Origin of the sequence: Ferrimonas balearica, assembly GCF_019802055.1 — a bacterium.
GTDB classification, from domain to species: Bacteria; Pseudomonadota; Gammaproteobacteria; order Enterobacterales; family Shewanellaceae; genus Ferrimonas; species Ferrimonas balearica_A.
Genome location: NZ_JAHVHW010000007.1, coordinates 457,503 through 917,731 on the forward strand (window position 1 = coordinate 457,503; position 460,229 = coordinate 917,731).

Genomic DNA, 460,229 nt, shown 5'->3' on the forward strand with positions numbered 1-460,229 from the left:
ATCAGCTCGTGGGGCTCGATAAATCGTTGGCCAATCTGGCCGGAAAAGGGAGCCCGCAGCTCGGTGTAGCGTACGCCATCCCGCGCTTTCTCCAGATTGACCTTGAGCACCGCGACGGCTGCGTCGGCGCGGGCGGCACCGGAGCGGGCGCGGTCCAGATTGACGTCCGCCATGGCGTTGTCCCGAATCGCCTGTTCCACCCGTGACCGTTCACTGATAGCCAGCGCCTGAACCGCTTTGGCTTCGGCCAAACGGGCTTCGAGTTCCGCCACGGTAAGGGCATAATCGTGGTCCTCAAGACGCGCCAGGAGTTGTCCCGCTTCCACCCAGTCCCCCACTTTGACTGACAAGGCTCCCACTCTTCCCGGCACCTTAAAGCTGAGCTGCGCCTGTTGTTGCGCTTCGACAACACCACTGAAGCGCACCTGAGCGGATGCCGCCGGGTCGGTCAAGCTGATGACATTGATTGGGCGAAGTTGCGCATGACTTGGTGGAGGGGTGTCATTGTGACTGCAGCCGGTCAGGGTCAGACCGATAAGTAACGATAGGGCAGGGGTTTTTCTCACGGGGAGCACTCCAGAACAGAATAATGGAGCGCATTTTATTGATTTGAATATCGAGAATAATCCGGCCTTCGCGAGTTTCACTGTCTTGAAAAGTGAGACAATTGGCGTTGGCCTCGCGGCAGAGGAGGCGATGCAGGGTTATGCGGTGATTTTGGGTACCTCCGTTAACAACCACTCCATCAGCAGACGCGCGCCATGGCTTAGGCCCATCCGGTCCCGGTAGACCAACCACACCTCCTCCTGGGGGCTTTTGATGTCGGTCAGCAGGGGAACCAGTTCGCCGCTCTGGACGTGCTGAAATGCCTGAAGCTCCGGCAAGTGGCAGATCCCGGTACCATCCAGCGTCGCCCGCCGTAGGTAGGTCATGCTGTTGCTGATCAGCGTGGCCTCTACCGGAACCGATGCGTCCTCAAAGTGCCAGTGACGCTCGGTGCGGCCATCGGGCCAGCGAAATCCCAGCAAGCGGTGGTGGGCGAGGTCGGTCAGTTTCTCAGGGCAGCCATTCTGGCTGAGATACTCCGGGCTTGCATACAGGGCACGACCAAAACGGCCCATAGAGCGCGCAACAAAGCTGGAGTCTTCCAGTTGACCGGCGTGAAGGCTCAGATCGAGCCCCTGGGTGATGATGTCCTGATAGCCCAGCGTACTGATGTACACCTCCAGAGAGATTCTGGGATAGCGGGTCATAAACTGTTGCAGCAACGGGTGGAGAATCAGTTCCGCTTCCGGCAGCAGTCCCAGTTTCACTTTGCCTACGGGGTGCAGGCTCTGGCTGCGAGCGGAGTCCAGGGCGGCGTCCAGTTGCGGCATCAGGATCTCGAAACGCTGATACAACTCCTGACCGATGGGGGTGAGGCTGAGCTTTCGGGTGGTGCGGGTGAAGAGGGTGCTGCCGAGGCGCTTCTCAAGCTCATTGATGCGGCGACTGACGTTGGCGCGGGGCAGGTCCATCGCTTCCGCTGCCGCAGAGAAACTGCCCAGTTCCACCACAGTCATAAAGAGTTTCAGGTCGTCAGTGCGCATGGTGGCTCCTTACCAATCTGGCGCCATTATGGCGAAAAAGGGCGGGCAAGGTAACGGCATCCCGGTTAAGGCCAATGATTTTGGGATCCATCAGACACGAAAAAGCCCGCCAATTGGCGGGCTTTCGGGTCAGGCTCGGTATCAGTTACCGGTTTTCAGCTTTTCCCAGTACTCGATGTAGATGGCCAGGGCCTCGTCACCGACATCCTGCTGGAACTCGCCCTGCTCAACCACCTCGGCGGGCGGGAAGATGGCGGCGTTCTCGGAGTACTCCGGATCCAGCATGCCGATGGCGGTCTTGTTCGGGGTGGTGTAGCCCAGGTATTCCACAACCTGAACCGCCACTTCCGGACGCATCATAAAGTCGATGAACTTATGAGCGTTCTCGACGTTGGCGGCACCGGCCGGGATGGCGAAGCTGTCTACCCACAGGGCGGCACCCTCTTTCGGATAGACGTACTGAATCGCGTCGTCTTCCTGCTGAGCCATAAAGGCTTCACCGTTCCACAACATACCCAGGTTCACGTCGCCAGCCAGGAAGGGCTCACGGGGGGCGTCAGAGTTGAACACCAGCACATTCGGCATCAGGCTGCGCAGCAGCTCATAAGCCTGCTTGATCTCTTCCGGGTTGGTGCTGTTACCGCTGTGGCCGTTGATGCGCAGCGCCATATGGAACACTTCACGCACATCGTTGGTCAGCAGCAGGCTGCGTTTCCACTTGGGATCCCACAGGTCTTTCCAGCTGGTGATGGTGGCCGGATCGATTGCGTCAGAGTTCACACCAATGGCGGTGCTGCCCCACACGTAAGGGATGGAGTACTGGTTCTTCGGGTCGTACGCCTTGTCCAGAACCGCCGGGTCCAGGTGCTTCAGATTGGTCAGCTTGCTGTGGTCGATCTCATGCAGCAGACCCTCTTTGGCCATTTTGGAGATGAAGTAAGCGGAAGGCACGATCACGTCGTAACCGGTGCCCTTCTGCAGCTTCAGTTTGGAGTACATCACTTCGTTGCTGTCGAAGGTGGCGTATTCCACCTTGATGCCAGTCTCCTCAGTGAACTGTTCCAGAACGCCTTCCGGTACGTACTCGGTCCAGTTATAAACCACGACCTTCTCTTGTGCCTGGGCCATACCGGTCAGGGCAAGCAGGCCGGCAGCGCACAACAGCTTAGCGGCTTTCATTATATTTTCTCCTCGTCAACAGCGAGATAAGCAACGTCATGATGAGCGAAATGCCCAACAGTAGGGTGGCGATGGCGTTCACCTCCGGAGAGACCCCGACCTTCACCATGGAAAAGACCCGAATCGGCAGCACTTCATAGCTGGGTCCAGTCACGAAGGAGCTGATGATCACGTCATCCAAGGATAGCGTGAAGCTCAACAGCCAACTGCCAGCGATGGCCGAGCTGGCCATCGGCATGATGATCCGGGTAAACACCAGGCTTTCGCTGGCGCCCAGGTCCCGGGCCGCGTCCACCAGGTTTTTGTCAAACCCTTTGAGTGCCGCATACACGGTGATCACCACGAAGGGGAGACAGAAAGTGATGTGGGAAAGCAGCAGACTCCAGAAGCCCAGCTGGATCCCCATGGCCATAAAGATCACCAGGAAGGTGATGGCCAGCACGATGTCCGGGGACATCATTACAACAAACAGCATGCCACTGGCCGCCGGTTTGAGGCGGAAGTGGTAACGATGGATGGCGTGGGCCATCAGAGTGCCGATCACCGTGGCCGCCGTGGCGGCCAGAATCGCCACCGTCAGCGAGTGGGTAAACGCCTGCATCAGAGCATCGTTATTAAACAGCTTCTCGTACCATTTCAGGCTGAAGCCGTTCCACTTGTGGCCGTACTTGGATTTGTTGAAGGAGTTCACCACCAGTACCGCCATCGGCAGGTACAGGTAGAAGAACACCAGGCCAATCAGCAGCCATTTAGAGATTCGAGTCATCGAGACCTCCCTGGCGTTGAATCAGACGGTTGGCGTAGTAGTACGCTCCAAGCATGACGCCCATCATCAGGATCAGTGCGATGCTGATGGTGGCTCCGAATGGCCAGTCGCGCAGCACCAGGAACTGGTTCTTGATGACGTTACCCAGCAGCAGGTTGGTGGCGCCACCAAGCAGGTCCGCCACGTAGAACATCCCCATTGCTGGCAGGAACACCAGCAGAGAGCCAGCGACAATGCCCGGAGCGGTCATCGGAAGAATGATGTGCCAGAAGCGGCGTACCGGGCCTGCGCCCAGATCGCGGCCCGCTTCAAGCAGGCTCTGGTCGAGATTCTCGAAGCTGGAGATCAGCGGCAGAATCATAAAGGGCAGCAGAATGTAAACCAGGCCAAGGATCACCGCCAACTGGGTGTAGAGCAGCGGCAACGGGCTGTCGATCAGGCCGATAAACTCCAGGAAGCTGTTCACCAACCCCTTGTTGCCCAGAATGATCTTGAAGGCGTAGGTCCGGATCAGGCTGTTGGTCCAGAACGGCACGATCATCAGGAACAGCACCAGCATCCGCTGGGGACGGGGCAGTTTGGCCACGATGTAGCCAAAGGGGTAGCCGATCAGAAGGCACAGAACGGTGGCGTAGAACGACAGCACCAGACTGTCCCACAGCACGCCCAGGTAGAGCGGGTTCCACAGCTTGCGCAGGTTGTCCAGGGTAACCGGGAACACCGCCAGGTGTTCAGGGTTCGGTGTCAGAAAGCTGGTTGCCAGCACCAGCAGGTGCGGTGCCAGCACGAACACCCCGAGCCAGCTCAGGGTCAGGATGATCACCAGTGGACGGAAACGAACAAATTGGCTCATCAGAGCTGGGACTCCGATTTGATGACGTGCTCCCATCCGTGCACCCAGTCTACCCAGACCTTCTGGCCCAGACGGTAGTCAAAGTCCGGATCGTCCTCGTCAAAGAATTCACTGGCGTGCAGACGCATGCCGTTATTGAGCTCGATGATGGAGTCGAGGGTCTTACCCTTGTAGTTACGCTCGCGCACGTGGCCGATAAAGCCCGGCTTGTCGGGGGCGTCCTCGATGTATTCGATGCGCAGATCTTCCGGACGCAGCAGGATCTTGATGTGATCCCCCACAGAGAACACCTTGTCGGTACGGATCTCACGATGGTGGTCCGCCATCTTGGCGATGTAACGCAGGTCATCCAGCTGTTCGGTGATCACTCCATCGATGGCATTGATCTCGCCGATAAAGGAAGCCACAAACACGTTTTGCGGGCATTCGTAGATCTCACGCGGTGTGCCAACCTGCTGTGCCACGCCGCCATCCATCACCAGGATGCGGTCGGACATGGAGAGCGCTTCCTCCTGGTCGTGGGTCACATAGATGAAGGTGATCCCCAGCTGACGCTGCAGCATCTTCAGTTCCACCTGCATCTGCTGGCGCAGTTTGGCGTCCAGGGCAGAGAGGGATTCGTCCAGCAGCAGTACCTTGGGGCGGTTGACCACGGCGCGGGCAATTGCCACACGCTGGCGCTGACCACCGGAAAGCTGGTGCGGCTTGCGGTCGGCATAGTCGGCCAGACGCACCATCGCCAGTGCGTCCCGCACCCGGGTGTCGATCTCCGCTTTGTCGATCTTGGACATGTTGAGGCCAAAAGCGACGTTGTCGAATACCGACATATGGGGGAACAGGGCGTAGCTCTGGAAGACCGTGTTGACCGGGCGACGCTCAGGCGCGACCTGCGCGATGTCGGTGCCATCCAGTTCGATGCGACCTTCGTCCGGCAGTTCGAAACCGGCGATCAGACGCAATACCGTGGTTTTTCCGCAACCAGACGGACCGAGGATGGTGAAGAACTCGCCGTTGGCGATCTCCAACTGGAAATCGTTCAGCACGGTCTGGTTACCAAACCGCTTAACGATACCGGACAGGGAAAGAATGGGTTTGTTGGACACGGGCGTATCTTACAAGAAAAGGACCAACCCTAGATTTTAATGCGTTAGGGCCAATTCGCAATGACGGATCCGGACCGATTTGACCACAAGTGGACAATTCTCCACCAAAGATTTCCGTAAGTTAGCGGCAATGTTACGGCGTCGGGCGTGTTGCGCGATTATCCGGTTACCAAGGGGGAAAGGGGGTAAGCGATCACTTTGTGGCTGAGTGCGGCGCCGGTGGAGTGGGCGCGATCCCCTGGCTGTTCATCCAGGCTCGGATACGGCGGGCAAAGCTGAGGGCGTGGGGGCCGTCGCCATGCAGACAGAGAGTGTCGATCGTTAGCGTTATCGGCTGGCCCTCAACACTCTGAATCGATTGGCCGGTCACCAACGCTTTCGCCTGTTGCAGGGCTTCTTCGTCACTCTCCAGTACGGCGTGGGGATGGGAGCGGGGCACCAGTAAGCCATCCGCCTGGTAGCGGCGGTCTGCAAAGCCCTCCCGGGCAACGGCGAGCCCGGCCCTTTGACCGGCATCGATCAGGGCGCCACCGGCCGCCCCCACCAACACCAGCACGGGATTGAAGGTCTTGACCGTTGCTGCGATGAGCGTCGCGAGTGTTGGATCGGATGAGGCCTGATTGTAGAGGGCACCGTGCGGTTTGACATGGTGCAGGGTGCCGCCCAAGTCGCGTGTAATGGCATCCAGTCGTATCAGTTGGGAGCGCAGCAGCGCTTCTAATTCGTCGTCCGACAGTTGCATGGGACGGCGACCGAAGTGGTCCGGATCGGCGTAACCGGGATGGGCTCCGATCGCGACCTGATGTGACAGCGCCAGTGCCACGGTACGACGCATGGTGTCCTCATCGCCCGCATGGGCGCCACAAGCGATGTTGGCGGAGCTGATCAGTGGCATTAACTCGGCGTCCTGATTAGCCGGTCCGGTCAACTCACCCAGGTCGCAGTTCAGATCCATGCGCATGGTACAGGCTCCTGCCACTGATGAGCGAAGGCGATGGCCAACCGGTTCAGGGCGATCTGACGGTGGTGTTTCTCCTGACGTGCCGACTCAAGCGAGACCTCGACAAAGCTCAGGGGGTCACCGGGTCGGGCCTGGGCCAGCTTGGGCAGATCCACCGAAGCGACCACCGCCATCCTGGGGTAGCCTCCCGTCGGCTGGCTGTCTGCCATCAAGACGATGGGTTGGCCATCCGGCGGTACTTGAACGGTGCCGGGCACGACGCCATCGGTGATTGGCTCTCTGGTGCTTACCGGTTCCAGTGCCGGCCCCACCAGTCGGCATCCCATGCGATCAGAGTCGGCACTCAGTCGATAAACCCGTTCGCACAGGGCGGAGAGCCCACCACGAAACCCGTCCGCTTCCGGGCCGGCTATGACCTTGATCGGGGCTGGCGCCGTGCGGGAGCGGTTGTTGCGGGGCACCCGGGCGGCGATTCCTTTGGGGACGGCTCCTCGAAAGCGCGGGTAGGGCAGGGCATCCCCGCGTCTGATCCGTCGTCCCTGCAGGCCGCCCAGCCCGGCGCAGATAAGGGTGGAGACACTGCCCAACTGTGGCGCGACTTGCCACCCCCCTTTAATGGCCAGATACCCTCTACAACCGGATTGCAGCGGGCCTATCGCCAGCTTCGCGCGGGCGGGGATCGCTACGGGCTGGTGCATCGGCACTGGGGTGCCATCCAGGCGCGCATTGACCACTCCGCCGGTCAGTGCCACCACCGTGGGAAAGTCAAACTGAAGCGTCGGCCCCACCAGGGTGTACTCCAGCACCGCGCTGTTGGTGTGTTGAGCCAACAGCAGGTTGGCAATGGCTGCTGCCAGTGGGTCCACCGCTCCAGCCGCTGGTAAGCCGAGGTGTCGGTAGCCACTTCGGCCAAGGTCCTGCACCGTGGTCAGTACGCCGCTGCTCAATACGGTAGCGGTCATGGCGCCTCCCGGGCGAGTTGCTCAAACTGTGCCAGCGTGATGGGAACAAAACGCAGCGAGTCACCAGGCTGAAGGCGGGTAGGCGGACGTTGATCAAAATCCACCAACGGCAGCGGGCAGCGCCCAATCAACTGCCAGCCACCGGGGCTGGCATTGGGGTAGATCCCGGTCTGTTCACCCGCAATCCCGACCGAGCCAGCTTCCACCTGAATACGGGGAGTACGGTGTCGAGGGGTGGCGAGGCTGGGGTCGAGTCCGGTGAGGAATGGGAAACCCGGGGCGAATCCCAGAAAGCGCACCTGGTAGAGTGGCGCCGTATGGCGTCGTATCACTTCTTCGGTGGTGAGGCCGGTGTGGCGGGCCACCGCTTCCAGGTCCGGGGCCAGGCTGGGGTGGTAGCAGACCGGCAGTTCTACCGGGGCAGAGCGGTTTGGCTCGGCTCGCTTTTCTTTTTTATCCAGGGCGGTGAGGGCCTGTTCCAGAGCGGAGGTTACCGTGGCTTCCGGCTCGGTGACTTCGCTGGCCAGGTGAAGGGTCAGGCTGTGGTAGGCGGGGACGGCGTCGAGGTACTCGGGTCGGGCCCGCAAACACTCCCCGAGGAAAACCCAATCCACATCGTCGGTCGGTAAGGCGGTGATCAGCAGGGCGCTGTCACCCAGTGAGTGCAGTTGAAAACGGGGGGAGTCCTTAGCCACCATCCTCTCCTGAAGAAAGAACACCTTAGCTCACTCTACCCTATGTCGGGGCAACAGGCGATGTGAGGGGACACTCACAACCACCAGCGATTTCAGTTCGGCGGTGGCGGGTTGGCGACTTTGTGGTAGAATCGCGCGCCAAATGGCGTCCGGCACGCCAGCATCCTGGGCCAATCGGGGTGTTAAGGGCCGGTCTTTACTGGCCCACCGCAGGAAGCGTGCCCTTGATAGGGTGGTGGCGCTACAATAGCAGGGAAGTTGTAACCCAAGCTGAAGTGATCCCAGCGATGAAATTCCCCGGTCAACGCAAATCCAAGCACTATTTCCCCGTCGAGTCTCGGGATCCGCTCACTAATGAGCTGAACCCGGTCATTCAACCACGTCACACCCACGTCACGGGCATCGACCAGACCCTGGTGGACATTGAAGCCCACGTGGACGAGGAATTCATCGCTCGTCACGGCCTGAAAAAAGGCAACTCCATGCTGATCGATGACGCCGCCGCGCACGCCCTCTACGAGGAACTGCAGGAGCAAGCGCTGATCACCGAAGAGTTTGCCGGCGGCACCATCGGCAATACCCTGCACAACTACTCCACTCTGGCGGACTCCCGCTCCGTGATGTTTGGTGTGATGAGCCGCAACATTCAGATCGGTTCCTACGCCTACCGTTACCTGTGCAACACCTCCTCCCGGGTGGACCTGAACCAACTGCAACCGGTGGACGGTGCAATCGGTCGCTGCTTTACCCTGGTCACCGAATGCGGAGAGCGTACCTTCGCCATCTCCAAAGGGTGCATGGACAAACTGACGCCGGAGTATATCGACGAGAACCTGGTGAAAACCGGTTCCGCTCTGGTGCTGACCGCCTACCTGATGCGCGCTGGCGATGACCCGATCACCGAAGCGGCCATGACCGCCATCCGCTACGCCCACGAAGCGGACGTGCCGGTGGTTCTGACTCTGGGTACCCGTTTCCTGATTGAGCAGGATCCGCAGTTCTGGCGTGATTTCATTGCCGAGCACGTGACTGTGCTGGCGATGAACGAAGAGGAAGCGGAAGCCCTGACCGGTCATGCTGATCCGCTGCTGGCCTGTGACCAGGCCCTGGAGTGGTGTGAGCTGATTCTCTGCACCGCGGGCCCCAGCGGCCTCTACATGGCGGGTTGGACTGAAGAGGACAGCAAACGGGAAACCAGCCATATGCTGCTGCCCGGTGCGATCCCGGAGTTTAACCAGTACGAGTTCTCCCGTCCGATGACCCGTGCCCAGTGCGAGAAGCCGATGAAGGTGTACTCCCACATTGCGCCGTTTATGGGTGGTCCGGAGAAGATCAGCAACACCAACGGTGCCGGTGATGGCGCACTGTCGGCTCTGCTGCACGATATGGCGGCGAACGAGTACCACAAGCTGAATCTGCCGCAGTCCAGCAAGCACCGCATCGCGGGCTTGTGCTACTCCTCTTTTGCCCAGATCTGTAAGTACGCCAACCGCGTAAGCTACGAGGTGCTGGCGCAGTACAGCCCGCGTCTCTCCCGTGGTCTGCCTGAGCGGGAAGACAGCCTGGAAGAGGCCTACTGGGAGCGTTAATTCGCCTGACCAGTACCGGAGACGGGAAGGGGAGACCCTTCCCGTTTCTTTTTCGGGTGGATCCCGGTGGCAATGGTGTCGTCCCGGTGTTAGACTCGCCCGCCTGTTTTTTGCCCCCACCTGTGGCGGGCCCTGTCAGCGCGACAATAATGAAGCCTGAAGGGCGTGGTACGCGGAACCTGAGATGAAATTTCCCGGTCAACGCAATCAAAAGCACTATTTCCCGGTGGAAGCCCGGGACCCCGAAACGCTGGAACCCCAAATCCAGCCCAAGCGCACGCACATCTGTGGCATCGCCCAGACCCTGGTGGACATAGAAGCCCGGGTTGATGAGGAACTGATCACCCGGCACAGTCTGGTGAAAGGGAACTCGGTGCTGATCAACGACGATGCAGCCAATGCCCTCTATCGGGAGCTCAAAGAGCGTGACCTGATTGTTGAGGAGCACGCGGGCGGCACCATCGGCAACACCCTGCACAACTTTGCCACTCTCTCCAATGAGCGTGCCGTGCTGTTTGCAGTCATGGAGCGTCAGATTGAGATCGGCTCCTACGCCTACAAATACCTCGCCAACACCTCCTCCAAGGTGGACGTCAGCTACCTGCAACCGGTGGATGGCCCCATTGGTCGCTGCTTTACCCTGATCACCCCCTGCGGGGAGCGCAGCTTTGCCATCTCCAAAGGCGCGATGGACAAGCTGGAGCCCAGTGCCATCCGTCCGGACCTGATCCGTGAAGCGGGTGCCCTGGTGTTCGCTTCCTACCTGATGCGTTCCGGCGAAGGGGACAACATCGATCAGGCGGCGCTGGTGGCGATGGCGGAGGCCAAGGCCAACAAGGTGCCGGTGGTGCTGACTCTGGGTACCCGCTTCCTGATTGAGCAGGACCCGCAGTTCTGGCGCGAGTTTATTGCTGAGCACGTAACCGTGCTGGCAATGAATGAGGAGGAGGCGGAAGCCCTGACCGGCGAGCGCGACCCCATCAAAGCCTGCGAAGCCGCATTGGAGTGGTGCGATTTGGTGCTCTGCACCGTAGGGCCCGAAGGACTCTACACCGCTGGCTACAGTGACCGAGTTCAGCTGCGGGAAACCGAGTATGAACTGCGGAACGGCAGTATCCCCGGTTTTAACCAGTATGAGTTCTCCCGCCCCATGCGCCGGGAAGATTGTGTTGAGCCGGTCAAAATCTACTCCCACATCGCGCCCTATCTGGGTGGGCCACTGGCTATCCTCAACACCAATGGCGCGGGTGACGGCGCACTGGCGGCGCTGCTGCACGATATGGCGGCCAACCGTTACCACAGGCTTAATGTGCCGGCCTCCAGCAAGCACGCCTATGAGGCATTGTGCTACTCCTCCTTCTCCCAAATCTGCAAGTACGCCAACCGGGTGAGCTACGAAGTGCTGATTCAGCACAGCCCCCGCCTGTCCCGTGCCTTGCCGGAGCGGGAAGACAGCCTGGAAGAGGCCTACTGGGAGCGTTAAGCTTCGATAAACAGAAAAAGCCCCGCCAGATGGCGGGGCTTTTTTGATTTGGACAATGGCTGGTTGGTTAAGCCAGATCCGCAGCCAACTCTTCGGCGCTGACCACGATGGCTTCACCGGCCAGGCTGGGGGCGACGCCCACTTCGAAACCGTCTTTGGTCATGCCCGGAGCCCACTTCTCTACAAAGTCGGCCAGGTTGATGGTCATAGCGTGGCAGTTGGCGTAATCGTCTTTGATCCAGTTCTCCACCAGAATGGGGTGGTGCCACAGCAGCAGACACTGCTCTTTGCCGGTATTGATCAGGACACAGCCTTGATCGTCGGCCAGAGTGTACAGCGCTTGGTTGGCCTTGGCGGCCTCAACCAGATGGTCGTAACGACCCTGGCTGTCGAGGCTGTAAAACGCGTTGATCTGCTCTTGGGTTAATGCGTCAGACATGGGATGGCTCCTAAAAAATCTGGCGGCAGTATACCAGCCTTTGCCTCCGGGCCCACGCAATCCCTGCGAGTATTGCGCCCTCGGGCTGCTACTCAGTTGGATTCGGCTTTCTGGCGACGGGGCTTTAATCGAGAAAACGCGTCCTTAAACGGGGTGATATAGAGACCGATCAAAGTATCGTGGCCACGAACCTCTCCACCCGCCCCCAAAGAAAATTCACCCGCATCAGAGGCTTTGACCAGTGTGCCCCACATCCGATCCCAGATCGCCAGGGCGGAACCCATATTGGTGTCCCAGTGGCGGCGTTCGGCACTGTGGTGCACCTGATGCTGAGCCGGGCTGATAAACCAGTTTTCCAGCTTATCCCCCCAACTGACCCAGATGTGGCTGTGCCGCAGGTTGGATCCCATGACGTTAAAGAGAAACACAAAGACGTTGGCGCCGAGGATCTCCTGCATGGTCAGCACCGGACCAAACAGGTAATAGCCCAGCCCCACCACAAACCCCTGTGTCAGCGCCATGCGGCAGGCATAGAGGTAGCTCTCTACCGGATGGCTGCGGTAGATGGTCATTGGCGTCAGCACTTCGGCGCTGTGGTGGACCTTGTGGAAATCCCAGAGCAACGGTACCCGGTGCAGCAGCCAGTGCAGAAAGAAGCGGGTGAAGTCATCCACCAGAAACAGCATCAGGGTGAACAGTGCGGCGACCGTCGTTGCGGAAAGGTCCAGGTGAGTGAGCGGTCCAAAAGCCCACTCCAACAGCTCGGTGGTACCCAGTGCGACCGGCACCATGGTGAGGATGGCTGGCGCCAGAAGGCCGACCCGAATCAGCCGGTTGATCACCCAAAGTCCCAGGTCATGACGCACCGAGGGGTGACGGTAGATCGCCTTGGGAAACAGAAATGCCCCCAATCCTGCCAAAGTTCTGCGGGCGCCACTGGTCCAGAATACGGGCAGCGCCAGACCCAGTGCACCCAGCAGATAGACCCAGTAGATCCGCTTATTGGCGTCAGTGAGGTAGCCAGCCAGATCCATCAGGTTTTGCGTCAGCAGGTTGTCGGTGAGGGTTTCCCAGAACGTCATGGGTGTCTCCGGATGTCGAGATAACGGGGCGCCCGATTGGACGCCCCTGGCAGGGCTCAGAAGCCCAGACGGTAGCCGACCACAAACTGCTGCGGCTTATTGGGGCGTGCGCCGTAGGGACGACGGCTGACGATCTCCTCCTCATCGAGCAGGTTATCGACCTTGCCATACACCTCACCCCAATCACCCAGGTCATAGCTGGCGGCCAGATCGAGGGTGGTAAAGGCTTCGGTTTTCACGCCACTGAGGGTGACCCCTTCCCCGGAGGCTTCCAGCATCTCACTCTGGTAGCGCACCAGCAGATTGGCTTCCCACTGATTGCCAGCGATGCCCAGACCAAGAGTGGCCTGATGCTCCGGCAGGTAGGGCAGTTTGTCCCCTTTGCTGATGTCGCCCCACATGGTGAAGTCCGACTCAAAGTCGCTCTGGAACTCGGAGTCGGTGTAGGTGTACACCAGGGTCAGGGGCCAGTCGAAGCCGCCACCCCGAAGGGTGTGGGAGGCGCTGAACTCCAGCCCGTAGACGTTGACTTCACCGCCGTTGTACTCCTGATCGATGGTTTCGGAACAGGAGGCGGAAGCGGAGAAGGTGCAGCTCTCTTTCAGGTTGTCGAAGTCATTGAAGAAGGCCACGGTTTCCAGCTGGGTGTTGCCGTTACTGAAGCGGGTTCCCAGCTCGTAGTTGACGCTGGTTTCGCTCTCAATGGCGGGGTTCTGCTGAGGGCTGGTGGGCACAAAGCCCTCATGAACACCGGCGAACACGCCCCAGTCGTCACTCAGGCGGTAGAACACGCTGGCGCCGGGCAACCAGATATTGGTTTCCTTACGCAGATAGTCTCCTTCCGAGCCGGGCTTGTCGTTCTGGTAGAACTGGTCCAGAAATTCGCCGCGCACCCCCAGGGTGACTTCAAGCTTGTCCCAAACGAGGGTGTCCTGAAGATAGAGGGACCAGGCTTCGGTCTTCTCGGTATTCAGGGTTGCGGTTACCGTGGGATCACCGGTTTCCACCAACTGACCAGATTGCATCAGTACGTGGTCTTCGGTGTGATTACGGTGGATCTCGTCCTCGTGGTAACGCACCCCGGCATGGAGGTTGTGGTTCAGGGAGAACAGCTCGAAGGCGTAGCGCAGATCAGTCTGGATCCCCTGGGCGTAGTACTCCCGGTCATTGGTGCCCAATACCAGGGTTTCGAACGCCTGCTCACTGTCCTTGGCGCCGGTCAGAACGTCGTAGTAGATGGCGTTGATGCCGTCGTCCGGGTTCTGAAGGATGGTGGAGAGATCCCGATCCGTTGCCGGGTTATTCTGACTGGCAAAACCATTGAGCTTGCGCCAGGCCCGCTCAAAGTCATTGCGGTACACCCGGGTGGTCAGATCGAAGTTATCCCCGGCGATAAAGTGGTTGAACTGGAACTGGGTGTGGTCCCAGGTCATCTTGTCGTCGGCGCTGGCGGCGTAACGGCGGTTGGGGTTTTCGGCGAAGTCGGCGTCGGTCAGGCCCAGGTAGGTCTCATTGGAGTCCTCGTTGGCGTACACCATCTTCAGCTCAAACACCTGGGAGAAACGCTCGGTATCCAGGTTGTAGCGCAGCTTGGCCATCACTTCGTTCTTATCAAAGCCGGTGTCGCCGCCCCCATCCAACTCCTTGAAGCCATCGCTCTGTACATGCACGGCGTCCAGCAGGAAGCCGATGTCGCCAATGGTGTCACCGTAGTAACCGTGGGCCTTGAGGTAGCCATCGCTGCCCCCGGCCAGATCAATCTGACCCTCGCGGAACTCCGGCACCGCCCGGGTGGTCATGTTCAGCGCACCGGCCACCGTATAGGGGCCGTACTGAATGGCGGCCGGACCCTTAAACACCTCCACAGAGGTGATTTTGGCCATCAGTGGGAAGTAGTAGGCCGCAGAGGCGGAGTAGGGCGCGGGGGCGATCAACACCCCATCCTCCATCAGAGTGATCTTCTTACTCCGCTCCGGCGTGACGCCACGAAACCCGATATTGGGGCGCAGGCCAAAGCCATCCTCGGAGCGGATGTTGACGCCGGGCACCTGCGCCAGGATCCGCTCGATGTCGTCGTACTTGAACTTCTCCAGCTGCATCTCGTCCAGCAGGGTGGCGGAACCGGCCTCGGTACGGAGCCGGTCCTGGTGACCGATGATCTGAAGGGTTTCGTCATAGCGAACCGGGCTCGGATTCTCCTCCGGCTCGGCGGCAAGGGCGGGCGCACTCAGAGCCAGGGCGATGCTGGCGGCCAGCAGACTGGGCTGGCGGTGTTTAAAGGTCAGCATCAGTCGTTATCTCCGGCAGAGGTTGAGGGCAGCTCCAGCGCCAGGGCACTGATGAAATCCACCTTCATCTTGTCGGTGATCGCTTTGACTTCGGCGTGGGTCTGTTGCACCTGGTCCGGCTGTTCCGTCAGGGTTTGGGCCAGACTCTGCTCGTAACCGGCGGTGGTGGCGATGGCCGTATCGATGTCGGCGGCCATCTGCCCCGCCAACTCGCTGCTGCCCACTTCAATCAGGTAGTCGTCGAAACCGGTGCCCGCTTCCTCGCCTAACTGGCCAGCGAACATCGCCTTCAGGGCGCGCAGGTTGGCTTCGATATTGGCGATGGAGTGCGCGCTCAGCGGTGACTCCAGTACCGCTTCGCACTCCGGAGTGTTACAGGCGCCTGCAAACTGTTGATACGGGGTATCCAGCTTGCCGTCTTTGGTGACGGAATCCACGTAGAAGAGTGCGTCGGAAAGGTCGTTTACCGCATCATGAATGTCGGCGAAGTCACTGCCGGGCTGGCCGGCATTTTTCAGGATCGGGGCATACTCCGCCCACTGGCTGACCAGAGCGTCAGCGTTGCGGGACAGATCGGCGCTTACCTCTGCGGCAAAGTGGCAACGGGCCAGGGCTCGCTCCGCTTCGGGTCGATCGTTCCAGCCTGCCGGTGCGGTGGTGCCAGAGCAGCTGTGATCAAGGTTTTCGTTAAACAGCAGGTACTCCAGCGCGTCCAGCCCTTTGCGGGTTTCGGTGCGAAGGGTGATGTCGTAGGGCGTGCCATTGACGTTGCCCGCTTCAAAGTAGGCCACGTCCTGATCTACGGCACAGCGGCTGACTACCGGCCAGGAGTAGATCTTATTGCGCAGGTTGCTGTTATTCAGCTTCAGCGGCCCAATCTGCATCACCTCGGCGTACTGCCAGCGGGTCATGGTGTTTTGCCAGCCGGTGCGCGCGGTTTCCAGTGCCGAGTTGGGCTCCTGCTGTGCCGTCAGGGCGTCACAGTAGGCTGCGATCTGGTTGTTCAGTTGCCCGGCCTGAGCCGCAAATTCGGCGTAGGTGGGGGCGATGACATTGTCCGCCAGGTTGGCCACCAGGGCCGCCTGGTCGAAGGTGTCCGGCAGGGTCGGCTCACCGCCACCGCTGCCGCCGCCGTAATCAGGGCCTGGGGTGGCGCTGGTGCTCTCACCACAACCCGCCAGAGCCAGACTGACGGCCAGCGCGGTCGCAAGACGCAGTGGGGTCGCGCCGATGGGGTTTGAGTTGTTGTGCATGCTCACATTCCTTTTCTTGCAACAAAAGCCTGGGTCCGGAAGACCCAAGCTTTTTCACTCATCGGAGGGCCGTTACCCTTACCAGTTGGCCGCGTTGTCCGCGTTGATGCTGTAGGCTTCAGCCAGGATGCCGCGGGCTTCCAGCAGGCTGGCCTGGTAGCCTTCAACGTCACCGGTCAGCACCGGCAGGTCGCCCATCAGGGTGTGCAGTTGCTCAAACTGCGCGTCGGACAGCGCCTTGTTGGGGTTGAACTGCAGGCCCAGGGCAAAGCCCTTCATTTCGGACCAGTGCTTAGCCAGGTCGCTGTAGCTGAACTCGGCGCTGTTATCGGCCAGCTTGGCCAGATCAGCGTGGGTGTCGTTGATGTAGTGCACCACGGTGGCCACGATGGCCATCTCCCAGCTGTCTACGGCGATCTTCACCTGAGCTTTGAGGGCATCCAGTTGCTCCGTAGTCAGGGCACCTTCGGCATCGGCGATGATCTGGCGGCCGTTCAGGAAGGCAGTAATGGAGTCGGTGGTCATGCTGGTGGCAACGGTCGCGGCATAATCACGCTTGGCGGCATTGATGGACTGGCCGAAGTTGTACTCGCTCAGCAGGTCGATTTTGCCGTTGCCATCGGTATCGTGCTTGCCCTGCCAATCGTCTCGGCCACCCTTACCTGCCAACTCCTCGACGCTGTATTCCAGGTAATCCCGGGCGGCACCGAAGTAACCAAAGCCCTCGTCGTAGGTGTGTTCCAGGCTGGTGTAGCCCTTGTCATCCTTGTTGGCGACGTTGTCGGAGTTCAGTCCCTTACCATCCAGGTCGGCGTCGAGGTAGTCATCGGCACCCTGAGAGTAGGCAACGGCCATCAGCAGGAACTTCTGGATCAGTTGCTTCAGGTCACGACCGTCGGTGGTCAGGTAGATGCTGGTGATGTCGTTGCCATTGAGGTCCTGACGGATGCCGCCGTCCAGGTAGGCCTGAGCGTGGTCACCCAGCATGTCGAAGTAGGTGTACACCAGCGCCTCGGGGGTGGTGGAACCCTTGGTACCCCAGCCGGCAAACTCCCCGTTGTTCCAGTCTTTATGCTGACCCGTCGGGTCGTTACCGGCGATCTTGCCGGACAGATCCTTGTGGGAGGAGGAGATGTCGGCAAGGGAGGCCTGCTCGGCACCGTCAATAAAGTCCACCATGATGTTTTCGGCGGTGAGGTCATACTCCTCAGCGGTCATCACATAGAAGCTTTTCAGCTTAGCGATCACATCCGCTTTGCTGGTGAGGGTGCCATTTTCCAGATCGGCTTCGAGGTGGTTGCCGATGTAGTCGTTCAGTTCCGCAATCAGCACGTGGCGGGCGGTCTGACCGCTGTAGCTGACGCTGGAGCCATCACCAAAACGGCTGGTGAAGGTGTAGGTGTCCAGCAGGTCGTTGACGTCAATGGTGAGGGTTTTGCTGAAGCGGTTGTCGGCGCTGTCGGTAACGGAAACCACCACGTCGACGGTATTGGCCGCTTCAAAGTTCAGTGCCACACCTTCCGCCAGGGCCAGAGTGTCCCCGTTGATAACGAAGCGCTCATCGTCGGTGCTGAAGGTGAAGCTATCGCCAGCGTCGGCATCGGTGGCACTCAGTTGGCCGATGGTGGCGCCCTGACTGTTCTCATCAATGAGGGTGTTGGAAAGGGTGATGTCTGTTGGGGCGCTGTTGCTCGGAGCGGGGGAGGAGCCCGAACCGCCTCCACAAGCGGTCAGCATGGTGGAGAGGATGGCGGTGGCGATCAGCGTCTTTTTCAGTTCCATGGTCAATTTCCCAAAGTGTCCCAAACGATTCGGTAACAAGCTGGGCACAAATGTTAGATGAAACCAAACAAGAATCAATATCATTTGCAATCGCACGGCTAAATAATGTTCATTCCTCGGCTGTGGTCAAATATCGACACGGCTGTTAACTGGCGGTTAACGTCGGAGAAATGTGGGTGAAATGCCATTCATCGTGCGCAGTTTTTCCCCTGAAGTTTTTGCCGGTTTTATATGCCTCAAACGTGACCTACATCAATTAAATCGGTGAGATGGGAGCCACTTCTTTCCCGCTTTAAGGGGCTACGCTTTGGTATCGACGTCATAAGAGTGGAGTTTTGTATGCGGTTTACCTGGAGTCAGAGGGTGATGTTCGGCGCCGTGTTGAGTCTGTTCGTGCTGAGCAGCGGTATGGCGGCTGAGCCGTCAAATGGTCTCAGCTATCCGGAGGGGTGGCAGGATTGGTCAACGCTGGCGGTGTCCCACCGAACCGATAACGGAACCGTGAGAGTGATCCTGGGTAATGAGATCGCGATTGCGGCTGCACGTCGTGGCGAGACGCAGCCCTGGCCAGACGGGGCGATGCTGGGCAAGGTGGTCTGGAAAGCCGAGGCGCTGGCGGACTGGCCCGCGGCCATCGGCCCGGGGCAGTTTGTTCACGCTGAGTTTATGGCTCGGGTCGAGGGTGCGGGCGAAACCGGGTGGCGTTGGGGCCGCTGGGTTGGTGCAGAGCTGCAACCCTATGGCAAGGGCGAGGGGGAATGCATCGCCTGCCACACACCGGTTAAACAGCGTGACTGGGTATTTACGGAACCGGCCCTTCTGCCGCGCTGATTTGAGATCCAGTCCCCCACCGGGCCAGAACGGCTCGATGGGGGACTGGCCCGTTACTCCGGTTTGGCCAGCGGCTTATACCAGACGTTCATCGATTCAATCTGGCCGCTGATCTGAGTGTTGTTTACCAGTCTCCCTGCCATCTGGTACTGACGGCGGGCAAAGGTTCGGTTCATGCCAACCGAAACCGCACGAGCGATGGTAAATGCCATTCGGTATCCCTCGTTGGCCATCGACAGCTCCATCTGGGCCAGCAGTCGCTGTGCCCAGCCCTCACCGCGGGCTTCCGGCGCAGTGGCGAAGTCCGTCATCTCCACGGTGCCACTGGCCTGGTCCTGTTCAGCGGAAGCGAGTGCCACCAGGTGGCCCGCTTTCTCTACGCCAAAGTAGGCCACATTGTCTTCCATGGTCTCGCGGATAAATCCGGCGTCGGTGATGGGAAACGGATAACTGGGAAACACCTGGCCGTAGAGGTTGGCCATCGCGTCAGCGTCATCCAGGGTCATCTGCCGTATGGCGGGGTCTGTCAGAATGCGGTCATCGGGCTTCAATGACAGGATCGCCTGCTGAAGTGCACGGTGCAGGGATTCCGGCTGGCGCAACTGAGCCCGCTGGGGGTCGGGATAGTGTCCCAGAAACAGGGCATCGGCCTCGGTGTAGAAATCGGGGATGCGAGCCTCAACCTGATAGCCCTGGCGGAGGAAAGGCTCCGCCTGAGTGTGGGGCACCTTGGCGAAGATCTTCCCATACCCCTGTTGATCCGCCAGATGATGAATCTCAGACAGCACCTCATTGGGGTCGGCCTTCCCCAGCCCCATCAGGTAGACCCGGTCGTTGTTGGGACCATGCTGGATTGTCGCGCCAGCGCGCTGCTCAACGGTATCAAACTGAAAACAGCCTTCGGCAGAGTCGGTCAGACTGGAGAGCAAGGAGTTCATTTGGAGACCTCAATCGATTCAGATGAACGGGTGACAAAAACGGTGTGAGCCAGAGCCAGGACCAGCAGTGAAGCGCTCAGGCCGTAGACACTGGGGTCAAGCTGCCATTTCACCATAGTGGCGGGAAGCGGCAGCCAGTCTGCCATCAAAAGCAGCAGCGTCAGGCAGCCGGAGATCATGGCGGCGAGGGCAGCGCGCGACCCAACCTGAGGAAAGAACAGGCAGGCCAGGGTTGGGGCCACCAGTCCGGACACCATCAGGCCGTAGGCGGTCAGAATGGCATCCAGCACGGAGGTGGCTTTGGCCGCCAACAGGATAGCGAGCAGTCCCAGCCCCAGTGTCACCAGCATCGACAGTCGTACGGCGCGGGGGGAGTTGTCCCGAACCCGACAAATATCGTTTAACAGGTTACCGGAGCTGGCCATCAGGCAGCTGTCGGCGGTCGACATGATGGCAGAAAAGTAGGCCGCGATGACGATGCCGGTCAGCCCCAGTGGCAGCAGGTCCCGGATCATCATCGGGACCGCACTTTCGGCATCGGCTTCCGGCAGTAGAACCCGTGCGCACATCCCCAGCAGTACACCGGAAAAGGCCATCATCGGGTACTCCAGAAAGCCGGCCAGATACCAGGCTCGCTGAGCGGTTTTGGTATCCCGGCAGGCGTAGATGCGCTGATAGAGCGTCATGGCCACCAGCCAGATGGGAGTGATGGTAACCAGCCAGTTGATGGCGGTGCCCGGGCTCAGTTCACGGAGGGAGAAGTGTTGCGCTGGCAAGGCCGACATCAGGCCGGAAAAGCCGCCAACTTCATTGAGGGCAAACGGCAGCGCCAGACCTCCCAGCCCCAACAGCAGGATCAGCCACTGGATGCTGTCGGTGTAGATCACCGCTTTGAGGCCACCGAAGGCGGTGTAGAGGATTGTTGCGCCACCGATCAGCCAGAGCGCCAGGGTCAGAGGATCGCCACCGCTGAAATCCATGGGCACCAGAGTATTGGCGGCCAGCTTGGCGCCCGCCAGAAGTTGCGCGGCGGTAAAGCCCAGATAGCCGATAGCAGAGATCAGGGCGGCCAGCATCGCAACCTTGCCACCGAAGTGATGACGCAGCAGGTCCGGGTAGGTGAAAAAGCGGTGCTGGGTTTCCCGTGCTTTGACCCTTGGAATAAGCCACACGGCGGAGAGCCAGGCGCCCAGCAGGCCGGTAAACAGCAGCCAACTGGCGGACAGGCCCATGGTGAACCCCAGCCCGGCCAAGCCGATGGAGAAACCGCCACCCACATCGGTGGCGGCGATGGAGAAACCCACATGGCGGGCTCCCAGGTTGCGCCCGGCGAGAAAGAAGTCCTCGCCGCCCTGATGGCGTCGGTAAAAGTGATACCCGACCCCAACCAAGGCCAGCAGATAGCCTGCAAACAGGGCGTAATCAAGCGAATGCATAGCAGCCCTTAGAGCAGATAGGAGACGTCTGCAGTGCGACCTTCAAAGTTGGTGGCGATCAGCTTGGTTTCGCCCTCCTGCTCCACCTTTTGAACGTACTCCGGCTGCACCGGCATCTTACCCAGCCCGCCAATGCCATCGACAATAAAGGTGGGGATGGCCGGGCCGGATACCCAGCCACGAATACCGTGGTAGATCGCCAGCATACGGTCGTAGCTGACCATAAACTTGCTGTTACCCGGTGCCGGATCCATGGAGTAGACGTAGTAAGGACGGATGCCGTTAGAGACCAGGTCCATGACCAAGTCCCGCATCACTTCCACGCTGTCGTTTACCCCTTTAATCATCACACTCTGGTTCCCCAGCATGATGCCAGCACGACGCAACATGCCGGTGTGTTTGATAAACAGCGGGGTGATCTCTTTTGGGTGGTTCACCTGGGTGTTGATCAGAGTGACGCGGTTCTCCACCAGCACATCCACCAGCTCCGGGGTGACCCGGGTCGGCAACTGAGCCAGAAGGCGGCTGCCGATACGCAGGATCTTCAGATCCGGACGAGCCTCACGGATCATCGACAGGATCTCACCCAGCTTACTGTCGGTCAGCAGCAGTGGGTCGCCGCCGGACAACAGCACGTCCTGCACCTCAGGGTGGTCACGCAAATACTCCACTGAGCGACGGATGCGAGCCATATCGATCACGTTCAGCGGGTCGGACACCATGCGCTTGCGGGTGCAGTGACGGCAGTAGGCGCCACAGATGTTGTGTACCAGAAACAGCACACGATTGGGGTAGCGGTGCACCAGGGAGGTGCCCTCCGGCATCATGTCGTCTTCTGCCAGTTGATCACCCATTTCATGGGGGGCGATGTTCATCTCATCCTGTTCGGGCACGTACTGAATGCGGATGGGGCAGGCGGGATCATTTTTGTCCATCAATTGGGCCACGTAGGGAGTCACGCGGGCCGCAATCACCTTGTAAACCTCATCCTCAACAGGTCGAACCCCCTGCAGGACTTTGGCCAAATCCTTATCGGACTGGAAAGACTTGGCCAAAGTCTCGCGCCAGGAGTGATCGGCAACGTCAAAGGCCATCAACTCGTCATGGTTGTTGAAATGATAGGTGGGGTGGGTGTCTACCAGTTTTAGCGGGATTGGGTCGATATGAGTTTTAGCAGGTTGGCGTTGCACATTGCTTGTAGCCATCAGAGAAAATACTCCTTCTCTCAAAGATAAGATATGTATTCATATGATTAGAGTGCGAACGATCCTAACGTAATATTTAACCTGTGATCAAATTGGTGGTAACGTATGTGGCGTGCCACGTATGGATTTGTTTACATGTTCTGGCCAGATTTACAGCGAAAAATGGGTTTGTAAGCGAGTTGCGCCCCTCTTATCAGGGGTTGATTGGTTTGAGTCGAAATGGAATGTGATCGAACGAATTGTTCGAATGCTTCGCCCGTTGAAGTTTGAAGTGCCCAGATCGAAGTCTCGGGCAGAAAAGGAGGACCTATGCGAAAGACGAAACACTCCGCTTGGCGGGAGATAGTGGTGCTGGGCGTACTCTTTATTGGACTGGCCAGCCTGGGGGCACTGGTTTAATAAAGGGAATTTGCTACAGTAGCGCCGGAGCCTGCAGGAGCGAATATGGACAAACACGAGCAATTGCTGATTTCACTGCGCAAAGTCATTCGAGCCATCGATCTTCACAGTCGAAAGCTCAGCAAAGAGTCGGGCCTGACCGGACCACAGCTCGTGGTGATGCAGAAGATCGATAAACTGGGCGGCCCCATTGCCCGTCAGGTGGCGGCAGAGGTCAATCTGAGCCCGGCCACTGTGACCTCGATCATCGACCGGCTTGAGTCCCGGGGATTGGTCAATCGTATTCGTGATGATGAGGATAAGCGCCGGGTACGTCTCTCATTAAGTGAGGAAGGCCAGCAGTTGCTGGCATCGGCCCCGCAGCCATTGCAGGAACACTTTATTGAGCGCTACCAGGCGTTGGAAGAGTGGGAGCAGAGTCTGCTGCTCTCCTCAGTGGAGCGGATCGCCGCGATGATGGATGCGGAGGAGTTGGATGCCGCCCCCATGTTGACCGTGGGCCAGATCCAGGACTCTCACTGAACATCGGGTCTCTGCCCCCTGGTGCCGCTCTCCCCAAAGCGGTTCCATCCCCCTACACAAAAATGCGCCCATTGGGCGCATTTTCTCTGCGTAGCGTGTGCACCAGTGCCCGCTTCAGCGCGGCTCCTGCCCAACTTTACGGTTCATCTCGGAGATGGCGGTAAGCGACTCGATCGGCATGGGGCCAACAAGCTTTGGCGGAGTATACAGATTCACTTTGTCCGCCACAGTATGAACAAACGCCGTGGCATCGCCGATGTCGTAGCCGTATTCGGCGATAACGAATTTATTGCGGTAGCGCTTGGCGTTCTCGTACTCAATGGGGGAGACCGCCACGGCCAGAACCGACAGGCTCTTTTCGCCGATGGCCGCCACGAAGGAGGGGGAGTCCATAAACGCGTTGTTAAGGATGGCGTTGCCGTTGCCCAGATAGGGGCCGCCATACTCGATCAACTCCATCGGCAGATAGAGGGATTGCATCAACTTGGTGACCATCGGCTCGATGCGAGAGGGCAGGTGGCCCTGCACGGTGGCGTGATAGGAGACCAAATTATCCGGCCACAGGGTTTGTTTCGCCTGCGGAGAGAAGCCGGTCGGGATGAACTCATCAAGTTGAAGCTGGCCGGATGGCAGGCGGGTCATCGCCATAAAGGTCACGAAGCCGTGGCCCTGGACCTCATCGCCGGGCTGCGGTTCATAAGCGGAAAACAGCACCAGATGGCGACGCTCGCCAGCCTGCAGTTCCCCACCCTGATCAGAGACATTGATGCAGCGAACCGAGCCGGTGCGCTCCAGCGAGTTCAATCCCAGTTCATTCAGTAATGTGGGGCAGGGCGCATCTGAGTGATACGCGTGGGCGAAGTGGTGGTAGTCGTAGAACTCTTTACCGCCGTAAATCAGAAACGCGACCCCCAGTAACATAAAAAACCACTGGGTCAGTTTTCCGATCGCTTTAAATGGCCAGGCGATGAGGGTTCTGAAGTTCTGTTTCAGCCACGAAACGGCAGTGCTGAGTGCATTCATATCCCAAACCTCAAACAGTCACGAGTTGAGGGGGGTCACTTTCCCTGTCGGACCCAAGCCCCGAATTATGGTGTCCGCGAGACGGGTACGGCTTGCCTCTGCAGGATCTCAAAAGCTAGTTGAGATGCCCCAAATTTCAATGGCAAAGTGCGGATTTATCGGGAGGTTCACTCAAAACGGCGCGTCGGGCGTTGGGGTCAACATCGGGCTCAGATCACCACGCGGATCGCCAGGAAAGTCAGCACCAGCGCGGTAGCGCGGTCGAGCCAATGGGTGTTGTTCTGCAACCAGCCCATTAACGGTGTCCGGGCAACACCGAGTGCCACCAGGGCGTACCACAGTGCATCAATGCCCCCGGCGGTTGCCATCATGATCAGCTTGTCCCGCCAGGGAGCGCCCTCCTGAACAAACTGACTGAACAGCGCCAGAAAGAAGATGGCGATCTTGGGATTCAGAAACGCCACGAGAAACCCACCGATAAAGCCCTGGTAGCGTCGGTAGGGATCGCGGTTGGGCGCCTCTGGTGAGGGGGTTGCTTTGGGTTTGATTGCCTGCCACGCCAGGTAAATCAGGAAGGCCGCACCGGCATAACGGATCGCCTCAAACAGAGCCGGAGTCTGGGTGATAACCAGCCCCAACCCCATCGCCACCAACAGCGCGTACAGGGCGATACCCAGCCCGTGTCCCACCGCCGTTGCCACGCCACGACTCATACCACCCTGAACGGTATTGCGGATCACCAGCGCCAAAGAAGGGCCAGGGCTCATGGCACCCAAGGTGCAAACGGTGGCGAGGGAGAGCCAGAGGGTGAGAGTCATTGGGGATCCTGTTGGTGAGCGTAGGCGGCAAGCATACCTCAGCCCCAGTCTGGAAAAAACGTCTTCCCGAACAATACGCTGCGGGTGAGAGGGCCGGATTAAACTGTGGTGGGTCTGGATTCGGTATCCAGCGAGGGGTGGGTGGGTTTCTGTACGGAACTGGCGATGAACTCGCTGATTTCATCGGTCAGCCAGTTCGGCAGTTCCTCATCTTCATTTCGGGTAATCAGGTAATAGTTGGGCGGGGGAGCACGCTTATGCAGTTTTTCAAACTCGCCATCGTTCAGTTGCTGCGCTTTAATCCCGGGGAAGTGAGAAAGATAATCCGCGGAAACCCGTAATCCAACAAAGGTGACCGCATCACTGTTTTCAATATATTCGGTGACTTCAGAAAGTGAACCGACATTACCAATCACATCCAATCGGCGCCCTTGGTCTATAGCATATAGTTCTAATGGATCGATTCGGTCATTAAAAAATGGGCATTCGGTTATTAAAAAAGGATATTGAATAATATTATCCAACATCTGGTTCGGTGGACATCGCCAGATAGGGTGCTTTTCATTGGCGATAACAAAAAGGAGCTCTCCAGAGGCAATCAGCCTGGAGGTCAGCCGGTTTTTGTCGCTGGCCTTGAAATTCAGCATCAGGTCAGCCTGGCCCCGGATCAGGTCCTCGCAGCCGCAGTTGGTCATGGTCTTGATGGCGAGCGACACCTTGCCTGGCTCCAGCTCCGCGCGAGCCTTGAGCGCAGTACCGAGGCGGCAGGTCAGGGTGGCGGGTGCCAGCAGCGTGTAGTGTTTTTGCGGCTTCAGGGCACTGGGCCTGGTGGTGTTTTCCACCGTATCCAGTATCGACAGCATTTGCTGGAAATAGGGGTAGAGCCGGTCCGCCATGGGCGTGGGTTCAAATCCATACTGGCGACGGATGAACAGGAGATCGTTGAGAGCGTGCCTCAGGGTACCCAGAGAGCGGCTGATTTTGGAGGGCGGAACTTGAAGCAAGGTGGCGACGGATTGTGCATTCCGGGACTCGTAGACTTTGACGAATATGATGATGCTGAAAAGGTTGATGTCGCGTAATTTGTTCACGGTCCCTCCGAACAATTACTTGAGCTCGAACATCATCTCAACGTACTGATAGCAAAGTTAACTTTTCATATCCTAGATCAAACAAACTCTCCTGTTTATAGCAAAGCCAAATGGAGTGTGATCTGGATCACCATGTTGGCGCAATTACCGATCCAAGTCCCGCAAGGGGGGCCACTTTACCACGCCTCAGCATTCCGGTAGTGGCAATTTCAAATTCTAATAAATGAAAATCAGGCTTGAGTCGTCACAATTTCATTATTTGACTTTTAGATTTGAAATTTTCACGTTTTATCGATGGCGGATATCTAATTTTCATTCGGTGGTTGAAATTGATCAAAATCAATTAACTCTTTTCATGTGGTGGCCAATACTTGAGTCAAAAGGAGATTTTGTCGCAGGCCGATATATCCAGGAGGACGTTATGTCATTCACCACATTCCTTACTGTAGTCACTCCGTATCTGTTTATTTTCTTTGTCCTGTTCATTGCCGTTCCCTTTGTGATCGCCGGATTGGTAATGGGACTCTATGAAATGCTGACAGTCGAGAAAGAGAGCACTGCCGAGCAGAAAAAGGGCGGGCATCATCACGATGCGTTAACCCACTAAGTGTTCCGGCTCCGGCCGGTTCCTGCCAATAGATTAGGAGTTCACATGTTGAACAGAACCGTCTTTTGGGCAGTGTGTTTGGCCAGTTTCTGCTTTGCATCCTTTGCCGACGAAAGCACCTGTCTGCGCTGTCATAAGCGCAATGGCAACATGGAGGGCGCTCATGGTCACCTGGTCAGCGACGTGGGTTGTGTCCGCTGCCACGGCGATATGGACGCCCATCCCCGAGATAAAGAGAGTGGGATCCGTTTTGGTCTGACTGCCAGAACCCCGGCGGCGGAGCAGAACGCCATCTGCCTTGAGTGTCATGGCGTCGCGCGGCTTCGCAAAGCCGATTGGACCCATGATGTTCACGCCAGTCGCCTCGCCTGTGCCGCCTGTCATGCACTGCATCCCGAGGCCGATCCTATGTTTGAGCTGAAGCCGGTGTCCCGGACTCAGCTGTGCGTCGACTGCCACCAGCACATCGAGAATGCGGAGGTCAGACTATGAACCTGTCGAGAAGGCAATTCCTCATCGACGGCGCCCTGCTGATCCCGATCTCCACCCTGACGGGATGCGGTGCCTCCGCACAACCCCTGAAACGCAACTATGCCCTGGTTTACGACGAATCCCGGTGCATCGGCTGTGAAGCCTGTGTGCAGGCGTGCCGGACCGTGAATCAGGTGCCCGAAAGCGTAACCCGTCTGAGGATTGAACGTCGCGGTCCGTTTGGCGAGGGGCCGGACACCCACTATCGTTTTGCCCGAAAAAGCTGTGAGCATTGCGAAACCGCCGCTTGCATCTCGGTGTGTCCCACCGGCGCCTGCTTCCGCGACGAGAATGGCATTGTCGATGTTGAGTCGGACAAGTGCGTGGGATGCCAGTACTGCATCGCCGCCTGTCCCTATAAGGTGCGTTTTGTGAATCCAGACACCCGCTCGGTGGACAAGTGCGACTTTTGCCGCAAAACCAACCTGGCCCAGGGGCGGCCACCCGCCTGCGTGGAAGCCTGCCCAACCCGGGCTCTCACGTTTGGGGATCTGAACGACCCCAACAGCGAGATTGTTCAGCTGTTGCGCCGTAAGCAAACCTATCGGGACAAGGTTGAACTGGGGACTCGTCCCAAGATCTACCGGGTGCCCCACGGGAAAGGGGAGGTGATCTGATGGACGGTTCCATTCAAGCGGTATTGCACTCTGACACCATCGTCTGGTCATGGCCGATCGCCATCTACCTGTTTCTGGCGGGGGTCTCCGCCGGTTCGGTGCTGATCGCCATCGCGGTAAAGCGCTACCGGGAGTTCAATAAGCGGACGGTATCAAGCAGCGGCATCGTGCGCGCCATGGCGCTGATTGCCCCCCTGTCCGTGATCCTGGGACTGGGGATCCTGATCATCGACCTTACCAAGCCCTGGCAGTTCTGGAAGATGATGGTCTATTGGAATCCCAGCTCCGTGATGTTCTGGGGGGTGATGATCCTCTCCCTCTACATCCTGGTGCTTATGGCCTATTTGATGGCGTTATTCCACGCTCCACTGATGCTGGTGGCTCGCCACTGGCCCTGGATGCAACGCGTACTTTTGGGCATCAAGCGGGCGGAAGGGGGCATGCAGAACCTGCTGCTGTTTCTGGCGGTGTGCGTCGGGGCCTACACCGGGTTTCTGCTCTCGGCTCTGAAGGGGTTCCCGTTGTTGAACAACCCGGTTCTGCCGATTCTGTTTCTGGTCTCGGGGGTGTCGTCCGGCGCGGCGTCCACCATTCTGTTCAGTCTTATCTGCTTTAAGGAGCCGGCCCACAGTCAGGACATCGAGTTTGTCCATCTCATTGAGAAACCGGTACTGATGACCGAAGTGTTCCTGCTGGTGGCCTTCTTTCTGGGATTGGTGTTTGCCGGAGGAGCCAGTGCGGAGTCCGCCAAAGTGGCTCTGATGGGCGAGTTCTGGTCGAGCGTTTTCTGGGTTCTGGTGGTGTTCTGTGGGATGGTTCTGCCCTGGTTACTGCAGTGGACGCTGCCCTCCAACTGGACTAACAAACCTGGGTTTGTGGCCAGCCTGTGCCTGCTTAGCCTGACCGGGATCTTTGCGCTGCGACACTTCATTCTCTACGCCGGGCAGATGACGGTCGCTTAGCCATGGCGTGTGCCGAACGAGGATTCCACCTGCATAGCCGATGGTTTTGATACGGCCCCTGAAAGGGGGCTGTTCTTTTTCAGGGGCTCCAGTTTGGCGAAAGTCCCTCGCTCCCTATCCTTTCCACCGATGGCGGTCATGACGGACAAAAAGCCCGGGTTCAGGCCCGGGCTTTTTCTTGGTTCCATCAATTTTGGGGGCTTATTTCGCCTTGGGGCGGAACGGCTTGATCACCGCTTCGTCGCACTCCAGGAAGGGGCCTTCCATCAGATCGATGCAGTAGGGGATGGCGGGGAACACCGCATCCAGGCACTCGCGAATCGATTTGGGCTTGCCCGGCAGGTTGACGATCAGCGTGTCGTCACGCAGGCCTGCGGTTTGGCGGGAGAGGATGGCGGTAGGCACAAACTTCAGGGACTCGGCGCGCATCAGTTCGCCAAAGCCCGGCATCATGCGATCACACACCGCTTCGGTGGCCTCCGGAGTGACGTCTCGCTTGGCCGGGCCGGTGCCTCCAGTGGTGACGACCAGACAGCACTGCTGCTCATCGGCCATCTTGATCAGGGTGGCTTCGATAACTTCCTGCTCATCCGGGATCACCTCATAAACCGGCTCCCACTCGGAAGTCAGGTACTCATTCAGGGTGTCGATGATCGCTTTGCCGGAGAGGTCTTCATAGATGCCGGCACTGGCGCGGTCACTGACGGTCACGATGCCGATTTTGGCGATGGTCATGAACTCTGTCCTTTCGGGTTCGGTAAAAGTTTATCGACGGCAAGGATAAAGGAGGATGCGCCAAAAAAACATGCGTTGAAACGATCCGATGCGCTTTTCAGCAAGGTTCTGATCCCTTCTGGTAGCGCCTTTCCAGCGCGAGTCTGATGCGCTGCAGGAAGGAGCCGGCCTGAGAGACAGAGCGAGAATTCGCAGCCAACCGATCACCCGGTGAACCGACAGGTCGCTTCAGGCCCGTTTGAGTTGTTTCATAAACTCGGTGAAATGGGGCTTAAAGGCTTTGAACAGCTCGACATTCCGGTTCTTCATCATCACCTCGCCAAACAGCTTCAAACCCACGGCGAACGCCACAGTATCTTGCTGATCCAGACCGAGTTTTCCCTCAAGTCTTTCAATGATGTGGAACAGGTCATCGTGATTGCGGACCTGAAACTCCAGTGGAGCCTGTTGGACGGCTTGGCCTTTGGCGTCTTCCTGATGCTCAACGGTGAATTGGTACAAATGACCTTTCATTGGTCTCTCCTTCAGCGTTTGCGGTGAGAGGGAAGTGGGCAATATCCCATTCGGGCTTTGAGGTTGATATCGACCCCAAAATAGTTGATGATGTCAACTATATGTCTAGTGGTTGATAATGTCAACCATGTGTCAGGAGTGAGTCGAGTATGTCCGATAGCCCTCTGTTGGAAAGCGTGTTTCAGCTGTTCCATATCGTGAAGAAGGCGATGCAGCAGGAGATCGAGGAGTTGGGGCTTGAACTGAGTCCCATGCACGTGCGGGTACTGAAGGTGATCGCCAGCCGAACTCAATGCACTGCAAATAATGTGGTGCAGGGGTTGAGTCGCGATAAGGCGCAGGTTACCCGATTGCTCAACACCCTGATGGTTCAGGGGCTGCTGGTGAAAAAGCCCAATCCGGAAGATAAACGCAGCCAGCTGTTGGCGCTGACGGAAGTGGGGTGGGAAGTGATGGAGCAGGTCGAAGCCATTGATGCACAGATTACCCGGAAGATGGCTCAGGGACTGAGTTCCAACGAACTGGCAGAATTTCAGAGACTTGCTCATGTGATAACGCACAGCCTGAACTGATCCCGAGGTTAGAATCCTGGACCCAATCCTGTTTAGGAGAGGCCTCAGCAGCAACTCCCCGCCTCACTCATTTTAGCGAGGTGAAGAACGGCATTCAGTAGCATGGCACAGACCATGGATACGACTGAGAACAGGGATATGGAGACCCGATTTGTACCGCTTTTGGCATTGATCATTGGTGTGTCCGGTTGTGCAACGGAGCTTAAGGTCAACTCGCCTCAACAAGGGGATGGTGTGGCTTATGCGTTGCCCAAAACCGAGTTTACGATTGAGCACACCGCGCAACTGAAATCCTGCTCAAGTTCGCGCATTGAGGTGGACCATAAACTGGCGCTCAACGAGGCCTACCGGATGGATCCCACTACCTGGTATACCATCGACTTCTACGACCTGAAGCAGTTTGCCGTCGACAGTAAGTTCAATCTGGAGCTTTACCCCAATGGCACGCTCAAAAGCATCAACGCCCAGGGTGAGGACCAGTCTGCCGATATGGCAATCAACCTGGCCACGGCGATCGCCAATGTAGCGGCGACCGGTGTCGCAGGCTTTCCAGTTCCCACCAAGTCAGCGGAGTTATCGTTTACCGAGCAGCCGTTTGGCGCATCAATCCTGCTGGCAGGTGGCGGGGTCGAAATCTGCAATGCGTCAACCCGCGCTTTGCTGAAAGAGCGTACGGATGCTCGGGGCAAGGTGAAGCAGGCGGAAAGCCAGATTAAGGCTAAGACTGATGAGATTAAGGTTTGTGGCGACCTGGCGCCGGACAAGGCCAAGTCCTGCATTTTGGCGGCTCAGGCTGCTGTCGGAGCGTTGGAGAAGGTCAAATCCACGGCACTGAAACGAATCAATGAGCTTGACCTGGCGTTGACTATAGGCGTTCGACACAGCGTTTCACCAGCCGCCTTGGGAGGTGAGGAAAGCGTTGTCAGTCTTTACCCCCAGGCTCGCGCCCTCTGGCTGGAAGCGGATACCGCATCCGCCGATGTTCGCGAAAAGATGACCTTCTACTACGCGTTTCGGGGGCTGTCTGGCGACGCTGAGGCGCCACCTAAGTGCGATTACAGCAATGGCAGTGTGTGTCAGGGCATTGTCTACCGCTTGCCCGCGCCCGCCGTGTTTCAGCTCTGGTCTGATCCCAAACAGTCCGATGGGGCCAACCTGCTGATTGATAAAGAGGTGATGGTGCCTCAGCGGGGACAGTTCGAATATGTCAGCCTGGACCGTAACGCCTTTGAGGGCTCGGTACTCAAACTGACCTTCTCCCCGTCGGGATTGTTGACCTCCTTCACTTACGACTCCACCGAGTCCGATGCGACGGACCCTTCCAAAGCGCTGGTTGAGATCACACAGCTTGGCCTGGAGTATGAGCAGGCGAGGAGGCAGGCCAACGATCAGGCTGTACTGGATAACCTCGACCATGAGATCCAGCGGTTGCAGAAGGAGAAGGAGCTGAAAGCGCTGCGCGAGGAGCTAGGCATCAACTGAGTCAAAGTCGAATTCGCTGACAAAAAAGCCCGGGCGATGCCCGGGCTTTTGCATTCACGGTGTCAGCACACTGGCTTAGGCTTTGGCGGGAACCGCTTCGGCCACGTTGCCCTGCTTCTTCACCCACAGCAGCAGACCTGCCAGAGTGGCAATCGGAATCACTACGTCGAACGCAGTGCCGGCAGAGCCGAACAGCAGGTTCAGAGCGGTCACCATGGTGGCACCAATGGCCCAGGCGATCATGGCGGTCACACACCAGATCTCCATCTGAGCTTTGGTGTCATCCACGCCCAGAGTACGGGTCACTACGTGGAAGTAAGAGTCGTTGAAGTGGCTGAAACCGATGGAGCCAACGGCACAGGCCAGAGCCACGAATACCGGCTCCAGGCCAAGACCGGCCACCATGGGGGCGGTGATGGTGGCGGCGGTGATCATGGCCACCGTCGCAGAACCCTGGGCCAGACGCAGCAGAGAAGCGATGGCCAGCGGTACCAGGATCGGCGGCAGCCCGGTCGCGGCGATGCTTTCAGCAATCACGTCACCGGCACCGGAGGCACGCAGTACGGCACCCATGGCGCCACCGGCACCGGTTACCAGCAGGATGATGCCGGTGGAGGAAACGCCGGACTCCATGGACTGGATAACGGCTTCGCGGGGCATCTTGGAGGTCAGACCGTAGAGGGCGATCAGCAGGCCGATACCCACGGCGATCACCGGATGACCTACCAGGTCGATGGTGTGGTGCAGCAGAGTCGGATCCTGGCCTTCAGCCGGACCACCCACCAGGGTGCGGATCAGGATCAGGGCGATGGGCAGCAGGATAGGGGCAAAGGAGAGGAAGTTGCTGGGCAACTGAGCTTCTTCGTCAGCGCTCATCTCCTTAACGCCTTTGAACAGGGTCGGCTCGGTGATCCACTCACCGTTCTCACCAGGTACGCGGTAGTACTTCTCACCCACGCGGCGGGTGTAGAAGATGGTGCCCAGCATCATCGGGACAGAAACGATCAGACCCCACACCATGTAGGAACCCAGATCCACACCCAGCAGAGCGGCAACCCCTACCGGACCCGGCGTCGGCGGAACCATGGCGTGGGTGATCAGCAGACCGATCGCCAGAGTGGCGCCCAGGCCAACCATGGATTTGCCGATGTTCTGGGAGATGGCGCGAACCAGGGACTGCAACAGCACGTAAGCGGAGTCACAGAACACCGGAATGGAAACCAGTACGCCGGTGAAGCCCAGAGCGATGTCTTCGCGGCCTTTACCGAACAGCTTGATGAAGGTGCGGGCCATACGCTTGGCGGCGCCGGACACTTCAAAACAGGCGCCCATCATCACACCGAAACCGATGATCAGGCCGATGGAGGACAGCGTGCCACCAAAGCCGGAGGTGAGGGCTGCGGTCAGATCGTTCGGCTTCATGCCAGCGAACAGACCGATGATCAGCGCGGTGATGATCATTGCCGGGAAGATGTGAATACGGGTTTTCAACACCATGGCGAGCAGTGCCAAAAGGCCCGCGACTACGCCGATGATTGTGGTTTCCATGAAGGTACCTTTTTCTCTTCTCTAATTAAGGTTGCGCCGGGCTGCAGTGCGCCCGGCGTCGGTTTTTACTTAGGTTATTTCGCCAGGTAGGGCTTTACCCAACCCAGGCCAAATGTGGTGCTGTGGCGCGGTTTGTACTCGCAGCCGATGTAACCGTCGTAGTGTTGATCCAGCACGTCGAACAGGTGCGGATAGTTCAGCTCCCCTTCACTGGGCTCGTGGCGTTCCGGCACAGAGGCTATCTGGACATGGCCGATGTGCTGCCCCATCTGGGCAATCAGGCGGGACAGGTCGCCATCCATGATCTGTGCGTGGTAGAGGTCCAGCTGCACTTTGACGTTGGGACGATCAATCGCTTCCACCAACTCCACTGCTTCCATCTGGTGGGCCAGGAAGTAGCCGGGCACATCGCGGTCATTCAGCGGCTCAATCTGGATGGTGATGCCGTGCTCAGCGTAAAGATCGGCGGCCCAGCGCAGGTTGTCGATAAAGGTGGTGCGATGGGCGTCATAGTCAAACTGGCTGTCGATAAGGCCCGCCATGGCGTGCACCTTTTTACAGTTCAGTGCCAGGGCGTAGGCCAGCGCCTTTTCGGCGTTGGCGCGAAACTCGGTTTCGCGACCCGGGATGGCGGCCATACCGCGCTCACCCGCATCCCAGTTGCCCGGGGGCATGTTGAACAAGGCTTGGGTTAAGCCGTGAACCCGCAGTTGGTCTGCCAGTTCGGTGGCGTCATAGTCGTAGGGAAACAGGAACTCCACCGCCTCAAAACCGGCGTCGGCAGCGTGAGCGAAGCGCTCCAGAAAGGGCACTTCGGTAAACAGCATGGTCAGGTTGGCAGCGAACTTAGCCATAACGGCGCTCCAGCTCAGTAATTTGATCGTCGGTGAGGTAGCGGATCGGTTGGTTATCCAGCATCAGCATCAGTTTGGCGGTCTCCTCCAACTCCTCCATGTTGTCCACGGCGTTCACCAGGCTGGTGCCGGTTACTACCGGACCATGGTTGGCCAGCAGCATCGCCTTGTGACTGGGGGAGAGGGCGGCCAGATCCCGGGCAATCTCGGCAGAGCCGGGAGCGTAGTAGGGCACCAGCGGCAGTTTGCCCACCCGCATCACGTAGTAGGGAGTGAAGGGGCGAATGACATTGTCCGGATTGAGATCGGCACGGCAGGAGAGGGCGGTCAGGTGGGTGCAGTGCAGATGCACCACCGCCTCAAACTCCGGGTTGGCCTGGTACATCGCCAGGTGGAACTGCACCTCTTTGGAGGGGCGGTCGCCGGACAGGTGTTCGCCATCCAGAGTGACTTTTGAGAGTTTTTCCGCCTCCAGACGCCCCAGTGAGGCGCCGGTGGGGGTGGCCAGGATAGTACCATCGGCCAGTTTGACCGACAGGTTGCCCGCGCCGCCGGTGGCGTAGCCTCGCTCGAACAGCGAGCGACCAAAGCTGACCATCTGCTCCCGCAGGGTCTGCTCCTGCTGGTGAAGTTCAAACAGGTTCATCGGGCCTCCGGGATCATCGCCTGAGCGTCGAAGAAGAAGCGCTCCTGACCAAAGTTGCCGGACTTGAGGGTCAGGCTGATGGGCTGGGAGACCGCACGCACCCAGGGTACCCCCGGGGCAATTGGCGGGCCGATATGGAAGGCGTCCACATTGAGGGACTGGGTGACGATGCCGGAGGTTTCACCGCCGGCCACGATAAAGTTGTTGACCCCTTCCGCCTGCAGGCGGGCAGCCAGGGCACCAAAGGTTTGCTCCACCGCGTGTGAGGCACGCTCGGCACCGTACTGAGCCTGGATCGCCTTCAGCTTCTCCGGTTCAGCGGTGGCATACACCATCGGTGCCAGGGCGTTGTCGAGACGGGGCAGCAGCCAGGACAGCAGGGTGTCCAGGTATCCCTCGTCACTCAGGCAGGCTTCCACATCCAGCGCAAAAGACTCGGCCTCGGCGCGGTAGGCGGCAACCTGGGCATTGGTCATCACCGAGCAGGAGCCGGACAGCACCACGGTGCGTCCGCTCTGGGGCTGACCCGCTGCCTGAGTGTCGCTGATGTTGGTGCCGGGCTTGGCCAGGTGGCGGGCGATGCCCAGAGCCAGACCGGAGCCGCCGGTGACCAGAGCCATCCCCTCAACCGAGCGGCCAAGGGTCTCCAGGTGGCGCTCATTCAGGGTGTCTACGGCGGCGTAGCGATGCCCCTGGGTTTTCAGTTCGGCGTAGCGGGCTTGCACCGCGTCGACACCCGCATCAATCACACTGGCAGGCACCAGTCCGGTGGTGCCCTGAGACTGGGCATCCATCAGGCGGATCAGGGAGCTGTCGGTCATCGGCGTAACCGGGTGGTCTTTCATGCCAGAATCGGACAGCAACTGCTCACCCACAAACAGGTGACCCATGTAAACGCTGCGGCCATTGACCGGCAGTGAGGGGCAGAGGATGGTCAGTTCGGTGTCCAGCGCCGCCATCAGCGCGTCGGTCACCGGGCCGATATTGCCCTTGGCAGTGCTGTCGAAGGTGGAGCAGTACTTGAAGTAGATCTGCTCAGCGCCGTTGGCTTTGAGCCAGTCCAGCGCCGCCAGAGAGTCAGCCACCGCTTCCTCTACCGGACAGGAGCGGGATTTCAGGCTGATCACCACCGCATCGGTATCCAGCTCAACATCGCCCTGGGGGATGCCGCAGAACTGCACGGCGCGCAGACCGTTCGCCACCAGAAAGCTGGCGATGTCGGTGGCGCCGGTGAAGTCGTCAGCGATAACGCCCAGACGGATCATGCTTTGACCTCCGGGGTGACGTTCAGCGGCAGCTCAATGCCCTGGAAGCTGTGGATCACCGCAGAGTCATCCCACTGGCCATAACCGGCGTTGGACGCGTTCACAAACTGGTTGTAGGCGGTGCTGGCCAGAGGCAGCGGGAATTTCAGCGCCTTGGCGGTGTCGGCCACCAACCCCAGGTCCTTCACAAAGATGTCCACCATGGAGGTGGGGGTGTAGTCGCCATCCACCACGTGCTTCATGCGGTTTTCAAACATCCAGCTGTTGCCTGCCGCGTTGGTGACCACCTCGTACATGGTGTCCAGCGGAATGCCTGCGCGAGCGGCCAGGGCCATCGCTTCGGCACCGGCCGCAATGTGCACGCCTGCCAGCAGTTGGTGGATGATTTTAACGGTGGCGCCCAGACCGATCTCGGTGCCAATGGTGTACACCTTGCCCGCAGTGGCATCCAGCACCGGCTGCAACTTGGCGAAAGCGGCGTCAGAGCCGGAGGCCATGATGGTCATCTCACCGGCAGCGGCTTTGGCGGCGCCCCCGGACACTGGGGCATCCAGCATCAGCAGGCCACGTTGCTCCAGACCGGCTGCAATCGCCTTGGCGTCGTCGGCGGAGATGGTGGCGGACACCATTACGGCGGTGCCCGGCTTCAGCGCATCCGCCAGACCCAAATCAAACAGGATGGTGTTCACCTGCCTGGCGTTGACCACCAGCATCAGAACGGCGTCCAGTTGCTCCGCAAACGCTTTGGCATCGGTGCCAACTGCGACAGCGCCGTGGGCTTTGAGGGAGGCCAGTGCCTGTTCGTTCAGATCCACACCATAGGTGGACAGGCCAGCGTTGATGCAGGATTGGGCGGCGCCCATACCCATGGAGCCCAGGCCGATTACCGCAACGGAGTAGGAGGTCATGCTAAACCCTGTGAAATGTTGTGAATGCCGGAGTTGAATCAAAATCGAACTGCACCGGCGGGGAATTCTGGGCGCGATTATCACAGAAATTCACAGGGTGGTGCTTTTGCACTCGCTGGTGAGTGAGGAAATGTGATCTTGCCCGAAACCCTGTGGTCGTTGGTCTGACCGGCTGTGCAGGAACACGCCGGTGAGGTAGACTTTCACAACTTTTCACAGGTTGAGTGAGCCTAATGATCCCCGCCGAGCGTCAACGCACCATTCTGTCCCTGCTGGATGAGCAGGAGATCCTTTCCATTGCCGAGCTGACCCAACAGCTTGGGGTGTCACACATGACCGTGCGTCGTGATATCGCCAAACTGGAAGAAAAGGGGGAGGTGTTCTCGGTCGCGGGGGGCGTCCAGCGGATGCAGGCGGTACGCGAGGAGTTGGGCCATCAGGTTAAGGCGACTCAGAATCTCGGCATCAAGCGGGCACTGGGGGAAGCGTGCCGGGATCGGGTCCCTCCCCGCGCCACCGTCTATCTGGATGCGGGAACCACCCTGCTGGAAGTGGCCAAGGTGCTGGCTGAGCGGGATGACCTGCTGATCGTCACCAACGACTTCTTTATCGCCGCGTATCTGGCGGATCACGGCAAGGGCCAGTTGTACCACACCGGCGGTCTGGTGGACCGGGATAACCACTCCTGTGTGGGGGATCTGGCGGCCCGTTTCCTGCGCAGCCTCAATATCGACCTGGCCTTTATCTCCGCCTCCTGTTGGAACCCTCGTGGCATCTCCTCACCGAGTCAGGACAAAGTGATGGTCAAGCGCGCCATTGCCGGTGTGGCGCGTCAGTCGATTCTGGTTTGCGACAGCAGTAAGTTTGGTCGCACCGGCACCTTTATGGCGATGGAGACCGGGGAGTTTGATGCCATCATCAGCGATCCGGAACTGCCCACGGCCTACCAGGAGCGACTGGAGGCCGAAGACGTTGAGTGGGTGGCGGTTCGCCCAGTCGGCTGACCGCATAGCGCCTGCAAATGTGCGGTTGTCGACGGACGGAAGCGGCGTCGAAGCGTATTATGGCCAGATTCGATTCCATTCCGGTGACGCTATGACTCCCGCCATTGATGCCGCTAAAAAGGCGAAAATCCCTCATCAAATCCATCAGTACCACCACGATCCTGCTGCCGAGTCCTACGGTCTGGAGGCGGCGCAGGCGCTTGGGCAGGCACCGGAGCGGGTGTTCAAAACCCTGCTGGCCGCCGATGAGGCGGGAAAACTCTATGTGGCGGTAGTGCCGGTGGTGGGGATGCTGGATCTGAAAGCGCTCGCCAAGGCGGTGAAAGCCAAAAAGCTGGTGATGGCAAACCCCGCACAAGCGGAGAAAGCCACCGGCTATGTGGTCGGCGGGATCAGCCCTCTGGGGCAAAAGAAGCGGCTGCCACTGGTATTGGATGACAGTGCGCAGCAGTTTGACACCATCTGTGTGTCCGGTGGCCGACGTGGCCTGGAGATTGAGCTGGCGCCGTCAGATCTGCTGAAACTGACCGGTGGTTCTCTGGCTCCGGTGGGACGCGCCTGATCCTTCCACACCGTTAACAACGCGGCTGGGGTAGCCAAACAGGTAGCCCTGCATCATCGCCACCCCCTTCTGGCGCAGGTAATCCGCCTGCGCCTGGGTTTCCACCCCCTCCAACACCAAGGGGATTCGTGCCTCTACCCCCATCTGAATGATCGCTTCGAGCATGGTGGCTTTCAGACCGCCGGTGCCGATGGACTGGGTGTAGATCTTGTCGACCTTAATCAGGTCAGGCCGGAATTGCCCCAGAAATCCGAGATCGTTGTGACCGGTACCGAAATCATCCAGCGCCAGTCGAAAGCCCTGATCCCGCAGTCGCAGCAGTGCCGAAACGGTTTGTTCACCCGCCAGAGGCTCGCGCTCGGTAATCTCAATCACGATCTGTGAGGGAGTCAGCCCCCGCTCTTTAAGCACCGGCACCAACCATTGCTCGATATCCTGCTGCACCAATTGGTCCAGAGTCAGGTTGAGGCTGAGGTACTGGCCAGGCTCCAACGCTGGCAGAGTTTGCCGCAACAGGTGCGTCGTAAGACCATTGAGACGCTGATGGCGCTCAAGCAGGGTGACAAAAAGATTAGGAGGCACCGAGCCTTCGGAAGGGTGGTCCCAGCGCGCAAGTTGTTCGTAGCCGGTCACCCGACCGCTGGCCGCGTCGACAATGGGCTGATAAACCGGATAGATCTCCCCGCGCTGGTAGCACAGCTCAATGTCGTTGAGGTAGAGCCCGTGCAGACTGCGCTTGCGTCGCCACCACATCGGCAGCGCAAAGCTCATAAACAGCCAGGGCAGGCCCAGCATCTTCAGCCAGCTCAGCATCGACTTCCCAATCTGTTTTCCGGGCAGAACCAGCTCAGCGCTGAGTGGCCCTTTATCATGAACGTATCGGTACTCCATGGGAGCATCGGATGGGATTCGACCAAAGCTGAGAATCGACTGCTTCTGGTAGTGCAGCTCGCCGTGGGCGGCGAATCGTTGCGGATCGGAAGGCAGCATGATGTCCATCAGGGTTTGACGGTTGGTGTTGCCCATCACGTAGTGTCCGGGGCGCAGTTCCACCAGATAGAGGAAGAGTTCGCCGGCCAGAGTGGTTTTGCTGGTCAGATAGAACCCGGGACGAATAGGGTGTTCCAGAGTGCGCTGATAGTCGTACGAGGTGATGTCGTTGTTGGTGGCGGCCCGACAGAAGCCGGTCTCATCACTGATGTAGACGTAGTCGTTGGTCAGACTGGAGTGCTGGGCCCGCACCAGCAGTTTGTCCAGCAGTTCGGCATCGCAACTGCTGAAGGATTCCGGCCAGCGATCCCGGGTGTTCACCATGCGCGTCAGCACGTAGTCGGCCCGATCCAGGGCAAAGTCCAGGTACTGACTGGTGCGATAGTTGATGTCCAGTGGGGCCAGCAATGCAAGACCGGCCAGGCCGAGCAGCATCAACAACAGCGCATCCCAGCTGCAGCGCAGGACTTCACTGCCAAAGGAACGAACTTTTAAAAAGCGCACGGAAACCAACCTGAACAAGGGCGACGGCGCAGTCTAAGAAGCGGGGAGAATCCGGGCAAGGGAAGAAGTCACACAGGCGGAAGTAAAAGCTTAAGGGGTGATCCGGTAGTCGTTTTTGCCTTTTTCAGACTTCACCTTTGTCCTGAACTGCGTTAGGGAAACTTTTACCAATCAATAACCTAAAGGAAGGCGGCCCGATGGCCGCCTTAACCCTGATCAGTAACTGTCCTGATGTACCGACTGAACCGAGCGCCCGGAGGGGTCGGTAATGGCACTGAGACTGCTGTCCCACGCCAGAGCTTCAGGGGTGGAGCAGGCGACAGACTTGCCGCCGGGCACACACTCCGCAGCACTCTCCAGCGGGAACTGCTCCGCAAACAGCTGACGATAAAGGTACGCTTCCTTGGTATCCGGGGTGTTGTGCGGGAAGCGGAAGTGGGCGTTTTCCAACTCCTGATCACTGACCTGTTGGCTGGCGAAGCTCTTCAACTGATCGATCCAGGAGTAACCCACTCCATCACCAAACTGCTCTTTCTGTCGCCACGCCACGGATTCCGGCAGGTAGTGAGCAAAGGCTTCCCGCAGGATCTGCTTCTCAATCCGCCCTTCGGTGATCAATTTGGCGTCAGGATTCAGCCTCATTGCAACGTCGATAAACTCTTTGTCGAGGAAGGGCACCCGGGCTTCGACTCCCCAGGCTGCCATCGCCTTATTGGCCCGGAGGCAGTCAAACAAGTGGAGTTTATCCAGTTTACGCACCGTCTCTTCATGGAACGCCTGAGCGTTCGGCGCCTTGTGGAAGTAGAGGTATCCGCCAAACAACTCGTCTGAGCCTTCGCCGGAGAGCACCATCTTGATCCCCATCGCCTTGATCATCCGGGCCATCAGGTACATCGGTGTGGCAGCGCGTATCGTGGTGACGTCATAGGTTTCCAGGTGATAGATCACGTCACGCAGGGCGTCGATCCCCTCCTGCACCGTAAAGTGGAGTTCGTGGTGAACGGTGCCCAGATGGTCTGCCACCTCGGCGGCGGCCTGGAGATCGGGGGCGCCCTCCAGTCCAATGGCAAAACTGTGCAACTGAGGCCACCAGGCGGGGCTGGTTTCATCCTCTTCAATCCGGCGGGCAGAGTACTTCTTGGCCAGGGCGGAAGTGATGGAGGAGTCGAGCCCGCCGGAGAGCAACACGCCGTAGGGGACGTCGCACATCAACTGGCGCTTCACTGCCGCCTCAAGGGCCTGGCGCAGTTCATCCCGGCTGGCGGGGTTTTCCGCCACGGCCGGATAATCCCGCCATTCGCGCTGGTAGTAGGGTGTCGCTTTGCCCCGCTCACTGTCGTAGTACTGGCCCGGCAGAAACTCCTCGACGCGGTTACACACCGGTACCAGGGCTTTCATCTCGGAGGCGTAGTAGCGATTGCCATGCTCATCGAAGCCCAGATAGAGCGGCACAATGCCGATATGGTCGCGGCCGACCAGGTACCGACCCCGGGCCTTATCCCAGAGGACAAAGGCGAAGATGCCGTTGAGTTTGTCGAGAAAGTCCACGCCGTACTTGTGGTAGAGGGCCAGGATCACTTCACAGTCGGAGCCGGTTTGAAACGCGTAGCCAACGCTGAGCTCTTCGCGCAGTTCCCGGTGGTTGTAGATTTCGCCATTGACTGCCAGCACCAGGTTGCCATCAGGGCTATAGAGCGGCTGGGCGCCATTATCGATATCCACAATAGCCAGGCGCTCATGGGCGAGAATGGCGTTGTCATCGGCGTAGATACCGGACCAGTCCGGGCCGCGGTGGCGCAAGGTTTTCGCCAGGCGCAGGGCATCCTGACGAAGGGCTTGTGGATCGGTTTTCAGATCCAGAATGGCAAAGATCCCACACATACGGGCTACTCCTTGACCTCGGAAAAATCGGGGGTGAAATAGGGTCGAAAGATCACCATGCCATGCCCCCAAAACCTTGCCAAGGTTGATAATGGTGAGCCATCAGTGGTGTTTATGGCGCCGGGTGAATCAGGTTATCTGCATGAGATAAAACCAAAAAAAACCGGCCGATTGGGCCGGTTTGGTGTATTGGCTGCGGATTACAGCGCGGGACGAAGCGAGTGGAACTCGCTGCCCGCCAGGAAACCGGGCCAGCGATCATCGTCGGCCAGGGTGTGGCCCGCTTTAAAGTAGACCTCGATGTCCTGCATGGCACCGCGCAGATCCCACTCCGGGCGGTAGGTGTCGCAATGGTTGTGGTAACAGCCCTTCATCATCTCCATGACGGCAGCGCGGCCAGCCGCGACTTCCTCATTGAGCGCCGTGCGACCGCCCCCCGCAAACAGTGCCGGTACCCCTTTCTGAGCAAAGCTGAAGTGATCAGAGCGGAAGTAGCCGCCAGCGCCCGGGTTGGATTCGCGGGACAGTTCGCGTCCCTGCGCCTTCAGAGCGGGCAGCAAGTACTGCTCCAGGCTGGACTGACCGAGACCCACCACGGTGAAATCCCGGGTTGGCCCGTAGATGTTGGTGCTGTCGGAGTTGAATACGCCAACGGTGCGGTCGAGGGGGAATACCGGGTTGGCGGCGTAGTAGCGACTGCCCAGCAGACCCTGTTCCTCGCCGGTCACAGCGAGGAAACTGACGCTGCGCTTGGTGGGGGGCGCGGCCACAAAAGCGCGGGCGATCTCCAGCATGCTGGCAAGCCCGGAAGCGTTATCCATGGCGCCGTTGTAGACCTGATCGCCCTGGCTGCCGATGTGGTCCCAGTGTGCGGTGTAGATTACCTGCTCTTCGGCGCGGCTGGTGCCGGGCAGGGTGGCCAATACGTTGTAGCTGGTGGCCCGCTCAATGGTCTGGGTCAGTGTGGCCTCAGCCTGTACCCCCAGTGTGCGATGCATCGGTCCCTTTACCGCCTCCGCCATCAGGCTGTCGAGGTTCAGACCGCTCTGGGCCAGAAGCCGTTTGGCGGCGTCTTTCTTAATCCAGCCCTCCACCAGAGGGTGGGGGTCACTCACATCCGCCAGTCCCAGTTGGGTACCGGTCCAGCTGTTTTGCACCACCAGCCAGGGATAGGAAGCGGGTTTGGTATCGTGAATGATCAGCGCGGCGGCTGCCCCCTGACGACCCGCCTCGGCAAACTTGTAATCCCAGCGGCCGTAGTAGGTCATGGTGTCGCCTTTGAACAGCGTCGGTTCCCCGGTGGCAAAGCCGGGGTCGTTCACCAGCATCACCACGGTCTTGCCGGTGACATCCAACCCCGCGTAGTCGTTCCAACCATACTCCGGTGCGTGGATACCGTAGCCCACAAACACCACGTCACTCTGGCTGATGGTGAGCTGGGGCTGGTCCGAAAAACTGTTCAGCACCATGTCATAGAGGTAGCGGTAGGTTTCGCCGTCCACCGTCAGGCTCGCCTTCTCGGTGGTGTGGCGCACCATGGGCACCGCCTGCAGATAGCTGTCGCCATTGCCCGGCTCAAGGCCCATCGCCTTAAACTGCCCCTCCAGGTAGGCCAGCGTCAGGGTTTCCCCCTCCGTGGTGGGCAGGCGGCCCTGGTAACGATCGGAAGCCAGCTCCTGAATGTCGGCTCGCACGCGAGCTTCGTCGTAGGCAAACGGTTCAGGTGAGGGGGATTGGCTGCAGGCTGAGACAGCCAGCAGCAAAGTGAGAGAGGCGGTGAGTCTTAACATCCTTGGGCTCGTTATTGTTATGTTGGTGTTTGGTAAGCGTTTAAGCATGCCTGAGCCAAAACGGGGGGTAAAGGAGGGAAGGGCAGGCAATGTTCGGCCTAAATTGTGTGCAACTGTTACTGCCCTGCTGCGGTCTAACTCTATTCGAGCAACCCGAAACCGATGAATAGCGCTGCTGAAGGAGGAGAGTGTGAGCCCGCAAGATCTTCTGGACTCGCCCCTGGTGATCGATGCCAAAGCGATGGATTGGCAACCCAGTCCGGCCTACGGTGTGGTGCGTAAGCGCCTGCGCCACAGTGGCCCGGAAGAATCCGGTATGGTCACTTCTCTGGTTCGCTATCGGCCCGGCTCCCATTTTGATCGGCACTACCACCCGGGTGGGGAGGAGATCCTGGTGCTGGAAGGGGTGTTTTCTGATGAGCATGGCGACTACCCGGCGGGCAGTTACCTCTTGAACCCGGATGGCAGCGGCCATCGTCCCTTCTCTGAGCCCGGCTGCCTGCTGCTGGTCAAGTTGCGTCAGTATGAGGGCACGGGCCGGGCCCAACTGGCGGTGGATACGGGCAAGATGGCGTGGCAGGCCCTGGATCGCCCCGGAGTGTTCCGCAAAGAGCTGTATCGTCAGGCGGGCTATCCCGAGCGGATAAGCCTGATCCAGATTCGACCCGGCACCAGCCTGGCGCCACTTTGTCACCCGAACGGCGCGGAGATCTATGTGTTGGAAGGGGCGGTAGAGGACGAAAAAGGGCGTTATGATGAAGGGTGTTTCCTGCAACTGCCACCCGGTTATCTGCATCACCCCCACAGTGAAAGCGGGTGCGTGCTCTATCTGAAACAGGGATAAAAAAGTCCGGAGTGTTAGCTCCGGACTTTTTTTGTCTGAGTGGGGCGCTTAAATCACGTTGATCTCAGCCGCACAGGGGAAGATGTGGTTGGGCCGGAACGGCTGTTTGTCCAGGTCTTCCATCTTGGAGACACCGGAGAGCACCATGATGGTTTCCAGGCCTGCCTGGAATCCGGCCAGGATGTCGGTTCTCAGGTTGTCCCCCACAATCACCGTATTGGTGGCATGGGCACCGAGATGGTTGAGCGCGGAGCGGATGATCCAGGCGCTGGGTTTGCCCACGTAAAAGGGCTTCTTGCCGGTGATCCGCTCAATCGGTGCACAGAGTGCGCCACAGGCGGGGCTGTGGGCGGGCCCATGGGTATCCGGGTTGGTGGCGATAAAGCGGGCCCCCTCGGCCACAAAGCGCGCTGCACGGTGGATCATGTCCCAGTTGTAGCTGCGGGTTTCCCCTACGATCACGAAGTCCGGGTTGATGTCGGTGATGGTAAAGCCCTGCTTGTAGAGTTCGTGGGTCAGTGCGCCCTCCCCAATCACGTAGGCTTTCTTACCATCCTGATGACGCAGGAAATCCGCGGTTGCCATGGCCGAGGTGTACACCTGCTCCTCGGTCACCTCAATGCCCGCCGCGTCCAGACGGTTCACCAGATCCTTCGCGGTTTGCGCGGGGTAATTGGTCAGCAGTACCAAAGGGTTGCCCTGTTCCCGCAGCCGGTGGATAAACTTGTCTGAGCCAGGGATCAGTTTGTTGTCGTGCAGCAGCACGCCATCGATATCGCAGATCACACTCTTCATGGGCATTCCTTTCAAGCACTTCAAAACATTGGGGAACTGACCTCCACCATAGCGCAACGGTGCTGCCAGGCAACCGCTTCATTATGGCTCTGTTGGTAGCAAGAGTATGACGAGGTGGTCATTTAAGACCACTGCGCGCCTGGCAGGACATTGCCGCAAGGCCAGTGTTGGTCGTAGATTGCCCCTGCCTGCCGGAAAAAAGGGAGCCGCCTGGCTCCCTTGAGGTTGTCCTCAGCGGGTTTAGGGCTGAGATTTGATGGTTCTTATGCGGAGCCAGAAAAGGCTAAACAAAAGGACAACAAGAAGGTGGACCTCAATGCTGCCGGAGGAGCGGGGGCCCATAGCCAGTTCGGTTGGGGCCAGGGCAACGAACTGCCCGTCGGAACCCGCGTCGGTTTGCGAGCTGTTCCAAACCACAAAGACCCGGTCCAGTGATGGCGTGAGCCGGAGTTGGGACTCGTAGTCGCTGCTGATCTCCTCGGTCAGAATGATAAAGGGCTCAAAAGATGCCCCTGCATCCAGGGAGCGAGTAACAAACAGGTCCAACTCTTTGCCTGAGCCAAGGTGCTCATAGGTGTTTTCCACCAGTCCTCCCGCCAGCACAAAGCCTGACGGGTTACTGCACTGAGTCGGATCCAGTGTGCTGGGGTCCTCCGGGTCGCCGGTGGGGCAGGCCACCGGGCTACTGCCGGGGGCTTTTACGATCCTCGGCTCCTTCACATCGATCTGCGCGACGGCGTTGTAGTCCGGGTGCCGGTTGACGTAATCCAGAATCAACGCGGAAGTCATATCCCTGGCCGGTTCCCAGGTATGGCCCCCATCCAGTGAGCGACGGATCCAGAAGTTGTAATGTTCCAGGTCGGTAGCCCTAGCCAGAACCAGATCTGGCGTATAGCTATAACCGAGAATCAGGGTATCGCCTCGGATATAGCCGCGGTGGGCTCGCGCATCCTCTATCGGGTTGAGGTCCGTATGGGCCGTGAGGTCGCCCCCCAGCGGGGTATCATGGCTCAGATTCAGCGCAGGAGTGTTGGCAAAAGCGCCCATCAGCGGCAGTGCAGTTTCATCGTCATCCCCCCGGATAAGGCAGCCCTCAACGACGCCGGGGCCGGGTACATTCAATGGCGGATGGAAACTGGCCAGATCCCCAAAATCGGTAGCCAGACGACCAACAATGTCGGAGGGGCCGCCTTCGTCGTACTCACCCTGTTTCCAGAAAATAAACAGCTTGGTGCCGGAGTCGCCAGCTGTGGATTGGGTAAGGAACCGAACCCGCCTACCATTCTGCAGCGGGTCACTGAGGATGCATCCAACGCGCTCCGGCAACAGAGCATTGGGTGGCAGGCCGGGTGCATCGCAGGATTGCGCGGTTCCGTTAAGTTCACTCAGACAGGCGTCGGCAACGCTGCTAGGCGGCTGATGAAAGGCAAAGCTGTGATAACGGACATACTTGCCCTCATCGACCCCTTCGCTGCCCTTGGTTTCCTCATAGGCCACAACCACGGTGCCGCCGACCAGCGCCATATTGGCCCTGGATGCGCCTTCGGTACCGGACTCTACGGGATTGCCGTCATTGCGCTTGTCCTCCATCTTGGTCCAGTTATTGGTGATTCGGACCGGAGGTGTAAAGGGCTTACCCTGACCAAAGTCACTGTCGGACAGCTTGCCGCCCTCGGGATAGCTGGTGCGGATATGGCTGTACCAGATATCAGTGCCATGGGACACAATGGCGCCGGAAGCACCATGTCCCGGCCCTTCGGCTTGGCCCAGCAGCAGTCCGGCGGGATCCTCTTGCCAGGACAGCACCCAGGCTTTGCCGTTACCGCGATTGACGTCCTGCTTGGCGTCCCGGCTGCCGTCGGTCAGTCGCTGTGCCGGCATCCAGCTGGTACCGCCGTTGATGGAGCGGACGGTATAGAGGCAGCTGTAGGGGATTTCCCGCATCTCTCGCTCAACATAGCTGACCGCTCCCTGGTTGCCCCCGTCACAGTACTTGTCCACCCAACTCACCACAATCATGGTTCCGGAGTTGAAGATGTTGGGTTTATCAGAGTCGCCGTAGAAGGGCTGCACGCTGCTGTCCTCCCCTTGCCAAAGCGTTGAAAGAGAGCTGTGGGCCGCAGTGCGGGATAGGTTTACCGTCTCTGACCAGGTCAGGCCGTTGTCATCGGAGTAACGGGCGTAGATGTCACGGGCGGGACGTTCTCTATCCGCCTTAACGTCATAGACCCGATGGCCTTCGGGATACTCTTCGCTCGCCCAGGCGTCGGAGAAGACGGTCACCAGACGCCCATCCGTTGGGCCACCGTTGGTGAGCCTGACAAGCTTGGTTTTCGAGGTGTCATTAAGGTTGGCAGGTTGTTCTCCGGCTCCGTCTGACAAAACGATGGGGGCCCCTACCGGAGCAAGCACCGTTTGTGCAGAAGCGAAGCCAGCAGCGACAACCATCGTACAAAGCAGCGAACCATAGGTAATGGCCTTATTCATGATGCTCTCCTTGTCGCTTTACTTCCACGCTTGAGTTAAGCAGAGAGCTTCACCATTCACTCGAATGAAATTGATTCGAATCAATGTTTTACGAGCTAGTGTTCGGCTGGGGCGAATGCTCGGGTCGGCGCCATACTGTCCTATGCTCCGGCGTCGGGGTGAAAAGGCGTGCGGCAAAAGCAAATAAGGCGCCCTGAGGCGCCTTATCACGATGACCGATTACTGGGTGACGCTCACATCAAAGTGACGGACGTCGTCGTAGTCCCAGTGTTCTGACAGGATGCCGTCGCTGTTACGCACGGTCACCACAAAGTTAAAGGTGTCGATGGCATCGTCCTGCACCAGGGTGTACGTCGTCTGGCAGGCGCCCCAGTCGCTGATCAGGCCACTGTCGGCACCCGGACCAAAGTTGCCATGGCGCTCGAACTTGCAGCTCACTTCATCGCCGTTGGGGTTGTTGATCACCGGCTCCAGCACCAGCGTCTGGCCCACCCGGCCCATCAGGTCTTTGCTGTCGGCGCCGTTGATCAGCAGGGATTGCAGCGTGGCCGGCTGCTTGTCGGTATCCAGTTTCAGCCAGATCTCGGCGGTTTCCTCGTTGGTGCCACTGCCGCTCCAGGTGGCGTACTGCACCTTGTAGATGTAACGGGGGGTCGCCAGCGTGCCGTCAAACAGGATCTCATCGCTCTCTGACGTCACGTTGTCGTGGTTAATGCCCATGTAGGAGAAGTAGCTCTGGCGGTCAGCGGTGCCCTCCACCTCGACCCGCAGCCACAGTTGGGCGTCCACCGCTACCGGCGTCTCCGGCTGAACCAGGAAGTAGGGGGGCTGGTCGACGTTTTCGAACACTTCGTCACCCACCATCACACGGGCGATGGTCAGCGGCTGGGTTTCCACATAGTCGGCCATCGGCATGGTGAAGTAGGCGCGGCCATCCACCATCCCGTCAAAGCCCATAAAACCATCGTCGTTGAAGTAGAAGAACTGGATCCCTTTGGCTTCGCTTTGGGCATCGGCTTCCGTGATTTGGTAGGTCATCTCAAAGCGACCATTGTTGCCCGGCACCAGCTGCGGCGATTCGAAGTCGGGCAGGTTATACGTCTGCACCGGCCGGTTATTGGGGTCTTCCACCACAATGGCAAGGGTGACGTTGTCACCGATGGAATAGCGGTGCTCAGGCCAGGCATTCGCCTCCTGAGTCAGGGTCTCCTGAACTGCGCCATCCACCTCAATCCGGGTGATGATGGGGTCCTGGTGCATACGGAAGGCACCGATGGAATCGTTAAATTCGTCCAAGGTGATCTGGGTGCGGGTCCAGATCCGGGAATTATCGATGGCCACGGCGTCCGCTTCCAGGCGGTAGTCGCCGGTGGGGATGCGTTCGAACTCAAAACGGCCATTGTCGTCGGTGACGGCTTCAAACTCACCGTACTTGCCGGTCAGCTTAACCGGGACACCGGAGAGCAGCACGCCACCGGTATCGGTAAAGGAGAAGTCCGGCTGGCCATCGCCATCGATGTCGATCAGCCGGTCGGCCACCATATCGCCGTCCACGTCGATATTGAGGTCGGCTTTATAGTCGAAGTTGAGGTCGATATTGACGTCGGCTTTGGTATCGCAGTTGGTGTCGACATTGAGGTGGATACCCTCGTTGTCGGTCAGCAGGTTGATGTTGGCCCAGCCGTCATTATCCAAATCGATGTTGTAGTACAGGTTGCCGTCGTCGTCAGTCAGGTTCAGATCCGGCTTGAGGTCGCCGTCGGTGTCCAGGTTCCAGCGGGCTCTGGGCACTTCGTCGTTGTAGCGGTCGCCACAAACATGCCAGGTGGCAAGATCAGCCTCGCCCTGCTCGCCTTGTGCCAGCAGGTCAGCAAAATTATAGGGACGGCTGATGCGGGCCATCGCCGCCTGATCAAACAGGTACTTATCGGCCTGCAGGGTACCCTGCAGGGGCAGGCCGGAATCCTGGCCTTCATCGGAGCTGCCGCCGCCACAACCGACCAGCAGCAGGGACAACGCAATCATGGAGAAAGAGTGACGAATCATCGGGGAGTCATTCAATTACGGCCAGCAGGGAGCGACATGTGCGGAACCGTCCCGGTTAGGCAACGTGCTGTCGGACTGCAATGGCATGGGGGAGATCAACCGTCCGTGGTGAGATAGAGTGCTGATGAGGCAGCAAAAAAGTGGCGGAAGATTAGGGCAACTTAGGGTTAAGGTCACCGTCGAATGCGGGGGACAGACGCGCTTTGTGATCCCGATCACCGGTGACGGTAGTGTATGTCCGGGGAGAATCCGCAGGCATAAAAAAGGGAGCCCGTAGGCTCCCTTTATTGATGCACGCAGTTGCCTTACTCGTCAGAGGCGTAACCGGCGGTGGGAAGCGCTTCGCCGTCGAACAGGGCTTTGTCGCCTTCCATCGTCAGACGGCCCTGAGCAAACCACTTCACCACCAGCGGGTAGATGCGGTGCTCCTGGGTGTGAACCCGCTCGGCCAGCTCCTCGGCGTCGTCGTCTTCAAACACCGGCACCTTGGCTTGCAGAATCACCGGGCCACCGTCCAGCTCCGGAGTGACGAAGTGGACAGAGCAACCATGCTCCTCATCCCCGGCCTCCAGTGCGCGCTGATGGGTGTTCAGCCCGGTGTACTTGGGCAGCAGGGAGGGGTGGATGTTCAGCATCCGGCCCGCAAAGCGGTTTACGAAACCGTCGGACAGGATCCGCATAAAGCCAGCCAGTACCACCAGGTCCACGTTCAGCTGGCTCAGTTCGGCTTCCAGGCGGCTGTCATACGCTTCGCGTGACTCGCCAGCCTGAGGGGCGACCACCAGGCCAGGGACGCCGGCTTGTTCGGCTCGGGTGAGGCCATAAACGTCGGCCTTGTTGCTCACCACGGCCACCACCTCACCGTTGATGTCGCCCGCTTGGCAGGCATCAAGGATGGCTTGGAGGTTACTGCCGTTGCCGGAGATCAGCACGGCGATGCGGATTGCGTTCATCGGGTTTCCTTAGTTGATTTCCACCTGGCCTTCGTCGTCCTGGCGGTCAGCAATCTGACCGATGATCCAGGCCTGCTCACCTTCGGCGTTGAGCAGGGAGACGGCAGCCTCGGCCTGTGCGGCGGGCAGGGCGATAACCAGGCCCACACCGCAGTTGAAAGTGCGATACATCTCGTGCTCGGCGATGTTGCCGGTTTCCTGCAGCCAGTGGAACACCGCCGGCCACTCCCAGCTGTTGCCGTCGATAACGGCCTTGGCGTTGTCAGGCAGCACACGGGGGATGTTTTCCCAGAACCCGCCACCGGTGATGTGGGAGATGGCGTGGACATCGTGCGCCTTCAGCAGCTTGAGCACGGACTTTACGTAAATCTTGGTGGGCGCCATCAGGGCGTCGATCAGCGGCTGACCGGCCACCTCAACCTCGGCAGGGTTGTCGATGCGCTCCAGAACTTTGCGGATCAGGCTGTAACCGTTGGAGTGCGGACCGGAGGAGGCGAGGGCGATCAGGGTATCGCCAGCGGCCACCTTGGTGCCGTCCAGCACTTCATCTTCTTCTACCACGCCCACACAGAAGCCCGCCATATCGTAGTCAGCGCCTTCGTACATGCCGGGCATTTCGGCGGTTTCACCGCCAATCAGGGCACAGCCTGCCAGTTCACAGCCATCGGCGATGCCGGTCACCACGGAGGTGGCCACGTTCACATCGAGCTTGCCGGTGGCGTAGTAATCCAGGAAGAACAGCGGTTCTGCACCCTGAACGATCAGGTCGTTGACACACATCGCCACCAGGTCGATGCCCACGGTGTCGTGGCGCTGATGGTCGATGGCCAGGCGCAGCTTGGTGCCTACACCGTCTGTGCCAGAAACCAGCAGGGGCTTCTTGTAGCCTTGAGGCAGACGGCACAAGGCACCGAAACCGCCCAGACCGCCCATGACTTCAGGGCGTCGGGTGCGTTTCACCGCGGATTTGATGTTCTCTACCAGGGCATTGCCTGCGTCAATATCAACGCCGGCGTCTTTGTAGCTCAAAGAGTCTTGGGGTGTAGTCACAGAGGTGGCCTCAACTAAGAGTGTTCTATTTATAAGACGTAGGGTGTTTTTTATGGCGCGCATTCTACCAGTTGCGCGGGGGATCCCCAAGCTTCAGGCCCATTGGTTCAGTGATTCGCCATCCAAAGTCCTGGATCACATTCCTGAACAGTGAAGCGCAGCAACATCTTCCTCAAAGACAGCAGTTCACGCTAAAATTCCGCTAATTTGTCTGGCGAAACCTGGAGATGACGATGAAGGTCACCGAAGTCAAGCACCCCCTTATTCAACACAAACTGGGCCTGATGCGTGAGGCAGAGATCAGCACCAAGCGCTTCCGCGAGCTGGCCAGTGAAGTGGCGGCTCTGCTGACCTATGAAGCCACTGCCGACTTCGAAATGGAAAACGTCACCATCGAAGGTTGGAACGGTCCTATCCAGGTCAACAAGATCAAGGGCAAAAAAGTGACCGTGGTGCCGATCCTGCGCGCCGGTCTGGGCATGATGGATGGCGTTCTGGAGCACATCCCCTCTGCCAAGGTCTCCGTAGTGGGCATCTACCGTGATGAAGAGACCCTGGAGCCGGTGCCGTACTTCGAGAAGCTGGTATCCAACATCGATGAGCGTATCGCCATGGTGGTTGACCCGATGCTGGCGACCGGTGGCTCCATGATCGCCACCCTGGACCTGCTGAAGAAACGCGGCTGCAAGCACATCAAAGTGCTGGTGCTGGTTGCTGCGCCGGAAGGGATCAAAGCGCTGGAAGCCGCTCACCCGGACATTGAACTGTACACCGCGTCCGTGGATGAGTGCCTGAACGAGAAGGGCTACATCCTTCCGGGCCTCGGCGATGCCGGCGATAAGATTTTCGGAACGAAATAATACCAGACGAGCGGCGCCGGGAACGGCGCCCTTTTTTTGCGATAAAAACATGGAGTCACTCATGCAAGCTCACTCTTCCGCCTCCACGGCAGCAGCTCAGGCGGCCCCGGTTCAGGCCACCTGGCGTCAGGTGCTGGCGGGCAGCCAGATGCTGTTCGTTGCCTTCGGAGCCTTGGTACTGGTGCCGCTGCTGACCGGTCTGAACGTCAGCGTGGCACTGTTCACCGCCGGTATCGGTACCCTGATTTTCCAGGTGGTCACCAAGCGTCAGGTGCCGGTTTTCCTGGCTTCCTCTTTCGCCTTTATTGCGCCCATCTCATACGGCGTGGCGCAGTGGGGCATTGCCGACACCATGGGCGGCCTGATGGTGGCTGGCGTGGTCTACATCGTGCTGTCCCAGGTGGCGCGTGTGGGTGGTGTGGAAGCGATCAACCGGGTACTGCCTCCGGTTGTGGTTGGGCCGGTGATCATGGTGATCGGTCTCTCTCTGGCTCCGGTGGCGGTTTCCATGGCGCTGGGTTACCAGGGTGACAACCAGGTTGTGCCGACCAGCACTGCGCTGGCCATTGCACTGCCGACCCTGCTGACGGCGCTGCTGGTTGCCATCTGTGGCCGCGGCATGCTGCGCCTGCTGCCGATCCTGTGTGCCATTGTGGTGGGTTACACCCTCTCTCTGGTGTTCGGCATTGTGGATTTCACTCCGGTACGGGATGCGGCCTGGCTGGCGCTGCCGGACTTCACCGCGCCGAGCTTCAACTGGCAGGCGATCCTGTTCCTGCTGCCTGTGGCCATCGCTCCGGCGGTGGAGCACATCGGCGATATGGTCTCCATCTCCAGCGTGACCGGCAAAAACTACATCAAGAAACCGGGTCTGCACCGCACTCTGCTGGGTGACGGCCTGGCCACCACGGCTGCTGCTGCTCTGGGCGGTCCGCCGAACACCACTTACTCTGAAGTGACCGGTGCGGTGATGCTGACCAAGAACTACGACCCGAAAGTGATGACCTGGGCGGCAGTTTCTGCCATCACCCTGGCGCTGATCGGCAAATTCGGCGCGTTCCTGATGACCGTTCCCACCGTGGTAATGGGCGGCATTATGATCCTGCTGTTCGGTTCCATCGCAGCAGTTGGTATGAACACCCTGGTGAAACACCAGGTGGACATGAGCGACTCCCGCAACCTGGTGATCGTTGCGGTCACTCTGGTGTTTGGTATCGGTGGTATGGCCTTCCCGTTCGGCGATTTCGTGCTGGAAGGGATCGCTCTGTGTGCCATCACTGCCATCCTGCTGAACCTGATCCTGCCGAAGTCCAGGTAAGCGAACGGTGATGCAGCCAAAGGGGAAGCCTCAGGGCTTCCCCTTTTTGTTGCTGCCATAAGCTGTTAACGCGCTTGTGATGACGCAAGAGTGGCTCCGGCTATGGTAGACTTTCGCTCAGACTCAGCTACGAGAACATTGACCGTGCGATTGATACTTTCCCTGCTGCTGTGCCTGCCCATGACCCTGATGGCGGCACAGGTCGAGGACCTTTACCGTGGTGAGGTGCCGGTGGCATCCCGCAGCAATGCTGATCAGCAAGCGGCCATTCGCGATGCGCTCGCCCAGGTGCTGGTTCGGGTAACCGGTGATGCGACCGTCGCAACCCGTCCCGAGGCTCAGTCTCTGCTGCGTCAGGCAAAGAATGTGTTACTGAGCTACGGCTATCAGAGCGGCACTCCGCTGCGCCTTGAGGTCAGCTTTGATGGCCAGCGCATCAATCAGCAGTTGCAGGCAGCCCAGTTGCCCATCTGGGGCGCACAACGCCCTCAGACGCTGATCTGGCTGGCGATGGATGACCCCCAGGATGGCCGACTGCTGCTCAGCGATACCACGACCCAAACCAAAGCCCTTGAGCAGGACGCGGCGCGGCGAGGCCTGCCGCTCATGCTGCCGTTGCTGGACCTTGAAGACACCATGGCGGTCAGCATCAACGATGTCTGGGGCAACTTTGTCGGCCCTATCGCCACCGCCAGCACGCGCTACAGTCCTGACTTCTTCCTCAGTGGCCGTGTCACTCAGCAGGGGGATAACTGGGGCTACCATATGAGCCTGTATGCCCCCAAACGGGAGTCGGAATATGGACTGCACCGGGCGTTGGTGCGTCGGGAAGGTCAGGCTGGCACCCAGCAGGAGGCGATCTCCGCCATGATGGCGGATCTTGCCGCCTACTACGCCAGTCGCTACGCGGCGGTAGCGGGGGAAGGTGGCGGTGAAACCCAGCTGATCTTCGAGATTGATGGTGATATCAAGCAACTGGTTGCGCTGGAGCGCTATCTGCGCAGCCTGGCGCCGGTACAGGACCTGACGATTCACAGTGTCATGGGGCGCACCATCACCTTTGAGGTTGAGCTGATCGGCGGCATGAATGAGCTGGATCAGCTGCTCTCTCTGGAGTCCCGTGTCCAGTTGGTGGGCGCGGACGATGGTTTTGAACAAGATCTCAGCGATCAACCCCGCTATCGCTGGGAGGATCGCTGATCCCTGACCGGGCCGTGGTAAACTGGCCCGGTTCGTTTAACTGGAGTTTCCCTGTCTAGTGACATCCCGTGCCCCGACTCAGCTGTCATTGCCTGTTCATCTGCCGGATGATGAGACCTTTCGCAGTTACTACCCTGCGGGCAATCAGCAACTGATCGATTCACTGCGCCAGGCGGCCGCCGGCGAAGGGGAAACCGTGACCTACCTGTGGGGCAGTGCCAAGTCTGGCCGTACCCACTTGCTCCATGCTACCTGTGTGTACGCCAGCGAGTTGGGTCGACCCACCTTTTACCTCCCCCTTGGGATCCACGCGTCCATGTCCCCCGCCATTCTGGATGGGTTGGAGGATCTGGCGCTGGTTTGTCTCGATGATATCGATGAGGTGTGTCGCCATCCCATCTGGGAGGAGGCGCTGTTCAACCTCTATAACCGGGTTCGGGAGAAGGGCACCTGCCGCCTGGTAGTGTCGGCGCGGGCACCGGCCAATCAGGCGGGATTCCTGCTGCCGGACCTGGTCTCCCGGCTTAACTGGGGGATCCACTACCAGCTTCACCCCCTCTCAGATGACGCCAAGCTCGCGGCGCTGCAGCGTCGGGCTAAGATGCGCGGCCTGGAACTGGAGGAGGAGGTTGGACGCTTCCTGCTGACCCGACTTGCCCGGGATCTTCGTACCCTGTTTGAAGTGCTGGATCGTCTCGATAAAGCCTCCATGGTGGCGCAGCGCCGCCTGACCATCCCCTTCGTCAAAGAGATCCTGCATCTCTGAGCGGCCTGGCTACTCCACTGTTACCTGAAGCAGATAGTGCTTGTTGGAGGGGGTGGGGGTTTCCCAGGCCCGTCCGTAGGTCAGTTTCAGGGTAACCACCCCTTTTCGACCCGCAACAAAGTGCAACTCCTGGCGCCCAGGCGCCCCCGCCAGTTCGGCGCCCTCTCCCGGCACAAAGCGGGGTTCCCCCTCCATGGCGAGAACCGGCTCGGTTGGCTCAGCCTGATACCAGCCAAATCCAGTGCTTGGGTTTGATTCCAGACTGACTACCAGCGTCTGGCCCGTCGTCATCACCAGGCTTCGCCCCTCCTGGTCCTCATTAACCTGTAAGGTGTTAGTCTGGCCGCAGGCGCACAGCACCATGCCCAGCACCAGTAACGTGGCTCGTCTCAGCATGATTTACTCCATTCATTGGGTTGGCCTCATTATAGAGCCTTGCGCGCAGACCATCACTGCGACTAATACTAAGGCAACACCCTGTAATTTCAGGACGATGATGAACCCTTACCGAAGCGGCATCAGACATTCCATTGCCCTCTGTTCTCTCCTTGTTCTGGCACTGGCTTTGGGGGGCTGCGTCCAGTTGCCGGAGCGGGAGCCTGCACCATCAAGCTGGACCATCCGGCATGGGGATACCGCACTGTCCAAGGTCGTCGCCAGGGACGTGGCAATTCACCCCACCGAGAGTGGTGCACTGCTGCTGAATGATCCGATGGACGCGTTTGTGGCCCGTTTCGGCATGGTGGAAGCGGCGCAACAAAGTTTGGACCTCCAGTACTACATCTGGCACGACGATCTGACCGGGCGAGCGCTTCAGGCCCGACTTCTGTCGGCGGCAGACAGAGGAGTGCGGGTGCGTATTCTGCTGGATGATCTGGATACGGCGGGCAAATCGGACGTGCTGTTCGGGCTGGACGCTCACCCCAATATCGAGATTCGGCTCTTTAACCCCTTTGCTAAACGTGACCAGCGGGTATCGGGCTTTTTGACCGACTTCAGCCGGGTCAATCGTCGGATGCACAACAAGACATTCACCGTGGATAACGCACTGACGATCCTCGGCGGGCGAAACATTGGAGACGAATACTTCAACGCCACCGAGGAGGTGGTATTTGGCGACCTGGACGTGATGTGTCAGGGACCGGTGGTTGAGGAGGTTTCCATCCAGTTTGACCTCTACTGGAACAGTCCCTGGGCCTACCCTCTGGCCCGCTTTGGCGAGGGGCGCTCCCCTGATGCGGATCTAGAGGCGTACCGTGCTTTGGCAGAGCGTCAATTTGAGGAAGCCCGGGCCAGCCAGTATGCCAAGGCCCTTGCGGCGGCAACCGACCGGTTGCGCACCCTGGAGGGGGACGACTTCTCATGGGGACCCGCCAAGTTGATCTATGACGACCCTGCCAAAGTGGCGGGGCTGAGCCTATCCAGCGACACGCACCTTGCGCCAGAGTTGCTAAAGGCGATGGCGCAGGTGGAGCGGGATTTAATGATCGTTTCCCCCTATTTTGTTCCTGGAGAGCGGTTGACCCGTTATCTGGTTTCCATGGTGGAGCGGGGCATTCGGGTGCGTATCATCACCAACTCGCTGGCGGCCAACGACGTGCCGGTGGTGCATGCCGGTTATATGCGATACCGGGAAGCATTGGTGGCTGGCGGCGTGGAACTCTATGAGTACAAAGCCCCGTTGGAGGAGCCGAAGAAGGAGGACAGTGCGCCATTCTGGAAAGGGGCATCCCAAGGCAGCCTGCACGCCAAGAGCCTGGTGTTAGAGGAGCAGGTGCTGTTTGTAGGCTCCTTCAATGTGGATGCTCGCTCGGTTTCGCTCAATACGGAAATCGGTGTGCTCATATACAGCCCCGCCTATGCCGAGCACTTCTCCGATGAGGTGGATCGAGTGATTCTGAACCTGGCCTATCAGGTGATACTGGAGGAGGGGGAATTGGTGTGGGTGACACGGCATAACGGCGATCTGGTCCGTTTTGATACCGAGCCGGATACCAGTTGGTGGACCCGCTTCAGTACCGGATTTCTTCGCTATGTGGTGCCGGAGAAACTGCTCTGATACTTAGCGCCATCGGGGTCCCTTCACCCAGGCAACCAGGCTGTACCGCACCCCCCGTTCAATTGGGGTAACCCTGTGCATGACGAAACTCGGAAAGGCAACGACCGTGCCTTGCTCTCTGGGCGCCGCTTTATTCTTGTTGGTGTAGAAAAATTGCAGTTCGCCGCCGTCATAATCCCGCGGTGAGGAAAGTTGCACAGAGAGGCTGATTTTTCGCCCGGCGGTCTTTTGGCCGTTGTCCATATGCCAGGTGTAGAACCCCTCGTCGTCCTGATGGTAGCGGGCCACCTGTAGACGCCCTTCGAATCGCTCGATATCAAAACCAAAGTGCTTGGTGTTCAACTGCTGAGCCAGCCTCCAAAGTCGCCGGTAGGCCCAGTCAAACTTTTCCCTGTCCAGCCAGTGCACTTTGGAGCGCCGAATGCTGGTGTCATCGATTTTGCCCGCGATGGTGCCATCCATCAGGTCTTCGTTGGCCGCCGCAATGATGTTGGCCATCTCGGTTAAACTGAAGCAGGGGGGATGAACCACGTGGCGGTCAAACCCTTCAATGGGATCGGTCATAGTGGCTCCAGGCTGGGGCAGGTAACTGAACTGTAGTTCAAAACCCGGACTGAATATGGCGAGAAGGCTCTGGGGCGCAGCGACAGGAAAAGGTGGGCTTTTCTGGTTACCGAAGGTGGCTTGAAAGCCCCAAAAAAACGGGGCCCGAAGGCCCCGTCAGGGATTATTGAAGGGTTGGCAGGCTATGGGGGTGCCGTGGTCCGTCGTGCCAGCGGCCCTGTGTTGCTGAGGGGGTTGCCAGACCATCAAGCGGTGCCAGGGCTGGCGCGATAACAGGGGTTCCCAACTCGATGTTATCGAACCAGTTCTCACCCGGGCGCATCGGAATGGGCGTATCCAGAGAATCCACCAGGCCAGACACCTCCGGCAGCAGCGCGTTAAGCACCAATGTCAGACGGTTCGCCAGCTTCGGCTCGCCAATGCGGCCGCGCTGGCCCCAATCCACGATAAGATCCAGCGCGGGCACTTCGGAGCGGGGCGTGGTTACGGCCACATCCCGTAGGATGCCAAAGCGGTGCTGCATCATCGCTTCTTCAAACAGCATCGCCAGGTCTTCCCGCTCGGTGGAGTAGGCGTAGAAGTCACTGGCGCGGTCAGGCTCAAAGAACCCGGTAACGTCCGTAGGGGTGTAGTTGCGCTCCGTGAGGGTCGGCTCTTCACCCTGGAAGGCGACACCGGCCAGTCCGAACATCTCCTCGCTGCCCAGGGGGTAGCTGCTGGTCAGGCTGTCCGACACAATGCCGTCAGCACTGCGCTCGAGGTAGGCTTCCCATAAAGTGGGAGCACTGAGACCGGGTTGGGTGGAGCGGGGGAAGAAGTCATTGGCATGAGCCAACTCGTGGTAGAGCAGACTGGAGAGGTCCGGCTCAAACGCCTGCATCGGGCGATCCACACGGGCCCACTGCGGATAGTAGAGGCTGGCGTACTCATTGTTCCTGGTGTAGCGCCACGGGATCAGGAACTGCAGTGCGGAACCAAAGCCGCTGCGGTAATCCGGGGCCTCGTTGATGGTGTCCCGCTGCCAGGGCGTCATCCACAGATCTTCAGGGTCCAGGTAGATGGCGCCGGTCACCACCCAGTAGAAGGAGGGGCGGACATCGTAGCTGATCACAACGGCGGTTACGGCGCTGAGCAGGTGACGGAAGTCGGTATTGCCATTCTGCTCCTGCTGGCGCAGGAAGGCTTCAAACTGCTCCCCCATCCAGGGGTGGGATACCAGCACGCGGTCCAGCACCTGATCCAGTGAGGGGGTACCACCCGCTTCTGTACCGATAAGCGGCAGAGCCGAAAGGGCACAGGGGTCGACCAACTGGGTATCGTAGACACAGCGCTCCAGGGCATCTGCCCATTGACTGTCTGAGCGATAGGTTTGCACCCGGGCGAAACCGGGCTTATTCAACCCTTCGCCAACCAGCGCCATCAGCGACCCTTCCGGTACCGTCGGTTCGGCTGTCACCAGAACCCAGACGGTGTCTTCGGCCGGAGCGCCCTCAAGGGTACCGGTCGCTTTAAAGGTCAGCAGAGTGTCGGAAGTAACACTGGGGGCAGTGAACAGCAGTAACTCAGGCTCTTCGTTAACCCAGTTGGAGACCGCTGGGCCGCTGACCTGTTGCCACTGAATATTCTCCGGCTCGTACCAGACGGTCTGGCCGGTACCGGGATCGGTTATGGGGAGGGACTGCACCCGAAGACTGACCCGGTTGCCTTCGGTGACCATATGGTCGCGAGAGACATTAAACCCGTCATCGGTGCCGGTGGGAGTAAACTGGACCAGTTGAGCCAGGCTCGCTCCGGAGGCATCCGTCAGCGTGACTTCAAAGCCATAGTTGCCACTTTCCGGTATCTCAAAGGCGGCGATGGGGGAGCGTGGATTGGCGATGTCGACAGTCGGCCCGGTAACCTGACGCCAATGGTAGCGGTAGTGGATGCTGTTGCCGGTTTCCGGTTCGGCGTAAAGAGAAATCGATTGGCCCACGCCGATCTGGTTCGGTGAGTCAGAGAGGGTAATTGCCACACCGTCCGGGAGCGGGGTCGGTCCCCCCGAGTCATCACCGCCTCCACCACACGCGGTAAGGGAGAGGGTCAAGACGGGTACCAACATCCATCTGGTCATACTGCGACTCCTGTCGTTCCTGACCCTCGCGACGATTCGCTCAGGTCTTGTTTTGTTGTTTCTTCAATCCCAACCCCAGCTCGCGTCCGCGGTGGCGGGCGTAATAGGTGCTGGCCAACAGCCACATCATCAGCGCCACAATCACGCATGAAGCAATGCCTCGCTCATCGGCGCTTACCCACCAGCTGGTGGCGCCCCAGAGCAGATACAGACTGGCGATAAAGCCAGACCAGGCATGTGTATATGGCCGCCCCTTGAGCAAACCTGCGGCAGGCAGCAGAAGCGGGATCAACAGGCTTACTCTGAAACCTAGGCTGTAGGGGCTGTCTGCGTCAATCACCAACACCCAGAAAGGGATAAGCACCAGACTGCTCACGTAGCTTATTCGGGCCAACAGCAGCCAGCGTGCGGTACCGGACGCCATGTCACTCATGGCAGGATCTCCAGAACCGCTTCCGGCGGGCGACCCAGTGCCGCTTTGTCACCCGCAATCACTACCGGACGCTCAATCAGCTTTGGCGTGGCCACCATGGCCGCCACCAGTGCCGCGTCGTCAGCGTCGGCCAGGTTCTGCGCCTTGTATTCTTCCTCTTTGGTTCGCATCAGCTGTCGTGGAGTGAGGCCCAGCTTGGCCAGTACGTTGGTAATGGCTTCGGCACTCGGGGGCGTCTCGAGGTATTTCACCACATCAGGGGCAATGCCCCGCTCCTCCAGCAGAGCGAGGGTTTGGCGGCTTTTGGAACAGCGGGGGTTGTGCCAGATGATCACAGGGGAGGTGCTCATTGGGAAGGTCCTATTGTCGTTGTCGTTTTACAGGTTACGCATCTGCTGCTCCGCCTCGCGCAACTGCTTGATGCGAGCGTCGATGCGGGCTAACTGCAGCGGGTTTTCCCGGCTTTGCCGGTAGGCGTGTTGAAGCTGGTCGATGGCACGGGGGTAGTCTGCCCGAAGCGCCAGAATCTCTGCCTGAACCATATGCCGCTCTGCGCTCATGCCTAATGCTTTGTAGGTTTGAGCGAGGAGGTCATAAACCACCATGTTGTCCTTGGAGAGGATCAAGTGGCGCTCCAGGATACCCCGGGCCTTTTCCGGTTGCTTGGCGGTCAGGTAGGCGTTGGCCAGGTTGAGATCGATCACGGCGTTGTTGGGGCGGGTTTTACGCGCATGTTCCAACAGGGTAATCGCGTCGCCGGTGCGCCCGGTGGCCAGCAGAATGTCGGTTTGGGTGTCCAGGTAGAACAGGTTCTTATCGTCCTGCTTCAGCAGTTCACTGACCAGCGCCTCGGCCTCTTTGTACTCCTCCATACGGAAGTGAGTCAGCGCCAGGCCGTACTGAGCGGCTTCCTTAAAGACATAGGTCTCCCGGGAGAGTTGGCGCTGGTACTGGTGCAGCAGGTGATCGGCGCTGTAGGCGGAGAAACGCACTTCGGCTCGCGCTTTAGCCAGCTGGAACATCAGGTTGTCCGGGACATTTCGATGCGGATACTGCGAGGCGCGTGCTCGAGTGTCGGCAATGCGGGATTCCGGCAGAGGGTGCGTCATCAGCATCGCTGGCGGCTTGCTGGCAAAGCGATACTGGGCGGCCAGCTTGCCAAAGAAACTGGGGGAGGCGTAGGGGTCAAAACCCGCCGCCACCATGGTTTGCATGCCGATGCGGTCCGCTTCCAGTTCGTTGGAGCGGGTGTAGTTGATCTGGCCCTGGGCGTTGATCGCCAGCGTGGTCTGCAAAGCGGCAATACCCGCCTCCGGCACCGCCATGGCCAGCAGGATGGAGCCCAATACGCCAGCCAGAGTCGCGGGGCCGGTGCGCTGTTGCGCCTCAATGGAGCGAGCCAGGTGGCGTTGAGTCACGTGGGCAACTTCGTGAGAGAGTACTGAGGCCAGTTCACTCTCGCTGTCGGCGTAGTGGAACAGAGCAGTATGCACACCAACGTGACCACCGAAAAACGCGAAGGCGTTGATGTCCTTGTTGTTGATCAGGAAGAAGGTGAACGGGGTTTTGACGTTATTGGCGTGCGCGACGATGCGATGTCCGACATCATTAAGATATTCGGTCATTACCGGGTCATACACGATGGGGAGTTGGCTGCGCATCACGCGCATGTAGGCATCGCCAATCTCGTTTTCTTTGTCGATAGTCAGGGCGCCGGAAGCCACGGTGCCCAGTTCCGGCAACTCATTGGCGGCTCGGGCTACCGAGAGGCTCAGCCCCATGGCCGCAAGAAACAGCAGGGGAGCGGCTAAACGGGGGATCACTCTTTTCACGTTCGTCAGTCAGGTCCTGTCAGTTTGCCTAGTGTACCGTCAAAAAATTCAGAACGGCTAGGCGTTTGTGGTTTTGGGCCCGGCACGCAATAATAGGCGCCATTCGTGTCTGTCCTCATGCAAACCCAGTTGACCCAGTCGTTGCAAGCCTCTTTACAGATCTTGGATCTTCGTCAGGAACGCTGTCCGATGGCGATGGTGCAAACCAAGCTGGCGGTTCGTGCTCGGCTTCCGGGACAAGTACTCCGTGTCCTCCTCTCAGACCAGGGAAGTCGCCGGGATGTTCCCCGATGGCTCGATAAGGTCGCGATTCCTTATCGGATTCTGGAAGATGGAGAGTGGCTTACATTGCAATTGGCAGACAATGACTACGAAGAGAAGGAGCGGCATGTTCAACCTGATCCGTAACTGGTATCGCGAAAAATTCTCCGACCCTCAGGCGGTGACTCTGACAGTCATTCTGCTGGTGGGCTTCGCGGTAATTTACTTCTACGGCAAGCTCATCATGCCGCTTCTGGTTGCCGTTGTGTTTGCCTATATGCTGGAGTCACCGGTCTCCTGGATGACCCGAAAGGGGCTGCCCCGCAGCGTATCGGCTTCGCTGGTGTTGGTGCTGTTTGCCGGGGCCATGCTGGTGGCCACGCTCGGATTGCTGCCAGCCCTGTGGCGACAGGGGGTGGCATTGGCCACCGAACTGCCCGCCATGGTCAGCCAGTGGCAGCAACTGATCATGACCCTGCCGGAAAAGTACCCCACGCTCATTGATGAGGTGCAGCTGGCCAGCATGATGGCCAACTTTAACCACTCACTGTTGAGTACCGGCCAAAATCTGGTGTCCCAGTCCCTCTCATCACTGGTCGATTTGGTGGCGCTGATGGTATACGCCATTCTGGTACCGCTGCTGATGTTCTTCTTCCTGAAGGATAAAGAGGAGCTTCTGGCCAGTTTTGGGCGCTTCATTCCGGATAACCGGGACCTGGCCAAGCAGGTCTGGGGTGAGATGAACATCCAGATTGGCAACTACATCCGGGGCAAGGTGATCGAGATTCTGATCATCGGCACCACCAGCTATCTCACCTTCTTCTTTATGGATCTCCGCTATGCGGCTCTGCTGGGGGCGCTGGTTGGCCTGTCGGTATTGATCCCCTATATCGGCGCGACCGTGGTGACGGTCCCTGTCGCACTGGTGGGCTTCTTCCAGTGGGGGATCTCGCCGGAGTTTGGTTATCTGATGCTGGCCTACGGCATCATTCAGGCCATTGATGGCAATGTGCTGGTGCCGTTGCTGTTCTCTGAGGCGGTGAATCTGCACCCGGTGGCGATCATCGTGGCCGTGTTGATCTTTGGCGGGCTCTGGGGTTTCTGGGGCGTGTTCTTTGCCATTCCTCTGGCGACTCTGGTCAAAGCGGTTGTGAACGCCTGGCCAACTCATACACCGGAGCCGGAAAACGCTTGATTCATGGCATCCCCCGAACGGGGGATGCGTCCAAGGTTTCATTAGCGGTATCAATAAGGTAACTCAAGGAGGTTACCATGAGACGCTTAAGGAACTGCATCATCACTCCCGTTGCTCTCTCCGCCATTGCACTGCTGGCCAGTTGTGGTGGAGACAGCGATACCAACACATCCCCACCCGATCCCAAGCCAATGCGCTTAACCGGCATCTTCAGTGACAGCCCCGTCAGTGGCCTGGGCTACGAAAGCGACAGCCAGAATGCGATGACCGGTGAACATGGGGAGTTCTACTACTTCCAAGGTGAATCGCTGGTGTTCTTTATCGGTGGCACCGCTTTCCCTGCCGTGCTCGGACAGGCTGAAGTGACACCGCAAACCCTCTATGACAATCAACCCGCCAACACGAAAGAGGTGGCGAACACTCTGCGTCTGCTGCAAACCCTGGACAGCGATGATGACCCGGAGAACGGCATTCAGTTGGAAAGTCGCGTTCATGATGATCTGGCCAGCGTCACTTTGGATGTAGCGTCCGATGCATTTGATGAAGAGGCGAAGCAAGCGCTTAGCGATGCAGGCATAGACAAGCCCCTGGTCAGTGAAGCGAAAGCATTGGCTCACTATGGCCAAAATCGTCCTTATCAGCAGTCCGACCTGACCGGCCACTGGTTTGATGTCTTTTACAACCTGCCGGTATCCGACAATGTGGCAGATGGGTTTGCCTATGCGGTCGACACGCTGGACATAGACAGCAAAGGGAGCACCGTTGCCACTGCACTGGTAAAAAGCGGTGGGCGAGAGTTGGACACCGAAACCCTGCAACTGACCCTGGATGAAGAGGGCAAACTCGGCTTGGCGGAAGCGCCAGAGTGGGAAGCCTATCTGAACAGCGGCAAGGATCAATTTGTGGCCTTTGCCCGGGATGGTGAAAGCATCGAAATCGGTGTGTCGCTCAAACAGGCAGAACAGTACCAGCAAGCTGACTTGGCGGGCATGTGGTACAGCTTCGGGCTGGAGATGCCGATAACCGATCCCTTCGACCCTGACCTGCCGATCACCTACCTCGATCGCTGGCAGATTAATGAATCCGGCGACATGACGCTGACTGAAATCTACACCTTCGGCTATACCATTGCGGATGAGCAGGAAACGCTGAAGGTATCCCTGACCGAAGAGGGACAGTTGGTGTTTGAGGGGGATGATGAGGGCATCGGCTTCCTGGGACGCAGCAAGGATGTGGTGGTGCGTCATGAAAACTGGGAAGGCGGTTCAGCACTGATTGTGGCGCTGAAACAGCCTGAAACCGTATCACTCGTAGATCTGGAGGGTACCTGGCGGATGTACAGCCTCGGCCTTCCGCCGGAAGGCAGCATGGATCCCGACGGGTTTACTTACGATGTGGATGAGATGGTGATTGATGCCAACGGTAAGGTGCAGGCAATCCATCTCCGTCATCTGGAGTGGGAACGCGAGGTAGGCATCATTGATGAGTCCTGGCGTCCGGATGGCAACTATCCCAGTAAGGACTCCTGGATTGATGGCGAATGGGATGCCCAGCTTGTGATGCTTGAAGGGGGTCTGTTTGCTGTCGACGGTGAGTTGGCAGAGTTCTTCGCCATTAATGAGGGTGGAGACGTCATGGTGAATCTGTATGGAGAAGAGGGCAATCAGGGGATGGCAATTGCCGTAAAACTGGCTGACCCGGAATAAACAGAGACACTGAAGAGTGATCACAGCCTGGGTACTGCCCAGGCTGTTTTATTGTTGCTGTTTGGCTCAGGCGGTTTCGAAACCAGTACGTTGAGAGTGAAATAAGCAGATTAACTGGTTCTGATGGCGGCAGTCGGTTTTATGAAGCAAGGCTTTTATCTGGCTCTTTACGGTTTCCTTACTGACACCGCGGCGATGGGCGATTTCACTGCCGTCCAGGCCCTGGAGCAACAACCTTAACACTTGGGTTTCCGCCAGGGTCAACGCAAGATCTCGACGGGCCTCACTGGGACCAAGCCAAAGGTGCGCCCAGGGGAGTAACGTCGCCCCGATAGCGCCAAGAGTGCATTCAGAACTAGGGGGAAAATGGCGTTGATTACGATGGCAAGAGAGGCCAATCGATCGACCTGGGCTGAGGGGGAGTACCAATCCCAGAGAGTGCTGATAGGGGAAATAGGGCGTAAAGCGTTCCAGAAAGTTCACCCGAGCCTCATCGTCGTTATCCAGTAAAGGCTGCAGAGGCACACTTTGCCCAACCAAACCCTGCTCCAGATAGCATTTCAGGTATTGGTCTTCGTTGCTGTGCTGCTGCATAAATCGATGAGCCTGAGGAGAGATCCCAGCGGAGTACACCTGTTGCTGATGGGTGGAATGGTCACTCAAAAACAGCAATACGCCGTCAGCCTCCAGTAAAGGCAATAGCCGATTCAGTGCGTGGTGCACCTCAACCGGGTGGCGAACCTGAACAAGTTGTTCGCTCCATTGGGCTAATCCATGCCAGCGCATAATCCCTCCATGAGACCAGTATGACGGCGGTCTCCGGGAGTGATCTTGATTCAGATCAGGGTGTTATTGAATTGTAACGGCGCGTTGGTGCGTCACCTTACGAGCCAGGGCTTTAGCATGTTCAACTCAGTCATCCTCCTGACAACAGGGCGCCGATGGGCGCCCGGTTGAAGCGTTGAGGATCAGCGTTGGGCTAATAGGTAATCCAGTGCGCCGGTAATGGCGGCAATCTGAGCCAGGTTGCAGATCTCCGGACTGGCTTTCGGACTGTCGGGATACACCTCGGTGGTTGTCACAAAGGGGGCATCCGTCATACCGCCGCACAGAAAGAGGGATTTTTTAGGGTAGTGAATCACCCCCTCCTGCTCGACTGGGGCGCCAATGATAAGGCCTTTATCGTCCGGCGGCGCAATGTGGGTGACCTGTCTAACGGCATCAATAATCGCCCGCTGGAACGCCGGGGTTGAGCGGTGTGTGTCATCTACGGTGTAAAAGCCGTCCGGGATCCCCTCTTTGGATTCATCAAAGGGTTTACCGTCCCGGGCCGCAAGAGCGGGGCGAAACTCGGTCTTATCGCTGTCCGTTGTCTCATGCAGATCCAAGTGAGCGAGGAACTCCGTGCCTTGAGCGCCCACATAGGCCATCGCCGCACCCGCTTCTTCAGAGGGGCTATCGGCCCTGAATGAGCGGTTTGGGTCTACGCAGAGCGGGTTCCAACGGTTGATGGTTTCATAGCCCCAGGGGCTGATGCAGGGCAGCACAAGCAGATCAAACTGCTCAACATACTCCCCGGCAACGGAATCAAGAAAGGCCAGTGCACCCTGAACACCGCTGGTTTCATAGCCATGCACCCCTCCTGTGATTAGTACCTTGGGTCGCTCCTCCTGCCAATTGCGGCTTTTAATCGCGAACAGTGGATAGCGTTCTACATCGTAGGAGAGCGAACCGTACTGCTCGACGTCATAACGGCTTTTTAGTGCCTCTATCTTATTGAGGACCTCTTCTCGATAGCTGCGTTTCCTGGATGTGTTGGCAAACCACGTCGCTTTTTCGGACTCGCTCCAGGGCTGTCCTTCTGTACCAATGGGATAAAAAGAGGGCATAGCAGGTCGGCATTAAGGCAAATGGGATGAAGAGAGTAGGGGGGCTGAGTGGCAAAAATCAACTCTTGTCTGCTCGGGTTTTATGGAGCGTTGGATGCTACAAATGCCACAACGTGCTCTCGGTTTGTGGAGTGCTGAGCCCCTTTTGTTCCGATTTCCGATACCGTCACGTCCAGCGCCGCTTTGACTGCGATGAATGGGCAGGCCATTTGAGTCGGCCTTTGAGAGAGGAGGTACTGGTTGGACAGAGGCTCTGGCCGACAGGTGAAGAACTGTTACTTCGGAGGAACAATTGGGTTCAATACCTATTTGTGGCCTTTTTGTCGGAACCTGCTTAATCGAACTTTGGTATTTAAGACGTATCTAGTCATGAGGTAGGGATGATAGGACAGAATAAGTAGTTCGTGGATATGAATAAACACTAAAGGCGGGTGTAAAATAATCACAAATAGCTCTGAATTGGCGTGGCAATAGAGTTGTCGCTCTAACATTTATGCACTTTCCATGAACCTAGGACGACAAAAATAGAACTTGGACTCTAAAATGCGATATCTGGTTGATATCAATACTTAAAGCGACAGAACAGAATGGTTAAATAAATTTATATTGCCCACGCCGTATGCCTCCTCATGCTCACCATCCAGCCCGGGAGGAAACTTAACCCATTGTTTTGAAACAGTATTTGAAGGAATAATGAAATTTAATGTAGTGCTTTGACTCTAAATTTCCACTTGGCAGACCCGTATGAACGAGTTTATCCGTCCATTAGGTTTTGACAATATAATTCTGTGCAAATGCTAAATTTCGATAAATATTTCGTTTCCTAATAAGAGCGGATACAACTTACATACATTAATCCTTAATTATCTTTAATAATCATATTTAATTTAATGCTCCGTCATTCGAATGATAAATTGCACTCGTAAATTAATGATTAGTGGTTGTAAGTGAGTCACATATGTACCTGGTGGGTTGATATTAATTACGGTTTTTAATCATTAACCATCCATTACGTCGCTTCTATTAAAGTTAATTTACCTTTTGTTTCGATAACAAATGGATTTCATTCGGTTCATAGAGGAAATTTTATAATGAAAACTTTGAAGTTTACTAAAGTAGCGGCGCTTTCTGCAGCAGCGTTTATGTTTGCCAGTTTTGGTGCTCAGGCAGCGACCAAAGTGATTCAGGTGAGCGCGTCTGTGGATACCGACCTGAGTGTTGTTGATGTGTCTGGTACTTGGGATGCTCCGATTGTGATGGTGCCGAACGCCACAAATAATGGCTTGGAAACCGTTAACATGGTTCTGAACTTTGACTCCAACGCTTATCAGGATGTTAACGTAACACTGCAGAGCCTTCCCGCTCTGGTGGACAGCTTGAACAACAACAGCATCCCTCTGGTATTCGAACTTAATGGCACTCCGTTGGTTCAGAATACCGCCCTGCTGGTTTCGAAAACCGAGCTGTATGAGTCTGCAGGTGGCAGCACCATCGACTCCTTGAAAAACGTCCCTCTGACCATTTCTAGCGCCGATAATACTGCGCTGGTAAGCGGTAACTACCAAGGTGTTTTCACTCTGAATTTTGATCTTAATCCTTAATCAAAGACCGAGTGTTTCTTTATCACGTTAGTTCAAATGGCGTGTGATCTAACAGCGGGTTAAAGGGACCTAATATTACAACCTTTGAATATTAGGTCCCTTTCTTTTGCATGAAAAAAGGATTTTTCAAGTGTTTGCTGATACCGGAATGACAAGTTTAGACGAGTGTCTTCTTAACTCTTGGACCTACTACTCAATGAATCAGTGTGTTTCCATGGTTCAGGGTGAGGTGCTGAGTACAAGCAGATACTTGGAAGATAATTTTCCCGGACTGCTTCTTAATGATGAAAAACAGACGATAAGCTCTGAAAAGCTCGAAGAATACCGAAGCGTGTATGGCATCGTTGCGCCTCGGAATCAGGACTCAGCTCGCACGACGAAGCCGCAGCAACCAATGATCAATCTTCCTGATACTACTGCAAGTGGGGGCAGCGTTGACGACTCCGCCCGTTACAGAATTGTGGCGCCCGACTGGTATATAGAAGACGACGAGTATCAGAAATATCACCTGTATATTAATGGGCGAAATGGCGTTATCTCTGATGTAAAACTAGCGGACGGAGTTGCTACGTTCCAAGGAGATATTCCGTTAGGCGATTATGTTAACACCCTTTCCAGCGAAGAGATCAACGAGATCACGAACCGCCTTAGCTATGGCGTAAGCATTGGAAAAACCATTTCGCTGGAGTCCGGAGCCACCTTTGGCTTGTCCGTCGATGACCCGAGTTTGTCTCTTTCAGTAATCCAGAAGGATCAGGAGGAGGTTTACTCCTATGGCCTGAAAAGAGGGATTATTCACTGGCAAAACCTTTCAGTTTATTACGATGACACAGCGGAAGATGTCAGTGTCAACCTGAGAGGCAAGGACAGTTATAAAGGCCAGCTTGGCATGTTTAGCATGGATTACTATGGCCAGAGTAATCAGTATGACACCTTCATGGAGCTCCAGAATGCGTCACTGATGTTTAAGCCATTCGATAACGGCATGCAGATTGGCGTCGGGTGGTTGGAAGATAGCGCTTATAACGAACCTTATGGGACGCTTGGCCGTTCCAATTTGTTGAAGCCTCACCCCTTTGCCGGCTTGGAACTGTTCAACTTCAGTTCGTTTGATCATGAGTTCAAGGTAAACCAAAGCGGAGAGGGCTTTAACGTCTTTTCCAGAGACTATGCCTATGGGTCTGTCTATGCCAACGGGCGTTTTGTTAGCAGTGTCAGTCTGACTCCTGGATTCAATCATATCGATGACCGATTGCTTGATGATGGTCAGAACATTGTCGAAGTAAAGAAGCGATACAACGACGGAACGGAAGACTCTGAGCACATTAACTACTTCAAGGCGTCCCTGGCGCGTAGTGAAGAGAGTTCTTTTTACGTCAAAGTTGCTTTGGGGGCTAAGGAAATTGATGGTGAGTATCAAGGGGCCGTCTCGCTGAAAACCGCTTTGAACTCCGATTATGGTGACATTGACTTTCAAACAACCTATTTCCAGAGCTTCGGTGATCTCGCCGCCGAAGTTGAGTATGAGAAACTGTTGGGCCCTCTCTTTATCCAACTGTATGGTGCGGCAACGACGAATGGTGAAGCTGGCTATGGCACACGATTGTCCAGCAATATTACCTCTCGTATCAATACCAGTGTTGAGTATCGTTCCGTAACGTCGGACAGTTGTGCCGAACAAAGCCGATATCTGTCCTACAATTGCTTTGATTATCTTAACCTTTACCTGTCTATTAGGCTGCCCTTTGACGTCTACACGACCTATAACTACCAATACTATGACTACCGGAGTTCGGGATTTTCTTCCCAGGAGAGTCGAATCGCATTGAACCGATTCTTTACCTTTTCAAATGGCTTTTCCATTGGACTTATTGGTAGTGCAGATCAGCGTGATAGAGATGGAATTTGGTCTTTAAGCAATGCCAAAAATTATTATTTTGGACTCAATCTTTCTTATAACAGAGGCAGTCAATCTACCACTTATGGTGCTGGCTATTCAAAACAAAACTATGGCCAAAGTTCAAATGGAACGCAGCAACACTCACTGAGCTACGCGAGTCGACTTGACGATCTTACGTTAAATGGCAGGGTTGGATTAAACCGAAGTAATTATTCTACAGATCACTTCGCATCAATGTCGGCGAATTATCAATCCGATTTCGGGATGTTCTTTGCTAATGGTTCCTTTAATCAAGTCAGCAACCAATTTAGCCTGAGTCATGATTATATCGCTGCAGTCAATGATAAGTCCTTCAGCCTGAGGACTCATCAAACAGGCTATACAGACACCGGAGTGATCTTTGATACTAAAAACATACCTGGGGATGAGTCGTTTAGAGTTCAGGTTCAGGGAAAGAATGGACTATTTAGCTACTCGCTTGATGGCAGCGAACAGAAGTTTTTTGCCCTGCAGCCTGGTCGATATCGAATGATGATCAGATCCGGCTCAATAAACCAAAGTCGACTCAGCGATATTTTACTTAATGAAACCATCGTGGATATATACAAAGGGGATGTTCGCACCATCGACTTTACCTACAACGATAAGATCGTTATCGCCTTCAGAAGCCTGAACAATAGCAGTGAGGTTCTTTCGATAGAGGGCTGTGATAAAACTACTGTAATCGATGGCGAATATGAGTTTACTTGCCTGTCTAGAACCGTATTAAATGATGGCTATTTTAACGCCACCCTGGACGATGTGACGGTTAGCTGTAAATACGGGAAAGTCAGCGTCTTTAGCGACATTTATTATTCTTTGGGAGATGTACGTTGTGAATAAGATTTATTCAATTATCCTGTTGTTCGCCAGTCTTCCCGCTTGGGCAATCTCTGTAACGCCTATGGAACTTTATGGTACAGAGGATGAATTGGTTTCCAAGGTAATTCGAGTGGTAAACCACTCAAAATATGATGAGTTTGTTCGCGTCAATATCTACAAGATTCTAGAACCCGCGACGCCAAATCAAAGAGAAGTGGATATTGATAATGCCACTTCGCTGGTAATGTCGGTCTACCCTCGTCGATTTAAGGTCGCGAGTGGGACTTCTAAGGAAGTCAGACTGCTGCTTCCAAGTAGCGATGTTCAGTCGGAGCAACTCTACCGGATACGATTTGTACCCGTTGCGTCATTTGAAGAGGGAGTGACGATAAAAGTGTCCTATGGGACTCTTGTTAGAGTTCTTCCTAAAACAGAAAGGCCCGCGGTAAAACACTCACTAGATGATGAAGGAAACAGTCGATTTACCAATGTGGGAAATATAAGGTTAACGGTAAAATCATCGTGCGAGTCTGACAAACTCAGTGAATTTAGACTGTATCCAGGACTGGGCTTCGATATTGGGGATGATTGCGATAAATCCGATTATAAATTCTTACATAAAAAGAATGAGATCAGTTACTGAGTGTTGTCACTTGCGCAGCTAGTATCCCATATTTTGTAGTCTGCTATTGATGAAATTGAGATGTTTTCATGAAATTTGAGGCACTGAGTCGAGCAAACGAAATTTTGGCTTCTCGAAAAATAATCACGTTTCCTCTCACTTAACTAAGGATCCCTGTGCCCATGAATGTCAGTTATGCCTCGTTTTTGAAAATCGCTATTGGCACGGTTTTTTTATTTTTTGTTTCAAGCATCAACATTGTTGATGCATCGGTATATCGTGGTTCAACTCATACTGAAACATTTAATTTTTCTGTCGATCCGTCAGTTCCCAACCAATGGCATCGTGCGGACATCGTATTGCCTCAAACTACCTGCTTGCCGGAGGATACAAGCGATGATGGTGAAGATCTGCCAAACCAGATATGGGATTGCAGAGCTGGTCACCATCATCGAAATGATCTTACTCTAACTTCTAATGGGTCATTTATATTGGCGTCCTCAACAAATGCTACACCAAAGTGGTATCAACTCGGAGTGCAACCAATAAAAGTTGTCCTACAAAGTGATACCACCGATGATATCTATGTTATTGGTGGGGGATGTTATTTCCTTGCAGCCGACAGAAGTTCGCACCACTGCAATACTGGTTATGCCTCATCCTCTGATGCAGCAAAGAGCACAAGAGGAACATATGTGGTAAGGGTTAATAGTAACGACTTTTCAGAAGTGCCAGATGGACAATATTCCGCATTCTTTGGCGGCTCTATTATCGATTGGCATCAGCATTACCTGATATTGAACCTATCAGTTGGAATCAGTATTTCCGTTTCGCGTTCAGGTGGAGAATCGGTCACGCCTTCGGATGTTACGCTTCATGATTTACAAGGGCAAAATCTGCCGATTAACTTTATAAAAATTGATGAGCAGAACCAATATGGGATGGGCTCACTCGATTTTTGTCTTGAAGCGGATGACTATTCGAGGCTCTCCGTTTCTGTGATAGGTCAAGACATCGCTTACCCGGACTATCCAGAGGCTAACAATACATCGGCTGTCCGTAGCCATGGTATTTTTGTTTTGTCTAATCGCTCCGGCTCGGTACCGGATGTTGGTACCGCTGGCATTCCTTATCGGATTATTTCAAGGACATTGGGGGCGACAAATAACGTGACCAGCAACGTGCACTGCCCGGCTTCTTCCTTTGGATTCTGCTCGGCTGTCCAGAAAGCGCTGGACTTTTCGTACTACCCTAATAGCCCATCGCCAAGCGGTGGAAGCTGTAAGCGATTCGATATCACCGTCGTCACCAGTCCATTTAATGTTTATCAGACTCTTCCTGGTGATTACTCTTCGTCATTTTATCTGAATGTGGAGGAATCCCCTTAATGGCAGTTCGGTTTCGTGTTGAAGTGTAAATTAGGCCTTTAATTTCACTGTCTTAGCGTAAAAAGCGACTCCTAAAGGAGTCGCTTTTGGATTTGCTAGCCATCGTCGTAAGGCCTCGTCAATCATGCCCGTTGCTGCTTTTTAAGAGGGAGTGACGGTAAAAGTGTCGTATGGGCTTCTTGTAAGAGTACTGCCTTAAACGGAAATTGCCAAAATAGAACACTCGTTAGACAATGATCGAAACAGTCATTTTACTAGCTTAAAAACTATACAGTTGACGGTAAAGTCATCGTGTGTTTCTAACAAACTCTGGGAGTTTCAACTGTATCCCGGATCCGAAGATGGTTGCGACAAATGGGATTAGACATTCTTAGATAGAGTGGATAAAAATTGGTTTCTTAATAACTCTTGTCTCATAAAAATATTTTGCTGTATATCACAGCGGGCAAATCCTCTGATTAGGTAGGTAATCATGAAAGCTCTTTTGCTTGTCAATATATTAATGTTCCTAACCTTAATATCCTTAAAATTGGGCGCTACCACTTATCGCGGTTCAACGTATACTGAAGTTCATAACATTATAGTTGATCCATCAGTTCCAGATGGCACAGCGCCTACATGGTCTTGGATCAATCTTCCTGCGGTAATCTGTTTGCCAGAAGATACCCTTAATGACTGTAGTAATTCCACACTTAGAAACGATCTTCTTCTCTGGGCCAATGGGACATATATGTTGCCTGCTTCAAGCTCGTGGGCACCAGTGTGGGATAGCAGAGGAGTCGGGCTATCTAAGCTTGCTCTACATAGTGTGGATAGTGATGATATTCGGATGGTATAAGTTGGATGTAGTGTTAGACGGGGAAGTACGTTTTCAACGTGCAACAGTGGTTACGGGGGAGGAGGAGACCATTCATCGAGCAGAAAAGAGCTTGGGATCCGGTTTAGTGAACAAGACTTAACGAATCTTCCTAATGGTCAATATGTTGCTAATTTTAATTCACCCATAATCGACTGGCATAAAAACGCGCTGATTTTAAACATTTCCATTAGGTTCAATATTACCGTACTGCGTTCTAATGGTAGTGATGCAGAAAATTCATCGGTAACCCTTCATGCTTTACAAGGCTCTAGCCTACCCATTAGCTTTATTAAAACTGGCCCGCAGACTCAATATGGGATAGGAGAACTGGATTTTTGTCTAGAGGCCGAAGATTACTCAAATATGGCTATCTATGTTGTCGGTCAGGACTTTGCTTATCCAGATGGTAGTAATGGCGACCGTCTACCAGGAGTCTTTGTATTGGCCAATCGATCTGATTCGGTGACGGATTCATCTAGCGCTATTATAAGGTACAAGATCTACTCTAGAACGCTCGGAATGAGGAATGAAGTGACAAACCAGATACTTTGCCAGTCGCACTCACATGGATTTTGCTCCAATATTCAAAAGACGGGGTATGATTTTTCTTATCACCCTAATTCCCCATCCCCCACAGGTGGCAGTTGCAAGCGTTTTGATATCACCGTGGTGACCAAGCCGTTTGATATCTATCAGACAATGGCTGGAGATTACTCGTCGTCCTTTTATCTGGTTGTGGATGAGGCCCCCTAACCGAGGGAGGCGGCCAGTGGTGTTTATCGTCGCGAGACGGTGCTACGAGTTCGGTCTAAAGTACGCTGCCATCGGGGTAAGCGGTCATTTTGCACGAAGCATCAGCAGCAAGCGTGTTGACCGGTCCGCGATTCAATAAGTCAGCGTCCTATACAAGAAAAAGCCACCCTGGCGGGTGGCTTTTTGTGGTCTTTTACCCTTCGTCGTAAGGCGTCGCCAATGTTGCTTGCAGCGTATAACCGGCTGAAAACTCCTCAACGGAGAAGCTGGTAGTATGCAGAGTGCCCGTTACCCAGATGGCATCCCAGATGATGTCAAGGGGAATACCCTGCTCATACTTAACGTAAACCAACTGGTTGGTCGGTGGTGGCGGGACATGAACGCAGGCACCGAAATAGGGGACCAGGAGAAACTCGGTGACTTTGGTTTCGTCTCCCTCCAGGGGCACAATAAAGCCGGGAAGCCGAACTTCTTGGCCATTCAACTCAGGTACGACGGGGCCGGTGGACTGAATCCAGGGGTCGGCGCCCCCCATCAGCTCCTCTTCAGGGCCAAAGGGAACACCGCCGTGGGGATTGGCGGGCATCAGAGGCTGATTGCGCTCGCTTTCCGGGCGTAGGTCGTCCCATTCCAGAACCCGGACCTCAGCCAATACCTGGGTGGAAAACAGTAGGCTCATGGCCAGGATAACGACGTTTTTCATTCCTTCCTCACAATCGTTGGGTCAGGCCATCGGCCAGGGTGTGTTGGTAGGCGCGCCAGGCTGGAATCAATCCCGCTGCCGAACCGGCCAGTTGGACAGCCAGCATCATCCATAGAATGGTGCCAGAAGGCAGGCTCAAATTCAGCACCAAACCGTATTGAGCCAGAGCCACAGGCGCCAGCACCATAATGACGGCCTGGGCTAACAGGTAGCCTAGCAGGGTGCCAACCAGTGCCAGCAGGGCGGCTTCTGCCCACAGCAGCAGGAAAATGTGCCGAGGCCCGGCGCCCATTGCTCTCAGAATCGCCATCTCCCGTCGGCGTTCGCTGAGGCTGGCCAGCAGGGTGGTCAGCATGCCGGTCAGTCCTACTGCCACCACGAACGCGGCGACAATGGCGAGGGCCTTTTCTGCCTGACTCAGTAGCGTCCACAACTCCGCTAATGCCATGCCCGGAAGTACCGCCGAGAGCGGCTCGCCGCGGTAGGTGTTGATGGCCCTTTGTACCCCCAGCAGTTGGAACTTGTTTTCCAGTCCCACCAGAAATGCGGTGATGGTTTTGGGGGTCAGGTCCATCTGTTTGACCTGGCCTACTTCAACGCCGTGGGTACGTACGCCGCCCTGCCAGCCCACATGAATCGCCTCGATCGCCTCCAGAGACACATGCAGCGTACGGTCCACCGGTGTACCGGTTGGACTGAGGATGCCCACCACAACAAAGGGCATATCATCATGCAAAGAGAAACTGGTGGAGCCACCTGCACCATGCGCCAGCGCCAGTTCGTCCCCCAACTGGTAGCCCAGCTTATGAGCGACCTCTGAACCTAGAACCACTTCGAACAAGCCATCAAAGCGCTCGCCCCTTGCCAGAGTGAGCGATTGCTTACTGCCGAACTGGTAATGGTCAAAGTAGGCCTGGCTGGTACCTAGTACCCGGTAGCCCCGATGGGAATCCCCCAGAGAGAGGGGAATTGTCCAGGCGACGCCGCGGGTTTGTGCCAAGTGCTGATAGGTGTCCCAGCCGATGTTGTTGGTAGCATTACCAAGACGGAATACGGAGTAGAGTAGCAGGTTGATGTTGCCGCTACGCGCACCCACCACCAGATCGGTGCCGGAAATGGTATTGGCAAAGCTTTGTTTAGCCTGGCTGCGAACCAGCTCAACACCGATAAACAGAGCGACAGCCACGGCGATAACGGTGAGGGTCAGCAAAACGCTGGTCAGTCGGTTACGCAGGCTTTGCAGCATCAGTTTCAGCATGGCACCACCTCCGTGCCGCCCTGATGGACCTGAAGTTGATACTGGGTGTCCACGCATTCCGCCAACGCCGGGTCGTGGCTGACCAGCAACAGGCTGGATCCTGCCGCCCGACACTGCTCAGTGAGCAGTGCCATAAAGCGGTCACGGCTCTCCGGGTCAAGCGCGGAGGTGGGCTCATCCGCCAGGATAAGAGCCGGTGCGCCCAGCAAGGCTCGAGCCACGGCAACCCGCTGTTGTTGCCCGACAGAGAGTTCGGTAACCGGACGGGCCAGCACCGACTCTGGCAGCTCCATGGCGTCCATCAGTCGGCGCACCTCCTGCTCCGCATCGGCCACCCGTTTGCGCCGCTTAGGCGCGAATTGGAGCGGCAACACGATGTTGTCATGGACGCTCAGGTAGGGCAGCAGGTTGAACTGCTGGAACACGATACCCATCGCTTCCGCGCGCAAACGGTCCCGTTTTCCGGCGCTAAGGCTGGTCAGCTCCGTACCCGTCAGTTCCAGCGTCCCGCTGTCGGGCTGCAACACGCCGGCCACCAGATTCAACAAGGTGGATTTACCACTGCCGGACACCCCTTTAAGCATGGCGCGTTCGCCAGCGCCCAGGGTCAACTCAGGCAGATGGAGCAACCGGCCCGTTCCGGGCCAGCGGTAATGAAGGTCATGGATCGCAAGCTGGTTCATGGTGTTACCAACGGGCATCGGGTGAGGAGGGTGTCAGTTCAGCCCCGCCACTGCCGGATTCGCTAAGACGTTGCAGGGTGAGGCGGTGAAGCTCAGGGAAGTGCTTGAACAGCGCCACAGTGATGGCGTTGACCGGGCCTTCACACTGCCAGAACCATTGGGCCTCCAGCTCCATATGGCCGGAAGCCGTGGGGTCATTAAGATTGGCCGGAGGCGTAATGGTTACTTCGGTCGGTTGGCAGTCGGCGTTTTCGGGCAGCGTGAAGAAGCGGTGCCCGGCGTTCAAATGGGTCAGGGTGTCTTTTATCAGCGCCTCTTCCTGCGTATTTTCCGGTGCCCGTTCAAAACCCCACAAGCTGTCGGTGGGCAGCGTCAGATTGACCATCACCTGATTGCCATCCTGGATCAGGGTCAGATTGCCCTCACCATGAACATGGGCGCCATGGCCCTCACCCGCATGGTCGTGATTGTGGTTGTGGTCATGCTCCGAATGAGCGTGGTGGTCGTGATCAGACTGTACCGCTGCCGTTTCGGCGGGGTGGTTGTGGTCATGACCATGATCGTCATGCTCATCGTGAGGATGACAGGCGGAAAGCGCCAGAGCGGCGGTGACGGCAACGGCGGTCAGGTTCAAAGCGTTCACAAGGTTCTCCCAAAAATAAAGTCTGAATAAGCAAAAGTGCGCAGAGATTATCGGGAGCAGGGAGGGTCTCGGTTGCCGGTAGAAACCAGCGGGGGAAGCGGAGCGGCAGGAAGTGGGCAGGCCAGAGCGTTAACGGAAACCGCACTGGCCTGAACCGTGAGGACGTCACCGGGAAGCGCGTGCAGCCAGTGGTCGATCAACTGGGCCTGCGCGCACAGGTCGCTGCCATCCTGATGATGCAGCGCCTCCGCCAACGCATGGCTGGCAACCAGGGACAGGCACAGGGCCCACCCCAGAAGCAGCGTGGCGAACAGGCGCCGCATGCGGTGGTTAGCCAAGCAGGCCCAACACCACCTCATGGTGGTCCTTGGTCTTGAACTTGTTGATGAACTGTTCGATGGTGCCATCGGGGCCGATCAGGAAGCTCAGTCGATGGATGCCATCGAACTCACGGCCCATAAACTTCTTCGGACCCCACACGCCAAAGGCGTCAGCGACCGCGTGGTCTTCGTCGGAAAGCAGGGTGAAGTTCAACTGGTCACGCTCGGCGAACTTGGTCAGTCGCTTCACCGGGTCCGGGCTGATCCCCAGTACCACAACCTCTTTGTCGTCCAGTTGTGCTTTGATGTCACGCAGATTCTGCGCCTGAACGGTACAGCCCGGGGTCATCGCTTTGGGGTAGAAGTACACCAGAACCCGTTTGCCAGCGAAGTCGCTCAGGGATACGGCGTTGTCATTCTGGTCTTGCAGGGTGAACAGAGGGGCTTTATCGCCCGTTTGCAAGGTCTGCATCTTCTCTCCTTGTCTGATTCAGTCTGAGTGTGCGCCTTCCATACGGCGGAGGCGGCAGTTCAGGTTCAATTCATCTGCCAGGTCACTCAAATTGGTTTCGAGTGCGTCCAGGTCAACACGGGAGGTGGCGTTGATGCGCACCTCGACCTGCTGCAGGCCGGAACCATCTTCGCCTTTACGGGCGGTGGAGGTAAAACCGGCCAGATCCAGCTCTCGGTCAGCGAGGAACTGGGTGATCTGCTTCATGGTGCCGCGGCGATCCTGCCCCTCAAATTCCACGACCAAGCGGGCGGTAAAGTCCACCGGAGTGTGTTCAGAGGTGCGCTTGCAGATGGTCAGCAGCTCCCATTGGGCGGCGTGCACCGGCAGTTCATTTTCAAGCCTGGCAATGGCAGCGTAGCTGCCGCCCACCAGCATAATGAGGGAAAACTCGTTACCGAAGATGGCGACGCGGCTGTCGATGATGTCGCAATCGCAGCTGGCGGTCAGCTTGGCCAGCTTGTTGACGATGCCGGGACGGTCGGTGCCCATGGCGGTAACAGCCAGATACTGGGTCATGTTCGGTCCTATCTTGGTCGGGGCGACCGTAAAGACGGCAAAATTAAGGCCCCGGGGTCCTTATGATCGCGGCCATGCTAGCACAAAGGGTTTCGCAGGTCGCTCCCTTGTCTTCAACCAGGTGCAACAGTACCATAGCTTGCTCTGTAACGTGGGGAAGCAACGGGATGTTTCGCGGAAGTATTGTCGCCCTGGTGACGCCTATGAACCAGGATGGCTCGGTGGATTTTTCCGCCTTGAGCACACTAGTGGAGTTTCACATCAACAACGGCACCGACGCGATCGTTGCAGTTGGCACTACCGGCGAATCCGCCACCTTAAGCGTGCCTGAGCACGTGGCGGTCGTGAAAGCGGTGGTTGAGCAGGTGGCGGGCCGCATTCCGGTGATCGCCGGTGCCGGTGCCAACAGCACTGCCGAAGCGGTTGCCCTGACCAAAGCCTGCGACGACGTCGGGGCGGATGGCATGCTGAGTGTTACCCCCTACTACAACAAGCCGACCCAGGCGGGTCTGGTGGCCCACTTTTCTGCCATTGCCCAGGCGACGGATAAACCGATCATCCTCTACAACGTGCCGGGGCGCACCTGTTGTGACCTGAAACCTGAGGCGGTTGCGGAACTTAGCCGCATTAAAAACATCGTAGGCATTAAGGAGGCCACCGGTGATCTGTCCCGTGTGACTCCCCTGCGTCAGCTGTGCGGCGATGAATTCCTGCTGCTGACCGGCGATGATCCGACCGCCATGGCCTTTATGCTGGCGGGGGGCGACGGCGTAATCTCCGTCACCAACAACGTCCGGCCGGCAGAGTTCAAAGCGTTGTGTGATGCTGCCCTGAGCGGCGACATCACCACCGCCCGTAAGCTGGATGCACAGCTTTACCCGCTGTACAGCGCCCTCTTTATTGAGGCCAACCCCATCCCGGTCAAGTGGGCAATGGAAGCCATCGGAGTGACAGAGCGCACCGTGATGCGTCTGCCCCTGACCGAGCTCACTGAGCAAGGAAAAGAAAAAGTGCGCGAGGCCCTGGCTGCCTCCGAGCCTGTTTGAGGGAAAGGAATGAAACACAATCGCTTAGCCATCGCCGCACTGGCGCCGGTTCTGATCCTGGTGGGGTGTGCCACCCCCCTGGAGCGACGTCAGGCCAGCGGTGGCTTCGACTATCTGGAGCAGCCTGCGCCAACGCCGCTGGTGGTACCGGCAGGACTGGATGCACCTCGCGTCAGCCGGGAATTTGATGTTCCGCCACTGGGCAGCAGTGTGGATCGCGATGTTGTTGGTCCCCGCCTGGATGTTCGTCCGCCGCTGCAAGTGTTGCCTCTGGCACCGGGAACCCGTCTGCAGGACTCTGTCGACAGTGTGACCGTGCTGGTGGAAAGCAACCAGGATGACCTGGATCTGGCCCATGAGATCCATGAAACCCTGCTGAAGTTCCTGTCCGATCAGTCCATCGGCGTTGCCACCGACAGCAACGGCGTGATCGTCACCGACTGGATCGAGAACGAAGAGGTGATCGGCAAGTCCTGGTTCCGCGACAAGGTGTACCAGATCCGTCAGCGTTACGAGTTCGATACCGTAGTGAAGGATCATGGCCGAAGCGGCTCCATCACCATCGAATTGGTGGATCATGAAGAGGGCCTGGATGGTATCGATGACAGCATCGTACTGACCGACGCCGATCGTCGCCGTTACGCCATCGACATGCTCAACAACGCTATCGCTTACATGAACTTCGAGCGTAAGCAGCGTCAGGCCACACAGGAACTGCTGAACGGTCGAGGCATTAAGACCGTGCTCGGTTTCGACAGCGATGAGAACACCGCGTTTATCGCGGAGGCCAGCTTCGACCAGGTGTGGCGTCGCATGGATCATGTGCTGCCGCTCCTGGGCTTCGAAGTGCGCGATCTGGACCAGCAACTGGCCACTTACTTCGTTGACTTTGAGTCCGACTCCGGATTCTGGGCCTCCCTGTGGGGCGATAACGATGCCCTGCCGCTGGAAGAGGGCCCGTACCAGATCCGTCTGGAGCCGATGGGTGAGCGTACCGCCATCACAGTGCTGGACAATGAGGCGAAGCCTCTGCCGACAGAAACCGTGACCCAGATGTACAACCGCTTTGCAGATCTGCTCAAAAAAGAGATGCGCGAACTGCAATAACGGTGTTATCCAATCGCAGAAAAGCAGCCTTCGGGCTGCTTTTTTTGTGCCGGACGGGTTCTGCCATTGGAGATGTTTCTCACATGTGACACATCGGTTTGCCAAGTGATCTTTGTTGTATTCAGAGATGCCAAACTGGCAATTCTTTACGTTCCTTGACGAGGGCTTGGGGTACGATGCCGCCACTTGATTGGAGATCCGCCCCGATGCTGAAAAAGTTCCTCATCCCCGTCGTCCTGATTGCCGCCGCTGGCGCGGTTTACCTGAATCTATCGTCCGGTTCGGACAGTGCCGGTAACAAGCCGGGCTCCCGCCCGGTGGAGGTGGAAACCGGTACTGTCACCGCAGTGGAGTTGCCTCAGCACCTCGCGCTGGTGGCCAACCTCGAAGCCTGGCAAGCGGTCACCATCGCGCCGGAGGTTTCCGGTCGCCTGGTGCGTCTGCTGGTGGAGAGTGGTGATACGGTGAAACAGGGACAGGTACTGGCCCGCCTGGATAATCTGCAACAGATCGCGCAGCGGGACGAGGCGCGGGCCTATCTGGCGGAAGCCAAGCGCCTGCTGGCGGAACGAAGCCGTCTGGCGGACAAGGGCGCCATCTCAGCATCAGAACTGGCCGCGCAAGAAGCGGAAGTCGCGATGGCGCAAGCCCGTCTGTCCAGTGCTGAGGCGGAACTGGCCAAACGTACACTGCTGGCTCCCTTTGACGGCGTCGTTGGCTTGGTCAGCCACGCCCCCGGTGCCCAGGTGGTGAGTGGTGAAGCCCTGATGACCCTGGACCAACTGGATCGTCTGCGCCTGGATCTGGCGGTGCCGCAGCGTTACCTGGCCGCACTGGCGCCCGGTCAGCAGGTCAAGGCTCGCATCGACGCCTATCCCGATTTTGCCTTCAACGGCACCCTGGTGGCCCTGGACAGCCGGGTGAACCGCAACGACATGACCGTAGCTGCCCGCTTTGCGTTTGATAACCATGACGGCCACCTCAAGCCCGGCATGCTCAGCCGCATCGATTTTGCGCTGCCCACCCAACTGCGTCCGGTGGTGCCGGTGCAGGCGATGGAGTACTCCGGTTCCGATCGATTCGTGTATGTGGTGGATGGGAACAATATCGCCCACCGCACCCTGATTGAGCCGGGTGTGCGCCAGGGCAACACCGTGGCGGTGGAGTCCGGGCTGGAAGTGGGCACTCGCATCGTGGTGAAAGGGCTGGTCAGTATCAAGGATGGCAGCACGGTTCACGAAGTGGGCACCGCTCGCGCCAAGGGGCAGGGTAACGCTGGCGAGGTATCCCGCTGATGCTGCTGTCCGACTTGTCGATCAAGCGGCCAGTGATGGCCATTGTGCTGTCACTGCTGCTGACCCTGTTTGGCCTGGTGGCCTTCTCAAAACTGTCGGTGCGTGAACTGCCGGATGTGGACGTCCCTGTGGTGTCCGTGTCGGTCAGCTACGAAGGCGCGTCGGCGGCGGTGATGGAAGATCAGATCACCAAGCCGATTGAAGACCAGCTCTCCGGGATCTCCGGCATCGATACCATTGAATCGGTCAGCCGCAATGGCTCCACCCAGATCACCGTCAACTTCGATTTGGATTGGGACATTATGGAGGGACTCTCCGATGTCCGTGATGCGGTGTCACGTGCCCAGCGCAGCCTGCCAGAGGACGCCGATGATCCGATGGTGCTGAAGTCCAACGTCAGCGGTGACGCGGTGGTTCGACTCTCCCTGCGCAGCGCCGAGATGGATCGCATTGAACTGACCGACTACGCCGAGCGGGTGCTGGTAGACCGTCTCTCTCTGGTCAACGGCGTCAGCCAGGTGAGCCTGTATGGTGATCTGGAACGGGTGGTTTATCTGCAACTGGATCCCAGTGCCATGGCCGGTCGCGGCATCTCCGTCGCCATGGTGGAAAGCGCCCTCAATAACCAGAACCTGGAACTGCCCGCCGGACAGCTGCGTAACCGGGATCAGGTGATGTCCGTGCGCCTGGAACGGGTGCTGAAAACCGTTGAGGATTTCAGCCGCGTGGTGGTGCGTTATGACGAGCAGGGCAGCCCCATCTACCTCTCCGACATCGCCCACATCTACGATGGCGCCAAAACCGAAAACAGCCTGTTTAAGAGCAACGGTCTGAATGCCCTTGGCTTTGCCATCAGCGCCCAGTCGGATGCCAACCCCATCAATGTGGCCAAGGGGGTGCGAGCCCTCATCGATCAGATCCAGCCGCAACTGCCTGACGGCATGGAGCTTGAGGTGGCATATGACGCCACCATCTTTATCGAGCGCTCCATCAACGAGGTGTACCAGACCCTGTTTGTCACGGCGGCCCTGGTGGTGGCGGTGCTCTATCTGTTCCTCGGACAGGCCCGGGCGACCCTGATCCCGGCGGTGACCGTGCCGGTCTCTCTGATTGCCGCCTTTATGGTGGCCCAGTTTGCGGGCTTCTCCCTCAATATCCTGACCCTGATGGCGCTGATCCTGGCCATCGGCCTGGTGGTGGATGACGCCATCGTGGTGGTGGAGAACATCTTTAAGCACCTGGAGCGGGGCAGTTCACCCCTGGTGGCGGCCTATCAGGGCACCCGGGAGGTTGGGTTTGCTGTGATCGCGACCACCGCCGTACTGGTGATGATCTTCCTGCCCATCGCCTTTGCCGGTGGCATGGTGGGCAAATTCTTTACCGAGTTTGCGGTCACCCTGGCGGTGGCGGTGATCTTCTCCTCCCTGATCGCCCTGACGCTGACGCCGGTAATGGGCGCCAGCCTGCTCAAAGCCAACGTAAAGCCCAACCGTTTCAATAGTGCGGTAAACCGTCAGTTTGCCCGGTTGGAAAGCGCCTACAAGCGCAGCCTTGAACGCGCTTTGCGGTTCAAATGGGCGGGGCCGACCATCATCGTGATGGCTCTGGTGGCGGTGGCGTTGCTGTTCCCCCGCATCAACACCGAGTTCACTCCAAGTGAAGACCGTGGCGTGCTCTTTGTGTTCGTTAAAGGTGCGGAAGGCACCGCGTTTGACCGCATGGTTAAGAACATGGAAGCGGTGGAAGCGCGACTGTTGCCGCTGATGTCGGAAGAGGGGCCGCTGCAGGCGATGAACCTCTCCACTCCCGCTTTTGGCAACCGCGGCGACCAGACCGGCTTCTTTGTACTGCTGTTGAAAGACTGGGCGGTGCGCGACCAGCACAGCAACGAAATTCTGGCCCAACTGCGCCGGGATCTGAGCGGCATTCCCGATGTGCGGGTGTTCCCCATGGCCCCCGGATTTGGTGGCGGCAGCTCTGAGCCGGTGCAGTTTGTGCTGGGCGGCGCAGACTACGACGAACTGGATCGCTGGGCTCACGCCATCATCGATGCCACCGCAGCTCGAAGTGAAGTGCGTGATCTGGACTCCGATTTCTCCCAGACCACGCCGGAACTGCTGGCTAAGGTGGACCTGGAAGCCGCTGCCCGGGTTGGCATCAGCCCTCGGGACATCGCCCGCACTCTGGAAGCGGTGCTGGGTGGCATCAGCCGCACCACCTTTGTGGACCGGGGGGAGGAGTACGATGTTTACCTCCGTGGTGACATTGAGCGCTTTGATGATGCCTCCAAACTCTCCGGCATCTATATGACCACACCGGCGGGAGAGCGGGTCACCATGGCGAGCCTGGTGGAGTTTGAGGAGATCGGTTCAGCCAGTCGCCTGAAGCGCTACCAGCGCACCAAATCCGTCACCATTCAGGGTTATGTGGGCCAGGGGCACACTCTGGGCGAAGCGTTGGCGCTGCTGGAGCAAACCGCGCGGGAGATGCTGCCGCCGGACATCACCATCGATTACAAGGGTGAGTCCAAAGACTACAAGGAGAACCAGGCGGACACCTTCCTGGTCTTTGCACTGGCATTGATGGTGGCCTATCTGGTACTGGCGGCCCAGTTCGAGAGCTTTATCAACCCGGCGGTGATCATGCTGACGGTGCCGATGGGCATTGTCGGGGCGCTGCTGGGCTTGCTGCTGACCGGGGAGAGTCTCAACCTCTACAGTCAGGTGGGGATGATCATGTTGATCGGCATGGTGACCAAAAACGGCATTCTGATTGTCGAGTTTGCCAACCAACTCCGGGACAAGGGCGTCGCCTTTGAACAGGCGGTGGTGGAGGGCGCCAGTGCCCGTCTGCGTCCGATTCTGATGACCGCCTTTACCACCCTGTTTGGGGCGGTGCCGCTGCTGCTGGCTACCGGCGCTGGTGCGGAGAGCCGATACGCCATAGGTGTGGTGATCTTCTTTGGTATGGCGTTGGCTACGGTGATCACCCTCTACCTGGTGCCGCTGATGTATCGCCTGATGGCCCGCTCAACCCACTCGCCGGAGCATCGTACCCACGAACTGGAAGAGGCACTGGCGGCGGAAGCAGCCCGGCGCTGACCGTATCGGCCCCGCTGATTCAGGTGGGGCCGTTTTTCCATTCGGCCGGATGTGATCCCGGCCGAAATTTATCCATTTTTTCTTTCGCCCCAGCACGCTGTAGGGCGTAGAATCGCCGCCCTTTTCCCCTGACGAGTTTCATGATGTTCCCGCGCCTGATGGCCTGGGGGCCGGTGTTATTGCTGGCCTTCAGCGCGTTTGTGTTTAACACCTCTGAGTTTGTGCCCGTGGGCCTGCTGGCTGCGCTGGGTGAGAGCTTTAATATGTCCGCCGTAGCGATCGGGCCGATGCTGACCGTGTACGCGGCGGTGGTGGCCCTGGCGTCATTGCCGGCGGTGCTGCTGTTTGCCCGCTTTGAACGGCGAGGGCTGCTACTGGGCCTGATGGCGCTGTTTGTGGTCAGTCATGCCATCACTGCCTGGGCTCCCACCTACTCGCTGCTGCTGGCCGGTCGCATCGGCATTGCGCTTTCTCATGCCCTGTTCTGGGCGATCACTCCCGCCATGGTGGTGCGTCTGGCGCCGCAAGGGCAGGGGGCCAAGGCGCTGGGCCTGCTGGCGACAGGCACCGTATTGGCGCTGGTGCTGGGGATCCCGCTCGGGCGGATCGTCGGGCATCTGCTGGGGTGGCGCATCACTTTCGCGCTGATTGGTCTGGTCACCCTGCTGTTGATGCTGGGCCTATGGCGTGGCTTACCGCGTCTTCCTGCCGAGAAAGGGGGCAACTGGCGCAGCCTGCCGGGCTTGTTCCGTAACCGAGCGCTGATGTGGCTTTATGGCCTAACCACCCTTCTGGTGACCGCCCACTACGCGGTGTACACCTACCTGGAGCCGCTGTTGCAGCAGCACTTTGGTTACGCCCCGGGCGTTACCACTTTGATGCTGTTGCTGTTCGGTGGCTCCGGACTGGCGGGCAGTGTGCTGTTTGGGCGCTACCAGGCGAATCATGCCCGTCGTCTGCTGGCACTGGCGGTTGCGGTGGTGGGGCTCTGCGTTGCGCTGTTGCCGCTGATGGGGGCACACCTCGGGTTGCTGGCGGCGCTCTGCGTGGTCTGGGGCGCGGCAATGATGCTGATGGGGCTGTCGCTGCAGGCTAAGGGGCTGAAGCTGGCGCCGGACGCCACCGATGTGGCGATGGCGATCTACTCTGGTCTGTTCAATGTCGGGATCGGAGGCGGTGCGCTGCTGGGCAGTGTGCTGGCGGCGCGCTACGGCGTGGCGCTGAACGGGCCGGTGGCGGCCGGTCTTATCCTGGTGGCGATGATTCCGCTGCTCGGATTGTTCCGGGCCCGGCGCCAGTATCCGTTGGATGGCGCCGCCGTTTCCTGATCCTTTTTCGCGCCCCGCTTTGGGGCGCATTTACTGGGATGGCGCCGGAGTGGTTGCCGGGGGCTTCACCCAACCCAATACGTCCTTAATCACGGACCAGCGGGGTTGGCTGGGCTGGGCGTTTTGCCCCAGGATCCAGTAGTTGTAGAGGGTGTCGACGTAACCGGAGCTCTGTTGCAGCTCCAGCCATGAGTTGAGAAACAGGTGCAGCTCAATGTTGTTCCTGGCCACCACGTAGGCGACCGGAAAGGATTTGATCTCATCCCGGTTGTAGAGGGTGGTGTACTCCGGGTAGAGCATGGTCCAGGCTTTGCCCGCTTCCAGACTGATCAACAACCCATCCCAGGTTTGGCCACCATCCTCAAAGAACTGGCGGTCTGACTCGATCCGCTCAAAGCGGATGTTCGGGAAGCCCTTCTCGATATGGGGGATGATGCTGTAATCCCCGACTGAGGCGATGGTCAGCGGCCCTGCCTGTCGCACCAGTTCATTGGTTGCCAACTCGTCGGCCCGATGGTCTTTGACCACCAGGGAGTAGTGCAGTGTCAGCACCGGGTTGGTGAACCCAACGTACTGGATCCGGCGTGTGGTCATCTGCAGGCCGGAGATGACGATGTCGAACCGACCCCGGTTCAGATCCTCCAGCACCGAAGCGGAGCCGTAGGGGATAAACGCCAGTTCCAGCTCCAGTTCACGGGCCAGCTTATTCATCATCTCCACATCTAGCCCTACCAGCCGGTTATCCGCGTTATAGAAAGAGAAGGGCACCTGTAGGGGGTTGTAACCCACTCGCAGCAAGCCGCTCTCCCGGATCTCATCCAGACTGCGTGGGGCCGAAGTGGGGGGCAGTTCTCTGGGCTGAAAATTCACCACCGAATCCGGCAGGGACTCGGCGGACGTCATATTGGCCACCACTTCATCCATCACGTAGGTGGTGTCCACCACTTTGTTCAGCAGTGCAGCGGTGCCCAGAAGAATGGCGCCTAACACCAGCGGAGTCGCTGCGGCGTAGAGCATTAAGCGGCGCAGGTTGAGCCTGGCGTGCCCTGCCAGCATGGCGGTTCCGCCTACAGCCAGGATAAACAGGTTCATGGCGGCCAGCAGCGAGGTAAAGCGGCTGGTGAACAGGCTGGACACCATATAGAGCTGGAACAGATCAGAGGGCAGTTGCAGGCCATCCAGCAGCATGGGCACCGTCAGGTAAACGCTGCCAAACAGGCTGATCAGCCCGTTAATTGCCATCGGCAGGTAGGTGACAAAATCCAGATCTGCACCGGCAAACCAGGCGGCAAACAGCACAAAAACGATGGTCAGCAGTTTGCCCAGGTTGGGGAAGCTGAATACCACGGGGATGATCACGTTGGCGTAATCGTCGGTCTCTTCGCTGCCGATCCGGTACTTATGGAACAGCGCCTTGGTGTGCTCGATCAGCAGGGGCAGCACAATAAAAATATTGCCGGCGGCAAAGGCGGTGATCAGCGCGTCCCGGGCGATGCCGGTCAGGTCGCGGTAGGAGAAGGGGGTGATCACCGCGACCAGAGCGGGCAACAGCCAGTAGGTGAGGATAAGCGTCATTACGACATGGGCGGCAAAGTAGACCTGCAGCCGCTGAAATTCCGCAATGTCCATGGTGCCGGCCGTGGCTGCGGTCATGGCAAAGATCCCCAGCGGCATCAGTTTGACGATGTAACCGGTGACCCGGTTGAACGCATCTCCCAGCAGTTGCAGCGGTTTTAGCAGGGCCGATTTGTCCTCAATGCCGATCAGGGCGATCCCGGTTGCAACACAGAACAGCACAATGGCGGGGATATAGCTGTTGGACATGGAGAAAAAGGGGTTGGCCGGGATGTAGAGGTCGAGCAAGCTGACCGGAGCCGGGTCCTGCAGCACCGAGAGACTGAAGAAGTCGCCCGCTTCCCAGTCTGGGAAGGTGTACTTGATCAGGTACATCAGCACCAGGCCAAAGCTCCAGATCACCAGCATCAGCTTGCCCACATTCAGCGCCAGGCTCTTGGCCTGTTGATAGGAGAGATGCCCCAGGCTGGAGATGAGAGAGACCATGATGTACGGAATGATGGTCATCTGCAGCAGTTTGACGAAGGCGTCACCGATGATCGACATCCACGCCAGCATCTCACCGAAAAAGAGCCCCGCCGCGATCCCGGCGGCAAAGGAGAGCAGAACCAGGGTGGACATGCTCATTTTTTTCGGGGGGGAGGCCTGAGCCTCAGTGGCGGCAGATTGGTTCATGATGACGCTGACCCCGGGTTGGATCCCAGTAGGTCAATGGCGCGGCGGTAACAGGCCAGATATTGCTGAACCTTCTCCTCCGTGCAGAACAGGTGCTGTGCCCTTTGACGTCCCGCCTGGCCCAGGCGTTGCCTCAGTGCCGGATCGGCGAGCAGACGCACCAGCGCCTTGGCCTGCGCTTCCACATCGTCCGGGCGTGCCATATAGCCGGTGACTCCCTCCTCAACCACCTCCGGAATGCCGTCCACATTGCTGCTGACCGTGGGGACGCCACAGGCCATCGCCTCCAGCAACACCATACAGAAGGCTTCCCGGTAACTGGGCTGAAGGACGCAGTCCGCCAACGGCAGATAACGCTCAATGTGCTGAACCGGGCCAACAAAGACCACCCGATCAGCAATGCCAAGCTGATGGCAACGCCCCTGGGTGGCTTCCAGCTCCGGACCATCCCCCAACAGCACCAGTTTGGCGTCCACCATACTGGAGGCCAGGGCAAAGCTCTTCAGTACTGCCTCGGTGTTTTTAACCGGGCGGAAGGTGGAGGCGTGCATAACGATGGGCTGATCCTGGCGAGCCAGGGTGCGGCGCAACGATCGGTCCTGATTGGCGGGGTGGAACAGGTCACCGTCAATAAAGTTGTGAATCACCTCGATTGGGGTATCCAGGGCAAAGTGGCGTCGAATGTGCTGGCGCTGAAACTCTGAAACCGTGGTGACCACGGTGCTGCGGTCAATGCTGAAACGGTTGAGCGGGTAGAGGGGACGGTCCTGGCCGACCACGGTCACATCGGTACCATGGATGGTGGTGACGATGGGAAACGGGCGCCGGGTGATCTCGGTGGCCAGGTAGGCACAGAGAGAGTGGGGTATCGAGTAGTGGGCATGCACCACATCCAGATGGTACTGGTCCACGACCTCAACGATCTTGGCGGTCAGCGCAAAGGTGTAGAGCGGATCCTTGAACAGAGGGTAGTGAATCGCCTCCACCGAGTGAAAGTGGATTCGGGACTGATACTGACGCAGCTTGAATGGCGGCGCACTGGAGATGACGTGCACCTCATGCCCTGTCTCGGCCAGGCCGTGAGCCAATTCGGTGGCGACCAGACCGGAACCGCCGACACTGGGGTGGCAAAGGATCCCAATTCTCATCCCTGTTTTTGGCCCTGCTTCTTTGCGAGTGAAATGTCTGCATCAAGCGTAGATAACATTCGGACACAATGAGAAATTTTGAATCAATACAATTGGCTAACGGACTTTTTAGATTGGCGCCGCATTTCAGTGATGGCCCGACTGAACCGGGTTTTGGCGGGCGACGTATACTTGCCTTAATCGGGTTTGGATAATGCGTTGTTTTCTTTTTGTAAGGGCTTGTAAAACGTATTGTTCTGACATGTTGTCTCGGTAAACTTGGAGCCTTCACTGTGATGCAGAACAAGGGAATTATGAGAACAACAATTACCGCAGGAGTGGTGCTGGTCGCGGTGTTGGTCGCCGGGGTTTGGTACAAGGAGCAGGGCAAGAGCGCCAAGTTGGCCCAGTCCCGCCCTAATACTCCGCCAACGGTTATCGCAGCCGAAGTATCCAATGAGCCGGTGCGCTGGGAAGTGGAAGCTCTGGGCACAGTGCGGGCCCGGGAGTCTGTCACCCTGACCGCCAAAGTGACGGAAAGCGTCCAGCAGGTGCACTTTGAGGATGGGCAGTTGGTGGAGCAAAACCAGCTTCTGGTCACCCTGCGCGACGCCGAACAGCAAGCCAAGCTGCGCGCCGCCCAGGCCAATCTCACGGAGCATCAGCGAGAGTTCAACCGGATCGAAGGTCTGGTGCGCTCCAAAACCATCGCCAGCAATGAGCTGGACAAGATCGTCACCGATATCGACATCGCCCGGGCGCAGTTGGCGCAGTACCAGGCTGAACTGGATGCCCGTTATGTGCGCGCCCCCTTTGCTGGCGTACTGGGTTTCCGTCAGATCAGTCCCGGTGCACTGGTGACACCGGGTACGGCCATCGCGACGCTGGATGACCTGGCGGTGGTGAAGCTGGACTTCACGGTCCCGGAGCGGTTCCTGTCACAACTGACGCCCGGCAAGTCGGTTGAGGGTCTGGCGGCGGCGTTTCCGGGTGAACGCTTTACCGGCACCGTCGTAAGCGTCGACAGCCGCATCAACCCCCAGAGCCGTGCCGTAGTGGTACGCGCTGAAGTGGATAACCGGGACCTGAAGCTGCGCCCCGGCATGCTGATGACACTGAAGCTGATTGCGGAAGAGCGCAACGGCCTGGTGGTGCCTGAAGAGGCGATCATTCCGCTGCAGCGTGAGCAGTTTATCTACGTGGTGAACGCCGACAATGTGGTGGAGCAGCGCAAAGTGGTGCTGGGCCTGCGCAGCCGTGGCAGCGTTGAGATCCTTGATGGTGTGATGGATGGCGAGCGGGTGATCATCCGTGGCATCCAGAAGGTGCGCCCTGGCCAGACGGTGGAAGTTCGGCCTGACGAACGCTTTACCCATCTGGAGGCCAGCTGATGCTTCTGACGGACCTCTCGGTCAAGCGTCCCGTACTGGCTTCGGTGATCAGCCTGCTGCTGATCGCCTTTGGCCTCGTGGCGTTCGACAAGCTCCCCCTGCGGGAGTACCCCAATATCGATCCGCCGGTGGTGGACATCAGTACCAGCTACCGCGGTGCCTCGGCGGCGGTGGTGGAAACCAAGATCACCCGTGTTATCGAAGACCGGGTGGCCGGTGTTGAAGGGATCCGCAACATCTCCTCCACCAGTCGCGATGGCCGCTCTTCGGTCACCCTGGAGTTCAATGTTGGCCGGGATATCGACGCGGCCGCCAATGACGTGCGGGATCGCATCTCCCGGGTGCTGGACAACTTGCCGGAAGAGGCAGATCCGCCGGAAGTGCAGAAAGCCTCAGGCAGCTCAGAAGTGATCATGTGGCTCAACCTGGTGTCCGATCGCATGGACACACTGCAGTTGACCGATTATGCCCGCCGCTACCTGGTGGACCGATTCAGCGTGATTGATGGCGTTGCCAATGTCCGGGTGGGCGGGGGCAAAGTGTACGCCGTCCGGGTCTGGGTCGACCGTCAGAAGCTGGCTTCCCGCGGCCTGACCGTAACCGACATTGAGGATGCGCTGCGGGCGGATAATGTGGAGTTGCCCGCCGGTTCCATCGAATCCGAAAACCGCCTGTTCTCCGTTCGGGTACAGCGCAACTTTATCCACCCGGATGACTTCGCCCGTCTGGTGATCGGCACCGGCCCTGATGGCTACCTTATCCGTCTGGCGGACGTTGCCAAAGTGGAGCTGGATACCGAGGAGGAGCGCATCGCCTTCCGCGGTAACAAGCAGGATATGATCGGCCTTGGGGTCACTCGACAATCCACCGCCAACACTCTGGATGTGGCCAGGGAGGTGCATAAGCTGGTGGACGAGCTGAATCAGAGTCTGCCGGTGGGAATGGCGATCAAGCGTTCCTACGACTCCTCTGTCTTTATTCAGGCCTCCATCGATGAGGTGTATCGCACTCTGTTTATCGCCATGGCTCTGGTGGTGGTGGTGATCTACCTGTTCCTGGGCAGCGTGCGGGCGATGCTGATCCCCGCGGTGACCGTTCCGGTCTCTCTGATCGGCACCTTTATGGTGCTTTACGCCCTGGGTTTCTCCATCAACCTGCTGACGCTGCTGGCGCTGATTCTGGCCATCGGTATGGTGGTGGACGACGCCATTGTGATGCTGGAGAACATCCACAGTCGCATTGAGCAGGGTGAACCGCCATTGAAAGCGGCGTTTCTGGGGGCCCGTCAGGTGGGGTTTGCCATCGTTGCGACGACGGCGGTGCTGGTGGCGGTGTTCCTGCCCATCGGCTTCCTTGAGGGGGATCTGGGCAAACTGTTCCGGGAGTTCTCCATCGCCATGAGCGCGGCGGTGATCCTCTCCTCCGTCGTGGCGTTGAGCCTGAGTCCCATGATGGGCTCCAAGCTGCTGAAACCGGTGGAGAATGAGCCCTGGCTGGTGCGCAAGATCGACGCAGGCGTTGAGCGGCTGAAGAGCGCCTACCGGGCCGCGCTGGCGGCGTGGATCCAGCGTCCCTGGCTGGTGGTGACCATAATTATCGGCGCCCTGGTGGGCAGTGGCTGGCTCTTTACCAAGCTGCCCTCCGAGTTTGCGCCGAAAGAGGACCGTGGCTCCATGTTCCTGATGGTCAATGGGCCGCAGGGGGCAACGTACGAGTTTATGAAGCCCTATATGGACGAGGTTGAACATCGCCTGATGCCGCTGGTGGAATCGGGTGACATCAAGCGACTGCTTATCCGGGCGCCCCGGGGGTTCGGTCGTACCGAGGACTTCTCCGGCGGGATGGCGATCATCGTGCTGGAAGATTGGGCGGAGCGCCGCAGCGCCTTTGAGATCATTGGTGACGTTCGTGGCCGCCTGTCGGACCTGGCGGGCGTACGCGCTTTCCCGGTGATGCGTCAGGCCTTTGGTCGCGGCGTCGGCAAGCCGGTGCAGTTTGTGATCGGCGGCGGCAGCTATGAGGAACTGGCCCAGTGGCGAGACCGCATTCTTGAGGAAGCGGCCAATAACCCGGGTCTGGTGGGGTTGGACCACGACTACAAAGAGACCAAACCGCAACTGCGGGTGGTGATTGACCGGGAGCGTGCTGGTGATCTGGGGATCTCCATCCGGGCGATTGGCCGCACCCTTGAATCGATGCTCGGTTCCCGTCTGGTCACCACCTTTGAGCAGCGTGGCGAAGAGTACGACGTCATTGTGGAAGGGCAGCGCGACCGTCAGAACACCGCAGCGGATCTGGCGAGCCTCTATGTTCGTTCCAGCCGCACCGGCGAACTGATCCCGCTCTCCAGTCTGGTGAGTGTGGAGGAGTACGCTGACGCACCGCGCCTCAACCGCTATAACCGGGTGCGGGCGATCACGCTGGAAGCCAACCTGGCGGACGGGTACACCCTGGGCGAAGCCCTGAGCTACCTGAATGGACTGGTTGCGGAACACCTGCCTGCGGACGTGGTGGTGAGCTACAAGGGCGCGTCACAGGATCATCAGGAGTCCGGTGGTTCGGTGGCCTTTGTCTTTGCCCTGGCGCTGGTAGTGGTGTTCCTGGTGCTGGCGGCGCAGTTTGAAAGCTATATCCACCCGCTGGTGATCATGCTTACCGTACCGCTGGCCACCTTTGGCGCCTTGCTGGGGCTCTATTTCACCGACCAGAGCCTCAACATCTACTCCCAGATCGGCATCATCATGCTGATCGGCCTGGCGGCGAAGAACGGCATTCTGATTGTGGAGTTTGCCAACCAGCTGCGGGATAGAGGCGAGGCGTTTGAGCAGGCGATCATTGATGCGGCGGTAGCGCGTCTGCGCCCGATCCTGATGACCGGTATCACCACTGCAGCGGGCGCCGTGCCCCTGGTGATGGCTTCCGGCGCAGGGGCGGAGACCCGCTTTGTGATTGGTGTGGTGGTGCTCAGTGGCATTCTGCTGGCCACCTTCTTCACCCTGCTGGTGATTCCCGTGGTGTACAGCTTGCTGGCCCGTCATACCAGCAGCCCCGAGTTTGTCAGCCGTCAGTTGGAGCAGCAACTGGCCGATGACAACACGGTGCTGATGAAGCGTCGCTCCCACAAACGCTCTGTTGGAACCTGATCGAAGTTAAGGCGATTGAAACGAAAACGCCCCGCTTAGCCGGGGCGTTTCTTTTGCGCGTCGTCCTATTTATTGGGATGGATAAGACTCTGCTTGTCGTAACGGATATTGAGCAGTTTACACAGGCGATGGGTGCGGCCTTGCTCCACCATACAGTGGGTATCATGCAGCGGGTCCAGCTCTGGTGCGCAGTTGGGATCAAAGTTGGACTGAGTGGATGTCTTCGTCACTTTGGTCATCATTTTTACGCGGTGCATTGTGGTCATGGTGGGCCTCCCAAAACGGTTACTCAATCGATATTTGCTTCTCATTTTGTTGATCTGCCATATCAATGTAACAAAGGGATGCTAGGCCGACCAAAGCCCAGAGTCACAATTCATCAAAATGTCATATTCGCGTGCTAGCGGCTGTGTCAGGGGCGCCCTCCCCACGAAGAAAAGCGGGCCCATAGGCCCGCTCTGTCTCTTTCCGTTTTGTTCGCTTTGTCAGAAGCGGTAGTCGATGGCCAGGCCCACTCGCTGGCTGTCTTCGACGGTCAGGCCCAGTTTGTCATAGTCCATGTCCAGGTACTGATAGCGCAGTTCGGCGCTCCAGTTTTGGGTCAGGCGGTATTGCAGGCCAGCCTGTCCACCCCAGGTGAAATCGTTGCTGTTCTTGCCCTGAAGCTTGTTCCCCACGCCACCCATGGAGATGCCCGCAAAGGCGTTCAGACGACCATCCTGACTCAGCGGCATCAGGTAATCGTAGGAGGCCAGAAACAGGTGCTGTTCGTGCTTATAGCGGGTGTCGTCCCGGTTAAAGCTGTCCTCTTTGTAGCTGTAGGTGCCCATCAGTCGGTGATGGTCGCCAATCACCGCACCCACACGGCCCTCGTAGTAGAGGTCGTCGCTGTCTTTGCGAATGTCGCCTTTAATGGTGTCCTGCTGATAACCCATGCCGAAGCCGGCAAAGTAGTCCACGTCGTTGGCCAGGGCAGGCACGCTGATAAGACCGGTCATCAGTACGGCGGCAGTGATCTTTTTCATGGTTGTTCCCTCGTTGTTTTAAGTTGACGAGGTCATCCTAAGACGCTGGTTCTGAACGCTTTCTGTACTGGGCTGGAGGAGGGCAACGAGGGAGTTGAGGGGTTCAGATTGGGTTGAGTTTGGGTCGAGGTTGGGTTCAGATTTTTGTTTTTCCGACGGATGAAGTCGTCAAAACCTGTGTATTTTCCTACGGAAAATCATAGGCCGGGACGATTCGTTTTCGATTCTACCCCGGCATTTTGATAAGAGGGTTAAGCGACTATTTCCAATCGTCCTTGTCCCAGTCGTCTTTCTTCCAATCCTGCTTGCCCCAGTCGTCCTTGTCGTAATCGGACCGGGTTTTCTCTTCGTCCTTTTTGGCGTCATCGGTCGACTTCAGTTTTCCCTTCTTGCCGAGAAAGGGGGGCAGTTTCATATTGGCGGTGTGCTTCAGCACCATCAGGTTGCTCAGGATCACGCCGATCACCAGGGCGATCAGCAACCACAGTTCCCATTTTTCCATGTGTACGCTCAGTCAGATTCCATCTATTCAGGATTGGTCATCGCCATACAGTCTGCCAGCGACAGCAGGCGGACACCAAAATTGGCCATGTCATAGAAGTTGGCCTCAGCCACTGGCTGGGTTTGAGCGGAACACCCCTCCACCAGCAGGGAGAGGGTCAAATCCCGGTTTACCGCATCGTGGACCGTGCCGCGCAGGCAGTTGGGCAGTTGCGTGCCGCAGATCACCAACTCCGGCCAGTTAAGACTGTTCAACACCTCATCCAGCGCCGTTTGGTAGAAGGCGCTGAAGCGGGTCTTGACCACCACCAGCTCGTTCTCCAGCGGAGCAAGTTCCGGAACAATCTCAGCCCCCCAGGTTCCCGATACGCACACCGGTCGACCCTTGCGGAACGGCTCGGTGTTGAGCCCCGCCGGGTCGTGTTCACGGACGATGTGAATCACCGGCCATCCCTGGTCGCGGGCGTGCTTCAGTGCGGCGGCAATGGCGGGCACGCTGGGCAGGGCCTGAGCAACGCAGGCGGCACCATCCGGAGAGACAAAATCCTGTTGCATATCAATGATCATTAAAGCGGGCATGGGCGCATCCTTGTGGGGCCTTTGTGTTCACCTTGCCCCATGGCTCAGTGTGGTACAAGAGGGAGGGAAATTTTCTGCACCCGCGATATTTTTTGCCATTTGACCGGACGGTGAACAATCCCGCTTTCCCGTTGCGCTCAATCGTAGCCACACCCCTAAGCCTCTGGGTATTATGACCCTTTGTTCCGCTGACCAGGTTTGTTGATGACCGCCTCCACAACGCCAAACGCCCACCTTGAGCCCTTACGCTCCGGGCTGATGATGATCCACGGCAATCGCATGGAAACCCTTCGGGAGCTGGTGGTCCAGTGGCTGAAAGCCCACCCCCTTGCCCCCCTGGAAAATGAAGTGTTTCTGGTGCAATCCAACGGGATGGCCCAATGGCTGAAACTGGCCCTGGCGGCGGACGATGGCATCGGCATTGCGGCAGCGCTGCAGATGCAGCTGCCCTCCCGTTTTATCTGGCAGTTGTACCGTCAGGTGCTGGGGCCGGATTCGGTGCCCAAGGACTCCCCATTTGATAAACCGTTGCTGCGCTGGCGACTGCTGCGACTGCTGCCCACTCTGCTGCCCCGTCCCGAGTTTGCACCGTTGCAGCGCTTCCTGGCGGACGATCCGGATCTGCGCAAACGGGACCAGTTGGCGGAGCAACTGGCGGATCTGTTTGACCAGTACCAGGTGTACCGGTCTGACTGGCTGGCTGCCTGGAGCCAGAACCGGGATGTTTTGATCAGCGCGGATGGCCGGGAAAGCCCACTGCCCGAGGCGCAGCTTTGGCAAGGGGCGTTGTGGCGGGCGATTCTCGCCGATATGGATGAGGCTGAGCGTCATACCAGCCGGGCCACCCTGCACCAGCAGGTGGTGGACCGCCTGCAGGCGGGTAATGCACCGGCGGGCCTGCCGCGACGCATCGTGGTGTTCGGCATCTCCACCCTGCCGTCCCAGATGATTGAGGTGCTGGCAGCCCTGGCGCGCCACTGTCAGATCCTGCTCTGCGTTCAGAACCCCTGTCAGCACTTTTGGGGCGACATCATTGAACAGAAAGATCTGCTCCGGTTTGAACTGAACCGGATCCGCCATGGCCGTAAGCCGGGACTGGCAGCAGAGCTCGACCCGGCGGCGCAACACGCCCAGGTCAACCCGCTGTTGGCGGCCTGGGGCAAACAGGGGCGGGATTACATCGGTATGCTCTATGGCTACGACCAGCCGGAGGCGTATCAGGGCCAGTTTGAGAGCATCGACCTGTTCGAGGACCCGCTGGAGGGCAGTGATGGACGCCTGCTACACCAACTTCAGGCGGGGGTGTTCCAGCTGGAGCCCACTCCAAATCCGCCCGTGGTGGTGTCGCACGAGGATGAGTCGGTGCGCTTTACCCTGGCGCACAGTCGCCAGCGTGAGGTGGAGATCCTGCAGGACCACCTGCTGAAGCGCTTTGCCGAAGACCCGGAGCTGACCCCCACCGACATCATTGTGATGATGCCGGACGTCAGCCAGTACGCGCCTCATATCGAAGCGGTATTCGGTCAGTTGGACCGGGATGACACCCGTTATCTGCCCTATACCATCGCCGATCGTCCTCAACGCGGTCACCACGTGCTGGTGCTGGCGTTGGAGCGTTTGCTGGGGCTGAATCAGGCCCGCTTTACTGTCTCCGAACTGCTGGATCTGCTGGCGGTGCCCGCCCTGCGGGCCCGTTTTGGCATCGATGAGGGGCAGTTGCCCCTGTTGCAGCGCTGGGTAGAGGATGCGGGGGTTCGTTGGGGGCTGGACAGTGCGCAACGCGCGAGCTTCGACCTGCCGGACAACCTGGAGCAAAACACCTGGGCTTTTGGCCTGAAACGGATGCTGCTGGGCTATGCGGTCGGGCAGGGTGATGCCTGGGCAGGGATTGAGCCTTTCGAGGAGATCGGGGGCCTGGATGCGGCACTGGTGGGCGGACTGGCTCGTCTGCTGACCCGGCTGGAAACCCTCTGGAGCCTGCTGGCTGAGAGCCATACGCCCGGACAATGGGTGCTGGCGCTTCGCCAGCATATGCTGGCACTGTTCCTGCCCCAGGATGAAGAGGAAACCGTAATTCTGGCCCGCCTGGATGAGGCGCTGGCCCACTGGCTGGATGCGTGTGAAGTGGGCAGCATCACCGAGCCGTTGCCGATCACAGTGGCCCGTGAAATCTGCCTGGCACCCTTTGGTGAGGAGGGGGTTTCCCAACGCTTCCTGGCCGGGAAGATCAACTTCTGTACCCTGATGCCGATGCGGGCGATCCCCTTTAAGCAGGTGTGCCTGCTGGGCCTGAACGACGAGGATTATCCCCGCAGCCGTCCCGCTATGGACTTTGACATGCTGGCTGCCGGTGGCCTGACGGACGGGCAGGGCAACCCGATCCCCAATCAGTATCGCCCCGGCGACCGTTCCCGTCGGGAGGATGACCGCTACCTGTTCCTTGAGGCGCTGATGGCCGCCCGGGACCAGATCTATTTCAGCTACGTGGGGCGGAACGCCCGTGACAATGGCGAACGCACGCCCTCGGTGTTGTTGGGGCAGTTGCAGGACCACCTCAAAGCAGGCTATCAGCTGGAACAGGGCGGTGACCTGCTGACCCACCTGACCACACTGCACCCACTGCAGCCATTCAGCCGCGCCTACTTTGGCGAAAGCGAGGACCCCAGACTGCACACTTATGCCCGGGAGTGGTTTGAGGCGCACCAGGGCGCGGAGGAGGCGGGTGCTTCCGCCCTGGCCCCCTGGCTGCCGCAGGCCCCCATTGTGCTGGCGGACCTCGTCGCACTGCTTCGTGATCCGGTCAAACTGCTGATGACCCGTCGCCTGGGGATCTGGTTCGGCGAGGACACCGAAGCGGCGGAAGACCTGGAGCCCTTTGCCCTGGATGGACTGGTCAGCTTCCAGATCCGCGATGAATTGATGACGGTACTGAACCAGCACCGGGACGCGCCACCTCAACAGCGGGCTGAAGCCCTGTCGGCGCGGGTTGTGCGATTGGGTGGACGGGGGCAGCTGCCCCTTGGCGCGTTTGCCGAGCTGGCCACCGAGCATCTGGCGGAACCCACCCTGGCAGCGTTTGAGCGGGCGAGAGCGCTCTCTGAAGGCTGGCAGGAAACCGACGATCTTGAGTGCCACCACAAGCATGGTCCGCTGGTGCTGGAGGACTGGCTGAGCGGACTGTACCAGCAGGGCGGAAGCCACTTCCGCTTGCGCACCCTGCCTCAGGTTATTGGCGCCAAGGGGCAACTGAAGAACCCGATGCATGCGCTGGATCTCTACCTGGGTCATCTGGCGGGCTGTGCTGGGGGGCTGACCCTGAACAGCTACCTGGTGGGGGCCGATACCGCCTTTTTCCTGGCGCCGATCCCGAGTGGGGACGCCAGCCAGCAACTGAGCCAACTGATGGAACACTATCTGAACGCCATGACGGACCCCCTGCCGGTGGCGCCACGGGCCGCGCTGGCGTACCTGGCTGAACGGGAGAAGCAGGAGGAGGACGAGCGTCCTGCACTGGATAAGGCGGCCACCGCCTACGAGGGGGGCTTTGCCCACGTTGGTGACCGGGACCGCAGCCCCTATCTGCGCCGCCAGTTCCCGGCATTTGCCGATCTGCCGGAGGAGGCGTTTGCCACACTGGCGCACACCCTCTACCAGCCTCTGCGTGAGATGGAGGAGGTGAACCATGGCGCATAAGCTTGAGGCCCTGACCTTTCCGCTGCACGGCACCCGCCTGATTGAAGCCAGTGCCGGAACCGGTAAAACCTACACCATCGCCGCGCTCTATCTGCGCCTGGTGCTGGGTCATGGCGGTGCGTCGGCGCATACCCGCGCACTGACCCCGGAAGAGATCCTGGTGGTGACCTTTACCAAGGCGGCGACCGAAGAGCTGAAAGACCGCATCCGAGCCCGTCTGGTGGAGGGGGCAGCCTGCTTCCGTCAATTGGCGGAGCCGGACGATTACCTCCGTTCGCTGATGGCGGACTTCCCCGAGGAGGACCATCCCCGCTGTGCCCTGATGCTGGATCAGGCCGCGCAGTTGATGGATCTGGCGGCAGTCCACACCATCCATGGCTGGTGCCAGCGGATGCTGCGGGAGCATGCCTTCGACTCCGGCAGTCTGTTCAGTCAGGAGATGGAAGCGGACACCGCGCCACTGCGGGAAGAGGCGGTTCGGGATTACTGGCGCCGTTTCCTCTACCCCCAATCCCGCCCGGTGCTGGCCGCCATCACCAACCTGTACGCCAGCCCTGAAGCACTGGAACACGCGGTGATTCCGCTGATGGGGCCTCTGGGCGAAGGGGAGGCTCCGGCGGATCCCTTTGCCCTGCTCAATGAGCGCGCCCAGGCCGTGGCGGAAACCAAGTCCCGTTGCCGTGTGGAGTGGCCTACCTTTGTTGAGCAGTTTAACGAGGCGCTGGCCAATAAATGGGTTAAGGGCAATATGATCAAGGCGGGCCAGTTGGAGAACCTGACCGCCTGGCTGGAGGGTAACGACGAGCTGCCGCTGGACAACGCCGGTAAGGTGATGGCCCGTTACACCACCGGCACCTTTGCCGATGCCTTGTCTGCCGGGGGGAAAAAACAGCCGCAAACCGTGGCGGACTCCCCGGTGCTGGCGGCGTTGGAAAACCTGGCTCGTCAGCTGGCCAGTAACCCGATCAAGGCGGCGCTGCTGCGCCACTGTGCCCACTGGGTGGCAGAGCGGGTGGCGGAGGAGAAGCGACGTCGCGCTCAGTTGGATTTTGATGACCTGATCAAGGACCTCGGTGCCGCGCTGGAGCGAGAGCACCAGGCGGGGGGCGACAAGCTGGCCAGCGCCATCCGACATCAGTTCCCGGTGGCGCTGATCGACGAATTTCAGGATACCGATCAGGTGCAGTACCGCCTGTTCCAGCGGCTCTACCTGGATCAGCCGGACACCGCACTGTTGATGATTGGTGACCCCAAACAGGCGATCTACGGTTTCCGGGGCGCTGACATTCACACCTACCTGAAAGCCCGTCTGGACACCGAGGGACGCCACTACACCCTGGATACCAACTATCGCTCCACCCAGGCGATGGTGGATGCGGCCAATGCAGTCTTCGAGTTGGGCGAGCGTCACCCGGACGGCCCCTTCCTGCATGGTGACGCCATTCCATTCCTACCGGTGGCCGCCAATGGCCGCAAAGAGGTGCTGATGGATGGCGACCGTGAGCTGGCCGCCATGACCCTCTGGTGGGACGACGGTGCCGAAGATGGCGTGTTCAGCAAGGGCGACTACGTGGCCCGTCAGGCGGAAGCCTGTGCGGAGGAGATAACCCGTCTGCTGAACGGCGCCACTGAAGGCCGGGTCGGCTTTGAGCGCGATGACATGCGCCAACCCCTTGCCGCCGCGGATATCGCCATTCTGGTGCGGGATTTCCGCGAGGCGGGGGCGGTGCGCGACGCGCTCTCTGCACGGGGCGTGCGCTCCGTCTACCTGTCCGACAAGGACTCGGTGTTTGCATCGGAAGAGGCGGAAGCTCTGCAACGCATTCTGCAGGCGGTGGCCAACCCGACCGAGCGCGCCATCAAGGCGGCGCTGGCGACGGCGGTGCTGGGGTTCAGCTGGAGTGCGCTGGACGCCTTCAACCATGACGAACTGGCCTGGGAGCGGGAGCTGGCCCAGTTCCGGGAACTGAAGCTGTGCTGGCAGCGTCAGGGTGTGTTGCCGATGATCCGCCGTCTGCTGGCGCATTACGGTGTGGCCCGGCGGGCGCTGGCGGATCCCCGATACGGTGAGCGCCGTCTTACCAACCTGCTGCACCTGGCGGAGCTGCTGCAAAGTGCCTCGGCGCAACTGGACGGCGAGTTGGCGCTGATCCGCTTCCTGGCGGAACAGCGGGAGGAGGGCTCTCTGGGGGATGAACAGGTGCTGCGACTGGAGTCGGACGCCGCGCTGGTCAAGGTGATCACCATTCATAAATCCAAGGGTCTGGAATACCCGCTGGTGTTCCTGCCCTTTATTGCCGGTTACCGCGAAGCTTCGGATCGCGCCGGGGTGCTGTTCTACCGCGACGCCGACGGCAAAAAGACACTCACCTTTGAGGCGGACGATGCCGCCCGCGAGGCGGCCGACCGTGAGCGCCTGGAGGAGGATCTGCGCCTGCTCTACGTGGCGCTCACCCGTCCCCGTCATGGTTGTTACCTGGGCTTGGCACCGGTCAAGATGAGCAGGCGGGGCAAGCGGGGCGTCTCCGATATCCATCGTGGTGCACTGGGTTGCCTGTTGGGGGCCGGGGCTGAGCTGGACGGTGCCAGCGTCCATGCGGCGCTGCAAGCCCTGGCGCAACAAGCGGGTATTGCGCTGATGGCGCCGCCGGAAAGCACCGGTGCACTGCTGGTGAGCCGGGAGGATGAAGCGGCACTGACCGCACCTGCGCTGTATCGCCGCACGCCTCAACGGCCCTGGTGGATCGCCTCCTACTCGGCACTGCTGACCGGCATGAGTGCCGACCACAGCCTGTCCGGCCTGCCGGAGCGCCTGATGGAGGTGAAGGATGAACTGGCGCAGGAGGAGGTGCAGACCCCGGCTGAAGGCACCATCCACGCGTTTCCCAAAGGGGCGATGCCCGGTACCTTCCTGCATGACCTGTTTGAGTGGGCGGCGGGCGAGGGCCGTGCGGCTCATGGGGCAGGGTTTGCCGGGATCCCTGATGCGCTGCTGAGCCAGGAGATCGAAACCCGTTGCGACCGTCACGGCTACGAGGCCCATGTGCCGGTGCTCAACAGCTGGTTCCGTGACGCCCTGTCACTGCCTCTGGAGCTGCCCACCGGCACCGTCAGTCTGGCGGGGCTGGATCAGGTGCAGGCGGAGATGGAGTTCTGGATCTCCGCCAACCAACTGGAGGCGATGGAGTTGGACAGACTGGTGCGGGAGGCGGTCTGGCCCGGTGAGTCGCGGCCACAACTGCGCCCCAACCAGGTCAACGGCATGCTGAAAGGCTTTATCGATCTGACCTTCCTGCACGGTGGCCGCTACTACGTGGCGGACTACAAATCCAACTACCTCGGGGCTGACGAGCGGGCCTACACCGCTGAGGCGATGCGTCAGGCGATGCTGGAGCATCGTTATGACCTGCAGGCCGTGCTCTACACCCTGGCACTGCATCGTCTGCTTCAGGCGAGGCTGCCGGATTACGATTTTGACCGCCATATTGGTGGCGGTCTCTACCTGTTTTTGCGCGGCCTGAGTGCCCACCACCCGGGTCATGGCGTGGTGACGGTACCGGTGGGCCGCCAACTGATTGAACAACTGGATGCCCGCTTTCGCGGCGCCGCCCTGGAGAGCCTGAGCCATGACTGAACTGGCCGCCCCATCCCGGTTGTGGGATGCGTTGGAACACTACGTGGAGCAGGGCTGGCTGCGCGCGCTGGATCTGGAACTGGCGCGCTGGCTGGCGCAACAGAAGCCTGAAACGGAAGAAGCGGTACTGCTGGCGGCGGTGCTGACCAGCCATCAACTGGGGCGGGGTCACATCTGCCTCGACCTGGAGGCGCTGCTGGCGGACCCAGAGTCCCTGTTGGCGCTGCCGCCCGGAGGCCGCCGCGCCGAGACACTGCCCCGTGACTGGCTGGCGGGACTGACGCTGTCGGGCTGGCGCGAGCGACTGGCACAGGCGGAGGTGGTGGACACGGAGGAAGCGGGCTGTGCGCCTCTGGTGCTCGATGGTCACCGCCTCTATCTGCGTCGGTTCTACCGTTTTGAGAGCGAAGTGGCCCGGGCCCTGCAATCCCGTCAGGCGCTGCGCTTTCCGCTGCCGGACGATGTCAGTCAGCGGCTATCGGCCCTGTTCGACCCACTGAAAGATGACGCGGAACGAGCGGGGCGGGAGCCCCACTGGCAGAGCATCGCGGCAGCCCTGGCGGCCCGCAGTGCATTGGCGGTGATCTCCGGAGGACCCGGAACCGGCAAGACCACCACGGTGGTGCGGTTGCTGGCTCTGCTGCAGGGGCTGAAACAGGATGAGCAACGCCAGGCCGCAGAGGAGCCCACCGGTTTGCGGATCCGCCTTGCGGCCCCCACCGGCAAAGCCGCGGCCCGTCTGTCTGAATCGCTGGCAGCGACGCTGGGAGAGATCAAAGCGGGCAATGTGGCCGGAGTCGAGGCCGGGGTGGCCAGTGTGATCCCCACCGAGGTCTCTACCCTGCATCGATTGCTGGGGGCGCGGCCTGACTCCCGCTTCTTCCGCCATAACGCCGATAATCCGCTGCACCTGGACCTGCTGGTGGTGGATGAAGCTTCCATGGTGGACCTGGAGATGATGGCGGCACTGCTGTCGGCACTGCCACCGCGAGCCCGTCTGATCCTGCTGGGCGACAAGGACCAGCTGGCCTCGGTGGAGGCGGGGGCGGTACTCGGCGATCTCTGCCGCTTTGCGGGCGACGCCCGTTATCAGGCGGACACCCGGGGCTTTGTTTACCGGGCCACCGGCTACGATCTGGAATCCTTCCAGGGCCCCGGCGGCGACATTGAGCAGCAGATTGTGATGCTGCGTAAGAGCCACCGTTTTGGCGCTGACTCCGGCATCGGCAACCTGGCTCGCGCCGTTAATGGCGGGGCCGTCAGTGCGGTGAAAGCAACCTGGGACCGCTTCGGTGACATTACGGCACTGAGTCCGGCCAGTGTTCAGGAACCGGCGCTGAAGCAACTGGTTCTGGATGGGATCGCCGCCGGACTGGAGGGGCAACCCAAGGGGTATCGCCACTATCTGTCGGTGATGGCCGCCGGCCTGAACGAACAGGGGTGTGGCCCGGAAGAGGAGGCCTGGGCCCGTTCTGTGCTGAACGCCTTTGGCGAGTTCCAATTGCTCTGCGCCGTGCGCGAAGGGGAGTGGGGCGTCAGCGGCCTCAATGACCGGGTTACCAGCCTGCTGGGGCAGGCGGGTCTGATCGACGCCAGCCAGCCCTGGTACGCCGGACGTCCGGTGATGATGATGCGTAACGACTACGGCCTGGGACTGATGAACGGGGACATCGGCATCTGCCTGCCTTTTGCCGGGGAGAGTGGTGAGCCGGTTCTTCGGGTGGTGTTCCCGATGCCGGATGGCACCCTGAAACGGGTGCTGCCCTCCCGCTTAACCGAGGTGGAGACCGTATTCGCCATGACGGTGCACAAATCCCAGGGCAGTGAGTTTGCCCACACTGCCATGGTGCTGCCCGCCGACCCCAACCCGGTGCTGACCCGCGAACTGGTCTACACCGGCATCACCCGGGCCCGGCGCTGGTTTACCCTGGTCGCCCCCCGTCCTGCCTTGCTGGATAACGCCATCCGCCAGCGTACTCAGCGCGCCAGTGGATTAGGCGAACGTCTGAAATAAAAGAAAAGGGGCCTCAGGGCCCCTTTCTTTTTATCTGGGTCAATCCTCTTCGCCGAGGAAGACGCCATCGTGATCGTAGATTCGGTGAGAAAAAATCCGGTGGTAACGGACCGGATGGGGTTGGGCGATAATGGTACCCCCACAGCCCGGGTGGCGGAAGCTGGTGGTGTGTATGCCGTGGTAGCGAAACCGGCGGAGCTCCAGGTCGTACTCCTTTTGGGCGATGGGCACCACCTCGATGCTGCTGCACCTTAAGCACTTCTCGGTGCCGCGCCGTCGCTCATAGAATTCCAGCATAACGCGGAGATAAGACAGCCGTTCGCACAGGTCCGTCAGTCGCTGTGGCCGGAACAGCCGTCGCAGCCAGGAGGCGTTGTGGGCGCTGATATCCTCCCGAAGCTGCTTTAATGCTTCCAGCTTGCCGTTCACATGAAAACGCTCAATGGCCACCAGAGTCTGGCACTGCATACACCAGCCCAGTTCCCGATCGATGCTGATCTCACGGCCATCAAATCGGTAGCTGTGGGGGCCGGAGAGCACTTCATCCAGAGCGATAAAGTCACAGCGGTTGCAGACAAACTCAATACAGGGCACCGACATGGTCCAACCATCCTTGCAGGCAAACAGAGAGGAGGCCACTATCGGGGCTTTCTACCGGGAAAATGTTGATCCGGAACAGGATTTTTCTGGAGTCCGGTTCGAACCGGAGGAGACAGGGGCACCCATGAGCGCCCCGGGGTGTTGATGCGAAGCGCTGACGCTTACGCGAAACGCTGACGCAGCTGGTCGTGGTGCTGAATCTCGAAGTGGGGGGTAATCTCCGCGCTGCCCTCCTGCTGGCTCGGGTTGTACCAACAGGTGTTCAGGCCTGCATTGAAGCCTCCGAGGATGTCGGTATGGAGGTTGTCCCCCACCATCAGCACCTGCTGCTTATCAGGTTGGCCCATCATTTCCAGAGCGTGCTGGAATATGCCGGCATGAGGCTTGGTGATCCCCACCTCTTCGGAGATCACCACCAGCTCAAACGCTTCAGCCAGACCGGTACGCTCCAGCCGGATGCTTTGCAGCTCGGTAAAGCCGTTGGTGATGATCCCCAACCGGGCTTTGCCTGCCAGGGTATCGATCAACTCGCGGACGCCGGGTAGCGGGGCACAGATATCGGCCATCGCTTGAAGGAAGTCGGAGTTGAGCTGGTGGCCGGTGGTGCCCAATTGGGCGGCCCAGCCGTCAAAGCGAGTGCTTTGCAGGGTTTTGGCGTCGATCTCTCCGGCGTTGTAAGCCTGCCACAGAGGCTGGTTTACCGCCTGGTATTCGCGATAGTTCTGGTCGCTGAAAGTCACGCCATGGTGTGAGAACATCCGTTTCAGCCCAGCCAGGGCGTCAAAGTGAAACAGGGTTTCGTCGGCGTCAAACAGGATCCACTGGTAGGGCATTGTGGTGATTCTTATGGTTTTGGATTGGGGGAGTGTAAAGCCTTTGTCTGACCTTCCAAACCCCCAAATTGTCCGGGGCCCTTTTGCGCCGAACCGGTTGCGCCCCTCGTTACACTCGGTCGCTCCACACCGCCCACTCGTTGCCTGCCGGGTCGAGAAAGTGGAAGCGGCGACCACCGGGAAAGGCAAAAATCGGCTTGTGAAGTTTCCCCCCGGCGGCCTCTACGGCCTGCTGAGTGGCTTCCAACTCCTGACTGTAGAGCACCGGCAGTGCGGCGCCTTGTTCGCTGCGCGAAGCGAGGGGAGCGCGGAAGAACCCGCCCGCCAATCCGGCATTCTCAAAAGCCACGTAATCCGGACCGTAATCGGTGAACTGCCAGCCAAACACGCTACTGAAAAACGCTTTGACCGGATCCAGATCCGACGCGGGTAACTCCAGATAGTTGATGTGGTGATGACTCATATTGGCTCCCTGTCCGTTCTGACGATGTGCGTTGTCCTTCAGCGCTTACCTTAGCGCCTGGGCGGGGTTTCACCAATCACAATGCACTGGGGCCGTTCGCTTGAGTCGGATGGGGATTGGAGGAGGGGGCGAGTTGGGAGGGAAAGTCAGGGAGCCAAAAAAAATAAAGCCGCCAGAGCAGAGCCCTGACGGCGGAGTTCGGTTTTCGCCGTTGTTCATTTTTGTCCCGGTTCCTTCCCCTAAAGAACCGGTTAGGTGGCGAATGCAGAGCAGTGTACGGAAAGTGGTCTGTCCTGTCCCCCCCCAATCTGAACCCAAGTTGAATTGTGCGATCCTTCTCACGTTGGAAAGATCCTGGTGTGAGCAATGTCTCGGAAAAGTGCGCCATTGGTGCTCTTTGGGTGGTGAGCGATGTTCATTGCGTGACGACTTGGCAGCCGACGGGAAGGCAGAGTAAGCTCAGAGGCTTCCATAACAAGAGTGGCCATGACGGACCACCACAACAACAGAACGGAGTTTGGCGTTGAGCAGTACCAATCCCCTGTTGGGCACTTTTGATGCCCCCTTTGGCTTGCCGCCTTTTGCGGCAATCACTGATGACCATTTTGCCCCCGCCCTGGAAGCGGGTATGGCGGCGCAGCTGAAAGAGGTGGCCGCCATCATCAATAATCCGGAGGCCCCCTCCCTCTCCAACACCATCGAAGCACTGGAGCGTTCCGGCACCCTGCTGGCGCGCACCCGGATGCTGTTTGAAAACCTGAGCGGCACCGACACCAACCCGGTTCGCCAGTCGATTGAACAAACCTTTGGCCCCAAGCTGGCGGCCCATAGCGACGCCATTGCGCTGAACGTCGAGCTGTTCCGCCGCATTGAAGCGGTCTGGCAACAGCGCGATCAGTTGGATGGCGAAGCCCGGGTACTGACTGAGAAAACCCACCAGCACTTTGTTCGTGGCGGCGCCCAACTGGAGGGAGAGGCCCGGGCACGACTGGCGGAGATCAACCAGGAACTGGCCAGTCTGCAGATCCAGTTCGCCCAGAATCTGCTGGCCCAGAACAACGGTTTTATCCATGTCGTTGAGCAGGAAAGTGAGCTGGCGGGCCTGCCCGCGGGGATGATCCAGGCCGCCGCAGAGAAAGCCGAAGCGCTGGGTCAGTCCGGCAAGTGGGCTTTTGGCTGTGACCGTACCGTGCTCTATCCCTTCCTCACCTACTGCCACCATCGTGGCCACCGTCAGGCACTTTATCAGGGCTACCTGAACCGGGCCGACAACGGCTGTGAGCAGGACAATAAAGCCAATCTGCGCCGTCAGGTTGCACTGCGTCAGGAGCGCGCGGCACTGCTGGGCTTCGAAACCCATGCGCACTATGAGCTGGAAGATCGCATGGTGGAGGGGCCGGAAGCCGCCCAGGCCCTGATGGATGACGTCTGGCAAGCCACCGCCGTACGAGCCCGGAAGGAAGCGGAAGCGCTGCAGGCCCGTATTCACGCTGAGGGCAATGACTTTACCCTGGCGGGCTGGGACTGGTGGTACTACGCCGAGCAGGTTCGTCAGGCGGAATACGCCCTGGACGATGAGCAACTCAAGCCCTACTTCTCACTGGACAATGTGATTGAGGGGGCGTTCCATACTGCCCGCAAACTGTTTGGGATCGACTTTAAACCCCTGCAGGGTGTCAGCCTCTATCACGAGGAAGCACGGGTGTGGGAAGTGGTGGATGCACAGGGCGAACACCTGGGCGTGTTTATCGGCGACTACTTTACCCGGGACAGCAAACGTGGCGGCGCCTGGATGACGGTGTTCCGGGAGCAATCCCGCCTGGATGGCGTGGTACGTCCCATTGTTCAGAACGTCTGCAACTTCCCCAAACCCCAGCCGGGTGAACCCGCATTGCTGGACTTTGAACACGTTCGCACCCTGTTCCACGAGTTTGGCCACGCCCTGCACGGGCTGCTGACGGACTGCCACTATGCCTCGCTGTCCGGCACCAACGTGGCCCGGGACTTTGTTGAGTTTCCCTCTCAGGTGCTGGAGCACTGGGCGCTGCAGCCGGAAGTGCTGGCACACTACGCCCGCCATGTGGACACCGGTGAGGTGATCCCGGAGTCGCTGGTCAGCCGTGTTCAGGCGGTGGGCCGATTTAATCAGGGCTTCCAGACCGGAGAGTTCCTGGCTGCGGCGCTGCTGGATATGGCCTGGCACACGCTGGAAGGTGATGTGCCGGAGGTGGCGGAACTGGAAGCGGCTGTGGCGCAGCGGATCGGCCTGCCGGAAGCGATCGCCTATCGCTACCGCTCCACCGCCTTTGCCCACATCTTTGCCGGTGGCTACTCTGCGGGCTACTACAGCTACCTCTACTCGGCGGTACTGGATGGTGACGGCTTTGCCGCCTTTACCGAAACGGGTGACATCTTTGACCCGGCACTGGCGGGACGGTTGCACACGTTGCTGCGTTCCGGTGGCACCGATAAGCCGGACGCGCTCTACCGGGCCTTCCGGGGGCGGGCACCCCAAATCGATGCCCTGCTTGAAAACCGGGGCTTGAACTGACCCGGAAAACGCCAGCCATCAGGCTGGCGTTTTTTATCGAATGCCTGCCCAGACCTCAGGGTGAGGTACTGCCGGTGATTGATCCACCTCACAAGCGGTTGTAGTTTGGAGCAGTACACTTACTCCAACGAGCCAGAACAGCTAGGGAGCTTCTATGAAACGCGTACTGACCACACTGGGCCTGACACTGCTGTTGAGCAGCACCGCGGTATGGGCCAATCCGCCGGAGCACGCCAAAGCCAAACAGGAAGCCAATGCCGCACGGCAGGCTGAGCGGGCGGCTGAGCGGGAAGCCCGCAAGTCCGAAGAGGAGTGGCAACGCGAAGAGCGTAAGGCGAAAGAGGAAGCGGAGCGGGAGTACCGCAAAGCGGAAAAAGAGCGCCAGCGTGAAGCGGAAGCCTGGGAGCGTGAAGCGGAGAAAGAGGCGAAGGCCGCCCGCCAGGGCGCAGAGCAGCGTGAACGGGAAGCCCGTCGCGAAGCGGAAGCCTGGGATCGGGATGCGGAGAAGCAGGCTCAGGAAGCCCGCAAAGATGCCGCAGAACGGGAGCGGGAGGCGCGCGAGCGGGCTCAGGAGCAGGCCAAAGAAGCCAAGAAGGAAGCCAAAGAGGTTGAGCCGCCCCGGTAAAGCCGAGACGGCGAGGCCCGGGTTCAGGTTCTGGCGTCAGGCGCGGACCAGCGCCAGCGCCAGACCATAACCGGTCAGGCCAAACAGGGGCAGGGTGGACAGCACAAACACCACAAAGCGCCATTCGATGCGGTTGATCAGCACCTGAACCAGGCTGTGGACGATACGTAACAGCACGTAGCTCCAGGCCAGAATCAGCGGCAGCGGGCCGTTGGCCCCCAATTGAGTCAGTGCCAGCATCAGGGCGTAGAACAGCACAGGCTGCTCCAGCAGGTGGTTGTAGTTGTCCGCTTTCCAGCGCACATTCGGGGGCAGTTGGGCCATCTGCGTGCCAGCGGGGGCGTTGGGGTCCAGCTCCATCTTCATGGCGAGGATGGCGGGGATCCGGGTGGCGTACATCCAGAGCCACATCACCAGAGTCCAGGCCACCAGCGTCAGCAGGGGCAGAATGAGCGAGGCGTTGTAGTCCATATCCGTTCGTCCTTGAGCGCAAAACCCCAACATAGCCCGTTGAGGGCAGAAGAAAAAGCCGGCAATCGCCGGCTTTCTCTTTATTTCTGAATGACCTTGCGGCCCTGCACCCAGACAGTGCGGATGTTCTGGCGACGGGTCAGGCTGATCAGCTTCTCCAATCTGTCGCGGGGCGTGTCCATCCCTTCGGGCAGGTAGAGGTCGCTGTCCGGGGCATTGGCGTCCACCACCAGGGCGTCGAAGGCGTAGCCCGGAGCAAACAGGCCCACTTTGGCATCAATGGCGAGACCGCCACCGACGGTGGCCATCCAGTAAGCCTCCAGAAAGCTGACCCGGCTGCCCGCCTCACCTCGTTGCTGGGCAGGCAGGTGAGTATTGGTGCCGTCCTCCCGGGCACGGGAGTGGTTTACGGCGTCCAGACAGGTATGGAACACCGAGGGGATGGGGGCGCCCGCCAGATCGGTGCCCAGTCCCACCTGGAGGTCCCCATCCAGCACTTCGCGGGTCTTCATCGCCGCATTGGCAAAGTAGGTGTTGGAGAGCGGGCAGTGGGCGATGGCGGCGCCCGCGTCCCGAATCGCCGCCATATCGCTGTCGCTCAGGAAGATGGAGTGGGCCAGGATGGTGCGGTCGGTCAACAGCCCCATGCTCTGGTAGATCTCAACATCGCTCTGGCCATAGTGTGCCTGACTGTAATCCCGCGCCCAGTCGCTCTCGCTGCAGTGGGTCTGGACGTGACAGTGGTAGCGCTGGGCCAACTCGCCCAGCCCCTGAAGCATCGCTCGGGTGCAACTGGGCACAAAGCGGGGGGTGATCACCGGATTCACCAGTTGCTGTTCGTTCCCCGGCAGCGCTCGCACCTGCTGGATAAAGGCCTCGGTGTCGGCCAGACCCTGCTCAGTACTTTCGATGTAGTAGGGCGGGCACTGGTCCGGATCGTCCATGTTCACCTTGCCGATGTAGCCACGCTGCCCCAGTTCCAGGCAGATCTCGGCCAGCGCCACAGAGGCGGGATTGTGGACAGTGGCAAAGTAGACGGCACTGGTGGTGCCATTGGCCAGCAGAGCGTTGACCAGATGAGGGTAAACCTCTCGGGCAAAGGTCACGTCAGCAAACTTCGCTTCCAGCGGGAAGGTGTAGTCCTGCAGCCAGTCATAGAGGGGCAGGTCGAGCCCTTTTCCCGCCTGGGGCCACTGGGGAGCGTGGACATGCAGGTCCACCATGCCGGGCATCAGGTATTGGCCCTCGGCGAGTTCGGTGAGCTCGTTCGCTTCAGAGAGCGCGGCGCAGCGGGCTGCAAAGCCGGGGGCCTCAGGCGTGAGCACTTCCGTTATCTGGCCTTGGTGATCCACCAGCACCAGCGCATCGGCATGGTATTCAAATTCGCCCTTGACCGGGCAGTGGTACAGGGCGCCGCGTACGGCAAACCCGATGGAATCGATCTGTTGCATCTTGTTGTTGGTGTCCTGCAGCAATCGGGCGCGAGAGAGGCGCCGTAGGGTCGGGCGGGAGGATACCAGCGGCCCTGCCATTTGGTGATACCAGAGAGGGGAAATGTGATTCAGATAGACCCGCTCCGGAATGGCGCCGTGATGCAGCACACTTTGTCTGGCTTGTCACGGTTGGGCTGGTCAATCCAACGGCATTCAAAACGGAGTAATTTTTCGATTTGGAGCAAAATTTTCTCTGTTCTTGGAACGGTTTTACAGGGCGATAATGCCGCCATAACAGCGTTTGACCGAATGGACAGGCTGTCGCGTCGGGGAGGGTCCCGGCGCTGTGATATCCGGAAAGAGAAGATGAACAGGGATAACTTTGCTTTGATCGATAAGCCCACCTTTTTTGGTGCGCTGTTTTTGTTGCTTCTGGTGGTGATCCCACTGGCGATCTGGCCCGAACAGGGGGCCATGATTGTGGCGAGAGCCAAGGAGCTGATGACCACCAACCTGGGTGCCATCTACCTGATGATGGGTCTGGGGTCACTGTTCTTCATGATCTACATCATCTTCAGTGAGATGGGTCAGATTAAGCTGGGCGACGCCGACGAGGAGCCGGAGTTTGGCACCGCCTCCTGGGCTGCGATGCTGTTCTGTGGCGGTATTGGCGCGTCCATCCTCTATTGGGGCTGCATCGAGTGGGCCTATTACTACCAGAGCCCGCCTTTCCAACTGGAGCCGGGCAGTGAGGAAGCGATCCGTTGGGCCGCCACCTATGGCATCTTCCACTGGGGCTTTATCGCCTGGGCCATCTACCTGGTACCGGCGCTGCCCATCGCCTACTTCTTCTACGTTCGTAAACAGCCGGTTCTGAAGGTATCTGCCGCGCTGATGCCGGTGATCGGCGAGAAGCGCAGCCAGGGCTGGCTGGGTAAAGTGGTGGATGTGCTGTTTATCTTCGGCTTGCTCGGGGGCGGTGCTACCACATTGGGCCTGGCCTCTCCGCTGATCAGCGAAGGTCTGAACCAGTTGGTGGGTCTGCCGCAGAACATCATGACTCAGATTGGCGTGCTGCTGGTCTGTACCATGATCTTCGGTTACAGCGCTTATGCGGGGCTGGAGAAGGGGATCAAGATGCTCTCCAACTTCAACTTCTGGGGCGCCATCGGCCTGCTGGCTTTCGTCTTTATCGCCGGCCCTACCGTCTTTATGCTGGAGACCGGTCTGGATGCCTTTGGCCGGATGCTCTCCAACTTCTTTGTGATGGCCACCTGGGCCGAGCCTTTCGGCGGCACCGGGCCGTTCCGTGATACCCACTTCCCGCAGGACTGGACCGTGTTCTACTGGGCCTGGTGGTTGGTGTTTGCCCCCAGCATGGGCCTGTTTGTAGCGCGCATCTCCCGTGGTCGCACCATCAAGCAGATGGTCGCGGGGGCTCTGTTCTTTGGCTCCATGGGCTGCTTCCTGTTCTTTATGATTCTGGGTAACTACGGCCTGAGCCTGCAGTTGACCGGTGAACTGGATGTGGTGGCATTGCTGAATGCGGAAGGGGCGACCCGCGCCATCTTCGCCATTCTCAATACCCTGCCGATGCCGACCCTGGTGGTGGCGGTATTTACGCTGCTGGCGCTGGTGTTTACCGCGACCACCTTCGACTCCATCTCCTACATCCTGGCGTCGGTGGTGCAGAACAACGTGACCGATGAGCCGATGCGCTGGAACCGTCTGTTCTGGGCCTTTGCGCTCTCCTTTATGCCCACCGTACTGATGGTGCTGGGGGGACTGGCCACGCTGCAGACCGCCGCGATTGTGGCGGGCGCGCCGCTGCTGGTCATCGCCTTTATGCTGGGCCTGTCCGGCCTGCGTGCCGCACAACTCGACCTGAAGCATCAGGAGGATTACGAGGATCCGGTGATCACCATTGGTGACCTGCCGGAAGTGGACCCCTGGTCCGAAGAGGGCAAGGCGCTGGGCATCTTTGAAGGCCTGAAGCAAACCGCCATCGAAGCGGCTCAGGAGGAGCGGGATGCCCGGGAGGCGATTCTGACGCTGAAGGCAGAGATGCGGATGGCCAATGAGCGAGACCCGCGCTGCAAACGCACGCTGAAAGCGGAGCTGGCTCGTTTGCAATCTCGTCTGGCGACGGCGACCGCACAGAAGCTGGAGGCCACCGAAGCCGCCCAGAGCGCGCGTGCCGAATTCAACGCCATCGTGCTGGCCAAGCGCGAAGCGGAAGAGGCGGCCCTGAACGAGGCCCAACCGGCCCCGGCACAGTAAGCCATACCACAAAATGAGGCGACCTTCGGGTCGCCTTTTTTATGGCCACATTCCCCCTGTTGTGGGTCGACGTGGGTCCCGCTCGCTACTCCGTAAGCCACAGGCAAGTTCCGGCTCTCGTAGCGTGGGCTTATAGCCCACGGGGATTTCCCACAAAGGGTTCAAACCGATGACAGCCCCTGACAGCTTCTCACTGGTTCTGTCTGCACAATCTCGATTTTCACCTAAATTTCAGCCTTTTACCCTGTGGCGTTCTGTCCCAATGGGATGCGACAGCCTGTCTTTTGTGGGTCAAAGTGTCCTTTTGGCTTGTTAGTTTTGCTCCTTGTGGTCATTTTGGCCGATTTGACAGTGACCACGAACCGGATTTTCATTGTTGCCTCTTGTTCCCTTCCAGCCCTGTAACCAGAATGCCTGCGGTTGTATTTACAGTGTGTTGTCCATTTGGTTTACCGACGGCACACATTTTGCCTTATAGAGGCCGCTCGACATCGAATCGAGCGAACTGTCTGGGTTATTTGAGATAACAGGGAGCAAAGATGATCAAGTTCAAACACCTGGCTGCTACGTTGCTGCTGGCTTGTGCGCTGCCGACGGCCGCTCTGGCTCACGAAGGCAACCATGTGGTGAAGTTGGCGACCACCACCAGCACCGATAACTCCGGCCTGCTGGCCTACCTGCTGCCGACCTTCGAAAAGGAGACCGGCTATGAGGTGCAGGTGATCGCCACCGGAACCGGCAAGGCGCTCCGTCATGGCCGCAATGGTGATGTGGATGTGGTGATGACCCACGCGCCGGGTGCGGAAGCCCAGTTTGTGGAAGACGGTTTTGGTCGTGAACCGCGTCAGCTGATGGCCAACGACTTTGTGGTTCTGGGCCCGAAAGATGACCCGGCAGGCATCCGCAACGCGGCAAACGTCGTGGACGCGTTCGCCAAGATCGCCGCCACCAAAACTCCCTTTGTCTCCCGTGGTGACGAGTCCGGCACCCATATGAAGGAGCTGGCCATCTGGAAACAGGCGGGTGTGGCCACCGACTTTACCGGCTATGCGGCCATTGGCCAGGGCATGGGCCCGGCGATGCTGACCGCCAGTGAGATGGGCGCCTATGTGCTGGCGGATCGCGGCACCTACCTGGCCTTTATGGACAAGCTGGATCTGGACGTGGTGTACGAAGGGGACAAAGCTCTGCTTAACCCCTACCAGGTGATTCTGATCAGCGAGCAGAAGTACCCGGACCTGAACCACGAAGGCGCGCAGGCGTTCAGCGACTGGTTGGTAAGCGATGAGGGTCAGACCCTGATCAACAGCTTCCGCATCAACGGTATGCCGCTGTTTAAAGCCACTTACCAGAAGTAAGCCGATCCCCCGATTTACCCCTGTGAAATGGTCAGCCGGTGGCTGGCCATTTTTTTGTCCCCTTGCCGCCAACCGGCGGGGAACAGTCAAAAAGGATGATTTGATGAACGTCGTAACGCGCCTGATCCTGCCCATGATTCTTACCGGCACCGCTCTGTCTGCCCCGGCTCTGGCTGAGGCGCCTATTAATCTCTATGCCGCAGGCAGCCTGAAGTCGGCTCTTGGTGAGGTGGCCGCGCAGTATCAAAGCCAATCCGGAGCCGCCGTGGCCACCCGGTTCGGCCCCAGTGGTCTGCTGCGCAAGGAGATTGAAACCGCTGGCCATGCGGACCTGTTTGCCTCCGCCAACCTGGCGCACCCCGATAAGCTGGCTGCCGCTGGCTGGGGGGACTCTGTGGTGCTGTTTGCGCGCAATCAGTTGTGCGCCATCGCTCAGCCAGCACTTAAGGTGGATTCCGACTCCCTGTTGGCGGTGATGCTGGACCCGGAGGTGCGGGTGGGTACTTCCACGCCGAAAGCGGACCCCAGCGGCGATTACGCCTTTGAGTTGTTCCGTAAGGCGGACACGCTTCAGAGTGGGGCATACCAGACCCTTTCAAGCAAAGCGCTGCAACTGACCGGCGGCCCGGACAGCGAACCGGCGCCCAAGGGCAAGAACCAGTATGGCTGGGTGATGAGCGAGCAGCGGGCTGATCTCTTTATCACCTACTGCACCAATGCGGTATTGGCTCAGAAGCAGGAACCTCAGCTTCAGATCATTAAGGTGCCTGCCCCTCTGGCCGTGGGTGCCAGCTATGGTTTGATTGTGAAGGAGGGGGCGCAGAGCGATGCCTGGGGCCTGGCGATGTTTATGCTCTCTGAACCGGGACAATCCATTCTGAACCGTTACGGCTTTGAGTCCCCCACACTGCGCTGATAAGCACCCACTCAACCTGGCGTGAGCCAACAATGAAAAACGGAGCCGATTGGCTCCGTTTTTTGTCCGTTACAGGATGGGCGCTTCACCCAGGGCATCCGGAGTGCCGATCTCCGGCTCGTGGGTTTCGTGGAAATCCTCGAGTTGGTCGGCCACATCATCCACCGCACGCTTGTAATAAGCGAGGTGGAACAGGGCTTCACCCTCATGCACCAGCGGCAGGTTGGTGCGACCAATCACAATGCTGTCGCGCGGGGCGATCACTGGCTCTTCCGAATCCCCCAAGGGGTCGGCAATCATCCCCAGTACCGCGCCTTTCTCCGCCTTGGCGCCCATCGGCAGCATGGCGCGGAAGATGCCGGAAACCGGTGCGCGAACCCAGGAGCTGGTGTGAGAGACCATCGCTACCTTGGGCTCACTCTCCTTGCGACGGGAAGGGGGCAGCATCCCCAGATGACGCATCACGTTCAGCACCCCTTTAACGCCAGCACGGATGCAGATCTCATCGAAGCGCAGCGCCTCTCCGGCTTCGTACAGCAGGATAGGCGTGCCATTCTCGCCAGCCACCGCGCGCAAAGAGCCGTCGCGGATCTCGGAGTGCATTACCACCGGCACGCCAAAGGCGTGGGCCATCGCCTCGGTTTCCGGCTGACTGAGATCAGCCCGGATCTGGGGCAGGTTGTCGCGGTGACGAGCACCGGTGTGCAGGTCGATACCGTGGGTGCACTTGTTCACCACCTCATTGAGGAAGGTGTGAGCAATCCGGCCTGCGAGTGTGCCACGCTCGCTGCCGGGGAAGCTGCGGTTCAGGTCGCGACCGTCCGGCAGGTAGCGGGACTGGGCCAGGAAGCCGTGCACATTCACAATCGGCGCCAGCACCAGCGTGCCTTTCAGTCGCTTGAGGGACTTGAGCTTCTGGAGGCGACGGATCACCTCCACACCGTTCAGCTCGTCGCCGTGAATGGCGGCACTGACAAACAGGCAGGGGCCCGGGCTGTGTCCATTAAGCACGCGCACAGACAGTTGCAAATGATGTTGCGTCACCAATCCCGCCAGGGGGATATCGACGGTACGCTGTTGACCCGGCAGGATGGTGACCCCGCCAAATTCAATGGGCCGGTTTTTCATCGTGTGGTACTACCTTAATGCCATTACCCTTTATTGCTGCGCTTGGAGGCGCTTTCGGGTTTGGCGTTTGCCTCGATGTATTCGATGATCTTCCCGGCAACATCCTTGCCGGTTGAGGTCTCGATCCCTTCGAGGCCCGGAGAGGAGTTGACCTCCATCACCAATGGGCCCCGTTCAGAGCGGAGTATATCCACGCCGGAAACCCGAAGTCCCATGGTTTGTGCTGCGGCAATGGCGGTTTTTCGCTCAGTCGGTGTCAGTCGGGTCAGCGAGGCACTGCCACCGCGATGCAGGTTGGAGCGAAAATCCCCTTTCTGAGCGGTACGCTCCATGGCGGCAACCACCTTATTGCCAATCACAAAGCAGCGCACATCACTGCCTCCGGCCTCCTTGATGAACTCCTGCACCAGGAAATCCGCTCCCAGTTCACGGAAGGCGTCGATCACACTCTCAGCGGCCTTAAAGGTTTCCGCCAGCACCACGCCGCGGCCCTGGGTGCCCTGCAACAGCTTCACCACCAGAGGCGCGCCGCCAACCATCTGAATCAGGTCTTTGGTGTTGTCCACATGGTGGGCAAAGCCGGTATTGGGCATGCCGATCCCCTTGCGGGAGAGCAACTGGAGAGAGCGCAGTTTGTCGCGTGAGCGTCCCAGCGGAATCGATTCGGTCAGGCAGTAGACGCCCATCATCTCGAATTGACGGATCACCGCCGTGCCATAGTTAGTGATGGAACTGCCAATGCGGGGAATCACCGCGTCGAATCCCTCCAGCTTTTCACCCTTGTACCAGATGGCGGGTTTGGTGGTGGCGATGTCCATATAGCAATTGAGGGTGTCGATGACATGCATCTCATGACCGCGCTTTTCACCCGCTTCCACCAGGCGGCGGGTTGAGTAGAGTCTTTCACCTCGGGAGAGAATGGCAATTTTCATTACACAAACCTTAATAAGCAAAAAAATGGCGACTTGGCAGCGTTAGCCAGAGCGCGCACTATTCTTCAAAAGAGTTTCGATCTTGTTGATCGCACTGCGTGGTATCAGCCACAAGCTGAGGCTCGAGCAGGTAATCCTGATCGACATCCACGACAAATCGCCCTTCCATGGCATTACGGCCCAGCAGCATGCGGAATCGCATGGTGTCCCGGTTGGTCAGGGTGATCTGGGCAGTGAATTCTTGGGGGCCGGCAAGGATTCGGGTCTCAATGACATACCGTAACTGGGTGTAGCCCCCCGAGTTGGTTACTTCGCGTTGGTCCACTACCGGGGCTTCACACTCGATCTCGGTATCGTTGTCATCCTGGTTGGGGTGAAGGGCGAAGCGCACCCAGGGTTGGCCGTCACGTTCAAAAGGTTCGACTCGAAAGGCATGCAGAGCACAGGTTTTGGCGCCAGTATCCACCTTGGCTTTGATATTGGGAAGTCCCAGATCGGGAAGATGCACCCACTCTCGCCACCCTATGGTGGTTTTTTCAGCCGTCATGAAAACCCCCTCTTTTACAATTCGCTGATTAACTGCACTATTGCAGTTCGAGCGAAGAATGCAATTGTAGTTGACCGTCTTTAAGGAGACCTCCGTGGGAGCTCAAAGCGTTTACCGCGAACAGGATGATGATGCGCACCGCGCCCTGGCCAGTTATTGGGTAGAAGCCCTTAACCAACTGGAGGGTGAGGAACAGATTCAGGGTTTCCTGGAAGCGGCGGAGCAACTGGAAGGCTCTGAGCTGGGTTTGCTGCTGGAGACGCTCCCGGTTGGTGAACGTCGCGCCCTGTGGCCCCATGTGCCGGAGGAAGATCGGGTCGATGCGCTGGTGGCGATGCGCGTTGAGGCTCGAGGCACTCTGTTGTCGGCACTTGAGCCGGAGCAGATGGACCAGCTGCTGGGCGATCTGGACGCGGAAAGTCTGATCGAACTGACGGACAACTTCTCCGACGAGATGGTAGACCGGGCCCTGGCCCGGATGGACAGCCAGCAACGCACCTGGTACCGCGAGTCCCAGGAGTATGACGAGGAGCAGATTGGTCGCTACGTGGATCACGATGTGGTGGTATTGCCCCCCAATGCCCGGGTGGCCGCCGCACTGCGGATGTTGCGTCGATACCAATTGGCCTTTACCGACCGCGCCTATGTAGTGAACCGTAAGGGGATCCTGCAGGGCGAGGTGACACTGTTTGCCCTGTTGCAGGCGGACCCGGACACGCCGGTTCGACACTGCCTTGATGAAGATATCACTCCGATCCCCGCCGATACCCCGGTGCTGGAGGCGGCGGATCGTATGGAGCACGCCGACCTGCCGATGCTGCCGGTCACCGACGAAGGGGGTCGCCTGCTCGGGCGGATGACAGTACGACTGGGCATGGAGATCGTTCGGGAGCATTACGAAGGGCAATTGATGGCCTCCGCCGGTTTGGACGAAGAGGCTGACCTTTTCCTGCCGGTATGGCGCAGCGCCAAACGTCGTGCCCTCTGGCTGGGCATCAACCTGCTGACCGCTTTGCTGGCAGCGTGGACCATCGGCCTGTTCGAGGGCACCCTGAGTCAGGTGGTGGCATTGGCGGTGCTGATGCCCATTGTGGCCTCTATGGGGGGGATTGCCGGCAGTCAGACGCTGACGCTGATCATCCGTGGTCTGGCGCTGGGGCAGGTGACACCGGGCAACGCCCTGGCCCTGTGTCAAAAAGAGATTGGGGTAGCGGTGCTGAATGGCATCGTCTGGGCGGCGGTGATTGGCGCTGTCACCGTGGCTTGGTTTGGCAGCATCCCCCTGGGCGGAGTGATTGCCGCCGCCATCGTCGTCAATATTCTGGTGGCGGCCCTGTCCGGCGTGGCAATTCCAATGATTCTGGACAAGCTGGAGATCGACCCCGCGCTCTCTGGCTCAGTGATCCTGACCACGGTGACCGATGTGGTGGGTTTCTTCACCTTCCTGGGACTGGGCACCCTGTTCCTGTTGGGTTGATCCCGACGCCAACGCCAAACCTTCTTGAGTTATCAAGGATTTTAATGGGGGCGTCGCCAGCGGACTCCGGTAAGCTGGGACTCCCTGTTTCTCCATCCAGCCAAACCCATGTGGATTGCCTTTACCCTGCTGGCGGCCTTTATGCAGGCCTGGCGCAACGCCTTTCAAAGCCAGCTCTCCGCTACCGTTAACGTGGCCGGGGTCACCCTGGCCCGGTTTCTCTGGGCGGGTCCCCTGGCGGCGCTTTACCTGTTTGCCCTGTATCAGTGGCAGCCTCAGTCAATGCCGGAACTCAACCGGGCTTTTGTCGGCTACGTGGTGGGTGCGGCACTGATGCAGATCCTCGCCACCGGTCTGATGGTGAAGCTGTTCCAACTGAAGAATTTCGCCGTAGGCGCCGGGCTGGCCAAGAGTGAAGCCTTGGTGGCGGCCATACTGGGCACGCTGATGTTTGGCACCCACCTGAGTCCGCTGGGCTGGCTCGGTGTGGCGATAGGCGCGGTCGCCGTGATGCTGCTGTCCAGTCACGGCCATTGGCGGCAGATCTCCCCCTCCACCGTGCTGCTGGGACTGGCCTGCGGCAGTGCGTTTGCCCTCACGTCACTCTGGGTTCGGGAAGCGAGCCTGAATCTGAGCCTGCCGTTTCCCCATCGCGCCGCCTGGGTGCTGTTTCTGGTGATCAGCCTGCAAACCCTGGTGCTGCTGACCTACCTGGGTTGGCGCGACCGAGCCACCCTGATGGCACTGTGGCGCCGCCCCAAATTAGTGGGATTGATCAGCGTAACCAGCTGTCTTGGCTCCATTGGCTGGTTCAGCGCCATGTCCCTGCAGGCCGTGCCCTACGTCAAAACCCTGGGGCAGGTGGAGGTGTTCTTCACCCTGATGGTGTCCGCATTCTGGCTGAAGCAGCGGGTCAGGGTGAGAGAGTTTCTCGGACTGTTTCTGATTGCCGTGGCGGCGATCATCGTGATCTGGTTTTAGCCTCGTTATGCATTGCAAAACTGGCTGGGGCTCGTCTATACCCAGCCTTCACACTTCAATGAGCACAGGATAGGGAAAGATGAACCTGATCGATGTCGTGCACTACCGCTACTCCACCAAAGAGTTTGATGCGGACAAGCGCATCCCCGCTGAACAGTTTGAGCAGATCAAAGCGCTGCTGCGGTTCAGTCCCTCCAGCGTCAACTCTCAGCCCTGGCACTTTGTGATCGCCAGTACCCCGGAGGGGCGCAAGCGCTTGAGCATAGGAACGCAGGGGCTTTACCGTTTTAACGAAGCCAAGGTGCTGGACAGCTCCCATGTGATCCTGTTCTGTGCCAAAACCGCCATCGATGAGGCCTACCTGCTTCACCTGTTGGCTCAAGAGGAGCGGGATGGGCGCTTTGCCGAACCCCAGTTCAAGGACGCGGTGCATCAGGGGCGCAGCCTCTTCGTTAATATGCACCGCTACGACCTTAAGGATGCCCAGCACTGGATGGAGAAGCAGGTCTACCTGAATATGGGCACCATCCTGCTGGGAGCCGGGGCACTGGGCATCGATGCGGTTCCCCTTGAGGGGATTGATCCCAAGGCGCTTAACCAGGAACTGGGGCTGATTGAACAGGGCTACACCGCCGTGGCCATGGTGGCATTGGGCTACCGCAAAGAGAGCGACTTTAACGCCGCCCTGCCCAAATCCCGGTTAACGCCTGAGGAGCTCTTCACAGAGCTGGAGTAGGGGGCTTGGCAGGGCGGTCTCAGTCGGTATGCTGAAAGCACCCACTGAGTTGTCTGAGGTTGCCTATGTCCCTGACCCTCCGATCTGCCCGCCGCGAAGATGCCGATGCCGTATTGGAACTGCGTCGTAGCGCCATCCTGTCAGGCTGTGCCGGGCACTACGACAGTGATGATCTGGCTATCTGGACCGAGGGGGGCGCCAGCGAGGCGTTTCTGGCCGACCTTGAGCGGGAGTTCTTTCTGGTGGAAGCCGAAGGGCTGCTGGTGGGCAGCGGCATGATCAATCTGGACAATGGCCGGGTGGATGCCATCTTTACTCACCCCGACTGGACCGGGATGGGGGTGGCTTCAACCCTGATGGCCCTGCTGGAATCCCTGGCCCGGGCCCAGCGCCTGACCCGGTTAAGCCTGGATGCCACCCTGAACGCGGCCCCCTTTTACCGTCACTGCGGGTTTGAGGGGGAGACCGTCGCTGAGTATCAATCACCCAAAGGGATCACGCTGGCCTGCATCCCGATGGAGAAGGTGCTGGACTGAGCCGGCTTCACAGCAAACCGGCTCATCGACGCATCAAAAAATATACCGCGCAAAGCGCGCGCTGGCTCACCAATGACACCGGGCCGATTTGGCACAATCGCGGTTCCGACCGCTCTTGGTGTCTTTCAACGTGCTGAACCTCTCCAATCCCGCCCGGGGCAACCTGCTGGCGGCGCTCTCTTTTGTGCTGTGGGGCATCCTTCCCCTCTATTATCAGCTGCTGCCCGGCGCTGAGATTTTTGAGCTGCTGGCGTTTCGGGTGATCTGGTCGGTCCCCGTGATGGTGTTGGCCATGGTACTGCTGGGCCGGGCGTTACCGGACTGGAAAACCCTGTGGGCCGACAAACGCTCCGTTCTGCTGAGCTTTGTCGCCGGACTGGTGATGTGCATCTCCTGGGCCAGCTTTACCTGGGCGTTGACCCATGGCCAGGTGCTGGCGGCCAGCCTGGGCTTCTTTATCAACCCACTGTTTGCCATTGCGCTGGGTGTTCTGTTTCTGCATGAGAAACTCAGTCGGGCTCAGGGCGCGGCGGTGGTGCTGGCGGCGCTTGGCATCATTTGGCAGGTATGGCACTACGGCGAACTGCCCTGGGTTTCCCTGGCGATGGGCAGCTTCTTTGCCCTCTATGGCCTGATTAAGAAGTTTATCCGCTTCGACTCCTTTACCACGGTGACGCTGGAAGCGGCACTGCTGGCGCCGTTTGCGCTGATCTACCTGGGCTACCTTGTCTTTACCGGCCAGAGCGCGGCTGGTGCCGGTGGCCTGGAAACGGTGCTGCTCTATATCGGCTCTGCGCCGGTAACGCTGGCGCCGCTTATCCTGTTCAGCCTGGCGCTGCGCTACACCAGTCTCACCATGGTGGGCCTGATGCAGTACATCGAACCCACGCTGCAGTTCCTGCTGGCGGTGCTGCTGTTTGGTGAAGTGTTTGATGAAGTGAAAGCGGTCAGCTTCGGCTTTATCTGGGCGGGCCTGCTGCTCTGCAGTCTGGAAGCGCTGCCTGCGCTGCGACGCCATCTGCGTCGGGCCTAAGCGCCTTCCAATCTCGCATACCGCGCCGCAGAGACCGTCGTCCCTGCGGCGTTTTTTTGGAGGGGCCGCTAGCGATTTCGCTATGAACCCATTGGGCATTAATGTTGAAAAGGCGTTCGAATGGCGTTGCTCAAAGTTAGGGGGGTATTCCACTTTTTCTGGTAACGGTCGCTCAGGTCACACTTTGGTAACAGGGTTCAAAAATGGCCACTTTTGAGAAAAGAATGGCCTGCTTCGCGCTGAGTGAGTTCATTAGTCTTCCTTTTGTCATTGCCGGGTAGTGCTGGCCCAAGCGACCCGACGATGCACGGTGTCACGAATAAAAAAGGAAATGATGATGAAGCCCAGAATGTTTGGCGCACCCCATAAAGCCCTGAGTGCAGCGATATTGCTCAGTTTGCTGGCCGCCTGCGGCAGCGATAATAACGACGCACCTGTTCCCACAAACACCCCCCCTGTTGCCAATCCGGTTGAAGCCGGTGCCACCATGGGCAGCAATACGCTGATCGATGCCCTGGCAAACGATACCGATGCGGATGGCGATGCCCTTACCTTGGAGTCCGTTACCCTTTCTGAAGGGCCGGGCACCGCCTCGATTCATAACAATCAGATCCTTTTCAAGCCCGAGGAAGTGGGCGTCACGATTCTTGAATATCGGATCTCAGACGGTAATGGCGGAGAAGCCTCCTCCACGGTGACCATCAGTGTCTCTGCTCAGGTTCTCAGCTATGTGGGTTCCGAGGCCTGCCTCTCCTGTCATACCGACAAGGAAAGCTACCTGGAGACCGGCCACAACTTCAAATTGACCAAGGTTGAGGGGGAGGAGCCGCAATACCCCTTCACTTCCATCGGTGGTTCAGTGGACTTCCTTGAGGTGGACAACACCCTGGGTAATCCCAATGGCTGGCAGGACATCAGCTACGTCATTGGCGGCTACAAGAGCAGCGCCATGTTTATTGACCAGAACGGTTACATCATGGCGGGCAGCAAGGCCGGAACCGGGCTGGCTCCCAAAGGGGAGAACGTCAATGCCAATATGATCTGGCCCTATCATGCCGGCGATACCCCGGACAGCCACGGCTTCGACTATTGCGGCCGCTGCCACACAACCGGTTGGCGGGATACCACCACGGCGATGCACGATGAGCGCAACCCTGACCGCCAGGACGACATGCCGGGTATGGGCGGCACTTTCGCCATGACCGGCATCCAATGTGAAGCGTGCCACGGTGCTGGTTCGGCACACATCCAGCGTCCGACCACAGACAACATCGTGAAGAATGCCGAGGCTCGCACCACGGAAGACTACCTGGCAGACGATATGGGCTTCGGCAAAGCGATTGCCTGTAGCGAATGCCACACCGTTGATGATGCGCTCAAGCGTTATCCCGAATACGTTTCTCCAAAAAACGACATCTTCGGTGGCGACTCTCAAGGCGGACGTATGGCGCTGAAAGAGGGTCGTCGCGATGGCCGTGGCGGTCGACATGCGGCGGATACCCTGATCGGTACTGACCCCGATACGGGAGAGGCATTGGGGGTGAAGAAGAACTTTGCCTGCTCGACCTGTCACAACCCCCATAAGTCAGAGCACTACCAGGACCAGCCCGGCCACGAAGGCGCGATGGTGCGCCAGTGCACCGACTGCCACAGCATGGAGTTTGCCGATGCCAGCGGCGGTGGTATGGCAGCCATGGCCCATGATCAGGCTCAGTGCATCGACTGCCATATGCCGGGTTCCTCACATATGTTTGGAATCGACATTTCCACGGCATCGGATGATGCAAGCCACTACTCGGCGGACGGTCTGTACAACAAGCCCTGGTTACGCGCTTACGACAGCTGCCAGGGGTGTCACCAGGAGGATTACGATGCTCGTGCCGCCCGAATGGTAACAATCCACCAATAATCTGAGAAAGCAGCCAGCGGCATTGTGTCGCTGGCTGCTCTCGCGCTGTTGACACTGGCAATGGGAAACGACTTAATGTGCCGGGCACTTCAGCAGGAGGTTATGTGGAGAGCTGCGATCCGATCCCTGAAATCCAATACCGTGCTCCCACGGTGAAAGAATCAAGTATCGAAGTACTGGATCTGGCGTTGTTCCGGTCGCGACTTGAGAAGTACCGGTTCGACCCCTACCAACCCCATAAAGTGACCTACTTCTGCTTTCTCTATATCACCGAGGGAGAAGGGGAGCACTGGATCGATTCACAACGCTATCCCTATTCCTCCGGCAGCATCATCTTTATCCATCCCAACCAGGTACATGCTTTCGACCCGGGGGACCGGCCAAAGGGCAAGATGATCAACATCACGCCGGAATTTTTCTCATCCAGCACCGTCAATACCCGCACCTCCTACTTTGCGCTGCTGCACCAGAGTCTCTCTGTCTCCCCGGTTTTGCCTCTTCCTGATGAACTGAATGAGAGCTGTCGGGTGTTGTTGAGTGAGGTGAAAAAAGCACAAAGAGAAGAGGGCAATGATGATGTATTGGCACAACTCTTGTTCTTTGCTTTGGTGCTTAAGTTAGCTCGTCGATGTGGCAGCCACAATCATGGTTTGAGTAAGCGTCAGATGGCGCGCTTCGAGCAGTTTCTGACTCTGGTGGAAACGCACTACTGCACCACTAGAGAGGTGAGCCAGTACGCTCAATGGATGCACACCAACTACAAATCCCTCAATCAACTGTGCAAACGCTGCAGTGGCAAGACGGCCAAACAGTTGATCGATTTCAGGATAGTTGAGGAGACAAAACGCAAGCTGCTGATCGAGGGCCTCTCGGTTCAACAGGCCGCGTTTGAACTGGGCTTTGATGACACCAACTACTTCAATAAGTACTTCAAGCGACTGACCGACCTCACCCCGTCTGCTTTTAAGCGCCAGTGTGAGGGGTAGTCAGGCGCGTGGCCCCGGTGATTGCTGGGAGTTTCAGAGCTGGGGCTTTAATGGCCAGAGCATGGTGCCAACGCGGGAGGCCAACAATGGCCCCTGCCGGGGCATTGCTGGCGGTATCGACCCGATGCCCACCTTTGTTCGCGACGTGATTATGCCTTCCGCCGACTAATAGGGGCGAGGGTGGACCAGAGTGGCTGAATCTCCTTGACGGGAAGCAGCCACCGCCAGGCCCACTCTGCCATTCACCATAACTCCCCTCCAGCCTTGCATACCGCCCCATATGGGCGTACTCTGCGGCGTTTTTTCACGCTCCATTTTTCCCGGACGGTACAACGCTGTGATCTCCACCGCCAACATCACCATGCAATTTCAAAAAAGAGACAACGGAATGTCTTGGTTGACGGTGTTGCGGCGAAGGAGGGGAGGGCGTGTCATTGATGCCAGATTTCTAAGCGGGAATCCGAGTGGGTGCTTTTAGGTCGGTTCTACTGGTGCTGGACATGAGATATGTTAAAAAAGAGGCGTTTAAATATCTCGGGTGTAAATTCACATCAGATTTTAAGCTAAAGACATCATCTACTGTGAGATCTTAACACAACCTAGCTCATCATTTATTCTATGAAAAATTTTATCATTGGAATAAAACTCATCAAAATTGAACGACGTATTAAACCTATTCCCCAATATACTTTCATGATATTCATTGATTGAATAGCTGTCTATATCCCTAGTTGTCAAATTCATAACCAAAATCTCTAGAGAGTTATCATAGTGAGTAAACACAACCCTATCTTCGCCACATTCATAAGTATTAGATTTAACTCTAAGAAAAATCGCTACTTCGCTCTCAACGTGAAGGTCAATTACATGTGCCTTAACGACTAAGTCTCCCGTTATCTCATCTACAATATACTGATGATCTGTGTTAGCCCCTTTCATAACTACACCAGTATTCCTCAGTTTAAAATTGCTCAAATTACCAACGTAAATTGATATTGTCATGATGACCACTAGCAGCGCAATGAACTTAGTCAAGGCTAATCTCCATAAATGGGGTTAGTTATGTTAGTGTTCCCTCGAAAATTAATCCCACCTTACCCTGGACACCCACCTTACCCCACCCGGTGGGCGGATTTCATCCTTAGCCACCCATCCGCATGCTTTGCCCTGTGCCGTGCGTTGCGACAGCCTGACAATGCTGCTAACTGGACACCCACCTTACCCCACCCGGTCAGCGGATTTCATCTTTAGCCACACATCCGCACGCCTTGGTTTGCGCCGTGCGTTGCGACAGCCTAACGGACACCTCTGTTAAACCGCCCCCATCCTTGCATACCGCCCCATATGGGCGTACTCTGCGGCGTTTTTTCACACTCCATTTTTCCCGGACGGTACAACGCTGTGATCTCCACCGCAACATCACCATGCAGTTTCAAAAAAGAGACATGGAGATGTACTGGGGGAGGTGCTTTTGAAAGTGAAAAGTCATTCGTGCCTCTCAGTGTAGGGGCACTCATTGCGCAAAAACTTCGACGCACATAGCGGCTGACGATTCGGTATTATCTGGTGTCCTGCAAGCTGAGTTGATTACGGGAGAGGTGGGGTATAGGACACTCCTAGGTTGAAGTTGAATTCTGTCCATCAACCTATTTGCGTCCTAACCTTCGATGGCATAACTTCGAGTTGAGTTAGCTTGAAATATGATGCCCCATTAGTGTCTTAGTTTTCCTCACCAGACCCTATTGCTGGGAGGGAGCAGATAGAACTCATATGTTTCATTTTTTTTACTATTTCTTCTGCGTCATTCACATTGCACATTACAAAGCTATTTACATCGAATATGAATTTGAAGTTAAAATTCTCAATTAGATATTTATAGGGGTTGACAATTCTTATGTCGGAGGTTTTACCTCTGCTAATAACCTTTAGGCTATGCGGGTCGTACTTTATCCTTTGTACTTCCTTCCCAACTTTATCAAAAAATATAACCATCCCGCCTTTAATTTCATACTTTCCGACGCTGTTTATGTACTTAGCCAATTTTATGGATGGAAGTACAAACATAAAATAAAATATGAGCAAGGGGAGCGCCCCGAAAAAAATGAATGTTTTTGCGTCCCCTAGAATAATTGACGTAAAAAACATGAATGATATCCCAATGCTCCAGAAAAACATTGCAAAACCATCTTCTTTAAGAATGTAAATCTTGGAAGTTAGCTTTTCGCACCTAACTACAAGTGAATCCAAACACTTAGAATTTTCCACCGCTCCACTCCCAAGTATAACCGAACCCTACTAACTGGACACCCACCTTACCCCACCCGGTCAGCGGATTTCATCTTTAGCCACACATCGGCACGCCTTGCCTGTGCTGTACGTTGCGACAGCCCGACGGACACCCCTGTTAAACTGCCCCCATCCTTGCATAGCGCCCCATATGGGCGTACTCTGCGGCGTTTTTTCACGCTCCATTTTTCCCGGACGGTACAACGCTGTGATCTCCACCGCCAACATCACCATGCAGTTTCAAAAAAGAGACATGGAGATGCATTGGTTTGAGTTGTTGCAGCGAAGGGGGGAGGGGATCTAGCCCTTATGGAAATGGATCGAATATTACCTTGATAAAGGGTGACTCTTTGTGGATCAGTATTTGTCCCATAGGAAGCAGTACCAAGCCGATTCCGTTGATGCCAGCACCACTACCTAGCGGCACTGGCGAGTGCCGACCAGCCTGCTGGAACAGGCTGGTCGGTTCTACTGGTGCTGGACAATATCATCAATCTGAACTGCATCCTAGCGTGGTGACTAAATCAGAGTTGATGTGATAACTAATCATCCTCTTAGGTTCATAAAGCAGTTCCATTTCACCAAAAATATCCGTTACATGACCAAATCGAGCAACTAGAACAGCATAAGCGTTCATACAAGGCTTATACTGCTCTACTTCGTTCCGATGTAAAAGCACGAGTTTTTTATGAGCACGAAAATCGACTAGGGCTGCATCCTTTGTTGGATACACATAAGTCTTTCCATCTTGGAACAGGAAGTAGCCCTCAATAGCTATCACTTTATCCATGTACCTCTCTGGAAAGTTATGAAGCTCAATAACTGAAACCTCATCAAAAACCTCTTCTGACAAGCAAGAGAATGTGAACAGAATTGAGCAGAAAAAAGTAATCAGCTTTACCATGAACCCATCCTTGTAACTGTGTAATCACCACCAGAAGGCGTTATTTTATATATTGAACTGGTGCTAACTGGACACCCACCTTACCCCACCCGGTCGGTGGATTTCATCCTTAGCCACACATCCGTATGCCCCGGCCTGTCCCGCACGCTGGACACCTCTGTCAAACCGCCTCCATCCTTGCATACCGCCCCATATGGGCGTACTCTGCGGCGTTTTTTCACACTCCATTTTTACCGGACGGTACAACGCTGTGATCTCCACCGCCAACATCACCATGCAGTTCGGCGCTAAGCCGCTGTTTGAAAACATCTCTGTCAAGTTTGGCGGGGGCAACCGCTATGGCCTTATCGGTGCCAACGGTTGTGGTAAGTCCACCTTTATGAAGATCCTCTCCGGTGAGCTGGAGCCGTCTGCGGGTAACGTGTCGAAAGATCCGAACGAGCGCATGGCCAAGCTGGGCCAGGACCAGTGGGCGTTCGAGGAATACACCGTTATCGACACCGTGATCATGGGCCACAAAGAGTTGTGGGAAGTGAAAGCGGAGCGTGACCGCATCTACAGCCTGCCGGAGATGTCCGAAGAGGAAGGGATGCAGGTGGCGGACCTGGAGGTGCAGTTTGCCGAGATGGATGGCTACAGTGCCGAAGCCCGCGCGGGCGAGCTGCTGCTGGGCCTGGGCATTCCGGAAGATCTGCACTTCGGTCTGATGAGCGCGGTAGCGCCGGGTTTGAAGGTACGGGTTCTGCTGGCCCAGGTACTGTTTGCTGATCCGGACATCATGCTGCTCGACGAACCCACCAACAACCTCGATATCCACACCATTCACTGGCTGGAAGAGGTGCTGCAGGCGCGTCAGTGCACCATGATCATCATCTCGCACGACCGTCACTTCCTGAACTCCGTGTGCACCCACATGGCGGACATCGATTACGGTGACCTGCGTTTGTACCACGGCAACTATGACGAATATATGTTTGCCGCTGAGCAGGCTCGCGAGCGTCTGCTGTCTGATAACGCCAAGAAGAAAGCGCAGATTGCTGAACTGCAGAACTTCGTCAGCCGCTTCTCTGCTAACGCGTCCAAGGCCCGTCAGGCCACCAGCCGTCAGAAGCAGATCGATAAGATCCAGCTGGAAGAGGTGAAGGCCTCCAGCCGTCAGTCTCCCTTTATCCGCTTTGAGCAGGAGAAGAAGCTGTTCCGTCAGGCACTGGAAGTCACCGGTCTGTCCCAGGGCTACGACAGCGGTCTGCTGTTTGAAGGCTTGGATCTGAAAGTGGATGTGGGCGAGCGCATCGCCATCATCGGCGAGAACGGCGTGGGTAAATCCACCCTGCTGAACACTCTGGTGGGATCAATGGCGCCGAAGGCGGGTGAGATCAAATGGTCCGAGAACGCCAATATCGGTTACTACGCTCAGGACCATGCCCACGAGTTTGAGCAGGAGATCAACCTGTTTGACTGGATGGCACAGTGGAGCAGCGACGGCGCAGACGAAACCGTAGTACGCAGCTTCCTGGGTCGTATGCTGTTCTCCCAGAACGAGATCAAGAAATCCGCTAAGGTGATCTCCGGTGGTGAGCAGGGTCGCATGCTGTTTGGCAAGCTGATGATGCAGAAGCCCAACATCCTGGTGATGGACGAGCCGACCAACCACATGGATATGGAGTCCATTGAGGCGCTCAACCTGGCGCTGGAGAACTACGCTGGCACCCTGCTGTTCGTGTCTCACGACCGTCAGTTTGTGTCCTCCGTGGCGACCCGCATCATTGAGCTGAAGCCGGACGGCATCACCGACTTCCAGGGTACCTACGAAGAGTATCTGGCCAGTCAGGGCATCGAAGGTTAATCGTGTAGCGTGGGCTTATCGCCCACGTTATGAAGACACCTCCCCGACTCTGCGGGGCGCCATAAAAAAAGCCGGCATCATGCCGGCTTTTTTGATCCCCTAAGGACGATTACTTCTTCGCGGCTTTGTTTTTGCCTGCGATAAAGTCGGTCAGGGCAAACAGCACGCCGGAGGTGACGAAGGTCAGGTGAATGCCCACTTTCCAGGCCATGGTGTCCGGGTTGGTGTTCTCCGCGTCGAGGAAGGTTTTCAGCAGCTCAACGGTGGAGATGGCGACGATGGCGCCAATCAGCTTCAGTTTCAGGTCGGAGAAGCCAACGCTGCCCATCCAGGCGGGGCGATCCTCGTGGTCTTCGGGGCCAAACTTGGAGACAAAGTTCTCGTAGCCACTGAAGGCGATGATCAGCAGCAGGCTGGCCAGCAGCGCCGTGTCCACCAGGGTCAGGATGCTCAGGATCGGATGGCCCTCAGCACCGAGAAATACCATGGCAAACAGGCTCAGCAGCTCCTTGCCAAATTTCAGAAACAGGACGCCAATGGCCAGTACCAGGCCAAAGAAGAAGGGAGCCAGCAGCCAGCGGGCGCTGAACAGAAGACTTTCGAACAGATTTTCCAGACGTTTCATTTTGAATCAGTAAGATAGCGACATCGATAACGGATGACCCGAATGCTCCTGCCCTTTATTCCACTGGAGCAGTACACCAACGGAAACAGGATCGGCGCATTCTACGCGATATGGCTCAAAGAGGTGAATGGTAGTTGACCGAAGTGTTTGTCGTGGGTCGATTTATTCTGTCCGAATGTCCTCGCGCACCAGCTTCTGCAGCATCCCCATCAACTGTTGCCGCTCCTCGCCACTCAACTGGGTAAAGAACTCCTCAGAACTCTGTTTCAGCAGTGGGGCGCTTTCCCGGTTCACCCTTTGCCCCTCTTCAGTCAGCGAGAGCATGCGAGCTTTGCGGTTGGTGTCGCTGCGACTGGCCTCAATCAGGCCCCGCTTAATGCAGTTGTCCACCAGCCGTTTGGTCACCGAGCGGTCTCGCTTCAACACGTCCGCCAACTGCTGCTGAGGAATGCAGCCGAGGTGATCCAGTACCTTAATCGCGCCAACCATCTCCAGGGTGATATCGAACGCCTGCGCCAGCCGCTGGTTGCTGATGGCGCGATACTGCTTCTGCGCCAGCGACATCACGAAGGACAAGCTGTTATCCAGCTCGGGTATGGTGGTGAGGGACGGATTCATCCTTTCGAGTTCCAAATATCAGGCCCGCAAGGGCGGCCAATACAAAAAGGGTAACCGACAACTGCCAGCCGCGTTGCAGCGCGTTGGACAGGCCAAAGTCGTTTACCCCTATATAGAGTTGAATCGGTAAGGCTATCCCAAGCAGGGCATCGCCGTGAAGGGCTTTGTCTTCGCCACTGCTGCGGCTGATTTGAAGGGCAAACAGAAACACCAGCGCGGTCTGGAACAGCGCGAACAGCGGGATCCAACTTTGCTGACCAGCCAGCAGAAGCATAAACACCATCGCCAGGGCGCAGCCCCCCACCTGGGCCAGGAGTCTGTCCCGGAGCACCCCCATAAAGGCACCGCGCTCGGTTTGGGTGGCGGCAAGAATCACCGGCACCATACAGAAGGTGGCCGATACCATATCCACGATCATCAAAAACGCCAGCCCACCCCCCAACAGGGAGATAAAGCGCAGTCGTGCGGCATAGTCCGGAGGCCGTTTCTGCGGCGGTGCAGAGGCCGGGGCTGAGGTGGGCGGAAACCACCAGGCAAAGGTTTTCATCACCACCATGGTGATGAACAGGGAGATGACGATATCGTGCAGGCGGTCCGGCATCGTGGCGGGCATGCCCTGGGCAAAGACCACCATCATGATCCAGTTAAACACCGGCAGCACCAGTGCGTTACGGGCCATGGGGGTGGTAGCACGGACGTGCAGCTGATCAAACAGCACCAGGCTGATTGCCCACACCACGTAAGGGTGGTTGGCAAACAGCTCTACGGTCAATACCGCTGCCGCAGCGGAAAGCAGGACCGGGCGGAACATCCGTGCCAGTCCCCGCCAGGAGTAGTCCCTGGCCTTGGTGACCGACAGGATGGGAAACAGCGCCAGGTAGACCGGCGAGCCCAGGTTCAGCAGGTGACCGAGCAGCATGCACAGCGAAACGGTGCCGGTGATGCGGCCCACTTCGTTCCAATCGGTTTGGGTTCCCATCGCCGCCTCAGTACAGGTAGCGCAGTTGGGCAATGGTACCCATCCACAGGTGGCCGATGGTGCCCCACAGGCTGTCGGGGCGCTGCACCATGATGGAGGCGCGGGCACCGGAGATCAGAGCCGGCTCCAGTCCGGGGACCTCAATGCGGGTGCGGATCTTCTGCTGTTCTCTGATCCAGCGATTGTCATTGCTGACGCTCGCCAGTTCGCCGTTGGCGCTGGAGGCGTCATAGACCGCTTGCTCGCGGTTGGCGATCTGGCCCTCGAACAGCTGGCCCGGCAGGGCATCAAATGCCACCCAAACCGGCGTGCCGTTACCCAGGTGCGCAATCCCTTTTTCATTGAAGTCTGCGCTGATCCAGCTTTGCGCATCGCTGACCAGAAACAGCGCCGGGCTGCCACTGTTGAGGTAGCTGCCGGACTGCAGCTGCAGATTGGTGACGGTGCCATCCACCGGCGCGACAAGGCGGGTACGGGCCAGATCCAGCCGGGCCTGCGCCAGTTTGGCCTGTGCCAGTTCTACCGCCGCGTCACCACTTTTGTCGGACAGTTGCACCTGCAAACGGGCGATCTCCGCATTGGCAGCGGTCACGGCGGCGTCGGCTACGGTAGCGGCGTTCAGGCTGTCATCCAGCGCTTCCTGAGTGATCAAGCCTTGCGCCGCCAACTTGGTGTTGCGATCCAGTTTCAGTTTGGCGTTGCCGGCGGCTTGCTGTTTCTGAATCAGCGTGGCTTTGGCGACGTTCAGTTCCTGCTCCCGGGCCTGATGGTTCTGGTTGGCCTGGGCCAGATCCGCTTCGGCCTGTTCCACCGCCAGTTGGTAGCGGCTGCTGTCCAGTGTCAGCAGGGGGTCGCCCGCTTTGACATGTTGGCCATTTCGAACGGAGACGGTCAGGACATTACCGGAAACCTCCGGTGCGATGCGGGCCACGGTGCGGTGCAGTTGAGCCTGGGTGGTAAAGGGCGCTTGTGTGTCACTGCTCACCAGAAAGGCGGCGAAAGCCAGTGCAATGCCCAGCACCAGATAGAGGCTCCATTGATAGGATGAACGATTCACTTTGTTTCACCTGCAACATAAACGATGGGGGGCAGTATAGCGCCTGATGTGTCATATGCAACAAAAATGTGCATTAAAGGATCACTGCCCATGGTCAGATCGGGCCGGTGGTGTATTGAATGCTGTGGTGGAAGCAGCGGGAACTTGGTTATTCAGGTGCGGAAAACGTAAGCAATGTGATGGCGGGGTTAGTGCGGGCTGGTCAGTTTGTGCTCAGTTTGTGGCAATGCGCGGATCGGCCTCGACAGCGTCATTTTTGCCTCGTACTGTCGCGCCCGATAACCACAAACCCTCAAAAACAGGTTGACTCCCATGATGCGTACTTCTCTCGCACCGACCGCTGTTGCGCTCTCGCTGGCCGCCATTCTGGCGGGCTGCGGCAGCTCCAGCAAAAGCCCCGCTCCTGCCGAAGCGACCCTGGAACTGCGTCTGATGCAGACCTCCGACATCCACTCCTACGTGGTGGGTTTCGATTACTACAAGAACGAAGAGGACACCAGCTACGGTCTGGCCCGCACGGCGATGCTGATCAACGAAGCGCGCGGCGAAGCGCTTAACAGCATGCTGTTTGACAACGGTGATCTGATCCAGGGCAACCCGCTGGCGGATTACGTGCATAAGGAGCATCAGGAGAACGGTTACCTGGGCCAGCAGGCTCACCCGGTCTACAAGGCGATGAACCATCTGCAATACGATGCCGCCAACCTGGGTAACCACGAGTTTAACTACGGCCTGGAGTACCTGGCGGATACCGTGGGTACCGCGGAGTTCCCCTATGTGAACGCCAACGTATTCTGTCCGGCCAACAGCACCGAACCGGTGTGTCAGGATAAGCAGCCTCTGAACCGGGATGGTGGCATCAACTGGGAGGACAACTTCTTCACTCCCTACGTGATGCTGGAGCGCACCTTCACCGATCTGGACGGTGAACAGCACGAACTGACCGTTGGTGTGCTGGGCCTGACCCCGCCGCAGATCATGCAGTGGGACAAGCGCTTCCTGGAGGGCCGCGTTGAGGTGGCCGACATGGTGGACGCGGCGGAGCACTACGTGCCGAAGATGCGCGCCGAGGGTGCCGACGTGGTCGTGGTGATCGCCCACTCCGGCATCAACGCCGATGACCGTCAGGCGATGATGGAAAACGCGGCCTACTACCTGGCCGGTGTCGAGGGCGTAGACGCGCTGCTGCTGGGCCACTCTCACAGTGTTTTCCCCGGTGACGCCCGCTTTGATGGCATCGACGGCATCGACAATGACAAGGGCCTGGTAAAAGGCACCGCCACCGTGATGCCGGGCTTCTGGGGTAACCACCTGGGCATCGTCGACCTGACGCTGGAGCGCCGCAACGGTGAGTGGCAGGTGGCTGACAACCAGGGTATCGTTCGTCAGATCGACAGCGACAGCCCGGAAGATCAGGAGATTGTTGACCTGGTGAGCGCAGACCACAACGCCACCAACGAATACCTGGACGAGACCATCGGCCAACTGGCGGAAGAGGTGCACTCCTTCTTTGCCTTGATTCAGGATGACTCCTCCATCGAGCTGGTGACCGAAGCGCAGCTGTGGCACGGCCTGAAACTGCAGGAGGATGGCACTCTGGAAGCCGGTCTGCCGATGCTCTCTGTAGCGGCGCCGTTCAAGGGCGGCCGTGGTGGTCCGAACGACTTCACCTACATCCCGGCGGGCGACATCTCTCTGCGTAACGTCTCTGACCTCTACATCTTCCCCAACACCCTGCAGGTGGTTGAGCTGACCGGCGCGGATGTGAAAGAGTGGCTGGAGATGTCTGCGGGCCAGTTCAACACCATCAGCCTGACCGAAAACGCGGATCAGGCGCTCGTATCCACCACTTTCCCCACCTACAACTTCGACGTGATCGACGGTGTTGAGTACCAGATCGATGTGACTCAGCCGCCCCGTTACGATAAGGACGGCAACCTGATCAATCCGGAAGCTGAGCGCATTGTTGACCTGCGTCTGGCCGGTGAGCCTGTTCAGGACTGGGATCCGAACCAGCGCTTCCTGGTGGTGACCAACAACTACCGCGCCTCCGGTGGCGGTAACTTCCCGGGCATCTGTGTGGAAGGTCAGTGCGGTGACGCCATCGTCTGGGAAGACCCGGAAGAGACCCGCAACATCATCTCCGCCTACCTGGCTGAGATCTCTGCCGAGGCCGGTGACGGCGGCATCGTTCCGCCGCGCAACGACAACTGGTCACTGAAGCCGTTTGCGGCCGCTGGTGACGTGGTGTTCACCTCCGCCAATACCGAAGCCGCTCAGTCCGCTGCCGAGGCGTCTGAGGTGATTGAGTACCTGGGTGATGGTGAAGGTGGCTACGGTAACTACCGCCTGAACTTCGGCCAGTAACCTGCAAAAGATTAAAGCCCCCGTTATGGGGGCTTTTTTTTGCCTGTTGGCTAAGTGAATAGAAGGTCCAGGTCACCTGGCGTGGCTGACAAATACTCCAAATGTAAACGCTTACATTTTTGCTGGATTGGCGTTGGCAGCTCGGTTAGGTTAGGGGCAAATGACAAAAAAATAGCCAGTTTTCATCAGGCTGGCTCATCGATCCAGTAAGGAACACTCAGCATGGAACAGCTGCGCTTTAAGGGTCTGCCTCTGGCATGCGTCACTCTGGCGCTGGTGGCTGGATGTGGCAGTCAGGCCCTGATCAACAATGAGGACAGCAACGGATCAGGCCGCTCACCGGAACCGATCGAAGCCCGGGTAGAGTCGCTGCTGGCGCAGATGACTCTGGAAGAGAAGATCGCCCTGACCCACGCCAACTCCAAGTTCACGGTAGCGGGGATCCCCCGTTTAGGGATCCCGGAGATGTGGATGTCCGACGGTCCCCACGGGGTGCGCTACGAGATAGACCGTCACAGCTGGGCGTCTGCCAATCGCGATGATGACTTTGCCACCTACCTGCCGCCCCTGACGGCGGTTGCCGCCACCTGGAATCCCGAAATGGCGGCGCTGCACGGGGATGTACTGGGCAGCGAGGCGCGGCACCGCGGTAAGGATGTGATTCTGGGGCCCGGCGTAAACCTGGCGCGTCTGCCGCTATATGGACGCAATTTCGAGTATCTGGGTGAGGACCCCTACCTGGCGGCGCGTTTGGTGGTGCCTGCGGTCCGGGCGATTCAGGCGCACGATGTGGCGGCGTCGGTCAAGCACTACGCGCTGAACAATCAGGAACTGAACCGCATCGGCGTGGACGCCCGTCCCGATGAGCGAACCTTGCGTGAGGTCTACCTGCCAGCCTTTGAAGCGGCGGTGAAGGAGGGCAACACCCAGACCATCATGGGGGCGTATAACCAGGTATATGGCACCAACGCCAACCAGAGCCAGAAGCTGGTGAAGGAGATCCTCAAGGGGGAGTGGGGCTATCAGGGGGTGCTGCTGACCGACTGGAACGTCGACATTAACACTTTTGATGCCGCCATGAACGGACTGGATATCGAGATGGGCACCGACGTGGCGGAATACGACGACTACTTCCTGGCTCAGCCGCTACTGGCCATGATCCAATCGGGAGAGGTGCCTGAGTCGGTGCTGGACGATAAGGTCCGCCGGGTACTGAGGGTGCAACACCGCATCGGCATGATGGATCCCAATCGCCGCACTGGCGAGCGTAATACCGAAGCTCACCAGCAGGCAGCCCGGCGCATCATCAGTGAAGGGATCGTCCTGCTCAAGAACGAACAGGTGTTGCCGCTGGATCCCGGAGCGCTGAAGTCGGTGCTGGTGATGGGGCCCAATGCCGATAAGCGTCATGCGCTGGGGGGCGGTTCTTCCGAAGTGAAAGCGCTGTATGAGGTGACGCCTCTTGAGGGGCTGAGAGCGCAGTTGGGTGACGAGGTGGCCTTAACGGTCTTGCGCGGTGTCAGCGGCAGCGGATTGAGTCCGATTCCCGGAGATTTTGTCGCCTCCCGGCACTGGACCGGCACCCCGGCCTGGCAATTGGCCAAGTTCCGCCCCGGTGACCAAGAGCCCTATTTCGATGACTGGCAGGTGGATTCCGCCTACCAGGTGGCGGTTCCGGGTCAGACTGAGCGCATTCGGTTGCGGGGGATTTTGCGTCCCCGCACCAGCGGAACCCACCGCTTGCTGGTGGAGAGCGACGGCAGGCTGAGTCTGACTCTGGATGGTCAACCTCTGTTGGCCACCGAGGGGCAGGATGCGGAACACAGTATGGTGTTGGTGGCTGGCCAGGACTATCCGCTGGAGCTGACGTATGAGGGCAGTGATCGATTCATCCTGGGCTGGCAGGCACCTGGCGACCTGTTTGTCGGCGCCGAGCAGTATATGGCAGCGGCTGCCAGGGCCGACGCGGTGATCTACTTTGGTGGTCTCAGCCACGCTGATGACCGCGAATCCATCGACCGGGCTGATCTGGTGATGCCCGGCGGCCAGGACGAAATCATCGCCAACCTGCTCAAAGCCAACCCCAATACCGTGGTGATGCTGGTGGGGGGCTCGCCGGTGGAGATGCCCTGGGAGTCGGATGCCAGGGCGATACTTTGGGGTTGGTACGGTGGTATGGAGGCGGGCAACGCCTATGCGGATGTGTTGCTGGGCGGGGTAAACCCCAGCGGAAAACTGCCGATTACTCTGCCGAAGCGCCTTTCAGACACCGCTCCCATCGCCCTGGATGACTACAATGCCACCGACTCCCTCTACAAAGAGGGAGTGTTTATCGGCTATCGCTGGTTCGAGCAGCAGCAGATTGACCCGCTGTTCCCCTTTGGCCATGGCCTCTCCTACACCCGGTTTCATTATGATGGGCTGCGTCTGTCCAGCGATACGGTTCAGGGGCAGGAAACGCTAACGGTGACAGTCTCGCTCACCAACACCGGTGCTCGCGCTGGCAGCGAGGTGGTGCAGCTTTATCTGGAGGATCTGGACGCCAGCGTGCCGCGTCCGGCCAAAGAGTTGAAGGGCTTTGGCAAGCTTGCCCTTAAGCCGGGAGAGCGTGGTGAACTGAGCATGACCCTGGGGTTTCGGGATCTGGCATTCTGGGACATCAACCGTAATGACTGGACGGTGGAACCCGGTCGATTCCGGCTTCATATCGGGGCATCGGTGGCCGATATCCGGTTGAGCAAGGAGTTTGATTACCGTTAGGCGGATGGGTGAGTGGACGCCGGGAGTCCCCCGCTAGGGGCCCCGGCGTGTCATTGCATCAAGGGGCGTTTAGCGCCGGGCCGCAGGGCCAAGCAGCCACCAGAGTGCGGCAAAGTAACTCAGAAAGATCAACGGCAACCCGGCGGCACTGGGCCAGATAAAGGTGTCCACCGCGATCAGCGAGTCAGAGAACAGGAACAGAAAGGCCCCGGCTATCGGACGCCAATGCTGTGCCGACCAGCAGCACCCCATCACCATAGCGGTGAGCAGACCGGAGTAGAGCCCCACCGCCCAGCGCAGATCCCCCTGCGGGGTGTCAGCCAGAAAGGGCAGCACCAGATAGAGGAACACGGCGGTGCCCAGTGGCAAACCCCAGATCAGGTTGCTGTAGGGCCCTTTGGGAAGCCGCCAGAAGGTGACGCTGAGGCAGAGTTGGGTCACCGCGAAGGCCATCAGCCCCGGCAGCAGGTGCGTGTCGTGGCCCCGGTCCAGAATCATGTCACCCAAAGCGGCAAACAGCAGGGCGGCCACCAGCAGTGTCCGCTCCTGGCCCTGAAGGGTGCGAAGGCCATAGAGCGCCAGTGACAGCGCAGGAATCGCTTTGAGCAGGTCACTGCCGATGTAGGGGCGCAGGGACTCGGTCAGGGTATAGGCCAGGGCGCAGCCCCAGAAGATCCAGGGCAGGCCGGGCAGGGCAGACGTCCGTGTCAGCGTGTTCATTCTCTTCAGCGTCCTCGCAGTTCTCGTCGCAGCACCTTACCGACGGTGGATTTGGGCAACTCCTCCAGACGGACAAATTTGCGGGGCTGCTTGTAGCCGGTCAGGTTCTCCCGACAGTGGGCTTTCAGGGTCGGGATATCCAACTCGGCGTCACTGACCAGGTAAGCCACTACCCGCTCGCCACTGCGCTCATCCGGCTCACCCACCACGGCGGCTTCGATGATGCCGGGTAATTGGCACAGCACATCCTCAACCTCGTTGGGATAGACGTTAAAACCGGAGACCAGAATCATGTCTTTTTTGCGGTCCACGATGCGGACAAAACCGTCGGGCTGGATCCGGGCGATGTCACCGGTTTTCAGCCAGCCGTCGCCATCCAGCACCAGGTCGGTCTCCTCCGGCATCTGCCAGTAACCCAGCATCACCTGGGGGCCACGCACGCACAGTTCCCCCTCTTCGGCGGGCTGGCCCTGCTCATTCACCACCTTCACTTCGGTGTCGATCAACGCGGGCCCAATGGTGCCGAGTTGCTCGTTGCCGATGGGGTTGAGGCACACAACCGGCGACGTCTCTGACAGGCCATAACCCTCGGAGATGGTGCAGCCGGTGGTCTGCTGCCAGATCTCCGCTGCGGCGGAGGTGAGGGCGGTGCCGCCGGAGATGGTCAGCTTCAGGCCGGAGAAGTCCAGTTCGCGGAAGCTCTCAAGACGGCACAGGCCGACAAACAGGGTGTTGAGGCCCGCCATACCCGTGATGCGGAAGGGGCGGATCTGCTCCACAAATGCCGGCAGATCCCGGGGATTGGGGATCAGTACATTGAGGCTGCCACGAGCGAAGAAGGTGATGAGATTCACCGTAAAGGCGTAGATATGGTAAAGCGGCAGGGGCACCACAAAGCACTCCTCGCCCTCCCGACAGGCATCTCCCAGTCGCGCCAGCACCTGACGGGCGTTGCCCAGCAGATTAGCGTGGGTCAGCATGGCGCCTTTTGCCACGCCGGTGGTGCCGCCGGTGTACTGCAATGCGGCCAGATCACTGCCGCTGCGGGTGACCGGCTTCAGCGGCAGGTCGGCGCCGTCGGTCAGCACCGTCATAAAGCTGATGGCGTTGGTGAAGTCGCCAGCGGCGGGGGTGCTTTGATGGAAATCCAGGGCGGTGGTGGTGATCACCGTTTCAATCTGAGTCTCGTGCACAATGCTGGCGGCGCGAGGGGCCAGATCCCCCAGCAGCACCAGCGCTTTGGCACCGCTGTCCGACCACTGATGCGCCATCTCTCTCGGAGTGTAGAGCGGATTGGTGTTCACCAGCACCAGCCCGGCACGGAGGGCACCAAACGCCGCGACAGGCAGTTGCAACAGGTTGGGCAGGCACAGCGCGATGCGGTCACCCGGTTGCAGAGAGGTGTGGTGCTGCAGGTAGGCGGCAAAGGCGCGGCTGTGTGCTTCCAGCTCAGAAAAACTGAGGGTGTAGCCCAGGGCGCTGAAGGCGGGCTTATCGGCGTAGCGCGCGCAGGTGTCGGTGATCATGGACGCCAGGTCCTGAGCGTCGGTCAACTTGACGGGGTGGTCGAAGGCCATGGAAATCCTGTTATCAAAGGGCCAAAACCAAACCTTAACCGGGGTTTAGGGGGCAGGCAAAGTGGCAACAGGGAAATTGTTGCGATAGGAAGCATGATCCCGTTAACGAAGTCGAAAAATGTTCGTCTTTTTGCGCTGAGTCCCTATTGACTCACACCATATGGGGTACAATCCGCGCGCAATAAAAACCCTCTGACCCTCGGAATATCGATAACAATGCAATCCGATCTGATCATTTCTCAACAGGCCAAGCTGCTGCCAATCACCGACGTCGCGGAACGTGCCGGGATCCAGGTGGATGAGCTGGTTCCCCATGGCAACGGTAAGGCCAAGGTGACCTTCTCCCTGCTGAACCGTCTCGATAACGCCCCTCGCGGTAAGCTGGTGGTGGTGACCGCCATCACCCCGACGCCGCTGGGTGAAGGCAAGACTGTGACCACCATCGGTCTGGCTCAGGGCCTGAACGTCATCGGCCAGAAGGTGATGGCCTGCATTCGCCAGCCCTCCATGGGTCCGGTGTTTGGGGTGAAAGGTGGTGCCGCTGGTGGTGGTTACAGCCAGGTGGCGCCGATGGAGGAGCTGAACCTGCACCTCACCGGCGACATCCATGCGGTGTCTGCCGCGCACAACCTTGCTGCTGCCGCCATTGATGCCCGCGTCTACCACGAGCAGCGCCACGGCGAGAAGTTCGAGGCAAAAACCGGCCTGCCGAATCTGAACATCGATCCTGAGCGGGTGGTATGGGACCGGGTGGTGGACATGAACGACCGCACCCTGCGCCGCATCACCATCGGCCTGAATGCGCCGGGTTCCACCGCTAATGGTCTGGAGCGCGAAAGCGGCTTCGACATCACTGCGGCATCAGAACTGATGGCGATTCTGGCTCTGGCCAGCGATTTGAACGATCTGCGCCGCCGTCTTGGCCAGGTGGTGCTGGCTTACAGCCATGATGGCAAGCCGGTGACTGCCGAAGATATCCAGGTGGCCGGCGCCATGGCGGCGATCCTGCGCGACGCGGCCCAACCGACCCTGATGCAAACCCTCGAAGGGGTGCCCACCCTGGTGCATGCCGGCCCATTCGCCAACATTGCCCACGGCAACTCCTCCATCATCGCCGACCGTATGGCGCTGCGCCTGGCGGACGTGGTGGTTACGGAAGGCGGCTTTGGCTCCGATATGGGCTTTGAGAAAGCGTGCAACATCAAAGCGCGCGCCGCAGGCAAGGGGCCGGACGCGTCCGTTCTGGTGGCGACCCTGCGTGGTTTGAAGGCCAACTCCGGCAAGTACGACCTGCGTCCGGGTCAGGCCCTGCCGCAAGCCATTTTTGAGCCGGATGCCGAGGCGCTGGAAGCGGGATTTGCCAACCTCAAGTGGCACATTGAAAACGTACAGCGCTACGGCGTACCCGCCGTGGTCGCGCTGAACCGCTTCCCGCAGGACACCGACGACGAGCTGACCTGGCTGAAAGGCCGGGTGGAAGCGCTCGGCGCACGAGTGGCCATCTCCGAAGCGTTCGGCAAAGGGGGCGAGGGTGCCACTGAGCTGGCGGAGCAGGTGATGGCCGCGCTGGCGGAGCCGGGCAACTTCCAGTTCCTGTATGAAGCGGAGCAACCGATTGAAGCCAAACTGCTGACCCTGGCAGAGGCGGGTTACGGTGGTCAGGGCATCGAGCTGTCTAATAAGGCTCGTGCTGACATCGTCGCGCTTGAGGCGTTGGGCTTCGGTCATCTGCCGATCTGCATGGCGAAAACCCCACTCTCCATCAGCCACGATCCGGCGCTGAAAGGCGCACCCAGCGATTTTGTGGTGCCGGTGCGCGGCCTGCGCCTGTGCGCGGGGGCGGGCTTTATCTACGTGCTGACTGGCAACGTGATGACCATGCCTGGCTTGCCGGAACGTCCCGGCTACCTCAATATCGACATCGATGAGGATGGCAACATCACCGGATTGGATGAGTAACAATCCGTCCCCGGAAAAAGCGGCCCCTGTGGCCGCTTTTTTGTTGGGGGCTTCCGGGTAAGCGGTCAGCCGCTGCTGCAGTGGGTGGGGTGTTCACTGGTGTCCACCAGGGCGCCCTCTCTGTCCAGCAGGGCCACTTCCAGTATCCAGTCATCGGGCATAAACCGCATCAGAGCGAGCGGCGATCCATCCAGGCGCAACAGCTGCCACTGCAGATAACGGCTGTACCGTATGCTGGGCATGGCGATGTTGTCCTGCTGAACCAGCGCGTAACGACTGATATGCCGGTCGCCTCGGTGGTCCACGGACAGGTTGAAGTGATGGGGGCCGGCCTGGCAAACGTAGTGATCCCCGGGCGCGAAGGGGAGGCTGTCCATAGCGGGTAGCAGCGCCAACAGCATCCAAAGCATGGCGGTGAGTCGCGGAGTGAGCCTCAGGTCAGTGTAGCCCCTCCCGAATGGAGGGCGAACATTGAAGGGGTTTTCTAAGCACCGATTTGCTGATCTGGCGCATGCGCGATTGTGGTAACGCGCTCTAGACTCAAAGGGATGAGCTAGGAGGTAAGGCGATGATCACACTGACCTGTCACGGGGCTGCCAAGGAGGTAACCGGCAGTCGCCATCTGCTGGAGATCAACGGCAAACGTCTGCTGCTGGATTGCGGCATGCATCAGGGCGGGGACCTGACCAAGCGGCTCCGCCGCGACGCCTTGCCTTTTAAGGCACGGGACATTGATGCGGTCGTGCTCTCTCATGCCCACCTGGACCACTCAGGCGCTTTACCCCGGCTACTGCGTCGGGGCTATCGCGGCGTGATCTATTGCACCGGCGCCACGCTCAACCTGCTGGCGGTGCTGCTTAAGGACGCCTGCAACCTCTACCTCAAGGATCTGGAGCGGGATAACCGTGTCCGGCAACGGCGCGGGCAGAAGGTCCAGAAACCGGTGTATGACATGGAGGATGTGCTGGCGGTGCTGGAGGCATGCCATGTGGTGCCCTACGGCGTGCCTAAGGAAATTTTACCAGGCGTGATTGTGACTCTGCTCGATGCTGGCCACATACTCGGGGCCGCGATGGTGCACCTGCAGCTGGATGACGGCGGCCCCAAGGGGCCTCTCAGGCTGCTGTTCTCGGGTGATTTGGGCAACAGCGACTCTCCCCTGATGCGTGATCCGGCACCGGTGCCAGAGGTGGACTGGGTGATGATGGAGAGCACCTATGGCGACCGCAACCACCGTAGCTATCCCGATACCCTGAATGAACTGGAAGGGGTGCTGGAAGCGGCCAGGGGAGGCGTGGTTCTGGTGCCCGCCTTTGCCGTGGGACGAACTCAGGAGGTGCTGTTCCAGCTGGGGTGTTTCTACCATCAGGGCAAACTGGAGGGCTGGCACGTGGTGCTGGACAGCCCCATGGCCATTGAAGTCACCCAGATCTACGACCAGTGGCTGGAGCTGATGGATAAGGAAGACCTCAACCGCCTTACCGAGCAGGGCAGCGCTACACTGGAAGCGTTCCTGCCCTGCCTGCATCTGACCCAGAACACTGACGATTCCATTGCGCTGAACCGGGTTAACCAGGGGCTGATCATCATCGCGGGCAGCGGCATGTGTAATGGCGGTCGGATGGTGCACCACCTGAAACACCGGGTATGGCACGACAAGACCCACATCATGTTTACCGGCTTCCAGGCTCGGGGCACCGTGGGACGGCAGTTGGTGGAGGGGGAACCTCGCATCAAACTGTTCGGCCAGACCTTTGCCGTTCGTGCTCAGATCCACACTCTCGGCGGCTTCTCCGCTCACGCGGACCAGCGCCAGTTGCTGGCCTGGCTTGCCGCCATCCCCGGACATCCCAAGGTGTTGCTGGTGCACGGAGAGGAGGAGGCGCAGCGGGTTCTGTGGGAAGCGATTGAAGCCAGCAGTGGCCATTCGGTCGCGATTCCCGGCGTGGGAGAGACCATCACCCTAAGGGATTGAGCCATACGGCATTGCGACGACAAACCCGGTGGCGAGCCTGGCAAAGTTTGGTATCCTCGGGCCACAGTCCCGACCTGCGAGTGTGCCGATGAAATATCAGATAATTCCGGTCACCCCCTTCCAGCAGAACTGCTCGTTGGTGTGGTGTGAAAAGACCCTGAAAGGGGCGGTGATTGATCCCGGTGGGGACGTTGAACGGATCCAGGCGGTCATCAAGGAACGGGGCATCACCGTGGAGAAGGTACTGCTGACCCACGGCCACATTGACCACGCCGGTGCCGCCGATGTGCTGGCTCAGGCGCTGGAAGTGGGGATCGAAGGCCCCCACAAAGCGGATCAGTTCTGGCTGGACGGCCTTGCCCACCAGTCCCAGATGTTTGGTTTCCCGGTGATCGCCACCTTTGCGCCTGGCCGCTACCTGGAGGAGGGCGACGCGATCAGCTTCGGTGAGGAGCAGTTGGAAGTGCTGCATACGCCGGGGCATACACCGGGCCACGTGGTGTTCTTCCACCGTGGTGAGAAACTGGCGTTTGTTGGAGATGTGCTGTTCCACGGCTCCATCGGTCGTACCGACTTCCCTCAGTCCGACCACGCTACCCTGCTGCACTCCATCACCCAGAAGCTCTGGCCGCTGGGGAATGAAGTGTACTTTGTCCCGGGCCATGGGCCGGGCGCGACGTTCGCTGATGAGCGTCGCAGTAACCCCTTTGTTGCCGATCAAGTTCTGCAAGGATAATCACAAGAATGAAGTTGTATCTTGTTGCTGCCGCATTGAGTGTGGCGTCCGCGTTTCCCGCCGCCGCACTGGAGATGGGGCAGCCGCTGCCCTACCTGACCCTGGAAGATCAGCATGGCGGCAGCCATTCGCTGGTTGGCGACGTTCAAACCCTGCTGTTTACCCGCGATAAGGGCGGCAGTGACGTGGCAACTGTGGCGCTGGATGGCGTGGCACAGGCGCAACTGGAAGACAAAGGGATGGTGTACGTGGCTGACATCAGCATCATGCCCTCCATCATCACCTCCATGTTTGCCCTGCCCAAGATGCGCAAGCAACCCTGGCTGACCCTGATGGACAACAAAGGTGACGCGACCGCCAACTTCCCGCACCAGACCAACGAAGTCACGGTCGTGCGCTTTGAAGGTGGCAACGTCAGTGAGATTCAGTTTTACAGCGATGGTGCTGAGCTGAAATCCGCACTGGCGCTGTAATCCGGCCCGGAAACAGAAAGCCCGCTCAATGAGCGGGCTTTTTTGTGCCTGATAGAGGGTTGGGCCGTAGCGTGGGCTTTTTAGCCCACGGCTAATAACCCGCATAACGCCCATGACCCCCGTGTGCAATGAAGTGCCCGCTACTCGGTGAGGTAATCGGGCATCGTCGTCACGGAAGCCTGGGTTAGCGCCGCAGCATATAGAGCGCCGCCACATTACGGGCTGCCTGGCGCAGGAAGGGGCGGGCATTGACCAGCGCCTCCTCCAGTGTCAGCGGGCGGGGCAGCACGGAGAACACCGCATCAATGCCGTGGGCGTGCACCACATCCACGTCGTCGCTGAGGCTGCCGGCCAGGCCGATGACGGGAATATCGAGCGCCTTGGCCCGCTTGGCAACGCCCATGGGGGTTTTGCCATGAATGGTCTGACTGTCGATGCGCCCCTCACCGGTGATCACCAGATCCGCCCCAACCAGTTGCTCATCCAATCCAACGGTGTCCAGCACAATCTCGATGCCGGGACGCAGTGTGGCGCCGAGAAAGGCGAGCGCGGCTGCCCCCATGCCACCGGCCGCACCTGCACCCGGCACTGCGGCGACATCCTGCCCCAGCTGGTGCAGAAGGCATTCAGCGTAGTGGGCCAGTGCAGCGTCCAGCTCCGCTACCACATCGTCACTGGCCCCCTTTTGCGGGCCAAATACAGCGGATGCGCCTTTGGCGCCGCAGAGGGGATTATCCACATCGCAGGCCACTTCGACGGTCAGTTGGCCGAGGCGGTGGTCAAGATCCCGGATGTCGATACTGGCCAGTTGTGCCAGCGCCGCGCCGCCGGGGGGAAGTGGTGTGCCTGTGGCGTCGAGCAGGCGGGCGCCCAGAGCCTGAACCATACCAGCGCCGCCATCGTTGGTGGCGCTGCCCCCCAGGCCCAGAATCAGGTGAGTCACGCCCATATCCAGGGCGGCCAGAATCAGTTCGCCGGTGCCGAAGGTGGTGGTGACGCGTGGGTCGCGTTGGTCGGGTGTGACAAGGTGAAGGCCGGACGCTTCCGCCATCTCCACAACGGCGGTGGCACCATCCCCCAACAGGGCAAAGCGGGCGCTGACCGGCTGGCCCAACGGGCCGGTAACTGTGCGGCTTTCGTAGCGTCCCCCGGTGGCGTCCACCATCGCTTGGACTGTGCCTTCGCCGCCATCGGCCACCGGCACCTTGACCACCTCAGCATCGGGCAGCGCCAGCTTGATGCCCGCTTCGATCTCAGTGGCGACGTCCAGGGCCGACAGGCTCTCTTTATAGGAATCCGGTGCAACGACGATTTTCACGTTCTTCTCCCTCGTTGGATGCGGCGGCATTATGGCTTATGGCACCGCCTGGCTCACGGTTTTAGCGCACAAAACTGAACTCACTTCGGGATAGGTCTGAATGCGGGGCGCTGAAAGGAAGGTTACCCCTGGCGACGCCACAAAAAAAGCCGCCCGATGGGCGGCTTTTTGATGGCTTGTGGTGTTACAGGGCGTACTTGAAGGACACCATTACCATATGGGCGTTGTAGTTGTGACCCCAGTAACCCAGGGTGGTCAGGCCCGGAACCGCGCTGACGCCAACTTCGGCGTAATCGCTGTCCTGGTAACGCTCATACATGTAGTCCAGACGGGCACTCATCTTCTCGGAGAACGCGTAGTCACCGTAGAAGTTGATGCTGTGGCTGGTGGCGTAGTAGTCATCGTAGGGCACGCTGATGCCCTGGCTGACTACGGTGTCGCTGACGGAGTCGGCATACAGGTAGTCACCACCGATAACCAGCTTGTCGGTCAGCAGACCGGCATAGCTGAAGCCCACACCGGCAACCACGAACTCATCTTCCACATCCGCAAACCAGTTCGGAGCGCCGCTGGTGGCGGTGCTGCCAGCCTGGCTGGATTCGATCCACTGCTGACCACCAAAGGCGTGCAGGTTCAGCTTCTCAGAGGCCATCCAGTTCAGGCTCAGGTCGTAACCGTAATCCTTCGCTTCGGTCAGGCCGATTTCAGAGTCGCTGTAGTCGTCATTGGCGTAACGACCGGTCAGATCGATGGACACGTTGTCCAGCGGAGTGTGAGTGATGCGCAGTTCCGCTTCGGTACGCTCACGGTCGGCCAGGTAGTAGCGACGCAGCAGGGCATTGTCCTCTTCAGAGGTGCCACGGTTGGCGTCGTACTTGGAGCCGTCACGGTTGCTGTAACCGGCTTTCAGACCGAAGTCCCAGTTCTGCAGAGAGGTCACACGCAGACGGGCCCAAACGGCGTCTTCGTTGGTCTTCTCGCGGTCCTGCTCGGTACGCTCAACGTCCTTACGCTCGTAGCCACCGTCCAGACGGTAACCGGAAGCGAAGCGGTAGCTCGCGCCCACTTTGTAGCTGGTGCGAGTGGTGTCGTACAGCTTCACCTCTTCAACGTCACCGGACAGGCCATCAACGGTCACGCTGTTGCCCTGCAGCACAGTGGAGCGATTATCGCGGTCACTGTGGTCTACGCTGGCGGTCAGGCGCAGCTTGTTGGTGACGCTGGAGCTGACGCGGAAGTTGGCGTCCAGGGTGCGTACTTCACCGTCGAAGCCGGCGATGCCGCCGATCTTCAGGGTGTCGTCATCCTGGGTCATCTTGCCGCTGACAACGCGACCGGCGAAGTGCGTGCGGTTCAGGGTGTAAGCCCCGTTCAGCACGATCTGGTACGCCTCATTGCTGGGGTCGTTCGCCAACGCGTACGCGTTGTTGTCCAGAGTCAGGCTGGTGGCCAGGTTGTTGTCGTACTGGGAGTAGATGTAAGACAGGCCGGTGAACCAGTTCTGGCCGGTCAGCTTGGCACCCGCTTCCCAGCGGTCGGTGGTGCTGTCCACCGGAGCAACGATGTTGGTGGCTGACAGGCCAGCAACGGAGCGGCTCTTGGTGCCGGTTTTGTCTTCGCGCTGGAAGGTGGCGTAGGTTTCCCAAAGCTCACCGCCCAGATCGAAGCCGAAACCGTAGCGCTCGCGCTCCAGTTTCAGGTCCTGCTGAACCAGGCTGCCGGTATCCACCAGAGTGCTGCCATTGGCGACATAGCGGCTGAACGCGTTGTCTTCCTGCCAGGTGGTCAGGGTGCGGTAGTTGAACTCCGCATTGGCGACGCCTGCCTTGCCAACAGAAACATTGGCGGAACCGTTGCCGGTGCCCAGACGGTCGGTCAGGATGCTGGCGTTGTAGCCGCTTTCGGCGTTGTAACGCACGTCAGCGTTCAGCTCACCCACACCGCCATCGTCGTTACCGCCAAAGGCGTTAGCGGCGTGGCTGTCGTTGGTGATAACGGCACCGCCACCGACGGCAACGCTGCCCTGGTAGCCGTTAACCGGCTCGCAGCGCTTACATTCCCACTTGGAGGTGTCGACTTTCTCCAGGTTGGCGTTGGCCAGGCCGTAGTTGGCCATGGCGGCGCCGGAGAAGCTGGCCAGAGCCAGGGTGATCAGGTTGAGACGAAAGTTCATGTTCTGTCCCCCTTAGCGCTGAAGTGCCGAGCCGTTGGGATGGTTGGAACCATGCACCTGGCTGTGGCAGTTGAGGCAGCTCTTGCCTGCGGTCATACGGTCAGCACCGGAGTTGAAGGCCGGGTTGCCGCTGTGAGCGCTGGCATGGCAGCTCTGACACAGCTGCGGAGCGCGCTGGGTCAGCATGGCGTCATTGACGCTGCCGTGCGGGTTGTGACAAGCGGCACAGTCTTCGGCCACCGGCGCGTGCTCATACAGGAAAGGGCCGCGCTTTTCCGCGTGACACTCGTAGCAGGTGTCATTCACGGTGGTGCTGGTCAGGGCCGCTTCACTCATGGAGCCGTGCGGGTTGTGGCAGTCAGAACAGGTCATGTCCGCCCACTTCATCGGGTGGGAGGAGCGCTTGTTCATGTCCGCTTTCTGGCGGGTGTGACAGGCAGTACAGGTGTCCACTTCAGTCTGGCGGTCCAGGATCGGATCCTGAGCAACGTGCACCTGGTGACAGGAGGTACAAGCAACCTCTTCCAGGTTATGCACGGAGCTGTGCCAGGCCATACGCTCTTCGCCCTGGTGGCAGGAGAGGCACACGCTGTTCTGCTTTTCAGCGGAGAGCGGCGCGTTATCACCGAAGGTGATCATCGGCTCTTTACCACCACGGTTGTGGTTACCCATGGGGCCGTGACAGGCTTCGCACTGAAGGCCAGCCATCGGGCTCTTGGACTGATCGGCACGACCGTGTACGCCGTCAAACAGGGCCATCACCTTTTCAGAGCGACGGTGACACATCAGACAGTTGTCAGCGCCCTGCTTGGAGTAGTTGCCCTCGGCGAACTTTTGGTCCAGTACCGCTTCAAACTCTTGCGGATCCATATCGTCCCAGCTGCCAGCGGCGGCCGGGGCGCTGAGGCCCAGTACCAGCACAGCGCTGCCAAGCAGGGATGCGATCAGAGATTTTGCTTGCATAAGAGAGGCGTTCCTTATCTGTACGCAGAATCGGGAGGGCCAGAAGACCCTCCCGGCTTGGCTTAGAAGCTGATTACCTTGTGGTTGGTCAGTTCCGGCTTGTGACAGTAGAAGCAGCTCTCTACCTGAGCAGAGTCGCTGATGGTGCTACGGTCATCGCCAAATTCTGCGTTACCGTGCTGCTCCATGTGCTGACGTACAGTCATGCTCTGGTTGCTGGCCATGCCAGCGTCGCCATCGTGACAGGACAGACAGGTGGCAGCGCGCGGAGTGGCGTAGCCAACGAAGCTCCAGGCCACTTTGCCCGCTTCATCGAACTTCGGCTCGCCGTTTTCGTAGGCCTGAATGGAAACATTCAGAGCGCCTTTCTTATCGAATGCACCCAGCTCGAAGTTGGTGTGGCACTGAGTACAGTCAGCCACAATCCACTGCTCGCCGTGCACCTTGTGCAGTTTCAGCTCGATCGCACCGAGGTTGGTCGGGGCGTAGGTGCCTTCCGGAGTGTGGCAGGAGGCACAGTCACCCACTTTGACGTTGTCGTTCAGGACAAAGCCAGCGTGGTGGCTGCCGTTGTGCAGCTGGAAGGTTTCACCATGACAACCCAGGCAGCTGGCGTTATCCAGGCTGTTGTGACGCTCAGCCAGAGAAGCACCAGTGGCGCTTACGAAGCTGGTGTAAGCGTCCAGAGCGATCTTGTCAGCGGTGTCGGAACACTCAGCCAGTACACCGTTCTCAGCACAAACACGCACGCCAACCAGAGTCAGGGCAGTGTCGGCATCGCCGGTGCCAAAGGGCAGGGCACCAGTGGTGTAAACCACGCTGCCACCCTGGATGGCGGCGGTGATCTCTTCACCGTGCAGTGCTTTAGAGTCTTTGCCGTAGTAGCCCAGAACCGGGTAGTTCGGGCCTACGTTGGACACGTACTCCACCATATCCAGGCTCTTGGCGATGGAAGCCGCGTCGATCGGCTGGCCATTCTGGGTGATGGTGACGGAGATGGTGACCTGGCTTTCAGCTACGGTGGAGGTCGCTTCAACGCCAAACTGGCCAACCACAGCGGCCTGGTCCTTGTGGGACTGGGTGTGGATGGTTTCAATCTGGGTCGGGTTGTGACACGCGGCACAGGTGGAGTTGTCCTGCTCGGCCATGTGGCGGGTGTAAACAACGTCTTTGCCGTTGTAACCGTCATTGTGACAAGCGGAACAGGTTTCCTTGGTGGGAACGCGAGTCCAGTTGCCCCACTCGGCCAGCTCTTCGGAAGCAACGTGGCAGGACTGGCAGTTGTTCTGCAGCAGGTGCTCAGCGGCTTCACCGGTGTACTCACGACCGTACTTGTCGGTAAAGGTGGCGGTGGTGTTGTGGATGGTGTGGACCAGGTGCTGGAAGCTGGCGCGCTTGCCAGTCATGCGGTCTTCGTTGTGGCAGTTGATGCAGGTTTCTGCTTCAAAGTAGCTGCTGTGACGGGTGGTCAGCGGCTCGCCTTCAACGTGACAGCTGGTGCACACTTCGTGGCTGATCACATCTTTGGTGTAGAGCGGATCGTTACCGTTGCCGTCAAAATCTTCGGAGATTTCGTTACGCGGTACCGGAGTGCCATCGGGAAGGGTGTTGTTGCCAGCCAGTACGTTGTAGCGCTGGGTCAGGTCACGGTTTTGCTCGATGCCTTCAAAGGTGAAGGTGTAGTAGCCGTTACCGTGGTCTTCATAGACCTTTGAGCTGCCTGCGGAAGCCCAGCGTGCGGAGTCACCGGCGTGGAAAGCGCCTTGCGGGTAGAGCTGGTAGTTTTTCACTTCCATGCCCTGAAGGCCCACAACGGACTTGTCCTCTTCGTTGGTAGCCAGAACGGTCACCATCGGTTGGCCATCCACGTACTCAACCTTGGTCACATCCAGGTTCAGTTGAGCGATGGATTCAGCGGGGTTACCGCCGGGGCGACCAGGGTCGCCGGGGTTGCCATCTTTACCGTCGTCGCTACAACCCGCAAGGGTAGTGGCCAGGATGGCGGCGCAGGCGGTGAGGCGCCATTGCATCTTGTTATTAGTCATCATCTATTCCCTGCAAAAGAATATGGGGTACTCGTTTCTGAGTCACCGGACTGGGGTTGGCCTTTTGGCCTGTTGTCTACCCACAAAGTCACTGTGTGTTATATCAACTTGACCCGCTATAAACCGTGATACAGATCAGCGATCTAGCGGCTTGTTTTTATGGTGTTTTATAACTTTGCACAGGACCCACCCCCGGGCGATAACGTGATCCGAAACGAGGTGTCCCTTCGGGTGCCAAACAAAAAAGCGGCCCCGGAGGGCCGCTGATCATAACACTGTTAACTCATTAAAACTTGTGGTTTTTCTGAATGTTATCGGCGCTGTGGCAGGTGGCGCAAGACTCGGACATCGAGGCTTCCTCACGACTGCCTTTGTGGATGCCGCCCATATTGAGGATGTGGGCATCGGCAGAAGCGATCTTGGCCGCGTCAAAGTAGGCGTCTGACAGGTGGCAAGAGGCGCAAACTGCGGTCTGCGGGCTGCTGTAGGTGCCACTGCCGCTGAACTGCGGACCGGTGCTGACGTTATTCAGGGTGTAGCTGTTGTCGTGGCACACGGAGCACTGGTTCATGCTGAAGAACGCCTGTACGTCTTCACGGCCATGGGCACGAACACGGTCCATGGAACTGGAGGCGTGCACGCGAGCCATCATGCTCGGCTTGTAGCCATCAGCACCGTGACACTGGGCACAGGTGTCGTTGTCGGCGTTGCGGTAGTGGTAACCAGAGCTGCGAACCACCATGTCGTCATTGTGACAGGCGGTGCAGTTCTCGTAGGCGGCTGCCGCATGACGACGGACATCGCTGGCTTCACCGGAAACGGTCAGGTAGCGGGTCTGGGACGCGTAGGGGCTGACCACGGCATCGCACTGACCATCAACGTAATCGGTCAGAGCGTTGCTCTTGTTACTGACGCAGGCGTTGAAGTACGCGGTAACGGCCAGAACATAGTCCTGAGCGGCCATCGGGTTCTCAATGTCATTCAGCAGAGCAGCCAGTGTTTCATGCGCCGGTACGGTAACGGTGCCGACGCCGTTGGCGTTTACGATCGCAGTGGCGTTGGAGCGGTTGGCCAGGAACTGGCTGGAGCCGTCTGCCGCTACGGCGTTTACGCGCACGGTGACGTTGCTCAGGGTAGAGCCGGATACCGCTTCTTCACCTTTGCTCACGTTGAACTGAATGTCGAAGTTGGTGCCATCCCAGCTCAGGCCGGTGTAGTCAACGTCGATGTTGCTGCCAACGGTGGCGGCAGAGTGACGGCTCTCCATACCGTGGTCGGAGAAGTGACGGAAGGCACCGCCACGGGTGTTGCCATCGTAAGAGCTGTGGCAGCTGATGCAGCCCTCTTCACGATCACCGTAGTGGTAGTCACCGTGACAGTTCTGACAGCTCTGCTTGTCCTGGTCAGCAAACCAGTGCAGGGCGTGATAGGTCACGTCCTCAGGCAGGGTCTCTTCGGTGGTGGTGTAGTCCACGTGACAGGCATGACAGTTGGCCGTGCTCTGCGGGTAAACCCCTTCCTCATTGTTGAATTTGAGGAAGAAGGCCGGGTTGGCGCTCTCTTTGGCGATCACGGAGTCAAACTTGGCAACGCCACGACGGTCAGCGTGGGTGGCACCAGTGTGGATGGCGTGAACCAGGCCTTTGATGGAGTGGGAGTACTCGATGGTGTTCTCACCATCGGAGACGGTGCGAATGCCGTAATCCACGTGGCAGAAAGCACACACTTCGGTGCTTGTGCCGTAGTGGGCGTTGCTCATCCGGTAGGTGGGGTGCTCATCCCGGGCGCTTTCGTACTGGTTAGCCTTCACATCCTCGGCGGTGTGACAGGCGAAACAGGTCTGGTCAGCAACCACGGTTTTGGGGCGTTCCGCTTCGACGTTGCCCGCTTCCCAGTAGTAGGTGGCGTAGTGGGTGGCATCGTAGTCGGTCTTGTCACCGGCCAGCTTGCGCTGCACCCGCATCATTACACCCTGCACCTGACCTTCGTCGTAGGCGAAGAAAAACTCGGCGCCGCCTTCCTCTTTGGTGGTCGGCAGAGCGTGATCGACGACAAAACGGTACTTACCGGTCTCGATCTCCTCTACAGAACAGTCGTTGTAGGGGGTGTAGGAGCTGTTGCACATGGAGGCGCTGCCCCGGGTGCCGTTGCGGTGGTGGTAGCTGGCCCAGATCTCACGGTTGTGAAGGGGTTCCGCCATCGGCTGAACGTCATCGCGAGCCGCTTCGCTCTCCAGTGCCATACGGCCCATTTTGAGCGTCAGGTTGTCGATGGTGGCGCCATGAATGGCAACGCCATTGGTGTTGACCAGGTCAAACTCCACCACCAGTTGGTTGGTGTCGGCGCTGTACTCTGCAAACAGGTTGCTGGTGTTCAGGCTGTCTGCCTGACTGATATGGACCCCGATCGGGCCCGGCTTGCCATCTTCGCCATCGGAGCCGTTCTTACCGTCGCTGCCACAGCCGGCCAGCAACGTGGACACGGCCAGCGCGGAGGCCAGCATCTTCCAGTTGTTGTTATGTTCGTTCATCTCTTTTCCCTGCAAATTGAAAAGAATTCTTGGTAATTGCCCGTCGTACTTAGGGAAAACGGGTCGATGCCAGAGTCTAGGGAAGGGCCACCAGGGGGAACGTGATCACGATAACGGTCACTAAAAGCCTGATATGTATCGAAGATGTTTCCTTTCATGCAGCTTGTTACTTTTGTCGGAAGGGATGAGCGAGGTGGTGGTGCGGAAAAAGCGAATTAACTCACCCGAGGTGGTGGCGGGTGTTATCAGGGGTGATGGCAGGTGGTGAGAATGTAATCAAAAAAGGGGGCGGGTAATTTGTGACCGTTGGGTATGGGTAAATGGTGGTCCGGGTGATCGGGATCGCAAAAGTGACAATCCGAGCCTTTTCGCGGGCAAAAGAAAAGCGGCCCGAGCGGGCCGCTTTTTTCTGAAAGTCTCAGGACTTAGTAGCCAGAGCTCCAGTTGGAGTGTGCGTCCAGAATCTGCTCACCAGTGTGACAGGTGGCACAGGTTTCTTTGCCCTGCATGTCGACGTAAGCGTCGTACTCAGAGGCCGGAACACCGATGGTGTTGATGTTACCGTCGTGGTCGATAACGCCGCCCATGGACTTGATGTGTGCCACAGCAGTGTCGTTCAGACCGTACGGCGGAACGTGACAGCTGACACAAGCGGCAGTCTGCGGGGATACCAGCAGTTGCTCGTTGGTGTCGCTCAGACGTTGGCCATCAGTGGTACCGAAGGCCACCGGAGCCGCATCAGCAGCGATACCGGACAGGGTGAAGCCGTTGGCGCCGTGACAGGTCTGGCAGTCGGTCTTCTTGAAGAAGCCGCCCAGGTAGTGCTTGCTGTGTACGATGTACGCCAGGTTGGAGGAGCCTTGGCCCTTCTTATCCCGGGTACCGTTGTGGCAGCTGGCACAACCGTCCAGATCGTTGGTGTAACGGTGGGTGATGGAGGTGGTGTGACACGCCTGGCAATCGCCCATCTCTGCGTGTTGTACGCGCGGAGATTCGGCAACTACAGTGCCATCTTGCTCGAAGAAGTAGGTGTCACTCACCAGGTACGGTGCCAGTTGCTTACCGGACTCCAGATCCGCTTCCACACAGTCAAGGCGTGCACCTTTGCCATCGAAGCAAACGTGCAGCTGGCTGGACAGAGCGATGGTGGCGCCGGCGTCAACCAGTTCCTTCACCTTGTAAGTGCCGTCGGTGATGACAGACTGAATGCGACCGTCGGCCAGCTGAGTAAAGGTGTCGAAGCCCACTTTCTGGTAGTTCACCAGGAAGTCATCAGCGTGCAGACCGTTAACAACGATGGCGCTGTTAAAGCCGCCGTACTTGTACGGACGAGGATCGATCTGAGTCAGCGGTACCAGCTCTTCGCCGTCCAGTACGGAGAAGGTGGCAGTGATGGTGTACGCAGTGGCATCAACCACAATCTCGTCAAACTGAACTTTCAGCTCCGGAGCGCGGCCATTGGCGTTCTGAGTATAGTGACCGGCTTCGGCGCCGCGAGCGCCATCAGCGTTGTGGCACTGCACACAGTTCTGCTTGTCTTCTGCGATCTGGTTGTTGTCAGAATCCCAGTGCCAGCTCGGTACGGCGTACGGGCTGTTGTGACAGTTCAGACAGGTAGCGCTATCCAGGTCCGCTTTCCAGGCGCCAGCCAGTTCCAGCGCTTCATCAGGCTGGTGACAGGTTTGACAGTTGGAGGCTTTCTGCGGGTAGATGCCATCTTCAGCGTAGAAAGAGTGGCTGTGGATGTCGTGGGCCATGCCCTTGATGGAGCCGTCGTAAACGAAGGTGTTTACTACGGTACCGTTCTCATCCTTCTCCTCTTTCACATAGCTGTTGTAGTCAGTGTGACAGAAGGTACAGGACTCGAGGGTCACGTGCTTGCTGCCGTGCATGGACAGCGCACCATCGTGGCCCGGACGGTGACAGCTTTGACAAGTGGTCTCTGCGATCAGCTCTTTCGGACGCTCAACCACAGTATCGCTGCTCGGCTGCCAGTAGTAGAAGCTGTTTTCTACCAGGGTGGCGCCATCTTTACCGGCGGCTTTCAGGCCCAGGTACAGACCGTTGGTCGCAGTGGCATCAAAATCGTACTCGTAGGCCAGAGTGTCGATGGCCTTGTTCAGTACCAGGGTGTAGGTGCCGTCTTCATTGTCAGTCAGACAGTCTTCGCAGCTGCTGCCCTTGAAGTAGGAGGAACCGGTCAGGTGACCTTCACCTTTGTCCTTGTTGAAGTAGCTCAGCCAGATGTCGCGCGGCTCGCCGGTAACATCAGTAGTACCTACCTCGTCTTCGGTACCCATACGGCCAAAGGAAACCGCGCCGATGTCGGCGTTGGTCAGGCCATATACGGCTACGCCGTTGGAGTTGGTCAGAGTGAACTCAAGAGTGAGGATGCCGGCTTCGTCAACGGAGGCGCTGTCGACCTTGGCGGTCAGTCCGGAGACTTCGCCAATGCTAACGCCAACCGGACCGGGCTTGCCGTCTTCGCCGTTGGAACCATCTTTACCGTCACTGCCACAGCCGGACAGCGCCAGGGAAACCATGGCCGCGCTGGCCAGCAGTTTCCAGTTTTGTTTTGTTGTTGTCATCTCTATTCCCTGCAAATGAGAAACGATGTCTTTAAGTTGTTCTCACGACAGCGTTTATACCGCCGCAAAGGAAGTCTACGGGGGTGAGGTCAAAATAAATGTGACCGTGTTAACAAAGGTGGTCAGATGAAAATCCAAAAAATCCCCAAGGTAAACAAAGGTGTGACGCTAATTGCGTAAACGTCCGGGGTGTGGGAGAGAATGTTTTTCAAAGGGGGTGAAAAGTGAACAAAAGCCGTTGGGGTGAGAGGAGTTGTGCAAGAGATGAAAAAGGGGCTCATAAGAGCCCCTTTTTACGTTAGGCCGAGGTTACTTCAGGCCGTGCACCACATCGTAACCGGCACTGCGTCCCGCTGCGTGGCATGTCGCGCAGGTTTCCGCCGCTTCGGCGGGAACGTATTGCCCCGGCGTACCAGCGTACACCCCGCCATTCTGGCGGAAGTGGGCCACTGCGGCCGGGTTGGCGGCCTCTGTAGTAGCGTGACAGCTGGCGCAGGCGGCCACTGCCGGTGAGTACTCCACTTTCCCTTCACCAGCGGGATTCGCTGCCGCAAAGGCGGGCAACGTCGCCATCGTGGACAGGTTAATCTGTCCTTCAGCGTGACAGGTGGCACAGTTGGCCGGAGTGTCGGGGTAGGTGGCGTCCAGATCCGTCGTACGGCGCACCGAGCGGGTGCCAGCGTGGATCTGGTGGATCATCACCTTGAACTCAAAGCCCTGCTCAAACGGCTTGTTGGCGTGAGCAGAGCCGTTCGGGTTGTGACACGCCACGCAACTGCCGTCGGTCAGGAACACCGCCGTATTGGGCGAGCCGGAGTGGCAGGAGCCGCAGGCACTGTCCGGCGGATAGGTTTCGTCGCCTCGGGTGGTGAGGTGACTGGTGGAGAAGTCTGCCTGCTCGGCGTGGCAGTTCACGCAACCCATCTCCATGGCAGCCACACGGCGCATGGCCACGTCACTGGCATCGGCGGAGAAGCTGGCCTTATTGCCTGCCACAATGGCGTCAATGATCCGGGCGTCCGGCGAATCGCAGGCCACCGGCACCAGGTTACTGGTATCCAGATTGGTGACACTGGCGTTGGCGCAAACGAACAGCTTGCCATCGATAAAGCCCTGAGCGGTGGCAGTGAATAGGTCATGCACCAGCGGGTCGATGCCGGTCACCGTATAGGTGATGCCGGTATCGCCTGCGACGGAGGTGATCACGCCACCTTCTGTATTGGCGGTTTTCAGGTCAAAGGCGATGCGTGACTTGTGTCGACCAAACGCACTGGCAGTGTCAGCACGGGCGCCACCCAGATCGTATTCGCTGCCATCGAAGGCGGCAGCGGTGACCCAGAACGCTTTCACATTGGGGTCAGCTTCCGGCGCCATCTCACCGGCCCAGCTCAGAGTAAAGGTGAGCGTGCCTGTGGTGGCGTCAAAGGTGCCGTTGCCCAGAGTGTAAGCGTACGCTTCGCGGGCATTGCCGGTGGCATCGGCTTTGGCCAGGTGGTAGATGGCCGAACCCATGGGGTTGGTCTCATCGGCGTGACAACCGGCGCAGTTGCCCTCCGCAAACGGAGTAAAGCCATCGCTGTGGAACAGCCCCCGGGCGGTGCCATCCCAATCGTCTGCCGCAAACTTTTCATGGCAACTGAGGCAGGCTTCCTGACGGTGGAAGTACCAGTTGCCCGCCTGGGCGGGAGCATCTTCACCATCCAGGTGGCACACCTTGCAGTCGTTGCCGTTGGCCGGGAAAGTCAGCTCACGGAAATCCTGGGGATTGCCGCGGAAACCGATCATAAAGTACTCGGCCTTATGGATCTGGTGGAGCATGGAGCCCAGATCGATGGTGGCGCCGGTTTCCGGATCGCCGGAGTAGGGGGTATGGCAAACGGTGCAGTTCTCAATCTCAAAGCGGGCACCACCGTGCAGGATCAGCGGGTGGGCGGCACTGTTGTCGTAATCGTTGCTGTGGCAACGCAGACAGGCCTGCTCCAGTACTACCAGAGTTCGGGTTTCCTCTGCGGTCGCTTCGGCGCCACTGGCGGGGATGAAGTCGTAGTGGGTGTTCACCAGCGCCTCTTTGACGTCGCCCCGGAAACGACGAAGCTCCATGGTGACCCGGTGGGTCAGGGCGGCGTCATAGCTGGTGTCCAGGCCGGCGAGCTCGGGGTACTCCGACAACGCCATGGAGAAGGTGTATCGATAACTGCCGTTGCCGGTGGCCTCGACACACTCAATACCACAGCCGGTTTCGATGCCCGCCTGAATTTGAGGGCCTTTGAGGGCGTCCCAATCCGCTGGGAAGTCCTCACCCACATTCACCTCACCGGGCTCAACCAGACTGTTGATGTAGCTGGTCCACTGGGTGGACTTAATGCCTTTCCCGCTGCCGTCCACGGCGCTGCCGTCGCTGGGCAGTGGGCGGGTCCGTTTCTGCAGTGTGGTGAGTTTGGCGATGCCCATGCCGATGCGATCCATATCGGCGTAACTCTCCAGCCCGGAAACGGCGACACCATTGGCGTCGGTGAGGTCAAAGTCGACCATCACCTTGCCCGCGTCGTCGATGGTGACGCCGGTGATATCGGCGTTCAGGCTTTTGGCAGCAGCGACATTGACGCTGACTTCACCCGGAGGACCCTCTGGCCCGTCGGCGCCGTCATCGCCATCACTGGGGCAACCGGAAAGGGCCAGTGCCATGGCACTGGCAGCGAACAAGGCGCGCCAGGGCGCCAAATGAATAGGTGAGTTCATAAGACGATCCTGTTGTCGGGTATTCCAGGTGGTCATGGGCGACTCCTTATTGGGCCGGAGCCAATCCGTGGGCCGGGGCGATGTCATAGGTTCGACCCGGGCCGTGGCACAAGGCACAGCCTTTATCGCCACTGGCCATCTCAAGCGTGCCGCCAAACACCGCACCTTGCTGAGCCATATGGCCCTGCGCCGTGGCGCTGCTGTGGCAGACGGCACAGGTGGCCGCTTCAAGACTGGTATAGGTGCCATCATCCACCGCCATCGGCGGGACGGAACTCAGCAACGGCAGGGCGAAACTGTCGCCCTCATCACCAGAGAGGTGGCACTGTCGGCAATCCGACACCGGAGCCGGGTAGCTGAGGTCTTCGTAGCCCTCCCGCTGTGCGGTGTGGATGGCGTGGATCATATGGCTGTAGTTGGCGCTGCTGGCCGTCACATTCGGCGCGGTCGCGCTGGCCACCATATTGGCGTTGTGGCACAGCTGGCACTGTTGTGAAAGGTCGTTACGGGCGCCGTGGAAATTCAGCTGTTGATCCCCATGGCAGCTGCCGCAGGTGTCGTTGCTGACCACCGCCCGGCGGGCCATGCCATTACCCACGGTGAAGAACTGGGTCTGGCTCAGGATGGGGGTGGTGACGGCCGCCGCATTGTCACAGGGGGTCAGCGTATCCCCACTGCGACAGATGCGGCCCTGAATCGCAACAGCGCCGCCGCCATCGGCTTCGCTTCCTGGCGGAACCGTCAGTCCGGTCAGGGTGTAGCGATACTGGCCCGGCGCCGGGGTTTCCTCGGGCGTCAGGGACTCCAGCCGAATATTGGGGGCGGAGCGGGTGCTGTAATCGAAAGCGGTGCCCCAGTTCGCGTAGAGCCGCAAATCGTTGAGGTAGGGCAACTGATCAGGGCTCGCCAGGGCTTCTCCTGTGGTGGGATTGCTCAGGCTGACAATGATGCTGAGCGTACCGGCGGCCAGGTCCGGCGTGATGCTGTCGATCTCGGCGCTGAACTGACCCAAAGCGGCGTCCTTATCTGCCATCAGGTGGACACTGCGGGTCCAGTCCGGGTTGTGACACGCGGCGCAGTTGCTGTTATCCGGCTGGGCCGGGTGGCCAATGCCCGCCACAAAGTCGATGGCGGTGTGGCAACTGCCGCAGGCAAGCTGGCTCGGGAACAGGGCCCAGTTGTCCGACTGGGGCAGCGCTTCGCCACCGGTATGGCAGGTTTCGCAATTCACAAAGTTGGCCAGCCCGCTTTCGGCATGCGCCGAGTGCGCCAGACCGGACAGCACATTCTCAGGGTTGGAGAGGCGGTTGACGGAGTGGCAGGTGGTACAGGTTTCCAGCTCGTTATAGCGGCCGCCGTGTCGTACGCGACCCAGATCGGTGTGGCAGCTGTCGCAGCTCTCGGTGCCCACGATCAAACGGGTGTAGTGCGGTTCACCGTCCGGGGGCGTGAAGTCGACAAAGGCATTGACGACCGGCAACGGTGACCCATCGGGAAGGGCGTCGCCGCCCACTTTGATCACCAGTCGCTGGGTGGCATCGGGGGAGTAGGTGACCCCTTCGGCGGCGTTGACGTTAAAGCCGGTCTGGTAGTCGTAAAAACCGTTGGCAAAGTCGGTCCACTGGCCGGGGCATTCCCCCTTTGCGTTGCAGGTTTCCGACCCCAGGAAGCGCCACTCGGTGGAGTTGCCCGCGCCGCTGAAGCCGGTTGGCAGCAACTGGGCGGCCAGTACGGTGGCACTGGGCAGGCCAGCAACCCCTTCGCCATTCTGGTTGGTCACCAGCATGCGGAAGGTGATCTGACCCTCGCCGGTGATGCTCCAACGCTCAAGACTGACCTCAATATCGGTGACCTCCTGAGCGGGGGGCGGCGTTTCCGGCCCGGGGGCGCCTGGGCCACCGTCATTGCCATCTTTACAGGCGCTCAGAAGACCCAGCGCCAGCAACGCGGCCAGCAGCGGGCGAAGGGAGACGAAATCGCTTCCAGTGTTCATGTCACGGGCTCCTTGTGCGTTTGACGCTGTGCCGGCGTTAAAACTCATGGCGATAACTCAGGTTAATAAGGTAATCGCTGTAGTCATGGGACAGGTCACCAAAGGTCAGCACATTACCGATGCTGTTGGGTTGCAGCCCCTGATTGAGGAAACTGCTGTCCTCGTACTCCTGGTAGAGCAGGTCCAATTGAACGCTTGAGTGGTCGCTCAGGTGGTAACGGCCATAGATATCCAGCGTAGTGCGGGTGGCGTCGTAAGCCCCCAGGTCGTTGCCCAGGCCCTGCTCGGTGCGGGTGAGGGTATCGCTGTCTGCCCAGACCAGATCGACCCCCAGGTCCAGCCGGTCACTGAAGGCGCCGCGATATTCTGCTCCCAGTCCGGCCGACTGGGCATCGTCATCCTGTCTACCCTGCCAGAGTGTTCCGGTGTTGCTGCCAATCTGGCGGGTATCCAGGTTGTAGGCGTTATAGAAGAGGTAAAAGGAGAGCGCTTCCTGGTGATAGTTGAGGTTGATGTCGTAGCCGGTTCGGTCCACCGTATCCAGCCCCACCAGCGGGTCGTCATAATCCTCTTCGCTGCCCTCCAGGGTGATCTGGATGCCGAGGGGATCCAGGATCTGGTAGCTGGCCACCAGCTTGCCGTAGTAGCGGTCCCGGTCTGCCAGGTAGTAGGGTCGAAGGGCAGGGTCATTCACCCCTTCTGCATCCGGACTGCCGAGGAAGTTATTCAGTTCCCGGTCTTCGCCGCCCAGTTCGAGGCGCAGGGCGAGTCGTTCCCAGTGGTTCAGTCTTAAGATGGCCCAGTACTGGTTGGTGGTGGCCTGATCGGCGGGTTGATCGGTCCACTCCTGCTGTCGCCATCGATAACCCAGCTCACCACTGAAGCCGCGATAGAAACGGTAGTTTATGGCCAGACTGGCTTTCTGGTCGGTGATGTCCAGATCCGGTGGGGTGCGACTGCCAGCGGGGATGCTGTCCGTAATAATGTAGGGATAGGGCTGCAGCGGGTTGCGGTAGTCCCGGTCCTGGTAGTCGTACTCCGCCAGCAGGGTCATTTTGCGCATGGGGCGCAGCCGGTAGCGCAGATTCAGGTCCAGCTTATCCAATTGCAGATCCGCATCTGATGCAGGCAGATCGGGGGAGGGGCCGTTGATGGTGGCGGGCAGGAACGTCTCATCCTGATCGTGCCGGCCCCATACCACCTGGCCAGACAGCGACTGTATCCCGGCGGCCCAGGTGCCCTGTACGTGGAACTGGTGGGCGGTGTTGTCCGGCGCAACGGCTTGTTGGCCCTCACGGGCACTGCCAAAGGTCGGCGTATAGGGGTTATCCCAGCGCTGGGCGCTCAGGTCGTTCTCGTACTGGCTGCCCAAGTAGCCAAATGCCACCTGCCAGTTGCCACCGACCACGTTCAGGCCTGCCGCCAGTGACGTGGTGTTGTCGTCCACCTGCTGAGGCAGGTTAACAGCATTGGTGATCAGCGTGGCGCCGCTCTGGCGATATCCTTTGCGCTGCTGGTGGGTCACATCAAGGTAGGTGCGGATGGCATTAAAGTACTTCTCCAGCCCGAGTTGGAACTGGTCCCGCTCAAGCTTGAGGTCGACCGGGTTCAAAGGCCCGTCCAATCCCGGCATCTGCTGGGTGGTGGCGCCCTGCTGCCAATCGGCAGGAAGTTGATGGTGACCATTACTGGTGCGGTATGGTGTGGGCACGGTGGCGTCATACCAGGCCAGTTGTCGCCAGCTCAGCTCTGCCGCAAAGTCCCTGGCCCGGTCGGCCCCGATGGCCAGCGTGCTGACGTCGTAACCCAGTTGGTCTGCTTCAATCGCGGTTCGCACATCGTTGCTGTACCAGTGGGTGACATTGCCATCCAGCCTGGGGACCAGGCCGTCCTTGTCGGTGCCACTTTCATTGGCAAAGTGGATGTCGTCAATCTGGTTGTCGCTGGCGCCGATTGCGAAGTGGCCGCGGGTTCCGGTCACCGGCGTGCATCGTTCACACTGCCATTCGTCCGTATTGGTGTTGGCGGTATTGGCCTTGTTCAGACTGAAGTCTGCTGCACCAACGCAGGGTGATAAGGTGAGTCCAATCAGGGTAGCCAGTAGCGTTTTCTGCATGGTGGACGCTCCCTATCGTTGCAGCAGTTTGCCAGACGGGTGATTGGAGCCATGCACCTGATTGTGGCAGTTCAGGCAGCTTTGACCCGCGGTAAAGGCGCTGTTGCCGCCCTGGAACTGCGGGGAACCTGAGTGCGGACTGGCATGGCAGCTTTGGCAGAGTTGCGGAGGCCTTTGGGTCAACATCGCCTCGTTCACACTGCCATGGGGGTTGTGGCAACTGGCGCAGTTATCGGCAACGGGAGCGTGCTCCCACAGCACCGGACCCCGCTTTTCGGCGTGGCAGGCGTAACAGTTGTCGTTCACCGAGACCTGGGCCAGCATCGCCTCGTTCAGCGAGCCGTGAGGGTTATGACAATCGGTGCAAGTGATCTGGCCGGAGCGCATGGGGTGGGAGGAGCGCTGCTGCATCTGGGCAAACTGTTGACGGTGACAACTGGTGCAGTTCTCCATCGCCAGCGCTTTGTCCTGGCTGGGATCCTGAGCAGCGTGTACGTTGTGGCAGCTGGAGCAGGCCACCTCTTCCAGATCGTGAATGCTGCCGTGCCAGGCCAGGCGGTCATCACCACTGTGGCAACTGAGGCAAACGGAATTCTGGGCTGAGGCGCTGACCCTTGAGTCCGGGCCAAAGGTGATCATCGGCTCTTTGCCGCCCCGGTTGTGGTTGCCCTGAGGACCATGGCACGCCTCACACTGCAACTGGCCAGGCGCCATCGGGCTGGCAGGGTTGTGAGTGCGGCCGTGTACCCCTTCAAACAGGGCCATCACCGTTTCACTGCGCCGATGACACATCAGGCAGTTGTCGGCCCCTTTGGCGGAGTATTTGCCTTCGGCAAACTTCTCAACGAGGATCGCTTCCAGTTCTGATTCACTCAGCTCTTCCCAGGCGGCCTGAGCCGTTATCGCGGGTATAGCCAAGCACGCCAGCAGCACCGCCCTAATAAGGCAATGCAACAACCGACTCACACTCATCATCATTCCCCTGCTTCCTTTGCAGACCTTGCTTGTTGTGGTTGTGTGATTACGAGGTAATCAGAAGGTTAAGTTAGCACAAATCCCCAGTCGAACCAGATTCTCGGTGTGATTGTTTTGTGGTGATTGGAGGGGTTGGTGGTCTTGGGTTGCGTGGGAGGAGTGGCGCAGAACACAGCAGGGAAGAGGGGATTTTGCTCAGTTGGAGCGAAAGTTGTGGCGGTGATCGAGTGGGAGTGTATCTGCTGCAATTTCGTTCTGTCCGATTGCCAGAAGTGTGATTGTAATCATCTATTTACTCATGCTCCCTCAGTACAATCCCCCACGAAAATTCAGGGATTCTCCATTTTAAAAGACGCAATTTGGGGATCCTGTTCGCTGTTTTAGGGGATGAGAGATGCAAGATCGTAACGAACAAGGTGGTTGGGCCAAGCTGTGGCGTCAGCCCAAAGCGAAGTGGTTGCTGGGCATTCCGGTTGGCGCTTTCCTGTTCCTGGCTATTGGTGCTGTGGGTACCGTCGGTTTCAACACCGTTATCCACGCCACCAGCACTGACGCGTTCTGTGTGAACTGTCACGTGCCTTCTTACGCCCAGGAAGAGTTCCACCAAAGTGTTCACGGCTCCAGCCGCAGCGGTATGGTGGTTAACTGTGCCGACTGTCACGTAGCCAAAGAGTTCGTGCCGAAGATGTGGCGTAAGGTTACTGCCATGAAAGAGGTTTACTGGCAGATCAAGGGCGACTATAACACCCCCGAAGCCTACGCCGAGCACAAGAAAGACATGCAGGCCCGTATCGTGGAAGGTTTCCGCGCTACCGATTCTCGCGAGTGCCGCAACTGTCACGATGTTGAGCGCATGAACTTCGACAAGCAGAAGAAGATGGCCGCCAACATGCACCAGCGTATGGACAAGATGGGCAAGACCTGTATCGACTGTCACGCTGGCAAGATCGCTCACGAGCGCGCCAAGTAAGCGAATTACGCAAAAGAAAGCCCCCGCATCGCGGGGGTTTTTTTTGTGCCTGAAACAGTGAAATGAAGAAGTTTCGGGTGAAAGGGGGATTTCCTTGGTGACTCACAAAGATCGCCATTCCCGACCGACTCATCGCCGGAACTTGGATCTACCGCAAACTTTTTGTCAGAAGGAGGGGTATACTCAACCTAAATGAGACTGATTAGCATTTGGTGATTTATGACCTTAGCGGAAATGGTAAATGGCCAGCGAGGCCGCGTCGCACAGTTTCAGGCCAATGGCCTGGAGCCCGACACTCAACTGAAACTGGCTGCCATGGGGCTGGCACCTGGCTGCCCGGTGCAACTGGTTCGTCGTGCGCCGCTGGGACGCTCTATCCAGCTGAAGCTGGCGGGTGCCTCTGTGTGTCTTAATCATCAACTGGCCCAGCAGGTAGAGGTCGAGGTAAACCATGGCTAAGACCATCCTCTCTGTTGGTCTGCCCAACTCCGGCAAATCCACGTTGTTCAACGCTCTGACCGGCGGTCAGGCCAAAGTCGGAAACTGGGCGGGTGTTACCGTTGCTGAGAGTCAGGGAACTCTGCAGGTTGGCGACCAGTCCATCCAGCTGGTGGACTTGCCTGGTCTGTATGATCTTACCCCCGCGCAGAGCGGCCCGGAAGATGAAGCGGTTTCTCAACAGGCGCTGTTGAAAGGCCAGTTCGACGGCGTAGTGAACGTGATCGACGCTACCCAGCTTTCCCGCCACCTCTATCTGACGGCTCAGTTGCGTGAACTGGGCATTCCGATGGTGGTTGTGCTCAATAAGTGGGACGCCGCCTGTGCTGCCGGGCTGAACGTGGATCTGGCGATGCTTGAAGAGCGTCTGGGTTGCCCGGTGGTGGCGCTGTCTGCCCGTCAGAGTGCCGATAAAGAGAAGGCGCTTCAGGCGATCAGCACGCTGCTGGCACAGCCCCAGTTGGAACCGCTCATGGTGCCCTATGGTGAAGTGGTTGAGTCTCATCTGTCTGAGGCGCGCCACGAAAGCCTGATGCAGCTGATGAAGCGCAGCCACGATTGGCTGAACATCATCGCGTCTGCCCGTCACCAGTGGGTGGCCAAACTGCTTGAAGCCGCAGAACACAGGCACAGCGAAGAGCCCAGCCTGAGCGAGCGTCTGGATAAGTGGGTACTGCACCCGGTCGCCGGTATCCCGGTGTTCCTGTTTATGATGTACCTGACCTTCATGTTCGCCATCCATGTGGGCAGCGCCTTTATCGACTTCTTCGACATCATGGCGGGCGCCATCTTTGTAGATGGTACGGCCCTGGCGCTGGAGTCCATCAATGCCCCCGGATGGCTGATTGGTCTGCTGGCTAACGGTGTGGGCGCGGGTATTCAGACCGTGGCGACCTTCATCCCGGTAGTGGCTTTCCTCTTTGTTGCCCTGGGCATTCTGGAAACCTCCGGCTACATGGCGCGAGCTGCCTTTGTGGTCGAGGGCGCAATGCAGAAACTGGGCTTGCCCGGAAAAGCCTTCGTGCCCCTGATTGTCGGTTTCGGCTGTAACGTGCCGTCCATCACCGCCACTCGTACCCTGGAACTGCGTCGTCAACGCATTATGGCGGGCATGATGGCGCCCTTTATGTCCTGTGGTGCCCGTCTGCCGGTGTACGCCCTGTTTGCCACCGCGTTCTTCCCGGACAATGGTCAGAACCTGGTGTTCCTGCTCTACGTTGTGGGCATCGTTATGGCCGTGCTGACCGGTCTGATGCTGCGTCACACTCTGCTGCCTGGTGCCAGTGGCACTACGGTAATGGAGTTGCCGGATTACGAACTGCCGACCCTGCGTCAGATTCTGTCCCGTACCTGGCAGCGTACCCGTCAGTTTGTGCTGGGCGCCGGTAAAGTGATCGTGGTGGTAGTAACCCTGTTGAGCTTCTTCAACACCATGGGCACCGACGGCACCATCGGTCATGAAGACACCGACAGCTCTCTGCTGGCTGTAGCTTCTCAGATCGTGACCCCGGCATTTGGACCGATGGGCATCGAGCAGGATAACTGGCCTGCCACCGTGGGCATCATCACCGGCATCTTTGCTAAAGAAGCGGTGGTGGGCACCCTGAGCAGCCTGTACAGCCAGGGTGGGGAAGATGAAGGCGGTGAGTGGGATCTGCTGGGCAGCTTCAACGAAGCACTGGCGACCATCCCGGAAGCGTTGCTGGGCATCGAAGTGACTGACCCGCTGGGCCTCAAGATTGGCGATGTGCACGATGTCGACACCATGGCGGAAGACTTTGGCTTCGAGACCGGCAGTCTGGCGAATCTTGAGCAGGGCTTCGGCTCCCGTGCGGCCGCCTTTGCCTACCTGCTGTTTATTCTGCTCTATACCCCGTGTGTGGCGGTAATGGGTGCCATGGCACAGGAGTATGGCGGACGTTGGGCTCTGTTTGCTGGTGCATGGACCTTTGGCGTGGCGTACGCCACCGCCACCCTGTTCTACCAATTCGCCACCTTCGGTATGGGCGCCATCGGTTACCTGCTGGTGTTCGCCATTCTGTTGGGCGCTGTGTTCCTGGCTCTGCGTAAGGCAGGACAGCATCAACAAACGGGAGCCGGCGACATCCCGATTGTTATTCAGGAGTGACTGGAAAGCGCATCCGTAAGGGTTTAACTTAAGAAAAAGCAGCTTATTCAAGCTGCTTTTTTTTTATGGCTGATTTTTGTGACTTAGTTTGGCCGACGCGAGCTGGAGGGATGGATGATGAGGGATGATCAGGGTTTCTGGGCCCGGCTTTGGCGCTCGCCAAAAGCGCGATGGCGGTTAGGGATCCCCCTTGGGGGATTGCTGTTTTTTGTGCTCGGTGCGGTGGGGACCGTTGGCTTTAACGTGGTGATCCATGAAACCAGCAGCGATACCTTTTGCGTGAGCTGTCATGGCCCCTCCAAGTTTGCGGCGGAAGAGTGGCCGCAGCACACCCACTACAACACCGCTTCCGGCGTGCTGGTGACCTGCGCCGACTGCCACGTGGCGAATGAGTTTGTGCCCAAGATGTGGCGTAAGATCCGGGCGATGAAGGAGGTGTATTACCAGACGCTGGGCACCTACGACACCCGGGAGAAATTCGAAGCGCATCGCCAGGAGATGGCGGAAAGCGTTTGGGCAGAGATGCGGGAAACCGATTCCCGTGAGTGCCGCAGTTGCCACAAAGTGGAGTTGATGGATTTTGCCCGCCAGAAAAAGGCCGCGGCATCAATGCACCAGCGCATGGAGAAGATGGGCAAAACCTGCATCGACTGTCACAAGTTCCTGGCCCACGATCGGCCGGCCAAACCGCAGCAGGGAGAGTAAGAGATGGATCGACATAATCGCGGTATTTGGCAGGTGCCCAAGAGCAAATGGCGATTAGGCATCCCATTGGGCGGTCTGCTTGCCCTGGCGTTGGGTGTGATTGGCTGGGTAGGGTTTGAAGCTTCACTGCACTGGAGCAGCACGGATGAGTTCTGCACCTCCTGCCACAATTCACCGTCTGCCTGGGTTGCGGAGGAGTGGCATCAGACGGCGCACTACAAAACGCCGTCCGGGGTGGCGGTGCACTGCCATGATTGCCACATTCCCAAAGAGTTCGTGGATAAGATCTGGGTAAAGGGCACCAGTGCCGTTCACCACATCTATACCCAGCTCACCGGCACCTACACCGATAAGGCCAGCTTTGAAGCACGGCGTGAGATGCTGGCGCAGCGGGTGTGGGACAAGATGCGCGCTAACGATTCCCGGGAGTGCCGTAACTGCCACAAGGTGGAGCGTATGGATCCGGCCGCGCAAAGCCCCACTGCAGCGCAGTTCCATGAGGTGCTGGCGGACGCCGATGGTGAGGTAACCTGCATCGATTGCCACGCCGGGATCGCTCATAAATTGCCCGGCCCGACCAGGCCGTAAATCCATTTGAGGGGGCGGAACGCCGCCCCCTGTCTCAGCCGCCTCATCTTGCAGTTGCTACGCTTTGGAAGTTGTTGCACCATACCGCTTTTGATCGACCCCCAAGCCCAAGAGGATGCGCATGAGCCAGCCGGACACCGAGGTTCGTCCCAGCAACTTTATCCGCAACATCATTGACGAGGATCTGGCCTCCGGGAAGCACAACAGTGTGCATACCCGTTTTCCGCCGGAGCCTAATGGTTACCTGCATATTGGTCATGCCAAGTCCATCTGTCTGAACTTTGGCATCGCCAAAGACTACCAGGGCAAGTGCAACCTGCGTTTTGACGACACCAACCCGGTGAAAGAGGACATTGAGTACGTTGAGTCCATCAAGCGCGACGTTCAATGGCTGGGTTTCCAGTGGGATGGCGAAGTGTGCTATTCCTCCGACTACTTTGACACGCTGCACGGCTATGCCGTTGAGCTGATCAACAAGGGTCTTGCTTACGTGGATGAGCTGAGTCCCGATGAGATCCGCGAATTCCGGGGCACCCTGAAAGAGCCGGGTAAGAACAGCCCCTACCGGGATCGCTCCGTTGAGGAGAACCTGGCACTGTTCGAAAAGATGAAAAACGGTGAGATGGCCGAAGGCACCGCGTGTCTGCGTGCCAAGATCGACATGGCCTCCTCCTTTATGGTGATGCGTGATCCGGTGCTGTACCGCATCAAGTTTGCCCATCACCACCAGACCGGCGACAAGTGGTGCATCTACCCGATGTACGACTTCACTCACTGCATCTCCGATGCGCTGGAGGGGATCACCCACTCCCTGTGCACCCTGGAGTTCCAGGACAACCGTCGTCTCTACGACTGGGTACTGGATAACATCAGCATTGAGTGCCACCCGCGTCAGTACGAGTTCAGCCGTCTGAACCTGGAATACACCGTGATGTCCAAGCGCAAGCTGAACCAGCTGGTGGTGGACAAGCACGTATCCGGTTGGGACGACCCCCGTATGCCGACCATCTCCGGTTTGCGTCGCCGTGGTTACACCCCGGCCTCCATCCGTGAGTTCTGTAAGCGCATCGGTGTGACCAAGATGGAGAACACCGTTGAGATGGGGATGCTGGAAGCCTGTATCCGTGATGACCTGAACCAGAACGCGCCTCGTGCGATGGCGGTCCTGGATCCGGTCAAGATGGTGCTGGAAAACTTCCCGGAAGATCGCGTTGATATGCTGAACATCGCTAACCATCCCTCTGATGAGTCGATGGGCAGCCGTGATGTGCCGTTCACCCGCGAGATTCTGATTGAAGCGGAAGACTTCCGTGAAGAGGCGAACAAGAAGTTCAAGCGTCTGGTACTGGGCAAGAAGGTGCGCCTGCGCGGTGCCTATGTCGTCACCGCTGAGCGCGTTGAGCAAGACGCCGATGGCAATGTGACCACCATCTTCTGCTCCGTAGATCTGGATACCCTGGGTGTGGACCCGGCCGATGGCGTTAAGCCGAAGGGCGTTATCCACTGGGTTTCCGCTTCTCACGGTGTGCCCGCTCAGGTGCGTCTGTATGACCGTCTGTTCAGCGTGCCGAACCCGGGCTCTGGCGAGCTGGAAGAGACGCTGAACCCGGACTCCCTGACCATCATCGACAACGCGATGGTGGAGCCGGCTCTGGCCTCTGCAGAGGTCGAGAAGGCGTTCCAGTTTGAGCGCATGGGTTACTTCTGCGCTGACAAGGAATCCAGCGCCGAGCGTCTGGTGTTCAACCGCACTGTGGGTCTGCGTGACTCCTGGGCGAAGATCGCTGACTGATGCGCTGTCCGGGAGCGAACGCTCCCGGTTTCGCCAGCCCTGATGAGGGCATAAAAAAACGCCGGCAACTGCCGGCGTTTTTTATTGGGGATTCCCCATTAATCGTTGTGGTTGCACTCTTCGTTGGTGCAGTGACCGTACAGGTAGAGACTGTGGTTGGTCAGTTTGATGTTGTGCTTCAACGCAATCTCATGCTGGCGACGCTCAATCACGTCATCAGAGAACTCAATCACCTTGCCACAGTCCAGGCAGACCAGGTGGTCGTGATGGTGCTGGCTGGCCAACTCAAATACGGCCTTGCCACTTTCAAAGTGGTGACGGGATACGATTCCGGCATCGTCAAACTGGTTCAGAACGCGATACACGGTGGCCAGGCCAATCTCTTCGCCATGGTCCAGCAGCAGCTTGTAGAGCTCTTCTGCGCTGATGTGCTGGTTATCGGGGTTTTGCAGCAGCTCCAGGATCTTCACCCGCGGCAGGGTCACTTTGAGTCCGGCTTTTTTCAGGGCCTGATTTTCGTCGGTCATGTTTGTCTCGTCTATCTACTAGGCCGTCTACCGCGGCGGTATCCAGTCATTATATGGAGGCGGGCGGCAACATTAAACCACTCTGTTCAGAAGGTTTTACCGCTACGGGCTTGAAATGGCAAAAAAATAGCCGCAGCATGAATGAAAATGGACGACGAAAGAAGCGCATGTACCAGCGTATTGTAGTGTTGACTGGAGCGGGTATCTCCGCGGAATCCGGGATGAAAACCTTCCGGGCCGAAGATGGCCTCTGGGAGTCCCATCGGCTTGAAGATGTGGCGACGCCCGAGGGGTATCGGAAAGATCCCGATTTGGTCAATCGGTTTTACAATGAGCGCTGGGAGCAGCTGAACAATGGCATCGAGCCAAACCCGGCGCATCGTGCCCTGGCAGAGCTGGAGAAAGTGGTCGGCAAAGGGCTTCTGGTGGTCACTCAGAATATCGACGATCTGCATGAGCGAGCTGGCAGCCGCCGTTTGATCCATATGCATGGCGAGCTGAATAAGGGACGCTGTCCCCGCAGTCAGCAGGTGTTTCCGCTGCTGGAGCCTTTCGGAGCCGAGAACCTTTGCACCTGCTGTGTGCCGGGCCAGATACTCCGTCCCCATGTGGTCTGGTTTGGCGAGATGCCATTGGGGCTGGACCGCATCTATCGCGCACTGGAACAGTGCGAGCTGTTTATCAGCATTGGCACTTCAGGCACCGTTTATCCCGCGGCAGGTTTTGTTGAGATGGCCAGTCATGCGGGTGCGGATACCCTGGAGATCAATCTGGAGCCCTCCGAGGTTCACAATCAATTTTCCCACCAACAGACCGGTAAAGCCGGCGAGCTGGTGCCCAAGCTGGTGGAGTGGATCAAAGCGGGCAACCGACTCAGCTGAACCCGCTTTCTATCGGCTTAACTCAGTGCCCGGTGGATGGCGCCGGTCAGTTGGGTCAGCTGTTCAGAGGTGATGATGTAGGGCGGCATGATGTAGACCAGCTTGCCAAACGGGCGTATCCAGACTCCGTCGGCAACAAACCGACGCTGGATCGCCGCCACATCCACCGGTGTCACCGTTTCCACCACGCCAATCGCGCCCATGACCCGGACATCCGCGACGCTCTCCAGGGTACGGCAGGGCTCCAACTCCCGCTTCAACTGCGCTTCAATCGCCTCAACCTGTGACTGCCACTGCCCGGTAGCGAGCAACGACATGCTGGCTTCGGCGACGGCACAGGCCAGAGGGTTGCCCATAAACGTAGGGCCATGCATAAACACGCCCGCCTCCGACGCGCAGACCCCTTCGGCAATGGCGTCACTGGCCAGGGTGGCCGCCAGGGTCATGGTGCCGCCGGTCAGCGCTTTGCCGAGACAGAGGATATCCGGCACAACATGGGTGTGTTCGTAGGCAAACAGCTTGCCGGTGCGCCCGAATCCCGTCGCAATTTCATCAAAGATCAGCACGATGCCGTGTTCGTCGCAGGCCGCGCGTACCGCTTCCAGATAGGCAGCGCCGTAAAAGCGCATCCCTCCGGCCCCCTGCACCATGGGTTCCAGGATCAGCGCCGCAGTCGTGTCCCCATAAGCGGCCATCGCCGCCTCAATGGCGAGATGGTCCTCCTCCACCAGCGGCTCACCCAGTGGGGTGACCGGGCGGGGCAGGAAGTGGGCTTTGGGCAGAATGTCGCGAAACAGGCTGTGCATGCCGTTCACCGGGTCACAGACGCTCATGGCGGCAAAGGTGTCGCCGTGGTAGCCACCACGCACCGTCATCAGTCCGGTTTTTTCCCCCCGCCCGATCCCTTGCTGATACTGCAGCGCCATCTTCAGCGCCACCTCAACGGATACCGAGCCTGAATCCGCCAGGAACACCTTGTTCAGGCTTGGGTGGGTCATCGCCAGCAGGCGTTTGCCCAGGTTGGTGGCGGGGGCGTGGGTCAAACCGCCAAACATGACGTGGCTCATGCGGTCCAGCTGTGCTTTGGCGGCCTCCACCAGTGCGGGGTGGCTGTAGCCATGGATGGTGGACCACCAACTGCTCATGCCATCAATTAGGCGTTCGCCGCTCTCCAGTTCGATGTGCACACCTTCCGCTCGGCTTACGGGGTAGCAGGGCAGGGGATGGGTGGTGGAGGTGTAGGGGTGCCACAGGTGGTCGCGGTCAAACTGCAGATCGGCCTTCATGGTTAAAAATTGTCCATCAGTTAAGTTGCTGGGGTGGTCGGCGTTGACAGTCTACCTGCTCACCGTATCCTAGCCAACGACAACCGATGACTCAGATGGAACTCCATTATGGCCGCTACCCGCCACGACTGGCAGCTGGAAGAAGTCCAGGCACTGCTGAATAAACCGTTGAATGACCTGCTGTTTGAAGCCCAGTCTGTGCACCGTCAGCACTTTGATCCCAACGAGGTGCAGATATCCCGTCTGCTCTCCATCAAAACCGGCGCCTGTCCGGAGGATTGCAAGTACTGCCCTCAGAGCGCTCGTTATCACACTGGTCTTGAGACGGAGCAGTTGGTTGAGGTGGAAAAGGTACTGACGGAAGCCAAAGCGGCGAAAGAGGCGGGGGCCAGCCGGTTCTGCATGGGGGCCGCCTGGCGCAACCCCCGGGAGCGGGATATGCCCTATCTGCTGAAGATGGTGCGGGAAGTGAAGTCGATGGGGATGGAGACCTGCATGACCCTCGGCATGCTCTCGGTAGAGCAGGCTGAGGCGCTGGCTGAGGCGGGCCTGGATTACTACAACCACAACCTGGATACCTCACCGGAGTTTTACGGAGAGATCATCTCCACCCGCAGCTATGAAGACCGGCTCAATACTCTGGACAATGTGCGCAAGGCGGGCATGAAGGTGTGCTCTGGCGGCATTCTGGGCATGGGAGAGCAGGCGAAAGATCGGGCGGGCCTGCTGATGCAGTTGGCCAACCTGGAGAAGCATCCCGAGAGCGTGCCGATCAATATGCTGGTCAAAGTGGCGGGAACGCCGATGGCGGAACAGGATGATCTGGACCCCATCGAGTTTGTTCGGGCCATCGCGACCGCCCGAATCATGATGCCCCAGTCTCACGTTCGACTCTCCGCAGGCCGGGAGAACATGACGGAGGAGCTGCAGGCGATGTGCTTCTTTGCCGGTGCCAACTCCATCTTCTACGGCTGCAAACTGCTGACCACCGCCAACCCGGAAGAGAACAGCGATATGGCGCTGTTCGCCAAGCTGGGTCTGCGTCCAGAGGCGGGCGCACCCGTACACCTTGAAAAGATGGCACCCGTGGTGCCGGATGAGAAGGACGAGCTGTTCTACAATGCCGCCGGTTAATCCGTTTAAGGCCCGGGCAGAGCAGCAACGTGCCCGTCGCCAAAGTGATGGTTTATGGCGCCAGCGTCACCTTATTGAAACGCTGGATGGGCGCTTGTTGCGCTTTGACGGGCGCGAGTACCTCCAGTTTGCCAGCAACGATTACCTCGGGCTGGCAAAGGGTGGTGTAAGCGAACCGGCACAAGGGGCGGGCGCGTCCCCCTTGGTGACGGGCTATCATCCGGTTCACCGGGCACTTGAAACACGGCTGTGTGAGCTGACTGGCTACGAGTCCGCTCTGCTGTTCAGTTCTGGCTTTGCCGCCAACTCAGCCCCATTTTCCCTGATGGCAGAGGGAGACCGGGTGCTGGCGGACAAACTCAGCCACGCGTCGCTCATCGACGGTGCCCTGGCCAGTCCCGCCACATTGCGCCGTTTTCCCCATAACGATATGGGCACGCTGGCCCGCTGGCTGGAGGGCGCTGCGTCCCCGACGCTGGTGATCTCAGAATCGGTGTTCTCCATGGATGGCGACCGCGCACCGATGGCGGATTTGGTGCGTCTGTGCCAGCAGCATGGTGCTCTGAGCTGGCTGGATGACGCCCACGGCTTTGGTGTGATTGGCGAGTGCGGTCTTGGTGCGGTTGAGTTTGCTAAACCAGACCTGCTGACCCTCACCTTTGGCAAAGCGATGGGCGCGCAAGGGGCGGCACTGCTTGGGCCCTCCTGGCTGATTGAGGCCCTGCTGCAGCAAGCGCGTCACTACATCTACTCGACCGCACTGAGCGTGGACCAGGCGCAGCGGGTGCTGACCCAGCTGAATCGCTCAGCGGAGCCTGAACATCGAGCGCGCCTGTGGGCCAACGTACGCCACTTCCGGCAGCAGGCGCTGGCAGCAGGGCTGCAACTGACCGATGCCGACAGCCCCATTGTGCCGGTGATCACCGGCGATAATGCGCGAACCCTCGCGGCCGCAGAGGGGCTTAAGCAGAAGGGTATCTGGGTGCCCGCCATCCGTCCGCCCACCGTCCCCCGTGGCGAAGGACGGCTTCGGGTGGTGCTCAATGCCGCTCATACGGTAAGCGACATTGACCGTCTGGTTCAGGCCCTGGTTGAGGTGCTGGAGGCGGGGGTATGACTCAGGCGATTGCCAGTTGTTTTGGCCGAGCGGCGACGATTTACGACCAGCACGCTCATCTTCAACGGCGGGCAGCAGAGCGACTGCTGAGCGAGACCGACGACGGCGGTCTCTGGCTTGATCTGGGCACCGGTACCGGTCATGTTGCCCGCAATCTGGCGGCCGAACGGGTGATCGCCCTGGATCTGGCGCTGCCGATGCTGCAACAGGCACAGGCGCTTGGCACCCCCAACGGGCTTTGTGGTGACATCATGTCCCTGCCGATTCAGGCGGCCAGTGTTGACGGCATTGCTGCCAACCTCTCCCTGCAGTGGTGCGATCCCTTGTCAGACACGCTGGCGGAGCTGGCCCGGGTTGCCCGACCAGGGGCCAAATTACTGGCCACTCTTCCGCTGGCCCACACCTTTCCGGAGCTGCGGCCCTTAACCGAACGGGGTCAACTGGCCTGTAACCGGTTTGCTGACCTTCAAGAACTGAAGCAACGGTTGCAGGAGAGTCCCTGGTCCGCGTTTCAGCTTCACCCCTTTACCGAAGTGGTCCATTTCGACTCCGTCCGGGCGCTGCTGGGCCACTTTAAGGCCACCGGCGCTCACCACAGTCAGGCGCGGCAAAGCGGCCTGCGAGGGCGGGCATGGTGGCACGCTTTGAATGAGCAACTGAGTCAGCATCGCACCTCCGAGGGGTTCCCCCTGACCTGGGAGTTGGTGCTGGTGGAGGCAACACGATGATCTACTTTGTCACCGGCACCGATACCGAAGTGGGTAAGACCCGCGTCAGCGCCGGGCTGCTGGCTGCCGCAAAGGCCGAAGGATTCACGACGCTTGGCCTGAAGCCGATTGCCGCTGGCTGTGAGGCGACACCGGAGGGGCTAAAAAATGAGGATGCGCTGGCACTGATGGCGGCCAGTACCCTGAGGTTACCCTATCGCGATGTGAACCCCATCGCTCTGGCACCGCCGATAGCGCCCCACATTGCTGCGGCGGAGGTGGGTCAACCCATCCAAGTCGAACGATTGGCTGCTGCTATGCCACGCCAGGGGATGAGTGATGTTGATCTCTGCCTGGTTGAAGGGGCCGGGGGGTGGCGTCTGCCGATTGGACAGGGTCAGACGCTGCCGCAATGGGTGGCGCAAGAGGGCTGGCCGGTGGTGATGGTGGTCGGGATGAAGCTGGGCTGTCTGAACCATGCGCTGTTGACCGCAGAGGCAATTCGAGCGGATGGTCTGACACTGGCGGGTTGGATCGCCAATCGGGTGGATCCCGCCATGAGCCGTTACCAGGATAACCTGGAGACGCTCAAAGCGATGTTGGATGCGCCGCTGCTGGCGGAGGTCCCGTTTCTGGAAAATGAAGCCGCCTCCACGCATCTGGCAGAAGCGGCTCACCGTCTTACAGCAGGCGGCTGAGGTCGGAGCCCGGTTCTATCGGTTGCTTTTGGGAGCTGCCCTGGAACAGGAACGCGTCTTTCTCTCCTAACAGCACCAGGGCATCACCCTGACGTTTCAGAGCGGTGCCCTCCTGAATGCCCACTACCGGCATCAGGGGATCCACGCAGGTAAACTCCTGCAAGCGCTGTTCACGGGTTTCGCCGTGATGCCCCGGAGGGTGGAAGTCGATGTAGTGAGGGTTCAGCTGGAACGGCACCAGACGCAGCGCCTCAAAAGTCGGGGGCTGGATGATCGGCATATCGTTGGTGGTACGGATGCTGTCACCCGCCACATTGGAACCCGCACTCCAACCGATGTACTTCATGCCGTTGCCAACCTGCTCCCGAAGCGCCTCCACCAGATTGTGGTGATACAACTCGTGCAGCAGGTGGAAGGTGTTTCCGCCTCCAATCATGACCCCATCATATTCACCCAGCGATTGGGCGGGATCGCTCAGCTGATGGGCACTGTCGAGCGTAAAGTCCAGTGAATCCAGTGCGGCGGATACCTTCTGGTGGTAGTCGTCGTAACTGATGCTGACCCCGGCGTAGGGGATAAAGAGCCAACGACTGCCGGGCTGAACCATGTCAGCCATCCACTTCAGTGCATGACTCAGATAGGGCGTATCGTCGGCTTTTGAGCTGCTGAGCAGCAACAGGGACAGGCTCATGGGTGATCTCCGCAAATTATGAGTTTTTGCTTTTAAAAATCAGAGGTTAACGACAGTTTAGCAAGGCGTTACGCAGACTGAAATGACGAGAAGGGACAGCAAGGCCAGGGCCACATGCCAAAGTGGCCATTCAGGAAGAACCATTGGAGATAAAGATAGATCAGATTCCTCTGATAGATCCATATCTTGTGGTTGTTATCGACAAAAAGTGCCATATACTGACAATCAATGCTGTACGGTGTCCCAAACCGAGTTTATAAAGCCGCCTCCCCAGGGCGGCTTTTTCTTACCGCTCTATACGTTTCTTTACGTTTTCCAATCTTGAAAACCTTTCACCGGACCCCGATCATTCTGTCATGGGCGCCCGGCACCGGGCACTCGACCATTATTAGGAGAAACAATGAAGCGCATCTTCCTCTTTTTGCTGACCAACCTTGCTGTTGTGCTGGTGCTGGGCATTGTCCTGAGCATCATCACCTCTGTTTTGGGGATCCAGCTCCACAGCTACACCGGTATCCTGGTGCTGGCGGCGGTGTTTGGTTTTGGCGGCTCTCTGCTCTCTCTGCAGATGTCCAAGTGGATGGCGAAAAAGTCGATGGGTCTGCACGTGATCGAGCAGCCGCGCGATGAAACCGAAGCCTGGCTGCTGGACACCGTTGCCCGTCAGGCTCAGCAAGCCGGTATCAAAATGCCGGAAGTGGCGATCTACTCCGGCCCGGAGATGAACGCCTTTGCCACCGGCCCCAGCCGCAACAACTCTCTGGTCGCGGTTTCCACCGGCCTGATGTACGGCATGAACCGTGACGAAGTGGAAGCGGTTCTGGCCCACGAAGTGAGCCACGTTGCCAACGGTGACATGGTGACCATGGCCCTGATCCAGGGTGTGGTGAACACCTTTGTTATCTTCGCAGCCCGACTGATTGCCGGTACCGTCAGCAACGTACTGAGCAGCGATGAGGACAGTGGTGAAGAAGCCAGCTACATGACCTACATGGTGGTCTCTTTCATCCTGGAGATGATCTTCGGCGTGCTGGCGTCCGTCATCGTGATGTACTTCTCCCGTCAGCGCGAGTTCCGCGCCGATGCGGGTGGTGCTGCTCTGGCAGGTCGCGAGAAGATGATTGCCGCACTCGAGCGTCTGCGCCACGGCCCGGAAAGCTCCATGCCGGCAAACATGGCCGCATTCGGCATCAACGGTAAAGGCGGCAGCCTGACCGAACTGTTTATGAGCCACCCGCCCCTGGAGCAGCGCATCGATACCCTGCGCAGCGGCGCATAACGGCAAGTGAATGAAAGACGGCGACCCTCGGGTCGCCGTTTTTGTTTATGGAATGATGCCCTGAGCCAACGGATAATGCAGTCACAAGTGCTTGCGTTGAGTCCACTATCCTCATATACCTAATACAACACAGAAAAATGACTGTGAGACAAAGACTTGTAGAGCCTGAACTGGACTCATTGCGGTAACGCCAGGGCTCAACTAGTTTTTATGAACTGTGTGAGCATACCGAAGTCCGCTGCGGGCTAAGGTTTTGGAGGATAGAAACGTGTTTAAACAACTGCTCTGTGCCCTGTTTGGTCTGGGCTTGGCTTTTGGTGTGGTCGCCGCCGATACCCTGGCGGATATGCATGCGGAGATGAATGGCTGTGAAAGCTGCCATCAGGATGGTACGCCTTCAAGTGACTATGCCTACGAAAACGAACAGTGTGTCTCCTGCCACGGTGCTGAGTCAGAGCTGCCGGGCGAGCAACATGCAGCGCATGCGGACATTCTGGTGTGCTCCGACTGCCATAAACCTCATGAGATGGAAGTTGGCCAGAAGCCCACTTGCGATGCTTGTCATGATGATGGCCGTCAGCCGTAATCGGTGAAGACGAGTCACAGTAAACGCCGGCATTGACCGGCGTTTTTCTTTTCGCGAAAGGATGTCAGTTCATTGATATTCGTCACTTTATTCAACCAGAATTCTGGAATTCTGCGATCTGATCAATGGTTTGTCTCATTCTGACTTGATACAGTGTGCGCGTCTTCAAGTTGGGGTCTTACTGTCTTATGCAGGGATCACTGACTTGGGCAATATACTGTGTGAGGATGAGAAAAATGTTCAAACAACTGCTGATCGCACTGTTCGGTGCCGGCCTGGCTTTCGGTGTTGCTGCCGCCAGCGTCGTTTCCGACATGCACGCCGACATGTCCGGCTGTGAAACCTGCCACGCTGACGGCATGCCGTCTGACGACGGTGCGCACGAAGCTGCTGCTTGTGCTGACTGCCACGGTGGCATGGCTGATATGGCCGAGCCCCACCCGCAGCACGATGGCATGATGGAGTGTACCGACTGCCACAACGTGCACGAAGACCAGGTAGGTCAGGCTCCGGCCACTTGTGACAACTGTCACTAACAGCAAGAACGCCGCATAAAGCGGCGTTTTTTTATGGGCCGGCGTCAGTCCGGTTTCCTTATTGCTTCTCCCTGCCTACAATGTCGCCCTCAGATCAGGAGGGCCAGATGCAGTATCCCGTCAACGAAATCTTTGAAACCATCCAGGGCGAAGGCCACTTTACCGGTGTGCCGGCCGTTTTCCTGCGCCTGCAGGGTTGCCCGGTCGGGTGTGCCTGGTGCGATACCCGCCATACCTGGGAGGTGGATTCCAAAGATGAGGTGACCCAGGACGCCGTGATTGGCGCAGGTGATGGTGAGCCCCGCTGGGCTGGCTGGGATCTGGATACGCTGGTGGCGCATCTGACTGGCCCGCAGTACCGGGCCCGGCATCTGGTGATTACCGGTGGTGAACCCTGCCTCTATGACCTGCGACCGCTCACCGAGCGGATGCACGCTGCGGGATGGCGCTGCCAGATCGAAACCTCAGGCTGTTTTGAGGTGCTGACCCATCCGGACACCTGGGTAACGGTATCCCCAAAAATCGGCATGAAAGGGGGCCTTGAAGTTCAGCGTTCAGCGCTGGAGCGGGCCGACGAGATCAAACATCCGGTGGCGATGCAGAAGCACATTGATGAACTGGATGCGTTGCTGGAAGGTGTGGATCTGAGTGGAAAGACCGTGGCGCTGCAGCCGATCAGCCAGCAGCATCGTGCCAATGAGTTGTGTGTGCGGGTCTGCATCGAGCGCAACTGGCGTCTGTCGATCCAGACCCACAAATACCTGAATATCGATTAAGCGTCGGGGCCGCGGTATTTGCAGCCTGACGTGCAGGTTTCCTTAATCGCCACTTCACACAGCTGAGGCAGACTGGGCTTCAGCTCGTTCCAGATCCACTTGGCCAGCACTTCACTGGTGGGGTTCTCCAGACCGGGGATGTCATTGAGGTAGTGGTGGTCAAGCCGCTCCCAGATCGGTTTAAAGTGGGCTTTCAGTTCGGCAAAGTCCATGACCCAGCCTGTATGAGGATCCACCTCGCCACTGACGCTGATGCGCACCAGGAAGGAGTGACCATGCAGGCGACCACACTTGTGACCCGTGGGGACATGCGGCAGCTTGTGCGCCGCTTCGAAGGTAAACTCTTTATAGATCTCGACGGACATAACTTCGGACTGACGATAAAGGGGCGCCAAGTTTGCCACGCCGCCGCTACTCAGGCAACCTGTGGCCCCTTGGTCAAATTAGTAATACCTTAGTAACCCTAGGGTTAATATCGATAATTCCGAATTTTCGTTCGAGTCGTTCCGTTTAATCGATTGGCACTAACCGCCTAATTCAGGTAGAAATTGTTTTTGGTTTCGTTCGAATTTTGGCAGGAGACGAGCATGAAGAGGATTTTGGGCAGTGTAGCAGCCCTGCTGCTGATGGGTTGTGGAGGTCCGGAAGCCACTTGGGTCCATCCAACCAAAGACGGGCAAGGGTTTATGCAGGACCGTGATCACTGTAACCGTCGTACCGATGAGAGTGCAGCGAACTTTAACGACCGGTTTGCCCAGTGCATGCAGCAGCGTGGCTGGACACTGGAATCTCACTAAGTCAGTGTGAGATTCGGGAAAGAAATAGGGAGACCAAAGGGTCTCCCTTTTTTGTGTATGGTGTAAACACACCGGTTTCCAAGGAACGCCCGATGAAAAAAACGATACCTGTCTCCCCGGATGAGCATCAGGTGCTTGAACATAAAGGCACGGAGCGACCCTTCAGTGGTCGGTTTCTCACCCTGACGGATGAGGGGACTTACTGCTGTCGCCGGTGTCAGGCACCGCTGTTTCGTTCAGACCACAAGTTTGAGTCCGGCTGTGGCTGGCCCGCTTTTGACGATGAGATCGCCGGGGCGATCCGTCGTGAAACCGATGCGGATGGACGTCGCACCGAAATTCTGTGTGCCACCTGCGATGGCCATCTCGGCCATGTGTTCGAGGGTGAGCAACTGACTCCTAAGAATCTGCGGCATTGCGTGAATGCCCTCGCGATGAGCTTTACTCCCGCAACGGTAACCACGGGATCTGAAACGGCGGTATTGGGTGGCGGCTGCTTCTGGTGCCTGGAGGCGCTGTTTCAGCGTGTCATTGGTGTCGAGTCGGTCACCAGTGGCTATGCCGGGGGCGAGGCAAAAGACGCCGATTATCGAACCGTGTGCGGCGGTCAGAGTGGCCATATTGAGGTGATTAAGGTGGTGTTTGACCCCAGTGTCCTCAGTTTCGGGCAACTGCTGGAGCTGTTTTTTGATTGTCACGATCCCACCAGTTGGGATCAGCAGGGGGCAGACAAAGGCAGTCAGTACCGCAGCGCCATCTTCTGTCAGAGTGAAGCCCAGCGTGAAACCGCCCTCGGGCAGATTAAGGCACTGGAGCAGATGGGACGGGGCAGGGTGGTGACCGAATTAAGGGATGCGGAAACCTTCCACTCCGCCGAGGATTACCACCAGGACTACTTCAATCAGAACCGTGAACAACCCTACTGTCACTGGAACATCCGGCCCAAGCTGGCTGCTCTGACTCAGAAATATGCCGATCGCCTGCAGCCGGAGGAGGAGGGCTAACCCCGACAAGTACCAAGAGGGCAGCCAGACTGGTGAAGAGCCCCACTGGCGGCTTGGGATAAGTTTCGTTAGGGTAGGGCCATCTGTTTAAGGAGGCTCTTACCCGTGTCTGTCAGTGACATTATCAACGCCCGTCCAGCGCCGGTCGGCTCCATTCTGGTGGTCTGCATGGGCAACATCTGCCGCTCTCCCACGGCTGAGGCGGTGTTTCGTCATCGCGCCTCGGGGCTGGGTCTGGATCTGCAGATCGATTCAGCAGGGACCATCGCCTATCACGCCGGAGAGGGGCCGGACCCGCGGTCCCGCTCGGCGGGTGAGGCAAGAGGCTATGACTTCTCCGGTATCGTGGCGCGTCAGATCCGTAAGGTGGACCTGGAGCGGTTTGATCTGGTTCTGGCCGCAGACCAGCAAAACCTGGCGGATATTCAGCGTCTGGCCACTGGCGGCGTTCATGCGCATGTTGGCCTGATCCTCGATAGCCTGGGGCAGGGCAGCCGCGAAGTGCCGGATCCCTACTACGGTGGCGCACGAGGCTTTGAGCAGGTGCTGGACCTGATTGAAGCCGCTGCCGATGGCTGGTTGTCGGCACTCAGGTCGCAATATCGTTAAGCGTTCTTGCAGGCAAAAAAAAAGCCACCCAATCGGGTGGCTTTTCTGTGTGGGAGTGATTACTCCACAGGACGGGTCATGTTGGCCGTCACCATCATGCGGTAGCGATTCACTGCGAAGTCGTTAGCCTTGGCTTCGTACTCCGGCACGCTGACCTCAATCAGGGGCATCTCGGCGTCAATGGTCTCCGGAGAGGCCATGGCGGCGTTGACGGCCAGACGCAGGTCCAGACGGCCACGGCGCTCAACTGCCGGAGCGGCTACCGGCTCGGATACCGGAGCGGCTTCAACCACCTCTTCAGCAGCCGGAACTTCGGCTTCAACCGCTTTCACGGTTTCAACCGGCGCTTCTTCGGCGGCTGGCTCAACGACAGCGGCAACCGGCTCAGCAGGCGCTTCCACTTCTTCGGCAACCGCCGGGACAGCTTCCGCTTCCTGAGTTTCAACCGCTTCTGCGGCGACCGGAACCTCTTCCGCTTTCGGCTCAACGTCAGTCGGCTGAGCGGCTTCAGCTTCAACGGCCGGAGCGGCTTCTACCACCTCTGCGGCTTCGGCTACCGGGGTTTCCTCTACAGCGACCGCTTGCTCCACCGGCTTGGCGGCTTCGGCTTCCGGTGCGGCTTCGGCTTCCGGCTGTTCCAGCGGGATGGCCAGCTGTTCCTCTGCCGGGGCGTTCAGCTCAGTGGCTTCCGGATAACGGGCAGTGATCGGATCACGTTGTGCCTGTTCCTCCAGCTCACCGCTGTCAGACTCGTCACGGTGCTGACGACGGCGGCGTTGGCCGGCGGCGCGCAGGTGACGGGGGCTGCGACGGGAGCGACGGTGTGCGTTGCGCTCGTTGTCGGTCAGGGTCAGTTCGCTCTCACCCTGAGTCTCCTCTGTGGCTTCGCTGACCGGAGCCATCGCTTCCACAGGCTGAGCTTCAGTCACTTCTGCTACCGGGGCTTTGCTCACGGTCTCAACCGGGGCGACAGCCTCGGTGACTGGCGTTTCAACCACCGGAGTTTCGGCAACCGGAGCAGCCGGAGTTTCGACAGCGGCTTCTGCGGCGGCTTCACTCTTGGAGGAGGTGCGAACGGAGCGCTCCAGCTGACGGCGCTGGCGGCGTTCACGACGCTGCTCTACCTGCTCTTCACGACGGGTTTCCGCTGCGGCTACCGCTTCCTGTTCGGTCACTTCGGCCGGCTTTTCGGCACGCGGCTCCTTTTTACGGCGCTCACGACGGCTGGATTCACGACGCTCTTCGGAAGCCTGTTCGCGACCCTCTTTTACCGGCTTGGCAGCGCGCTCCTGACGGGGTGCTTCTTCACTGCGGTCACGGTCACCACGACGGTCGCGACGGTTACGGCGACGCTCTTTGTTGGCGTCGACCTTACCTTGCTCTTCCTGTTCAGTGCGCTCGGTGCGTTCACCGCGCTTGCGGCCACGGCGGTTGCGATCCTGACGGTCACCGCGCTCACCACGCTCACCACGCTCACCGCGTTGACGGCGTTGACCACCGCGCTCGCCGCGCTTCTCTTTCGGCTTGGCTTCTTCTTCCTTGCTCTCGCCACCGAACAGCCCCTTGATGGCGGCACCGATGCGGGTCAGCAGGGAGGGTTTGGTCTCTTGCTGGGCTTGAGCCTTAGGCTGACGCTTCGGCTTCTGGGCAGGACGCTCGGCAGGTTTCTCGGCCTTGGTCTCTTTCTCAGCTGCCGGGGCGCTCAGGCCCTGCAGAACCGGCTTGTCGCCCTGCTGACGCTCCAGCTTACGCGGCTCGTACAGTTTGGCCTCCGGGCGGTCTACCAGGCTGTAGCTCGCTTCGGTAATGGTGTCGTCCTTACGGTGACGTACCACGGTGTAGTTGGGGGTCTCCATGTGGGGGTGCGGAATGACGTACACCTCCACTTTGTGGCGCTGCTCAATGATGCGAATCGCTTTGCGCTTCTCGTTGAGCAGGAACGCGGCCACGTCGGTGGGCACTTGAGCTTCCACCTGGGCAGTGTTTTCCTTGATCGCTTCCTCTTCCATCAGACGCAGGATGGAGAGCGCCAGGGACTCGGTGCCACGGATGGTGCCCTGACCGTTACAGCGCGGACACAGGTGTGCAGCAGACTCGCCCAGAGAGGGACGCAGACGCTGACGGGACATCTCAAGCAGACCGAAGCGGGAGATGCGGCCAATCTGTACGCGGGCACGATCCTGACGAACCGCGTCACGCAGACGGTTTTCCACTTCACGCTGATGGCGCACCGGGCCCATATCGATAAAGTCGATCACCACCAGGCCACCCAGGTCGCGCAGGCGCAACTGACGGGCAATCTCGTCTGCGGCTTCCAGGTTGGTCTGCAGCGCGGTCTCTTCGATGTCACCACCCTTGGTTGCACGAGCGGAGTTGATGTCTACCGCGGTCAGTGCTTCGGTCGGGTCGATAACGATGGAGCCACCGGACGGCAGGCGCACTTCACGCTGGAAGGCGGACTCAATCTGGGTCTCAATCTGGTAGTGGGTGAACAGCGGCACTTCGCTCTGATAGAGCTTGAGCTTGCTCAGGGCGTCAGGACGCACCAGGCCGATGTGCTCTTTGGCTTGCTCAAAGATGCGCTGGTGGTCGATCAGGATCTCACCGATATCGGTGCGCAGGTAATCACGGATGGCGCGAACGATGACGTTGCTTTCCTGGTGGATCAGGATCGGGGCAGGGCGGCTGTCCGCAGCCTGCTTGATCGCATCCCAATGGTGCAGCAGCACTTTCAGGTCGTCCGCCAGTTCATCGGCGGCTTTGCCCACACCGGCGGTGCGAACAATCAGACCCATGCCCTGGGGCACTTGCAGCTTGGAGAGGGCTTCTTTCAGCTCAGAGCGCTCATCCCCTTCGATACGGCGGGAGATACCACCTGCACGAGGGTTGTTGGGCATCAGAACCAGGTAGGAACCCGCCAGGCTGATGAAGGTGGTCAGGGCTGCGCCCTTGGTGCCACGCTCCTCTTTGTCCACCTGGACGATCACTTCCTGACCCTCTTTGATCACCTCTTTGATGTTGGGGCGACCAGTCAGAGGGGCACCGTCGACAAAGTACTCGCGGGCGATCTCTTTGATGGGGAGGAAACCGTGACGCTCTGCACCGTAATCGACAAAGGCGGCTTCAAGGGAGGGTTCTACGCGGGTGATTTTCCCTTTGTAGATGTTGGCTTTCTTCTGCTCATGACCAGGACTTTCGATGTCCAGATCATAGAGACGTTGGCCATCTACCAACGCGACGCGCAACTCTTCTGATTGAGTTGCGTTGATCAGCATTCTTTTCATTTTGGTGACTTATTCCATTTCTTGTCACCGAACAGGTCGAGTACCGGAAAAGCCGGCACCCCAAGGCGTTAAGCAGCCTCACGGCTGGACTGGGGGTGGAGGCACGGTGGAATAAACCCACACTCTAGAGCAGGCAGCCGCGGGCGCACCGCGGATGGTCTGGTTGCCTGATAGGCCTCATTGTCAACGCGCTAACGCGCGGTAATCAGCCGCCGGAGCGTCTGATGAAATCTTTCTCTCTGCCGGGCTTTTGGCCGGTCAGACCTGTATCGGTAACAGTGCTTACTTTCTTCAATGATTACGGGGTGGGGAGCCAGCCTCTAAGGAGGCGCCGTCGCCAGTACAGGGGCATCAATTTGTGGCCGCCTGTCCGGGGTATGGTCTGTGGGTAATCCGTGAAACTGCAAGATTACTGGCCCTTTCCTGGCCCCGACCGGGATGGCATGGCCATCTTGAGGGCATTCTGAGCCCACCGGTGCGACAAGAATAGCAACTTTGCAATTCCTCAGCAATTATCGAACTGCGTATTTGGGGCCCTTTCTGGCTCGGTGTACACTAGCGCCCATGAAAGAGTCCGTTTCCAAACCCAGTCCCCAGGTTCAATGGGTCGACATCACCGAAGACCATGCCGGTCAACGAATTGATAACTTCTTGCGCACCTTCCTGAAAGGGGTGCCAAAGAGTCTGATTTACCGTCTTTTGCGCAAAGGCGAGGTGAGGGTCAATAAAAAGCGCGTTAAACCGGAATACAAGCTGGCTGATGGGGATCAGATCCGCATTGCCCCGATTCGCGTGGCTGAGCGGGACGATACCGTCGCGCCCTCTGCCAAGCTGGAGAAAGTGGCGCAGCTGGAGAACCAGATTGTCTACGAAGACAAGGTGATGCTGGTGATCAACAAACCGTCCGGCATCGCGGTGCATGGCGGCAGTGGCATCAACTTTGGCGTGATTGAGGCGCTGCGGGCGCTGCGCCCCAATGAGCGCCAGCTTGAGCTGGTTCACCGTCTGGACCGGGCCACCTCCGGTTTGTTGATGGTGGCCAAGCGCCGTTCTGCCCTGAAGCATCTGCAGGATCAGCTGCGTGAGAAGACCATGCGCAAGCAGTACCTGGCGCTGGTTAAGGGTAAGTGGAACGCCAAAACCCGAGCGGTGCAGGCACCCCTGCTGAAAAACACCCTGAGCTCCGGCGAACGCCTGGTGCGGGTCGACAGCACAGGTAAGCCTTCGGAGACCCGTTTCCGCATCGTGGAAGGGTTTGAGCAGGCCACGTTAGTGGAAGCCAGCCCGATCACCGGTCGTACCCACCAGATCCGCGTGCACACCCAGCACGCCGGTCATCCGATCGCCTGCGATGAGCGCTATGGCGATGACGAGTTCGACACCCTGATGCGAAGTAAAGGGCTGGATCGTTTGTTCCTGCACGCATTCCGGCTCTCCTTTACCCATCCGGTAGAGGAGGTGACCATGACGGTGGAAGCCCCCCTGGATAATCAACTGGAAGCGATACTGGAGACACTGCGCTGATGGAACGACAGTACGAGCTGATCATCTTTGACTGGGATGGCACCCTGATGGATTCCGTCGGGCGCATTGTGGAGTGTTGGCAGGAAGCGGCACGTTCATTGTCGCTGCCGGTGGCGGACGATAACGCGGTCCGTGGAATCATCGGGCTCTCCATGGCGGAAGCGATTCAGACGCTGGTGCCTGGCTTGGATGAGGGTCAGACCCTGACGTTCCGTGAACGCTACCGTGACCTTTATGCGGATCCCGCTCTGGCGCCCACGCCGGTGTTTGATGGCGTTGAGGCTCTGCTGGAGTCCCTCCAGGCGAGCGGCCATAAGCTGGCGGTGGCGACGGGAAAAGCGCGGCACGGTCTTGAGCGGGCGTTTGGCCACAGTGGCTTGAAACACCACTTTGTCAGCTCTCGTACTGCCTGTGAAACCGCCTCCAAGCCGGACCCTCAGATGGTGCTGGAGCTGTGCCGGGAGCAGGGCGTTGCACCGTCCCGGGCCCTGATGGTGGGGGATGCCTGGTTCGATCTGGAGATGGGACGCCGTGCCGGGAGCGACACCGTCGGGGTCAGCTACGGTGCCGGCAGTACAGAGCATCTTCTGACTGCGTCACCCAAAGCGGTGATCCACCGTCCTCTTGAACTGCTGGAGTGGGTCTGACCCCGTCGGCTTACTGCTTCCCTTCCAAAGCACTGGCCAGCTTGGCATCGAGTTGGCCAGTCATCCAATCTTTCAACATCACCCAGTCAGCCAGAAAGCTGTAGAGCGGATACTGAAACGTGGCGGGGCGATTGTGTTCAAATCCGAAGTGGCCAATCCAGGCAAAGCCATAGCCGATCACCGGCAGCAGCCACACCCATTGCCAGTTGCCACTGGCGATCAGATAACCCAGACAAGCCAATACCAGCAGAGAACCGGTGTAGTGCAGTGCCCGACAGCGGCGGTCGCTGTGTTCACTCAGGTAGAAGGGGTAAAACTGGTGGAAACTCTGAAACCGTTTTTCGCTCATGGGGACTCCCTGTCCTCAATATCTTCCCTCTTTTGTAGCGAAGGACCCGCCCCCGAGCAAGGCGATTACGCTTTCTGAAGGGTCAGGACATCCACCCCTTCGTTGGCCAGCAACTCGCCGAGGCTAATCAAAGGCAGGCCAATCAGCGCGTTGGGGTCACGGCCGGTCAGGCGGTCAAATAGCATGATGCCGAGCCCCTCACTTTTGAAGCTGCCCGCACAGTTATAAGGCTGCTCCGCCTTCAGGTAACCCTCAATCTGAGCGTCGCTCAGCGATTTAAAGGCCACTTCGAAGGGCTCCACCAGAGTCTGGGCCTGGCCGGTGGCGCTGTTCAGCAGGGTCAGGCCGGTGTAGAAGGTGACCACTTCACCGCTGGCAGCTTTTAATTGCGCAACGGCTTTCTCGTGGGTGTGGGGCTTACCGAGGATGGCGCCTTTGACGACAGCGACCTGATCGGAGCCGATGATCAGCGCGTTAGGATGACGCTCGGCCACGGCGCGAGCCTTGGCCTCAGAAAGACGGCCAACCAGCGCCTGGGCGGTTTCGCCCTCTAATGCGGTTTCGTCCACTTCGGGCTTGTCGCAGACAAAGGGCAAGCCCAATTTTTCCAGCAGCTCGCGGCGGAAGGGGGAGGTGGATCCGAGGACCAGAACCTTATCCATAGTTACCTGTGACTTCATTCAATGGAAAGTGGGCCGCAAAGGCTAACAAATCCCGTTGACAGCACCAAGGTAAACACGTAAAAAGCGGACCTCGCCGAGCACGCTTCGTATTAGTATAAAGCCGCGTCAGGCGGGGTTCCCGGGTCTAAAATTTCCTTTGACTCGGTACAGTTCAACCATTAAGATGCGCGCCTTATGCAGAATGTACGAATTCCGGTAATGCTGAACCCGGCTCGTTGCGCTCAACGGGGCCTTAGCTATGAGGGTATCCTCCCAGCCAAGGTACTGAAGCGCGTGAACGGTGCCAGCGCCGGCGACTGCACTGATGTGCGGGTGTTCGTTGAATGTGGCATTGATGTTCAGGGGATAGTCTACCTCAAGGGGAAGGCTGTGACGGAGCTCACTCTGGTATGTCAACGCTGCATGAACACTTACAGCCATCCGATCGCGGTTGAGTTCGCATACAGTCCTGTGACTGACGATTCACAGATTGATGAGCTCCCGGACGCCTATGAGCCTGTCGAATTAGACGAAAATGGCGAGGTACACCTTCAACATCTCATCGAAGATGAGGTACTGCTGGCTTTCCCCATCGTGCCGATGCACGATTCTGAAGACTGCAGCCAATCTTCGCGGGATGTGACGGTTGGGGTTTTGCCCCGTACCGACCCTGCTGATGAGCGTCCGAAGAACCCGTTCGCGGTGTTAGAAACTCTTAAGCGAAATTAATCGAGGAGATTGGGGCCATGGCCGTACAACAGAACCGTAAGACTCGTTCCAAGCGTGGTATGCGTCGCTCTCACGATGCACTGACTGCATCTCAACTGTCTGTAGACGCCACTTCTGGTGAGAAGCATCGTCGTCACCACGTGACTGCCGACGGTTTCTACCGTGGCAAGAAGGTCATCAACCTGTAAGTTGACCTGCTCTTGTCCAATCTAACCTTAGCGTTAGATGCCATGGGGGGCGATCACGGCCCCCATATCACAGTGCCTGCAGCTTTGCAGGCACTGGCGCTTTATCCCCAACTGACCATCATCCTGGTGGGTGACCGCATCGCCATTGGCGAACAACTGCGTCGTCATCACCGAACCGAATCCTCCCGACTGCAATTGCTGCACGCCGAACAAGTGGTATCGATGTCTGATCGACCGCTGCACGCGCTGCGCAACCGCCGTAAGAGTTCCATGCGCCTGGCGCTGGAGCTGGTCCACGAGGGCAAGGCGGATGCCTGTGTCAGTGCCGGCAATACCGGTGCCCTGATGGCGATGGCCAAAGTGGTGCTGAAAACGCTGCCGGGGATCGACCGCCCGGCTCTGACCACCGCACTCCCTACTACCACCGGCGACCCCGTCTACATGCTAGACCTGGGGGCCAACGTCGTGTGCGATTCAGAAACTCTGTTTCAGTTTGCGGTGATGGGCTCCGTTCTTGCGGAGTGTGTGGGCAATCGTCGCCGTCCCCGGCTGGCGCTGCTCAATGTTGGAGCGGAGGAGATCAAGGGGAACGATCAGGTTCAGCAAGCGGCTCAGCTACTGCAGGCCACCCCCCAGCTGAACTATCGCGGATTTATCGAAGGTGACGCTATCTTTACCGGTGCCGTGGATGTCATTGTCTGCGACGGATTCATCGGTAACGTCACCTTAAAGACCACGGAAGGGATCGCTCGACTCTTGGTGCAACAGATGCGCCAAGCCATGGAGGGCAATCTGCTGGCCCGAATTCTGGGCTTGCTGCTCAAAAGCCGACTTAAGCGGCTCTATAAGCAAATGAACCCCGACCAGTACAACGGTGCGACTCTGTTAGGATTGCGCGGTATTGTGGTCAAGAGCCATGGCAATGCTGATCAAGCGGCCTTCCTGCGCGCCATCGAAGAGGCGGTGCTGGAAGTGTCCCGTCAGGTGCCGGGCCGAATCAAAAGCCGACTCGAGTCGGTGTTGTTGGATAAATCCTAAGTCTACTTATGTATACAAAAATTCTTGGTACCGGCAGCTATCTGCCGCCCCAGGTGCGGTCCAATGCCGATCTGGAGCGCATGGTGGAAACCAGCGACGAGTGGATCCGCGAGCGTACTGGCATCCGCGAGCGTCGCATTGCCGGTGCAACCGAATCCGTGACCACCATGGGCCACGAGGCCGCCCTTAAGGCGCTGGAAGCCGCAGGCATTAGCGCCGAACAGCTGGACATGATCATCTGCGGTACGACCAGTGCCGATAACGCTTATCCCTCCTCAGCGTGTGAAATTCAGGCACTGCTCGGTGCACACGGTTGCCCCGCCTTTGATGTGGCAGCGGCCTGCAGCGGTTTCATGTTTGCCCTCTCCATTGCTGACCAGTTCATCAAGAGCGGTCAATGCAAGCACATCCTGGTGATTGGTGCCGACGCCCTGTCCCGCCACTGCGACCCGGATGATCGCACCACCCTGATTCTGTTTGGTGACGCCGCTGGCGCCGCCATCGTGGGCGCCAGCGAAGAGCCCGGCGTACTCTCCACTCATATCCATTCCGATGGACGCTTTGGCGACCTGCTGAAGACCCGTGTACCCAAGCGCAATAAAGATGTGCAACTGGAAGCGGATCAGGCCGACTACCTCATTATGAAAGGCAATGAGGTGTTCAAGCAGGCCGTGACCCGTCTGGCGGAAGTGGTTGAGCAAGCCCTCGAGCACAATGGCATGGCCAAGAGCGACATCGATTGGCTGGTGCCCCACAACGCCAATTTCCGAATTCTGAAAGCCACTGCGAAAAAACTGGGCCTGCCGATGGAGCAGGTGGTGATGACCCTGGAAGAGCACGGCAACACCTCCGCGGCGTCTGTCCCCGTGGCTCTGGATATGGCGATCCGTGATGGTCGCATCCAGCGCGGTCAGACTCTGTTGCTGGAAGCCTTTGGTGCCGGGTTCGCCTGGGGCGCCGCAGTGGTCAAATACTAAGGAAGCCTTTTCATGACTCAGAACACCGCATTTGTTTTCCCCGGTCAGGGCAGCCAGACCGTGGGCATGCTGGCCGAACTGGCCACCGAGTACCCGATTATCCAGGCCACCTTTGCCGAAGCCAGCGAAGCGCTGGGTTTCGACCTGTGGCAGATGGTGCAGGACGGCCCGGCTGAGGCGCTGAACAGCACTGAAAACACTCAACCCGCACTGCTGACCGCCTCCGTGGCGATCTGGCGCGCTTACTGTGAAGCGGGCGGCGAGCAACCGGCAGTGATGGCCGGTCACAGCCTGGGTGAGTACTCCGCACTGGTGTGCGCGGGTGCCCTGAAATTTGAGGATGCGGTCAAGCTGGTCGCTCTGCGTGGACGTGCCATGCAGGAAGCCGTACCTGCTGGCACCGGCGCCATGGCCGCCATCATCGGTCTGGACGACGACGCCATCGCCAAAGCCTGTGCGGAAGCCGCCCAGGGTGAAGTGGTGTCTCCGGTGAACTTCAACAGCCCGGGTCAGGTGGTTATCGCTGGTCATAAAGACGCGGTAGCCCGTGCCGGTGAAGCCTGTAAGGCCGCTGGCGCCAAGCGCGCTCTGCCGTTGCCGGTCAGCGTGCCGTCCCACTGTGAGCTGATGAAGCCTGCGGCTGAAAAGCTGGCCGAAGCCCTGTCACACATCGAAGTATCTGCCCCGGCGATCCCCGTTATCAACAACGTGGACGTGGCCAAAGCGGACTCCGCTGAAGCGATCAAAGACGCCCTGGTGCGTCAGCTGTACTGCCCGGTGCGTTGGACCGAAACCGTCAACGCCATGGCCGATCAAGGTGTCGAGCAGTTGGTGGAGTGTGGCCCGGGTAAGGTACTGACCGGTCTGACCAAGCGGATCAACAAGGCCCTGTCCGGCACTGCGGTGAATCTGCCCGCAGACCTGCAGGCCCTGCTGTCTTAATCAAAGGAGAGAATCTATGAGCCTGGCTCTTGACCTGAGCGGCAAGATTGCACTGGTAACTGGCGCAAGCCGCGGCATCGGCCGTGCCATTGCCGAGCAACTGGTTGCTGCTGGCGCCACCGTGGTTGGCACTGCCACCAGCGAGCGTGGTGCGGAAGCGATCAGCGCTTACCTGGGTGAGAATGGCCGAGGTCTGGTGTTGAACGTCACCGATCCTGCGTCCATTGAAGCGCTGTTCGAAGCGATCAAAGGACAATACGGTGACGTGGACATTCTGGTGAACAACGCCGGCATCACCCGCGACAACCTGATGATGCGTATGAAGGACGGTGAGTGGACCGATATTATCGACACCAACCTGACCTCCGTATTCCGCACTTCCAAAGCGGTACTGCGCAGCATGATGAAGAAGCGCCACGGTCGCATCATCAACATCGGTTCCGTTGTGGGCACCATGGGTAACCCGGGCCAAGCCAACTATGCAGCGGCAAAAGCCGGCCTGCTGGGCTTTACTAAGTCATTGGCAAAAGAAGTCGCCAGCCGTGGGATCACCGTCAATGCGATCGCGCCCGGTTTCATTCAAACTGATATGACCGACGAACTGACCGACGACCAGAAAGCCGCTATTATGGGGCAGGTCCCGGTTGCGCGTCTGGGCCAGGCGCAAGAGATTGCCGATGCGGTGGTCTTCCTGGCTTCTGATCGGGCCAGTTACATCACCGGCGAGACCTTGCACGTCAATGGCGGCATGGTAATGGCCTAAATCAAAGTGTGACGAATTATGGCGTGATAGTGGTTCTAAAATTCACGAAAATTTATGTATTTTCGTGGTTTGACCACGGTGCAAGGCGCTTGCATTGTACGTGGAATCGAATACACTAACCGCAATTCGACGCATCAGCGTATTTGAACAGGAAAGTAACAATCATGAGCAACATCGAAGAACGCGTAAAGAAGATCATCGTAGAACAGCTGGGCGTTAAGGAAGAAGACGTTAAGCCTGAAGCCTCTTTCGTAGACGATCTGGGTGCTGACTCTCTGGACACCGTTGAGCTGGTAATGGCTCTGGAAGAAGAGTTTGATACTGAGATCCCGGACGAAGAAGCTGAGAAGATCACTACCGTTCAGGCTGCGATCGACTACGTTCAGGCTAACCAGTAAGCCTCAGCATTCAGAAAAAACAGGCGGCTTATGCCGCCTGTTTTTTGTTTCACCCGGAGGAACCCGTGTCCAAACGTCGCATTGTAGTTACCGGCCTCGGCGCCGTAACCCCGGTAGGCAACGATGTTGCCACTACCTGGAACAATTTGCTGGCGGGCCAAAGTGGCGTCGCCCCCATTACGCACTTTGATGCCAGTGATCTGGCTGTGCGCTTCTCTGCCTCGGTCAAGGACTTCGACGTCGAGCAGTACCTGTCCAAGAAGGACGCGCGCAAGATGGACCTGTTCATCCAGTACGGTCTGGCCGCCTCCATCCAGGCGATCAAAGATGCCGGCCTGGAAGTGACCGAGGACAACGCCCACCGCATTGGTGCGGCCATCGGCGCCGGTATGGGTGGTCTGGATCTGATTGAAGCGAACCACACCCAGCTGATGAAGTCCGGCCCGCGCCGGATCTCTCCCTTCTTCGTGCCGTCCACCATCATCAACATGATCGCCGGTCACCTGAGCATCATGTACGGCTTTACCGGACCGAACATCGCCATCACGACTGCCTGCACCACCGGTGTACACAACATCGGCCACGCAGCGCGAATGATCGCTTACGGCGATGCGGATGTGATGATCGCCGGTGGCGCCGAGATGGCCACCACCCCGTTGGGCGTGGGCGGCTTTGCTGCGGCCAAGGCGCTCTCCACCCGTAACGACGACCCGACCAAAGCGTCTCGCCCCTGGGACAAAGACCGCGACGGTTTCGTTATCGGTGACGGTGCCGGTGTCATCGTACTGGAAGAGTACGAGCACGCAGTGGCTCGTGGTGCCAAGATCTACGCCGAACTGGTGGGCTTTGGTATGAGCGGCGACGCTCACCACATGACCTCTCCGCCGGAAGATGGCCGTGGTGGCGCTGCTGCCATGCGCAACGCGCTGAACGACGCCAGCGTGGCGCCGGAGCAGGTGGGTTACATCAACGCCCACGGCACCTCCACCCCGGCTGGCGACATTGCCGAAGTGAACGGTGTGAAATCCGTATTCGGTGAGCACGCCTACAAGCTGATCATGGGCTCCACCAAATCCATGACCGGTCACCTGCTGGGTGCGGCTGGCTCTGCCGAGGCGATTTTCACCATTCTGGCTCTGAACGAGCAGAAAGTGCCGCCCACCATCAACCTGGAAAACCCCGCTGAAGGCTGCGACCTGGACTTCAACCCCCAGGGTGTGCGTGAAGTGGAGATGGAGTACGCCCTGTGCAACTCCTTCGGTTTTGGCGGTACGAACGGCTCTCTGCTGTTCAAGAAAGCCTGACGGACTGACTGCATCAAAAGGCGCCCCAAGGGGCGCTTTTTTTGTGCCTGAATGCCGGTATCGCTCTCCTTGGAAGGGGGAGAGTATTGTCGCTGAGCGGCTTAATCCTGACGGTGGGTTGGCAACCGGACCTCACTGTCAGACAATGGCCCGATAGATCGCAGTTAGGGAAGCAAAAACAATGAGTCAGGTAGCCTTTATCGGCCTGGGCGTTATGGGGTATCCCATGGCCGGCCATCTTCAGAAACAGGGCCACGAAGTGTGCGTCTACAATCGCACCACCACCAAGGCGCAAGCCTGGAGTGCCGAATTCGGTGGCCGTTGGGCGGCGACGCCCGCCGAAGCCGCCAAAGGCGCGGAGTACGTCATGGTGTGTGTGGGCAACGACGACGACCTGCGCTCCGTGGTTCTGGGCGACGATGGCGTCCTGGCGGGGATGGCTCCAGGTGCCATCCTGGTGGATCACACTACCGCTTCTGCGGATGTGGCGCGGGAGCTGGCTGAGCTAGCCGAGGCTCAGGGCAAAGGCTTCCTGGATGCTCCGGTGTCCGGTGGACAGGCTGGTGCGGAAAACGGCGTACTGACCGTCATGCTGGGTGGCGACCCGGCTCAGTTTGAACAGGTGAAGCCGGTGATGGACGCCTATGCCCGCTCTGCCGTGCTATTGGGCCCGGTAGGCAGCGGTCAACTGTGCAAGATGGTGAACCAGATCTGCATCGCCGGTGTGGTTCAGGGGTTGGCTGAAGGCCTGCACTTTGCTCAGAAAGCGGGCCTGGATGGCGATAAGGTGGTGGACGTCATCAGCAAGGGGGCGGCGCAATCCTGGCAGATGGAGAATCGCTCTCACACCATGTTGCGGGACCAGTTTGAGTTTGGCTTCGCCGTGGATTGGATGCGCAAGGATCTGGATATCGCCCTGACCGAAGCGAGACGAAATGGGGCCCAGTTGCCGCTGACGGCTCTGGTGGACCAGTTCTATGCTGAGGTGCAAAAGCTTGGCGGTGGCCGCTGGGACACCTCATCGCTGAAAGCGCGGCTGAAGGATTGAATCAGGCCGCGAGGGAGGGGGCGTTCTGAACCGGATTGCGCTCTCGCCAGAAACGAACAAGCCGCCTGCGGGCGGCTTGTTGCTTTCTCGGTTTAGGACGCACGGTTCACTTCCAGCGTCACCGGGCTGATGGCGGCCAGAGCGGCCGTGGCAGCGTTGACCTGACTGATTTGGCCATCCGCTTTCTCCACCAGAACCGCACGTTGGATCTGGTCAAACCCAACCCGGTGTCGCGCCATGGCGGCCAGCGCCATCTGCATCGGCGGCAGGCTCGGGTTGAACGCGGCATTCTCGGCGTAACGGCCGACAAACACCTGCCCGTCCCGGCAGGCCAACGCCACCGCAGCGGGACTGTGAGAGTAGGGGGCATAGCTCAGGCGGGCCTGCTCCAGGGCGGCCTGTACCAGCGCGTCTGCGTCCTGCAACTGAAGTGCCTGGCCGGAGGCAGCCATCAGCCCGACTTCGACGCCCAGATCTTTGGGGCCAAACGCATAGGGCAGGTAGTGATGCAGGGCACCGTTGTCCTGGCCCGGCAGCACAATCACCAGTTCGTCCGCGCTGTTCAGCTCATTCATAAACTGACGGCAATGGCCGCAGGGGGAGGCGTTGACCACGATCTCCGTCAAACCGGTTTCCCCGGACAGCCAGGCATGACTGATGGCCGATTGCTCGGCATGGACGGAATGGAACAGGGCTTCCCCGGCGAGTTCGAGGTTGGCGCCAAAGTAGAGATCGCCATTGCGACCCCGGGCGATGGCACCCACTTCAAAATGGGACACCGGCGCCTGAGAGAAGCTGGCCGCCAGGGGCAGCATCGCCAGCAACAGGTCGTGGCCGCTCAGGCCGGAATCCTGCTCCAGGGCCTGGACGTCCTCGGCGCTCAGATAACCGGTAAAGGGTTGAGTCAGGCGTGAAGTCAGAGCCCCGGCCAGTTCCTCGGGGAGCTGTTTCAGGGCGGTCTCAAATGCGAAGGCCATACTTCTGGCTCCAATGTCTGGGATGTGCACAGTGTAGGCAGTCGCGGATGGAAATAATGTGCGCGCCATCACGACGCGCATTCTGAAAGACGGGATCTGTGGGCTACAAAGAGTGCAAATAGTGGCCCAGTGCGGTCAGCAATTTGAGCTTCTCTTCATCCTGCGCGTGCTGCTCAAACAGCCCCTCAAGGTGGTGTACATAGTCGGCATCGCTGAGTGCCTGTTTGCAGTGCTCGTGCCAGCGGCGTTGCTCCGACTCGTTCAGCGTCTGCGGGAAGTTGCGGGCCCGGTAGCGGAAGAAGAGTTTGGGCAATCTGGCATCCACAAACTGGGGCTCCAGTGCCGCCAGGTGTTCCGGCGCCGTGTTGCGAACCAACTCCATCTGCGCCCGGTCAGCCTCGTTAAAGAAGCCACCGTACAGTTGGATATCCGGGTTATCGGGCTCTCTCACAGGCGGGGTTTCATCCGCAAACATGTCGTGCAGCTTTTCCCGGATCGCCGCGTGGTTTTGACGCAGTGTCTTGTAGTGCTCCCGGCAGGCCGCCTTATCCAGGCCCAGGCGCTCTGCGTTGGCATCCTCCAGCGTGCTGGCGGGAGCAATAAAGGGCGACTTGTTCATATGTACCAGTTTGACCGGCACCCGGGGTTCCCCCTCGGTGCGATCGGCGGCTTTCTGATACAGCTTGGCTTTGAGGGTCTCGGCGTCCCACTCCAGCAGCGGGGTGGGGTCCTGGGCCAGATCCACACAGACCACGGCGTTCTTGTTGTCCGGGTGCCAGGCCATCGGCAGCACCAGCGAGGCACAGCCCTGAGTGGCCGGGAAACGGGAACTGACGTGCAGCAGAGGCTTCAGGGCAAGAATGTCGATCTGGCTGGCGGCAAAGCGCTTGTTACGCAGACGGAACGCCCAGTCGTACAGCTTCGGCTGGGTGGTTTTGATCAGCTTCGCCAGGGCGATGGTGGCCTTTACGTCGGAGACCGCATCGTGGGCGTTCTCGTGGCCGATGCCGTTGGCGGCGGTCAGATGCTCCAGCTTAAAGCTGGGGGCGCCATCTTCACGCTCCGGCCAGACGATCCCGTCAGGGCGCAGGGCGTAGCAGGCGCGTGCCAGGTCGATAATGTCCCAGCGGCTGTTGCCGTTCTGCCACTCACGGGCGTAGGGGTCATAAAAGTTGCGGTACAGGGCGTAGCGGGTGATCTCATCGTCGAAGCGGATGGAGTTGTAGCCGACGGTGCAGGTGCCGGGGCGCGCCATCTGCTCATGCACCCGGGCCATAAAGTGGGCTTCCACCTCACCCAGACGGTTGGCCTTTTGCGGCGTAATGCCGGTAACCAGAATCGCTTCCGGCTTAGGCAGGTAGTCGGCAGGCAGACGACAGTAAAACTCGACCGGCTCCTCGATGATGTTGAGATCCAGGTCGGTCCGTATCCCGGCGAACTGCGCCGGACGGTCACGCGCCACATCTGCGCCCCAGGTCTCGTAATCGTGCCAGAGGAGGGTGGAGCTCGCCGCACTTCCTCGCGAGTTCCTATCTGTTTGTTTATCGGACATTTAGTTTCCCCGGACTTCACCGTAGTTTGCCGTCATTATCCATTATTTGTGTACAAACGCGTGTACAGAAAACAGGCCGTTGTGTACAAAAAAATCCAGCGCTAAACTGGCTGTCGAGTCCACAGCAGGAGGCAAAATGGCGCTCACAAAGACCAAGCTCGACAAGATTGTAGGTCGCCCCTATGACGGGCCGGCAGAGTTGTCGGACCGAGATGGGCTGGGTGTGCGCGTGTCCCCCAAGGGGGTTGTCACGTTCCAGTACCGATATCGCTTTATGGGTAGAGCCCGACGACTCACGCTTGGCCGTTATCCTGGCCTTACTTTATCGGAGGCGAGGGGAAAAGTCCCCGGCTTGCGTCGCCGCCTCGAAGATGGTGAGGATCCGGGCCATGAACATGGGGCCTCTGCCGTGCTCGACACGTTGCTCAATCAGTGGCTGACAGTGGCAGTAGACAAGAAGCTCAAAGAGCGTACTCGCGTGCTTTACCGCTCTGTCTGCAAAACTCACCTCATAGGCCGCTTTCCGATGCCGGTGGAGAAGATCACCATGCCGCTTTGGTTGGCGCACTTCGACAGCATCGCAGAGCAGCACAGTCCGGTCACGGCCGGGTCAGCCCTGCGCGTCTTGAAAACCGCACTGCGGTGGGCTGTCCGCCGGAAACTGGTTACCAGCGTGCTTCCGGTATTGGAGTTGCAGGTTGGCGATGTTGGTGAAGCCCCCAAGCGTGGGGAGCGGGTATTGGACTGGAATGAGCTGGCCACTATCTGGAAGGAGCTGAGCGGGCGGCGGTGCTCGCCTAGCTCCCGAATCGTACTGCAGTTTGCCATGTTAACAGGGTGTCGTTTGTCCGAAGCGCTACAAGCGGATTGGTCGGAATTCACAGAGGGTGGACTTTGGGTGGTTCCGAAAGAGCACTCAAAGACGAACCGCACTATCCGCCGTCCGCTCTCCTCGGGGGCAAAGCAGTTGCTGAAGGAGATGGCTATTACCTACGGCGCCGAAGGGCCCGTGTTCCCGGGGCTAAATCTGAGCAAGCCACTGACCATCTCGTCGGCGAATAAGCTGCAACGGCACATTCGGAACGACCTCGGGTTCCCATTCTGGCGTGCCCACGATTTTCGCCGTTCGTTATCAACTAACCTATCTGCGATGGGCTTTGCGCCTCACGTCACCGAAAAAATGTTGGGGCATGAGCTGCCGTCCATTATGGCGACCTACAACAAGCACGATTGGTTGGAAGAGCAGGAAAAGGCCTACGAGGCGTATTACCGCCGTTTAATGGAGGAGGTGAGTCAGGATGCGGCCAAGGTTGTTGGACTTTTCTAGACGGTAAAGGCGGCCTTTTGGGGCCGCCCCTCAGGCGACGTAACGGTTAGTCACGCCCCTTCGTCGTCACCACTGTGCCGGCATCGGCCTTCGCCAACCAATCCTCCACAGCTTTGCGGCTGAAGCGGCTACCCAGAGAGACACGAGGGAAGCCGTACAGCATCTGCCAGCGACGCATGGTGCTGTCGGTTACTCCAATCATGTCCAACACTTCCTGTCGGCTCAGAAGCCGCGCGGTCGGTTTCATGTCCGTCATACTCGCCCCTTATGCCTTGATGCCCAGCAGCGCTTTCAGTTTTCCCACGCCCAGGTGGGTGTAGCGCCACTGCGTGACCTGCCGCTCGCAGTTCGCGGCCTTGGTCAGTATGCTGCAAGCGAAGGGCGCCGCCTTGAGTCCGTTCTCGTTGGCGATACGCCCAATCGCCGTCGCAGAGACTCCCCAGGTCTTGCCGAGCTCTGTCGCACTCCAGGTGGGCTCAACGGTGGGAAAGGGAAGAAGTTGCAGCCCTGCCACCTCATTGATGTTAGCGGCCGTGTAGGCTTGAATGGCCGCATCACTCAGGTCAGGCAGAATGTCTTTGAGCCGTTTCGCGTTTTCCAGTACCTCACGTTGTGCCCGCTGCAAGCGTAATTTGTCCAGGGCACTGCGAGCGGGTTGGGTATTGGCCTTTGCCAGCGCCCGAGCCACGTCGCCACGAGCCAGAGCGTCAAAGGCCTGGATCACCCGCAACTGGAACTGAGGACTGATCCACATGGCATAGGCGTAGACCAGTTCCTTGCAGGCGTAGGTGCCGCCGTTTCTGCCTCGGTTGGATTTAATTGTGCAGATTTGCACATTTTCCAAGGCCTGCGATAGCGCTAGAGCCTGGTCGGTGCGTAACCATTGCGCAGGCGCATGATGTCGTGCATTGCCACTGGCCTGGTGCAGGTCATTCAGGCTAAACAGGCCGTCGTGCTGGCCGATCACAACATCCCCGACCGAAAGAGAAGAGAACATGGGTAGCGGCGCTTGGCCTGCAAGCGTGGCGCTGTCACCGGCGACGATAAGAGTATTGGCGTTCATTGCTATCTCCGCGTTTAGGCGTATTGCCACTATCCTCAATTTGCCCAGCTTGACTAAGAGTGAAAACGGTTGAAGTTTGGCGAATGTTAGGCGGATATGCTGTTCAGGGGTTACAAGAGTTGCTTATTTAGGCAGTTGGTGAGTAGCATGCGGGGCATCGCCCATTTTGCTGGCACTTTGCGCTTTTTCAATTTTTCACGAAAAAAGAATCCCATGAGCTTTATACGCCGCTAAAGGTGCTTTAGAACCGCAGTCATCACTCTCACTTAGACACTGCCCTCTCTGTGTCACTGGTGAGTGTGGCTCTCCACAAAGCCACTGTGTGCCTCGTCCCGTCTAAGTCCCTCGTTTCAACACCATTTACCATCTTCGTCGCGATGCGCTGACGTTGCCACGTTCCGTGTGCAGCGGCTTTGTTGCATGCGGTCAAGATGGTTTCGTTTTGCAGGGGAGGTTGCTTGAGGTGCTTTGGGTGGGCGTGGGATCGTGTCGTGCTTACCACTTCTCCCCTGTTCATTCATCTAGTCCAGAAGGAGAAGGTATGTCCGGACACCAACCTGATTGCTGCGCAGTTACCAGCCCGCAAGCACTTGCTGATCTGCTGGAGCGACGCCTAAAGAAAAGCGCTACCAAACGAAATGGCCCCAACATGCCAAAGGCGGTATTTATCCATCCCATCGTGTTTCTGGATTTGGGGCCGTATCCTGCGATGGTTGTCGGTGATCTGATGTTTTGGGCACTGAACAACCGGGAGTCCTCGCAACCAACGTGGCGCTTCTACCGGGATTGGGCGCAGTGGTTTTGTTGCAGCGAACGCACCTTGGGGCGCGCGGTGGATACGTTGCGCAAAGCTGGGGTGGTAACAACGGAGCGACGTCGTTTCCCGACCCAAGGCCATCAGGGCCCTTTGTCTTTCCAGTTGACCCCTACTTTCCTGGGCTCTTCCGTTGGGCAGGACTACCGCCACTTATTTGCCGATTACACGCCAGAACAGGGACAAAACACCAGTGCGACGGAGCGCTTCGTGCCGCAACGGTTGCCTCTGGCTCACGTTCATCGGTATGGCGCTGTCAATGCGCTTATCCTTGCGCGCTTGATGGGACCGATTATGGGGCAGGACGGCGCAGCTACGTTCCAATCCATGAGGGCCTTAGCAACATTTTGCTGGGTGAGTCTCCATCAGGCGCAACGGTCCATGGATGTACTCGTCGGTGAAGGTGTCCTAACGAAGGTAAAGATCCCTGGTTACCGCAATGGTATTGGCGTGCTTCTGGGGCCCCAAGGGGCTGAGGTCCACCAATGGTATTTGGACCAACGCACCGAGTCTGAAGAGCGCCACCCAATGGCCAGTGAGTACTAAGGCGTTGACGAATACGCCGTGACGCATACTGATGCCTGTACACGGTGATTACTGCGAGCACGAGGGAGGAAGCCAAGATCACGCTACTCTGACGTTCATTGACGCGTGAAAGTGGTGTCATAAAAGCCAAAAGAGGGCCCTTCTGGCGTGAAACAACGGCAGTTTCGCCGTCGCAAGGGCACTTCATTGTCCAGTCTTAGGGTGAAGTTTTGTCTGGTCTGGGTGCGAAAAGTTGTCCGTGCCTATTAAAGACAAAGGATTACATAGAACACACATGGTGTGTTGCTAAGGTATGGACAAGCTTGAAGCTTATCGCCTTGCCCTCTAGGCCCTCCTTGGGGCCACCGGGACAAGGCTAGGTCTGTGCTATTGGGTAAGGTGTTATGGCCTGCCAGGCATCGTCTACGGCTCGTCTGGTGGGGGTGACGAGGTTTGGCCTGGAACGACCTGACGTGATGGACGGTACACGATAGGGTAGGCACCTCTACCTGTAAGCGCAGAACCCGAATAAGACGGTGGTTCACGACCAACGTCGCAAGAGGTGATCCCTCTCCGCTTTTTGACCTAGGCCCACCGCCGATCCATTGGTAATCTAGGTCCAATTTTTTATTCCGGCACGGATGCCCCATGTTGTTGAAACGCGCCACACAAATGAACACCAATACCTCTTCGTTGGCGGGCCTGATCTGGTCCGTTGCTGATCTGCTCCGTGGTGACTTCAAACAGTCCCAGTATGGCCGCATCATCCTGCCCTTTACCGTACTGCGTCGTCTGGAGTGCGTACTGGCACCCACCAAGGACAAAGTGCTGTCCACCGTAGACGCCACCAAGACGATGCCGGAAGAGGCCGCCAACAAGATCCTGCTTAACGCGGCCGGACAGTCTTTCTACAACACCTCCAAGCTTGACCTGTCCAAGCTGGGGGAAACCCAGATCTGGGACAACCTGGACGCCTACGTTCGGGCCTTCTCCCCGGATGCTCGGGAGATCTTCGAGCACTTCGCCTTCGAGAAATTCATCACCGAGCTGGACAAGGCCGACCTGCTCTACAAGGTGGTGCAGAAGTTCGCCCACTTCGACCTCTCCCCCGAGTCGGTAGACAACTACCATATGGGTTTGGTGTTTGAAGATCTGATCCGCCGTTTTGCGGAAAGCTCCAATGAAACCGCCGGGGAACACTTTACCCCCCGGGACATCGTTCGTCTGACCACCTCGTTGGTGTTTGCCACCGACGATGACGCCCTGACCAAACCCGGGGTGATCCGCTCCATCTACGACCCCACAGCGGGCACCGGTGGCTTCCTCTCCTGCGGCATGGAATACCTGCACGAACTCAACAGTGCAGCGGTACTGCGGACCTTCGGCCAGGAGCTCAACCCCGAATCCTACGCCATTTGTAAGGCCGACATGCTGATCAAGGGGCAGGACATCGAGAACATCAAGCTGGGCAACACCCTGTCCAACGACCAGCTGCCCGCCAACCGCTTTGACTACTGCCTCTCCAACCCGCCCTTCGGTGTGGACTGGAAGAAGATCGAGAAGGCGGTGAAGGACGAGCACACTCTCAAAGGCTACGACGGTCGCTTTGGTCCCGGTCTGCCCCGGGTCTCTGACGGTTCTCTGCTGTTCCTGCTGCACCTGATCAGCAAGATGCAAAACCCCACCACCGAGGTGGCCGGTTCCCGTATCGGCATCATCCTGAACGGTTCTCCGCTGTTTACCGGTGGGGCAGGGAGTGGCGAGAGTGAGATCCGCCGCTACATTCTGGAGCAGGACCTGCTGGACGCCATCATCGCCCTGCCCACCGACATGTTCTACAACACCGGCATCGCCACTTACATCTGGGTGCTGTCCAACCACAAGCCGGCAGAACGCAAGAAGAAGGTGCTGCTGATCAACGCCGCCGACCTGCACTCTCCGATGCGGAAATCCCTCGGCTCCAAGCGTAAGCAGCTCAGCGACGAAGTGCTGGAACGTCTGGTCAGCCTCTACAGCCGCTATGACACCACCGAGATCGAACAGAGCGGGATCGCCAAACTGTTCAACACCCGTGACTTCGGCTATCGCCGCATCACCGTAGAGCGTCCGCTTAAGCTGGCCTTCTACCCCCATGATGAGGAACGTATCGCCGCCCTCACCTCTGACAAGGGCTGGGACAAGCTCGATGGCACCCTCAAATCCGCCATCCTGACCGCCCTGGGCCGCTTTACCAGCGATAAGCTGCTCAGCCGTGACCAGTTTAAGAAACAGCTTGCAGCTCAGATGGACGGCGTAAAACTGCCCGCCCCGGCCTTTAAGTTGATCTGCAAGCACATCGGTGAGCAGGATGACGCCGCCGAAGTCTGCAAGACCAAGGGCCAACCGGAGGCCAACCCGGATCTGCGCGACAATGAAAACGTACCGCTGTCTGAGGACATCAACGACTACTTTGCCCGTGAGGTGCTGCCCCATGTGCCGGACGCCTGGATCGACACCAGCAAGACCGACGAACTGGATGGCCAGGTGGGCATCGTGGGCTACGAGATCCCCTTCAACCGCCACTTCTACCAGTACCAGCCACCGCGCTCACTGGAAGCGATTGACGCCGATCTGGATGCGGTGTCCAAGGAGATCATGGGGCTGCTGGCGGAGGTACACTCCTGATGACGGAAGTGAAGGAGCAAGTGCAGGCTAGTCAAGGCAGATACCAGCCGTACCCACGTTACAAAGCTTCGAAAGTTGAAGGGCTAAGTGAGGTTCCTGAGCATTGGCAAGAGCCTACACGCATCAAGTTCGAATCGTCGTTGAAAGGCAGACTTGGTTGGCAGGGACTTAAGGCATCCGAGTATCGTGACGAAGGCCCTCATGTTGTTAGTAGCGCGCATTTCAGGAACTGCGTAATTGAGTGGGAACGATGCCCGCGTGTATCAATGGAACGGTACAACCTTGATAGCAATATTCAACTCCAAGAGGGGGATATTCTGCTTATGAAGGATGGGGCTGCGATGGGAAAGATGGCTTTTGTTGATAGCCTCCCTGGCCCGTCCTGCCTGAATAGCCACTTGTTGCTTTTCCGACCGTTGGTGGCTGACGGGGCTGAGCCAACCTATGCCCCTAAATTCTTGTTTTACTTTCTGCTGACCGAGTTGTTTCAGGGGTTTATCAAAGTCAACGGTACGGGGGCTACCTTTCTTGGGATCTCTCAACAAGCCATTGGCAATTACAGCTTCTATTTGCCGCCATACGATGAGCAGCGCACTATCGCCGCCTTCCTCGACTACGAGACCGCCCGCATTGACGACCTGATCGCCAAGCAGCAGCGTTTGATTGAACTGCTGAAGGAAAAGCGTCAGGCGGTGATCTCCCACGTCGTCACCAAGGGCCTCAACCCCGACGCCCCCATGAAAGATTCCGGCGTCGAATGGCTCGGCCAAGTGCCAGAGCATTGGCAGATTAGCCAACCGCGTTATTTGTGCCGATTCATGGGGGGCGGCACGCCTTCTAAGGACAAGTCGTCGTATTGGGGCGGGGATATACCTTGGGTATCTCCCAAAGATATGAAACGGGAAGTTATTGCTGAGTCGATCGATAGCATTACGATGGATGCAGTGCGCGAGTCATCAACGAAACTAATTCCTACAGGTTCGGTTCTGATCGTTGTTCGCGGTATGATTTTGGCGCACTCCGTGCCAGTGGCCATCACCTCAAAGCCCGTGACCATAAATCAAGATATGAAGGCACTGGTATGTGGCGACAATGTCGATGGTGAATATCTGCTTATGTGTTTACAGGGACTCAAGCAGCCAGTTCTGGATCTCGTCGATAGTTCAGCACATGGCACAAAATGCTTGCGAACAGATCAGTTCGAAACATTACCTACACCGCTTCCGCCGCGTGCGGAGCAAAAAGAGATCGTAGCCAAGGTCAAAGGGATTACGCTCTCAATCGATCAGACTATTGCTGCTGCAAATCACTCAATCTCTTTGTCTAACGAACGCCGCACTGCCCTGATTTCCGCTGCCGTCACCGGCAAGATCGACCTGCGTGAATGGAAGCGTCCGTAATGAGTCAACTGATTGCCACGGTTCACAGTGTTGCTGAATTCCTTGAGTGGGCTTCTGAGACCAAGCGTAACACCAAACATGTACTGTACCGAGGACAGCGGCTGCCTTGGCCCATGCTGCCCAGCCTTTGCCGTATAGGCGCATCGTCGACATTGTTGGAGCGCGAGAAGGCGCTGCTAACAGGTTTTAAGTGTGAGGCTGAGCGCTGCCTTCATATTGTCCCTAAAAACGATTGGGACTGGCTGGTAGTAGCACAGCACCATGGTTTGCCGACCCGGCTATTGGACTGGACCAGTGATCCCAAGATCGCATTGTGGTTTGCACTCGAAAAGGTGAGGGAGACTCAGGGTTCGGAACCTGTGGTTTGGCAGCTGTGCCCCGATGCTCAGGACTTTGTTGAGGATCAGGGGAAGGAACGACCGTTTCGTGGCACTCGCACCAAATTGTTTGAGACCACCTTCAACATTCCGCGCGTCCGTGCGCAGCAGGGCTACTTTTCCCTGTCCAAACATGACGACAAGTGGAAGAACGGTTTTGTGGCGCTGGAACAGAACCGCCACCTGAGAAATGCGCTGCAAGGGGTGAGGGTAGCTCCGACTAAAGTCGAGGTGATGTTGTCTCAGTTGGAGTCGGAAGGGTTGGTGCAAGACCTGATTTACCCGCCCAGCTTGGATGCCATTGCCCAGATCGTGAAGAACCGAGTCATGCAGGGTATTACCACCTGAACCATTAAAGGACTGACTATGAGTGTGCAAGGACGTAGTATCCGCCTGTTTTTGGTCGATGGCAGCCCGCACGGCTTGCTGACCGCCGAGATCGTAAACTGGACCGGCCATGTGCTGACCGCTCCAAGAAGTCGCCTGGCGGACCTGGTTAAGCGCCCAGAGTGCGGCCGCACCGGAGTATATTTCTTGGTGGGTCCAGACCCGGACAATAGCAGTCGGCCCAAGGTCTATATTGGTGAGTCCGATAACGTGGCCGTTCGCTTAAAGCAGCATAACCGTCCTGAAGGAGAGGGTGGCAAGGACTTTTGGGAGAAGGTGTGTCTGGTGACCAGTAAGGATCAGAACCTGACCAAGGCCCATATCAAGTACTTGGAGTGCCAACTGATGGCAATGGCCAAAGGCTCCGGTCGCTGCAGCCTGGTCAACGGCACCAATCACCAGTATGAAGGTCTGCCGGAGGCGGATCTGGCGGATATGGCCTTCTTTATTGATCAGATCCAGACCCTATTGCCAGCACTGGGCCATGACTTTCTGCGTGAGCCCAATACGAAGGTGCTGCAGCAAAGCAATCCAGATGCATTGCCGCAGTTTGAGTTGAAGGTGGCCAAACACAAGATCCGAGCTAAGGCGCAGGAGCACGACGGTGAATTTGTGGTTCAGGCTGGCTCCATCACAAAGGCTGAAGACCGCAGTCAAACGGGTTACAACAACCTATGGATGTCTCTTGTTGACAGCGGCGTTATACAGTTGTGTGGCGACGGTACTGCCAAGTTTACTAAAGACTACGCATTTTCCAGTCCCAGCGCTGCGGCGGCGGTGGTGAAAGGATACAACAGCAACGGGCGAAAAGACTGGGTACTGGCTAATGGTGGCCAAAACTATGGTGACTGGCAGCAGCAGCAACTGGAATCCGCGGAATGACCAGCGCGACATGGAACATCAAAACAAGGGCATGGGATGCTTTACGCCATAACTCGCAATAAGTCGGGGCGGGTGGATGTCGGTGGCATCAAAGTCCCCGTACGTGAGCTGTTTCGTGAACGAGAGGATATGCTCACTGCAGCCATCATGTCGCGTTTACCCTATCTCTCGGGAGGCGCGTTGAATGCACTGTTGCAACAGGTGCTTCCTGAAAGTGGCTTTGAATTCGATACGCTCAAAGAGATCGACTACTGGCCTAACTTCCGCTCAGGCGTGCAGACACGGGTTGAGCCGGATGTGATATGGCACTTCGACTGGGGCTGTGTGGTGGTCGAGGTGAAACGGCCGGGTGATGGCGCACAGTGCAGTAGTCAATGGTATCGGGAGTTGGAATCATTGCCGGAGGAATACCGCGAGAGACCAGTCCTGTTCTTAGCGCTGGGCGGTAACCATCAGCACAATCAGACTCTATTTGCCCCCTTGTTGGAGCGGCTTGAGGCCGAGGAGATGTTTGAGCCTCTCCCCCAGCTGTTCAGCTCGGATTGGCAAGGTTTTGCTCAGTCCGTCTTTGCACTGTGTCAGGCTGATACGGGGCTGTGGCCAAACACAGATCGTCGGGTGTTGGAGGATATACTCGCGGCGCTCACGCTTTATCGAGTCGAGTACCGCGAGCACCACCTGGGAGATTTGGCCAAGCTTACGTATCCGTCGCTGGGCGCCTTGTCACTTTTGCGCGACTGGCCCATTCACGTATCACCCAACAACAAGCCCAAGCTCGCAGAGGGACTGAGCGCGCTCGCATTGAGTGGCTTGCGCATGACTCAGCCTGTAGGCGCCATTGCTGACCTGGGCGCGCCTGCCATTTCGGCGGAAAACCACGGATAGACCAACAAGATGGAACAACAAGACCTCAACCCGATCATGCGTGATCTGCGTACCGCTCAGCGATTGGTCGTGGCCTTTCACCAACGTATGCTGCCGATCATCGAAACGATAGGCAGCCAGCTCAATAGCAGTTTCTACTATTGGCAACCGGTGCATCACAATGCGCCGTGTCGCAGTGCCACCAGCCCCTTCAAAAAGTGGAAGTGGGACTTTTCACCGTTACACAACACTGTCTTCCACTTCTTGAGCGATGACATCCCTAGTCCTCATCAACTTGTCGAAGGCGGCTACATGCTGGTCATTCACTTGGTTACGGATACCGCTGTGGATGACGCTTTCGAGTCCACCAAAAAATCATGGAACCCACTGGACATTGCCACAGGACCGGAGCAGAGCCGCTCCGTCTTGCGGATATACGTCTATGGGGCCGAGCGTGATGGTGAGCAGCAAGAGGGCTGGTGGAAACTGTATGCGAATCACGACTGGCCAATGTTGGATACGGATTGTGTTGAGTTTGAGACCGGAGGTCGGGCGTTTGGCCTGGAGTTCGATATAGCGACTTTGGGCACGCCAGAAGCGATACAAGGGTTGATCGCAACGATAAAAGACCAACTGCACTCACGCGGTTACGCGAAATTTGAGCAGGAATAACGAATGCAAGACAAAGCACGGGAACTGGCATTTCAAAACCACATCATCGCAGCCCTGCAATCCCAGGGCTGGCTAGTGGGCCACAGCGCCGAGTACGACAAGGAGAGGGCGCTGTACCCGCAGGACTTGCTGGCCTATGTGCAGGATACCCAGCCGGAGGTGTGGCAGCGTTTCTGTACCATCTACGGCAGTGAGCCGGAAAAATACTTACTTAATGCAGCAGTGCGGCAGTTGGACCGTAAAGGCACCTTGTGGCTTTTGCGCAACCAGATTGAAGACCGAGGCGTGCGCCTAAAGGTGGCGACTTTCAAGCCCGATTCCAACCTCAATCCGGAACTGAACCTGCGCTACCAGAAGAACACCCTGCGAGTTGTGCCGGAGCTGATCTACAGCCCTCACGGCTATGATGGCCGTCTCGATCTAACCCTGTTTCTAAATGGTTTGCCCATCGCCACACTGGAGCTGAAATCCTGCTTCAAGCAGAGTCTCGAGAACGCCAAGAAGCAGTATCGCTATGACCGCAAGCCCAAGACGGACCGCAAAGATGAGCCGTTGCTGAAGTTTAAGCGCGGAGCCCTGGTGCACTTCGCCGCGAACCAGTTTGAGGTGGCCATGACCACCAAGCTGGCTGGCGAGGACACTTTCTTTTTGCCCTTTAACCGGGGCACCAGTGCCGGTGCGGCAGGTAACGATCAGCCCCCGCCGGACAGTGGTCGATATGCCACGGAATACCTGTGGGACGAGATGTTCCAGCGCGACAACCTGCTGAAGATCTTGCAGCGCTTTATTCACTTGGAGGTGAAGGAGAGCTTCGATGCCCTGGGAAACCTCAAGCGCAAAGAAACCATGATCTTCCCCCGTTATCACCAGTGGCGGGTGGTGAACAACCTGCTGTCGGCCGTTCGCAAGGACGGCACAGGACAGAAGTATCTGATCCAACACTCGGCGGGCTCCGGCAAATCCAACTCCATCGCCTGGCTGGCGCATCAGGCCGCGTCTCTGACCGATGTGGCGGGGGATAAGGTGTTCAACTCGGTGATTGTCATCACCGACCGTACCGTGCTCGACAGCCAGTTGCAGGAGACCATCAGCCAGTTTGAACACGCCGATGGGGTGATCAGCCGAATCAATCGAGAAGAGGGCGATGGCAGCAAGTCTGCCCAGCTAACGGCGGCGCTGGAGCAGAGTACGCCGATCATCATTGTGACCATCCAGACCTTCCCCCATGTGCTCAAGGCCATTCAGGAGAGCGCCGGGCTGAAGGACCGCACCTTTGCGGTGATCGCCGATGAAGCCCACTCCAGCCAGACTGGCAGCACGGCACGCCAATTGCGCCAAGTACTGATGGCCGAGCAATTGAAAGACGAAGAGGAGTTGTCCGCCGAGGACTTGATGAATGCGACCCTGGCGGCGCGTGGCGGCTCGGATAAGATCAGCTACTTCGCCTTCACTGCCACGCCCAAGGCTAAGACCTTGGAACTGTTTGGCCGCCCGACCAATCCTGAACTGCCCATCGGCCCGGACAACAAGCCTGAGCCGTTTCATGTCTACTCCATGCGTCAGGCCATTGAAGAGGGGTTCATTCTTGACGTACTGAAGAACTACACCAACTACTCGATGGCCTATCGCCTGGCGCTGAAGGGCCAGGAACACGACGAGCAGGTGGACAGCAAGAAGGCGCGCATTAAGCTGGCCAAGTGGGTGGCACTACACCCCCACAACATCGGCCAGAAGGTGCAGGTGATCGTTGAGCACTTCAAACAGAATGTGATGGCACTTCTGGGCGGCGAGGCTAAGGCGATGCTGGTGACTTCCAGCCGGATGGAGGCGGTGCGCTACAAGCTGGCATTCGATAAATACGTCAAGGCGCAGGGATATACACACATTCAGGCGATGGTGGCCTTCTCCGGTGAGGTGAATGACCCGGTCAGCAGTCCTGAGCCCTTTACCGAAACCAACATGAATCCGGGCCTGAAAGGGCAGGACATGCGTAAGGCGTTCGACACCGATGAGTATCAGGTGATGATCGTCGCCAACAAGTTCCAGACCGGATTTGACCAGCCCAAGCTGTGCGCCATGTACGTGGACAAGAAGCTGACCGGCGTGGACTGCATCCAGACCCTGTCACGGCTCAATCGCACCTATCCGGGCAAGGAAACCACCTACGTTCTGGACTTCGTCAATGACCCTCAAGACATTCTTGAGCAGTTTCAGCAGTACTACGAGGTGGCGGAGCTGGCGGAGGTGTCTGACCCCAATCTGGTGTACGACCTGCAACACAAGCTGATGGACAGCACCGTCATCAATCGCAACGAGGTCAGCACTTTTGCCGATGCCTACTACGACCCGAAGCGGGGCGCTGAGGCTCTTACCGGCTATATCAAGCCTGCACAGGAACGCTATGCCCAGCGCTACCGTCATGCCAACGAGACGCTGAGAGAGGCGCGCAGGCAGCTCAAACGGGTGGCATTGGGAGGAAGTGAGACCGACCGGGTCAATGCCGAGCGCAGCGTCAAGATGGCGGAAGAGGTCCGTAGTGAGCTGGACTTGTTCAAGAAGGATCTTGGCGGCTATGTCCGTTACTACGAGTTTGTGTCTCAGATCACCCCGTTCCAGGACAAGGTGCTGGAAGAGCTGTCGGTCTATGCCCGTCACCTGTTGCCACTGTTGCGCCAGGAGGTGCTGGAAGAAGAGGAGATCGACCTGTCCGCCGTGGCGTTGAGCCACTATCACCTGAAAGAGAAGCGCACCCAGGACCTCAAGCTGCGAGAAGGGCAGGGTGATGGCCTGACGGGCACCACGGGCCTTGGTAGTGCTAAGCCGAGGGAGGAGGAGCGCGACTTGTTGTCTGAGATCTTGGAAAAGATGAACGACCTGTTTGGCGCAGAGACCACCGACGGCGACAAACTTACCCTATTGCAGGGGGCGGTATCCAAGATCAGTGAGAACGAGACGGTGATGGCCCAGGTGGAGAACAACAGCGAAGCTCAGATCATGCTAGGCGACTTCCCCAAGGCGATGGAGACGGCGATGATCGAAGCAATGGGGTCCTATACCCAGCTCACCACCGAATACCTGTCCAAGCCCGAGGTGGCGAGGGAGTTCAACAAGCTGGTGTTGGGGATGTTGGTTAAGGGTGTAACAGCCAGAGTTTAAACAAACTGCAATTCAAAAGGATGTGAAGATGAAAGACCTGCTCGCAAAGTGTACTGCCGAAGATTTTGAGTTCATCTCTGAGGTTCTTGATAGCTATTTCGCGTTCACGGATGATCAAAAGCGAAAGCTGCTATTAAAAGGTGTGCAAGAGGGTGAAGTTGACCGGCAAGAGTTAATTTACCTGCTCGATAAGCAGATCCGTTACTACGGTTCATCTGATGTTGCGTACTTAAAGCGCCTGATTTTTTCGGATGACCCCGGTGTATCCGCCGAAGAGGTTGTTGATGATGTTGTTAAAAATCTAAAAGTAAATACAAAGGCGGGTGCAAGCATCGAGGCGAAGTTAGAGCAAGTCGTTAAACAGAAAGTTGAAGCAACACTTGCGAAGAAAACACCAGAAGAACTAGCTGAAACTTTCCGAAAGATGAAGCTTGATTCCGTAAAGGTGGAGGATCTAACTATATACCTCAAGGGGCGCGGCAAGGTGTTAACTTTGCCGATTTTGATGCAGTTCTTAGGCCCTGTTGTTGTGCAGAAAGTGCTGTTGGAAGTAGTGCTAGGGTTTATAGCCCAGATCATAGGAAAACAGGCATTTAACCAAGTTGCTCGGCTCATCGCTCAGCGCTTTGGCGCAGCACCACTAGGTCCGATTGTGTGGGGTGTTAGTGGCTTATGGTTGGCCTCGGATCTTCAAGGACCAGCGATGCGCAAAACAGTACCGATCTGTCTCTATTTAGGTGTTGTTGCGCTTCGGGATGGTGAAGAAGATTCGGAGCTAGATGATGCTGTTTAGCACCAAATGAGTCTATAGGAAATGGCGTGGGACGTTATTGCCATTGGCTGGGACGTCGGCGGCTGGCAGGGTAAAAAGCAGGCCGTGGCGGTCGCTGCCTGGCGGCGAGGGGATAAAGCGGTGACTTGGTTGGGGATCAGCCCCGCTTTCTCGCTGTCTCAGCGTGCTCCGTTGTCACTTGATACCCTGTTGTCTCCGGCGGGAGTCTCAGTGGACGTTGTGGCAAAGGCTAAACAGGTAACCATTGGCATTGACGCCCCGTTAGCCTATCCCCTGGCGTTTAAGCGTCTTCTTGCTGGTGAGCCGGTGCTCGATACGGCCCCACAGGCGGAGATCGACAATCCATTGGCCTATCGTGACTGTGAACGCTGGGTGCACTGGACCTTTGGAAAGAAGCCCATGTCGCCAGTATTCGATCGCCTTGGCAACAACGCCACGGTTGCCATGTCGGCTTTGCACGCGCTGCGTCGCCAAGGGTACTCCGTGCTTCCGCAGGACGCGGACGAGGCCATTCGTGCCGTTATTGAGGTTTATCCCGCCCTTCTCAAGGATGCCGCGGAATCAGCGTCACCGGCTAAGCCCATGTTTCGTCCCTTTCTGCCAGATCCCGTGCCGCAAACCGGTGACGTTTATGATGCTGCCTTGGCGGCGCTGGTCGCACTTGGCCATGGCCTGTGTGCATTGGGAGAGGAGGAGGCGCTGAGTTTGCCATGTATTCTGGGGCCAGCTCCTGGATATGTGAGGGATGAGGGTTGGGTCTATGCGTTGAACTGCGGCAAAGTAATCAGTACTCACTCCCATGAAAACGCGACGGTAGCTAAACACCGCGATGATAGTGAGCGGGGCGAGTGGCGTGGCGGTTCGTCGGCCAGCACCCAGATTGGCTATGTCAATTGCAACGCACAGAGAGTCGGGGGGACGCGAGGTACTCCGGGAACAGACCATGGCCAGCTTGCTTATCGGGTGATCTGTGAGCGCTGTGGCTGTGTTTATGGCGTGAATGGCACCAGTCTATTCCAGTGCAAGTGTCCAACATGCCAGCGAGGAAGGGCGGATATCCCGTTCTAAGACGGCCAAGCCATAGCGGCCTTTCGGAGCTGGGGCCGTTACAAATCCAATCCCATGAAACCTTAAACTTTCCGAGAGGCGGACGTAAAAGAAGACAGGCAGTGATGTTTTGCCCTCTCCCCCCTCCTCAAAGCCCCCCCCCCTCCATTTCCCGCGCGGGTTCCATCGAGTGCTGTAACCCCATAATGGCAGGGGCCACTGCTTAGTCCGGCCTTTTCAACAGTATGTTTGCCTGGATGGCTGCCCGCTGAGATATTGTGCTTAATTGGGAGTCCTACCGTGGATGGCTGGACGTCCAGACGCCCCAAAGTTGGGCGCCTTTTTGGTTCCGATAGGGTATACATCAGCCGAACCAGATGGAACTGGGCTGACTTTGGTTCGATAATTCTTGTAATGCCACCCAAAACGAACCATAAATAAAGAACCACTCAAAACGAACCAGGGATGGAACATGACAATTCGCATCGTTCGCGCCTACATGCGCGCCAGCACCGATGATCAAAATGCCGAGCGGGCCAGGGAAGAGCTGCAGGGTCTGGCCAAAGTTGGGGGCTTTCGCATAGCCGGTTACTACGTGGAGAACCAGTCTGGGACGAAAGTTGACCGGCCAGAGCTGAACCGGCTGATCAGCGATTGTGAGCCTGGCGATGTCCTATTGGTGGAGAAGGTAGACCGGCTAACAAGGTTACCCTACGAGCAGTGGAAGGCGTTGAGACACCGCTTGGACCAGGCCCAGATCCGGATACTGGTTGCAGACCAACCCATGACCTATAGCGCCGTGCGGGAAGGCGAGAGCGATGGCTTCATCACGCGCTTGCTCACCGACTTCATGCTCGACCTGGCAGCCGGTATGGCCAGGGATGATTACGAGACCCGCAGAAAGCGCCAAAAGCAGGGCATAGAGGCCGCCAAGGCAGAAGGGAGGTACAAGGGGCGGCAAACCAACACAAAGCTGCACAGTGACATCCAAGCCCTTTTAGCGAAGGGGGTGAGTTGGTCTGAGATCCAGCGCGTCACCGGATGTTCCAGAAGCACCATTGGTAGAGTAAAGAAAGCCGAGCACACACAGGGATAAGAGCAGTTGTTACAGTGGCTTGAACTGATCTGTATCGAGAGGCAATCAAATCTAGCCTGCAATCCAGGCGATATCGACAGGCGGAGGCCGTGCGGGAATCTGCTGTGTAGCACCTGATTACTACCTACTTCTTCGCCGATGACGGTGCGCAAATCTGGATACCGCGGTCGGGTGGTTGATAGGACTTCCCCATCCAGTCGAAGTGATTCATTATGGGTCAAACACGGAAGCGGAAGTAAAAACAATGGAATGGATGCAGCCTTTTGTCTCAGGCAAAGGCGGTGGTACTGAGCCAGTGAATATCTATGAGAGTGCAGGCGAGGCGGTAATTGATAACATGCTGGGCGTGTTCGGCACGTTTATCTCAGAGTATCCCGGTCAGACGTTAATCTTGTGCATAGTGATCATTGTGTCGCTCCGCATGCGCAACCGCCGCTGGTAGTCATATCGCTTACCAGTGGGGATTATCGGTTGCAACACGGCATTTCTCGTTACGCCAGCTTCCAATTTGGCTTGGACGCACCTATCTACTCTGGCCGCGCAAGTCTGCAGTCAAAGCAGTGTCAGGTACAGGAGCCCATGTTTTGGAGCTTGTAGCTACCTTCTGGCTTTATGCGCGAACACACCTAAAAACATGCGCTTCAGTGAAGGTGAATGCGTCCCCACGCTTTAGCTCGCGATCTTCGATAACCCAAGATATGCCGCCTAGGGGATCGATGTAATCCAACCTGCCAGTGTATCCATCCGGGCTGCGCTCAACATTGGTCACTGTGAAGTCGTACTTGCCCTTTCTTAGGTGCACAGTGTCACCATCATTAATGCCACCGTAATCTGGTATGGACGCCTGTTTGTTTTGAACCTGAGTTACGTTGTAGCCGCCTATGGACTTGTCTAGGTTCAGTTGGTCTGCAGTCGTCATAGTTGCCTTCCTTTTCAACTTTACTCATTACCGAACCTAAAGTTTTTACACCGTCGGTCCTCGGTAGTTCTACGTACAAATTTGCGTACAAAATCCATTCTGCCTACCACCTAAATGCGTACTGTATGCCACTCAGCAACGTGTCACATAGTCGTGCCACAGCAGGGTTTCGTCTTGCCGCATTCAGGTGTTCCGCTTTGAATGATAAAGGGCAAGTGTACCAGAAAGTTGAGGCGGATTTAGGGCGCCAGACGGCGCCCTGGCAGGGATCAACGAGTGAGCAGATCGTACAGGCGATCTTTTAGCCTCAGTCGGGTCATCTTCATGCTCAGCAGGTTGTTGTCGCTGATGGGGGAGCCGGCCAGTTCCAGATGACGGATCTCGTCATCGATCTGGTGGTATTGCTCTGACAGTTCGGCAAAGAGTGGGTCGGATTCGGTGCGTTGGTCTATCTGGTTCGCGAGCCTGGGAAACTCGTGTGGAAGATCATGTGGTTCACCCAACATAAACGCCTCCGCAGTAGGGGGTTTGACACCCACTAAGCATAGCCCCGCAGGGACAGAACGTCAGGGTGCTTGGGCGACCAAAACGGGGCGCGGTTTAAAAAAAGTCAAAAAACCATTAAAATTACGCCTTTTTCCGCAGGGCTGCGCGCGAATTCTCTTTTCGCTGCGCGCAAGAATAATTATTAAATGGGTGTCGTATATGAACATTCCTGCTGAAGTGGCGACCTTGCAGATCTTCCCAAAGCGCCGGTTTACGGTGTACCAACAGCGTCAGCTGGACAAGATCGAGCTGGTTGACCGCCTGCCCGAGGCGTTGAAGTTTGAAATGAAGGTGGTTGCCAGTGTGCTGCCGTTCCGGGTGAACGAATACGTCGCCAATGACCTGATCGATTGGAACAACCTGCCCAAGGATCCGATCTTTCAGCTCTCCTTCCCGCAAAAGGGGATGCTGGCCCCCGAAGCTTTTGATCGCATGGCAGCGCTGCTTAAGCAGGACCCGTCACCGCAAGAGGTGTTTGAGCTGGGACAGGTGTTGCGGGCTGAGATGAATCCGCACCCCGCGGGCCAGATGAGCCTGAACGTGCCGGAACTCGACGGTGAGAAGCTGCCGGGCATGCAGCACAAGTACAAAGAGACCGCGCTGTTCTTTCCCTCCCAAGGCCAGTACTGCCACAGCTACTGCACCTTCTGTTTCCGCTGGGCTCAGTTTGTTGGCAAGGCGATGCGCTTCAACTCCAACGATGCCGATACGCTGCACCGCTACCTCGCAGCGCATCCGGAGATCAGTGACCTGCTGATCACCGGCGGGGATCCCATGGTGATGAAAACCAAGAAGATCGCCCAATATGTGGAGCCGTTGATCGACAGCCCGGAGATGGAGCATGTCCAGACCATCCGCTTCGGCACCAAGGCGCTGACCTTCTGGCCCTACCGCTTTGTGACCGATGACGACGCGGATGAGTTGCTGGCCCTGTTCCGCCGCCTGGTGCAGAGCGGCAAGCACGTCTCCATCATGGCGCACCTGAACCACTGGCAGGAGATGGAAACCCCCATCTTTGAGGAGGCGGTACGCCGCATCCGCGCCACCGGCGCCAATATCCGCGCTCAGGCACCGCTGCTTAAGAACATCAATGATAACGCTGATGACTGGGCGAAAATGTGGCAGAAGCAGGTGAAGCTGGGGATCATTCCGTACTACATGTTTGTGGAGCGGGATACCGGGCCGAAGCGCTACTTCGAGGTGCCGCTGCATCAGGCCTATGAGATTTACCGTCAGGCGATCAGTAAGGTCTCCGGGCTGGCGCGTACCGCCCGTGGTCCGAGCATGAGCGCTGGCCCTGGCAAGGTGGAGATCCAGGGCATTACCGAAGTGGCGGGAGAGAAGGTGTTTGTATTGCGCTTTATCCAGGCCCGTAACCCGGAGTGGGCACAGCGGCCTTTCTTTGCCAAATACGATGAAAGCGCCCACTGGCTGGATGACCTCAAACCGGCATTCGGTGAGGAGAAGTTCTTCTGGCAGGCGGAGTACGAGGCGATGGGCGGAAAGCTCGGCGAGTAAAGATTCCCCAAACGAAAAACGCCCCGCAATTGCGGGGCGTTCTGTTTTTAGCGCTGGCAGGTGGCGACCGCGAGGTCGACCAGCACTTCGGCCATGTTCAAGTCCGGGTGGGCCGCTTCCATGCCTTTGAAGCCCGGGGAGGAGTTGGCTTCACACAGCAGGTAGTGGCCATCTTCGCCGCACAGGAAATCCAGGCCAGCAATGTCCAGGTTCAGCAGGGTCGCAACGCGAACGGACAGCTCCACGAGCTCAGGGGTAAGTTCCTGAGGAGAGGTGGTGCCACCGGCGTGTACGTTGGCTTTGAATTCGCCTTCCGCCGCCTGGCGCACCATGGCGGAAACCACTTTACCGCCGACCACGATAACGCGGATGTCGCGACCGTGGCTGGACTGTACGTAGCGCTGGAACATCATTTCCGCTTTCGGGTTTACGTTACCCATCAGCTGCATCATGTCCTTGAACTGGGACTCGCTGCGCATCAGCATTACGCCGGTGCCCTGGCTGCCGCTGCGGGTTTTCAGTACCAGCGGCATGCCCATCTTGCGGATTACCGCATCGGTGTCCACCGGGAAACGAGCCAGCATCGCAGCCGGCATCGGCACGCCCTGGTGGGCCAGTGCAATGGCAGACTGCATCTTGTCACCGCACAGCGCGATGGCGTCGGCGCTGTTCAGTACCTTTACACCCTGCTGGGCCAGGAAGCGCAGCAGACTCAGGGTGAAGTAGCTGGTGGTGGCGCCTTGACGGGGCAGCACGAAGTCGGGCAGCTCCACCGGCTCCTGATCCAGATAAAGACTCGGGGCCAGGTGTTCACCCACCACCATTTCCAGGCGGTCGGGGCGGATCACGTCGATCTCAATACCCCGGGCCTCTGCCGCAGCGACAATACGACGAATTTCGTAGTTGTCTGCCGGCAGATCGGCACGGTCTTTACTGTAAAAAATCCAACCTTTCATTACAGGTCCATATCCAAGTTGCTGTCCTCGGAGTCGCTCCATTCGCCTTTTTGGGGAGAGGCAGTCAGAGCGTAACGGCGTCGGTTCAGCGTGGCCAAATACTTAACCCACACTTTTTCATGGGGGCTTTGGGCTTCGCGCTGCCCTTTGACGACAGCCAGGAAAGCCTCTTCTTCCTCGTTGATTGGCGTCCGCTCGGCGTTGGTCAAGGCTGCATAGGCCGTGCCGTGACGCTCCAGACGCTCGGCTTCACTCAGGGTGAAAAAGCCGCTGCGGGCCAGCCCGCGGGGGTATCGTCTGTCCGCAAAGCGGGACAGAGCGTGAAAACTAACTGGACTCTCTGCCACTGTTGTTGTCTCTCTGCATCGCTCATTTTGAGGAGGCGCGACTATAGGGGAGAAGAGGAAAGCGACAAAACGAAAAAATTCTTGGCTGGACGCAAAAAATCCTCACTGTTTTGTTAAAACTCATTGGCGCAAGATTGAGCAACCTGCTTTGTAAGGGTTTGAAGATGAACCGTATCCCTGACAATTGGCTTGACGCCCCCCTGCGTCAGAAACCTCACCGGTCCCGTCCCCATGACGAGCCTGCGTCGAGGCCCGGGCGACGACGCCCAGCCAAGCCCGTCAGACAGTCTCGAAACGACTGACGCTACACTTATTGCTGAACCCCGTCGGGGTTTGGACGCTGGAGGGCGGTCCCGACGCGCCATGGAGGGTCCAAAGCAGGACAGGCCATGGCGGTTGCTATTGCACCTCTTCTTCTCCTTGGGGCATTGCTGACCTTCAGCAGTGCCCCTGCTCGAGCCTTTCCCACCCTGCCTCTTTTGGCCGATCAGTCCCTGGATGAAGAAGCGCCGCTGACCTCCATCTGGCCAGCACTTTCCGGTGCCCGTTTTGACGACCTGGATGCCATGGTGGCGGAGGGCGAGATCCGGGTACTGACCACCCTGACCCTCGGTTGGTATTACATCGAGAGGGGCCGCCCCAAGGGCAAAGTGGTTTCCCTGCTTGAGCTGCTGAAAGAAGACCTGGTCAAACAGTTGGGCCGGGAAGCGCGCCGACTGAAACTCACCCCCATCCCGGTACGCCGGGACCAACTGATCCCGTTTCTTCTCGAAGGCTATGGCGATCTGATCATGGCCAACCTCACCATCACCCCGGAGCGTGAAGTGTTAATCGCGTTCAGCGAGCCCTGGCGTCAGGGTGTGGCGGAGTTGGTGATCAGCGGTCCGGCCTGGCCTCAGCTTGAGCAGTGGACGGAGCTGGCAGGGCGCACTCTGGTGCTCAGAACCGAGTCCAGTTACTACGCCAGCGCAGTGGCGATGAATGAGCGACTGAGGTCGGCAGGTTTGCCAGAGATGGCGATCATACCGGCGGACCCGAGGCTGGAGGATGAGGACCTATTGGCGCTGGTGGCCAGCGGCCATTTTGATGCCACCGTCATCGACGATCACAAACTGGGCCCCTGGCTCGAGCGGTATCCCAACCTGACCGCCCAGCGCAAAGTGCCACTGCGTCAGGGCGGTGCCATTGCCTTCGGGCTGCGAAAGGACAATCCGGCCCTGCTGGCCCAGATGAACCAGTTTGTTGAGCGGCATCCGCAGGGGAGCCTCAGCATGAACCTGATCGCCCACCGTTATCTGATTGACGATAACTGGCTGAAACCGAGCTTAACCACCGAGCCCTTTGGCCCGGTGCCGGAGTTGGTGGCGCTGTTTCAGCAGTACGGTGAGCAGTACGATTTTGACTGGGTACTGTTGGCGGCGTTCGCCTTTCAGGAGTCGGGCTTTAACCCTCGCGCCAGAAGCCAGGTGGGTGCCGTGGGGATCATGCAGGTGATGCCCGCAACGGCGAGGGATCCCGCCATCGGCATCGGTGATCTGACCAACCCGGATAACAACATCCACGCGGGCACCAAGTATCTGGCTCTGCTGCGGGAGCAGTATTTCAATGAACCGGAGCTCAGCGAGTTCAACCGGGCGCTGTTTGCGATGGCAGCCTATAACGCCGGGCCGAATCGCATCAATCGATTGCGCCGGGCGGCGGCGCAGCGTGGGCGGGACCCGAACGAGTGGTTCAATAACGTGGAGGACCTGGCGGCCGCCGACATCGGGCTGGAGACCGTCACCTTTGTGGCCAACCTTTATCGTTACTACATCGCTTACAAGCGGGTGTTGGAGGAGCAGACGCAGCGGGATCAGATCCGTGAGGTGCTGGAGCGGGGACTGAACCCCAACCGCTGATCTTTTAACGCTTGCTCCAACGCCTGCAGCGCGTCGCGCATGGCGCGGGTGTCGGGGGGCGAATTGGGGTCAAACCGCTGTTGCAGATAGCGCTCGGTCAGCAGCGTCAGCGGCGCATTCAGGTCTGGTCGTTGCTGGGTCAGACGGCGCAGGTACGCCTGAGGCCCCTCACCGCGATTCATCGCCAGTCCGTGACGGCTCAGCAGCTTCAGGGCGCGCCGGTAATGGTGCAGTGGTGCAGGCGTGGCCTTGGGCCAACGCCATAACCCCAGCAGCCAGGCCTGAAACAGCGCCAGCAGTCCGATCCCCATCGCCATCACCAGAGCGATGTCCCATACCCGGAACTGACCGAACCAATCCCGCCAGAGCGTCTGCTGCTTCTGGGTGTCGAACCCCAGCACCCACTGGCTCCAGCGGTGATCCAACAGGCTCATGTAGCGGTGCAGTGCCCGGGCCAGGGGCCATTCGTGCCAGCGCAGCAGCCCCGTGCCCTCCGCCAGAAACTCCGGATCGTCGGCCAGTGCCACTTCGGGTCCCTGCTCGACCCGGGAGGGGGCCACCGCCGCGGTCGGATCAACCAGCACCCATCCGCGCTCCGGCAGATAGAGCTCAACCCAGGCGTGCGCATTGAACTGATAGACGGTCAGCACCGTGCGGTCCGGGCTCAGGTCACCGCCCTGGTAACCGGTGATCAATCGGGCCGGGATCCCCGCCGCGCGGGCCAGAAACACCAGCGAAGAGGCGTAGTGACCACAGAAGCCCGCCTGGGTTTGAAAGAGGAAGCTGTCGATCTGGTCGGTACCCAGCGGCGGTGGACTCAGGGTGTAGCGATAGGGCGCTTCCCGGAAGTGATCCAACACCGACTGCACCATGGTGGTCGGGTCACCGCTCTCAGCCAGTCGGGTTTGGGCCCAGGCGCGACTGCGGGCATTGCCTTCCGTTGGCAATGCCAGGTACTGGCGGCGCTGCTCCGGTGACAGGGGCAACTGGTGGGCGTTCTCCGGCTGCCACTGCAGCGTCAGTTGCTGCCGATGGGAGGGGGCGTTCATCCACAGCAGTCGGCCATCGGTCAGGTGCCCAATCCGGGGGTCGAAACTGGTGGTGCCGGGCAGGGTGGCCAGCCAGGTCTGGTGACTGGGCTGTACCGTCAGGGTGTAGTTTTGCCCCTCCCGTTCGCTGGGCAGGGGAATGGTGGCCTGGGGTGGGGAGCCTTGCCACTGCACGCCGTCAAAGCGGTCCAGCACCAACGCCCGCCAGTACAGTGCCTCCGGGGCGGGAGTGGGTCCGTCGAAACTGGCTCGAAAGGCCAGCTCACCGGAACGGCCCAGTTGGGCAATATCGCCCAACTCCAGGGTCTCACTCAGGCCGGTGTGGGCCACCGTGCTGCCGTGCATCTTCCACAGGGGGCCGATGCGGGGCACCAGCAGAAACAGCAACAGCGCCAGGGGAAGACTGAGCAGCAGCATCTGTGCGGCCAGCTTAGGGCCCGCCAGCAGCGGCCCGGGTCGGTAGATGGAGAGCAGCACCTGGATATTGAGCCAGACGCAGAACAGCAGCAGCGGGGCAACGCCGGGACCAAACCGGTCCAGGGTGTGCAGACCGATCAGGAAGAAGCCGGTCAGCACCACCACGGAGAGATCGCCATGGTGCCGTATTTCGATGGTTTTCAGGCCGTAGGCCAGCACCAGCAGGTTGATCAGTGCGGAGAGCATCCCAACGTGACTGACCACCAGACCGAGGGTGATCAAGGCGCCCAATCCCAACAGGTTCACCAGCAACCGCGGTGGTTTGGCAACGCGGCCAAAGAAGATCCCCAGTCGCCAGAGCAGACAGAGGGTGAGGATCGCCAGGGTCCAGGGAGTACAGTGATTGGCCAGGGGCAGAATGATCGCCACCTGGGCCAGCAGCAGCCAGCCTTGAGTGCGTCGGCTGATGGGGCGGCGACTGGGGCGGGCGGGCATCAGGGACGCTCCGGATACAGGGCCAGTGCTTCCAGGCAGCGTTGGCGGTGAGCCTCACTGAGGTCCGGCCCATAGTGGTGGCTCGCCAACTGCAGGGCGTAGGGCTGCTGATGGCGGTGCAGTTCGTTCATCTGATGGGTCAGGCGGGATAATGCGGTTTCCAGGGGCAGTGAGGGGTCCAGCGTCAGTTCGGCAGGCACCCCCTCCGGGGTGACAAAGGCTTTGGCCTGCCACTCGCCGCCCCGGGCCACCTGCTTCCAGGCCACCCGGGCCAGACTCTGGCCTCGTTGCCAGGGGGTCAGGCCGTGAAAGTCATCGACGCCCGCGTGGTGTCGCTCGCTCTGATGTCCCTGTTCGGACAGAGGTAGGGGAGTCGGAAGCGGCCCAACTTCCGGAGCGGGCCAGACCAGCGCCTGTTGGTCCAGGTCCAGCTTGGACCAGGCTCGGCACAGTCCAAGGGGAAAGGCGCTGGCGATCACCAGCCGTCCCGGGGTTAAGCGGCCCCGTGTTGCCGGAGGATGGGGCACCTGCACCGTGCGGGGCCGATGGCCCACGGTAGCCACGTAACGGGCGGACCCGCCGGTAAAGCGCAGTTCAAGGTGGTAGTGGGGCCGGGATCCAGACAGGGTGACATCAAAGGGCACCGATTCACCGGCATAGCGGGCGTGCCCTTCACCCGCAGAGAGGGAGAGGCCGGAGAGATTGCGAAACGCCAGCAGAAGGCAGGTATTGAACAGGCTCACCAACAGGAAGCAGAGCCCCAGGATCAGGTTGTTCTGGTAGTTGGTACCGAAGATAAAGAGCACCGCGCACAGCACCAGATACCCGATCCCCAGTGCGGTGGGCAGGATAAAGACGCTGCGGTGGGTGAGTTTCTGCCTGCGGGCGGGTGGCATCCGCCGTGCCAGCCACTGTTGCCACCAGCCCCTGGGGGAGAGCGATGAGGTGGTCATCGGATCGGGTTGACCTGCTCAAGGATAAATTGGGAGCGCATCGAACCGTCGGTGTGCTGACCGGCACGCAGCCGGTGCTCGGCCACGGAGGGAAACACCGCCTGAACATCGTCCGGTACCAGATACTGGCGACCCGCCATCAGCGCCCAGGCGCGGGCGGCGGCCAGCAGGGCCCGGCTGGCTCTTGGCGACAGTGGCGCGCAGTCCAGTTCGGGGCGACGGGAGCAGGCCACCAGGTCCAGCAGGTAATCCAGCACCGCATCGGTGGCGGCGACGCGGCTGGCCTGTTGTTGCAGGGCCAGCAGTCGCTCAGGGTCCAGGCAGGCGGGCAGGGTATCCAGCTCGTCGGCCCGGTGGTCCCCCTTGAGCAACCGTTTTTCGGCGGCCTGATCGGGGTAGCCCAGGCTCAACCGCATCATAAAACGGTCCAACTGGGATTCCGGCAACGGGAATGTGCCGGATTGCTCCTGGGGGTTTTGCGTAGCGACCACAAAGAAGGGGGTGGGCAGCGGGTGAGTGGTGCCATCCAGGCTGATCTGGTGCTCTGCCATCGCCTCCAGCAGGGCACTCTGGGTTTTGGGGCTGGCCCGGTTTATCTCATCGGCCAGCAGCAACTGGCAGAAGATCGGTCCGGGGTGAAACTCGAACGCCTTGTGCTGGGGGTCGAAGATGTTCACCCCCAGCAGATCGGCGGGCAGCATATCGGCGGTGAACTGCACCCGGCGGTAACTGAGCCCTAGGGTGCGGGCCAGTGCCGCCGACAGGGTGGTTTTCCCCATCCCGGGCAGGTCCTCGATCAGCAGATGACCCCCGCCAAGCAGGCAGGCCATTGCCAGACGAAGGGCGTTGGATTTGTCCAGCAGGACCTGTTCCAGTTGTTTCAGTGCGCCGTTCAGATCGGAAGACATGCCACCATCTCAATAAGTTAGGGGGACTTAACACTATTGGTCAGGATCCCCGCCCTTGCCAGTAGGCTTTTCGGCGAAACGGTTGATCAGGTCCATCGGCACCGGGAACACCAGGGTGTTGGTGCGGTCAGACGCCACTTCCGTCAGAGTTTGCAGATAGCGCAGTTGCAGCGAGTTGGGTTGGCTGACCAGCACTGAGGCCGCTTCCGCCAGTTTCGCCGACGCTTCCAGTTCCCCGGTGGCGTGAATCACTTTGGCCCGACGCATCCGCTCCGCTTCCGCTTGACGGGCCATGGCCCGAACCATCGACTCAGAGATGTCCACATGTTTGATCTCGACGTTGGCGATCTTGATGCCCCAGTTGTCGGTGTGCTGGTCCAGAATCGATTGCAGATCCCGGTTCAGGGTCTCCCGCTCGGCCAACAGTTCATCCAGCTCGTGCTGACCCAGCACCGAACGCAGGGTGGTCTGCGCCAGTTGGCTGGTGGCTTCCAGGTAGTTCTCGACATTGTTGATCGCCATCTCCGGATCCAGCACCCGGAAGTAGACCACGGCGTTAACCCGTACCGACACGTTGTCCCGGGTGATCAGGTCCTGGGTTGGCACATCCAGTACGATGGTGCGCAGATCCACGCGAACCATCTGCTGCACAATGGGGATGATGATGATCAGGCCGGGCCCTTTGACCCTTTGAAAACGTCCCAGCAGGAATACCACTGCCCGCTCGTACTCCCTGAGAATGCGGAACATGCTGACCAGCAGTGCCACCACCAGAACCAGAACACTGAGAAGGGTGTATTGGGTGATCATTCGGACTCCTTGCTTTTGCGTACGGACAGGGTCATCCCCTGTCGGTGGAGAATGGTGACGGCTTCGCCGCGTTCCAGAACCTCATCACTGGTGGCTTGCCATATCTCGCCACCGAACCGCACCCGACCCGGGCCGGGAAAACCGTCGACAACCTGCGCCTGAGCGCCTTCCAGTTGTACATCGCCGGTGGTGGCCGGGCGTCGTCGGGCTCTCAGCACCATGCTCAATACCAGGGTGAACACCCCCAGTGAGGTCAGTGAGATCCCCAGGATCAGGGGCAGAGCAACCTGGTAACCGGGCAGGTCGGAATCCATCAGCATGGTGGAGCCCAGCGCAAAGGCGATGACGCCACCAATGCCAAACAGTCCGAAGCTGGGACTTAATGCTTCGGTAATCATCAGGATGATCCCCAGAATCATCAGGGCGAGTCCGGCGTAATTGAGAGGCATCATCTGAAGGGCGTACATCGCCAGCAGCAGACAGATGCCTCCCAGCACTCCCGGCAGGCCGACGCCGGGGTTGTAGAACTCCAGGATCAGACCGTATATCCCCACCAGCATCAGGATGTAGGCCACATTGGGATTGGTGATCACCGCCAGGAAGCGGTGGCGCCAGTTGGGGGCACGGGTGACCAGTTCACCCTGGCTGTCGATGACGTGAGGTTGGCCGAGCAGGGTGACCTCACGGCCATTGATCGCCTCAAGCAGGGACGGAATGTCCCCGGCGATCAGGTCAATCACCCCCATCTCCAGCGCCTCGCTGGCGGGCAGACTGGCGGCTTCGCTCACCGCCTTCTCCGCCCACTCGGCGTTGCGGCCATGGAGCTCCGCCAGACTGCGGATGTAGGCGATGGCGTCATTCAACGCCTTCTTCTCAAGGGTGGTTTTCGCCACCACCTTGTCATTGTCCTCCGGGGACGCCTCCGGCTCACCGGCTGATGGGTCAGTGTCGGGATCCGGAGACGTGGGCTGGCTGGGCATCCCTATCGCCACCGGAGAGGCCGCCCCCAGGTTGGTACCTGGTGACATGGCAGCCACATGGCTGGCCAACAGCAGGTAAGTGCCCGCGCTGGCGGCACGGGCACCGGAGGGGGAAACATAGGTGGCAACGGGCACCGGACTTTGAGTGACGGCCTGGATCATCTCCCGCATGGCAGTATCCAGTCCGCCGGGCGTGTCCAGTTGGATCACCACCAGAGAGACATCATTCTCCGCCGCATCCTCCAGTTGATGCACCAGAAAGTCGGAGCTGGCAGGGCCGATGATCCCCTTTATCGGCACCACCCACACCTGAGCGCCCACACTGGGCGCCAGTAGCAGCAGGCAAAGCAACAGCACACGCATGGCCGCCTCCGGGCCGGTTAACCTGCCTTAAGTGTAGGCAAATCAATAGTCGCGGGTGCGTTCGGGTTCACTCATCAGAGGGATCTCCCGTCCGGCCAGTGCGGCATAAATCAGCTGGTAGCTGAGGATAGCCTCAATGTATTCACGGGTTTCCCGGAAGGGCACGGTGGCAACAAAGCGGGCGGCATCCAGGCTGCCGTCGCTGCGGCCCAGCCATCGGGTTACCCGGTGGGGGCCCGCATTGTAGGCGGCGGAGGCCAGCAGGCGGTTGCCGTCGTAGCGCTCCATCAAACCCTGATAGTAGGCACTGCCCAATTGGATATTGCGCTTGGGTTCGTAGAGATCGTCAGGGCCGCCATAGCGGGCGCCAATCTGCTTGGCGGTGCGTTTGGCGGTTGAGGGCAGCAGTTGCATCAAACCGTAGGCGTCGGCATGGCTGCGGGCCTGGGGATAGAGGGCACTCTCCCGACGGGCCACTGCCTGCAGCAGTGTCATGTCCAACTCGCGCATCTCGGCATAGCGCAGGAACTCATCTCCGTAGGCGGTGGGAAAGCGCCAGGGCAGGGCATCCCACATCTTGCCTATGATGGTGCCGTCGACGGCCAGGAAGTGCCATTGGCGTTCAAAGGCGATGGCGGTCAGCGCTGTTTGCTGTGAGGGAGTCAGGCGAACCATCTGCCAGCGCCACTCTTCCCGGGCTTCCGGCTCTCGTCCCAGTGCCATCAACTCCTGGATACGCAGCACCCCCTCCAGCGTCACCACTTCCGCTTTGCTCTGTTCGGAGATGGTGGGCAGGGTGATGTTCATGGCATAGGGCTGACCCAGTTGCTGGGCAGCCTGGAAGCCGTAGAAGTTGCGCTCATTGGCCAGGGCCAGCCAGAGGTTGAGTCCCGCCTCCTGCTGTCCCTCCCGTTTCAGGGCATAGCCCCGCCAGAATCGCCATTCACTCTTGTTGGCGTTCTCTTCGGAGAGGTGCTCCATCCAATACAGCAGCCCGGCCCAATCTGCCTCGAAAATTGTCTTTCGCAGCCGGATAATCACCAGATTATCGCTGGCGCTTTGAGCCAGCTCCGGGTCCAGTTTGCTGCTCCACTCCCCATTCTGGATAAGCGCCCGGTAGAGCAGCGCGTAACGCACCTCTGGCTCGAACTTGCCAAGCTCATCCCGCCAAGCGTTGTAGCGGTTCCAGGCACGGCTGGCGTCCTTCTTGGCCAGCCGCTTCAGGGTGACGGCGGCGATCGCCTGCCCGGTTTCGCCCATTCGGGTCAGAGGCGGCGTGTGGCGCAGTTCGTTGGGGTGGGTATAGAGGCGTACCAGCAGGTCGCCCTTGGTGCGGGCGGCTTTGCTGAGGTTGCTGTTCAGATAACGCAGCAGGGAGACCTGGCCAGCTTCATAGGCCAGCAGCATTCGCTGCCAGACCATCTCATCACCGCGCTGGCCGGCTTTGGTCCAGGCCTTGAACAGGGGGTCACAGGCCTTGTCCCGGCTCTTACCGTATAACCAAAGCGATTCGGCACCGTCCCAGGCGGTGGCCGTATCCCCTTGACTCAGCTTGGCCCGGTAGTAGTAGCAGCGCAGCGTTTCATTGCGCGGCGGTTCGGGACTGATGGTCAAAAAGGCGTTCCAGTCCTGACGGCTGCCCCGGGAGACCAGATAACGGTGCTTGAATGGGTGATAGAGCGGAGTCGGGGCCAGGCTCTGCAGGATCTCAACCGTCTGCTGGGCGGTCAGTTCGTTCAGTTGCCGCAGGCGATAGTGGTAGTCCAGATAGGGGGTAAGGGGGTAATCGTCCAGTTGACGGCGCAGCGGATAGTACACGCTGGTCAACCCCTGCGACAGTGCGTCGCGGGCTTGCACATAGCGCGCTCTGTCCCGTTCGAGCGTGTCGGTATCGCCGCTCGAAACGGGGGCTTCGGAGGCTGCCTGGGCCCCCGAATGGATAAAAGTGAAAAGGCACAACAGGCCACAACATGCCCAACGGTGTAACTTCATTACCGGACACTCCTTGCCTCGATAGCGCAAGCTTAGTGTCCGGTGGCGCCGAGGTACAACTCGGATCAGCTGGGATTTTCAGTGATTTCGACCCGTTCGCTTAAAGCCTGTTCAAGTAGCGCCTGATCGGGCTTCTTACTGCTCTCTGCGCCCAGGTTTTTTAACTGCTCACCCTGACGCAGAAGGTTGCCGCGACCCTGTGAAAACTTGTTCAGCGCCTGCTGATAGCTGCCCTGGGCGGAATCAATGGCTCGGCCAAGTTTGAGCAGGTCGTCGGAGAACCCCACCAGCTTGTCGTACAGCTTGCCCGCCGCCTGAGCGATCGCCTGGGCGTTCTGGCTTTGATGCTCATAGCGCCACAGGTTCTGGATGGTGCGCAGCGCCACCAACAGGCTGTTGGGGCTGACCAGCATGATGTTGCGCTCCAGCGCTTCGTTGATCAGGCTGGGATCCCGCTCAATGGCGGTGACAAAGGCCGGTTCCACCGGGATGAACATCAGCACGTAGTCGAGACTGCGCAGCCCCTTCAGCTTGTGGTAGTCCTTCTGCCCCAAAGCCTTGATGTGACCACGGATGGAGGCCAGATGCTCCGCCAGCGCCTGTTCCCGGGCGGTGTCATCTTCGCTGCTGTAGTAGCGCTCATAAGCGACGAGCGACATTTTGGCGTCGATGATCACATCCTTGCCGTCGGGCAGGTGGACCACCACATCCGGCTGGAACCGCTTGCCATCCTCCTGCTGATAGCTGGCCTGGGTTTCATATTCGTGCCCTTCGCGCAGGCCGCTCTGGTCCAGCAATCGACCCAGCACCACCTCGCCCCAGGTGCCCTGGGCTTTGTTGTCCCCTTTCAGAGCCCGGGTCAGGTTAACGGCGTCGTCGCTCATGCGTTGATTCAGCGCTTTAAGATCCATCAGCTGCCGCTCCAGAGCGTGACGCTGTTTGCTCTCCTCGGCGTGGCTGCTTTGCACCTGCAACCGGAACTGGTCCAGCTGCTGACGGATCGGCGTCAGCACCGCATCGAGACTCTGGTGGCTCTGCTGGGCAAACTGCTGCTGTTTCTGTTCGAAGATGCGGTTGGCCAGGTTCTCGAATTGGGCGGTCAGGCGCGCTTCGCTCTCCTTCTGGCTGGCCAACTGCTCCCGCAGCGCCTGCTCCTGGCTGCGGCTCTGCCCCAGGGCAGCATGCAGCCGGTTAAGGTCCTGCTCCTTGGCGCTCAAGCGGCCCACCAGTTCGTCCCGTTGGTCGGTCAACTGTTCAGTGTCGTGGCTCAGCAGCGCCAGGCGCTGGCGCAGGTAAAGCAGAGTGAACAGAGAGGCCAGCAGGGGGAGGCCCAGGCCAAGGGCGATCCAAAGCGTTGTGGTCATAACGATACGGGGTTGAGGCTAAAACCACAGAGTGTCATTGCGGGGCGGGTGCTGCAAGGGGAGGGCGCGCGACTGATCATAAGCTAAGCGGCGGAAAAATCAGCGATCGGTTGTACGGGTTGGGCCGTATCTGAAATCATTCCCCCACTGGCAGGGTCTATAGCCAGAGTCAACGAGATGGACACTTATGACCGTGAAAACTCAAAACGCCTGGAATCGCATCCGGGAATCGGAGATTACGCCCGAGAGCGTGTTTGCAGATCGGCGCCGCATTCTGAAGCAGTTGGGCTTTGTTGGCGCAGGCACGCTGCTCTCGTCATCCGCCAATGCCGGGGTGCTGGACTTCCTCTTCGGGGAAGGTGACCAGGCACAGTTCGCTCGCCATGCCCTGCAGCACAGCAAAAACCTGACCTTTGACCATCTGGTCAACGGCCCGCTGACACCGGAAGATAAGGTGATCACCCATAACAACTTCTACGAGTTTGGCACCGCCAAAACCGATCCGGCGGAGCGTGCCCAGGGGTTGCAGGTGCAGCCGTGGCAGTTGGTGATTGATGGCGAGGTGGCCAAGCCGCTGACGCTGGATTACGACGACCTGTTCAAGCTGGCCCCGCTGGAGGAGCGGATCTACCGTCTGCGCTGCGTAGAAGCCTGGTCCATGGTGGTGCCCTGGCTGGGTTTCCCGCTGGCGGCCTTGTTAAAGCGGGTCGAGCCCACCAGCAAGGCCCGATTTGTGGCCTTTGAAACCCTCTATGACCCGGAGCAGATGCCGGGACAGCGTAACCGTTTCGTTGGTGGCGGCATCGATTACCCCTATGTCGAGGGGTTGAGAATCGACGAGGCGATGAACGACCTGACCCTGCTGAGCGTGGGGCTCTACGGCAAAACCCTGCCACCGCAAAACGGGGCGCCCATTCGGTTGGTGGTGCCCTGGAAGTATGGCTTTAAGAGCATCAAGTCGATCGTGCGGATTCGATTGGTGGAGTCGATGCCTCCCACCACCTGGAACCTGTTGGCCAGTAACGAGTACGGCTTCTACGCCAACGTGAACCCCGGGGTGGATCACCCGCGCTGGTCTCAGGCCTCGGAACGTCGTATCGGCGCTGGCGGGCTGTTGTCGGCCAAGCGGATCCCCACCGAGATGTTCAATGGCTACGGCGATTACGTCGCATCGCTCTATCAGGGCATGGATCTTCGCAGGTACTACTGATGGGACGCAGGCAGATGTTCGCCCTGAAGGCCACGCTGCACCTGAGTTGTGCGCTGCCGCTGCTCTATCTCTATCTGGCGGTGGTCAGCGGCGCAGCGGGAGGGGACCCGGTACAGTACATCATCCACTTCCTCGGCATGGGGATACTGAATACGCTGGCGGCCACGCTGCTGGTCTCTCCATTGGCGCGTTGGCGTCGCTGGCCCTGGTTGATTAGGGTCCGACGTCTGCTGGGACTTTGGTGCTTTACCTATGCGCTGCTGCATCTCTCCGCTTTTCTGGTGTTCGACCTGCTGATGGATTGGTCGCTGCTGCTGACGGAGATCGTCAAGCGCCCCTACATCATGGTGGGCATGGCGGGATTTCTGATTCTGCTGGCGTTGGCCGTCACCTCACCGAAGGCGGTGCAGCGAAGGGTGGGCCGCCATTGGCAACGCCTGCACCGCTGGGTGTATCTGGTGGCCGTACTGGGCCCGATTCACTTCTGGTGGTCGGTGAAGTCGGGCAACTGGGAACCGGCGCTGTACCTGTCTGGATTCCTGCTGTTGCTGGCTCTGCGTCGCCGTGGCATTTGGCCAAAATGGACCTTTCGCCGCCTTGGGGCTGACAGCAAGGGCTAAAAAATGGTTAACTTTCCGTGACTTTTACTGTTGTCGGAAAGATAAAACAATGAGAACGATCCTCTTTGCCGGCTTGGCCGTATTCGGCCTGTCTGCCTGTCAAACCTCCGAACCCGTCGCCGTTGAACCGGCTCCCTGTCTGGCTCAGTGCCAGTCAGAGCAGTTTCAACAGGTCTCCCAGCAACTGATCGATGACCTGTGGCGCCTCTCTCCCACCTGGGCGCTCTACAGCGGCGTGTACGATTACGCTGACCAACTGGTGGTGCCGGACGCCGACGCCCGCGCTCGTTCGCTGGCCTTCGTGGCCAAATGGCGCAAGGCGCTGGACGCCTTTGATAACGCACCGCTCACCAGCAACGCCCGCACCGATAAGGCGCTGCTGGACAACCTGCTCGATTCCATGGAGTGGGAGGTAACCCGCTTCAAAGCCTGGCAGTGGAACCCGGCGCAGTACAACGTGGCGGGGCCCTTTGCCCGATTGATGAACGAAGAGTACGCCGACCTGGATATCCGCCTCAAAGCGGTGTTGGGTCGCATGGGTAATGTCAGCCAGTTTTATGCTGCGGCCCGGGGCAACATCAATAACCCGACGCTGGAACATACCCAGTTGGCGATCCTCCAGAACAAGGGTGGCCTCGCGGTATTCAGCGAGGAGATGCTGGCCAAAGCCAAAGCATCAGGTCTGAGCGATGCGGACAAGGCGCTGTTTGAGAAGCGCTTCCTGGAGACCCGTCAGTCCATTCTCAGCTTTATCGGCTACCTGGAGAGTCTGGAAGCGGATTTGAAAGCCAATGGCGCCCGCTCTTTCCGCATCGGTGAAGCGCTTTACGAAGAGAAGTTTGCGCTGGATATTCAATCCGGCATGACCGCCCGCCAACTGTATGAGAAAGCACTGGCAGATCGGGCTCAGGCCCAGAAGCAGATGCTTTCCATTACCGAACAGCTGTGGCCCAAGTACTTCCCCACCAAGCCGATCCCCCGCGATGGAATGAAGGCGGTCAGAACCCTGATTGACCACCTGTCGGCCCGGCACGTTAAGCGCGACAACTTCGTTGCCGAGGTGAAAGCGCAGATCCCGGAGCTTGAAGCCTTTGTCCGTCAGCATGACCTGATCACCCTGGACCCCAACAAGCCGCTGGTGGTGCGTGAAACGCCCCCCTATATGCGCGGCTTTGCGGGCGCCTCCATCTCGGCACCGGGCCCGTTCGATAAGGACGCCAACACCTACTACAACGTCACCCCGCTGGATGGGATGACTGAGGAGCAGGCGGAAAGCTACCTGCGGGAGTACAACCACTGGATCCTGCAGATCCTCAACATCCATGAGGCGATCCCCGGTCACTACACTCAGCTGGTGTACTCCAACGAATCCCCCTCTCTGGTAAAAAGCCTGTTTGGTAACGGCGCCATGGTGGAAGGCTGGGCGGTTTACACCGAGCGGATGATGCTGGAAGAGGGCTACGGTGATTTCGAGATGGAGCTGTGGCTGATGTACTGGAAATGGAACCTGCGGGTGATCACCAACACCATCATCGACTACGAGATCCAGGTGCTGGGTGCCGACGAAGCCGCCATCATGGACCACCTGGTAAACGGCGCGTTCCAGCAGCATGAGGAGGCGGCCCAGAAGTGGCGTCGCGCGACTCTGAGCCAGGTGCAGCTGACCTCCTACTACGCCGGTTTCCGGGAGATCTACGACTTCCGTGAAGACTATAAGCGGGTTAAGGGCGACGCCTTTGATCTCAAGGCGTTCCATGAGCAGTTCCTGTCCTACGGCAGCGCGCCGGTGAAGTTTATCCGCGCACTGATGCTGGAACAGGCGCAGTAAGGAGCAGAGCATGGCGCGGACAGAGGTAACGCTGCTGCTGATGCAGATCCGCGATAACCCCCAGACCCGTGAAGAGGAGTGGCGCAGCTTCGCTCAGTTTTGCGGGCTGGAGCGGACGCAGATCCGCATCCTGAACCTGTTCGATACCCCGGAGTTTGGGCCCGAGGTGTTGGAGGGGGTGGATGGGCTGCTGGTCGGGGGGTCCTCGGAGGCCAGCGTGCTGGAGCCGGAGCGCTACCCCTTTGTCGAGCCAGCCATGGCGCTGCTGCGTCACTGCATTAGCATCAAGCTGCCGGTGTTCTGCTCCTGCTTTGGCCACCAGTTGGCGGTTCGCGCGCTGGGTGGCGAGGTGATCCGGGATGAGCGGGATTTCGAGATGGGCACCGTGCCCATCCTGCTGACCGCGGCGGCCCGAACGGATCCCCTCTACCACGATATGCCACAGGGGTTTATGGCGGTGTCGGTGCATCGGGAGCGGGCGCTGGTGGTGCCGGAAGGTTGCACCCTGCTGGCCTACACCGAACCCTGCACCCACAGCTTTAAGGTGGATGGTGCGCCGTTCTGGACCACACAGTTTCACCCTGAAGTGGACAGGCCGGTGTTGATCCAGCGGTTAACCCAGTTTGCACACCACTACACCGATGGCGAAGACCACCTTCGTGAAGTGCTTGAGAGCGCTGAGGAAACCCCGCTTTCCAACGACCTGCTTCGCCGCTTTGTCGACCGGGTATTGCTGGCGGAGTGACGTGCGCAGATGCGGAACAAAAACAAAGGGGCCGATTGGCCCCTTTCTGTTGTAGATTCCGGTCAGAACCGATACCCCAGTCCCATCAGGGCGCTGTTGCTGGCAAAGCCGTTATCCATGGCGATGTGCTGGTACTCCGCGGTCAGATCCCAATGCTGGCCCAACCGGAAACCCACACCCCCACCGATGTAAGGGCGAACGCCCTGATAATCGAACCGCTCTTCACCCTGGTACCGGATCTCGTGAGTGGCTTTGCCGTAGTTCACGCCCGCTCGGATAAAGGCATAACTCCAGCTGCTGACCGGCAACGTCCCTTTCAGGCCCAGCGTGGCGCCCCGGTAATCCAGCGACTCCTGCAGCAGCCCCAGAGAGAAAGCGGTCCCTAAGCCCCCACTTTGCTCCACCCAGGCGGCGTCCACCGCCAGATGGTCGTTGAAATGGTAGCGATAGCCCAACTGATAGCCGAAGCCGAGATCAAAGGCGTTACGGCCAGTGGCCATATTGGAGCCCACGCTGACCCAGACCTGATGGGGGTCCACAGGCACTTCGGCCAGAGCGAGGGGAGAAACGAGGGCGGTAAGCAAAAGACCGGTACGAAACATCGTGTACTACTCCGTGTTTGTCGTGCCGCGCAACTAAGGGTGCGACCTGATGGTTTCGTCATGTCGACGATGGGATAAGGGGGGGGCATCGGCCTGGACACCCCCCGGAAACTTAGGGGGAAACGGCTCTTTTCAGAGTGCTGGCGGGCTTAAAGGCCGGCACGGTTTTCAGCGGGATCTCTATCGCTTCCCCGGTTTGCGGGTTACGTCCGGTGCGGGGCAGGTGGTGACGAATTTCGAACACCCCAAGCGGCGGCAGGTAGACGGTTTCCCCTTCATGCAGGGCTTTGGCGATGATCTGCTCCAGTTGAGCGAGAACGAGTTTGCACTGGCTCTGGCTCAGCTCGCTGAGTTGCGCCATCCGCTTAATCAGTTGTTGTCGATTCACAGTCGGCTCCGTCGGCAAAAGGCGCTGTTATACAGAAGCCTCAGACTGAAACAAGGGGGCCGGACCGTGAGCGGTGAGGATATCGCCAAAAAAAACGGCACCCGAACTCCGGATGCCGACAATTCCAACAAGACAGTGTGGGAAGAGCATGAATCTGTTAAGGATTGTAGACAGGACATTCACAATAAACTGTGATCCCGCTCATGCCCTGTTAACGCCGTTGTTCCGGCTGGATTTGTTCCAGATCACCGTTTCTCAATTTTGATGCTAATTGAGAATTATTCCTATTGAGGCGAGGCAATATTCCTGTCAGTATCCGTTGCCGTATCCAACCTTCCAAAACCTTCTTGGGGTAAGTTTCATCATGAAATCACGAGCCTTGGGCATCGTCTGTGCGCTGATGAGTGGTGCGGCCATGGCCAGCAGCCTGCCGCAGGCGGAGCAGAACCAACAGGCCTTGCAAAACGCCGCCCGGGACACGCAAACACAGGTGGACCAACTGACCGAGCAACAGCTGAATCAGCAAGCGGAGCTGGAGCGGGTCAAAGAGGAGATCAGCAACCTGACCGTCTATCGGGATCACCTGAAGCGTCTGGTCGCCGATCAGCAGCGCGAACTGGAGAGCCTGGACGGGCAGTTGGCGGGCATCGAACAGACCCGCTCAGGTCTCGTGCCCCTGATGTACCGCATGCTGGACGATCTCAACACCCTGGTTGAGGACGACATGCCCCTCAAGTCCCGTCAGCGTCAGGCACGTCTGGCAGACCTGAACCAGATGATGGGCCGCGCGGATGTCGCGGATGCGGAGAAGTTCCGCCGCTTGCTGGAGGCGTACCAGATTGAGATGGAGTATGGCCGTCGCCTGGGCACCTACCGGGATACCCTGATGCTGGACGGGCAGAGCCCCCGTGAGGTGGAGTTTCTGCACCTGGGTCGTCTGGCTCTGATCGCCCGCAGTCTGGATGGTCGTGAGTATTGGGTCTGGCAATCCGGCCAGTGGCGTGACGTTGCTGGTATTAGCCCCAGCCTGCTGAGTCAGGCTTACGGTATTGCCGCAGGCCATCAAGCGCCTGCGCTGTTGACCCTTCCCCTGAGCCAGGAGATCCAATGATGCGCCGTCTGACCCACTCTGCCATGACCGGCATGATGCTGATGATTGCTGCCGGTGCCATGGCCGATACCGATCTGGCTGCCCGCAGCGCGGAAGTACGTGCCGAAGAGGCCCAACACAATCAGCAACGCGAAGCGCGCCACCAGGCCAGTGCCGCCGAAGTCACTGCGGAGCTGCGTGCTCAGCAAGCGGCACTGGACGCCCTGAAGCGAGAGGTTGCGAGCCTGAGTGACAGCTTCAGTGGCAACGAACGTGCGTTGTCCGACAAGGAAACCGAACTGACTCTGGCCACCGGCGCACTGGGTGAAGTGTATGGCGTGGTGCGCCAGGTGGGCGGTGAACTGGCTGCCGAACTGGAGCGGGGGCCGCTCTCCCTGACTGCGCCGGAGCGCATCGAACAGGCTCAGGCGATGGCCCGGGCGGATCGCCTGCCGGAACTGGCGCAACTTCAGGCGCTGCCTGCCCTGATGCTGGCGGACATTGACGAGAGCGCCGCCATTACCCAGGTGACGCTGCCGCTGGCCCAAACCGACGGCAAGATGGCGGATGCCACCTTGTGGCGTGTTGGTCCCTTCAACCTGATTGCGGAGCAGGGTTTTGCCCAGGTGGACAGCGGCCGTGGCCTGGCCACCCTCTATCCCCGTCAGCCCGACTTTTCCCTGCCGGGGCAGTCCGACACTCTGGTGATCGATCCCGCCATGGGTGAACTGCTGGACCAGTATCAGCAAACCCCGACCTTGACCCAACGCCTGGCCCATGGTGGCCTGGTGGGTCAGGTGATCCTGGCGCTGCTGGCAGTGGGTGGAGTGATTGCCCTGGTGCGTGCGGTGGTGTTGCTGCGCAGCCAACTGGCCATCAGCAAACAGTTGAAGCAGACCAGCGCCAACGGCAACAACCCGCTGGGTCGTATTCTGGGGGTGTATCACGCTCAGAAGCACCACAACCTGGAAACCCTTGAGCTGAAACTGCTGGAAGCGATCGTGAACGAGCAGCAGGGGCTGGAAAAGGGCCTCTCCATGCTCAAGCTGCTGGCGGCCATCGCTCCGATGCTTGGCCTGCTCGGCACCGTAACCGGCATGATTGAAACCTTCCAGGTGATCACCCAGTACGGCAATGGTGACCCGAAAGTGATGGCCGGTGGCATCTCCATGGCTCTGGTGACCACGGTGCTGGGTCTGGTGGCGGCGATGCCGCTGCTGCTGGCTCACAACCTGCTGTCCACCCGGGTGGCGGTGATCCGTAGCCTGCTGGAGAAGGAAAGCATTGCGCTGGTGGCGGCCCACGCCGATGGGGAGTCCAAGGCATGAACCCGTGGTGGGACTGGATAGCTCAGTTTATGGCTCGGGGCGGTCCGCTGCTCTGGGTGCTGGCTGCCGTCGTACTGATGATTTGGGTGCTGATGATGGAGCGCGTGCTGTTTCTGGCGCGCCGCTTCCCGGCCCAGTCCGCCCGCTGGCAGGCTCAATGGCAGGCCAGAACGGAACGCACCAGCTGGTACGCCGAGGCGTGCCGGGAAGGGATCCTCGGTCGGGCCGAGCGCGCCCTAAATGCCAACCTCAACTTCATCAAAGCGCTGGTGGCGATCTGCCCGATGCTGGGACTGCTCGGTACCGTGACCGGCATGATCAGCGTCTTTGATGTGATGGCGGCTCAGGGCACTGGTAATCCCAAGTTGATGTCCGCTGGCATTGCCATGGCCACACTGCCGACCATGGCGGGCATGGTGGCAGCCCTGGCGGGACTCTTTGTCCACGCCCGTTTGCAGAAATACAGCCAGCGTGCCCTGCACGGCCTGGCCAACGCGTTGCCCCGGGAGAATTGAGATGCGAATTTTGCGTCCCGCCCCTCAGCAGGAGGAGGCCCAGGTGGACCTTACTCCGATGCTGGATATCGTCTTTATCATGTTGATCTTCTTTATCGTGACCACCTCCTTTGTGCGGGAGTCCGGTATTGAGGTCAATCGACCTGAAGCCTCTACCGCCGCGTCTCAGGCGGGTGCTGGCCTGTTTGTGGCCATCAACAACCGCAACGAGATCTACATCGACCAGCGCCGCATCGACATCGAGCGGGTGCAGGCCAACCTGGAGCGTCTGCGCGCTGACCAGCCTGAGTCACCGTTGGTGATTCAGGCGGATGAGCGGGCCTTTAACGGCGTGGTGGTCAAGGTGATGGATGCGGCCAAAGCCGCTGGCATTACCGACATCGCCCTGGCGGCGGAGCCGGGCCAATGAGGGATTACCTGCTGGCCCTGGTGCTCGGTAGCGCCATCACCGCCGGGCTGTTCAGCCTGATGGCGATGATGGTGACCGGCGTGCCGGGCGCGGCCCCCAGCGAACCTGGCCCGGCACCGGTATCGGTCTTGATGGTGGAACGCCCTGAGCAGTTGAATCGCCGCAGCCGGGCACTGCCCGAGCCGCCGCCACCCCTGCCGGAGTTGCCTCAGGCTCAGGTGGTGGACAACGCCAGTAACCGCTCAGTGGATATGGCGATGGACATCCCCGCTCTGAGCCTCGATGGACCGGGCGATATCCAGATCGGCATGCCCGCCAAAGCGGATCTGGCCACCGCCGACCGTCAGGCGATGCCGCTCTATCGGGTCGAGCCGGTCTATCCTCAGCGCGCGCTGCGGATGCGTGCCGAGGGCTACGTGGTGATGGAGTTCACCATTGATGAGCAGGGGCGCCCCCGCAATATCAAGGTGATCGAGTCTGAGCCGGTACGTCTGTTTGACCAGGCTGCAATGAAAGCGCTGGCGCGCTGGAAATATCAGCCCAAACAGGAGGAAGGCAAAGCGGTGCCCCAGCCGGGACAGACCGCCAAACTGGAGTTTAAGCTGAACCGATGAGAACGCTGATCCTGTGCCTGGCCCTGCTGGCCGGCACCGCACAGGCTGCCATGAGCCCCATCATGGCCAGCAAGGTTCAGGAGGCCTGGAACCTGTACGAGCAGGACCAGTTGGCCGATGCTATCGCCCTGCTGGCACCACTGGAGCCTCGCGATGCGGAGGCGAAGGCGTACGTTTCCCGACTGCTGGGCAGCCTCTACTGGGCTGCCGAACAGCCGGACAAGGCGTTGGCCCAGCTGGAGATTGCACTGAACAGCGGTGTACTCAATGAGATGACCGCCGCGCAAACCCGCCGCATGGTGGCGGACATTCAACTGATGAATGAGCGCTTTTCCGATGCGTTGGGTCACTACCAGTGGCTGCGGGACAATGCCCCGGCGGAGCTGGTTACCGCGGATCTGCATCTGCGTATCGCCCAGAGCCACTTCCGTCTGGAGCAGTGGGCCGAGGTGATCCCCGCGGCTAACGCGGCGGTGGCTCTGGAGCCCTCTGTCTCCGCTTACCAGATGATGCTGAGTGCGCATCAGCAACTGAACCAGTGGCCCCAGGCGCTGAGCGTTACGGCGTCGCTGATTGAGCTGGAGCCGAATCGCCTGAGCTGGTGGCGTCAGCGGGCCAGCGTGCAGCTTCGGCTGGAGGATCAGGAGGCGGCCCTGCGCACGCTGGCACTGGCGGAGCAAAACGGCCTGCTCGAAGGGGAGGGGGACTACCGCTCCCTGGTGCAGTTGTTCGCCAACCGTAACCTGCCTGAGCTGGCCGCTCGCTATCTGCAAACCCAACTGGGCAAGAACCTGCCCGACAGCGCAGACGACCGCGCTCAACTGGCTCGTTACTGGCAGATGGCCCGGGAATGGGAGGCTGCCCAACTGGCCTGGGGTCATGCTGCCGAACTGGAGAGCCGCTACCGGGTCAATCAGTTTGAGGTGCGGGTGATGGCGTCGGAGTTTGGCTCCGCCGTTCGTTTATTGCCTCAACTGGACGCTTTGTCGCTGAGTGACGACGAGCGACTGCGGGTTGAGATGATGGCGGTCCGAGCCTTCTACCAGATGGGCCAGTATGCCGAGGCGCTGGAGCGCGCCGAGCGGGCCAGACCCTATGACCAGGAGGCCGCCGATCCCTGGATGGCATTCCTCCAGGAAAAGCTCGCTCTGTGAATCTGACGCCCGGCTTCCGCCGGGCGTTTTTTTGCCGAAGACAACCCGGCGTTCCGATGCTGGCCTGCCATACTCACTGGGTAGTGAAGTCTTTGGAGTGGTTGATCCCATGCGTTTTTGTGCGCTTATCCTGCTGTGCTGTCTGAGTGGGGGAGCAGCGGGGGAGGATCGACTGCCACTGTGGTTTGCTGATTTACGCCAGGAACAGGCGGCACGCGAGATTGAGGGACAGTTGGCGATCCTGGCGGCAGCGGATCTGGATCCCCGGTTTGCTGACCTTCATGGCCGCCTCAGACTGGCCTCCGGTCCGCGAGAAGCCAGCCCGCTATACACCGAAGCCTACCTGATGATTCAGGCGTTCTGGCGCGAGACCTATCGCTTCCCGCCGGGACAGTTGGAGTTTGATGAGCCTCTGGCGCTGCTGCCGCAGCCGGGCTTTGCCACGACCATGGCGCACGACGCAGCCCAGGGCCGACTGTATGAACGGGTGCTGGCGCTGGAGCCCCCGGTGCCTTACTACCTGGCCTTCTCCAACCGATTGCGCCGTCTTGAACATCTGGCGCTCCAACCGGCCCCGGAAATCAGCGCATGGGGCCTTATCAAGCCTGGCGAACATCACCAGGAGATCCCGGCAATCCGCACTCAACTGGCCCGTCTGGGCGATTATCCCGGTCGTACCGATTCATTGCGCTATGACGCTGGCCTGGTGGCGGCGGTGGAGCAGTTCCAGCGTCGGCACGGCCTTAAGGCCGATGGGGTGATTGGCCCCAAAACCCGTCGCTGGCTGAGGATAGATTACCGGGAGCGGGCGCGGTTGCTGGCACGAGCCATGGTGCGGCAAGCCCATGACCGTCACTATTTTGCGCCGGACCACCTGCTGGTCAACATTCCTGACTATCGTCTGGACTGGGTTCAGGCGGGGCAGTCGCGGTTTCGGGCACGCGTCGTGGTGGGCATGCCAACCCGGCGCACTCCCCGGATGCACAGCGAACTGCACAGTGTGGTAGTGAATCCCTACTGGAATGTGCCACGCTCAATCCTTCGCAAGGATCTGCTGCCGCGGATCCTGACCGATGGCAGTTATGTCCGCCGCAACGGCTTTGAAGTGCTGGACCAGGAGAACCGGACTCTATGGCTCTCACCGGATGAGTTGTCCCGGCTCGCTTTCCAGGGGTTTCCCTATCGTCTGAGGCAGAAACCCGGCCCCGGCAACGCCCTGGGGCGTTATAAGTTCCACCTTGTGAACAGCCAGGCGATCTACCTCCACGACACGCCAAAACAGCGCCTGTTTGACCAAAGCCACCGTGCGTTCTCATCCGGTTGCATCCGGGTTCAGAATGCGGAACTGCTGGCCAACCTGCTGTTGCAGGCGCAATCGCCCAGTGGCCCCCCTCTAAGCCGTTATGTGGGGGCATCCGGCCCCCGCTGGTTGACTCTCAACCAACCCTTGGCGGTGTACATGGTGTACTGGAGTGCCTGGATGGAGCAGGGACTCGCTCAGTACCGGGATGACATCTATGACCTGGATCGGCGGGTGACTCACCAATGGGCAGAGTCAACAAACTGAATGGAGATAAATAAGGCAAAAGAGTTACTTGGCGAGATTGGTATCTGCTGGTGGTGATTTAGAAGATACAAATGACTTGAAAGCTCAAAAAGTGATCGGTAGGGTGGGCCAGATAAAGAACGGGAAGGGACACACTTCCTGAGAACAAATGCCTTATCTTCGGGTTCGCTATGTCAGAGATCTGCACATTTCGTCGGCGCCTTTTGGGCGGCGCCGGGGCCACATTGATGTTGGCCGGGTTACCAAAATTCGCTCATGCCAGCCGCCAGGCGCCAGAGACTCAGCCCCGCTCCCTGAGTTTCTATAATCGCCATACCGGCGAGCGCACCACCGCCGAGTTCTGGGGGGAAGGCCACTACCAAAGTGAGGGCCTGACTCAGTTGGATAAAGTGCTTCGCGACCATCGGGTCAACGAAGTGGCGCCCATTGACCGTGGTCTCTATGACATCGTCTTTCAGCTTGCCCGGACGCTGGACTATGACAAGGAGATCCACCTGATCTCCGGTTATCGCAGCATGAAGACCAACCAGATGCTGGCAGCCCGCTCCGGTGGTGTGGCCAAAAAGAGTTACCACACCAAAGCGATGGCGATGGACATCGCCATGCCTGGCATCGATCTGGCGGATCTGCGTAAAGCCGCCCTCTCTCTTCAGGCCGGTGGCGTGGGGTACTATCCCCGCTCTGGTTTTGTCCATGTGGATACCGGCCCGGTACGACGCTGGTAAAAAGGCGATATGCCGCTTGTTGCCCGCTTAAACGCTGTGTTAGAATCCGCCGGCTTTTAAAGCTAAGTGCCGACGTTGGTCGCAAACGTCGGCATCTTTATTTCTGATTTTTGAGGTTTTACCTATGTCTTTCGTATTCGAAGCCAAAGTCCGCACCGACGCGGGGAAAGGTGCGAGCCGCCGCCTGCGTCACGCTGGTCTGATCCCTGCCATCATCTACGGTGGCGACGCTGAAGCTGTTTCCATCGAGCTGGATCACGACAAGATCCTGCACGCTCAGGATGAAGACGCTTTCTACACTTCTGAACTGACCCTCGTTATCGATGGCAAAGAAGTAAAAGTGAAAGCTCAAGCCATGCAGCGTCACCCCTACAAGCCGAAAGTCACTCACATCGACTTTAAGCGCGTTTAATCGCCAGCTTGTATGAAAAAGGCACCCTCTGGGTGCCTTTTTCTGTTTTAGGCTGTCTAACCTTATCTTTCCAGCGACCTTTTGGGAGTGACGTTATGATTCTGGCCCGTTTACGCCGTTTGCTCAGCAGTGAGCAGGATTCCGCGATCAAGCAGAGTGAGGTGGATGCCCGGCTGGCTTGCGCCGCTTTGCTGTTGGAGGTTTCCCGCAGTGATGGCAGCCACGGCCCTGAAGAGAAGGCGGCCATCTGGCATCTGTTGGAGAGAGGGTTCTCCCTGTCGGAGCGGGAGCTGCGGACCCTGTTTGATCAGGCTCTGGAAGTGAGCGAAGAGGCTTCTGACCTGTTTGCCTTTACCTCTGTGGCGAAGAAAAACCTGAATCAGGACCAGAAGGTGGCGCTGGTTCGTGGCTTGTGGCAAGTGGCCTATGCCGACGGGACTCTGGATCCGGAGGAGGAGGGGGTAATCCGAAAGGTGTCGGAATTGCTTTACGTCAGCCACGGCGATTACATTCAGGCCAAGCTGGCGGCACAGCCGTCACAGTAAGTCAGAGAGACAAAAAAGGGGCCCCGATGGGCCCCCGTTTGGCAGTGACAGGATGATCAGTGGGCGGTTTGCACCGGCGCCAGTTCACCCTCGTCATCCAGTTTGACCTGGCTCCAGCCATGCATATAGTCCAGGGCCTCCTCCATCGCTTGGAGCAGGGCTTCCGGCTCAGGCTCTCCGCCCTGGCGCCAGGCCACGGCGTGCTCCTCGTCGCTGCCCAGAGTGGCCACATAGCCAAGCAGGCCTGCGCAGGACTCCACCTCTTCAAACTGGGCTTCGGTCAGCAACTCCTGCCAGGCTTCGTTCAGGAACACGAAGCCGGTCATAAAGCCTGCCAGCCAGTGACGCAGCGGCTGCGGCACCTCACGGGACTTCAGGGAATCCAGATGCTCTGACATCTCCTTCGGCATCAGTCTCTGCTTCTGATGCACCTCATCATGGATTTCGTTGAACAGGGTGAACAGCATCTCCATGGTTTTGGCTTCATAGGGCCAGTACTCCTGCTCCGGCTCAACTCCGGCGATGGCGCTGCTCCAGCTGGCAGGATCCAGAGTTCGGGGATGGCAGTGCAGGTGAGCCAGAAATCCTTTGGCCTGGATCAGGTCCATACCACCTTGCTGGGCACTGTCGTTCAGGATCTGGGCCAGTCGCTTTTCGTCGTGTTTGGTCAGTTTGTCTTTCATTGTCTGAGCCGGGTTTGAACCATGTCGCATAGGGTCGCATGTTTGCGAAGCTTTGCCAGCGCTATCACCCAATAACTGTGCGCTGGATCCCTGCCGGTTTGCATCCGGCCCCGATTGGTTTGTGTTAAACGGCAATGTTATAACGAGAAGCCCTGATTTTTGCAGTATCAAGGACGAAAGATGTTTACCCTTCCCATTGATTCGGAACTGAAGCTGGCCCTGTTGGGGCCGGAACATGCCGCCAAGCTGTTTGAGCTGGTATTGGCCAATCGCGACTACCTCAGTCAATTCCTTGGCTGGCCGGGTCTGGTTCAGCAGCAGGAGGACAGCCGTCAGTTTCTGTGCCAGGCGCTGGGCGATTATGGCGAGGGCCACAGTCTGACCTGCGGCTTGCTGCTGGAGGACGAACTGGTCGGGATGATTGATCTGCGAGGCCTGGATGCCCGCCGTGTCGGCATCCTGGGCTATTGGTTGGCAGAGCCCTATCAGGGCAGGGGCGTAGTGACCCGCGCTGCCAGGGGACTGGTGCGATATGGGTTTGAGCAGATGGACCTGGAGAAGGTGGAGTTGCGTTGTGCTGATCAGAATGCCCAGAGCTGTGCCGTGGCAACGCGACTTGGCTTCACGCTGGAGGGCACGTTGCGACGGGCGGAAGTGGTCAATGGCCAGTGTCTGGACCATCGGGTTTACGGGATTTTAAAGTCGGAGTGGCAAAATCAGGGGGCAGACTGATCCCGAGCTGAACCTGTGCCCGGTGTCGCTTGTCAGCGGCACCATGGGATCGATAAGGTAATGGCTTCAAGGACTCACCGAATATTTAGCGACCATCATGAAACCTGGAATTCATTATCATTGCCCCGCCTGTGACCGCGATCTGGAGATGAGTGCCCAGCGCTTTGCAGACCTGATGAAGCATCAGACGTGGGCCTGTGAGCAGTGTGAAGCGCCGCTTCAGGTCAGTGAGGCGGACCATGCCGCCATGGCTGAGCGTGTTGGCCAGTATCGGCAGCAAGCGACCAAACACCTGCTGCCGGTGGGCCTGCTGCTCAGCACCATCGTGTTGCACCTGAACGGCTTTATCGGCAATGCGCTGCTGGCGCTGGGCTTTGCCCTGAGCTTTGTGGGGCTTATCTGGGTCCGGAAAATCCATTTCCCGCCCCTGACGTTGACGGCAGAGCGGCAGGACGGGTAAGCGGGCCGCCACCCGTTGAAAACGGAGCCTCCGCGCTCCGTTTTTGCATTTCTGGCCCCTCAGTTTTCTCGCTTTTTCAGCAGGATTCCAATAGGTTAACGCCAACAATGGATGGCGATTTGTCGAAATGGAGTTGAAGATGACACTGCAGTGGACCGGCTTTTACGCGGCCTGGATAGGTTTGATTACCCTGGCTCTGGCCTGGCGGGTGGTTCGGCAAAGGCGCCTGCTGAAGATTGGTGTGGGGGATGCGGACAATCGGGATCTGACCCTCCGCATCCGTGCTCATGCCAATCTTACGGAATACGCCCCAATCGCCTTGATTCTGCTGGGGTGTGCCGAAGCCAGCGGCGCGCCACTGCCACTGTTGCATGGCTGTGGCGCTGCGCTGGTGATTGGGCGGATATTGCATCCCTGGGGGCTGAGCGGCGGTCGTGGGGGGTACCACATTGGTCGTCTGGTCGGCACGCTGCTCACCTGGCTGGCCATTCTGGCCGGCTCGCTCTACCTGTTGATGGTCGCTTTTAGCTAGCGATTAAGCCGCCCGCGCTGGCTTCAGCGCATTCACCACCTGCTGGCAGCGCTGCACGATCTGGTTTACCTCATGTTTGGGCATCGACTGGGGCCAGGCGAGATTCAGCTCACTCAACAGTTTTTCGCACACCGGGCTGAGGTAGGGTGCCATCTGGTGCATGGCCAGTAGAAGCTGGAGCCGGGCCTGATGGTCGCGGCTGTAATGCAGCTTTTGCCACTGGGCATTGAGCTGCTCCAACATCTGCATCTGGCCCAGATGGCACGCTTCCAGATGGGCCAGCATCGCCGCCCGAACCTCGACCACCATCTCTTCACTGTTGACCTTGAGGCGCTCTCGGGCCTGGGTCATGGCGGTTCGGAACGCCTCATCAAAGGAGAGCGCTGAAAGCAGGTGAGCCAGATGGTGCCAGTCGTAAAAATGGCTGAGCAGCCCGTTTCGACTCAGGGCCAGTATCAACGCAATCGCTTCACGTACGCGCCCGGTCAGCAACAGCAGGTGGGCTTTGGCCAGCTGAACCGGTCCCTTCGCGTCACTGGGGTCCACCTGGGCCAGCAGTTTGGTGACCAGTTGGAGACATTGAGGACGCTCCGTTTCCGGCAGCAGGTGATGACCCATCAGCAGACGCCGCACCCGGTTGAGTCGGGTGTACCCGGTGTCACGGAAGGTGCCTTTGCTCTTCAGCGCAAACGCGTCATAGGCTTTGATCATCCCCATGGCGTCATCCACGCAGTAGCAGAGATCGGAGATCAATCCCTCTCGATGGGACGTGTCCATGGCCAGACGGTGAGCCGCCTGCAAGTGGGCGATCGATTCCGGAATGCGTACTGAAGAGAGGCTGTAACGGCTCAGGCAATCCAGGGCATCAATGGTGATGCGGCGCCCTTCAAGCAGTGGTTGAAGCAGCGCTTGTGCCTCCTCCGGCTCGCCCAGGTCCAGGCAGGTGTTGGCGAGGCCAAGCCGTGCCCAGTCGGCACCACTCTGCTCCAGCGCACTCTGGTAGAGCACTTTAGCCTCTTCAAAGAAGCGGGCCTTGCGCAGCAGTTTGCCCTGAGTTTCCCGAAGCAGGGGCAGGTATTGGGGGTGCCATACGGCCAGCTCGTCACACAGCGCCAACGCTTTCTCATGGTCGCCTCTGGCGATCGCCTGATGCAGGGGAAGCAGGTGATGACGTCGCCGCAGGGCGCGGTCGATACGCTGCTTCAGCACCTCCGGATTCAGGGGCTTAAGCAGGTATTCGTCCGGTTTCAGGTCCAGCATGGCGTGGACCACGTGGCCCTGGGCTTCGCCGGTGATGACGATAAAGACCGTTGATTCGCTGATCCAGCCATAGTGACGTAACTCCTCCAGGATCTGGCGGCCATTCAGGCCCTCTCCGAAGTTGAAGTCACACAGGACCAGATCCACCGGTTGTTCCTGAGCCAGGCGCAGACACTCCTTGCCGGTTTTGGCCTGAAGAATGTGCTCATCGCGGAAGCCCTGGCGCCTGAGCATCAGTTTCAGAAAGGACTGCACTGGGGGCGCATCATCGGCCACCAGAACCCGGAGCTGGCTAAGGTCGAGACTGGGCATCAGTGTGACTCCACCACAGCCCGAAGTTCGTGGTGCAGGGGCTCAAGCGCCGCCTGCGCCGCCATGCAGTCGGAATGGTCCAGCGCGCATTTCAGGGTATCCAGAGCGGTCAGTGGCAGGTCCAGCATGGCGCGACTGCCCTCCAGCTTATGGTGCAGTTGCCAGGCATGAGTGAGGTCTTGCTGAGCCAGGGCATCGGTCAGGGCCACAATGTCGGCGGCGGTGGCCTCCGCAAAAATGGCCATCAACTCGGTACGCTCAGTGTCGCTCAGACAGTCCAGAGGCGGGGCCTGGTGGCCCAGGCCCAGCAGTGCCACCAGGTTATCCAGTTGCTCCGGTTTCAGCGGCTTGGCCAGCACTTCGTCAAACACCATCCGCTCCTCCGGCGCCAAAGTTGCCGCACTCCAGGCCACGAAAGTGCATTGGTCGCCCAACCGGGAGCGCAGGTTGATGGCCAACTGGTGGCCCAGCAGCTCCGGCATCACCTGGTCGATGATGATCATCGCCGGCATGACGCCAGCGTCCTCGATGACCCGCGCCGCATCCAGAGGTTCGGTGATGGCAAAGGTGCGGCAACCGCGGCTGACCAACGCCTGCTCAAGCAACATGGCGTTGATGGGGTTGTCGTCGACGACAATGCAAAGTGGCTCAGTCATTTTCCGGAGTCTCAATCAGGGCAAGGGCCAAATCAAAATCAAACAGGTTCAGGGCTGCCATCACGTCCTGGTAGCGCTTTGGCGTCACCCCCAAATTCGCGGCATCGAACTGGCCTATCCAGGTGAGTGCCTTGGTGTCTCCGCTGCGAAGTGCGGACAGCAATTGAGCTTTGGATACGGCGCGAGCGGTTTGCGCCGAAGCACAACTGCCGTCAGGAATCGCACGCTGGATCCGATTGGCCAATCCCAGCGCCTGTTGCTGCAGACTGGAAAGCAAGGCGTCGGTCATGCACTGCTCCGCCTGGTGGCAGAGCCAGTACAGTGCGTTGGCACCGAGATTTCCGGCAACCCCTTTCAGGGTGTGAATCGCCCGCTGTCGACTGGCGCTATCGGGCCACTCCTGGCGGCCAAATTGCGCCAGTTGTTTGGCAAACAGGTCGAGTGCGCGCAGCACGACTTCCATCTGTCCGCCGCCATTTTTCAGCGCGATATCCAGATCGATTCCCTGAATTTTCAGCGTGGCGGCAGGCTTGGGCTCAGTGGGGACGGCCACTGAAGTGTCGGTCTCCAGCCAGCGACTCAAGGTGCTTTGCAACTGTTTCATCCGTATCGGTTTGCCGATGGCGTCGTCAAATCCGCTTTTCCACATCCGCGCTTTGTCTTCCGGCATCACGTAGGCGCTGAGCGCGATGATCGGGGCGGTACAGAGCCCCTCTGCCTTTATCAGACTGGTGGCCTCAAAACCATCCATCACCGGCATATGGCAGTCCATCAGGATCAGGTCGTAGTGATGGCGTTTTACCAGTGACAGCGCTTCAATGCCGTTCTCGCACAGATCGATCTCCCACTGCAGCGGCGCCAGCAGTCCCTGCATCAGTTCCTGATTGATGGCGTTGTCTTCCACCAGAAGTACCCGCTTACCCGCAGGCAGATTGAGCCTAAATGCGCTGTCACGGCTCTTACTCGGGCCGCTGGAATCCAGCACGGCACTTAAGGCATCGGCCAGTCGGGCACTGCTCAGGGGCAGGGCGATGGTCGCCGTTCCCTTCTGCTTGTCTCTGGCGGACCAGTGTTGACACACCATCAGGGCGTGGTGGACGCCGGCGGGAACGGTCTGACTGTCGTTGTACACCACGATATCGGCCTGCTCCGGGTTGTCGGTAAAGCTCAGTTCGATGCCTTGATGGTCCAGCCAATGGGACCAGTCTGCGGGGCAGTTCACCGGTTCGGCCAGCCAGGCCAATCGCTTGCCAGAGAGATTCTGACAGCGTTGAGTTCGATTGGGCTCATGGGGCTTAGGCAGTAAAAAGGGAGCGACTAAGGCGAATCGGCTGCCCCGGCCAAGCTGACTGGTGGCGGAGAGCAGGCCGCCCATGGCACCCGCGATACCATGGCAGATGGACAGCCCCAGGCCGGTACCGCCAAAGTTGCGTGCGGTTGCTGGATCACCCTGATCAAAAGGCTGGAACAGAGTATTGAGGCGCTCTTGAGCAATACCGATCCCGGTATCCGTCACCGCGAACTCCAGCTCCACCGTATTGCTGTCCCGCATCACCACGGTGACAGAGAGCGTAATGTCCCCCCGGTGGGTAAATTTCACCGCATTTTGTGCCAGGTTCTGCAGCACCTGACCCAGACGCAAAGGGTCGCCCACCAACATGGCGGGCACACTCGGGTCGACCTTCACCTGCCAGCTCAGGCCTTTTTCCTGGGCGGAAAACGCTGCGATGGCGTCCAGGGGTTTCAGCACCTGATGCAGGTCAAACGGGGTCTGTTCCAGCACCATCTTGCCGGCCTCCACTTTACTGACATCCAGGATGTCATTAAGGATATGAAGCAAGCCCTGAGCGGACTGATGCACCTTCTGAAGCCACCCCCCCAATTTGTCGGAAACCGGCTCCTTCAGTGCCAGTTGGGTCAGGCCGATGATGGCGTTCATCGGGGTGCGGATCTCATGACTCATGGTGGCCAGGAAGCGGGACTTGGCTTCAGCGGCTGCCTGGGCTTCGCACACGGCGAAGGTCAGGTCGTTCAGTACCCGCAACGATGCCCGCCGGGAGCGCGCCAGCGTCAGCACCAGGAAACCGGTGGCCAGGGTAAACAGCAGCGTCAACACCATCAGCAGATCCACCAGGTTGAAGGAGGACGCCAATGTCTGCTCCCGAAGCACCTGGCTTCGGTACAGGGTGTTGGTCAGGGCCATGGCATGGGAGTCAACGCATTGATGCTGAAGTTCAAACGCCATTCCGGCCTGAATAACATCGTGAACCAATGCCTGATATTGCCTCAATGAGGCTTGAAGGGCGGCCCATTGCGGCGAATGGCTCGACAGCGGCGAGTGTTCCAGCCTATTGATGGCCAGCTCAATGCTGTCTATGTAGTTCTGATGTTGCTGCAGACTGGTTGCAGTGGGCTCGGCCGCCTTTCTCGGATTTGCTCGATAACTCTCCGTGTTCGCTAGTGCATTGAGCAGTTCGTTCGACAACTGTTGATGGACCTGAAACGCTTCTAACGCTTGTGACGAGGGGAGCCCCTCACTGTCTGTATCCATCGGAACCGCCATCAGCAGGTGGCGAATGGCAAAAAATGCCTCCCGGACAAGGGTGAGCTTATTGACATAGTCCGGGATAAGAACAAGCAGGGTATCGACGCTCTGGTAGTAAGTGCGGTACTGGGGCAGCAGCTCCGCAAGAGCCGGGTTGCGGGCGGTCACTTCCTCAACCTGACCCATAAAACTCTCCAGGCTGCTTCTTGCACTCCTTAAGCCAGAGACACTCTGATCCTGATTCAGCATGGTTTCGGCGATAAGCATCTGATCCATCGCCATCTCAATCTGGGAAATATCGCGGAAGTTTCGGTATTCGGCGACCAATTGTTTGATGATGCTGACGCTGCCGATGGCGGTCAGCATCAGCACCAGAATGATCAGGGAAAACGCCAGAAACAGGCGGGAGAGGGAGCGACGCTCCTGCTTTCCGCGCTCCAGAATCTCATTCAATTCACTCATCAATTCAGTCCCGATAGTTCTGACTGATGGCGATCATCGCCGCCCGCTGGCGCAGAAAGTGTCCGACCAGCTCCGGGTCCAGATGGGTACCCGCAGAGTCTCCGATAATGCCGAAAGCCTGGTCATAGGGCATCGACGGCTTGTAGGGCCGGGTGCTGATCAGTGCGTCAAAGACGTCGGCAATGGCCACAATGCGGGCTTCCAGTGGAATCGCTTGTCCCTCCAGGCCACTTGGGTAGCCTGCGCCATCGAAACGCTCGTGGTGGTGGCGTGCGATGGCCCGTGCCAGGGTCATCACGTCGGAGTCGTCACCCTCCAATAACTGGGCGCCCAGCTCGGTGTGGGTTTTCATCACTTCCCACTCTGCGGCATCGAGTTTTCCGGGCTTGCTCAGGATGGCATCGGGAATGCCAATTTTTCCGATGTCGTGCAGTGGTGCCGCATGGAAAAGGTCTTTGCTCCACTGTGCAGAGCAACCATAGGACTCGGCGATCAACTGGGCGTAGTGCGCCACACGCAGCACGTGAAGACCGGTCTCCTCATCTTTAAAGGCGGTGGCCTTGGCCAGTTTCTCGATCATCACCAGGCGCGAACGCTGCAGTTGGCTGGCTTCGTGTTTAAGGGCCTGCAACAAGCCCAGCTTTCGGTGTTGAGCCGCCAGTTGGGCGCGGACACGGTGCATCACCGCAGGCCCGTAGAAGGGCTTGCGGATGTAATCGATGGCCCCGCACTCAAACCCACGAACCTCATCTTCGGGGCGGCCATTGACGGAGATGAAAATCACCGGGATATCGCAGTAGTCAGCGTCCGCTTTGATCTGCTGGCACAGGGCGTAGCCATCCAGGTCCGGCATAACGATGTCCATCAGGATCAGGTCGGGGCGGTGTGGCAGGCGTGACAACGCCTCCCGGCCATTTCTGGCGATTAGGACACGGAAGTGGGGACTCAGGATGCCCGCGAGCAGTTGCAGGTTCTCCGGGCTGTCATCGACGATCAGCACGGTGGCCTGCTCTTGAACCATCAAATTCATAAACTATTCCGCATCGCACGTGGCTGAGCGCGGCGATGGCAATGGTTCCGCAGGATCGCGAGGGACCAGGCCGAAGCGAAGACACGGAACAGTACGGTAAACAGCGTGTTGATGTCGGCAATTGGACGGCCGGCAAGGATTCCGGACAGCTTCCTGCGTGTCGTTTGAGGCGGAACCAGTGCGTCATACCAGAGGGTGGTATGACCGGGCATCGTCGGTCCGGTTTGGGCTTCGGAGTCGGGACGAACCTTGATGCTCCCCAAGGGGTGTGATGCCGATTTGGGGGCGTGAAATTTACGCAGGGTCAGGGCAGCGGTCAATCGAATTTATCGCAAAGCGGCCTGGTGGATACGGCATTCATGACTGCTGTCTCAAAATGGATTGGCGCTCACGCCTTCCGGACCGAAAGCGGCCTGTCTACCCTCCAGATAAGCGGGCCTGACTCAGTCAATATCGAAGGAGTAGTAGAGGTCCAGCGATTGCTCTGTGGTTTCTGATACTGCGGAAACTGCCTCAAGCCAAAGCCGTTGCAGCAGGTAGTAGCGTACCGTCAGTTCGTTGATGCTTTCGCCAAACACGCCAACCCCATATTTGAGGAAGAGGCGTTTTCCGAGATAGCCACTGATGGTGACCTGGGTGTCTTCCCCTTCGCTCTCGGTGTCGAGCACGACATTCTGGAATCCTAGCCCCTCACCAATGGTGGTGAATACCCCCTGAGTGGTGTTGACGCCCAGACCCAGGGCCGCAGAAGCAAACAGGGCACTGCCCCCATCGGAACTGCTCAGGCCACGGCCACGAGTGATGTAGGAGAGGATCTCCTGCTGTTCCATCGCCGGGTTGGAGAACAGGGTCATCTGCGGCGACGCGGGGGTGCCGGTCAGACGAAGGCCGGCGGTCACATCCTCGGATTCGATAACTCGAACCGCCTCCACATCCAGGTTGGGCAGGGCAGGGGGCCCGTTAAAGGTGGCCATGCCGCGTCGGATGGTGAGTCGCTGACCAAAGGCCCGGAATACGCCATCTTTTAGGTAGAGATCGCCATAGGCCTGAAGCGGTTGGGCGGGCATCTGGCGCAGCGTCAGCTTACCCCCGACATTACCGGTCAGACCGAGGGCTTTCACTTTCAGCCGATCTTCGATCTGAATGTCCATGTCGAGATCCAGGTGGGTGCTCAACGGTGACTCACTCTCTTGTTGGCGGTCGATATAGACTACGTCGTCGGAGACCGCGACGGCACCCTCCGGCAGGGCGGAGAGGGTAAAGCTGCCCTCTGGCACCTTGACGGAGCCCCGGATCTGCAATCGCTCCGGATCCAGCACAAAACGCATATCCGGTGAGGCCTCCAGCACCACCATGGGCGGATAGAGGATAGAGAGCCGGTCCCCCTTCAGATTCAGCGCGCCGCTGAGGCCATTGGCCCAGTTCAGATCGCCAGTCAGATCGGCGCGGCCCTGTCCCATCTGCAGTTCGCCGTCCACATTCACCGTCTGGCCGCTGAAATTCAGGCGCAGATCCATATCCTCCAGCTCGGTCGGGTTGACCACCATTTTCAGGTGGCCGTCCGTCAGCGCAAATTGGCCGTTTAACTCAGGCGCTTTCAGGGTACCGCCGAAGGTAATGTCGCCACTGAGAACCGCCTGGGCATCAGACAGAGAGGGGATCCAGGCTAGGTAGGGGGAGAGTTGCAGCGCATCGGAGCGGAAATATCCCGACAGGTCATAGGGCGCTTCCGGGCCGAGGTTGATCGCCAACTCCACCTGACGGCTGTCTTCAATTTGGGTATTGACCCTCAGGGCCAGCCCCTCCTGGTTGAGGGTGGCCAGCAGATCCACCGCCTGCCATTTGATCTGGCTTGGCGGCAGCCCGCCGCCGCGACGCAGCACCAGGCTGCCATCACGATCATGCAGTTCCGCTTTGAGGTAGGGCAGTTGTCCTGGCTGCCAACTGACGTAGGCTTCGCCCTGGATCCGGCTCTTGGGCCGCAGTCGCTTGGGCAGAACCGATTTAAGGGCTTTTCGGACCTGTGCATCCAGTGTCAGTGCCGCTGCGCCTTTGGGCCCCAGCAGGGCGGGTCCCTTCAAGCAGAGATCCACACCGCTGCCTTGCCAGCAGTGCTCCCCCAATACCAACGCCTGGCGTTTCTCATCGTAGTTGAGCATGGCGGGCAGATTGGTTTGCCACTCGCCGTAGGGGGTGCTGATGGTGCCATTGAGAACGGCGCCCCGCCAGTATCCCTCTTCGGCGTAGTAGTTCCCGCCCATGGCCAGACCGGCACTGATGTCGCCAAACAGTGAAATATCCAGATCCTGACGCAAGCGGTTGCCTCGACCCTGGGCGCGAATGGGGCCCAGTTCAGTACCAGCCAGGTCCAGGTTGCCGGTGGTCAGATTCAGCACTGCCTGGTGATCCCGGCGGGGCCAGTAGGCCAGCACCATCTCTAGTTTATCGGTCAGGTACTCGTCATAGCCGGGGCGGCGTGCGGTCAGGGTCAGGTCCAGCTTGGGGTCAGCCACCGGGCCGGTGAGTTGCAGTGTGGCGTTGGCGCTGCCGGTCAACTCGGGCAGCCAACGCACCAATGCATCCGCCTTCAGTTGTCCGTTCAACTGCCACTCGCCATCGACGATGGCACCGTCCATCTCCAGTGTTGTTTGGTTGATGGCCACCCGCAGTTGCTCCGCGTCCCCTTGCCAGTCGCTGTTCAGTGCAATGCCGCCCTGCAGTTGCAGCGGGTAATCAAACAGGGTACCAGTCAGATCGGCGTCATCCACTTCAATGGCCCATTGGGCGCTCTGGCCTTCAGGGCTGGCGAAGTAACCTTTGCTGCTGGCCTGGCCGTTCAGCGTCAATGTCAGGTCCGGGCTAAGGCGGGACAGGTCCAGGCCATCGGCGCTCACGCTGGCGTCCCAGATCAGTCGATCGCCATACTCAAGGGAGCCCTGGATCGCCGCTTTGCCCATCTCCCCATCCATCTTTGCCTGCTGTACCGTCAGTTCGCCCCACTGGTGCTCAACCGACAGTTCGACCTGGCCGGAGCTGTACCCCTCGGCAGTGAGCAGTCCGCTCATCTGAGCTTCCTGCCGGTCCCAGTCGCCCTTTGCTGAGAGGGTCAGGTTATCCGCCTGAAATTGCGCCGGTCCCTGAAGAGGCCACTGCAGGTGCTTGCCATCCAGTTGCAGATTAAACGGCATGGTCGGCAGCCCCAGTTCAATCTGCCCCTTAAGGTCAGCGGTCAGTGCGCCCTTGGTGCTCAGGGTGGTATGGAGATCGGTAAGCCGCCCCTCCGCTGTGGCATGCACCTCGTGACCCGCCAGTTCCGGTAGCCAGGGTAGGGCGCCCATCTCACCTTCGACCTCGGCATCGATGCCATAACCGTTATCGAAATCCATCCAGACCCGGCCGGTGAGATTGGCCCAGTTGTGGCGCACCTCGATATGGGGAACGCTTAGTGAGGTGTGTTGCCAGGTGCCAAGGAAACTGAGGTGTTCGACCCGGTGATCCATCCAGCCGATCTGAACGTGCGCGTCCTGAGCCAGCGCTTGCTGAACATCAATGGCGAAGGGCAGATCCACTTTGGGCAGGTGAGCCATGGCCCAGCTGTTGTCTGGCTCATTGTCCGGCTCTGCCAGGGTGGTGCTGGTCTCACTCTCCTCATCACCCAGCGGGATGTTGATTTCGGCGCCATCCAGCTGCAGTCGCTCAACGCCAATCAGGGTGTCGCCCACCTGCGCAGCGGCTCTGAGTCGCTTGGCCTTGTAGGTCATATCATCAACCCGGACATCAATATTTCTCAGGTCCAGGTTCTGCCCCAAAATGGTCAGTGGCAGACCCATGCCGGTGTAGCCATCCGGGCCTGGCTGGCTGGGGATTTCCGGTTCGGGCTCTTCAACGTCGGGGCTGTCGCCACCGATCTGATCGATGTCGATCGCCACCCGAACACCCTCGGCATCCACGCCATCAACACAAAGGGTTTTGTTCACCAGGCAGCGTAAACGCCAACTCGCGTCGATGTGGTCCACCTCCACCAGAATGCCATCCATGGAGAAACGCACATCGCTCAACTGCAGACCCCGGTTGATCTTACCGCCTTGGTACTTGAGCGACAGACCCGGTACTGCGGCGTCAACCAGCGCCAGCACCATATGGGAGCCCACCGGCGTCCCCAGCAGCAGGGCCACCAGGATCAGCAGGATAAGCGGCGAGAAGGTCAGGATATAGAGCAGGCGCCGAATCATAGCTCGGCTCCAATACTGATGTGCAGCATGGGGCTGGCGTCCGGATCGGTAAAGCCATAACCCACTTCAATCTTGATGGGGCCCACCGGAGAGATCCAGTGAACGCCGCCACCAAACGAGGCGTCGAAGTCGATCGCTTCGGATTCATTGGTATCAAACGCGCTGCCGCCATCCACAAAGGCCGCCAGTCGCCAGCTTGGAGTCAGGTAGTACTGATATTCCATCGAGCCCACCAGCAGGTAGCGGCCCCCCACCAGCAGCTCCGTGGTGCCGCCTTCCCCGTCGTCCACCGTCATCTTTGGCCCGAGAGATTGATAGCTGAAACCCCGGATGGATTGGTCGCCACCGGCAAAGAAACGCAGGGAGGGAGCGAGCCCCAGCAGGTCTTCGTCGTTGATCACGTTGATACCTACATCAACACGGCCGGTCAGACGGTGCCGCTCTATCGGGGTGTAGACGGCGCGCAGCTGGCTGCGGAAGCGGGTTATGCGCTGATCGGAACCCCAGACGGTATCTGCGTGCTCCAGCAGATAGAACTGGCGCAGGCCGTCGGTGGGGTCGAGTGGTGGGCCACGGCGTTGCGTCCGGCTGAAGCTCAGGCCGGGCATCAGATACTTGGCGCTGTGGTCCTGGGGCCCCTGGGTCCAGTCTTCGTAGAGAAGCCGCGCTGAGACCGTGCGGATCCAACGGTTGCCCATCACCGTACGGCGACCAAAGCTGCCCTGGTACTGGCTGGACTCAATGTCACCGAACTCCTCTCTGCCAACGCTGGCGTTAAACACCAGTTTGTCGTTAATGGGGTGATCAAAGGGTATCCGGTAATCGAAACTCAGCTTGGGGTTGACCTTGGAGAACTCCGCCTTGGTTTCCTGACTGTGACCATAGCGATTGACCACCGGAGTACGCCAGGTGGTAGAGACGCGGAATTCGGTATCGGTCGCGTAACCGACACCCAGATCGATGGAGTGGCGGGGCGGCGGTGATAAGCCCGCTTCAATCGGCACCATCCCGTCTTCAGCCTGTTCCGGGTGAGGCAATACTTTGACGTCCTGGAAATAGCCGGAGCCCAGCAGCGTGCTGGTGAACTTGGCCACTTCGTCGGCATGGTAGGGCGCGCCCGGTTTAAACGGCACCATCTCCTGCAGCAACTCGGGGGTCAGTTCGGAAGCCCAGAAGTTGACTTCTCCGAGGCGATAACGCCGACCGCTGTCGTAAAGCAGCACCAGATTGGCCAGGTTGTTGTCCCGATCAATCTCAAGCCGATGCTGCCCCATCTTGCCGTCGAAATAGCCCCGAACCAGACCCAGGGTGAGCAGATCATTTTTCAGTGACTCATATTGGCCGTGGTTAACGATGTCGCCAGGCTTGATGGTGATACGGTCCAGCCGGGCCACAAAGGCCGGGTCATCCCGGGCTTCGCCGTCAATCAGGACGATCACCTCGTCGTAGCGCATCGGCTCACCACGATCGACCGTCAGGGTGAGCGTCCAGTTGGGATCGGTGCGCTGTATCTGGGTGGAGAACACCGCCTGGTAATACCCCAGGGCCTGCATCGCTTCCTGCGCTTTATCCTCCAGGGTGAACAGGAAGCTGGCTCGCTCGGCGGCGCTGGTGGGTAATGGCGACAGGTGGGCCCGAAGGTTGCGAGCCAATGCGCCCTTTACGCCTTCGATCTCAAGCTCCAGGCCGCCCTCGACAACCGGCTGCTCCAACGCATCCCTGATGGGGCGGGAACGGGATTTCTGAGCCGTGCCACTGCCGGCTTCCGGTTCGCCTGCGGCGAGGATCAGCACCCAGCGACTGCCGATCTCCTCCAGTCGTGCAGTGATGGGACGGGCGTCTTCACCCAGATCCTTCAAGCGTTGTTCTGCCTGCCGCGCCGCCTCCTCCGCAAATCCAGGCTCATCCGGGGCCTTGCCATCCCACTCAGGGAGCAGATCCACCAGACGCTTACCCACCTCTTCGCCCAGTCCCACCACCTTAACGGTGAGATCGGCAACCGGGTGTGGCAACTCGGTAATCGGCTCTGGTGGGGATTCGGGATCCTCTGCCCGGGCCGGTGCTAAAACAGCAAGCATCAGCACAGCTAACAGGAGAGGCAGGGCTCGGAACAATGAGGATCTCCTGTCAATAAGGGGCGGGGGCAATGATAAGACAATGATAATTCGAAAGTACCCCAGCGGGGAGAGCCGACCAGAGGGTTTTTTTGTATCTGTATTATTTACTATCAGTTTGTTCGTAGTTTGGACAGTTTCCGCTGTGCCACACTGGCTCATCCTTTCCCTTTTCTTCACAAGGAAGCGACTCGTGAGATTATTTGGCGTTCTGGCCGCGATGACGGCATTCACTTTCTCTCTGCCAGCCCTGGCCGAAACGACACCGCCGGTGGCACTGGCTATCCATGGTGGCGCAGGCACCATCGACCCGGAAAAAATGAGTGACGAAAAGCGGCAGGCGATCGCCGCGAAACTGGATGAGGCACTCACCTCTGGCTATCGGCTGCTGCAAAACGGCGGGTCCGCGCTGGATGCGGTCGAGGCGGCGGTGCGGGTGCTGGAAGACTCTCCGCTGTTTAATGCCGGAGTGGGGGCGGTCTACACCTGGGAGGAGGGCCACGAATTGGATGCCTCCATTATGGATGGGGCCACCCTGGAGGCTGGCGCGGTGGCGGGGGTTCGAACCGTACGCAATCCCATCTCACTGGCGCGCAAAGTGATGACAGATTCCCCTCATGTAATGTTGGCAGGGGAGGGGGCCGAGGCCTTTGCCCGGTCACAGGGGGTTGAGATGGTGCCCAACAGCCACTTCGATACGGAGTCCCGCCTGAAAAGTCTGAAAGAAGCGAAAGAGAAGATCCTCGCCCGTGAGGGGGTCAGTCACCAGGCCGCCGTCGAGTCGCTGGAGAGCGAATTTAAGATGGGCACTGTCGGAGCCGTTGCACTGGACAGCACCGGCACACTCGCCGCGGCAACCAGCACCGGAGGGATGACCGCAAAGCGCTGGGGCCGGGTTGGCGACAGTCCGGTAATTGGCGCCGGCACCTACGCTGACGATGCCGTTTGCGCCATCTCCGCTACCGGACACGGTGAGTACTTTATCCGTTACAACGTGGCGGCGGACATCTGTGCCCGGGCTAAATATCAGGGCATCTTGCTGGCGGAGGCAGCGGATGAGGTGATCCTGAAGCGACTCAAGCAGGCGGGGGGCACCGGTGGTGTGATCACGCTGGACCCCGAAGGACGAGTGGCAATGCCCTTCAATACCGAGGGGATGTACCGGGCCAGTATTGACGCACAGGGCAACAAGCAGATCGCCATCTGGCAGAGTGTCATCGAGCCCTGAACTCGCCTGACGAGGATGGCGAACACATCAATCGTTTTTCCTACAAAGACAGAGTGGGATGGTGGGGCTACCTTTAAAAGGAATCTATCGGCCTATTAGGGGGAAGGATGGAATCGGTCAAAGTCATTGATTACATGGAGCGTCATCCTGTGAAGTTGACGCCCGACACGCCGCTGTCAACGGCGGTTGAGATGCTGCTTGAGAAAGGTCAGCTTGGTGCGCCGGTGGTGGACGCTGAAAACCACTTGCTGGGATTTATCTCGGAGCAGGATTGTCTGGCCAAAATGCTGGAAAGCTCCTACCACTGCGACCTGACGGCCAAAGTGGCAGATGTGATGAAAACCGAGGTACTCACCGCCAGACCCGAGGATTCAGTACTCTCTCTGGCGGAGATGATGCTGGGGCAGAAACCCAAGATCTACCCGGTGCTCGAAGAGGCCAGGGTGATCGGCATTATTGATCGCAGTCGGGTTCTGAAAGCGATCGGCACCCACCTGAAGGTGTGTTTCCGTCACGCGGTGTGAGCGGCGCAGCCACACCGGAATACGGCGCGGTTTTCCGCGCCGTTTCTTTTTTGTCCCAACGGGATCACGTTTTGACAAAAAAGAATAAGCACCAAGGATTTGTTGTTAAGAAATTCTGCAATTGAAATGCGGCTTTCCCGTACTATTAGGGGTTAGCGAAGTTCATGGAGAGTGAAGATGAGAGACCGGGTTTGGGAACAGTTGCGCAGCGAAGCGGAAGTGATTACCCGCAGTGAGCCCCTGCTGACCAGCTATGTTCACACCTGCATTCTGAGCCACCGCAGTCTGGGTGGAGCGCTCAGTTTTATCCTGTCCAACCAGATGGCGGACGAAGTGATGTCCGCCATGGTACTCCGGGAGTTGCTGGAGGAAGCCTATAAGGCCGACCCCGGCATCACCACCTGCGCTGCCCATGATATTGAAGCCGTCTTCAACCGTGACCCTGCGGTCAAAACCTTTCTCACCGTGCTGTTGAACCTCAAGGGGTTCCAGTCGATTCAGACGCATCGTCTGGCCCATCACCTCTGGCACAGTGGTCGTGAGGAGCTGGCGCTGTTCCTGCAAAGCCGTAACTCCCAGGTGTATGGCGTGGACATCCACCCGGCGGCCCAGATCGGCAAAGGGGTGATGTTCGATCACGCCACCGGCATCGTGGTGGGGGAAACCGCCGTGATTGAGGACAACGTCTCCATTCTGCAGTCCGTTACCCTGGGTGGTACCGGTAATGAATCCGGCGACCGTCATCCGAAAGTGCGCAGTGGTGTGATGATTGGCGCCGGTGCCAAGGTGCTGGGCAATATCGAAGTGGGCGAGGGCGCCAAGATTGGTGCGGGCTCCGTGGTGGTTAACCCGGTGCCGCCTCATGTGACCGTGGTGGGCGTTCCCGCCAAGATTGTCGGACGTCCCAATTGCGAGCACCCCTGCGACACCATGGATCAAAGCCTGCTCGGAGGCGGCCCGGACATCGGCGCCGGGATCTGAGTCGGTAAGTTCTGAGTAAGGCGGCCAAATGGCCGCCTGTTCTTTTTTTATGATCTGTGACAACGTGAGGGAGACGTAGGAATCTAGACTAACAATCAGATCCCAAACCGTTTTGTGCGCTTTGACGTCAGGGACAGGGGGGAGAAGCATGGGGCAATCGATCCACCGGACGGCATTCAGCCGGGAAGACCACCAGCGTTTTGCCCGGCAGCTTCATCGAGATCTGGAAACTCTGGAAGCGCTACTGGCCACCCCAGGGTGGGGCGTGGGCCCTCGCACTCTGGGGGCCGAGCTGGAGCTTTATCTGACGGACCCGAAGGGGCGACCGGTGCCGCGCAATCAGGAGGTGTTGGCGCTGGCAGGGGATCCCCTGCTGACCGAGGAACTCAACCGATTCAATCTGGAGTACAACTGCCCCTACACCGAATGTCAGGGGGCGCCCTTTTCCTGGCTCAGGGAGAAGATCGACCACCGTCTGAGCACGTTGCGCGATCTGGTGGCCCCCAAACAGATTCTGGTAACGCCCATCGGCATTCTGCCCACCCTGACCGAAGACGACTTCGGCCTTCACTCCATGACCGATACTCCTCGCTATCATGCCTTGACTCAGATCCTGACCCGCGCACGGGGTGGTCCGTTTCAGATCTGCATCAGCGGCACCGAGCGCCTGGTGATGAGCGCCGATGACATGACTCTGGAGGGAGCCAACACCTCGTTCCAGATGCATCTGAAGGTGGCCCCTGCCGAGTTTGCCGCCTGGTACAACGCCATCCAGATCGCTTCCGCCTTTGCCCTGGCGCTGGGGGCCAACTCCCCGGTGTTTCTGGGCCGCAGACTCTGGCATGAAACCCGGGTGCCACTGTTTAAGCAGTCCATCGATTGCCGCAACCTGTGCCAAATGAACTGGCAACCCCCGGCCCGGGTGTCGTTTGGCAAAGGCTATGTGCGGAGCAGTGCGCTTGAACTGTTCCGTCAGGGCGTCAGCCTTCAGCCTGTGCTGCTGCCGGAGTGTGATGAAACCGAGACCGTAAAGCCGGGTTGTGGCCCGGCGCTGAGCGCATTGCGGCTGCACCACGGTACGGTGTGGAGCTGGAACCGTGCGGTTTATGATGATGCCGGTGGTGGCCATCTGAGAATCGAACTTCGCAGTCTGCCCGCCGGGCCAACCTCACTCGACATGCTGGCCAATGGCGCTCTGACTCTGGGGCTTGCCCAGGCGCTGATGCCGGAACTGGACCGGCTGATGGACACCCTGCCTTTCGAGTTTGCCGAGTACAACTTCTATCGCGCGGCACAAAGGGGGATCCATACCCAACTGCTCTGGCCCAATGGTCAGGGCAACCTGGATGAGATCCCCGTGTTACGCCTGTTACCAGAATTGGTGGACAAGGCAGAACAGGGGCTGTTTGAGATGGGCATCGACGTCCCGGAGGCCGCCACACTGATGGCGGTACAACGTGAACGGGTAGAGAGAAAACAGACCGGTGCCACCTGGCAGTTGAGCTGCCTGGAGCGGCTGGAAGCCAACAGCAATCGGCAAGAGGCCCTGTCCAGAATGTTTGCGCACTATCGGCGTCACAGTGATACCGGTGAGCCGGTGGCGCGATGGAGTTGCCCATGAGCCTGCAGTTCAATACCGATTGGCCCACAGCGGAGGAGTGGGAGCGAGGACTGATGGAGTGGCTTCATCAGCAAGCGGGACCGAGCTGGCTGACCTGGCCCGGCCGGGATCCCTCCCGTCATCGTGTGGTGGTGACGCTGCTGCATGGCAATGAACCCTCTGGTCTGAAAGCGCTGTGGCAGCTGATGGCAGATCCACCTTCCTGCGCGGTGACCAGCCACTTTTGCATCGCCAACCTCAAGTCCGCGCAGTTGGAAGGCGGTTTTGTTCATCGCTATCGCCCCGGCCATCCGGATCTGAACCGCTGTTTTGGTCGCGCCGGACAGGGGGAGGAGTACGAACTGGCGGCGGCCATTGAGGCCCGAATCCAGGCGCTGCAGCCGGAAGCGGTGGTGGATCTCCACAACACCTCGGGCAGCGGGCCCAGCTTTGCGGTCACCATCGCGGATACGCCAGCCCATCGCGCCCTGGCCGAACGGTTTACTGAGCGCCTATTGCGTACCCGGGTTCGACTGGGCGCCCTGATGGAACTGACCACACCACAGTGCCCCATCATCACCATCGAGTGCGGCGGAGCGATGGATCCCGCTTCCGACGAAGTGGCACGGGCAGGATTACAGCGCTTTTTGAGCGAAGCTCCGTTGCTGGATGAGGAGCAGGGCGATTGGCCCCTGGACCTGTTGTTTGATCCGGTTCGGGTCCAGTTAGTGCCGGGCGGGCAGATCGGCTATGCCTATACCCCCTTGGCAGAGCGGGATCTGGTACTGCCGCCGGACATCGAGCGTCTGAACTTTGGCTGGCTGGAGGCGGACACTACCCTGGGCTGGCTCGGCGAGCGAGGTCTCGAGGCGCTACGACTGTCCGATGGAATCGGGCGGCCAGAGGTGGACGCCCTGTTTTATCAGGAGGGCAATGAGTTGCGCCTGCGCCGTCCCAGCAAGCTGTTTATGATCACGACGGATCCTGGCATCGCGCTGTCGGATTGTCTCTTCTATATGGTGGCGGCGGAACCCAGCGTAAAAAATTACGCAAGTGACTGATTTACTGTCTAAGGTTAGGGCGATACGTGTATCGGGAGAGAATCATGAACCGCCTGCTAACCCTGCCATCTGTCACGCTGGCATTGTCACTCGTCACCACTGCCGCCAATGCGGGGACCTTTCCTATTTGGGGCGAGGAGGCGGCGGCCAGAGGATATGAGTTACCGCGAACCTACGGATTGACCCTCAGCGCCATGGACATCGACCAGCCACTGGTCATTGATGAGATCCGACTGACTGACCCCAATGGCATTCTGGAGCAACTGGTGGCGGTTGAGGGGGATCGGGCCGACCAGGAATCTCAGACCTACACCCTGCGCGGTGACATGTGGCTGTTTCCGTTTCTGAACCTGTACGCGCTGGTCGGTTACACCGAGGGCACCAGTGAAGCGATGGTGGACCCTTTTGTGGGGGGCCAACCGGTAACCGAAGAATCAGTACTGTTTCCCCTGGATTTTAACGGCACCACCTATGGCGGGGGCCTGACACTGGCTTATGGTATTGGCAACTGGTGGGCGGCGTTGGACAGCAACTACACCTTTACCGACCTCAATATCATCGACGGTGAAATAGAAGCCTTTACCTCATCTCCCCGGCTGGGTTATCGCTGGCCAATGGGGGTTCATGAGTATCGCTTGTGGGTGGGCGCCATGTACCAGGATGTGGAGCAAACCTTTGAGGGGAAGCTCTCCAATCTGGGACTGGGGGGAGGCTTGAGCGAACTGCTGCAGACCATCGCCCCGGATGGCCGCTTTATCGTGCAGCAGCATCTGGTGTCGCCCTGGAATACGCTGGTGGGTGCCATGTATGTCTATGACCGGCACTGGGAGTTTATCCTGGAGGGGGGCTTTGGCGACCGTGACTCCATCTTCTTCTCCACCGGGTATCGTTTCTGATATTCACAGGTTGTCACAACCAAGACGCCCGGCATAAGCCGGGTGTCTTGGTTTGGGGGCGACTACAGCGCTTCGGTGTGGGTCAGAAACTTGTACAGCTCAGTGCCCTGCTGCGCATTGGCCGAGGCAAAGTGCAATACCGGCACCGCATCGCAGGGCAAACTGACCTCCGTAAACAGCGGGGTGTCCTGACCGAGCCGGTCGTAGTGCCAAATCCTCACCACCGGCGCCCCGGCGGGCACCGGTTGCCCAAGGGGAGCCAGGTATTCAATCTGCCCGGCGCAGGGGCTGTACAGCGCCCGGTAGTGTTCCAGGGCACAGGCATATTGGGTTTCCGGCGCCACGTTATGGGTACCCTCAGGCCAGCAACCCATCACTTCCAGGTAGCGGGCAATGCCCGCCGCATCCCGCTCGGCCTGGGCGATATCCAACTTCTCCTGGCTGCCCAATTCCAGGGTAAAGGCGTCAACCTGTACCGGGAAGGTTCGGCCCAGCTCGGCAAACTGCTGTGACAGTTGCCACCAGGGGCTGAATGCCGCCTCATCCATGGCGCCGCCAAAGTCGCTGGGCATCACAATGTTGAGGGGGATATTGAAGCGGTGCGCCCGGGCGCGGGCGTACTCAGGAACATAGAGGTGTCGTGCGCTGATGGGGCCGGTGTGGAGATCCAGCACGATGTCCGCCTCCACCGCCATCTGTTGCAGGCGCAACGCCATGTGCTGACCGGTTTTCACGCCCCAGGGGGAATCCAGTCGGGCCGCCAGTTGGGCGGTCAACTGCTGACGGAATGCGTCGGTGACTTCGGTATCGCTGAGGTGGAGGTGAGTGTGGCAAAACGCCTCAATGTCACGGTTGTTGAAATGGTACTGGCGATTCCAGTTCTCCCCGCTGATGGGGTCGAAACGCCCCAGGGTAAACTCGCCGCTCTTCTGATTGATGCCGATGGGGTTGGCCAGAGGCACCAGAGTGATGTGGCCCTTCGGAGGGCGCGCACGGCATAAGGCCAGAAAGCGCTCTAGAACGGCGTTACCCTGAATCTCTGCGCCATGAACATTGGCCTGCAGGTAGACGCGTGGGCCGCCGGGCTGGCCCTCAACGGTGATAACGGGAACGCGGGCCGGTTCACCGCTGGGTTGCTGCCCGACCTCCAGATGACTGGTGCTGATCATCCTGTGATCCTGTGACTGAATGCGTGCCGCCTGTTGTATCACAGAACCGGCCAGGTTCATATGGACGTCCAGATGTCTCATCCAATCGGCACGCGGGAAGGTTGTGACATTGATCACGGCTTTGGGTAAGCTTGGCTTCAACAGGTAAGACCAGTAACAGCACAAGGATCGTTATGTCCCAGTCTCACAACGACAACTACGTTTTGCGCCTCTACCACAAGCTGAAGAACAAGCCCTTTGGCGGCTGGTTGTTCAGCCGGGCGTTGGCGGCCAAGGCCCCCTATTTCAAGACGGTTGGCGCCAATATTATCCAACTGGAACCGCATCGCTGCGAGTGCGTCATCCCCAAGCGTCGCGCCGTTGAGAACCATATCGGCACCGTGCATGTGATCGCCATCTGCAACGGACTGGAGTTGTCCATGGGGGTCATGGCGGAAGCTTCAATCCCGAAACACCTGCGCTGGATCCCGAAAGGGATGAGCCTCGATTACACCGCCAAAGCGGGAAGCGATATCCGCTGTGTGGCCCGGGTTAACCCGGAAGACTGGAAGCCGGGGGATCTCGATGTGGAGGTGATTGCCTATGACGATCAGAACATTGAGGTGGTGCGTGGCACCATCCGCCTCTGGATCAGTGAAAAGCCCGCAAAACCCAAGGCGGCCTGAGTGTTGATGGAGGGCCTGGGGTGCGAAGCGGCGGGATTCCGGGTGCACATGGGCAACCGGCCGCCGCTGATGCCGTTTGACCAGCCGCAGGGGGTGATGCCCCTGATCACCGGGGATATTGCCGCCATTAATCAGGCGGGGGGCAACGGCTGGCGCAAGGTGTTCAGCGTGTACGCCAAACTGGTGTGGGCGCTCCCCCCTCATTGGCCACAGCGAACCAGGGACCGGTGTTGGCAGGCGTATCGCGATGGACGACTGCTGCAAAGCGGCAGTGGCACTGCGTTGCTGTTTTCCGACCCCGTTGCCCGGCCGGACGGAACACAGATCCTGATGGGGAAGGGCTATGGTGAGGCTGCCGCCGAACGGGCGGGGATCCCCCTGACCTGGCTGGACCTCCACTTTGCCGTCAGCCCCGATGGCCGCACTATCCTCTGTCCCTACTTCGACTATCGCCAGTTAACCAACGAGCGAATTGAGCGCCTGGTCGGCTTGCTCAATCCGATACATCATTGAACTTGATAACTCGTTTCAGTAATTGGGTTTATCTGTTGGCTGCCGAGGGTAGAATAGCCACACCCTTTTAACGACCACGCATCCAACCTATGTTGTCGGGCCAATCACGCTTCACTGCCAGTCTCTGCCGCAAAGCCTGTCTTACCATGCTGGCCGTGGGGATCTGCGCATGTCTCTACATCGCCAGTAATGGTGAGATGGAGCACCAGGCCTTCTCATTACAGAGACTGGGAATTCTGGGTGTTGGCCTGATGTGTGTGGCTCTGATGCGGGGCGGAGAGATCACCACCAGCACGGTACACGCGGGCATGACGCTGAATTGGCGAGCATTGGGAAGGGTTCTGATTGGCAATCTGGTCGGAATCGCTCTGGTGCTGCTGGTCGCCACTTTGTTGGGTGCCGCGATGTGGCAACAGGGGCAGTGGGGACTGTCCGCACTGAACATTGCGCTGGTGAAGATTCACTACGGCTATTGGGAGTTAGTGGCGCTTGGTGTGTTGAGCAACATGGGCCTCTGCCTGGCGATCTGGCTCAGCCGGGTTGCAGAGGGCACGGTGCTGAAGTTGATGACGCTGTTTGCGCCGATCTGGCTGTTCCTGAATACCGGCATTGAGCATGTGATGATCAACCTGATCCTGATCCCCATGGGCTTCGTCGTGCTCCATTTTGCACCGGAGGCATTCTGGTCCGTAACCCAGAGTGATCCCGGGCTCTATACCGATCTGACCCTCACCAACCTGGTTTTCGATAACTTGCTGCCTGTGCTGCTGGGGAACCTGGTCGGAGGCTGGGGAATGATTGGATTGGTTCACCTCTGGCTGGATCGGGATGAACAGGATCCCCTCTTGCTGGACGAACTGGATGGCGAGAAGTAGCCGGGCTCAATCAGCCCGGCCGGTCAGACTCTCAGGCGCGCAGTGAGCGGCGCTTCTGGATGTGGCGTGCTTCCGCCATCAGACAGTCCCGCAGCGGATGCAGAGCGCTGTCCGCCCGCCAGATAAAGGAAAGACGACGCTCCATGTTCAGCTCCGGCACATTCAGACAAACCAGATCTCCCCGCGCTACGGCCGCTTCCACTTCCAGGTAGGGCAGGCAACTCAGGTAGTTTCCTTTGGCCACCAGGGAACGAAGAATGCTGACCTGCTCATACTCGTGGCGAACATTCAGATTATCGATAAGCCCATGCAGGGCGGAATCAAAGATGGCCCGGGTGCCGGCGCCACGCTCACGTAATACCCAGTTGGCCTGCTCCATCTGAGTCAGGCTGATCCGCTCCAACTTGGCGTAGGGGTGGTGCTTACCCGCGACCACGGCCAGATGGTCGTAACACCAGGTCTGCTGGGCGATACGGGCATCATCACAACGTCCCTCAATCACCCCCAGTTGGAAGCGGTGCTTCAATACACCCTCAATCACCGCCTCGGTGTTGGCCACATCCACCCGCACCTGTATTTCCGGAAAATCACTATCAATTCTGCTGATGAGTTCCGGTACCAGGTGTTCCGCGCCGGTCTGACTGGCCCCCAGACGGATCTCACCGCTGAGCAAATGCTGACCGGAAAACCCCAGTTCAATCTGACGCGCGTCGCTGATCAGCGCCCGCGCTTTTGGCCGCAACCACTGGCCCCAGTGGGTAAGAATCATGCGTTTACCCACCCGTTCAAACAGCGGGTGCCCCAGCATTTTCTCGAGCTGAGAGAGCGACATGCTGGTGGCGGACTGGGTCAGTGCCAGCTTATCCGCCGCCTGGCTGACGCTGCCTAAGGTGGCGATGGCATCAAATACCATCAGTTGCTTCAGGGTGTACTTCATAAAGGGCAGTCGAAGACTTTTATTGGTTTAAGGCGGGTTCAACAGTGAACCGGCTGAAAGATCATGCCATATCCCCATCCCGCCGCCCATTTCGCCGGGTGAAAACTGTGCACCGGGTCATCAGTTGAACTGATGGCGCATAGCAAAAGAATCAAATTTTTTTTGCGGCTTTCCCGCCGTAACGTGAATGGCGTCCGGAGTGGTTCCGGCAGATTGTGATCTGAGGAGTATTGCAATGAAAAATCCAACCGAGCGCACGTCGGGCGTGCATCAGGGAGAAGATTCATGCTGAGCCTGGTGGCGGAACAGCCAAAAGGGGACCCGCTGTTGCTGGCGGCAGAGAAGTCCGCTCTGGCGAAAGCAAGCAAGCCCACCCGCGTGGCGTTCTCGTTGGCGGTTCTGGCGGGGATCTACATCGGCATCGCCTTCACCTTCTACATCACCGTAGTGACCGGAGCGGGCGATATGCCCTGGGGCGTCAGCCGCCTGCTGGGCGGACTGGTGTTCAGCCTGGGATTGATTCTGGTGGTGGTCGGTGGCGCTGAACTCTTTACCAGCACCGTTCTGACCGTGGTGCCCTGGGCATCGGGCAGTTTGTCCTCCAGTCGGATGCTGGCGCATTGGGGCCGTATCTACGCCGGCAACATCGTAGGTGCGCTGGCCCTGGTGGCGCTGCTGCTGATGGCCGGCCAACCGGATCTTCTGGGTGGCCAGTGGGGCCTGACGGTGATGTCGGTAGCCAGTCACAAGCTTGAGCACAGTTTCGCTCAGGCGGTGGCGCTTGGGGCGCTGTGTAACCTGCTGGTTTGCCTCGGGGTCTGGATGACCTTCAGCACCGAAAACCCGGCGGCAAAAGCGGCTCTGGTGGTATTGCCGGTGGCGATGTTTGTCAGCGCCGGGTTTGAGCACTCCATCGCCAACCTGTTCCTGGTGCCACTGGGCATCGCCATTCACCAGATGGCGGATGGCGCATTCTGGAGCGCGGTCGGCGCTGATTCAGCCCAGTTCGCCCACCTGACAGTGCGCAACTTCATTCTTCACAACCTTATCCCGGTCACCCTCGGCAATGTGCTCGGTGGCGGCCTGTTTGTCGGCTTGTTCCATTGGTGGATCCATGGCCAGCGCCCGACCAACGTAACCCAATTGACTGTACATCAAGGAGCTTCAACCATGTCCAAGCCTCTGTCCCAACTCACCGTGGCCGAACTGGCCGACACTCAACCCCTGCTGGTGGCGCCGGATGCCAACGTGGCAGAGGTGACCGCTCAACTGATGGCCCGTGGTCGTGGCGCAGCCCTGGTGGTTCGTAACGGTCAGCCGGTGGGCATGGTGGATGAGCAGGACCTGCTGCAAGCCTGCTACCTGGCCAACTTTGAGGATGCTCAGTTTGTGCCGGTCGAGCAGGCGATGCAGCCGGTGACCTTTATCGTCGATGCGGACGAGCCGGTGACCAAACTGGCCTGCCGCATGGCGGTGGATGAGGAGAAGCTCTACCCGGTGAACGACGGCGGTTACCTGACCAGCTACAACATCGGCACTCTGGAGCAGCGCGCTAAAGACGCGGTGCCCTGCGGTAATGCCATGGCAGTCGTGATGAAAGAGGGTCGTGTTGCAGGCGTGGTGGAGAAGCGCAAGCTGCTGGCGCTGGTGACCGGTACGCTGGCGGAACCGAAAAACGACAGCCAGGACACCGTGCAGGAAGACGCTCAGGTGGCGTAAGGCGGAATTGAAAAAGGGAGGCGATTGCCTCCCTTATTTCAGTTCCATGTAAGCCAATTTGCTCAGGCGTAGGCGTCTTCCAGGATTTGCCGGCTGATGGCAGGGGTGAGATCGCCGGTTTCAGAAAGGGCGACCATGCCGTGCGCCTCCAGTGCTTTTACCACTTCTTCAATCTGATCCTGCTGAATGCCGTAATCGGAGAGGCGGGTTTTCACACCCAGAGATTCAAAAAAGTCGCGGGTCTTTCCGATGGCGGCGTCGATACGCTCCGCCTCAGTGCCTTCAGTGATGTCCCATACCCGTTCAGCGTACTGAAGCAGTTTGGCGTGTTTCTTATCCTTACGATGTTGCCACAGCGAGGGCAGAACGATGGCCAGGCTCTGAGCGTGATCGACGCCAAACAGCGCGGTCAATTCGTGGCCAATCATATGGGTCGCCCAGTCATGGGGTACCCCTGCGCCAATAAAGCCGTTAAGGGCACAGGTGGCGCTCCACATCAGGTTGGCGCGGGCCTCGTAGTTTTCCGGCTCGGCCAGGGTGACTGGGCCCACTTCGATCAGGGACTTCAGAATCCCCTCGGCGGTGCGATCCTGCACCATGGCGCCTGTGGGGTAGGTGACATACTGTTCCAGCACGTGCACAAACGCATCCACCACGCCGTTCGCCACCTGTACCGTTGGCAGTGAGTAGGTGAGCGTCGGGTCCAATACGGAGAACTGGGGGAACAGCAGAGGGCTCATCACCGGGAATTTGCCGCCCTGGTAGGACACTACGGCGCCCATGTTCATCTCGGAGCCGGTGGCCGGAAGAGTGGCCACGGTCGCCAGTGGCAGTGCCTCTGCGATAGGCAGGGGCGCAAAGCCGTGGCTCAGCAGTGAGGCCTCGTCGCCCTGAAATGGCACGGCAGCAGCGATAAATTTGGTGCCGTCCATCACCGAGCCTCCGCCAACGGCCAGCAGAAAGTCCACCTGCTCTTTGCGGGCCAGATCGACGGCTTTCATCAGGGTCTCAAACTTGGGATTGGGCTCGATGCCGCCGAACTCCAATACGGTGCGGTTACCCAGGCCAGCAAGAACCCGGTCCAGAGTGCCAAACCGCTTTACGCTGCCGCCACCATAAAGCACCAGCACCTTGGCGTCGTCGGGCACCAGATTATCCAGTTCGCCCAGACGATTCTGGCCAAAGACGATGTGGGTGGGATTGCGGTAATCAAAGTTCTGCATGGGAAGTTCTCCTCACTGAGTGTTGAGTTCAGCTTAATGGCTGGCGCGCAGGTTTGAATGGGGATAACGGTCAAACACATGCCTAAAGCGCTCACCGTGAGTTTTTCTGTGCAAGTTGAGTCCGGTTATGACTTATCCTGTGCCTCAGCTGATTGAAGCGGTTATCCGGAGGAATCATGACCCCACTGGCTCAGGCTTTGGCCCCACTCGCCCTCAATGAAGGCGTGAATAAAACGCCTCTTCCCGGCGTTTGGATCTATAAGTCCAGCGACTCCCGACCCAGAGAACCACTCTGTTACAGCCAGGGGATCATCATTATGGCTCAGGGCACCAAGCGGGTGTATCTGGAGGAGCAGGTGTTTGAGTACAACCCGGATAACTACCTGGTGTTGACCCTGCCCATTCCTGCCGAGTGTGAAACCGTGGTAACCGATGGGCCGCTGCTGTCGATGGTTGTGGACATCGATATTGGTCTGCTGCACCAGTTGGTCCGGCTGTTTGACGAACATCACCAGGCGCCGGAAGCGGAACGTCAGGCAGAGGGGAGGAGTCTCTATGTCAGCCCGATGGAAGCGGAGTTGGGTGAGGTGGCGCTGCGACTGGCTCAGTGCCTGGCCTCGTCACTGACTTCAGAGGCGCTGGGAGAGGGGCTGGTCAGGACCTTGCTGTTTCAACTGCTGCGTGGGCCGCAGTCCGCTCCACTGTTCGCGCTGGCGCGCCACAACACGCACCTGTCCCGACTGGAGCGGGCGTTGAAGCATATGCACGTGCATTATGATCAGGCGTTGGATATCGACAGTCTGGCGGGCATGGCGAACATGAGTCCCTCCACCTTCCATCGAAACTTCCGTCAGATGACGGCCTCATCCCCCATCCAATACCTCAAAAAGTTGCGACTTACCCGGGCTCGCGAACTGCTGCAGGACAGGGGAATCAAGGTGAAGCAGGCGGCAGCCATGGTGGGTTATGAAAGCCCGACTCAGTTCAGCCGCGAGTTTAAGCGCTACTTTGGCCAAACGCCCCAACACTGGGCCACTCAGGGTGGGTGAGGGTTGCGTTGCGCTGGCGGGATCTCTGAACGGATATCACGGGTTCAGTCCGTTCGTTTCAATACCATCAACTGGTAGCTGAATTGCGCTCCGGCCTGGTCAAGGATCGCCAACTCCCGCTCGAGATCCGTCATCGCTCTGGAGCCGGACACCTCCGGCGCCAACTGCACCAGTCGCTGTCGCAGTGGCTGCACGTAGGCCTCCCAGGCGGCCTTGCCCAGCGTGCGAGTGGCCACCACCTTGAAGCCCTGCTCGGCACATTGCGCCAGGCGGGTTTCGATGTTCTGCATATCCGGGTATTCCGATTGCCAGAAAGCGCCTATCTCGTCGCTAGCAGGCGCATCCAGCCACACCGCGTCACTGACCACCAGATAACCGCCTGAGGTCAGTAGGGGCCGCCACTGCTTCAGTGCTTGCTCAAACCCGATGATGTAGGCGCTGCCCTCGCTCCACAGCAGATCAAAGCTGGCGGGCGGGTAGGGGATGGCATCCATGCTGGCGTTGCAGGGGGTGATTCGCTTGCTCACACCCTGTTGGTCTGCCCGCTCCGCTAATCGCACAAGGCTCTGGGGAAAGTTATCGAGCCCAACAATATCGGCTTGGGTGTGTTGGGCCAACAACAGTGCAGATGCGCCCGGGCCACAGCCGATATCAAGAATATGGCTGGGGGAGGGGGTGATCTGTTTCAGGGCCCACAGGGTGTCCTGTTCGCTGCCGGGCCCATGACGATCCAAACCCGCGAATATCCGTTCGAAGTCCTGCATATAACGCTCATGCTGATGGAGATCTTTGGAAAGCCATCGCAAGCGAGATACGCCACTTTCATCCAATCCCTGCGTCAGCAACCAGTCCCGGTGAGCATTGGGGGCGATCGACTCCATCCGCTGATGAAAGGCACGCAGCCCTTCAGAGGACTTCCCCAACAGCGCCTTGAGCAGATCCCGGGCGTGCTGCTTCTGTTCAATCTCTTTCTCCAGGGCTTCCAGACGTTGTTGCAACAGGGGCGGTTCGATCCCCTGCTGCAGAATCTGCTGGCACTCCTTCAGGCTCAGCCCTCCCTGGTGCAACTCCTGAATCATCAGCAATCGCTGAAGGTCGTCATCGTTGTAGTAGCGATAACCGTTGCCCGCCCGGCGGCCCTGTATCAGCCCCAGCTTTTCGTAATAGAGGAGCGTGGAGCGGGCCAGACCGCTGCGTTTGCCCAGTTCGGAAATGCGATACATATGCGTGGAAGTGTTGTGGGGTGGCTCTAGAGGATAAAGGGTAAAGCCCTGGACAGGTCAAGACAGCAGGAGTGCGGAGTTCTGTTGGCTCTTGATGAACTGTCTCTTCAAACAGTCGACTTGAATTGAACATAACGTATTGATAAATATCATTTGAGCTAGCGATTCACACATTGCATTAGGGACGTCTAAGAGCTTTTTGGAGTTAAAGCGTCGTCTTATTGCCGCAGTGTCATCCCCCTTTTCGATTTATCAGAGCGGAAGAAGAGACGCCGATGTTCCAAACCGAAGATGAGATGCAAGCCTTGGTAGACGGGCAGCCAGAGGTCATTCTCTCTGGCATTCCCGAGATTAATCCCGACTATTGTCCCGATGCATCTGGTTTACTGTCTCTGGGCAGGGAGATCCCATTGTCCAGCGGTTCGCTTGATAACCTATTTATCGACGTGAATGCGGTGCTTACTTTGGTTGAATGCAAGCGCTACAGCGATGCCCGCCTAAAGCGTGAAGTCTATCCTCAGGCGATCAACTATGCCTCTGACTTGAAGAGCCAGCTTATTCACTATGAAGGGAATGCGTTCTGCGAAGCCTTTGGTGAGTTGCTTTCGGGGTCGAAGGGGGCGGTTTGGAATGATTTGGATAAGGTCATGGACGCCCTGTCTAAGGACCCTGTATTGGAAGGGAAAAACCTGACTGAGTGGCGGAGGCAGTTTGTCACCCGGTTGGAGCACAATATCAAATCGGGCATATGTCGAATCGTAATGCTCTGTGCACCCGCTCCGGATAGCGCCTTTAACTATCGCTCAGTGCGAAATCTGATGCAGTTAATGTCATTTTCTGAAGCCGCCGCTTCCGGTTACGACATTGTGCTGATGGATCTCAGGGAACAGCGGGGCATGCCCATTTCCAGGATAATGTGGCGCAGGCATGCAACGCTGCCACTTATTCCATTGATTGCGGAACTATCCAGAGATACTTCGGCAAGCATCGGTAGGATGAGGGGACGTATGGCTGGGTTGCCCTTCCAGTCAAAAATTACACTGGAGCGATTAATCGACGCGTTGTCGGAACATCAATTGATGGTGATTGAGAACACCTTTGGCTATGCGATTAAATCGGCAGCTTCCAAGCGCTCAATCTATACCAAAATCGTTATTGGCGAGGGTGAGTGGCGGGTAATACGGCATCAGATACGAAATGATGAGTCCATATACTCCAGACTGGATAATGGCGCACTGCCGGAGTCTGTCAGGGGCTTTGCGACCAATGTGACACGCAGAGAGTCGACTTTGCTGAATGGCCAGCACTTTGAGATAGAGGTAATTCCTGACGCAGCAACAGACATTCCTCGGCTGGCTAAGTGGATAGCTGAGGTGTCCCCGGAACGTACTGATGGAAGACCTGAAGCCATAACAGGGTAATTTGATTGATTCAGCTGGCTCTCGACTTTCCTTTGCAGGGGACTAAAAAACGCCCCGTCTCCGGGGCGTTGTCTGAGTTACTCGGCTTTCACCGTCAGGTTGGTTTTAAAGGTGTCTCCATCCGGCATCGGCAGGTCAAACCTATCCAGCGTCATCACCTTGTACCAGGCGGTGACAAAGTCATCGACAAACTGGGCTTTGGCGTCCTCAGCGGCGTAGAACTCCGCCAGCGCCCGCAACTCGGAGTTGGAGCCAAACACCAGATCCACCGGTGTGGCGGTCCACTTCACCTTGCCTGAGGCCCGATCGACACCTTCATAGAGTTCATCACCCGCTTTGCGCCAGGCGGTGCCCATATCCAGCAGATTCACAAAGAAATCATTGGATAGGGTGCCGGGCTTGTCGGTCAAAACGCCATGAGTGCTGCCTCCGGAATTGGCGTTCAATGCGCGCATTCCCGCCACCAGAACGGACATCTCCGGCACTGAGAGGGTGAGCAGGTTGGCTTTGTCCACCAGCGCTTGTGTGGGCGGCAGGCGGGAGCCGTCACGGTAGTAGTTTCGGAACCCGTCGGCACTCGGCTCAAGGAAGGCGAAGGAGATCTCGTCGGTTTGATCGGCGGAGGCGTCAGCGCGACCCGGGCTAAAGGGCACACTCACCTCATAACCGGCGTCCATGGCGGCTTTTTCGATGGCGGCGTTGCCACCCAGCACAATCAGGTCTGCCATGGAGACCGCCTTATCACCGGCACCGTCGTTAAACCCTTTCTGGATCCCTTCCAGCATGGTCAGTACCCGGGCCAGTTCGCCGGGGTCGTTCACTGGCCAGTCCTTCATCGGCGACAGGCGGACACGGGCGCCATTGGCCCCGCCACGCATATCGGTGCCGCGGAAGGTGGAAGCGGAGGCCCAGGCAGTGCGCACCAGTTGCGGAACCGTCAGGCCGGATTCCAGAATCTTCTTCTTCAGGGCAGCGGCGTCCGCCTCGGTAATCCGCTCACCGCTGGCTTCCGGGATCGGATCCTGCCAGATCAGAACTTCACTGGGGACTTCTGGCCCCAGGTAGCGGGCACGGGGGCCCAAATCCCGGTGAGTCAGTTTGAACCAGGCTTTGGCGAAGGCCAGTTCAAACGCTTTCGGGTCCAGCTGGAAGCGTTGAGCGATCTCCCGGTAGCTGGGATCAAATTTCAGCGACAGGTCGGTGGTGAACATCACCGGCGCATGGCGCTTATTGGGGTTGTGGGCATCAGGCACCAGGTTGGCGGCGTTCGGATCGCTCGGGATCCACTGAACCGCCCCGGCCGGGCTCTTGCTTTGTACCCACTCATAGGCAAACAGATTGTCCAGATACTGGCTGCTCCACTGGGTTGGCGTGACAGACCAGGCGCCCTCAAGGCCGCTGGTGATGGTGTCATCACCGACGCCTGAGCCGCATTTATTGGTCCAGCCAAAACCCTGCTCCTCAATGCCTGCGGCGGCCGGTTCCGGGCCAACGCAATCCTTGGGGCTGCGGGCGCCGTGGGCTTTACCAAAGGTGTGGCCACCGGCGATCAACGCCACGGTTTCTTCGTCGTTCATCGCCATCCGGCCAAAGGTTTCCCGGATGTCACCGGCGGCGGCAAGGGGATCGGGATTGCCACCGGGGCCCTCAGGGTTCACGTAGATCAGACCCATCTGAACAGCAGCCAGCGGGTTTTCCAGTTGGTGGTCGCCCTTGTAGCGTTCGTCTTCGAGCCATTTGGTTTCCGGGCCCCAGTAGACGATGTCCGCTTCCCAGTCATCTTCCCGGCCGCCGGCAAAGCCAAAGGTGGTGAACCCCATGGATTCGAGGGCGACGTTACCGGTGAGCACCATCAGATCGGCCCAGGAGAGGCTGCGGCCGTACTTCTGCTTTACTGGCCAAAGCAGACGCCGGGCTTTATCCAGGTTGGCGTTATCCGGCCAGCTGTTGAGAGGTTCGAAGCGCTGCTGACCCCCTCCTGCGCCGCCACGACCATCGGCGACCCGGTAGGTCCCGGCGCTGTGCCAGGCCATACGGATAAAGAAGGGACCGTAGTGGCCGAAGTCTGCAGGCCACCAGTCCACCGAGGTGGTCATCACCTTCTCGATGTCTTTTTTCACTTCGGCCAGGTCGAGCTGGGAAAAAGCGGCGGCGTAGTTGAAGTCGTCTCCCAGGGGACTAGAGCGTTCATCGTGTTGACGGAGGGGGGAGAGATCGAGTTGATCCGGCCACCAGAATCGGTTGGGTTTTGCCATGTTCTCGCCAGCCTCGACCGAAGCGGTGGCGATGGCGGTCATTAACAGGGCGGCTACGGCCGCCGAGCAGGAGTGAATGCGCATGGGCGTGCTCCTCACGCTGTGGGTACGCATTAGGTATAGTTGGGGCCGTTTACTGATGCCCGGGATAATCGATTCGAATAATCAATCGGCCTGTTCGGCTTTATTGAATGCCAGTCGAGCCTCGGGATGAGGACATAAAAAAACGGCCCGAAATAGGCCGTTTTTTCTGATGGTTCTGGGTTACACCCGGGTCACATCCACGTAGACCTTCAGACGTTGGCCTGGCTGCAGGTACTTTTCTCCCTCCAACTGGTTCCAGCGGATCAGGTCATTCACCGTGACGTTAAAGCGTTTGCCGATGCGCGCCAGAGAGTCGCCGCTGCGAACGGTGTAGGTGATCTGACGCATCACCGAACTCTTGGTCTGGGTTTCACTGACCTTGTTCACCCAGATCACCAGCTTGCGACCGGGACGCAGGGTGTCGCTGGGGGCCATGCCGTTCCAACTGGCCAGTTGAGCCACGGTGACGTTGTTGGCGCGGGCGATGGTCCACAGGGATTCACCAGAGCGCACCACGTGCTCAGTCTTGAAGTCAGCGCGCTTGCTGGCTTGTTGACGAGCCAGACGTTGATCGGCACTGAACACGTAGTCTTCCGCATCTTTGGCGGCGACGGGAATCAGCAGTGCCTGACCCACACGGATCAGGTTGCCTTCCAGCTTGTTAACCGACTGAATCACGCCAACACGGGTGTGGTACTTCTGGGCGATGAGGCCCAGTGAGTCGCCCGGCTTCACCGTGTAGCGTACCCAATTGATCCGCTTGGTGGAGTCGGTATCTGCCAGTGCGGTGATAAAGCCGTCCGCCTTGTCGATGGGCAGCAGCAGGGTGTGCGGGCCTTCCGGTGCCGTGGACCAGCGGTTGTACCCGGGGTTCAGCTTATGCAGCTCACCCACGGACATGTCTGCCAGGTCCGCCGCCAGGGAAAGGTCAATCTGAGAACCGACATCCACCAGCTTCAGCGCCGGCTCGTTCGGGATCGGGTTCAGGGTGATGCCGTACTTGTCGGCGTTCTTGATCACATCCGCCAGAGCCAGCAACTGAGGCACGTAGCGCTCGGTTTCGCTGGGCAGGTTCAGCGCAAAGTAATCGGTCGGCTTGCCCGCTCTCTTATTGTTGCGGATTGCGCGGAACACCCGGCCTTCGCCGGTGTTGTAGGCGGCCAGCGCGTAGTACCAGTCATCGTGCAGCTTGTCGTGCAGGTACTCCATCATATCCATGGCGGCGATGGTGGAGGCATAAACGTCACGGCGACCGTCGTACCACCAGTTCTGCTCCAGCCCGAAGTGGCGTCCCATCGGTGCAGTGAACTGCCAGATGCCGGCAGCGGCGCCGTGGGAGTACGCAAACACATCGAAGGAGCTTTCCACGATCGGCAGCAATGCCAGTTCAATCGGCAGGCCACGCTTCTCAATCTCCTCAACGATGAGGTACATGAAGGGCGCAGCACGCTGGGAGATGATGTTCAGGTGATTGGGGTTGTTCAGGTACCACTTGCGGAATCGCTCAACCCGCGGGTTGTCCGGCACATCCAGAGTCATCTGGGTGCGGATACGCTCCCAAACGTCGGTCGGCGGAGGGGGCAGGGCAGGTTCAGCGGGCTTGGCGGCTACCTGGGTATCTTGGGCCTGAGCCACCTTAGCGGCATCGATTTCCGGTTGGCTCGGTTCAGGCTGGCTGTCCATGTTCAGACTCTGACAACCGGTCAGCGCGAGGGCTATGGCCAGGGCAGGCAGTGTTTTCTTCATTGGTCTATCGCTCTAGTTAGCCAGTACTCAGACCGAAGGATCCCTTTCAGTCGGCGCAAAAAGGCGCACAGTGTACCCGTTTTATCAGAAGTTGTCTTTCCAGCGACGCAGGGCTGCGAAGCGCGCCACACTGTCGGGTAACTCACCATCTTTCAGTCTTAATGCGGCCACAACACCGGGGGCGTCGACCCGCAAAAAAGGGTTGATGGATCGCTCCTGACCTATGGTGCTGGGCAGCGTTGGCTGCCCAGCCGCCCGTTGTGCTTCGCACCAGCGCCGATACTCCTGAAGCGCCTCGTTGTCTGGCTCTACGGCACTGGCGAACGCCAGATTGGCCAGCGTGTACTCATGGGTACAAAAGACCCGAGTGTCCGCCGGCAGAGCCGACAGGCTCGACAGGGATGCGTGCATCTGAGCGGGCGACCCTTCGAACAGACGGCCACAGCCGCCGCTGAACAAGGTGTCGCCACAGAACACCGCATCGTCGAGGTAGTAACCCAGGTGATCGAGAGTGTGACCAGGCAGGGAAAGCACCTCCGCCGTCACTCCCAATCCGTCCAGCTCGACGTGATCGCCGGGCTGAACACGCTGGGTCAGGCCCTGGATAACCGGGTTATCCGGGCCGATGACGGAGAGGGCTGCAAACGCCTTCCGTAGCGCTTCAATGCCGTCAGTGTGGTCCCAATGATGGTGGGTGATAAGAATCCCGCGCAGCTGAAGCTGTTGCTCTGACAGATGAGCCAGTACGGCATCGGCGCTGCCGGGGTCTACCACCCAGGCGGCATTGTCACGATGTAAGCACCAGATGTAATTGTCGTTTAACGCTTCAATTGGGGTGATCATCATCACAATGCGCCTTTTAAGAGTAGAGGATAGTGGCCGGGTAGGTTACCTCAGGGGGTTTGATAGCAACAAGGCGGTTGCCGGTCCGGGTGTGACTGGCTAGGCTAGGCAAAAAAGGAAACGGATTGGTCGATGCTGCGTCCCGCGTACAGTGAAATGCCACTGGAGCCTCCGGCAAGCTGGCAAGCCTTGCCCTATGGCGACTGGTTGAAAGAGCAGGTGGAAGCTGGTCTCGATGACTGGTGGCCCCGAATTTTCGGGTATCACCTGCTCAAGCTGGGCGCGTTAGCCGATTCCCTGCCCACCGGCCTGTGCCCGGTTTCTCATCAGTTCGGCCTGGATCCCAATCGTGGCGCCGTTCGGGCGGAACTGGCTCACCTTCCTTTGCAAACCGCCAGCATTGATGCGGCGCTGGTGCCGTTCTGTCTTGAGTTCCACCAAGACCCCCACGCCATGCTGCGTGAGCTGGATAGGGTCCTGATATCCGGCGGTCACCTTGTGCTGGTGGGATTCAGTCTGCTGAGTCCACTCGCTTTGGGTTATCTTTGGCCCAGTCACCATCAACAGCTGCCCTGGTCGGGACGTCTCTTTACGCCGGGACGGGTGCAGGACTGGCTCAGCCTGCTTGGTTACCGGGTGCTGACTCAGGAGTGTATCGCCCACCACACCATGCTCTGGTCACCGCAGAAGTTTCCCACCGCTCAGCGCTGGCTGGCGGACCTCTGCCCCGGGTTGGGCAGTGTCTACCTGATTATTGCCAGAAAGCTGGAAGCCCCTTTGACTCCGGCAAAGCAACGATGGCACCTGCGCCGTCCCCTTGTCGCTCGACCGGTGCGAGAAGCGGTCGGCTGCCGAAATAAACCCCCTGTGGCGGCCTGCAACCCCAAGCGCCATCACTCCAGTTCCTGAGTGACTCCAACAGGATTCTCCACCGACAGCCGCTTTGATACAAAGAGGTTGCCTGTGTTCGAGCCCGTTCGCAGTGACCGACGACCCTCAAGGATGGGGAAAAGAATGACGCAAGCGCGTCAATTAGCGGCAGAGCTTCAAGGGGTGAGCGATGAGCGGATCTGGCAGCATTCAGTGTTTGGTGGGGATCATTGTCTATTTTGTATTGGCGCTGATGCTGCCGGAAGAGACGCCAATCGAAGTGGAGTTTCTGATTGTCGTCCTGATCGTCGGTGTGATCTGGGCGGTTAAAGGGGCGGGCGAGTCAACCTGAACTCGCCGAACGGTGACTCAGCCGGAGAAGCCCTCATCGGGAAGCAGTGATTTGCCCCCTGCCGCGCCCCGGGCCAACTCATCGCAACGCTCGTTTTCCGGATGGCCGGAGTGCCCCTTTACCCAGTGCCAGTTGATGTCATGACGGGCCACCTGCGAGTCCAGGGCTTTCCACAGGTCCACATTCTTGACCGGTTCCTTGGCGGCGGTCTTCCAGCCGTTTCGCTTCCAACCGTGGATCCACTGAGTGATCCCCTGGCGCAGGTACTGGCTGTCGGTAAACAGTTCCACCTGGCAGGATTCGGTCAGCAGGCTCAGCCCTTCGACAGCGGCCAGCATCTCCATACGGTTGTTGGTGGTGTGCTGAAAACCCTGAGCCTGCTCCTTGCGGTGGTGCTTGTAGATCAGGACAATGCCGAACCCTCCCGGACCGGGATTACCGAGGCAACTGCCATCGGTATATAGCGTTACGCGTTTTTTCTCTGCCATGCCCTTGCTACCATAAGCGCCTAAGCGGCGGACTCGCCGCACGAAAGCCGGACAGTATACCCATTTGTCGGAAAAACTATGACCCAAGCTGCTTCTGAACTGCGCCAGATCGTCTTCGATACCGAAACCACGGGGATGAACCAGGGGGCAGGCCCCCACTATCTGGGCCATAAGCTGATTGAAATCGGCTGTGTGGAGTTGGTAAACCGTAAGCCCACCGGACGCACTTACCACGTCTATATCCAGCCGGATCGGCAGGTTGACGAGGAAGCGATTCAGGTACACGGCATCACGGACGATTTCCTGAAAGACAAGCCTCGGTTTGCGCAGGTGGCGGACGAGTTCTTCGAGTTCATTCGTGGTGCGGAACTGATCGCACACAACGCGAACTTCGATATCGGCTTTATCGACTACGAATTTGAGATGCTGGGCCGCTACGGCAAGTTGGAGGACCACTGTTCGCTGGTGGATACCCTGCAACTGGCTCGGGAGAAGAAGAACCGTGGCGAGATCCAGGGCAACCTGAACCTGGATGCACTCTGCCGCTTCTATGGCATCGACAACTCCCACCGAACCCTCCACGGGGCATTGCTTGATGCCGAGATCCTGGCCGACGTCTACCTGTTTATGACCGGTGGCCAGGTGAAGATGAACTTTGGCTCAGGTGCCGATGGGGATGCTGGCGGCATCGTTCGGCTCCCTTCTGACCGTCGTCGCACTAAAGTGATCCAGGCATCGGCCGATGAACTGGAAAACCACACTAAGCGGATGGAGCTGGTATCCGATGCCATTTGGCTTCGCCATTAACAGTGCGTTGAAGCGTCCCTTGCGGGCGCTTTGTGTTGCGGCCTCATTTTTTCTCATTGCACTTCCTGCCTATGCCGGATTGACGGCGCAAACCACGGAACTGCTTGATAACCGATTTCGCATTGATCACGCCGTAGAGCAGATCACCATCCTGGCGCAGCGTCGACCGGGCAGTGCGCCTGTCGTCGTGGTTAAGCCCGATGGCAGCAAATGGTACGCCCATCGGCACCCTGAAAACGTCAGTTGGAACGTGACAGACAGCAGTGATCTGATCCGCATTACCCAGCCCACCCCGGGGCCATGGCAGTTGGTTGGTGAGGTTGTCGATGGCTCGGAACTGCGCCTGATGACCGATGTGGTGCTGCGTCACGACCCCTTGCCGGAGCGGGTATATCGGGGTGAGCGAATCAAATTGACCGCCGAACTGCTGGGCGACAACCAGCGGATTGTGATGCGGGATTTCGAAGAGCAGCTCAACTGGGAGATGCACATCCGCAGTGCCAACCGGCCCGGTGATGAGAACTTTGGTGCGGGCCCCTTTATGATCGGCGCGTATCATGACGGCGGTAAGGGACTGGATGAGATGCCCCATGATGGCATCTTTACGTCCGATCTGGATTTCAACTATCCCGCAGGTCTCTACCGCTACAAGATGTCGGTGTCCAATGAGGTGTTCCATCGCGAACTCACTGGTGAGATTGAGATCCTTCCCCAGCCAGTTCGTATTGCATTAAGCGAGCTGCCGGACGGCAAAACCAATCACTCAGAACTGACCATCACTCTGGAGCCGGAGGTGAGCCCGGCGGATCTGCATCTCGACCTGGCCATCGAAACGCCGGACAGCAACCGTTACCAGTTTGCCGTGACGCCAAGTGAGCCGGTTCAGACCATGACACTGCCCATGGTTGAGGCATTCGGTAATTACCGGATCGACGGTCAGGCTGCCGGGACCCGGTTTGATGGTGTGGAGTTCTTTATCGACCTGCCGGAGCTGGCATTCTATGTCGCGCCGCCTCCACCGCCACCGCTCTCTCCGGAAGAACTTGCCGCAATTGCCCTGAAAGAGGCGCAGGAGCGGGAAGCGAGTGCTAAGAGCCGGGTGATTTGGGTTATCAGCATCATCAACGTGCTTCTACTGGTGGTGGGGGCGGTGATTCTGATCATCTGGCGCAAGCGTCAGCGCTTGTACCAGGAGCTGATGGCCATGCCGCTGGAGCCCAGGGAGCTGACGCCGGACGAAGTGGACTTAAACCAGTTTTCACCCGAAGACCGGCCCGGTTCAGCCCGATAACTGTTGCCTTTTTAGGGCCTTGGCGAAAATTTGGCTATTCAGTCTATGTTTTTCCAAAAATCGGTTGACGCCCTTTGGCCCCGTCCGTAATATGCGCCTCGTTCTCGGGGCCAAGGCGCCGGGGCAAAAGGTGCGGAGTGGTAGTTCAGTTGGTTAGAATACCGGCCTGTCACGCCGGGGGTCGCGGGTTCGAGTCCCGTCCACTCCGCCATCTATTTTCGCTCTTCGGAGCAACAGGGCATTGGGTCCGCAACCCGGTGAGCTGTCTAAACCAGTTTAGTGCGGAGTGGTAGTTCAGTTGGTTAGAATACCGGCCTGTCACGCCGGGGGTCGCGGGTTCGAGTCCCGTCCACTCCGCCATTACTTCTTAGGTTTTGATAATGTCGAAACCTTTGGCGAGAGCAGCGCAAAGCGCTGCGGGTCGCGGGACTAGGCGTCCCCGTTGAGTCCCGTCCACTCCGCCATCAATTAAAGCACTCTGATTGACTTCGGGATGCAGCGTGAACGCGCAACAGGGCATCGGGTCCGCAACCCGGTGAGCTGTCTAAACCAGTTCAGTGCGGAGTGGTAGTTCAGTTGGTTAGAATACCGGCCTGTCACGCCGGGGGTCGCGGGTTCGAGTCCCGTCCACTCCGCCATCTATAAAGAGAAAGCCTGATTCGAAAGAGTCAGGCTTTTTTCTTATCCGCTCCCCGGTGCTGCGCACGGGTCGCGTCCGAAGCTCGGCGCGTTGAGTCCCGCCCACTCCGCCATTTTTAAAGAGAAAACCCAGCCTAATGGCTGGGTTTTTTCGTTTATGTGTTTGGAGCGTGGACGGTTTGCTGGTCCGTAGGCCTGCTGGCTCTGGTGTAACAACACGTCCCTGTGAGATCCCTCCTGTCGGCGTTCATGCCTCCACCTCGCCGAACTGCGATGCGTTACATCGGTTTCGGCTTGCCCCGGGTGCTTCCCTCCGCTCGACATCCCTGTCTTGCGCTCAAGCGCTGCGTTGCCGATTGACGAGACACTTCTGTTACGCCTTTCTTTTGTCTTTAAGGCCTCTGTGCTCGTTTGTCGCCAGAATTTTCCTTATCTTAGGGTTATAAAGGGATTCGAGGAGAGAGCGATGCTTCCGGTACTGATCTACGGCGACTTGAGCAGACCCGTGACTCAATTCCTGGTTCTGGTTTGCGAGGAAAAGGGGGTGGCGTACTGCATCGAGCCGCACTCTGAGGAATCGGATCAGGCAGCCCTCCAGCACGAAGGGGGTCACTTTTACTCGGCGATTGCAGCCGCTGTCTATCTGGATGCACTGCTGCCTGAGATATCGTTACTGCCTGAATCGCCTGTTGCCTTAGGGGCGATGTGGGAAAGCCTTATGGCGGACCGGCTGAGCCAGGATAAGCTTGCTACCGCTTTGGCACACTCTCCGTTTCTGGTTGGCGAGACGCTGACGCTGGCTGACCTCTATTGGTATACCCATGGCGGTAAGGACAACAAGGAATCCGATGCGATCGTCAATTGGCGAGAGAGTCTCTCTGAACGTGTCAGCGCAACAACCCTTGAGGGGCTGAAAGCGTCGATGGAAGCAGGGTGAGATCTCTCAGGCAGAACCGACAACCGATTCCCCGTACAATGGGGTCATTGCACTCAGGGAAACTGTCAAGATGCTGGTAAAAGTACTGATCACCGTAGTCGCCATTCTGATTGGACTGGGAATGTTGAAGCGACGCAATGGCGGCGCAACCCATCGGTCAGCTTCAGCGTCACTGCAGATCAACCCGAAGTGGCTGGTTGCGGGTCTGGTGATTGTGGCGGTGCTGGCAGGACTGTGGGGGTGGAGTCGTTACCAGGCCTCCCAAACGCTGTTGGAGTTGCACGTATATTCCCCGAATCAGGCGGAGCCTCAGCGGTACCTGGTGCGTCAGGGCGACATGGACGGACGCCGTTTTATCACGGTCAATGGATTAAGGGTGACTCTGGGTGAGCAGGATCGAGTCGAGATTCAGACGGTGGACTGACGTCTTGATCGGCTGCGCATACAATGTGTGACCGGATTAATATTTATCCCAGACCGATTCCTAAAGGCGCCCTGAGCGCCTTTTTTATTGGCGGATTCTCAAAAATGTCACTTTTTAAGATGTTGTAAAATAAACAAATATGCCCACTGAAATGGAACTGGAACAGTAGTGAAATAAAACTGTCATGCAGGTTTGGCGTAATGCATCCGCCGCCAAGAGAAGGCGGTCAAACAAGGAAAATTAGGGTCATTACCATGAAAAACTTTGCTGCCGGCGCTCTGGCGCTGATGTCCATGTTCACTGCGACCAGCGCTGTCGCTGCGCAAACCATCACGGTTTCCGGTTCCACCTCTGTCACCGGCGTAATGGAAGTTCTGGCTGAAACCTACACCGGTAAAACCGGTATCAATGTTGAAGTTCAGGGTACCGGCTCCTCTGCTGGTATCCGTGCTGCCAATGAAGGCACCTCCATGCTGGGCATGTCCTCTCGGGATGTGAAGGACAGCGAAATGCGCGAAGGCCTGAATGAGACTGTGATTGCGCGTGATGGCATCGCCGTGGCGGTAAATAACGCCAACCCGGTGAAGGGCCTGACCATGGAGCAAATCACCAAGATCTACAAAGGCGAAATCACCGACTGGTCCCAGGTGGGCGGCAACAAAGGTCCCATCGTTGTGGTTACCCGTGACACCGCTTCCGGTACTCGCGGCGCATTCGAAGAGATCATGAGCCTGACCCGTAAAGTGGCAGGTAAGAAGGTCTCTGCCATCTCTCCTCGTGCCCAGGTGGGCAATGGCAACGGCATGGTGAAGACCATGGTAGCCAACAACCCCAACGCCATCGGCTACATCTCTCTGGGCTCTGTTGATGAGTCTCTGCGTGCCGTTGAAGTCAATGGCGCCCCGGCATCTGTTGCTGGCATCCAGGCGGGCACCTACCCGATTGCCCGTCCCTTTATGATTCTCCACGACACCAACGCCCCCGGCGTTGCCACCGACTTCCTGGGCTGGATTCTGACCGAGGAAGGCCAGTCCATCGTAGGTAAGAAAGGCTACGTGCCGGTTCAGTAATCGAGCTTCGACGAACGAATCGAAGCCACAGGCTGCGGCAGGGGTGTCGCAGCCTTCTTGCGGGTTTATTAGGGTTGTTAAAGAATTATGACTGTTGTTCAGAGCACTGACAGCGGCCTTACCATGGCGCAGGAGTTGAGAACTTCACGCCGTCGTGACCTGGTCGAACAACTGTTCCACGGTTTGTTCCTGCTGAGCGCCTTTATCGGGGTGCTTTCGGTCGCCACCATAGGGTTCTTTCTGATTAAGGAAAGCTTGGCGTCCATCGTCTACTCCGGCGAGTTGGCGATTGAGCTGGCTAAAGAGGAGGGCGGCAGCGCGTTCGGTGAAGGCTGGCTGCCACACTGGGCCATCGGCATCATCGACATGCTGACCGGAATGGACTGGTTGCCCCCCGCCATTTATGGCATCGCACCGATGGTTGTGGGTTCCTTGTTTGCCACAGCGGTTGCGGTTGTCATCGGCGTGCCGGTCGGCATTCTGACTGCCGTATTTCTGGCGGAAATTGCGCCGCCCAAACTGGTGAAGGTGCTCCGCCCTGCCATTGAATTGCTGGCTGGCATCCCTTCGGTGGTTTATGGCTTCTTTGGTCTGGTGGTGATCGTTCCCCTGATTGAGCAGGTGTTTGGTGTGCCGTCCGGTGCCACGGTACTGGCGGGCTCCATTGTCCTGGCTATCATGATTCTCCCGACCGTTATCGCCGTATCTGAAACCTCATTACGTGCAGTACCGCGCCAGTACAAGGAGGGCTCGCTCGCGTTGGGAGCCTCGCACATCTTCACGATCTTCTATGTACTGGTTCCCGCAGCGCGCTCCGGCATTCTGACCGGCGTAATTCTCGGTATCGCTCGTGCCGTCGGGGAAACCATGGCGATCATCATGGTGATGGGCAATGCCCCGGCCATGCCGGGCAGTGTACTGGAATCCGCCCGTACCCTGACCGCTAACATCGCGCTGGAGATGTCCTACGCCACCGGCATTCACTCCAGCGCCCTGTACGCCACTGGTGTGGTACTTCTGGTGTTTATCATGTTGTTGAACGGAACCCTGATGTTCCTGAACCGAGAGAGGGCGAAGTGATGCTAAGCCGTGACAACACTGACAAGTTGCTGACTGGCCTGATCTGGGGCTCTGCCATCTTTACCATGGCGTTTCTGGTCTGGATCCTGGCTTACATCATCAGTAATGGCCTGGCCCACGTCGATTGGGGCTTCATTACCAATAACTACACCCGCACCGGAGAGGTATCCGGGATCTGGCCGATGATTGTGGGCACCATCTACATGGTGATCGTATCCATCGCCATTGCCGCACCCATCGGCATCATGACCGCCATCTATCTGACCGAGTACGCCAAACCCGGCAGCAAACTGGTGAAGGTGATCCGTTTCTGTACCGAGTCTCTGGCAGGCATTCCGTCCATCATCTACGGCCTGTTCGGCTTGACCTTCTTTGTCACCATTCTGGGCCTGGGCTTCTCCATCCTATCCGGTGCACTGACGCTGTCGATTCTGATTCTGCCGGTGATCATCCGAACCACTGAGGAGGCGATCATTGCCGTTCCGCTGGCTTATCGGGAAGCCTCTTTCGGTTTGGGCGCATCCCGTCTTTACACCATCTGGCGAGTGATTCTGCCGGCGGCGATGCCGGGCATTGTCACCTCTTTGATTCTCTCTATTGGCCGGATCATCGGCGAATCCGCTCCGGTGTTTTTGACCGCAGGTACTGCGTACTTGCTGCCGGGCTCCGTGATGGATTCCATCCGTACCCTGACCGTACACCTCTACATGCTGACGACCGAACTCTACACCCAGCATGATTGGGACATGGCCTTCGCGACCGCCACCGTACTTATCGTGGTTGTCCTCGGCATCAATCTGATCACCAAGCTGATCTCCAGCCGATTCAGCAAAGCGGCCTACTAACAGAATTATTGCGGTAAATGACAATGAACACTTTTGAAATCAAAGACCTCGACCTGTTCTACGGCGAAAACCAGGCGCTGAAACATATCCAGTTGGCGATCCCGAAGAAGCAGGTGACCGCCTTTATCGGCCCCTCGGGTTGTGGCAAGTCCACGTTGCTGCGCACCCTGAACCGGATGAACGACCTGATTGCCGGTGTGCGCATTAAAGGTTCCGTCCAGATGGATGGGGCGGACATCTACGCTGATGTGGATGTGCGTAAGCTGCGGATGCGTTGCGGCATGGTGTTTCAGAAGCCGAACCCCTTCCCGATGAGCATCTACGAGAATGTTGCCTACGGTCAGCGGGCACAGGGCGTGAAAGACAAAAAGGTGCTGGACGCCATCGTCGAGGAAGCCCTGCGCGGCGCGGCATTGTGGGATGAGGTTAAAGACCGCCTGAACTCTCACGCCTTCGGCTTGTCCGGGGGGCAACAGCAACGCCTCTGCATCGCCCGTACCATCGCAATGAAACCGGATGTGATTCTGATGGATGAGCCCACCTCCGCACTGGATCCGATTGCCACCGCCCGCATCGAAGAACTGATGGAAGATCTGCGTAAGAACTTCACCGTGGTGATCGTGACCCACTCCATGGCCCAAGCGCGACGGATCGCCGACAAGACCGCCTTCTTCCTGATGGGAGAGCTGGTGGAGCACGGTGATACCGAGCAGATCTTTACCAACCCCAAGGATAAGCGTACCCACGGTTACATCACCGGGGACTTCGGTTAACCCAACCCACCCGCAAGTCAAAGCGCTCCTGAAGGGGCGCTTTTTTTATGCCCAGTCGCCAGTGAGTGGGTTAGTGTGAGCTCAATGACGGATTTCAGCGTACACCTGTACCTAAAATAAGTTTTTTACTGTCAGGGCCCTACACCAATGAATAATCAAACCTGCCCGCAATGCCGCTCCCCCATCTCGCTGGATAACGCACTGTGTGAACACTGCTTCGCTGGACAGGGTCTGGAGGCCCTTGCCGGGATGGACCCGAACTGGCGTAGCCAGCGCTTGGCAAGACGCCTTAGCCTCTGGTTTGGCAGCTTTGGCGTGCACAAGTTTTATCTCGGTGAGCCGGTTCGCGGCAGCCTCTATCTGCTGTTCTGCTGGACCCTGGTACCGACGGTGCTGGCGATCCGGGACAGCATGGCGCTGGCCCGGATGGCCCCGGTTCAGTTTTACCGGCGCTGGTGCCTGAAGATGGCGTAACGGCCTTTACTGTTCCGATAGGGTGATGGTGCCGCTGCCGGGCAGCTGTTCAACCAGTTGCCAGCCAGCCAGTTGAGAGGGCGTCAGGAAACCACAGGGCTTTTCGCTGAGCACTCGCTCCACCATGGCCAGTGCGCCCTCAACCGTGACTTCGTAGCCATTGGCCACTTTGACGCGCGCCACCAGAGCCTCGCCAGAAGCGTTTTCGGCTCGGCCCCAGACCCAGGTGGGCGAGTCCTGACGCTGCTGTTCATCGGGACCGGCCACCTGCTGTTCAATGCGTTTCTTGATAGCACGCTGCACCCAGCCCCAGCCGAGCAGCCAACGCAGGGCATTGAGCTTCTTCAACTGTTTGGCCTTGCGGGGCGACATTGGCAGGTACACCTCAATGTTGGGAATACCGGTGCTGTGCCACGCGGTGGAGACATCGCCCCATGGAATGGTGGCGGCGTGTTTGGTGCCATTGCCAAAGTCGATATCCGCCTGTCGGTAAGCCAGCGGGACTGCCGTAAGCTGGCCACCCCGGCGGATCAGTCCTCCTTTGGGCAGCGCTTCAACTGAGGTCTTGGCGGTACCGGGAGAGAAGCCGGAGCGGGAATCGAAGCCCAGGGAGAGCGATTGGGCATCTGGCATCTCGGCTTTGAGTCGGGCGGCCACGCAATCGGTGGGGATCACATCAAAGCCCACACCGGGCATAAGAACAATGCCCGCTTGCCGCGCCGAATCGTTCAGTTCGGCAGCACGCTCAAAGACATCCACTTCGCCGGTGATATCCAGGTAGTGGGTTCCGGTGGCGAGGCAGGCCTGCATCATGGGTTCTGCGGTCGCGGAGAAGGGGCCGGCACAGTGAAGCACCAGGTCGAAACCGGACAGCGCTTCATTCAGTTGGTTATCCAGCGAGACCGCCACATAAGGCAAATTGAGTCTCTCTGACAGGGCTCTAAGTTTGGTGGCATCGCGTCCGGCGAGGGTGGGGGCCAGTCCCCGGCGGGCGCAGGTTTCCGCGATCAGGGTACCGGTATAACCGGTGGCCCCGTAGATCATCCATGACATCGGTGACTCCTTGAAAAATGGGGTGATGTTCGGGTTCTAAACGGTCGTTTCAGTCTGACAGATCGCGGGGGGGGATGCCACGGCGGGGCCGGGTCGGTGGGAAGCCTGGATGAGGCCAGCTGAAAGAAAACGAATGTGACTCAGATCATGATTAGAAAATCTAATCTTTCAGCCCCGGTCTGATGGCAAATAATTCATTTTGCGTCCAGAGTCAGTTTGGCTAAAGTACGCGCGTCCTATATACCCATTTTTCTAACGGGGATCGCCCACAGTGGATTTGACACTGTTTTTCCAATTTTTTCTGGGGTTGGTGGCCATCATCAACCCGGTCGGCCTGTTGCCGGTATTTGTTACCCTCACCAGCCACCAAACCGAGCAGGAGCGCCAGCGCACCGGTACCATCGCCAACTTTGCCGTGGTGGTGATTCTGGTGGTGACGCTGCTGGCCGGCCAGATGATCCTCGATATGTTCAGCATCTCCCTGCCGGCATTCCGTATCGCTGGCGGTACGCTGATCGTCTTTATCGCCATGTCGATGCTGCAGGGCAAACTGGGCGAGGTGAAACACAACAAGGCGGAAGACCGTGAATCAGCGGCTCGTGAGTCGGTAGCGGTGGTTCCGTTGGCGCTGCCGTTGATGGCGGGCCCGGGCGCGATCAGTTCGGTGATTGTGTTTGCGGCAGAGAACAGCACGCCAATGGACACCATAGGCATGATCGTCGCCATCGTAGTATTCGGTGCCTGCAGCTGGGCCATCTTCCGTTTGGCACCGGTGATCTTCCGCGTGCTGGGGCAGACGGGCATTAACGTGATTACCCGTATTATGGGTCTGCTGATGCTCTCCATCGGCATTGAAGTGGTGGCCGCCGGGGCAAAAGGACTCTTCCCTGCGCTGGCAGGGTAAACCTAAAACGGCGCCTCAGGGCGCCGTTTTTGTCAGGACTGAGAAACCGCATTGCCCAGTGGGGCAAGCAGCATGATCAGCATGATGGACACGCAGGTAAACTGAACCCAACGGTCCTGCAGGGCATCGAGTTGCTCTTCGCGCTCCCGGCCATCAATGTTGCGGTTTGTCTCTGCCTGCCGATAGCGAACCCACCAGTACAGATTCCCGAGGATCAGAATGGCGATAACAATCAGTAAGCGTGCTGCCATGACTCCCTCCATGCGTTCAACCCGCCTAATTTTTACTCTACCCCGACAAGCGACAAACGCAACAATCCATCCGTGAGCGGATGGAGGTGGATCAAAGTTGAGCCTCAAAAGAAACGGCGCCACTGGGGCGCCGTTTGATTGAGCTAGTGCGTTACATATTGAAGTCATCCAGCAGAATCAGCCCCAGTGGGCCTCCGCCACCAGCAGTGTCGCGAGCAATGGCGGTATAGATTTTGTTGCCCTCCAGGGTCAGGGCCAACGGGCCGATTGCCGCGTCCTTGGTCCCGGTCGCGGTTACGGTCACGACGTAGTCACCGGGGGGCAGGGCAACCAGTCCGGTTTCCGCCCGAATCGGTACATCGCTGAACGCCGGTTCTTCATCGGAGATGTCGTTGTCGGTTCCGACGTAGATGTCGACGTTTCCGGCACTCGGAGAGGCGTGGAGCAGGCGCAGCTGGGCAGCAGTGGCAATCCGGCGGCCTTTGCCTTCAACAATCCAGGGCGTGATTTCGGCAACGAAGCCGGTAGCCAACACGGTGTAGGCGGTATTGAGCGCAAAGTCGGCATCGGCATCGATGACGTAGGTGCCGGGGGCGGCAGACGGCTCAACTTTAAGGTTGTGGGTGCCGGCACTCAGGGGCAGGAAGCCGGAAAATGCCGGGAAGGGCACATCGCTCAGCGCCACGGTGTCGTCCACCAGTACGTTTACCTCCGGGGCATCGGGGGAGGCGTGCACCACCCGCACTTCAGCGCCTGCATTCACATCGCTGATGAGAGACACGCCATCGTCGCTCCAGGCCATCACATTGATGGGCGAGGGGCCGCTGAGGGTGTTGGTCACAGCCACCAGCATCAGGTCAGTTTCCGCGGCAAGCGTCAGGGCACCGGAGTCAAACACCACTTCCTTGCTTCCCGCCAGAGTAACTCGCGCCTGATAGTCACCTGAGGCGACTTCAATCAGGTCGCTGTATCCCTTAAAGGGCACGGATGCCAAAGCGGGGTCCATCATACTGATGTCCGCATCCGGTTCGGTCAGATAGACGTCCACTTCAGGCGCATCGGGACTGGCATGGACCACCTGAAGGCGGATGTTGCCGGCGCCAAAGTCCTCGTCGGGTCGGGTCAGAATCAGGGGCTCAAGGGTTTCGTCAGCCACTTTGCCCACCGCAATCACGGAGTATTCCATGTCGCCCATCAGGTCCAGGGTAGCTGGGCCGATTACGGTGGCGGTGTCTCCAGAGGGAAGCAGGGCATCGACACCGATACTGTACTCACCTTCAAACAGTTCGATAAAGCCGGATCCTTCCTGGTAATCCACCATCTCCAGCGCGTTATCGCCGTTAACGGTAATGTTCACCATTGGTGCGTCGGGGGAGGCATGAAGCACCCGAATGTCGGTGACTTCAAGGGGAATCACAGGCGGGGGAATAATCACCAAATCATCATCGTCGTCATCACAGGCAGCGAGGAAGGCCACGCTGCAACCCAGTAGCAGAACTTGGGCTATCCGTTTCATGAGGTCTCTCCGGTTGTTGATTTCGAAAAGACCTAACGGGTCAGAAAATTCGCTGGATCACATACGGGATTGCAATTCGAACAAATTTCCCGAGCGGGGAGTGAACAGGTTCTCGTGCAATCGTGCCGCAAACTCATCGGTCATGCCGGACAGGTAATCGGCAATGACCCGGTTGCCGCTGTGTCCTTCGGCCTGGTTCTCCTGCCATCGACGGGCAGTGGCACTGGGCAAAAGGCGCTGTGGATCGGACGCAAAGGCCTCAAACAGCTCCATCACCATCTGTTGTCCCTTGAACTCCAGCAGTTGCACCTCAGGCTTGCGAATGACGTCGGTCAGGACGAAGGCTTTCAGCACCTTGAGCAGGGTATGGTGCTCAGCACGAAGCCGGGCAATCTGACTTAGCAGCGGCAAGCCAGCAGCCTGCGGCTGTTCGACCAGGGTGACCGAGGTGATCAGCGCATTGACCAATGTGCCGATGGCGTCCTTACGGCGATGGTGTTCATGGCAGAAGAGATCATCGCTCAAGCGGCCCAGTTGCTCGGAGGTGAAGGGGCTACCCTGCGCCATCAAAGGCTCCACTACCTGTGCCTGCCACCGTGCCGCTTGCACGATGCCCAGCACAATGGCGTCCTCCAGATCATGCACCGAATAGGCGATGTCGTCGGCCAACTCCATGATGGAGCAGTCCAGTGATTTGCAGCGGCTGCGTCGATGACCACTGGCGTCAGGATGAGGCTTGAGCGACTGGAAAGCCTGACGCTCGGTTTCGGCCAGCGGCGCCAATACCCAGTCCAGGATCGGTTCGTCGTCATCGAATATCGACTTGGCCGGTTGCCAATCGCTGGCCTTAAGCTGGCGGAAGCTCGCAGCGGGGCCCTGCTGCCCTGGGCGAGCAACCTGTCGATGACTGACCGGATATTTGAGGATCCCCAGCAGGGTACGGCGGGTCAGGTTCATGCCGTAATCCTGAGTGTAGGGCTCCAGCCGGGACAGGATCCGAAACGTCTGGCCATTGCCCTCGAAGCCGCCATGCTCCCGCATCATGTAGTTCAGGGCGACCTCACCCCCGTGACCAAACGGCGGGTGGCCTATGTCATGGGCAAGGCAGAGGGTTTCGATCAACTGGTCGTCCAGCAGCGGCGCAATATCGGGAAACTTGATGCGCAACTGGGCGTTCAGCGCGGTGCCAATTTGAGAGGCTTCAAGGGAGTGGGTCAGGCGGGTTCGATAGAAGTCGTTCATGCCAACCCCCAGTACCTGGGTTTTGGCTTGCAGGCGACGGAAGGCGGCGGAGTGCAGCACCCGTGCCTTGTCGCGCTGGAAAGGACTGCGCTGATCGTCCTGGCGTTGTTTGTTTTCCTGGTAGCGCCGCTCCAGCCAGAGCGGCGATAAGGGTTTGCTCATCTGCCGTGTCCACTCAAAGGCTTAGCCTCCAGTGTCTGCGGCAGAGAGGGCAGCGTCAAGAGGGGCTGGCGAGACTGTCCAGAGTGGCCCCGCATGAGGCCAGGAACACATCCAGGAAGTAGGCCACTTCCGGTTGCTGGCGCAGCTCCGCCAGACGCGGCTCCAGCTTCTCGGCTACATGGGAAAACTCGTGGTTGTTGTGGGCCAGTTCATCCTTGGCTTTGAGGTAAGCGCAGATCACATCGGCGGCTTTGACCACCGCCGCGTACTCCGGGTCTACCCGGCTTTGGATCAACAGGTCTGCGAAATCCTCTCGCAGCGCTTCCGGCAGACTGTCGAGGCAGTGCTGCTCAGCCGCGGCCTCCAGCTTTTTGAACTCGCTGGTGATCTGGCTGTTGGAGTACTTCACCGGACTGACGATGTCGCCCAGACGGGTTTCCGAGCACTCGTGATACAAGGCGATGGTGGCGGCCCGCTCCGGTACCAGATCCCCGCCGTAGAGCCGGTTCTTAATCACCGCCAACAGGTGGGCCACGATGGCCACCTGATGGCTGTGCTCAGCGACGTTCTCCGGTTTGACGCAATACATCAGCGACCAGCGCCGGATCAGTGGCATGCGAAAGAGCCAGGCGAGGAAGGTGCTGCGGATTGGCGTCATGGAGGTCTCCTTTACCCTGAATTACTGACGATAGCGCCCCAGGAACTGTTCGAACTTGTCCATCGCCCGGTCCAGGTCCTCAATGTGGGGCAGGAACACCACCCGAACGTGATCCGGCTCCGGCCAGTTAAAGGCGGTGCCCTGTACCAGCAGGATCTTCTCCTGAAGCAGCAGGTCCAGAACCAGCTTCTCATCGTCGATCAGATTGAACTTCTTGGTGTCCAGCTTCGGGAAAGCGTACATGGCACCCCGGGGTTTGTATACGCTCACCCCGTCGATGGCATTCAGTCGCTCGACCACCAGGTCCCGTTGCTGGCACAGGCGTCCGGTGGGCAGAAGCAGCTCATTGACGGACTGGTAGCCGCCCAGTGCGGTTTGAATCGCATGCTGCACCGGTACGTTGGCACAGAGGCGCATCGACGCCAGCATCTCCAGTCCTTCGATGTAGCCACGGGCGTGGGAGCGATCTCCGGACAGCATCATCCAACCGGCACGGAACCCTGCGGCACGGTAGGCCTTGGAGAGGCCGTTAAAGGTCACGATCAGCAGATCGTCCGCCAAAGAAGCGGTGGGGATGTGGGTGGCACCGTCGTACAGGATCTTGTCGTAGATCTCGTCGGAGAACACGATAAGGTCGTTCTCCCGGGCGATCTGCAGCAGCTCCAGCAGCATGGCACGGCTGTAAACGGCGCCGGTTGGGTTGTTGGGGTTGATGATCACCAGAGCGCGGGTTTGCGGGGTGATCTTGGCGCGGATGTCCGCCAGATCCGGCATCCAGTCGGCTTGCTCGTCACAGCGGTAGTGTACGGCGGTGCCGCCACCCAGATGCACGGCGGCGGTCCAGAGCGGGTAGTCCGGAGCCGGTACCAGAATCTCGTCGCCGTTGTTCAGAAGACCCTGCATCGCCATCACGATCAGCTCGGACACACCGTTACCGATGTAGATGTCTTCCACATCCACGTCCATGATGCCGAAGGGCTGGTAGTGCTGCATCACCGCCTTACGGGCGGAGAACAGACCCTTGGAATCACAGTAGCCCTGGCTCTCAGGCAGGTTCAGGATCACATCGCGGATGATCTCCTCCGGGGCATCGAACCCAAAGGGGGCCGGGTTGCCGATGTTCAGCTTCAATACCCGGTGGCCCTCCTCTTCCAGTCGCTTTGCCTCCCGTGCCACTGGACCCCGAATGTCATAGCAGACCGAGTTCAGTTTGTTGGACTTCATAATGGGACGCATTGGAGGAAACCTCTAAAAAAAGTACGCAAAATAGGATCTCGCAACATATCGAAAAGCCTCGAAAGTGTGAAGCCCGGGTTGATGTGATGACGATCACAATATAGGATCATTGCTCTAGTGGTATGACCAGTCAAGGAGTGGATGTGAGCTGGCCGGTGAGTGCAAACACCGTAAGGCGGTTACTAAATGTATGGCCGCCTTTTCTGTTTCCGGGTATCCGGATAGAGCAGTTGGATCAGGATTATCGCTACTGTCGCGTTGGGCTGAGGTTGCGCGCCTGGAACCGTAACGCCAACGGCTCCCATTACGGGGGCAGCCTGTTCTCAATGACCGATCCCATCTATGCCATGATGCTGATGGGCATTTTTGGCAAAGAGTACCGGGTCTGGGACAAGGAAGCGGATATCGACTACATCAAGCCGGGTAAGGGTAGGGTGTATGCGGAGTTCCGTCTTACTGATGGGCAACTGGACGCGATTCGTTCCGCCACCGCAGAGGGCGACAAGGTTCTGCCGGAGTTTGTGGTGGAGGTGAAGGACGAAAGCGGCGATGTGGTATGTCGGTTGAGACGGGTGCTGTACGTCAGGAAGAAGCCCAAGTACCGAATGGCGCCGCCAGCGGAAGCGGCCTGATACAAAAAGAGGACCCCGATGGGTCCTCTTTTTTTGAGTCTGCTCGCGGGCGGATTAGCCCAGCTCAGCCAGGCACATCTCGTCGTAGATCTGCTTAACCCAGGCGTCCACGCGCTCTTCGGTCAGCTCAGGCTGGCGATCTTCGTCGATACCCAGGCCAACAAAGGTGTTGTCGTCCACCAGCGCCTTAGAGGCTTCGAAGGTGTAACCCTCGGTGGAGGTGTGGCCAACGATAATGCCGCCGCGCTCACGCACGATGTCAGCGATCTGGCCCATGGCGTCGAGGAAGTACTCGGCGTAGTCCTCCTGATCGCCACAACCGAAGATGGCAACCAGTTTGTCGGTGAAGTCGATTTGCTCCAGTTCCGGGAAGAAGTCATCCCAGTCGCACTGAGCTTCGCCGTAGTACCAGGTTGGGATCCCGAGCAGCAGCAAGCTGTAATCGTCGATCTCCTCTTTACTGCTCTTGGCGATGTCCTTTACGGCCACCATTTTTTCGCCAAGTTTTTTCTGGATCATCTTGGCAACGGCTTCGGTGTTACCGGTGTCGCTGCCAAAGAACAGACCTACGCTTGCCATTCGCATACCTATATCTGTTGGTGAATATGATCCGCCTCAGGGGCGGTCCGAGTCCAAGTTGAATTGTGCCAGCAAGATGGACTCAATCAGTTGACTGCGGCTGATATTACTGTCCAGGGCCTGGTCATTCAAGGCGTTGTATAACGCTTCTGAGACCTTGAGCTCAATGCGTTTGAGCCCCCGGGAGCGGTCCCGCTGGATCTGGTTACGCTTGTTGATCCGCAGTTGTTCTTCCCGGGTCAAAGGATTGGTCCGCGGGCGGCCACGGCGCTTCTCCGTGGCGAACATGTCCAGGGTCGTTCTGTCGGTTTTCTCGATTGCCATGATCTATGACGGTCAGCCGATGCCCGAGCCTTCCCAAAAGAGCTGAATCAGCCCTTTGGCAATGAAGCCGGCACAGCCTAAAAACAGCACTAGCCAAACGATAAAGCGCCCGAAAGGGGGCACATTACCCTTGTTCAATACGTCCCTGATGGACATGCCGATTAGGAAGAATATCGCCGCCAGACCCAGATTCAGGCCCAGCGCCTCCAATTGTTCAAATCGGATATTCAGCATGTCGTCACCTTCCTGGCGTTTTGAGGGCGCGCACTATAGCACAGCCGCTGGATCGTGACCATGGGTGGAACCGCCCAAATGCCGGTTAAGAAACTGGATCACCTGACGGTTAAACAGTTGAGGTTTCTCGGCATGAAGCCAGTGGCCGGTACCGGCTATCACCCGGGCCTCGGCGTTGGGGAAGCGAGCCTGCACCTCAGGCTGGTGTTCCGGCAGCAGGTAGTCGGAGTGCTCACCCTTGATAAAACGCACCGGCCCCTCCCAGGGAAGGGCATCCGGCAGGGCGCCAATAAGATGGGGGTAGTTGGCGTCAATGGCTGGCAGGTTGATCTGCCAGCGGTAGCCCCCTTCTGGGCGGGGCTTCAGGTTCTTGGTGAGGAACAGGGCCGTACCGGCGTCAATGCCGACCTCCATCATGCGCTGTTGCGCGGCCTTGCGTGACGGTAGGTTGGCGGCATCGATGCTGCTCAGGGTGGCCAGAATGGTGTCGTGACGACGGTGGTAGCCCACCGGTGCAATGTCCGCGACCACCATGGCGGTGACGCGCGACGGATGGGCCTGGGCATAGGTCATGGCCACTTTGCCGCCCAGGCTGTGTCCCACCAGCGCCATCTGCTCGATGGAGAGGGTTTGGCGCAGTTGCTCAAGATCCTCTGCCATCTCGGCCAGGCTCATGCTGTCGTTGTGGGCGGACAGGCCGTGGTTGCGCAGGTCAATGCGGATGATGTCGTACCCTTCCGCCTCCAGCGCCCGGCCTAGACCTGCGAGGTTGTCTCGGTCACCAAACAGACCGTGAATAAGGATGACGGTTGGCCCCTGGCCATGGCGTTCATAGTGAATAGACACCGGTTTCTCCTGCCGCACTGCAATCGGCGCCGGATTGTGCCAACGGTGTGAGCAACTTGGCAAGTTTTTGCCGTGGTCGGCAGCCAACTCGCTCGTTATAATGCGTCTGATTTTGTGCAAAAAAGCTGACAGGACTGCAATGAAATACATCGAGATCGACGACGAGCTGTACCGCTACATCGCCTCCAACACCCAACAGATCGGTGAGAGCGCTTCGGACATTCTGCGTCGCCTTCTGGGTCTGGAAGTGACTGCAGAGGCTGAGTCGATCCCGGAGCGAATCAGCGAGCCCTCAATGGAAGGGGTCGCCGAGCAAGCGCCGGTGCGCTCTGCGGTGGCAGAGTCAGGTGTGTTTGATGAACTGCTGGGCGATGAGCAGTTGGAACGTCAGAAAGGGGCTGTTGGCCGCTTCGTCTACCTTCTGGACTGTCTCTATCGTCAGTACCCCGGCACCTTTGATGGCGTGCTGGAGATCCGTGGTCGCGACCGCCTCTACTTCTCCCAAAGCAAAGAGGGTTTGCTGAAAGCCAGCCCCAGTGCCAACCCCAAGCAGATTGGCGCCAGCCCATTCTGGGTTTCCGCTAACAACAACACTGCCAAGAAGCGGGCTATCCTTGAGGAAGTGCTTGAATTGCTGGGTTGCCAGAAGACTCTGGCTGTCCGCATTGCAGAACAGATTTGATTCCCTCCAGGACGAAATATGTCACTACATGATCGGGCAGGTCAGCCTGCCCTTCAGTCTGATCTGGCGGACATCCCGCACCTGATCAGCAGTTACTACACCCTGTCACCCCGAGCCGACCACCCTGCAGAGCAGGTCAGTTTTGGCACCTCCGGTCATCGTGGCAGTGCGCTGAAGCGCAGCTTTAACCAGTCGCACATCCGTGCCATCACCCAGGCTGTGGTGGATTATCGTCGTCAGGCCGGTATTCGCGGCCCCATGTTGCTGGGCTATGACACCCACGCCCTCAGTCAGCCGGCGTTCTTTACTGCCATTGAAGTGCTGGCGGCCAACGGCGTCCGGATCCACATTCAGAAGGGCCGGGCTTTTCTGCCGACGCCGGTCCTCTCCTATGGCGTCATCCGCTACAACCGCACCAGCGATGAGTTGGCGGACGGTCTGATCCTGACCCCCAGCCACAACCCGCCGGCGGATGGCGGCATCAAGTACAACCCCCCGCATGGCGGCCCGGCAGACACCGATGTCACTGACTTTATTGCCGCCCGGGCCAACCACTACCTGGCCCATGGGCTGGAAGGTGTACGCTGGGTCAGCCACGATGTGGCCATGGCCACCGCCCTGGTGGAGGAGTGGGACCTGATCGGCGAGTACATTGAAGCGCTGGGTCAGGTGCTGAATATGGAAGTGATCGCTAAGTCCGGCATCCGTCTGGGTGTTGACCCGCTGGGTGGCGCCTCCGTTTCCGTGTGGCAGCGTATTGGTGAACGCTACGGTCTGGACCTCACCGTTGTGAACGATCGGGTGGATCCGGCCTTCGGTTTTATGGCGTTGGATAAAGATGGGCAGATCCGGATGGATTGCTCCTCAAGTCACGCGATGGCGCCGCTGCTGGCCATTAAGGACCAGTATGACCTGGCTCTGGCCAACGACCCGGATGCAGACCGTCACGGCATCGTTTGCCGTGATGGCGGGCTGATGAACCCCAACCACTTCCTGGCGGTGGCCATCGATTATCTGTTGGCTCATCGTCCCCAGTGGCCGCAGGGAATCGCTGTTGGCAAAACCCTGGTGTCCAGCGCCATCATCGATAAGGTGGTGGCCGCCAAGGGCTATCCGCTGCAGGAGGTCCCGGTCGGCTTTAAGTGGTTTGTGGAAGGTCTGAGCCTGGGCACACTGGGTTTCGGCGGCGAGGAGAGTGCCGGCGCCAGCTTCCTGGATCGTCAGGGCCGTGCGTTCAGCACTGACAAAGACGGGTTCATCCTCTGCCTGCTGGCGGCTGAGATCCAGGCGGTGACCGGACAGAGCCCCGCAGCCCATTATGAAGCGCTCGAAGCCCGGTTTGGTGTCCACCACTACCGTCGTATCGATGCGCCGGCTACCGAGGCGATCAAAGCGGCTTTCAAAACGCTGGACCCGGAAACGCTGAGCTGTGATCACCTTGCTGGCGAGCCGGTTCAGGCGATTCTGACCCGCGCCCCGGGCAACGGGGCCAGCATCGGTGGCCTGAAAATGGTGACTGAGCATGGCTGGTTTGCCGCCCGACCTTCCGGTACTGAGCCGATCTATAAGATCTATGCTGAGAGCAGCCTGGGTGAATCACACCTTAATGCTCTGCTGGAGGAGGCTCAGGCACTGATTGCCAAGCTCAGCAGCTAATCTGAATAGGGAGCCGCATTGGCTCCCTTTTTCGTACTTGAAGGAGACGCCCGTGAACATGAAAACCGCGTATATCCGTCCTGCCTTGATCCTGGCTTTGGGTCTGGTGGTGGGACTCGGTTTGTTGGGCTACCAGTTGGGCAGCAGCGCGCTTTCGATTAAAGCGTATGAGCGCAGTGTGACCGTCAAGGGATTGTCCGAGCGGGAGATGCCCGCAGATGTGGTGATTTGGCCCATCCGCATCGTGGCGGCGGATAATGATTTGACCGCGCTCTACAACAAACTTGAGGCGGACATTCAGACCATTCAGACCTTCCTGACCCGTCAGGGATTGGCACCGGGCACCATTACCGTGTCACCTCCCACCGTCGTTGATAAGCTGGCGCAGCAGTATGGCGGTGCGGCTGATGTTCCGCTTCGATACTCAGCCACCCAGAGCCTGACCGTCTACTCCTACGACGTGGATGAAACCCGTCGCATCATGGGAGAGATTGCCACTCTGGGCAAACAGGGCATCGTGATCAGCCAGGACGATTATCGCGGTGCCGTGCAGTACCTGTTTCTGGGGCTGAACGACATCAAGCCCGCCATGGTTGAGGAGGCCACCACCAATGCGCGCTCCGTGGCCCAGAAGTTCGCCGAGGATTCTCAGAGCCGTCTGGGCAAGATTAAGCGTGCCAGTCAGGGCCAGTTTTCCATCAACGATCGTGATGCCAATACCCCCTACATCAAGAAGATTCGGGTGGTCTCCACGGTGGAATATTACCTGTCGGACTGACCCATGAGTGTGCCCATATTTACGACTGAGCGAATGATTGTCCGGCCACTCGAGCCGGGTGATCTGCCCTGGTTTGCTGCCCTGGAGGCGGACCCAGAGGTGATGCGTTACACCGACCGGCCGCCGCAAACCTATGAGCAATCGACCTTTGCCCTGCTGGAACTGGCGGGGCAACGTGAGATTGATGGCTCGCTGTGCCTATGGGCGGTGACCTCAAACGACGGCAATGGACTGGGCACCGCCGCCGTCTATCGAAATGACGATGACCAGTGGGAGATGGGGTACAAGTTTCATCGCCACTGCTGGGGGCAGGGCCTGGCCAGTGAGCTGGCTCAGGCACTGGTGAGCTACCTGGAGAAGGCGCTTGCCGGTGAGTGCCTCCATGCCTATGCCTTCGCGGAAAATACCGCTTCCTGCAGGATCCTGGAAAAGTGTGGTTTTCGCCTGAGTCGCGAGTGGTTTAATGCTGAGTATCAACTGCTGGATCGACATTACCTGCGTCCACTGGTGAATTAAGTTACTTGTGCTGCCTGAGGGAGATTCGGGAAAAGAGCGCATTGGCTTACACAGAAGTAACGACACAACTTTGGCTTTTTGGCTTTTTCTTAAAATTGCTTAAGCAATGTCCGGTCTCAATTGTGTAATCTGAAACTCTGATGTTGAGCTGTATCTCAGGGGTGTCATGTTTTTCACAACCACTCGTCTTACTCTCCGGCCAGCACTGCCTGAAGACGCTGGTATGACGGTGTCGTTCCGCCATGCCCCTGACCTTGGCGATGCCGACCGGTTTGACCCCCGCTTTCCCCCCTCTGTGGTACTCGACTCATCAGGCGATGAGATCGGCATGGTGCTGACCTGGCCCGAGCCGACGGGCGGGTGGCGTCTGGAGTTTGCCCTGTTCGAAAGTGCGCGCGGCAAAGGGTACGCCAGGGAGATGATCAGAGCCTGGGGGCATCGTTTTCAGCAGGAGTGTCCCAGCGACACGCTCACCGCATGGGTAAAACCGGACGATGGCGCAGCGGAATCGGTACTGCGATTTGCCGGTTTTGAACTGGCTGGAGAGGGGCGCTACCAGTTGCCGTCCCTTGCGCGCTAAACCCACAGCAACATCAGGTGTTCGTTTTCCGGGATCGGGGATAGGCTTAAAGCCTGCCTCAATCAAAAAAGGAGCCTGAGATGATTGCCGTAGGAGACACCCTTCCCCCCATCACCTTTACCCGCCTGACCGCCGATGGCATGGAAACCGTGGATAACGGATATTTCGCCGGGCGAACCGTGGTGCTGTTTGCGGTGCCCGGCGCTTTTACACCAACCTGCAGCCAGGCCCACCTTCCCGGCTATGTGGTGCTCGCGGACAAGTTGAAAGCGGGCGGCGTGGATGCCATCGCTTGTGTTGCGGTGAACGATGCGTTTGTGATGAAAGCGTGGGGCGACAGCCAGAACGCCGACGCCATCGATATGCTGGCCGATGGTGATGGCTCGGTCCATAAGGCATTGGGCCTGAGCATGGAGACCGGCAGCTTTGGCGGCACCCGTGCCCAGCGCTACGCCATGGTCATCAAAGACAACGTCGTCACCCTGCTCAATGTGGAAGCGCCCAAAGCGTTTGAGGTGAGCGACGCCGAAACCGTGCTCAAAGCGTTGAACCTGTAATCGAAAGGGGGCCTATGCGCCCCCTTTTGCTGACGTCAGCACGGCAAGCGGGTACACTTCGCCCACCCATTCCAAACGAGTAACGCCGATGTCGATCCAGTGGTTTCCCGGCCATATGAACAAAGCCCGCAATGAGATCCGCGAGGTCATGCCCCAGATGGACGTGATCATCGAGGTTCTGGATGCGCGCATCCCCTACAGCAGTGAAAACCCAATGGTGGCCAAACTGCGCAAGGATAAGCCGGTGATCAAGATCCTCAACAAGGCGGACCTGGCGGACCCTGAGATGACTCAGGCCTGGATGGCTTATCTGGAGCAGGAGCGAGGCGTAAAAACCCTGGCCCTGGCGGACGATAAAGTGGGCCATATCCATAAGATCGTGGAGCTGTGCCACAAGCTGGTGCCCAGCAAAGTGGGCCCAGGCAAGCAGATTAAGGCGATGATCATGGGGATCCCCAATGTGGGCAAGTCCACCCTGATCAACACTCTGGCGGGGCGGGTTGTGGCCAAAACCGGCAACGAGCCGGCGGTCACAAAAGCGCAGCAACGGATCAAGTTGGATGACGGCATCATGCTGTATGACACCCCCGGCATGCTTTGGCCCAAGCTGGAGAACGAACATTATGGCTACCGTCTGGCAGCCACCGGGGCGATTCGGGACACCGTGGTGGTATACGAGGACGTGGGCAGCTATGTCTCCGAGTACCTTCTGGCAACCTATCCGGAACTGCTGAAGAGTCGCTACAAGCTGGATGAACTGCCGGAAACCGACTGGGAGTTTATGGAGATGGCGGGCAAACAGCGGGGCTGTGTGCGTTCCGGCAACCAGGTGGACTTCACCAAGTTCGGCACCATTCTCATCAATGAACTGCGTAGCGGCACCCTGGGGCGGATTACCCTGGAAACCCCGGAGATGAAAGAGCGCGAAGAGGCCGAGTTGGCGATTCTGCGCGAACGGGCGGAGGCGGAGAAGGAAGCCAAAGCCCAGGAGAAGGGCAAAAAGCGCAGTAAGCGCCGTCGTTAAATGAATGAGAAAGCCGGGCACAACGCCCGGCTTTTTTGTGTCCGTTGCCCGGCTCAGTAGAAGGGCAGGTGGCAGGTGGGCTCATCGTTTTTCTCCAGGTAATTCTGGTGGTACTCCTCGGCACGCCAGAAGGTGGTGGCCGGGGTGATCTCGGTAACGATGGTTTTGTCTTTCCAGTAGCCTTCCGCCTGCTGATGAGCCTTGGAGCGAAGCGCCGCCTCCTGCTGATCTTCATCGTGATAGAAGATCACCGAACGGTACTGGCTGCCAAAGTCCACCCCCTGCTGGTTTAAAGTGGTGGGGTTATGGTGTTGCCAGAAGAACGTCAGAATCTCATCAAAGCACACTTCATCGGCATCAAAGGCAATCTGCACCACTTCCGCATGGCCGGTGTGCCCCTGTTTCACCTCAGGGTAGGTCGGGTGCTCAAGGTGCCCACCCATATAGCCGCAGGCCACTGACTTTACCCCGGGGATTTGACGCAGGAAGTGCTCCACACCCCAGAAACATCCGGCGCCCAGGGTGGCAATCTGAACTCGACTCATGCAAGGCTCCTAAACCGTATCAGCAGTAGCGGCCACCGGCGCGCTCTGTGCCGACAAAATGGCCATTTGGATGGCTAAACGTCTAGGAGCCTAACTCAAGTTTACTCATTTGCCAAGCGTGGCGTTGCTCCTGTGCTGGTTTGGGGTAATCACCCTGTTACAATGGGCGCCACGATGAAATCTCCAAGGAGAGAGATGGTGTTACAACAACAAAGGGATCTGCTTGATCACACCCTGACCTACCCCCATAAACTCCCCGCCGAAGAGCGCTTCACCCTGGATAACGGTGTCCGGGTTCATCTGAGTGATGTTGGCGTGCTGACCCTGGAGCCATCAGAAGAGACCCGCCAGGACGTGGTGCTCTCTGCGGGCGTCCATGGCAACGAAACGGCACCGATAGAGATGCTGAATTCGCTGGTCAAGGAGCTGCTGAGCGGTCATCGCCCGCTGAAAAGCCGACTGCTGGTGCTGCTGGGCAACCCCGCCGCGATGGTGGCGGGCAAACGGGAACTGGAGGTCAATCTGAATCGATTGTTCAGTGGCGCCCACCGGCAGGGCAGCAGTGATGAACATCGTCGAGCGGCCCTGCTTGAGCAGCGGGTTCGCGGCTTTTTTGAAGCGGGAGGAGAGGGGCGAGCCCGTTTCCATTACGACCTCCACACCGCCATCCGTGATTCCCAGCGGGAAAAATTTGCCATCTACCCGTTCCGCCATGGCCGTCCCTGGCGCTGGCAGCAGATCGACTTTCTGGCCAGCGGTGGCGTCAACACCATTCTGCTGTCCCACAGCCCGACCACCACCTTCAGCTACTTCTCCTCCAATGAGTTTGGCGCGGACGCGTTTACCGTGGAACTGGGGAAGGTTCACCCCTTCGGTAAGAACGACCTTAGCCGACTGGAGGCACTGAAAGCTCAGTTGGGGCGCCTGCTGGCGGAGCAACCGCTGGCGCTGGAGCAGGTGAACCGTGACGAGGTTACGGTATTTGATGTGGCCCAGGTGATCGACAAGCACAGCGATAAATTTGCCTTCACGTTCGAGGACAATGCCGCCAACTTTACGCCATTTCCCCGTGGTCATCTGCTGGCAACGGACGGCGATAAGGCCCATCATGTCAAAGCGGAGCAGGAAGCGATTGTGTTTCCCAATGCCAAAGTGGCCAATGGTCAGCGCGCTTTGTTGACGGTGGTGCCTGTGGGGTCTGACCAGCCATTTGAGTGAGCCAATGTAAATTCCCTTGTACAGCCCAGTCGCTTAAGCGCTGGGTTTTACCCCACCGGGGAGGTTGTTAAGCAGTTTACGTAAAGGTAACGTGAGCTCGGCAAACTATAACGATAAGAAGTGCCTGGCCCACTGAAGGGTCGGGAACCAACAAGCAACCATTGGGACAGTAACGATGACGGACAGTTCGACCTTGGATGCGGTGAGCCATCAGGCCACCTTCACCGAGGGCCAGGCATTGGCCATTCCCACCCTCAAAATTCTCCAGGCTGACGGCACGCCCTACGACGATGCGGTCATGCCGATGATCGACAAGGCGTTGGCGCTGAAGATCTATGACACCTGCGCTTTTATCCGGGTGCTCGATGAGCGGATGCTGGCGGCGCAACGCCAGGGCCGCATCAGCTTCTATATGACCTGCATCGGGGAAGAGGCCGCAGTGACCGGCTCGGCGGCAGCGCTGGAAGGTCAGGACATGATCATGGCTCAGTACCGGGAACAGGCAGCACTGCGCTACCGCGGGTTCTCCACCGAGCAGTTTATGAACCAGATGTTCTCCAACGCCAAAGACCTGGGCAAAGGCCGCCAGATGCCGATCCACTACGGCAGCCAGGAACTCCACTACATGACCATCTCTTCGCCGCTGGGGACACAGATCCCTCAGGCGGCGGGATACGCCTATGGGCAGAAGTTGGCGGGCGAGCCCGCAGTCACCATCTGCTACTTTGGTGAAGGTGCTGCCTCGGAAGGGGACTTCCACGCTGGCCTCAATATGGCGGCAGTCCATCAGGCGCCGGTGATCTTCTTCTGCCGCAACAACGGCTACGCCATCTCCACCCCCTCCAATGAGCAGTTTGCCGGTGACGGCATTGCCCCGCGAGGTGTGGGCTATGGCATCAAAACCATCCGCGTCGACGGCAACGACATGCTGGCGGTACTGGCGGCAACCCAGCAGGCACGTGCCGTTGCGCTGTCGGAAAACTGCCCGGTGCTGATTGAGGCGATGACCTACCGTCTGGGCGCCCACTCCAGCTCCGACGACCCCACCGGTTACCGCTCCCGCGAAGAGGAAGCCAAGTGGCGCGAGCACGACCCGGTGCTGCGCTACAAGCTGTGGCTGATCAACAAGGGCTGGTGGAGCGAAGCGGAAGATGAAGCCCTCTATCAAACCTACCGGGAAGAGGTGCTGGCGGCGGTGAAAGTGGCAGAGAAGGTGCCGCCACCGGGGCTGGATACCCTGGTTTCCGACGTCTATGACAATGTCCCCCGACACCTGGCGGATCAACTCGACGCGGTGCGCGAGCAGATCAAGCTGTACCCCGAGCAGTACCCGGCGACCGCTGGCAAGGAGGCCTGAAGATGGCGCAAATGAATCTGTTGCAGGCGATCAACAACGCTCTGGATATCGCCATGGCCGCCGACGAGCGCGTGCTCTGCTTTGGTGAAGACGTTGGCCACTTTGGCGGGGTATTTCGCGCCACTGCCAAACTGCAGGACAAATACGGCAAGTCCCGCTGCTTTAACACGCCGCTGACGGAGCAGGGGATCATCGGCTTTGCCAACGGCCTGGCAGCCCAGGGCCATCGCCCGGTGGCGGAGATCCAGTTCGCTGACTACATCTTTCCCGCGTTCGACCAGATCGTGAACGAGTCCGCCAAGTTCCGCTATCGCAGCGGCAACGAGTTCAATGTTGGCGGATTGACCATCCGGACCCCCTACGGCGGTGGTATCGCCGGTGGTCATTACCACTCCCAGTCCCCGGAAGCCTATTTCACCCAGACGCCGGGTCTGAAAGTGGTGGTGCCCCGAAATCCTTATCAGGCCAAAGGTCTGCTGCTGGCGTCCATCCGTGATGACAACCCGGTGGTGTTCTTTGAGCCCAAGCGGATCTACCGGGCTTCCGTGGGTGAGGTGCCGGAGGAGGATTACCAGCTGCCACTGTCGGAAGCTGAGGTGGTGAAAGCGGGCACCGACATCACGCTTCTGGGCTGGGGTGCCCAGATGGAGCTGATTGAGAATGCCGCCAAACGCGCAGAAGCGATGGGGATCAGCTGTGAAATCATCGATCTTCGAACCCTGCTGCCCTGGGACGTGGACACGGTGGCGGCCTCCGTCGAGAAGACCGGTCGCCTGTTGATCTCTCACGAAGCCCCCCTGACCGGAGGGTTTGCCGGCGAGATCTCCGCCACGATTCAGGAGCGTTGCTTCCTCTATCTGGAGTCACCCATTGCCCGGGTCTGCGGCCTGGATACCCCTTATCCGCTGATGCTGGAGAAGGAGCACATGGCCAACGAGCACAAGATCTTCGAAGCCATCAAGGCCTCGGTGAATTTCTAAGGAGCGGACATGATCAAGGATTTTATCCTCCCGGACATCGGCGAAGGGGTTGTTGAATGTGAGCTGGTGGACTGGCTGGTCAGCGAGGGGGAGGTGATCAAAGAGGATCAGCCGGTGGCTGACGTGATGACCGACAAAGCGCTGGTTCAGATCCCCGCTCCCTATGACGGCGTAGTGACCAAGCTCTACTACCAGAAAGGGGAGATCGCCAAAGTGCATGAGCCCCTGTTCCAGGTTCAGTTGGACGGCGAGGAGAGTGAGCCGGTCAGCGCTGAGTCTGCACCCGCCGCCGAAGTCGCCGGGACCACCACCGAACTGCGCGACTTTATTTTGCCGGACATCGGCGAAGGCATCGTTGAGTGTGAAGTGGTGGATTGGCTGGTTGCCGAGGGCGACCCGGTGGAGGAGGATCAGCCCATCTGCGACGTGATGACCGACAAGGCGCTGGTGCAGATCCCTGCCAAAGAAGCGGGCATCATCAAAAAGCTCTATTACCGCAAAGGGCAGGTGGCCAAGGTGCATGAGCCCCTGTTTGCCCTTGAGGTGACGGTCACTGCCGACGAAGCCAGCGTGACAGCAGCCACCTCGGCTCAGAGCCAGGCTCCTGCGCCTGCGGCGCCCGCTACCCCTGCGGCACCGGTTCCAACCGGCAAAGCGCTGGCCAGTCCGGCGGTTCGCCGACTGGCTCGTGAGCATGATCTGGATCTGAGTCTGGTGCCCGGCAGCGGCAAGAGTGGACGCGTGCTGAAAGAGGATATCCAGGCCTACCTGGCGGGCGGTTCCGCCTCCGTTGAGGCCGCAAAATCCACTGCGGCTCCGGTGGCGCCGGCAGCAATTGCAGCGGTCATTCCGGCGAGCGCTGAGGACAGGGTAGAGCCCATCCGCGGCATCAAGGCGGCCATGGCCAGACAGATGATGGCGTCGGTGCAGAGCATTCCGCACTTTACCTACTGCGAAGAGCTGGATCTCACCGAGTTGGTGGCCCTGCGCGCCCGGATGAAGGAGCAGTACGCCAAAGAGGGGGTGAAGCTCACTCTGATGCCGTTCTTTATTAAGGCGCTCTCTCTGGCGATGCGGGAGTTCCCCGTACTCAACAGCCGCGTGAACGACGACTGCACTGAGCAAACCTTTGTGGCTGACCACAACATCGGTATGGCGGTGGACGGCAAGCTGGGCCTGATTGTGCCCAACGTCAAACAGGTACAGCACCGAAGCATTGTTGAGGTGGCGAACGAGGTGACCCGGTTGACCCAGGCCGCCCGTGATGGCCGGGTGGATCCTTCCGACATCAAGGGGGGCACCATCTCCATCTCCAACATCGGTGCGCTTGGCGGTACTGTCGCCACACCCATCATCAATAAGCCGGAAGTGGCCATTGTGGCACTGGGTAAGCTGCAGACTCTGCCGCGCTTCAATGAGCGCGGTGAGGTGGAGGCGCGGACCATCATGCAGGTGAGCTGGTCCGGTGATCACCGGGTGATTGATGGCGGCACCATCGCCCGGTTCTGCAACCAGTGGAAACAGTATCTGGAGCACCCGGAAAGCATGATGATGGCCATGAGCTAATCGGTAATCTCAGAACCAAGGGCCAGCGAAAGCTGGCCCTTTTCGTGTCTAAAGAGGAATTTACGCCACACTTTCACTTGAGCAAAACGTGAACAGCAGTTAGGTTGAATTTGATTCCTATTTTCAAGAGGGCACACCGATGGTGCTGATGATGTTGGCGACGGTACTGAATGTTCTGGGGCTGGTCATGGTGCTGGTTGAGCAGGGGGGCTACGGCATCTGGGTGCTGTTGGCAGGATTGACCCTGACTCTGGTCCCCTGGTTGCGTCAACTGACGGGATTGGGACGCGTCTCCCGAACTCAGCCCTGATACCGACCTGAATTAACTATACTTTCGTCACTGCAGGGAGGAGGGAGCGTGACGGTGAGAAGGATCGTTTGGGGGTGCATCGCGTTATTGTGCTGGTCGGTCATGGCCCAGGAAGTGGTGTCGACCTCTCCCCCGTTGCGTTGGTTAAATCCATCGCTGGCCTATCAACTCCCCCCCTATCAGCAACTGCTTATTGACCTGGGGTTGCTCTCTGATGGTCCCTACGACTCTCTCGCTGACCAGGACCAGGCGATAACGGATGCGACACTGGCCCTGCTCTCCCTAAGGCAAACCCTTCGGGGCAACTCGACAACCTCACCGCAAGCCCAGCTTGCCCGTGCTGAGCAGCAGGGGGAACTGGCTCAACTGATGACCCAATTGACGCCGGAGTATCGCAGCTTTGCCCGGCTGCGAACGGCGCTTGAGCGGGAGCGTCAATTGGCGGAGGTCCCGGTTCCGGATTTGACGCCTCTGGTGTCAATGGGATTGGGCCAAAGTCATCCCAACCTGGCGCAGTTGCGTCGCGCTCTGGCGATGAGGATGGGGGAGGCACTGCCGCCGGTGTTGCAGGACCGGCCAGTGTGGGATCCCCCTTTTACTGCACTGTTAAAAAGCTACCAGCACCACCACGGCCTGCAGTCCAGTGGCCGAATTGATGACGCCACACGCCGTCACCTGACCTCCTCGGGGGCGGACAGAATCGCCGCCATTCAGTTCTCCCTGCGGCAGTGGTATCAGCTCCCGGATCGGCTGGAGGGCTACACCATTCTGGTGAACATTCCCCGCTATGAGCTGCTGGTATTGAACGGGGAGTCGGTGGAGCTGGCACTGCCTGTGATTGTCGGTTCTCCCGCCAACCCGACCCCCAGAATGAACAGCCAGTTCCGCAGTATCACCCTCAATCCCAGCTGGACACCGCCCATGAGCATTGTGCGCGAAGAGCTGATCCCCGGTTATCTGCAGGACCCGGCAGCGCTCGAACGGCAGGGTTTTGAGTGGGTTGGAAAAGGGCAGACCAGCCTGCCCTGGGCGCAGGTCTCACCCGATAATGTCCAGCGGGTACTGGGTCAATATCAGCTGCGCCAGCGTCCGGGTCGGCAGAATCCACTTGGAAAAGTGCGTTTTAACCTGGCTCAAAGCCGCGCCATCTATCTGCATGACACCAACAATCCGGCGCTGTTTGGCCAATCCCGGCGGGCGCTCAGCCATGGCTGCGTGCGGGTGTCCAATTATCAGAAGGTGCTGGATTACCTGTTGGAGAACGAACCGGAAGGACGCCGTCGTCAGGTGGCAAGTGCGCTGAGCCAATTTGAGTCAGTTACCACATCAGTAGGTTCTCGGGTCGCGGTGTATCTGGTGTATATGCCCGCCTGGGTCGGGCCCGATGAGCGCCTTTCTCTGGTTGACGACGTCTACGGTTGGGTGGCGGGTTAGAGTTGCGACAAAATAGTGAGTGGAATGGGGTTCAGCAGTGACTCTCTCCATCTGCCCTGAAAAAGCCAGTTTATCGTCGGTGCCATCATCCGTTTAACCGCGCCTTGTGTGGCTTTTATATGCTTCGCACCGTGCAATTTCCCCAAAAACCCACTCAATCACTTGGTTTTTGTTGCCCCTCCTTCAAACCCTTGCTCTCTCTGTTTTCCAGCTTGTTGGGCTCCCATCAAATATCCGCAGTATTCCGTTTTTTCATTTTTCTGAAAATACCCCGTTCTTCATGAGTCGAACGATGTGGAGTCTGGTGGGGTAGTAGCAGAAAAGCAGGGGGGCATTAACTCATTTAATAACAAGGGTATACCAAAGTGTTCTATTCGGTTTTGGTGAAAAGTTCAGCACGGATCTATATAAATTCCTGCTCGCTCTGGCAGGGAAATCTGAGCCAACAGGTTTTCTTCGGGGCAACTTTTATAACTCTGGACTACGTTTAAGTGGAAGTGGGTCTGTGGCGCAGTCTTCCCACGTATCAACCGGATGTCCGGAAGGTTTTGTAACGAGATAGTCACCCTTGGAGGTTGAAGATGGTTAAGCAAGCATTGATCGATTTTTGGAACGATGAGTCCGGTCTGACTGCGGTGGAATACGCCATTGCCGGTGGGCTGGTGGTTGGCGGCATGGTTGTGGCCTTTATCGCATTGGGCGAAAGCGCAACGGCACAGATTGAGTGTCTGGATGACGCGGTAAACGGTGTGGACTGTGGTGCGCCGTAAACCCCATGTGGGGCTTGCCCACTGTTGTTGGCAAGCCCCATAGATGGATTTTGTTACTCCCGGTCCGTGCGTTACGGGAATAACAACCGATTCGAGAGCTTTTGACGTTGACGCACGGTGGCCTATGAGCAGTGTACCCCCCTCAGACAGCCTGCAAAGCGCTTTGATTCTGCTGGGCTTTGCCCTGGCATTGATCAGCGACTTGCGCACACAGCGGATCCCTAACGGTCTGGCGCTGCTGGCGTTGGCAACCGGTCTGATTTTTCACCTTTACGCTTCAGGACTGATGGGCATCGGCATCGCACTGGCCGGAGCGGCGGTAGCGCTGTTGATGGTTCCCCTCTATGCCAAAGGCTTTATTGGGGCGGGCGACGTCAAGCTGATGATGGGGATGGGTGCCCTGATGGGGCCGGTGCTGTCCCTTTGGGTGCTGGCTCTGGGCATTGTTTGTGGGGCTTTGATTGCGCCCCTGCTGGCGCTTAGCCAGGTGGGCTGGCAAGGGTTGGTAGCGACGGCAAAGCGTTACTACCAGTGTGTGCTGACCCGCAGTTACTTCCGTCCCGAACAGGGGGAAGCCGCGGCCACCCGGGTGCCTTATGCGCCCGCTTTGGCGATGGGGTGGGTACTGGCTCAGTGGCTTTCGTTACCAGGGCTTTAGGGGAGAAGAGGGATGCTGTTTAAATCGTCCAATGCCAAGTCTAAAGTCGAGGCGGATCTCGAACTCAGAACGCCTTCGCAGCATGTGGCCAATAACCCCACTGACCTGGATGAGACCGGGTTGGAGCCGGGGCTGCTGCTGAACCTGATGTTGAAACACCTTTATGACGGCGATGCCCTGACCCTGCTGCAGCTGAGTCAGCGACTGGCGCTGCGGGGCGGCATTGTTCAGAGCCTGCTGAGCGAAGCTAAAGAGACCGGGCTGGTGGAAAACCGTCAGATGAGCAGTGCCGGCCAGCAGCGCTTCAGCCTGAGCGGCGAGGGGCGCCGTCAGGCCCAGAACCTGTTTGCCACCAGTGGTTACCTGGGGCCTGCCCCTGTGCCCCTGGCCCAATACAACGAGGTGTGCCGACAACAATCCAGCCGCAATCGCCAGATCACCCGGGAAGCGTTTACCGAGGGGATGAAAGAGGTGGTGGTTCCTGCGGGGTTGCTGGATCAACTGGGCCCGGCCCTTAATTCCACCCGTCCTCTGCTGATTTATGGCTTGCCGGGCACCGGGAAATCCTTCCTGTGTCGACAGCTCAACCGTCTGTTTTGCGATGAGGTGCTGATCCCCCATGCGGTCGCCGTGGGCCATCACATTATCCAGGTTTACGACCCTCATTTTCATCACCGGGTGGTGGACGGCTCAGCTACGGAAGCGCTTGAGCTTGTGGCGGAGGCGGTTGATGGCCGTTGGCACCGTTGCCGTCGCCCGCTGCTGATGGTGGGAGGGGAACTCACCCTGTCGATGCTGGACGTCAGTTTTGACAGCAACAGCCGAACCTTCCGCGCCCCGATTGGGCTGACCGCCAACAACGGCATTCTGCTGATCGATGATCTGGGACGCCAGACCATCTCGCCCAAGGCGATCTTCAATCGCTGGATTCTGCCGCTGGAAGAGGGGCGGGACTTTCTCTCACTGCCCAGTGGCGAGCACTTTGAGGTGCCGTTTGAGCAACTGCTGCTCTTCTCCACCAACCTGGCACCGACCGAACTGGTGGATGAGGCCTTCCTGCGGCGACTGGGCTACAAGGTCCATTTCGGCCAGCTGGATAAACCGACCTATCTGAGGATCTGGCAGCAGAACTGCGACACCTTCGGGCTGGAATCGGCCCCGGGGCTGACCGACTGGATGCTGGACCGGCTTTATCCGGAAGCGCAGAAACCCCTGTTGCCCTGTCATCCGAGGGATCTGCTCTCCATTGTTTCCGACCAGGTGCAGTTCGGTGGTCTGTCACCGGTCATTACCCGCGAGTTGCTGCGGCACGCGTGGGATCTCTATTTCGTCAAAGGGTGACAGTTCACCCGGTTACTACACCAGATCGCCAGCGGTACCGGCTTTATGGGAGGAGTTGAGTTATGCGCTCATTGGTATTTGTCCTGATCTCCATCGCCTTCGGTATCGGAGCGGTGCTGCTGGCTCAAAACTGGCTGAAGCAGAGCCAGCCTGCGTCGCCGGAGGATAACCGCATTTCGGTCGTGACCATGGCGGTTAGCGTGCCCTCCGGCACCATCCTGCAGGAAAAACACCTGGTCCTGAAAACCCTGCCTCTGGAAGCGGTGCCTGACAGCACCCTGACAGACCTTGAACAAGTGGCGGGAATGGTGACCAAGTTTCCCCTGATTGAGGGGGATTTTGTCAGCCGCCAGAAGCTGGCGAAAAAGGGCGAGGGCAGCGTGCTGGCCAGCCTGATCGCCCCCAATATGCGGGCGGTCAGTATTCGGGTAAACGACGTGGTCGGGGTGGCCGGTTTCCTGCTGCCGGGCAACCGGGTGGATGTGCTGGTGACCCTCTCCGCGCGGAGCGGTTCCGGGCGCGATATGGCCTCAAGTACCGAAGTGATTCTCAGCAATCTCAAGGTGTTGGCGGTGGATCAGAAAGCCAACCAGGACAGCAACCAGCCGGTACTGGTCCGGGCGGTCACCCTGGAGGTGACGCTGGAGCAGGCGGAAGTCCTGATGAGTGCCCGCAGCCGCGGCAACATTCAGCTGGCGCTGCGTAATCCCAATGACAATGTCGAGGTCGAGGTGGCCAGTGCAGAACCGGAAACCGAAGCGGTTCCGGAGCCTGAGCCGGAGACCGCCGCTGCTCCGGTGGCGACGACACCCAAGCCCGCGCCGGTCAGTCAGCGCAAGCGGTTTGAGGTGATTAAGGGCACCCAACAGCAAACCATTACCGTGGGACGAGAGCGGTCCAACGTCCCAGCGTCCACCACCATGGCTCAAAAGGACGGATAACGATGAAAAATTGGCTATCACAACTTAGGGAAGGGGCGTGGTCAGTACCTCGTTACGGCCTGATGGGACTGCTGGTCCTTACGCTGATGAGTTTCCCGACCACATTGATGGCCGGTGGCAAGGCGGGCATGGTGCCCTACAGCTTCCCGGTACCCATCTACAAGTCCAAAACCATGTCACTGAATCACTCCGCTGCCAGGGTGTCGGTAGGTAACCCGGCGATCGCGGACATTCTGCTGATCAACCCCACTGAGCTGTACATTCTGGGGCGGCAGTTGGGCAGCACCAACATCATGGTGTGGAACGACAACGACCGTTTGGTGGACATCATCGACATTGAGATCACCCACGATCTCAACGGGTTGAAAGAGAAACTGCATCGCTTCCTGCCGGATGAGCCGATTGAGGTGCACAGCTCTCAGGGCCAGCTGGTGATCGGCGGCCAGGTCTCCAACCTGGAGCGGATGAACATGGCGCTGGACCTGGCCCAGGGCTATGCGGTGGCGGCCAACAACTCGGACAACACCAGTACGGTGCTGAATCTGATGTCCATCGGCGGTGGTCATCAGGTGATGCTGGAGGTCACGGTTACCGAAGTGCAGCGTGAACTGGCCCGCACTCTTGATTCCGACTTCGCCCTGGTGTTTGAAAGCTCCGACTTTATCGGTGGATTGCTGGGTGGCGATGGCCTGATCGGCAACAAGGGGATCTTCGGCAGTTACGTCAGTGGTGATGTGCTGTTCGATTTCGCCATGGACATTGCCAAGCAGCAGCAACTGGCCCGGGTACTGGCGGAACCTAACCTGACCACCATGAGTGGGCAGATGGCCGAGTTCCTCTCCGGTGGCGAATTCCCCATTCCGGTGCCGGATCGGGATGGCACCACCATTGAGTACAAAGAGTTTGGTGTCGGGGTGAAATTTGTCCCCACAGTGCTGGATTCCGGACGGATCAACCTGAACCTGAATGTGCTGGTGAGTGAGCTCAGCAACGCCAACTCGGTGGGAGTGATCCCCGATGGCTCCACCACCGCACTGGTGACCCCCTCCATTACCAAGCGCAGCGCCAACTCCACCATCGAGCTGGGTGATGGCCAGACCATCGCCATTGCCGGGCTGCTGAGCAATACCGTGCGGGAGAGCATGGATGAGCTGCCGGGTCTGGGTGAGATCCCGGTTCTGGGGCAACTGTTCTCCAGCCAGGAGTATCGCAACGGCGAAACCGAGCTGGTGATCCTGGTGACTCCGCGCCTGGTTCGTCCCATTGACCGTCAGAAGCTGGTTCTGCCTACCGATGGTTTTGTGGATCCCACCGATCTGGGCTTCTACCTGATGGGGCGCTTCTCCAAGCGGGATGAGAATGTGCAGCCAACGACCAATCCCAACAGCCCCTCGGCGGCGCAACCGACCCCTGAGCCGGCAACGGATGGTGGCGGCACCCAGAACAAGTACGGCCACACCCTGTAGAGGACGAGTTTATGAAAACGCGATTGGCGATCGGTTTAGCCGTGATGCTGCTGGCAGGGTGCCAGAGCAACAACGTAATGGAGCAGTTTGCCCTGGGGCAGACCACTGCGGGTTACAAGCAGATGGAGATCCTGGATCCGGATGCGTCCCGTCGTGACGAGGGGCGGATCAACGACCTGGATGGCCAGTACGGCTCCAAGGTGATGGAAAACTATCGTAACTCCACCTACGAGCCGAAGTCGGCCCGGGGCAATCTCAGCCGGTTCTCGGTGGGACGCGGCGGCGGTAACTAGGCAGAGTGAGAGGTAACGTCATGAGCACACGCTATCGGATTGGAAAGGGCCATCGCAGGCAGCGGGGCGCGATCATCATCATGATCACCGTGGCCATGTTTGCCATTCTGGCCATGGCGGCTCTGGCGTTGGATGGTGGCCATCAACTGCTGAACAAAGCCCGTTTGCAGAATGCCGTTGATGCCGCCGCCCTGTCGGGGGCAGTCACCCTTAAAGAAGACTATGGCCAGCTGCGGGCGCGGGAAGAGGGGCTGGCCACCTTTATCAGTGCCCTGGGGGCTCAGGACTATAACGAGCTCAATGCGGGCGTTTCCCTCGGTGTGCTCAACTATGCCGCAGACCAGGTGTCGGCCCAGATCACCATGGAGTTTTCCCATCGCCCTGATCCCTTTATTCCGGTCTCAGATGAGGATGCGGACTACGTTCGGGTGACGGTGACCGATGTGCAGCTCAACAACTTCTTTGCCCAGATTCTGGGGTTTGATAAGCGGATCAGTGCTTCCGCTGTCGCGGGCCCAAGTACCTCTACGCCACAGTGCAGCACTGACCTGTTGCCGATGATGGTGTGCGCGGATGATTTGAATGAGGAGAACTTTGGTTATCCGCTGAACAAAATGATGGCGATGAAGATCTCCAGTGACCAGAACTCCCCCATCGGGCCGGGCAACTTCCAGCTGATCCGCCTGGGCGACAACACGGGGGCGGCGGACATTCGCAGAGCAATGGCAGGGGAGTCCGACAGTGACGAGTACTGTTTTGGCTACAACGGTCCCAATGCCACGGAACAGGTGGAAACGGAGCCGGGCAACACCGTAGGACCGGTGGCGCAGGGGCTCAATACCCGTATGGGGCGCTGGCAAGGGCCGGTGAACTCCACCGATCATCCCCAGGACCACGATACCTGTGTGGGCGCGCCGCTGGATGTGGATGAGAACAGCAATATCCTCGCCGAGGATGGCACCCCCATCACCATCCCGGATGGGACGGCGGATTATCACGCCTATATGGACACCCACTATCCCCAGTACTACCACAACGGGCTCTACAACAGCATCGAGGGGCACAGTTGTCCCGCTTACGCCGATGGCAGCGATGTGTTTGAGCCCAACTCTCAGGCCAGTTCACCGGGGATGGAGAAGCGGCGGGAGTTTTCCATTGTGGTGGCGGACTGCGGTACCGGCGCCAACAACGGTCAGAACAGCATGCCGTTTGTGGGTTTTGCCTGCTTCTACCTGATGCAGGAAGTCGTGCAGAAGGGCAATGACGCCTTTGTGATTGGCGAGTTTCTTGGCGACTGCACCAACGATGCCGGCGGGGTATCCGAAACCCCGAATTCGGGCGCTGGCCCCTATCGCATCGTCCTTTATCACGACCCGGTCAGTGAGGATTCGTAGCGATGAGAAATCACCCGATGCAACGGCCGCGCCGCGCCCGACAGAGGGGCGTTGCGGCGATCGAGGCCACCATTGCGCTGCCGATTCTGTTCCTGATGTTTTACGCCGTCGGGGAGTTTGGTCGGCTGCTTTATCAGTACAACCAGTTGAACAGTCTGGCCCGCAATGCGAGTCGCCACCTGATGAGTTACACCTCCACCAACTCCACCGGCATCAAGAGTGTCTCGGACCTGGTGGTCAGCCAGGTTCGCAATATGGCGGTGACGGGCCAGCTTGATGGTGGGACACCCCTGCTAAGAGGACTCACTACAGACAATGTGACCGTGAGCGTGAACCAGACATTGGCCACCGTCACCGTTACCTATGACTGGACCCCCATTTTTGGTGAGAGCATTCCCGGTTTCTTTGGCGATGCCGTGGACCTGAGCTGGGACATCTCCGCTACGTCGACCATGAGGCCACTATGAAACGACATCAGCAAGGGGTGTATGTGGTGGAGTTTGCCATCGTGGCCACGGTGGTGTTCGTGATCCTGTTCGCTTGCCTGGAAGTGGCTCGTCTGATGTACAGCTATAACGCCCTGACCGAGGCATCCCGGCGGGCGGCGCGACTGGCGGCTGTGTGCGCGCCGGTCTCCGGAGGTGCGCCCGAGGCCACCAATGAGATGAAAGCGCTGGCGCTGTTTAACGGGCGCCAACTGGTTGCGGGGTTGAGTGCCGACAACCTCACCATCGACTACCTCACCGAAACCGGTTCGATCGCTGCGACGGTACCGGACATCCGACAGGTTCGCGCCACCATTTCAAACTATCAGCACGAGTTGATCATTCCGGGTCTGTTTATCCAGCTGAACTCGCCAGCGTTCCGGACATTGATGCCATCCGAAAGCATGGGACAGACAAGATACCCCGACGCCAACACGGCTCAGACCATTAACGGCGTGACCTATTGCAGTTAGCAGTGGAGGCGATTCATGAACGCACCAAATACATCTTACAAAACGAGCGGTGGTGAACTTCAGGACATGGATAACGTGGAACGCCTGGAACGATTGAGCCGAAGAAAAAGCCTGCCGGTGTTGTTGCCGACGCTGCTGATCACGGCGGTGCAGGAGGAGGGGGGCACACTGGCAGAGATGCTGGTATCGGTGCCCAATGTGAAGTTGACCCACGTCAGCGCCAACCAGGTGGACGCCAGTTACTTCGAGGCAGCTCGCCTGCTGGTGCTGCAATTGCCATCGGAGCATGACCTGGCCCTGCAGATGCTGGATAGCTTTGCCGGGAAATGCGAATACATGCTGGTGGTCGCGGAGCGCTTCACTCCTGAGTTGATGCGAGAGGCGATGAAGGCGGGCGCCCGGGACTATCTGCCGCTGCATGGGGCCAAAGAGGAGCTCTACCAGACCCTGTTTGATATTGCCCAGTCTGTGGCTGACGCAACCACCCTGGCACCCACCTTTGTGGTGCTTAACAGCAAGGGGGGCTGTGGCGCCAGCTTCCTCAGTGCCGCCATTGCGGACCAGTTTGCCTGCCGGGACAGCGGGTTCAATGTAGCGCTGCTCGATGGCGATCATGTCCAGGCGGGGCAGTCTCACCTGCTTAACCTTGAACCGGAGTACTTTTTTCATCACGCCCTGGCCCAGGCTGAGGAGCTGGATGACAACGCCCTGGGGGGCATGATGAGCCAGATGGATAATCTCCACCTGCTGCCTGCCGCCCCCTTCAGTCAGCAGGACAGAACCGCGGTGAGCTATCTGCAACTGCCGCAGTTGATGTTCAAACTGCGCAGTCGATACAGAGCGGTGGTGGTGGACCTGTCCCGGGGCCCGGAAACCTGGGCCAACCCCATTCTGATGGAGGCCAGCGCCATTTTGCTGGTGATTCAGGACAGCCTGGCGTCGTTGCGCAGTGCCACCGCCACGGTGAACCACCTGATCAATGAGCTTGGGGTCAGCAAAAGCCGCATCCACCTGATCTACAACCGTTACACCCCCAACAAGGGCGTGGTCTCGCTGACCGATGCGAAAACCACGTCGGGATTGGGCTCAGTCTTTACCGTCCGCAACGATTTTCAACGGGTCAACGCCTGCCTGGATGAGGGCAAGCGTTTGTCTCGCTTTGCCGCCAAGGAGCCGGTGACTCAGGACGTTATCCATATCTGTCAGCAACTCATTCCCGAGGCCAAGGAAGGCAAGCAATCGGGGTTTTGGGCCAAACTCTGGCGTTAATAAAACGGGGGCATCTTTATGGGACACTCATCGCAACCGGAACTCTCGCTGCATCAACAACTGCTGTCGCCACAGGAAGCGGAAGTAAAACAGGACCTGTATGAGCGACTGCTCAAGATGCTGGACGTTTCCAAGCTGGAAGTGATTCCTGAGCCGGAAGCGCGTCAGCAGATTGCCCGACTCTGTAACCAGATCCTCAGTGAAAACCCACGCCCCATCAGCCTGGTGTCCCGAGACAAGATCATTAAGCAAATTAATGACGAAGTGCTGGGGTTGGGGCCGCTGGAACCCTTACTGGCGGACAGCACCATCTCGGACATTCTGATCAACAGCGCCACCAGCATCTTTGTGGAGCGCTTCGGTAAGCTCGAATCGGTGCCGATGCGCTTTCACGATGACCGTCATCTGATGAACATCATCGACCGCATCGTCTCCAGCGTCGGTCGCCGGGTGGACGAATCCAGCCCCATGGTGGATGCCCGTCTGCAGGATGGCAGCCGGGTCAATGCCATTATCCCGCCACTGGCGCTGGATGGCCCAAGCATGTCGATTCGCCGTTTTACCGTGGACAAGCTGACGGCGGAACAGCTGATCGACTACAAGGCGATGACCCGGGAGATGTACGACGTGCTCAAAGCGATCGTACAGGGCAAGCTGAACGTGCTGATCTCCGGAGGAACCGGCAGCGGGAAAACCACCATGCTCAATGTTCTGTCCGGCTACATTCCACAGGATGAGCGGATCATCACCATTGAGGATTCGGCGGAACTGCAACTGCAGCAGCCCCATGTGGTGCGGCTGGAGTCCCGCCCCGCCAACCTGGAGGGGCGTGGCGAGGTGAACCAGCGGGAGCTGGTGAAGAACAGCCTGCGGATGCGTCCGGACCGCATTGTGATCGGTGAGGTGCGGGGCGGTGAAGCGCTGGACATGCTGACAGCAATGAACACCGGCCACGAGGGCTCCCTGACCACGCTGCACGCCAACTCCAGCCGGGATGCGCTTAGCCGTCTTGAGAACATGGTGTGTATGGCCGGGTTTGATATGCCGGTGAAAAACATCCGCACCCAGATTGCCTCGGCCATCAATGTGGTGGTGCAACTGGAGCGTCAGGAGGACGGCAAACGGCGGGTGGTCAGCATCTCTGAGATTACCGGTATGGAAGGGGAGGTGATCACCCTCTCTGACCTGTTTGTGTTCCGCCGTCGGGGCCGGGACAAAGAGGGCAATATCCTCGGCGAGTTCCAGGCGACGGGTGTGATTCCCCGCTTCTACGATGAGCTGGTCAGCAAAGGGATCAACCTTTCCCATGGCCTGTTTGGCTCAGGACAGAGCTTCGAGATCATCTGACGGAGGACGCCATGAGCATTGAATTGACCTTTCTCGCCTGTGTGTTTCTTGCGGTGATCCTGCTGTCTCAGGCCCTGTTCATTCCGGTATACCGTCCAAAGCGGGGCGATACCCGGGTCGTCAAGGAGCGCCTCAATCGTCTTGCTCAGGAGCGGGGCGAAGAGGGGGCCGCGGTGTCCATTGCGATGGAGAACCGCCTGAAAAAAGCGTCGGTGCTGGGGCGAGTCCTGGAATCCAATCGCTTTGTCAGCGATCTCTCCTTCAAATTGCAGCAATCCGGCTCGAAGATGCTCGGTTATCAGTTCCTGTTGCTGGCATTGATTACCTCGTTGGCAACGGGTTTGGCGGTCTGGATCTGGCGCAATGAGTGGTTCCTGGCGCTGTTGAGCGGTGTGATTGTTCTGGTGCTGTTCAATGTGAAGCTGAACCGGGATTTCAACAGCCGGATGGAGAAGATCGAGGAGCAGTTTCCTGAAGCGCTGGACATTCTGCGCCGGGGGATCCAAGCCGGTTACGCCTTTCCTGATGCGGTGAAGCTGACCTATGAGGAGATGGATGGCCCCATCGCTTACGAATTCAAGCTGCTGTTTGCGGACATTAACTACGGCAAGGACACCCGTCGGGCATTGCTGCACTTTATTGAGCGGGTGCCTTCGGTGTCCGCCATGGCGTTCTCCACCGCAGTGCAGGTGCAGAAAGAGACCGGCGGCAACCTGGCGGAGAACATTCAAAACCTCTCCCGAATTATCCGACAGCGGTTCCGTTTCCAACGCCAGGTCAAAACCTACTCCGCGCAGGGGCGGATGTCCGCCTGGGTGCTGGTGAGTGTGCCTCTGGCACTGTTTGGCTATCTCTATCTGTCCAGCCCAACCTACGCCAGAGAACTGACCGATACGGAAGTGGGCAACACGCTGCTGATTATCGCGGGGATCGGGATGCTGATTGGCATCGTCTGGATCTCCCGCCTGATCAAAATTGAGGTGTGACCATGGATTATATTATTGGGGTCATCAACGAGGTGCTGAACGATCGACAGCACTCCACCTACCTGTTCTATGCCATTGCCGCCGCGGCAGGCGTGATGCTGGCAGTGGCTTTGAGCCTGCTGTTTTCCGGGCTTTACTCACCGGCCAAGATGCGACTGAAAGAGCTGAAGGCGGGCGCCGCCGTGGCCGCAGGCAACCCGAACTTCGATGATGCACTCGAACATGAGCCCCAGGCTCATGACGGGCTGCTAAAGCATCTTAGCTTCGACAGTTCCGGCAGCCGTAAACGCCTGATTCACGCTGGTTTCCACTCCAACAATGCCCTGGCAGTCTATAACGGGCTGCGCCTACTGTTCTTGCTGGTGATGGGAATGGTCACCATCATTGCGATGCAGTGGATGGTGGATCTCTCTACCGGTTTGCAGATCTATCTGGTTGTGATGTTATTGGGCTTCGCGCTGCTGATCCCCAGCTTCATTCTGGATCGTTTCGCCGCACGTCGGATGAGAAAGATCCGGAACGGTTTCCCCGATGCACTGGATCTGCTGGTGGTGTGCTGCGAGTCCGGCCAGGGACTGCTGGGCGCATTGCAGAGGGTCAGCGTCGAGCTCCGTGTGAGCCACAAAGAGTTGGCGGAAGAGTTGCTGCTGGTTTGTCAGAAAAGCCGGGCAGGGATTGAGCTGTCGACGGCACTCAATGAATTCTCCGAGCGTACCGGGCTGGAGGACATTCGCGGGCTGAACGGCGCCATCACCCAGAGCATTCGCCTGGGGACCGGCATTGCGGAGACCCTCCGGGTTTACGCAGAGGAGTATCGGGATAAGCGCCTGCAGGCGGCGGAGGAGCTGGCGGCCAAGCTGGGGGTGAAGATCATCTTCCCGATGCTGACCTGCATCTGGCCCGCGTTCTTTATCGTTGCGGTTGGGCCTGCCGTTATCAAAATTATGGAAGTTTGGGACAAAATCTGAACAGGGACGCGCTATGGTCACACTCCAGGTAACACCACACACAAGTCGGTACCTGATCGGTGCCTTGATGCTACTGGTGCTGAGCGGGTGTCAATCGGCACCACCGCCCCCTCCCGGCCCCAATCTGGCCCAGCTTGAGCAGCAGGCGATCAGCGCGCAGCGTATGGGACAGCACCGCGCTGCGCTGCGTCACTATCTTGAGCTGCTGGAGGCGGACCCCGGAAACGTCCGTTACCTCTACCAGATTGGGCAGATCCAGGCTCAAAACGGCGAGCATGAGCACGCCATCAGAGCCTTTCATGATGTGCTTAAGGCGCAGCCCGACCATATCGATGCAATGACCGCTCTGGCATTGGTGCATCTGGCAATGGGTGACAACATTCAGGCTCGCACCTATCTGGATAAGGCGATTCGGCTCGACCAGAAACGGCTCTATGCGGAAGACCCCGCCATTCAGGTTCAGATCGGCGAAGAGGGCACACAACCCTGGCACGCCCTGGATGATAACTCGCCGCTACGGGCTTACCAGGCGCTTGGCATTCTGCGGGATCTGGACAGCGACTTTGACGGGGCGCAGGCGCTTTACCGTTTGGTGCTGACTCAGGCCCCGGTTAATGCCAAAGCGCTCAATAACCTGGGTTACTCCTACTACCTGGCGGGCGACCTGATCCGGGCAGAGATGTACCTGAGGCAGGCCACCCAGCGTCAACCCGATTTCCAGAGAGCCTGGACCAACCTGGGGCTGGTGTATGTCCGAAATGGCCAGAGTGAACGCGCTTTCCAGGCATTTCGGCGGGTCATGTCGGAGGCAGACGCCTACAACGACATCGGTTACTTTGCGATGTTGGAAGGTAAGCTGGATGATGCTGAGCACCTGTTTATGAAAGCGATTGACGCTTCTCCCATCTATTTCGCCAAAGCCCAGGACAACTTACGCAGCGTTCAGCAATTGAAGCTGAGCAGCAATCTGGCGGACAGTCGTGAGGTGCAGGAAGCGATCTACAAAGCCCGAATGCAGTCGGGTGGGTTCGCACAGCCTCACTCTCTGTCGGGGCATTGATCTCAATCCGGACGGCGCCTTTGAGCGCCGTCACTCTCTGGTTAACCTCGGGGGCCGGTTCTCGTATAATGGCTGGACGAACGTAGTTAAAGCCTCGAAACCGAACTGATGATTGAAGCCCCTGTTGTTGATGATCTGCACTATCCCTTCCCGCCGAAACCGACGCCGCTGAGCGAAGAGGCCAAGCAGGCGTATCGCGAGCGTATCAAGCGCCTGTTGAAGGAGAAGGACGCGGTGCTGGTAGCGCACTACTACACCGACCCGGAGATCCAGGCGCTGGCCGAGGAAACCGGTGGCTGTGTGGCCGACTCTCTGGAGATGGCCCGGTTCGGGGCTGAGCATCCCGCATCCACTCTGGTGGTGGCGGGTGTCCGCTTTATGGGGGAAACGGCAAAAACCCTGACTCCGGATAAGCGCGTGCTGATGCCCACTCTGGCGGCGACCTGCTCTCTGGACCTGGGTTGCCCCGCCGATGAGTTTACCGCCTTCTGTGACGCCCACCCGGACCACACCGTGGTGGTCTACGCCAATACGTCCGCCGCGGTTAAAGCCCGCGCTGATTGGGTGGTCACCTCCAGCATTGCCCTGGAGATTGTCGAGCATCTGGACAGCGAAGGGCACAAGATCCTGTGGGCACCGGATCGTCACCTGGGCAGCTACATCGCGAAGCAGACCGGCGCCGAGATGCTGATGTGGCAGGGCGCTTGTGTGGTGCACGACGAGTTCAAAGCCAAGGCCCTGCTTGACCTGAAAGCGCAGAACCCTGACGCCGCTGTTCTGGTACACCCCGAGTCGCCTCAGGCGGTGGTTGATGTCGCCGATGCCGTGGGTTCCACCTCGCAGCTGATTAAAGCGAGCCAGGAACTGCCCAACCAGACCTTTATCGTGGCCACTGATAAAGGGATCTTCTACAAGATGCAGCAGCTCTCTCCCGAGAAGAACTTTATTGAAGCACCTACTGGCGGTAACGGTGCCACCTGCCGCAGCTGCGCTCACTGCCCCTGGATGGCGATGAACGGTCTTGAGGCGATTGAGAAAGCCCTGACGGCGGATGATAAAACCGAACACGAAGTGTTTGTGGATCCGGACCTGGGCGAGAAAGCGATGATTCCGCTGAATCGGATGCTCGACTTTGCCGCAGAACTGCGGCTTAAGGTGAAGGGCAACGCCTGACCCAACGCTATACTGAAAAACGCCGAAAAGTTCGGCGTTTTTTTATGAGGTTAAGATGGAGGCATTGAGTGCGGGCATTCAGGCGAGGGTGGCGGAACAGTATGTTCGCGCACAGCGGATGCTGGCTGAGGTCGACGTTGACGCAAGCCCGGAAGCGCTGCACCAATACCGCGTCAGCCTGCGTAAAGCCCGAAGCCTTCTGACCCTGTATCGAACCTCCCTGGAACACACGCCCGCTTCTCTGGTGGCGGAGATGCTGGCGGAGCAGGCCACCATCGCCAACCGTGCCAGAGATCTGGATGTATTTCTGACCACGCTGCCGGAGGGAAAACTCAGGGACAGGGTTGGTGAAATGCGCAGGGAGGCCTATGACAACTTTGCCAATGAGGCAAAGCAACAGGCGCGGGACCGGGCGGTTGTGCAGTGGCTGCTGTCGTTGAACTGGGCTGAAGCGGAAAACCGCTGCGGACTCGATGAAGAGACCGACAAAGTGCGCGCCTGCCTGCTGGCCAGAATCGATCGTCAGTGTTTGCGCCTTCAATCGCGCCCTTCCAGCCGACAATGGCATCGTTTACGTATCCTGGTTAAGCGCTGGCGTTATCTGGAAAGCCTTTGCGGCGGTAACGGAGAGATAAACCACCTGAAAACCGGGCAGACCCTTCTCGGGGACTTCAATGACCTGTGCTGTCAGATAACTCTGCTTAAGGGGTTAGAGCAGGGGAATGACGCCTGCCGCAAAGAAGCAAAGCGGACCCGAAAAGCACTGAAGTTGGCGAAATCTCAGAAAAAAGGGGAGCTGGATCACTGGATCGGCACACTGCTGGTGAAAAAAGGGGCAGACGATCCGCTTGATGAAAAAAGCCGTTGACGTACCCCGCTGCCTCCCCTAATATGCGCAACCCGTAGCGGGGCACAGCGCAAGGCGCTTCCCGAGACGAAAATCAAAATGGTCAGGTGTCCGAGTGGCTGAAGGAGCACGCCTGGAAAGTGTGTATACGGCAACGTATCGAGAGTTCGAATCTCTCCCTGACCGCCATATCTGAAGAGCCCGCACAATGTGCGGGTTTTTTCGTATCTGGAGTATGGCTCCGGGACAGGGGGAGTGAGAACTCTCGCCAGAGTTCGCAACGTAGGCGCGCAGCGCCGGAGTGACGCCGCTTGCGGCGGCCCCGAAGGGGTGAAACCATCTCTCCCTGACCGCCATATTAGAAGAACCCGCACAATGTGCGGGTTTTTTCGTATCTGGAGCGATGCAACGAGCCGTAGCGTGGGCTTATAGCCCACGAAGCGCAGCCGACCCAACCCGGTGATGCCGTGGGTTGAAAACCCACGCTACGATGGCCCCGAAGGGGTGAAACCATCTCTCCCTGACCGCCATCTTCAACAAAACTCGCACAGTGTTGCGGGTTTTGTCGTATCTGGAGCCATGCAACGAGCCGTAGCGTGGGCTTATAGCCCACGAAGCGCAGCCGACCCAATCCGGTGATGCCGTGGGTTGAAAACCCACGCTACGAAACCCGACCCTGCCAGATGCCTTCACCGCTATCCTGATAGTAAGGAGAGCGAAGCATGACCATTACCCTGCACCTTGGCGATATCACCACACTGTCGGTGGATGCCATTGTGAATGCCGCCAATCCCAGCCTGTTGGGGGGCGGCGGTGTTGATGGCGCCATTCACCGGGCTGCTGGCCCGGAACTCAAAGCGTTCTGTCGAACTTTAGGTGGATGCGAAACGGGGCAAGCCAAGCATTCACCAGGCTTCGCCTTGACGGCACACTGGGTCATCCACACGGTTGGCCCCATCTGGCAGGGTGGAGACAGTGACGAAGCACGGCTTCTGGCTCAGTGCTACCAGAACTGCCTAATGCTGGCTGAGGAGATTGGCGCTGACAGCATCGCGTTTCCCTGCATCTCGACCGGCGTCTACGGCTATCCGGCAGACCGGGCGGCGCGTATTGCCCTGGATGTGATGCAACCCTGGGCGCATCGCCTTGCCCTGCATGTGTGCTGCTTTAAAGAGTCTGATCTTTCCCATTACCAGGCGCGATTGGCCGATGGCTGATGGCTCGGTGCATCTATGAGCGCAAACCGTTGTTTAACTGGTCATTGTGGCGGAGAACTGCGCAAACGATCCGTTTCGGGAAATTCTTGCCTTGACGGTTTGGTGGGGGTTCCGTAAAGTACGCGTCGTCGAGAGGGGGAGCCCCCCAAGACAACAAAAAGGTCAGGTGTCCGAGTGGCTGCTCGGAGGCGGGGCCGACAAAATCGCCACGCTCAGGCGTGCGATTCAGCCACCACTCATAACGAGTTAGTGGCCGTGAGGAAAACACGCCAAAGCAAACAATTTAATGGTCAGGTGTCCGAGTGGCTGAAGGAGCACGCCTGGAAAGTGTGTATACGGCAACGTATCGAGAGTTCGAATCTCTCCCTGACCGCCATATTCAACAAAACCCGCACAGTGTTGCGGGTTTTGTCGTTTATAGAGCTAATGCTCGTAGTCAGGGAGAATGAGAACTCTCGCCAGAGTTCGCAACGTAGGCGCACAGCGCCGGAGTGACGCCGCTTGCGGCGGCCCCGAAGGGGTGAAACCATCTCTCCCTGACCGCCATATCTGAAGAGCCCGCACAATGTGCGGGTTTTTTCGTATCTGGAGCGATGCAACGAGCCGTAGCGTGGGCTTATAGCCCACGAAGCGCAGCCGACCCAATCCGGTGGTGCCGTGGGTTAGAAACCCACGCTACGATGGCCCCGAAGGGGTGAAGCCATCTCTCCCTGACCGCCATATTAGAAGAACCCGCACAATGTGCGGGTTTTTTCGTATCTGGAGCGATGCTCCTGGCCGTAGCGTGGGCTTATAGCCCACGAAGCGCAGCCAACCCAATCTGGTGGTGCCGTGGGTTAGAAACCCACGCTACGATGGCCCCGAAGGGGTGAAGCCATCTCTCCTTGACCGCCATATTAGAAGAACCCGCACAATGTGCGGGTTTTTTCGTATCTGGAGCGATGCAACGAGCCGTAGCGTGGGCTTTTAGCCCACGAAGCGCAGTCGACCCAATCCGATGATGCCGTGGGTTCAAAGCCCACGCTACGAAAAACAAAAAAAAGCCCCGCAGTGCGGGGCTTTCTGACAAGGTGTTGCCGATCAGCTCAACTGAGCGATGGAGGGCTTCAGCATGATCTCAGGGTCGAGCAGACGGTCCAATTGCTCCTGGGTCAACAGTCCCTCTTCAAGCACCAGCTCAACGATGCCCTGACCGGTCTGCAGAGCGGTTTTCGCCAGACGAGTGGTGTTCTCGTAACCGATGTAGGGGTTGAGCAGGGTGGCCAGTGCCAGACTGTTGTTCACCAACTGTTGGCAGTGGTCCTTGTTGGCGGTGATGCCCACAACACAGCGAGTGGTCAGCATGGCCATGGCATCGCTGAGCATCTTCGTGGAGTTCAGCAGGTTGTAGGTGATCAGGGGCTCCATGGCATTGAGCTGCAACTGGCCAGCTTCTGCCGCCATGGTGACCGCCAGGTCATTGCCGATCACCTGGAATGCGGTCTGGTTTACCGCTTCCGGAATCACCGGGTTGACCTTGCCAGGCATGATTGAGGAGCCAGGCTGCATCGGCGGCAGGTTGATCTCGTTAAAGCCGCAACGGGGGCCGCTGGAGAGCAGGCGCAGGTCGTTGCAGATCTTGGAGAGCTTCACCGCGATGCGGCGCAGAATGCCGGAGTAAAGCACAAAAGCCCCCATATCGACGGTGGCTTCCACTTTGTCGCTGGCGCCCTTCATCTCCACTTTGGCGATGTCGGAGAGGTGCTGAATGGCCGCTTCCGCGTAATCCGGGTGAGCATTGATGCCGGTGCCGATGGCGGTGCCGCCGAGGTTCACTTCGGCCAGCAGTTTGGCGGCCTCTCTAAGGCGGTCGATGTCCTCTGCCAGAGTGTGTGCAAAGGCGCGGAACTCCTGACCCAGAGTCATGGGCACCGCGTCCTGCATCTGGGTGCGACCCATCTTCAGTACGTCATCAAACTCGTCGCCTTTGCGCTGCAGCGCTTCTACCAGGTCGGTAATGGCATCGATCAGCGGGTGGCTGGCGAAGATCACCGCCAGACGCACTGCCGTCGGGTAGGCGTCGTTGGTGGACTGGGCGAGGTTAACGTGGTTGTTGGGGTGCAACTGGGCGTAGTTGCCCTTGGCATAGCCGAGGATCTCCAGACCGCGGTTGGCGATCACCTCGTTGGCATTCATGTTGGTGGAGGTGCCTGCGCCGCCCTGGATCAGATCAACAATAAACTGATCGTGCCACTGACCATCGATGATCTCCTCACAAGCGGAGACAATGGCATCGTGGTGATGCTGGGCCAACACGCCCACATCAAGGTTGGCTTTGGCTGCCGCCATTTTTACCATGGCCAGCGCATTAACCAACTGAGGGAAATGGCTGATCGGCACGCCCGTGATATTGAAGTTTTCCTTCGCACGTTGGGTTTGGATGCCGTAATACGCAGTGTGGGGTACCTGGGCGTCGCCCAGCAGATCGTGCTCGATCCGAAAAGCAGAGTTGTGGTTCATGGACAGAAATAACCGTTCAGGATTGGCAGTTGCCCGACAATAGAAAAGACAATGCGCCCCCAATATTTGGAGCGCAGCGTTAAATTCAGCGGCGTTTGTCGAGATCGACCATGGTTACCAGTAACTCCTGATAACTCATGTCGAGATCTTTGGCCAAATTAATTAATTTGGCCTTATAAGTTTGTACCTGCTCTTTTTTCTTGGCGGCTTCCCGACGCTGTGTCAGAAGTTCATCAACGGCTTCCCGAAACGTCTCAAGCTGCTTATCAGACCATTCCAGCTTGTTCAAAAAAGCCATCATTTGAGATTTGGAGCGGGTGGAAGCATTGAGATCGCCAGATTTGCTCTGCTTTTCCTGGTCCATTTCGACCAAGGCCGAGCGAAAGGCGGCTTCCAGTTGGGCATTGCTCATAGAGTCAGGGTTCTCTTTTATAAGAATAAGGGTACGAATCTTCCGTGACTCAACCGGTAATCGGCATCCTGCCTGAACATAGGTCAAGTATCATAAAGCAGTTGAGTTGAACCGCAATGATTTCTTAACGCCAGCCCATATGCCAAAGATCGGAATCTTCCAGGCTTTCCCTTTCTAATTCAAATTCATGGCGATTATTCACTCCTTGTAATACCACCTTGGTGACTTCGCCATGGGCGTCGGTCAGAGTCCCTGTGACCAAAAAGTGGGTTTCGTCATGGACGGCGGCGCTGCTGGTCCATTTCGACAGCAGAAGATCTTTGGACGAGAACACGTTCATGGCTTACCTCCCAGTGAATCCGGAGCCAGCGCGGTTATCAACGCCCGGCCCAGAGGAAAGAGCAGTGCCCAGCACAGCCCGATAATGACCACGCCCAAACTCGTGGTCGGAGCCAACTCCAGTGCGCCAAAGCGTTCCCCCAGATAATAACCCACGCTCCCCATCACGCCACCCAACAGAGCCAATGCCCAGGTGGATTTCGGCAGGCGGGGTTGGCAGGCCGCGAGGGAAAGGCCAAACCCGAGCCAGAGCAGGGCAAGATGCATGGGCATGGCAACGGGGGAGCCGCTCAGGCTCAATACCTGCTGCTGAATCAAAACCGCATCGAGGCCAATGCCCAGTATCGCAATGGCACTGCCCAGGCGTCGCCAACCGCTGGCAGACAGCCACATCGCCATCGTGACCAGTGCCTGCCACCAGAGTGTGTCAGCCTGCCCGAACACCGCCAATGCCCAGTTAACATCGAACAGCAACAGCAGGACGACCAGACGGCGGTTCATGGCGACACCTTTCCTTTTAACCAGCGCGTTGCTGCACCGAACAGAGGCACCTGTTCATACAGCATCTGGCCAAGGTCAAAATAGTCCCGGTGCCGGATGATCAGCCCATCCCGGGTATTGAGTTCACTGATCCCCTCTACCCGGACCGGCTTTCCGCCAGCGAGCTTCGGGTGGTACAGAGTCATCACCCAGGGTTGTGCCCAGTGGGGGGGCGCACCAATCGGCATGCCCAGCTCAAAGTGGCAGGCATTGACGTTGTGGTATAGCGTCGCCAGGTGTGACTTAAAACGCTCACGCCCGTGGATTTCACCGCTTGGGTCGATAAAGGTCATGTCCGGGTGATAGAGGGTGTCGACCCGGTCCAGATGCTCCCGACTCAAGGTTTGCCAGGTCCGGGCAAACGCCTCCATCGGACCTTCCGGGATCTTATGAAGCATTTGCCATCGCCTCCGTGTGTCGTTTGAACTGCTCGGTAAAGGCCGCCGCTTGCTGCCGGTGATCCACCATGGGTGGCGGGTAGTCGGGTGCCAACAGAAAAGGTCCACCTTTATGAAGCTGTTTGGCGGGAACGTCGGACAGTTCCGGTACCCAGTGACGAATGTAGTCGCCATCCGGGTCAAAGCGCTCACTTTGACGGTAGGGGTTAAAGTGGCGGAAGTAGGGGGCGGCATCGGCGCCACAGCCTGCGGCCCATTGCCAGCCACCGTTGTTGGACGCCAGATCGCCATCCACCAGCTGATTCATAAAGTACGCCTCTCCCAGTCGCCAATCCAGATGAAGATCCTTAACCAGAAAGCTGGCACACAACATGCGCACTCTATTGTGCATCCAACCGGTGGCGTTCAGTTGCCTCATTCCGGCATCCACCAGCGGGAAACCGGTTTGCCCCGATTGCCAGCGGGAAAACCAATCCGCTGGGCCGTGCCACTCTGCCTCTTTGTGCGGGTAGAGAGCCTGGTGGCGGGACAGATTGGGAAAGTGGTGCATCAGGTATCGGTAAAACTCTCTCCAAAGCAACTCATTCAACCAGGACTGTGCGCCATCGCCGTCCGGTTGGGCACGCAGGGCGAACAAAGCCTGGCGGGGTGAGATGACGCCAGCAGCGAAATAGGGGGAGAGGGCGGAGGTGCCCTTGTGATCCGGTCGGTCACGCCACTGGTGATAGCCGCTTACTCTCTCATTGCAGAAACGAGCCAACGCGCGCTGAGCCGACTCCTCTCCCGCAGGCCAGAGGGGCAGGGGAGATTCAACCCAAGAGTCGCTGTCTAACGATGCAGGAGGGCGCACTTGTGGCTCCGGGGGCGGCAGCGGCTCGGAGAGGTCGAGCTGTTGACGACATCGGCGGGCGAAGGGGGTAAACACCCTGTATACCCCGCCTTGTCCCGTAGCCACGGAGTCGTAGTCCACCAAGTTGGCATCCAGATAGCGGATCAGCGGTACCGGCAACCTGTCAGAGAGTTGGTTCTCCAACTGGCACTCATTAACGCCTATCGCATGATGACAGTGCACCGCCTTGATGGGCAGGTCGCTGCAGAACTGTTCCAGTCTGGCGGGAATCTCACTGAAGTGATCGCAGTGCCAGACGACCAGAGGGATGCCACGCTCGGCCAGTTGCGCTGACAAATGCTGGACGTTGGCGTAATGCCATTGGCGTTTTCGTTCGACGCAGTCATGCATTGCCCACTGAGCCGGGGAGGCGATATAGAGCCCTACCACTGCTCCCGCCGCCCTGGCCCCGTGAAGGGCCGGGTGGTCATGGATCCTGAGGTCGTCGCGAAACCAGACCAGCTGCATGTCAAACCTCACAGGTGATAGCGCAGCGCCAGGTGCTGCGGATGGGGCGAAAGGTACTGCTGCTCCTGAATATAGGGCTTGGGGTAGCGCTTAAGCAGGTTTTGCAGCAGCACCAGGGGCGCCATTAAAGGCAGCTCGCCGGCGCGGTAGGCCAGGATGGTTTCATGCAGGTGCTGACGTTCTGAGCGGTCCATCTCCCGCTTAAAGTAGCCTCCAATGTGTTGCAATACATTGGTATGGTTGCGGCGGCTGGCGGGCTTGGCCAATGCCGTCATCAACTGATGGCTGTAGCGTGACAGACGGGTTTCCATCGGCAGCTCCCGGGTGCCTGCAACGTATCGACCCAGCTCCCGATAGGTTGTCTGATGGTGCGCCAGCAGCAGCAATTTATGACGACGATGGAAGTCGAGAAGCTGCTGCTCACTCGGCTGACTGGCTATCAGGGCCTGAAGTCCGTGGTAGACATAAACCCGGGTGATGAAATTTTCCCTGAGCAGGGGGTCATTGAGTCGGCCATCCTCCTCAACCGGAAGGAGCGGATACGCGTTCATCAACGCTTCCGTAAACAGACCCCGACCGTCCCGGCGGCTGCCGGTCTGGCCTTCGTTCAGGATGCGGACCCGCTCCATGCCACAACTGGGTGACTTGGCACAGACGATGTAGCCGGAAAGATTAGCCAGCGCAGGTATCGCGCGTTGGTTAAAGGCCTCCATGGCGTCGGTATGATCGATGCCGTTCTTGTCATCCATCAGTCGAACCGTTTCACCGATCTCCCGCAGGCGAATGGTGGGGCGGGGTGTTCCCATACCCATGCCCAGCTCGGGGCAGAGCGGACGCAGGTCGAAAATGTCCCGAAGGGGCCCGTCAACGAAGCCCGAACGCTTGTGTCCACCGTCAAATCGCACTTCCTGCCCTACAATGCAGGCACTCACTCCCACTTTTGGCATCGACATGGTGCCCCTCCAACTCAAATTTCTCCTCGTGATGCTCTGTACGCTTGCGAGTACGAGGTGAGATCAGTCAGGATGGCATTCTTAACCGCTTTTTTCAGGAAATCAGTGATTTCAGGAGTGTGTTCATGCTCGATCTGTTACCGGATCTCTGTGATGACTACCCGGATGAGGTGCGCCTGTTGCCCCCTCTGTTCCGACAGTTTGGCGGAAAGCGGATCTTTTTCGGTCCGGTGGTCACCCTTCGTTGCCCGGAGGACAATTCGCTGGTTCGGGAAGCCGTGGCCGAGCCGGGGGAGGGGCGGGTGCTGTTGATTGATGGGGGAGGAATGTCTCGTCGGGCACTGCTTGGTGACATGCTGGCTGAAAAGGCGGTGGCTAACGGTTGGAGTGGCATCGTGGTGTACGGCTACGTTCGCGATGTGGCCACTCTGGGCACTTTGGATCTCGGAGTTCAGGCCCTGGGCGCCGTGCCGATGAAAACCGATAAACGGGGGCTGGGTGATCGGGATGTCGTGGTGGAGATCCACGGGGTTCATATCCATCCCGGCGATCACCTCTATGCTGACGATAATGGTGTGCTGGTTGCCTCCCGAGCTCTGCCCCTGGCGACACTTTGATAGGAATACGGATGATGAAAGTCATTAAAGGGTTACTGCTGGCGCTGCTGGCCGTTGTGGTGGTCGTGGGTGGCTACCTGGCGTTTTTCTTCGATCTCAACAGCTTCAAGGGTCCCATCGCCGACAAGGTGAAGCAGGTCACCGGACGGGACCTGGTGATCGACGGCGACATTGGCTGGTCACTCTACCCCACGTTGGGGCTGGATCTGGCCAAGATCCAACTGGGTAACCTGCCGGGAGAGAATCTGCCCCCTTTGCTGAGTGTGGACCAGGCTTCGGTGGGGGTGGCGCTGCTGCCGCTGCTGAGCCGGGAGCTTCAGGTGGAGGAACTGGCGGTATCCGGGGTTCGTCTTGAACTGGTGACCCTGCCGGATGGGCGCTCCAGTCTTACGGGACTGGGCGGGGATAAGCCAGCGGAGACTCAACCGGATGAGGGCAGCAAGCCGCAGACGGCTCCCTCCGGACCCAAGCACTGGGTGCTGGGCCACCTGGCCGTGAATGACCTGACCATCCACAACGACAACCGGGCGGCGGGCGCTGACCAGACGGTGGCGATCAAACAGCTGGAGCTGGCTCGCATCGAGCCTGAACGAGCCGCGCCTCTGCGCCTTGAGATTGAGGTAGGGGATGGCGATCTGGCGGTGGCGACGCAAGCGGAAGCGATGTTGACCGTATCCGCTGATTTCAGCCGGTTCCAGATCGACGACTGGCGTCAGCAATTGACCGCGCAGGGATCCGCCGTGGGCAAACAGCCCCTTAAGCTGGGTTTGGCCTGGGATGCGGATCTGGACCTGGCTCGCCAGCACTTCAAGGTGGCCAATCTGGAGCTGAAGCTGGCGGATTTCGTGATGACCGGCGAAGCCCAGGCTGATCTGGCCGGGGTGCGCCCCAGCTTTGTGCTGAAAGCCAAGGGCAACCATCTCAATCTGGATCCCTGGCTGCCGCCGGCAGAGAGCGCCGACGAGTCGAAACCCGACACCGCACCGACGCCGAAGGATGGCCCGCAAGAGGAGCCGGACCTCAGCGCGATGAAATTGATGGATCTGGATGCCGACCTGCACCTTGGTGCGCTTCAGGCCCGTGGCGTTCTGGCGGAAAACCTCGCGTTGAAAGTCAGGCTGAAAGAGGGCGTACTGACCCTGGAGAAAGCCAGTGGCAAAGCGTTTGGTGGCCAGTTGACCGCCAACGCGAGTCTGGATGGCACGGTGACGCCAGCGCGCTATCGGTTCGATAACCGCATTGAGCATCTTGCCATTCAACCCATGTTGCAGGCGCTGGCGGATGTGGACCTGTTGGCGGGAACCGGAGCCTTCCACCTGAAGGGGCAGGGGGAAGGACTGACCGGCAAGGCCATGAATCAGCTCACCGCTTCCGGTGGCTTGTCTCTACAAGACGGTGCTGTTTACGGCGTCAACGTGGCCCAGATGATCCGGGAGGCGGAAGCCAAGCTGAAAGGGGATCTGCAAACCCAGGTCGTTGAGCAGAAAACCGACTTCTCCACCTTCAGTACCGAACTGAAGATCAAGGATGGCACTCTGGCCACCCCCAATCTGGAGATTGCTTCTCCGCTGCTGCGCATCAGTGGCGATGGCAAGGTGGCGATTGAGCCGCAGACACTGGATTACGCGCTGACCGTATCCCTGGTGGGTAGCCTGGAAGGGCAAGGGGGCAAAGGGGTGGATGAACTTAAAGACATTCCCATTCCGTTGACCGTCTCCGGGCCGGTAACCGACCTGCAGTTTGGTTTGGATACCGATGCTTTGCTGAAGGGCAAGCTGGACCAGGAAAAAGAGAAGCTGGAAGAGAAACTGAAAGACAAACTCATGGAAAAACTGGGGAACTTCTGATGACTATCAAGCGTTCAGCGATCTTATCCACCCTGTGTCTGGCCAGCCTGGTATTGACGGGGTGCGCAGAGTCGGCGGACAGCGCCGTCACGCCTGAGCCCGCTGCTGCCCCGACCATCGTGGGCGGACAGCAACCCTTACCGCCGCCGGTGGTGGTACCCGATAACGGAGAGGAGCACGCTGTGCTGGCAACATTGCAGACATCCCCTGAGTGGTCTCGTGAGGTCGCCGGGCAGGTAGCGCTGGTACTCACCAACGACGGCACCACCGCTGCGCGGTACACCATCGCTTCCGGCATGCTGGCGGACTTTGTGCTGTCCCAGGGGAAACAGGTTTACTGGCGTTACTCTCAGGAGATGATGTTCACTCAGGCACTGACCGAATTGAACCTGGCACCGGGTGAAACCCGCACCATCCGGGTGCAGGTTTCGGCGTCCAGTCTGGGTAAACTGAAGCCGGGTCAATATCAGATCAGTGCGATGCTGAATACCCACCCTATGGGGGCCGGACCGGTGATCAAACCGGTCTCCATCACCCTGAAGTAATCCGTTATCAGAACAGCTGAATTGCCGCCCAAACGCCGTAGATCACCACGGCGGGAAGGGCGGCAATCAACAGTGCCTGTCCGGAGGCAATCTGGGTCCAGGCCCGGATCCCACTGTAATAGAGCCAGATTTTCCACGGCAGCAACAGAGAGAAAGACTCGCTGAAGGTGTACCAGTCGTGGGTTATGGAAAGGCCCAACAGACGGTTCAGGCTCACCGGCGCCAGTATGCCGGGTGAGATCTCCCCTGAACTGATCAGCAACATCACCAGCGCGACCAGCATCGGCACCACCAGCACCAGGTTGCACCACCAGGTCATTCCGAACCAGTCACCAAATCCCTGCACATTGTTGTCATCAACCAGCGTGACCTTACTCAGATAGAACCCCATCAGGGCATTGGCGATGATCAGCCCCAGTATCCCCGTACTTAACTGTGCGACAAGTACCCGTCCGGACGTCATCTCCGCCAGCACGGTGGCGCGGTCCTTAGAGGGCAGGTCAGCCAGCATGGGCTGCAGATACTCAGACTGATACCAGCCCCAGTCCACCTTGTTGAAAAAGAGCCACTGCAGGGCGGCGAAGCTCAGCACCAGGGCAAGAAAGGGCCACCATGATGCGCCTTTTCGGGATTTTAGTTCGGAAAAAACCGGATAAGGCTGCCAAAGAACCCGCCACAGCGCCTGAGGAAGAAAGGGGGAATTCATAACTTACATCCTTGTTTTATCGACGTTTTGCCATGGTAAAAGGGAATTTGCTCAAGGTGTATACTTTTCACGTCACGAACCTGTTAGCTTGAGCCCACTAATCCATCGGCCGAACAGGAAGATCGACCATGATTGAGATACGTGGTTTGCGCAAGCGTTTCGCCATCCACAATCCCAAAGCCGCTGCTGAGCAGGAGGGGGAACCGGATCCCCGTCAGCGCGGACGCTTTTTTCATTCGGTAGAGTCGGTGCATCTGCGCTGCGAACCCGGCCAGGTAGTTGGTCTGGTTGGCCCCAACGGCGCGGGCAAAACCACCACCCTTCGCCTGCTGTCCGGGGTTCTGAAACCGGACGAGGGTGAGGTGCTGATCAACGGCGAGGACCTCCATCAATGTGGTGAGTCCGTGCGCCGGAAGATCGGCTTTATCTCCGCCACCACTGCGTTGTATGAGCGCCTGTCGGTGGAGGAAAACCTGCTCTATTTCGCTCGACTTTATGGCCTGAGCAAAGCAGAAAGCCTCGCCCGCGTCGAGGCGCTGTGTGAACAACTGGACCTGAGCCAGTTTCGCCACCGTCGGCTGATGGACCTCTCCTCCGGCATGAAGCAGCGCACCAATATTGCCCGTGCGGTGATCCATAACCCCTCTGTCATCATCTTTGACGAGCCCACCACCGGGCTGGACATCATGTCCACCGAAACCGTTCTGAACTTTATCCAGCTTCAACGGGACGCGGGATTGCCGGTGATCTTCTCTACGCACCATATTGAAGAGGTCAGCCTGCTGTGTGACCGACTCTCGGTGATCGTGCAGGGACACACCCGCTTTGATGGGCCGCTGGACCAGTTTGCCGGAACCCGGGATACCGCCGCCATCCGCCACCGTTTTATGTCACTGTGTCAGCCTGAAAGTGCTGCCGTCATGGAGGAGGCCGCTGATGATTGCGCTGATCTGGCTTAAGGAGATCCGCGAGGTTTTGCGGGATAAGAAAACCCTGTGGTTCGTGGTGCTGTTTCCCACTGTGGTGCTGCCAGCCCTGATGGGCGGCGCCATTTATGTGGGTGCCTCCAGCGTGAAGCAGGTGTATGAGTCTGACTTGCGGTTCCGCCTCGATGCGCCGGAAGTGTGGCGCGATACCATCGGCGAAGCGCTGGAGCAGGGAGAGCGTTTGATTTGGCAGCGGCAAACCGCCCCGGAAGGGCGTGAGGCGATCGATGCCCTGATCAACAGTGAAAATACCGAGTTTGTATTGGTGGTGCCGGAGGATTTCGAGCCGAGTACCGTCGCCGTCAGCGAATGGCAGCTTTACTACAACCAGGCGGACGATGTGGGTCAGTTCGAGCGGATCCAGGAGGCGTTAACGCCGCTGTTTGCCCAGTGGCGGGACGCCCATCGGGATGCCTGGCAGTTGTCCGAGACCCAGATCCAGGTGCTGGAGCAGCCAGTCAGTCTGGCCCGGGTTGGGGTGGCGGATGACCGGGAGTTCTTTGGCGAAAAAGCGGGGGGCTTCCTGCCCTATGCGTTGTTGCTGCTCTGCCTGATGGGGGCGATGTTGCCCGCCCTGGACCTGGGAGCCGGAGAAAAGGAGCGGGGCACTCTGGAGACCCTGCTGATGGCGCCGGTCAGCAAGAGCACGCTGGTGTTGGCCAAGTTCGCGGTAATCGCTGTCTGCAGCCTGATGGTGGCGTTGCTGACCATGGCCAGTGGCGTGATCTGGTCGTTGGTGCTGGGCCAGATGTTTGCCATCGATATCCTGATTAAGGCGGTGAGCACCATTGGTATCAAGGACCTGGCGTTGATTCTGGTGCTGCTGATGCCGATTGCGATGTTCTTCTCTGCCTTGCTGCTGGCGGTGTCCCTCTATGCCCGAACCTACAAGGAGGGGCAGAACTACGTGGCGCCTTTGAACATCGTGGCAGTCATGCCCGCCATGGTGGCCCTGTTTCCCGGCATTGAACTGACTCCGGTTCTGGCCTGGACGCCCCTGGTCAATGTCACTTTGGCCAGCAAGGAACTGCTTAAGGGCACCTTTGACTACTGGCAGATGGTGCCGATCATGGCCTCAAACCTGGCCCTGGCAGGGGTCTTGTTGGCGTTTTGCGTGATCTGGTGCTCGCGGGAGAAGGTGCTGTTCCGCTAACCAAAACGCCCCCGGTTCCGGGGGCGTTCTTTTTGGGGAGGGCTTATTCCGCCTGACGCAAGATCGCGTCGACCGTATGAAGGTCCACATCCCGCTGATGGCCCAGGGTGGTCATACCGTGACCCTCAAGGGCGGTGATCACCTGGTGCAGTACATCATTCTTATCCAACTGGTAGTCGCTCAGGCGAGTGCCTACACCGACGCTGCGGTAGAGCTGCTCCATGATGTCGATGGTGCGGTGGGCAACATTATCCCCCTCCAGACCAAACACGTTGTGTCCCATCTGGGTGAGCTTGGGCGCTTTGCGCTCAAAGCAGACCCGCAGCAGTGCCGGTTGCACCAAAGCCAGTGTCTGGGCGTGATCCAGCCCGTACAGCGCCGTGAACTCATGACCAATGGCATGAGTGGCCCAGTCGTGAGGCACACCCGCCCCAATCAGGCCATTCAGCGCCTGGTTGGCGGTCCACATCAGGTTTTCTCGCCATTCCAGGGTGTGTCGCTGGTCAAACTGGCCTGCCAGCACCACCAGGTTACGCAGCAGGGCTTCAGCGAACCCCTCCTGAACCATGGCGCCGGTGGGCACTGTCAGGTACTGCTCACAGATATGGACAAAGGCATCCACCAGCCCATTGGCCAGCTGTCGATCCGGCAGCGAGGACATGGTATCCGGGTCGAGCACGGCAAAAACCGGGTACACCGCCGGCGAGAGGAAGGAGCGCTTTTCCGCCGTTGCAGTGCGGCTGATCACCGCGGCAGCATTGGATTCGGAACCAGTGGCGGGCAGGGTCAGGATGGCGCCCAGGGGCAGGGCATCGCGCACTTTGTGCTTGCCGGAAAGGATGTCCCAGCCGTAACCATCATACCTGGCGGCGGCTGCCACGTATTTAGTGCCATCGATGATGGACCCGCCCCCTACTGCCAGAAGGAAATCGAACCCTTCTGCCTTAACCCGGGCTACTGCCCGGTCCAGTGTCTCGACGGCCGGGTTGGGCTCGATACCGCCAAACTCCTCCCACTGGTGCGCTTTCAGGGCTGCACACACCTGGTCATAGACACCGTTGGATTTGATGGAGCCGCCACCGTACAGCACCAGGACTTTGGCGTCCTGCGGGATCAGTCGCGCGATGCTGGCGATTTGACCGCGGCCGAACTGGATCTGAGTGGGGTTGTGAAAGGAAAACTGCATAGGGCACTCCGAGTCTTAACGGGCGCAGGCCCGACCTCTGATAAGTACTCGATTGTGCCTGTGACGACCGACGCTTTCCAGCATCCAAATCACTAAAGCCGCCCAAGTGCGGCGGCTTTATTCAGTGATAACCAGGTGTTAGGCCTGGGAAGCGGGGCGATAGGGGATGCCGAGCTTGCGGTAGATAAAGCTCAGCAGCCAGATGGGGCCGATAAGCAGAAACTGAATGTCTTCAAAGAAGCTGGGCTTTTTGCCTTCCACCTTGTGGCCGATGAACTGAAATATCCAGCACACCACAAACAGGGTCAGCGCGCTCTGCCACAGGGGGATGGTCACATTGGCCTGATGCCAGAGGATGATGGCGACCATCGCGGCGGTAACCCCCACCATGCCGATGGCCAGGTTGCGGGAAAGGCGCCAGTAAAACAGCAGGCTGATCACAATCAGTACGACCGCCAGGTTCACCAGCGGTTGGCCGGGCAGATGCACCTCCCACAACAGGGCCAGCACCGTCCACATGATGATGGGCACGCAGATCCAGTGGATGGCTTTATTGATGGGGTTCTGGTGACTGACGCCATAGGCGTTCAGCCATTGCTGGATGTTCTTATGGAGCATTGGGCTCTCCCGCAGTGGAAAAGAGGTTTGTGTGTGACTTGGATCACACCCTAATCCGCTTTAACCTAACAATCCAATGACTATTTTTCAGCGCCAACAATGACACAGATTCATGAAATGCTGCCGCAGCGCATCGACTTCAACCTGTTCCGCATCTTTGTGGCGGTGGCCGAAACCGGCTCAACCGGCGCCGCAGCCAGACAGCTGCACCTGACGCAATCGGCGGTGTCTCACGCGCTGGGGCGGTTGCGAGCGCAATTGGGGGACCCTCTGTTCGTTAAGCAGGGTCGGAACCTGGTGCTGACGCCCCATGGCCGGGCGATGATGCCGAGGGTTCAGCAGGCGCTCTCGACGCTGGATCAATGCCGGGTGCAACCGGGCGCGTTTGACCCCTCCACCGCCACTCTGGAATTTCATCTGGGGTTTCGGGACATCCTGGAAGCGATGCTGCTGCCGCCGCTGATGGCCCGGTTAAGTGAGATGGGTGCCAGCCTGCGCTTTACCAGCAGCCGGGTGCGGGGCAGCGAACTGGAAGACAAACTGAAGAGTGGCGAACTGGATCTGGCGGTGGATATGGAGGTACCGGTGGGGGACGCCATCTCCAGCACCGGTTTTCGTTCGGAGCCGTTGGCGGTTCTGGTGGGGCCAACGCACCCGGCGTTTGAAAGCGGCACGCTGGATGAGGGAGCGTACGTGGCATCGGAGCATGTGCTGGTGACGCTGGAGCCCCGGGAACGGGCCTTTGTGGAGCAGCGGATGCTGGGGGTGGGCAGTCGCCGCAGCGTTCGCTTGCACTGCCATACCTACTTTGCCGCCGCGTCGGTGGTGGCACAGACCAACCTGATACTGACCATGCCCGCCACCTACGCTGGCAGATTGGCCACTCTGCTGGGACTGCGGATCCTGCCACTGCCCTTTGAGTGTGAGCCACTGCCGGTGCGCTTGTATTGGCGCCGAGCCAACTCTGATGAACCGTCGGTACGCTGGTTGATCGACACGGTATCGGCCCTGGGGCAGGGGTTGGATCGCTGATTCCCGTCACAAAGCGAATTTTTCCCGACCAGGGGTTGTCATGCGTCTGTTTTTATTTCAGGGCGGGTTCCGTAATCCAATTGTTCCGCTTGTGAGGCAAGTTTGTGATCTCGCTTGCGGAGAGGAGGAGAGGGATCGGGCAAGATGAAGGGGCCTCAATTGAGGCAAGTCCAATGATGATCCGGTGGAGACACCAAACCGGAGCGACCGGTGAGCACTATACTCAACCGGTCCTGAATAAGAGCGGAGCAACACCCAATTATGAGTGAACGCACAGAACTGGATGCCCTGGTCGCGCGGGTTAAAGCGGCACAGGAAGTTTTCGCCAGTTACAGTCAGGAGCAGGTCGACGCCATCTTCCGCGCAGCCTCCCTGGCCGCAGCCGATGCCCGTATCCCCCTGGCCATGATGGCCGCCGAAGAGACCGGCATGGGGGTGGCAGAGGACAAGGTGATCAAGAACCACTTTGCCTCTGAATACATCTACAACAAGTACCGGGATGAAAAAACCTGCGGTGTACTGTCTGAGGATGAAGCCTTTGGCACCATGACCATCGCCGAACCTGTCGGCATCGTCTGCGGCATCGTCCCCACCACCAACCCAACGTCCACCGCCATCTTTAAAGCCCTTATCTGCCTGAAAACCCGAAACGGCATCATCTTCTCTCCCCACCCCAGAGCCAAGCGGTCCACCTGCGAAGCGGCGCGCATCGTTCTGGATGCGGCGGTGAAGGCAGGGGCACCCGCCGACATCATCGGTTGGATTGCCGAACCCTCTGTGGACGCCTCCAATGCGCTGATGCGCCATGATGATATCGCTCTGATTCTGGCAACCGGTGGCCCCGGTATGGTGAAAGCGGCGTACTCCTCTGGTAAGCCCGCCATCGGCGTGGGCGCGGGGAACACCCCGGTGGTGATCGACGATTCCGCCGACATCAAGCAGGCGGTGGCCTCCATTCAACTGTCCAAAACCTTCGATAACGGCGTTATCTGTGCGTCTGAGCAGGCGGTTGTGGTGGTGGACAGCGTCTATGACCAGGTGCGCGAGCGCTTTGCCAATACCGGCTCCTACGTGCTCTCTGCCGAAGAGTGCGAGCGACTCAAATCGGTGATTCTCATCGACGGCGGCCTGAACGCGAAAATCGTCGGTCAGCCCGCCTGGAAGATCGCCGAGATGGCGGAGATCACCGTGCCGAAGAGCACCAAGATCCTGATTGGCGAGGTGACCAGCACCGGTCTGGAGGAGCCTTTCGCCCATGAAAAGCTCTCTCCCATCCTCGGCCTCTACCGTGCCGGTGATTTTGAGGATGCGGTCTGTCAGGCGGAAGCTTTGGTGGCGCTGGGTGGGATCGGACACACCTCGGTACTCTACTGTGACCAGGACCTGCAGAAAGAGCGGGTACTCACCTTTGGTCAGCGGATGAAGACCGCCCGTATCCTGATCAACACCCCCGCCTCTCAGGGTGGCATTGGCGACCTCTACAACTTTAAGCTGGCGCCTTCGCTGACTCTGGGCTGTGGCTCCTGGGGGGGCAACTCCATTTCGGAGAACGTGGGCCCTAAACACCTGATCAACACCAAGACCGTGGCCAAGCGAGCGGAAAACATGTTGTGGCATCGACTCCCTGAAAAGATCTACTTCCGCCGTGGGGCGCTGCCCATCGCGCTGGAGGAGCTGAAAGGCAAATCCCGGGCGCTGATTGTGACCGACCACTTCCTGTTCAATAACGGCTACTGTGACCGGGTGATCGCCATCCTTAAAGGGATGGGGCTGGAAACGGAGGTGTTCTTCGAGGTGGAAGCGGATCCGACCCTCTCCATCGTGCGCAAGGGCGCGGCCCTGTGTCAGAAGTTCAATCCGGATGTGCTGATCGCTCTGGGTGGCGGCTCACCGATGGACGCGGCCAAGATCATGTGGGTGCTGTACGAATACCCGGACACTCAGTTCCACGACCTGGCACTGCGCTTTATGGACATCCGTAAGCGGATCTTCCAGTTCCCGAAACTGGGCCAGAAGGCGGAGTTTGTCGCTATCCCCACGACCTCCGGCACCGGCTCCGAAGTGACGCCGTTTGCGGTGGTGACCGACGACGAAACCGGCCAGAAGTACCCGCTGGCGGATTATGAACTGACGCCGAACATGGCGATTGTTGATCCTGACCTGGTGATGAATATGCCGCCGTCCCTGACCGCGTTTGGCGGCATCGATGCGGTGACTCACGCCCTGGAAGCCTATGTTTCTGTGCTGGCCAATGAGTACAGTGACGGTCAGGCGCTGCAAGCACTCAAGCTGCTGTTTGCTTACCTGCCGGAAAGCTACGAGAAGGGGGCTGAGGCACCCAAGGCGAAAGAGAAGGTGCACAATGCGGCCACCATCGCAGGCATCGCCTTTGCCAACGCCTTCCTCGGCATCTGCCACTCCATGGCGCACAAGTTGGGCTCCGAGTTCCATCTTGCCCACGGTCTGGCTAATGCGCTGCTGATCAGCAATGTGATCCGCTATAACGCGACGGACGTGCCGACCAAGCAGGCGGCGTTCAGTCAGTACGACCGGCCAACGGCGCTGTGTCGTTACGGCGAGATTGCAGACCATCTGGGTCTGGGCGGCAGCAGCAACCAGGAGAAGGTGGAGCAGTTGGTCAATGCCATTGATGCTCTGAAGGCGCGCCTGGGGATCCCGGCCTCCATCCGTGAGGCAGGCGTCGCAGAAGCGGACTTCCTGGCCAAACTGGATGAGCTGGCCATTGAGGCGTTTGACGATCAGTGTACCGGGGCCAACCCACGGTTCCCGCTGATCACCGAGCTAAAACAGCTGTTGCTGGACAGCTACTACGGCCGTCCCTACACAGAGAACGGCGCTGACGCCTAAACTGTGGGTCAGCTAACAGAGTCCGGTGTTCCTTGTGCTGGATCACAGACAGGGATACCGGGCTCTGGCATTATCCCGCCTCATTTTTTTCCTGCCCACGGTGGGCAGGATCAAAGAAAAGGGTATCAACATGAGTGGCTTGCCAAACTGTCCTAAATGCAACTCCGAGTACACCTACGAAGACGGCACCATGTTCGTCTGCCCGGAGTGCGCCCACGAGTGGTCTAAGGATGCGGCGGCCGACGCCGATGACGAGGATGTCAAAGTGGTTCGTGACGCAGTAGGCAACTTGCTGCAGGACGGCGATACCGTTACCGTCATCAAGGACCTGAAAGTGAAGGGTTCCTCCACCGTGGTAAAGGTGGGCACCAAGGTGAAGAACATCCGCCTCGTGGATGGCGATCACGACATCGACTGCAAGGTTCCGGGCATCGGTCCGATGGGCCTGAAGTCCCAGTTCGTTAAGAAAGCGGACTGAATCTGAATGCCAGAAAAACCGCCCATTGGGCGGTTTTTTTTGCCTGATAACCGGACACTTAACTTTCAATTAAGTAGCGACCTGTTCACCCGGTTGGCACACTTCACGCCAATTAGAACCGGGGCCGGAAGGAGTGGGCCTCGATACCCCTATCCCCTTTGCTGGAGTATCGTGATGAACGCCCTGAAATTCGCACTTCCCGCCCTCGCTGTGATGTCCCTGATGGGATGCAGCAGTGATGATTCCAAACTTCCCGAACCAGAGCCGGAGCACCCGATCATGCCCGCCCCGGACCATCCGATTGAGCCGGACAGGGAAAACCCCATTGAGGCGGTGCCGGAGCGTCCCATTGAGGATGTTGAAGGAGACCCGCTCAGCCCGGATCTGGCGCTGCTGGGTCCGGCCCTGATGATCCCTTCCGACGACGGCACCGAGTTTGTGCTGCGCTTTGTGGATGGTAAGCATGTGAAGGAAGAGGCGTTTCTTACCGAACTGCTGCCCACCAACCTCAATGAGGCTGCGCAGCAAGCCGAGATCCGTAACCTGACAAGCAAGGGCGGTTCCATCAACTGGACACGCATGTTCCGTGGCCAGTGGGGTGGGGTGGAGGAGTACACCATTGCCACCACCTTCTCTGGCACATGGCAGCGTGCCGCACCGGAGTACGAGTTGGTGTTGCCGGGGCGAGTCTGGGCTGACAGTCAGCAGTTGGAGTTTGAGCATCTGGGGGAGCAGGACTATCTGGTGCAAGCCACCATTCGTGGTCTGAACGGTCCTAACGACATTGAATCCCCGGATTGCCAAATGTCCGGCCAACTGCACCGTCTTACCAATGAGGCTGGCTATATCGGCGAGATTGTGGGGGCCACTTGCGACAATCTGGTTGAGCGTCACCAGGTTAAGGGCTACATCGCTGCTCGTACCGTGGATGGCGAAGTGTCTATCCAACTGCATGCGGAACTGCACCAGGGCACCAAGCCGGTGCTGTACTACGGCGGTGATTTCCTGACCTACTGAACAAAGGATTGCTTAGAAAGCCCGGCATTTTTGCCGGGTTTTTTTGTATATTGAATAAATCGAAGGAAATGAAATTAATTACCCTCCAATATGCAATGCCTCATTCCAGCATCAGAACCGAAATTTATTTGTTTTTGCATAAGTAAAAAATAAAAATATTCGAATTTCCAATATCGTTAGGCGCTCGTCACATTCGTGGCTGGTCAGTTCAGTGAACTGGGTCACACCCATATTTTCATTATCTCAAGTTATAAATTTCGAGAAGCGAAAGTTAGGTGGTTCCTCAAAAATTTAAGGGAATGTTTATTTTATCCAGACAATAATGTGATCTGTGTTTCGGTGTAGGCAGGACACATTGCGCATTATTCTGCTCAACGCAATACGGGAAGCAGGACCCTCCCATGAAACTCGACCAACTCAGTTACAGTCAGCTAAAAGTGCTGATGGCGGTATACAAGCATGGCCAGGGCCATCAGGCCGCCAACGAACTTGGGATGACCGCTTCCTCCGTCAGCCGCACCCTCAAAGGCCTGCGTGACATCTTTAAGGACGCTCTGTTTGTCCGCCGCAGTTGTGGGCTGATCCCCACCGACAAAACCGAACAACTTATCCCGCTGGTAAAGAAGCTGGTAGACCAGTATCAGCAGATCGAGCAGCACCATTCAGTGTTCAGTCCGGAGGAGTCCGGCGGCCAGTTCACCATCCTGGCGTACGATGAGTTTGTCTACGCGGTCCAGAAGGTGGTGAATGAGCACATCCTTCTGGAAGCCCCCAACCTGAAGTTTGAGATTCGGACACTCAGCCACGACTGCACCACCGAAGTGGCCAACGGCGACATCGATTTTATGGTGGTTTACGAGGGGTTTGAGGGGAAAGGTCTGAACTGGGACATGTTTGCGGAAACCGGTGACCTCTACATCCTGGCCAACAGTCAGCATCCCATCCTGGAAGTGGATGTGGATTTGAGCACCCTCAGCCGCTACCCGCTGCTGGAACTGGACAACTACAACGATCTTACCTGCCCGCTGCTGGTCAACCTGTGCCGGGAACTGGGCTTTGAGATGGAGGTGGCCGGCTATACAGATAGCGTAGCGACCGCCATGCGGCTGTTGGCGCAATCCAACGCTGTAACCCTCAGCTGCAACCAGTTTACCCGCCAGTTTGTGGACATGATTGATGGCGTGGATTACGTCCGCCTGCCTGACCACCTCGCCGCCAAAATCCGTGAATATCGCCGTACTGACCGGGATATTGGAAATTATATTCTTTACGGCGACATCAATAATTCAGCTTCATTTAATTGGGTCAAATCTAAACTGACCTACGGATTAGAAAAGGAGTGGAGACTCGCTTCGCAAAAAATAATTTAGCCCTCTTTTTTATCAGCCCGAAAAATCTTGTTTTGGCTCTGACTTCGGTCAGGGCCAGGGGAACCCTTTAACCAAATCGAGGTAAACGGTGGAATTCTTACTCTTCTGTATCGCTGCCTACGCGGCCTATCTGGTGCTGAAAAAGCCCGAAAAAGAGGCGCTGGCAGACCGTCTGCTCTTCGCCTGCATGGGCCTGAGCCTGTTTATTTGGATCATGATGTCCTGGGGCATTTTGATGCCCATCGGCAACTATTAACAAGGAGCGATCATGCAAGCGCGTGAAGCAATTTTTAATAAGCTGGCTTCTTTTGCCTCAGTGGTCATCATGGCCCTGCCGGTGGGAATTGCCTGCTTTATTTTCGGTTTCCTGATGAAGGACAACCCCTGCGCTTTCTGCTGGCAGGAGCGCACCGCCATGATCCTGGTGGCACTGACCGCACTGTACATCGTGCGCTATGGACTGAAGCCCAAGTATGTCGGCGCCCTGGTGTGGCTTGGCATCTACGGGGCCTGGATGGCCAGCGTGCACACCTCCATCAATCTGGGCAGCGACATCGGCCAGGGCTTCTCCGTGAAGATCATGGGCGCGCACACCTACACCTGGGCGCTGCTGGTGTTCGTGGTGGTGCTGGTGGTGGTGGCTGCACTGATGATGTTCCTGGGCAACCGTTTCCCCGGTAAGCCGCAGCAGACTCCGGGCAATCCCGCTCTGGTCAAAGTGGTGGCCTCCGTCTTCCTGTTCGTTATCTCCGGCAACATTGTGCAGGCCTTTACCCAGACCGGACCGCCGCCGTTCGTTGGTCAGGACAGCCCGGGTCGCGTCTCCTTCAACCCCAAATTTATGAGCTGGGAACTGGACCACTGGCCGACCTACGGACCGGATGCCCGCGGCGCCTACGCCATCAGCGATCCGAACTTCGATCAGGTGGCCGACACCACCCCGATGTTTGACGGCGCCGAACTGGCGGTAGCCAGCAAACAGACACTGCCCGCTGCCATCACCGGCCGCATTACCGGCATCGATTATGAGCCGGTCCATCAACAGTACGCCATCGTCACCAGCGACATGTGGGTCTACATCCTGGACAAGAGCCTGAGCCGCGTTCTGGCCCAAGCCAACATCGATGGCATGTACATGCTCCACATCAGCCCGCTGGTGGGCGTGGCCTTCACCTCCTCCGATGAACTGGTGGTGCTGGGCGACAACAAGGCCTTTGCCAAGCTGGTGCTGCAAGCCGACCAGACCTGGGAAGTGAACTACCGCCGCTTTAACGAAAGCACCGATGGCATCGGTGAGAGCGAGCGCGGCCAGTTTGCCACCGTACGCGCCAAGCTGAGCTACGCCTCCGCCTTTGGCTACGACAAAGACGCAGAACAACTGGTCAGCATCACTGCCGTCAACGAACGCGGTGACAACCTGGTGGCCTCCCGTTACGCCCTGGAAGACATGACCCTCAGCGCTGAAGCGCCGCTGAACCTGGGCGGTCTGCAGGGACGCTGGATGGACAACCTGCCGATGGTGACCGGCCTGGCGATTGAAGGCGCCCACAGCTTCGTCCTGAGCGGCTCCGGCTCCGAGGTACTGGTGATGAACACCCAGACCGGCGTAGTGGAGCAGGGCTTCCGTATCGCCACCCCCACCAACCCTCAGGGGCTGGTTAAGGTGGGCAATGAACTGATGACCGTTGGCCATGACAACGGTGTGAGCACCCTCTACCGCTACGCGCTGTAGGTGGACCCCGTTCACCGGGCCATCGGAGCGGGGCACTCGGAGCTCATCCCCCGAGCCCGCCCCGATGGTCCGGTAACCAAGAGCAATGTGATAACAACAAAACCGGTAGTGAGATGATGAAACTGAACAGACGCAACTTCCTGCAGGGAATTGGCGCTACCACGGTGTTTGCCGGCCTTTCTGGCCTGGTACCGGGTGTAGCCAAAGCGCAATCGGTCGGTGCCCACCCGGGTCTGCTGGCCAAACGGAACGGCACCATCAAGTATCACAGCTGTCTGCGCAACTGCGCCGCACGCTGTTTGCTGAAATTCCGGGTCCAGGATGGCCGCATGACCTACGTCACCGGCGCTGAGGAGCAGGTCAAAACCGGCACCGCTCCCTGCCTGAAGGGCCAGAGTTACGTGCAATACACCTATGCCCCGGACCGCATCCTCCATCCCATGGAGCGTGCTGGCAAAAAAGGCGAGGGCAAGTGGCGCCGCATCAGTTGGGAGGAGGCTTACGCCAAGATCGCCAGTCGCCTGAACCTGGTGATTGAGGAGCACGGCTCCGAAGCGATTCTGCCCTACAGCTACTCCGGCAACTACGGCGCCATCGGCATGAGCGCCTCCGGAGAGCGCTTCTGGAACCGCATCGGTTCCTCCATCCTGGAACGTAAGGTGTGCACCTACGCCGCCTACGATGGCCTTGAGTCCCTCTACGGCACCTTCCTTGGTCCGGACCCGGAAGACATCATGCTCTCCGATGTCTATGTCACCTGGGGCCACGACGAAGTGGTTTCCAACGCCATCGCCATCAAACTCATCAACAAAGCCCGCGACCGCGGCACCAAGCTGCTCGCTGTTAACCCCCAACGTACTCCGCTCTGCTCCCAGGCCGATGTCTACCTTCAGCCCAATCCCAGCACCGACGTGCAACTGGCCGCCGGCATCATGAAGTACCTGGTGGAGCAGGATCTGGTGGACCACAAGTTCATCGCCGAGCAAACCCTCGGATACGACGAACTGCTGCAGCGTCTGGACGAACTGAGCTACGACGACATTGAGCGGATCACCGGTGTGCCCCGCGCCAAGATGTTCGAGTTTGCCCGCGTACTGGGTGAGAACGAGAAAACCATGCTGCGCATGGGCTACGGCTTCCAGCGCAACTATAACGGCGCCCGCATGTCCCGTGCGGTAGCGATGCTACTGGCAGTAACCGGCAACTTCGGCAAGCGCGGCAACGGCCTGATCTACGACAACGTGCAAGCCGGTGGCGGTCTGAACCAGTACGTGGCCAGCGGCAAGTACATGCGGAAGAACAAGGACGCCCAGCGCATCAACATGACTGAGCTGGCCAAGGCGATCCATCCCACTCACCCCACCAGCCACGACAAGCCGTCCAAGCCGATCCACGCCATGATCATCTACAACGGCAACCCGGTGGTGGTCGCCCCGGACACCAACGCGGTGATCGAGGGCCTGAAGCGGGAAGACCTGTTTGTGGTGGGTCACGATATGGTGATGACCGACACCCTGGACTACTGCGACATCATCGTTCCCGCAGCCACCCAGTTTGAAACCGACGACATCGTTGGCGATTACCACGGCTACTACACCCAGGTGTGCGAGAAGGTGATTGAGCCCCTGGGCGAGTCCAAGTGCAACTGGACCTTCTTCCGCGAGCTGGGTCAGGCGATGGGCTTCGAAGACGCCGCCTTCCAGGCCAGCAATGACGACATCATCCGCGAACTGCTGGACACTGACTCTCCCGACTACAAAGGCGTGACCTACGAGCGCCTGATGAAAGAGAAGTACGTCAAGCTGGATATCCCCCAGCCGATTCTGGCAGACGGCAAGTACGACACCCCCAGCGGCAAGATCGAATTCAGCAGCCAGATGATGGCGGACGCCGGTTATCACCCGGTGCTGGATTGGGGCCTGCCGGAGGAAGAGATGGAGAAGAAAGAGCGCGAACTGCCGTTCCGCCTGCTCTCCAGCGGCGTACCGCAGCGGGTGAACAGCTCCTTCTACAACGTCCAGTACATCCGCAACATCCCGGCCTACTACGTCAAGATCAACCCGAAAGACGCGGCCAAGTACGGGGTGCAGGACAACGATCAGATCACCCTCTCCAACCACCGCGGTGAAGCCACCTTTGTGGCGATGGTCACCACCGGCGTGGGCGAGGGCACCCTGATGGCGCCCAAGTGCAACTGGATCCGTCTCAATCCGAACGGTAAGAACGGCTGCACCAACTCGCTGACCACCGACAAACTGACCGACATGGGCGGCTGTTCCGCCTACCACTCCACCCGCGTCGCCCTGGCGAAAGTTTGAGGAGAGAACAGATGGATAACCAACTTCAACGGGGCTTCGTTTTCCGCCAGGAAAACTGCGTGGGCTGTCAGGCCTGTACCATCGCCTGCCAGATCCACAACGAGCTGCCGGAGAACGTCCGTTTTCGCAAGGTGGACCGTTTCGAGGTGAAGCGTGGCGATGACGAAGTCGACGTCTGGCTCACCCACTCCTGCATGCACTGCGGCAACCCGGCCTGCTTGATGGTCTGCCCGTCAGGCGCCTTTACCACCCGCTCCGATGGTCTGGTGGTGCTGGACCGGGAGCGTTGCACCAGCTGTGGCTTGTGTGTCAGTGCCTGCCCCTACGACGCCATCGCGGTGGACCCGCGAGATGGCCGTGCCGCCAAGTGCAACATGTGCGTGGAGCTGATCGACCAGGGTCAGCAACCGGCCTGTGTCACCGGCTGTACCGTGGGCTGCCTGACCACCGACAACATCAACCAGGTGCTCAAGGGCAACGTACACGCCAGCAAAGCGGGCGTGGGCTACCACGACAACCTGACCAAACCGAACATGGTGATCATTAAGGAGCGCGTCTGATGTCTCTGCCATTCGGGGCGCAGGCCGCCCATTACCAGGCGTTCAAAGGCATGGTGTTTCAGCCGGGGTGTGCGGACAACCTGGAAGCACTGATTCAGGTGCTGGAGCAGGGTGGTCAGTACCCCGAACTGCTGGCAGAGGCCCGGGCGTTACGGGATGAGCCGGAGCGGCTGGAATACGACTTCAACCGGATGTGCATCGGGCCCTATCGCCTGACGGTGCCGCCCTATGAGTCGGTCTATCGCAGCGGCAAGTCGGTACTCAACAGCCATCACACGGTGAATGTGCACGCCTACTACCAGCAACTCGGGCTGACCATCGAGCCGCGCTTTAATGAGCCGGCCGACTACATCGGCAACGAGCTGGAGTTCCTCTTCTGTGCCAGCGCGCTCGCGTTTGAGCACAGGGAGGCGGGCAACCCCGATGTGGCTCTGGAACTGGACCAGCTGGCTGGCCAGTTTCTGGAAGCCCATCTGGGCACCTGGTGTGGCGAGTTCTCCGACAAGATGATGGCAAACGCCCGTGAGCCCTTCTGGCGCCACTACGGTGCCGCGCTTAATCACTACGTTCAGTCACAGATGACGCATTGATGGCCGGGGGCGTTGCCCCCGCTCAATGACAGTTCGTAAAAGGACGAATCATGAAAAATCGTTTTGGGATACTCCCGGCACTGCTGCTGTCCGGGATCGCATTTGGGGCCGCTGCCCACGACGTGGACTCACCCAAGCCGCAACTGTGGAGCCCGGTCACCCACGAGGTGGTACAGGCTGACATTCCGGAGATCCGCGGTGTGGCCGCAGACCACGTGCTGCCGGCTTCCGACTGGACCGTAAACCAGGCGGATCTGGGTGCTCTGGATACCCTGGGTAACGCCCAGTTCAACGCCGACCTGCTGCTGTTTGGGGTGTTTGGTGTGGCTCTGCTGTTTGCCCTGTTCGTGATGATCAACGGCAAGGCCAAACTGACTCACGGCTTCTCCGGCAAGATGGTGCCGCGCTGGTCCAAGACCGATGTGGCGGTGCACTGGCTGGGTGGCATCGCCTGCATCGGCCTTATCCTCACCGGGTTGGTGATGGCCGCAGGCCGCTTCTATCTGGACCCGCTGATGATGGAGAGCCGCTGGCAGGGGCTGATCAGCGCCATGGTGGCCTGGCACAACTTCCTGGCCTTCCCCTTTATCGTCGGCGCGCTGGTGATGATGGTGAAGTGGGCGCCCAAGCAGATGCCGGAATCCTGCGACCTGGCCTGGTTCAAGGCATGTGGCGGCTACCTGAACTTCGGCGGCTTTAAGGGCAAACACCCCGACGCGGGCTTCGCCAACGCCGGTGAAAAACTGTGGTTCTGGTGCTTCACCCTGTTTGGCCTGGTGCTGATTGGTACCGGTCTGGTGCTGATGTTCCCGGCATTGGTGAGCAGCAAAGACGCCGCTAACCTGGCGCTGGTGCTTCACCTGATCGGGGCACTGATTGTGGGCGCTTTCTCCGTGGTGCATATCTTTATGGCCACCATCATGTCCGAAGGCGGCATGGAGTGCATGGTCTCCGGCCAGTGCGACGAGAACTGGGCCAAACAGCACCACAACCTGTGGTACGACAGCCTGCGCCGCTCCTGAGTCTACCAGGATTGGCAAACCCCGCTTCGGCGGGGTTTTTTTGTTTTAGTGTTTGGGGATGCCTGCGGCGTGCGCGGTTTGATGTCGTTGGCTGGGTTGGGTGGATGCCTGCGGCATGATGGGTTTGGTGGGGTGTCAGGATGGGCGCCGCGTTGGCGGCAGCAACCAGAAGGGCTTCGCCTCTCTGGGCTCCCCTTTGCCTCCCTGCGGTTTGCGCTGCGCGCAAGCCCTCGACGTCGGCGAAAGAGCGGGGTGGGGCACCACAGAAGGGCTTAAAAGAGGGTGACTAGTTAGCCTGGTCAGCGGCTATAGATTGTCTACATTAGTTGGGAGATTAATGGGCGCAGATATACTAAGTATTAAAGTCAATATCTGCAGGTTCATTTCAATTGACTCAAGGGTGATAGAATGAGGATTTTTATGCTGTTGGTTGTGCTTTTTTCTTTTTCCCATGCAAGCGAGGCAAGGTTTGAAGGCGTTTGCAGAACGGCCATTGCAAGCGGGCACGATTCCAGAGCGAATAACGCAAAGTTGGCATTTTCTACTCTTGGTATATTGGAGACAAACAATGTGAGTCATATGGTTATATATGTCGAGAAATATCCTGGAAATATACTTGGCCCTGAAGGGTTTTATTACCATACAAACTATGTAAGGAAAGGGGATATCTTCCCGGTCAAGGTTGTTGGTAACATTTCGAACATTCGGCTTGCTGTGGAGAATGCAATTTATGATAGTCGATTTGAAGCCGACCTTAACTTGAGACAAACAGATGCTGCTATCCATAACTTACATTTGGTTATCCATGAGGATGCTCTTGTTGGTAGTAATGGACTGAATCTGAAAGCTATTGATGGCTTTACTCTTGTAAAAAGAACTGGAGAATATGTAAGTGTAAAAAGAGCATGGGATAAAGAATCTTGCTTTCCAGATATTGGTGATCCTTGCAAAGAGTTGGAAAGTAGGCGTGAAGAGTATTTAAATTGCAAAGATAACTTGTCGGAAGGTGCGATTGAAATATCTGCATTGTTATTGTCAGGAGTTGCCGAGGCAATGGGTTGCAAACCTGCAAAGAGATAGAGCCCGCTCTAAAATGGACACCCATCTTTGGGCTCGTTACGGGTAGGCGCTTCAGATCCGGTTTAAAGCTGCCAATATCAAACCGCGATTCAGGCGCTGCAGTTGGTTTACAAACGCGGCGGTATCATTACGGTTAGTCAGCTCCTTAAACGCTACAACCTGGCTCTGAATATTGGCGGCAATGGCGGCGCTGAGTACCGGCAGTGGCATCTGCAGTTCGGAGAGGGGCAGGGCAGTGCGCAGGCTGTTTTCGACCTGGCTCACTATCAACTGGGTGATCTTGTGCTTTGCCAGTTCACTGTCGGCGCCAAGGGTATAGCCCAGTGAACGGCGCAGGTTACTGTTTGCCGAAACCTTTTCGAAAAATTGGTGCAAGCTCGGGCTTGCGTGGTCGGCCAACCAGGCAGACTCCGTTTGGTAGTCTTCAAGCATCTGGCTGAAGCGGTTGCAGTGGTGCAGCAGCAACACATCCAGCTTGGAGGTGAAGTGGCGGTAAAAGGTGCTGCGTCCCACTGCCGCCTGGCGCATCAGATCCCCCACGGTGACCTGCTGATAGGTCGTCGTACGCAGACGCTGAGTCAGTGCCGTCACGATATTCTGCTTGGTCCGTTCGCCCTGACGAATCCCATCTTGATGCACCACGCATTCTCCAATAACTCATAGGTTGCGCTAGATAGAGCACTGGTCGGCCATTAAGTTTCCGAACGGCGCAATGATTTTGCTCCAACCGGGACAAAATCGGTCAGTTGTCTCTCTCCGAGGGCCGAGTTGCTGGCATACCGTAGCGCCACTACCAAACCAGTGGAGCATTTATGAAAACGCTTTTTGCCTTCAGCCTGACCCTGTTCGCTGCCAGCAGCTTTGCCAATGTCGATCGCGAGGCGCTGCCTGCCCTGAACAACATGCACATTCACAACTCCCATGTTGTCAGTGCAGGCCTGCCCAAGTCAGGCGACTACGCCGCCATGCGCCAAGCGGGGATTGATACTGTTATCAATGTGATTCCCGCCAACAGCCTCTGGGACCAGCAAAAGGGGTTTGTGCCCGACCCGGTCAGTGCCCGTGCCAGCGGCTTAACCCACTACACTGTGCCGTTTGAGTCGGAGCAACCGGTGGCGACCATGGAGCACTTTATTGCGGTGATGGATCGCCTTTCCGAAACCGACCAGGACGTACTGGTGCACTGCGCAGTTAACTGGCGGGCATCGGGATTGGTGTACCTCTACCACGCCATCAAAAACGGTAAGGCTGACAAATCTGAGCTGGAGCCCTGGGGGGATCTGGAGCAGGCCTTTGCCGAAGCCCCGAATCTCAAGCGCTTCTTCACGACCGTCGAGGCGCATTACGGGTTAACTCCAGCGCTCTGACGTCGAGCGTTAAGCTCATCGAAATGTACCCGGAGAGTTCACATTATTGGGACATATCCCGAACCCACTGAAAGCTCTGTGCTCCAATGGGGAAAACTCACTTGTATGGTCCCTTTATGTCCAAGCTTGCTCTTACGGTGACTCTGCTTATCGGTTTGCTATTCGGCGCTGTCGGAGGATACGCCCTCAGCCAAAAGCTGATCATCGCTCGTGGCGGTGGTGCCACCATGGGCTTTGTGCCGTTGGCCAATCAGTTGATTGAGGAGCCGGAGGTGCGTCAGATGACGATTTGCGCGAAGCTGGCGATGAACCAGGGGCAGAAAATCGACAACCTGGCGCTTAATTTACGACTGAATCGCTTCCTGATGTCGATGGACGACGGCAGTCAGCGACCCTTCTTTGCGCTTATCTTCGCCAAAGCCTACCTGATGGGCCTGGCGGACAGTCTGCCGCAGAGCGGGGAGAGTGCCGGAGAGTACCGGTGCGACGAGTTAACTTGGTTGTACAAGGTGGACAGTTAATTCACCCACGGGCAGTGCCGTATCGAGGGGAGTCAGAAAAAGACACCGGGCGAGCCCGGTGTCTTTTGGTGTTACGACTTACTTGTGGATCTTATCGATCCGGGAAGCTTTGTCGTCGTAGTCTTCAGCGTGACAGGATTTGCAGGACTGCACCGGTCTCAGCCAGGGCTGACGGTACTGACCATCTTCGCCGTAGTGATAGGGGTCTTCTGACGGCGCTGAAAGGTCAATCTTGAACAGGTGCGAGTTCTTGGGCATATGGCAATCGGTACACTCTGCCATTGCGCCATGCATGGCACCCAGGCCATCCGCAAACTCCACGCTCGGGTGACAGCTCTGACAGGTTTTGGTCAGTGCTTCGCCGTGCCCAGGCTTATCCTGGAAGTTGGTGGACAGGTGCGGGTTGTGACACTCGGTGCAGTGGAACATCCGCTTGGCGCCTGTCGCCTCGCCGGTATCCGGGTCGTAGCCCAGCAGCGCGTCTCCGGCATTCCGGCCCTCTTCAAAGTAGTCCTTCACAAAGCCACCGATGGTGTCGCCACCGAACTTCTCGTCGTAGCTTGTCATGTAGGTCGGGTAGTGACGTTCACCGGCTTTGGTATGACACTCACCGCAAGCCACCGGCTCGCCATAGGCCATATTCAGGGCCATCAGGTCAGCACGGCTGCGGCCTTCAGCCTTCAGGGTGATGTTGTCCTTGCTGGGGCTCTTGGCGTGGTCGCTGCCAGCGCCGTGACAGGCTTCGCACTGGACGCCGGTCAGGGCAAAGGTGCCCTCCATGCCAATCAGGTCGTCCTGACGATTGCGGTTACGGTTGTCGCCGGGCTCTGAGGTGTAATCGCGCCAGCCGGTGTTATGGCAGGTGCCACAGTTGTAGGGCATGCCGTCCGGGCCAGCACCGGCTGCGAACGGCACGGCGCGATCCGGACCCAGAGTTTCCCCGAGCGGCAACACATCAAACATCGCTTTGGTGCCGTTGATCATGTAGCCGTTGTTATCGAGCAGAATGGCCTGGCGCTGATAACCCCCCAGCACATAGCTGATGTCGGCCCAGCTTTCCGGCGTACCGGCACTGTTGGTAACGCCTTCATACAGGGCCAAAGCGCCTTTCAGCGTGGTAAAGGGGAACTCGGGCCGCTCACCGTTCTCCACCTTGGTGAACTTGTAGTTGTGGCCGGTTTCCCGGAAGCTCGCCTTATCCTGGTGACAGCGCAGACAGGTATCGGTGCCGACATACTCCTGCATGCTGGCTTTCACTTCCACGTCCGCCACGGCACGTGCCTCGCCACCGTTACCGTCGCTGATGACGTATTCCACCTGGACCAGACCGTAGGTGTCGGAGAGGAGCCAGAGCAGATCGTCCTCTACCCGCACCTCACCGGCCCCCTGTACTACGGTCGCTTCCGACAGCACCAGAGTGTCGCCCTCCGGATCGCTGGCCTCGGCCAGAACGTCGATGGAGGTGTCCTCACCAATCACCGCAATCGCCGATACCGTTCCGGGCACCGGAGGCTGGTTTTCAACGGGAGCATTGTTGTCATTGTCGCTGCCACACCCGGCCAGTAGCGCTATCAGCGCACTGGCGCAAAGGGTCATGGCGCCGAGTTTTGTACGTTGTTGTTTCATCATCGATTCCTCTGCGATTTTGTTGTTTTCGCAGGAGAAAACGTAATCAAGACGTTAAGGCAAAAGGAGGTCGTCTGTGACCGCCAAATGGTCGTTTACGCACCACCTGACGGATTTGTGACCCGGGTCCAAAGTGGCGTCGTTTCGCTGGTTTGTGGGTGAAGGGTGTGGCAGGGGATGGTGGCGCTGCGCGCTTGGGGAGAGGACGCTCTGATGGATGCCTGCGGCATGACCGGGTTGGTGGGACGCTACGATGAGTTCCGCGTTGGCGGCAGCAACCAGAAGGGCTTCGCCCCTCTGGACTCCCCTTTGCCTCCCTGCGGTTTGCGCTGCGCGCAAGCCCTCGAAGTCGGCGAAAGAGCGGAGTGGGACATTGGGTTAGGGGGGCTGGAACCGCCCCGGACCGGCCGTTAAGAAGGCTCTAAATACACCAAAGGCGCTGTTCTGCTCCAGGGGTCCGCGTTTAGCAGTTTTACCCTGAATCGTGCTGAGCCTGCGCCTTCCGAAAAATCCATCCTAATTAGTGGCATAGTCGATGTCTACAAGCGCCCCGATCTAGCCGTTCAGTGGCTCACTGATAACGCCCCGCTCAACTAAACGATCGCGATCCACCTGCAGTGCCTTGTTACCTCGCATGGTTTCGTGCCTGCTCTTCATTTTCCCAAAGAACAAAGTATGCATTACTTGGCATGTCTTCATAATGATGTCCGCCCTGGGAACCTACTAATGAGCCTAATCTTTGACATTTATACACCTGAATCCACTTACTCCTCAGTTTGGCAAACAAAATGCCATTTGAGTCTTCATGAATAGCACGAACATCGCTAGAAGCCTTTCTTGAATAAACCCACCAAATATATGGAAAAGCGGCTTCACGGGCTTTAGCTAATTTCAGTATTTGTACTTGTAGCTCACGTAGCGTCATTCGAGGTGACTCTGTAACTATAGATTTTGCTATACGGAGAGTTACAGGACACTCCCAGCCATGGTATAGCTGAATGTTTGAGCGCATAACGGTTGCTCCAATAGGATGGCTTGCACCTAAGACCAAAGACTTCGCTTCGCCGTATTTTGACGCTAGCCTACACCCTTTGTTTCCAACCAGGCCTGTTAAGCCTACACTTTCCACGGCTTCGTACCATAAGCAATTTAACTCTGAGTTCAATCTTGTCCTCCTATGGGGACTAACGATCTCTGCTGGCTGGCCTTGCTATACGTTTTAGTCAACATGCATTGCAGTCTCTGCATATTCCTTTAGCTCATCCTTCGCCTTTTCGAATTTAGCTTTAGCATGGAGGTCATCGTTATGAGTTTTTAAATACTCTTCTAGAAATTTGACCTCAATATGAACAAGGTCTATTCTGAGTCGTTGAAGCAAGTTAGGAGTTCCGAGGTTATGTGATTCCCAATTTCTGTTTTCAAAAGGATTGGCATGATACGGGATATTACTGAACAATTCAGGAGATATACCCTCTTTAATTAGGAGTGCTTCAAAGTCTGATTTTGACTTTCCATCACTCTTATGAAATGACTTCAGAAGGGACTCAATGCCATTAACTGTATCATACGCGCTAGCGATCACATCAAAGAAGCTATTCCCGCCATTTACACTCATCGCTAAGCCGCTGTCTGCAAATATGTGGTCAAGCTTGTTAAGGCGATCTATGTCAGACCAGTACTTCTCCATTTCATAAGAGAGCTTTGTAAGCTCTGACTCATCAATTTTGAAGTCAGACTTAAGAAATAACTGCTCATGCTCTCTTTTTATCTGTAGGAGCCTGTCTACGGGGTACTCTTCAACATCATCAGTTTCAATATGATGTGGATAGCACAAAATCAGTAGGTTTTCGTAGCTTCTTCTATGCTCGTCATTTCCATCCGGATTAAATCGCTCCCCACCATCAGAGGCAGCTTCAATATGACAAACTTGTGCTATGAATTTGTTCTTTTCATTAATCAATGGCTGAGTACAACCTGGAAAGGCACATTGATTCCCAGATCTAGCGAAGAGCGCTCTCAATACATCTGTTTTTGGTGCTAGGCGTGCCATTCTATCCCTTCAGTTTGTTCTTACGTATAACGTCCAAAACAGCGGCGCATTTATGCGTCCGACTGATTTTTCTTGTTAAATGCCCTGCCATCTGACCAAGTTCGACTTTTGGTAACTTCCCATTCCTCTTTTAAGGCATCTTGCAACTCAGATATCAGACTATCTATTTTGTCTTCTTCGAGGTGGGTTGTGTCAAAGTCATAAATTTCTTCCTTTATACTACTCATGATCTCAAAGGCCTTCTTCATAGATGGTTCATCCTTTTTGAATAGAAGCTTCAACTTAGAAGAAACCTGATAGTACTCAGTCCTTATTGATACAAGTTCATTATATGCTTGACTTGCTAATTCATTAAATCTCTGACCATTTTCCTGATCTCCTCTACGATAGGCCTCTCTTTCATTGTCTCTGTTCAGATTCCTTACCATTGCCTGATACTGGATTTGATGCAGTATTTTGCACAAATCTGATGCAGTCTCTCTCACCTGTTGAATCCATTGGTGCCGAAATTCAGATATCTTGTTCTCATGCTCATCCACTCTTGCTCTTTGAGCAATTCTATTTTGAGACTCTACTGACTTCCGGTTGCTTGTATAAGTCACCGTGGCAGCGCACACGATAATTACAATCGTAATTAAAAATGGTAGATTCTGAAGTGCTACGGCCTTCCACTCTAATGGTTTATGTATTAACTCGACTGGTATATTCCCATTAGAAAAGATTATTGCTCCAATATCACTTTTATCCATAAACTTTATCTTCTATGTTTGTGCCAATATGTAGCTGGCATTTAACAGTGGTGTTATCGCGCCCTTAGGCACCTTTATTGTCGCATTAACACCGGTGAAAGTGAGACAACGCTAGCAAGTGATCTCAGTTCAATCAATGCCTTAGCTTTTCTTTAGCGCAGTTCTCTCTGTGAAACAAAGAATCCATCCGGTGAAAGCTCGCTATCATTCACGAATGACCGCTCCTGGCGCCATTCCGGCCATTCCAGCTGCGCTTTAGTGTACGAGTTTCCGAAGCCACTCCAGTCAATGGTTGCTCAGGCTTAAATGGCTTTTTATGGCGACTCCACCCCGTCCGGATGGTCATGAAAGTGACGCTCAAAAAAGCGGACGTCTTCCGGGGTGTCTTGCCGTTGTACTTCACTAAAGCCGTTTTTGGTCAGTACCCGGGCGGAGGCGGGGTGGTCGGACGCTACCCCCGCGCGCAGGCTGGCGACCTGGCCGTTTTGTTGGCACCAGTTCACCAGTCCGGCCACCAGTTCGCTGGCCAGCCCCTGACCCCAGTAGGCATCCCCCAACAGGTAGCCCAGATGCCAGGTGGTGCCTATCTCAACCACGACTGACGGGTGGATCAGCAGAAAGCCCACCAGAGTGGTGTCACTGCTCATTCGCACCTCCAGCAGCCAGGCTTCATCCAGCCGGTCCTGCAACCACTGGCGGGCGCCGGTTGCGTCGGTTACCGGGGGCCAGTGTTCCGGCAGTGTGGCCTGCACTTCGGGGGAGAAGAGGGCTAGGGTGTCGCTGGCCAGATCGGACGGCGCTTCAGCCAGGTTGGTCAGTGCCCGGACGGTCAAACGGTCGGTGCGGTATTGGGGGCGCATGGGGCGGTCTCATCGGGATATCATGCCCTTCAGTGTGACTGCCGCCCCGTGCTTTGCAAGGGTTATTGATGGTGTCGTTGCAGTGCCCGGGCCAGTGCGGGTAGACGGGTTAACTGGTGGATACGGCCGCGCCAGCTGGCGTCAGAGAGCGCCGCTTGCCGGTTCTCTCCGTACTCAATATGGAGCCAGCCCTGGTCATCCAGTGTGGATTGGCGGATGGCGTTCAGAGTGATCACCTGTCCCTCGCCGTAAAATACGACGCTGTCGGTGCTGACCATCAGGCTACCGGGTTGTGGGGCGGCGTGGCTGTGTTCCGGGCGGAAGAGCATCTGTTCATACAGTGCGGTCATAGGGACATCCTTATCGTTACCCTGTGCTCGCGATCCATCCATAATCGCAGGGGAGCACATTGTAGAGCACCCTGGCCAGACTGCCAAAGCGATGGAGTGCATGGGGTCACTCTCCCACTCACCCGGTGGGGATGAGGCTCAGACGCCCACAGCCACCCCTTCACTCTCTTCGCACAGCGGTTTTTTCTGCAGCTTTCTTTGCAGTGTTCGGCGGTGCATCCCCAGCGCCCTTGCCGTGGCAGAGACATTACCATCGTGCTGACGCAGCGCCTGCTGAAGGTGTTCCCACTCCAGCCGTTTCGGGTTCAGCGGTTTGTCTTCCGGGGTGTTCGAAACCGCCACCGGGGCGTTCTCCAGTGCGCTGAGCAGGGTTGCGGTATCCACCGGTTTGGCCAGGTAGTGGTTGGCGCCCAATCGCATGGCGTCTACCGCGGTGGATACGCTGGCGTAGCCGGTCAGCAGTACCAGTTGAGCCTGCGGCACCGAAGCCCGCAGCGGGGCGATCAGCGCCAGCCCGTTGTCCTCGCCCAGATTCATATCCAGCAGCAGGTGAGTAGGGCGCCACTGTCGTGCTTTGAGCAGGGCGTCGGTCTTGTTGGCGGACCAGTGGCTGTCGTAACCGTGGCGCTCCAGACGGCGGGCGAGTACTGGTCCCAGCAGCGGATCATCCTCGATGATCAGCACCCGTTTGGCACTCATGCCACCACCTCCGGCAGCCAGATTCGGGCTTCGGCACCGCCATCAGAGCGGTTGCTCAGTCGCAGCGAGCCGCCGAGGCGCTCCAGAGTGGCGTGGCTGAGCAGCAATCCGACGCCAAGAGAGTTGCTCTGCACCCGCTGGCGTCCCAGTTTGTCATGTACAGGCCCCAGTCCCGGTCCCCAGTCCCGGAACGTCAGGGCGATGCCCTTGTCTTCCTGCGCCACTTCCAGTGCCAGCCGGTCACTGCCTTGACGCAGACTGGCCTGAGCGCCGTTGTAGGCCAGCGACAGCAAAGCCGGTTGCAGTGCTGGGTCTCCGCTGAGCATAGAGCGCTCAACACGCACCTGAAGATCCAGCTCGATTTGAGGCAACAGCAGTTGCAGTTGCTCCTTAAGGCCGGCCAGCAGGGTTTCCAGCGGCTGTGGCTCAGGGGAGTCACTGCGCAACCGTTCGCTGGTCTGACGCAGGCCGTTCAGGCTTTGCTGGCAGAGGCGCAGCGGCCCGCTCATCTGCGGCAGCATGTCGCTGTCCGGGTGGTGTTCCAGCGCCTCTTCGTGCAGCAGTGTGAGGGTGGAAAGAGGGGTCGCCAGTTGGTGAGCCAACTGGGCTGATGCGGTGCCCAGCGCCAGTAGGTGCTCCTGACGCAGCTGGGCTTCCCGCAGTTGCGCCATCTCCCGCTGCTGTTCACGGCTTCGCAGCGCCATGATGGCGACCACACCCAGCAATACCGCGCAGGAGAGCAGGAAGTTCAGCCACATCCCCAGGTAGTGCGCGGCCATCTGGGTGCCATGCATCATATGGGCATCGTGGGGCATGGTCAGCATCATCAGGCTGTATGCCAGACAGGCGATGGCGGCGATCCCCAACACCTGCCTGAAGGGCAGCAGCACGGCGGCAATGGCGACGGGCATCAGCAACAGAGTGACAAAGGCGTTGGTGGCGCCGCCGGAGAAGTGCAGCCAGAAACCCCACAGCAGGGTATCGACCATCAACTGACTGACCAGGGGCAGGTGACGCTGTCCCCAGGACAGCGTGGTTACGGCCAGAAAAGCGGCTTCCAGTACCATAACGGCAAGCAGCGGGGGCAGTTCCAGGGTCAGGCCCAGCAGCGAGCCGGTGCCGGCCACCAAACCCACTTTTAACAATAAGCCCAGTGCCCGCAGCCACCAGAGCTGCTGATGGGGTCGGTAGGAGTTCATCCTTGTTACCTATTACCTGTTGGGATAGCGGGCAGATTAGCAGAGTTAAGGGGCTGAAAATGCCAACGATGTGGCAAGTTAGCCTCAAAGCTTATCGGTTGATGCGTCGGGTTGAACCGGTTGCGCTGCGGGTTTGGGTTGGTTAGCTTGCGATTAACTCAACGTCATGGAGCGCGTTTATGTGGACCCGGACCCGTCCTTTGCTGGCGACAGTCGCCCTGATATCCACCCTTATCCCTTCTGCCTTAGCCTTTGACCGCATTACCGGAGCGCCTTTCGCATCCCGCTCACCGGTTTACGCCGAGCAGGGGATGGCCGCCACCAGCCAGCCCCTGGCCACTCAGGTGGCGTTGGACATTCTGAAGGAGGGCGGCAACGCCATTGATGCGGCGATTGCCGCCAATGCGGTGCTGGGGTTGGTGGAGCCGACCGGCTGTGGCATCGGCGGCGATCTGTTCGCCATTGTCTGGGACGCCGAAAGCAAGACGCTGCATGGTTTGAACGCCTCCGGTCGCAGCCCCAAAAGCCTGACGTTGGAAGAGTTTGAGCGGCGCGGGCTGGACGCTATTCCGCCCTACGGGCCCTTGCCCGTTTCAGTGCCCGGAGCGGTGGATGGCTGGTTTGAGCTGAGTGAGAAGTTTGGCAAGCTGCCGATGAGCCGGGTGTTGGCGCCCGCCATCGACTATGCCGAGCGGGGCTTTATTGTCTCCGATCTGATCGCCTACTACCTGGACCGCAGCGCTCCGCGACTGGGGCAATATCCTGGATTCCGTGAAACCTTTATGCCCAATGGCGCCATGCCTGCGGTGGGGGAACGGTTTGCCAACCCCGGCCTGGCCTACAGCTATCGGCTGCTGGCGAAGGAGGGGCGGGAGGCGTTTTACCAGGGGGAGATCGCTCGTCGCATCGACCAGTACATGAAGGAGAACGGCGGCTTCCTCAGTTATGACGATCTGGCCAGCCACACCAGCGAGTGGGTGAAGCCGGTCAGCGCAGACTACCGGGGCGTCACCGTGTGGGAACTGCCACCGCCGGGACAGGGGATTGCTGCGCTGCAGATCCTCAAGATCCTGGAGGGCTACGACATCGCCGCCATGGGCCTGGACAGCCCGGAGTATGTGCACACCTTTGTGGAAGCAAAGAAACTGGCCTTCGCGGACCGCGCCAAGTACTACGCTGACCCGGCGTTTGCGGATATTCCGGTGGCGGGCCTGATCTCCGAGGCCTACGCCCAGGCACGGCGCGAGGAGATTGGCGAGCGGGCGGCCAAATCGGTGGAACATGGTAATCCGGCCTTGCTCCATGGCGACACCATCTACCTCACCACCGCCGACAGTGAGGGCAATATGGTGTCGCTGATCCAGAGCAACTACCGGGGTATGGGCTCGGGGATGACTCCGCCGGGATTGGGCTTTGTGCTTCAGGATCGGGGCCAGTTGTTCACTCTTAAACCGGGCGAGGCCAACACCTACGCACCGGGCAAGCGCCCCTTCCACACCATCATTCCCGCCTTTGCCACCCGGGAGGGCAAACCCTGGCTATCATTTGGGGTGATGGGGGGCGCTACCCAGCCTCAGGCGCACGCTCAGATCATCATCAATCTGGTGGACTTTGGCATGAATCTGCAGGAGGCGGGCGACGCGCCGAGGATTCTCCACACCGGCTCCAGCCAGCCCACCGGTGAGGTGATGACCGATGGCGGCGTGGTCAGTCTGGAGTCGGGCTTCTCCTACGAGACCAAACGGGAGCTGATGAAGCGAGGCCACGTGATCCAGGAGAATCTCGGCGGCTACGGCGGCTATCAGGCGATCATCTACGATGAGGACACCGGCAGCTACATCGGCGCGTCTGAGAGCCGCAAGGATGGTCAGGCGGCGGGTTACTGATCCTCTCCGCACATCTCCAGGTAGGTGTTTGAGGGGTGGAAGGCGATAGACTCCGCCCCTCTCTCCTCCAGCCAGTCCCGCGCCTGTTTCAGACAGGGCAGCCGCTGCTGCTCCAGCATTTCACCATCCGGGCCGTAGGTTCGGGCGATGTAGAGATCCCCCTCCAGCGACCAGATGGCGCCTTTTTCTGCGTGAGGTTTTGAGCCAAACATACCTGCCTCCACCACTACCAGGGGACCGGGTTGCCGGTCCAGTCGAGAAAACTCAGGGTGCCATCCGCCTCGGCACCATCCATCAACTGCTGCAGTTGTCGGGCGCTCTGCTCCGGCGTCAGACGCTGGCGTCCCTGGGCAAACGGCTCGGAGAGCGGGGAGACAACCGTACCGGGGTGATAGGCAATCAGTTTTACCCCCGGTGCTCTTCGTGCGTACTCCACCGCAGCCGATTTGAGCATCATATTGAGGGCCGCCTTGGCGGCGCGGTAGCCATACCAGCCTCCTAACTGATTATCGCTGATACTGCCGACCCGGGCGCTCAGAACCGCCACGGAGGCCGACCGGCTCTTGCTGAGCAGGGGCAGCAGCGCCTGCAGATAACCCATCGGTCGCACCGCATTAACCTCAAACAGGCGATGCAACGACTCCCCATCCAGGTGCTCAATACGTCGCTCCGGCTTCAGTCCCGGTTCATGCAGCAGGCCCAACGCGATAACGACGCGCTGCCAGTGGGCGTCGATCTCTGCCAGTGCACTGATGGCCCGTTGACGGCCCGCGTCCTGATGGTCCGAGGGGATCCAGCGCAGCAATGGGTGTGTGGTTGGCGGGGCCTGTCGACTCAGCGCCACAACGGTTTCACCGCGATCCAGGGCCAGTTGCGTATACGCCTGGGCGATGGCGCTGCCCGCTCCGATCACCAAGGTGTTAGTGGTCGACATGGCAACGGTCGCAATGGCGCTGGCCGGTCAGCCAGTAGGAGAGGCGATGACGGTGGCGGGCGAACACCCTGTAGGCGGCGTCAGTTACCGGGCGCACAGGACGCCAGCGCAGGGGCGCGGTTAGGTAGCCCAGGCCCACCAGTTTCCATGCCTGATGGGTCACGTCGAGGCCCGTCAGCCAGGTGCCATCTGCAAGACGGCCGTGCAGAATCGCCATGGCCTGAGTGGGATCCAACTCGGGAAACTGCTCAGTCAGTTTGGGGTCATGGAGGTCGACATACCGGATGCGACCAAGGGGATCCCGCGCCCGAAGGGCGTCGATCTCTCGACGGCACAGTGGGCAGTGACTGTCGTAGAAAAGGGTTAAATGCATGACAGAATCCCGTTCGTTGGTAACACTAGGGGGTACGAGTCAACCGGGCGGGATGGATCACGCCTGAAAAGAACCGAACGGCCAGTCTGGCCGTAAGCACAAGGACCGGAAGCGAAAGGGGCGCAGTAGCCATGACAGAAGAAGCCAAACTGGTGCGCGATGCCTTAATGGCCCGTGGCCTGGAAACGCCGCTGATAGAGAGCGAGCTGACCAACGAACAGAAGTACGCCCGCATCAAAGGTCTGATGACTGAGGTGATAGGCACACTGGGTCTGGATCTGCGGGATGACAGCCTGCGGGAGACCCCCCATCGCATCGCCAAAATGTACGTCGACGAAATCTTCTCGGGGCTGGATTACCGGCAATTTCCCAAGATGTGCGTTATCGACAACAAGATGGGCGTCGATGAGATGGTTAAGGTGAAGGCGATCAGCCTTGTCAGCACCTGCGAGCATCACTTTGTCACCATCGACGGCACAGCCACCGTTGCCTACATCCCGGGCAAGAAGGTGATTGGGCTGTCCAAAATCAACCGCATCGTTCAGTTCTTCGCTCGCCGTCCCCAGGTTCAGGAGCGGTTGACCCAGCAGGTGCTGGTGGCCCTGCAAACCCTACTGGGCACCGACAATGTGGCGGTCTCCATTCAGGCCACCCACTATTGCGTTAAGGCACGTGGGGTGGCAGACGCCAGCTCCTACACCGAAACCACGGCGCTGGGGGGGGTGTTCAAAACCAAGGCGGCCACCCGGGCTGAGTTTCTGCGATGAGTGCACCGGTTCTGATCACCGGAGTGGGCAAACGGGTGGGTCTGCATCTGGCACTGGCGTTTCTGGAGCAGGGCACACCGGTGATTGGTACCTACCGTCAGGAGCGACCGGCGTTGGCAGGGCTTCGGGCAGAGGGTGCCGAGCTATACCCCTGCGACTTTTATGACCCGGGTGAACTCACCAACCTGATATCCCTTCTGCGGGATCGTCACCCGGCCCTGCGCGCCATCATTCACAATGCGTCGGACTGGCTGAAGGAGGGGCAGGCACCCGATGCGGAGGTGATGCAGCGGATGATGCAGGTGCATGTCAGCGCTCCCTACCAGCTTAATCTGGGCCTCACCGATGCCCTGATGGCGGGCGCCGCGCCCACCGCTGACATCATTCATCTTACCGATTATGTGGCGGATACCGGCAGCGCCAAGCACATCGCTTATGCCGCCAGTAAGGCCGCTCTGGCTAACCTTACTCTCTCCTTTGCGAAACAGCTGGCCCCAACCATCAAAGTGAATGCCATCGCGCCTGCCCTGATCCGCTTTAACGAGCACGACGACGAGGCTTACCGGCAAAAAGCCCTCGCCAAATCGGTGATGGGCAAAGAGGGTGGCGAAGTGGAGGTGTGGCACACCGTGCAATACCTGATGAACAGTGAGTACATCACCGGTCGTACCCTGCATCTGGATGGTGGCCGGCACCTGATCTGATAGGGCCAGGTAACCAGGCTTAGCCCCCCTCCCGGTTATCGATAGGGATAGGGAGGCAAACGCGGTTCAAGCGGTCACAGGCTGTAACGGATATCAACGAAGGTGATTGGGCCGGCAACAATGGTTTCGCTAATGCTGCGGACCTCAAAGCGGTTCTCGCCTTTGTTCAGCGGCCAGACAAAACTCTCGCCCTCTATGTCTACCCATTCTTCCCGGTTCTGGCGGATCTGAAAATGCGAAAAACGGTCCATTGCGGTGTAAAACTGCATTGAAATCTCGCCTTTCGCAGCGAAACGCCACTGATGCTCAAGGTACTGCTCGTTGGTTTCAATGCCATGCTCTTCCATCAGTGTCTGGAAGTCAGACTGAGCATTAGGAAGGGCTGTCATCGCGATTGATGTCTTATTCAGCTCCGGGTAGGCGATATCGGGATTTTGGGTAAAAAGCTTGGGGTACTCTGAGCCCATTCCCTGAAAAGTGAGTGGCGGTGTTTTGGCCTCCATCATCAGAAACACACGCTGTCGCTCTCCATACAAATGGCGTGAAGAGATGTGGAAGCCAAGGTAGTTGGATAGGAAGTTGGCGTAGTCGGACTTTATCGCCTCGACATCCAGCTGGTTTAACCGTGCAAACTGCTCCGTCACCAGGAATTGGATCTGGTCATACTGCTGTTGGCGTTTAAGCTGATAGATATCGTGGATATTGAGATATTCGCCATTGTGCAGGGCATAGATGCTGAACTGTGGGTCGAAGAACACCCACTTACCCAATGCATTGGACCATACCTCAGTGGCCACATGGCCCATACCAAAACCGCCGTAGGCAACCTCCGAGGTCTGGAGCCCAATCTGTCGGGTATGGTGTCCCATGGCGGAGAGGATATCGGCCATCACCTGGCCATATTCGACACAGCGGTAACGCTCCCCTTCATCATGCACTTTTTTCAGAATATCCAGTGAGCTGGTCCCCGCCGGAGGTTGATTCATGCCATCGTGTTGCCACTGGCTAGCGACCCAGTCCATCACATCGATAAACAGTTGTGGATCCTTGTTGTTTTGAAACCTCGCGCGCTCGAAAACGTAAGTGGTGAGCGCGTTATCGTCCGTGGTTTTTAGCTCTTCAGGCTGTTCAACGATGACGCTCTGGTAATTATTCGTTGCGGTAATCTCAATCTTATTCAGCGTTTCGCCAACAGCGGAAAGCGGAAAACAGCTTATTGCCAGCAGGGTTGCAGCCAACCGATAACCAAGTTGCATTTGACACTCCATGTCATTGAAAGATTCATACACACCCCCGGACGTTGTCAGGCGTCCAGAGGATATTTAATTCGGGTTCGCAAAGAACGTGAATGCGCAATACCTGAAACCTGGGCGCTGGCCAGCAGAACCGTGGGCATCTTGTTCAGTGGTGTCTTTACGACTCCGGGGGTTCAGAGGTGTGCTCCACTTCCCAGGCGTTCTCACGGTGCTGGGCGCCGTAGCGCATCAGGTAGCGGACGGTGGGTCCGAGTCTGATGCAGGCAAAGGCGACGGCCACTACCGCGGCAATCAGGTAGAAGGGCTCATTCAGAAACGACAGACTGAAGTCCGAAGGGTCGAGGTTGGCGATGCCAATAACCGTCGCCCCCAGGCCCATGACAAACAGAAGATTGAGCAGCAGGAAGGATTCCTTAAAACGGGACTGCACCTTGGCCACTTTGGGGTTGCTCCGGCTTATCAGGACCTGAACCGTTTTTCCTGGTGCCAGGTTGTGTTTGCGGGCGTCCACTTCGGCTTTGAATCTGAGGGTGACGTCGGTGCGATATTCAATAATGGGCAACACCACCTTCCGGGTGCTGTTGCCGGAGCGCTGCGTTTCCTCTTTAAGATCCACAACCGTTCCGCTGACGTCGGTGCAGTTGGCAAGAAACCCCTTTTCCACCCGGCGGCCGAACAGGCTCGCTGCAATAAACAGCAGCCCCCCCAAAATGAACACCAGTGCTTTCATCATTGCCTCCCTGACGTGATGGCCCCAATCCGCAGCATCCCTGCCGATTCTCTGGTCAGCGGTGAACCTATCACTACCGGGTGGGCGAATCAAAGCGGTCTGTTTCCCAAGGAAAAATCTAATGGATAAGGGGCATCGTCCGGACGGGATCCGCTTGCGTGCACTCAGGGTTTGCGTCACTGTGGAAGGGTCACTGTTCAGGCTCAGGAACCCATCAGCGTGGCTCACGAACCTCTCTCCTCCCAACTCAAAGCGGGCGTCAGCGCCGGCATCATCTCTCAGCAGCAAGCGGAAGCGCTTCAGGCCCTGTGGCAACCGGAGCCCGGTCGGGGACCGGCCCGTTTTGACCTGACCCATCTGCTCTATTACCTCGGGGCACTGCTGGCCATCGGCGCCATGACGGTATTTATGGAGCTGGGGTGGGAGCGGTTTGGCGGTTTTGGGGTGATGGGTCTTGCGCTGTTCTATGGGCTATTGGGGCTGGTGCTGCAACTGGCGCTGGAGCGGCGGCAGCTTTGGCTTCCCGCCGGGCTGGCGCTGGTGTTTGTGGTCTGTCTGACGCCACTGGTGTTGTACGGTTTTCAGCAGGGGATGGGGTGGTGGCCTGAGCAACAACCCTATCCCGGCCTCTACCGTCGGGTTGAGGCGCATTGGGTGTCGCTGGAGTTGGCCACGCTGCTGGCGGCGATGCTGGCGCTGACCTGGCGTCGGGTGCCTTTCCTTATCTGCCCTCTGGCGATCAGCCTCTGGTTTCTGTCGATGGATGGGGCACAGTGGCTTCTTGGGGAGCGGCTCACCTGGCCGGAGCGGGGCCAGATCAGCATGGTGATGGGGCTGGTAATGGTGGGTCTGGGCCTCTATGTGGATGGACACCGGGACCGGGAAAACCACCGCGACTTTGCCTTCTGGCTCTACCTGTTTGGGGTGGTGGCATTCTGGGGGGGGCTAAGCAGCCAGCAGAGTGACAGCGAGTGGGATCGTGCCCTCTATGGCTTTATCAATCTGCTTATGATGCTGGTTGGGGTGATGCTAAATCGCCGGGTCTTTACGGTGTTTGGCGCGTTGGGGCTGTTCGCTTACCTTGGCCACCTGGCGTATGACCTGTTCCGCGACAGCTGGTGGTTCCCGGCACTGCTGACTCTGCTGGGACTGGGTATCATCCTGCTGGGCGTGGCTTGGCAGCGTCACCATTTGAGGTGGCGGGCCGCGTTGCTGGCCCGGCTCCCGGATTCCGTGCGGCAGTTCGGCCCCTTTAACTGACCGGACTCAGAACAAAGCGGCGCACACTGTCGGCGTCTTCGCTCAGTTGCGCCGTGCCGTTTTCGATAAACCCAAGGCGGCGCAACAGGGCGGCGGATGCCGCGTTATCCGGCGAAGTGATCCCCCACAGCGTCGCAATGGACCAACTGTCCCGAGCCTCCTCCAGCACCCTTAGGCACGCCTCCAGCGTCAGCCCCTGCCTCTGCCACTGAGGCAGCAGGGCAAAGCCGAGATCTGGATGGGGCAGGGTATCCCGGTTTAACACACCGCACAGACCGACCGGCCGATTTTCCGGCTTCAGGCACATAACAAACAGGCCATAGCCGTGCTGGCTGTAGTGGGCCTGCAACTGCTCCTCAATGTAACTCTGCGCTTGCTTCAGAGTGCGGATACCCCGATCGCCAATGTGCTTCAGCCAGCCCTCGCTGTTCACCAGCGAGAGAATAAAGTCGGCATCAGAGAGTTGCGCCGGGCGCAGGAGCAACCGAGCGGTGTTGTACATATCAAAGCATCCATACCAGGAATTCAGCGGGTCTCATCATGGCAGTCGGTGCTGCTGACGTCCACTGAGTGTCTTTTGGCCAATCAAAAGTTTATCAACTAGATTAAAAGGATAGGTCATTATTTGGTCAGGGATAGGATGCGACCTGTAGCGAGTCTTTCTCCATTTCTCCTGTTGCTCTGGTTGTCCAACTCCGGGCACTACAGCGCGCTGATGCTCGGTCTTGGCGGGGCATCCATTCTTCTGGTGCTGTTTATCAGCGACCGGATGGGGCTGCTGGGGCCGCCGGTGCCAGTTCGTTTCGCTCGTCTGCCGCGCTACTGGTTGTGGCTGATGGCAGAGATCGTCAAAGCCAACATTCAGGTGGTCCGTCACATCTGGCTGGACCCGCAATCCGTCAACCCGGCGATTGGTCGTTTGCCCCTGCTGCAAAGCGAAGACCTGACCCGGGTGGTGTACGCCAACTCCATTACCCTGACGCCGGGCACCATCACCATCCGCCTGGATGGGGACACCATCGAAGTGCATGCCCTTAACGCCTCCTCGCTGCGCGAATTGGAGTTGGGCGAAATGAGCCAGCGTGTGCTGGCGCTGGAGCCGTAATGCTGGGCGCAGCGGCGTTGGGTTTGGCAACAGCAATGTTGCTGGCGCTGTTGCGCGCTGTGGCGGGGCCGACGCTGTATGACCGTATTCTGGCGGTTAACCTGTTTGGTACTAAGACCGTGCTGCTGATTGCGGTGATGGGCTTTCTGATGGGGCGGCCGGACTTTCTGGATATCGCGCTGGTGTACGCGCTGATCAACTTTATTAGCGTCATCGGTGTGCTGCGCTTTTTCGAGCAGCGCCGGGTGGAGGAGGACTCATGATCTGGCCGCTCTGGGTAGGCAGTGCATTCCTGTTTGTGGGCACCTTTCTGTGCGTCAGCGGCACTATTGGCGTGTTGCGCTTTCCCGATGTCTATACCCGCCTGCATGCGGCCGGGGTGACCGACACCCTCGGCAGCGGATGCATCCTGCTGGGGCTGGGATTCTGGGTGAATGGCGAACTGTTGGTGCTGGCCAAACTGACCTGGATCTTCCTGTTTCTGCTGGTCACCAGTCCCACCTCCAGCCATGCCATCGCCAAGGCCGCGCTGACCGGCGGCATCAAGCCCAAGCTGGGTTCAGACTGACAAGAGGGCCATGGATGGAATTTCTGCTCGATATCCTGCTGCTGAGCCTGTTGGTGCTGACCGCTCTGGCACTGGCTCGGACCCGCGATCTGTTTGCCTGCGCCATGCTGACCGGGATCTACAGCCTGTTGTCAGCGGCCTTTTTTGTGCTGATGGATGCGGTGGATGTGGCCTTTACCGAAGCGGCGGTTGGGGCGGGGATCGCCACCTTGCTGATGCTGGCCGCTCTGACCCTGACCGGGCGCTTTGAAAACCCCCATTCATTTCAAGCCCGCCGAACCCTGGCGGTCATCGCCCTTATCGCCTTTTTGCTGTTTTACGGTCTGGTGGACATGCCCCGGTTCGGGGATCCCAACGCACCGGCTCAAAGCCATGTGGCGTCCCACTATCTCGAAGATGGCCTCAGCGAAGTGGGGGTGCCTAACCTGGTGACTTCGGTTCTGGCCAGCTACCGAGGCTTCGATACATTCGGCGAAACCGTGGTGATCTTCACCGCAGGCATCGGCGTGGTGGCGTTGCTGGGACGCCGCCATGTTCGTCGCCCGACGCGGGCGCTGGATATGCGCCATCACCGCATTCTGGCGGTGGTGTCCCGAATGCTGATCCCTCCCATTCTGCTCTTTGCCCTGTATGTGCAGTTTCATGGGGACTATGGACCGGGCGGCGGGTTTCAGGCAGGGGTGATCTTTGCCGCTGGTCTGATCCTCTATGCCATGGTGTTTGGTCTTGATGCGGTGCGGGCGCTGATCCCGGAGTCGGTAATTCGGATGCTGGCGGCGTTGGGGGTGCTGCTGTACGGCTCAGTAGGGATGGTGGCGCTGCTGCAGGGTAAGCCGTTCCTGGATTACCGGGTGCTGGCGGACGACAGTGTGGCGGGGCAGCACCTTGGGATCTGGCTGGTGGAGCTGGGGGTGGGGATCACGGTCACCGCCGTCATGCTTTTGCTGTTCCTGACCTTCTCCGCCCGGGTGGACAGGGGGGCATCCTGATGACCTGGTTAAGTCAGTACAACTACTACATCGTGGTGTTGCTGATGATGATTGGCTTCTACATCGTCATCGCTCAGGGCAACCTGATCAAAAAGCTGATGGGCCTGAGCCTGTTCCAGACCTCGGTGTTCATCCTCTATATCAGCATGGGTAAGGTGGAGGGGGGCACCGCCCCGATCCTGGACCCGGATTACGTGGTCTTCTCCAACCCCCTGCCTCATGTGCTGATCCTTACCGCCATCGTCGTGGGGGTGGCCACCACCGCCCTTGGGCTGGCGCTTGCGGTCCGACTCCATGAGGCCTATGGCACTCTGGAAGAGGATGAGATCCAGCAGCAGGATGACCGGATATGATGAGTCATCTGCCCATTCTCCCGGTCATTCTGCCTCTGCTGGCCGCGCCCAGTTGCCTGCTGTTGGGGCGTTCCCGGTTGATCGCGGGGTTTGTGCTGGGTGTGTGCATGGCCGCTCTGGGGCTCAGCGTGGCCCTGTGGCAACAGGTCATGCAGACGGGCGTCTGGAACTACCCTCTGGGTGGCTGGGAAGCGCCCTGGGGCATTGAGTACCGCATTGATGCCCTCGGCGCCATGATGCTGGTTCTGGTCAGCGGTATGGCAGTGGCGGTGATGCTGGCGGCCCCCAGCAGCATTCAGAAGGAGTTGGCGGAGGAGCGGCAGCTTCCCTTTTATGTGCTGTTTCTGCTGGTGTTTGCCGGCTCCATGGGCATCGTGGCCACCGGTGACGCTTTTAACCTCTTCGTCTTTCTTGAGATCAGCTCGCTCTCCACCTACGCCCTGATTGCGCTGGGGCGTGACCGTCGTGCTCTGTGGGCGGCCTATCAATACCTGATCCTCGGTACGCTGGGGGCCACCTTTATCCTGATCGGTGTGGGTTTGCTCTATATGATGACCGGCACCCTCAATATGGCGGACCTGGCCCAGCGGCTGCCGGCAGTGGAAAGCACGCGGACCATCTACACCGCCTTTGCATTCGTGCTGGTTGGCGTCTGTCTGAAACTGGCGCTGTTTCCCCTTCACCTTTGGCTGCCCGGCGCCTACGCTTGCGCCCCTTCCGTGGTGTCGGCCTTCCTGGCCGCAACGTCCACCAAAGTGGCGGTTTATGTGCTGCTCCGTTTTGTCTTTACCATCTTCGGCGGCGGCTTCAGCTTTGCCCACCTTCCTCTGGAAGCGATTTTGCTGGTACTGGGCGTAGTGGGGGTGGTGGCAGCCTCGGTGGCAGCCATCTACCAGAAGAGCGTAAAGCGGCTCTTTGCCTACTCCAGCGTGGCGCAGGTGGGATACCTGATCCTGGGGATCGCGGCGGCAAACCGGACCGGCCTGCTGGCGACGCTGCTGCACCTGATCAATCACGCTCTGATGAAAGGGGCGTTGTTCCTGGCGTTGGCGGCGGTGTGCTATCAGCTTGGCCATACCCGCCTTCACCAGTTTGCCGGGTTGGGCCGAAGGATGCCCTGGACCATGGCGGCGCTGGTGATTGGCGGCCTGAGTCTGGTTGGGGTGCCGGGCACCGTTGGCTTTGTGAGCAAATGGTATCTGGTGCTCGCCCTGCTGGAGCGAGACTGGTGGCCCATTGCGATGGTGGTGCTGATGGGGTCCGTGCTGGCGCTGGTCTACCTCTGGAAGGTGGTGGAGGTGGCCTACTTTGTTCGCAACGACGAACTAGCCTGTGAAGCCCCTCTGGCTCTGCTGCTGCCCACCTGGATTCTGGTGATCGCCAATCTCTATCTGGGCCTTGATACCCGATGGACCCTGGCGGCGGCGCAAGGGGCGGTGAACGCCCTGCTGGGAGGCGGCCCATGATGGCGGTGTTGCTGATCCCCTGGCTGGTGGCCCTCGGCGTGGTCTACACCGGTCGTCATCCCAACCTGAGGGAGGCGATCTCTCTGATTGGGGGCGTCATCCTGTTTGCTCAGGTGTATCAGCTTTACCAGATGCCGCCCGAGCCCATGATTCTGCCTTCCCCCTTCCCGGGTTTGAGCGTTGGCTTCTCGGTGGAGCCTCTGGGCCTGCTGTTTGCTCTGGTCGCCAGTGCGCTCTGGCCCGTTACCGCGCTGTATGCCATCGGCTATATGCGAAGTCATGGCGAGGCGAACCAGACCCGATTCTTCGCCTGCTTTGCCCTGGCGATGGGCGCGGTGATGGGGATCGCCTTTGCCCGGGATCTGCTCACCCTGTTTTTCTTTTACGAAGTGCTGACCCTCTCCACCTACCCGCTGGTGACCCACGCAGGCACGCCGGCGGCGCGTCAGGGTGGCCGGGTTTACCTTGGGGTTCTGCTGTTTACCTCCATTGTATTGCTGCTGCTGGCAATGATTGGGGTCCAGCGTGAAGCCGGCACTCTGGTCTTTGCCCCGGGTGGCGTGTTCTCAGAACCGCAGGATCCGATGTTGCTCAGTGTGCTCCTGCTGCTGTTTGTACTGGGGGTTGGTAAAGCAGCGATGGTGCCATTTCATCGTTGGCTGCCTGCCGCCATGGTGGCGCCCACACCGGTCAGTGCGCTGCTTCATGCGGTGGCGGTGGTCAAAGCGGGGGTGTTCACCATCCTCAAGGGCGTGGTGTACCTGTTTGGTTTGGAAACCGTCTCGGCACTGCCGGTGACTCCGATGCTGCTGGGGCTGGCGGCCTTCTCCATTATCTGGGCGTCGCTGGTGGCGATGCGTCAGGACAACCTGAAGAAGCGTTTGGCCTATTCCACCGTCAGCCAACTGGGCTACATCACGGCGGCGGCGATGCTGGCGACACCGCTGGGGATCATGGCCGGAGGGATGCAGATCGCGGCTCACGCGCTGGGCAAAATCACCCTGTTTTTCTGTGCCGGGGCGATCCTGGTGGCATCGCACAAAACCAATGTCAGCCAGCTGGACGGGATTGGGCGGCGGATGCCCTGGACCATGGCGGCGTTCTTCCTGGCCAGCCTGAGCATCATTGGATTGCCTCCCACCGGCGGAGCCTGGAGCAAATGGCTGCTGCTCAGCGCCAGTCTGGACCGGTCTCAGTGGCTGTTGGTGGGCGTTCTGGTTCTGAGCACTCTGCTTAACGTGGCGTATCTGTTGCCGATACCGGTGCGGGCCTTTTTGCGCCAGGCGCCTGAGGAAGAGAGCCATACCGGTGAGGCACCCTGGCCGGTGCTGCTGGCATTACTGCTGACCGCCTTTGCGACACTGGTGCTGTTCTGGGTGCCGGAGACCCTGGCTGAACTGGGACGGCTGGCGGGAGGAGGGGAGTGATGGAACATTGGGGATTCAAACTGTTCTACCTGTTTTGCGGCATTCTGGCCCTGTTGGATCTGCTCTATCACCGCCATGTGGTGCACCCCTGGGAGGGGATGCCGGGCTTCTACCCGCTGTACGGCTTTGTGGGCTGCGTCGTGTTGGTGCTGGTGGCGAAGCTGCTGCGCAAGGTACTGATGCGGGACGAGCATTACTACGACCGCCTGGAAGGCCGGGAGGAGCAGGATGACTGATTTGCCGCCCCCGCTGCTGTTCTTCTTTGGCGCCCTGCTGGTTGCCACTGCCCGCCCCGGGGCAGGGCGCTGGATCGCCTTACTGGTGCCCCTGATCAGCGCACTGATGGTGTGGAATCAGCCTCTGGGCAGCCATGCTTCCCTCTCCCTGATGGGCCAGACGCTGGAGTTCTATCGGCTGGACAGTCTGAGCCGGGTGTTCGCCCTGGTTTTCCATCTGGCGGCGTTTATTGCGCTGCTGTTCGCGTTTCATCTGAAGTCCACCCTGGAGTGGGTGGCGGGCTTACTCTACGCAGGGTGCGCCATCGGTGCAGTGCTGGCGGGGGATCTGCTCTCCCTATTCCTGTTCTGGGAGGGGATGGCGCTCAGTTCGGTTTGGCTGGTATGGGCCGGGGGAACGGAGCGAGCCTACAGCGCCGGTCTGCGTTACCTGATGGTTCAGGTGGTGTCCGGGCTCTTTCTGCTGGTGGGCGCCCTGTTGCACCTCAAGAGCGAGGGATCCTTGAGGTTTGAGGCGATGACCCTCTCGGACCTCTCCACCTGGTTGCTGTTTCTGGGCTTTGGCATCAAATGTGTGTTCCCGATGCTGCACAGCTGGCTGGTGGACGCCTATCCGGAAGCGACGCCGACAGGCACCGTTTTTCTCAGCGCCTTTACCACCAAGGTGGCGCTTTACGCTTTGGCGCGCGGTTTTCCCGGCACCGAACTGCTGGTCTATATCGGTGCCGCGATGGCCTGCTTCCCCATCTTCTATGCCGTGATTGAGAACGACCTGAGACGGGTGCTGGCCTACAGCCTGATTAACCAGGTGGGCTTTATGGTGGTTGGGGTGGGGCTGGGCAGCGAACTGGCAATGAACGGGGCGGTGTCCCACGCGGTCAATGACATCCTGTTTAAGGGCCTGCTGTTTATGTCGATGGGCGCGGTGCTGATGATGACGGGGCGGATAGAGGGTTCTCGTCTCGGTGGCCTCTACAAGACCATGCCGAAGACCACCATTCTCTGCATTGTGGGGGCGGCCTCCATCTCGGCGTTTCCCCTGTTCAGCGGTTTTGTCAGTAAGTCGATGGTGATGAGTGCGGCACTGATTGAGGGGCACCCGGTGGTTTGGCTGCTCCTGCTGTTCGCCTCTGCCGGTGTGTTCCACCATGCGGGTATCAAGATCCCCTATTTTGCCTTCTTCGCCCATGACCGGGGCCTGAAGGCGGCAGACCCACCTAACAACATGCTGTTGGCGATGCTGGTGGCGGCGCTGTTCTGCGTAGGAGCCGGGCTGTTCCCACAGTACCTCTATGCCTTGCTGCCTTACGACACCGGCTATTGGCCCTACGATGCCACTCATGTGCTGGCTCAGACGCAACTGCTCTTCTTCTCGGCACTGGCCTTTGTCTGGCTCAATCGACAGGGGCTCTATCCGCCGGAGCTGCCCTCAGTGAATCTGGATGCCGACTGGCTGTACCGTGGTGTGGGCTACCGCCTGGTGAGCGGAGCGTGGCATGGGTTCTGGGCATGGCTGTCGTCGTTGCAGTCGCGAATGCAGCGTTGGGGCAGGGCGGTGACACACTATCTGGCCACCCATGTGCCGGAGGGGACGTTGGGGGGAACGCCGTTGTCCGGCGCCATGGTGATCTGGGTGGCGGTGATTCTGGCGGGCTACCTGCTGTTGAGCTTTCTTCCGCTACTGGGCTGACTCGCCCGGCGAAATGGCATTAAAAAACCCCGGTGCTTACGCAACCGGGGTTTTCTTCAAGAATCAGCCGAAGTCAGATTACTTCTTAGCTTTCTTCTCTTTCTGCTCAGCGATAACGGCTTCAGCAACGTTGTTCGGGCAAGCAGAGTAGTGGCTGAACTCCATGGAGAACTGGCCACGACCAGAGGTCATGGTACGCAGGTGACCGATGTAGCCGAACATTTCGGACAGCGGTACGTCAGCCTTGATGCGAACGCCAGTTACGCCAGCTTCCTGGTCTTTGATCATGCCGCGACGACGGTTCAGGTCACCGATAACATCACCAACGTGATCTTCCGGAGTGAACACGTCAACCTTCATGATCGGCTCCAGCAGCTGCGGAGAAGCCTTCGGAATGGACTGACGGAAAGCGCCTTTAGCGGCGATTTCGAACGCGATGGCGGAGGAGTCAACGGCGTGGAAGGAACCGTCGAACAGCTCAACTTCAACGTCCAGAACCGGGAAGCCAGCCATGGTACCGGTGGCCATCATCTCTTTGAAGCCTTTCTCAACGGCAGGCCAGAATTCCTTCGGTACGTTACCGCCCACAACAGTGGACACGAACTTGAAGCCGGAACCCTGCTCGCCAGGCTTGATGCGGTAGTCGATCTTACCGAACTGACCGGAACCACCAGACTGCTTCTTGTGGGTGTAGCTGTCTTCAACCGCGGAGGTGATGGTTTCACGGTAGGCTACCTGCGGCTGACCAACGATCAGTTCAACGCCGTAGGTACGCTTCAGGATGTCTACCTTGATGTCCAGGTGCAGTTCGCCCATACCTTTCAGGATGGTCTGGCCGGACTCTTCGTCGGTTTCAACCTGGAAGGACGGATCTTCGGAAACCAGTTTACCGATGGCGATACCCATCTTCTCAACGGAACCTTTGTCCTTCGGCTCAACCGCGATGGAGATTACCGGATCCGGGAAGATCATCGGCTCCAGGGTGCACTCGTGCTTCGGATCACACAGGGTGTGACCGGTCTGTACGTTCTTCATGCCCACAACGGCGATGATGTCACCAGCCTGAGCGGTGGTGATTTCAGTACGGTCGTTAGCGTGCATCTCAACCATACGGCCGATACGCTCGGTCTTACCGGTGTGAGAGTTCAGGATGGTGTCACCCTTCTTCATGGTACCGGAGTAGATACGGATGAAGGTCAGGGCGCCGAAACGGTCATCCATGATCTTGAACGCCAGAGCGCGCAGCGGCTCTTTCTCGTCAACGGTAGCAACTTCGCCAGTCGGCTCACCGGTTTCTTTGTCGGTCAGCGGCTGAGCGTTTACTTCGGTCGGAGCCGGCAGGTAGTCAACTACCGCGTCCAGGATCAGCTGGATACCTTTGTTCTTGTACGCAGAACCACAGTAGGTCGGGAAGAACATCAGGTCACGGGTACCGGTACGGATGCAGCGCTTGATGTCTTCCAGAGACGGCTCAACGCCCTCTTCCAGGTATTCCATCAGCAGATCTTCGTCGGCTTCCAGAGCGGTTTCGATCAGCTCTTCACGGTACTGAGCCGCTTTCTCTTTCAGCTCTTCCGGGATCTCAACAACTTCGTAGTTCTCCGGCAGACCAGAGTCGTCCCATACGTAGGCTTTCTGGCTCAGTACGTCTACAACGCCAGTGAACTCGTCTTCGATACCGATCGGCAGAGTCATAACCAGCGGACGGGCAGCCAGTACGTTCTTCACCTGATCAACAACGCGGTAGAAGTCTGCACCCATACGGTCCAGCTTGTTCACGAAGATCAGACGAGCAACTTTGGATTCGTTAGCGTAGCGCCAGTTGGTTTCGGACTGAGGCTCTACACCGCCGGAACCACAGAATACACCTACACCACCGTCCAGTACCTTCAGGGAGCGGTATACTTCAATGGTGAAGTCAACGTGCCCAGGGGTGTCGATGATGTTCAGGCGATGGTCGTTCCAGAAACAGGTAGTCGCAGCAGACTGAATGGTAATACCACGCTCAGCTTCCTGCTCCATGAAGTCAGTAGTAGTGGAGCCGTCGTGAGTGTCACCGATCTTGTGGATCTTACCGGTCAGCTTCAGAACCCGCTCGGTAGTAGTGGTTTTACCAGCATCTACGTGGGCGAAGATGCCGATGTTTCTGTACTTGGAAAGGTCTGCCATTTTTGTACTCTATTGGTCAGGGTCAAACAAAATTGCGCGGTAGTATACAGGAATTCCCAAAGGTTTACGAAATCTTCGTCCTCTGGAAACGCCACCTGTAACAAATGCTCCGCCACCTTACCTTCCGGCTGGAACTCGCGGCATCTCTGCCTGCGGTGAGGACCGGCGAAGGATAAGTGTAGGCCGCGCTGAGTCTGACGCGAGTGCGGTCAGATCGTATTTGGTTGGCTTTGAATCTTGGATGATGGATATCCTTAATCGCCGTCGCATTTTAGCGGCTTTTATGGCCATGACAAGACAAGCTTGACGGGAATTGGTTCTTGTGGGATCCGAGCGCCATCTCACATCCGTGTTGGCAGAGACGTTCTACCCTTTCAGAAGGCGGGGAGAAGGCATCTCCCCTGAGAGGCCACCGGGAGTGGAAACCATGAACAGCCGATACTTCAAGGAAGACCATCATCAGGGACTGGAATGGGAATTTATGAAGGAGCAGAGCGGCGCACTCGGCAGGGCAGGCGATTCGCTGAAAAAGGCGATCAAGCACTACCGCGCGCTGCCGCCCTCTCACCCGGAGAGAGAGAAAGCGCTGGCGGCCGTTTCTGACGCGCTTTGGCAGTTACAGATGCAGCGTGAATTTGTGGGCTTTGTGGACAGCAACCTGCAAACCATACTGGCGGAGTTTGACGTGCCGAAAGAGGCGCTAACCAAACTGGGCCATCAGGGTGACTGAGGCGTTCCAACGACCCCCACTTCCAACTTGATGTGGTGGTAGCTGCACCGGCCACCGTCCGTCACACCAAACTGGCTGGCCTCGGTGACCGTCCAGACCGCCCCCATGGGGGCAGTGCCAGCCTCGAACTGGCCAAGTGCCTGCTGTTGGGTGCTGTGGCACAGTGCGTCGGTCGGCATCAGTAGCGCGGCCTCGTCCAGCGGCAAAACCAGCGGCGCATCCTGCTGATCCTGTTCTTTTACGCGGGGGTGGGCCAGATGGACGGTCAGCGCTGACGGGGCTCCCCGAGCGCGATCTCCCGCTTGCAGAAAGTGGTTCAGCTGATGCTGCCGTTGATACAGCCACACCCCTCCTTCGCCGACAACCTGCCACTCTCCGGCATCAATGCGTAATGCGGTATTGGCTTCGATGGCGAGCTGATTGACCGTTCCGGTCATCAGCAGTCCGGTCAGCACAGGCTGAGTCTCCAACTCGCTGTCTTGCCAGCTCTCCACACTTTCACTGAGCAACTCCACCAGAGCGCTGGCCGCTCCGCCGCTTGCGGCTAACAGCAGATCGTCATTCATGAAGCGCTGCAGGACCCGCTTCAGATCCGGAGTCGCCTCACCCTCAGCCGTCATAAGGCTGGCGCGGACCAGATCCGCTGCCCCGTCCGCGATGTAGATCCCATCCGCCTTGTCCAGCCAGTGCATCGCCAGTTCCGGCTGCAGACAGACCTGCTGCTGGTAGGCGACCCGTTTGGGGTAGAGCCGTTGCCGATTCAGGTTGCCCTGCACCTGTTGACGATACTGCTCGAGCTTGTGGCACTGGTGAGCCTGACGTGCTGCCTGAAGGCTGGCATCCAGAGGCAGCCAGTGCACCGTGATGTCCGCATCGGCAAACAGGGACAGTACAGCATCACTGGCGGCAAAGGGGTCCCGGTTGCCGCTGCTCATTACCACCAGTGTGGGTTTGGATTGGCGCTGCTTCAGCCGGGAAATCAGCCTCTCAATGACGCGCTCTGTGGCAGGAGTGTGCCCCGCAGATGGCCAGGCGGTGGCGCGCTTGCGGGTGCCATAGCGGTCGGTCTGCGGGCGCTCCAGTGCATCCTGAAGCCAAAGCCGCTGGGCGCCATTCAGCGATGTCAGCCACTTCGGTTCAGGCTCAAGGGTTTGCCAGAACGCTTCGGCGGAGAGGTCGGGATCGCCCAATTCCTCAGCGATGGCACGGAGTCCCAGACGCATCGCCGTCAGGGCGTCTGGCGAGAGCCCCAGCACAGGGCCATCCAGTTGGGCCAACGTCGATTCGGACAGTGACAACTGTGGTCCGCGATAGGCGCTGCGCAGTTGCAGAGGATCGATCGCAGTGCGCTGGCAGTGGGTCATCCTGTCGCTTTGACAGAGGGTGAGTTGGCCGGTCAGAAACAGGGATTCTGCCCGCATCGGCAGGGGCAACAGGGCAAGGCCCAGCAAGGGAGCCAACCAGAACAGAGTGGGGCGCAACACGAAAACGCGATCTCCTTTCGCCGTGAGCCGGAATGGCGACATTGTGCCCGGGAGTGGCGTGTCATTTCCACCGGTTGAGGGTTTGCCTCAATAGAAAATGCGCCCCCTCAGGCCATACATTATGACGCTGCTCTCGCCCGGATTCAGTGCCGGATTCTGGATAAACTGAATGTCCGGAGTCAGTTCCAGATAAGGCAGGGCCTTGAACAGGAAGAACAGCTCCCAGGTCCACTGGTCATCCGTCCCCGGCACCTCTGCCCAGTTGACTGCCGCCCCCAGGGTACTGCCCTCAGCCAGGCCATAGTAGCCGGTTCCCACACTGACGGACGTCTCCGCCAGAGTCCCGCTGTCTTCGCTGAATCCGGCCCGGACAAAGGGCAGCCAGGCCCCCAGCATGGTGGAGGCGGAGAGATTGATCCCCCGTCCCTCATTGGTGCCCTGCTTGTCACTCTCGTCCGCATGCCACAGAGTCAGATGGACATTGTTGAGGTAGATCTGCTCCTGATCCGAGGTCCAGCCCAGCTCCAGGCTGGAGAAGTAGCGGTTATCCGAGAAGAAGGTTTCAAACCCTTTAAAGGGTTCGGTGGGGTCGGACTCCATATCGGTCAGGCCCGCGATCACGAACCAGTTCTCCCCCAGCATGGTGGCGCCGGCGATACCCAGAGTGGCGTCGCCGGGCAGGGCCACGGTGGTGGTGCCGGTGCTGAAGGCGAAGTTCATAAAGCCGGTCCATGGACTGGCCAGGGCGTAGACATCAAAGTAGTCGGTGGCGTCGAGAAAGCCTGCAACGAAGGTGGCTCTGCCGTCAGCCAGCCGCTGCTTCCAGTAAAGGTTGGTCAGACGGGTCTTTTCATCGCTGAATGGCGGCGTAACCAATCCCAGCCCCCCAACGCCAAACTCAAACCCCTTCACTGAGGTATCGGTGTAGCTGTGGCGGTGCTCCAGTTTCCAGACCAGAGAACCGGTGTTGCTGCTGTTCCGCTTCACCAGCGCCCAACTGCCATAAAAGCGCGCCATGCCGCTTGCGGCATTGTCGTCGGCACCCGGCAGAGCGTCACTGGCCCACAGCGCCACCGCGGAGTAATCGAATCCCAGGCTCAGTCCCCGCTCCGCCCAGCGGTCTTTCAGCGCAACAGGGTGACGTTTCTTATCCTGTTCCAGCTGATTGTCTACGGCATCGGGGCCACCGAAGGTGGCACTGAAACCGGCCATCGGCAGAGCGATAAGGAGTACAGGCAGTAGCAGGCGCATCGGTTCAGGCTCCAGTAGTGCACTCCATTAAAGCTAGCATTCTCAATGGCTCACGGGGGGTGAACGTACGCCTTATTGGATCCGGTCTAGGCTTGGAGAGCCACAGAGTGCATCCCAAGGACAGCCCTATGACCGAGTTCATCCTCTACGACCAGGACAATGCCCCACAAGCCAGCCGCCGTTTGCTCGAGAGTTCAAAGAAGGCGTTTGGCATGATCCCGAACCTTCACGCGGTGATGGCGGAGTCGCCGCAATTACTGGCGGCTTACCAGCAGGCGCACCAGCAATTTCTGGAGAGCAGCCTGGATGCCACCGAGAAGACCGTGGTCTGGCAAACCATCAATCGATTCCATCAGTGTCACTATTGTCTGCCCGCCCACACCGCCATCGCCCACGGTATGGGGGTGGATAAGGCGGTGATTGAGGCGCTCAGGGAGGGCGGCCCGTTGCCCAACCCGAAACTGCAGATCCTCCATGACACCACGCTGGCTCTGGTGCGGGATCGTGGGCAACTGAGCGAAGCTCAACAGGCGGCCTTTATGACGGCGGGTTATGACCGAAGGAATCTGCTGGAGATTGTGCTGGCGATTGGCCAGAAGGTGATGAGCAACTTCACCAACCATCTGGCCCATACGCCGGTGGACGACCCCTTTAAGCCGTTCGTTTAGAAGTTCCAGCGGATCTGGCCAAACAGCAGAGTGGCGGGGGTTTCGCCAAACAAACTGTCGCTGCTGCCGTCAAAGCGCTGCACAACCCCCAGCAGTTGCCAGTCATCGGCCAGGGAGTGGCTCGCATTAAGGCCAACAAAGTAGGAGCCATCGTCGTAAGCGGTGGCGGAGAGGGTCAACCGGGTCAGGGCGGTCAGATCGGCGCTGACGTCGCCGTAGCCGCTCCAGCGGGTGAAACTCAGGGTACGGGCGGTCAGGGGCAGATTCAGAAAGGCGAGGGCGCTGTCCGGCTCCTGCGGGTTGCTGATGTAGAGCAGGGCGCCGCGTACCATCCAGTTGCGGCGGCTGACAAAGCTGTAATCGCTCTCCAGGGTGGCCACGGTGGCCGCTTCCAGAGGCACCTCCTGCCAACTGTCCCGGGTGGGCTCGAACCGGCTCACTTCGCCACGGACCCCTGCGCCTCCGATATCACCCGCCATACCGACGCCGATAACCGCGTCGAGGCCGGATTTGCCCACCAGGATCTGGCCGTCCCAGCCCTTTCGATTGAACAGGTAGCGACCGGCGTAACTGGTGAACTCGCTCTCCCGGGCCGGGTTGTAGACCAGATCCAGCTGGCTGGCGAAACCCAGTTTTCGGCTCACCAACACCGCGTCGCTGCCCGGCCGCTCCTCGTAATCGAAGTCGTAGATGGAGTAGCTGTTAAACAGGTCATTCGGATTCCATAGGGTGGCCATGGCCCAGTTGATGCGAAACCGTCCTCCCCGGAGTTGCCAGTCGTTGTCTTGCCAATCCAGGTAGAGGCGGTCGAAGGTGGTGGTGCCCACCAGGCCACTTTTGTCGATCCAGTTGTGGGTCAGGTCCAGGTAGCCATCGTCCCGGCCCACCAATCCACCAAAGCCGGGCAGCTCCGCCGTGTCACCAGCCAGCACCCGGTTGCGCATGCCTGCATTGACCCTGAGGGAGTCGGAGAAGCGATACTCGAAGTTAAAGCGCTGGTGCAGAAGGTGGTCCAGCCCATTCTCACCCTCGTCCGCTATCGTGCCGGTGGCCATGTACTTGATGTAGCCGCCAAGATCCCAATTTTTCTGTGGAGCAAGACCGGGCACGGTGGCCTGAGCCACCAAGGGGATAAGCAGGATGGATGCAAGGGCCAGACGGGCGGCTGTCACTGCTGGCGATCCTCGGTGATGCGGCCGTCTTCAATTACGATCACCCGTCGGGCCCGGGTGATCACACGGGGGTCATGGGTGGAGAAGATAAAGGTGGTGCCCTCGGTTTCGTTCAACTGCTGCATGATGTTCAGCAGATCCGTGGTGTTCTGGGCATCCAGGTTGGCGGTGGGCTCATCCGCCATCACAAAGCGGGGGTGTGGCGCCAATGCGCGCGCCACTGCCACACGCTGCTGTTGCCCCCCGGAGAGTTTGGCGGGGACTTTGTTGAGGTGGTCTTTGAGCCCGACCTGAGTCAGCAGTGCCGTGGCCCTCTCCCGGCATTCCGCTTCGCTGTGGCCCTGCAACTGCATCACAAACTCCACGTTTTCGAGGGCGGTCAATACCGGCAGCAGGCTGTAGTTCTGAAAGATAAAGCCGACGTTGTCCCGGCGAAACGCGATCATCTGGTGCTGACTGAGATCATTAAGGCAATCTTCATCGATGTGGATGGTGCCTTCGCTGGGGACGTCGATGCCCCCCAGCATATTGAGCAGCGTGGTTTTGCCCGAACCAGAGGGGCCCATGATGGCCACAAACTCACCCTGCTCGATGGTCAGGTCAATCTGGCGCACCGCATGAACCGGAAACTCGGAATCGGGGTTGTAGATTTTGCTTAAACCTTGAATCGTTATGGTCATGGTCGCCTCAGTATCATTGGGCCATGGCGTCCACTGGACGCTGTTTCAGGATCTGTCGGGCGGGATAGAGCGCAGACAGCAGACTGGCGACAAGCACGGTGACCAGCACCATCAGGTAATCGGCGGGGTGCACCAGGGGGTAGAGCTGCGTATCGGCGCCAAAGGCGGCCAACCCCTCCGCCATACTGCCTAGGGGGATGCCGGTATCGGCAAGCCATGACATCAGCGCCAAGCTGGCGAGCAGTCCCAGCACACCGCCGCAAACGCCAAGCAGGGTGGCCTCCAGCAGGATCAGGATTAAGATGCGGGGCTTGGTCATCCCCACCGCCATCAGCACCCCGAACTCCCGGGTGCGTTCAAACACCGACATCAGCATCACGTTGACGATGCCGAAGCTCATCGCCAGCACGTAGATCCCCAGGATGATGGCGTTGCTGATCCCCATCTGGCCGATGATGGCCGCCAGCATGGGCTGGACGGTTTGCCAGTCGCGAACCTGGCTCTCTGAGCCCGCGATCCGGGTCAGCGCTTCTTTTACCGCCTCGGTCTCGGGGTGGGGAAGTTCACCGCCGTCGTCCGTGACGATGGCGATCTCATGGACACCCTGCAGATGAGCCAGCTTGGCAAGGTCCGGCTGACGGACATACAGGTTGGCGTCATCAAAGGCGCTGATGGGACTCTGGTACAGGCCCCGCACCCGAAAGGCGGCGCCGGTCACTTCGCCCTCAGGGTCTGTAAAGGTCAGCACCACCTTGGAGCCTACTTTCAGCCGCAGACGCTCAGCGGTCTTGCTGGAGAGCACCACCGGGTTACGACCCTGTTCATCGAGCCAGGCGCCCTGGCGAATGTGATCCGCCACCGGAGTGACCCCCGCTTCCCGTTCCGGCACCACGCCGTTGATGCGGATGCCCCGGGTACTGCGCGCCGAGGCGACCATCCCCTCGGCGATAAGGCGACTGGACCACCCGGTGACCGTCGGTTGCGTTTCCAGCCAACGGGTGAGGGCATCGGCGTCCTGCAGCGTGTCCTGAATGTCCGGATGGGTCAGGTAACGGCTGTTGTGGACCTGAAGATGACTGGTCTGCCAGGCGATGGCGTTCTGAATCATGTTGCCGTACAGGCCGTTGATAAAGCCGATCATCACGATCACCCCCAGCAGGCCGAAGGTCATGGCGCCGAGCATGATGGCGGTGCGCAGTTTGTTGCGCCAGAGATTGCGCCAGGCGAGCTTAACCAGCATGGCCACCTCCCATCAGGGCGGACACCAGGTCGAGCCGGTAGATGCGCCAGAGGGGGTAGAGCAGGCAAAGGGCCAGTATCAGCAGCACAATCAGGATCTGTTCGCCAAACAACCAGGGTTCAATCATGGCGGGAAGCAGCGGATCCCAGCCCATCTGCCGAATCATCTCGCCGGTGTCCCCGCCCAGAGTGATGGGGTCGAGGTAGAGCCAGAGCAGAATCGGAAAGGCCAGCAGCAGGCCCAACGCCACGCCGATCACCGAGATAAAGGCGGACTCAATCATCACCAGACCCAGCAGCTTGTGACGCAGCATGCCAGTGGCCAGCATTACCCCAAACTCCCGTTGGCGCTCCAGCGTCATCATCAGCAGAGTGGCAAACAGGCCGAAGCCCACGACGCCGTAGAGCAACCCGATCATAAAAACCCCGCCGGCCCTATCCAGTGCGATCTGCTGAGCCATCTCCGGGGCCAGGTCCTGCCAGTCCCGGATCCGCTGTGACGGATAGTGCGCCGCCAGTTTGTGAGCCACCTCCGGCAGGGTGGATAGAGGGGAGGTGTGCAGCACCCAGGCGGTAACCTGGTCGCCGGTGCTGTAGAGGTTTTGGGCCAGGGGAAGTGGCAGGTAAACCAACTGGTTGTCGATGCCGGGCATGGGGAAACGCAACAGACCCACGATGGGGTAGAGCCCCGCCGCGGTTTGCCCCCGGTAGCCCTGGCCGTAAAGCACCAACTTGTCGCCAACCTCCAACTCCAGGAAACGGGCCAGCCCCTCACCGACCAACACGCCGCCGTCGTCATCGGTCAGATAGCGCCCCTCAACCACCCGCTCCGCCACCCGGGCGTAATCCGCTTCCAGTGAGGGCACCACCCCCATCACCAGTGCCCCCTTGGAACGCTGCTCGCCCGCCGCTAGGGCAAAGGACTCCAGCCTGGGCAGAACATGACTGATTCTTGGCAGGGACCGGGCCGGTTCGATAAAGCGGGGTGCCCCGGGAACCAGATCGTCGATGCTCTGGCTCTCACCGAAATCGGGATGCTGGATCTGCAACAGGCCGGTGGCAAAGCGGGCGGCGTTATCGATGTTATTGGCGTAACTGCCCTCCTGCAGGCTTCGGGTCAGCAGTGAGAGCAACAGGGCAAGGGCCAGTGCCCCGGCGGTCAGCAGGGTGCGCCGCTTCTGTCGCCAGAGATTTCGCCACGCCAGCTTAACCAGCACTTAGGCCTCCTTAATCCCGCAGGGACTTCATCTGGGACTGGGAGAAGAAGCCGTCATCAATGGCGAAGTCGAACTGGGCAGAGTGGGTGAGGATCTCGGTTTTCTGGCCGGGCTTGTCTGCGGGCAACATCTCCATCCGGGTGGCGACGGCGCGCCCCCCCATCTCCTGAATGTCATAGGTTTTCAGGGTGTTCACCAACTCATCAAACTCATCGTAGAAGGTGACCTGACGCTGGAGGTAGCTGGACTGGCTGATCCAGATCCGGATTTTGCTCCACACCACCGGGGCATCGGGTTTGGCCACCGCATCGATCACCCAGGTGTCGTCGCCATCGTAGGATTCGGTGCCCACCAGTTGGTGGGTGTAATCCACCACGATGGAGGATTGGTTGATCAGGTCATCATTGGTGAAGTCGGAACCCATCCAGGACTGGCCCAGCATGGAGGGGGCGATTTTGACCACCCGCTCGATTGAGGGGATCCAGTTCCACATCTCGCGGTAACGCTTTAGCGACGCGCTGCCCCTGTCCCGTGCTGGTGCGGTCACCAGAACCAGCGACAGCTCCTGTCCCTTGGTCCAGCTCTTCATGCTCATGCTTCGGGTCCAGTCCGGCCGGATGATGTTCATGGTCATCTCGGCGTAACTCGACTCGCCCCGCATCTGGGCATCGGACCGACGGACAATCTCCGTAGCGTCAGGCTCAGTGGCTGAAGTAAGCAGGGGGAAGAGAAGCAGAAGCAGCAATCCGGCTACGCGTGTAGGTCCCATGGCAGCATCCCTTAACAGGCCATTGTCTTAAGTCTGACAAAGTGTTGGCCGGGGTGAAAAGTGAGCACACCACTCAGGATGGACGAAAAAACGCCACCAACACAAGTGCTTGGTGAGAAATTGCTCAGCGAATCCTTGTGCCCGGATTTTCACCATGTCGGAGCTGGATCCGGTTTCTCTTTGGTCTGCCTGAACAGGACTGTTACCACTGTTAAGAAGTATGTGACTAAAAAGGCGATTTTGTGCGGAAGGATTGGCTGGATCACCTTTTTTAAACCGTTGTTTGTGCCAATTCTCAACCCATTTTGAAAATCTCGAGTAGGACTGATAAATCGCGCCAATAAATGAAACATATTATCCAGTTAAGAGAGGGGGATTTGGGCGGGTTTTCGCATTTGCAATCAATGGTCAAAAGGGGCAGGTGCCAGTGTGAAGCCGGTGACATTTTTTCGAATGAGCTATCGGTAATCTTCTTCGCCGAGACGGTGGTGACGCAAACCCTGGTGTGAGTTGGACTCGCGTCGGGCGTCCTGCCAAAACCCTGAACCGGCCCGCAGAGGCCGACGATTGGAGAATACCGTGGAGTTTTTGCTCTTCTGTCTGGTGTTTGTCAGCGCCTTCCTGGTGGCGTTTAAGCCCGAAAAAGAGAAGCTGGCCAGCCGCCTGCTGGTGATCAGCATTCTGCTCAGCATGTTTATCTGGTTCGTGATGACCGCGTCCATGCTCATTCCGGCGGGGAACCTGTAATGAATAAAGCACTTCTGAACGACGTGATGATGAACCGCATCATCGCTATCGCGTCCATGGCACTGATTGCGCTGCCGGTCGGTATCGCTTGTATCATTCTGGGTTTCGGCATGGGTGATAACCCCTGTGCCCTGTGCTGGCAGGAGCGCACCGCCATGGTGCTGGTGTCCCTGATTGCCTTGTTCATTACCCGCTACGGCTTCAAGCCGAAGTACATCGGTTTGCTGCTGCTGACCGCGGTTTACGGTCTGTTCGCGGGCTACCGCCACAGCTCCGCCCACATCCTGCGCGACATCGGCCAGGGCTTCGGCCCCGCCATCTTTGGCGTGCACACCTACGTGTGGGTAATCGTGGTGTTCCTGGTGATCCTGATCTTCGCTGGCGTGCTGTTGCTGCTGCAGGGTGACAAGCTGGTTCAGTGGACCGAAAACACCCGTTGGGAAGGCCTGAACAAAGCCGCTGCCAACGTGTTCCTGGTGGTAATCGCGTTCAACATCGTGCAAGCCTTCTCCCAGACCGGTCCGGCACCGTTCCTGGGCCAGGGTGACCCGGTTCGCATGACCTTCAACCCCCAGAACATCATCTGGTCTACCGCCAAGTGGGATGGTCTGTCCAAAGTGTCCCTGCGTGGTGCGTACTCCATCGCCAAGCCGGACTTTACCGACATGGCCAAGAACGACGCGACCCGCACTGACGCTGCCACCGAGCTGAGCGCAGTGAAGAGCGTGACCCTGCCAGCCGAGATCCAGGGCGTGGTGACTGGCATCAGCTACAACGCCAACAGCGAGCTGTTTGCCGTGGTGACCAACGAAAACTGGGTTGCCTTCCTGAACCGTGACCTGACTGAAGTTCTGGCCAAGGCCAAGATCGACCCGAACTTCTCTGTTGAGATCTCCAACCTGGCCGGTGTGGCTTTCGACAGCGACAACAGCGTACTGCTGAGCGCTGACCACAAGAGCTTCGCTCGCGTGGCTTACGATCCGAGCGCCAAGCTGGCGGACTACTACGCCAACTTCTTTGAAGGCACTGATGGCATCTCCGAGTCCAAGCGCGGCCGCTTCGAGACCGCTCGCGCCAAGTACAACTACGTAGGCAGCGTCGGCTACGACGCCGCCACCAACGAGTACCTGATGGTGACCCTGCCGGACGCGAAGCGTAACAACTTCGTACTGGTACGCCTGAGCGGTGCCGACTTCAAACTGAACAGCGAACGCGTTCTGACCATCGACGCGGACGCTCTGCCGATGGTGACCGGTGTTGAAGTGGAAGGCGATCGTCTGGTGATGCTGAGCCAATCCGGCCAGCAGCTGCTGTCCGTTGATGCTGCGACCGGTACCGTTATCGGTGCTGCTGACCTGGCCGAAGCCGGCAACCTGCAAGCCATGACTCAGCAGGACGACCACTATCTGGTGGTGGACGCTGCCCAGGGCAACAACCAGGTGCGTTTCTACGCCAAATAAGCGACATCAGTCTGCATCGAAAGGCCGGGAAGTTTCCCGGCCTTTTTTTATTGCCTCATCAACAAAAATTCCCTTTGCACCGGACCGGTTTCGGCGTAGATTGCGTCGATTTTTTCCGTTTGCATATTCGAGTTTCCGGGGAGGGCAGCGATGTCTGAATGGTTATCCATTGCGCCGTTTGAGTGGTCACGCGTTGGTGCGGCGCTGTTCTGTGGTTTTCTGGTGGGCCTTGAGCGTCAGCTCCGGGGCAAACCGGTGGGGATCCGCACCTCATCGCTGATTGTGCTGGGCACCCACCTCTTTATCGTGGCTTCCATGACGCTCAACAACGAGATGACCGACACCTCCCGCATCATCGGGCAGGTGGTCACCGGGGTGGGCTTTCTCGGCGCCGGGGTGATGTTGGCGCGGGATGGCATGGTGGTCGGGGTGACCTCTGCCGCCACCATCTGGGCGCTGGCGGGTATCGGCGTCTGTCTGTCGGTGCTCAGTCCGTTGCTGGCGATCAAACTGTCGGTGATTGTGGTGGCGATCCTCTATGGCGTCGACGTGGTGGAAAACTGCTCCTCCGCTCTGACCCGTGGCGTCCACAGCAGCTACTACGACCTAAAACGTCGTATCCGCGGCGGCTTCCGCGAAGAGTAAGCCCTAAGGGGTGTCAAAGAACTCGGCGGCAAACTTCTGTACGCAGAGATACCCGTAGAGCGGGTGGGTGCCAAAACCGATGCCCACCCGCCGATATCGGGGCTCCATAATGGCCTGCCGGTGGCCTCGATCCGGCACCCCGTCATCGATGATCAGCGCCATCACCACGAAACGGCCGATCATCCGGTCCGCATCGCCGTAGAACAGGTTTTCCCCCGCCAACTCCCGCCACTGGCCGTAGCGGCTTATCCGGTCCGCGGGGGTGGAACCATTCCTGCCGATGTGGCCAATGCGGGCCTGTTTGGCCTGCTCCTCCCGGTAATCCCTGGCGGCCAGAGTCAGTCCGTATGACGGAGTCAGCGCCGGGGCGGGTTTAGCCCGCTTCATGGCGGTGATCGCCTCCTCCAGCGCCGCCTCGCCCTCCTGAGTTTCCACCACCTGAATCAACCCCGGCCGGGCTTTACGCCAGGGGGGATCCACAATCTCGCCATTACGGTAGTAACGCCGCATCGGCTCCAGTACCTCTTTGGCGTAGCGGACCGGCTCGGTACGGGCAAAGTTGAGTTCCGCCAGAACCTCGGATTCGACCCCGGAAAGCGTCAGAGGGGCACCCCATCCCGGCGCCACCCAGAGCAGAATAAGCACAATCATCACTCTCATGCTTTCAGCTTAGTTTGTCGTCGGGGCACTACACTCAGGCCCTGAGAGAAAACCGAAGTGGAGGCGTTATGGCACGGATAGGCATTATGGTGGCAATGATGTTGATGACGGCCTGGGCCGGGGCGCAGCCCTGGCAAGGGCGCTGGGTGGACCTGACTCACCCCTTCTCGGCGCAGGCGATCTACTGGCCGACGGCAGACACCTTTGAAAAGACCACGGTGTTTGATGGCATTACCGATAAAGGGTTTTACTACTCCGCCTTTAATTTCCGGGCAGCGGAGCATGGGGGAACGCACGTCGATGCGCCGGTGCATTTCGCCAAAGGGCGGCGGGGTGTGGCTGACATCCCACTGGAGCAGTTGATTGGCACCGGTGTCGTGATCCGGGTGGCGGACCGCATCGGGGAGTCACGCAACTACCAGATCACCGTTGAGGATCTGCACCGCTGGGAGGCCCAACAGGGTCGCCTGCCGGAGGGGGCCATTGTGCTGTTTGACACCGGTTCGGCGCAGTTCTGGCCCGACAGAAAGCGCTATATGGGTACGGCAGAACGCGGTGAAGGGGCGGTGGCCAAGTTGAGCTTCCCGGGTATCGCCCCGGCGCTGGCCCGCTACCTGATTGAGGAGAGGGCAATCAAAGCGGTGGGGATCGACACCCCCAGCATCGACTTCGGGGGCTCCACGCTGTTTGAGACCCACCGAATCCTTTTTGAGGAGAATGTCCCCGGCTTTGAGAACGTGGCCAACTTGTCGGCATTGCCGGAAACCGGTTTCCAGGTGATCGCACTGCCGATGAAGATTGCCGCAGGCAGCGGGGCCCCACTGCGCATCATCGCTTTTGTGCCGGAGGCGTCGGAGCGGTAGCCCGGAAGCGGGGGGTTTTGGTAGTATCCCCCGCTTATCTAGAACGAGCAGGATACCCCGTTGAGTCACAGCAATCCCTTTGCCCCAGAACACCTTGCCCTCTGTATGCAGGCTGACGCAGCCGCCATCCGTCGACGCCTGTCGGGGATGAAAAAGATCCAGGACAAGGCCAAGAAGGCAAAGCTCACCGAGCAGCTGACCGAACTGGTCGGTCAGAGTCAGCAGCGGGTCGCCCTGCGGGCGCAGAATGCCCCCAAAGTACGCTACCCGGACCTGCCGGTTTCCGATAAGCGGGATGAGATTGCCGAGGCGATCGCCAACCACCAGGTGGTGATCGTGGCAGGGGAGACGGGTTCCGGTAAAACCACCCAGCTGCCCAAGATCTGTCTGGAGCTGGGGCGGGGCCAACGGGGTCTGATCGGCCATACCCAGCCCCGCCGTCTGGCGGCGCGTGCTGTGGCCAGCCGTGTGGCTGAAGAGCTGGAATCCTCGCTGGGACAACATGTGGGCTTTAAGGTGCGGTTTGCGGACCAGACCTCACCGGACAGCTACATCAAGCTGATGACCGACGGGATCTTGCTGGCGGAGATCCAGCATGATCGCTGGCTCGACCAATACGACACCCTGATCATCGATGAGGCCCACGAGCGCAGCCTCAACATCGACTTTATTCTGGGCTACCTGAAGCAGCTGCTGCCCAAGCGTCCGGATCTCAAGCTGATCATCACCTCCGCCACCATCGACGTGGCGCGCTTCTCCCACCACTTCGGTGCGGCACCCATTATTGAGGTGTCTGGCCGTACCTACCCGGTGGAGCAGCGTTACCTGCCACTGGTGCAGGAGGAGGGCCCGGATCTGGACCTGATGGAGGGGATCTTCGCCGCCGTTGACGAATTGTGCGATGAGGGCCCGGGTGACATCCTGATCTTTATGAACGGCGAGCGGGAGATCCGCGACGCCGCCGACGCGCTCAACCGTCGCAACCTGCGGGACACCGAGATCCTGCCGCTCTATGCCCGCCTTTCCCACTCGGAGCAGGCGCGGATCTTTTCGCCCCACAGTGGCCGCCGCATCGTGCTGGCCACCAACGTGGCGGAAACCTCACTGACGGTGCCGGGGATCAAGTATGTGATCGACCCGGGCACCGCCCGGATCAGCCGCTACAGCTATCGCACCAAGGTGCAGCGCCTGCCGATCGAACCTATCTCCCAGGCCAGCGCCAACCAGCGTGCCGGGCGTTGTGGTCGGGTCAGCGAGGGGATCTGCATCCGCCTCTACAGCCAGGAGGACTTTGAGTCCCGTCCGGCGTTTACCGATCCGGAGATCCTGCGTACCAACCTGGGTTCGGTGATCCTGCAGATGCTGGCACTGGGGCTGGGTGATATCGCCGCGTTCCCCTTTATCCAGCCGCCGGACACCCGTCATATCAAAGACGGTATGACCCTGCTGGAGGAGCTGGCTGCCATTACGGTGAAGAAGGGCGATCCGAAGATGACCCCGCTGGGTCGTCAGCTCGCGCGTCTGCCGATTGATCCCCGTCTGGCGCGTATGGTGATTGAGGCCCAGAAACAGGGCTGCGTGCATGAAGCGATGGTGATCGCCGCAGCGCTCTCCATCCAGGATCCCCGTGAGCGTCCCATTGAGCGACAACAGGCAGCGGATGAGAAGCACAGCCGCTTTGCCGATAAGGGCTCCGACTTTATCGCCTTCCTGAATCTGTGGGATCACATCAAAACCCAGCAGAAGGCGCTGTCGGGCAACCAGTTCCGCCGCCAGTGCAAGAGCGACTTCCTCAACTACCTGCGGGTCCGGGAGTGGCAGGACCTCTATTCCCAGCTGCGTCAGAGCCTGAGTGATCTGGATATCCGTCTGACCATCGGTGAGCGGGCAGGGGAGGATCAGATCCACCGGGCACTGCTGGCGGGCCTGCTTTCGCATATCGGTATGAAGGAGGCGGAAGGCCACTTTAAGGGCGCCCGCAACACCAAGTTCTACGTCTTCCCCGGTTCGTCGCTGGCCAAAAAGCCGCCCAAGTGGCTGATGGCGGCCGAACTGACCGAAACCAGCCGCCTGTTCGCCCGTACGGTTGCCAAGTTCGACCCGGAATGGGTGGAACCGCTGGCGGGCCACCTGATCAAGCGCAGCCACAGCGAACCGCACTGGGAGAAAAAGCCCGGCTCCGTGGTGGCGTTTGAGCAGGTCAGTCTCTATGGCGTTGTGGTGGTGCCTCGTCGCAAGGTGCAGTACGGCCCGGTAAATGCCGTAGAAGCGCGGGAGATCTTTATCCGTGAAGCTCTGGTGGGCGGTGAGTTGGGGCTCAACGAGGGTTTCCTGAAAAAGAACCTGGCGCTGATCAACGAGGTGCAGGATCTGGAACACAAATCCCGTCGCCGCGACATTCTGGTGGACGAACAGACGCTGTTCGCTTTTTATGATGAACGGGTTCCGGAAGGGGTCTACACCCGTCAACGCTTCCAAGGTTGGTGGAGTACTGAGCGCCGCAAACAGCCGGAACTGCTGGATTTTGAAAAATCCGACCTGATGAAGCGGGATGCCGACCATATCGGCGAACAGGACTACCCGGATTTCTGGACTCAGGGCGACATCACCCTGCCGCTCTCCTATCAGTTTGAGCCGGGGGCGGAGGATGACGGGGTCTCCCTGCACCTGCCCATTGCGCTGCTGAACCAGATGGCGCCGGAGGGCTTCGACTACCTGGTGCCGGGCCTGCGTCACGACCTGCTGGTGGCGCTGATCAAGACCCTGCCCAAGCCGCTGCGCCGCAACTTTGTACCGGCTCCCAATTACGCCAGCGCCACGCTGAACGCCATCACGCCGTTTGAGATGCCACTGCTGGAGGCGCTGTGCAAACAGCTGTTGCGGATGACCGGTACCCGGGTGACCCCAGAGGACTTTGACCTCTCCGCCCTTGATAAGCACCTCACCTTCAACTTCAAGGTGGAGGACGATAAGGGCAAGCTGATCGCCCAGGGCCGGGACCTGCTAGAGCTGAAGCAGCAACTCAAGGGACAGATGAAGCAGGTGATCGCCACGGTGGCGGACAGCGGTATTGAGCAGCGCGGCCTGACTGACTGGACTCTGGGGGACCTGCCGAAAAGCTACGAACAGAAACGTGGCGCCTACGCAGTGAAAGCCTATCCGGCCCTGGTGGACGAGGGCGAAAGCGTGGCGGTGAAGCTGTTTGATGCCGAGGACAAGGCGGCCCAGGCCAACCGTGCGGGTTTGCGCAAGCTGCTGCTGATCAACGTGCCCAGCCCGGTGAAGTACCTGCAGCAGAAGCTGCCCAACAAGTCCAAACTGGCGATGTACTTCAACCCCTTTGGTCGGGTTGACCTGCTGATCAACGACTGCATCGATGCCGGGATCGATAAGATCCTGGCGGAGCACAAGCTGGCAGTGGCCAATAAGGGGGACTTCGAGACGGCGCGGGATGTGGTGCGCGCGGAGCTGAACGAAACCGTGGTTGGCATTGCCGAACAGGTGGAAAAAGTGCTCACCAGCTGGGGCGGGATCCGCAAGAAACTGAAGGGCAAGATCAGCCTGGATATCGCCTTTGCCATGTCGGACATTCAGGCTCAGTTGGATCGCCTGGTCTACAAAGGCTTCGTGGCGGATACTGGCTGGGACCACCTGGACGATCTGAACCGTTACCTCAAAGGGGTGGAGCGTCGTCTGGAGAAGCTGCCGGTGGACCCTCATCGCGACAAGTTGCATCTGCTCAAGGTGCAGAAGGTGGAGCAGGCTTACCAGGCTGCCCTGAACAAGCTGCCCAAGGGCCAGTCGGTGCCGGAGTCGCTCAAGGCGATCCGCTGGTTGCTGGAGGAGTATCGCATCTCCTGCTTTGCCCAGGCGCTGGGCACCAAGGTGCCGATCTCCGACAAGCGTATCCTTAATGCCCTGAACGAACTGTAAGGGCACAAAAAAGCCACCCGGATGGGTGGCTTTTTTTTACTTGTAGCGAGGGCTTACAGCCCACGGGCTGCACGGGGCTCGGAGCACCATAACCGTGGGCTCAAAGCCCAAGCTACGAATGCGAGGCACCATTTTACGAAGATCTGCGTTGACCCTTTCTTATGCTTTAAACCGGTCCGTTCGGCTTAGCGCTCCCGGCCCATCACAGTTACGCCAGCGGTGGAACCGTCGGAGTTGCCGAACACTTCAATGTGGGTGACACAGCGACGGTAGGCGAACTTGCGCCAGTCGGTCTCTTCGCCCTTCTTCATATCGCGAAAGAAATTGAAGGTGCGGGTATCGCCGTTCTGAAAGGTCACCTTGATCCGTTTCAGGTGCAGACGGCGCTTCGCCTTCAGCTTGATGGCATCGGTATTGCGGCACACCAACAGGGGGATATCGGCGCCACGGTTACCATGCTCAAGCAGGATGGTTCGGCCCAGGGTAAAGTCATCGCCAGCCAACGCAGAAGCGGGTGCCAGCAGGGTCATGGTGGTCAGAATGATGCCACCAATCAGGGATTTCAGAGTCATGAGGGTGATTCACGGTATCTTGGGGGCGCGGAAGATACTGCGGTTAGTGGCAACGAGCCATCCGATTGTGCGCAAAACCGGACGCAGACCACGTTTCGGAACGGGATAGGCCTGCTGCAGAGCACCGTATAACACGGCACAGAAAAACGCGGGCCGAAGCCCGCGTTGCGACGAGGTATCCCCGGAGGCGCTAACCGTTGAACTTGGGATAGTCGAAGTTATGACACTCCTGGCACAGGGCCTTCTTCGGCGTGTGTTCACCGTGACAATCCATACAGGGGGCATCCTTGCCGTAGTGCAGACTGTCATGGGGGTTCTGTTTCGCTTCCTCTCCTTCACGGGCGGTCTGTCTTGCCAGCCCTTCCGGGTCATGACACTGCAGGCACGCCGCGTCTGAGGGGTAGCGCTTCAGCCCCTGATCGTGGCAGCTTTCGCAGCCCGCTTCATACAGGGATTCGTGGTAAGCGCGCTTCTGCATTGCTTCGGCTGGGTGAGCCAACAGCATCACCAACAGGGGGCAGGCGAGCGTCATCAGAAATTTGTTCATGTTCAGGCCTCCATCATGGAACGGGCAGCGATGATGCCAAAGGCAAGGCATTCGGGGGTGGCGCAACCACCGAGGCGGCTGACTCCGTGAACCCCTCCGGTCACTTCACCGGCGGCGTACAGTCCGGGGATGGGCTGCCCGCTGGCCGCCGCAATCACCTCTGCTTTTGGATTGATCTGCACGCCGCCCTGGCAGTAATGCACCTTGGGCCAGAGGCGCTGGACGATAAAGGGCGGGGTCAGCTTGATGCCGCGACCGGCATCCATGCGCTTGCCGAACTGCGGATCCACTCCTTCGTCGACGTAGCGGTTCCAGTCGGTAATCTGCTGTTTCAGCGGTTGCAGCGGCACATCAAAGTGCTTGGCCAGCGTTTCCACAGAGTCGAACTCCCAGGCCACGTTGTACTTCAGCACCTTCTCCATAGAGGGATCATTCTGCGCTTCATGCTTCGGGGCGATAAGCAGGGCCGGGTTGGGTTTGCCATCCTGGTCACGACGCTGCAGTTCAAGGTCTGCGCGGGTTTTACGGTCGGCGATCTCATTCATGAATCGCTGACCGGTGTTGCGATCGATGGCGATGGCATGGGGGAAGTTGTAGAGCGCAAAGCCCGCGCCGTAACCGAAGCCTCCCTCATCCGGAGACGCCCAGGGACCGGATTGAATGTGGGAGAGGTGCACCGGAGTGGCACCGGCTGCCAGCATCTCAATCAAGCCATCGCCGGTGGCGCCCTTGGCGTTAGTGCAGCCCACTTCAGCGGTCAGGGTCGGATCCTGAGCCTGACGGAAGTTGATGTTGAAGCCGAAGCCGCCGGTCGCCATCAACACGCCACGCGCCGCACGAACCTGGATGGTCTCGCCGCTCTTCTCCTTGCCGAAGTGGTAGCCCCGACGGATTTCAACACCGATAACCCGGCCGCTCTTATCGCGGATCAGGTGTTCGAACTTGTGGCGGTTGTAGGTCTCCACCCCCATCTCCCGGGCGGTTTTCAGCAGCGGTTGGATGATGCCGGCGCCAGAGCGCTCAACCACCTGATGGCTGCGGGTGGCGCTGGTGCCACCGGTGGTGATGATGTGGTCGCGGTAGACGGATCCGCACTCCTTGGTCAGCTGGTAGACGTAGGGACCCAGTTCCGCACTGGCGCGCAGCAGTGCTTCGCTGGCGAGGCCCCGACCCGCTTTGAGCTGGTCCTGCACCATCAGGTCCGCACTGTCTTCAATGCCCAGTTTCTTCTGCAGGTCGGTACCGGCAAAACAGGCCTGGCCAGCGTTCAGCGTACTGTTGCCACCGAATACCCCCATCTTCTCGAACACCACCACACGCTTGGCGCCAAGCTTGCGGGCTTCCACAGCGGCGGCCAGTCCGGCAAAGCCGGAGCCGATGATCACCACGTCATACTCGCTGTGCCACTCCGGCTCCTTTCCGCACTGGGCGGCCGCCAGGGGCAGGGTGGCCCCCATGGCGGCGACACCGGCGCCGAGCTTCAGAAACTGTCGTCTTCCTTTCATGGTCCTTGCCTCAATGTTTGAACTCGGGGGCCACTGTAAAGGGGTTGGTGGGCGGTAAAGTTTGAAAGCGCTCACAACAAGTTTTCCGTCGAAAAGGTTTTCTTGACGGAGTAGGAAAACCTCATACGGAATATTTTTGTGAGCGTAGGCGCAATAAATTTTCGGTGGCTATGGGAGAGTCGCAAAACCATCAAATAGGGACGAAGTGTAATGTCTTGCCCCAAATCCAATCTGGACATCATTCAATGTGATGAGTTGCTGAATGTGGCGGAGGCCCTGGTTGAGGAGCATGGCGTGGTCTCCTTCCGCTTTGCCCAGATCGCCAAGGATGCTAACTGCTCCAATCACACCCTTTACAAGCACTTTCGCAGCCGTGAGGATGTGCTGGTGTGCCTGTTTTTGCGCAACTGTACCTCCAACTATCTGCCGTACTTTCTCAGCCTGACCCCCGACCTGACGGCGTTTCAGCGTGCCGCGCTGCCAGCGGTATTCTCCAATGTGGCGGTACAGCGCAATGCCACCTTCGATACCCTCAGAGTGGTCTCCATCAACAGTCTGTTCTGGCAGCCTGCCAGTGATGAAAAGGGGCAATTGCTGCGCCAACGGGTGAATCTGTTCTGGGACCGGGTTCGATTCCACGTACAGGAGGCGGCGGACAGCGCCGCCCTAAGTGCCGACGATGACGAGATATTGGAACTGACCCAGAGCCTCTATTTCTTTATGGCGGGAATTCTTTCCTCCTATGAAAGTCAGTTGATGAGTGAGAAATATCTGACTGAGCGGGACCCCACCTTTTACCGGCATCTTGAAAAAGTGCTCGGTCAATATTCCTGGAACCAGTCAACCTCTATTGAGGAATTAACGGAACTGGGGCGGAAAGTGAACCAGTTCTTTGACCGGCACTACCAGGAGAACAAAAGTTGCCGCTGCTGCCGGGAACTGAACGGCTTTACCGAGATAGAGGCGCTGAATCGAGCCCGCCCATAAGGCGGGCCTGCTGTTCCTCAGTTTGAGAGAGAACCCCATTGAACCGGAAGAGATTAAGGCTCAAAATGCGGCGCCTTCACCGGCACCGTGCCTGGGCACGGCTGCGCCGGGATCAGCCAGACCGAGGAGAACAATGAATGAAAGAGACGGTCAAGCTGATTGCTTTTGACGCCGACGACACCCTCTGGGTGAATGAGCCTTACTACCGGGGGGCCGAACAGGCCTACGTGGAGATTCTGAGCCGCTATGTGGATCACCATGACCTGGCTCAGCGCCTGTACCAGACTGAGATCAAGAACCTGAATCTGTTTGGCTACGGCGCCAAGGGCTACATGCTGTCGATGATCGAGACCGCGCTTGAGCTGACGCAGTATCAGATTGATGGCCGCGACATTGATCGCATCATTCAGCTCGGCAAAGAGGTGTTGAGCTACCCCATCGAGATCCTGCCTCAGGTGCGGGACACCCTGGAAAACCTGCAGAGCCGCTATCCGCTGATGGTGATCACCAAGGGCGACCTGCTGGACCAGGAGAGCAAGGTGGCCCGAAGTGGACTGGCGGATTATTTCGGCCGCATTGAAGTGGTCTCCGAAAAGGACACCGCCACTTATGGCCGGGTATTCAACCAGGTTGGCCGCGCACCAGGTGAAGTGTTGATGGTGGGCAACTCTCTGAAGTCCGACATTCTGCCGGTGCTTGAGATCGGTGGCCACGCCTGCCACGTCGACCCGGGGTATGAGGGTTGGGTGCATGAGCAGGTGACCGACGACAGCCTGGCCGAGCACCGCTTCCACAGCTTCGACAACATCAGCAAGGTATTGACCCTGCTGTAATCCCCCACAAAATTCGGGGATCCAAACCGGCCCGTATGGCGTATCATCGGGCACGGTGGTTCCCCTTATTCGCAGTAGTGCCATGACTTTTGATGCCCAGACCGAGTTGCAATCGGCTTCCTTAACCCAGGCGCAGCCCGCGTCCACTCATGCCGTCCGTCCCCGGGTGGGGATCATCGGTGGTGGTGTGGCGGGCAGCACCGTGGCGTTACGGCTGGCTCAGCAGGGGCAGTTGGATGTGGTGTTGATGGAGCAGGGGCCCAGTCTGGTGAACGGCCCACCGATGTGTCATCTGCACGCCGGCGGTAACCTGTACCGGGAGATCAGCGACGAGCAGTGTCTCAAGCTGCTGAAACAGTCCATCGATACCCTGAAGCTCTATCCCCATGTGGTCAATGTGCGTCCTACGGTGATTGCTGTGCCGACACGGGATGCGGGAGACCCGATGGCGCTGCTGCCACGACTGGAGAAGCTCAAAGCCGCCTACGCCGAACTGGTGGCCCGCGATCCGGACAATGCCCGGTTGGGGCCTCCTGCGCACTACTATCGCCTGTTTGATCGACAGCAGTTGGAGTCACTGCGGGACGCGCCCCTGCCCGAGGTGCCGCAGTCGCCTGAACAGTGGATGGTGCCACTGGCGAAATCCCTCGATTTTGACAGCGTGCAGTGGCCTCTGGTGATGGTTCAGGAGTATGGGCTCAGCCTGTTTCGGGTGGCGGCCAGTGCGGAACTCAGTCTGGCCCAGTTCCCGCAGGTGGAGGTGATGTGCCGCACACGCCTGTTGGACGCCAAACCCAGAGGGGCAGGGTGGGCGCTTCAGTTTGAGCAGGATGGCCAGTCACGGACCATTACTGTGGATTATCTGGTCAACGCCTGCGGCTACCGTACCGGTACACTGGATGACGTACTGGGCGAGCCCCGTCAGCGTCTGGTGGAGTTTAAAGCCGCTTACCTGGCCCATTGGCCGGAGGCGCAGGGGACCTGGCCGGAAGTGATCTTCCATGGAGCGCGGGGCACGCCGGAGGGGATGGCGCAGTTGACTCCTTACGGCAACGGCCTGTTCCAACTGCACGGCATGACCGAGTCGATCACCCTGTTTAAGTCCGGACTCGTGGCCAGTGACGGGCACAGTGCCCAGCCCCGTCTGGCACCGGAACTGGAAGCCAAGATCCAGCGCGGTTGGCCGGAAGCGGTGGTCGACACACGCAGCCGTGCGGCCATTGCGCATATGAGCCACTTCCTGCCGGAGTTTGCCAACGCCCAGCCCGGTGGCAAACCCCTGTTTGGTGCTCAGCAGATCCCCGGTACCGACCCCAGCTTGCGCGCTGCAGACGTCTCCTTTGGTCGTCAACGCTATGCCCGTACCGAGATTGTCAAAGCCTCTTCGGCCCTGACTGCGGCGAACGCCATCGTTGCGCAACTGTCGGAGCAGGGCTGGGTCGATGGGCAGGAGTTGTCATTGCCTGCCATTAATCGGGACGAGGTGGTGGCCCGTGCTGTTGAGTTGGCCGAAAGTCGGCACTACCCGAAACAACTGGCGCTACCCAGCGGCGGATAACGAGAGAAGGCAGCGTGAGCTGCCTTTTTTGTCAGTCTTAAACCACCACCTATGCCGGTGGAGAACGACCCCTAGACGCTCGATAGTCAGCACATTGGGCTCTGGACTGCGGCGATAAGGCGCTTGATGTCAGCGCATGACAGACCTTTCCTCCTTCTGGGCAATACTGCCATTGACCTGTCTACTACTTCACAGTTTATGATGCGCGCCATACTGGAGTGAGAGAGGGCTAACTTATGCAGATTTCACACTATCAAGCGGCGGATCCGGAGCGGATTCGAGGATTGTTTGCCCGTGCCTTTTCTGACGCAGAAGGGGAAGCGGAGGGGCAGTCGGTTGGTCAGCTGGCCTTCGAGTTGGTCGCCAATCAGGGTAACCACGACACCTTTGTGTTTGTTGCTGAGCAGGATGGCGAATTGGCTGGAGCCATTGTGTTTACCCGTCTGCTTCCGGCTAACGACGTGAGCGCGTTTCTGCTGTCACCGGTGGCGGTGCGCACCGATTACCAGGGCAAAGGGGTTGGACAGGCGCTGATCCGCTACGGCCTTGATGCCCTGAAGGCGGAAGGGGTCGAGGTGGCGGTGACCTACGGCGACCCGAACTTCTATGGCCGTGTGGGCTTTGAGCCGGTCAGTGAATCCGTGCTGCCTGCACCCCAGCCATTGAATTTTCCCCACGGCTGGCTGGCCCAGCCTCTGAATGCCGGGACATTGCCGTTGATGACCGGCCCGGTGCGCTGTGCTGCGCCGTTGGATAAGCCGGAGTATTGGTAAAGCCCGACGAGTGCGGTGACGGATGGAAGCGACCGTCGGCCAGGCGTAGACTGGGGAAGCGTCCCCAAAAAAGCGAGGAATGTTGATGATTGAGTTATCCCCTGACCGGGCTGCGGAGCGCGTTTGTCGCTGATTCCGCAGAAGCCCGGACTCGTAACGGCAGTGAGACTGTCGTCACCGTGCCAAAAAAGATGACGCGCTTCGGCGACGTCCGGGAAATACGATGAATACCAAACCGTTACCGTCCGCTCAGTTCACTCTGGCGCAACTGGGGTGGAAACCTTTTTATCAACAACAGCTGAGCCTGGAGCAGTGGGACTGCCGTCCCGCACGGGTGATGATGGTGCACCGCAACCGGGTGGTGCTGCTCAGCGAGCAGGGCTATCAGGACTTGTCACTGACCCACCTGATGCCCGCCTTTGCGGTGGGCGACTGGGTATTGCTCACCGAAGAGGGGGAGTTTGCCACACTCCTTGAACGTCAAAGTTTGTTTCGCCGCCGCGCAGCGGGGCCGGGCATTGATGAGCAGTTGATTGCCGCCAATATCGATACTTTGTTGGTGGTGAGCTCCTGCAACGACGACTTTAACCTCAACCGACTGGAGCGCTACCTGGCATTGGCTTATGAAGCCGAGGTAGAGCCGGTGGTGGTGTTGACCAAAGCGGATCTGCACCCCGATCCCGAAGGGCTGCTCCGACAGGTTCAGGCGCTGGACCCTCTGCTGATGGTGGTGGCGATCAACGCCCTTGATGCCGAGGCCGCCAATGCACTGGCCCCCTGGTGTAGTCAGGGCCGAACCGTTGCACTGATGGGCTCTTCCGGCGTCGGTAAGTCCACGCTGATCAACACGCTGCTGGGCGGTGAGGTACAGAGCACCGCTGGCATTCGTGAGGATGACAGTAAGGGAAGGCACACCACCACCGGGCGGTCTCTGCACCCCATGGTGCAGGGTGGCCTGTTGCTGGACACTCCTGGCATGAGGGAGCTGCAGTTGACGGACTGTGAGCAGGGGGTCAACGACGCCTTTGCTGAGATCACTGCATTCGCCGCTCAGTGCCGCTTTGGCGACTGCCAACACGAAAATGAACCGGGCTGTGCGGTCCGTAATGCCGTCGAGGAGGGGACGCTGTCGGAGCGTCGTCTGGCCAGCTATCGGAAGCTGATGCGAGAACAGGCCCATAACAGCGCGACTCTGGCGGAGAAGCGTTTTCGGGACAAAGCCTTCGGTAAGCACTGCCGTTTGGTGCAACACCAACAGCGTGCGTTAAAAGGCAACCGTTGATACTGCACCTTTAGAGGCCCCAATCGGGGCCTCTTTTTTGTGCGCCGTAACCATGGTTGGTCAGATGCCGCTCGCCCCCTGTCTGCGCCTTTGCTACTATGCCGCGCCCCAATTTCCGGGGCGTGCGAGCGTAACGATTTACGCCATTGATTCAAGAGGTTGGTGAGATGGTTTCCGTGGTCAGTATCAAGCGTACACAGGGGCTGGATGAGTATTGGCTGCAGGACAAAATTGCGGCGGATCCTGCCATTCTGGGCTTGGGTGATCTGTTTGTTCGCGATAAAGAGCGGATCCAAAGTTTTGGCCGGCTCGACCTGCTGCTGGAGGGGGACGATGTACGCTACTGCGTAGAGTGCATGTGCGGGCCACTGGACGCTGATCATCTGTTTCGCGCGGTCAGCTACTGGTTGCATGAAAAGGACCGCCATCCCCACTATCAGCACGTGGCGGTACTGGTCGCGGAAGAGGTGCAGGCATCCCGCTTTTATGGGGTGGTGAATCTACTGGGTCAGGTGATGCCGATTGTGGTGATCCAGGCGATCGCGCTGAGTGTTCCCGGCAGCAGTGAGGCCGCGCTGATCTTTAACAAGGCGATCGACACCCGCGAGCAGTTTGAGAGCGTTTCTGACGACAGTCAGGAGGGCACTTACAAGGCGCCAGACCGGGAGTACTGGGAGAGCAAAGCCGGCGACAGGATGGCGATCATTGATGATCTGATTGCCCTGATGGCGGAAGCGCAACCGGGGCAGATGGAGGTCAACTACAAGGCGTCCTATATCGGCCTGAAGGTGAATGGTCGCATTGATAACACCATTCTGCTCTACCTCTACGCCAAGGGGATCAAGTTCGAGATCCGAGGTCACGGCAGTGAGGATACGGAACTGGTGCAGGCCATTACGGATGCGGGTTTTGACCAGTTCTCCTTCAATGGCCGCTATCGGATTAAGGTGGACCGCATTCTGGACGACGAACATAAGCGTCCATTTTTGCTGGGATTGGCAAAGGCCGCCTACGGCACACCGTAGCGACAAAGTGGAACCAGAGGGGGAGCGTCGGTTGCCCTTTTTATTGGAGGTGCCCGGGAGAAAAGCCTGCCCACCTCCCGCACCGCACTTTATGACCGAATCGGCATTTCGGAGCAAGGGCGGTTTACCTTCCTGTAACAATGCACTTCAATAGCCCCAGTCAAACTTGACGTATGGGGTGGAGATGATAACGGCACTGATGCTGTTGGTCGCTTCGGAGCTGGTTCAGGCTACGGCCTGCCAGCCGCTGATTCTGAAGTGTGAGGAGATGGCCTATCGGGCCAAAGCCCAGTGTCTGAAAAACGAACAGGAGCCAGCTAAGGCCTGTGCCGATCGCCAACGCATTGTCTTTGACTACTGCATCTCTCGGGTCAAAGTCTCTCATCCCGAGGCGGCGCACTGTTTCCAGGGCCTGGCACGGCCCGATACGCCTTCGGCGCACCGCCCCAAATCCCATCCCTGATCTGTGGCATCCTCCTTCTCCGTCTCAGAACATTGGCTTCGGAGATGTCGGATCGGGAGACCCTGATTAGGCCGTTTTTCACCTACCACTTTAGATATATTTTTCTACCCATTTATGGGTAGTTCGACGGCGTTCGCCGATATTTCCCAGTTTTGTGGATTTGCGAATTGTGATCGGCGTCACTCGTCAGGCTAAATAATGCGAGATTAACTCCCCTGAATCTCCGTCAATCTGTGTGGGAACTCAAGGTTGCCACAAGGTTATCGACGCTGATCGAAAGTTGTTAACGGCATGCTACTCATCCAGCTTGCAACCGGTACACACTGCGGTCGTTGGTTCCGGAACTGACGTTCAAAACGGACTTCCGGACCGCCCAGCCTCGGCAGGAAATGCTGAGGGGGAAGAGAATAACTCCGGTTCAAAGGATGCGATGATGAAACGACTCAGCCTGATCAGCCTGGCGATGATGACCGCCTTTCCTGCCATGGCCAACGATACCCTGATCGATGCCCTGCAAGACGGCAAGGTTAACCTGGACATGCGTCTGCGCTACGAGAACGTCAGCCAGGATAACGCCCTTAAGGATGCCGATGGTTTGACCCTGCGTACCCGCCTGACCTACACCACTGGTGACCTTAACGGCTTCTCTGCTCTGGTTGAGTTTGAGGATTCACGTGTGGTGGCGGGCATGGATGATTACAACAACGCCATCGGCAAGAACCCGGACTACTCCGTGATTGCGGATCCGGAAACCACGGAACTGGATCAGGCGTTTCTGCAGTACCAGAACTACGGTGTGAAGGCCCGTCTGGGCCGTCAGGTGCTGACGTTCGACAACCATCGCTTTGTCGGCCATGTCGGCTGGCGCCAGGATCGTCAGACCTTTGATGCGGCCAGCATCGTCTACAACCCGGTCGAAGACCTGACCCTGAACTACGCCTACGTCACCAAGCGCAATCGCATCTTTGCGGAAGCGAAGGACGTGGACTCCAAAGACCACCTGCTCAACGGCAGCTATAAGCTTGGCATTGGCACTCTGAGCGGCTACGGCTACCTGCTGGAAGAGGACTCAGAGATCAGCAATGGCATCGATACTTACGGGGTACGCTTTGCCGGCAGTCACGCTCTGGATGCGCTGAAGCTGATCTACGCCGCAGAATACGCCACCCAGTCCTACAACAAAGCGGATGCGGACTTTGATGCGGATTACATGCTGGTGGAAGGGGGCGTGGGCTTTTCCGGTCTGACTGCCAAAGTGGGTTACGAAGTGCTGGGCTCTGACGATGGCCAGTACGGGTTCTCCACGCCGCTGGCAACGCTCCATAAGTTCAACGGTTGGGCGGATCAGTTCCTGAGCACGCCGAAAGAGGGTCTGGTTGACCTCTACGCCAGCGTGGGTGGCCCGTTGCTGGGCGGCAATTGGGCGGTGGTGTACCACACTTATGAAGCGGACCAGGCCAGCGCCACCGTGGATGATCTGGGTGACGAATGGAACGTCAGCTACGGTCGCAAGTTTATGAAGCACTACAACGCGGGCATCAAGTACGCCGCTTACAGCGCCGGGGATGTGGACGCGGGTAAAGTGGATACCGACAAGGTCTGGGTGTGGGCGGGTATCGCTTTCTGAGCGACAATCACGCAATAAAAAAAGGACGGCTTAGCCGTCCTTTTTTGCGTCAGCAACCGATCACTTGCGGTAAGCGATCGCTTCCACTTCAACCAGGGCATCCTTGGGCAGGCGGGCAGCCTGTACGCAGGAGCGGGCCGGAGCGGCTTCGGTACCGAATACTTCGGTGTATACCTCGTTAAAGGCAACGAAGTCGTTCATGTCGGCCAGGAAGCAGGTGGTTTTCACCACGGTATCGGTGCAGGCGCCAGCTTGTTCCAGTACGGCTTTCAGGTTTTCCAGAGACTGACGAGCCTGCTCTTTGATGCCGCCTTCAACCATAACCATGGTTTCAGGCACCAGCGGCAGCTGGCCGGAGGTGAACACCAGGCGGTCCAGGGCGATGCCCTGAGAGTAGGGGCCGATGGCTTCCGGAGCGTGGCTGGTGTGGATGACGTTTTTCATTCTCTACCTCAAGTGTGTATGCGACGAACTGGGGTTTCGTCGCGGGTCTGAATTCAAGCGTTGGCCTGGGCCAGGTATTTTGCCATCTCTTCGGCCGGAACCATACCTCCGCCGGTCGCCCACACCAGGTGGGTCGCGTTGGCCAGCGTGTCCGGGGACAGTGCCAATCGCTCGAGATAGCGCCGATCAGCGCAAACCCGGATGGGGCCGGGCATGCCTGCCAGGGCTGAGGGCTCCAGTTGGATCCCCTCGGTGCGGTCTAACAGCCCAAGAAGATCAATCATCTGTTGATCTTCCAGCGTCAGGTAACCGTCAATCAGCCGCTCCATGGCACGTCCTACAAAGCCGGAGGGTCGGCCCACGGCCAAACCATCGGCCGCGGTGAGATTATCAATACCCAGATCCTGAACTGCAATAGCGTCGTGCAATCCGGTGTGAACGCCCAGCACCATACAGGGTGAGTGGGTGGGCTCCGCGAACAGGCAGTGGACATGGTCGCCAAAGGCCAGCTTGAGGCCAAACGCCACGCCACCGGGGCCTCCTCCCACACCGCAGGGCAGGTAGACAAACAGAGGGTGCTTGGCATCAACCCGGATGCCCATCTGGTCAAACTGGGCTTTTACCCGTTCGCCAGCCACCGCGTATCCCAGGAACAGAGTGGAGGAGTTTTCATCGTCGATAAAGAAGCAGTGGGGATCGGACTCCGCCGCTTTGCGGCCCTCCTCCACGGCGACACCGTAGTCCTGGTCATACTCCACGACGTTGACACCGTGAGCGCGCAGTTTCGCCTTTTTCCACTCCCGGGCGTCAGCGGACATGTGCACCGTGACATCGAAGCCCAGTTTGGCGCTGATGATGCCGATGGACATGCCCAGATTGCCGGTGGAGCCTACGGCGATGCGCCGCTGTGAAAAGAGGGCGCGGCAGTTTTCATTGAACAGAATGCGGTAGTCGTCCTGATGGGTGATAAGACCCGCGTCCAGCGCCAGTGCCTCGGCGTGAGTGAGTACTTCGTAAATGCCGCCCCGGGCTTTGATGGAACCGGAGATGGGTAGATGACTGTCCTTTTTCAGCAGCAGTCGTCCGGGAATGGGCTGGCTGAACTGCTGTGCCAGAGCAGACTGCATCCTGGGAATGGCCACCAGTTCCGATTCGATCAGGCCGCCCGCCCCTGCGGTTTCCGGAAAAGCCTCGGCCAGATAGGGGGCGAAGCGGCGTAGGCGGGCGCTGGCGTCGGCCACGTCCTCCCGGGTCAGGCCCACATGGGGCAGGGCCTCGGTCAGTGAGGTTACTGCGGGGTTAAACCAGCAGATCGGTTCGAGGTCGATCAGTTGCTGGACCAGCGGATAGCGGCCAATAAGGTCGGAGCGATTCATTGAGGGGAAGCTCTTAGTACAACAGATAATCGGGAATTAAAGCAGCGGCGCAAACATATAGAAGAACTGCTCCGCCAGTTTGTGGCGCAGGGGACGCTCCCGCCACTCCTCCTGTTTCAGGGGGTAGGATTGGGAGAGGTAATCGTCGTGGACCGCCTTCAGGTGATCACACAGGGATTCATCGTCCACCGCCAGGGTGATTTCGCCGTTCAGCTTAAGGCTGCGGATGTCCATGTTTACGGTGCCGATAAGGCAGTGATCGTCGTCGATAAGCAGCGATTTGGTGTGCAACAGCCCGCCTTTAAAACGGTAGATGTTGACGCCGGAACGCAGCAACTCACTAAAGAAGGAGCGGCTGGCCCACTCCACCATCATGGAGTCATTCTTATCGGGCACAATCAGATTCACGGTGACGCCACTTTGGGCGGCGGTCTTCAGCGCTTCCATCAGATGCTCGCTGGGCACGAAGTAGGGGGAGCACAGAGTGAGGCTCTTGCGGGCGTGATAGATGGAGAGCAGCAGCACCTTCTGAATCACGTTGTCCGGCAGCCCGGGTCCGGAGGGGATCACCTGCAGGGCGTCTTCTCCGTGGGGCTCGTGGGCCAGAGTATCAAACTTGGGCACGGAGGGCAGATGGCGCTCACCGGTCTCAACCTCCCAATCCCAGGACTGAATTGCACGGAGAACGGGAACCGCCGGGCCGGTAAAGCGCACCAGAACGTCGACCCATTGGCCGACCCCCGCATCCTGCTTAAACACTCGGCTGTCTGCCAGGTTCATGGAGCCGGTATAGCCAATCTGATTGTCGATAACGACGATCTTGCGATGCTGGCGCAGGTCCAGGCGCCGGAAAAACATTCGAAGGGGGCTTACTGCCAGCGCTTCAATCACTTCGATGCCCGCTTTGGAGAGGGTGTCTGGCCAACCACTGTTAAAGAAGCTGCGGCTGCCTGCGGCGTCCAACAGCACCTGTACCTGCACACCGCGTGCTGCCGCACGAACCAGAGCGTCGGCCACCTCATCGGCGCGACCGCCGGGGCTCCAGATATAAAACTCCAGGGCGATGCTCTGGCGGGCGTCGTTGATGTCCTCGATCAGCCGGTCAAAGATGGTGTCCCCTTGATGGAGCAGTTCCATATGGTTGCCCACCAGCGAGGGGATGCCGGTGCGATTAAGGCACAGGCCGTGGATAGGGCGGGCATGGTGGCCCATCTGTGGGACCGAGCGGCGGTGTTGGTCCGCCAGTTCAGCAAACCACTGGGCGTAGGGCTCAAACATCGCTTCAGCGCGCGTGGCCCGCTTTTTGCCGATATTGAGTTCACCAAACAGGAGATAACAAACCACCCCGAACAGGGGGATGATGTAGATAAGCAGAAGCCAGGCGAGGGAGACGCCGAAGGGACGCCGTTTCAGGGCGATACGTAACGATACCCCGGCCACCAGCACCCAGTAGCCGGCCAGGGACAGCAGGGTTGCCGCCTGATAGAGGTTATCCATCTAAGGGGTTGTCACTCAACAGTTTGCAAGGAGTTGGTCTCTAGCTTACTGCCATTTTCCGCGTCCGCATAGCCTGCTCCCTGGTAGCGGAAGCCGACGACCATGGGTCGGTGGTCAGAACTGTCGGTGTTGTCGAATACCTGTGCGCTGCCGGGGATAACCGCCAGATCAACGCTGTGGAAGATGTGGTCCAGAGGACTGCCAAAAAACCGGGTGCGCTCATCGTTACTGAAGCTGACGGGCTGCAACCCTAAACGGACGGTGGCCTGCCCCAGCAGCGCCAGACGCGACGAGCTCCAGGTATTGAAGTCTCCCGACAGAATAATGGGGCCACGATGCTTGCTCAGTCGCCGCTCCAGCGCTTTGACTTGGGTAGAGAAGTCCCGGTTGCTGACAAAGTTGATGGCGTGAATGTTGGCCACCAGCAGCACCTTGCCAGAGGGCTCAAGCTGGTATTCGGTGAGCAGGGCGACTTTCGGCGTGTTGCTGATCGGCTCCGTCACGTCTGAAAGCAGAGATAACTGGTCCATTGGGCTGATGGTCGCCGCCGTCATTACGCCGGAGAGGGTGCGCTCGTTCAGCACCAGGTTGGGGGCAAACACGTAGCCGTGCTCGGCGGTCAACGGTGGCATCAGCACCGAGGGGAGGTTGGTCTCCTGCAGGGTCACCAACTGGGGACGATACTCGTTCATCAACCCGCCGAACTCGTGCTGCCACTGGGGGTTGTCCAACTGCTTGTAGATGTTCCAGTTCAGCAGGCGCAGATCGTCATCCGGTAGGGCCTGAGCGGTCGGTGCCGGAAGGTCGAGGGTAATGGCATGCTCTGGCGGCATGGGACAGCCTGACAGGCTGAGAGCCAGCAGCAGCGACGCCAGGATCGGGAAAAATCGCATCCGCCGATTGTACGCCTCTGAACAGAGATTGCCCAGTTATTGCCAGTGTGGCTTGCCCCGGGCGAGGAATCCGCTGTCCACCCCAAACCAGAATGCACCGGTTTTTTCGTCGTACATCATATGCCTGACGGTGCCTCCGCTGGGCACAACCGATTCGCTGACAAAACGTCTGGATTGGGTGTCAAAGCCGACGATGCGGTTGGGTTGCACCCCGGTTTGCGCTACCCAAACCACGCCTTCGCCATCCAGGGCGGTACCATAAGGCTGGCTTTGGGGACCAGCTGGCAGAGGGTAGTCGGTGAACTTTCCGGATTCCCGGTTGTAGTGGCCCAGTGTGCCGCCGCTGTAGTCGGCGTACCAGATGTCACCATCGGGGGTGATCTCCAGCCTGCGGGGGCGGGAGTGGGGGGAGGGCAGTGTGATTTCCATTATTGCCAGGGTGTCCGGCTGAACCAGAGCGAGTTTGTTGGTACCGAACAATACCGCGACGACCACGCCGTCGGGCGCGACCTTGATGCCGTAGGGGCGGGTGTCCGCCCCGGCGATGCGGGCCAGTTTGATCTCACCGGTTTCGGGATTGAGTCGGCCGATGGCATTACTTCTTTGCGCGGTAAACCAGATATGGCCATCGGGATGGAACACCAGAGTGTGGGGATCGGTGACGCCCTTCGGCATTGGGTGACGGGTCACTTTACCGGTTTTGGGGTTGAGGGCACCTATCAGGGCATTCTTGTTGCCGGCGTACCAGACGGTGCCGTCACCGGCGACGATAAGATTGTGCGGATGGGTACCTTCATCGATAGAGACTTTAGTGAAAGTCTCTGCCTGCGGATCGAAGCGCGCCAGATAGTTGCCGCTCTGGCCGCAAAACCACACCTCACCATCGGGGGCCACGTAGGGATCTCTGGGGCGTCCGCCCCACTCAACCGGCCATTCGGTGATGTTCAACATATTGGGCAGCGAGTTGGCCTTTGTTGGAGTGGCAAGCAGCATCAGTAGTGCCATCAGGCTGAATGGCAGGAGTGCGTTGCGGGCAGTCATGGCAATTCCTTGTGGGGCGGACTCTGGCCAAAGTGAAGTCGAGCCAGCCGGATTTGCCAAGTGGTGTCAGGGCATAAAAAAGCCGGAGTGCAGAGCACTCCGGCAAGCTTGCAGTGGACGAGGGTTTATCAGTCAGTCCATACCGGGTCAGTAGTGACCTGGGCGCCGTGGATGGCCATGACCGCGCGGAAATCTTCGATTTCGTTGCGCCAGTCCAAACCAGTGGCCAGTAACTCGTAGGTACCCGGTGCGGTCTCAGTCAGTACAGCATCGCAGTGGGCGGCAGGGTCAGTGCAGTCCATCGGCGCAGTCTGGTGCCAGCTCAGGCCGTACTTGGTAGAGGTGGGCCCGGCGGCGGGATACCCCATAAAGAGCACCTGGAACTGACTGGCTCCGGTGACCGGGAGCTGGCCGTCCCCCGTCAGGGTGAAGCTGACTGCGCCGCCAGGGCCGTCGAACTGGGTAATGGCCAGATCCAGAGTGGTGGTGTCAGCAATGCTGATGCTGTCCGGCTCTACTGGAGGTGGCGGAGTGTCGTTGCTGTCGCTGTCGCTGCCGCAGGCGGCAAGGCCCAGAGCAGCCAGCAGCAGAATTGCGCTGCGTGGGTTAATGATCCGTTTCATGGCTCGCTCCTTAGTGTCCGCCGTGGCAAACATCACACTCCATATTGGTCATGACGCTCGGGCCAAAGCTTTCGGCCTTGGTGTGACAAGTCTGGCAGCTGCCAACAGTGTCGGTGATGTCGTTGATGCCGCTCAGGTCTTCACCGTCCATCGCTTTGTTCAGAATTACAACGATCTGGTAGGCGATAGTAGCGGACAGTTCGGAGCAGCGTTCGCCTTTTTCTGCCGCGTTCTTACCGTTCTCACGTGCCCAGTTGGTGATGGAAGAGTGGCACAGTACGCTGCCTGCAACGGTGGGTTTGCCCACTGCGGCTTTCTTCTCTTCGGTGTTAGCGCCAATGGCGTTCAGGAACGCTTCGTCACGCAGCGGCAGGGCTTCCTGCTCGTAGTAGCGCAGTACGCGAGTCAGGTAGGGGTTGGCCGGCTCACCGTTGATGGAGAGCAGGTTAAACAGCATACCGGTAGCGTTGACGTTACCGCATACGGAGCCTTCGCCCAGGATGCCAGCGTAACCATAGTGCGCCATGGCAGTCGGGATTTGAGCAAACTTGGCGGCGTCTACAGAGCTGGACGCGGCCAGGCTGGCAACCAGACCATGGAACACCTGATACATACAGCCGTTACCAGCTTCATAGGCCGCTTTAGCGACGGCGTGCGGATCCAGTTTGGCGTAAGCGAGGCGCTCTTTCAGTTGAAGGCTCCAGCCTTCAGCAGTGGAAGTTGCCGCCAGTACAGGGTTGGCCATCAGTACGGAGCCCGCTGCCGCACCGGAAATGCCAATGATGTGAGTAAGGGCTTGTCGTCTGTCCATGGTCATAATGGTCACCTTTCATCGTTCTTGCTTGGGTAAATGGCGCTGCTTGGCGCTCGTATTGGCGCTGCTTGGCGCTTGAGTTCAGTGTTGGGCAGAGCGATTCGAGGTGACATGAAGGGGATCACAGTAATTGGCGGGTTGGAAATGGGGGAAAAGTGTGTGGCTGAGGATGGTGCCAAGACATTACCAACTGCTAATTTACCGAGTAATTAACCAACTATTTGCGACTATTTGTTCATTAGTGTCGAAATAATCGCAATTACTCAAAATTATTCGCCGTCATTACCGTCCGCGGGGTTTGATCCAGAGCAAATTTTGGTGCGAAAGCCCCTTTTTTTAGCGTGAGTTTATGGGGGTGCTTTACTGGAATGTGACCGGGTTTGGGGAAATTTTGGGACAAGATTTTACACTGTGGATCATCAACCATTACCCAACATAAAGGCGATGCCAGGGATGCGATTGGGGAGTGTACACTTCCATCGACAACAAGCGCTGTTAGAGCGCATAGAGGACGGCGAGCGGTGGCCTTTGCCCCGAGCCGAGTTTTTGGTGCTTACTCAGCTGGTGGATCACCCCGGCATTCCCCTCAGTAAGGAGCGCCTGCGCGGCGGCGGTGAGGCGGAGCCGGTGATGAGTGGCTCTGCGGTTGTCAAAGCGGTGTTTACCCTGCGCCATTTTATTGGTGATGAGGGAACGGCGCTGATTCAGACGGTACCGGGTAAAGGCTACCGGTTGGCGCTGGAGGCGGAAAAAGAGACCCCGCAGCCGGTCACCCGTACCCCCCTCAAACTGGGCCGTCCCAGTCAGCCGATGGCCTTCGGCCTGATCGCCGTGATGGCCGTGGTAGCTGGCCTGCTGTGGTGGTGGCCGATGCCTCCGGTTATTAAGCCGATCCTGCCCAAGCAGGATGTGTTGGAGATCGTCAGCGGTCAGAATCATTCCATTTCCATTATTCGCGTCAGTGCGGTCGATCTGAACCAGGACCTGCTCGACGAGATCCGACTTAAGCTGGCGTCCAAGCTTGAACGCTGTCCGCAAACTCCCTGGCAACGTCTGTTTCTCGCTCGGTCCAACGATGGGCAGGTGCTGAACCTGACCTTCCAGGGGGAGGAGGATGGGCGCACTCGCCTGCGTAACTTCAAGATCAGTGATTTCCGCTCTGAGCCGACCTTTGTGTCGCCTCAATGGCTGGAGGAGGTGAATCTCTGTGATTAAGCGGATTTTAGCGGGCTTGATGGCCCTGTGGCTGTTAACAGGCTGGTCCTGGCCAACCCAGACGGAAGCCACCAATCTGGTGCTCTCCTGTCGCAACGAACTGGTTGAGAATCGGCTGGTGGGAGAGAAGCAGGACCAGTTCTACATGATCGCGGACTTCATGCTGCAGGGCGACCGGGCCAGCATCAACTACCGCTACTTTATGCACGATGGCATCCCGGTGGGCACCATCAGCATGAGGGGTAAGGTACTGGATGCCAACCATGTGGAAGATGTCTATGCACTGAGCCTCAACGAAAGCCGGGTGCTGGTGGAGGATGAGTCCCAGCCGCTGCCGCAGCATATGGCTTACCTGCGTTCGTTCAGTCAGCGGAATCTGGCGGAGCAGGGGGTGCACAACCTCACCCTGCGACTGCTCCACCGAGACAGAGAAGCGGACTACGCCATCGTCTTTTTCCTGCCCAGCACCGCCATCTGCGGCTGCAGTCTGCTGGATAACGACGGCTAAGCCTCAGTCCGCTTTAACCACTTGACCATCCTTCATAACGAAGCGGACGTCGGTCATCAACTGGATGGCGGTTAAAGGATCCCCTTTGACCGCCACCAGATCCGCCAGTTTGCCCGGTTCAACCGATCCCAGTTGGTCGTCAATCCTGAGTAGGGTGGCGGCATTGATGGTGGCGGACTGAATCGCGGCCATCGGCGGCATGCCAGCTTCCACCATATAGATAAACTCCTGGCCATTTTCACCGTGAGGGAAGACTCCCGCATCGGTACCAAATGCGATCCTGACGCCTTCGGCATAGGCTTTGGCAAAGGTGGCCTGGATCTGCGGTCCCACCGCCTTGGCTTTCGGCCGAACGATGGCTGGGTACTGCTCGGCGTGCTCGGCCACGTATCGACCGGCACTGATGGTGGGCACATACCAGGTGCCGTTCTTCTTCATCAGACGGATCACTTCGTCGTTCATGTAGGTGCCGTGTTCTACGGAATCGACACCGGCCATCACCGCACGTTTCATGCCCTCAGCCCCGTGGGCGTGAACGGCTACCACGTAGTTGTAGTCCCGGGCGGCCGCCATGATCGCTTCCATCTCGTCCGCCATAAACTGGGGATTATCGCCACTTTTGGCCAGGCTCAGTACGCCGCCGGTCACCGTCAGTTTGATCACGTCTGCCCCGTCCTTGTAACGCTGGCGGATGGCATCGCGAGCCTGGTGAGGGCCGGAGATCACACCTTCTGCAGGGCCGGGTTTCCCTTTCAGGCTGGACAGCTCCTGGTTGAGGCCATTGGTGGGGTCGCCGTGTCCGCCGGTGGTGGCGATGGCGGTGCCAGCCGCATAGATGCGGGGACCCAGAATATGACCGGCGTTGATGGCATCACGCAGGCTTAGGGCCACGGTGCCCCCGAGGTTACGAACCGTGGTAAATCCGGCCATCAGGGTCGCTTCGGTGTAGTCTGTCGCCCGCAGCGCTCTGTCCGCCGGGTCGATAAAGAACGCTTCGCCGTAGCTGTCGCCGCTCAGCACCATGTCCACGTGGGTGTGCATGTCCATCAGCCCGGGCATCAGGGTGTGGTCGCTCAGGTCAATAAGCTGCTGCTCGTCGCTGGGGCTGCGGTAGCCGGAGAGGACCTCCAGGATGCGGTTGCCCTCGACCACAACGGTGACCTGTTGGCGGGGTTGGTCGCTGATACCGTCGATCAACTGGCCGGCGTGGATCAGGGTCTCGCCACTTTGGGCCGGGCTGCTGAGCAGGGTGGCCAGCAGCCAGAATGAATGAACTCTCATCTTTTGTTCCCTCAAAAAAACGCCCCCACGAGGGGGGCGTTATCCATCTTGTCTGGATTACCAGATCTTCACCCGATCTTCCGGTGCGATATACATCGCGTCGGTGGGCTGTACGTTGTAGGTCTCGTAGAACTCCGGCATGTTGGCCAGCGGGCCATTGGCGCGGAACTGAGACGGGGAGTGCGGGTCGGTCGCTACACGGTTACGCAGCGCCTGCTCCTTGTACTTGGCACGCCAGATCTGGGTAAAGCCGATAAAGAAACGCTCGTCGCCACTCAGACCATCAATGACCGGAGCGTCTTTGCCATCCAGAGCCATCTGATAGGCGCGGTAGGCGATGGTGGCGCCGGAAAGGTCGCCGATGTTCTCACCCAGAGTCAGTTTGCCGTTCACGTTCAGGTCTTCGAACACCTGATAGGCGGCGTACTGCTTAACCAGCTTGGAACCGCGCTCCTGAAACGCCTTGAGGTCATCTTCGGTCCACCAGTTCTTCAGGTTACCGTCGCCGTCGTAGCGGGAGCCCTGGTCATCGAAGCCGTGGCCCATTTCGTGACCGATGACCGCGCCGATCCCGCCGTAGTTCACGGCATCTTCCGCTTCCATGTTAAAGAAGGGCGGTTGCAGGATGGCGGCCGGGAACACGATCTCGTTCATGGTGGGGTTGTAGTAGGCGTTCACCGTCTGGGGAGTCATGTGCCACTCCCACTTCTGGATCGGGCCGCCCAGCTTGGCGATCTCCTGCTGGTGCTGCCACTGAGCGGCGCGCATGGAGTTGCCCACCAGATCATCGGCTTTCACTTCGAGGGTGGAGTAGTCCTGCCAGCGATCCGGGTAACCGATCTTCGGGGTAAAGGCGGCCAGTTTCTCTTTGGCTTTCACCTTGGTTTCCGGGCTCATCCATTCCAGATCATCGATGCTCTCGCCGTAGGCGCGACGCAGGTTTTCTACCAGTTCGCTCATACGTGCCTTGGCTTCGGGGGTGAAGTGACGCTTCACGTACACCTTGCCCACGACCTCGCCAAGATCACCGTTCACCTTGTCTACGCCGCGCTTCCAACGGGCTTTCTGCTCGGCCTGACCGTTCAGTTGGCGGGCGAAGAAGTCGAAGTTTTCGTTATCCAGGTCGGCGCTCAGCTGGCCCGCGAACGCGGTCAGGGTGTGCCAGGTCGCGTAGGTTTTCCACTCCTCCAGGGAGTGATCGTTAAACACCTCGCCAAACCCTTCGATGTAGCTGGGCTGGTTGATGATGATGTCAGCCTGATCGGCAACACCCATGGTCTCCAGGTAACGGGACCAGTTGAAGCCGTCGGTCAGCTTGGCCAGATCGGCAACCGCATACTTGTTGTAGCGCTTCTCGCTGTCGCGACTTTCAACGCGGGTCCAGTGGTGCTTGGCCAGGTCGGTCTCGATGGCCATCACGGTCTGGGCGCTGGCTTTCGGGTTGGGCAGGCCGGCGAGCTCAAACATCTTTTCGATGTGGGCTACGTAGCCATCACGGATCTTCTGGAAACGCTCGGCGTCGTTGAAGTAGTAGTCTCGGTCCGGCAGGGACAGGCCGTACTGCCAGATGTGGGTGGCGTAACGGCTGGAGTCTTTGGCGTCGACGCTGACGTAGAAGGCCAGCGGCGTGCCGCCGCCAATGGTCTGGCTGCGCGCGAAGTAGGCGGCCAGGTCATCTTTGCTCTTCAGCGCGGCGATGGTGTCGAATTCGCCTTTAAGCGGGGTAATGCCCAACTGCTCGATGGTGTCGGTGTCCATCATGGAGCGGTAGAGGTCAGCCACTTTCTGCTCGTCACTGCCCGCTTTCAACCCTTCGGTGGCGGCCAGTTCTTCGATGATCGCCTTAACGTCGGCCTGGGCTTTTTCGCGCAGGTCGTAGAAGGCGCCAGTGGTGGTGCGATCAGACGGGATCTCGGCGGTTTTCAGCCAGGTGCCGTTAACGTAGCCGTAGAAGTCGTCCTGAGGGCGGATGCTGCTATCGAAGTTTTGCAGCTCGATGCCTGAGCCCAGCGCTTTCTGCACCGCTTCAGCGGTCGGGGTCTGAGCAGTTTCAGTTTGACTGCAGGCGGCAAGTACCAGTGCGGAGGCGCACAGGCCACCAATAATCAGCTTTTTCATCCACGTATCCTTATGGAGAGGAGGCAATTGTGACATTGGGATACTAACCAGCGATCCCAGAAGCGTCAAAGGATGGGAAAAAACAAGGTGTAAACGGATTTTTCACAGCTTGGTCAAGGAAGTAAAACGCCGGGAAAGAGTCCCGGCGTGAGATGAGTTGGGAGACCAGACTGCCTCAGGGCTTTTCAGATTTCTGCTGATGACACATCAACTTACCTGAAGGGTGCTCCATGCACTGGCCTGCCATTTCGTTGCCGCCCTGACCGGACAGGACACAGGCATCGCCAACGGATTTATCTTCACAGGCCACCATCAACTGCTGAGCCGCTTTGTCCCGCCCCTTTCCTTCCGGATGGCAGAACAGTGTGTCGTTGGCGCTTTGGCACACACCGGTAATCTCATCGCCACTTTGGCGACTGAACTGGCAGGCGTCCCCCTCGGCTTTGTCTTTGCATGGCACCACCATCTCTTTGGGCATTTCGTGGTGCGCGGCCAGTGCCGGGCCTGCCAGCAGCAGTGGAAGGATCATCAGGGCGAATCGCGTATGGATTTTCATGGTGAAGCTCCTTTTGGATGATGCTCTTATCCTAGTCGAGGGGGGCGGCGCCTGCGCAGCTCGTACATTGCTGCGGTATGGCGTTAGGGGCAGCCCGGAGGGCTCAGAATTCGTAGATCAGCATCACCGCGGGACCCCGGTAGTTGAACTTGACGTCCACATTGCTGAAGCGGCGCTCCTCATCCACCTTGACCCCGTAATCCTGCCAGGCAACAGCGAAAGCCAGCTTTTGGGTGAAGTAGTAGCTGGCCTGGAGACGGAGGTCGAGCAGGCGACCTTTGTAGTCATCAAAACTGACGCGCAGGTATTGGGCGTTGGCGAGCAAAAGAAGGCGATCGGCGGCTTGCCAGGCCAGTGTCAGACCGACGTTGGGCAGGGGAGCGGTGACTTTGCCAATGGCGTTGGTTTCTGTGATGGTGTTGACGCCATCATCGGAGACGATCTCCAACTGGCCACCGATGCGGGCGTCGATGTCCATCACATGAGCGCCCACTGTCCCCATCACGCCGTACTTGTCGCTCTGGAAAAAGCTGTAGCCGTAGGTGATTTGGTAGATGTCGATGTCCAGCTGGGAGTTGACGAAAGCACCGGAATTTACCCGGTAGGTCTCCCCCTCCCAGGTGAACTCATAGCTCTTTTCGCTGCGGACGGTTTCGGCGTTGCGGTGGAGGGTGATGTAGTTCAGCGCCAGCATATGGCGCTCATTGAACCGGTAGGTGAGTTCAAAGAAGGGGCTGAACTTGGACTCTTCCAGAGCGAGGTCGGACTCGAAGTCGATGCGGATGGGGTCACCCGCTCCGGTAATCACGGCCCCAAAGCTGGAGTCCACGTCGGCCCAGAATCCCCCGGCCTTGAGGGCAAAACCGGGGTCGTAGGGGCGGGCCTGTATCAGGCTACAAACACCCCACAACAGCAAAAGCAGAAATCGCATAGCGCCATAGTGAGTTAACCAATGCTTAACAACAGTTTAAGCGGGTTCCGGCGTGCGTGCCCACAAAGTTTTCTTCAATTTTTGCGAGAGCCATACACCACCCAGTGCCAGACCGCCGCCAAGCAGGTGATAGCCGTGGATGCTCTCGCCCAGCAGCGGGATGGCGCTGGCGGTGGTGAGGACCGGCACCAGGTTCATAAAGTTGGCGTTGCGGCTGGCCCCCAGTTTGGCGATACCCTGCATCCAGCAGAATGGCGCCAGCACGGAGGCGAAGATGCCCGCATAGAGTACCAGTGGCAGAGCCTCCTGGCTCAAGGTCATTGAGGGGCTCAATACCGCTGCCGGAGAGAGCCAAATCAACCCCAGCAGGATCTGAACGTAGAGCGACTGCCAGGTGGTCAGGGGCAAGATCCAACGCTTGATCAGAACACCATACAACGCATAGGCCGTCGCACCGACCAGCAGCATCGCGTCACCCGGGTTCATGCCCTGATCCAGGATCTGGGTGGGATGCCCATGACCAAGCAGGATCGCCAGACCCAAAAAGGAGAGGGCGCTCCCAACCAGTGCGCCAACCGTTGGCGCATCACGCAGAATGATGACACTGAGCAACAGAGTAATCAGGGGCACCAGGGCGCCGATCAGGCCCATATTGGTGGCCGTAGTGCTGGCGGCCGCCAGGTACGCCAGGCTTTGAAACGCCACAATACCCAGGGCGGCCAGGATGGTCAGGCGTCCCAGGTTCTTGATGATGATCCGCCGCACCCGCCAGACAGAGGGCAGGACAAAGGGGGTGAGCAGCATTGCCGCCAGCGCCCATCGGTAAAACGCGATGGCCGCAGGGGAGATCACGTCCACCGAGAGCTTGCCGACAAGGTTGTTTCCAGCCCAGAACACAACGGCAGCAATAGGATAGAGGTAAGCTCGATTGATCACGCAAAAACTCCGCGATAAAAGGGGGAACAGGGGAAAAAAGACGGGCGCATTGTATAGTGACTTTTTCGCATGATATAACGCGAATCGGACATGATGTGCCGGAACACGGACAAGATGCGCGATCAGTATCACTACCCCCTGCCTCTGGACCCCTCAGAGGGCACCATTTACATCCATAGCGAAGAGATCGCTCCGGAGACCACCTTTCTTCCCCACAGCCACCCCTGGGGGCAGCTCAACATGGTGGATGCCGGTGTGGTGGAGCTGTCGGTGGGTGGTCAGCTTTTCCTTTCGCCGCCCCAGTACGCCATCTGGATACCGCCGGACGTTGAACACACCAGTTACAGCCGACAGCGGGTGGCGTATCGGGCGGTTTACGTCAATCGGGATTGGGCCAGCAACCTGCCGGATGAGCCCTGCATGTTGATGGTGTCGCCGTTGATCCGCGCCATCATTGCCGACTTTGGCGCCCGCCAGGTGGACCACCCCAGGACACCTGCCGATCGTCGGATGGCGCGGGTGCTGGTGGATCAGCTCGCCCTGGCTGAGCCTTTGGCGGCGTATCTGCCCAGCACCAGTGATCCAATGCTGGTGCCCATACTTGAGGCGCTGCAGGCGGATCCGGCGAACAATGACACGCTGGCCCAGTGGGCCCGCCGTCGCCACACCACAGAGCGTACCCTGGCGCGCCGATGTCAGAAGGCCCTCTCCATGAGTTTCAGTGACTGGCGTTCCCGGCTTCGTTTCCTTGCTTCATTGGGGATGCTGAAAAAGGGGCTGTCGGTCAAAGAGGTGGCGCTGGAACTGGGGTACAGTTCCTCGTCGGCGTTTATCACGCTGTTTCGCCGCCACGCAGGTACCTCGCCAGAGCAATATCGGCGGGCGAGGGGGCTGAAAGAGGGGCGAACGCTGGAGTAGAATGATTCGTCAGTTAACACGAAGGAGGAATGTTCGGTGAGTGACCTCAGCGACATCCGTCGAGAGTATTTGAAAGGGGGCCTGCGTCGTAAAGACCTGCCTGAAGATCCCATGGCGCTGTTTGAGCGCTGGTTGGGGCAGGCAAAAGACGCGCAGGTACTGGACCCGACCGCCATGAGCCTGGCCACGGTGGATGAGCAGGGCCGCCCATTTCAGCGCATCGTGCTGCTGAAGCAGTTTGATGAGAAAGGGTTTGTGTTTTACACCAACCTGGGCAGCCGCAAGTCCAAGCATATCGCCCATAACAACCAGGTGAGTCTGCTGTTCCCCTGGCAGAGCCTGGATCGGCAGATACACATCACTGGCACGGCGGAGAAGCTCAGTGCTGGCGAGGCATTAAAGTACTTTATGACCCGTCCGCGGGACAGTCAGTTGGGTGCCTGGGTGTCTCAGCAGAGTGCCCCCATCTCGGCACGGGGTGTACTGGAATCCAAGTTTCTTGAGCTGAAGCAGAAGTTCGCCAAAGGTGAGGTGCCCCTGCCGGAGTTTTGGGGCGGCTACCGCGTCAAGGCGGACAGTTTCGAGTTTTGGCAGGGTGGAGCCAAACGCCTGCATGACCGCTTCCTCTACACGTTGGAGGAGGATCAGTGGCAGGTGGAGCGCCTCGCGCCTTAAGGCAGGACTCTTCGTAACGATACGGGGCGGGGAAGCATCAGGCTGACCTGCCCCGTTTCATGTTGCTGTTCGATACGCCAGCCCAGGTGTTGGTAAAACCCCATTGCCGCCGTATTCGCATCGGTTTGAAGGTGAACTTCACGGGCGCCCCGCCAGAACAGATAACGGCAGCCCTGCTGCAGCAGAATGCGTCCCAACCCCTGACCCTGACTTACAGGGTCGACATAGAGTGCCCAGATTGCAGCGTCACTCAGGCTGACGATAACAAACCCTTTGTCTCCCTGCCTATCGCCGCCTAACCAGCCCCGGCCGGTTCGCGACAGATAGCGGGCGTAGAGAGTGTCGGGCCGATCCCGGTCGGCGGGATATTCCGTCACCCGGTGACGTATCGCCTGCAAACTGGCGATGTCAGTGAGGCCAGCCCGTCGCAGTTGCCACATAGTCCGCTCCAAAGGAAAGCTCATTGCAGTTCTAGACTGCAATCCAATCCGCCGCCAATTTTCCGAGCGAACCGAGGCTTTTCCCTTGTGGGCAGCATGTTAACGGATATAGTCTAGCGATGTACTCGGATATTCTGCGACAAGGACGATGACATGGGGAAAAAGGCGCTGGCACCTTACCGCATTTTTGCTGGTCGCCTGCTGACCTCCACCGCTCTCGGGCTGTTTGGTTACTTCATCAACTGCTACCCGGTCCCACTGTTCTCCAACATCGAACTGGTGTTGGGCAACACTCTGATCCTGCTCTGTGCCAGTCGGCTCGGCCCTTATTACACTTTGTGGTGTGCCGCCCTGGCGATCTCGGGTCTGGCCCAGGCCTGGGGCCACCATTATGTTTACCTGACCTACGGCCTGGAAGCTCTGGTGGTGTGTCTGCTGCGGCGTCGTGGCTGGTATCTGCTTTATGCCGACCTGTTCTACTGGTGTTTCCTTGGAATGCCGATAACCGCGCTGGTGATTCTCCAGTTCTTCACCATTCCGGTGGATTACCAGTTTTTCACTGTGGTGAAACAGGGGTTCAATGGCTTCCTCTACACGGCGTTGGCGTCGCTAATCAGCTTGCTGATACCCAGTGGCTGGTTCCGGCTAATCCGTCAGCAGCCCAATGTACTGCGCACCTTTCGCCAGAAGCTGGTTCACGCCGTTCTGGTCATGCTGAGTCTGGTGTTTATCGGCTCGATGCTGGTGGCCAGTCGAAACCTGGTGATCACGCAGCAGCAGTTGCTGGCGTTTAATCTGAATGAGCGGAGCGCTCATCTGGTCCACGAATACCAACGGTATCTGGATTTCCACCAACGCGCCGTGCTTAACGCCAGTCAGTGGCTGCTCCGTGGGGTGTATGAAGATGAGTGGCAGGGTGCGCTTGAACAACTGCATCGTCAGTATCCCGGCTACCTCACCATGTTGATGACCGACAGCACAGGGCGGATTACCCAAGCCAGTCCAAGCCATTTGATGGCGGGAAATCCTGTGCTGTCCGTCGCCGATCGAAACTACTTCAAAGTGCCGATGACAGAGGGGCGCCCCTATATTTCAGCCCTGCTTCAGGGCCGAGGATTTGGCCAGGATCCCATCGTCGCCATCAGCGCGCCCATTCTCGGCGAGGATCTGCAGCCGGTGGGCATTGTTGAAGGCTCGCTGGATCTCACTCATATCGCCAATGACACCAATCACAGCCACTGGGGTGAGGTGGCGATGGTGCTTACCGACAGTGAAAGCCGGGTGATCTATGCCAGTGAGATCCTCAAGCTCAATGTGTTCTCACCCTTTGAGTTTTTGAAGCTTAAGGAGGTTGAGGGGTTTGATCTCTCATTGATGAACATCCACAGCACAAGCTCCTCCGTTGGCGAGTACTTCTATCACCATACGACGTTGGCAAATGGCTGGCGTTTGTACGTGATGTTGCCCTACCGGCCCTTGGCAGAGCGATTGGAAGCCTACTACATGCTGGGGATTGGCCTGTTGGTCATCGGCATGGTGCTGGCGACGTTGCTGGCCCGTCAGATTGGCGCTTACCTGACGTCTCCCCTGGAGTTTCTGGTGCGCAAACTGATGCAGCGCCAGCAATCGGAGGATCCACTCAGTCGGCTTCCCGCGCTGCCACGGGGTTCCGCACTGGAGGTGCGGACTCTGTACGATGAGCTGGAAACCAATCGCAGTGCGCTTCGGGCCTATCAGCACTCACTGGAGGAGTTGGTGGCAACCCGCACCGCGCAGTTGGAGGCCGCTAACGCCAAACTGGCCCAATTGGCACATCGCGATGGTTTGACCGGCGCGTACAATCGCCGCTATTTCGATCAGCAGTTTGAGACGGCAAGGCAACACTGTGTACGTGGTGAGGGTCAACTGGGACTGGCGTTGATCGACATTGATCACTTCAAGGCGATCAATGACAACCACGGACACCTGGTGGGTGATGATTGCCTGAAGTCGCTGGTGACCTTGATCCAAAACCACTTCACCCGCAAGCTGGATCTGCTGGCGCGCTACGGTGGTGAGGAGTTTGTACTGCTTCTGCCACACAGCCGTCCGGAAGAGTTGATCCCGAAACTGGAGACACTTCGGCGTAAAGTTGCGGATTCTCCTTTGAGCTTCACTGCAGATGGTGAACCTCTCCATGTTACGGTCAGTATCGGTCTGTTCGTGGCGGAGCCAGAGTTCAGCACAGTGCAGACGGATTGGATCCTGGCGGCAGATACCGCGTTATATCAGGCTAAACAGGGCGGCCGTAATCGACTCTGCCTGGCAGATTCGACCACCCAGGATACGGAAACCGTGAGATCGGTCTAACCATTAACCGTCTGAACGCTGCTTCGACCACTGCTGGGGTTGAATGGGGTTATAGTGGCTCGGTTTGTCAAAGACTTGAGGGATGCATGGCGAGTTTACAGCACCTGTTTGAGCGCAATCGCGAGTGGGCCAAACAGATTGAAGCGGATAACCCGGACTTTTTCTCTGAACTGGAGCATCAGCAGTCGCCAGAGTACCTTTGGATCGGCTGCTCTGACAGCCGGGTGCCTGCCAATCAGATTATCGATCTGGCGCCCGGGGAGATCTTCGTTCACCGTAACATCGCCAATGTGGTGGTGCATTCGGACCTGAATGCCCTGTCGGTGATTCAATACGCGGTGGATGTGCTTAAGGTGAAGCACATCATGGTGGTGGGGCACTATGGTTGCGGTGGCGTGATGGCCGCACTGAACGACAGTCGCCTGGGCCTGGCCACCAACTGGCTTCGCCACGTTCGTGATGTGTATGAGGACCATCGGGACCAGGTGGATGCCCTGTCCCCGGAGATGCAGCATCGACGCCTGTGCGAACTCAATGTGATCGCCCAGGTGATCAACACCTGCCAGACCACCATTGTCAAAGACGCCTGGGCGCGTGGCCAGGGGCTGACCATCCATGGTTGGGTTTACGACCTCGCGGACGGACTGCTGCGTGATCTGGATGTCTCTGTCTCCGAACCCTCTGAACTGCTCCCCAAAAGTCAGGCATCCATTCTGGGTCTGGCCAAACTCAAATCCTGAGTACGCTCCGTATTGAATCAGACCATAAGTCGTTCAGAGGCTTATGGTTTGGCAGTGTCACTCTGCTGCCCGGCCATGCTCGGTTCCGCGCTGCACCGAAAGTGTGATTGAGCGAGATGGAGCGCCTGTTCCACGATTCCTATGGAGTCGGCTAGCGACGAAGGAACGAAAGGCGATTAAGGCTGCTAACGCAGGGCGTAAAAGCCAAAAAAGACCGGGGGTTCCGGTCTTTTTTCATGGGCTTACAGCGCTGAATTACGAGGCGCGCTGCTTTTCATCGTTGTCACTGCTTTCGACGAAACGGGAGAGTTCGTTGGCGAACACCGAGTGGAGCTCTTCCTCCACATCGCGCAACCGTTCACGAAGATCCGCAATGGATTCGGCACCCTCAAAACGCCGATGCAACAAGCGCTCGAGTTTGGGATCAGATCCAGGCATTGAGTACCTCCTTAACCCCTTCGGGGTGCGGCAACGTAAGCACACCCCAAGGGTGGCACGGACTGAGCCGGTTTTGCCCAAAAGGTGTCATAACCACAGCGAGTTGTCTTCGCCGTCAATGGGGCTCAGAACCACAGTATCCATGGGCGCTGGACAGAGTTCAAGGGTACCTGACATCAATTCGTCGCGGCGGAACCAATGGATCGGTAATTTCGAACCTTCGGCGTACCGCTCCAGTTGGCTGTCCAGGTTGCTTGCCACCTCGAGTTCATTCAGGGCGACCAGACGATCCCCGGCCGCCAGTCCGGCTCGGTGAGCGTTCCCCCCTTCACTCACTGCCTCAATTCGCACGCCAAAATTGTCGGCGCGGTAGCGGGCACCCAGGTTCGCTTTGGGTGCAGGCTTACCTTTTCCACCCTTGTCGTTGTTGCCGTTGGCAGCGCGCATCCGCATCTCAACACCCACTTTCGCCAGAAGGGCTTCGAGGGGAAGGTCGTCGGTATTATCCAGATAGGCAAACAGGTCCGACACGTCCCGACCCAGCAGTTCGGCCATCATTGCCTGATGGGTGTGCTCACCGGTGCCGATGCCGGGCTTGCCGTGCTGCTCCCACAGCATCTTCATCAGGTCATCCAGAGAGCGTTCGCCATCGGTTTCGATGCGCAGCGTCAGGTCCAGCATCAAGGCGAACATGGCCCCTTTGGTGTAGTAGCTGACAATGGCGTTCTGGGCGTTTTCGTCCTGCTTGTAGAACTTGGTCCAGGCGTTGAAGCTGGAGTCGCGGAGCGACTGCTTGAAGCGGCCAACTCCACGGGTTACGCGGGTCATCCCCTCAGCCGCCATCTGCAGGTAGGTTTCCTTATCGACGCAGCCGGAACGGTAGACCAGGAGGTCGTCGTAGTAGGAGGTGATCCCCTCATAGGCCCACAACTGGCGGGTGTAGCTCTCTTCGCTCAGGTCGTAGGGGACAAAGGTCTCAGGCTTGATGCGCTTGACGTTCCAGTTGTGGAAATACTCATGGGAGCAGAGGGAGAGGAAGGTGCGATATCCCTCACTCATGCCCGGCTCATTGATGCTGGGCAGGTCGCCACGGCCACACACCAGAGCGGTAGAGGCACGGTGCTCCAGGCCGCCAAATCCACTGCCAATCACCTGGGTCATAAACAGGTAGCGGGAGTAGGGGGCCTGGCCGCCAAACAGCTCAATCTGGTATTCACAGATCTTCTTCAGATCGGAACAGATGCGGTCGGTATCCGCCAGGTGGCGGCCGGTCAGCACCAGATCATGGGGAACGCCGCCGGCTTCAAAGGTGGCCAGGGTAAAGGTGCCCATCTCCACCGGGTGATCGATCAACTCGTCGTAGTTATCCGCCTCGTAGTCGCCGAAGCCGTAACGCTCGGCACCTGCTTCCCGCATGGCAGTGGCCACCCGCCACGCTTTGTACTGTTCGCCCTCAGGGGCCAGCAGGGTGACTTTGGCCGGTTTGTGCTCCTGTCCGACGACCGCAAGGAAGGTACTGCTGCCATTGAAGAAGCCGTGAGTCTGATCCAGATGAGCGCCCCGCACTGACAGGTCCCAGGCGTATACCTGATAGTGCAATTCCACTTCACCGGTCGCATCGTCCAACTGCCAGGTCTGCTTGTCCAACTGGGTCAGGGACAGCGGTTCGCCAGTGGGACGCTGCGCTCGCACGCCGATCAGATGACGGGCAAAGTCGCGGATCATATAGCTACCCGGCAACCAGGCGGGGAGGGTAAATTGCTGCTTATCTTTGGCCTGACTGAGTCTCAGGGTGACGGCAAACCGATGCGCGAGCGGATCAATGGGTTGGATCTGGTAGTGGATCATCAGGGACAGCTTCCTTCCTGGTCGTTTTCCTGTCAGCGATTGTAGCGAGGTGGCAAAGGCGTTGTCAGCCTCGGTTTGCACTCAATTGGATTGTGATCAGGATCCCGTCATTTGTGGAGTGTGCAACGTATGCTGCCCCGGAATAACGGATGGAGTCGCTGATGTTTGCCCTGTTTCGTCCTTTTCTGTTGATGATCATGTTGTATGGCTTGTTTTGCCTGTTCGGATTCTGGCGAGGCTGGAAGGAGCAGAAACGGCTGGAGCGGCGGCAATCCCGCTGACGCTGTAAAGCTGGCGACACCCACTCAACAAGCGAATGAGATCACAGCCAATTTTCCTCTTCCCGCCAGGCTCGTATAATAACAGCTGACTTACCACAGCCTGATTTGGGAGCCCTTCATGGCCGAAGAAACCCTATTCTCCAAGATTGTCCGCCGCGAAATCCCTGCGGAGATCCTCTACCAGGACGACCTGGTCACCGCGTTTAAGGACATCCAGCCCAAGGCGCCGCACCACATTCTGATCATCCCCAACCACCTGATCCCCACGGTCAATGATGTGACTGCCGAGGACGAGCAGGCGCTGGGTCGCCTGTTTACCGTGGCGGCCAAGCTGGCCAAGCAACTGGGCATCGATGAAGATGGCTATCGTCTGCTGGTCAACTGTAACCAGCATGGTGGGCAGGAGGTGTTCCATGTCCATATGCATCTGGTGGGTGGCCGTCCACTGGGACCGATGTTGGCCTTATGATGCGACCCGATAACAGAGAGTTCTTCCCCCTGACCGGGCTGGCGACGCGATTTGTGGATCAGCTCGCACAGTGCCGGGCGCTTGGGGTGCAAACCCTGGAAGCCAGCGAGCACCATGTGCTGCTGGCGTTGCCCTATAACGAGCAGCTGGTGGGCTATCCCGATACCGGCGTACTGCATGGTGGGGTGATCACCACCCTGATGGATACCGCTTCCGGTGCGGCCGTGGTGTGCGCGGTTACCCACGCCAGCGGCGAGATTGAGCTTTGTCCGACCCTGGATCTCCGGGTGGACTACATGAAAGCCGCCGAGCCGGGTAAGCCGGTGTACGGTTTTGCCGAGTGCTTCAAGTTGACCAGTGCTGTCGCCTTTACCCGGGGCATCGCTTATCAGGACTCCATGGATGACCCGATCGCCCAGGCGGTAGGCTCCTTTATGCGCATTGGTCCCGAGTTGATGACCGATGGCTTCCGCCAGGCGCTGAAGGGGGAGTGATGGACTTAAAACAGCTGCTCAAGGAAGCCAATGCGGATAACGACTATGGTCGCTTGCTGGATCTGGTGCCCTATGCTCGTTTTATCGGTATGGCGTGTGAGCGATTTGGCGACGAGATGGTGTTCCGTCTGCCGCCCAAAGAGCAAAATCTCGGTAATCCCATGTTGCCCGCCTTGCACGGTGGCGTAATTGCTGGCTTTATGGAGATGTCTGCCATTCTCCAGTTGATGGTGTTGATGCAGACCACTCGTGTACCCAAGATCGTTGATTTCTCAATCGATTACTTGCGTGCCGGGTACGCACGTGAAACCTATTGTGAGTGTAAGATCACCCGTCAGGGGCGTCGGGTGGCCAACGTCAGCGTCAGTTGCTGGCAGACCAATCGGAAGCAGCCCATCGCAACGGCGAGGGCCCATTTCTTGATCGACTAGGAGGCAGGGATGAAAGCGTGGTTTGGGGTGTTATTGCTGTGCTTGACCGGGTGCAGCGCCATTACAGCGGGGGTATCCGCCCGCTCAGACCGTCCTGAGCTGCGCATCGATTCCAGCAGCGTGGCAAGAGAGGTGAGCATTGAGCAGGTGCAGAAGCATTACCAGGGCGAACGGTTGCAAGCCTCTGCCGTGCTGATCTCCCGGGTCAGTACCGACCGCTATCTGCAGTACAAATTCACCTTCTTTGATGCCAGCGGCATGCCGGTGGAAGCGGACTCCATGAGTTGGCGTCCGGTCAATCTTCATGGGGGCGAACGACGTCCGGTTACAGCAGTCGCTCCTACTACTGCAGCCACCGAATTCGAGATTTATGTCCGTCGGGCAACGGACGAATAGAACTGGAAAAACTCCTTTACAATTCACCAATTAAAACCGGCAATGACTGTGATGTCTGCCGGTTTTTTTGTCGGCATTTCCGCTAGAATGGCAGCCAAATCAACCGCCCTCACGGACGATTCTACGGCATTGGACCGCCCCTTTTGCTGTTTTTTGGAGAAATGCCATGACCGACATGATTCTTGATATCTCCCCCGTGATGTTTTCCACCCCGCTGCTGTCTGGTGTCATCACCACCTTCCTGACGCTGGGGCTCGCATATTGGGCTTATCTGGCCTACGACTACAATCGTACTGAGACCGAGCCAAAGCTCTGGAACAAGTAAACCCCTTTCCCGAGAGCCCGCCAATTGGCGGGCTTTTTTGTGCCTGCTGTCCCAAATCCCCTCACTTTTGGATATACTCCGCTTCGCCACGGGGTGTGCCACGCACTGAGATCCTCTTCAGAGGGAACCCGTTGAACCTGATCCGGTTTGTACCGGCGTAGGAATGGCGTCCTCGTGCACCCCGTTACCGTCGTCCGGATCTGTCCTTTGCACCGCAATATAGAGATATGACACGGACATGAGACGCACTATGCTCTCCCTGGCCATGCTGGCCACTCTCCCTGCTGTCGCCGATGAGGCGATGGAAACCCTCACCGTTGTGGCCGATTTTCGCGGCCAGACTCTGGCAGAGCTGCCGGCGTCCGCCACTGTTCTGGATGCCCGGCAGTTGGAGGATGAAGGGGGTGAGCACTTCGAAGACGCCCTCCATCGCATCCCCAATCTGAACTGGTCCGGCGGCAGTTCCCGGCCTCGCTACTTTCAGATCCGTGGCGTGGGGGAGCAGGAGGAGTATCAGGGTGCGCCCAATAGCTCCGTGGGCTTTATTGTGGATGACATCGACCTCTCAGGCGTTGGCATGGCGGCAAGCCTGTTCGATCTGGGACAGGTCGAGGTGCTGAGAGGACCGCAAGGCACCCGCTATGGCGCCAATGCACTGGCCGGGCTTATCTACCTGAAGAGCAATGATCCCACAGAGGTGTTCGAAGCGGGCACGGAAGTGACTGTCGCCGAGGACAACCAGTTGACGGTGGGGGCATACGCTTCCGGTGCCGCCGACCGCAACGGCGAACTGCTCTACCGGGTCGCCGTTCAGAGTCATCAGCAGGATGGGTTCCGCCATAACGCCTATCTGGGCGTGGATGACACCAACCAGCGTGATGAAACCACCGTTCGGGCCAAACTGCGCTGGTTACCCGCTGACAACTTTCAGGCCGATCTGACCTTCCTGCACGCCAACCTGGATAATGGCTACGACGCCTGGACCCTGGACAACAACGGCTTTACCACCCTGACCGATGAGCCAGGCATCGACAGCCAGCGCACCAATGGTGCGGCACTGAAGCTGGGCTGGGCCATCTCTGATGCGGTTAATCTGACCGCCATCACCAGCTACGCCAACAGTCACACACAGCACGCCTACGATGGTGACTGGGCCAACTCCGATTACTGGGCCAGTCTGACCTGTCCCATCTACGATGATGCCTGGAACGTCATCGGTTCAGAACCCTGCGTCTACGACTACTACTGGGACAAACAGGGTAAACGGGACACCATCAGTCAGGAGATGCGATTCGCCTCTGGTGAAGCGGGTCGAATCTTCGCTGGCACCACCGACTGGTTGATCGGCGTCTACTACAGCAAGCTTGAAGAACATAACGACCTGAAAAGCTACTACAACGGCTTTCCCGACCAGTTCCTGATCAGCGACTATAAGGCCGCGAACACCGCCCTGTTTGGTCAACTGGACAGCAGCCTGGGCGCCTGGGAGCTGTCGGCGGGCCTTCGGGTGGAATACCGCCAAAGCGACTATGCCGACGATGCGGGCGAAAGTTTTGATCCCAAGGAAACCATGTGGGGAGGCCACCTCTCTGCCAGCCGCGCTCTGGGTGACAGTAACCGCGGTTACCTCCGCATCGCCCGGGGTTATAAGGCCGGCGGCTTCAACATGGGCCTGCCGCCGGTACTGGAAGGGCAGACTGAGTTCGAGTCCGAGACTCTGTACAACTACGAAATCGGTCTGAAAAGCCGCCTGTTCGATGGGGCGGTCAACAGCAACCTGGCGATCTTCTATATGGATCGTCAGGACCAGCAGGTGGAGGCGTCCCTGCAGGACCCGGATAACCCCCAGCGCTTCTTCCTCTACACCAACAATGCCGGTGCATCGGAAAACTACGGGCTGGAGTGGGAACTGAACTGGCAGGCCACTCGTCAGTTGGAGCTTTACAGCACCCTGGGCCTGCTGAAAGCCCGCTACAAGGATTACATGTTGCCGCAGGCGGATGGCAGCGCGGTGGATCTGTCCGGGCGCGAACTGGCCCACGCGCCGAGTTATCAATACACCCTGGGGGGCACCTATCGGGCAGACAATGGTTGGTTCACCAACCTGAACCTGAATGGTTCCGATGCCTTCTACTATTCAGACAGCCACGATGCGCAGTCTGAGGCGTACACACTGCTCAATGCCAAGCTGGGTTACGAAGCGCAGAACTGGGCCCTGTACCTGTGGGGACGCAACCTGACTGACGAGAAGTACGGGGTGCGCGGTTTCTACTTTGGCAACGAGCCGAACGAAGACTGGGCACCCAAGCTTTATGTTCGCTACGGCGATCCGCGTCAGTTTGGCCTGACTTTCCGTTACGACTACTTCTAAGGAGACCGCCATGCAATTGGCCGTAGAGATCAGCCTGTACCCGCTTAATGACGATTACCTGTCCGTGATTAAGTGGTTTATTCAACGGCTGGACCAATACCCCGAGGTGCGCCGCCTGACCAACGGCATGAGCACTCAGTTGATGGGGGACTATGACACCGTGATGGCACTGTTGGCGGCGGAGATGAAAGCGGCCCATGAGCAGTGGGGCAAGGGTGTTTTTGTCTGCAAGTTTATTCCCGGCGGAGTGAATCTTGACCACAGTGAGTGATTGGCTGCAGCAGGCTGCGGCTGAAGCACACGCTCTGTCTGGCTGGGAAGCGGTGGCCGTATTGCTGGCCATCGCTTACCTGCTGCTTGCGATGCGGCGCAACATCTGGTGCTGGCCTGCGGCAGCAGCCAGTACCCTGATCTACACCGTGCTGTTCTGGCAGGTGGCGCTGCTGATGGAATCGGTGCTGAACGTCTACTACCTGGCGATGGCCGCCTATGGTTTCTGGCAGTGGCGTTTTGGTGGTCGGGATGGCGATGGGGTGCCGATGGTGCGCTGGTCGCTCTCCACACACCTGCTGATCATCGGCGCGACGGCTTTGGGCGCGTTGGCGGTGGGCTATGTGATGGACAATCACACCCACGCTGACATGGCTTACCTGGACGCCATGACCACCTGCTTTGCCGTGGTGACCACCGTGATGGTGGCCCGCAAAGTGGTGGAGAACTGGCTTTACTGGGTGGTGATCGATCTGGCTTCCATCTATCTCTATCTGGAGAAGGGGTTCTACCTCACCGCCGGTCTGTTTGTGTTCTATGTGGTGATGGCCACGGTGGCCTACTTCCAGTGGCGCGCACAGTACCAGCTGGACGCTGACCCCGGTCTGGAGCTGCGTGGTGTCTGATCGGCTCGACGAGGCTCTGACCCGACTTGAGCGGGCCGGATTCCAGTGGGAGCGGGTCTCACCGATAGGGGGTGGGCTGGGCAACCGGCTATGGCGTCTCAGTGGGTCGGGCGACTGGGTGCTGCGACTCCACAACCCCAATCTGGCGTTTTGCGTGGACCGGGAGCAAGAGTCCCGGATCTGGCAGGCGGCCTCCGCCATCGATCGGGCTCCTGAGCTGCGGTTTTGGGATCCGCAGTTCAGCCTGGCTGATTACGGTGGGGTAGTGCCCGACACGGTCCCCCAAGCGTCGTTGCTGGCACTGATGCTCGAGCTGCACCAGATAGGGGGAGGCTGGCAACCCATCGATCCCGCACAGCGGATCCTCGATTACCTGCGGCCGGACAGTGACAAACTGCAACGCTATCTGCCACATCTGCCTGAATGGATGGAGAGCCTGCAACAAAGCCGTTTGCCCTCAGGTCTGATCCATGGGGATCTTCATCCGGGCAACCTCCTGATTGGGCCTGATGGGCGCTGGCGTGCCATCGACTTTGAGTACGCGGGAACCGGGTCGCCGCTGATGGATTTGGCCCCCTGGCTGGTGGATGCGCCGGATGAGCCCGGACTCTGGCAGGCGTACCTGGACGCTCGTGGGGTTGAGGCCAACGACACTGAGTGGCAAGCGATGCGTGCTGCGGTGGTGCTCTATCTGTTGATGAGTGCAGCGTGGGCCGATCAGATGGCACACAGCCAAAAGGATCCCATTTACTCTCAATGGCGTACCCACTACTTTGAACAGATAGGGGTGTGGATGCCATAACCCCGCGAGACAGGGGAGAGGATGCCGGTGAAGCAGACGCGAAAGCCAATGATGGATGGGGACCGTCGATGAAACGATGGGCGTGGATCCTGCTGCTATTGACCTTTCTCGGGGGCTGTTCGCCCCGCTTTGTCTACGGCTGGCTCGATTGGATCATTCCCTGGCAAGTCGACGACTACGTCACCCTGAGTTCGAGCCAGGAGGGGGCGCTCGATGCCATCATTCAGCGCCAGCTTCGCTGGCATCGCCACCATGAACTGCCGCTTTACCTCGAGCACCTCGAACGACTGCAGGCGGATGTCGCCGGGCCCCTCGACGAAGAGACCGTGCTGAGGCATATGAACGAAGCCTCGGAACACTGGTATCGCCTGTTTGCTCACCTTCTTCCCGATATTGTTGGTCTGATCCAATCCTTCAGTGATAAGCAGGTGGAGGAGATCCTGGCGCAGATCAACCAGGAGAACGCTGAACTTCAGGAGAAGTATGGCGAACTGTCTCTGTCCAAAAGGGTTAAGCGAGCCAACAAGATGATGGAAAAGTCGATGCGGAAGTGGCTCGGCAAGCTCTCGCCGGCCCAGAAAGCCGTGATTGCCGACTACAACCTTAACCGCCACAACACTCTGGCGCTGTGGCTGGCGTATCGACAGGACTGGATTGATCATTTTGCGAAGGCGCTTCGGCAGCGTTCAGACCGCGAGCAACTGGAGCGGGAGTTAACGCTGCTGCTGGTGACCCCCGATGAGTTAAAAGGCCAGCAGTATCTGAGCCAAATCCAGGAAAACCGACGTCGGCTGGCCCGTGGGCTGATCACCATCCATGCCGAGATGACGCCGAGGCAATCTCGCAAGTTGAATCGCGAACTGGATGATTTAAGGGAAGATCTCGAATATCTGATCCACCGGAATTAAGCCACACTATTGAAAGCAAAGGGCAGGGGAGGCGGTCCACTCCCTCGACAATTCCAAATCGGGAACTTCTCTATGCAAAGCCTCACGCACCTATGGCAGCGTTTCTACGCCGCCACCACATCGTTGGAGGGTCTGGCCCCTCTGGCCATTCGGCTTTATCTTGCCCCCATTTTCATTCAGGCGGGCTGGAACAAGTTCAACCATTTTTCCGATACTGCCGCCTGGTTTGGCAATCCCGATTGGGGACTGGGGCTGCCTATGCCAGAACTGATGGCAGCGCTGGCGGTGGGGGCTGAGTTGGTGGGGGGCGTGCTGTTGATCCTGGGGCTGTTGACCCGACTGACTACCTTGCCATTGATGGTCACCATGTTGGTGGCGGCCTTTGCGGTGCATTGGAAGAACGGTTGGCTTGCCATTGCTGACCCCAGCTCATGGCTGGCCAATGAACAGGTCATTGACTCGGCAGAGAAGTTGTCACGGGCCAAGGGGATACTGCAGGAGCACGGCAACTACGAGTGGCTGACCAGCTCCGGTAACTTCGTGATACTGAATAACGGGATTGAGTTCGCGGTGACCTACTTTGTGATGCTGCTGGCGCTCTATTTCCTTGGCGGTGGGCGCTACACCAGCCTGGATGACTACCTGTCACGGAAATAACCCCGCTGTTGCTCCGTTGATTTTCGCCGGTGGCTGGGTCAGCATGGCGGCCAGATAAGATAAGGATTACGAGGTAAACCATGGACGCCAAAGCGCTATTGCTGAACCGCCACTCTCAGCCCAGACTGACCTACCCCGGCCCTACCGCGGAGCAATTGGATTTGATGCTGGCGGCGGGTGCCCGAGCGCCGGATCATGCCGGCCTGACCCCCTGGGAGTTTGTGGTGGCGGAGGGAGAGGGTCTAGAGCGGTTGGGAGAGATCTACTTTCAGGCGGCCAAAGCGGACGGCGCCGAAGGGGAAGCTCTGGCCCGAGCGCGTTTACTGCCGACCCGGGCACCGGTGGTTATTACGGTGATCGCGAAAGTGTCCGAGCACCCCAAGGTGCCAGCCATTGAACAACACCTGAGTGCGGGCTGTGCCGTAATGGCGATGCAGATGATGGCCTACAGCCTTGGTTTGGGCGGGATCTGGCGTACGGGCCCCTACGCCCGTCACCCCTTGGTGAGGGAAGCTCTGGGCGTTCAGGGCGACGATGAGATTGTGGGCTTTCTCTATATCGGGACTCCGCTCAAGCAGACGGAAGCGCGCTCCGCTCCGGCTCTGGAGGGACTGGTACGTCACCTCTGAGCGTCATCCACAGGCGCATGCAGAGGGTGCGCTGAACGCGACTCCCATCCCTTAGCACCTGTGCAGCAAGCCAGGCCCTGAAATAGTGAGATTGCGTCACTGTTCGGGGTCTGCCTGATTTCGCTGGCCGCGTTGCTCCAGGTTCGGCCGACCATCCACCCTCCCGTTGGCTCCATACCGGTATCGCCATTTATCGCTTGAGTTCACCCCGATAGGCTCGGCCTTCTCTGTACGGTGGGGGCCGGTTTGCGGGCACGAATTACCCAAGCAGGACCGTGGCCTCAAAGCCTACAGTCTGCCAACGGGTGTGCCGGTGCAGAGCTTAGTGGTACTGCCTTGAGGAGATTTACAAATCCCGCCATTAAATGTTTGCTTTGTAGTGAAATTACGCTGTTTTTCGATAACATAGCGGATCTGGCTACGAGGATTTTATCCCCGGGTCACTCGGACAAATGGATGGGCGTGTTCGCCTACACTGTATGAAAAGATCGAGGTTGAGGTGGCGGTGAAATTAGCAACCTTGTGGCAACGGCGCCCGGTGCGCATCGGTGTATATGCCACAGCGGCATTCGCGGGCTATCTGGCGTTATTGGGGTGGGGCCTGCCAGCGCTTATTGAACGTCAGGCGCCCAAGTGGGTGTCGCAGGAGATGGCGGCCAACCTGAGCCTGGGTGAGGTGCGTTTCCACCCGTTGGAGTGGCGCTTGTCGGTGAGTGACCTGCTGCTGACGGGAGAAGATGGTAAGCCGCTGACTGGGTTCTCCCAGTTTGAAGTGGATCTTGAACCCTGGCGATCACTGTTTAATCGGCACTGGCAACTTCATCGCCTGACCCTGGCCGACCCCCTGCTCGAATACCGTCAGTTGGGAGCGGACAACAATTGGCAACAGGCGCTGGCCCCGCTGCTCAATGCACCCGCGGAACCTGAACCGGCGGGCAAACCCAAGTCCGGGTTGCCAAAATTGGCTATTGATTTCCTAGCCATTACCGGCGGTAAAGTGCGGTACGAGCAGGATCAAAGCCATGCAACGGAACTGACAGATCTCGCGTTGCAAGCGGAAGACTTCCACCTCTCCCGCGGTGATAACCGGGTTGCTTTGAGCCTGAGTGGGCCCGGCGGGGGCAAAGCGGATGTTGAACTGTCCGCCACGTTCGACCCGCTGGATGTGACGGTTGCTCTGGATCTGAAACACGCCGATCTCACCCGCTACTGGCCCTATCTGGCCCAGGATTTCCGCTTTGATCTGGCTCGCGCCAAACTGGACGCCAACCTTCAGGCGCACGTGTCGCTGGCTCCGCAACTCCAGTTCACATTGTCTCAGAGTGACATCACCCTGCGCGGTCTTGATCTCACCGACAAGGACCGCAGCTTTATCGCCCTTCAGCAGGCCAGGCTGGCCCCCATCGACTTTGACCTGGCCAAGCAGACGGTCAAACTCGGTGCACTCGAACTCAACGGTTTGGATCTGAAAGCGAACCTCACTGAAGAGGGGATGGATCTGGCCACCTTGCTCACGCCCATCTCGGCGGAAAGTGACACACCCTCCGAAGGGGCGGCCGAGGGGAGTGCGCCCGCCTGGTCAGTGTCGCTGGACAGCGTGCTGCTGGAGGAGGGACTGCTGGAGTTTACCGACCAGACATTGGAGCAGGCGGCCACCTGGGTGGTGAATATTGCGCCCCTTAAGGTTGGCCCTCTGGGAACGGATCTGACTCGACCTTTAACCGTTGATCTTGATGCCCAGATCAATGAACAGGCTGTGGTGACGGTGGATGGGGACTGGCGATTGGACCAGTCCGCCGGTCAGTTTGACCTGGTGGTGGACGACTTTGACCTGCTCAGCACCATTCCATACTGGCAGCCGATGGTGGACTTGACCCTCGCCAGCGGCAGTTTCAGTACCCATGGTGCCGTCAAGGTGGCCCTGGGTGAGCCGCTCTCCCTCAGCTATGACGGAAGCGTGGATATTGCCCAGCTGGTTACCCAGGATACGGCGGCGGAACGCGACTTTGTGAAGTGGGGTCAGCTCAATATCAACCGGATTGAGTTTGACCTGGCCAACCGCCGTCTGGCAATCGATCAACTGGCGTTTGATGAGCCTTACGCGCGCGTCATTATCGATGAGGATGGCTCCACCAACTTTGCCGGGCTGGTAGCCAGTGAAGAGGCGCCTGCCGGTGATGAGACAGGGGCTTCTGGTGACACTTCCGAGCCACAAGCGCCATTCGATATCACCATTGGCCGGGTGCTGTTCAGCAACGGCTCCGCTTTCTTTGCGGACAACACCCTGACGCCCAAGTTTGCCACCGGCATCGAGACCTTGACCGGGGAAATTGCTGGCTTGGATGCTCAGACCGACAGCCGCGCTACGGTCGATATCGAAGGACAGGTGGATCGTTATGCCCCCGTTTCCTTGAAGGGAACAGTACAGCCACTGGCGGCTGAGCCCTTTATGGACCTGGCTCTGAATTTCGACAATGTGGAACTCACTTCGCTTAACCCCTATTCGGGGACCTATGCGGGCTACTTTATCGATCAGGGCCAGTTGGACCTTTCCCTCAAATACGCACTTGAGAGCAATCAGCTCAAGGGTGAGAACCAGGTGGTGATCAGCCAACTGAAACTGGGGCAGCGCTCTGATTCCGATAAAGCCACCACGTTGCCGGTGGCATTGGCCGTCGCGCTGCTGCAAGACAGCAATGGCGTTATCGACTTGGGGCTGGAGGTTTCCGGCAACCTGGATGATCCGGAGTTTGCCATCGGCCCCCTGATCCTCAAAGCGCTGGGCAACGTGATTACCAAGATCGTGACCTCACCGTTTTCACTGCTCGGCAGTCTGCTGGGGGGAGAAGACCCGCCGGATCACGTTCAGTTTGCTGCGGGAGAAACGGTCATCAGTGACGACAGCCAGGCGCAACTGGCCCGTTTGGTGGAGGCACTTGCTCAGCGGCCCAGCCTAGTGCTCTCAGCCCAGGGGGCGGTGGATCCGGTTGCTGACAGCAAGGCGCTGGCCAAGGTTCGGGTGGACGCCCGGCTGATGCCGGAAGGCAGTGGCCTGACAGAACCGCCGGAATTGGTCCTGGCCGCAGCCTATGACGCGGTGAAGGGGATGGGACGTGCTCAGGCGGAAGAGGAGGCCCTTAAGGCCCGTCTGCCCGATCTGGACGAGGCGGAGCGTCAACGCCGCTGGAAGAAGGGGCTGTACGAGCAACTGCTTGAGGCGGAGCCCGTCGACGAGTTGGCATTGAAAACCCTGGCCTCGGAGCGCGGGGAAGCTGTGAAAGGGGCGCTGGTGGACGCCGGGTTGGATCCCAAGCGGGTATTTCTTAAAGAGAGCCGAATCAATCTGGATCAAAGCGGCGCCAAAGTCGTTCTGGAGCTTGACGCCGCCGGATAGTTACTGGGTGTCTGCGGGCACCACCAACAGGTGGCAGTGCAGGGTGCTGATTAGGCGCTCTGCATTGCTGCGCCAAAGCTGACTCAGCACGCCGCTCCGTTTGAAGTAGCCCATCACCAGGGTATCCACCTTCAGCTTGCAGCTTTTGTCCCGAACCACCTGTCCGGTATCCCCCGGCTTGATGTGGATGTTGGCCGGGTCCACGCCTTCGGCTTCCAGCCAGGCACGGGCCTCTGCACAGTTTGCGGTGGCCGTCTTTTCAACCTCATGGGGACTGATCAGGTCCAACTCATGCAGAAAGCGTGAGAGATGAGGTGCATAAACCACGTGGATTTCCGCCTCTTTGGCCTGGGCCAGCAGTTTGGCGTAGGCCATCACCTTCAGGTTCAGTTGTTGCACTGCGGCGTCACGGTGGTCCAGGTCCATGGCCACCAGAATCCGGGCCTGGGTGTTATGGGGTTTGGGGTTGAGCAGGTAGAGCGGGGCCTGGGTCGCTCTGAGCATGTGCCAATCCGTGGTGTGCTTTTGGCTGCGATGGTGCATCACCTTAAGGATAAGGTCGTAGCGAACCAGTTTTTGCATCGCTTCAACCACTTCACTGAGCCGCTCCCAGTTGTCACCCTGCAGGGTGACCTTGGGGATCTCACTCTGTTTCAGTTCCTCAATTTTTTCCTTTAGCGCTTCGACATCATGAGGCCGTTGATTGTGGTAAAGCAGGGTGAGATTGGCTCGCCAGAGACGAGCGAGGGCCGCCGCTGGTTCAATGCTGTCGCCCAAACACTCAGGTGGGGGAGTGACTGCCAGGATCTCATCGACCTTCATGATTTTTGCCTCCGTTTGCTGGCCTTTCACAAGGCTAAAACTCCTTATGTTTACTAACTTTATAGCAGCATACGGCGTGAACTGTTGCGGTGTTTGTATGCCGCTCTTACTTCACCGGCGGTTCGAAAATGGTTCAAGGACTCTCAGAACAGCAAGCAAAGGTACTGCAGGCCCGCTTCGGCCCGAATCGATTACCTCAGGCAAAGGGAAAGTCACTGCTGCGTCTCTTAATGGGCCAGTTTGCGACCCCCTTTGTGTACGTATTGCTGGTTGCAGCGGCGGTCGCGTTTCTCCTGAATCAACAACTCAACACCCTGTTTATTCTGCTTGTACTGGCGATCAACGCCCTGATAGGGACGCTGCAGGAGTACTCAGCGCAAAGGGCGGCCAGTGCACTTCAGAAAATGGTGCCTCGGCGAGTGCGGGTCTACCGGGATGGCATACTGCAGGAGCGTGATGCCGCCGAGCTGGTGCCGGGTGATCAGGTGGCGCTGGTCAGCGGTGACCGGATCAGTGCCGATATCCGCCTGACCCAGGCCAGTGGCCTGGAAGTGGATGAATCGGTGTTGACCGGCGAATCCCTATCGGTGGCCAAGCGGGTCAGCGAGCAGCCTGTTGAGGGGGCGATTACCGCCCGCAATGACTGCGTTTTTGCTGGGACCATGGTGCTGCATGGACGTGGTGAAGGCCGGGTGGAAGCGACCGGTGAGCGCAGTGAGATTGGCCGTATTGCCACTGCGGTGAAAACCCAGCCAGAAGCCAAAGCGCCACTGCTGAAACGAATTGAACGCTTCACTCTGGTGGTGGCTGTCAGCGTGCTGGTGGTGATTGCGGCGCTGTTTCTGATTGTGTTGCTGCGTGGAGCGGATCTGGGCACCGTCTTCCTTTTGGGTATCGCCCTTGCGGTATCCGCGATTCCAGAAGGGTTGCCGGCGGCCATTACTGTCGCCCTGGCGATCGGAATGCGCCGAATGGCCCGGGTTAAGGTGATCGTACGGAAACTGGTGGCCGTCGAAGCATTGGGCTCCTGCACCGTTATCTGCTCAGACAAAACCGGAACGCTGACGGTTAATGAGATGACCGTCAGACAGATCTGGTTACCGGAAGGGAGCCGCATACCGGTCAGCGGAGAGGGGATGGCACGAGCGGGAAGAATCGATGCCCTGCCATCCCAGAAGCGCGAGGTTATGGCACTGGTGCATGCGGGCCAACTCTGCAATGAGGCCACAGTAAAGGCGGACGACGGAAGCTGGACCGGGCAGGGGGATGGCGTTGACCTGGCGTTTCTGGTGCTTGCCGGGAAAGCGGGCCTGAAGCCGGAGGAAGGGATAGATCTGCCGATATTGTCCACTATCCCCTATGAACCAGAGCTGGCCTATGCCGCCGTGATGGTTGAGGAACCCTCGGGGCCCAGAGTGTACCTGAAAGGGGCGTTGGAACGGGTTCTGCCCCTGTGTGATAGTGCGATGGGCACGGACTGGGCGCCAGAACGATTTAAGGTACAACTGTCCGAACTCGCGGGGCTTGGCTATCGGGTGCTGGCGCTGGCAGATGGCGAGTGGCAGGGCGATCTCGACCCACAGAATCCTCCCTCAGGGCTAAGGTTTCTCGGCGCCGTCGCGATGGTGGACCCTTTACGCCACGACGCTATTGAGGCGGTGGCTCAGTGTAGGGAAGCCCAGATAGAGGTGGCGATGATTACCGGCGATCACCCGGACACGGCCCGAGCGCTTTCTCTTGAGCTCGATCTGATAAGGGGCGAACAAACGGTGGTTACCGGCACTCAGCTAGCGGAAGCTGAGAAGGCTGGTCCGGAGGCGGTTTCGGAATTGGTGCGAAGCAGCCGTGTTTTTGCACGGATTGAACCGATGCAGAAACTGACCATCACTCGGGAGTTGATGGCCGAAGGGCACAATGTTGCCATGACGGGGGACGGAGTGAATGATGCGCCAGCGCTGCATGCCGCGCACGTGGGGATAGCCATGGGCAAACGTGGGACGGATGTCGCCAGAGAGAACGCCGACCTTATCCTGACCGATGACCACTTCGCCTCGATTGTCGATGGTGTGAGAGAGGGGCGGATTGTTTACAGTAATATCCGAAAAGTGATCTACCTGCTTATCTCTACCGGTGCTGCTGAGATAGTCCTGTTTATCTTAAGTGTGCTGTTCGGTTTGCCCCTGCCCCTGCTGCCTCTGCAGATCCTCTGGTTAAACCTGGTCACTAACGGTG

At 58.6% G+C, this 460,229-nt stretch carries 427 protein-coding genes, 5 tRNA genes and 1 riboswitch (2 of these 433 cut by a window edge); of the genes, 245 read left to right on the forward strand and 187 right to left on the reverse strand.

All coding sequences use genetic code 11. The annotated features are described in order from the left end of the window. The 9 genes from KUV52_RS09645 to pxpB all read right to left on the reverse strand — a co-directional run. Positions 1-566: the 5' portion of an efflux RND transporter periplasmic adaptor subunit gene (locus KUV52_RS09645; RefSeq protein ID WP_222525729.1), read on the reverse strand. 511 nt of this gene lie to the left of the window's left edge; the window shows 566 of its 1,077 coding nt (coding positions 1-566); its start codon is at positions 564-566; its stop codon lies beyond the left edge, outside the window. 138 nt (positions 567-704) lie between these two features. After that, positions 705-1,589: a LysR family transcriptional regulator gene (locus KUV52_RS09650; protein ID WP_222525730.1), complete on the reverse strand. Its 885-nt coding sequence runs from the start codon at positions 1,587-1,589 to the stop codon at positions 705-707. A gap of 141 nt (positions 1,590-1,730) precedes the next feature. Next, the gene (locus KUV52_RS09655; protein WP_222525731.1) at positions 1,731-2,768 is read right to left on the reverse strand and encodes an extracellular solute-binding protein; all 1,038 of its coding nucleotides are present in this window, start codon (positions 2,766-2,768) and stop codon (positions 1,731-1,733) included. Continuing rightward, positions 2,755-3,534 carry a spermidine/putrescine ABC transporter permease PotC gene (potC, locus tag KUV52_RS09660; RefSeq protein WP_222525732.1) on the reverse strand — a complete coding sequence of 260 codons (780 nt, stop codon included), beginning with the start codon at positions 3,532-3,534 and terminating at the stop codon, positions 2,755-2,757. Before potC ends, KUV52_RS09655 begins: the two co-directional genes overlap by 14 nt. Then, a complete protein-coding gene (gene potB / locus KUV52_RS09665; RefSeq protein ID WP_222525733.1) occupies positions 3,518-4,387 on the reverse strand; it encodes a spermidine/putrescine ABC transporter permease PotB in 870 nt (289 codons plus the stop codon). The genes potC and potB overlap by 17 nt, the downstream gene beginning before the upstream one ends. Next, positions 4,387-5,490, reverse strand: a complete 1,104-nt coding sequence (gene potA / locus KUV52_RS09670) for a spermidine/putrescine ABC transporter ATP-binding protein PotA (RefSeq protein ID WP_222525734.1) — start codon at positions 5,488-5,490, stop codon at positions 4,387-4,389. The genes potB and potA overlap by 1 nt, the downstream gene beginning before the upstream one ends. Positions 5,491-5,683: 193 nt before the next feature. Beyond that, positions 5,684-6,451 (reverse strand): 5-oxoprolinase subunit PxpA, encoded by a 768-nt coding sequence (locus KUV52_RS09675; RefSeq protein WP_222525735.1) that lies wholly within the window; start codon positions 6,449-6,451, stop codon positions 5,684-5,686. Then, complete coding sequence (locus KUV52_RS09680) at positions 6,436-7,413, reverse strand: biotin-dependent carboxyltransferase family protein (protein ID WP_222525736.1); 978 nt, start codon at positions 7,411-7,413, stop codon at positions 6,436-6,438. Before KUV52_RS09680 ends, KUV52_RS09675 begins: the two co-directional genes overlap by 16 nt. After that, a complete protein-coding gene (gene pxpB / locus KUV52_RS09685; RefSeq protein WP_222525737.1) occupies positions 7,410-8,108 on the reverse strand; it encodes a 5-oxoprolinase subunit PxpB in 699 nt (232 codons plus the stop codon). Before pxpB ends, KUV52_RS09680 begins: the two co-directional genes overlap by 4 nt. 287 nt (positions 8,109-8,395) lie before the next feature. On the opposite strand from pxpB, the gene KUV52_RS09690 reads away from it, so the two are divergent. After that, on the forward strand, positions 8,396-9,697 hold the full coding sequence (locus tag KUV52_RS09690) for an inosine/guanosine kinase (RefSeq protein WP_222525738.1): 1,302 nt from the start codon (positions 8,396-8,398) through the stop codon (positions 9,695-9,697). A 184-nt stretch (positions 9,698-9,881) separates the two neighbouring features. Then, on the forward strand, positions 9,882-11,180 hold the full coding sequence (locus KUV52_RS09695) for an inosine/guanosine kinase (RefSeq protein WP_222525739.1): 1,299 nt from the start codon (positions 9,882-9,884) through the stop codon (positions 11,178-11,180). Positions 11,181-11,247: 67 nt separating this feature from the next. Here KUV52_RS09695 and KUV52_RS09700 read toward each other — a convergent pair whose 3' ends face one another. The 5 genes from KUV52_RS09700 to KUV52_RS09720 all read right to left on the reverse strand — a co-directional run bounded on the left by KUV52_RS09700 (position 11,248) and on the right by KUV52_RS09720 (position 18,024). Next, positions 11,248-11,619 carry a DUF2750 domain-containing protein gene (locus KUV52_RS09700; protein ID WP_222525740.1) on the reverse strand — a complete coding sequence of 124 codons (372 nt, stop codon included), beginning with the start codon at positions 11,617-11,619 and terminating at the stop codon, positions 11,248-11,250. 92 nt (positions 11,620-11,711) lie between these two features. Then, positions 11,712-12,701, reverse strand: coding sequence for a sterol desaturase family protein (locus KUV52_RS09705; protein WP_222525741.1), 990 nt, complete (start codon positions 12,699-12,701; stop codon positions 11,712-11,714). Between the two features lie 56 nt (positions 12,702-12,757). Further along, a complete protein-coding gene (locus KUV52_RS09710) occupies positions 12,758-14,989 on the reverse strand; it encodes a TonB-dependent receptor family protein (protein WP_222525742.1) in 2,232 nt (743 codons plus the stop codon). Next, positions 14,989-16,242 carry an imelysin family protein gene (locus tag KUV52_RS09715; protein WP_222525743.1) on the reverse strand — a complete coding sequence of 418 codons (1,254 nt, stop codon included), beginning with the start codon at positions 16,240-16,242 and terminating at the stop codon, positions 14,989-14,991. The genes KUV52_RS09710 and KUV52_RS09715 overlap by 1 nt, the downstream gene beginning before the upstream one ends. A gap of 78 nt (positions 16,243-16,320) precedes the next feature. Beyond that, positions 16,321-18,024, reverse strand: a complete 1,704-nt coding sequence (locus tag KUV52_RS09720) for a DUF4856 domain-containing protein (RefSeq protein WP_222525744.1) — start codon at positions 18,022-18,024, stop codon at positions 16,321-16,323. Positions 18,025-18,363: 339 nt separating this feature from the next. Between KUV52_RS09720 and KUV52_RS09725 the strand changes: the two genes are divergently transcribed. Further along, positions 18,364-18,855, forward strand: coding sequence for a cytochrome P460 family protein (locus KUV52_RS09725; protein ID WP_222525745.1), 492 nt, complete (start codon positions 18,364-18,366; stop codon positions 18,853-18,855). A 53-nt stretch (positions 18,856-18,908) separates the two neighbouring features. On the opposite strand, the gene ablB is transcribed toward KUV52_RS09725, so the two are convergent. The 3 genes from ablB to KUV52_RS09740 are packed head-to-tail and all read right to left on the reverse strand — an operon-like array spanning position 18,909 to position 22,434. Continuing rightward, positions 18,909-19,793 (reverse strand): putative beta-lysine N-acetyltransferase, encoded by an 885-nt coding sequence (gene ablB / locus KUV52_RS09730; protein ID WP_222525746.1) that lies wholly within the window; start codon positions 19,791-19,793, stop codon positions 18,909-18,911. After that, positions 19,790-21,229: a sodium:solute symporter gene (locus KUV52_RS09735; protein ID WP_222525747.1), complete on the reverse strand. Its 1,440-nt coding sequence runs from the start codon at positions 21,227-21,229 to the stop codon at positions 19,790-19,792. The genes ablB and KUV52_RS09735 overlap by 4 nt, the downstream gene beginning before the upstream one ends. 8 nt (positions 21,230-21,237) lie before the next feature. Then, positions 21,238-22,434, reverse strand: coding sequence for a KamA family radical SAM protein (locus tag KUV52_RS09740; RefSeq protein ID WP_222525748.1), 1,197 nt, complete (start codon positions 22,432-22,434; stop codon positions 21,238-21,240). 444 nt (positions 22,435-22,878) lie between these two features. Between KUV52_RS09740 and KUV52_RS09745 the strand changes: the two genes are divergently transcribed. Further along, positions 22,879-23,355 carry a MarR family winged helix-turn-helix transcriptional regulator gene (locus KUV52_RS09745; protein ID WP_222525749.1) on the forward strand — a complete coding sequence of 159 codons (477 nt, stop codon included), beginning with the start codon at positions 22,879-22,881 and terminating at the stop codon, positions 23,353-23,355. A gap of 114 nt (positions 23,356-23,469) precedes the next feature. Here the strand turns inward: KUV52_RS09745 and KUV52_RS09750 are convergent, their stop codons facing one another. The 3 genes from KUV52_RS09750 to KUV52_RS09760 all read right to left on the reverse strand — a co-directional run bounded on the left by KUV52_RS09750 (position 23,470) and on the right by KUV52_RS09760 (position 26,287). Further along, a complete protein-coding gene (locus tag KUV52_RS09750) occupies positions 23,470-24,378 on the reverse strand; it encodes a hypothetical protein (RefSeq protein ID WP_222525750.1) in 909 nt (302 codons plus the stop codon). A 209-nt stretch (positions 24,379-24,587) separates the two neighbouring features. Beyond that, entirely contained in the window at positions 24,588-25,196 is a 609-nt protein-coding gene (locus KUV52_RS09755) for a LysE family translocator (RefSeq protein ID WP_222525751.1), read from the reverse strand. Between the two features lie 98 nt (positions 25,197-25,294). Continuing rightward, the gene (locus KUV52_RS09760; RefSeq protein ID WP_222525752.1) at positions 25,295-26,287 is read right to left on the reverse strand and encodes a LysR family transcriptional regulator; all 993 of its coding nucleotides are present in this window, start codon (positions 26,285-26,287) and stop codon (positions 25,295-25,297) included. Between the two features lie 421 nt (positions 26,288-26,708). Between KUV52_RS09760 and KUV52_RS09765 the strand changes: the two genes are divergently transcribed. The 4 genes from KUV52_RS09765 to nrfD are packed head-to-tail and all read left to right on the forward strand — an operon-like array spanning position 26,709 to position 29,004. Further along, positions 26,709-26,894, forward strand: coding sequence for a hypothetical protein (locus KUV52_RS09765; RefSeq protein WP_222525753.1), 186 nt, complete (start codon positions 26,709-26,711; stop codon positions 26,892-26,894). A gap of 45 nt (positions 26,895-26,939) precedes the next feature. Next, positions 26,940-27,386 (forward strand): cytochrome c3 family protein, encoded by a 447-nt coding sequence (locus tag KUV52_RS09770; RefSeq protein WP_222525754.1) that lies wholly within the window; start codon positions 26,940-26,942, stop codon positions 27,384-27,386. Beyond that, positions 27,383-28,042, forward strand: a complete 660-nt coding sequence (locus tag KUV52_RS09775) for a 4Fe-4S dicluster domain-containing protein (protein WP_222525755.1) — start codon at positions 27,383-27,385, stop codon at positions 28,040-28,042. Before KUV52_RS09770 ends, KUV52_RS09775 begins: the two co-directional genes overlap by 4 nt. After that, on the forward strand, positions 28,042-29,004 hold the full coding sequence (nrfD, locus tag KUV52_RS09780; RefSeq protein WP_222525756.1) for a cytochrome c nitrite reductase subunit NrfD: 963 nt from the start codon (positions 28,042-28,044) through the stop codon (positions 29,002-29,004). Before KUV52_RS09775 ends, nrfD begins: the two co-directional genes overlap by 1 nt. A 201-nt stretch (positions 29,005-29,205) precedes the next feature. Here the strand turns inward: nrfD and mog are convergent, their stop codons facing one another. After that, complete coding sequence (mog, locus tag KUV52_RS09785; protein WP_222525757.1) at positions 29,206-29,739, reverse strand: molybdopterin adenylyltransferase; 534 nt, start codon at positions 29,737-29,739, stop codon at positions 29,206-29,208. A gap of 228 nt (positions 29,740-29,967) precedes the next feature. Then, entirely contained in the window at positions 29,968-30,252 is a 285-nt protein-coding gene (locus tag KUV52_RS09790; protein ID WP_222525758.1) for a DUF3861 domain-containing protein, read from the reverse strand. Positions 30,253-30,401: 149 nt separating this feature from the next. Here KUV52_RS09790 and KUV52_RS09795 point away from each other — a divergent pair, with 149 nt between their 5' ends. Continuing rightward, complete coding sequence (locus tag KUV52_RS09795; RefSeq protein WP_222525759.1) at positions 30,402-30,824, forward strand: MarR family winged helix-turn-helix transcriptional regulator; 423 nt, start codon at positions 30,402-30,404, stop codon at positions 30,822-30,824. A 138-nt stretch (positions 30,825-30,962) separates the two neighbouring features. Then, complete coding sequence (locus KUV52_RS09800; protein WP_222525760.1) at positions 30,963-32,306, forward strand: hypothetical protein; 1,344 nt, start codon at positions 30,963-30,965, stop codon at positions 32,304-32,306. Positions 32,307-32,381: 75 nt separating this feature from the next. On the opposite strand, the gene KUV52_RS09805 is transcribed toward KUV52_RS09800, so the two are convergent. The 5 genes from KUV52_RS09805 to ltnD form a co-directional block, all read right to left on the reverse strand. Next, on the reverse strand, positions 32,382-33,854 hold the full coding sequence (locus tag KUV52_RS09805; protein WP_222525761.1) for a GntP family permease: 1,473 nt from the start codon (positions 33,852-33,854) through the stop codon (positions 32,382-32,384). Positions 33,855-33,928: 74 nt separating this feature from the next. Next, entirely contained in the window at positions 33,929-34,708 is a 780-nt protein-coding gene (gene otnI / locus KUV52_RS09810; RefSeq protein WP_222525762.1) for a 2-oxo-tetronate isomerase, read from the reverse strand. Then, positions 34,701-35,354, reverse strand: a complete 654-nt coding sequence (locus KUV52_RS09815; protein WP_222525763.1) for an aldolase — start codon at positions 35,352-35,354, stop codon at positions 34,701-34,703. Before KUV52_RS09815 ends, otnI begins: the two co-directional genes overlap by 8 nt. Further along, a complete protein-coding gene (otnK, locus tag KUV52_RS09820) occupies positions 35,351-36,619 on the reverse strand; it encodes a 3-oxo-tetronate kinase (RefSeq protein ID WP_222525764.1) in 1,269 nt (422 codons plus the stop codon). The genes KUV52_RS09815 and otnK overlap by 4 nt, the downstream gene beginning before the upstream one ends. Then, positions 36,616-37,527, reverse strand: coding sequence for an L-threonate dehydrogenase (gene ltnD / locus KUV52_RS09825; RefSeq protein WP_222525765.1), 912 nt, complete (start codon positions 37,525-37,527; stop codon positions 36,616-36,618). Before ltnD ends, otnK begins: the two co-directional genes overlap by 4 nt. A gap of 233 nt (positions 37,528-37,760) precedes the next feature. On the opposite strand from ltnD, the gene KUV52_RS09830 reads away from it, so the two are divergent. Together KUV52_RS09830 and ybaK are read left to right on the forward strand one after the other, a co-directional pair. Further along, on the forward strand, positions 37,761-38,531 hold the full coding sequence (locus tag KUV52_RS09830) for a DeoR/GlpR family DNA-binding transcription regulator (RefSeq protein ID WP_222526821.1): 771 nt from the start codon (positions 37,761-37,763) through the stop codon (positions 38,529-38,531). Between the two features lie 91 nt (positions 38,532-38,622). Further along, positions 38,623-39,093 carry a Cys-tRNA(Pro) deacylase gene (gene ybaK, locus KUV52_RS09835; RefSeq protein ID WP_222525766.1) on the forward strand — a complete coding sequence of 157 codons (471 nt, stop codon included), beginning with the start codon at positions 38,623-38,625 and terminating at the stop codon, positions 39,091-39,093. Here ybaK and KUV52_RS19025 read toward each other — a convergent pair. The 3 genes from KUV52_RS19025 to KUV52_RS09850 all read right to left on the reverse strand — a co-directional run bounded on the left by KUV52_RS19025 (position 39,040) and on the right by KUV52_RS09850 (position 44,258). Then, positions 39,040-40,587, reverse strand: a complete 1,548-nt coding sequence (locus tag KUV52_RS19025) for an EAL domain-containing protein (RefSeq protein ID WP_222525767.1) — start codon at positions 40,585-40,587, stop codon at positions 39,040-39,042. The genes ybaK and KUV52_RS19025 overlap by 54 nt on opposite strands. A gap of 216 nt (positions 40,588-40,803) precedes the next feature. After that, positions 40,804-42,468: an asparagine synthase B gene (gene asnB, locus KUV52_RS09845; protein ID WP_222525768.1), complete on the reverse strand. Its 1,665-nt coding sequence runs from the start codon at positions 42,466-42,468 to the stop codon at positions 40,804-40,806. A 200-nt stretch (positions 42,469-42,668) separates the two neighbouring features. Beyond that, the gene (locus KUV52_RS09850; RefSeq protein WP_222525769.1) at positions 42,669-44,258 is read right to left on the reverse strand and encodes a M28 family metallopeptidase; all 1,590 of its coding nucleotides are present in this window, start codon (positions 44,256-44,258) and stop codon (positions 42,669-42,671) included. A gap of 190 nt (positions 44,259-44,448) precedes the next feature. Here KUV52_RS09850 and KUV52_RS09855 point away from each other — a divergent pair, with 190 nt between their 5' ends. Then, positions 44,449-45,102 carry a cupin domain-containing protein gene (locus KUV52_RS09855; protein WP_222525770.1) on the forward strand — a complete coding sequence of 218 codons (654 nt, stop codon included), beginning with the start codon at positions 44,449-44,451 and terminating at the stop codon, positions 45,100-45,102. Between the two features lie 48 nt (positions 45,103-45,150). On the opposite strand, the gene KUV52_RS09860 is transcribed toward KUV52_RS09855, so the two are convergent. The 5 genes from KUV52_RS09860 to purM all read right to left on the reverse strand — a co-directional run bounded on the left by KUV52_RS09860 (position 45,151) and on the right by purM (position 52,433). Beyond that, entirely contained in the window at positions 45,151-45,897 is a 747-nt protein-coding gene (locus tag KUV52_RS09860) for an HAD-IIA family hydrolase (RefSeq protein WP_315900159.1), read from the reverse strand. Between the two features lie 240 nt (positions 45,898-46,137). Continuing rightward, positions 46,138-48,384, reverse strand: coding sequence for a choice-of-anchor O protein (locus tag KUV52_RS09865; RefSeq protein WP_222525772.1), 2,247 nt, complete (start codon positions 48,382-48,384; stop codon positions 46,138-46,140). A gap of 219 nt (positions 48,385-48,603) precedes the next feature. Beyond that, on the reverse strand, positions 48,604-50,430 hold the full coding sequence (locus KUV52_RS09870) for a carboxypeptidase-like regulatory domain-containing protein (RefSeq protein ID WP_222525773.1): 1,827 nt from the start codon (positions 50,428-50,430) through the stop codon (positions 48,604-48,606). Positions 50,431-50,735: 305 nt separating this feature from the next. Beyond that, on the reverse strand, positions 50,736-51,383 hold the full coding sequence (gene purN, locus KUV52_RS09875) for a phosphoribosylglycinamide formyltransferase (RefSeq protein ID WP_222525774.1): 648 nt from the start codon (positions 51,381-51,383) through the stop codon (positions 50,736-50,738). A gap of 9 nt (positions 51,384-51,392) precedes the next feature. After that, on the reverse strand, positions 51,393-52,433 hold the full coding sequence (gene purM, locus KUV52_RS09880; protein ID WP_222525775.1) for a phosphoribosylformylglycinamidine cyclo-ligase: 1,041 nt from the start codon (positions 52,431-52,433) through the stop codon (positions 51,393-51,395). A 233-nt stretch (positions 52,434-52,666) separates the two neighbouring features. Here purM and upp point away from each other — a divergent pair, with 233 nt between their 5' ends. From upp to hda, 4 genes are all read left to right on the forward strand, one after another. Beyond that, positions 52,667-53,293 (forward strand): uracil phosphoribosyltransferase, encoded by a 627-nt coding sequence (gene upp, locus KUV52_RS09885; RefSeq protein ID WP_222525776.1) that lies wholly within the window; start codon positions 52,667-52,669, stop codon positions 53,291-53,293. A gap of 61 nt (positions 53,294-53,354) precedes the next feature. Beyond that, entirely contained in the window at positions 53,355-54,611 is a 1,257-nt protein-coding gene (locus KUV52_RS09890; RefSeq protein ID WP_222525777.1) for a uracil-xanthine permease family protein, read from the forward strand. Between the two features lie 144 nt (positions 54,612-54,755). Further along, on the forward strand, positions 54,756-55,811 hold the full coding sequence (locus KUV52_RS09895; protein WP_222525778.1) for a DUF2066 domain-containing protein: 1,056 nt from the start codon (positions 54,756-54,758) through the stop codon (positions 55,809-55,811). A 58-nt stretch (positions 55,812-55,869) separates the two neighbouring features. Beyond that, positions 55,870-56,577 carry a DnaA inactivator Hda gene (gene hda / locus KUV52_RS09900; RefSeq protein ID WP_222525779.1) on the forward strand — a complete coding sequence of 236 codons (708 nt, stop codon included), beginning with the start codon at positions 55,870-55,872 and terminating at the stop codon, positions 56,575-56,577. Positions 56,578-56,586: 9 nt separating this feature from the next. Here hda and KUV52_RS09905 read toward each other — a convergent pair whose 3' ends face one another. Further along, positions 56,587-56,973 carry a protease inhibitor I42 family protein gene (locus tag KUV52_RS09905; RefSeq protein WP_222525780.1) on the reverse strand — a complete coding sequence of 129 codons (387 nt, stop codon included), beginning with the start codon at positions 56,971-56,973 and terminating at the stop codon, positions 56,587-56,589. Between the two features lie 100 nt (positions 56,974-57,073). Between KUV52_RS09905 and KUV52_RS09910 the strand changes: the two genes are divergently transcribed. After that, positions 57,074-58,636, forward strand: coding sequence for a phospholipase D family protein (locus KUV52_RS09910; RefSeq protein WP_222525781.1), 1,563 nt, complete (start codon positions 57,074-57,076; stop codon positions 58,634-58,636). A 3-nt stretch (positions 58,637-58,639) separates the two neighbouring features. On the opposite strand, the gene KUV52_RS09915 is transcribed toward KUV52_RS09910, so the two are convergent. The 5 genes from KUV52_RS09915 to KUV52_RS09935 form a co-directional block, all read right to left on the reverse strand. After that, positions 58,640-59,200 carry a 2OG-Fe(II) oxygenase gene (locus KUV52_RS09915; RefSeq protein ID WP_222525782.1) on the reverse strand — a complete coding sequence of 187 codons (561 nt, stop codon included), beginning with the start codon at positions 59,198-59,200 and terminating at the stop codon, positions 58,640-58,642. 163 nt (positions 59,201-59,363) lie between these two features. Continuing rightward, positions 59,364-61,313, reverse strand: coding sequence for a hypothetical protein (locus KUV52_RS09920; RefSeq protein WP_222525783.1), 1,950 nt, complete (start codon positions 61,311-61,313; stop codon positions 59,364-59,366). Between the two features lie 40 nt (positions 61,314-61,353). Further along, positions 61,354-61,746: a DUF2069 domain-containing protein gene (locus KUV52_RS09925; protein ID WP_222525784.1), complete on the reverse strand. Its 393-nt coding sequence runs from the start codon at positions 61,744-61,746 to the stop codon at positions 61,354-61,356. After that, a complete protein-coding gene (gene arsC, locus KUV52_RS09930) occupies positions 61,743-62,096 on the reverse strand; it encodes an arsenate reductase (glutaredoxin) (RefSeq protein WP_222525785.1) in 354 nt (117 codons plus the stop codon). The genes KUV52_RS09925 and arsC overlap by 4 nt, the downstream gene beginning before the upstream one ends. 27 nt (positions 62,097-62,123) lie before the next feature. Next, positions 62,124-63,527, reverse strand: a complete 1,404-nt coding sequence (locus KUV52_RS09935; protein WP_261390022.1) for a M48 family metalloprotease — start codon at positions 63,525-63,527, stop codon at positions 62,124-62,126. Positions 63,528-63,683: 156 nt separating this feature from the next. Between KUV52_RS09935 and KUV52_RS09940 the strand changes: the two genes are divergently transcribed. The 3 genes from KUV52_RS09940 (at position 63,684) to KUV52_RS09950 (ending at position 66,740) form a co-directional block, all read left to right on the forward strand. Beyond that, positions 63,684-63,986: a sulfurtransferase TusA family protein gene (locus tag KUV52_RS09940; RefSeq protein ID WP_315900157.1), complete on the forward strand. Its 303-nt coding sequence runs from the start codon at positions 63,684-63,686 to the stop codon at positions 63,984-63,986. Then, positions 63,967-65,034: an AI-2E family transporter gene (locus tag KUV52_RS09945; protein WP_222525787.1), complete on the forward strand. Its 1,068-nt coding sequence runs from the start codon at positions 63,967-63,969 to the stop codon at positions 65,032-65,034. Before KUV52_RS09940 ends, KUV52_RS09945 begins: the two co-directional genes overlap by 20 nt. 77 nt (positions 65,035-65,111) lie before the next feature. Beyond that, complete coding sequence (locus tag KUV52_RS09950; RefSeq protein WP_222525788.1) at positions 65,112-66,740, forward strand: hypothetical protein; 1,629 nt, start codon at positions 65,112-65,114, stop codon at positions 66,738-66,740. Between the two features lie 66 nt (positions 66,741-66,806). On the opposite strand, the gene KUV52_RS09955 is transcribed toward KUV52_RS09950, so the two are convergent. Both KUV52_RS09955 and KUV52_RS09960 read right to left on the reverse strand, forming a co-directional pair. Next, positions 66,807-67,526, reverse strand: coding sequence for a helix-turn-helix transcriptional regulator (locus tag KUV52_RS09955; RefSeq protein WP_222525789.1), 720 nt, complete (start codon positions 67,524-67,526; stop codon positions 66,807-66,809). Positions 67,527-67,708: 182 nt separating this feature from the next. Further along, complete coding sequence (locus KUV52_RS09960) at positions 67,709-68,629, reverse strand: M14 family metallocarboxypeptidase (protein WP_222525790.1); 921 nt, start codon at positions 68,627-68,629, stop codon at positions 67,709-67,711. Positions 68,630-69,720: 1,091 nt separating this feature from the next. On the opposite strand from KUV52_RS09960, the gene KUV52_RS09965 reads away from it, so the two are divergent. The 4 genes from KUV52_RS09965 to KUV52_RS09980 all read left to right on the forward strand — a co-directional run bounded on the left by KUV52_RS09965 (position 69,721) and on the right by KUV52_RS09980 (position 75,001). After that, positions 69,721-70,230: a CS1 type fimbrial major subunit gene (locus tag KUV52_RS09965; protein ID WP_222525791.1), complete on the forward strand. Its 510-nt coding sequence runs from the start codon at positions 69,721-69,723 to the stop codon at positions 70,228-70,230. Between the two features lie 130 nt (positions 70,231-70,360). After that, positions 70,361-73,012 (forward strand): hypothetical protein, encoded by a 2,652-nt coding sequence (locus KUV52_RS09970; protein WP_222525792.1) that lies wholly within the window; start codon positions 70,361-70,363, stop codon positions 73,010-73,012. Continuing rightward, positions 73,005-73,634, forward strand: a complete 630-nt coding sequence (locus KUV52_RS09975; RefSeq protein ID WP_222525793.1) for a hypothetical protein — start codon at positions 73,005-73,007, stop codon at positions 73,632-73,634. The genes KUV52_RS09970 and KUV52_RS09975 overlap by 8 nt, the downstream gene beginning before the upstream one ends. 161 nt (positions 73,635-73,795) lie before the next feature. Then, on the forward strand, positions 73,796-75,001 hold the full coding sequence (locus tag KUV52_RS09980) for a hypothetical protein (RefSeq protein WP_222525794.1): 1,206 nt from the start codon (positions 73,796-73,798) through the stop codon (positions 74,999-75,001). 1,805 nt (positions 75,002-76,806) lie between these two features. Here the strand turns inward: KUV52_RS09980 and KUV52_RS09985 are convergent. Genes KUV52_RS09985 through KUV52_RS10015 form a run of 7 tightly spaced genes read right to left on the reverse strand, consistent with a single transcriptional unit; the run spans position 76,807 to position 81,250 of the window. Continuing rightward, on the reverse strand, positions 76,807-77,316 hold the full coding sequence (locus tag KUV52_RS09985; RefSeq protein ID WP_261389952.1) for a DUF3299 domain-containing protein: 510 nt from the start codon (positions 77,314-77,316) through the stop codon (positions 76,807-76,809). Positions 77,317-77,323: 7 nt separating this feature from the next. Further along, a complete protein-coding gene (locus tag KUV52_RS09990; protein WP_222525795.1) occupies positions 77,324-78,574 on the reverse strand; it encodes an ABC transporter permease in 1,251 nt (416 codons plus the stop codon). Next, positions 78,568-79,257, reverse strand: a complete 690-nt coding sequence (locus KUV52_RS09995) for an ABC transporter ATP-binding protein (protein ID WP_222525796.1) — start codon at positions 79,255-79,257, stop codon at positions 78,568-78,570. The genes KUV52_RS09990 and KUV52_RS09995 overlap by 7 nt, the downstream gene beginning before the upstream one ends. Positions 79,258-79,261: 4 nt before the next feature. Further along, positions 79,262-79,900, reverse strand: coding sequence for a DUF2796 domain-containing protein (locus KUV52_RS10000; RefSeq protein ID WP_222525797.1), 639 nt, complete (start codon positions 79,898-79,900; stop codon positions 79,262-79,264). A 47-nt stretch (positions 79,901-79,947) separates the two neighbouring features. Continuing rightward, positions 79,948-80,223 carry a hypothetical protein gene (locus tag KUV52_RS10005; protein ID WP_222525798.1) on the reverse strand — a complete coding sequence of 92 codons (276 nt, stop codon included), beginning with the start codon at positions 80,221-80,223 and terminating at the stop codon, positions 79,948-79,950. Between the two features lie 7 nt (positions 80,224-80,230). Next, positions 80,231-80,692 (reverse strand): thioredoxin-dependent thiol peroxidase, encoded by a 462-nt coding sequence (gene bcp, locus KUV52_RS10010; RefSeq protein ID WP_222525799.1) that lies wholly within the window; start codon positions 80,690-80,692, stop codon positions 80,231-80,233. An 18-nt stretch (positions 80,693-80,710) separates the two neighbouring features. Beyond that, a complete protein-coding gene (locus tag KUV52_RS10015; protein WP_222525800.1) occupies positions 80,711-81,250 on the reverse strand; it encodes a glycine cleavage system protein R in 540 nt (179 codons plus the stop codon). A gap of 167 nt (positions 81,251-81,417) precedes the next feature. Between KUV52_RS10015 and dapA the strand changes: the two genes are divergently transcribed. From dapA to KUV52_RS10040, 5 genes are all read left to right on the forward strand, one after another. Continuing rightward, a complete protein-coding gene (dapA, locus tag KUV52_RS10020) occupies positions 81,418-82,296 on the forward strand; it encodes a 4-hydroxy-tetrahydrodipicolinate synthase (RefSeq protein ID WP_222525801.1) in 879 nt (292 codons plus the stop codon). A gap of 9 nt (positions 82,297-82,305) precedes the next feature. Continuing rightward, positions 82,306-83,403 (forward strand): outer membrane protein assembly factor BamC, encoded by a 1,098-nt coding sequence (bamC, locus tag KUV52_RS10025; protein WP_222525802.1) that lies wholly within the window; start codon positions 82,306-82,308, stop codon positions 83,401-83,403. Positions 83,404-83,609: 206 nt separating this feature from the next. Then, entirely contained in the window at positions 83,610-84,698 is a 1,089-nt protein-coding gene (locus KUV52_RS10030) for an efflux RND transporter periplasmic adaptor subunit (RefSeq protein ID WP_222525803.1), read from the forward strand. After that, complete coding sequence (locus tag KUV52_RS10035) at positions 84,698-87,799, forward strand: efflux RND transporter permease subunit (RefSeq protein WP_222525804.1); 3,102 nt, start codon at positions 84,698-84,700, stop codon at positions 87,797-87,799. The genes KUV52_RS10030 and KUV52_RS10035 overlap by 1 nt, the downstream gene beginning before the upstream one ends. 143 nt (positions 87,800-87,942) lie before the next feature. Further along, the gene (locus tag KUV52_RS10040) at positions 87,943-89,127 is read left to right on the forward strand and encodes a sugar transporter (protein ID WP_222525805.1); all 1,185 of its coding nucleotides are present in this window, start codon (positions 87,943-87,945) and stop codon (positions 89,125-89,127) included. A 30-nt stretch (positions 89,128-89,157) separates the two neighbouring features. Here the strand turns inward: KUV52_RS10040 and KUV52_RS10045 are convergent, their stop codons facing one another. Then, positions 89,158-91,323, reverse strand: coding sequence for a cation:dicarboxylate symporter family transporter (locus tag KUV52_RS10045; RefSeq protein ID WP_261389953.1), 2,166 nt, complete (start codon positions 91,321-91,323; stop codon positions 89,158-89,160). Positions 91,324-91,373: 50 nt separating this feature from the next. Next, on the reverse strand, positions 91,374-92,525 hold the full coding sequence (bshA, locus tag KUV52_RS10050; protein ID WP_222525807.1) for an N-acetyl-alpha-D-glucosaminyl L-malate synthase BshA: 1,152 nt from the start codon (positions 92,523-92,525) through the stop codon (positions 91,374-91,376). A 293-nt stretch (positions 92,526-92,818) separates the two neighbouring features. Here bshA and KUV52_RS10055 point away from each other — a divergent pair, with 293 nt between their 5' ends. Continuing rightward, the gene (locus KUV52_RS10055) at positions 92,819-93,895 is read left to right on the forward strand and encodes an efflux RND transporter periplasmic adaptor subunit (RefSeq protein WP_261389954.1); all 1,077 of its coding nucleotides are present in this window, start codon (positions 92,819-92,821) and stop codon (positions 93,893-93,895) included. Then, positions 93,895-97,038: an efflux RND transporter permease subunit gene (locus tag KUV52_RS10060; protein WP_222525809.1), complete on the forward strand. Its 3,144-nt coding sequence runs from the start codon at positions 93,895-93,897 to the stop codon at positions 97,036-97,038. The genes KUV52_RS10055 and KUV52_RS10060 overlap by 1 nt, the downstream gene beginning before the upstream one ends. 65 nt (positions 97,039-97,103) lie before the next feature. Here KUV52_RS10060 and KUV52_RS10065 read toward each other — a convergent pair whose 3' ends face one another. From KUV52_RS10065 to KUV52_RS10080, 4 genes are all read right to left on the reverse strand, one after another. Then, on the reverse strand, positions 97,104-97,304 hold the full coding sequence (locus tag KUV52_RS10065) for a hypothetical protein (RefSeq protein WP_222525810.1): 201 nt from the start codon (positions 97,302-97,304) through the stop codon (positions 97,104-97,106). A 219-nt stretch (positions 97,305-97,523) separates the two neighbouring features. Further along, complete coding sequence (locus KUV52_RS10070; RefSeq protein ID WP_222525811.1) at positions 97,524-98,063, reverse strand: porin family protein; 540 nt, start codon at positions 98,061-98,063, stop codon at positions 97,524-97,526. Positions 98,064-98,322: 259 nt separating this feature from the next. After that, positions 98,323-98,565, reverse strand: coding sequence for a DUF2897 family protein (locus KUV52_RS10075; protein WP_222525812.1), 243 nt, complete (start codon positions 98,563-98,565; stop codon positions 98,323-98,325). 23 nt (positions 98,566-98,588) lie between these two features. After that, complete coding sequence (locus KUV52_RS10080) at positions 98,589-99,143, reverse strand: cysteine hydrolase family protein (RefSeq protein WP_222525813.1); 555 nt, start codon at positions 99,141-99,143, stop codon at positions 98,589-98,591. Positions 99,144-99,347: 204 nt separating this feature from the next. Between KUV52_RS10080 and recC the strand changes: the two genes are divergently transcribed. Genes recC through recD form a run of 3 tightly spaced genes read left to right on the forward strand, consistent with a single transcriptional unit; the run spans position 99,348 to position 108,484 of the window. After that, positions 99,348-102,836: an exodeoxyribonuclease V subunit gamma gene (gene recC / locus KUV52_RS10085; RefSeq protein ID WP_222525814.1), complete on the forward strand. Its 3,489-nt coding sequence runs from the start codon at positions 99,348-99,350 to the stop codon at positions 102,834-102,836. Beyond that, on the forward strand, positions 102,826-106,470 hold the full coding sequence (gene recB / locus KUV52_RS10090) for an exodeoxyribonuclease V subunit beta (RefSeq protein WP_222525815.1): 3,645 nt from the start codon (positions 102,826-102,828) through the stop codon (positions 106,468-106,470). The genes recC and recB overlap by 11 nt, the downstream gene beginning before the upstream one ends. Then, a complete protein-coding gene (recD, locus tag KUV52_RS10095) occupies positions 106,463-108,484 on the forward strand; it encodes an exodeoxyribonuclease V subunit alpha (RefSeq protein WP_222525816.1) in 2,022 nt (673 codons plus the stop codon). Before recB ends, recD begins: the two co-directional genes overlap by 8 nt. A 39-nt stretch (positions 108,485-108,523) precedes the next feature. Here the strand turns inward: recD and KUV52_RS10100 are convergent, their stop codons facing one another. The 3 genes from KUV52_RS10100 to KUV52_RS10110 form a co-directional block, all read right to left on the reverse strand. Further along, on the reverse strand, positions 108,524-109,084 hold the full coding sequence (locus tag KUV52_RS10100) for a hypothetical protein (protein ID WP_222525817.1): 561 nt from the start codon (positions 109,082-109,084) through the stop codon (positions 108,524-108,526). 161 nt (positions 109,085-109,245) lie between these two features. Continuing rightward, on the reverse strand, positions 109,246-109,917 hold the full coding sequence (gene yjjG / locus KUV52_RS10105) for a pyrimidine 5'-nucleotidase (protein WP_222525818.1): 672 nt from the start codon (positions 109,915-109,917) through the stop codon (positions 109,246-109,248). A gap of 109 nt (positions 109,918-110,026) precedes the next feature. Beyond that, on the reverse strand, positions 110,027-110,380 hold the full coding sequence (locus KUV52_RS10110; protein WP_222525819.1) for a VOC family protein: 354 nt from the start codon (positions 110,378-110,380) through the stop codon (positions 110,027-110,029). 523 nt (positions 110,381-110,903) lie between these two features. On the opposite strand from KUV52_RS10110, the gene KUV52_RS10115 reads away from it, so the two are divergent. Further along, positions 110,904-112,931: a M3 family metallopeptidase gene (locus KUV52_RS10115; RefSeq protein ID WP_222525820.1), complete on the forward strand. Its 2,028-nt coding sequence runs from the start codon at positions 110,904-110,906 to the stop codon at positions 112,929-112,931. 154 nt (positions 112,932-113,085) lie between these two features. Continuing rightward, a complete protein-coding gene (locus KUV52_RS10120) occupies positions 113,086-113,556 on the forward strand; it encodes a hypothetical protein (RefSeq protein WP_222525821.1) in 471 nt (156 codons plus the stop codon). A 36-nt stretch (positions 113,557-113,592) separates the two neighbouring features. On the opposite strand, the gene KUV52_RS10125 is transcribed toward KUV52_RS10120, so the two are convergent. Further along, positions 113,593-114,027, reverse strand: a complete 435-nt coding sequence (locus tag KUV52_RS10125; protein ID WP_222525822.1) for an MAPEG family protein — start codon at positions 114,025-114,027, stop codon at positions 113,593-113,595. A gap of 80 nt (positions 114,028-114,107) precedes the next feature. Beyond that, complete coding sequence (gene guaD, locus KUV52_RS10130) at positions 114,108-115,559, reverse strand: guanine deaminase (RefSeq protein ID WP_261389955.1); 1,452 nt, start codon at positions 115,557-115,559, stop codon at positions 114,108-114,110. 267 nt (positions 115,560-115,826) lie between these two features. Between guaD and KUV52_RS10135 the strand changes: the two genes are divergently transcribed. The 3 genes from KUV52_RS10135 to KUV52_RS10145 all read left to right on the forward strand — a co-directional run bounded on the left by KUV52_RS10135 (position 115,827) and on the right by KUV52_RS10145 (position 120,014). Then, positions 115,827-117,740, forward strand: a complete 1,914-nt coding sequence (locus tag KUV52_RS10135) for a BCCT family transporter (protein ID WP_222525823.1) — start codon at positions 115,827-115,829, stop codon at positions 117,738-117,740. Positions 117,741-118,279: 539 nt separating this feature from the next. Then, the gene (locus tag KUV52_RS10140; RefSeq protein ID WP_222525824.1) at positions 118,280-119,098 is read left to right on the forward strand and encodes a substrate-binding domain-containing protein; all 819 of its coding nucleotides are present in this window, start codon (positions 118,280-118,282) and stop codon (positions 119,096-119,098) included. A gap of 103 nt (positions 119,099-119,201) precedes the next feature. Then, a complete protein-coding gene (locus tag KUV52_RS10145; RefSeq protein ID WP_222525825.1) occupies positions 119,202-120,014 on the forward strand; it encodes a molybdate ABC transporter substrate-binding protein in 813 nt (270 codons plus the stop codon). A gap of 69 nt (positions 120,015-120,083) precedes the next feature. On the opposite strand, the gene KUV52_RS10150 is transcribed toward KUV52_RS10145, so the two are convergent. The 3 genes from KUV52_RS10150 to KUV52_RS10160 are packed head-to-tail and all read right to left on the reverse strand — an operon-like array spanning position 120,084 to position 122,621. Beyond that, positions 120,084-121,142: a succinylglutamate desuccinylase/aspartoacylase family protein gene (locus KUV52_RS10150; RefSeq protein WP_222525826.1), complete on the reverse strand. Its 1,059-nt coding sequence runs from the start codon at positions 121,140-121,142 to the stop codon at positions 120,084-120,086. A 23-nt stretch (positions 121,143-121,165) separates the two neighbouring features. Next, positions 121,166-122,074, reverse strand: a complete 909-nt coding sequence (gene rimK, locus KUV52_RS10155) for a 30S ribosomal protein S6--L-glutamate ligase (RefSeq protein WP_222525827.1) — start codon at positions 122,072-122,074, stop codon at positions 121,166-121,168. Between the two features lie 58 nt (positions 122,075-122,132). Beyond that, positions 122,133-122,621: an ATP-dependent zinc protease gene (locus KUV52_RS10160; protein ID WP_222525828.1), complete on the reverse strand. Its 489-nt coding sequence runs from the start codon at positions 122,619-122,621 to the stop codon at positions 122,133-122,135. A 94-nt stretch (positions 122,622-122,715) separates the two neighbouring features. On the opposite strand from KUV52_RS10160, the gene KUV52_RS10165 reads away from it, so the two are divergent. From KUV52_RS10165 to KUV52_RS10200, 8 genes are all read left to right on the forward strand, one after another. Then, positions 122,716-124,098: a magnesium transporter gene (locus KUV52_RS10165; RefSeq protein WP_222525829.1), complete on the forward strand. Its 1,383-nt coding sequence runs from the start codon at positions 122,716-122,718 to the stop codon at positions 124,096-124,098. Between the two features lie 108 nt (positions 124,099-124,206). Further along, positions 124,207-125,079 carry a DMT family transporter gene (locus tag KUV52_RS10170; RefSeq protein ID WP_222525830.1) on the forward strand — a complete coding sequence of 291 codons (873 nt, stop codon included), beginning with the start codon at positions 124,207-124,209 and terminating at the stop codon, positions 125,077-125,079. 79 nt (positions 125,080-125,158) lie between these two features. Beyond that, positions 125,159-125,815 (forward strand): oxygen-insensitive NAD(P)H nitroreductase, encoded by a 657-nt coding sequence (gene nfsB / locus KUV52_RS10175; protein WP_222525831.1) that lies wholly within the window; start codon positions 125,159-125,161, stop codon positions 125,813-125,815. Positions 125,816-125,880: 65 nt separating this feature from the next. Further along, positions 125,881-126,351: a GNAT family N-acetyltransferase gene (locus KUV52_RS10180; RefSeq protein ID WP_222525832.1), complete on the forward strand. Its 471-nt coding sequence runs from the start codon at positions 125,881-125,883 to the stop codon at positions 126,349-126,351. Positions 126,352-126,469: 118 nt separating this feature from the next. Beyond that, on the forward strand, positions 126,470-127,384 hold the full coding sequence (gene rarD / locus KUV52_RS10185; protein WP_222525833.1) for an EamA family transporter RarD: 915 nt from the start codon (positions 126,470-126,472) through the stop codon (positions 127,382-127,384). Positions 127,385-127,721: 337 nt separating this feature from the next. Next, positions 127,722-129,293 (forward strand): Ig-like domain-containing protein, encoded by a 1,572-nt coding sequence (locus tag KUV52_RS10190; protein WP_261389958.1) that lies wholly within the window; start codon positions 127,722-127,724, stop codon positions 129,291-129,293. Positions 129,294-129,445: 152 nt separating this feature from the next. After that, positions 129,446-130,279, forward strand: a complete 834-nt coding sequence (locus tag KUV52_RS10195) for an AraC family transcriptional regulator (protein ID WP_222525835.1) — start codon at positions 129,446-129,448, stop codon at positions 130,277-130,279. Next, complete coding sequence (locus KUV52_RS10200) at positions 130,269-130,448, forward strand: DUF1176 domain-containing protein (protein WP_315900153.1); 180 nt, start codon at positions 130,269-130,271, stop codon at positions 130,446-130,448. The genes KUV52_RS10195 and KUV52_RS10200 overlap by 11 nt, the downstream gene beginning before the upstream one ends. A 407-nt stretch (positions 130,449-130,855) precedes the next feature. On the opposite strand, the gene KUV52_RS10205 is transcribed toward KUV52_RS10200, so the two are convergent. From KUV52_RS10205 to KUV52_RS10215, 3 genes are all read right to left on the reverse strand, one after another. Then, on the reverse strand, positions 130,856-131,314 hold the full coding sequence (locus KUV52_RS10205) for a hypothetical protein (RefSeq protein ID WP_222525836.1): 459 nt from the start codon (positions 131,312-131,314) through the stop codon (positions 130,856-130,858). Between the two features lie 684 nt (positions 131,315-131,998). Further along, positions 131,999-132,544: a hypothetical protein gene (locus KUV52_RS10210; RefSeq protein ID WP_222525837.1), complete on the reverse strand. Its 546-nt coding sequence runs from the start codon at positions 132,542-132,544 to the stop codon at positions 131,999-132,001. Between the two features lie 511 nt (positions 132,545-133,055). Beyond that, on the reverse strand, positions 133,056-133,469 hold the full coding sequence (locus KUV52_RS10215) for a hypothetical protein (RefSeq protein WP_222525838.1): 414 nt from the start codon (positions 133,467-133,469) through the stop codon (positions 133,056-133,058). 250 nt (positions 133,470-133,719) lie between these two features. On the opposite strand from KUV52_RS10215, the gene KUV52_RS10220 reads away from it, so the two are divergent. After that, positions 133,720-135,315, forward strand: a complete 1,596-nt coding sequence (locus KUV52_RS10220) for an ABC-F family ATPase (protein ID WP_222525839.1) — start codon at positions 133,720-133,722, stop codon at positions 135,313-135,315. A gap of 109 nt (positions 135,316-135,424) precedes the next feature. Here KUV52_RS10220 and KUV52_RS10225 read toward each other — a convergent pair whose 3' ends face one another. The 4 genes from KUV52_RS10225 to KUV52_RS10240 all read right to left on the reverse strand — a co-directional run bounded on the left by KUV52_RS10225 (position 135,425) and on the right by KUV52_RS10240 (position 138,594). Then, positions 135,425-135,940, reverse strand: a complete 516-nt coding sequence (locus KUV52_RS10225) for a TIGR00645 family protein (RefSeq protein WP_222525840.1) — start codon at positions 135,938-135,940, stop codon at positions 135,425-135,427. A 162-nt stretch (positions 135,941-136,102) separates the two neighbouring features. Beyond that, the gene (locus KUV52_RS10230; protein ID WP_222525841.1) at positions 136,103-136,558 is read right to left on the reverse strand and encodes a MarR family winged helix-turn-helix transcriptional regulator; all 456 of its coding nucleotides are present in this window, start codon (positions 136,556-136,558) and stop codon (positions 136,103-136,105) included. After that, complete coding sequence (locus KUV52_RS10235; protein ID WP_222525842.1) at positions 136,521-137,537, reverse strand: DUF2955 domain-containing protein; 1,017 nt, start codon at positions 137,535-137,537, stop codon at positions 136,521-136,523. The genes KUV52_RS10230 and KUV52_RS10235 overlap by 38 nt, the downstream gene beginning before the upstream one ends. Positions 137,538-137,544: 7 nt before the next feature. Then, positions 137,545-138,594, reverse strand: a complete 1,050-nt coding sequence (locus tag KUV52_RS10240; RefSeq protein WP_222525843.1) for an HlyD family secretion protein — start codon at positions 138,592-138,594, stop codon at positions 137,545-137,547. A gap of 312 nt (positions 138,595-138,906) precedes the next feature. On the opposite strand from KUV52_RS10240, the gene KUV52_RS10245 reads away from it, so the two are divergent. Continuing rightward, complete coding sequence (locus tag KUV52_RS10245; protein WP_222525844.1) at positions 138,907-140,961, forward strand: bifunctional 2',3'-cyclic-nucleotide 2'-phosphodiesterase/3'-nucleotidase; 2,055 nt, start codon at positions 138,907-138,909, stop codon at positions 140,959-140,961. Positions 140,962-141,183: 222 nt separating this feature from the next. Continuing rightward, positions 141,184-143,721 carry a glycoside hydrolase family 3 C-terminal domain-containing protein gene (locus tag KUV52_RS10250; RefSeq protein ID WP_222525845.1) on the forward strand — a complete coding sequence of 846 codons (2,538 nt, stop codon included), beginning with the start codon at positions 141,184-141,186 and terminating at the stop codon, positions 143,719-143,721. A 69-nt stretch (positions 143,722-143,790) separates the two neighbouring features. Here the strand turns inward: KUV52_RS10250 and KUV52_RS10255 are convergent, their stop codons facing one another. Beyond that, complete coding sequence (locus KUV52_RS10255; RefSeq protein ID WP_222525846.1) at positions 143,791-144,441, reverse strand: lysoplasmalogenase family protein; 651 nt, start codon at positions 144,439-144,441, stop codon at positions 143,791-143,793. Positions 144,442-144,446: 5 nt separating this feature from the next. Further along, positions 144,447-146,018 carry an AMP-binding protein gene (locus KUV52_RS10260; protein ID WP_222525847.1) on the reverse strand — a complete coding sequence of 524 codons (1,572 nt, stop codon included), beginning with the start codon at positions 146,016-146,018 and terminating at the stop codon, positions 144,447-144,449. A gap of 216 nt (positions 146,019-146,234) precedes the next feature. Here KUV52_RS10260 and KUV52_RS10265 point away from each other — a divergent pair, with 216 nt between their 5' ends. Continuing rightward, entirely contained in the window at positions 146,235-147,977 is a 1,743-nt protein-coding gene (locus KUV52_RS10265; protein ID WP_222525848.1) for a formate--tetrahydrofolate ligase, read from the forward strand. A gap of 65 nt (positions 147,978-148,042) precedes the next feature. Here the strand turns inward: KUV52_RS10265 and KUV52_RS10270 are convergent, their stop codons facing one another. Next, the gene (locus KUV52_RS10270) at positions 148,043-148,387 is read right to left on the reverse strand and encodes a hypothetical protein (protein ID WP_222525849.1); all 345 of its coding nucleotides are present in this window, start codon (positions 148,385-148,387) and stop codon (positions 148,043-148,045) included. A gap of 158 nt (positions 148,388-148,545) precedes the next feature. On the opposite strand from KUV52_RS10270, the gene KUV52_RS10275 reads away from it, so the two are divergent. The 3 genes from KUV52_RS10275 to KUV52_RS10285 all read left to right on the forward strand — a co-directional run bounded on the left by KUV52_RS10275 (position 148,546) and on the right by KUV52_RS10285 (position 151,161). Continuing rightward, complete coding sequence (locus KUV52_RS10275; RefSeq protein WP_222525850.1) at positions 148,546-149,952, forward strand: MBL fold metallo-hydrolase RNA specificity domain-containing protein; 1,407 nt, start codon at positions 148,546-148,548, stop codon at positions 149,950-149,952. 88 nt (positions 149,953-150,040) lie between these two features. Further along, positions 150,041-150,688, forward strand: a complete 648-nt coding sequence (locus KUV52_RS10280) for an MBL fold metallo-hydrolase (protein ID WP_222525851.1) — start codon at positions 150,041-150,043, stop codon at positions 150,686-150,688. Positions 150,689-150,696: 8 nt separating this feature from the next. Beyond that, positions 150,697-151,161 carry a hypothetical protein gene (locus KUV52_RS10285; protein WP_222525852.1) on the forward strand — a complete coding sequence of 155 codons (465 nt, stop codon included), beginning with the start codon at positions 150,697-150,699 and terminating at the stop codon, positions 151,159-151,161. 184 nt (positions 151,162-151,345) lie between these two features. Here KUV52_RS10285 and KUV52_RS10290 read toward each other — a convergent pair whose 3' ends face one another. From KUV52_RS10290 to KUV52_RS10335, 10 genes are all read right to left on the reverse strand, one after another. Then, entirely contained in the window at positions 151,346-152,479 is a 1,134-nt protein-coding gene (locus KUV52_RS10290; protein ID WP_222525853.1) for a glycerate kinase, read from the reverse strand. A gap of 184 nt (positions 152,480-152,663) precedes the next feature. Beyond that, the gene (locus KUV52_RS10295; protein ID WP_222525854.1) at positions 152,664-154,652 is read right to left on the reverse strand and encodes an MtrB/PioB family decaheme-associated outer membrane protein; all 1,989 of its coding nucleotides are present in this window, start codon (positions 154,650-154,652) and stop codon (positions 152,664-152,666) included. Positions 154,653-154,664: 12 nt separating this feature from the next. Continuing rightward, the gene (locus tag KUV52_RS10300; RefSeq protein WP_261389960.1) at positions 154,665-155,615 is read right to left on the reverse strand and encodes a DmsE family decaheme c-type cytochrome; all 951 of its coding nucleotides are present in this window, start codon (positions 155,613-155,615) and stop codon (positions 154,665-154,667) included. A gap of 62 nt (positions 155,616-155,677) precedes the next feature. Next, the gene (locus KUV52_RS10305; RefSeq protein WP_222525855.1) at positions 155,678-157,660 is read right to left on the reverse strand and encodes an OmcA/MtrC family decaheme c-type cytochrome; all 1,983 of its coding nucleotides are present in this window, start codon (positions 157,658-157,660) and stop codon (positions 155,678-155,680) included. Positions 157,661-157,946: 286 nt separating this feature from the next. Further along, entirely contained in the window at positions 157,947-160,190 is a 2,244-nt protein-coding gene (locus tag KUV52_RS10310; RefSeq protein WP_222525856.1) for a multiheme c-type cytochrome, read from the reverse strand. 425 nt (positions 160,191-160,615) lie between these two features. Then, positions 160,616-162,778: an OmcA/MtrC family decaheme c-type cytochrome gene (locus KUV52_RS10315; RefSeq protein ID WP_222525857.1), complete on the reverse strand. Its 2,163-nt coding sequence runs from the start codon at positions 162,776-162,778 to the stop codon at positions 160,616-160,618. 309 nt (positions 162,779-163,087) lie between these two features. Next, the gene (locus tag KUV52_RS10320; protein WP_261389961.1) at positions 163,088-165,553 is read right to left on the reverse strand and encodes an OmcA/MtrC family decaheme c-type cytochrome; all 2,466 of its coding nucleotides are present in this window, start codon (positions 165,551-165,553) and stop codon (positions 163,088-163,090) included. A 10-nt stretch (positions 165,554-165,563) separates the two neighbouring features. Beyond that, positions 165,564-167,510: an OmcA/MtrC family decaheme c-type cytochrome gene (locus tag KUV52_RS10325; RefSeq protein ID WP_222525858.1), complete on the reverse strand. Its 1,947-nt coding sequence runs from the start codon at positions 167,508-167,510 to the stop codon at positions 165,564-165,566. A 37-nt stretch (positions 167,511-167,547) separates the two neighbouring features. Continuing rightward, positions 167,548-169,626: an MtrB/PioB family decaheme-associated outer membrane protein gene (locus KUV52_RS10330; protein ID WP_222525859.1), complete on the reverse strand. Its 2,079-nt coding sequence runs from the start codon at positions 169,624-169,626 to the stop codon at positions 167,548-167,550. 12 nt (positions 169,627-169,638) lie between these two features. After that, on the reverse strand, positions 169,639-170,604 hold the full coding sequence (locus tag KUV52_RS10335) for a DmsE family decaheme c-type cytochrome (RefSeq protein ID WP_222525860.1): 966 nt from the start codon (positions 170,602-170,604) through the stop codon (positions 169,639-169,641). Positions 170,605-170,995: 391 nt separating this feature from the next. Between KUV52_RS10335 and KUV52_RS10340 the strand changes: the two genes are divergently transcribed. From KUV52_RS10340 to glnS, 6 genes are all read left to right on the forward strand, one after another. Continuing rightward, a complete protein-coding gene (locus tag KUV52_RS10340; protein ID WP_222525861.1) occupies positions 170,996-171,571 on the forward strand; it encodes a NapC/NirT family cytochrome c in 576 nt (191 codons plus the stop codon). Between the two features lie 219 nt (positions 171,572-171,790). After that, on the forward strand, positions 171,791-172,030 hold the full coding sequence (locus KUV52_RS10345) for a ferrous iron transport protein A (protein ID WP_222525862.1): 240 nt from the start codon (positions 171,791-171,793) through the stop codon (positions 172,028-172,030). Then, positions 172,023-174,197, forward strand: a complete 2,175-nt coding sequence (gene feoB, locus KUV52_RS10350; RefSeq protein WP_222525863.1) for a ferrous iron transport protein B — start codon at positions 172,023-172,025, stop codon at positions 174,195-174,197. Before KUV52_RS10345 ends, feoB begins: the two co-directional genes overlap by 8 nt. Positions 174,198-174,311: 114 nt before the next feature. After that, a complete protein-coding gene (locus KUV52_RS10355) occupies positions 174,312-174,902 on the forward strand; it encodes a NapC/NirT family cytochrome c (protein WP_261389962.1) in 591 nt (196 codons plus the stop codon). A 3-nt stretch (positions 174,903-174,905) separates the two neighbouring features. Continuing rightward, entirely contained in the window at positions 174,906-175,490 is a 585-nt protein-coding gene (locus KUV52_RS10360; RefSeq protein WP_222525864.1) for a NapC/NirT family cytochrome c, read from the forward strand. 121 nt (positions 175,491-175,611) lie between these two features. Continuing rightward, positions 175,612-177,282, forward strand: coding sequence for a glutamine--tRNA ligase (gene glnS / locus KUV52_RS10365; protein WP_222525865.1), 1,671 nt, complete (start codon positions 175,612-175,614; stop codon positions 177,280-177,282). Between the two features lie 98 nt (positions 177,283-177,380). Here the strand turns inward: glnS and fur are convergent, their stop codons facing one another. After that, positions 177,381-177,809: a ferric iron uptake transcriptional regulator gene (gene fur, locus KUV52_RS10370; RefSeq protein ID WP_222525866.1), complete on the reverse strand. Its 429-nt coding sequence runs from the start codon at positions 177,807-177,809 to the stop codon at positions 177,381-177,383. Positions 177,810-177,976: 167 nt separating this feature from the next. Between fur and cobB the strand changes: the two genes are divergently transcribed. Continuing rightward, on the forward strand, positions 177,977-178,690 hold the full coding sequence (cobB, locus tag KUV52_RS10375; protein WP_222525867.1) for a Sir2 family NAD+-dependent deacetylase: 714 nt from the start codon (positions 177,977-177,979) through the stop codon (positions 178,688-178,690). 17 nt (positions 178,691-178,707) lie between these two features. On the opposite strand, the gene bioA is transcribed toward cobB, so the two are convergent. After that, positions 178,708-179,976, reverse strand: coding sequence for an adenosylmethionine--8-amino-7-oxononanoate transaminase (bioA, locus tag KUV52_RS10380; RefSeq protein ID WP_222525868.1), 1,269 nt, complete (start codon positions 179,974-179,976; stop codon positions 178,708-178,710). Between the two features lie 108 nt (positions 179,977-180,084). Here bioA and bioB point away from each other — a divergent pair, with 108 nt between their 5' ends. Genes bioB through bioD form a run of 4 tightly spaced genes read left to right on the forward strand, consistent with a single transcriptional unit; the run spans position 180,085 to position 183,632 of the window. Then, on the forward strand, positions 180,085-181,110 hold the full coding sequence (gene bioB, locus KUV52_RS10385) for a biotin synthase BioB (RefSeq protein WP_222525869.1): 1,026 nt from the start codon (positions 180,085-180,087) through the stop codon (positions 181,108-181,110). After that, positions 181,097-182,227: an aminotransferase class I/II-fold pyridoxal phosphate-dependent enzyme gene (locus tag KUV52_RS10390; protein WP_222525870.1), complete on the forward strand. Its 1,131-nt coding sequence runs from the start codon at positions 181,097-181,099 to the stop codon at positions 182,225-182,227. Before bioB ends, KUV52_RS10390 begins: the two co-directional genes overlap by 14 nt. After that, positions 182,224-182,955, forward strand: a complete 732-nt coding sequence (locus tag KUV52_RS10395) for a methyltransferase domain-containing protein (RefSeq protein ID WP_222525871.1) — start codon at positions 182,224-182,226, stop codon at positions 182,953-182,955. Before KUV52_RS10390 ends, KUV52_RS10395 begins: the two co-directional genes overlap by 4 nt. Beyond that, on the forward strand, positions 182,952-183,632 hold the full coding sequence (gene bioD / locus KUV52_RS10400) for a dethiobiotin synthase (protein WP_222525872.1): 681 nt from the start codon (positions 182,952-182,954) through the stop codon (positions 183,630-183,632). Before KUV52_RS10395 ends, bioD begins: the two co-directional genes overlap by 4 nt. Here bioD and pepE read toward each other — a convergent pair. Further along, positions 183,616-184,323: a dipeptidase PepE gene (pepE, locus tag KUV52_RS10405; RefSeq protein ID WP_222525873.1), complete on the reverse strand. Its 708-nt coding sequence runs from the start codon at positions 184,321-184,323 to the stop codon at positions 183,616-183,618. The two genes, bioD and pepE, sit on opposite strands and share 17 nt — an antisense overlap. A 400-nt stretch (positions 184,324-184,723) precedes the next feature. Here pepE and htpX point away from each other — a divergent pair, with 400 nt between their 5' ends. The 4 genes from htpX to queE all read left to right on the forward strand — a co-directional run bounded on the left by htpX (position 184,724) and on the right by queE (position 187,500). After that, positions 184,724-185,602 (forward strand): protease HtpX, encoded by an 879-nt coding sequence (gene htpX / locus KUV52_RS10410; RefSeq protein WP_222525874.1) that lies wholly within the window; start codon positions 184,724-184,726, stop codon positions 185,600-185,602. Between the two features lie 268 nt (positions 185,603-185,870). Then, positions 185,871-186,188, forward strand: coding sequence for a cytochrome c3 family protein (locus KUV52_RS10415; RefSeq protein ID WP_222525875.1), 318 nt, complete (start codon positions 185,871-185,873; stop codon positions 186,186-186,188). Between the two features lie 236 nt (positions 186,189-186,424). Further along, positions 186,425-186,724 carry a cytochrome c3 family protein gene (locus KUV52_RS10420; protein WP_222525876.1) on the forward strand — a complete coding sequence of 100 codons (300 nt, stop codon included), beginning with the start codon at positions 186,425-186,427 and terminating at the stop codon, positions 186,722-186,724. Positions 186,725-186,831: 107 nt separating this feature from the next. Beyond that, entirely contained in the window at positions 186,832-187,500 is a 669-nt protein-coding gene (gene queE / locus KUV52_RS10425; RefSeq protein WP_222525877.1) for a 7-carboxy-7-deazaguanine synthase QueE, read from the forward strand. Here queE and queD read toward each other — a convergent pair. Further along, entirely contained in the window at positions 187,497-187,865 is a 369-nt protein-coding gene (queD, locus tag KUV52_RS10430) for a 6-carboxytetrahydropterin synthase QueD (RefSeq protein ID WP_222526828.1), read from the reverse strand. The two genes, queE and queD, sit on opposite strands and share 4 nt — an antisense overlap. 222 nt (positions 187,866-188,087) lie before the next feature. Here queD and KUV52_RS10435 point away from each other — a divergent pair, with 222 nt between their 5' ends. The 3 genes from KUV52_RS10435 to KUV52_RS10445 all read left to right on the forward strand — a co-directional run bounded on the left by KUV52_RS10435 (position 188,088) and on the right by KUV52_RS10445 (position 189,910). Then, positions 188,088-188,297, forward strand: coding sequence for a hypothetical protein (locus tag KUV52_RS10435; protein WP_222525878.1), 210 nt, complete (start codon positions 188,088-188,090; stop codon positions 188,295-188,297). A gap of 92 nt (positions 188,298-188,389) precedes the next feature. After that, on the forward strand, positions 188,390-189,301 hold the full coding sequence (locus tag KUV52_RS10440; protein ID WP_222525879.1) for a bifunctional methionine sulfoxide reductase B/A protein: 912 nt from the start codon (positions 188,390-188,392) through the stop codon (positions 189,299-189,301). 105 nt (positions 189,302-189,406) lie between these two features. Further along, on the forward strand, positions 189,407-189,910 hold the full coding sequence (locus tag KUV52_RS10445) for a low molecular weight protein-tyrosine-phosphatase (protein WP_315900151.1): 504 nt from the start codon (positions 189,407-189,409) through the stop codon (positions 189,908-189,910). A gap of 59 nt (positions 189,911-189,969) precedes the next feature. Here KUV52_RS10445 and rne read toward each other — a convergent pair whose 3' ends face one another. Continuing rightward, positions 189,970-193,194: a ribonuclease E gene (rne, locus tag KUV52_RS10450; protein WP_222525880.1), complete on the reverse strand. Its 3,225-nt coding sequence runs from the start codon at positions 193,192-193,194 to the stop codon at positions 189,970-189,972. 564 nt (positions 193,195-193,758) lie between these two features. Between rne and rluC the strand changes: the two genes are divergently transcribed. Beyond that, positions 193,759-194,718 (forward strand): 23S rRNA pseudouridine(955/2504/2580) synthase RluC, encoded by a 960-nt coding sequence (gene rluC / locus KUV52_RS10455; protein ID WP_222525881.1) that lies wholly within the window; start codon positions 193,759-193,761, stop codon positions 194,716-194,718. Beyond that, positions 194,718-195,365, forward strand: a complete 648-nt coding sequence (locus tag KUV52_RS10460) for an HAD family hydrolase (RefSeq protein ID WP_222525882.1) — start codon at positions 194,718-194,720, stop codon at positions 195,363-195,365. Before rluC ends, KUV52_RS10460 begins: the two co-directional genes overlap by 1 nt. Positions 195,366-195,375: 10 nt before the next feature. Here KUV52_RS10460 and KUV52_RS10465 read toward each other — a convergent pair whose 3' ends face one another. Both KUV52_RS10465 and KUV52_RS10470 read right to left on the reverse strand, forming a co-directional pair. Further along, positions 195,376-195,714 carry a DUF962 domain-containing protein gene (locus KUV52_RS10465; RefSeq protein ID WP_222525883.1) on the reverse strand — a complete coding sequence of 113 codons (339 nt, stop codon included), beginning with the start codon at positions 195,712-195,714 and terminating at the stop codon, positions 195,376-195,378. Between the two features lie 65 nt (positions 195,715-195,779). Next, on the reverse strand, positions 195,780-196,376 hold the full coding sequence (locus KUV52_RS10470; protein WP_222525884.1) for a Maf family protein: 597 nt from the start codon (positions 196,374-196,376) through the stop codon (positions 195,780-195,782). Between the two features lie 195 nt (positions 196,377-196,571). On the opposite strand from KUV52_RS10470, the gene yceD reads away from it, so the two are divergent. The 9 genes from yceD to KUV52_RS10515 all read left to right on the forward strand — a co-directional run bounded on the left by yceD (position 196,572) and on the right by KUV52_RS10515 (position 203,763). Further along, entirely contained in the window at positions 196,572-197,105 is a 534-nt protein-coding gene (gene yceD / locus KUV52_RS10475; protein ID WP_222525885.1) for a 23S rRNA accumulation protein YceD, read from the forward strand. 17 nt (positions 197,106-197,122) lie between these two features. Further along, positions 197,123-197,293 (forward strand): 50S ribosomal protein L32, encoded by a 171-nt coding sequence (rpmF, locus tag KUV52_RS10480; protein WP_222525886.1) that lies wholly within the window; start codon positions 197,123-197,125, stop codon positions 197,291-197,293. Between the two features lie 12 nt (positions 197,294-197,305). After that, positions 197,306-198,331 carry a phosphate acyltransferase PlsX gene (gene plsX / locus KUV52_RS10485; protein WP_222525887.1) on the forward strand — a complete coding sequence of 342 codons (1,026 nt, stop codon included), beginning with the start codon at positions 197,306-197,308 and terminating at the stop codon, positions 198,329-198,331. A gap of 8 nt (positions 198,332-198,339) precedes the next feature. Next, on the forward strand, positions 198,340-199,308 hold the full coding sequence (locus tag KUV52_RS10490) for a beta-ketoacyl-ACP synthase III (RefSeq protein WP_222525888.1): 969 nt from the start codon (positions 198,340-198,342) through the stop codon (positions 199,306-199,308). Positions 199,309-199,320: 12 nt separating this feature from the next. Beyond that, on the forward strand, positions 199,321-200,250 hold the full coding sequence (gene fabD, locus KUV52_RS10495) for an ACP S-malonyltransferase (RefSeq protein ID WP_222525889.1): 930 nt from the start codon (positions 199,321-199,323) through the stop codon (positions 200,248-200,250). 16 nt (positions 200,251-200,266) lie between these two features. Further along, positions 200,267-201,013 (forward strand): 3-oxoacyl-ACP reductase FabG, encoded by a 747-nt coding sequence (fabG, locus tag KUV52_RS10500; RefSeq protein ID WP_222525890.1) that lies wholly within the window; start codon positions 200,267-200,269, stop codon positions 201,011-201,013. Between the two features lie 164 nt (positions 201,014-201,177). Next, complete coding sequence (acpP, locus tag KUV52_RS10505) at positions 201,178-201,411, forward strand: acyl carrier protein (RefSeq protein ID WP_013344908.1); 234 nt, start codon at positions 201,178-201,180, stop codon at positions 201,409-201,411. Between the two features lie 65 nt (positions 201,412-201,476). Beyond that, on the forward strand, positions 201,477-202,715 hold the full coding sequence (fabF, locus tag KUV52_RS10510; protein WP_222525891.1) for a beta-ketoacyl-ACP synthase II: 1,239 nt from the start codon (positions 201,477-201,479) through the stop codon (positions 202,713-202,715). Positions 202,716-202,896: 181 nt separating this feature from the next. Next, the gene (locus KUV52_RS10515; protein ID WP_222525892.1) at positions 202,897-203,763 is read left to right on the forward strand and encodes an NAD(P)-dependent oxidoreductase; all 867 of its coding nucleotides are present in this window, start codon (positions 202,897-202,899) and stop codon (positions 203,761-203,763) included. Between the two features lie 92 nt (positions 203,764-203,855). On the opposite strand, the gene cdd is transcribed toward KUV52_RS10515, so the two are convergent. Both cdd and sbcB read right to left on the reverse strand, forming a co-directional pair. Next, positions 203,856-204,740, reverse strand: coding sequence for a cytidine deaminase (gene cdd / locus KUV52_RS10520; RefSeq protein ID WP_222525893.1), 885 nt, complete (start codon positions 204,738-204,740; stop codon positions 203,856-203,858). Positions 204,741-204,843: 103 nt separating this feature from the next. Beyond that, positions 204,844-206,292, reverse strand: coding sequence for an exodeoxyribonuclease I (gene sbcB / locus KUV52_RS10525; RefSeq protein WP_222525894.1), 1,449 nt, complete (start codon positions 206,290-206,292; stop codon positions 204,844-204,846). A 136-nt stretch (positions 206,293-206,428) separates the two neighbouring features. Here sbcB and KUV52_RS10530 point away from each other — a divergent pair, with 136 nt between their 5' ends. Continuing rightward, positions 206,429-207,619, forward strand: coding sequence for a tyrosine-type recombinase/integrase (locus KUV52_RS10530; protein WP_222525895.1), 1,191 nt, complete (start codon positions 206,429-206,431; stop codon positions 207,617-207,619). Positions 207,620-207,665: 46 nt separating this feature from the next. Here the strand turns inward: KUV52_RS10530 and KUV52_RS10535 are convergent, their stop codons facing one another. Continuing rightward, complete coding sequence (locus KUV52_RS10535; protein ID WP_222525896.1) at positions 207,666-207,875, reverse strand: helix-turn-helix transcriptional regulator; 210 nt, start codon at positions 207,873-207,875, stop codon at positions 207,666-207,668. Between the two features lie 9 nt (positions 207,876-207,884). Next, positions 207,885-208,682 carry a KilA-N domain-containing protein gene (locus KUV52_RS10540; RefSeq protein WP_222525897.1) on the reverse strand — a complete coding sequence of 266 codons (798 nt, stop codon included), beginning with the start codon at positions 208,680-208,682 and terminating at the stop codon, positions 207,885-207,887. Between the two features lie 541 nt (positions 208,683-209,223). Between KUV52_RS10540 and KUV52_RS10545 the strand changes: the two genes are divergently transcribed. The 12 genes from KUV52_RS10545 (at position 209,224) to KUV52_RS10600 (ending at position 223,801) form a co-directional block, all read left to right on the forward strand. Then, on the forward strand, positions 209,224-210,042 hold the full coding sequence (locus KUV52_RS10545; RefSeq protein WP_222525898.1) for a hypothetical protein: 819 nt from the start codon (positions 209,224-209,226) through the stop codon (positions 210,040-210,042). Between the two features lie 627 nt (positions 210,043-210,669). After that, on the forward strand, positions 210,670-212,685 hold the full coding sequence (locus KUV52_RS10550) for a class I SAM-dependent DNA methyltransferase (RefSeq protein ID WP_261389964.1): 2,016 nt from the start codon (positions 210,670-210,672) through the stop codon (positions 212,683-212,685). Further along, positions 212,685-214,085 (forward strand): restriction endonuclease subunit S, encoded by a 1,401-nt coding sequence (locus KUV52_RS10555; protein ID WP_222525899.1) that lies wholly within the window; start codon positions 212,685-212,687, stop codon positions 214,083-214,085. The genes KUV52_RS10550 and KUV52_RS10555 overlap by 1 nt, the downstream gene beginning before the upstream one ends. Beyond that, positions 214,085-214,810 (forward strand): FRG domain-containing protein, encoded by a 726-nt coding sequence (locus tag KUV52_RS10560; RefSeq protein WP_222525900.1) that lies wholly within the window; start codon positions 214,085-214,087, stop codon positions 214,808-214,810. The genes KUV52_RS10555 and KUV52_RS10560 overlap by 1 nt, the downstream gene beginning before the upstream one ends. Positions 214,811-214,828: 18 nt before the next feature. Further along, the gene (locus KUV52_RS10565) at positions 214,829-215,731 is read left to right on the forward strand and encodes a GIY-YIG nuclease family protein (RefSeq protein WP_222525901.1); all 903 of its coding nucleotides are present in this window, start codon (positions 214,829-214,831) and stop codon (positions 215,729-215,731) included. A 129-nt stretch (positions 215,732-215,860) separates the two neighbouring features. Next, the gene (locus KUV52_RS10570) at positions 215,861-216,616 is read left to right on the forward strand and encodes a hypothetical protein (RefSeq protein ID WP_222525902.1); all 756 of its coding nucleotides are present in this window, start codon (positions 215,861-215,863) and stop codon (positions 216,614-216,616) included. 9 nt (positions 216,617-216,625) lie between these two features. Beyond that, positions 216,626-217,267 (forward strand): hypothetical protein, encoded by a 642-nt coding sequence (locus KUV52_RS10575; protein ID WP_222525903.1) that lies wholly within the window; start codon positions 216,626-216,628, stop codon positions 217,265-217,267. Positions 217,268-217,270: 3 nt separating this feature from the next. Further along, on the forward strand, positions 217,271-220,423 hold the full coding sequence (locus tag KUV52_RS10580) for a type I restriction endonuclease subunit R (RefSeq protein WP_222525904.1): 3,153 nt from the start codon (positions 217,271-217,273) through the stop codon (positions 220,421-220,423). Positions 220,424-220,451: 28 nt separating this feature from the next. Continuing rightward, positions 220,452-221,216: a hypothetical protein gene (locus tag KUV52_RS10585; protein ID WP_222525905.1), complete on the forward strand. Its 765-nt coding sequence runs from the start codon at positions 220,452-220,454 to the stop codon at positions 221,214-221,216. Positions 221,217-221,237: 21 nt separating this feature from the next. Further along, the gene (locus tag KUV52_RS10590) at positions 221,238-222,284 is read left to right on the forward strand and encodes a DUF429 domain-containing protein (RefSeq protein WP_222525906.1); all 1,047 of its coding nucleotides are present in this window, start codon (positions 221,238-221,240) and stop codon (positions 222,282-222,284) included. Positions 222,285-222,735: 451 nt separating this feature from the next. After that, positions 222,736-223,359, forward strand: a complete 624-nt coding sequence (locus tag KUV52_RS10595; protein ID WP_222525907.1) for a recombinase family protein — start codon at positions 222,736-222,738, stop codon at positions 223,357-223,359. A gap of 244 nt (positions 223,360-223,603) precedes the next feature. Then, complete coding sequence (locus KUV52_RS10600; RefSeq protein ID WP_222525908.1) at positions 223,604-223,801, forward strand: hypothetical protein; 198 nt, start codon at positions 223,604-223,606, stop codon at positions 223,799-223,801. A 168-nt stretch (positions 223,802-223,969) separates the two neighbouring features. Here the strand turns inward: KUV52_RS10600 and KUV52_RS10605 are convergent, their stop codons facing one another. Both KUV52_RS10605 and KUV52_RS10610 read right to left on the reverse strand, forming a co-directional pair. Next, complete coding sequence (locus KUV52_RS10605) at positions 223,970-224,278, reverse strand: hypothetical protein (RefSeq protein ID WP_222525909.1); 309 nt, start codon at positions 224,276-224,278, stop codon at positions 223,970-223,972. A 269-nt stretch (positions 224,279-224,547) separates the two neighbouring features. After that, positions 224,548-224,784 (reverse strand): YdcH family protein, encoded by a 237-nt coding sequence (locus KUV52_RS10610; protein ID WP_222525910.1) that lies wholly within the window; start codon positions 224,782-224,784, stop codon positions 224,548-224,550. A gap of 199 nt (positions 224,785-224,983) precedes the next feature. Here KUV52_RS10610 and KUV52_RS10615 point away from each other — a divergent pair, with 199 nt between their 5' ends. Beyond that, positions 224,984-226,342, forward strand: coding sequence for a KamA family radical SAM protein (locus KUV52_RS10615; protein WP_222525911.1), 1,359 nt, complete (start codon positions 224,984-224,986; stop codon positions 226,340-226,342). Between the two features lie 47 nt (positions 226,343-226,389). On the opposite strand, the gene KUV52_RS10620 is transcribed toward KUV52_RS10615, so the two are convergent. After that, the gene (locus tag KUV52_RS10620) at positions 226,390-227,298 is read right to left on the reverse strand and encodes a RimK family alpha-L-glutamate ligase (RefSeq protein WP_222525912.1); all 909 of its coding nucleotides are present in this window, start codon (positions 227,296-227,298) and stop codon (positions 226,390-226,392) included. After that, on the reverse strand, positions 227,298-227,645 hold the full coding sequence (maoP, locus tag KUV52_RS10625; RefSeq protein WP_222525913.1) for a DUF413 domain-containing protein: 348 nt from the start codon (positions 227,643-227,645) through the stop codon (positions 227,298-227,300). Before maoP ends, KUV52_RS10620 begins: the two co-directional genes overlap by 1 nt. Before the next feature lie 389 nt (positions 227,646-228,034). Here maoP and KUV52_RS10630 point away from each other — a divergent pair, with 389 nt between their 5' ends. Then, entirely contained in the window at positions 228,035-229,543 is a 1,509-nt protein-coding gene (locus tag KUV52_RS10630) for a transglycosylase SLT domain-containing protein (RefSeq protein ID WP_222525914.1), read from the forward strand. Here KUV52_RS10630 and KUV52_RS10635 read toward each other — a convergent pair. From KUV52_RS10635 to rmuC, 7 genes are all read right to left on the reverse strand, one after another. Next, complete coding sequence (locus tag KUV52_RS10635; RefSeq protein WP_222525915.1) at positions 229,498-231,504, reverse strand: DUF3488 and DUF4129 domain-containing transglutaminase family protein; 2,007 nt, start codon at positions 231,502-231,504, stop codon at positions 229,498-229,500. The two genes, KUV52_RS10630 and KUV52_RS10635, sit on opposite strands and share 46 nt — an antisense overlap. Next, complete coding sequence (locus KUV52_RS10640) at positions 231,504-232,457, reverse strand: DUF58 domain-containing protein (RefSeq protein ID WP_222525916.1); 954 nt, start codon at positions 232,455-232,457, stop codon at positions 231,504-231,506. Before KUV52_RS10640 ends, KUV52_RS10635 begins: the two co-directional genes overlap by 1 nt. Beyond that, positions 232,454-233,365: an AAA family ATPase gene (locus KUV52_RS10645; RefSeq protein ID WP_222525917.1), complete on the reverse strand. Its 912-nt coding sequence runs from the start codon at positions 233,363-233,365 to the stop codon at positions 232,454-232,456. Before KUV52_RS10645 ends, KUV52_RS10640 begins: the two co-directional genes overlap by 4 nt. Before the next feature lie 33 nt (positions 233,366-233,398). Continuing rightward, positions 233,399-234,175, reverse strand: coding sequence for a slipin family protein (locus KUV52_RS10650; protein ID WP_222525918.1), 777 nt, complete (start codon positions 234,173-234,175; stop codon positions 233,399-233,401). Further along, complete coding sequence (locus KUV52_RS10655; protein WP_222525919.1) at positions 234,172-235,518, reverse strand: NfeD family protein; 1,347 nt, start codon at positions 235,516-235,518, stop codon at positions 234,172-234,174. The genes KUV52_RS10650 and KUV52_RS10655 overlap by 4 nt, the downstream gene beginning before the upstream one ends. 42 nt (positions 235,519-235,560) lie before the next feature. Further along, a complete protein-coding gene (locus tag KUV52_RS10660; protein WP_222525920.1) occupies positions 235,561-237,510 on the reverse strand; it encodes a transglycosylase SLT domain-containing protein in 1,950 nt (649 codons plus the stop codon). Between the two features lie 65 nt (positions 237,511-237,575). Then, complete coding sequence (gene rmuC / locus KUV52_RS10665) at positions 237,576-238,874, reverse strand: DNA recombination protein RmuC (protein WP_222525921.1); 1,299 nt, start codon at positions 238,872-238,874, stop codon at positions 237,576-237,578. Between the two features lie 187 nt (positions 238,875-239,061). Between rmuC and msrP the strand changes: the two genes are divergently transcribed. From msrP to KUV52_RS10685, 4 genes are read left to right on the forward strand one after another with little or no spacing between them, the layout of a single operon-like run. After that, positions 239,062-240,084 (forward strand): protein-methionine-sulfoxide reductase catalytic subunit MsrP, encoded by a 1,023-nt coding sequence (gene msrP, locus KUV52_RS10670; protein ID WP_222525922.1) that lies wholly within the window; start codon positions 239,062-239,064, stop codon positions 240,082-240,084. Beyond that, positions 240,084-240,704 carry a protein-methionine-sulfoxide reductase heme-binding subunit MsrQ gene (msrQ, locus tag KUV52_RS10675; protein WP_222525923.1) on the forward strand — a complete coding sequence of 207 codons (621 nt, stop codon included), beginning with the start codon at positions 240,084-240,086 and terminating at the stop codon, positions 240,702-240,704. Before msrP ends, msrQ begins: the two co-directional genes overlap by 1 nt. 49 nt (positions 240,705-240,753) lie before the next feature. Continuing rightward, positions 240,754-242,532: a DUF885 domain-containing protein gene (locus tag KUV52_RS10680; RefSeq protein ID WP_222525924.1), complete on the forward strand. Its 1,779-nt coding sequence runs from the start codon at positions 240,754-240,756 to the stop codon at positions 242,530-242,532. Positions 242,533-242,542: 10 nt separating this feature from the next. Further along, a complete protein-coding gene (locus KUV52_RS10685; RefSeq protein ID WP_222525925.1) occupies positions 242,543-243,277 on the forward strand; it encodes a type 1 glutamine amidotransferase in 735 nt (244 codons plus the stop codon). Between the two features lie 62 nt (positions 243,278-243,339). Here KUV52_RS10685 and KUV52_RS10690 read toward each other — a convergent pair whose 3' ends face one another. Continuing rightward, a complete protein-coding gene (locus KUV52_RS10690) occupies positions 243,340-243,879 on the reverse strand; it encodes a porin family protein (protein WP_222525926.1) in 540 nt (179 codons plus the stop codon). Between the two features lie 112 nt (positions 243,880-243,991). Next, the gene (locus tag KUV52_RS10695) at positions 243,992-244,267 is read right to left on the reverse strand and encodes an HU family DNA-binding protein (RefSeq protein ID WP_222525927.1); all 276 of its coding nucleotides are present in this window, start codon (positions 244,265-244,267) and stop codon (positions 243,992-243,994) included. A gap of 364 nt (positions 244,268-244,631) precedes the next feature. Here KUV52_RS10695 and KUV52_RS10700 point away from each other — a divergent pair, with 364 nt between their 5' ends. The 10 genes from KUV52_RS10700 to KUV52_RS10745 all read left to right on the forward strand — a co-directional run bounded on the left by KUV52_RS10700 (position 244,632) and on the right by KUV52_RS10745 (position 252,626). Continuing rightward, positions 244,632-245,378: a DUF3450 domain-containing protein gene (locus KUV52_RS10700; RefSeq protein WP_222525928.1), complete on the forward strand. Its 747-nt coding sequence runs from the start codon at positions 244,632-244,634 to the stop codon at positions 245,376-245,378. Further along, on the forward strand, positions 245,375-246,685 hold the full coding sequence (locus tag KUV52_RS10705) for a MotA/TolQ/ExbB proton channel family protein (protein ID WP_222525929.1): 1,311 nt from the start codon (positions 245,375-245,377) through the stop codon (positions 246,683-246,685). Before KUV52_RS10700 ends, KUV52_RS10705 begins: the two co-directional genes overlap by 4 nt. Beyond that, the gene (locus KUV52_RS10710) at positions 246,682-247,200 is read left to right on the forward strand and encodes a MotA/TolQ/ExbB proton channel family protein (RefSeq protein ID WP_222525930.1); all 519 of its coding nucleotides are present in this window, start codon (positions 246,682-246,684) and stop codon (positions 247,198-247,200) included. The genes KUV52_RS10705 and KUV52_RS10710 overlap by 4 nt, the downstream gene beginning before the upstream one ends. Position 247,201: 1 nt before the next feature. Continuing rightward, positions 247,202-247,609 (forward strand): ExbD/TolR family protein, encoded by a 408-nt coding sequence (locus KUV52_RS10715; RefSeq protein ID WP_222525931.1) that lies wholly within the window; start codon positions 247,202-247,204, stop codon positions 247,607-247,609. Continuing rightward, entirely contained in the window at positions 247,606-248,223 is a 618-nt protein-coding gene (locus KUV52_RS10720) for an energy transducer TonB (protein WP_222525932.1), read from the forward strand. The genes KUV52_RS10715 and KUV52_RS10720 overlap by 4 nt, the downstream gene beginning before the upstream one ends. Further along, on the forward strand, positions 248,220-249,377 hold the full coding sequence (locus tag KUV52_RS10725; RefSeq protein ID WP_222525933.1) for a hypothetical protein: 1,158 nt from the start codon (positions 248,220-248,222) through the stop codon (positions 249,375-249,377). Before KUV52_RS10720 ends, KUV52_RS10725 begins: the two co-directional genes overlap by 4 nt. Positions 249,378-249,486: 109 nt before the next feature. Continuing rightward, complete coding sequence (locus tag KUV52_RS10730) at positions 249,487-250,944, forward strand: murein L,D-transpeptidase (protein ID WP_222525934.1); 1,458 nt, start codon at positions 249,487-249,489, stop codon at positions 250,942-250,944. 170 nt (positions 250,945-251,114) lie between these two features. Continuing rightward, complete coding sequence (locus KUV52_RS10735) at positions 251,115-251,669, forward strand: DUF882 domain-containing protein (RefSeq protein ID WP_222525935.1); 555 nt, start codon at positions 251,115-251,117, stop codon at positions 251,667-251,669. Between the two features lie 124 nt (positions 251,670-251,793). Then, a complete protein-coding gene (gene rplY / locus KUV52_RS10740) occupies positions 251,794-252,081 on the forward strand; it encodes a 50S ribosomal protein L25 (RefSeq protein ID WP_222525936.1) in 288 nt (95 codons plus the stop codon). Between the two features lie 95 nt (positions 252,082-252,176). Next, a complete protein-coding gene (locus KUV52_RS10745; RefSeq protein WP_222525937.1) occupies positions 252,177-252,626 on the forward strand; it encodes a TerB family tellurite resistance protein in 450 nt (149 codons plus the stop codon). Positions 252,627-252,682: 56 nt separating this feature from the next. On the opposite strand, the gene KUV52_RS10750 is transcribed toward KUV52_RS10745, so the two are convergent. Further along, positions 252,683-253,309 carry a UPF0149 family protein gene (locus tag KUV52_RS10750; protein ID WP_222525938.1) on the reverse strand — a complete coding sequence of 209 codons (627 nt, stop codon included), beginning with the start codon at positions 253,307-253,309 and terminating at the stop codon, positions 252,683-252,685. Positions 253,310-253,489: 180 nt separating this feature from the next. Between KUV52_RS10750 and KUV52_RS10755 the strand changes: the two genes are divergently transcribed. The 3 genes from KUV52_RS10755 to KUV52_RS10765 all read left to right on the forward strand — a co-directional run bounded on the left by KUV52_RS10755 (position 253,490) and on the right by KUV52_RS10765 (position 255,033). Further along, the gene (locus KUV52_RS10755) at positions 253,490-254,041 is read left to right on the forward strand and encodes a GNAT family N-acetyltransferase (RefSeq protein WP_222525939.1); all 552 of its coding nucleotides are present in this window, start codon (positions 253,490-253,492) and stop codon (positions 254,039-254,041) included. A 97-nt stretch (positions 254,042-254,138) separates the two neighbouring features. Then, entirely contained in the window at positions 254,139-254,501 is a 363-nt protein-coding gene (locus tag KUV52_RS10760) for a hypothetical protein (protein ID WP_222525940.1), read from the forward strand. A gap of 139 nt (positions 254,502-254,640) precedes the next feature. Further along, on the forward strand, positions 254,641-255,033 hold the full coding sequence (locus tag KUV52_RS10765) for an MAPEG family protein (RefSeq protein WP_222525941.1): 393 nt from the start codon (positions 254,641-254,643) through the stop codon (positions 255,031-255,033). A 3-nt stretch (positions 255,034-255,036) separates the two neighbouring features. Here KUV52_RS10765 and KUV52_RS10770 read toward each other — a convergent pair whose 3' ends face one another. The 6 genes from KUV52_RS10770 to KUV52_RS10795 all read right to left on the reverse strand — a co-directional run bounded on the left by KUV52_RS10770 (position 255,037) and on the right by KUV52_RS10795 (position 267,608). Then, entirely contained in the window at positions 255,037-256,605 is a 1,569-nt protein-coding gene (locus KUV52_RS10770; RefSeq protein WP_222525942.1) for a response regulator, read from the reverse strand. Continuing rightward, positions 256,605-257,261, reverse strand: coding sequence for a response regulator (locus KUV52_RS10775; protein ID WP_222525943.1), 657 nt, complete (start codon positions 257,259-257,261; stop codon positions 256,605-256,607). The genes KUV52_RS10770 and KUV52_RS10775 overlap by 1 nt, the downstream gene beginning before the upstream one ends. Further along, on the reverse strand, positions 257,254-260,268 hold the full coding sequence (locus KUV52_RS10780) for an ATP-binding protein (RefSeq protein WP_222525944.1): 3,015 nt from the start codon (positions 260,266-260,268) through the stop codon (positions 257,254-257,256). Before KUV52_RS10780 ends, KUV52_RS10775 begins: the two co-directional genes overlap by 8 nt. A gap of 4 nt (positions 260,269-260,272) precedes the next feature. Beyond that, positions 260,273-261,298, reverse strand: coding sequence for an HD-GYP domain-containing protein (locus KUV52_RS10785; protein WP_222525945.1), 1,026 nt, complete (start codon positions 261,296-261,298; stop codon positions 260,273-260,275). A gap of 443 nt (positions 261,299-261,741) precedes the next feature. Further along, on the reverse strand, positions 261,742-265,530 hold the full coding sequence (locus tag KUV52_RS10790) for a translocation/assembly module TamB domain-containing protein (protein WP_222525946.1): 3,789 nt from the start codon (positions 265,528-265,530) through the stop codon (positions 261,742-261,744). Further along, positions 265,527-267,608, reverse strand: a complete 2,082-nt coding sequence (locus KUV52_RS10795) for an autotransporter assembly complex protein TamA (protein ID WP_222525947.1) — start codon at positions 267,606-267,608, stop codon at positions 265,527-265,529. Before KUV52_RS10795 ends, KUV52_RS10790 begins: the two co-directional genes overlap by 4 nt. 256 nt (positions 267,609-267,864) lie before the next feature. Here KUV52_RS10795 and KUV52_RS10800 point away from each other — a divergent pair, with 256 nt between their 5' ends. The 6 genes from KUV52_RS10800 (at position 267,865) to KUV52_RS10825 (ending at position 273,934) form a co-directional block, all read left to right on the forward strand. After that, complete coding sequence (locus KUV52_RS10800; RefSeq protein WP_222526831.1) at positions 267,865-268,872, forward strand: isoaspartyl peptidase/L-asparaginase family protein; 1,008 nt, start codon at positions 267,865-267,867, stop codon at positions 268,870-268,872. A 107-nt stretch (positions 268,873-268,979) separates the two neighbouring features. Then, positions 268,980-269,396 (forward strand): CBS domain-containing protein, encoded by a 417-nt coding sequence (locus KUV52_RS10805; protein ID WP_222525948.1) that lies wholly within the window; start codon positions 268,980-268,982, stop codon positions 269,394-269,396. A 177-nt stretch (positions 269,397-269,573) separates the two neighbouring features. Further along, positions 269,574-270,377, forward strand: a complete 804-nt coding sequence (gene cysE, locus KUV52_RS10810) for a serine O-acetyltransferase (RefSeq protein WP_222525949.1) — start codon at positions 269,574-269,576, stop codon at positions 270,375-270,377. Positions 270,378-270,525: 148 nt separating this feature from the next. After that, positions 270,526-271,998, forward strand: coding sequence for a glutamate--cysteine ligase (locus tag KUV52_RS10815; protein ID WP_222525950.1), 1,473 nt, complete (start codon positions 270,526-270,528; stop codon positions 271,996-271,998). Continuing rightward, entirely contained in the window at positions 271,995-273,038 is a 1,044-nt protein-coding gene (locus KUV52_RS10820; RefSeq protein WP_222525951.1) for a succinylglutamate desuccinylase/aspartoacylase family protein, read from the forward strand. The genes KUV52_RS10815 and KUV52_RS10820 overlap by 4 nt, the downstream gene beginning before the upstream one ends. Before the next feature lie 44 nt (positions 273,039-273,082). Continuing rightward, the gene (locus KUV52_RS10825) at positions 273,083-273,934 is read left to right on the forward strand and encodes a virulence protein (protein WP_222525952.1); all 852 of its coding nucleotides are present in this window, start codon (positions 273,083-273,085) and stop codon (positions 273,932-273,934) included. Positions 273,935-273,996: 62 nt separating this feature from the next. Here the strand turns inward: KUV52_RS10825 and KUV52_RS10830 are convergent, their stop codons facing one another. After that, positions 273,997-275,103: a succinylglutamate desuccinylase/aspartoacylase family protein gene (locus tag KUV52_RS10830; RefSeq protein WP_222525953.1), complete on the reverse strand. Its 1,107-nt coding sequence runs from the start codon at positions 275,101-275,103 to the stop codon at positions 273,997-273,999. 173 nt (positions 275,104-275,276) lie between these two features. On the opposite strand from KUV52_RS10830, the gene KUV52_RS10835 reads away from it, so the two are divergent. The 3 genes from KUV52_RS10835 (at position 275,277) to KUV52_RS10845 (ending at position 277,156) form a co-directional block, all read left to right on the forward strand. Next, positions 275,277-275,768, forward strand: coding sequence for a hotdog fold domain-containing protein (locus KUV52_RS10835; protein ID WP_222525954.1), 492 nt, complete (start codon positions 275,277-275,279; stop codon positions 275,766-275,768). A gap of 6 nt (positions 275,769-275,774) precedes the next feature. Beyond that, positions 275,775-276,281, forward strand: coding sequence for a DUF6942 family protein (locus KUV52_RS10840; protein ID WP_409996484.1), 507 nt, complete (start codon positions 275,775-275,777; stop codon positions 276,279-276,281). An 89-nt stretch (positions 276,282-276,370) separates the two neighbouring features. Next, positions 276,371-277,156 carry a formate/nitrite transporter family protein gene (locus KUV52_RS10845; RefSeq protein WP_222525956.1) on the forward strand — a complete coding sequence of 262 codons (786 nt, stop codon included), beginning with the start codon at positions 276,371-276,373 and terminating at the stop codon, positions 277,154-277,156. Between the two features lie 31 nt (positions 277,157-277,187). On the opposite strand, the gene KUV52_RS10850 is transcribed toward KUV52_RS10845, so the two are convergent. After that, the gene (locus KUV52_RS10850) at positions 277,188-278,093 is read right to left on the reverse strand and encodes a LysR substrate-binding domain-containing protein (RefSeq protein ID WP_222525957.1); all 906 of its coding nucleotides are present in this window, start codon (positions 278,091-278,093) and stop codon (positions 277,188-277,190) included. Positions 278,094-278,378: 285 nt separating this feature from the next. Between KUV52_RS10850 and focA the strand changes: the two genes are divergently transcribed. Further along, on the forward strand, positions 278,379-279,812 hold the full coding sequence (gene focA, locus KUV52_RS10855; RefSeq protein WP_222525958.1) for a formate transporter FocA: 1,434 nt from the start codon (positions 278,379-278,381) through the stop codon (positions 279,810-279,812). 62 nt (positions 279,813-279,874) lie between these two features. On the opposite strand, the gene KUV52_RS10860 is transcribed toward focA, so the two are convergent. Next, positions 279,875-281,035 (reverse strand): iron-containing alcohol dehydrogenase, encoded by a 1,161-nt coding sequence (locus tag KUV52_RS10860; RefSeq protein ID WP_222525959.1) that lies wholly within the window; start codon positions 281,033-281,035, stop codon positions 279,875-279,877. A 176-nt stretch (positions 281,036-281,211) separates the two neighbouring features. Here KUV52_RS10860 and KUV52_RS10865 point away from each other — a divergent pair, with 176 nt between their 5' ends. After that, a complete protein-coding gene (locus KUV52_RS10865; RefSeq protein ID WP_222525960.1) occupies positions 281,212-282,084 on the forward strand; it encodes an AraC family transcriptional regulator in 873 nt (290 codons plus the stop codon). A 44-nt stretch (positions 282,085-282,128) separates the two neighbouring features. Here KUV52_RS10865 and KUV52_RS10870 read toward each other — a convergent pair whose 3' ends face one another. Beyond that, on the reverse strand, positions 282,129-283,307 hold the full coding sequence (locus KUV52_RS10870) for a MerR family transcriptional regulator (protein ID WP_222525961.1): 1,179 nt from the start codon (positions 283,305-283,307) through the stop codon (positions 282,129-282,131). Positions 283,308-283,582: 275 nt separating this feature from the next. On the opposite strand from KUV52_RS10870, the gene KUV52_RS10875 reads away from it, so the two are divergent. Continuing rightward, positions 283,583-284,728 (forward strand): hypothetical protein, encoded by a 1,146-nt coding sequence (locus tag KUV52_RS10875; protein WP_222525962.1) that lies wholly within the window; start codon positions 283,583-283,585, stop codon positions 284,726-284,728. A gap of 77 nt (positions 284,729-284,805) precedes the next feature. Here KUV52_RS10875 and katG read toward each other — a convergent pair whose 3' ends face one another. The 3 genes from katG to gloB form a co-directional block, all read right to left on the reverse strand. Next, positions 284,806-287,067 (reverse strand): catalase/peroxidase HPI, encoded by a 2,262-nt coding sequence (katG, locus tag KUV52_RS10880; RefSeq protein ID WP_222525963.1) that lies wholly within the window; start codon positions 287,065-287,067, stop codon positions 284,806-284,808. A 180-nt stretch (positions 287,068-287,247) separates the two neighbouring features. Further along, the gene (locus KUV52_RS10885) at positions 287,248-288,813 is read right to left on the reverse strand and encodes a LysM peptidoglycan-binding domain-containing protein (RefSeq protein ID WP_222525964.1); all 1,566 of its coding nucleotides are present in this window, start codon (positions 288,811-288,813) and stop codon (positions 287,248-287,250) included. Between the two features lie 84 nt (positions 288,814-288,897). Next, positions 288,898-289,659 carry a hydroxyacylglutathione hydrolase gene (gloB, locus tag KUV52_RS10890; protein ID WP_222525965.1) on the reverse strand — a complete coding sequence of 254 codons (762 nt, stop codon included), beginning with the start codon at positions 289,657-289,659 and terminating at the stop codon, positions 288,898-288,900. Between the two features lie 129 nt (positions 289,660-289,788). Between gloB and KUV52_RS10895 the strand changes: the two genes are divergently transcribed. Continuing rightward, positions 289,789-290,565: a class I SAM-dependent methyltransferase gene (locus KUV52_RS10895; protein ID WP_222525966.1), complete on the forward strand. Its 777-nt coding sequence runs from the start codon at positions 289,789-289,791 to the stop codon at positions 290,563-290,565. 151 nt (positions 290,566-290,716) lie between these two features. Beyond that, entirely contained in the window at positions 290,717-290,878 is a 162-nt protein-coding gene (locus KUV52_RS10900) for a hypothetical protein (protein WP_222525967.1), read from the forward strand. Positions 290,879-290,895: 17 nt separating this feature from the next. Here the strand turns inward: KUV52_RS10900 and rnhA are convergent, their stop codons facing one another. After that, a complete protein-coding gene (gene rnhA, locus KUV52_RS10905) occupies positions 290,896-291,366 on the reverse strand; it encodes a ribonuclease HI (RefSeq protein WP_222525968.1) in 471 nt (156 codons plus the stop codon). Between the two features lie 78 nt (positions 291,367-291,444). On the opposite strand from rnhA, the gene dnaQ reads away from it, so the two are divergent. The 12 genes from dnaQ (at position 291,445) to KUV52_RS10965 (ending at position 299,706) form a co-directional block, all read left to right on the forward strand. Next, positions 291,445-292,173, forward strand: a complete 729-nt coding sequence (gene dnaQ / locus KUV52_RS10910; protein WP_222525969.1) for a DNA polymerase III subunit epsilon — start codon at positions 291,445-291,447, stop codon at positions 292,171-292,173. Further along, positions 292,109-293,464 carry a TIGR03503 family protein gene (locus tag KUV52_RS10915; protein WP_222525970.1) on the forward strand — a complete coding sequence of 452 codons (1,356 nt, stop codon included), beginning with the start codon at positions 292,109-292,111 and terminating at the stop codon, positions 293,462-293,464. The genes dnaQ and KUV52_RS10915 overlap by 65 nt, the downstream gene beginning before the upstream one ends. Positions 293,465-293,598: 134 nt before the next feature. Next, positions 293,599-293,675, forward strand: a tRNA-Asp gene (locus KUV52_RS10920). A 72-nt stretch (positions 293,676-293,747) separates the two neighbouring features. Continuing rightward, positions 293,748-293,824: transfer RNA gene (locus KUV52_RS10925), tRNA-Asp, on the forward strand. Positions 293,825-294,025: 201 nt separating this feature from the next. Beyond that, positions 294,026-294,102, forward strand: a tRNA-Asp gene (locus KUV52_RS10930). 467 nt (positions 294,103-294,569) lie between these two features. Beyond that, positions 294,570-295,040 (forward strand): hypothetical protein, encoded by a 471-nt coding sequence (locus KUV52_RS10935; protein WP_222525971.1) that lies wholly within the window; start codon positions 294,570-294,572, stop codon positions 295,038-295,040. A gap of 70 nt (positions 295,041-295,110) precedes the next feature. After that, on the forward strand, positions 295,111-295,464 hold the full coding sequence (locus KUV52_RS10940; RefSeq protein ID WP_222525972.1) for a hypothetical protein: 354 nt from the start codon (positions 295,111-295,113) through the stop codon (positions 295,462-295,464). A 254-nt stretch (positions 295,465-295,718) separates the two neighbouring features. Then, a complete protein-coding gene (locus tag KUV52_RS10945; protein WP_261389966.1) occupies positions 295,719-296,534 on the forward strand; it encodes a phosphate ABC transporter substrate-binding protein in 816 nt (271 codons plus the stop codon). Positions 296,535-296,621: 87 nt separating this feature from the next. Beyond that, positions 296,622-297,614 carry a phosphate ABC transporter permease subunit PstC gene (gene pstC, locus KUV52_RS10950; protein WP_222525973.1) on the forward strand — a complete coding sequence of 331 codons (993 nt, stop codon included), beginning with the start codon at positions 296,622-296,624 and terminating at the stop codon, positions 297,612-297,614. After that, the gene (gene pstA / locus KUV52_RS10955; protein ID WP_222526833.1) at positions 297,614-298,459 is read left to right on the forward strand and encodes a phosphate ABC transporter permease PstA; all 846 of its coding nucleotides are present in this window, start codon (positions 297,614-297,616) and stop codon (positions 298,457-298,459) included. The genes pstC and pstA overlap by 1 nt, the downstream gene beginning before the upstream one ends. A 23-nt stretch (positions 298,460-298,482) precedes the next feature. Beyond that, entirely contained in the window at positions 298,483-299,232 is a 750-nt protein-coding gene (gene pstB / locus KUV52_RS10960; RefSeq protein ID WP_222525974.1) for a phosphate ABC transporter ATP-binding protein PstB, read from the forward strand. A 147-nt stretch (positions 299,233-299,379) separates the two neighbouring features. After that, entirely contained in the window at positions 299,380-299,706 is a 327-nt protein-coding gene (locus KUV52_RS10965; protein ID WP_261389967.1) for a TM2 domain-containing protein, read from the forward strand. A 6-nt stretch (positions 299,707-299,712) separates the two neighbouring features. On the opposite strand, the gene KUV52_RS10970 is transcribed toward KUV52_RS10965, so the two are convergent. Then, a complete protein-coding gene (locus tag KUV52_RS10970) occupies positions 299,713-300,759 on the reverse strand; it encodes a saccharopine dehydrogenase family protein (protein WP_222525975.1) in 1,047 nt (348 codons plus the stop codon). 271 nt (positions 300,760-301,030) lie between these two features. Here KUV52_RS10970 and KUV52_RS10975 point away from each other — a divergent pair, with 271 nt between their 5' ends. Further along, a complete protein-coding gene (locus KUV52_RS10975; RefSeq protein ID WP_222525976.1) occupies positions 301,031-301,663 on the forward strand; it encodes a YchE family NAAT transporter in 633 nt (210 codons plus the stop codon). Between the two features lie 32 nt (positions 301,664-301,695). Here KUV52_RS10975 and KUV52_RS10980 read toward each other — a convergent pair whose 3' ends face one another. From KUV52_RS10980 to KUV52_RS11000, 5 genes are all read right to left on the reverse strand, one after another. Continuing rightward, entirely contained in the window at positions 301,696-301,914 is a 219-nt protein-coding gene (locus KUV52_RS10980) for a hypothetical protein (RefSeq protein WP_222525977.1), read from the reverse strand. 151 nt (positions 301,915-302,065) lie between these two features. Continuing rightward, the gene (locus KUV52_RS10985) at positions 302,066-303,430 is read right to left on the reverse strand and encodes a DUF4397 domain-containing protein (protein ID WP_222525978.1); all 1,365 of its coding nucleotides are present in this window, start codon (positions 303,428-303,430) and stop codon (positions 302,066-302,068) included. 57 nt (positions 303,431-303,487) lie between these two features. Next, on the reverse strand, positions 303,488-304,834 hold the full coding sequence (locus tag KUV52_RS10990) for an anti-phage deoxyguanosine triphosphatase (RefSeq protein ID WP_222525979.1): 1,347 nt from the start codon (positions 304,832-304,834) through the stop codon (positions 303,488-303,490). A gap of 55 nt (positions 304,835-304,889) precedes the next feature. Next, complete coding sequence (gene yfbR, locus KUV52_RS10995; RefSeq protein ID WP_222525980.1) at positions 304,890-305,492, reverse strand: 5'-deoxynucleotidase; 603 nt, start codon at positions 305,490-305,492, stop codon at positions 304,890-304,892. A 21-nt stretch (positions 305,493-305,513) separates the two neighbouring features. After that, complete coding sequence (locus KUV52_RS11000; RefSeq protein WP_222525981.1) at positions 305,514-306,728, reverse strand: pyridoxal phosphate-dependent aminotransferase; 1,215 nt, start codon at positions 306,726-306,728, stop codon at positions 305,514-305,516. Between the two features lie 143 nt (positions 306,729-306,871). On the opposite strand from KUV52_RS11000, the gene KUV52_RS11005 reads away from it, so the two are divergent. Then, on the forward strand, positions 306,872-307,360 hold the full coding sequence (locus KUV52_RS11005) for a DUF4442 domain-containing protein (RefSeq protein ID WP_315900150.1): 489 nt from the start codon (positions 306,872-306,874) through the stop codon (positions 307,358-307,360). Positions 307,361-307,414: 54 nt separating this feature from the next. On the opposite strand, the gene fldA is transcribed toward KUV52_RS11005, so the two are convergent. Genes fldA through KUV52_RS11025 form a run of 4 tightly spaced genes read right to left on the reverse strand, consistent with a single transcriptional unit; the run spans position 307,415 to position 309,343 of the window. Next, a complete protein-coding gene (fldA, locus tag KUV52_RS11010) occupies positions 307,415-307,939 on the reverse strand; it encodes a flavodoxin FldA (protein ID WP_222525983.1) in 525 nt (174 codons plus the stop codon). A 36-nt stretch (positions 307,940-307,975) separates the two neighbouring features. Further along, positions 307,976-308,263: a LexA regulated protein gene (gene ybfE, locus KUV52_RS11015; RefSeq protein WP_222525984.1), complete on the reverse strand. Its 288-nt coding sequence runs from the start codon at positions 308,261-308,263 to the stop codon at positions 307,976-307,978. A gap of 12 nt (positions 308,264-308,275) precedes the next feature. Beyond that, on the reverse strand, positions 308,276-308,497 hold the full coding sequence (locus tag KUV52_RS11020) for a DUF2788 domain-containing protein (protein WP_222525985.1): 222 nt from the start codon (positions 308,495-308,497) through the stop codon (positions 308,276-308,278). 33 nt (positions 308,498-308,530) lie between these two features. Next, positions 308,531-309,343: an alpha/beta fold hydrolase gene (locus KUV52_RS11025; protein ID WP_222525986.1), complete on the reverse strand. Its 813-nt coding sequence runs from the start codon at positions 309,341-309,343 to the stop codon at positions 308,531-308,533. Positions 309,344-309,482: 139 nt separating this feature from the next. Here KUV52_RS11025 and seqA point away from each other — a divergent pair, with 139 nt between their 5' ends. From seqA to ylqF, 7 genes are all read left to right on the forward strand, one after another. Further along, on the forward strand, positions 309,483-310,025 hold the full coding sequence (gene seqA / locus KUV52_RS11030) for a replication initiation negative regulator SeqA (RefSeq protein WP_222525987.1): 543 nt from the start codon (positions 309,483-309,485) through the stop codon (positions 310,023-310,025). 18 nt (positions 310,026-310,043) lie between these two features. Beyond that, complete coding sequence (gene pgm / locus KUV52_RS11035; RefSeq protein ID WP_222525988.1) at positions 310,044-311,681, forward strand: phosphoglucomutase (alpha-D-glucose-1,6-bisphosphate-dependent); 1,638 nt, start codon at positions 310,044-310,046, stop codon at positions 311,679-311,681. 58 nt (positions 311,682-311,739) lie between these two features. Further along, positions 311,740-312,459, forward strand: a complete 720-nt coding sequence (locus KUV52_RS11040) for an SIMPL domain-containing protein (protein ID WP_222526835.1) — start codon at positions 311,740-311,742, stop codon at positions 312,457-312,459. 3 nt (positions 312,460-312,462) lie between these two features. Beyond that, complete coding sequence (locus KUV52_RS11045; RefSeq protein WP_222525989.1) at positions 312,463-312,975, forward strand: GNAT family N-acetyltransferase; 513 nt, start codon at positions 312,463-312,465, stop codon at positions 312,973-312,975. Between the two features lie 166 nt (positions 312,976-313,141). Further along, the gene (locus KUV52_RS11050) at positions 313,142-313,555 is read left to right on the forward strand and encodes a GNAT family N-acetyltransferase (RefSeq protein WP_222525990.1); all 414 of its coding nucleotides are present in this window, start codon (positions 313,142-313,144) and stop codon (positions 313,553-313,555) included. Between the two features lie 80 nt (positions 313,556-313,635). Further along, positions 313,636-314,112: a peroxiredoxin gene (locus tag KUV52_RS11055; protein WP_222525991.1), complete on the forward strand. Its 477-nt coding sequence runs from the start codon at positions 313,636-313,638 to the stop codon at positions 314,110-314,112. Positions 314,113-314,200: 88 nt separating this feature from the next. Next, complete coding sequence (gene ylqF, locus KUV52_RS11060; RefSeq protein ID WP_222525992.1) at positions 314,201-315,136, forward strand: ribosome biogenesis GTPase YlqF; 936 nt, start codon at positions 314,201-314,203, stop codon at positions 315,134-315,136. A 53-nt stretch (positions 315,137-315,189) separates the two neighbouring features. Here ylqF and msrA read toward each other — a convergent pair whose 3' ends face one another. Next, positions 315,190-315,681, reverse strand: coding sequence for a peptide-methionine (S)-S-oxide reductase MsrA (gene msrA / locus KUV52_RS11065; protein ID WP_222525993.1), 492 nt, complete (start codon positions 315,679-315,681; stop codon positions 315,190-315,192). A 195-nt stretch (positions 315,682-315,876) separates the two neighbouring features. Here msrA and astE point away from each other — a divergent pair, with 195 nt between their 5' ends. The 25 genes from astE to KUV52_RS11190 all read left to right on the forward strand — a co-directional run bounded on the left by astE (position 315,877) and on the right by KUV52_RS11190 (position 339,610). Then, complete coding sequence (astE, locus tag KUV52_RS11070) at positions 315,877-316,899, forward strand: succinylglutamate desuccinylase (RefSeq protein WP_222525994.1); 1,023 nt, start codon at positions 315,877-315,879, stop codon at positions 316,897-316,899. A 175-nt stretch (positions 316,900-317,074) separates the two neighbouring features. Continuing rightward, on the forward strand, positions 317,075-318,256 hold the full coding sequence (locus KUV52_RS11075) for a thiamine pyrophosphate-dependent dehydrogenase E1 component subunit alpha (RefSeq protein ID WP_222525995.1): 1,182 nt from the start codon (positions 317,075-317,077) through the stop codon (positions 318,254-318,256). 2 nt (positions 318,257-318,258) lie between these two features. Next, complete coding sequence (locus KUV52_RS11080) at positions 318,259-319,236, forward strand: alpha-ketoacid dehydrogenase subunit beta (protein WP_222525996.1); 978 nt, start codon at positions 318,259-318,261, stop codon at positions 319,234-319,236. 9 nt (positions 319,237-319,245) lie between these two features. Then, entirely contained in the window at positions 319,246-320,802 is a 1,557-nt protein-coding gene (locus KUV52_RS11085; protein WP_222525997.1) for a dihydrolipoyllysine-residue acetyltransferase, read from the forward strand. A gap of 139 nt (positions 320,803-320,941) precedes the next feature. Next, on the forward strand, positions 320,942-321,112 hold the full coding sequence (locus tag KUV52_RS11090; protein ID WP_222525998.1) for a hypothetical protein: 171 nt from the start codon (positions 320,942-320,944) through the stop codon (positions 321,110-321,112). 54 nt (positions 321,113-321,166) lie between these two features. Further along, on the forward strand, positions 321,167-322,546 hold the full coding sequence (locus tag KUV52_RS19030; protein WP_222525999.1) for a L,D-transpeptidase family protein: 1,380 nt from the start codon (positions 321,167-321,169) through the stop codon (positions 322,544-322,546). A 581-nt stretch (positions 322,547-323,127) separates the two neighbouring features. Beyond that, on the forward strand, positions 323,128-323,316 hold the full coding sequence (locus KUV52_RS11100) for a Flp family type IVb pilin (protein WP_222526000.1): 189 nt from the start codon (positions 323,128-323,130) through the stop codon (positions 323,314-323,316). A 124-nt stretch (positions 323,317-323,440) separates the two neighbouring features. After that, a complete protein-coding gene (locus KUV52_RS11105) occupies positions 323,441-323,974 on the forward strand; it encodes a prepilin peptidase (RefSeq protein ID WP_222526001.1) in 534 nt (177 codons plus the stop codon). Between the two features lie 12 nt (positions 323,975-323,986). Continuing rightward, a complete protein-coding gene (locus KUV52_RS11110) occupies positions 323,987-325,315 on the forward strand; it encodes an AAA family ATPase (RefSeq protein WP_222526002.1) in 1,329 nt (442 codons plus the stop codon). A gap of 62 nt (positions 325,316-325,377) precedes the next feature. Next, the gene (gene cpaB / locus KUV52_RS11115) at positions 325,378-326,256 is read left to right on the forward strand and encodes a Flp pilus assembly protein CpaB (RefSeq protein WP_222526003.1); all 879 of its coding nucleotides are present in this window, start codon (positions 325,378-325,380) and stop codon (positions 326,254-326,256) included. A gap of 2 nt (positions 326,257-326,258) precedes the next feature. Beyond that, a complete protein-coding gene (locus KUV52_RS11120; RefSeq protein ID WP_222526004.1) occupies positions 326,259-327,722 on the forward strand; it encodes a type II and III secretion system protein family protein in 1,464 nt (487 codons plus the stop codon). Positions 327,723-327,733: 11 nt separating this feature from the next. Then, positions 327,734-328,015 (forward strand): hypothetical protein, encoded by a 282-nt coding sequence (locus KUV52_RS11125; RefSeq protein ID WP_222526005.1) that lies wholly within the window; start codon positions 327,734-327,736, stop codon positions 328,013-328,015. 20 nt (positions 328,016-328,035) lie between these two features. After that, the gene (locus KUV52_RS11130) at positions 328,036-329,409 is read left to right on the forward strand and encodes a pilus assembly protein TadG-related protein (RefSeq protein ID WP_222526006.1); all 1,374 of its coding nucleotides are present in this window, start codon (positions 328,036-328,038) and stop codon (positions 329,407-329,409) included. 2 nt (positions 329,410-329,411) lie between these two features. Then, complete coding sequence (locus KUV52_RS11135; RefSeq protein WP_222526007.1) at positions 329,412-329,876, forward strand: TadE/TadG family type IV pilus assembly protein; 465 nt, start codon at positions 329,412-329,414, stop codon at positions 329,874-329,876. After that, a complete protein-coding gene (locus KUV52_RS11140) occupies positions 329,873-330,367 on the forward strand; it encodes a TadE family protein (RefSeq protein WP_222526008.1) in 495 nt (164 codons plus the stop codon). Before KUV52_RS11135 ends, KUV52_RS11140 begins: the two co-directional genes overlap by 4 nt. A 75-nt stretch (positions 330,368-330,442) precedes the next feature. Continuing rightward, positions 330,443-331,636: a CpaE family protein gene (locus KUV52_RS11145; protein WP_222526009.1), complete on the forward strand. Its 1,194-nt coding sequence runs from the start codon at positions 330,443-330,445 to the stop codon at positions 331,634-331,636. Positions 331,637-331,654: 18 nt separating this feature from the next. Beyond that, on the forward strand, positions 331,655-332,983 hold the full coding sequence (locus KUV52_RS11150; protein ID WP_222526010.1) for a CpaF family protein: 1,329 nt from the start codon (positions 331,655-331,657) through the stop codon (positions 332,981-332,983). Positions 332,984-332,994: 11 nt separating this feature from the next. Then, on the forward strand, positions 332,995-333,969 hold the full coding sequence (locus KUV52_RS11155) for a type II secretion system F family protein (protein WP_222526011.1): 975 nt from the start codon (positions 332,995-332,997) through the stop codon (positions 333,967-333,969). Positions 333,970-333,971: 2 nt separating this feature from the next. After that, positions 333,972-334,937: a type II secretion system F family protein gene (locus KUV52_RS11160; protein WP_222526012.1), complete on the forward strand. Its 966-nt coding sequence runs from the start codon at positions 333,972-333,974 to the stop codon at positions 334,935-334,937. Positions 334,938-335,004: 67 nt separating this feature from the next. Next, a complete protein-coding gene (locus KUV52_RS11165; protein WP_222526013.1) occupies positions 335,005-335,997 on the forward strand; it encodes a tetratricopeptide repeat protein in 993 nt (330 codons plus the stop codon). Positions 335,998-336,105: 108 nt separating this feature from the next. Beyond that, on the forward strand, positions 336,106-337,170 hold the full coding sequence (gene nadA / locus KUV52_RS11170; RefSeq protein WP_222526014.1) for a quinolinate synthase NadA: 1,065 nt from the start codon (positions 336,106-336,108) through the stop codon (positions 337,168-337,170). Between the two features lie 55 nt (positions 337,171-337,225). Beyond that, the gene (locus KUV52_RS11175) at positions 337,226-338,038 is read left to right on the forward strand and encodes a CHAD domain-containing protein (protein WP_222526015.1); all 813 of its coding nucleotides are present in this window, start codon (positions 337,226-337,228) and stop codon (positions 338,036-338,038) included. Between the two features lie 80 nt (positions 338,039-338,118). Further along, positions 338,119-338,206: transfer RNA gene (locus KUV52_RS11180), tRNA-Ser, on the forward strand. 533 nt (positions 338,207-338,739) lie between these two features. Beyond that, on the forward strand, positions 338,740-339,234 hold the full coding sequence (locus KUV52_RS11185; RefSeq protein WP_222526016.1) for an O-acetyl-ADP-ribose deacetylase: 495 nt from the start codon (positions 338,740-338,742) through the stop codon (positions 339,232-339,234). A 288-nt stretch (positions 339,235-339,522) separates the two neighbouring features. Beyond that, positions 339,523-339,610: transfer RNA gene (locus KUV52_RS11190), tRNA-Ser, on the forward strand. Positions 339,611-340,314: 704 nt separating this feature from the next. Here KUV52_RS11190 and KUV52_RS11195 read toward each other — a convergent pair. The 7 genes from KUV52_RS11195 to KUV52_RS11225 all read right to left on the reverse strand — a co-directional run bounded on the left by KUV52_RS11195 (position 340,315) and on the right by KUV52_RS11225 (position 345,732). Continuing rightward, positions 340,315-341,733, reverse strand: coding sequence for an aspartate ammonia-lyase (locus KUV52_RS11195; RefSeq protein WP_222526017.1), 1,419 nt, complete (start codon positions 341,731-341,733; stop codon positions 340,315-340,317). Between the two features lie 85 nt (positions 341,734-341,818). Then, positions 341,819-342,145, reverse strand: coding sequence for a hypothetical protein (locus KUV52_RS11200; RefSeq protein ID WP_222526018.1), 327 nt, complete (start codon positions 342,143-342,145; stop codon positions 341,819-341,821). Between the two features lie 124 nt (positions 342,146-342,269). Beyond that, positions 342,270-342,485, reverse strand: a complete 216-nt coding sequence (locus tag KUV52_RS11205) for a TIGR02450 family Trp-rich protein (protein ID WP_222526019.1) — start codon at positions 342,483-342,485, stop codon at positions 342,270-342,272. Continuing rightward, on the reverse strand, positions 342,482-342,985 hold the full coding sequence (locus tag KUV52_RS11210) for a DUF2878 domain-containing protein (protein ID WP_222526020.1): 504 nt from the start codon (positions 342,983-342,985) through the stop codon (positions 342,482-342,484). The genes KUV52_RS11205 and KUV52_RS11210 overlap by 4 nt, the downstream gene beginning before the upstream one ends. Then, positions 342,982-343,422: a nuclear transport factor 2 family protein gene (locus tag KUV52_RS11215; protein WP_222526021.1), complete on the reverse strand. Its 441-nt coding sequence runs from the start codon at positions 343,420-343,422 to the stop codon at positions 342,982-342,984. The genes KUV52_RS11210 and KUV52_RS11215 overlap by 4 nt, the downstream gene beginning before the upstream one ends. Further along, a complete protein-coding gene (locus tag KUV52_RS11220; RefSeq protein WP_222526022.1) occupies positions 343,412-344,779 on the reverse strand; it encodes a cryptochrome/photolyase family protein in 1,368 nt (455 codons plus the stop codon). Before KUV52_RS11220 ends, KUV52_RS11215 begins: the two co-directional genes overlap by 11 nt. Before the next feature lie 8 nt (positions 344,780-344,787). Further along, positions 344,788-345,732 (reverse strand): YbgA family protein, encoded by a 945-nt coding sequence (locus tag KUV52_RS11225; RefSeq protein WP_261389969.1) that lies wholly within the window; start codon positions 345,730-345,732, stop codon positions 344,788-344,790. Between the two features lie 125 nt (positions 345,733-345,857). Here KUV52_RS11225 and KUV52_RS11230 point away from each other — a divergent pair, with 125 nt between their 5' ends. The 3 genes from KUV52_RS11230 to KUV52_RS11240 are packed head-to-tail and all read left to right on the forward strand — an operon-like array spanning position 345,858 to position 348,741. Beyond that, on the forward strand, positions 345,858-346,349 hold the full coding sequence (locus KUV52_RS11230) for a putative 4-hydroxy-4-methyl-2-oxoglutarate aldolase (RefSeq protein ID WP_222526023.1): 492 nt from the start codon (positions 345,858-345,860) through the stop codon (positions 346,347-346,349). Positions 346,350-346,360: 11 nt separating this feature from the next. Next, positions 346,361-348,196: an AsmA family protein gene (locus tag KUV52_RS11235; RefSeq protein WP_222526024.1), complete on the forward strand. Its 1,836-nt coding sequence runs from the start codon at positions 346,361-346,363 to the stop codon at positions 348,194-348,196. Next, on the forward strand, positions 348,196-348,741 hold the full coding sequence (locus KUV52_RS11240) for a BsuPI-related putative proteinase inhibitor (RefSeq protein ID WP_222526025.1): 546 nt from the start codon (positions 348,196-348,198) through the stop codon (positions 348,739-348,741). The genes KUV52_RS11235 and KUV52_RS11240 overlap by 1 nt, the downstream gene beginning before the upstream one ends. A 7-nt stretch (positions 348,742-348,748) precedes the next feature. On the opposite strand, the gene KUV52_RS11245 is transcribed toward KUV52_RS11240, so the two are convergent. Then, entirely contained in the window at positions 348,749-349,447 is a 699-nt protein-coding gene (locus KUV52_RS11245; RefSeq protein WP_222526026.1) for a YIP1 family protein, read from the reverse strand. Between the two features lie 128 nt (positions 349,448-349,575). On the opposite strand from KUV52_RS11245, the gene KUV52_RS11250 reads away from it, so the two are divergent. Together KUV52_RS11250 and KUV52_RS11255 are read left to right on the forward strand one after the other, a co-directional pair. After that, positions 349,576-350,406: an ATP-binding cassette domain-containing protein gene (locus tag KUV52_RS11250; RefSeq protein ID WP_261389970.1), complete on the forward strand. Its 831-nt coding sequence runs from the start codon at positions 349,576-349,578 to the stop codon at positions 350,404-350,406. Next, complete coding sequence (locus KUV52_RS11255) at positions 350,384-351,586, forward strand: ABC transporter permease (RefSeq protein WP_222526027.1); 1,203 nt, start codon at positions 350,384-350,386, stop codon at positions 351,584-351,586. The genes KUV52_RS11250 and KUV52_RS11255 overlap by 23 nt, the downstream gene beginning before the upstream one ends. A gap of 43 nt (positions 351,587-351,629) precedes the next feature. Here the strand turns inward: KUV52_RS11255 and KUV52_RS11260 are convergent, their stop codons facing one another. Further along, positions 351,630-352,772, reverse strand: coding sequence for an iron-containing alcohol dehydrogenase (locus tag KUV52_RS11260; protein WP_222526028.1), 1,143 nt, complete (start codon positions 352,770-352,772; stop codon positions 351,630-351,632). Between the two features lie 138 nt (positions 352,773-352,910). Further along, positions 352,911-353,390 (reverse strand): DUF962 domain-containing protein, encoded by a 480-nt coding sequence (locus tag KUV52_RS11265; protein ID WP_222526029.1) that lies wholly within the window; start codon positions 353,388-353,390, stop codon positions 352,911-352,913. A 99-nt stretch (positions 353,391-353,489) separates the two neighbouring features. Between KUV52_RS11265 and KUV52_RS11270 the strand changes: the two genes are divergently transcribed. From KUV52_RS11270 to KUV52_RS11325, 12 genes are all read left to right on the forward strand, one after another. Then, the gene (locus KUV52_RS11270) at positions 353,490-354,422 is read left to right on the forward strand and encodes a LysR family transcriptional regulator (RefSeq protein WP_222526030.1); all 933 of its coding nucleotides are present in this window, start codon (positions 353,490-353,492) and stop codon (positions 354,420-354,422) included. 261 nt (positions 354,423-354,683) lie between these two features. Beyond that, positions 354,684-357,290 carry a bifunctional acetaldehyde-CoA/alcohol dehydrogenase gene (gene adhE, locus KUV52_RS11275; protein WP_222526031.1) on the forward strand — a complete coding sequence of 869 codons (2,607 nt, stop codon included), beginning with the start codon at positions 354,684-354,686 and terminating at the stop codon, positions 357,288-357,290. A 130-nt stretch (positions 357,291-357,420) separates the two neighbouring features. Continuing rightward, positions 357,421-357,768, forward strand: coding sequence for a zinc ribbon domain-containing protein YjdM (locus KUV52_RS11280; protein WP_222526032.1), 348 nt, complete (start codon positions 357,421-357,423; stop codon positions 357,766-357,768). A gap of 174 nt (positions 357,769-357,942) precedes the next feature. Next, positions 357,943-358,785: a hypothetical protein gene (locus KUV52_RS11285; RefSeq protein WP_222526033.1), complete on the forward strand. Its 843-nt coding sequence runs from the start codon at positions 357,943-357,945 to the stop codon at positions 358,783-358,785. 401 nt (positions 358,786-359,186) lie between these two features. Then, complete coding sequence (locus tag KUV52_RS11290) at positions 359,187-360,155, forward strand: LysR family transcriptional regulator (protein ID WP_222526034.1); 969 nt, start codon at positions 359,187-359,189, stop codon at positions 360,153-360,155. 88 nt (positions 360,156-360,243) lie between these two features. Further along, positions 360,244-360,411, forward strand: coding sequence for a hypothetical protein (locus KUV52_RS11295; protein ID WP_013345004.1), 168 nt, complete (start codon positions 360,244-360,246; stop codon positions 360,409-360,411). Positions 360,412-360,423: 12 nt separating this feature from the next. After that, complete coding sequence (locus tag KUV52_RS11300) at positions 360,424-361,887, forward strand: disulfide bond formation protein B (protein WP_222526035.1); 1,464 nt, start codon at positions 360,424-360,426, stop codon at positions 361,885-361,887. Positions 361,888-362,003: 116 nt separating this feature from the next. Next, a complete protein-coding gene (locus tag KUV52_RS11305) occupies positions 362,004-364,205 on the forward strand; it encodes a molybdopterin-dependent oxidoreductase (protein WP_222526036.1) in 2,202 nt (733 codons plus the stop codon). A gap of 11 nt (positions 364,206-364,216) precedes the next feature. Continuing rightward, positions 364,217-364,765: a 4Fe-4S dicluster domain-containing protein gene (locus KUV52_RS11310; RefSeq protein ID WP_222526037.1), complete on the forward strand. Its 549-nt coding sequence runs from the start codon at positions 364,217-364,219 to the stop codon at positions 364,763-364,765. Continuing rightward, entirely contained in the window at positions 364,765-365,355 is a 591-nt protein-coding gene (locus KUV52_RS11315) for a molecular chaperone (protein ID WP_222526038.1), read from the forward strand. The genes KUV52_RS11310 and KUV52_RS11315 overlap by 1 nt, the downstream gene beginning before the upstream one ends. A gap of 50 nt (positions 365,356-365,405) precedes the next feature. After that, positions 365,406-366,377: a formate dehydrogenase subunit gamma gene (locus KUV52_RS11320; protein ID WP_222526039.1), complete on the forward strand. Its 972-nt coding sequence runs from the start codon at positions 365,406-365,408 to the stop codon at positions 366,375-366,377. A 420-nt stretch (positions 366,378-366,797) separates the two neighbouring features. Then, the gene (locus KUV52_RS11325; RefSeq protein ID WP_222526040.1) at positions 366,798-367,457 is read left to right on the forward strand and encodes a hypothetical protein; all 660 of its coding nucleotides are present in this window, start codon (positions 366,798-366,800) and stop codon (positions 367,455-367,457) included. 51 nt (positions 367,458-367,508) lie between these two features. Here the strand turns inward: KUV52_RS11325 and KUV52_RS11330 are convergent, their stop codons facing one another. Further along, a complete protein-coding gene (locus KUV52_RS11330) occupies positions 367,509-368,099 on the reverse strand; it encodes a TetR/AcrR family transcriptional regulator (protein ID WP_222526041.1) in 591 nt (196 codons plus the stop codon). A 170-nt stretch (positions 368,100-368,269) separates the two neighbouring features. On the opposite strand from KUV52_RS11330, the gene KUV52_RS11335 reads away from it, so the two are divergent. Together KUV52_RS11335 and KUV52_RS11340 are read left to right on the forward strand one after the other, a co-directional pair. Then, positions 368,270-368,824 (forward strand): hypothetical protein, encoded by a 555-nt coding sequence (locus KUV52_RS11335; protein WP_222526042.1) that lies wholly within the window; start codon positions 368,270-368,272, stop codon positions 368,822-368,824. 116 nt (positions 368,825-368,940) lie between these two features. Then, positions 368,941-369,345 (forward strand): hypothetical protein, encoded by a 405-nt coding sequence (locus tag KUV52_RS11340; RefSeq protein ID WP_222526043.1) that lies wholly within the window; start codon positions 368,941-368,943, stop codon positions 369,343-369,345. Positions 369,346-369,423: 78 nt separating this feature from the next. Here the strand turns inward: KUV52_RS11340 and KUV52_RS11345 are convergent, their stop codons facing one another. Beyond that, positions 369,424-370,971 carry an Ig-like domain-containing protein gene (locus tag KUV52_RS11345; RefSeq protein WP_222526044.1) on the reverse strand — a complete coding sequence of 516 codons (1,548 nt, stop codon included), beginning with the start codon at positions 370,969-370,971 and terminating at the stop codon, positions 369,424-369,426. A 177-nt stretch (positions 370,972-371,148) separates the two neighbouring features. Here KUV52_RS11345 and KUV52_RS11350 point away from each other — a divergent pair, with 177 nt between their 5' ends. Beyond that, the gene (locus KUV52_RS11350; protein ID WP_222526045.1) at positions 371,149-371,385 is read left to right on the forward strand and encodes a hypothetical protein; all 237 of its coding nucleotides are present in this window, start codon (positions 371,149-371,151) and stop codon (positions 371,383-371,385) included. 211 nt (positions 371,386-371,596) lie between these two features. Here KUV52_RS11350 and KUV52_RS11355 read toward each other — a convergent pair whose 3' ends face one another. The 7 genes from KUV52_RS11355 to KUV52_RS11385 all read right to left on the reverse strand — a co-directional run bounded on the left by KUV52_RS11355 (position 371,597) and on the right by KUV52_RS11385 (position 376,878). Continuing rightward, entirely contained in the window at positions 371,597-371,896 is a 300-nt protein-coding gene (locus KUV52_RS11355; RefSeq protein WP_222526046.1) for a hypothetical protein, read from the reverse strand. Between the two features lie 294 nt (positions 371,897-372,190). Then, positions 372,191-373,021, reverse strand: coding sequence for a hypothetical protein (locus tag KUV52_RS11360; RefSeq protein ID WP_222526047.1), 831 nt, complete (start codon positions 373,019-373,021; stop codon positions 372,191-372,193). A 50-nt stretch (positions 373,022-373,071) separates the two neighbouring features. After that, positions 373,072-373,770 carry a hypothetical protein gene (locus KUV52_RS11365; RefSeq protein ID WP_222526048.1) on the reverse strand — a complete coding sequence of 233 codons (699 nt, stop codon included), beginning with the start codon at positions 373,768-373,770 and terminating at the stop codon, positions 373,072-373,074. A gap of 314 nt (positions 373,771-374,084) precedes the next feature. Continuing rightward, the gene (locus KUV52_RS11370; protein ID WP_222526049.1) at positions 374,085-374,630 is read right to left on the reverse strand and encodes a GNAT family N-acetyltransferase; all 546 of its coding nucleotides are present in this window, start codon (positions 374,628-374,630) and stop codon (positions 374,085-374,087) included. A 62-nt stretch (positions 374,631-374,692) separates the two neighbouring features. Further along, positions 374,693-374,980, reverse strand: a complete 288-nt coding sequence (locus KUV52_RS11375; RefSeq protein ID WP_222526050.1) for a hypothetical protein — start codon at positions 374,978-374,980, stop codon at positions 374,693-374,695. A gap of 138 nt (positions 374,981-375,118) precedes the next feature. Next, positions 375,119-375,679 carry a response regulator transcription factor gene (locus KUV52_RS11380; protein ID WP_222526051.1) on the reverse strand — a complete coding sequence of 187 codons (561 nt, stop codon included), beginning with the start codon at positions 375,677-375,679 and terminating at the stop codon, positions 375,119-375,121. Further along, positions 375,676-376,878, reverse strand: coding sequence for an ATP-binding protein (locus KUV52_RS11385; RefSeq protein ID WP_222526052.1), 1,203 nt, complete (start codon positions 376,876-376,878; stop codon positions 375,676-375,678). The genes KUV52_RS11380 and KUV52_RS11385 overlap by 4 nt, the downstream gene beginning before the upstream one ends. A 179-nt stretch (positions 376,879-377,057) precedes the next feature. On the opposite strand from KUV52_RS11385, the gene ggt reads away from it, so the two are divergent. Then, positions 377,058-378,764: a gamma-glutamyltransferase gene (ggt, locus tag KUV52_RS11390; protein WP_222526053.1), complete on the forward strand. Its 1,707-nt coding sequence runs from the start codon at positions 377,058-377,060 to the stop codon at positions 378,762-378,764. Here ggt and KUV52_RS11395 read toward each other — a convergent pair. From KUV52_RS11395 to KUV52_RS11405, 3 genes are read right to left on the reverse strand one after another with little or no spacing between them, the layout of a single operon-like run. Next, entirely contained in the window at positions 378,758-378,976 is a 219-nt protein-coding gene (locus tag KUV52_RS11395; RefSeq protein ID WP_222526054.1) for a hypothetical protein, read from the reverse strand. The genes ggt and KUV52_RS11395 overlap by 7 nt on opposite strands. A 14-nt stretch (positions 378,977-378,990) precedes the next feature. After that, positions 378,991-379,698 (reverse strand): SDR family NAD(P)-dependent oxidoreductase, encoded by a 708-nt coding sequence (locus tag KUV52_RS11400; RefSeq protein ID WP_222526055.1) that lies wholly within the window; start codon positions 379,696-379,698, stop codon positions 378,991-378,993. Further along, positions 379,685-380,071, reverse strand: coding sequence for a thiol-disulfide oxidoreductase DCC family protein (locus tag KUV52_RS11405; protein ID WP_222526056.1), 387 nt, complete (start codon positions 380,069-380,071; stop codon positions 379,685-379,687). Before KUV52_RS11405 ends, KUV52_RS11400 begins: the two co-directional genes overlap by 14 nt. A 131-nt stretch (positions 380,072-380,202) precedes the next feature. Here KUV52_RS11405 and folE point away from each other — a divergent pair, with 131 nt between their 5' ends. Together folE and folM are read left to right on the forward strand one after the other, a co-directional pair. Then, a complete protein-coding gene (gene folE / locus KUV52_RS11410; RefSeq protein WP_222526057.1) occupies positions 380,203-380,838 on the forward strand; it encodes a GTP cyclohydrolase I FolE in 636 nt (211 codons plus the stop codon). Further along, positions 380,835-381,542, forward strand: coding sequence for a dihydromonapterin reductase (gene folM, locus KUV52_RS11415; protein ID WP_222526058.1), 708 nt, complete (start codon positions 380,835-380,837; stop codon positions 381,540-381,542). Before folE ends, folM begins: the two co-directional genes overlap by 4 nt. A 74-nt stretch (positions 381,543-381,616) precedes the next feature. Here the strand turns inward: folM and KUV52_RS11420 are convergent, their stop codons facing one another. Together KUV52_RS11420 and KUV52_RS11425 are read right to left on the reverse strand one after the other, a co-directional pair. Beyond that, positions 381,617-382,798 (reverse strand): transglutaminase-like domain-containing protein, encoded by a 1,182-nt coding sequence (locus KUV52_RS11420; protein WP_222526059.1) that lies wholly within the window; start codon positions 382,796-382,798, stop codon positions 381,617-381,619. A 157-nt stretch (positions 382,799-382,955) separates the two neighbouring features. Further along, positions 382,956-383,528 carry a DUF3592 domain-containing protein gene (locus KUV52_RS11425; protein ID WP_222526060.1) on the reverse strand — a complete coding sequence of 191 codons (573 nt, stop codon included), beginning with the start codon at positions 383,526-383,528 and terminating at the stop codon, positions 382,956-382,958. 219 nt (positions 383,529-383,747) lie between these two features. Here KUV52_RS11425 and KUV52_RS11430 point away from each other — a divergent pair, with 219 nt between their 5' ends. Then, entirely contained in the window at positions 383,748-384,788 is a 1,041-nt protein-coding gene (locus tag KUV52_RS11430) for a DUF2157 domain-containing protein (protein ID WP_222526061.1), read from the forward strand. Here KUV52_RS11430 and KUV52_RS11435 read toward each other — a convergent pair. Beyond that, positions 384,781-385,290 (reverse strand): GNAT family N-acetyltransferase, encoded by a 510-nt coding sequence (locus KUV52_RS11435; RefSeq protein WP_222526062.1) that lies wholly within the window; start codon positions 385,288-385,290, stop codon positions 384,781-384,783. The two genes, KUV52_RS11430 and KUV52_RS11435, sit on opposite strands and share 8 nt — an antisense overlap. Before the next feature lie 138 nt (positions 385,291-385,428). Here KUV52_RS11435 and KUV52_RS11440 point away from each other — a divergent pair, with 138 nt between their 5' ends. The 9 genes from KUV52_RS11440 to KUV52_RS11480 are packed head-to-tail and all read left to right on the forward strand — an operon-like array spanning position 385,429 to position 392,622. After that, complete coding sequence (locus KUV52_RS11440) at positions 385,429-385,893, forward strand: Na+/H+ antiporter subunit E (protein ID WP_222526063.1); 465 nt, start codon at positions 385,429-385,431, stop codon at positions 385,891-385,893. Then, positions 385,893-386,156, forward strand: a complete 264-nt coding sequence (locus tag KUV52_RS11445) for a monovalent cation/H+ antiporter complex subunit F (RefSeq protein WP_222526064.1) — start codon at positions 385,893-385,895, stop codon at positions 386,154-386,156. Before KUV52_RS11440 ends, KUV52_RS11445 begins: the two co-directional genes overlap by 1 nt. Beyond that, positions 386,153-386,461: a monovalent cation/H(+) antiporter subunit G gene (gene mnhG, locus KUV52_RS11450; protein ID WP_222526065.1), complete on the forward strand. Its 309-nt coding sequence runs from the start codon at positions 386,153-386,155 to the stop codon at positions 386,459-386,461. Before KUV52_RS11445 ends, mnhG begins: the two co-directional genes overlap by 4 nt. A 14-nt stretch (positions 386,462-386,475) precedes the next feature. Further along, positions 386,476-387,450 carry a DUF4040 domain-containing protein gene (locus tag KUV52_RS11455; RefSeq protein ID WP_222526066.1) on the forward strand — a complete coding sequence of 325 codons (975 nt, stop codon included), beginning with the start codon at positions 386,476-386,478 and terminating at the stop codon, positions 387,448-387,450. After that, complete coding sequence (locus tag KUV52_RS11460) at positions 387,450-387,803, forward strand: cation:proton antiporter subunit C (protein ID WP_222526067.1); 354 nt, start codon at positions 387,450-387,452, stop codon at positions 387,801-387,803. Before KUV52_RS11455 ends, KUV52_RS11460 begins: the two co-directional genes overlap by 1 nt. Next, positions 387,800-389,269 carry a monovalent cation/H+ antiporter subunit D family protein gene (locus tag KUV52_RS11465; protein ID WP_222526068.1) on the forward strand — a complete coding sequence of 490 codons (1,470 nt, stop codon included), beginning with the start codon at positions 387,800-387,802 and terminating at the stop codon, positions 389,267-389,269. Before KUV52_RS11460 ends, KUV52_RS11465 begins: the two co-directional genes overlap by 4 nt. Then, positions 389,266-390,696: a proton-conducting transporter membrane subunit gene (locus KUV52_RS11470; protein ID WP_222526069.1), complete on the forward strand. Its 1,431-nt coding sequence runs from the start codon at positions 389,266-389,268 to the stop codon at positions 390,694-390,696. The genes KUV52_RS11465 and KUV52_RS11470 overlap by 4 nt, the downstream gene beginning before the upstream one ends. After that, positions 390,696-390,932: a hypothetical protein gene (locus tag KUV52_RS11475; protein WP_222526070.1), complete on the forward strand. Its 237-nt coding sequence runs from the start codon at positions 390,696-390,698 to the stop codon at positions 390,930-390,932. Before KUV52_RS11470 ends, KUV52_RS11475 begins: the two co-directional genes overlap by 1 nt. Continuing rightward, on the forward strand, positions 390,925-392,622 hold the full coding sequence (locus KUV52_RS11480) for a Na(+)/H(+) antiporter subunit D (RefSeq protein ID WP_222526071.1): 1,698 nt from the start codon (positions 390,925-390,927) through the stop codon (positions 392,620-392,622). Before KUV52_RS11475 ends, KUV52_RS11480 begins: the two co-directional genes overlap by 8 nt. A 78-nt stretch (positions 392,623-392,700) precedes the next feature. Here the strand turns inward: KUV52_RS11480 and fusA are convergent, their stop codons facing one another. After that, the gene (gene fusA / locus KUV52_RS11485; protein WP_222526072.1) at positions 392,701-394,791 is read right to left on the reverse strand and encodes an elongation factor G; all 2,091 of its coding nucleotides are present in this window, start codon (positions 394,789-394,791) and stop codon (positions 392,701-392,703) included. A gap of 427 nt (positions 394,792-395,218) precedes the next feature. Between fusA and KUV52_RS11490 the strand changes: the two genes are divergently transcribed. Further along, a complete protein-coding gene (locus KUV52_RS11490; protein WP_222526073.1) occupies positions 395,219-395,521 on the forward strand; it encodes a DUF6665 family protein in 303 nt (100 codons plus the stop codon). On the opposite strand, the gene KUV52_RS11495 is transcribed toward KUV52_RS11490, so the two are convergent. Continuing rightward, positions 395,509-397,005: a hypothetical protein gene (locus KUV52_RS11495; protein WP_222526074.1), complete on the reverse strand. Its 1,497-nt coding sequence runs from the start codon at positions 397,003-397,005 to the stop codon at positions 395,509-395,511. The two genes, KUV52_RS11490 and KUV52_RS11495, sit on opposite strands and share 13 nt — an antisense overlap. An 87-nt stretch (positions 397,006-397,092) precedes the next feature. Beyond that, positions 397,093-398,256 carry a carbohydrate porin gene (locus KUV52_RS11500; RefSeq protein WP_222526075.1) on the reverse strand — a complete coding sequence of 388 codons (1,164 nt, stop codon included), beginning with the start codon at positions 398,254-398,256 and terminating at the stop codon, positions 397,093-397,095. A 128-nt stretch (positions 398,257-398,384) separates the two neighbouring features. Here KUV52_RS11500 and KUV52_RS11505 point away from each other — a divergent pair, with 128 nt between their 5' ends. Continuing rightward, positions 398,385-398,924, forward strand: a complete 540-nt coding sequence (locus KUV52_RS11505) for a carboxymuconolactone decarboxylase family protein (protein WP_222526076.1) — start codon at positions 398,385-398,387, stop codon at positions 398,922-398,924. On the opposite strand, the gene KUV52_RS11510 is transcribed toward KUV52_RS11505, so the two are convergent. From KUV52_RS11510 to KUV52_RS11530, 5 genes are read right to left on the reverse strand one after another with little or no spacing between them, the layout of a single operon-like run. Next, positions 398,921-400,096, reverse strand: a complete 1,176-nt coding sequence (locus tag KUV52_RS11510) for a hypothetical protein (protein WP_222526077.1) — start codon at positions 400,094-400,096, stop codon at positions 398,921-398,923. The genes KUV52_RS11505 and KUV52_RS11510 overlap by 4 nt on opposite strands. Next, the gene (locus KUV52_RS11515; RefSeq protein ID WP_222526078.1) at positions 400,093-400,776 is read right to left on the reverse strand and encodes an ABC transporter ATP-binding protein; all 684 of its coding nucleotides are present in this window, start codon (positions 400,774-400,776) and stop codon (positions 400,093-400,095) included. The genes KUV52_RS11510 and KUV52_RS11515 overlap by 4 nt, the downstream gene beginning before the upstream one ends. Before the next feature lie 13 nt (positions 400,777-400,789). Continuing rightward, entirely contained in the window at positions 400,790-402,016 is a 1,227-nt protein-coding gene (locus KUV52_RS11520) for an ABC transporter permease (RefSeq protein ID WP_222526079.1), read from the reverse strand. Further along, positions 402,006-403,232: an ABC transporter permease gene (locus KUV52_RS11525; protein WP_222526080.1), complete on the reverse strand. Its 1,227-nt coding sequence runs from the start codon at positions 403,230-403,232 to the stop codon at positions 402,006-402,008. The genes KUV52_RS11520 and KUV52_RS11525 overlap by 11 nt, the downstream gene beginning before the upstream one ends. A gap of 10 nt (positions 403,233-403,242) precedes the next feature. Continuing rightward, positions 403,243-404,001 (reverse strand): outer membrane lipoprotein-sorting protein, encoded by a 759-nt coding sequence (locus tag KUV52_RS11530; RefSeq protein ID WP_222526081.1) that lies wholly within the window; start codon positions 403,999-404,001, stop codon positions 403,243-403,245. A 579-nt stretch (positions 404,002-404,580) separates the two neighbouring features. On the opposite strand from KUV52_RS11530, the gene KUV52_RS11535 reads away from it, so the two are divergent. The 3 genes from KUV52_RS11535 to KUV52_RS11545 all read left to right on the forward strand — a co-directional run bounded on the left by KUV52_RS11535 (position 404,581) and on the right by KUV52_RS11545 (position 406,853). Then, positions 404,581-404,748, forward strand: coding sequence for a hypothetical protein (locus KUV52_RS11535; protein WP_222526082.1), 168 nt, complete (start codon positions 404,581-404,583; stop codon positions 404,746-404,748). Beyond that, the gene (locus KUV52_RS11540) at positions 404,748-406,208 is read left to right on the forward strand and encodes a disulfide bond formation protein B (RefSeq protein ID WP_222526083.1); all 1,461 of its coding nucleotides are present in this window, start codon (positions 404,748-404,750) and stop codon (positions 406,206-406,208) included. The genes KUV52_RS11535 and KUV52_RS11540 overlap by 1 nt, the downstream gene beginning before the upstream one ends. A gap of 150 nt (positions 406,209-406,358) precedes the next feature. Continuing rightward, entirely contained in the window at positions 406,359-406,853 is a 495-nt protein-coding gene (locus KUV52_RS11545) for an MgtC/SapB family protein (protein WP_222526084.1), read from the forward strand. A gap of 3 nt (positions 406,854-406,856) precedes the next feature. Here the strand turns inward: KUV52_RS11545 and KUV52_RS11550 are convergent, their stop codons facing one another. Then, positions 406,857-407,513 (reverse strand): CAP domain-containing protein, encoded by a 657-nt coding sequence (locus KUV52_RS11550; protein ID WP_222526085.1) that lies wholly within the window; start codon positions 407,511-407,513, stop codon positions 406,857-406,859. A gap of 68 nt (positions 407,514-407,581) precedes the next feature. Here KUV52_RS11550 and KUV52_RS11555 point away from each other — a divergent pair, with 68 nt between their 5' ends. Both KUV52_RS11555 and hrpA read left to right on the forward strand, forming a co-directional pair. Further along, positions 407,582-408,376, forward strand: coding sequence for a cyclase family protein (locus KUV52_RS11555; protein WP_222526086.1), 795 nt, complete (start codon positions 407,582-407,584; stop codon positions 408,374-408,376). A 60-nt stretch (positions 408,377-408,436) separates the two neighbouring features. Next, positions 408,437-412,309 carry an ATP-dependent RNA helicase HrpA gene (gene hrpA / locus KUV52_RS11560; RefSeq protein WP_222526087.1) on the forward strand — a complete coding sequence of 1,291 codons (3,873 nt, stop codon included), beginning with the start codon at positions 408,437-408,439 and terminating at the stop codon, positions 412,307-412,309. 185 nt (positions 412,310-412,494) lie between these two features. Here hrpA and KUV52_RS11565 read toward each other — a convergent pair whose 3' ends face one another. From KUV52_RS11565 to KUV52_RS11575, 3 genes are all read right to left on the reverse strand, one after another. Then, the gene (locus tag KUV52_RS11565) at positions 412,495-412,881 is read right to left on the reverse strand and encodes a DUF2541 family protein (protein ID WP_222526088.1); all 387 of its coding nucleotides are present in this window, start codon (positions 412,879-412,881) and stop codon (positions 412,495-412,497) included. Between the two features lie 190 nt (positions 412,882-413,071). Further along, the gene (locus KUV52_RS11570; RefSeq protein WP_222526089.1) at positions 413,072-413,428 is read right to left on the reverse strand and encodes a cytochrome c3 family protein; all 357 of its coding nucleotides are present in this window, start codon (positions 413,426-413,428) and stop codon (positions 413,072-413,074) included. Positions 413,429-413,430: 2 nt separating this feature from the next. Further along, the gene (locus KUV52_RS11575; RefSeq protein ID WP_222526090.1) at positions 413,431-414,933 is read right to left on the reverse strand and encodes a flavocytochrome c; all 1,503 of its coding nucleotides are present in this window, start codon (positions 414,931-414,933) and stop codon (positions 413,431-413,433) included. 210 nt (positions 414,934-415,143) lie between these two features. Between KUV52_RS11575 and KUV52_RS11580 the strand changes: the two genes are divergently transcribed. The 8 genes from KUV52_RS11580 to KUV52_RS11615 all read left to right on the forward strand — a co-directional run bounded on the left by KUV52_RS11580 (position 415,144) and on the right by KUV52_RS11615 (position 423,481). Then, positions 415,144-415,920 carry a TetR/AcrR family transcriptional regulator gene (locus KUV52_RS11580; RefSeq protein ID WP_222526091.1) on the forward strand — a complete coding sequence of 259 codons (777 nt, stop codon included), beginning with the start codon at positions 415,144-415,146 and terminating at the stop codon, positions 415,918-415,920. Positions 415,921-416,057: 137 nt separating this feature from the next. Further along, positions 416,058-416,753, forward strand: coding sequence for an HAD family hydrolase (locus tag KUV52_RS11585; protein WP_222526092.1), 696 nt, complete (start codon positions 416,058-416,060; stop codon positions 416,751-416,753). Between the two features lie 82 nt (positions 416,754-416,835). Further along, positions 416,836-418,311, forward strand: coding sequence for an FAD-dependent oxidoreductase (locus KUV52_RS11590; RefSeq protein ID WP_222526093.1), 1,476 nt, complete (start codon positions 416,836-416,838; stop codon positions 418,309-418,311). Between the two features lie 236 nt (positions 418,312-418,547). Further along, positions 418,548-419,084, forward strand: coding sequence for a GNAT family N-acetyltransferase (locus tag KUV52_RS11595; protein ID WP_222526094.1), 537 nt, complete (start codon positions 418,548-418,550; stop codon positions 419,082-419,084). Positions 419,085-419,307: 223 nt separating this feature from the next. Then, positions 419,308-420,366 carry a ribosome small subunit-dependent GTPase A gene (rsgA, locus tag KUV52_RS11600; RefSeq protein WP_222526095.1) on the forward strand — a complete coding sequence of 353 codons (1,059 nt, stop codon included), beginning with the start codon at positions 419,308-419,310 and terminating at the stop codon, positions 420,364-420,366. Positions 420,367-420,512: 146 nt separating this feature from the next. Then, the gene (locus KUV52_RS11605; protein ID WP_222526096.1) at positions 420,513-421,391 is read left to right on the forward strand and encodes a hypothetical protein; all 879 of its coding nucleotides are present in this window, start codon (positions 420,513-420,515) and stop codon (positions 421,389-421,391) included. Positions 421,392-421,575: 184 nt separating this feature from the next. Next, positions 421,576-421,854 (forward strand): hypothetical protein, encoded by a 279-nt coding sequence (locus KUV52_RS11610; protein ID WP_222526097.1) that lies wholly within the window; start codon positions 421,576-421,578, stop codon positions 421,852-421,854. A gap of 433 nt (positions 421,855-422,287) precedes the next feature. Further along, a complete protein-coding gene (locus tag KUV52_RS11615) occupies positions 422,288-423,481 on the forward strand; it encodes an alginate export family protein (protein WP_222526098.1) in 1,194 nt (397 codons plus the stop codon). 60 nt (positions 423,482-423,541) lie between these two features. On the opposite strand, the gene KUV52_RS11620 is transcribed toward KUV52_RS11615, so the two are convergent. From KUV52_RS11620 to KUV52_RS11650, 7 genes are all read right to left on the reverse strand, one after another. After that, a complete protein-coding gene (locus tag KUV52_RS11620; protein WP_222526099.1) occupies positions 423,542-423,925 on the reverse strand; it encodes a RidA family protein in 384 nt (127 codons plus the stop codon). Between the two features lie 53 nt (positions 423,926-423,978). Further along, on the reverse strand, positions 423,979-425,301 hold the full coding sequence (dsdA, locus tag KUV52_RS11625) for a D-serine ammonia-lyase (protein WP_222526100.1): 1,323 nt from the start codon (positions 425,299-425,301) through the stop codon (positions 423,979-423,981). Positions 425,302-425,337: 36 nt separating this feature from the next. Beyond that, positions 425,338-426,798, reverse strand: a complete 1,461-nt coding sequence (cls, locus tag KUV52_RS11630; protein WP_222526101.1) for a cardiolipin synthase — start codon at positions 426,796-426,798, stop codon at positions 425,338-425,340. A gap of 11 nt (positions 426,799-426,809) precedes the next feature. Then, positions 426,810-427,691 carry an endonuclease/exonuclease/phosphatase family protein gene (locus KUV52_RS11635; RefSeq protein ID WP_222526102.1) on the reverse strand — a complete coding sequence of 294 codons (882 nt, stop codon included), beginning with the start codon at positions 427,689-427,691 and terminating at the stop codon, positions 426,810-426,812. A 36-nt stretch (positions 427,692-427,727) separates the two neighbouring features. Next, positions 427,728-428,732 carry a lyase gene (locus KUV52_RS11640; protein ID WP_261389971.1) on the reverse strand — a complete coding sequence of 335 codons (1,005 nt, stop codon included), beginning with the start codon at positions 428,730-428,732 and terminating at the stop codon, positions 427,728-427,730. 128 nt (positions 428,733-428,860) lie between these two features. Beyond that, on the reverse strand, positions 428,861-429,355 hold the full coding sequence (locus tag KUV52_RS11645; protein WP_222526103.1) for a hypothetical protein: 495 nt from the start codon (positions 429,353-429,355) through the stop codon (positions 428,861-428,863). A 10-nt stretch (positions 429,356-429,365) separates the two neighbouring features. Next, positions 429,366-430,172, reverse strand: a complete 807-nt coding sequence (locus KUV52_RS11650) for a cytochrome C (RefSeq protein ID WP_222526104.1) — start codon at positions 430,170-430,172, stop codon at positions 429,366-429,368. A gap of 450 nt (positions 430,173-430,622) precedes the next feature. Here KUV52_RS11650 and KUV52_RS11655 point away from each other — a divergent pair, with 450 nt between their 5' ends. Together KUV52_RS11655 and KUV52_RS11660 are read left to right on the forward strand one after the other, a co-directional pair. Then, the gene (locus tag KUV52_RS11655) at positions 430,623-431,384 is read left to right on the forward strand and encodes a transcriptional regulator (RefSeq protein WP_222526105.1); all 762 of its coding nucleotides are present in this window, start codon (positions 430,623-430,625) and stop codon (positions 431,382-431,384) included. Continuing rightward, positions 431,377-431,892, forward strand: a complete 516-nt coding sequence (locus tag KUV52_RS11660) for a hypothetical protein (protein ID WP_222526106.1) — start codon at positions 431,377-431,379, stop codon at positions 431,890-431,892. Before KUV52_RS11655 ends, KUV52_RS11660 begins: the two co-directional genes overlap by 8 nt. Before the next feature lie 3 nt (positions 431,893-431,895). On the opposite strand, the gene KUV52_RS11665 is transcribed toward KUV52_RS11660, so the two are convergent. The 5 genes from KUV52_RS11665 to KUV52_RS11685 form a co-directional block, all read right to left on the reverse strand. Next, positions 431,896-433,173 carry a metal-dependent hydrolase family protein gene (locus KUV52_RS11665; RefSeq protein ID WP_222526107.1) on the reverse strand — a complete coding sequence of 426 codons (1,278 nt, stop codon included), beginning with the start codon at positions 433,171-433,173 and terminating at the stop codon, positions 431,896-431,898. Between the two features lie 57 nt (positions 433,174-433,230). Further along, the gene (locus tag KUV52_RS11670) at positions 433,231-435,291 is read right to left on the reverse strand and encodes a M13 family metallopeptidase (protein WP_222526108.1); all 2,061 of its coding nucleotides are present in this window, start codon (positions 435,289-435,291) and stop codon (positions 433,231-433,233) included. A gap of 175 nt (positions 435,292-435,466) precedes the next feature. After that, on the reverse strand, positions 435,467-435,847 hold the full coding sequence (locus tag KUV52_RS11675; RefSeq protein ID WP_222526109.1) for a hypothetical protein: 381 nt from the start codon (positions 435,845-435,847) through the stop codon (positions 435,467-435,469). 103 nt (positions 435,848-435,950) lie between these two features. After that, positions 435,951-436,778 (reverse strand): hypothetical protein, encoded by an 828-nt coding sequence (locus tag KUV52_RS11680; RefSeq protein ID WP_222526110.1) that lies wholly within the window; start codon positions 436,776-436,778, stop codon positions 435,951-435,953. 36 nt (positions 436,779-436,814) lie between these two features. Further along, positions 436,815-437,714, reverse strand: coding sequence for a DMT family transporter (locus tag KUV52_RS11685; protein ID WP_222526111.1), 900 nt, complete (start codon positions 437,712-437,714; stop codon positions 436,815-436,817). 114 nt (positions 437,715-437,828) lie between these two features. On the opposite strand from KUV52_RS11685, the gene KUV52_RS11690 reads away from it, so the two are divergent. Both KUV52_RS11690 and pdxH read left to right on the forward strand, forming a co-directional pair. Further along, a complete protein-coding gene (locus KUV52_RS11690) occupies positions 437,829-438,632 on the forward strand; it encodes an AraC family transcriptional regulator (RefSeq protein WP_222526112.1) in 804 nt (267 codons plus the stop codon). 36 nt (positions 438,633-438,668) lie between these two features. Next, entirely contained in the window at positions 438,669-439,307 is a 639-nt protein-coding gene (pdxH, locus tag KUV52_RS11695) for a pyridoxamine 5'-phosphate oxidase (RefSeq protein WP_222526113.1), read from the forward strand. On the opposite strand, the gene KUV52_RS11700 is transcribed toward pdxH, so the two are convergent. After that, positions 439,304-439,747 (reverse strand): GNAT family N-acetyltransferase, encoded by a 444-nt coding sequence (locus KUV52_RS11700; protein WP_222526114.1) that lies wholly within the window; start codon positions 439,745-439,747, stop codon positions 439,304-439,306. The genes pdxH and KUV52_RS11700 overlap by 4 nt on opposite strands. Before the next feature lie 153 nt (positions 439,748-439,900). Between KUV52_RS11700 and KUV52_RS11705 the strand changes: the two genes are divergently transcribed. Then, positions 439,901-442,096 carry a diguanylate cyclase gene (locus tag KUV52_RS11705; protein WP_222526115.1) on the forward strand — a complete coding sequence of 732 codons (2,196 nt, stop codon included), beginning with the start codon at positions 439,901-439,903 and terminating at the stop codon, positions 442,094-442,096. Between the two features lie 86 nt (positions 442,097-442,182). After that, positions 442,183-442,836, forward strand: coding sequence for a carbonate dehydratase (gene can, locus KUV52_RS11710; RefSeq protein ID WP_222526116.1), 654 nt, complete (start codon positions 442,183-442,185; stop codon positions 442,834-442,836). Between the two features lie 255 nt (positions 442,837-443,091). Here the strand turns inward: can and KUV52_RS11715 are convergent, their stop codons facing one another. Both KUV52_RS11715 and KUV52_RS11720 read right to left on the reverse strand, forming a co-directional pair. Beyond that, the gene (locus KUV52_RS11715) at positions 443,092-443,274 is read right to left on the reverse strand and encodes a hypothetical protein (RefSeq protein ID WP_222526117.1); all 183 of its coding nucleotides are present in this window, start codon (positions 443,272-443,274) and stop codon (positions 443,092-443,094) included. A gap of 87 nt (positions 443,275-443,361) precedes the next feature. Next, positions 443,362-445,122: a M61 family metallopeptidase gene (locus tag KUV52_RS11720; RefSeq protein WP_222526118.1), complete on the reverse strand. Its 1,761-nt coding sequence runs from the start codon at positions 445,120-445,122 to the stop codon at positions 443,362-443,364. A 149-nt stretch (positions 445,123-445,271) separates the two neighbouring features. Between KUV52_RS11720 and KUV52_RS18885 the strand changes: the two genes are divergently transcribed. The 14 genes from KUV52_RS18885 to KUV52_RS11785 all read left to right on the forward strand — a co-directional run bounded on the left by KUV52_RS18885 (position 445,272) and on the right by KUV52_RS11785 (position 457,175). Next, complete coding sequence (locus KUV52_RS18885) at positions 445,272-445,403, forward strand: hypothetical protein (RefSeq protein ID WP_261389972.1); 132 nt, start codon at positions 445,272-445,274, stop codon at positions 445,401-445,403. A gap of 118 nt (positions 445,404-445,521) precedes the next feature. Beyond that, positions 445,522-445,872 carry a purine nucleoside phosphoramidase gene (gene hinT / locus KUV52_RS11725; RefSeq protein WP_222526119.1) on the forward strand — a complete coding sequence of 117 codons (351 nt, stop codon included), beginning with the start codon at positions 445,522-445,524 and terminating at the stop codon, positions 445,870-445,872. Then, complete coding sequence (locus KUV52_RS11730; protein WP_222526120.1) at positions 445,869-446,366, forward strand: PaaI family thioesterase; 498 nt, start codon at positions 445,869-445,871, stop codon at positions 446,364-446,366. Before hinT ends, KUV52_RS11730 begins: the two co-directional genes overlap by 4 nt. Next, the gene (locus KUV52_RS11735) at positions 446,366-446,797 is read left to right on the forward strand and encodes a PaaI family thioesterase (protein WP_222526121.1); all 432 of its coding nucleotides are present in this window, start codon (positions 446,366-446,368) and stop codon (positions 446,795-446,797) included. The genes KUV52_RS11730 and KUV52_RS11735 overlap by 1 nt, the downstream gene beginning before the upstream one ends. Before the next feature lie 9 nt (positions 446,798-446,806). Beyond that, positions 446,807-447,193, forward strand: a complete 387-nt coding sequence (locus KUV52_RS11740) for a DUF1425 domain-containing protein (RefSeq protein WP_222526122.1) — start codon at positions 446,807-446,809, stop codon at positions 447,191-447,193. A gap of 166 nt (positions 447,194-447,359) precedes the next feature. Further along, on the forward strand, positions 447,360-447,518 hold the full coding sequence (locus tag KUV52_RS11745) for a hypothetical protein (protein ID WP_222526123.1): 159 nt from the start codon (positions 447,360-447,362) through the stop codon (positions 447,516-447,518). Between the two features lie 79 nt (positions 447,519-447,597). Beyond that, positions 447,598-447,699: riboswitch (TPP riboswitch) on the forward strand. 57 nt (positions 447,700-447,756) lie between these two features. Further along, positions 447,757-449,889, forward strand: coding sequence for a TonB-dependent receptor (locus KUV52_RS11750; protein ID WP_222526124.1), 2,133 nt, complete (start codon positions 447,757-447,759; stop codon positions 449,887-449,889). A gap of 10 nt (positions 449,890-449,899) precedes the next feature. Beyond that, positions 449,900-450,160 carry a YkoF family thiamine/hydroxymethylpyrimidine-binding protein gene (locus KUV52_RS11755; RefSeq protein WP_222526125.1) on the forward strand — a complete coding sequence of 87 codons (261 nt, stop codon included), beginning with the start codon at positions 449,900-449,902 and terminating at the stop codon, positions 450,158-450,160. Then, positions 450,144-450,785 carry a nicotinamide riboside transporter PnuC gene (gene pnuC, locus KUV52_RS11760; protein ID WP_222526126.1) on the forward strand — a complete coding sequence of 214 codons (642 nt, stop codon included), beginning with the start codon at positions 450,144-450,146 and terminating at the stop codon, positions 450,783-450,785. Before KUV52_RS11755 ends, pnuC begins: the two co-directional genes overlap by 17 nt. Then, on the forward strand, positions 450,778-451,587 hold the full coding sequence (locus KUV52_RS11765) for a phosphotransferase (protein WP_222526127.1): 810 nt from the start codon (positions 450,778-450,780) through the stop codon (positions 451,585-451,587). The genes pnuC and KUV52_RS11765 overlap by 8 nt, the downstream gene beginning before the upstream one ends. Before the next feature lie 68 nt (positions 451,588-451,655). Continuing rightward, positions 451,656-452,495, forward strand: coding sequence for a DUF6279 family lipoprotein (locus tag KUV52_RS11770; RefSeq protein ID WP_222526128.1), 840 nt, complete (start codon positions 451,656-451,658; stop codon positions 452,493-452,495). A 72-nt stretch (positions 452,496-452,567) separates the two neighbouring features. Then, entirely contained in the window at positions 452,568-453,152 is a 585-nt protein-coding gene (locus KUV52_RS11775; RefSeq protein WP_222526129.1) for a DoxX family protein, read from the forward strand. A gap of 80 nt (positions 453,153-453,232) precedes the next feature. Continuing rightward, positions 453,233-453,781: an NAD(P)H nitroreductase gene (locus KUV52_RS11780; protein ID WP_222526130.1), complete on the forward strand. Its 549-nt coding sequence runs from the start codon at positions 453,233-453,235 to the stop codon at positions 453,779-453,781. Between the two features lie 505 nt (positions 453,782-454,286). Then, the gene (locus KUV52_RS11785) at positions 454,287-457,175 is read left to right on the forward strand and encodes a DUF748 domain-containing protein (protein ID WP_222526131.1); all 2,889 of its coding nucleotides are present in this window, start codon (positions 454,287-454,289) and stop codon (positions 457,173-457,175) included. Here the strand turns inward: KUV52_RS11785 and KUV52_RS11790 are convergent, their stop codons facing one another. Next, positions 457,176-457,997 carry a universal stress protein gene (locus KUV52_RS11790; RefSeq protein ID WP_222526132.1) on the reverse strand — a complete coding sequence of 274 codons (822 nt, stop codon included), beginning with the start codon at positions 457,995-457,997 and terminating at the stop codon, positions 457,176-457,178. A 128-nt stretch (positions 457,998-458,125) separates the two neighbouring features. On the opposite strand from KUV52_RS11790, the gene KUV52_RS11795 reads away from it, so the two are divergent. Further along, a protein-coding gene (locus KUV52_RS11795; RefSeq protein WP_222526133.1) for a cation-translocating P-type ATPase crosses the window boundary here: on the forward strand, positions 458,126-460,229 show its 5' portion. It continues 503 nt past the right edge of the window; the window shows 2,104 of its 2,607 coding nt (coding positions 1-2,104); its start codon is at positions 458,126-458,128; its stop codon lies beyond the right edge, outside the window.

Coding starts and splice junctions, on each gene's coding strand:
- KUV52_RS10970 (WP_222525975.1), bottom strand. CDS start 300,759: ATGTCATGGATGATCTACGGGGCCACCGGTTATACCGGTACCCTGATC.
- KUV52_RS11655 (WP_222526105.1), top strand. CDS start 430,623: ATGCGATTGGGGAGTGTACACTTCCATCGACAACAAGCGCTGTTAGAG.
- KUV52_RS11500 (WP_222526075.1), bottom strand. CDS start 398,256: ATGCGCCTGCTACTGCCTGTACTCCTTATCGCTCTGCCGATGGCCGGT.
- KUV52_RS09735 (WP_222525747.1), bottom strand. CDS start 21,229: ATGCATTCGCTTGATTACGCCCTGTTTGCAGGCTATCTGCTGGCCTTG.
- KUV52_RS11080 (WP_222525996.1), top strand. CDS start 318,259: ATGGCGCAAATGAATCTGTTGCAGGCGATCAACAACGCTCTGGATATC.
- KUV52_RS10980 (WP_222525977.1), bottom strand. CDS start 301,914: ATGGCAGCACGCTTACTGATTGTTATCGCCATTCTGATCCTCGGGAAT.
- ltnD (WP_222525765.1), bottom strand. CDS start 37,527: ATGACCTCCTACTCCGTTGCGGTAATCGGCCTGGGCTCCATGGGTATG.
- KUV52_RS10575 (WP_222525903.1), top strand. CDS start 216,626: ATGGAACAACAAGACCTCAACCCGATCATGCGTGATCTGCGTACCGCT.
- KUV52_RS10850 (WP_222525957.1), bottom strand. CDS start 278,093: ATGAAGTACACCCTGAAGCAACTGATGGTATTTGATGCCATCGCCACC.
- KUV52_RS11635 (WP_222526102.1), bottom strand. CDS start 427,691: ATGCGATTTTTCCCGATCCTGGCGTCGCTGCTGCTGGCTCTCAGCCTG.
- KUV52_RS10545 (WP_222525898.1), top strand. CDS start 209,224: ATGTCCGGACACCAACCTGATTGCTGCGCAGTTACCAGCCCGCAAGCA.
- KUV52_RS10040 (WP_222525805.1), top strand. CDS start 87,943: ATGTTCCCGCGCCTGATGGCCTGGGGGCCGGTGTTATTGCTGGCCTTC.
- KUV52_RS09960 (WP_222525790.1), bottom strand. CDS start 68,629: ATGCCCTCTTTTTATCCCATTGGTACAGAAGGACAGCCCTGGAGCGAG.
- feoB (WP_222525863.1), top strand. CDS start 172,023: ATGGCTAAGACCATCCTCTCTGTTGGTCTGCCCAACTCCGGCAAATCC.
- KUV52_RS10680 (WP_222525924.1), top strand. CDS start 240,754: ATGAGAACGATCCTCTTTGCCGGCTTGGCCGTATTCGGCCTGTCTGCC.
- KUV52_RS11090 (WP_222525998.1), top strand. CDS start 320,942: ATGGTGCTGATGATGTTGGCGACGGTACTGAATGTTCTGGGGCTGGTC.
- KUV52_RS11750 (WP_222526124.1), top strand. CDS start 447,757: ATGAGACGCACTATGCTCTCCCTGGCCATGCTGGCCACTCTCCCTGCT.
- pstB (WP_222525974.1), top strand. CDS start 298,483: ATGAACACTTTTGAAATCAAAGACCTCGACCTGTTCTACGGCGAAAAC.
- KUV52_RS10530 (WP_222525895.1), top strand. CDS start 206,429: ATGGCGCTCACAAAGACCAAGCTCGACAAGATTGTAGGTCGCCCCTAT.
- bioA (WP_222525868.1), bottom strand. CDS start 179,976: ATGAAGGCCGATCTGCAGTTTGACCGCGACCACCTGTGGCACCCCTAC.
- KUV52_RS11755 (WP_222526125.1), top strand. CDS start 449,900: ATGCAATTGGCCGTAGAGATCAGCCTGTACCCGCTTAATGACGATTAC.
- dnaQ (WP_222525969.1), top strand. CDS start 291,445: ATGACCCAAGCTGCTTCTGAACTGCGCCAGATCGTCTTCGATACCGAA.
- KUV52_RS10800 (WP_222526831.1), top strand. CDS start 267,865: ATGACGGCATTCACTTTCTCTCTGCCAGCCCTGGCCGAAACGACACCG.
- KUV52_RS09715 (WP_222525743.1), bottom strand. CDS start 16,242: ATGCACAACAACTCAAACCCCATCGGCGCGACCCCACTGCGTCTTGCG.
- KUV52_RS11130 (WP_222526006.1), top strand. CDS start 328,036: ATGAGCACACGCTATCGGATTGGAAAGGGCCATCGCAGGCAGCGGGGC.
- KUV52_RS09965 (WP_222525791.1), top strand. CDS start 69,721: ATGAAAACTTTGAAGTTTACTAAAGTAGCGGCGCTTTCTGCAGCAGCG.
- KUV52_RS09795 (WP_222525759.1), top strand. CDS start 30,402: ATGTCCGATAGCCCTCTGTTGGAAAGCGTGTTTCAGCTGTTCCATATC.
- KUV52_RS11385 (WP_222526052.1), bottom strand. CDS start 376,878: ATGAACTCCTACCGACCCCATCAGCAGCTCTGGTGGCTGCGGGCACTG.
- rplY (WP_222525936.1), top strand. CDS start 251,794: ATGTCTTTCGTATTCGAAGCCAAAGTCCGCACCGACGCGGGGAAAGGT.
- KUV52_RS10470 (WP_222525884.1), bottom strand. CDS start 196,376: ATGGATAAGGTTCTGGTCCTCGGATCCACCTCCCCCTTCCGCCGCGAG.
- ablB (WP_222525746.1), bottom strand. CDS start 19,793: ATGAACTCCTTGCTCTCCAGTCTGACCGACTCTGCCGAAGGCTGTTTT.
- KUV52_RS10895 (WP_222525966.1), top strand. CDS start 289,789: ATGCTGCGTCCCGCGTACAGTGAAATGCCACTGGAGCCTCCGGCAAGC.
- KUV52_RS10710 (WP_222525930.1), top strand. CDS start 246,682: ATGAACCCGTGGTGGGACTGGATAGCTCAGTTTATGGCTCGGGGCGGT.
- KUV52_RS10140 (WP_222525824.1), top strand. CDS start 118,280: ATGATCAAGTTCAAACACCTGGCTGCTACGTTGCTGCTGGCTTGTGCG.
- KUV52_RS09770 (WP_222525754.1), top strand. CDS start 26,940: ATGTTGAACAGAACCGTCTTTTGGGCAGTGTGTTTGGCCAGTTTCTGC.
- KUV52_RS11700 (WP_222526114.1), bottom strand. CDS start 439,747: ATGTGGCAACTGCGACGGGCTGGCCTCACTGACATCGCCAGTTTGCAG.
- KUV52_RS10075 (WP_222525812.1), bottom strand. CDS start 98,565: ATGGAAAAATGGGAACTGTGGTTGCTGATCGCCCTGGTGATCGGCGTG.
- KUV52_RS11670 (WP_222526108.1), bottom strand. CDS start 435,291: ATGAAAAAGCTGATTATTGGTGGCCTGTGCGCCTCCGCACTGGTACTT.
- KUV52_RS11420 (WP_222526059.1), bottom strand. CDS start 382,798: ATGCAACTTGGTTATCGGTTGGCTGCAACCCTGCTGGCAATAAGCTGT.
- KUV52_RS11040 (WP_222526835.1), top strand. CDS start 311,740: ATGAAAACCGCGTATATCCGTCCTGCCTTGATCCTGGCTTTGGGTCTG.
- KUV52_RS10055 (WP_261389954.1), top strand. CDS start 92,819: ATGAGAACAACAATTACCGCAGGAGTGGTGCTGGTCGCGGTGTTGGTC.
- potC (WP_222525732.1), bottom strand. CDS start 3,534: ATGACTCGAATCTCTAAATGGCTGCTGATTGGCCTGGTGTTCTTCTAC.
- KUV52_RS09850 (WP_222525769.1), bottom strand. CDS start 44,258: ATGTTAAGACTCACCGCCTCTCTCACTTTGCTGCTGGCTGTCTCAGCC.
- KUV52_RS10170 (WP_222525830.1), top strand. CDS start 124,207: ATGTGGATTGCCTTTACCCTGCTGGCGGCCTTTATGCAGGCCTGGCGC.
- KUV52_RS11455 (WP_222526066.1), top strand. CDS start 386,476: ATGGAATTTCTGCTCGATATCCTGCTGCTGAGCCTGTTGGTGCTGACC.
- KUV52_RS09915 (WP_222525782.1), bottom strand. CDS start 59,200: ATGACCGATCCCATTGAAGGGTTTGACCGCCACGTGGTTCATCCCCCC.
- KUV52_RS10310 (WP_222525856.1), bottom strand. CDS start 160,190: ATGAACGAACATAACAACAACTGGAAGATGCTGGCCTCCGCGCTGGCC.
- KUV52_RS11595 (WP_222526094.1), top strand. CDS start 418,548: ATGCAGATTTCACACTATCAAGCGGCGGATCCGGAGCGGATTCGAGGA.
- KUV52_RS11155 (WP_222526011.1), top strand. CDS start 332,995: ATGAGCATTGAATTGACCTTTCTCGCCTGTGTGTTTCTTGCGGTGATC.
- KUV52_RS10885 (WP_222525964.1), bottom strand. CDS start 288,813: ATGAAGAAAACACTGCCTGCCCTGGCCATAGCCCTCGCGCTGACCGGT.
- KUV52_RS11475 (WP_222526070.1), top strand. CDS start 390,696: ATGGAACATTGGGGATTCAAACTGTTCTACCTGTTTTGCGGCATTCTG.
- KUV52_RS11680 (WP_222526110.1), bottom strand. CDS start 436,778: ATGCGATTTCTGCTTTTGCTGTTGTGGGGTGTTTGTAGCCTGATACAG.
- gloB (WP_222525965.1), bottom strand. CDS start 289,659: ATGATGATCACCCCAATTGAAGCGTTAAACGACAATTACATCTGGTGC.
- KUV52_RS10320 (WP_261389961.1), bottom strand. CDS start 165,553: ATGACCACCTGGAATACCCGACAACAGGATCGTCTTATGAACTCACCT.
- KUV52_RS11110 (WP_222526002.1), top strand. CDS start 323,987: ATGCTGTTTAAATCGTCCAATGCCAAGTCTAAAGTCGAGGCGGATCTC.
- KUV52_RS11240 (WP_222526025.1), top strand. CDS start 348,196: ATGACTATCAAGCGTTCAGCGATCTTATCCACCCTGTGTCTGGCCAGC.
- KUV52_RS11690 (WP_222526112.1), top strand. CDS start 437,829: ATGCGCGATCAGTATCACTACCCCCTGCCTCTGGACCCCTCAGAGGGC.
- KUV52_RS11290 (WP_222526034.1), top strand. CDS start 359,187: ATGAAACTCGACCAACTCAGTTACAGTCAGCTAAAAGTGCTGATGGCG.
- KUV52_RS18885 (WP_261389972.1), top strand. CDS start 445,272: ATGGAGTCGCTGATGTTTGCCCTGTTTCGTCCTTTTCTGTTGATGATC.
- KUV52_RS11790 (WP_222526132.1), bottom strand. CDS start 457,997: ATGAAGGTCGATGAGATCCTGGCAGTCACTCCCCCACCTGAGTGTTTG.
- KUV52_RS10190 (WP_261389958.1), top strand. CDS start 127,722: ATGAAGCCCAGAATGTTTGGCGCACCCCATAAAGCCCTGAGTGCAGCG.
- KUV52_RS10215 (WP_222525838.1), bottom strand. CDS start 133,469: ATGGTAAAGCTGATTACTTTTTTCTGCTCAATTCTGTTCACATTCTCT.
- rsgA (WP_222526095.1), top strand. CDS start 419,308: ATGAATACCAAACCGTTACCGTCCGCTCAGTTCACTCTGGCGCAACTG.
- KUV52_RS10915 (WP_222525970.1), top strand. CDS start 292,109: ATGAACTGGAAAACCACACTAAGCGGATGGAGCTGGTATCCGATGCCA.
- KUV52_RS10745 (WP_222525937.1), top strand. CDS start 252,177: ATGATTCTGGCCCGTTTACGCCGTTTGCTCAGCAGTGAGCAGGATTCC.
- KUV52_RS09945 (WP_222525787.1), top strand. CDS start 63,967: ATGTTCAACCTGATCCGTAACTGGTATCGCGAAAAATTCTCCGACCCT.
- KUV52_RS10360 (WP_222525864.1), top strand. CDS start 174,906: ATGGATCGACATAATCGCGGTATTTGGCAGGTGCCCAAGAGCAAATGG.
- KUV52_RS11205 (WP_222526019.1), bottom strand. CDS start 342,485: ATGAACGTGTTCTCGTCCAAAGATCTTCTGCTGTCGAAATGGACCAGC.
- KUV52_RS10900 (WP_222525967.1), top strand. CDS start 290,717: ATGAGCGGATCTGGCAGCATTCAGTGTTTGGTGGGGATCATTGTCTAT.
- KUV52_RS11355 (WP_222526046.1), bottom strand. CDS start 371,896: ATGACGCTACGTGAGCTACAAGTACAAATACTGAAATTAGCTAAAGCC.
- KUV52_RS09695 (WP_222525739.1), top strand. CDS start 9,882: ATGAAATTTCCCGGTCAACGCAATCAAAAGCACTATTTCCCGGTGGAA.
- KUV52_RS09775 (WP_222525755.1), top strand. CDS start 27,383: ATGAACCTGTCGAGAAGGCAATTCCTCATCGACGGCGCCCTGCTGATC.
- KUV52_RS11565 (WP_222526088.1), bottom strand. CDS start 412,881: ATGACTCTGAAATCCCTGATTGGTGGCATCATTCTGACCACCATGACC.
- KUV52_RS10180 (WP_222525832.1), top strand. CDS start 125,881: ATGTCCCTGACCCTCCGATCTGCCCGCCGCGAAGATGCCGATGCCGTA.
- KUV52_RS09720 (WP_222525744.1), bottom strand. CDS start 18,024: ATGGAACTGAAAAAGACGCTGATCGCCACCGCCATCCTCTCCACCATG.
- KUV52_RS10110 (WP_222525819.1), bottom strand. CDS start 110,380: ATGAGTCATCACCACATCAACTATCTGGAGTTACCCGCGTCGGATCTG.
- KUV52_RS11175 (WP_222526015.1), top strand. CDS start 337,226: ATGGAGGCATTGAGTGCGGGCATTCAGGCGAGGGTGGCGGAACAGTAT.
- KUV52_RS09980 (WP_222525794.1), top strand. CDS start 73,796: ATGAATGTCAGTTATGCCTCGTTTTTGAAAATCGCTATTGGCACGGTT.
- KUV52_RS10270 (WP_222525849.1), bottom strand. CDS start 148,387: ATGCTTTGGATGCTGTTGGCGCTGCTACCCGCTATGGACAGCCTCCCC.
- KUV52_RS11530 (WP_222526081.1), bottom strand. CDS start 404,001: ATGGGACCTACACGCGTAGCCGGATTGCTGCTTCTGCTTCTCTTCCCC.
- KUV52_RS11645 (WP_222526103.1), bottom strand. CDS start 429,355: ATGAAACGGATCATTAACCCACGCAGCGCAATTCTGCTGCTGGCTGCT.
- pstC (WP_222525973.1), top strand. CDS start 296,622: ATGACTGTTGTTCAGAGCACTGACAGCGGCCTTACCATGGCGCAGGAG.
- otnK (WP_222525764.1), bottom strand. CDS start 36,619: ATGATCCGTCTGGGCGTTATCGCTGACGACTTCACCGGCGCCACCGAC.
- KUV52_RS11490 (WP_222526073.1), top strand. CDS start 395,219: ATGAACAGCCGATACTTCAAGGAAGACCATCATCAGGGACTGGAATGG.
- KUV52_RS11255 (WP_222526027.1), top strand. CDS start 350,384: ATGATTGCGCTGATCTGGCTTAAGGAGATCCGCGAGGTTTTGCGGGAT.
- KUV52_RS09990 (WP_222525795.1), bottom strand. CDS start 78,574: ATGCTGAAACTGATGCTGCAAAGCCTGCGTAACCGACTGACCAGCGTT.
- KUV52_RS10595 (WP_222525907.1), top strand. CDS start 222,736: ATGACAATTCGCATCGTTCGCGCCTACATGCGCGCCAGCACCGATGAT.
- KUV52_RS10945 (WP_261389966.1), top strand. CDS start 295,719: ATGAAAAACTTTGCTGCCGGCGCTCTGGCGCTGATGTCCATGTTCACT.
- KUV52_RS11370 (WP_222526049.1), bottom strand. CDS start 374,630: ATGCGCCCCCAATACCGCACCGACCGTTTGACCGTCCGGGCACTGACC.
- glnS (WP_222525865.1), top strand. CDS start 175,612: ATGAGCCAGCCGGACACCGAGGTTCGTCCCAGCAACTTTATCCGCAAC.
- KUV52_RS10755 (WP_222525939.1), top strand. CDS start 253,490: ATGTTTACCCTTCCCATTGATTCGGAACTGAAGCTGGCCCTGTTGGGG.
- KUV52_RS11340 (WP_222526043.1), top strand. CDS start 368,941: ATGTCCAAGCTTGCTCTTACGGTGACTCTGCTTATCGGTTTGCTATTC.
- KUV52_RS11575 (WP_222526090.1), bottom strand. CDS start 414,933: ATGAAAGGAAGACGACAGTTTCTGAAGCTCGGCGCCGGTGTCGCCGCC.
- KUV52_RS10100 (WP_222525817.1), bottom strand. CDS start 109,084: ATGTCGGTGCCCTGTATTGAGTTTGTCTGCAACCGCTGTGACTTTATC.
- KUV52_RS09830 (WP_222526821.1), top strand. CDS start 37,761: ATGATCCCCGCCGAGCGTCAACGCACCATTCTGTCCCTGCTGGATGAG.
- KUV52_RS11425 (WP_222526060.1), bottom strand. CDS start 383,528: ATGAAAGCACTGGTGTTCATTTTGGGGGGGCTGCTGTTTATTGCAGCG.
- KUV52_RS10355 (WP_261389962.1), top strand. CDS start 174,312: ATGATGAGGGATGATCAGGGTTTCTGGGCCCGGCTTTGGCGCTCGCCA.
- KUV52_RS11140 (WP_222526008.1), top strand. CDS start 329,873: ATGAAACGACATCAGCAAGGGGTGTATGTGGTGGAGTTTGCCATCGTG.
- KUV52_RS10435 (WP_222525878.1), top strand. CDS start 188,088: ATGAAGAGGATTTTGGGCAGTGTAGCAGCCCTGCTGCTGATGGGTTGT.
- KUV52_RS10070 (WP_222525811.1), bottom strand. CDS start 98,063: ATGAAAAAGATCACTGCCGCCGTACTGATGACCGGTCTTATCAGCGTG.
- KUV52_RS09650 (WP_222525730.1), bottom strand. CDS start 1,589: ATGCGCACTGACGACCTGAAACTCTTTATGACTGTGGTGGAACTGGGC.
- KUV52_RS10245 (WP_222525844.1), top strand. CDS start 138,907: ATGATGCGTACTTCTCTCGCACCGACCGCTGTTGCGCTCTCGCTGGCC.
- KUV52_RS11230 (WP_222526023.1), top strand. CDS start 345,858: ATGCTCGATCTGTTACCGGATCTCTGTGATGACTACCCGGATGAGGTG.
- astE (WP_222525994.1), top strand. CDS start 315,877: ATGGTGTTACAACAACAAAGGGATCTGCTTGATCACACCCTGACCTAC.
- KUV52_RS10725 (WP_222525933.1), top strand. CDS start 248,220: ATGAGAACGCTGATCCTGTGCCTGGCCCTGCTGGCCGGCACCGCACAG.
- katG (WP_222525963.1), bottom strand. CDS start 287,067: ATGCGCATTCACTCCTGCTCGGCGGCCGTAGCCGCCCTGTTAATGACC.
- KUV52_RS11300 (WP_222526035.1), top strand. CDS start 360,424: ATGCAAGCGCGTGAAGCAATTTTTAATAAGCTGGCTTCTTTTGCCTCA.
- cobB (WP_222525867.1), top strand. CDS start 177,977: ATGTACCAGCGTATTGTAGTGTTGACTGGAGCGGGTATCTCCGCGGAA.
- KUV52_RS09800 (WP_222525760.1), top strand. CDS start 30,963: ATGGAGACCCGATTTGTACCGCTTTTGGCATTGATCATTGGTGTGTCC.
- cpaB (WP_222526003.1), top strand. CDS start 325,378: ATGCGCTCATTGGTATTTGTCCTGATCTCCATCGCCTTCGGTATCGGA.
- arsC (WP_222525785.1), bottom strand. CDS start 62,096: ATGAGCACCTCCCCTGTGATCATCTGGCACAACCCCCGCTGTTCCAAA.
- can (WP_222526116.1), top strand. CDS start 442,183: ATGGCGAGTTTACAGCACCTGTTTGAGCGCAATCGCGAGTGGGCCAAA.
- KUV52_RS10590 (WP_222525906.1), top strand. CDS start 221,238: ATGGCGTGGGACGTTATTGCCATTGGCTGGGACGTCGGCGGCTGGCAG.
- KUV52_RS10295 (WP_222525854.1), bottom strand. CDS start 154,652: ATGAACTTTCGTCTCAACCTGATCACCCTGGCTCTGGCCAGCTTCTCC.
- KUV52_RS10825 (WP_222525952.1), top strand. CDS start 273,083: ATGAACCGCCTGCTAACCCTGCCATCTGTCACGCTGGCATTGTCACTC.
- KUV52_RS10760 (WP_222525940.1), top strand. CDS start 254,139: ATGAAACCTGGAATTCATTATCATTGCCCCGCCTGTGACCGCGATCTG.
- KUV52_RS10250 (WP_222525845.1), top strand. CDS start 141,184: ATGGAACAGCTGCGCTTTAAGGGTCTGCCTCTGGCATGCGTCACTCTG.
- recC (WP_222525814.1), top strand. CDS start 99,348: ATGACCGCCTCCACAACGCCAAACGCCCACCTTGAGCCCTTACGCTCC.
- KUV52_RS11185 (WP_222526016.1), top strand. CDS start 338,740: ATGACCATTACCCTGCACCTTGGCGATATCACCACACTGTCGGTGGAT.
- KUV52_RS10830 (WP_222525953.1), bottom strand. CDS start 275,103: ATGATCAGCACCAGTCATCTGGAGGTCGGGCAGCAACCCAGCGGTGAA.
- KUV52_RS11590 (WP_222526093.1), top strand. CDS start 416,836: ATGACTTTTGATGCCCAGACCGAGTTGCAATCGGCTTCCTTAACCCAG.
- KUV52_RS10630 (WP_222525914.1), top strand. CDS start 228,035: ATGGCGGTTGCTATTGCACCTCTTCTTCTCCTTGGGGCATTGCTGACC.
- KUV52_RS11225 (WP_261389969.1), bottom strand. CDS start 345,732: ATGTCGATGCCAAAAGTGGGAGTGAGTGCCTGCATTGTAGGGCAGGAA.
- KUV52_RS10065 (WP_222525810.1), bottom strand. CDS start 97,304: ATGACCACAATGCACCGCGTAAAAATGATGACCAAAGTGACGAAGACA.
- KUV52_RS09910 (WP_222525781.1), top strand. CDS start 57,074: ATGAACCCTTACCGAAGCGGCATCAGACATTCCATTGCCCTCTGTTCT.
- KUV52_RS09690 (WP_222525738.1), top strand. CDS start 8,396: ATGAAATTCCCCGGTCAACGCAAATCCAAGCACTATTTCCCCGTCGAG.
- KUV52_RS11515 (WP_222526078.1), bottom strand. CDS start 400,776: ATGACCATAACGATTCAAGGTTTAAGCAAAATCTACAACCCCGATTCC.
- KUV52_RS10815 (WP_222525950.1), top strand. CDS start 270,526: ATGGGGCAATCGATCCACCGGACGGCATTCAGCCGGGAAGACCACCAG.
- KUV52_RS09955 (WP_222525789.1), bottom strand. CDS start 67,526: ATGCGCTGGCATGGATTAGCCCAATGGAGCGAACAACTTGTTCAGGTT.
- KUV52_RS11550 (WP_222526085.1), bottom strand. CDS start 407,513: ATGAGAGTGATGATTGTGCTTATTCTGCTCTGGGTGGCGCCGGGATGG.
- KUV52_RS11150 (WP_222526010.1), top strand. CDS start 331,655: ATGGGACACTCATCGCAACCGGAACTCTCGCTGCATCAACAACTGCTG.
- KUV52_RS11620 (WP_222526099.1), bottom strand. CDS start 423,925: ATGAAAAACGTCATCCACACCAGCCACGCTCCGGAAGCCATCGGCCCC.
- KUV52_RS11715 (WP_222526117.1), bottom strand. CDS start 443,274: ATGCCTGGATCTGATCCCAAACTCGAGCGCTTGTTGCATCGGCGTTTT.
- KUV52_RS11745 (WP_222526123.1), top strand. CDS start 447,360: ATGACCGACATGATTCTTGATATCTCCCCCGTGATGTTTTCCACCCCG.
- KUV52_RS10775 (WP_222525943.1), bottom strand. CDS start 257,261: ATGACTGAGCCACTTTGCATTGTCGTCGACGACAACCCCATCAACGCC.
- KUV52_RS10635 (WP_222525915.1), bottom strand. CDS start 231,504: ATGCCCGCCCGCCCCAGTCGCCGCCCCATCAGCCGACGCACTCAAGGC.
- KUV52_RS09950 (WP_222525788.1), top strand. CDS start 65,112: ATGAGACGCTTAAGGAACTGCATCATCACTCCCGTTGCTCTCTCCGCC.
- KUV52_RS11210 (WP_222526020.1), bottom strand. CDS start 342,985: ATGAACCGCCGTCTGGTCGTCCTGCTGTTGCTGTTCGATGTTAACTGG.
- KUV52_RS11775 (WP_222526129.1), top strand. CDS start 452,568: ATGCAAAGCCTCACGCACCTATGGCAGCGTTTCTACGCCGCCACCACA.
- KUV52_RS10515 (WP_222525892.1), top strand. CDS start 202,897: ATGAGTCAGGTAGCCTTTATCGGCCTGGGCGTTATGGGGTATCCCATG.
- mog (WP_222525757.1), bottom strand. CDS start 29,739: ATGACCATCGCCAAAATCGGCATCGTGACCGTCAGTGACCGCGCCAGT.
- KUV52_RS11165 (WP_222526013.1), top strand. CDS start 335,005: ATGCTACTGGTGCTGAGCGGGTGTCAATCGGCACCACCGCCCCCTCCC.
- cdd (WP_222525893.1), bottom strand. CDS start 204,740: ATGGCCTTCGCATTTGAGACCGCCCTGAAACAGCTCCCCGAGGAACTG.
- bcp (WP_222525799.1), bottom strand. CDS start 80,692: ATGCAGACCTTGCAAACGGGCGATAAAGCCCCTCTGTTCACCCTGCAA.
- KUV52_RS11120 (WP_222526004.1), top strand. CDS start 326,259: ATGAAAAATTGGCTATCACAACTTAGGGAAGGGGCGTGGTCAGTACCT.
- KUV52_RS11305 (WP_222526036.1), top strand. CDS start 362,004: ATGAAACTGAACAGACGCAACTTCCTGCAGGGAATTGGCGCTACCACG.
- KUV52_RS11270 (WP_222526030.1), top strand. CDS start 353,490: ATGACACAGATTCATGAAATGCTGCCGCAGCGCATCGACTTCAACCTG.
- KUV52_RS10305 (WP_222525855.1), bottom strand. CDS start 157,660: ATGACTAATAACAAGATGCAATGGCGCCTCACCGCCTGCGCCGCCATC.
- KUV52_RS11125 (WP_222526005.1), top strand. CDS start 327,734: ATGAAAACGCGATTGGCGATCGGTTTAGCCGTGATGCTGCTGGCAGGG.
- bioD (WP_222525872.1), top strand. CDS start 182,952: ATGATCTACTTTGTCACCGGCACCGATACCGAAGTGGGTAAGACCCGC.
- KUV52_RS10835 (WP_222525954.1), top strand. CDS start 275,277: ATGTCCCAGTCTCACAACGACAACTACGTTTTGCGCCTCTACCACAAG.
- KUV52_RS10565 (WP_222525901.1), top strand. CDS start 214,829: ATGAGTGTGCAAGGACGTAGTATCCGCCTGTTTTTGGTCGATGGCAGC.
- KUV52_RS11665 (WP_222526107.1), bottom strand. CDS start 433,173: ATGAGAGTTCATTCATTCTGGCTGCTGGCCACCCTGCTCAGCAGCCCG.
- KUV52_RS11580 (WP_222526091.1), top strand. CDS start 415,144: ATGTCTTGCCCCAAATCCAATCTGGACATCATTCAATGTGATGAGTTG.
- KUV52_RS09700 (WP_222525740.1), bottom strand. CDS start 11,619: ATGTCTGACGCATTAACCCAAGAGCAGATCAACGCGTTTTACAGCCTC.
- KUV52_RS09870 (WP_222525773.1), bottom strand. CDS start 50,430: ATGATTCGTCACTCTTTCTCCATGATTGCGTTGTCCCTGCTGCTGGTC.
- cysE (WP_222525949.1), top strand. CDS start 269,574: ATGAGAGACCGGGTTTGGGAACAGTTGCGCAGCGAAGCGGAAGTGATT.
- KUV52_RS09935 (WP_261390022.1), bottom strand. CDS start 63,527: ATGGGGCTGAGCCTCTCGGTAGCCCGAGCCGCCAATGAGTTGCCGGAA.
- sbcB (WP_222525894.1), bottom strand. CDS start 206,292: ATGTCCGATAAACAAACAGATAGGAACTCGCGAGGAAGTGCGGCGAGC.
- KUV52_RS09680 (WP_222525736.1), bottom strand. CDS start 7,413: ATGACCGCTACCGTATTGAGCAGCGGCGTACTGACCACGGTGCAGGAC.
- KUV52_RS10795 (WP_222525947.1), bottom strand. CDS start 267,608: ATGCTTGCTGTTTTAGCACCGGCCCGGGCAGAGGATCCCGAATCCCCA.
- KUV52_RS10150 (WP_222525826.1), bottom strand. CDS start 121,142: ATGAAAAACCGGCCCATTGAATTTGGCGGGGTCACCATCCTGCCGGGT.
- KUV52_RS10620 (WP_222525912.1), bottom strand. CDS start 227,298: ATGAAAGGTTGGATTTTTTACAGTAAAGACCGTGCCGATCTGCCGGCA.
- purN (WP_222525774.1), bottom strand. CDS start 51,383: ATGAACGCAATCCGCATCGCCGTGCTGATCTCCGGCAACGGCAGTAAC.
- KUV52_RS11735 (WP_222526121.1), top strand. CDS start 446,366: ATGGACTTAAAACAGCTGCTCAAGGAAGCCAATGCGGATAACGACTAT.
- KUV52_RS11445 (WP_222526064.1), top strand. CDS start 385,893: ATGCTGGGCGCAGCGGCGTTGGGTTTGGCAACAGCAATGTTGCTGGCG.
- KUV52_RS11350 (WP_222526045.1), top strand. CDS start 371,149: ATGGTGGCGCTGCGCGCTTGGGGAGAGGACGCTCTGATGGATGCCTGC.
- KUV52_RS11075 (WP_222525995.1), top strand. CDS start 317,075: ATGACGGACAGTTCGACCTTGGATGCGGTGAGCCATCAGGCCACCTTC.
- KUV52_RS10160 (WP_222525828.1), bottom strand. CDS start 122,621: ATGACGGCTGAAAAAACCACCATAGGGTGGCGAGAGTGGGTGCATCTT.
- KUV52_RS10235 (WP_222525842.1), bottom strand. CDS start 137,537: ATGGGAACCCAAACCGATTGGAACGAAGTGGGCCGCATCACCGGCACC.
- dapA (WP_222525801.1), top strand. CDS start 81,418: ATGTTTCGCGGAAGTATTGTCGCCCTGGTGACGCCTATGAACCAGGAT.
- KUV52_RS09765 (WP_222525753.1), top strand. CDS start 26,709: ATGTCATTCACCACATTCCTTACTGTAGTCACTCCGTATCTGTTTATT.
- KUV52_RS11045 (WP_222525989.1), top strand. CDS start 312,463: ATGAGTGTGCCCATATTTACGACTGAGCGAATGATTGTCCGGCCACTC.
- KUV52_RS11640 (WP_261389971.1), bottom strand. CDS start 428,732: ATGACTGCCCGCAACGCACTCCTGCCATTCAGCCTGATGGCACTACTG.
- folM (WP_222526058.1), top strand. CDS start 380,835: ATGAGTGCACCGGTTCTGATCACCGGAGTGGGCAAACGGGTGGGTCTG.
- recB (WP_222525815.1), top strand. CDS start 102,826: ATGGCGCATAAGCTTGAGGCCCTGACCTTTCCGCTGCACGGCACCCGC.
- KUV52_RS11345 (WP_222526044.1), bottom strand. CDS start 370,971: ATGAAACAACAACGTACAAAACTCGGCGCCATGACCCTTTGCGCCAGT.
- KUV52_RS10560 (WP_222525900.1), top strand. CDS start 214,085: ATGAGTCAACTGATTGCCACGGTTCACAGTGTTGCTGAATTCCTTGAG.
- KUV52_RS10265 (WP_222525848.1), top strand. CDS start 146,235: ATGCAATCCGATCTGATCATTTCTCAACAGGCCAAGCTGCTGCCAATC.
- KUV52_RS11310 (WP_222526037.1), top strand. CDS start 364,217: ATGGATAACCAACTTCAACGGGGCTTCGTTTTCCGCCAGGAAAACTGC.
- KUV52_RS09750 (WP_222525750.1), bottom strand. CDS start 24,378: ATGAATGCACTCAGCACTGCCGTTTCGTGGCTGAAACAGAACTTCAGA.
- KUV52_RS10790 (WP_222525946.1), bottom strand. CDS start 265,530: ATGATTCGGCGCCTGCTCTATATCCTGACCTTCTCGCCGCTTATCCTG.
- KUV52_RS11260 (WP_222526028.1), bottom strand. CDS start 352,772: ATGCAGTTTTCCTTTCACAACCCCACTCAGATCCAGTTCGGCCGCGGT.
- KUV52_RS11375 (WP_222526050.1), bottom strand. CDS start 374,980: ATGACCGCACTGTATGAACAGATGCTCTTCCGCCCGGAACACAGCCAC.
- msrP (WP_222525922.1), top strand. CDS start 239,062: ATGACCGTGAAAACTCAAAACGCCTGGAATCGCATCCGGGAATCGGAG.
- KUV52_RS11555 (WP_222526086.1), top strand. CDS start 407,582: ATGGCACGGATAGGCATTATGGTGGCAATGATGTTGATGACGGCCTGG.
- KUV52_RS10640 (WP_222525916.1), bottom strand. CDS start 232,457: ATGACCACCTCATCGCTCTCCCCCAGGGGCTGGTGGCAACAGTGGCTG.
- KUV52_RS10735 (WP_222525935.1), top strand. CDS start 251,115: ATGTCAGAGATCTGCACATTTCGTCGGCGCCTTTTGGGCGGCGCCGGG.
- KUV52_RS11235 (WP_222526024.1), top strand. CDS start 346,361: ATGATGAAAGTCATTAAAGGGTTACTGCTGGCGCTGCTGGCCGTTGTG.
- KUV52_RS11055 (WP_222525991.1), top strand. CDS start 313,636: ATGATTGCCGTAGGAGACACCCTTCCCCCCATCACCTTTACCCGCCTG.
- KUV52_RS10765 (WP_222525941.1), top strand. CDS start 254,641: ATGACACTGCAGTGGACCGGCTTTTACGCGGCCTGGATAGGTTTGATT.
- KUV52_RS11285 (WP_222526033.1), top strand. CDS start 357,943: ATGAACGCCCTGAAATTCGCACTTCCCGCCCTCGCTGTGATGTCCCTG.
- nfsB (WP_222525831.1), top strand. CDS start 125,159: ATGAACCTGATCGATGTCGTGCACTACCGCTACTCCACCAAAGAGTTT.
- KUV52_RS11545 (WP_222526084.1), top strand. CDS start 406,359: ATGTCTGAATGGTTATCCATTGCGCCGTTTGAGTGGTCACGCGTTGGT.
- KUV52_RS11480 (WP_222526071.1), top strand. CDS start 390,925: ATGACTGATTTGCCGCCCCCGCTGCTGTTCTTCTTTGGCGCCCTGCTG.
- KUV52_RS10875 (WP_222525962.1), top strand. CDS start 283,583: ATGTTCCAAACCGAAGATGAGATGCAAGCCTTGGTAGACGGGCAGCCA.
- KUV52_RS10060 (WP_222525809.1), top strand. CDS start 93,895: ATGCTTCTGACGGACCTCTCGGTCAAGCGTCCCGTACTGGCTTCGGTG.
- KUV52_RS09710 (WP_222525742.1), bottom strand. CDS start 14,989: ATGCTGACCTTTAAACACCGCCAGCCCAGTCTGCTGGCCGCCAGCATC.
- KUV52_RS10285 (WP_222525852.1), top strand. CDS start 150,697: ATGAAGTTGTATCTTGTTGCTGCCGCATTGAGTGTGGCGTCCGCGTTT.
- KUV52_RS11540 (WP_222526083.1), top strand. CDS start 404,748: ATGAATAAAGCACTTCTGAACGACGTGATGATGAACCGCATCATCGCT.
- cls (WP_222526101.1), bottom strand. CDS start 426,798: ATGGATAACCTCTATCAGGCGGCAACCCTGCTGTCCCTGGCCGGCTAC.
- rimK (WP_222525827.1), bottom strand. CDS start 122,074: ATGAAAATTGCCATTCTCTCCCGAGGTGAAAGACTCTACTCAACCCGC.
- KUV52_RS10820 (WP_222525951.1), top strand. CDS start 271,995: ATGAGCCTGCAGTTCAATACCGATTGGCCCACAGCGGAGGAGTGGGAG.
- KUV52_RS10605 (WP_222525909.1), bottom strand. CDS start 224,278: ATGACGACTGCAGACCAACTGAACCTAGACAAGTCCATAGGCGGCTAC.
- KUV52_RS10655 (WP_222525919.1), bottom strand. CDS start 235,518: ATGCGTGTGCTGTTGCTTTGCCTGCTGCTACTGGCGCCCAGTGTGGGC.
- fldA (WP_222525983.1), bottom strand. CDS start 307,939: ATGGCAAGCGTAGGTCTGTTCTTTGGCAGCGACACCGGTAACACCGAA.
- KUV52_RS09745 (WP_222525749.1), top strand. CDS start 22,879: ATGGACAAACACGAGCAATTGCTGATTTCACTGCGCAAAGTCATTCGA.
- KUV52_RS10230 (WP_222525841.1), bottom strand. CDS start 136,558: ATGAATCCGTCCCTCACCACCATACCCGAGCTGGATAACAGCTTGTCC.
- KUV52_RS10870 (WP_222525961.1), bottom strand. CDS start 283,307: ATGTATCGCATTTCCGAACTGGGCAAACGCAGCGGTCTGGCCCGCTCC.
- yfbR (WP_222525980.1), bottom strand. CDS start 305,492: ATGACGCCAATCCGCAGCACCTTCCTCGCCTGGCTCTTTCGCATGCCA.
- KUV52_RS11220 (WP_222526022.1), bottom strand. CDS start 344,779: ATGCAGCTGGTCTGGTTTCGCGACGACCTCAGGATCCATGACCACCCG.
- rpmF (WP_222525886.1), top strand. CDS start 197,123: ATGGCCGTACAACAGAACCGTAAGACTCGTTCCAAGCGTGGTATGCGT.
- KUV52_RS09925 (WP_222525784.1), bottom strand. CDS start 61,746: ATGAGTGACATGGCGTCCGGTACCGCACGCTGGCTGCTGTTGGCCCGA.
- bshA (WP_222525807.1), bottom strand. CDS start 92,525: ATGAGAATTGGGATCCTTTGCCACCCCAGTGTCGGCGGTTCCGGTCTG.
- KUV52_RS11000 (WP_222525981.1), bottom strand. CDS start 306,728: ATGCGTCCCATTATGAAGTCCAACAAACTGAACTCGGTCTGCTATGAC.
- KUV52_RS10610 (WP_222525910.1), bottom strand. CDS start 224,784: ATGTTGGGTGAACCACATGATCTTCCACACGAGTTTCCCAGGCTCGCG.
- KUV52_RS10030 (WP_222525803.1), top strand. CDS start 83,610: ATGCTGAAAAAGTTCCTCATCCCCGTCGTCCTGATTGCCGCCGCTGGC.
- KUV52_RS10460 (WP_222525882.1), top strand. CDS start 194,718: ATGGAACGACAGTACGAGCTGATCATCTTTGACTGGGATGGCACCCTG.
- KUV52_RS11470 (WP_222526069.1), top strand. CDS start 389,266: ATGATGGCGGTGTTGCTGATCCCCTGGCTGGTGGCCCTCGGCGTGGTC.
- hinT (WP_222526119.1), top strand. CDS start 445,522: ATGGCCGAAGAAACCCTATTCTCCAAGATTGTCCGCCGCGAAATCCCT.
- KUV52_RS10690 (WP_222525926.1), bottom strand. CDS start 243,879: ATGTTTCGTACCGGTCTTTTGCTTACCGCCCTCGTTTCTCCCCTCGCT.
- KUV52_RS11520 (WP_222526079.1), bottom strand. CDS start 402,016: ATGCTGGTTAAGCTCGCCTGGCGCAATCTCTGGCGCAACAAACTGCGC.
- rluC (WP_222525881.1), top strand. CDS start 193,759: ATGAAAGAGTCCGTTTCCAAACCCAGTCCCCAGGTTCAATGGGTCGAC.
- KUV52_RS10845 (WP_222525956.1), top strand. CDS start 276,371: ATGTTGTCGGGCCAATCACGCTTCACTGCCAGTCTCTGCCGCAAAGCC.
- KUV52_RS10300 (WP_261389960.1), bottom strand. CDS start 155,615: ATGCAAGCAAAATCTCTGATCGCATCCCTGCTTGGCAGCGCTGTGCTG.
- KUV52_RS10045 (WP_261389953.1), bottom strand. CDS start 91,323: ATGTCCACCCTGGTTCTGCTCTCCTTTGCCGCCGGGATCGCGGCGGGG.
- KUV52_RS10860 (WP_222525959.1), bottom strand. CDS start 281,035: ATGCAGAACTTTGATTACCGCAATCCCACCCACATCGTCTTTGGCCAG.
- KUV52_RS10780 (WP_222525944.1), bottom strand. CDS start 260,268: ATGAGTGAATTGAATGAGATTCTGGAGCGCGGAAAGCAGGAGCGTCGC.
- KUV52_RS11650 (WP_222526104.1), bottom strand. CDS start 430,172: ATGACCATGGACAGACGACAAGCCCTTACTCACATCATTGGCATTTCC.
- KUV52_RS10705 (WP_222525929.1), top strand. CDS start 245,375: ATGATGCGCCGTCTGACCCACTCTGCCATGACCGGCATGATGCTGATG.
- KUV52_RS10840 (WP_409996484.1), top strand. CDS start 275,775: ATGGAGGGCCTGGGGTGCGAAGCGGCGGGATTCCGGGTGCACATGGGC.
- KUV52_RS11335 (WP_222526042.1), top strand. CDS start 368,270: ATGAAAACGCTTTTTGCCTTCAGCCTGACCCTGTTCGCTGCCAGCAGC.
- fabD (WP_222525889.1), top strand. CDS start 199,321: ATGACTCAGAACACCGCATTTGTTTTCCCCGGTCAGGGCAGCCAGACC.
- KUV52_RS09890 (WP_222525777.1), top strand. CDS start 53,355: ATGCAAGCTCACTCTTCCGCCTCCACGGCAGCAGCTCAGGCGGCCCCG.
- KUV52_RS10685 (WP_222525925.1), top strand. CDS start 242,543: ATGGCGCGGACAGAGGTAACGCTGCTGCTGATGCAGATCCGCGATAAC.
- KUV52_RS11265 (WP_222526029.1), bottom strand. CDS start 353,390: ATGCTCCATAAGAACATCCAGCAATGGCTGAACGCCTATGGCGTCAGT.
- KUV52_RS09815 (WP_222525763.1), bottom strand. CDS start 35,354: ATGAACCTGTTTGAACTTCACCAGCAGGAGCAGACCCTGCGGGAGCAG.
- KUV52_RS10660 (WP_222525920.1), bottom strand. CDS start 237,510: ATGAAGTTACACCGTTGGGCATGTTGTGGCCTGTTGTGCCTTTTCACT.
- yjjG (WP_222525818.1), bottom strand. CDS start 109,917: ATGCCCTACCAGTGGATCCTGTTTGACGCCGACGAAACCCTGTTTCAC.
- KUV52_RS10750 (WP_222525938.1), bottom strand. CDS start 253,309: ATGAAAGACAAACTGACCAAACACGACGAAAAGCGACTGGCCCAGATC.
- pgm (WP_222525988.1), top strand. CDS start 310,044: ATGTCACTACATGATCGGGCAGGTCAGCCTGCCCTTCAGTCTGATCTG.
- KUV52_RS11405 (WP_222526056.1), bottom strand. CDS start 380,071: ATGCATTTAACCCTTTTCTACGACAGTCACTGCCCACTGTGCCGTCGA.
- KUV52_RS11720 (WP_222526118.1), bottom strand. CDS start 445,122: ATGATCCACTACCAGATCCAACCCATTGATCCGCTCGCGCATCGGTTT.
- KUV52_RS09655 (WP_222525731.1), bottom strand. CDS start 2,768: ATGAAAGCCGCTAAGCTGTTGTGCGCTGCCGGCCTGCTTGCCCTGACC.
- acpP (WP_013344908.1), top strand. CDS start 201,178: ATGAGCAACATCGAAGAACGCGTAAAGAAGATCATCGTAGAACAGCTG.
- KUV52_RS11100 (WP_222526000.1), top strand. CDS start 323,128: ATGGTTAAGCAAGCATTGATCGATTTTTGGAACGATGAGTCCGGTCTG.
- KUV52_RS11105 (WP_222526001.1), top strand. CDS start 323,441: ATGAGCAGTGTACCCCCCTCAGACAGCCTGCAAAGCGCTTTGATTCTG.
- KUV52_RS10340 (WP_222525861.1), top strand. CDS start 170,996: ATGCAAGATCGTAACGAACAAGGTGGTTGGGCCAAGCTGTGGCGTCAG.
- asnB (WP_222525768.1), bottom strand. CDS start 42,468: ATGTGTGGGATCTTTGCCATTCTGGATCTGAAAACCGATCCACAAGCC.
- KUV52_RS11135 (WP_222526007.1), top strand. CDS start 329,412: ATGAGAAATCACCCGATGCAACGGCCGCGCCGCGCCCGACAGAGGGGC.
- KUV52_RS09860 (WP_315900159.1), bottom strand. CDS start 45,897: ATGAAGAGTGTGATCTGCGATATCGATGGCGTGCTGCTGCACGACAAC.
- KUV52_RS10280 (WP_222525851.1), top strand. CDS start 150,041: ATGAAATATCAGATAATTCCGGTCACCCCCTTCCAGCAGAACTGCTCG.
- KUV52_RS10275 (WP_222525850.1), top strand. CDS start 148,546: ATGATCACACTGACCTGTCACGGGGCTGCCAAGGAGGTAACCGGCAGT.
- KUV52_RS10600 (WP_222525908.1), top strand. CDS start 223,604: ATGGAATGGATGCAGCCTTTTGTCTCAGGCAAAGGCGGTGGTACTGAG.
- KUV52_RS10720 (WP_222525932.1), top strand. CDS start 247,606: ATGAGGGATTACCTGCTGGCCCTGGTGCTCGGTAGCGCCATCACCGCC.
- KUV52_RS10650 (WP_222525918.1), bottom strand. CDS start 234,175: ATGATCACCCAATACACCCTTCTCAGTGTTCTGGTTCTGGTGGTGGCA.
- KUV52_RS10420 (WP_222525876.1), top strand. CDS start 186,425: ATGTTCAAACAACTGCTGATCGCACTGTTCGGTGCCGGCCTGGCTTTC.
- KUV52_RS10005 (WP_222525798.1), bottom strand. CDS start 80,223: ATGCGGCGCCTGTTCGCCACGCTGCTTCTGGGGTGGGCCCTGTGCCTG.
- yceD (WP_222525885.1), top strand. CDS start 196,572: ATGCAGAATGTACGAATTCCGGTAATGCTGAACCCGGCTCGTTGCGCT.
- KUV52_RS11380 (WP_222526051.1), bottom strand. CDS start 375,679: ATGAGTGCCAAACGGGTGCTGATCATCGAGGATGATCCGCTGCTGGGA.
- KUV52_RS11740 (WP_222526122.1), top strand. CDS start 446,807: ATGAAAGCGTGGTTTGGGGTGTTATTGCTGTGCTTGACCGGGTGCAGC.
- KUV52_RS10325 (WP_222525858.1), bottom strand. CDS start 167,510: ATGAACACTGGAAGCGATTTCGTCTCCCTTCGCCCGCTGCTGGCCGCG.
- fusA (WP_222526072.1), bottom strand. CDS start 394,791: ATGGCAGACCTTTCCAAGTACAGAAACATCGGCATCTTCGCCCACGTA.
- KUV52_RS09725 (WP_222525745.1), top strand. CDS start 18,364: ATGCGGTTTACCTGGAGTCAGAGGGTGATGTTCGGCGCCGTGTTGAGT.
- rmuC (WP_222525921.1), bottom strand. CDS start 238,874: ATGACCACAACGCTTTGGATCGCCCTTGGCCTGGGCCTCCCCCTGCTG.
- folE (WP_222526057.1), top strand. CDS start 380,203: ATGACAGAAGAAGCCAAACTGGTGCGCGATGCCTTAATGGCCCGTGGC.
- KUV52_RS11215 (WP_222526021.1), bottom strand. CDS start 343,422: ATGCTTCATAAGATCCCGGAAGGTCCGATGGAGGCGTTTGCCCGGACC.
- KUV52_RS10555 (WP_222525899.1), top strand. CDS start 212,685: ATGACGGAAGTGAAGGAGCAAGTGCAGGCTAGTCAAGGCAGATACCAG.
- KUV52_RS10770 (WP_222525942.1), bottom strand. CDS start 256,605: ATGCCCAGTCTCGACCTTAGCCAGCTCCGGGTTCTGGTGGCCGATGAT.
- KUV52_RS11320 (WP_222526039.1), top strand. CDS start 365,406: ATGAAAAATCGTTTTGGGATACTCCCGGCACTGCTGCTGTCCGGGATC.
- KUV52_RS11465 (WP_222526068.1), top strand. CDS start 387,800: ATGATGAGTCATCTGCCCATTCTCCCGGTCATTCTGCCTCTGCTGGCC.
- KUV52_RS11085 (WP_222525997.1), top strand. CDS start 319,246: ATGATCAAGGATTTTATCCTCCCGGACATCGGCGAAGGGGTTGTTGAA.
- KUV52_RS10935 (WP_222525971.1), top strand. CDS start 294,570: ATGCTTCCGGTACTGATCTACGGCGACTTGAGCAGACCCGTGACTCAA.
- KUV52_RS10865 (WP_222525960.1), top strand. CDS start 281,212: ATGACCCCACTGGCTCAGGCTTTGGCCCCACTCGCCCTCAATGAAGGC.
- KUV52_RS10715 (WP_222525931.1), top strand. CDS start 247,202: ATGCGAATTTTGCGTCCCGCCCCTCAGCAGGAGGAGGCCCAGGTGGAC.
- KUV52_RS11460 (WP_222526067.1), top strand. CDS start 387,450: ATGACCTGGTTAAGTCAGTACAACTACTACATCGTGGTGTTGCTGATG.
- KUV52_RS11570 (WP_222526089.1), bottom strand. CDS start 413,428: ATGAACAAATTTCTGATGACGCTCGCCTGCCCCCTGTTGGTGATGCTG.
- KUV52_RS10990 (WP_222525979.1), bottom strand. CDS start 304,834: ATGAGCAAACCCTTATCGCCGCTCTGGCTGGAGCGGCGCTACCAGGAA.
- KUV52_RS09755 (WP_222525751.1), bottom strand. CDS start 25,196: ATGACTCTCACCCTCTGGCTCTCCCTCGCCACCGTTTGCACCTTGGGT.
- ylqF (WP_222525992.1), top strand. CDS start 314,201: ATGTCGATCCAGTGGTTTCCCGGCCATATGAACAAAGCCCGCAATGAG.
- KUV52_RS10440 (WP_222525879.1), top strand. CDS start 188,390: ATGAAAAAAACGATACCTGTCTCCCCGGATGAGCATCAGGTGCTTGAA.
- KUV52_RS11675 (WP_222526109.1), bottom strand. CDS start 435,847: ATGAAAATCCATACGCGATTCGCCCTGATGATCCTTCCACTGCTGCTG.
- KUV52_RS10120 (WP_222525821.1), top strand. CDS start 113,086: ATGAAACGCGTACTGACCACACTGGGCCTGACACTGCTGTTGAGCAGC.
- KUV52_RS11020 (WP_222525985.1), bottom strand. CDS start 308,497: ATGCTGAATATCCGATTTGAACAATTGGAGGCGCTGGGCCTGAATCTG.
- KUV52_RS11770 (WP_222526128.1), top strand. CDS start 451,656: ATGAAACGATGGGCGTGGATCCTGCTGCTATTGACCTTTCTCGGGGGC.
- KUV52_RS11360 (WP_222526047.1), bottom strand. CDS start 373,021: ATGGCACGCCTAGCACCAAAAACAGATGTATTGAGAGCGCTCTTCGCT.
- KUV52_RS10335 (WP_222525860.1), bottom strand. CDS start 170,604: ATGATGATGAGTGTGAGTCGGTTGTTGCATTGCCTTATTAGGGCGGTG.
- htpX (WP_222525874.1), top strand. CDS start 184,724: ATGAAGCGCATCTTCCTCTTTTTGCTGACCAACCTTGCTGTTGTGCTG.
- KUV52_RS10330 (WP_222525859.1), bottom strand. CDS start 169,626: ATGCAGAAAACGCTACTGGCTACCCTGATTGGACTCACCTTATCACCC.
- KUV52_RS11280 (WP_222526032.1), top strand. CDS start 357,421: ATGAGTGGCTTGCCAAACTGTCCTAAATGCAACTCCGAGTACACCTAC.
- rnhA (WP_222525968.1), bottom strand. CDS start 291,366: ATGGCAGAGAAAAAACGCGTAACGCTATATACCGATGGCAGTTGCCTC.
- KUV52_RS11195 (WP_222526017.1), bottom strand. CDS start 341,733: ATGAACCACAACTCTGCTTTTCGGATCGAGCACGATCTGCTGGGCGAC.
- KUV52_RS10645 (WP_222525917.1), bottom strand. CDS start 233,365: ATGTCTTCCGATCTGAACGGCGCACTGAAACAACTGGAACAGGTCCTG.
- KUV52_RS09805 (WP_222525761.1), bottom strand. CDS start 33,854: ATGGAAACCACAATCATCGGCGTAGTCGCGGGCCTTTTGGCACTGCTC.
- KUV52_RS10080 (WP_222525813.1), bottom strand. CDS start 99,143: ATGCCCGCTTTAATGATCATTGATATGCAACAGGATTTTGTCTCTCCG.
- KUV52_RS10015 (WP_222525800.1), bottom strand. CDS start 81,250: ATGACCCAGTATCTGGCTGTTACCGCCATGGGCACCGACCGTCCCGGC.
- KUV52_RS10535 (WP_222525896.1), bottom strand. CDS start 207,875: ATGACGGACATGAAACCGACCGCGCGGCTTCTGAGCCGACAGGAAGTG.
- pstA (WP_222526833.1), top strand. CDS start 297,614: ATGCTAAGCCGTGACAACACTGACAAGTTGCTGACTGGCCTGATCTGG.
- nadA (WP_222526014.1), top strand. CDS start 336,106: ATGATTGAAGCCCCTGTTGTTGATGATCTGCACTATCCCTTCCCGCCG.
- KUV52_RS11245 (WP_222526026.1), bottom strand. CDS start 349,447: ATGAATTCCCCCTTTCTTCCTCAGGCGCTGTGGCGGGTTCTTTGGCAG.
- mnhG (WP_222526065.1), top strand. CDS start 386,153: ATGATCTGGCCGCTCTGGGTAGGCAGTGCATTCCTGTTTGTGGGCACC.
- KUV52_RS10315 (WP_222525857.1), bottom strand. CDS start 162,778: ATGACAACAACAAAACAAAACTGGAAACTGCTGGCCAGCGCGGCCATG.
- KUV52_RS09985 (WP_261389952.1), bottom strand. CDS start 77,316: ATGAAAAACGTCGTTATCCTGGCCATGAGCCTACTGTTTTCCACCCAG.
- KUV52_RS10965 (WP_261389967.1), top strand. CDS start 299,380: ATGAATAATCAAACCTGCCCGCAATGCCGCTCCCCCATCTCGCTGGAT.
- KUV52_RS09790 (WP_222525758.1), bottom strand. CDS start 30,252: ATGAAAGGTCATTTGTACCAATTCACCGTTGAGCATCAGGAAGACGCC.
- KUV52_RS10805 (WP_222525948.1), top strand. CDS start 268,980: ATGGAATCGGTCAAAGTCATTGATTACATGGAGCGTCATCCTGTGAAG.
- KUV52_RS11400 (WP_222526055.1), bottom strand. CDS start 379,698: ATGTCGACCACTAACACCTTGGTGATCGGAGCGGGCAGCGCCATCGCC.
- KUV52_RS10550 (WP_261389964.1), top strand. CDS start 210,670: ATGTTGTTGAAACGCGCCACACAAATGAACACCAATACCTCTTCGTTG.
- KUV52_RS10570 (WP_222525902.1), top strand. CDS start 215,861: ATGCTCACTGCAGCCATCATGTCGCGTTTACCCTATCTCTCGGGAGGC.
- KUV52_RS11705 (WP_222526115.1), top strand. CDS start 439,901: ATGGGGAAAAAGGCGCTGGCACCTTACCGCATTTTTGCTGGTCGCCTG.
- KUV52_RS11610 (WP_222526097.1), top strand. CDS start 421,576: ATGATAACGGCACTGATGCTGTTGGTCGCTTCGGAGCTGGTTCAGGCT.
- KUV52_RS10255 (WP_222525846.1), bottom strand. CDS start 144,441: ATGAACACGCTGACACGGACGTCTGCCCTGCCCGGCCTGCCCTGGATC.
- ybaK (WP_222525766.1), top strand. CDS start 38,623: ATGACTCCCGCCATTGATGCCGCTAAAAAGGCGAAAATCCCTCATCAA.
- KUV52_RS11200 (WP_222526018.1), bottom strand. CDS start 342,145: ATGAGCAATGCCCAACTGGAAGCCGCCTTTCGCTCGGCCTTGGTCGAA.
- KUV52_RS11440 (WP_222526063.1), top strand. CDS start 385,429: ATGCGACCTGTAGCGAGTCTTTCTCCATTTCTCCTGTTGCTCTGGTTG.
- KUV52_RS10145 (WP_222525825.1), top strand. CDS start 119,202: ATGAACGTCGTAACGCGCCTGATCCTGCCCATGATTCTTACCGGCACC.
- KUV52_RS11050 (WP_222525990.1), top strand. CDS start 313,142: ATGTTTTTCACAACCACTCGTCTTACTCTCCGGCCAGCACTGCCTGAA.
- KUV52_RS10940 (WP_222525972.1), top strand. CDS start 295,111: ATGCTGGTAAAAGTACTGATCACCGTAGTCGCCATTCTGATTGGACTG.
- KUV52_RS10585 (WP_222525905.1), top strand. CDS start 220,452: ATGAAAGACCTGCTCGCAAAGTGTACTGCCGAAGATTTTGAGTTCATC.
- KUV52_RS10345 (WP_222525862.1), top strand. CDS start 171,791: ATGACCTTAGCGGAAATGGTAAATGGCCAGCGAGGCCGCGTCGCACAG.
- KUV52_RS11505 (WP_222526076.1), top strand. CDS start 398,385: ATGACCGAGTTCATCCTCTACGACCAGGACAATGCCCCACAAGCCAGC.
- potB (WP_222525733.1), bottom strand. CDS start 4,387: ATGAGCCAATTTGTTCGTTTCCGTCCACTGGTGATCATCCTGACCCTG.
- KUV52_RS11730 (WP_222526120.1), top strand. CDS start 445,869: ATGATGCGACCCGATAACAGAGAGTTCTTCCCCCTGACCGGGCTGGCG.
- focA (WP_222525958.1), top strand. CDS start 278,379: ATGCTGAGCCTGGTGGCGGAACAGCCAAAAGGGGACCCGCTGTTGCTG.
- dsdA (WP_222526100.1), bottom strand. CDS start 425,301: ATGAATCGCTCCGACCTTATTGGCCGCTATCCGCTGGTCCAGCAACTG.
- KUV52_RS10540 (WP_222525897.1), bottom strand. CDS start 208,682: ATGAACGCCAATACTCTTATCGTCGCCGGTGACAGCGCCACGCTTGCA.
- pepE (WP_222525873.1), bottom strand. CDS start 184,323: ATGAGCCTGTCCCTGTTGCTGCTCAGCAGCTCAAAAGCCGACGATACG.
- KUV52_RS10785 (WP_222525945.1), bottom strand. CDS start 261,298: ATGAATTTGATGGTTCAAGAGCAGGCCACCGTGCTGATCGTCGATGAC.
- bioB (WP_222525869.1), top strand. CDS start 180,085: ATGGCCGCTACCCGCCACGACTGGCAGCTGGAAGAAGTCCAGGCACTG.
- bamC (WP_222525802.1), top strand. CDS start 82,306: ATGAAACACAATCGCTTAGCCATCGCCGCACTGGCGCCGGTTCTGATC.
- KUV52_RS11250 (WP_261389970.1), top strand. CDS start 349,576: ATGATTGAGATACGTGGTTTGCGCAAGCGTTTCGCCATCCACAATCCC.
- KUV52_RS11365 (WP_222526048.1), bottom strand. CDS start 373,770: ATGGATAAAAGTGATATTGGAGCAATAATCTTTTCTAATGGGAATATA.
- seqA (WP_222525987.1), top strand. CDS start 309,483: ATGAAATACATCGAGATCGACGACGAGCTGTACCGCTACATCGCCTCC.
- KUV52_RS09740 (WP_222525748.1), bottom strand. CDS start 22,434: ATGGCTACAAGCAATGTGCAACGCCAACCTGCTAAAACTCATATCGAC.
- KUV52_RS11435 (WP_222526062.1), bottom strand. CDS start 385,290: ATGTACAACACCGCTCGGTTGCTCCTGCGCCCGGCGCAACTCTCTGAT.
- KUV52_RS10700 (WP_222525928.1), top strand. CDS start 244,632: ATGAAATCACGAGCCTTGGGCATCGTCTGTGCGCTGATGAGTGGTGCG.
- KUV52_RS09675 (WP_222525735.1), bottom strand. CDS start 6,451: ATGCGCATGGATCTGAACTGCGACCTGGGTGAGTTGACCGGACCGGCT.
- KUV52_RS10580 (WP_222525904.1), top strand. CDS start 217,271: ATGCAAGACAAAGCACGGGAACTGGCATTTCAAAACCACATCATCGCA.
- KUV52_RS10490 (WP_222525888.1), top strand. CDS start 198,340: ATGTATACAAAAATTCTTGGTACCGGCAGCTATCTGCCGCCCCAGGTG.
- KUV52_RS10035 (WP_222525804.1), top strand. CDS start 84,698: ATGCTGCTGTCCGACTTGTCGATCAAGCGGCCAGTGATGGCCATTGTG.
- nrfD (WP_222525756.1), top strand. CDS start 28,042: ATGGACGGTTCCATTCAAGCGGTATTGCACTCTGACACCATCGTCTGG.
- KUV52_RS10465 (WP_222525883.1), bottom strand. CDS start 195,714: ATGAGCGAAAAACGGTTTCAGAGTTTCCACCAGTTTTACCCCTTCTAC.
- KUV52_RS11325 (WP_222526040.1), top strand. CDS start 366,798: ATGCTGTTGGTTGTGCTTTTTTCTTTTTCCCATGCAAGCGAGGCAAGG.
- KUV52_RS10260 (WP_222525847.1), bottom strand. CDS start 146,018: ATGGCCTTCGACCACCCCGTCAAGTTGACCGACGCTCAGGACCTGGCG.
- KUV52_RS09920 (WP_222525783.1), bottom strand. CDS start 61,313: ATGACCAGATGGATGTTGGTACCCGTCTTGACCCTCTCCCTTACCGCG.
- KUV52_RS10225 (WP_222525840.1), bottom strand. CDS start 135,940: ATGAAACGTCTGGAAAATCTGTTCGAAAGTCTTCTGTTCAGCGCCCGC.
- msrA (WP_222525993.1), bottom strand. CDS start 315,681: ATGAGTCGAGTTCAGATTGCCACCCTGGGCGCCGGATGTTTCTGGGGT.
- KUV52_RS11395 (WP_222526054.1), bottom strand. CDS start 378,976: ATGTTTGGCTCAAAACCTCACGCAGAAAAAGGCGCCATCTGGTCGCTG.
- KUV52_RS10135 (WP_222525823.1), top strand. CDS start 115,827: ATGAACAGGGATAACTTTGCTTTGATCGATAAGCCCACCTTTTTTGGT.
- KUV52_RS10395 (WP_222525871.1), top strand. CDS start 182,224: ATGACTCAGGCGATTGCCAGTTGTTTTGGCCGAGCGGCGACGATTTAC.
- ybfE (WP_222525984.1), bottom strand. CDS start 308,263: ATGGCAATCGAGAAAACCGACAGAACGACCCTGGACATGTTCGCCACG.
- KUV52_RS11315 (WP_222526038.1), top strand. CDS start 364,765: ATGTCTCTGCCATTCGGGGCGCAGGCCGCCCATTACCAGGCGTTCAAA.
- KUV52_RS10390 (WP_222525870.1), top strand. CDS start 181,097: ATGCCGCCGGTTAATCCGTTTAAGGCCCGGGCAGAGCAGCAACGTGCC.
- adhE (WP_222526031.1), top strand. CDS start 354,684: ATGAGTGAACGCACAGAACTGGATGCCCTGGTCGCGCGGGTTAAAGCG.
- KUV52_RS11780 (WP_222526130.1), top strand. CDS start 453,233: ATGGACGCCAAAGCGCTATTGCTGAACCGCCACTCTCAGCCCAGACTG.
- KUV52_RS11585 (WP_222526092.1), top strand. CDS start 416,058: ATGAAAGAGACGGTCAAGCTGATTGCTTTTGACGCCGACGACACCCTC.
- msrQ (WP_222525923.1), top strand. CDS start 240,084: ATGGGACGCAGGCAGATGTTCGCCCTGAAGGCCACGCTGCACCTGAGT.
- rne (WP_222525880.1), bottom strand. CDS start 193,194: ATGAAAAGAATGCTGATCAACGCAACTCAATCAGAAGAGTTGCGCGTC.
- fur (WP_222525866.1), bottom strand. CDS start 177,809: ATGACCGACGAAAATCAGGCCCTGAAAAAAGCCGGACTCAAAGTGACC.
- recD (WP_222525816.1), top strand. CDS start 106,463: ATGACTGAACTGGCCGCCCCATCCCGGTTGTGGGATGCGTTGGAACAC.
- KUV52_RS11615 (WP_222526098.1), top strand. CDS start 422,288: ATGAAACGACTCAGCCTGATCAGCCTGGCGATGATGACCGCCTTTCCT.
- KUV52_RS10125 (WP_222525822.1), bottom strand. CDS start 114,027: ATGGACTACAACGCCTCGCTCATTCTGCCCCTGCTGACGCTGGTGGCC.
- KUV52_RS09995 (WP_222525796.1), bottom strand. CDS start 79,257: ATGAACCAGCTTGCGATCCATGACCTTCATTACCGCTGGCCCGGAACG.
- KUV52_RS10985 (WP_222525978.1), bottom strand. CDS start 303,430: ATGAAACGGATAGCCCAAGTTCTGCTACTGGGTTGCAGCGTGGCCTTC.
- KUV52_RS09865 (WP_222525772.1), bottom strand. CDS start 48,384: ATGAATAAGGCCATTACCTATGGTTCGCTGCTTTGTACGATGGTTGTC.
- fabG (WP_222525890.1), top strand. CDS start 200,267: ATGAGCCTGGCTCTTGACCTGAGCGGCAAGATTGCACTGGTAACTGGC.
- guaD (WP_261389955.1), bottom strand. CDS start 115,559: ATGGCAGGGCCGCTGGTATCCTCCCGCCCGACCCTACGGCGCCTCTCT.
- KUV52_RS09905 (WP_222525780.1), bottom strand. CDS start 56,973: ATGCTGAGACGAGCCACGTTACTGGTGCTGGGCATGGTGCTGTGCGCC.
- KUV52_RS10730 (WP_222525934.1), top strand. CDS start 249,487: ATGCGTTTTTGTGCGCTTATCCTGCTGTGCTGTCTGAGTGGGGGAGCA.
- KUV52_RS09705 (WP_222525741.1), bottom strand. CDS start 12,701: ATGACGTTCTGGGAAACCCTCACCGACAACCTGCTGACGCAAAACCTG.
- KUV52_RS10615 (WP_222525911.1), top strand. CDS start 224,984: ATGAACATTCCTGCTGAAGTGGCGACCTTGCAGATCTTCCCAAAGCGC.
- otnI (WP_222525762.1), bottom strand. CDS start 34,708: ATGGCTAAGTTCGCTGCCAACCTGACCATGCTGTTTACCGAAGTGCCC.
- queE (WP_222525877.1), top strand. CDS start 186,832: ATGCAGTATCCCGTCAACGAAATCTTTGAAACCATCCAGGGCGAAGGC.
- upp (WP_222525776.1), top strand. CDS start 52,667: ATGAAGGTCACCGAAGTCAAGCACCCCCTTATTCAACACAAACTGGGC.
- queD (WP_222526828.1), bottom strand. CDS start 187,865: ATGTCCGTCGAGATCTATAAAGAGTTTACCTTCGAAGCGGCGCACAAG.
- ggt (WP_222526053.1), top strand. CDS start 377,058: ATGTGGACCCGGACCCGTCCTTTGCTGGCGACAGTCGCCCTGATATCC.
- KUV52_RS11160 (WP_222526012.1), top strand. CDS start 333,972: ATGGATTATATTATTGGGGTCATCAACGAGGTGCTGAACGATCGACAG.